This window comes from Pseudozobellia thermophila (genome assembly GCF_900141855.1).
GTDB classification, from domain to species: Bacteria; Bacteroidota; Bacteroidia; order Flavobacteriales; family Flavobacteriaceae; genus Pseudozobellia; species Pseudozobellia thermophila.
In genome coordinates this window covers 576,717-1,038,089 of record NZ_FQYU01000002.1, presented here as the reverse complement: position 1 = coordinate 1,038,089, position 461,373 = coordinate 576,717, and the positions used below count along the sequence as shown (strand labels likewise).

296 protein-coding genes, 1 tRNA gene and 1 pseudogene (2 of these 298 running past the window's edge) are annotated in these 461,373 nt (G+C 47.3%); 206 read left to right on the top strand and 92 right to left on the bottom strand.

Features of this window, described 5'->3' with window-relative positions:
• The 9 genes from BUB37_RS09450 to BUB37_RS09410 form a co-directional block, all read left to right on the top strand.
• Positions 1-1,416: the 3' portion of a sulfatase family protein gene (locus BUB37_RS09450; RefSeq protein ID WP_072992280.1), read on the top strand. The gene continues 147 nt to the left of window position 1, outside the view; 1,416 of the gene's 1,563 nt are visible here — the last part of the coding sequence; its start codon lies off the left edge, out of view; the stop codon is at positions 1,414-1,416.
• A 351-nt stretch (positions 1,417-1,767) separates the two neighbouring features.
• Positions 1,768-3,384: a sulfatase-like hydrolase/transferase gene (locus BUB37_RS09445; RefSeq protein WP_244526784.1), complete on the top strand. Its 1,617-nt coding sequence runs from the start codon at positions 1,768-1,770 to the stop codon at positions 3,382-3,384.
• Between the two features lie 8 nt (positions 3,385-3,392).
• On the top strand, positions 3,393-4,793 hold the full coding sequence (locus tag BUB37_RS09440) for a glycoside hydrolase family 28 protein (RefSeq protein ID WP_072992258.1): 1,401 nt from the start codon (positions 3,393-3,395) through the stop codon (positions 4,791-4,793).
• Positions 4,790-6,364 carry an alpha-L-fucosidase gene (locus BUB37_RS09435; RefSeq protein ID WP_244526783.1) on the top strand — a complete coding sequence of 525 codons (1,575 nt, stop codon included), beginning with the start codon at positions 4,790-4,792 and terminating at the stop codon, positions 6,362-6,364. Before BUB37_RS09440 ends, BUB37_RS09435 begins: the two co-directional genes overlap by 4 nt.
• A 69-nt stretch (positions 6,365-6,433) precedes the next feature.
• Complete coding sequence (locus BUB37_RS09430) at positions 6,434-7,975, top strand: sulfatase family protein (RefSeq protein ID WP_170863142.1); 1,542 nt, start codon at positions 6,434-6,436, stop codon at positions 7,973-7,975.
• 57 nt (positions 7,976-8,032) lie between these two features.
• Entirely contained in the window at positions 8,033-10,948 is a 2,916-nt protein-coding gene (locus tag BUB37_RS09425) for a glycoside hydrolase family 2 protein (protein WP_094766635.1), read from the top strand.
• Between the two features lie 86 nt (positions 10,949-11,034).
• On the top strand, positions 11,035-12,285 hold the full coding sequence (locus BUB37_RS09420; protein WP_072992248.1) for a family 16 glycosylhydrolase: 1,251 nt from the start codon (positions 11,035-11,037) through the stop codon (positions 12,283-12,285).
• Positions 12,286-12,423: 138 nt separating this feature from the next.
• Positions 12,424-13,983, top strand: a complete 1,560-nt coding sequence (locus BUB37_RS09415) for an alpha-L-fucosidase (protein ID WP_072992245.1) — start codon at positions 12,424-12,426, stop codon at positions 13,981-13,983.
• Entirely contained in the window at positions 13,967-15,754 is a 1,788-nt protein-coding gene (locus tag BUB37_RS09410; RefSeq protein WP_094766665.1) for an arylsulfatase, read from the top strand. The genes BUB37_RS09415 and BUB37_RS09410 overlap by 17 nt, the downstream gene beginning before the upstream one ends.
• 141 nt (positions 15,755-15,895) lie before the next feature.
• On the opposite strand, the gene BUB37_RS09405 is transcribed toward BUB37_RS09410, so the two are convergent.
• The 4 genes from BUB37_RS09405 to BUB37_RS09390 all read right to left on the bottom strand — a co-directional run bounded on the left by BUB37_RS09405 (position 15,896) and on the right by BUB37_RS09390 (position 23,623).
• On the bottom strand, positions 15,896-16,966 hold the full coding sequence (locus tag BUB37_RS09405) for a family 16 glycosylhydrolase (protein ID WP_072992239.1): 1,071 nt from the start codon (positions 16,964-16,966) through the stop codon (positions 15,896-15,898).
• Positions 16,967-17,053: 87 nt separating this feature from the next.
• Entirely contained in the window at positions 17,054-18,667 is a 1,614-nt protein-coding gene (locus tag BUB37_RS09400; RefSeq protein ID WP_072992235.1) for a hypothetical protein, read from the bottom strand.
• A 56-nt stretch (positions 18,668-18,723) separates the two neighbouring features.
• Positions 18,724-20,490 (bottom strand): RagB/SusD family nutrient uptake outer membrane protein, encoded by a 1,767-nt coding sequence (locus BUB37_RS09395; RefSeq protein ID WP_072992232.1) that lies wholly within the window; start codon positions 20,488-20,490, stop codon positions 18,724-18,726.
• Between the two features lie 55 nt (positions 20,491-20,545).
• A complete protein-coding gene (locus BUB37_RS09390; RefSeq protein ID WP_072992229.1) occupies positions 20,546-23,623 on the bottom strand; it encodes a SusC/RagA family TonB-linked outer membrane protein in 3,078 nt (1,025 codons plus the stop codon).
• 318 nt (positions 23,624-23,941) lie between these two features.
• On the opposite strand from BUB37_RS09390, the gene BUB37_RS09385 reads away from it, so the two are divergent.
• Positions 23,942-27,028, top strand: coding sequence for a SusC/RagA family TonB-linked outer membrane protein (locus BUB37_RS09385; RefSeq protein ID WP_244526782.1), 3,087 nt, complete (start codon positions 23,942-23,944; stop codon positions 27,026-27,028).
• 17 nt (positions 27,029-27,045) lie between these two features.
• The gene (locus tag BUB37_RS09380; RefSeq protein ID WP_072992226.1) at positions 27,046-28,608 is read left to right on the top strand and encodes a RagB/SusD family nutrient uptake outer membrane protein; all 1,563 of its coding nucleotides are present in this window, start codon (positions 27,046-27,048) and stop codon (positions 28,606-28,608) included.
• A 77-nt stretch (positions 28,609-28,685) separates the two neighbouring features.
• Here the strand turns inward: BUB37_RS09380 and BUB37_RS09375 are convergent, their stop codons facing one another.
• Together BUB37_RS09375 and BUB37_RS09370 are read right to left on the bottom strand one after the other, a co-directional pair.
• On the bottom strand, positions 28,686-30,602 hold the full coding sequence (locus BUB37_RS09375; RefSeq protein ID WP_244526780.1) for a DUF5060 domain-containing protein: 1,917 nt from the start codon (positions 30,600-30,602) through the stop codon (positions 28,686-28,688).
• A gap of 181 nt (positions 30,603-30,783) precedes the next feature.
• The gene (locus BUB37_RS09370) at positions 30,784-31,659 is read right to left on the bottom strand and encodes an AraC family transcriptional regulator (protein WP_072992220.1); all 876 of its coding nucleotides are present in this window, start codon (positions 31,657-31,659) and stop codon (positions 30,784-30,786) included.
• A 92-nt stretch (positions 31,660-31,751) separates the two neighbouring features.
• Between BUB37_RS09370 and BUB37_RS09365 the strand changes: the two genes are divergently transcribed.
• From BUB37_RS09365 to BUB37_RS09345, 5 genes are all read left to right on the top strand, one after another.
• Positions 31,752-33,092 (top strand): Gfo/Idh/MocA family protein, encoded by a 1,341-nt coding sequence (locus BUB37_RS09365; protein ID WP_244526778.1) that lies wholly within the window; start codon positions 31,752-31,754, stop codon positions 33,090-33,092.
• 105 nt (positions 33,093-33,197) lie between these two features.
• Complete coding sequence (locus BUB37_RS09360) at positions 33,198-36,440, top strand: DUF1553 domain-containing protein (RefSeq protein ID WP_072992818.1); 3,243 nt, start codon at positions 33,198-33,200, stop codon at positions 36,438-36,440.
• 15 nt (positions 36,441-36,455) lie between these two features.
• Positions 36,456-37,967: a DUF1501 domain-containing protein gene (locus BUB37_RS09355; protein ID WP_072992217.1), complete on the top strand. Its 1,512-nt coding sequence runs from the start codon at positions 36,456-36,458 to the stop codon at positions 37,965-37,967.
• 17 nt (positions 37,968-37,984) lie between these two features.
• Positions 37,985-39,091: an NHL repeat-containing protein gene (locus tag BUB37_RS09350; RefSeq protein ID WP_094766633.1), complete on the top strand. Its 1,107-nt coding sequence runs from the start codon at positions 37,985-37,987 to the stop codon at positions 39,089-39,091.
• 27 nt (positions 39,092-39,118) lie between these two features.
• Positions 39,119-40,504, top strand: a complete 1,386-nt coding sequence (locus BUB37_RS09345; RefSeq protein ID WP_170863141.1) for a c-type cytochrome domain-containing protein — start codon at positions 39,119-39,121, stop codon at positions 40,502-40,504.
• An 11-nt stretch (positions 40,505-40,515) separates the two neighbouring features.
• On the opposite strand, the gene BUB37_RS09340 is transcribed toward BUB37_RS09345, so the two are convergent.
• Positions 40,516-41,355 (bottom strand): AraC family transcriptional regulator, encoded by an 840-nt coding sequence (locus BUB37_RS09340; RefSeq protein WP_072992209.1) that lies wholly within the window; start codon positions 41,353-41,355, stop codon positions 40,516-40,518.
• 201 nt (positions 41,356-41,556) lie between these two features.
• Here BUB37_RS09340 and BUB37_RS09335 point away from each other — a divergent pair, with 201 nt between their 5' ends.
• From BUB37_RS09335 to BUB37_RS09315, 5 genes are read left to right on the top strand one after another with little or no spacing between them, the layout of a single operon-like run.
• A complete protein-coding gene (locus BUB37_RS09335; RefSeq protein ID WP_072992813.1) occupies positions 41,557-42,717 on the top strand; it encodes a cytochrome P450 in 1,161 nt (386 codons plus the stop codon).
• Positions 42,717-43,025, top strand: coding sequence for a 2Fe-2S iron-sulfur cluster-binding protein (locus tag BUB37_RS09330; RefSeq protein WP_072992206.1), 309 nt, complete (start codon positions 42,717-42,719; stop codon positions 43,023-43,025). Before BUB37_RS09335 ends, BUB37_RS09330 begins: the two co-directional genes overlap by 1 nt.
• Complete coding sequence (locus tag BUB37_RS09325; protein WP_072992203.1) at positions 43,026-44,294, top strand: NAD(P)/FAD-dependent oxidoreductase; 1,269 nt, start codon at positions 43,026-43,028, stop codon at positions 44,292-44,294.
• Positions 44,284-45,402: a Zn-dependent alcohol dehydrogenase gene (locus BUB37_RS09320; protein ID WP_072992199.1), complete on the top strand. Its 1,119-nt coding sequence runs from the start codon at positions 44,284-44,286 to the stop codon at positions 45,400-45,402. The genes BUB37_RS09325 and BUB37_RS09320 overlap by 11 nt, the downstream gene beginning before the upstream one ends.
• Before the next feature lie 33 nt (positions 45,403-45,435).
• Positions 45,436-46,242 carry an alpha/beta hydrolase gene (locus tag BUB37_RS09315; RefSeq protein ID WP_244526777.1) on the top strand — a complete coding sequence of 269 codons (807 nt, stop codon included), beginning with the start codon at positions 45,436-45,438 and terminating at the stop codon, positions 46,240-46,242.
• Here the strand turns inward: BUB37_RS09315 and BUB37_RS09310 are convergent.
• Together BUB37_RS09310 and BUB37_RS09305 are read right to left on the bottom strand one after the other, a co-directional pair.
• On the bottom strand, positions 46,235-47,518 hold the full coding sequence (locus BUB37_RS09310) for a glycoside hydrolase family 117 protein (protein WP_170863140.1): 1,284 nt from the start codon (positions 47,516-47,518) through the stop codon (positions 46,235-46,237). The genes BUB37_RS09315 and BUB37_RS09310 overlap by 8 nt on opposite strands.
• A 15-nt stretch (positions 47,519-47,533) precedes the next feature.
• Positions 47,534-49,087: a sulfatase family protein gene (locus BUB37_RS09305; RefSeq protein WP_072992192.1), complete on the bottom strand. Its 1,554-nt coding sequence runs from the start codon at positions 49,085-49,087 to the stop codon at positions 47,534-47,536.
• A gap of 680 nt (positions 49,088-49,767) precedes the next feature.
• Here BUB37_RS09305 and BUB37_RS09300 point away from each other — a divergent pair.
• From BUB37_RS09300 to BUB37_RS09235, 14 genes are all read left to right on the top strand, one after another.
• Complete coding sequence (locus BUB37_RS09300) at positions 49,768-52,965, top strand: SusC/RagA family TonB-linked outer membrane protein (RefSeq protein ID WP_212635276.1); 3,198 nt, start codon at positions 49,768-49,770, stop codon at positions 52,963-52,965.
• 19 nt (positions 52,966-52,984) lie between these two features.
• Entirely contained in the window at positions 52,985-54,736 is a 1,752-nt protein-coding gene (locus BUB37_RS09295) for a RagB/SusD family nutrient uptake outer membrane protein (RefSeq protein ID WP_072992189.1), read from the top strand.
• Positions 54,737-54,919: 183 nt separating this feature from the next.
• A complete protein-coding gene (locus tag BUB37_RS09290; protein WP_094766661.1) occupies positions 54,920-56,182 on the top strand; it encodes an MFS transporter in 1,263 nt (420 codons plus the stop codon).
• Positions 56,183-56,235: 53 nt separating this feature from the next.
• Positions 56,236-57,396 carry a mandelate racemase/muconate lactonizing enzyme family protein gene (locus tag BUB37_RS09285; protein ID WP_072992183.1) on the top strand — a complete coding sequence of 387 codons (1,161 nt, stop codon included), beginning with the start codon at positions 56,236-56,238 and terminating at the stop codon, positions 57,394-57,396.
• An 86-nt stretch (positions 57,397-57,482) separates the two neighbouring features.
• Positions 57,483-58,283: an IclR family transcriptional regulator gene (locus BUB37_RS09280; RefSeq protein WP_072992180.1), complete on the top strand. Its 801-nt coding sequence runs from the start codon at positions 57,483-57,485 to the stop codon at positions 58,281-58,283.
• A 269-nt stretch (positions 58,284-58,552) separates the two neighbouring features.
• Positions 58,553-59,266, top strand: a complete 714-nt coding sequence (locus BUB37_RS09275) for a helix-turn-helix domain-containing protein (RefSeq protein ID WP_072992176.1) — start codon at positions 58,553-58,555, stop codon at positions 59,264-59,266.
• Positions 59,267-59,460: 194 nt separating this feature from the next.
• The gene (locus BUB37_RS09270; protein ID WP_244526789.1) at positions 59,461-60,555 is read left to right on the top strand and encodes a glycoside hydrolase family 117 protein; all 1,095 of its coding nucleotides are present in this window, start codon (positions 59,461-59,463) and stop codon (positions 60,553-60,555) included.
• Positions 60,556-60,576: 21 nt separating this feature from the next.
• Complete coding sequence (locus BUB37_RS09265; protein ID WP_072992170.1) at positions 60,577-61,593, top strand: zinc-dependent alcohol dehydrogenase; 1,017 nt, start codon at positions 60,577-60,579, stop codon at positions 61,591-61,593.
• Positions 61,594-61,610: 17 nt separating this feature from the next.
• The gene (locus BUB37_RS09260) at positions 61,611-62,375 is read left to right on the top strand and encodes an SDR family NAD(P)-dependent oxidoreductase (RefSeq protein ID WP_170863147.1); all 765 of its coding nucleotides are present in this window, start codon (positions 61,611-61,613) and stop codon (positions 62,373-62,375) included.
• 30 nt (positions 62,376-62,405) lie between these two features.
• Positions 62,406-63,860 (top strand): aldehyde dehydrogenase, encoded by a 1,455-nt coding sequence (gene aldA, locus BUB37_RS09255; RefSeq protein ID WP_072992164.1) that lies wholly within the window; start codon positions 62,406-62,408, stop codon positions 63,858-63,860.
• Positions 63,861-63,865: 5 nt separating this feature from the next.
• Positions 63,866-64,957, top strand: a complete 1,092-nt coding sequence (locus tag BUB37_RS09250) for a mandelate racemase/muconate lactonizing enzyme family protein (protein ID WP_072992806.1) — start codon at positions 63,866-63,868, stop codon at positions 64,955-64,957.
• A 10-nt stretch (positions 64,958-64,967) separates the two neighbouring features.
• The gene (locus BUB37_RS09245; RefSeq protein ID WP_072992160.1) at positions 64,968-66,014 is read left to right on the top strand and encodes an aldose epimerase family protein; all 1,047 of its coding nucleotides are present in this window, start codon (positions 64,968-64,970) and stop codon (positions 66,012-66,014) included.
• 40 nt (positions 66,015-66,054) lie between these two features.
• Positions 66,055-67,068, top strand: a complete 1,014-nt coding sequence (locus BUB37_RS09240; protein WP_072992156.1) for an L-rhamnose/proton symporter RhaT — start codon at positions 66,055-66,057, stop codon at positions 67,066-67,068.
• An 11-nt stretch (positions 67,069-67,079) separates the two neighbouring features.
• Positions 67,080-68,555: a sulfatase-like hydrolase/transferase gene (locus BUB37_RS09235; RefSeq protein ID WP_094766632.1), complete on the top strand. Its 1,476-nt coding sequence runs from the start codon at positions 67,080-67,082 to the stop codon at positions 68,553-68,555.
• Between the two features lie 182 nt (positions 68,556-68,737).
• On the opposite strand, the gene BUB37_RS09230 is transcribed toward BUB37_RS09235, so the two are convergent.
• Positions 68,738-70,867 carry a catalase gene (locus BUB37_RS09230; RefSeq protein WP_072992153.1) on the bottom strand — a complete coding sequence of 710 codons (2,130 nt, stop codon included), beginning with the start codon at positions 70,865-70,867 and terminating at the stop codon, positions 68,738-68,740.
• A 523-nt stretch (positions 70,868-71,390) separates the two neighbouring features.
• Here BUB37_RS09230 and BUB37_RS09225 point away from each other — a divergent pair.
• The 25 genes from BUB37_RS09225 to BUB37_RS09110 all read left to right on the top strand — a co-directional run bounded on the left by BUB37_RS09225 (position 71,391) and on the right by BUB37_RS09110 (position 111,183).
• The gene (locus BUB37_RS09225) at positions 71,391-72,413 is read left to right on the top strand and encodes a LacI family DNA-binding transcriptional regulator (RefSeq protein ID WP_072992150.1); all 1,023 of its coding nucleotides are present in this window, start codon (positions 71,391-71,393) and stop codon (positions 72,411-72,413) included.
• A gap of 140 nt (positions 72,414-72,553) precedes the next feature.
• A complete protein-coding gene (locus BUB37_RS09220; RefSeq protein ID WP_072992147.1) occupies positions 72,554-76,135 on the top strand; it encodes a glycoside hydrolase family 38 N-terminal domain-containing protein in 3,582 nt (1,193 codons plus the stop codon).
• Between the two features lie 172 nt (positions 76,136-76,307).
• Positions 76,308-79,439: a SusC/RagA family TonB-linked outer membrane protein gene (locus BUB37_RS09215; RefSeq protein ID WP_094766630.1), complete on the top strand. Its 3,132-nt coding sequence runs from the start codon at positions 76,308-76,310 to the stop codon at positions 79,437-79,439.
• A gap of 16 nt (positions 79,440-79,455) precedes the next feature.
• Positions 79,456-80,928 carry a RagB/SusD family nutrient uptake outer membrane protein gene (locus BUB37_RS09210; RefSeq protein ID WP_094766629.1) on the top strand — a complete coding sequence of 491 codons (1,473 nt, stop codon included), beginning with the start codon at positions 79,456-79,458 and terminating at the stop codon, positions 80,926-80,928.
• A gap of 240 nt (positions 80,929-81,168) precedes the next feature.
• Positions 81,169-84,039 (top strand): glycoside hydrolase family 38 N-terminal domain-containing protein, encoded by a 2,871-nt coding sequence (locus BUB37_RS09205; protein WP_072992140.1) that lies wholly within the window; start codon positions 81,169-81,171, stop codon positions 84,037-84,039.
• Positions 84,040-84,044: 5 nt separating this feature from the next.
• Positions 84,045-84,461 (top strand): hypothetical protein, encoded by a 417-nt coding sequence (locus BUB37_RS09200; protein ID WP_072992136.1) that lies wholly within the window; start codon positions 84,045-84,047, stop codon positions 84,459-84,461.
• A 2-nt stretch (positions 84,462-84,463) separates the two neighbouring features.
• Positions 84,464-85,168 carry an RraA family protein gene (locus tag BUB37_RS09195; RefSeq protein WP_072992133.1) on the top strand — a complete coding sequence of 235 codons (705 nt, stop codon included), beginning with the start codon at positions 84,464-84,466 and terminating at the stop codon, positions 85,166-85,168.
• A 39-nt stretch (positions 85,169-85,207) separates the two neighbouring features.
• Entirely contained in the window at positions 85,208-86,656 is a 1,449-nt protein-coding gene (locus BUB37_RS09190; RefSeq protein ID WP_072992129.1) for a sugar porter family MFS transporter, read from the top strand.
• A gap of 72 nt (positions 86,657-86,728) precedes the next feature.
• Entirely contained in the window at positions 86,729-87,148 is a 420-nt protein-coding gene (locus BUB37_RS09185) for a hypothetical protein (RefSeq protein WP_072992126.1), read from the top strand.
• Between the two features lie 17 nt (positions 87,149-87,165).
• On the top strand, positions 87,166-87,966 hold the full coding sequence (locus BUB37_RS09180; protein ID WP_072992122.1) for an SDR family NAD(P)-dependent oxidoreductase: 801 nt from the start codon (positions 87,166-87,168) through the stop codon (positions 87,964-87,966).
• 2 nt (positions 87,967-87,968) lie between these two features.
• Positions 87,969-89,126, top strand: a complete 1,158-nt coding sequence (locus tag BUB37_RS09175; RefSeq protein ID WP_170863139.1) for an ABC transporter substrate-binding protein — start codon at positions 87,969-87,971, stop codon at positions 89,124-89,126.
• A 2-nt stretch (positions 89,127-89,128) separates the two neighbouring features.
• A complete protein-coding gene (locus tag BUB37_RS09170; protein WP_072992115.1) occupies positions 89,129-89,896 on the top strand; it encodes an enoyl-CoA hydratase/isomerase family protein in 768 nt (255 codons plus the stop codon).
• Between the two features lie 3 nt (positions 89,897-89,899).
• Positions 89,900-90,946: a lactonase family protein gene (locus tag BUB37_RS09165; RefSeq protein WP_072992111.1), complete on the top strand. Its 1,047-nt coding sequence runs from the start codon at positions 89,900-89,902 to the stop codon at positions 90,944-90,946.
• A 113-nt stretch (positions 90,947-91,059) separates the two neighbouring features.
• Entirely contained in the window at positions 91,060-92,124 is a 1,065-nt protein-coding gene (locus BUB37_RS09160) for a mannonate dehydratase (protein ID WP_072992108.1), read from the top strand.
• Positions 92,125-92,204: 80 nt separating this feature from the next.
• Positions 92,205-93,899 (top strand): DUF7402 domain-containing protein, encoded by a 1,695-nt coding sequence (locus tag BUB37_RS09155; RefSeq protein ID WP_072992104.1) that lies wholly within the window; start codon positions 92,205-92,207, stop codon positions 93,897-93,899.
• A gap of 178 nt (positions 93,900-94,077) precedes the next feature.
• A complete protein-coding gene (locus tag BUB37_RS21445; RefSeq protein ID WP_139278094.1) occupies positions 94,078-94,278 on the top strand; it encodes a hypothetical protein in 201 nt (66 codons plus the stop codon).
• A gap of 239 nt (positions 94,279-94,517) precedes the next feature.
• Positions 94,518-97,505, top strand: a complete 2,988-nt coding sequence (locus tag BUB37_RS09150; protein WP_170863138.1) for a glycoside hydrolase family 38 C-terminal domain-containing protein — start codon at positions 94,518-94,520, stop codon at positions 97,503-97,505.
• A 72-nt stretch (positions 97,506-97,577) separates the two neighbouring features.
• Positions 97,578-100,283, top strand: a complete 2,706-nt coding sequence (locus BUB37_RS09145) for a glycoside hydrolase family 38 N-terminal domain-containing protein (protein ID WP_094766627.1) — start codon at positions 97,578-97,580, stop codon at positions 100,281-100,283.
• An 18-nt stretch (positions 100,284-100,301) separates the two neighbouring features.
• The gene (locus tag BUB37_RS09140; RefSeq protein WP_072992098.1) at positions 100,302-101,693 is read left to right on the top strand and encodes a glycoside hydrolase family 76 protein; all 1,392 of its coding nucleotides are present in this window, start codon (positions 100,302-100,304) and stop codon (positions 101,691-101,693) included.
• Positions 101,694-101,860: 167 nt separating this feature from the next.
• Entirely contained in the window at positions 101,861-104,029 is a 2,169-nt protein-coding gene (locus BUB37_RS09135; RefSeq protein WP_072992095.1) for a glucosidase family protein, read from the top strand.
• Positions 104,030-104,071: 42 nt separating this feature from the next.
• Complete coding sequence (locus tag BUB37_RS09130) at positions 104,072-105,121, top strand: mannonate dehydratase (protein ID WP_072992093.1); 1,050 nt, start codon at positions 104,072-104,074, stop codon at positions 105,119-105,121.
• A 16-nt stretch (positions 105,122-105,137) separates the two neighbouring features.
• The gene (locus BUB37_RS09125; protein ID WP_072992090.1) at positions 105,138-106,511 is read left to right on the top strand and encodes a sugar porter family MFS transporter; all 1,374 of its coding nucleotides are present in this window, start codon (positions 105,138-105,140) and stop codon (positions 106,509-106,511) included.
• A gap of 7 nt (positions 106,512-106,518) precedes the next feature.
• The gene (locus BUB37_RS09120) at positions 106,519-107,289 is read left to right on the top strand and encodes an SDR family NAD(P)-dependent oxidoreductase (RefSeq protein ID WP_072992087.1); all 771 of its coding nucleotides are present in this window, start codon (positions 106,519-106,521) and stop codon (positions 107,287-107,289) included.
• An 18-nt stretch (positions 107,290-107,307) separates the two neighbouring features.
• A complete protein-coding gene (locus BUB37_RS09115; protein WP_072992084.1) occupies positions 107,308-108,513 on the top strand; it encodes a CaiB/BaiF CoA transferase family protein in 1,206 nt (401 codons plus the stop codon).
• On the top strand, positions 108,514-111,183 hold the full coding sequence (locus BUB37_RS09110) for a GH92 family glycosyl hydrolase (protein WP_072992082.1): 2,670 nt from the start codon (positions 108,514-108,516) through the stop codon (positions 111,181-111,183). It abuts the gene before it with no gap.
• A gap of 47 nt (positions 111,184-111,230) precedes the next feature.
• Here the strand turns inward: BUB37_RS09110 and BUB37_RS09105 are convergent, their stop codons facing one another.
• The 5 genes from BUB37_RS09105 to BUB37_RS09085 form a co-directional block, all read right to left on the bottom strand.
• Positions 111,231-112,160: an ROK family protein gene (locus BUB37_RS09105; protein WP_094766626.1), complete on the bottom strand. Its 930-nt coding sequence runs from the start codon at positions 112,158-112,160 to the stop codon at positions 111,231-111,233.
• Positions 112,161-112,194: 34 nt separating this feature from the next.
• On the bottom strand, positions 112,195-112,932 hold the full coding sequence (locus BUB37_RS09100) for a GntR family transcriptional regulator (RefSeq protein WP_072992079.1): 738 nt from the start codon (positions 112,930-112,932) through the stop codon (positions 112,195-112,197).
• A 96-nt stretch (positions 112,933-113,028) separates the two neighbouring features.
• Complete coding sequence (locus tag BUB37_RS09095; RefSeq protein ID WP_072992076.1) at positions 113,029-114,318, bottom strand: glucosidase family protein; 1,290 nt, start codon at positions 114,316-114,318, stop codon at positions 113,029-113,031.
• Positions 114,319-114,325: 7 nt separating this feature from the next.
• On the bottom strand, positions 114,326-117,559 hold the full coding sequence (locus BUB37_RS09090; RefSeq protein WP_072992073.1) for a GH92 family glycosyl hydrolase: 3,234 nt from the start codon (positions 117,557-117,559) through the stop codon (positions 114,326-114,328).
• A 10-nt stretch (positions 117,560-117,569) separates the two neighbouring features.
• Positions 117,570-119,342, bottom strand: coding sequence for a class I mannose-6-phosphate isomerase (locus BUB37_RS09085; RefSeq protein ID WP_072992070.1), 1,773 nt, complete (start codon positions 119,340-119,342; stop codon positions 117,570-117,572).
• 515 nt (positions 119,343-119,857) lie between these two features.
• Here BUB37_RS09085 and BUB37_RS09080 point away from each other — a divergent pair.
• Positions 119,858-122,518, top strand: a complete 2,661-nt coding sequence (locus BUB37_RS09080; RefSeq protein ID WP_072992067.1) for a cation-translocating P-type ATPase — start codon at positions 119,858-119,860, stop codon at positions 122,516-122,518.
• Positions 122,519-122,648: 130 nt separating this feature from the next.
• Entirely contained in the window at positions 122,649-123,419 is a 771-nt protein-coding gene (locus BUB37_RS09075) for an RNA polymerase sigma factor (protein ID WP_072992064.1), read from the top strand.
• Positions 123,420-123,550: 131 nt separating this feature from the next.
• Here the strand turns inward: BUB37_RS09075 and BUB37_RS09070 are convergent, their stop codons facing one another.
• The 12 genes from BUB37_RS09070 to BUB37_RS09015 form a co-directional block, all read right to left on the bottom strand.
• The gene (locus tag BUB37_RS09070) at positions 123,551-124,174 is read right to left on the bottom strand and encodes a DUF2238 domain-containing protein (protein WP_072992060.1); all 624 of its coding nucleotides are present in this window, start codon (positions 124,172-124,174) and stop codon (positions 123,551-123,553) included.
• Between the two features lie 144 nt (positions 124,175-124,318).
• Entirely contained in the window at positions 124,319-124,882 is a 564-nt protein-coding gene (locus BUB37_RS09065) for an HdeD family acid-resistance protein (RefSeq protein WP_072992057.1), read from the bottom strand.
• A gap of 126 nt (positions 124,883-125,008) precedes the next feature.
• Positions 125,009-125,905, bottom strand: coding sequence for a 3-hydroxyacyl-CoA dehydrogenase (locus BUB37_RS09060; protein ID WP_072992054.1), 897 nt, complete (start codon positions 125,903-125,905; stop codon positions 125,009-125,011).
• A gap of 65 nt (positions 125,906-125,970) precedes the next feature.
• Positions 125,971-126,447, bottom strand: coding sequence for a Dps family protein (locus BUB37_RS09055; protein WP_072992050.1), 477 nt, complete (start codon positions 126,445-126,447; stop codon positions 125,971-125,973).
• Positions 126,448-126,660: 213 nt separating this feature from the next.
• The gene (locus BUB37_RS09050) at positions 126,661-127,932 is read right to left on the bottom strand and encodes an MgtC/SapB family protein (RefSeq protein ID WP_072992047.1); all 1,272 of its coding nucleotides are present in this window, start codon (positions 127,930-127,932) and stop codon (positions 126,661-126,663) included.
• Between the two features lie 29 nt (positions 127,933-127,961).
• Positions 127,962-129,644 carry an ABC1 kinase family protein gene (locus BUB37_RS09045; protein ID WP_072992044.1) on the bottom strand — a complete coding sequence of 561 codons (1,683 nt, stop codon included), beginning with the start codon at positions 129,642-129,644 and terminating at the stop codon, positions 127,962-127,964.
• A gap of 14 nt (positions 129,645-129,658) precedes the next feature.
• Complete coding sequence (locus tag BUB37_RS09040; protein ID WP_072992041.1) at positions 129,659-130,033, bottom strand: hypothetical protein; 375 nt, start codon at positions 130,031-130,033, stop codon at positions 129,659-129,661.
• 63 nt (positions 130,034-130,096) lie between these two features.
• On the bottom strand, positions 130,097-132,082 hold the full coding sequence (ftsH, locus tag BUB37_RS09035) for an ATP-dependent zinc metalloprotease FtsH (protein ID WP_072992038.1): 1,986 nt from the start codon (positions 132,080-132,082) through the stop codon (positions 130,097-130,099).
• 1 nt (position 132,083) lies between these two features.
• Complete coding sequence (locus tag BUB37_RS09030; protein WP_072992035.1) at positions 132,084-132,431, bottom strand: carboxymuconolactone decarboxylase family protein; 348 nt, start codon at positions 132,429-132,431, stop codon at positions 132,084-132,086.
• Between the two features lie 313 nt (positions 132,432-132,744).
• Positions 132,745-132,963 (bottom strand): hypothetical protein, encoded by a 219-nt coding sequence (locus tag BUB37_RS09025; RefSeq protein ID WP_072992031.1) that lies wholly within the window; start codon positions 132,961-132,963, stop codon positions 132,745-132,747.
• Between the two features lie 62 nt (positions 132,964-133,025).
• On the bottom strand, positions 133,026-133,835 hold the full coding sequence (locus tag BUB37_RS09020; protein WP_072992028.1) for a universal stress protein: 810 nt from the start codon (positions 133,833-133,835) through the stop codon (positions 133,026-133,028).
• Between the two features lie 57 nt (positions 133,836-133,892).
• Positions 133,893-134,348 (bottom strand): hypothetical protein, encoded by a 456-nt coding sequence (locus BUB37_RS09015; protein WP_072992024.1) that lies wholly within the window; start codon positions 134,346-134,348, stop codon positions 133,893-133,895.
• Between the two features lie 550 nt (positions 134,349-134,898).
• Between BUB37_RS09015 and BUB37_RS09010 the strand changes: the two genes are divergently transcribed.
• The 6 genes from BUB37_RS09010 to BUB37_RS08985 all read left to right on the top strand — a co-directional run bounded on the left by BUB37_RS09010 (position 134,899) and on the right by BUB37_RS08985 (position 145,952).
• Complete coding sequence (locus BUB37_RS09010; protein ID WP_072992020.1) at positions 134,899-136,173, top strand: ribonucleotide-diphosphate reductase subunit beta; 1,275 nt, start codon at positions 134,899-134,901, stop codon at positions 136,171-136,173.
• On the top strand, positions 136,174-137,970 hold the full coding sequence (locus tag BUB37_RS09005) for a ribonucleoside-diphosphate reductase subunit alpha (RefSeq protein WP_094766625.1): 1,797 nt from the start codon (positions 136,174-136,176) through the stop codon (positions 137,968-137,970).
• A 289-nt stretch (positions 137,971-138,259) separates the two neighbouring features.
• Entirely contained in the window at positions 138,260-140,506 is a 2,247-nt protein-coding gene (locus BUB37_RS09000) for a S9 family peptidase (RefSeq protein WP_244526776.1), read from the top strand.
• Positions 140,507-140,569: 63 nt separating this feature from the next.
• Positions 140,570-141,967, top strand: a complete 1,398-nt coding sequence (locus BUB37_RS08995) for an aminopeptidase P family protein (protein WP_072992016.1) — start codon at positions 140,570-140,572, stop codon at positions 141,965-141,967.
• A 163-nt stretch (positions 141,968-142,130) separates the two neighbouring features.
• On the top strand, positions 142,131-143,990 hold the full coding sequence (locus tag BUB37_RS08990) for a 3-keto-alpha-glucoside-1,2-lyase-like domain-containing protein (RefSeq protein ID WP_072992013.1): 1,860 nt from the start codon (positions 142,131-142,133) through the stop codon (positions 143,988-143,990).
• A gap of 9 nt (positions 143,991-143,999) precedes the next feature.
• Positions 144,000-145,952, top strand: a complete 1,953-nt coding sequence (locus tag BUB37_RS08985; protein WP_072992010.1) for an auracyanin family protein — start codon at positions 144,000-144,002, stop codon at positions 145,950-145,952.
• 275 nt (positions 145,953-146,227) lie between these two features.
• Here the strand turns inward: BUB37_RS08985 and BUB37_RS08980 are convergent, their stop codons facing one another.
• Positions 146,228-147,031 carry a DUF547 domain-containing protein gene (locus tag BUB37_RS08980; RefSeq protein WP_072992007.1) on the bottom strand — a complete coding sequence of 268 codons (804 nt, stop codon included), beginning with the start codon at positions 147,029-147,031 and terminating at the stop codon, positions 146,228-146,230.
• A 562-nt stretch (positions 147,032-147,593) separates the two neighbouring features.
• Between BUB37_RS08980 and BUB37_RS08975 the strand changes: the two genes are divergently transcribed.
• The 10 genes from BUB37_RS08975 (at position 147,594) to BUB37_RS08930 (ending at position 165,148) form a co-directional block, all read left to right on the top strand.
• Positions 147,594-148,340 carry an NAD(P)H-hydrate epimerase gene (locus tag BUB37_RS08975; RefSeq protein WP_072992005.1) on the top strand — a complete coding sequence of 249 codons (747 nt, stop codon included), beginning with the start codon at positions 147,594-147,596 and terminating at the stop codon, positions 148,338-148,340.
• Between the two features lie 270 nt (positions 148,341-148,610).
• Positions 148,611-150,224: a glutamate synthase-related protein gene (locus BUB37_RS08970; protein WP_072992002.1), complete on the top strand. Its 1,614-nt coding sequence runs from the start codon at positions 148,611-148,613 to the stop codon at positions 150,222-150,224.
• 12 nt (positions 150,225-150,236) lie between these two features.
• A complete protein-coding gene (locus tag BUB37_RS08965; protein WP_139278093.1) occupies positions 150,237-150,992 on the top strand; it encodes a hypothetical protein in 756 nt (251 codons plus the stop codon).
• 31 nt (positions 150,993-151,023) lie between these two features.
• The gene (locus BUB37_RS08960; RefSeq protein WP_072991996.1) at positions 151,024-151,650 is read left to right on the top strand and encodes a Pycsar system effector family protein; all 627 of its coding nucleotides are present in this window, start codon (positions 151,024-151,026) and stop codon (positions 151,648-151,650) included.
• 384 nt (positions 151,651-152,034) lie between these two features.
• A complete protein-coding gene (locus tag BUB37_RS08955) occupies positions 152,035-156,198 on the top strand; it encodes a hybrid sensor histidine kinase/response regulator transcription factor (RefSeq protein ID WP_072991991.1) in 4,164 nt (1,387 codons plus the stop codon).
• Positions 156,199-156,494: 296 nt separating this feature from the next.
• On the top strand, positions 156,495-159,551 hold the full coding sequence (locus tag BUB37_RS08950) for a SusC/RagA family TonB-linked outer membrane protein (protein WP_094766624.1): 3,057 nt from the start codon (positions 156,495-156,497) through the stop codon (positions 159,549-159,551).
• A gap of 17 nt (positions 159,552-159,568) precedes the next feature.
• A complete protein-coding gene (locus BUB37_RS08945) occupies positions 159,569-161,053 on the top strand; it encodes a RagB/SusD family nutrient uptake outer membrane protein (protein ID WP_072991983.1) in 1,485 nt (494 codons plus the stop codon).
• Positions 161,054-161,143: 90 nt separating this feature from the next.
• Positions 161,144-162,190 carry a glycoside hydrolase family 130 protein gene (locus BUB37_RS08940; protein ID WP_072991980.1) on the top strand — a complete coding sequence of 349 codons (1,047 nt, stop codon included), beginning with the start codon at positions 161,144-161,146 and terminating at the stop codon, positions 162,188-162,190.
• Between the two features lie 5 nt (positions 162,191-162,195).
• Positions 162,196-163,437, top strand: a complete 1,242-nt coding sequence (locus tag BUB37_RS08935) for an MFS transporter (protein WP_072991976.1) — start codon at positions 162,196-162,198, stop codon at positions 163,435-163,437.
• Positions 163,424-165,148 carry a hypothetical protein gene (locus BUB37_RS08930; RefSeq protein WP_244526775.1) on the top strand — a complete coding sequence of 575 codons (1,725 nt, stop codon included), beginning with the start codon at positions 163,424-163,426 and terminating at the stop codon, positions 165,146-165,148. The genes BUB37_RS08935 and BUB37_RS08930 overlap by 14 nt, the downstream gene beginning before the upstream one ends.
• A gap of 59 nt (positions 165,149-165,207) precedes the next feature.
• Here the strand turns inward: BUB37_RS08930 and BUB37_RS08925 are convergent, their stop codons facing one another.
• The 6 genes from BUB37_RS08925 to BUB37_RS08895 form a co-directional block, all read right to left on the bottom strand.
• Positions 165,208-166,290: an adenylate/guanylate cyclase domain-containing protein gene (locus BUB37_RS08925; protein ID WP_072991973.1), complete on the bottom strand. Its 1,083-nt coding sequence runs from the start codon at positions 166,288-166,290 to the stop codon at positions 165,208-165,210.
• Positions 166,291-166,576: 286 nt separating this feature from the next.
• Complete coding sequence (locus tag BUB37_RS08920) at positions 166,577-167,338, bottom strand: hypothetical protein (RefSeq protein ID WP_072991970.1); 762 nt, start codon at positions 167,336-167,338, stop codon at positions 166,577-166,579.
• A 214-nt stretch (positions 167,339-167,552) separates the two neighbouring features.
• A complete protein-coding gene (locus BUB37_RS08915; RefSeq protein ID WP_072991967.1) occupies positions 167,553-167,849 on the bottom strand; it encodes a hypothetical protein in 297 nt (98 codons plus the stop codon).
• Positions 167,850-167,910: 61 nt separating this feature from the next.
• Complete coding sequence (locus BUB37_RS08910) at positions 167,911-168,189, bottom strand: EF-hand domain-containing protein (protein WP_072992786.1); 279 nt, start codon at positions 168,187-168,189, stop codon at positions 167,911-167,913.
• Positions 168,190-168,475: 286 nt separating this feature from the next.
• The gene (locus BUB37_RS08900; RefSeq protein ID WP_072992783.1) at positions 168,476-169,942 is read right to left on the bottom strand and encodes a sulfatase; all 1,467 of its coding nucleotides are present in this window, start codon (positions 169,940-169,942) and stop codon (positions 168,476-168,478) included.
• Positions 169,943-170,051: 109 nt separating this feature from the next.
• Positions 170,052-174,164, bottom strand: coding sequence for a hybrid sensor histidine kinase/response regulator transcription factor (locus BUB37_RS08895; protein WP_072991958.1), 4,113 nt, complete (start codon positions 174,162-174,164; stop codon positions 170,052-170,054).
• 316 nt (positions 174,165-174,480) lie between these two features.
• Between BUB37_RS08895 and BUB37_RS08890 the strand changes: the two genes are divergently transcribed.
• The 8 genes from BUB37_RS08890 (at position 174,481) to BUB37_RS08855 (ending at position 188,274) form a co-directional block, all read left to right on the top strand.
• Positions 174,481-177,528 (top strand): SusC/RagA family TonB-linked outer membrane protein, encoded by a 3,048-nt coding sequence (locus BUB37_RS08890; protein WP_094766623.1) that lies wholly within the window; start codon positions 174,481-174,483, stop codon positions 177,526-177,528.
• A 10-nt stretch (positions 177,529-177,538) separates the two neighbouring features.
• Positions 177,539-179,101, top strand: a complete 1,563-nt coding sequence (locus tag BUB37_RS08885; protein ID WP_072991952.1) for a RagB/SusD family nutrient uptake outer membrane protein — start codon at positions 177,539-177,541, stop codon at positions 179,099-179,101.
• A gap of 67 nt (positions 179,102-179,168) precedes the next feature.
• Positions 179,169-180,644, top strand: coding sequence for an arylsulfatase (locus BUB37_RS08880; RefSeq protein WP_072991948.1), 1,476 nt, complete (start codon positions 179,169-179,171; stop codon positions 180,642-180,644).
• Positions 180,645-180,796: 152 nt separating this feature from the next.
• A complete protein-coding gene (locus BUB37_RS08875) occupies positions 180,797-181,459 on the top strand; it encodes an SGNH/GDSL hydrolase family protein (RefSeq protein WP_072991945.1) in 663 nt (220 codons plus the stop codon).
• Positions 181,460-181,533: 74 nt separating this feature from the next.
• Positions 181,534-182,949 carry an arylsulfatase gene (locus BUB37_RS08870; RefSeq protein ID WP_072992781.1) on the top strand — a complete coding sequence of 472 codons (1,416 nt, stop codon included), beginning with the start codon at positions 181,534-181,536 and terminating at the stop codon, positions 182,947-182,949.
• Positions 182,950-182,966: 17 nt separating this feature from the next.
• A complete protein-coding gene (locus BUB37_RS08865; protein WP_212635274.1) occupies positions 182,967-184,571 on the top strand; it encodes an arylsulfatase in 1,605 nt (534 codons plus the stop codon).
• 26 nt (positions 184,572-184,597) lie between these two features.
• Positions 184,598-186,181 carry a glycoside hydrolase gene (locus BUB37_RS08860; RefSeq protein ID WP_072991942.1) on the top strand — a complete coding sequence of 528 codons (1,584 nt, stop codon included), beginning with the start codon at positions 184,598-184,600 and terminating at the stop codon, positions 186,179-186,181.
• 35 nt (positions 186,182-186,216) lie between these two features.
• Positions 186,217-188,274, top strand: a complete 2,058-nt coding sequence (locus BUB37_RS08855; protein ID WP_072991938.1) for a sulfatase-like hydrolase/transferase — start codon at positions 186,217-186,219, stop codon at positions 188,272-188,274.
• 321 nt (positions 188,275-188,595) lie between these two features.
• On the opposite strand, the gene BUB37_RS08845 is transcribed toward BUB37_RS08855, so the two are convergent.
• Both BUB37_RS08845 and BUB37_RS08840 read right to left on the bottom strand, forming a co-directional pair.
• Positions 188,596-189,696 carry a DUF3800 domain-containing protein gene (locus BUB37_RS08845; protein ID WP_072991931.1) on the bottom strand — a complete coding sequence of 367 codons (1,101 nt, stop codon included), beginning with the start codon at positions 189,694-189,696 and terminating at the stop codon, positions 188,596-188,598.
• A 54-nt stretch (positions 189,697-189,750) separates the two neighbouring features.
• Positions 189,751-190,503 (bottom strand): HNH endonuclease, encoded by a 753-nt coding sequence (locus BUB37_RS08840; RefSeq protein WP_072991928.1) that lies wholly within the window; start codon positions 190,501-190,503, stop codon positions 189,751-189,753.
• A 324-nt stretch (positions 190,504-190,827) separates the two neighbouring features.
• Here BUB37_RS08840 and BUB37_RS08835 point away from each other — a divergent pair, with 324 nt between their 5' ends.
• The 4 genes from BUB37_RS08835 to can all read left to right on the top strand — a co-directional run bounded on the left by BUB37_RS08835 (position 190,828) and on the right by can (position 194,438).
• Positions 190,828-191,298: a hypothetical protein gene (locus BUB37_RS08835; RefSeq protein ID WP_139278092.1), complete on the top strand. Its 471-nt coding sequence runs from the start codon at positions 190,828-190,830 to the stop codon at positions 191,296-191,298.
• Positions 191,299-191,778: 480 nt separating this feature from the next.
• Positions 191,779-192,093, top strand: coding sequence for a hypothetical protein (locus tag BUB37_RS08825; RefSeq protein WP_139278091.1), 315 nt, complete (start codon positions 191,779-191,781; stop codon positions 192,091-192,093).
• 132 nt (positions 192,094-192,225) lie between these two features.
• Positions 192,226-193,785, top strand: coding sequence for a SulP family inorganic anion transporter (locus BUB37_RS08820; protein ID WP_072991915.1), 1,560 nt, complete (start codon positions 192,226-192,228; stop codon positions 193,783-193,785).
• An 11-nt stretch (positions 193,786-193,796) separates the two neighbouring features.
• Positions 193,797-194,438, top strand: a complete 642-nt coding sequence (gene can / locus BUB37_RS08815; RefSeq protein WP_072991912.1) for a carbonate dehydratase — start codon at positions 193,797-193,799, stop codon at positions 194,436-194,438.
• A 364-nt stretch (positions 194,439-194,802) separates the two neighbouring features.
• On the opposite strand, the gene BUB37_RS08810 is transcribed toward can, so the two are convergent.
• The 3 genes from BUB37_RS08810 to BUB37_RS08800 form a co-directional block, all read right to left on the bottom strand.
• The gene (locus BUB37_RS08810) at positions 194,803-195,246 is read right to left on the bottom strand and encodes a lipocalin-like domain-containing protein (RefSeq protein WP_072991909.1); all 444 of its coding nucleotides are present in this window, start codon (positions 195,244-195,246) and stop codon (positions 194,803-194,805) included.
• A 383-nt stretch (positions 195,247-195,629) separates the two neighbouring features.
• Positions 195,630-196,004 carry an endonuclease domain-containing protein gene (locus BUB37_RS08805; protein WP_072991905.1) on the bottom strand — a complete coding sequence of 125 codons (375 nt, stop codon included), beginning with the start codon at positions 196,002-196,004 and terminating at the stop codon, positions 195,630-195,632.
• A 303-nt stretch (positions 196,005-196,307) separates the two neighbouring features.
• On the bottom strand, positions 196,308-197,129 hold the full coding sequence (locus BUB37_RS08800; RefSeq protein WP_072991902.1) for a hypothetical protein: 822 nt from the start codon (positions 197,127-197,129) through the stop codon (positions 196,308-196,310).
• A 488-nt stretch (positions 197,130-197,617) separates the two neighbouring features.
• On the opposite strand from BUB37_RS08800, the gene BUB37_RS08795 reads away from it, so the two are divergent.
• Positions 197,618-201,136: a sulfatase-like hydrolase/transferase gene (locus tag BUB37_RS08795; protein WP_072991898.1), complete on the top strand. Its 3,519-nt coding sequence runs from the start codon at positions 197,618-197,620 to the stop codon at positions 201,134-201,136.
• A gap of 79 nt (positions 201,137-201,215) precedes the next feature.
• On the opposite strand, the gene BUB37_RS08790 is transcribed toward BUB37_RS08795, so the two are convergent.
• Positions 201,216-202,667, bottom strand: coding sequence for a sulfatase family protein (locus BUB37_RS08790; protein WP_094766621.1), 1,452 nt, complete (start codon positions 202,665-202,667; stop codon positions 201,216-201,218).
• 204 nt (positions 202,668-202,871) lie between these two features.
• Here BUB37_RS08790 and rhaM point away from each other — a divergent pair, with 204 nt between their 5' ends.
• Complete coding sequence (gene rhaM, locus BUB37_RS08785; protein ID WP_072992772.1) at positions 202,872-203,186, top strand: L-rhamnose mutarotase; 315 nt, start codon at positions 202,872-202,874, stop codon at positions 203,184-203,186.
• Between the two features lie 74 nt (positions 203,187-203,260).
• On the opposite strand, the gene BUB37_RS08780 is transcribed toward rhaM, so the two are convergent.
• The gene (locus tag BUB37_RS08780; RefSeq protein ID WP_212635273.1) at positions 203,261-204,361 is read right to left on the bottom strand and encodes an MBL fold metallo-hydrolase; all 1,101 of its coding nucleotides are present in this window, start codon (positions 204,359-204,361) and stop codon (positions 203,261-203,263) included.
• Between the two features lie 408 nt (positions 204,362-204,769).
• Between BUB37_RS08780 and BUB37_RS08770 the strand changes: the two genes are divergently transcribed.
• From BUB37_RS08770 to BUB37_RS08755, 4 genes are all read left to right on the top strand, one after another.
• On the top strand, positions 204,770-206,185 hold the full coding sequence (locus BUB37_RS08770) for an MBL fold metallo-hydrolase (RefSeq protein WP_072991887.1): 1,416 nt from the start codon (positions 204,770-204,772) through the stop codon (positions 206,183-206,185).
• Positions 206,186-206,337: 152 nt separating this feature from the next.
• A complete protein-coding gene (locus tag BUB37_RS08765; protein ID WP_072991884.1) occupies positions 206,338-206,682 on the top strand; it encodes a rhodanese-like domain-containing protein in 345 nt (114 codons plus the stop codon).
• A 53-nt stretch (positions 206,683-206,735) separates the two neighbouring features.
• Positions 206,736-207,008 carry a heavy-metal-associated domain-containing protein gene (locus BUB37_RS08760; protein WP_072991880.1) on the top strand — a complete coding sequence of 91 codons (273 nt, stop codon included), beginning with the start codon at positions 206,736-206,738 and terminating at the stop codon, positions 207,006-207,008.
• A gap of 291 nt (positions 207,009-207,299) precedes the next feature.
• Complete coding sequence (locus BUB37_RS08755) at positions 207,300-207,932, top strand: Crp/Fnr family transcriptional regulator (protein WP_072991876.1); 633 nt, start codon at positions 207,300-207,302, stop codon at positions 207,930-207,932.
• Between the two features lie 39 nt (positions 207,933-207,971).
• Here the strand turns inward: BUB37_RS08755 and BUB37_RS08750 are convergent, their stop codons facing one another.
• From BUB37_RS08750 to BUB37_RS08730, 5 genes are all read right to left on the bottom strand, one after another.
• Positions 207,972-209,045, bottom strand: coding sequence for a serine hydrolase domain-containing protein (locus BUB37_RS08750; protein WP_094766620.1), 1,074 nt, complete (start codon positions 209,043-209,045; stop codon positions 207,972-207,974).
• A gap of 345 nt (positions 209,046-209,390) precedes the next feature.
• Positions 209,391-211,442, bottom strand: coding sequence for a UvrD-helicase domain-containing protein (locus BUB37_RS08745; RefSeq protein WP_072991870.1), 2,052 nt, complete (start codon positions 211,440-211,442; stop codon positions 209,391-209,393).
• The gene (locus BUB37_RS08740; RefSeq protein WP_072991867.1) at positions 211,426-213,219 is read right to left on the bottom strand and encodes an ATP-dependent nuclease; all 1,794 of its coding nucleotides are present in this window, start codon (positions 213,217-213,219) and stop codon (positions 211,426-211,428) included. Before BUB37_RS08740 ends, BUB37_RS08745 begins: the two co-directional genes overlap by 17 nt.
• Before the next feature lie 411 nt (positions 213,220-213,630).
• Complete coding sequence (locus BUB37_RS08735) at positions 213,631-215,787, bottom strand: amylo-alpha-1,6-glucosidase (RefSeq protein ID WP_072991863.1); 2,157 nt, start codon at positions 215,785-215,787, stop codon at positions 213,631-213,633.
• 20 nt (positions 215,788-215,807) lie between these two features.
• Entirely contained in the window at positions 215,808-216,896 is a 1,089-nt protein-coding gene (locus tag BUB37_RS08730; protein ID WP_072991859.1) for a glycosyltransferase family 4 protein, read from the bottom strand.
• A 649-nt stretch (positions 216,897-217,545) separates the two neighbouring features.
• Here BUB37_RS08730 and BUB37_RS08725 point away from each other — a divergent pair.
• Positions 217,546-218,520 carry a nucleoside hydrolase gene (locus BUB37_RS08725; RefSeq protein ID WP_212635272.1) on the top strand — a complete coding sequence of 325 codons (975 nt, stop codon included), beginning with the start codon at positions 217,546-217,548 and terminating at the stop codon, positions 218,518-218,520.
• Positions 218,521-218,710: 190 nt separating this feature from the next.
• Here the strand turns inward: BUB37_RS08725 and BUB37_RS21880 are convergent, their stop codons facing one another.
• Entirely contained in the window at positions 218,711-219,799 is a 1,089-nt protein-coding gene (locus BUB37_RS21880; protein WP_244526774.1) for a beta-galactosidase small subunit-related protein, read from the bottom strand.
• A 3-nt stretch (positions 219,800-219,802) separates the two neighbouring features.
• Complete coding sequence (locus tag BUB37_RS21875) at positions 219,803-221,557, bottom strand: glycoside hydrolase family 2 protein (protein ID WP_244526772.1); 1,755 nt, start codon at positions 221,555-221,557, stop codon at positions 219,803-219,805.
• Between the two features lie 209 nt (positions 221,558-221,766).
• On the opposite strand from BUB37_RS21875, the gene BUB37_RS08715 reads away from it, so the two are divergent.
• Positions 221,767-222,918, top strand: a complete 1,152-nt coding sequence (locus BUB37_RS08715) for a hypothetical protein (protein WP_094766619.1) — start codon at positions 221,767-221,769, stop codon at positions 222,916-222,918.
• A 164-nt stretch (positions 222,919-223,082) separates the two neighbouring features.
• Positions 223,083-224,144 (top strand): LamG domain-containing protein, encoded by a 1,062-nt coding sequence (locus BUB37_RS08710; RefSeq protein WP_072991855.1) that lies wholly within the window; start codon positions 223,083-223,085, stop codon positions 224,142-224,144.
• A 29-nt stretch (positions 224,145-224,173) separates the two neighbouring features.
• Here BUB37_RS08710 and BUB37_RS08705 read toward each other — a convergent pair whose 3' ends face one another.
• The 8 genes from BUB37_RS08705 to BUB37_RS08670 all read right to left on the bottom strand — a co-directional run bounded on the left by BUB37_RS08705 (position 224,174) and on the right by BUB37_RS08670 (position 231,358).
• On the bottom strand, positions 224,174-224,890 hold the full coding sequence (locus BUB37_RS08705; protein WP_244526770.1) for an adenine nucleotide alpha hydrolase: 717 nt from the start codon (positions 224,888-224,890) through the stop codon (positions 224,174-224,176).
• A 291-nt stretch (positions 224,891-225,181) separates the two neighbouring features.
• On the bottom strand, positions 225,182-226,141 hold the full coding sequence (locus BUB37_RS08700; protein ID WP_072991848.1) for a HipA domain-containing protein: 960 nt from the start codon (positions 226,139-226,141) through the stop codon (positions 225,182-225,184).
• Positions 226,131-226,460 (bottom strand): HipA N-terminal domain-containing protein, encoded by a 330-nt coding sequence (locus BUB37_RS08695; protein WP_072991844.1) that lies wholly within the window; start codon positions 226,458-226,460, stop codon positions 226,131-226,133. The genes BUB37_RS08700 and BUB37_RS08695 overlap by 11 nt, the downstream gene beginning before the upstream one ends.
• Complete coding sequence (locus BUB37_RS08690; RefSeq protein ID WP_072991841.1) at positions 226,447-226,659, bottom strand: helix-turn-helix transcriptional regulator; 213 nt, start codon at positions 226,657-226,659, stop codon at positions 226,447-226,449. The genes BUB37_RS08695 and BUB37_RS08690 overlap by 14 nt, the downstream gene beginning before the upstream one ends.
• A gap of 1,120 nt (positions 226,660-227,779) precedes the next feature.
• On the bottom strand, positions 227,780-228,553 hold the full coding sequence (locus tag BUB37_RS08685) for a hypothetical protein (protein ID WP_139278090.1): 774 nt from the start codon (positions 228,551-228,553) through the stop codon (positions 227,780-227,782).
• Between the two features lie 671 nt (positions 228,554-229,224).
• Positions 229,225-229,809: a hypothetical protein gene (locus BUB37_RS08680; protein ID WP_072991834.1), complete on the bottom strand. Its 585-nt coding sequence runs from the start codon at positions 229,807-229,809 to the stop codon at positions 229,225-229,227.
• Positions 229,810-230,214: 405 nt separating this feature from the next.
• Positions 230,215-230,871: a hypothetical protein gene (locus BUB37_RS08675; protein ID WP_072991831.1), complete on the bottom strand. Its 657-nt coding sequence runs from the start codon at positions 230,869-230,871 to the stop codon at positions 230,215-230,217.
• A 190-nt stretch (positions 230,872-231,061) separates the two neighbouring features.
• A complete protein-coding gene (locus tag BUB37_RS08670) occupies positions 231,062-231,358 on the bottom strand; it encodes a hypothetical protein (RefSeq protein ID WP_072991828.1) in 297 nt (98 codons plus the stop codon).
• A gap of 315 nt (positions 231,359-231,673) precedes the next feature.
• Between BUB37_RS08670 and BUB37_RS08665 the strand changes: the two genes are divergently transcribed.
• The 8 genes from BUB37_RS08665 to BUB37_RS08635 all read left to right on the top strand — a co-directional run bounded on the left by BUB37_RS08665 (position 231,674) and on the right by BUB37_RS08635 (position 240,042).
• The gene (locus tag BUB37_RS08665) at positions 231,674-233,128 is read left to right on the top strand and encodes an NAD(P)/FAD-dependent oxidoreductase (RefSeq protein ID WP_072991825.1); all 1,455 of its coding nucleotides are present in this window, start codon (positions 231,674-231,676) and stop codon (positions 233,126-233,128) included.
• 49 nt (positions 233,129-233,177) lie between these two features.
• On the top strand, positions 233,178-233,321 hold the full coding sequence (locus BUB37_RS21615; RefSeq protein ID WP_170863137.1) for a hypothetical protein: 144 nt from the start codon (positions 233,178-233,180) through the stop codon (positions 233,319-233,321).
• The gene (locus tag BUB37_RS08660; protein ID WP_072991822.1) at positions 233,318-233,512 is read left to right on the top strand and encodes a hypothetical protein; all 195 of its coding nucleotides are present in this window, start codon (positions 233,318-233,320) and stop codon (positions 233,510-233,512) included. Before BUB37_RS21615 ends, BUB37_RS08660 begins: the two co-directional genes overlap by 4 nt.
• Positions 233,513-233,666: 154 nt before the next feature.
• On the top strand, positions 233,667-234,971 hold the full coding sequence (locus tag BUB37_RS08655; protein ID WP_072991818.1) for a TolC family protein: 1,305 nt from the start codon (positions 233,667-233,669) through the stop codon (positions 234,969-234,971).
• Between the two features lie 86 nt (positions 234,972-235,057).
• On the top strand, positions 235,058-236,140 hold the full coding sequence (locus BUB37_RS08650) for an efflux RND transporter periplasmic adaptor subunit (RefSeq protein WP_072991815.1): 1,083 nt from the start codon (positions 235,058-235,060) through the stop codon (positions 236,138-236,140).
• Between the two features lie 122 nt (positions 236,141-236,262).
• The gene (locus tag BUB37_RS08645) at positions 236,263-239,499 is read left to right on the top strand and encodes an efflux RND transporter permease subunit (protein ID WP_072992764.1); all 3,237 of its coding nucleotides are present in this window, start codon (positions 236,263-236,265) and stop codon (positions 239,497-239,499) included.
• A gap of 11 nt (positions 239,500-239,510) precedes the next feature.
• Positions 239,511-239,816: a hypothetical protein gene (locus tag BUB37_RS08640; RefSeq protein WP_072991811.1), complete on the top strand. Its 306-nt coding sequence runs from the start codon at positions 239,511-239,513 to the stop codon at positions 239,814-239,816.
• 19 nt (positions 239,817-239,835) lie between these two features.
• Positions 239,836-240,042, top strand: coding sequence for a YgaP family membrane protein (locus BUB37_RS08635; RefSeq protein ID WP_072991807.1), 207 nt, complete (start codon positions 239,836-239,838; stop codon positions 240,040-240,042).
• 82 nt (positions 240,043-240,124) lie between these two features.
• Here BUB37_RS08635 and BUB37_RS08630 read toward each other — a convergent pair whose 3' ends face one another.
• Both BUB37_RS08630 and BUB37_RS08625 read right to left on the bottom strand, forming a co-directional pair.
• Positions 240,125-242,422, bottom strand: coding sequence for a TonB-dependent receptor (locus BUB37_RS08630; RefSeq protein ID WP_072991804.1), 2,298 nt, complete (start codon positions 242,420-242,422; stop codon positions 240,125-240,127).
• A 77-nt stretch (positions 242,423-242,499) separates the two neighbouring features.
• Entirely contained in the window at positions 242,500-242,874 is a 375-nt protein-coding gene (locus BUB37_RS08625) for a hypothetical protein (protein ID WP_072991800.1), read from the bottom strand.
• 405 nt (positions 242,875-243,279) lie between these two features.
• Between BUB37_RS08625 and BUB37_RS08620 the strand changes: the two genes are divergently transcribed.
• From BUB37_RS08620 to BUB37_RS08610, 4 genes are all read left to right on the top strand, one after another.
• Positions 243,280-245,073 carry an FAD-dependent oxidoreductase gene (locus BUB37_RS08620; RefSeq protein WP_072991797.1) on the top strand — a complete coding sequence of 598 codons (1,794 nt, stop codon included), beginning with the start codon at positions 243,280-243,282 and terminating at the stop codon, positions 245,071-245,073.
• The gene (locus BUB37_RS08615; RefSeq protein WP_072991794.1) at positions 245,070-246,188 is read left to right on the top strand and encodes a hypothetical protein; all 1,119 of its coding nucleotides are present in this window, start codon (positions 245,070-245,072) and stop codon (positions 246,186-246,188) included. Before BUB37_RS08620 ends, BUB37_RS08615 begins: the two co-directional genes overlap by 4 nt.
• Before the next feature lie 22 nt (positions 246,189-246,210).
• Complete coding sequence (locus tag BUB37_RS21950) at positions 246,211-246,336, top strand: hypothetical protein (protein WP_262987424.1); 126 nt, start codon at positions 246,211-246,213, stop codon at positions 246,334-246,336.
• Positions 246,337-246,473: 137 nt separating this feature from the next.
• Positions 246,474-246,761 (top strand): hypothetical protein, encoded by a 288-nt coding sequence (locus BUB37_RS08610; protein WP_072991791.1) that lies wholly within the window; start codon positions 246,474-246,476, stop codon positions 246,759-246,761.
• A 154-nt stretch (positions 246,762-246,915) separates the two neighbouring features.
• On the opposite strand, the gene BUB37_RS08605 is transcribed toward BUB37_RS08610, so the two are convergent.
• Positions 246,916-247,932, bottom strand: coding sequence for a GntR family transcriptional regulator (locus tag BUB37_RS08605; RefSeq protein ID WP_072991786.1), 1,017 nt, complete (start codon positions 247,930-247,932; stop codon positions 246,916-246,918).
• A gap of 370 nt (positions 247,933-248,302) precedes the next feature.
• On the opposite strand from BUB37_RS08605, the gene BUB37_RS08600 reads away from it, so the two are divergent.
• The 13 genes from BUB37_RS08600 (at position 248,303) to BUB37_RS08540 (ending at position 274,442) form a co-directional block, all read left to right on the top strand.
• Complete coding sequence (locus BUB37_RS08600; protein WP_072992761.1) at positions 248,303-251,410, top strand: SusC/RagA family TonB-linked outer membrane protein; 3,108 nt, start codon at positions 248,303-248,305, stop codon at positions 251,408-251,410.
• 18 nt (positions 251,411-251,428) lie between these two features.
• Complete coding sequence (locus tag BUB37_RS08595) at positions 251,429-253,237, top strand: RagB/SusD family nutrient uptake outer membrane protein (protein ID WP_072991782.1); 1,809 nt, start codon at positions 251,429-251,431, stop codon at positions 253,235-253,237.
• A gap of 197 nt (positions 253,238-253,434) precedes the next feature.
• Positions 253,435-255,006 carry a sodium:solute symporter family protein gene (locus BUB37_RS08590; RefSeq protein WP_244526768.1) on the top strand — a complete coding sequence of 524 codons (1,572 nt, stop codon included), beginning with the start codon at positions 253,435-253,437 and terminating at the stop codon, positions 255,004-255,006.
• Between the two features lie 64 nt (positions 255,007-255,070).
• A complete protein-coding gene (locus BUB37_RS08585) occupies positions 255,071-257,362 on the top strand; it encodes an FAD-dependent oxidoreductase (protein WP_072991776.1) in 2,292 nt (763 codons plus the stop codon).
• A 17-nt stretch (positions 257,363-257,379) separates the two neighbouring features.
• Complete coding sequence (locus BUB37_RS08580) at positions 257,380-258,585, top strand: glycoside hydrolase family 97 C-terminal domain-containing protein (protein ID WP_094766617.1); 1,206 nt, start codon at positions 257,380-257,382, stop codon at positions 258,583-258,585.
• A gap of 10 nt (positions 258,586-258,595) precedes the next feature.
• Positions 258,596-260,884, top strand: a complete 2,289-nt coding sequence (locus tag BUB37_RS08575) for a glycoside hydrolase family 2 protein (RefSeq protein WP_072991770.1) — start codon at positions 258,596-258,598, stop codon at positions 260,882-260,884.
• Positions 260,885-260,929: 45 nt separating this feature from the next.
• Positions 260,930-262,369 (top strand): sulfatase family protein, encoded by a 1,440-nt coding sequence (locus BUB37_RS08570; RefSeq protein ID WP_072991767.1) that lies wholly within the window; start codon positions 260,930-260,932, stop codon positions 262,367-262,369.
• Between the two features lie 20 nt (positions 262,370-262,389).
• On the top strand, positions 262,390-263,538 hold the full coding sequence (locus BUB37_RS08565; RefSeq protein ID WP_072991764.1) for a glycoside hydrolase family protein: 1,149 nt from the start codon (positions 262,390-262,392) through the stop codon (positions 263,536-263,538).
• Between the two features lie 44 nt (positions 263,539-263,582).
• Complete coding sequence (locus tag BUB37_RS08560) at positions 263,583-264,881, top strand: glycoside hydrolase family 117 protein (RefSeq protein ID WP_072991760.1); 1,299 nt, start codon at positions 263,583-263,585, stop codon at positions 264,879-264,881.
• A 33-nt stretch (positions 264,882-264,914) separates the two neighbouring features.
• On the top strand, positions 264,915-266,735 hold the full coding sequence (locus BUB37_RS08555; RefSeq protein WP_094766615.1) for an arylsulfatase: 1,821 nt from the start codon (positions 264,915-264,917) through the stop codon (positions 266,733-266,735).
• A 20-nt stretch (positions 266,736-266,755) separates the two neighbouring features.
• Positions 266,756-268,729, top strand: a complete 1,974-nt coding sequence (locus BUB37_RS08550; RefSeq protein ID WP_212635271.1) for an early set domain-containing protein — start codon at positions 266,756-266,758, stop codon at positions 268,727-268,729.
• Between the two features lie 19 nt (positions 268,730-268,748).
• Positions 268,749-269,900, top strand: coding sequence for a lactonase family protein (locus BUB37_RS08545; protein WP_094766614.1), 1,152 nt, complete (start codon positions 268,749-268,751; stop codon positions 269,898-269,900).
• Positions 269,901-270,281: 381 nt separating this feature from the next.
• Positions 270,282-274,442, top strand: coding sequence for a hybrid sensor histidine kinase/response regulator transcription factor (locus tag BUB37_RS08540; protein WP_072992751.1), 4,161 nt, complete (start codon positions 270,282-270,284; stop codon positions 274,440-274,442).
• A 138-nt stretch (positions 274,443-274,580) separates the two neighbouring features.
• Here the strand turns inward: BUB37_RS08540 and BUB37_RS08535 are convergent, their stop codons facing one another.
• Both BUB37_RS08535 and BUB37_RS08530 read right to left on the bottom strand, forming a co-directional pair.
• Positions 274,581-276,482, bottom strand: a complete 1,902-nt coding sequence (locus BUB37_RS08535; protein WP_072991754.1) for a RagB/SusD family nutrient uptake outer membrane protein — start codon at positions 276,480-276,482, stop codon at positions 274,581-274,583.
• Between the two features lie 21 nt (positions 276,483-276,503).
• Complete coding sequence (locus BUB37_RS08530; RefSeq protein WP_094766613.1) at positions 276,504-279,809, bottom strand: SusC/RagA family TonB-linked outer membrane protein; 3,306 nt, start codon at positions 279,807-279,809, stop codon at positions 276,504-276,506.
• A gap of 706 nt (positions 279,810-280,515) precedes the next feature.
• Between BUB37_RS08530 and BUB37_RS08525 the strand changes: the two genes are divergently transcribed.
• From BUB37_RS08525 to fucP, 33 genes are all read left to right on the top strand, one after another.
• Entirely contained in the window at positions 280,516-281,709 is a 1,194-nt protein-coding gene (locus tag BUB37_RS08525; protein WP_072991751.1) for a glycoside hydrolase family 88 protein, read from the top strand.
• A gap of 344 nt (positions 281,710-282,053) precedes the next feature.
• Positions 282,054-282,932 carry an alpha/beta hydrolase gene (locus tag BUB37_RS08520; protein WP_244526766.1) on the top strand — a complete coding sequence of 293 codons (879 nt, stop codon included), beginning with the start codon at positions 282,054-282,056 and terminating at the stop codon, positions 282,930-282,932.
• Between the two features lie 3 nt (positions 282,933-282,935).
• Entirely contained in the window at positions 282,936-284,945 is a 2,010-nt protein-coding gene (locus tag BUB37_RS08515; RefSeq protein ID WP_094766612.1) for a glycoside hydrolase family 97 protein, read from the top strand.
• Between the two features lie 75 nt (positions 284,946-285,020).
• Positions 285,021-287,399 carry a PDZ domain-containing protein gene (locus tag BUB37_RS08510; protein ID WP_072992738.1) on the top strand — a complete coding sequence of 793 codons (2,379 nt, stop codon included), beginning with the start codon at positions 285,021-285,023 and terminating at the stop codon, positions 287,397-287,399.
• A 16-nt stretch (positions 287,400-287,415) separates the two neighbouring features.
• A complete protein-coding gene (locus BUB37_RS08505) occupies positions 287,416-288,771 on the top strand; it encodes an alpha-L-fucosidase (protein WP_072991748.1) in 1,356 nt (451 codons plus the stop codon).
• A gap of 577 nt (positions 288,772-289,348) precedes the next feature.
• Positions 289,349-290,734, top strand: a complete 1,386-nt coding sequence (locus BUB37_RS08500) for a right-handed parallel beta-helix repeat-containing protein (protein WP_072991727.1) — start codon at positions 289,349-289,351, stop codon at positions 290,732-290,734.
• Positions 290,735-290,929: 195 nt separating this feature from the next.
• On the top strand, positions 290,930-293,689 hold the full coding sequence (locus tag BUB37_RS08495; protein WP_212635270.1) for a heparinase II/III family protein: 2,760 nt from the start codon (positions 290,930-290,932) through the stop codon (positions 293,687-293,689).
• A gap of 187 nt (positions 293,690-293,876) precedes the next feature.
• Positions 293,877-294,920, top strand: a complete 1,044-nt coding sequence (locus BUB37_RS08490) for a putative glycoside hydrolase (protein ID WP_212635269.1) — start codon at positions 293,877-293,879, stop codon at positions 294,918-294,920.
• A gap of 228 nt (positions 294,921-295,148) precedes the next feature.
• Positions 295,149-296,825, top strand: a complete 1,677-nt coding sequence (locus tag BUB37_RS08485; RefSeq protein WP_072992730.1) for an FAD-dependent oxidoreductase — start codon at positions 295,149-295,151, stop codon at positions 296,823-296,825.
• A gap of 156 nt (positions 296,826-296,981) precedes the next feature.
• Positions 296,982-298,379 (top strand): sulfatase-like hydrolase/transferase, encoded by a 1,398-nt coding sequence (locus BUB37_RS08480; RefSeq protein WP_072992727.1) that lies wholly within the window; start codon positions 296,982-296,984, stop codon positions 298,377-298,379.
• A 15-nt stretch (positions 298,380-298,394) separates the two neighbouring features.
• The gene (locus tag BUB37_RS08475) at positions 298,395-300,068 is read left to right on the top strand and encodes a sulfatase family protein (RefSeq protein WP_072991724.1); all 1,674 of its coding nucleotides are present in this window, start codon (positions 298,395-298,397) and stop codon (positions 300,066-300,068) included.
• 139 nt (positions 300,069-300,207) lie between these two features.
• Entirely contained in the window at positions 300,208-300,972 is a 765-nt protein-coding gene (locus BUB37_RS08470; protein ID WP_072991720.1) for a DUF6250 domain-containing protein, read from the top strand.
• A gap of 11 nt (positions 300,973-300,983) precedes the next feature.
• A complete protein-coding gene (locus BUB37_RS08465) occupies positions 300,984-302,192 on the top strand; it encodes a DUF4861 domain-containing protein (protein WP_072991717.1) in 1,209 nt (402 codons plus the stop codon).
• 6 nt (positions 302,193-302,198) lie between these two features.
• Entirely contained in the window at positions 302,199-303,512 is a 1,314-nt protein-coding gene (locus tag BUB37_RS08460) for a sugar porter family MFS transporter (RefSeq protein ID WP_072991714.1), read from the top strand.
• 19 nt (positions 303,513-303,531) lie between these two features.
• Positions 303,532-304,362 carry a 5-dehydro-4-deoxy-D-glucuronate isomerase gene (gene kduI, locus BUB37_RS08455; RefSeq protein ID WP_072991711.1) on the top strand — a complete coding sequence of 277 codons (831 nt, stop codon included), beginning with the start codon at positions 303,532-303,534 and terminating at the stop codon, positions 304,360-304,362.
• 32 nt (positions 304,363-304,394) lie between these two features.
• Positions 304,395-305,159: an SDR family oxidoreductase gene (locus BUB37_RS08450; protein ID WP_170863145.1), complete on the top strand. Its 765-nt coding sequence runs from the start codon at positions 304,395-304,397 to the stop codon at positions 305,157-305,159.
• Positions 305,160-305,189: 30 nt separating this feature from the next.
• Positions 305,190-306,671 carry a sulfatase family protein gene (locus tag BUB37_RS08445; protein WP_094766609.1) on the top strand — a complete coding sequence of 494 codons (1,482 nt, stop codon included), beginning with the start codon at positions 305,190-305,192 and terminating at the stop codon, positions 306,669-306,671.
• 37 nt (positions 306,672-306,708) lie between these two features.
• Positions 306,709-308,361: a glycoside hydrolase family 172 protein gene (locus BUB37_RS08440; protein WP_094766608.1), complete on the top strand. Its 1,653-nt coding sequence runs from the start codon at positions 306,709-306,711 to the stop codon at positions 308,359-308,361.
• A 13-nt stretch (positions 308,362-308,374) separates the two neighbouring features.
• Positions 308,375-311,191, top strand: coding sequence for a right-handed parallel beta-helix repeat-containing protein (locus BUB37_RS08435; RefSeq protein ID WP_170863136.1), 2,817 nt, complete (start codon positions 308,375-308,377; stop codon positions 311,189-311,191).
• Between the two features lie 67 nt (positions 311,192-311,258).
• On the top strand, positions 311,259-312,128 hold the full coding sequence (locus tag BUB37_RS08430; RefSeq protein WP_072991704.1) for an AraC family transcriptional regulator: 870 nt from the start codon (positions 311,259-311,261) through the stop codon (positions 312,126-312,128).
• A 298-nt stretch (positions 312,129-312,426) separates the two neighbouring features.
• Positions 312,427-313,767 carry an alpha/beta hydrolase family protein gene (locus BUB37_RS08425; protein WP_094766606.1) on the top strand — a complete coding sequence of 447 codons (1,341 nt, stop codon included), beginning with the start codon at positions 312,427-312,429 and terminating at the stop codon, positions 313,765-313,767.
• A gap of 67 nt (positions 313,768-313,834) precedes the next feature.
• Positions 313,835-315,646, top strand: coding sequence for an alpha-L-fucosidase (locus BUB37_RS08420; protein WP_072991696.1), 1,812 nt, complete (start codon positions 313,835-313,837; stop codon positions 315,644-315,646).
• Between the two features lie 71 nt (positions 315,647-315,717).
• Entirely contained in the window at positions 315,718-317,310 is a 1,593-nt protein-coding gene (locus tag BUB37_RS08415; protein WP_094766605.1) for a sulfatase family protein, read from the top strand.
• 48 nt (positions 317,311-317,358) lie between these two features.
• Complete coding sequence (locus BUB37_RS08410; RefSeq protein ID WP_212635268.1) at positions 317,359-318,768, top strand: sulfatase-like hydrolase/transferase; 1,410 nt, start codon at positions 317,359-317,361, stop codon at positions 318,766-318,768.
• Between the two features lie 387 nt (positions 318,769-319,155).
• Positions 319,156-322,302, top strand: a complete 3,147-nt coding sequence (locus BUB37_RS08405) for a SusC/RagA family TonB-linked outer membrane protein (RefSeq protein ID WP_094766603.1) — start codon at positions 319,156-319,158, stop codon at positions 322,300-322,302.
• A gap of 16 nt (positions 322,303-322,318) precedes the next feature.
• Positions 322,319-323,824, top strand: coding sequence for a RagB/SusD family nutrient uptake outer membrane protein (locus BUB37_RS08400; RefSeq protein ID WP_072991693.1), 1,506 nt, complete (start codon positions 322,319-322,321; stop codon positions 323,822-323,824).
• A gap of 80 nt (positions 323,825-323,904) precedes the next feature.
• The gene (locus tag BUB37_RS08395; protein WP_212635267.1) at positions 323,905-325,740 is read left to right on the top strand and encodes an arylsulfatase; all 1,836 of its coding nucleotides are present in this window, start codon (positions 323,905-323,907) and stop codon (positions 325,738-325,740) included.
• 27 nt (positions 325,741-325,767) lie between these two features.
• The gene (locus BUB37_RS08390; protein ID WP_072991689.1) at positions 325,768-327,282 is read left to right on the top strand and encodes an alpha-amylase family protein; all 1,515 of its coding nucleotides are present in this window, start codon (positions 325,768-325,770) and stop codon (positions 327,280-327,282) included.
• 209 nt (positions 327,283-327,491) lie between these two features.
• The gene (locus BUB37_RS08385; protein ID WP_072991686.1) at positions 327,492-328,820 is read left to right on the top strand and encodes an L-fuconate dehydratase; all 1,329 of its coding nucleotides are present in this window, start codon (positions 327,492-327,494) and stop codon (positions 328,818-328,820) included.
• A 6-nt stretch (positions 328,821-328,826) separates the two neighbouring features.
• Entirely contained in the window at positions 328,827-329,603 is a 777-nt protein-coding gene (locus BUB37_RS08380) for an SDR family NAD(P)-dependent oxidoreductase (RefSeq protein ID WP_072991683.1), read from the top strand.
• Between the two features lie 56 nt (positions 329,604-329,659).
• Positions 329,660-330,514 carry a fumarylacetoacetate hydrolase family protein gene (locus BUB37_RS08375; protein WP_072991680.1) on the top strand — a complete coding sequence of 285 codons (855 nt, stop codon included), beginning with the start codon at positions 329,660-329,662 and terminating at the stop codon, positions 330,512-330,514.
• A 10-nt stretch (positions 330,515-330,524) separates the two neighbouring features.
• Positions 330,525-331,310 carry an L-fucose dehydrogenase gene (locus BUB37_RS08370; RefSeq protein ID WP_072991677.1) on the top strand — a complete coding sequence of 262 codons (786 nt, stop codon included), beginning with the start codon at positions 330,525-330,527 and terminating at the stop codon, positions 331,308-331,310.
• Between the two features lie 51 nt (positions 331,311-331,361).
• On the top strand, positions 331,362-332,681 hold the full coding sequence (fucP, locus tag BUB37_RS08365; RefSeq protein WP_072991674.1) for an L-fucose:H+ symporter permease: 1,320 nt from the start codon (positions 331,362-331,364) through the stop codon (positions 332,679-332,681).
• Positions 332,682-332,749: 68 nt separating this feature from the next.
• Here fucP and BUB37_RS08360 read toward each other — a convergent pair whose 3' ends face one another.
• Entirely contained in the window at positions 332,750-333,196 is a 447-nt protein-coding gene (locus BUB37_RS08360) for a response regulator (RefSeq protein WP_072991670.1), read from the bottom strand.
• A 497-nt stretch (positions 333,197-333,693) separates the two neighbouring features.
• Here BUB37_RS08360 and BUB37_RS08355 point away from each other — a divergent pair, with 497 nt between their 5' ends.
• The 7 genes from BUB37_RS08355 (at position 333,694) to BUB37_RS08320 (ending at position 351,381) form a co-directional block, all read left to right on the top strand.
• Entirely contained in the window at positions 333,694-335,898 is a 2,205-nt protein-coding gene (locus BUB37_RS08355) for an alpha-L-rhamnosidase-related protein (RefSeq protein ID WP_244526764.1), read from the top strand.
• 72 nt (positions 335,899-335,970) lie between these two features.
• Entirely contained in the window at positions 335,971-337,404 is a 1,434-nt protein-coding gene (locus BUB37_RS08350; RefSeq protein ID WP_072991661.1) for a glycoside hydrolase family 140 protein, read from the top strand.
• Positions 337,405-337,873: 469 nt separating this feature from the next.
• Entirely contained in the window at positions 337,874-340,945 is a 3,072-nt protein-coding gene (locus BUB37_RS08340; protein ID WP_072991655.1) for a SusC/RagA family TonB-linked outer membrane protein, read from the top strand.
• Between the two features lie 18 nt (positions 340,946-340,963).
• The gene (locus BUB37_RS08335; protein ID WP_072991651.1) at positions 340,964-342,625 is read left to right on the top strand and encodes a RagB/SusD family nutrient uptake outer membrane protein; all 1,662 of its coding nucleotides are present in this window, start codon (positions 340,964-340,966) and stop codon (positions 342,623-342,625) included.
• A gap of 94 nt (positions 342,626-342,719) precedes the next feature.
• Entirely contained in the window at positions 342,720-344,780 is a 2,061-nt protein-coding gene (locus tag BUB37_RS08330; protein WP_094766601.1) for a glycosyl hydrolase 115 family protein, read from the top strand.
• Position 344,781: 1 nt separating this feature from the next.
• A complete protein-coding gene (locus tag BUB37_RS08325; RefSeq protein WP_072991646.1) occupies positions 344,782-347,106 on the top strand; it encodes a GH92 family glycosyl hydrolase in 2,325 nt (774 codons plus the stop codon).
• 240 nt (positions 347,107-347,346) lie between these two features.
• A complete protein-coding gene (locus BUB37_RS08320) occupies positions 347,347-351,381 on the top strand; it encodes a hybrid sensor histidine kinase/response regulator transcription factor (RefSeq protein ID WP_072991643.1) in 4,035 nt (1,344 codons plus the stop codon).
• Between the two features lie 32 nt (positions 351,382-351,413).
• On the opposite strand, the gene BUB37_RS08315 is transcribed toward BUB37_RS08320, so the two are convergent.
• Positions 351,414-351,827 carry a response regulator gene (locus tag BUB37_RS08315; RefSeq protein ID WP_094766600.1) on the bottom strand — a complete coding sequence of 138 codons (414 nt, stop codon included), beginning with the start codon at positions 351,825-351,827 and terminating at the stop codon, positions 351,414-351,416.
• 698 nt (positions 351,828-352,525) lie between these two features.
• Here BUB37_RS08315 and BUB37_RS08310 point away from each other — a divergent pair.
• The 13 genes from BUB37_RS08310 (at position 352,526) to BUB37_RS08250 (ending at position 371,691) form a co-directional block, all read left to right on the top strand.
• Positions 352,526-355,618 carry a SusC/RagA family TonB-linked outer membrane protein gene (locus BUB37_RS08310; RefSeq protein WP_094766599.1) on the top strand — a complete coding sequence of 1,031 codons (3,093 nt, stop codon included), beginning with the start codon at positions 352,526-352,528 and terminating at the stop codon, positions 355,616-355,618.
• 53 nt (positions 355,619-355,671) lie between these two features.
• Positions 355,672-357,165: a RagB/SusD family nutrient uptake outer membrane protein gene (locus tag BUB37_RS08305; RefSeq protein ID WP_072991634.1), complete on the top strand. Its 1,494-nt coding sequence runs from the start codon at positions 355,672-355,674 to the stop codon at positions 357,163-357,165.
• Positions 357,166-357,204: 39 nt separating this feature from the next.
• Positions 357,205-359,898, top strand: a complete 2,694-nt coding sequence (locus BUB37_RS08300; protein WP_072991631.1) for a c-type cytochrome — start codon at positions 357,205-357,207, stop codon at positions 359,896-359,898.
• Positions 359,899-360,038: 140 nt separating this feature from the next.
• On the top strand, positions 360,039-361,172 hold the full coding sequence (locus BUB37_RS08295) for an FG-GAP repeat domain-containing protein (protein WP_212635266.1): 1,134 nt from the start codon (positions 360,039-360,041) through the stop codon (positions 361,170-361,172).
• 27 nt (positions 361,173-361,199) lie between these two features.
• Positions 361,200-362,006: a 3-keto-disaccharide hydrolase gene (locus BUB37_RS08290; protein ID WP_072991629.1), complete on the top strand. Its 807-nt coding sequence runs from the start codon at positions 361,200-361,202 to the stop codon at positions 362,004-362,006.
• A gap of 45 nt (positions 362,007-362,051) precedes the next feature.
• The gene (locus tag BUB37_RS08285) at positions 362,052-363,101 is read left to right on the top strand and encodes an aldose 1-epimerase family protein (RefSeq protein ID WP_212635265.1); all 1,050 of its coding nucleotides are present in this window, start codon (positions 362,052-362,054) and stop codon (positions 363,099-363,101) included.
• A gap of 12 nt (positions 363,102-363,113) precedes the next feature.
• The gene (locus tag BUB37_RS08280; RefSeq protein ID WP_072991622.1) at positions 363,114-364,322 is read left to right on the top strand and encodes a class I mannose-6-phosphate isomerase; all 1,209 of its coding nucleotides are present in this window, start codon (positions 363,114-363,116) and stop codon (positions 364,320-364,322) included.
• A 37-nt stretch (positions 364,323-364,359) separates the two neighbouring features.
• Entirely contained in the window at positions 364,360-365,388 is a 1,029-nt protein-coding gene (locus tag BUB37_RS08275) for a sugar phosphate isomerase/epimerase family protein (RefSeq protein WP_072991619.1), read from the top strand.
• 32 nt (positions 365,389-365,420) lie between these two features.
• A complete protein-coding gene (locus tag BUB37_RS08270; protein ID WP_072991616.1) occupies positions 365,421-366,227 on the top strand; it encodes an alpha/beta fold hydrolase in 807 nt (268 codons plus the stop codon).
• A gap of 23 nt (positions 366,228-366,250) precedes the next feature.
• Positions 366,251-367,063: a sugar phosphate isomerase/epimerase family protein gene (locus BUB37_RS08265; protein ID WP_072991613.1), complete on the top strand. Its 813-nt coding sequence runs from the start codon at positions 366,251-366,253 to the stop codon at positions 367,061-367,063.
• A gap of 37 nt (positions 367,064-367,100) precedes the next feature.
• On the top strand, positions 367,101-368,249 hold the full coding sequence (locus tag BUB37_RS08260; protein WP_072991611.1) for a Gfo/Idh/MocA family protein: 1,149 nt from the start codon (positions 367,101-367,103) through the stop codon (positions 368,247-368,249).
• A gap of 990 nt (positions 368,250-369,239) precedes the next feature.
• Complete coding sequence (locus tag BUB37_RS08255; RefSeq protein ID WP_072992703.1) at positions 369,240-370,346, top strand: glycoside hydrolase family 88/105 protein; 1,107 nt, start codon at positions 369,240-369,242, stop codon at positions 370,344-370,346.
• 19 nt (positions 370,347-370,365) lie between these two features.
• Entirely contained in the window at positions 370,366-371,691 is a 1,326-nt protein-coding gene (locus BUB37_RS08250; RefSeq protein WP_170863134.1) for a Gfo/Idh/MocA family protein, read from the top strand.
• Between the two features lie 58 nt (positions 371,692-371,749).
• Here BUB37_RS08250 and BUB37_RS08245 read toward each other — a convergent pair whose 3' ends face one another.
• The 3 genes from BUB37_RS08245 to BUB37_RS08235 form a co-directional block, all read right to left on the bottom strand.
• A complete protein-coding gene (locus tag BUB37_RS08245; protein WP_072991607.1) occupies positions 371,750-372,832 on the bottom strand; it encodes a GDP-L-fucose synthase family protein in 1,083 nt (360 codons plus the stop codon).
• 5 nt (positions 372,833-372,837) lie between these two features.
• On the bottom strand, positions 372,838-373,950 hold the full coding sequence (gene gmd / locus BUB37_RS08240; protein WP_072991603.1) for a GDP-mannose 4,6-dehydratase: 1,113 nt from the start codon (positions 373,948-373,950) through the stop codon (positions 372,838-372,840).
• Between the two features lie 248 nt (positions 373,951-374,198).
• On the bottom strand, positions 374,199-375,575 hold the full coding sequence (locus BUB37_RS08235) for a Gfo/Idh/MocA family oxidoreductase (RefSeq protein ID WP_072991600.1): 1,377 nt from the start codon (positions 375,573-375,575) through the stop codon (positions 374,199-374,201).
• Positions 375,576-375,945: 370 nt separating this feature from the next.
• Between BUB37_RS08235 and BUB37_RS08230 the strand changes: the two genes are divergently transcribed.
• From BUB37_RS08230 to BUB37_RS08200, 6 genes are all read left to right on the top strand, one after another.
• Positions 375,946-383,721 carry a PKD domain-containing protein gene (locus BUB37_RS08230; RefSeq protein ID WP_072991597.1) on the top strand — a complete coding sequence of 2,592 codons (7,776 nt, stop codon included), beginning with the start codon at positions 375,946-375,948 and terminating at the stop codon, positions 383,719-383,721.
• A gap of 185 nt (positions 383,722-383,906) precedes the next feature.
• Positions 383,907-385,295, top strand: coding sequence for a sialate O-acetylesterase (locus BUB37_RS08220; RefSeq protein ID WP_072991590.1), 1,389 nt, complete (start codon positions 383,907-383,909; stop codon positions 385,293-385,295).
• A gap of 325 nt (positions 385,296-385,620) precedes the next feature.
• Positions 385,621-387,339, top strand: a complete 1,719-nt coding sequence (locus BUB37_RS08215; protein ID WP_072991587.1) for a GMC family oxidoreductase — start codon at positions 385,621-385,623, stop codon at positions 387,337-387,339.
• Positions 387,340-387,342: 3 nt separating this feature from the next.
• Positions 387,343-388,062 carry a gluconate 2-dehydrogenase subunit 3 family protein gene (locus tag BUB37_RS08210; RefSeq protein WP_072992697.1) on the top strand — a complete coding sequence of 240 codons (720 nt, stop codon included), beginning with the start codon at positions 387,343-387,345 and terminating at the stop codon, positions 388,060-388,062.
• Positions 388,063-388,198: 136 nt separating this feature from the next.
• A complete protein-coding gene (locus tag BUB37_RS08205) occupies positions 388,199-389,020 on the top strand; it encodes a sugar phosphate isomerase/epimerase family protein (RefSeq protein ID WP_094766651.1) in 822 nt (273 codons plus the stop codon).
• Between the two features lie 103 nt (positions 389,021-389,123).
• Positions 389,124-390,755: a sulfatase family protein gene (locus BUB37_RS08200; protein ID WP_072991583.1), complete on the top strand. Its 1,632-nt coding sequence runs from the start codon at positions 389,124-389,126 to the stop codon at positions 390,753-390,755.
• Here BUB37_RS08200 and BUB37_RS08195 read toward each other — a convergent pair.
• A complete protein-coding gene (locus BUB37_RS08195) occupies positions 390,752-392,578 on the bottom strand; it encodes an arylsulfatase (RefSeq protein ID WP_094766598.1) in 1,827 nt (608 codons plus the stop codon). The genes BUB37_RS08200 and BUB37_RS08195 overlap by 4 nt on opposite strands.
• 240 nt (positions 392,579-392,818) lie before the next feature.
• Here BUB37_RS08195 and BUB37_RS08185 point away from each other — a divergent pair, with 240 nt between their 5' ends.
• From BUB37_RS08185 to BUB37_RS08175, 3 genes are read left to right on the top strand one after another with little or no spacing between them, the layout of a single operon-like run.
• Positions 392,819-394,603 (top strand): DUF5060 domain-containing protein, encoded by a 1,785-nt coding sequence (locus tag BUB37_RS08185; protein ID WP_072991573.1) that lies wholly within the window; start codon positions 392,819-392,821, stop codon positions 394,601-394,603.
• Between the two features lie 30 nt (positions 394,604-394,633).
• The gene (locus tag BUB37_RS08180; RefSeq protein ID WP_072991570.1) at positions 394,634-395,365 is read left to right on the top strand and encodes a M15 family metallopeptidase; all 732 of its coding nucleotides are present in this window, start codon (positions 394,634-394,636) and stop codon (positions 395,363-395,365) included.
• Positions 395,366-395,424: 59 nt separating this feature from the next.
• On the top strand, positions 395,425-396,309 hold the full coding sequence (locus BUB37_RS08175; RefSeq protein ID WP_244526762.1) for an alpha/beta hydrolase: 885 nt from the start codon (positions 395,425-395,427) through the stop codon (positions 396,307-396,309).
• On the opposite strand, the gene BUB37_RS08170 is transcribed toward BUB37_RS08175, so the two are convergent.
• On the bottom strand, positions 396,306-397,229 hold the full coding sequence (locus BUB37_RS08170) for an aldo/keto reductase (RefSeq protein ID WP_072991567.1): 924 nt from the start codon (positions 397,227-397,229) through the stop codon (positions 396,306-396,308). The two genes, BUB37_RS08175 and BUB37_RS08170, sit on opposite strands and share 4 nt — an antisense overlap.
• 139 nt (positions 397,230-397,368) lie before the next feature.
• Between BUB37_RS08170 and BUB37_RS08165 the strand changes: the two genes are divergently transcribed.
• The 3 genes and pseudogenes from BUB37_RS08165 (at position 397,369) to BUB37_RS21440 (ending at position 398,359) form a co-directional block, all read left to right on the top strand.
• Positions 397,369-397,442 (top strand) — tRNA-Pro (locus tag BUB37_RS08165).
• 254 nt (positions 397,443-397,696) lie between these two features.
• Positions 397,697-398,104, top strand: a pseudogene (locus BUB37_RS08160) (site-specific integrase); the annotation flags it as partial.
• 84 nt (positions 398,105-398,188) lie between these two features.
• Positions 398,189-398,359: a type I restriction enzyme endonuclease domain-containing protein gene (locus tag BUB37_RS21440; RefSeq protein ID WP_170863115.1), complete on the top strand. Its 171-nt coding sequence runs from the start codon at positions 398,189-398,191 to the stop codon at positions 398,357-398,359.
• Between the two features lie 677 nt (positions 398,360-399,036).
• Here the strand turns inward: BUB37_RS21440 and BUB37_RS08155 are convergent.
• The 17 genes from BUB37_RS08155 to BUB37_RS08075 all read right to left on the bottom strand — a co-directional run bounded on the left by BUB37_RS08155 (position 399,037) and on the right by BUB37_RS08075 (position 415,904).
• Entirely contained in the window at positions 399,037-400,137 is a 1,101-nt protein-coding gene (locus BUB37_RS08155) for a DUF3137 domain-containing protein (protein ID WP_139278089.1), read from the bottom strand.
• On the bottom strand, positions 400,113-400,913 hold the full coding sequence (locus BUB37_RS08150; RefSeq protein WP_072991560.1) for a DUF1266 domain-containing protein: 801 nt from the start codon (positions 400,911-400,913) through the stop codon (positions 400,113-400,115). The genes BUB37_RS08155 and BUB37_RS08150 overlap by 25 nt, the downstream gene beginning before the upstream one ends.
• 9 nt (positions 400,914-400,922) lie before the next feature.
• Complete coding sequence (locus BUB37_RS08145; RefSeq protein WP_072991557.1) at positions 400,923-401,483, bottom strand: LemA family protein; 561 nt, start codon at positions 401,481-401,483, stop codon at positions 400,923-400,925.
• A gap of 18 nt (positions 401,484-401,501) precedes the next feature.
• Positions 401,502-402,224, bottom strand: coding sequence for a hypothetical protein (locus BUB37_RS08140; RefSeq protein ID WP_072991554.1), 723 nt, complete (start codon positions 402,222-402,224; stop codon positions 401,502-401,504).
• Between the two features lie 2 nt (positions 402,225-402,226).
• Positions 402,227-404,104, bottom strand: a complete 1,878-nt coding sequence (locus BUB37_RS08135) for a PA3715 family protein (protein ID WP_072991551.1) — start codon at positions 404,102-404,104, stop codon at positions 402,227-402,229.
• Positions 404,105-404,153: 49 nt separating this feature from the next.
• Positions 404,154-404,495 (bottom strand): hypothetical protein, encoded by a 342-nt coding sequence (locus BUB37_RS21610; RefSeq protein WP_072991547.1) that lies wholly within the window; start codon positions 404,493-404,495, stop codon positions 404,154-404,156.
• The gene (locus BUB37_RS08125) at positions 404,496-405,668 is read right to left on the bottom strand and encodes a hypothetical protein (RefSeq protein ID WP_072991544.1); all 1,173 of its coding nucleotides are present in this window, start codon (positions 405,666-405,668) and stop codon (positions 404,496-404,498) included.
• On the bottom strand, positions 405,665-406,282 hold the full coding sequence (locus BUB37_RS08120; RefSeq protein WP_072991541.1) for a hypothetical protein: 618 nt from the start codon (positions 406,280-406,282) through the stop codon (positions 405,665-405,667). The genes BUB37_RS08125 and BUB37_RS08120 overlap by 4 nt, the downstream gene beginning before the upstream one ends.
• Positions 406,283-406,327: 45 nt before the next feature.
• Entirely contained in the window at positions 406,328-407,443 is a 1,116-nt protein-coding gene (locus BUB37_RS08115) for a hypothetical protein (protein WP_072991538.1), read from the bottom strand.
• Positions 407,444-407,467: 24 nt separating this feature from the next.
• On the bottom strand, positions 407,468-408,532 hold the full coding sequence (locus BUB37_RS08110) for a trypsin-like peptidase domain-containing protein (protein ID WP_072991535.1): 1,065 nt from the start codon (positions 408,530-408,532) through the stop codon (positions 407,468-407,470).
• Positions 408,533-408,542: 10 nt separating this feature from the next.
• On the bottom strand, positions 408,543-409,748 hold the full coding sequence (locus tag BUB37_RS08105; RefSeq protein ID WP_072991532.1) for a type III secretion system chaperone family protein: 1,206 nt from the start codon (positions 409,746-409,748) through the stop codon (positions 408,543-408,545).
• Positions 409,749-409,784: 36 nt separating this feature from the next.
• A complete protein-coding gene (locus tag BUB37_RS08100; RefSeq protein ID WP_072992688.1) occupies positions 409,785-410,171 on the bottom strand; it encodes a hypothetical protein in 387 nt (128 codons plus the stop codon).
• A gap of 70 nt (positions 410,172-410,241) precedes the next feature.
• The gene (locus BUB37_RS08095; RefSeq protein WP_072991529.1) at positions 410,242-411,936 is read right to left on the bottom strand and encodes a hypothetical protein; all 1,695 of its coding nucleotides are present in this window, start codon (positions 411,934-411,936) and stop codon (positions 410,242-410,244) included.
• Positions 411,937-411,986: 50 nt separating this feature from the next.
• Positions 411,987-412,547: a hypothetical protein gene (locus BUB37_RS08090; protein ID WP_139278088.1), complete on the bottom strand. Its 561-nt coding sequence runs from the start codon at positions 412,545-412,547 to the stop codon at positions 411,987-411,989.
• Positions 412,548-412,572: 25 nt separating this feature from the next.
• Positions 412,573-412,785 carry a hypothetical protein gene (locus BUB37_RS08085; protein WP_072991522.1) on the bottom strand — a complete coding sequence of 71 codons (213 nt, stop codon included), beginning with the start codon at positions 412,783-412,785 and terminating at the stop codon, positions 412,573-412,575.
• A 231-nt stretch (positions 412,786-413,016) separates the two neighbouring features.
• On the bottom strand, positions 413,017-413,754 hold the full coding sequence (locus tag BUB37_RS08080) for a LytR/AlgR family response regulator transcription factor (protein ID WP_072991519.1): 738 nt from the start codon (positions 413,752-413,754) through the stop codon (positions 413,017-413,019).
• Positions 413,751-415,904: a tetratricopeptide repeat protein gene (locus tag BUB37_RS08075; protein WP_170863133.1), complete on the bottom strand. Its 2,154-nt coding sequence runs from the start codon at positions 415,902-415,904 to the stop codon at positions 413,751-413,753. Before BUB37_RS08075 ends, BUB37_RS08080 begins: the two co-directional genes overlap by 4 nt.
• A 1,025-nt stretch (positions 415,905-416,929) precedes the next feature.
• Between BUB37_RS08075 and BUB37_RS08070 the strand changes: the two genes are divergently transcribed.
• The 9 genes from BUB37_RS08070 to BUB37_RS08030 all read left to right on the top strand — a co-directional run bounded on the left by BUB37_RS08070 (position 416,930) and on the right by BUB37_RS08030 (position 433,817).
• Positions 416,930-419,686: a helix-turn-helix and ligand-binding sensor domain-containing protein gene (locus tag BUB37_RS08070; protein ID WP_072991515.1), complete on the top strand. Its 2,757-nt coding sequence runs from the start codon at positions 416,930-416,932 to the stop codon at positions 419,684-419,686.
• Between the two features lie 235 nt (positions 419,687-419,921).
• Positions 419,922-422,954, top strand: a complete 3,033-nt coding sequence (locus tag BUB37_RS08065; RefSeq protein WP_072991511.1) for a SusC/RagA family TonB-linked outer membrane protein — start codon at positions 419,922-419,924, stop codon at positions 422,952-422,954.
• A 12-nt stretch (positions 422,955-422,966) separates the two neighbouring features.
• A complete protein-coding gene (locus BUB37_RS08060; RefSeq protein ID WP_072991508.1) occupies positions 422,967-424,448 on the top strand; it encodes a RagB/SusD family nutrient uptake outer membrane protein in 1,482 nt (493 codons plus the stop codon).
• Positions 424,449-424,478: 30 nt separating this feature from the next.
• A complete protein-coding gene (locus BUB37_RS08055; RefSeq protein WP_072991504.1) occupies positions 424,479-426,191 on the top strand; it encodes a LamG-like jellyroll fold domain-containing protein in 1,713 nt (570 codons plus the stop codon).
• A gap of 108 nt (positions 426,192-426,299) precedes the next feature.
• On the top strand, positions 426,300-427,589 hold the full coding sequence (locus BUB37_RS08050) for a glucoamylase family protein (RefSeq protein ID WP_397459878.1): 1,290 nt from the start codon (positions 426,300-426,302) through the stop codon (positions 427,587-427,589).
• Position 427,590: 1 nt separating this feature from the next.
• Positions 427,591-428,970 (top strand): glucoamylase family protein, encoded by a 1,380-nt coding sequence (locus tag BUB37_RS08045; RefSeq protein ID WP_094766593.1) that lies wholly within the window; start codon positions 427,591-427,593, stop codon positions 428,968-428,970.
• Positions 428,970-429,764, top strand: a complete 795-nt coding sequence (locus tag BUB37_RS08040) for a carboxylesterase family protein (protein ID WP_072991500.1) — start codon at positions 428,970-428,972, stop codon at positions 429,762-429,764. The genes BUB37_RS08045 and BUB37_RS08040 overlap by 1 nt, the downstream gene beginning before the upstream one ends.
• Before the next feature lie 96 nt (positions 429,765-429,860).
• Positions 429,861-432,143, top strand: a complete 2,283-nt coding sequence (gene bglX / locus BUB37_RS08035) for a beta-glucosidase BglX (protein ID WP_094766592.1) — start codon at positions 429,861-429,863, stop codon at positions 432,141-432,143.
• Positions 432,144-432,185: 42 nt separating this feature from the next.
• Entirely contained in the window at positions 432,186-433,817 is a 1,632-nt protein-coding gene (locus BUB37_RS08030) for a sulfatase family protein (protein WP_072991496.1), read from the top strand.
• 83 nt (positions 433,818-433,900) lie between these two features.
• On the opposite strand, the gene BUB37_RS08025 is transcribed toward BUB37_RS08030, so the two are convergent.
• The 5 genes from BUB37_RS08025 to BUB37_RS08005 form a co-directional block, all read right to left on the bottom strand.
• Positions 433,901-434,329 (bottom strand): PH domain-containing protein, encoded by a 429-nt coding sequence (locus tag BUB37_RS08025; protein ID WP_072991492.1) that lies wholly within the window; start codon positions 434,327-434,329, stop codon positions 433,901-433,903.
• 307 nt (positions 434,330-434,636) lie between these two features.
• Complete coding sequence (locus BUB37_RS08020) at positions 434,637-436,061, bottom strand: efflux transporter outer membrane subunit (RefSeq protein ID WP_072992673.1); 1,425 nt, start codon at positions 436,059-436,061, stop codon at positions 434,637-434,639.
• A gap of 1 nt (position 436,062) precedes the next feature.
• The gene (locus BUB37_RS08015) at positions 436,063-439,212 is read right to left on the bottom strand and encodes an efflux RND transporter permease subunit (protein ID WP_072991490.1); all 3,150 of its coding nucleotides are present in this window, start codon (positions 439,210-439,212) and stop codon (positions 436,063-436,065) included.
• A 12-nt stretch (positions 439,213-439,224) separates the two neighbouring features.
• A complete protein-coding gene (locus BUB37_RS08010; protein ID WP_072991488.1) occupies positions 439,225-440,331 on the bottom strand; it encodes an efflux RND transporter periplasmic adaptor subunit in 1,107 nt (368 codons plus the stop codon).
• 157 nt (positions 440,332-440,488) lie between these two features.
• Entirely contained in the window at positions 440,489-440,878 is a 390-nt protein-coding gene (locus BUB37_RS08005) for a hypothetical protein (protein ID WP_072991485.1), read from the bottom strand.
• A gap of 335 nt (positions 440,879-441,213) precedes the next feature.
• Here BUB37_RS08005 and BUB37_RS08000 point away from each other — a divergent pair, with 335 nt between their 5' ends.
• The 8 genes from BUB37_RS08000 (at position 441,214) to BUB37_RS07960 (ending at position 459,607) form a co-directional block, all read left to right on the top strand.
• A complete protein-coding gene (locus tag BUB37_RS08000; protein ID WP_072992670.1) occupies positions 441,214-445,332 on the top strand; it encodes a hybrid sensor histidine kinase/response regulator transcription factor in 4,119 nt (1,372 codons plus the stop codon).
• Positions 445,333-445,974: 642 nt separating this feature from the next.
• Positions 445,975-449,073, top strand: coding sequence for a SusC/RagA family TonB-linked outer membrane protein (locus tag BUB37_RS07990; protein ID WP_170863132.1), 3,099 nt, complete (start codon positions 445,975-445,977; stop codon positions 449,071-449,073).
• Positions 449,074-449,084: 11 nt separating this feature from the next.
• Positions 449,085-450,893, top strand: a complete 1,809-nt coding sequence (locus tag BUB37_RS07985; protein ID WP_072991475.1) for a RagB/SusD family nutrient uptake outer membrane protein — start codon at positions 449,085-449,087, stop codon at positions 450,891-450,893.
• A 36-nt stretch (positions 450,894-450,929) separates the two neighbouring features.
• The gene (locus BUB37_RS07980) at positions 450,930-453,782 is read left to right on the top strand and encodes a SusC/RagA family TonB-linked outer membrane protein (RefSeq protein WP_094766590.1); all 2,853 of its coding nucleotides are present in this window, start codon (positions 450,930-450,932) and stop codon (positions 453,780-453,782) included.
• Between the two features lie 18 nt (positions 453,783-453,800).
• Positions 453,801-455,528 (top strand): RagB/SusD family nutrient uptake outer membrane protein, encoded by a 1,728-nt coding sequence (locus tag BUB37_RS07975; RefSeq protein ID WP_072991469.1) that lies wholly within the window; start codon positions 453,801-453,803, stop codon positions 455,526-455,528.
• Positions 455,529-455,581: 53 nt separating this feature from the next.
• Positions 455,582-456,607 carry a DUF5627 domain-containing protein gene (locus BUB37_RS07970; RefSeq protein WP_072991466.1) on the top strand — a complete coding sequence of 342 codons (1,026 nt, stop codon included), beginning with the start codon at positions 455,582-455,584 and terminating at the stop codon, positions 456,605-456,607.
• Between the two features lie 9 nt (positions 456,608-456,616).
• The gene (locus BUB37_RS07965; RefSeq protein ID WP_094766589.1) at positions 456,617-458,203 is read left to right on the top strand and encodes a carbohydrate binding domain-containing protein; all 1,587 of its coding nucleotides are present in this window, start codon (positions 456,617-456,619) and stop codon (positions 458,201-458,203) included.
• A 225-nt stretch (positions 458,204-458,428) separates the two neighbouring features.
• Positions 458,429-459,607, top strand: a complete 1,179-nt coding sequence (locus BUB37_RS07960) for a glycoside hydrolase family 5 protein (protein WP_072991460.1) — start codon at positions 458,429-458,431, stop codon at positions 459,605-459,607.
• A gap of 40 nt (positions 459,608-459,647) precedes the next feature.
• Here BUB37_RS07960 and BUB37_RS07955 read toward each other — a convergent pair whose 3' ends face one another.
• Together BUB37_RS07955 and BUB37_RS07950 are read right to left on the bottom strand one after the other, a co-directional pair.
• The gene (locus tag BUB37_RS07955; RefSeq protein WP_072991458.1) at positions 459,648-460,565 is read right to left on the bottom strand and encodes a sugar phosphate isomerase/epimerase family protein; all 918 of its coding nucleotides are present in this window, start codon (positions 460,563-460,565) and stop codon (positions 459,648-459,650) included.
• A gap of 154 nt (positions 460,566-460,719) precedes the next feature.
• On the bottom strand, positions 460,720-461,373 hold the 3' portion of the coding sequence (locus BUB37_RS07950) for an AraC family transcriptional regulator (protein WP_072991455.1). The gene runs 189 nt beyond the window's last position; only the last 654 of its 843 coding nucleotides appear in the window; its start codon lies off the right edge, out of view — the gene reads right to left on this strand; its stop codon occupies positions 460,720-460,722.

Genomic DNA, 461,373 nt, shown 5'->3' with positions numbered 1-461,373 from the left:
GGCGATATCGGGGCCTATGGGGCCACGGAATTAAAAACCCCGAACATCGATAAACTGGCCGAGGGCGGCATTAGGTTCACATCGGGCTATGCAACTTCGGCCACATGTACGCCCAGTAGGTATGCATTGCTAACAGGGCAATACCCATGGCGCAGAAAAGAAGCACGAATCTTACCGGGTACCGCCCCCTTGATCATAGATACGGATCAACCAACCTTGCCCAAACTGTTGAAGAAGAACGGCTACCATACCGGAATCGTCGGGAAATGGCACCTCGGATTGGGCGATGGCCATGTCGATTGGAACAAAGAGATCGCCCCAGGGCCCAATCAATTGGGATTTGACTATTCGTATATTCTGGCGGCGACCCAAGATAGGGTGCCAACGGTCTATATAGATAACGGTAAAGTGGATAATCTGGACCCCAATGATCCCATCGAGGTGAGCTATAAAAAGAATTTTGAGGGGGAACCTACCGGGAAGGACAATCCGGAATTGACCACCATGAAATGGCACCACGGGCACAACCAGAGCATAGTCAACGGTATCCCCCGAATTGGGTATATGAAGGGCGGCAAGGCGGCAAGATGGAAGGATGTCGATATGGCCGACCACTTTTTGGAAAAGGCGAAGGCCTATGTAAACGAACACAAGGGAGAGCCTTTTTTTCTTTACTATGCCTTGCAGCAGCCCCATGTGCCGCGAACCCCGCATCCCAGATTTGTCGGTGCTTCAGGCCTAGGCCCCAGGGGCGATGTGATCGTTGAGGCCGATTGGGTCATCGGGGAATTCCTAAAGGAACTTGATAAAAACGGCTTGATGGAGAATACCCTTATCATCTTTAGTAGCGACAACGGTCCCGTACTGAACGATGGGTATTACGACGAGGCGGTCGAAAAGCTGGGAAGCCATACCCCGACAGGTGGCCTTCGTGGCGGCAAATACAGCCTTTTTGAGGCGGGTACGCGCGTTCCCTTTATCGTATATTGGAAAGGCAAGGTCGAACCACAGGTATCGGACGCCATGGTTTGCCAATTGGATCTGTACGCCTCTTTGGCCGCGATGTTCGATACCGATGCCACCGATGTGCCGGATAGCGAAAATATTTTGCCGGCCTTGTTGGGAGAGTCGGATACGGGCAGGGAAAACCTCATTGTCGAAGCTACGGGAAGAACGGCCTTGCGCCAGGGTGATTGGGCCTTGATCCCACCCTATAAGGGGGCAGCAATAAATACGCAGGTAAACATTGAATTGGGCAATGCCGAGGAATATCAATTGTATAATATAAAGGAAGATTGGGGCCAGCAAGAAAACCTGGCGGAAACCTATCCCGAAAAATTACAGGAACTCATCGAAGTCTATGAAAAACTTCGGGGAAAGTCAAATGAGGATGTTCCGGAATTGGAATTGCATTAACCTGCAATACTATGTAGATGTATACCGTCCAAAGAGCACCTGAACAGGTGCTTTTTTTGTGGATTCCCCCCTAATTCGCACCTGAATGCTTTTGGCAGCAACAAATGTTTCAATCCGTGCCACACATGATTTAAAGGTTTTACCGATTTCGTGCTAACCTTTAGTTTTAGGGTCGGTAACCGGCCTTTATGTCGCGGGGGGATAGGCCTACCTTGTAAGGGGGGCGGTGATAGGGTTTCCTTTCATTGCCGAATCGAAATAGCTAGAAGTAAATTAAATGTATCCTAAAAGATAAAAGCGATGAACGTATATAGGAAATGGTTGTGGGGGTGCGCTTTGTTTTTGTGTCAAATGCTCGCGTCACAAGAACGTCCGAATTTTGTATTTATCCTGACCGATGACCAACAATATGGCCTCATGGGCTGTACCGGGAACCCTATTGTCAAGACACCCAATTTAGATCAATTGGCAAAGGACGGGGTATTGTTCACCAATGCCCACGTTACCAGTGCGATCTGTACCCCTAGCCGGGCCAGCATACTTACCTCCCAATTTGAAAGAAGCCATGGCATCAACTTTAATTCGGGGACAAGCATGTCGGAAGAAGGATGGCGAAACACCTATCCCATGGTCATGCGCGAGAATGGCTACTACACGGGCTGGGTGGGAAAAAACCATGTTCCGGTGGGCAAGGGCGGGTATTCCAGCGGCCTTATGGAAAAAAGTTTCGATTATTGGTATGCGGGCCATGGCCACTTGGGCTTCTATCCCAAGGAAAGGCATAGCATATTCAAGGACGCCAAATCGGACACCCAGGTCGAGGTGATCCAAGAGGGGATCGACGATTTTCTATCGAACGAAAAAAAGCTGGAGGGGGCCATTACCTTTTTGGACAAGCGCCCCGAGGACAAGCCTTTTATGCTTTCGGTCTGCTTTAACCTGCCGCACGGAAACGGCACATCGTCTATGCAACAGCGAGAAACGGACGATGAAATCTATAAATCCCTGTACCGTGATCAAGACCTGCCCTTACCCGAGCACTATGTGGCAAAAAAGGATATAAAAACGCCCAAACTACCGCCGAGCATCCATAGGGCCTCCGACCGTCAGGATATATATGACTATGTAGATGAACCGGAAACCTTAAAGGAGCGTTATACCAGGCAATTACAGGCACTTACGGGTATAGACCGCTTGGTGGGGCAGTTGCGGGCTACCTTGAAAAAGCAGGGCTTGGATAGGAATACGATAATCATCTTTACCTCCGACCACGGATTGTTTATGGGGCAGTTCGGTTTGGGCGGCAAGGCCTTTTGCTATGAGCAAACAACCCATGTACCGATGATAGTGTACAATCCTAGGGAGAAAAAGAAAAACCGGGGATTAACTACCGATGCCTTGGTACAAAGTATAGATGTTGCGCCAACCATGCTTGCCATGGCGGGTATTGCAATTCCTGATACCTATCAAGGTAAGGATTTGTCCAAATTACTTTCTGGCGAGGTAGCGGAAGTCAGGGATTATGTGTTCACGGAGAACCTGTGGTCGACCCAGTTTGGGAACCCCAGGTGCGAAGCGGTTCAAGACAAGGAGTGGAAATACATCCGATACTACAAGAACGAGACCTTCCCCGCCCAAAAGAAAATAGCGGCGGCCAAGGCGCTTGGTATAGACGTCAATGGTATGCTGTACAAGGTACACGATATCGACCTGGCCATGTACCGGTCGTTTGCCGAAGGTCCCCTACAGGGAGAAGAACCGGTTTACGAAGAATTGTTCCATTTGGCCAAAGACCCCGAGGAAACGGCCAACCTGGCCACCGATGCCCGTTATGCCCAAAAATTGGGAGAGATGCGCAAGGTATGGGCTTCGGAAATAAAAAGGGCCAGGGGAACGGAACCGCCCATGGTGTTGAGGTATACGGCCGATAGCGAAGCGGAAAGGGGAGTAATGATTCAACCTAAATAAACCAATAGATGAAACTGAGGCGATACCTTACCCTGTTGCTGTTGTTCCTTGGGCTTTCTGCCTTTGGCAAGGAATTCAATGTTCTGGATTACGGGGCCAAGGCCGATGGCAAAACCTTGGATACCCGGGCGGTGCAGGACGCTATCGATGCATGCCACGCCAACGGGGGCGGTAAAGTGGTCATCCCTTCCGGTAAGACCGTACTGGTCGGAACCCTCTATTTAAAAAGCTTTGTGACCCTTCATGTGGAAAACGGGGCCATTTTAAGGGGAAGTCCTTTCATAAAGGACTATGCTACGGATACCCACAAAAACATGTACAAGAACGAACCCCATATGGATAGGTGCCTTATTTTCGCCAAAGACGAAAAGTCCATTGCAATCGAAGGTTACGGAACCATAGATGGGAACGGCCATACCTCGAACTTCACCAAGGAAAAGGGGGGCAGGCCTATGTTGATTAGGTTCGTGAACGTAAGTGATGTACGTCTGAACAACATTACCCTGATCAATCCGGCGGCATGGACCTCCGCTTGGTTGTATTGCTCAAATATCAGTGTTAGCGGAATCAAAATCCACAGTAGGGCCAATGCCAATGGCGATGGCTTGGATTTTGACGGTTGTACCCATGTCAGTGTTACCAATAGTTTTTTCGACAATAGCGACGACAGCATTTGCATCCAGGTCTCCTTGCCCGAAAAACCGGCCAAAAACATCGCCATTTCAAACTGCCATTTTACCACCAAGTGGGGCGGGATCCGTATCGGACTGCTGTCCCGGGGCGATATCGAGTCGGTTACCGTCAGCAATTGTACCTTCACCGATATACAGGATTCCGGCCTAAAGATCCAGCAATGCGAAGGGGGTAGGATGAAGAACATGGTGTTCTCCAATTTGGTCATGGAAAACGTGCCAAGACCGGTATTCATGACCTTTGCACAACAACGGGCATCGGTCGATACACCGGAGGGTACCTTTGAGCCCCTTACCGCGATGCACCATTTCAGTTTTGACAACATCATTGTGGATAATTCCAAAGGAGACAAGAATTCGGCTTTTTTTATAACCGGATATCCCGGGCACCCTATCGGGGATATTTCCTTGAGCAACATCCAATTTACGATTAGCGGGGGTGGTACCCTTGCCGACGCCCGAAAAACGATTCCGGAATATACCCGGGAAGTGCTCAAAGGATGGTGGCCCGAATTTGGTTTGGTAGGCACCTTGCCGGCTTCCGCACTGTTCGTTAGGCATGTCAACGGGTTGACCGTCGATAATTTTAAGGTCAAGGTCTTAGACGGCGATAAAAGGCCCTTGGTCCATTTAAGTGATGTTACGGGGGAGCGCTTGGGAAATATAGAATTGAACGGGGAAGCGGTCACCTCAAAAAAAATAATAAGAAATCGATGATACGGTATTTGAACAAAAAAAGAAAATCCGGGGGTAAGGCGACCCGGTGGTGTTCGCACCTATTGGGCCTTACCTTGGTAATGGCCCAGAACGGACAGGCCCAAGAATACACGTCCGATTGGGAATCACTAAGGCAACACGAGACCCCCGAGTGGTTCCTGGATGCCAAATTCGGTATCTACTGCCACTGGGGCCCCTATTCGGTTCCCGAGTTTAAGAACGAGTGGTATTCACATTGGATGTATGTCAACAAAGACAATCCCGAGGCCAAAGACGGCAAGGCCAGTGAGTTTTACGATTATCACGTTAAGACCTACGGACCCTTGAACGAATTTGGCTATAAAGATTTCATACCCATGTTCAAGGCCGAAAAATTCAATGCTGCCGAGTGGGCCGATCTGTTTGAAAAGGCCGGGGCCAAGTTTGCCGGACCCGTGTCCGAACATGCCGACGGTTTTGCCATGTGGGACAGTGATCTTACCCGGTGGGATGCAAAGGACATGGGGCCGAAAAGGGATATCATGGGCGAACTGTCAGAGGAAATCAGAAAGAGGGGCATGAAATTTATAGCCACCTACCACCGCCATTGGCTTTTGGGATGGTTTCCTACCTGGGACGAATCTACCGATGCCAGCAATCCCGAATATGCCGGACTCTACGGGCCCAAAATGAAAAAAGGGGATTTTCAATACCCGCCCTCAACCCACGACATCGATGCAGGAATAGAAAAATATTATCCCCTGGCCGATGAGGCGTTCAACAGCGAGTGGCTGGCCCGTTTAAAGGAGATCGTCGACAAGTATAGTCCCGATCTGGTCTGGTTCGACAACAAGATGGACGTCATAGGGGAAGACTACAGAAAGGAGTTTTTGCGGTATTATTACAATCAAGCGGCCAAGAAAGACCAAAAGGTAGTTGTTACCTATAAATTCTATGATCTGGCCAAGGGTACGGCCGTACTGGACCTGGAGCGTTCGCGCATGAAGGAGAAAAAAGAATTTCCCTGGTTGACCGACGATTCCATCGACTGGAACTCATGGAGCCATATCAAAAATCCGAAATACAAATCGGTTAATCGCTTGGTCGACTTTTTGGTCGACGTGGTAAGCAAGAACGGGGCCGTGCTTTTAAACATTACGCCCAAGGCAAATGGGGAGATACCCGAACCGGTAAAAGAACGATTGCTGCAAATGGGGCAATGGCTCAAGACAAACGGGGAGGCAATTTATGGAACGCGACCCTTTAAAGTGTACGGGGAGGGCGAAACCCGGGTTACCGAAGGGCATTTGAGCGAAGAGAAAAATCCGGACAACACATCCAAAGACATAAGGTTTACGACCAAGAACGGACAGTTGTACGCCATTGCCCTCGACTGGCCTGCCGATAACCGATTGCTCATAAAGACTCTGAAGAAGGGCAATAAGGTATTTACCGAACCCATTCGGCGTATTGAGCTTTTGGGCCACGATGGCCCCTTGGGTTTTAAGGTCGCCCCGGACGGTCTACATATCAAACTGCCCGAAAAGAAGGTGGGCGATCATGCCTTTGTCTTTAAAATAATTACGGATTAAAAACCAAGGGGAGGAATGGGTGCGATAGGGAAACGTTTAGATCGGTGCTTAAATGGACACAAGTCGTTGGTGTGCTTTATTATATGTGCCGTACAAGTATTGGGGGGCATGCCCCTGAATGCCCAGAAGAAGACCGATTGCCCCAATGTATTGCTTATCTATACCGACGACCATAGATACAGCGCCGTCCACGCCATGATGGGTGAACCCGTGGCAACCCCGAATTTGGACGAATTGGCCGAAAACGGTGTGGTTTTCGAAAAGACCTATCTTATGGGGGCCTTTACCGGGGCCACCTGTACGCCCAGTAGGGCCATGCTGTTGACGGGAAGAAACCTGTTCGAACTTGAGGGGAGGGGACACACCATTCCCGAAACCCATACCACCTTGCCGGAAGCTTTCTCTCAGAACGGTTACCAAACCTACCACGTGGGAAAATGGCACAACGATATGGCCTCCTTGGCACGATCTTTCGATGATGGCGCCTTCGTCTCGGGCATGCCGGCCTACCTGACCGATCAGTTTCGGATGCCCTTTAGCCATTGGAAAAAAAATGGGAACTATAAAAAGGAAAACTGTTTTCTGCTGCAATACGATGCGGAGGGCAAAGTGGTCGAAAGGCCCTTGACGGGAAACGAGGTAAAAGGTCCCATCGGAACGGAAAAAGACGGCCCCCACGTCAGCGAGGTCTTGGCAGGGGGAGCCATCGACTATCTCGAGGGTTATAGGGGTAAAAGGCCCTTCTTTATGTATTTGGCCTTTCCGGTGCCGCACGACCCCAGGCAGGCCCCTGAAAATTGTAAGGCCAAATATCCCGCGGACCGTATGGACCTGCCCCCTTCCTATGCCCGGCAACATCCCTTCGACAATGGCCATATCGTGTTACGCGACGAAGAATTGGCTCCCTGGCCCAGAACACCGGAAGTTGTCAAGGAACACCTGTCGGATTACTACGCGACCATAAGCCATCTCGATGCCCAGATCGGCAAGGTGATCCAACAGTTAAAAGACAAAGGCCTTTACAAAAACACATTGATCGTAATGGCCGGTGATTCAGGCGTGGCCATTGGAAACCACGGGCTGATGGGCAAACAGAACCTTTATGACGAAGACGGTATTCACGTGCCCTTTATCCTTTCCGGAGGGGCCTTGCCCGCCCAGTTTAAGGGCAAACGTATCAAACCCTTGTCGTACATCCACGATATCATGCCCACGATCCTGGATGTGGTCGGGTTGGATAGGCCGGGCTCGGTAACCGGGAAAAGCCTGTTGCCCGTAATCAACGGGAAAAAGCAAGAAATCAGGGAGTTTACCTACCATGCCTATAGGCAGCATCAAAGGGCCTATAGAAAAGGACGGTACAAATTGATAGAATATGTTCGTGCCCCCGATTCCCGGCCCCGAGAGGGGGAAATCATATCCGGTTCGAGGGTTACCCAATTGTTCGATGTGGTCGAAGACCCTTGGGAAACCTTAGACCTCTCTGCCTTCCCCGAATACCGATCCACCATAAACGAATTACGGGAGGGGATGAAGCACACCGCTATCGCATTAAAGGATGTTGCCGATGGTCAACGTACCCAAATAAATTTCTGGGACTACTACGAGTAAGCCTTCTTAAAACCGGAATACTAGGAAAAGAAAATATCGAGACCAAAATACCGAACAATGAAACGAGCAAAAAAACTAACATGTTGCCTGCTTTTTACAGCCCTTGTGCCCTGTTTTCAAGCGATAAGGGCACAATTGCCCTTTGGTTTTCCCAATACCCATAGAACAAAAACAAGCCTGAACCAGGGGTGGAAATTCCATTTGGGGGATCCCGATGCGAATTATTACGCCAAAGACTTCGACGATTCCAAATGGGAGTCGGTAAATGTACCGCACACCCTGTCATTGACCTCCTTGGCCTTGGACGGATTGCAGGACGACAAGGTGCAGCTGAAATTTCATCGAAAGGTCGGTTGGTACCGCAAGGCCATAGAGGTGCCCCAAAACCAAAAAAAAGTATTCCTGGAATTCGAAGGCGTGCATCAAATCACCGATGTCTGGGTCAACGGAAAACATGTGGGCCAGCACGCTACGGGGGGCTATACGCCCTTTGATTTTGATATTACCGATTACGTAGACAAGGGGCAGGTCAACCAGATAACCATAAAGGCCGATAACAGAAGAAGCAGGGTTACACCGCCCGATCCGGGACCTTTCGATTATGTGAAATTTAGCGGTCTGTACCGGGATGTTTATCTGGTGGAAAAAGACCCCGTACATATTGGCTTTAATTGGGAAGGAAAGGAAGCGGGGGTGACCCTTACGACGCCTACGGTGGATGTCGTGAATAAAAATGCCACGATCAACATACGCACAGAGGTGAAAAATACGGGAACCTCGCCCGTTACCGCCCAAGTGGTTACGAGAATTATCGATGCCGATGGAATTGTAGTGGCCAAGCTGCTTCAAGAGAAACGTATCGCCGAAGGGGCAAGGGCCTTGTTCGACCAGATCACAAGCCTAGAGGACGATGTGCATTTTTGGGACGTCGACGACCCTTACCTGTACCGGGTCAATTCGGAGGTCGTGGTCAACGGTACGTCCGTTGATGCCGTCGAAAACAAACTGGGGATTCGAAAGTTTGTGTTAGATCCGGAAAAAGGCTTCGTTTTAAACGGAAAACCTATAAAACTCATCGGCTTTAATCGGCATCAGCAATATCCTTATGTCGGGGATGCGGTCCCCAATTCCCTGCATTACAAGGATATGCTGCAGTTTAAGGAGTTCGGGTTCAATATTGTGCGTACGGCCCACTATCCGCAAGACAACTCCCTTTTGGAGGCCTGCGACGAACTGGGCATTTTAGTATACGAGGAAGCGCCTTCCTGGATTTCGATGAGCAATGAGCCGGAATGGTGGGACAATTTTGAGAAGGCCGAACGCGCTATGATCCGCAACCACAAAAACCACCCGTCGGTAGTCATTTGGGGAGGAGGTATAAACCATAGGGGATATGTGCCCCGGGTCCATAATGTTGCAAAACAGGAAGACCCGACCCGGTTGACGGCCTCGCAGGGAGCTCGGTGGACCGGTTGGCAAGCTTCCGGTTTGGCCGATATCAATGCCAATATGCTTTACGGGCCTTTTGTTTGGGACAGGTCGGAGCCTATGTTCGCCATGGAAGGACATTGGGGCCCTGAATCCTTGGGTATGTATAGAAAGGATGTATTGATGACCGGACTCATCTCATGGACGGCGCATGCCTATTATACCTTTCATCCCACACATGACAAGGCCAAGGATCCCGTTGACCGCACCCGTAGTGGTGCGATGACCATTTTCAGGTATCCGCGCCCCCAGATGAACTGGTATAAGGCCGAACTTTTAAACAAGCCCTACATTTATATTGTCGAGGATTGGAAAAAGGGACAAGATTCCATTACCGTGTATAGCAATGCCCCCGAAGTAGAGCTGTCGGTCAACGGCCGGACGGTAGCAAGGGAAAAACCGAGCAGGGATTCCATTTACCAAGGTTTGCACCATGCCCCTTTTGTCTTTAAAGACTTGAAGTTTGAAGAAGGGAAGCTGGTCGCCAAGGGTATTTATGCGGACGGTAGCACGGTAAGGGCCACAAGGCAAACCCCGGGGAAACCCCATGCCGTTCAGCTTCGATTGGATACGGAAGGCAGGCAATTCGTGGCCGATGGTTCCGATATCCTAATGGCTTATGCCACCGTGGTCGACAAAAACGGCACGCCCGTACAGGATTTTAAGGGAAAGGTTACGTTTTCCGTCCAAGGTGATGCCTCGGTGATCGGGGACAAGGCCGATATAAACGCCAATCCCATGTTTACCGAATACGGGGTGGCTCCCGCATTGATAAAAGCCGGTACCACTGTCGGGGAAGTGAGGGTAAAGGCATCGGCCAAGGGCCTGAGATCCGACACTCAAAAAGTACAGCTGGTTGCATACCGACCCGACATCATACGTAAAAACGCCAAGCCCATTTACGACTTTGCCAAAGAACGGGTAGACCTCGGAGCCGAAGATCAATTGGTGCAGTTTGGCTGGAATTTTTGGCTGGGCAGGGATGATGACAATACAAGCTACCAACTGAGGAACTTTAAGGGCGCCTCGGTTCGGATATTGCCCAATAGCAGCGAGGGAATCATCCGTTGGCTGGGAGAAATGAACGTCATCGGAAAGTATGGCTTTGTCTATGGGGATGGAGTTTTGGGGATTGATGAAAAGGGGATCAAAATGCAATTTAAAGGCTTGAAAAAAGGAAAGTACCGCCTGAAAACCTACCACCACGCCCCTAAAAGCAATTCGGATACCATGGATCCGAACAAGGACAAGTTGAAGAAAATACGGATTTTGGACATCCCGTATGAGAAGGAACTGACCTTGTCTTCCGGGGAAAAATCGTCGACCATACGGGTTACCGAGGGCAAGAACATGCAGTTCGATTCCCCCGGACAAAATGTACTTGAATTTGAAGTGGAAGGGGACGCCCCGATCGAAGTCCATATAAAGGGCAACTCGGGTAAGGGAATATGGTTGAACGGTTTTGAACTCCAAGAGTGGAAGTGAGTCCGAAACCTAACCGTATAATGTTCAGACCCTGTCGTAAAACCGGTAAAAAAATCGAAAGTATATCGCTTTAAATCAAATTGGAAATGAAGAAAATCAGTGTTTTGATCGCCCTTTGCTTTGGCTTGTTTGGGCATTCCCAGGAAGAATCGAAAAGTTACGGACCGCCAAAACCTCCTATGGGGAAGCGTTGGGTAATGAACCCGGATTTTTCGGACGAATTCAATGGTACGGAACTGGATACCACCAAATGGTTGGACCATCACCCAACATGGATCGGTAGGCCGCCAGGGCTGTTTTTGGCCTCCCAGGTCTCGGTGGCCGATGGTTACCTGCAGTTAAAGGGGGAGCATATGGGCAAGGATACCATCGTTCACGCCTATGGAAAGGACCAGACCTTTAATATCGCCGGGGCGGCCGTTGTCTCTAAAAAGAAGACCATGTTCGGTTATTACGAATGTAGGGTCAAGGCCGCCGCCACTACCATGAGCACTACCTTTTGGCTGTCAACGGTAGGCAGTTTTCAAGGCCCCAATGAATGCGATTCCTATGGGTTGGAGTTGGATATCCACGAGTCCATCGGTCGCGAGGGCGATTTCGACGGCAGTTATTTTGCCAGCGGAATGCATTCCAACGCACATTTTTGGTACAACGACTGTGAGGGAAAAAGACACGATTACCGGGCTCCCCAGGTTCGGTTTGAGGATGAACGGTTGACCTCCGAAAACTTTAATGTTTATGGCGCTTGGTGGAAAGATGAATCGGAAGCCAGTTTTTATTACAATCACCGTCTACCTAAGCACCAACGTTTCTACGACAAGATAAAAAAGAAACCCTTTGACCAACCGATGTACATGCGCTTGGTCTCAGAGACCTACCCCTTCCCTTGGATCGAACTACCGGGTAAGGAAGAACTTGCGGACCCTTCTAAGAACGTGGTGTACTACGATTGGGTAAGGGCATATGAATTGGTCGATGTGGCAGGGAATTACCCCAATGGAAACCTCGAAAAGGAACTACAACGGTATGCGGAATCGGTCATTTTTGATGAGGCCGTCCTAGAACTGCCCAAAAGCAAAGCGCTAGGCATACCGCTAAGTTATAAGGCCAATGAAAACCGTTTGCTGGTTATGGAACTATGGGATGGCGGGAATAAGAAGCTTATGGAAAAAAGCATGGAGGTATTGCCCGGTTACGGACATTTAACTTTTGACCTACATCCAAAAACGGCTTTAAAAAAAGGCGGCACGTATAGGATTACCGCCAAATTAAGACCTTTGGGTCAGGGCGTCAAAAAAGTATTGGATACTAACACCCTGATGCTCTACTTAAGATGAAATAGACGCCAAATCGGCCCAGATTAATCATACATGCCCCAAAATAAGACATATGTGCTAAGCGGATCAACAGGATAGGCCTATTCTTGTACCGTGCCTTGCACAGCGATGAAAATGTAAATATAAAACGGCCGTAAAATGAAAAATCCAATAAAAACGATAGGGCTTGCTGGCCTTCTATACTGCCTTTCAAGCGGTATGTCCACTTATGCCCAAGACAAAATATACCAAGAAACATGGGAGTCCTTGGCGGAGGTCAACCCCACCCCCGATTGGTTCTTGGATGCCAAATTGGGAATTTATGCGCATTGGGGACCCGTCTCGGGCGCTTTTGAAGGGGCAGATCCCAATAAACATTACGGGGGGTGGCACGGCAAGCTGATGTATGAGGACGGGAAGATCGTAAAGACAAAGACAGGCCGCCCCAGCAACAACTATTTGCTTCATAGGGAAAAATATGGCAAGCCCCACAAAAAAGGCTATATCGAGATAATTGAAGAGTTTGCCCCTACGGCGTTCGATGCGGCCGAATGGGCCGATTTGTTCGAAAAGTCGGGAGCCAAGTTTGCCGGTCCCGTGGCCATGCACCACGATAACTTTGCCATGTGGGACAGTAAGGCGACCCGCTGGAACTCCATGAACTATGGGGGCATAGACCCATCGGCCCAGTTGAAAAAGGAGGTTACCGATAGGGGAATGCGTTTTATCGCCTCCTTTCACCATGCTTTCACCTGGAAGTACTTTGCCCCGGCACATGCCCATGGCAACATCGATCCGGAGGATTACGATTTGTACACCAATCCGCACCCCATCGATTCGGAGACGGTGGATGCCGATTTTTTGGAATCGTGGTGGGCCAAGCTCAAGGAGTATATCGACAAATACCAACCGGATATCATTTGGTTCGATTGGTGGTTGGAGAACCTTCCGGAGGAAGACCGACTGAAGTTTTTGGCCTACTATTACAACAAAGGATTGGAATGGGGCAAGGAAGTGGCCGTGTGTTATAAAGAGACGACCTTCAACGAAGATGTGGCCATTAAGGATTACGAAAGGGGAAGGCCCAATCAGCCCAAGGCCAAGGCCTGGTTGACGGATACCTCCCCAGGTGCCTGGTTTTACAGGCCTGGGGCCAAGTTCAAGACCGCAAACGAATTGATAGATATTTTGGTGGATATCGTAGCGAAGAACGGATTGATGTTGTTGAACGTGCCCCCGAACCCCGACGGAAGTATCCCACAGGAAATGAAGCAATTGTTGCTCGATATGGGAGCTTGGCTGGATGTCAACGGCGAAGCCATTTACGGAACAAGGCCATGGACCGTTTTTGGGGAAGGGCCTACCCGTTTACCGGAAGGAGGGCACAAAATCGAAAAGATAAAGATTGCCTATAAGCAAGATGATATTCGCTATACCAAAAAAGGGGACAAGACATTTTATGCCATTGTCTTGGATGCCCCCACCAAGGAGATAGTGATGAAAACCCTGTCTACCGATATCGGAGCCTTAAATTCCGCCATTGTAAAAGTGGAGTTGTTGGGCAGTGATGAAAAAATCAAATGGGAGCGTAATGGGAGGGGACTGGTAATACAGAAACCGGCTTCCCTACCGACAGCATATGCCCATGCCTTTAAGATTACCTTGGAAGGGTATACCGAAAATGATATAGGTGGCAATGAGGATGCCCATAAGGACTAAGACGGTTTTGATTTTCGGGCAGTGGGTGTTCCTTTTGGGAGCACTGCTGCCTTTTGGCGTTTTTGGGCAGTCAAGGCCCAATGTTATTCTGGTCTTAACGGATGACCAGGGTATAGGCGATCTGGGGGCACATGGCAATCCATGGCTAAAAACACCGAACATAGATGCCTTTTACAAGGATGCGGTCAGGCTTACCAATTTTCACGTATCCCCCTTGTGCACTCCGACCAGGGCCGCCCTGATGACGGGGCAATATCCGATCCATAACGGCGCTTGGGCCACCTTTAAGGGTAGGGACGCCCTATCGAACCCCATGACCCTTGCGGATATTTTTAAGGGGAAGGGCTATGCAACGGCCATGTTCGGCAAGTGGCATTTGGGCGATAATTACCCGAACCGTCCTACGGATTCCGGCTTTGAGTATGCGATACAGCACCTGTCGGGCGGAATAGGGGAGCTGTCGGATTATTGGGGCAATGATTACTTCGACGATGTCTACTACGTAAACAACGAGCCTGAACAATTCGAGGGCTATTGCACCGATGTGTGGTTTAGGGAGGCCATGGACTATATCAAGGCACAAAAAGAAGGTCCGTTCTTTGTCTATCTGCCGCTGAATGCCCCGCACGACCCCTTATACGTCGATGAAAAATATGCAGCGCCCTACAGGCATTTGGAAGGCAAGGAAATTGTCAGTGCCAACCTGTACGGCATGATCGCCAATATCGATGAAAATTTTGGGAAGCTTACCCGGTTTTTAGACAATGAGGGCTTGGCGGGGAATACCATTGTTATTTATATGAGCGATAACGGGACCCGTTTTGGGTATACCCAGGACGGGAAATTGGGGTATAATAAAGGTTTTAGGGGAATCAAAGGCGAGAAACTCGAAGGTGGACATCGGGTGCCCTTCTTTATGCGATGGCCCAAAGGAAACATTAAGGGAGGGAAAGATATCGACCAATTGGCCGCACATGTGGATGTTCTGCCGACATTGGCATCGCTTTGTAACCTTGAATGGGACGATTTTAAAGGGGACGGGATGGATTTGTCGGACGTTTTAAAAGGCAAGGGCGAAACGATAGACAGGCAGTTGTTCTTACATAACCGTCAAGACTGGCGACCTCCGCAAGAAGGGCGGGACGGTCTGGTCTTGGAAGGGGAGTGGCGCTTGATCCAAGGGGAAAAGTTGTACAATATTAAAAAAGACCCCTTGCAACAAAGGGATGTTGCGGCCATACACGGGGAGCGGGTTGCAAAATTAAACCAGGCCAACGCCCGTTTTTATGCCCGGGCGACCCAAAGGAAGGAGTTTTCCGAACTGCCCACGACCGTTATCGGAAGTGACGAACAAAAGGTAGTAAAATTGACCATACAACATGCCATAGGCGAAGACGTAGGTATTTGGAAAACACAGCAGGTAGCGGCCGGGGTAAGGAACAAGAACAACACCCATGCCCTCGAGGTCGTTGAGCCGGGCTTGTACAAGATATCGTGTATGCGTTGGCCCAAGGAAATTGCAGGGCCTGTTCGGGGCGTGCCCGATCCCTTGCCGGACACAACCCTGGAATATAAGGCCATTTCGCCCGAAAAGGTAAGGGTGTCCATTGCCAATCAGATGCTTGAAAAAGTTGTTGGGAAGGGCGATGAATCTGTAGATTTTATACTGAGGCTGGACAAAGGAAAGACCTTTTTGGTGGCCGATTTTATGGAGGGAAACGAAAAATACGGGGTGTATTACCTTTATCTGGAGAAGCTTCACAGCGATTGATCGCACGATAACCTTGGGGATGGATTCATTTTTAACTTGGTAGAATATATTTTCCGATTCGTCATTTATCGGGTGATAAAGGTCAAAGGGGTTGAACCTAAAGGATTAAACTTACGGCGTCCTAAAAAAGGAAAGGGCGATCTATTTTTCCACAGGCTTATATACCCGTATCCAGTCCACCTTAAAGGTGTTGTTTTCAATGTTTTCAAGTTCATTGTCGGTAGGGGTATAGGTTTCCGACTGCAGTCCTGAAGCAGGGGTAGAGCGCCAAGTTTGGTCTTCCGTATTGATAATGATGTCCATCTCCTTACTGAGTCCCGTACGCGTATCCACGGAAGGGTCCCCGGGGCGGGTGGCGTTGGTATAAAAAAATGGGTCGATCATATCCTTACCCGAAACGGTTCTCACCAACTGTCCGTCGATATAGTACTCCAAATGCCAAGGGTTTTTCCAATACACCCCGAACCTATGATAGTCGCGGTTCCATGTAGTCCCGTTCGAATACCAAGAACCTGCATCCTTGGGTTGATAATCTTGAAAGGGGTCGCGGATGAACACATGATGGCTGATGTGGATCTTTTTTGAAAAATAGGAGTGGTCTTTTTGTGCGCTCTCCGAATAATCGGCCCCATAGGCCTCGACGATGTCGATTTCCTGGGTGTCGTCGGGACTTAAGAGCCAGACATTGGAGGCTAGGGTAGAGTTCATTATTTTGGCCCTGGCTTCGATGTATACGGGATAGATAACCCTTTTTTTTGAAGTAATGCATCCCATGTTGATTTTGTCAGAGCCCGGTTTTCTAGTGGCCCACATATGCAGTTGGCCATCGGTAACATAAGACCGGTCGCGCCTCCATTCGGTCAGTCCGGGTCCCGCCCACTGATTATGGTAAAAATCATCCCATTTGCTTAAGAAATCCCTGCCCTTGTCGTCTGCCTTGGCCTCATAGTTAAAATCATCGGAAAGGTCTTGAAGTTGCCAAACTACGCCGGCTTCCGATTCAACGGGAACGGGTATATCTTGCCAATCGGGGGAGGCGATTCCCTGTTCGTCCCAAGTGTTGGGGGTAGTTTTCCCGGTCGCAAGCCCCTGATCGTCTTGGTTTTCATTTTGGCCCTGCTTGATTTCGGTTTGGGAGGCACAACGGCAGAGGGCCGTCAGGAAAAATAGGGCCATCAAGCGGGTTAAAAAGATCTTTGTTTGATTTGTCATAGTTCGCTGCTATAAATAAGATACAAGTGAAAGGGAGAATAATTTATATTCTCCCTTGCTTGTGTTTAGTATTTGTATTGGGGTTGATTACGGTCTTTCCTCTTTTTCGATAATCGAAAAATCGTCGTAATACACGGTCATACTGGTGGTTTTATCGTCGTTGGGCATGATCCTAAGATAAAACTGGGATAGCGGGGTGGTGCTTTCGTATTCGACGCTGTGGCTTGTCCATTCACCAACAGGATGTGCAAAATTGTTCCAGAATTGGAAACCCCAGTTTTGAAGTAAAAAGAGTCCGGTATGGGCCGAACCATCCGATCCCACGGCCCCGGGTTCGATGTACATCTTGTAGGATATAATATAGGTCTTACCTTCTTCGAATAGTATTGGGTCTTCAAAGAAAGCGGTAGCTTCCGCATTGTCTTGTCCGGCCTCGATCTGTAACTTCAAACTGTACTGACCGGTGGCCGCCTGTTCGGTCGAATACGAGACGGAACCTGCGTTGCTCCAATAAGTTGTCCAACTACCGGAACCGTTTTCAAGTCCTGAAATAGCTTCGGGCACCAAGTTGACCGTACTCATGACGACGGGAACATCGGAAAAGGGCTGCGCTTCCCTGGTGTCGGTCGATTCAATGCTTCCTCCGGCATAGGATACCGTAATCACATCGGGGCGGTAAATGGGTTCCACCAGTTTTATATCGAGTTTGGTGGCATCGTTCGCATTGACCGTTACGGAGGCTATTTCGAAAATTTCACCGTTAACGGTTACCGTGAAAAATTCTTCCTGTCCCCCAAAAACGGCAAATTCGCCATTGAATGGCACCTGAATGGTCTCGTCCTCCAGCTCGATGATCTCACCGCTTAGTTCGAAGGGTTGGGACGAAGGCGTAACCTTGATGGGTGCGCTCATGGTGTAGCTGACATAGTCGCCGGGAATATTCTGTCCCGTACGGGATAGGTTCATATGGGCCCTGAAGCTTCCTAGTCGGTTGAAGGCTATGTTGGCCACGGAGTCGTTGCTGCTGCCCACCACTGGGTTTTCCGCCACTACTTCCCCGGGTGCAAGGGCCTCGGTAATCGTCCACGTGCGGCCGGTAGGCTCGCCAATGGTAGATAAATCAATGAACTCCAAAGAACTGCCCGCCTCTATATAGATGGTGTCCTTGGACTCATGGTCTACGATTTGCCCTTCCTTCCGAACTTTAATGACCGGAACCAGTTTAGGGTAGACCTTGACCAAAAACGTGGTGTCGATGACATAAACATCCCCTTGTTTTACGGCGGGCATGTCGTAATCCACATCGCCCCTGTTGCCGCGAAAGGTAACCATTTCATTGAAGGTGTTGCGGAGCCTTACTTTTTTCGTGCCCGAAGTTTGGAAAAGTACATGCACCGTTTTGTCGTAAGAGACATTTGTTCGCGGTTCAATGATATGCCTCTCCAAAAGGGTATCCGTTCGGTCTATAGGACCTTGGAGGAAGGCATCGGACTTTTCGATGGTCCAAGAATGGGTTACCGCACCCTGTGAAAGGTCGGAAAAGGAGACATAGTCGTTGAGATTGACCAATATTTGGTCTGCCGTACCCGTGCTGGTATAAAAGCCCACGTCCGATAGCTCAAAGGGGGGCTCGTATTCATTGTCGTCACACCCCATGAATAAAAGGGACAGCAATGCCAAAAGTCGAATTGTATTTTTCATTTTATGTAAGTTTTGTTTCTTCCGTGACTATTGCTTGCCATCGGAAGGATTTATAGTTAATTGCTCAATTGTGGATTCGAAATGGTTTCCGAGTTGGGTATGGGCCAATAGGCGTGCAAGTCGGGGTTGTAGTTCGCCGCTGCCGATTGGAATTCGTTCCAATTTTGGTCTACGGCCTCATCGCTAGGGTCGACCTCCCTTACGATGGAACCCCATCGGGTTACCATTTCCCCATCTTCATCCTCCAGTTCATAGTTGTCGGCCGTATATCTTCGTTGGGCCAGTTCTTGGAACCTTTCGGCCTTTACGCCCCATCTCCTTAGATCGATGTTTCGGTTTCCGTCGCCTTCCGCCGAAAGCTCCAAGGGCAATTCGGTATACATCAAATGCTCCATTAGGCTTTGGGCGTCATAGGTAATATTGTCGTGGTCGTTGGCGGGGAATTCCCCCGATCCGTTGGGCCCCAGCAATTGGACACCCGACCTTCTTCGCACCCGGTTGATATAAATTAGGGCTTCGTCGATATTCCCCAATTGGATCTGGCATTCGGCATACTGCAGGTAGATTTCGGCCAATCGGATCAATCGCTCGTTTACTCCGGACCTGACTTCGCCAGGGGACAGTTCTTCTTCGGATCGGGTAATGTCCCAATTGGTGTGCTTGCGCCAAAAGGCGGTCATTTTTACATTGAACAGGGCCGCTTGTCCCGTCTTTTCCCTCAGGTAATAGCCCATGTCCTCGTCGTCGACCAGGGCGATGGACCACGATGTCCTAAGACTGAATTTTCTAAAGCCCTCGTTTCCATCCTCATCGACTACCTTGTTTCTGGGGTCGGAATAGTCAATGGGGTCTTGTCGGTATTTTTGGATAAGCCAATTGGCCGCAACGGCCCCGTACCATCTACCGTCCCCGCCGGTAAACTGTCTAACGTAAGCCGAGTTGGCGACGTCCCTACTGTCCCACGGACCTAGTTCGTTCTTATAGTCGAGGGAATAGCTTACCTCCAAAATCGATTCTTCGTTCATCTCGTCCATAGTGGTGAAATTACTTCCGATATTGGGGGTCAACGCGTAACCAAAATCATCGATGACCCTCTTGAAATAAGTCGAGGCCGTTTCGTAGTCACCTTCATATAGGTAGGATTGTCCGATAAGGGCTACGGCAGCCCCGGCGGTAACCCGCCCCTTGTCTTGGCCCTCCCATTGTGCGGGCAAGTTCTCGGCAGCGAATTGAAGGTCCTGCAAATAGAAATTTTTCACATCGTCGGCGGGAGCGGTAGGTTGGTAAAAATCCTCCTCCTCGACCGGTACAAAATCGAAAATGGGTACCGAACCTTCGTTAAAGGAATTGTACAGGTTAAAATAAAGATAGCCCCTTAGAAACCGCGCCTGGGCCAGAATGATCAGGCCTTCTTCCCTTTCCTCGTCGGTGGTATAGGTGTCCTTAAGGGTCTCTGCGGCCTCGATTACCTGGTTGGCCCTGAAAATGGCGGTGTAGTTGGCACTCCACTTGTCGTTGGGCGCGGCAGAAGCGTCGTTGAAAATCTGCAGGTAATAGGGGTTGGTGTTGTTGGGGCGCTGCCACCCACTGGCCCAGGCCAAATCGGTTCGCGCCAGTTCCTCTACCAATTTGATGACGTTAGGATTGGCAAAACCTTTATAGGCCGCAATGAGACCTTGTTCCAGGTCATTGTTGTCTTCCCAAAAAGTGTCCGTAGATATTTGGTTGGGGTTGGTCTGCTCCAGAAAATCATCCTCACAGCCCAATAGAAGGGCCATGGGAACAATAATAAGCCACAACTTTTTAGTAATCGTTTTCTTCATTGCTCTTGTTTTTTCAATTGTACGTATGCTATGTCTCGTCTTCATCATGATCATCTTAGAATTCGATTTGCAATCCGGTTCGTATTTGCGAGCTTACGGGGTAGGTTCCTTTGTCAATACCTCGTGTGCTGAGTCCGTTGTTGCCCACCTCGGGGTCGTATCCGTCGTATTTTGTTATGGTCAATGGGTTTTGGGCGGCTACATAGACCCTGAATTTCGCAATGCCCAAGACTTCTGTATACTCCTTGGGGATGGTATAGCCCAAGGAAATGTTACGTAGCCTTACAAAGGTGCCATCCTCTAGCCAGTAGTCGGTTTGCCCCCTGTAGTTGTTATGGGTGGCATTTCGGTTTACAGGAATGTCCGACGTGTTGTTCTGCGGGGTCCATTGGTATACTAGGTCTTGATGGTTCCCGACCTTATAGGCCAAGGCCTTGTTGCCGTTGATGATTTCGGCGCCAAACGATCCGTACCATTGCATGGAGAAATCGATGTTCTTATAATAGGCCGAAAAGTTAAGTCCCATTTCATAATCCGGGGTACCGCTACCCATGTACTGGCGGTCGTTGATGTCAATCGTTCCGTTATTGTCATAATCGATGTATTTCAAATCTCCCAATTGGGCATCGGGCACAATCTCTTGGTATTTGGCCAGTTCCTCCTCGGTTTTTATGGTACCATCCGTTTCTATCAAGAAAAAGGCACCTCCTTCATAGCCTTCGGCAATGGCCGAGACCAAATCTTGATCGTTGTCATGACCGGAAATGCTGCTATCGTCAAAATAAATAATCTTATTGCTTAGGCTCATTTTGGTAATGATATTCTCATTTCGCGTATAGGTAAGGCCGGCATTCCACGATAGTTCACCGGAGTGGCGGTAATTCATGGCAAATTCCACCCCCTTGTTGGTCATGTCCCCAACGTTTAGGGTTACCTCGGCATCTTTTCCTCCCCCTGCGGAGGGAGGCAATAGAACAGGAAAGAGCATATCTTGCTTCTTGGTTTCGTAAATATCCCCCGAGAGGGTCAGTTTGTTATCAAAGAAGCCCAAATCGAAGCCCCCGTTCAACGATACCGATGTTTCCCAGCGCACTTTGGGGTTGGCAAACCCGGTTTGTGTGGCGCCCAGAACTAAATTCTGATAATCGCCCGCCCCTAATACGTAGTCGTTGTCAAGGGTTATGGTGGGGGTAAAGGAATAGTCGGCAATACCTTGGTTTCCCGTAGTACCCCTACTACCTCTTAATTTAAAGGAGGAAACGGTGTTCTTCAGGGGATTCCAGAACTTTTCGTCAGAAACGTTCCATCCGGCGGAAAGCGAAGGAAATACCCCCCATGGTTCCTCCTTAAAGCGGGAAGATCCGTCCCTTCTGACCGCGCCGCTCAACAAATACTTTCCTTTGTAATTGTATTGAAGCCGTGCCAACATCCCGATCAATGTACTTTCCCTGTTTTGCGTCCACGGATTGTTGCCCGATCCCACGTTTGGGTCGGCGGTCGCCCCGTTCAGCACGGTAATGTCGTTGGAGACCAAATCGCTTTTTTCGGCAAAAAACTCGGAATAGGAGTATTTCTCCGCCGAGTAGACCCCGGTGAGGTTAATGTTATGGTCCCCAAAGCTTTTTTGATAATTCAGTATGTTCTCCCAGGTAAACTTTTTGGCAAGGGAACTCAAATTTTTCACTTTTGACCTTTGTGAGGTTACCGGGCTTCCGTCGTCCCTATAGGCGACGAATTTTGGGTTGATGGTAATCCTGGTGCCATTGTCGTAGCTTGAGGCAATCCGGGAAGTGATCTTTAGGTTGTCGGTGAAATTATAGGTAATGTTGAGGTTTCCGTCAAAGTAGTTGTTCTCTTGGTTGTCCTCCTGAAGAAAGAGGTAGCCCAAATAGGAAAGGTTGTTGGCATCCGTGCCATCCCCGGCATTTTCAATAACACTTGCCTCGGGGTCTAGGTAGGGTTGGTAGGGATTGTATTTGATGGCATTGAGCAATAGTCCCCATGGCGCATATTCCCTGTCTTCGATCCTAAAGGAAATTCCCGTCGAAATGTTCCAGTTCCCCCTGACGAATTGACTGTTCGCCCTCACATTGAAGCGATCATAGCCCGATTTGATGATGACCCCTTCTTGGTCGTAATAGTTTCCCGTGATGCTGTAGGTCAGGCCATCCCTTCCGCCCGAAAGGGTAAGGCTGTGGTTCTGGGTGGGGGCCATGTTGTTTTCAATGGCCTCTACGAGGTTTGTGTTGTTCGTTAAAAGATGCGGACTCTGTTGTATGGTCGTCCATGTATTTCCATATCGACTGTTGTTCAAGGCCGCACCTTGCAGGAAGGTGGTGTACAATTTGTCCTCGACATTCAATAAAGGCGTGGCCGAGGTAATATGTTGAAGTCCATAATAGCTGTCCAACGATATTTTCATTTGTCCTTCCTTCCCTTTTTTCGTGGTGATCAATATTACACCTGCGGCCCCCCTGGTACCATAGATGGCTGCCGAGGCCCCATCCTTTAAGACATCGATGGTCTCTATTTCGTTGATACTCAGTTTGGGGTCTCCGTCGAAGGGAACACCATCCACGACGTATAAGGGCCTATTGGCCCCATTTATCGAGGTAAGCCCCCTGATCATAACATTGGCCTCGGAACCCGGCGCCCCCGAACTCGCGGTAACGTTCACCCCTGCAATTTGTCCTTGAAGGGCCGTTCCGATATCTGCCGTCGATGTTTTTAAGAGTTCTTCCGATTTTACCTGGGCAACGGCTCCGGTCAGTTCCTTCTTCTTTTGTGCCCCGTAACCTACCACTACCACTTCTTCCAGGGCGGAAACGTTTTCCTCAAGGCTTAAATTGATCGTTTGCCTACCGCCAATGGCGATTTCTTCGGTCTTATAACCGATGTAGCTGAAAATTAAGGTGCCGGAGGCTTCGGCTTTGATGGAATACTTCCCGTCAAAATCAGTTACCGTACCGTTATTGGTGCCTTTGACAATGACGGAAACCCCGGGAAGCGGCCCCTGATTGTCACTTACGGTACCCGATACCTGTACTTGTTGTCCTAATGCGATGCCCGCCCCCAAAAAGAAGGGGCACAGGGCAAACCATAGTGCTCGTAGTTTAAATTTTTGTTGTCTCATAGTTTAAATTAGTTATTCGGTCACAATATTTAAAATTTTGTTAAAGGACTGGGTAACAAATGATTTTGAGTGGAATACAAATGGTTTGAAATGTCTGGGAGGGAACAACTATAGGGTTGATTTATATAGCATTGTATTTAGGTTTTCGGGAAAAACGGCACCTAAAGGGAGGTAACAAAGCTATTCGGAACAGGAAAATTAAAGGGACAATTATACCTCTACTGAACATATGTTCTAGTGATGAGGCCAATTGTTGCATAGTTGTCAATAACCTTGGTCTACTTTAGCCAAAATATCAACTGACAAACTATGCGTAATATGAAATTAACAAAAAGAATGAAGTTGTTCTGCAAGGTGCCGATGCTCTATTTGGTCTTTGGTTTCCTGTGTTTGGGCAATACATCTGCCTTTGCGCAAGATGGAACTGTTACAGGTACGGTGACCGACACCGGTGGGGAGCCCTTGCCCGGCGCCTCGGTCTTGGTCAAGGGAACTACGAACGGAACACAAACCGATTTTGACGGTAACTATACCTTGTCGGTACCCTCCAATTCTACCTTGGTCATTAGCTATATAGGATTCAAGACGGTCGAAGTACCGGTTAGCGGAAAATCGGTAGTGGATGTGGCATTGGAAGAAGATGCCAGTCAATTGGAGGAAGTAGTTGTTATCGGGTACGGAACCCAAAAGAAAAGTGATCTGACCGGCTCGGTGGCGCAAGTGGCGTCGAAGGACATCGAAAAGTACACTTATAGCGATGCATCGCAGGCCCTACAAGGTCGAATGGCCGGGGTAAGTGTACAGTCGCAAGGCGGCTCGCCCGGTTCGAGTGCGGTCATTGCCATAAGGGGTACGGGAACCTTGTCCGATGCCGGACCCTTGTATGTAATCGATGGGATGTTGACAGGGGGCATGGGTTCGCTTAACCCATCGGATATCGAATCCATATCCGTCTTAAAGGATGCCTCTGCCAGTGCCATTTACGGGTCAAGGGCCGCCAACGGGGTTGTTATCATTACGACCAAAAAAGGAAAGCAGGGCGGACTTTCAGTGGATTTCGATACAAGCTATGGTTTTCAGAGCGTGATCAATAACTTGGATTGGGCCGATGCAAGCCAATATGCCGAAATTGCGAACAGGGCCGATGACAACGACGGTTCTTCGCGAAAACCGGCCAACGACACCCAGTTCGATCCTTCTTATTCGAGCGACCTGTACAAGGAATCGCTGAGGTCGGCCGCCGTCCAAAACACCAATGTGAGGTTGGCCGGAGGAGGGGAGAACACCCTCTTCAGCCTTTCGATGAACTATTTTGACCAAGATGGTATCGTAAAATACTCCGATTTTAAAAGGTATACCACAAGGGCCAACGGTAGTTTTACAAAAAACAGGTTCAAGCTCGAAACGACCTTGGGGCTGACACGGACCGTCAATAACCCCAACCCTTACTTTAATAAGGAGCGAAATATTTTGCCGACCATCAGGTTAAAGGACGCCAACGGCGATTGGAGCGCGTCGGATATGGAGGAAAGAGGTGTTGCGGGGGCAACCGGTGCGTTCTATGGGCAAACGTCGATTTATAACGAATTGGGTATGGCCGCCTTGGAAGACCGTACGGTTACCAGAAATACCTTTTTGGGAAACCTGTCTCCCTCATACGAAATTGTGGATGGCCTGACCTATAAATTGAATCTGGGACTTGAATATTACAACAACAACAATTACACCTTTACGCCCAACCATCCCGTTTTCTTGGCCACCGGGGTGTCAAGCGGTATGGCGGAATTGAAGGAAACCAATACCACCTACCAGTCGTGGTTGTTGGAAAATACCTTGAACTACCAGAAAGTGTTCGGCAAGCACTCCATCAACCTGCTTGGGGGATATACCGAGCAGGAGACCAATTCAAGGTCCTTGGGGGTAATAGCCCGGGGATTCCCCTCCAATGACATTCGGGTGGCATCAGCGGCGGAAGAAATCCAAAATGTGCCCTCGCAGGACATCACTTCAACGATCCAATCTTATTTTGCCCGGTTGAACTATGTGTTCGATGACCGTTACCTCCTTACCGCGACGGTACGTAGGGACGGTTCCTCGTTGTTTACCGAAGATTTGCGTTGGGGTACCTTCCCATCCATGGCCTTGGGGTGGAATGTAAGCAACGAGAAATTTATGGAAAATGTTTCCCTGATTTCCGATTTAAAGTTACGGGCCAGCTACGGGGAAATAGGTTCGAACAATGTCGCGGCCTATGCCATCGATCCCTCTCTGAACCTGTACAGTGAGTACATCCTGGGGGAAGCACAGACCAGGGTTAGCGGTTATTCCATCACACAGGGAGTGAATCCGAATATTACCTGGGAGACCACAAAGACCACCGATATCGGTATGGAACTTGGTATTCTGGACAATAGATTGAGGTTTACCATGGATTACTTTGTCAAAAAATCGGAAGACGTCTTGGTAGGCCTTAGGTTGCCGTTGTATACCGGATTTGGCAATGAGGTCCCCTTTAATACGGCCAGTATTGAGAACAAGGGCTTTGAGTTTTTAGCGGACTACAGGGAACAGCTGTCGGACGATTTTATATTGGGAATTTCGGCCAATTTCTCGCTTCTTGACAATGAGGTCACTGCATTGGGCGATGCTTCCCCGATCATCCAGGGCTCCTTTACGTCCAACACCATCAACAGTACCCGAACCGACGTAGGTCACCCGATTTCTTCCTTTTATGGTTATATCGTGGATGGGATCTACCAAACCGATGCCGAGGCGACCGCCGCCAATGACCAAGTAGGTAATCCGAGTGCGGGGGACTTTAAGTTCAGGGATTTGGACGGCGATGGCGATATTGACGATGATGATCGCACCTATATCGGAAACCCTACGCCCGACCTGGAATACGGCCTTAACATATCGGCCGAATACAAAAAGTTCGACCTGAACCTCTTTTTTAACGGTGTCGCGGGCAACGAGATCCTCAACGGTACCAAGTACAGAGGCTACTTTGATTTGGAAGGGAACTATTTTGCGGATGCCTTGAACGCATGGTCCCCGACCAATACTTCATCCAATATCCCTAAGAATACCAAGGCCGACCTAGGGTTCAACAGACGAATGTCTACATTTTATTTGGAGCCCGGTGATTACTTCAGGCTTCGCAATGCCCAATTGGGGTATTCGTTCAATGACGGGGTACTCGACAAAATGAAGATCAAAAAATTGAGGCTGTATGTTTCGGCCACCAACCTGTTTACCATTACCGATTATACGGGTTACTACCCAGAGGTGGGTAGAAACGGTAGGGGGGCCTCTGGAAACAACAGTATTTTCAACTCAGGGGTCGACGAAGGTACCTACCCTACACCTAGGGAGTTTAGATTAGGGTTGCAAGTATCATTTTAAACAAAAAAAGTTAAGCTATGTACAAAATAAAAATATCAAAGTGGGTGTTGATCGTCTTTATCGGCATGTTGTTCTACGCAATCGGCTGTAGCGATGAGATTCTCGATCAGACCAACCCGAATGTAATTACCCCAAATTCCTTCTGGAGAAATGAGGACGATGCGGAAAAGGGAATCATGGGAGCGTATAGTCCGTTTACCAATATATGGTACTACACGAGGTTCGAGATCTTTACCTCCGATTACCGCGACGATGTAGTAAACGGGTTCAATACCTCGGAAAGAACGGCCGTAGGTTATTTTAACGGTACCTCCGAGAGCAATGCCACCTTTTGGGTATGGAGTGCGATGTATCAATGTGTTACCAGGGCCAACGAGGTCTTGGCCAATGTTCCCGACGTCGAAATGGATGCCGATTATAGGGACAATATCCTTGGCGAAGCCTATTTTATCAGGGCGTTCAACTATTTCAATTTGGTCAACAACTGGCTCAACGTACCCTTGATCACCACACCGATATCAGAAATAGAACAACCCAATTTGATCGAGCAGGCCGATCCGGCCGATGTTTGGGCCCAGATAGAGGCCGACCTTAAGCAGGCCCAGTCCTTATTGCCCGATTCTTGGTCGGAAGACAATGTCGGAAGGGTTACCAGTGGGGCGGCTACGGGAATGTTGGGAAAAGTATTCCTATACCAACAGAAATACGCCGAGGCCAAGGCCGAATTTGAAAAGGTGATGGACGGTCGCTACCAATTGATGGAGGATTACACCCATAACTTTACCGAAGCTTACGAGAACAACGCCGAATCCTTATTTGAAATTCAGTTGATTGCCGATGGTAACTCCGGATGGGGAGGGGATGCTCCCGGGTTAGGTAAGGGAGCTGCCTTTCAAGCTGACTTGGCCCCACCTCCGGTATTTACCAACCAAGATGGCTTTCGGGTGAACGATTGGGTTTTGGATCTGTATAAGGATGAGACCACGGTCAATGGGGAAATTGACCCTAGGGCCTTCGCTACCTTGTTTTTTAACTCGAACGATTCTACCGAATATCGGGGCAGGTATTTAAAATCAAGGACCTATGGTAATCAAAGCTATGCCGAGGCCTTTTCTGAAGATGGTACACAGATCTTCGCCAATAAGTATTTGGACTGGGAATATAACGGGTTTGCCCAATCACAAGAGCTAGGTTGGTACGGCTCGGGCAATAATCTGAGAATTTTAAGGTATGCCGATGTTCTTTTGATGTTCGCCGAGGCCGAGTTTATGCTCAATGGTTCGACACCTGCCGCGGTCGATGCGATCAACCAGGTACGCGCTAGGGCCGATATGCCTTTGTTTACAAGTATAACCATGCAGGATATCGAAGATGAGCGGGTCAAGGAGCTTACCTTTGAGCGTACCCGTTACTTCGACCTTTTGCGTTGGGGCAAGGTGGTCGAGCGCATCGTGAACCATCCCGAATTGAAATCTGAAAGTGCAGGGACCAGCGCCTATAAGCCAGGGAGGGAATACATTGCCATTCCCCAAAACGAAATCGACGGGAATCCCAACTTTGTGCAGAATCCCGGATATTGATAGTTTAGTTTTTTAGTATGAAATTGGCGGCCTTAGGCCGCCAATTTTTTTTTGTGTTGGGATAAAATTGCCTTCGGCTAAATTTTGGTCAACAAGATGACCCAATCTTTCTGCTTTTTACTTGGGGTTTTTCCTAAATCGACATTTTGGCCGCCGTCTACTTTTTTTGTTTTGCCCTGTATTAATTTTCCGCCTTTTTTGGGGTTGTACCACTGCACTTCAAATGAATTGGATGTATGTGTAAGATCCAACTCCACCTTGTCGGCGTCGTTTATATAAATGACATAGACCTCGCCTTCCTTGGCCAGACAGTAAACCGTATTTTCATTTTCGGGGTTTCCGACCAGTTCATTACGGTTTTCCATCTCGTAAAAGGGAATTCGATTGTCTTTAAAAAAGGTCAATGCGTTATTGGCCTGGTCCCAAAATAGGTCCCGGCTTCGGTAATCTTCACAGGTAAGGTCGGAGTGCTCATGGGCATAGCCAAAATACCATTCATTGCCCCATCCACCGGCCATAAGGGTCCCCCAAAGACCATTCCTACGGGCCAGGTCGTGATCGGGGTCTTCTGCATCCGGCAAAAGCGAATGTTGTGCGTCCCCGGGTTCGTCAACGGCAACGGCCCACGGATAACCGGCGTTTTCCGAGGCTTCCAACCAGTGCAATACCTCTTTGTGAATGCTGGCGAAATCTTTTCTATGGGTTTGCACCGAAGGACCCGTAATACCCGATTCGGGACCAAGAAGGTCGTCGAACTTTTTCCCGTTGTGGATGACCAAGTGGTGGTGGTAGGGGTCGTTTTGCTTAAAATAATGGGCCATGGCCAAACGTTCGGGAGTGTCCTGTGGCGGTGTCTTCGGGTTCTTGACCCATTCCCCGTTCTCTTCACATAGGTTCCAGTTCAGGGCCAAATGGTGGCCGAAGCGCGCTATGAGTTCCCGATAGTATAATTTGCTGTTGGCCCCTACGCCACCATTGTCCAATAGCCCTTGGTTTTCGACTTCCAAGGTCTTAAAATGCAGGAACAGGCCCATTTTTTGGGCGTGCCCAAAGACGATTTCCCATTGGTCCATTTTAGAGACATCAATGCGGTCCCAGGTATCGTAATCCACATAGGGGAATACGTTCTGGTCGTCGCCTTCAATATTGTTGGTCAAAAAGGAAAAGGCGTTAAGGCCCTTGCCGGCCAAGTAATTCAGGGCGCCTATCATGGCTTTTCCCTTGCCGTTTTTCCAAGTGGGGTCGCCGTTTTTCCAATCCTGTAGATGGCTTTCCCATGTCTTTACCAGGTCATCCTTATGGCCATCATTGTGAAAGGTGCCATCAAAATCCGCATAGGCGAGAAAGTTTTCGGGCGCATCGGCACCTTGTTTTAGAAAGTATTCCCCTGTCTCGGCAAATTTTAAATAGCGTTCGCCCACGTATTGCAACCTGCCTTTGGCCCTAAAATCACGGCCTGTCTTATCGGTAGGCGCAATGGTAAATTCGCCTTGGTAAGCATCCATAAAACCGCCGCTGACCCCTGTGTCGGGCTTAGAACTGACGGCGCAGTAGCTTCCCTTTCTGAAATCGACCTTAAATTCCCATCGGCCTACTTCGTCAGGGGCAAAATGGGCCCGCCATTTGTTGCCACCTATTGCCGAGGTCTCCGCGGCATTTCCGTCCGCTGCAAAATAGCCCGGGACAAGGTATTCCTTTCCGCTTTCCGGATGCACGAACAAGATGTTGAGCCTGTAATTCATAAACGGGTTGTACTCGGCATCTTCGGAGCTCTCCGGTCCTTCAAAGGTGAGGGTGACCTTGTGCCACTTTTTCAGTTCTCCCGTTATCTGCGGTGCTTGCCCGTATACGGTTGTCGTTGCTGCCGCCAAAAGCAAAAAAAACAGCATTTGTGTCTTCTGCCATAGTCGATTGCTTCCTAGTCCGCAATTAGGTCTTGAAGGGGTCTTGAATTGGCCCTTGAGGCGGTTCCCCTGGTAAAATAATGATGTCATTGTTATGTTGATTTTTTTTGGTTTTCACTAAGATAAGGGATATTTATGGGGTAGTCCGTCTCCAAGGAGGGGCGAATGGGAGGGAAGCATCCCAAATACTGAAACAAATGGTTAGGCAATGGCTCCAATCCTGCGTTTTTGGGGTTTTCCGAAATTTTTGAATTCAAAGAAGACTTAGGTGTCAGGGCGTAATTTTTTGTTGCTTCCTATACTTTCCGGGGGTTGTGCCCGTAATCTTTTTAAAGGTCTTGGAGAAGTATGAAAAATTGCCCATTCCTACTTTATGGGCAATTTCTTCCAGTGTCTGGTTGGTCGTCCAAAGTAGCAATTGGGCCCGTTCGATCCGTCGGGTCTGGATATATTTTAGGGGCCTTATACCGCACTCTTGCAAAAACAAACGGGAAAAATGATCGGTGTTTAAATGGCATAGACGGGCCAGGTCTTGCACCCGAAGTTGGGTGTGGAGGTTCTCCGAGATGTAGCGAAGGACATTTGCGAACCTATAATCGTTGGATTGGTCGGTCCGGTTCGGGACCACGTTTTTTACGAATCGGGACAGGAGTACATAAAGGATGCCCTGCGTTTCCAAAAAACGCGAGGTATTCGTTTGTGCGTTCTGCCTGTTTTGGGCCATAAGTTCTTGGGGGCGGTGTACATAGGACTTCGGATCGGAATTGACGATTTTGCGTTCCGGATACATTTTTACCAAGCGTTTAAAGAGCAGTTCGTCGCCTTCCTGTAAGGGTACCTCATAGGCAAAGGTTCTCATGTTAAATATCGATGGCCCCGACAGAACTTCCTCAAATATACTGATGTAATACTGTTCGTGGTATGGGGTGCTCTTGTAGCGGTTGTATGTATAACTGGGAATGAGGTACATGTGCCCTTCTTTGGTATGAAAGGTTTTATTTGAATGGTGTACCGTTGCCGACCCCTTGGTTACATAAAAAAGCCGGATAAAAGGGCTGATAACATTGTCGAAATCCCATTCTGGGCCCAATTTGGCGTAGCCCGTGTGCAGTAAGGTAACTTGAAGGTTTTGAAGTAATTCGAGCATGATAAAACATTTGTTGTACTATCCTAACTATTTGTATCACCTTAAAACGGCAATTCGCCATACCTTTAAGAGATTCTAAGCCTATTGCGGAAATGAAAAGAGACAAAGGGAAAGCTAAGTTGATGAAAAAGTCGGAATTGAACAAAAAAAATCCAGGGAATGGCCGACGAAAGTTTATAAGGGGCACGGCACTGGCCCTTGGGGCGGTAAGCCTTGTGCCTCGACATGTGTTGGGCAGGGGTTTTGTGGCTCCCAGCGATAAGGTCAACCTTGCCTTTATCGGTCTTGGCAAACAAAGTCGGGGATTGGCGGTAAACCTCATTAAGAACAATGCTGAAATTATCGCCTGTTCCGATGTTTGGACCACCAAAAACGAGTGGTTCAAAGACCACGTGGCCAAAACCCACGGTGAAATCTGGGGTACGGCCAGGAAAAATGGAGTGCAAAGTTTTCACAACTATCTCGAAATGCTCGAGCTGGAGGCCATAGACGGGGTGGTTATCGCCTCTCCCGACCACTGGCATGCAAGGCATGTTATGGACAGTTTGCGGGCCGACAAGGATGTGTACTGCGAAAAGCCCTTGTCGCACAACATTGTGGAAGGCCGAAAAATGGTAAAGGCGGTCAATAAAGCTCAGGCCGTTTTACAGGTGGGCAGCATGCAGCGGTCTTGGGAAAACTTCAGGCGGGCCTGTGAGTTGGTCCGCAATGGGTACTTGGGTACTATACAAAAGGTAGAGGTCAATGTCGGCGATCCCGCCAGACCTTACGATTTGAAAGGTGAGGACATACCTGCCGAAGTGAACTGGAACCATTGGTGCGGCCCGGCCCCCTTGCTGGCATACAATCACCGATTGTCACCCGCTTCCAACGATGTGAAATTTTGGCCCGACTGGCGCCTGTTCCAGGAGACAGGGGGTGGAATCCTTTCCGATTGGGGCGCACATATGTTCGATATTGTACAATGGGCCCTGGGCACCGACCATACGGGCCCCGTTGAATTGCTCCCTCCTTCGGATGCCGGTGCCGTTCGTGGATTGAAAATGTACTACGCCAACGGTATCGAGGTGGAGCACAAGGACTTCGGCCGCGGCTGGGGCGTGCGCTTTTTTGGCAGTGAGGGTAAAATGGATATCAGTCGAAGTTATTTTGAGACCACCCCGGAAGCCTTGGCGAAGACCCCATTGTCGGGTACCGACGTCAACTTGTACAAGTCCATTAACCATACCCTGAATTGGCTGGAGTCGATGCGGTCGCGAAAAAAACCGATTTGCGATGTGGAAACCGGTCATAGGTCGGCCACGATATGCCACTTGGCCAATATAGCCTATCGGTTGAACCGTAGGTTGGAATGGGACCCGCAAAAGGAAAAGTTTATAAAGGACGGCGAAGCCAATAAACTGAGGTCCAGAAAGGATAGAAAATTCGCCTGATTTATGTTAAAAGTCGGAAACACACATTTTTTTGTCTTTTTTGGGCATGGTGTAAAATGATGCGTATCCCTAGATTTGAACAAATTAAAGACCAAACCTTATACCATGTATTATAGGCAGAATATTTGTTTTACGCTTTTATTCGTCATGTTGGCGGTGGCTTGTGGCGGACCGGACTTGCCCGAAGAGGTGGCCCAGGAATACGAAGCTTTGCCCCCAACATTGGATTTTAACCAAGACATTAAACCTATTTTGTCGGACAAGTGCTATCTGTGCCACGGGCCCGACAAGGGAAAGATTGAAGCGGGGCTGCAGCTGCACGAGGCGGATTTTGCCTATTCCGAATTGCCCGAATCGCCCGGTAAGTACGCCATTGTTCCTGGGAAACCCGAAAAGAGCGAGCTGTTTTACCGTATTTTGTCGGAGGATCCCAATGTAGTAATGCCATCCCCCGATTCCCATTTGTCCCTTACCAATAAAGAAAAGGCCATACTGATCAAATGGATAGAGGAAGGGGCGGAATACAAAGACCATTGGGCCTTTATCAAACCCGAAAAAGTGGCGCCGCCCACGGTAAAATCAGGGAGGGTCGTCAACGAGATAGACCGTTTTGTGTTGGCCAAATTGGAGCAGGAAGGTCTGGAACAGAATGGGGAGGCCGACAAGGAAACCCTATTGCGCCGGGTGTCCTTCGACCTTACGGGCCTGCCGCCCACACCCGAGGACATTGAGCGCTTTGTCAACAACGATTCCGGCAATGCATACGAAGAGGAGGTCGACAGATTGTTGGCGTCCGAGCACTACGGCGAGCACATGGCCCTCGATTGGATGGACCTCGCACGCTATGCCGATACCCATGGATATACGGTAGACAGGTACAGGGATGTTTCGGTGTGGAGGGACTGGGTGATCAAATCCTTCAACGAGAACATGCCCTATGATCAGTTTGTCGAATGGCAGATGGCCGGCGATATGTTCCCCAATGCCACTCGCGAGCAAATTCTGGCCACCACCTTCAACCGCCTGCACCCACAAAACCTGGAAGGAGGGATCGTAGATGAGGAATTCCGTTCTGAATACGTTTCCGACCGTACCAATGTTATGGGCCAGGGGCTTTTGGGACTTACGGTAGCCTGTGCCAAATGTCACGACCACAAATACGACCCGATTTCCCAGAAGAACTATTTCGAGATGTACAGTTTTTTCAACAATGTAAACGAAACGGGGCAGATTCCGTGGGATTTCTCCATGCCGGTACCCACCTTGATGCTTCCTACCGAAGAGGAAGAGCAATTCTTGGCCTATATCGACGGTATTTTGGGTAAAAAGCAAGAGGAGATGGCCGATGTGGTGGCGGAGGAGTCCAAACAGGCGGAAGCGTGGATCGCTTCGGCCGCATACCGGAACATAAATGCCGATGACAAGCCTGAAAAATTGAAGGTGCACTACGATTTTGACGACGGCCGGCTTTACAATAAGGTAAATCCCGCCCAAAAAGGTGAGATGCGTACCAATTTTACACGTAACGAGCAACCTGTGTTCACGGAGGGCTATTCGGGCAAGGGCTTGAAAATGGATGGTGACGTCTTCTTGGATTTGGACAAATTGGGGATCTACAGGCGCCACGATCCCTTTAGCATCGGTATACGTGTCTTTATACCCAAAGACCTGGAAGAGGGCGTCGTCTTTCACAAGATGCTCGGAACAAGGTTGCATAGTTACCGGGGCTATCACCTGAACATCAAAGACAATAAAATCGAGATCCTTATGGCCCATGTCTGGCCCGACAATGCCATTGTGAAGGAAAGTTTGGAAGAGGTGCCCAAGGAGAAATGGGTGCAATTGACAATGACCTACGATGGCTCCAGCAAGGCCGATGGTTTTAAGGTCTACCTGGACGGGGCCGAAATGAAAACCAAGGTAGTGCACGATAACCTGTACAAGGACATTATCTTTAACAATTACACGGATAAAATATACAAGGGCCCACAAGAGCCCGGGCTAAAAATCGGTGCTCGATGGCGTGGAAAGGGTATCGGTGGCGCCACGGTCGACGACCTGGTGGTCTTCGAAAAGGAACTCTCGCCCCTTGAGGTTCTTCAAGTGGCAAATCCCGCCAGCCTTAAATCCATTTTGGCAAAAATGCCCGATCGCTTATCGCCTGAAGAGAAAGAAGGTCTAAGGGCGTACTATTTGTCGCGTAAGTCGGATCGCTACAAAAAATACCTATCGGAGTTGGCCGAGATCCGGGCCACCAAGAACGACAGCGTGGAAAAAATAAAGGAGGTAATGGTAATGAAGGAAATGCCCGAGCCTAGGGAAACCTTTGTCCTTGAACGCGGCCAGTACGACGCCTACGGCGAGCGGGTATATCCGAATACCCCTGAAGCGGTGTTGCCGTTTCCCGATAGTTTGCCCAAAAACCGACTGGGGCTGGCCAAATGGATCACCCATAAGGACAATCCGCTTACGGCCCGTGTCGCCGTAAACCGGTATTGGTCGAAGCTCTTCGGAACGGGCCTCGTAAAGACCGTGGAAGATTTCGGCAATCAGGGCGAGTTGCCATCGCATCCCAAATTATTGGATTGGTTGGCGGTCGACTTTATGGAAAGCGGATGGGACGTGAAGGCCCTGCACAAAAAAATAGTAATGTCGGCCACCTATAGGCAATCGTCCTTGGCGAGCGACGAGCTGCTCGAGATCGATGGGGAGAACCGTTTGTTGGCCAGGGGACCGGCCAGAAGATTGACCGGGGAAATGCTAAGGGACAATGCCCTGGTAGCATCGGGGTTGTTGAACGATTCCATCGGAGGCCCCAGTGTTCGGCCTTATCAGCCCAAGGGATTATGGAAGATCAATGGAACGGAATACACCCCCGATACGGGTGACAAACTGTACCGAAGAAGTATGTACACCATCTGGAAGCGATCTGTTCCACACCCTACCATCGCCACTTTCGATGCACCGGATCGATCGGTCTGTACGACGAGAAGGCAAAAGACCAATACGCCCCTCCAGGCCTTGGTGCTGCTCAACGATCCTACCTATATCGAGGCTTCAAGGGTCATAGGCAAGAATATGCTGGCCTTTGACGAAGCCCCGAAAGCGATCGAGGACACTTTTCTACGACTGACCGGTAGAAAGCCGAAGGCAGCGGAGATGAAATTGCTCTTGGAACTTAGGGACGAGGAATACCAAAAGTTCAAGGAAAACGGGGCCAAGACCGAAGGATGGCTCAATACGGGCGAGTTTAGGGTCACTGACGATGCCGATAAGGCCTTGGTAGCGGCAAATGCCGTAGTGGCCAGTACCATCATGAATTTGGATGCCACCATAACAAAAAGATAATAAAAACAGTTTCTTATGTGCGACGGACATGACACTTTAAGATCGAACAACAAAGATTTACAGGAAGTGGAAAAGCATTGGGACAGGAGACACTTCTTGACCAAAACCTCTTTGGGTATCGGGGCCTTGGCATTGGGGTCTCTCTTAAAGACCGAAAAGGCCTTTGCCAAGGCCGGTGATGTATTGGCGAACAATGACCCGGTGGGAAGTTTTACTCGAAATAAATTGGGGCTGCCCCACCACATGCCAAAGGCAAAACGCATTGTTTACCTCTTCCAGAGTGGTGGGCCCTCCCAATTGGATATGTTCGATTACAAGCCTAAGCTCAAGGACATGTTCGGTCAGGATCTGCCGCCATCGGTAAGACAGGGACAACGCCTAACGGGCATGAGCGCCCAACAATCGTCCTTCCCTATAGCACCGTCCATTATGGACTTTAAGCAATATGGTGAATCGAGGGCGTGGGTAAGTGAACTTTTGCCACATACCTCGAAGGTGGTGGACGATATCTGCTTTATCAAATCCATGCAAACCGAGCAGATCAACCACGATCCCGCCATTACCTTTATGCAGACGGGAAACCAGTTGCCCGGGAGGCCGTCCATCGGCGCGTGGTTAAGCTACGGCCTGGGCAGCGATAACGAAAACCTGCCGACCTTCATTACCTTGATTACGAAAGGACAGGGAGGGCAGCCCTTGTATTCCCGGCTTTGGGGCAACGGATTCCTGCCCACCGAACATCAGGGCGTACAGTTTAGGTCGGGCAAGGACCCCGTCCTGTATTTGAGCGACCCGGAGAACTACGATGGGAACGACCGTAGAAAAATGCTCGATTACCTCGGAAAACTGAACACCTTGCAGAACGATGCCTACGGAGACCCGGAAATCGTAGCGCGAATGAAGCAGTATGAAATGGCCTTCCGCATGCAGACTTCCGTACCGGAGGTAACCGATATGTCCGATGAACCGGATTACATTTTTGATATGTACGGCGAAGACAGTCGGGAGCCCGGAACCTATGCCGCCAACTGTTTGATGGCCCGAAAACTCTTGGAGAAGGGGGTGAAGTTCGTTCAGTTGTACCATCAAGGATGGGATCAACATATCGCCTGTCCGGGTGGGGTGCGAAATAAGTGCAAGCAGACCGACCAAGGAACGGCGGCCTTGCTCCAAGACTTAAAACAAAGGGGAATGCTCGAAGATACCTTGGTGGTCTGGGGCGGTGAATTCGGCCGTACGGTCTATTCCCAAGGGCAATTGACCAAGGACAATTACGGTAGGGACCACCATCCCAAGGCCTTTACCATGTGGATGGCCGGGGCAGGGGTGAAAAAGGGAATCACCTACGGCGAAACCGACGACTTTAGTTACAATGTTGTCAAAGACCCGGTACATGTGCACGATTTCCATGCCACCTTATTGCATCTATTCGGTATTGACCACGAAAGACTGACCTTTAAACACCAAGGACGTAGATTTAGATTGACCGATGTTCATGGCAACGTCGTCAAAGATCTACTGGCGTAATCCTCCCAAAACACATTATGGCGAACCGAAGAAATTTTATAAAACAAACCCTTTTGGGCGGCGCGGCGTTGACCACGGCGCCTTCCTTTGGCTTTCATATCGTAAAAAAGACGAAAAGCAACGACCTTGTATTGGGCCATGGCGATTATAAGTATCGATTGGACAGGGATTGGGCACAAATCAGTAGCCTCAGGACACCCTTGCTGAATTGCCACGAGATGGTAATGGATAGCAAGGGGCGATTGATTATGATCGGCGACGATCCCCGAAATAACATTATCATCTTTGATAAGTCCGGTAAGGTATTGGACTATTGGGGCACCGCCTATCCGGGAGGGCACGGACTAACCCTATCGAAGGAAGGAGGCGAAGATTTCCTCTTTTTGACCGATTCGGGCTGGTTTTTGGATAAAAATGGAAAATGGGTGCGCCACAACGGACGTGTTACCAAAACAACCACCGACGGGAGGGTGCTCTTCGATATCGGTCACCCGCAAACCATAGGCATTTACCAACCGGGTGACCATTTTTGCCCCACGGAGACCGCCATCGGTCCGAATGGGGATATTTATGTGGCCGATGGCTACGGTATGGATTACATCATTCAATACGATAGCAGGGGACAATACATAAGGCATTGGGGGGGTAAGGACAATGCCGACGAAAATTACAATCTGAGCAATGCCCATGGGGTCGCCATCGATTATCGCGATAAGGACAATCCCATGGTGGTATGTACTTCCAGAAATGAACAAAGTTTTAAGTTCTTTACTTTGGACGGTAAGTATGTACGAACCTTGCATCTGCCCAATTTGCAGGTGTGTCGACCTGTTTTTGACGATAACAACCTATATGCGGGGGTATGCTGGTCGCAGCCCAAAGAAGGGAAGACCGATTGGCGGGACCATACCGGGTTTGTTACCATTCTGGAAGGGGATACCATGGTGTCAAATCCTGGGGGGACGGCTCCGGAATACCGTCACGGCGAATTGCAAAAAGCATATCAGCTGCCCGAAAAACCCATTTTGCACGGGCATGATGTGTGCGTCGATGAAGACAAAAACCTCTACATCTGCCAATGGAACGCCAATAAAACCCCGCCGCTTAAACTGGAACGTGTTTAACCAAGTCATACTACCAAAATGCAAGAAGTGTCCGATTTTGTTCTATTCCTAGGCCGATTTCACCCGTTGGTGGTGCATTTGCCCATAGGTTTTTTATTATTTGCCTTGATTCTCGAGGTCGCCGAACGGGTGACCAAAAACGGGGCCTTGTCGGCAGCCGTACCCATAGCGCTGTTGTCGGGGGCAATAAGTGCCTTTCTTGCCTGTATTCTTGGGTATATGCTTTCCTTGGGGGGCGGTTATGACGAAGATATGCTCAACGGCCACCTTTGGTTCGGGGTGTTTACTACATTGACGGCCTTTTTTGCATGGCTGGTCAAAAGCGATAGGCTTTCCGTCAAGTTCTTGCAAAAGGCAAGGCCAAACATGGCCCTTTTGACCGTCATGGTCGTTTTGTTGGGTATTACCGGGCACTACGGGGGAAATCTGACCCACGGTGAAGATTATTTGGTAAAGTACGCCCCTTTTAGGGAAAAAGCGGAACCCCTGCCAAAACTGGCGAAATTGGAGGATGCCACGGTCTACCCGTATCTGGTACAGCCTGTATTTGAGGCAAAATGCACGGGTTGCCATAATGCTTCCAAGAAAAAAGGGGGCTTGGCCATGCACACTTTTGATGCTTTGATCGCCGGGGGCGAAGGAGGTAGCGTGGTAACCCCTGGTGACCTTGGGAATTCAGAACTGGTTAGAAGGATCAGTCTGCCCCAAGATCACGACGACGTTATGCCTCCTGAAGGCAAAACCCCGTTGACCGAGCAGGAAACGGCCTTGGTAAAGTTTTGGATCGAACAGGCACAGGGAAATCAAGAAGCAAGGTTGGGCGATATCGAAGTTCCGGATGAGGTACGGCAGTTTGCCGCGGCCCAACTGGGCTTTGCGGCCGAGGGAGGTACAGCCGAAGGTGCAGGTGATGAATTGCCCGCGGCGGTCCCTTTGAACATGGAGGCGGTAAACCAAGTTGTGGCCCTTGGCTTTGGTGTGCGCGAGTTGGTCGATGGCTCCGGCCTAGTGGAAATTACCCTGCCCGATCATAGTATTTCGAAGGCAAATATATCGGAATGGGAAAAACATTTCGAATTGTTATTGCCTTTAAAAGACCAAATTCTTTGGATGGATCTAGGGGGAAATGCCATAAACGACAACCTATTACGTAAGGTTTCTGAATTTGGCAACCTGAGAAAACTGGTGTTGGACAATACCGATATCACCGATGAGGGTATCGCCAATCTGGTCAATTTAAAAAACTTAGAGTCCTTAAACCTATACAATACACAGGTCAGCGACCACATCGTGCCGGCCCTGGCCGAAATGCCAAAGCTAAAAAAGGTTTACGTATGGCGTACAAAGATTACGGAAGATGACATCAAGGGCTTAGGTACGGATACCAAGTTGGAGCTTATATCCGGAGTTTAGGCGGCCCACAGTCAAGATGTGCAGTATTTTTTGCGGTAGGTCTTTGGACTGGTGCCGTACCGGGCCTTGAACTTTTTAAAGAAAAAGGGTAAGGTCTCAAATCCGGATGCATAGGCGACATCGGCAATGGCCATGTCGGTATCGATGAGCATTTTGGCCGCAAGGTTGATGCGGTATTCGTTGAGATAATTAAAAAACGAACGCCCCATCATTTTTTTAAAAAAACGGGAAAAGGCCTGCTCTGAAAGGTTCACCATATCCGATACGGTTTTCAGCTGTATCCGGTTCTGGTAATGGGCGGCCACAAAATCATGTATTTTGGCCATACGGTCATTGTGTTCCCAAGGCAATTCCTTGATAAACTTTGAGGTGGATAAGAGGGTGTAATCTTCAGTACTTAAATCATTAAGAACATCAAGAAGGGCCAAGTACTGGCTTGCTCCCCGTAATCGAGGGAGCATTTTTACCTTTTTGATTACCCTTTTTGTAGCCTCACGGCTAAAAAGTAAACCGTGGCTGGCCGAGTGTATCAGGTTTTTTACGGATTGCAGTTCGGGAATGGGGCTAAAGATCCCGGTATTCCATTGGACCACCAGCGAAGTGCTCTTGACATCGGTGTCGGTGTAATTCTTCCAACAATGCGGCAGGTTGGCGTTTAGCAAAACCAGTTCTCCCGGTTCGTATGGGCTTACATGATCTCCAATAAATTTGGTTCCCTTGCTCGAAGCGATGTAGGTAAGCTCGCATTGGGGGTGAATGTGCCAAGGGGCATCAAAGTGATCGTCTTCGTAACAATAGGCCAGGATGTTGCTGTTGTCGGAAAACGGAACGGCTTCCAATTGGGGTTTCATGAGTAATTTAGTTTTCTATTCTGTTTGGTAATTTACCATATTATATTCTAATTAGACAGAATAGATTATTAAAATGCGAATATAGGCTAATAGTTCACGCCTTAAGTTTTTGATTTTTGTAAGGATCTGCTCTTGAATTCCAAGAATCGAGGGAAAAGGATTGTCATTACGAAGGAATCCATCAAAAAAAAAGTATATTTTATGGGAATTAGCGATTTTCCGGATGCATTTAAAGGAACAAGGGAAACCAAAGGGGTGTGTCCGTTCAACGACCAGAACGATCCGGTGGCCATGTTGCTGCGCTTCAAGGATGTCAGAAAGGCGGCACACGATTACAAATCGTTTATCTCCGGGGCAAAACCGGGGAGGATCGTTGTTCCGTCCGAAGTAAATATCAGGGAAACGCGGCAAATACCTTTTGAGGTAGACCCGCCGGAGCACACCGAATACCGGGCCTTGGTCGAAGATTGGTTCAAAAGGCCCTTGCAGCCCGAATACGAAGCGGGACTGGAGAGAATCGTTGAATCGGAACTGGAACGTGTGTTACGGAAGGGAAGTATAGAGGTCATTTCCGAATTGTCCCTGCCTATCCAGTCCAAGGCATTGACCCTGCTTTTGAACATTCCTATGGAAGAGGCGAAAACCTGGATATCCTGGGGTGTCCACGTGTTTAGGAGCGAGGACAGCGACCTCGACGGCGAGAAGGCGGCCATTCTATACGATTATATCGATGCGGAAATTGATAAGGTGATCGAAAACCCCGACGACAGCCTATACGGGGTTTTGCTCAACTCGGAGTACCAAGGTCGAAAAATGACCAAGGAGGAAGTTAAGGGCGTATTGATACTCACCTTTGCCGGGGGAAGGGATACCGTAATCAATTACCTGACCAATACCTTGGCCTATTTGGCCGAACATCCGGAAGCTTTACGGCAGTTGGAGGACAATCCGGAACTGGTAAACACGGCCATCGAGGAATTGGTGCGCTACTTTTCGCCCTTGACCCATATGGGGCGGGTAGTGGCCAAGGAGAAAGAGGTGTGTGGCCATACCGCCAAAGAAGATACACGGATATCCCTGTGTTGGGCATCGGCCAACCGCGACGAAGGGGTTTTCGAGAACCCGAACGAAGTGGTGTTGGACCGTAAGATGAATCCGCACATAGCCTTTGGTTTCGGTACGCATAAGTGCCTGGGCGCAACCCACGCCCGCCAACTGATGAAGGTGTTTTTACGGGTTCTGACCAAAAAAGTGGAAAGTATTGAAATAATCGATGCCCAGGAAAATATTGAAGACTGGGGCGCCCACCAACGTAAAGTTGGTTTTGATAGCTTGCAAATTGAATTAAATCCAAAAAAATAATGGCAAAGATTACATACATTACAAAAAGTGGCGAAACCTTTGAGTACGAAGCGACTTCGGGCAATTTAATGGAGTTGGCGGTAAAGAACAAGGTACCGGGAATAGATGGCGATTGTGGCGGGGTATGTTCCTGTGCTACCTGCCACGTGCACGTAGCACCCGAATTTTACGGGAAACTGGATGCACCTTCGGAGATCGAATCCGATATGCTGGAATTTGATGACAACGTATCGGAATACAGCCGTTTGTGCTGTCAAATACCCGTTTCCGATCTTGTGGACGGCATTAAGGTGGAAGTGGCCAACTAAATGGAAAAGCGGACCTCGGACAAAACCTGCGTAATTATCGGGGCCAGCCATGCCGGTGCCAATTGCGTCATGGAACTCAGAAAGCAAGGGTGGCAGGGGCGGATCATCCTTATTGATGCCGATGCCCATATTCCCTACCACCGACCGCCCCTGTCCAAAGCCTATCTGTCAATGGACGATGGGGCCGATTTTAATCCGCTTTTCGACAAGGAGCGGTATAGGGAAGAGGACATCACCCTAAAACTGGGCCATACCGTCACTTCGGTCGATTCGGGGAGCAGGTCGATAATCTTGGATGACGGCACCTCCATAAGCTACGATGCCTTGGTCCTCGCCACGGGGGCTTCGGCCCTTATCCCGCCTATCGAGGGTTTATCGGCTTGCGATAAGGTGAGGGTATTGCGGAATGCCGCGGACGCCAAGGCCATCCAGTCCGATTTTAAGGCTGCCAAGAACAAAAGGGTAGTGGTGATCGGCGGGGGCTATATCGGTTTGGAAACCGCGGCATCGCTAAAAAAAATGGGCGGCGATGTAAGGGTATTGGAACGGGAAGAACGTATTTTGGCCCGTGTGGCCCCAAGGGAATTGGCCCAGTTTTTTCAAAAACTACATACCGAAAACGGGGTGAGGATCCACACCGGTGTATCGGTCCGTAAAGTACGGGAAACAAGCGAGGGCATAACGGTCATTTGTACCGATGGAAGTACCTATAAGGCCGATTTTATATTGGTCGGGACAGGGGTGAGGCCCAATGTCTTCTTGGCGGAACAAATGGGGGCTGACCTAGAAAACGGGATCAAGGTAAACGACCAACTGCAAACCGCGGTAGAAGGTGTATGGGCCATAGGTGATGTGGCACAGTTTTATCATCCCCGGTACAAAAAATGGATGCGCTTGGAAAGCGTTCAAAATGCGGTTGACCAGGCAAAGGTGGTAGCTTCGAATATCACGGGAAGTCCCAAGGTCTACGATGCGCTGCCCTGGTTTTGGTCGGACCAATTCCATGTAAAATTACAAATGGTGGGACTGTCGGCGGGCTATACCGATTTGGTCGTCCGTACCGAAACGGATAGGGAAGATTGCTTCTCCATCTGGTATTTTAAGAACAATGAACTTCTCGCCGTGGATGCGGTAAACAATGGAAAGGCCTTTGTACTGGGTACCAAGTTCGTAAAGAACAAAACCCTGGTCGATAAGAAAAAATTGGGGGATAGTACGATTCCCTTTAAACCGAACGTACTTATGAAAAAGGAATCAAATGTCGATTAAAGCTAAATCTGCGGTTGCCACGGGCGACGGAAAGTTTGTATTGGATACTGTGGAATTGTCGGCCCCAAAGGCCGATGAGGTATTGGTAAAGATCAAGGCCGCGGGCCTGTGCCATACCGATTATGATTCCCTTTCTTGGGGAAAACCCGTGGTTATGGGCCACGAAGGTGCGGGAATCGTGGAAACGGTCGGGGAGGATGTTACCGATTTTACACCCGGGGACCAGGTTATCTTGAATTGGGCGACGCCCTGTATGCATTGTTTTCAATGCCAGGAAGGGAACCAACATATTTGTGAGAACAACTCGCCCGTAGTGGCAGGGGGCAACGGGTACACCCCGGGCCATGCCCATTTGGAGGGCTCCCAATGGCAGGGAAGGCCCATTGAACGTTCCTTTAACCTAGGTACCTTGGGCGAGTATGCCTTGGTGAAGACCTCGGCCTTGGTCAAGGTAGGTTCGGGACCATTGAACTTTTCGGCGGCGGCCATTGTAAGCTGTGGTGTAATGACGGGCTACGGATCTGTGGTGAACGCGGCAAAACTGGCAGCGGGCACTACTGCCGTTGTCCTGGGTTGTGGCGGGGTCGGACTCAATGTGGTCAATGCCTGCCGGATTTCGGGGGCACGTAGGATCATTGCGGTCGACATCAACCCGAACAAACTGGAGTTGGCAAGGCAATTTGGGGCCACCGATGTGGTCTTGGCCCAAAAAGAGGATAAGGGCTTGATCACGGCCGCCCAGGAGGTCAAGGAGCTATTGGGAGGTGTTCTGGCCGATTATGCCTTTGAATGTACGGCCATTCCCGCCCTGGGCGCGGCACCCTTGGCCATGGTCAGAAATGCCGGTACGGCAGTGCAGGTGAGTGGTATCGAGGAAGAGATTGCCATAGATATGCGCTTGTTCGAATGGGACAAGGTCTATATCAATCCCCTCTACGGAAAATGCCGCCCGCAAATCGACTTTCCAAAATTGATGGACCTCTACAAAAAAGGGGATTTGCTCTTGGACCAGATGATTACCAAGGAGTATCGATTGGATCAATTGGACGAGGCCTTTGACGATATGTTGAAGGGAAGGAACGCGAAGGGAGTAATTGTTTTTGATTAAGAAGTTATGCAAGGGTCTTTTAGAACGATCGAATTGTCCGACGCGCCGTACGAGTTTGACGGGCTTCGGTTTTTAACGGTACAGACGTCCAACCTAAAGGGAAGGGGCGATATCTGTCTCTTTGTGCCCAAAATGGAGGTTTCGCTATCCGATTTGCCCATTTATATACTGCTTCACGGTGTTTACGGGAGTGCTTGGGTGTGGGCCCTAAAGGGAGGTGCGCACAAGACGGCCCATGAAATGATGCAAGAGGGCATTATAAAACCGGCCATCATAGCTATGCCCTCCGACGGCCTCTGGGGCGGGGGATCGGCCTATTTGGCGCATCATCAAAAAGATTTTGCCCAATGGATCGTAAACGATGTGCCCTTGGCCATCAGGGAGAATATTCCCGAGGCCGGTGCCCAAAGTTCCTTGTGCATCGGTGGCTTGTCCATGGGCGGGTACGGGGCCCTTCGCTTAGGGGCCGGCCATCCCGAAAAGTTCAGCGCCATTGCCGCACATAGTGCCATCACCCGTCTAAGTGAAATGGAGCTTTTTGTCGAAGAACCCGTATCGGACTATTCCACAGGACAGGAACACCCCGATGTTATCGATGTCATACGGGAGAACCGAACAAAACTACCCCCGATCCGCTTCGATTGCGGGAGGGACGACGAGCTGATCGAGGGCAACCGTTTGTTGCACCGACAGCTGAAGGACATCAATGTGTCCCATACCTACGAGGAGTTCGAAGGTGGTCATCAATGGGGGTATTGGCAAAGGCATGTACGCAAGACCTTTATCTTTTTTGACCGCTCCTTTCTTAAGAAGGAAAGAAAAAGCGGCCTGTTCACTTGAGCGTATGGGCCGCTTTGATCCTTTTAAGTTGTTCCGGGCTTAGGCCTTGTCGGTAATAGACATCGGGACGATGGTTTACCCGATGCTGTTTCATTTGGGGGTCGTCCACATCCAAACTCAGGTCGCAATCAAAGCGAACCAGTTTGCTATGGATTTTTCCCCGCCCCCCTTGGTTGATAAAATGGGCCAGTCCCCAAGTAATTCCCCGCCCATCCTTGGTATCGGTAAAGGCATCGGGCACGTAGGGCGCCGCTGCATAGGGCATTAGTTCCGTTATCGAGGCGATTTCAAAATTTACCCAGTCTTCGGCATATTGAATGGTATTGTGTTCCGGTCCGTCTTTATAGACCAGGGCGGCTACCCCTTTCCTGAATGGGAATAGGGAAGTTTCGTGCCCAGAGGTTATTACCGGATTTAGGGGGTGTTTTTCGAAGGGGCCCAAAGGGTCGTCGGCGATGGCCAGGCCTTGCATGCGTACCTTATCGGGTTGTTCGCCAAAATCGGATTTGTAATACACGTAAATTTTCCCGTTGTGTACCAGGGGATAGGGATCGTGGATGGAGTATTGGTCCCAAGAACCGGCTTCCCCGTTGGGAATGACAACTTTATTGTAGGGCGTCCACGGACCATCGGGTGAATCGGCATAGGAAACGGTAACGGGGCAATCATCGCCTCTTTTACCGCTCGCTTCCATAAAGCCTTGGTAATACAGGTAGTATTTGCCCTTCCATTCCAGGATATCGGTCGTGGTAACCGATCTCCAGCCGACCAAGGGTTTTTCGGGCCTTTTGATGGCCACGCCCTGTTCTTCCCAGGTAAAGCCATCCTTACTGGTGGCATACCAAATTTCGGAAAGGTCCCAATCCGTCGAAGGAATACTGTCGTTGCTCATGGCCGCTCCCCTGGGAGGCACCTTGGTATTTCTATAGGTGTACCAGACATAGTAGGTGCCATTGTGCAGGAGTATCTTGGAAGGATCCCGTCGCGAAATGGTCCCGTCGCCGTTGTTATAGTCAAAGCCCTTGAGTTCGGTATACTTAAATTGACTGAAGAGTTCGTTGTGCTGGGGTTGCGTGGCCTCGTAATCGGTGTAAATGCGTTCCATGGCCGCACTCAGGGGCCTATCGGGCTTTTCTTCCGGTAAGACAAAGGGAAAGGCACGGTCCACTTCCGCCTTGTCGGCGGTAGGGGCAATTTCGGTTTTCTTCCCCTGGCATCCGCCAAGGGCCATGGTGATGGCCATCAGTAAAATTGAAGGGATTCTAGGGTTTTTCATTTCGTGTTCGATTGTTTATTTTTTCGCTTTTGGAACGTTGATTTTGGGCCTCGGTAGGGAAGAGGTGGGCTCCCTAAAAACATAGGGCTCCCATTTTTTGCGGGCGATTTCCCATTCCTCCAAGGTGCGGGTTGGGTACCAGCTGGGCCATCCGTTGACCTCGAAGTCGTAATTGGCTTCGTTTTCTTCGACCCACTGGTCTACGGTCGCCATGGGGTTCTTTTCCGGAAATACATCTACCGCCGCAAATTCCTTGCTTACCCCTTGGTCTTTGATCACATGGGTTCTCCAGGCTTCAAGTTCCTGCAAGAGTTGGTCCTTTATTTCGGCGTAGTCAGGGTCTTCGCTTAAATTGTTCAATTCGTAGGGGTCGTTTTTGAGGTCATAGAGCTCGATTTCCGGCTTTGTGGGGGCGAAGAAAGCAGATTGGGCCTTGTTCAATTGGCCTTTCAAATAGAGTACGTTCATTTCGGCAAGTGCGGGGTACGATTGTTCTTTGTACCAATTGTATTGAAGATAGGGCCTTTCGGGCATAAGGTTCTGTATGAGCTTATACTCCTTGGAGCGTATGGCCCGCATGGCATCGTGGGTCTCGTCCATCTTGTCGCGGGCGGCAAAGATGTATTTTCTTGGTTCCCCATCCTTTTCGAACAAACTCCTGCCGTGCAAGGGTTGGCCCAATTCAACTCCGGCAATATCCAAAACCGTTGCGGGTACGTCAATGGCCGAAACCAGCTCCGAATTGACCCCGCCGGGCGTTGTATGGCCCGGATACTTGACAATCAGGGGAACGTGTATACCGCCGTCGTATAGAAATTGTTTGCCCCTGATATGGCATCTTCCGTGGTCTGCAATAAAAAAGACAACGGTATTGTCCTCGAGGTTTTCCTCTTTAAGCCGGTCGAGGATTTCGCCAACCTCGCGGTCGACCAATTGCATTTGTTCGAGTCCGTTGGCCCAATCGCGGCGGATGAATTCGGTATCGGCGTAATACGGGGGGATTTCCACATCCTTGGTGGGAATGGGGCGGATGGAATCGCGTTTCCACGCCCGGTGCGTTCCGGCAAAGGTAATTCTGGCAAAAAAGGGTTGACCGGGTTGGCGACCTGTCCAGTCTTTCGTATCCATAAAAAGTTCTTCCCTGGTATCGGGGAGAAAGTTGACGTCTACCTTGTGGCTCATCAGGGTGGTATAGTATCCGGCCTCTTCCATCAATTTGGGAATGGGCTTGATGCCATACGGAAGGGGGTGTTTGTCCTTGGTCCTGTGTTGGTGGGCATTGATGTAGTTTTGATGATATCCCGTCATCATGGCCGAGCGTGAGGCCGAGCAAACGGGGGCGGTGGTAAAGGCATTTTCATAGCGTACGCCCTCCGCCGCCAACTGGTCGACATTGGGCGTGTGTATGCCCTTGGTGCCGTAGCACGAGAGATCGGGACTCCAATCCTCAATGGTTATCCATAAAATATTGGGCCGGGTATCGGCCTCGGGTGCGGTTTGCCTTTCCTTGCAGGAAATGGAAAGCAAGGAGGCGACCAGTGGAAAAATAAGCAAATACTTGTAGTTCATGATGCTATGAATGTGGTTTGGAAAATGGGTTTTCTAAAGTTGTCTATACCTAATAGGAACGCTTTTGTTACCCGAAGCCCTATGGCTCCGTTGTACTGTGTTTTTCTGAATCGGTCATCGCTCCGGCGTCATTGCCTCTAAACCCTGGCCCTACCTTTTCGATTGTTTTTACGGTTTGGCGGGAACGGAAACCGACTTGGTCGACAAGTTAAATTAACCTAAGGGATTATAGGGGTAAAAATGTTTCAATATGTAGAACATAAAGTTCGATCGATCAAATATTGGGGGGAGAAAGGGACAAATGATACCGTATACTTAGGGATAGTCCCTTCATTGGTCATCGGCCCTGTGGTAATAACCGGCCTTTTGGGTTGGACGTTGGGTTGGCACTAGAAAAAGTTGACCGGATTCCATTAATAAACAAAGGTCGAATGGAATGCAGGTTGAGGCCCGTTTCCGGGGTTTGGTCGCAGCCGGTTTTCTTGGTTTTTCTTTTAAATGGTTGATTGTTAACGGCTATTGAAACCCTATTACCCCTTATTGAGCAGTTATTACCACTCGATGATGTACTGAATGGGTTTCTTTGGATTATGAACTTCACAGTCAATTTGTCCAAGCACTTTCCAAGGGCATAGACTGAAAATCTCGAGGGTTCATAACTAACTTAAACTAGTATCATTATGAAGAAAAAAAACGTAAAACAAACTTTGTTAAAGGTGTTTTGGGGTATGTTTTTTGGCATGCTCCTTTGTACCGTGCAGGCCTATGCCCAAGAACAAACGGTAGTTGGGACGGTTGCCGATGAACAGGGGCCTATCCCAGGGGCCAACATTTTAGTTAAAGGGACCTCCAGGGGCGTTACGACCGATTTTGACGGAAACTTTAGCATCCAGGCATCGCCTGATGATGTTCTGGTCGTGTCCTATATAGGATACGCCACCCAGAACATAACCGTGGGAAACAGGACCAGCATAGATATCCGCCTCCAAGCCGACCAGCAGCAGTTGGAAGAGGTAGTCGTCATTGGTTACGGTACCCGAAGAAAGGGGTCTTTGACCAGTGCCGTGGCCACGGTAGACAATAACTATCTGGAGCAACAGCCTGTATCGAACGTAAGTAAGGCGCTGCAGGGTAGTGCCTCGGGGGTAACTACCATCAGTGCCTCGACACCCGGTGGCGATGCCGAAGTGCGTATTAGGGGTATGGGAACCATCAATAACAACGGTCCGCTTTGGGTGGTCGATGGGGTACAGGGAGCCCCGTCTCCCCCTCCGGGACAGATCGAGTCCATTCAGGTATTGAAGGATGCCTCGTCTACGGCCATTTATGGGGCACGGGGTGCCAATGGGGTTATCTTGGTAACGACCAAGAGCGGTAGGAAAAACCAGGCGGTACAGATCGACATGAGCGTGAAGACCGGGATGAGTTTTTCCACTGCCAAATATGATATTATGACCGATCCACAGTTGCTCGGAGAGCTGATGTGGCTCGAGCTCGGCAATGACGGCCTGCCCCAGGCACACACCCACTATGGCAATGGGGCCGTTCCTGTCTTGAACGAATACCTTTTTCCGAATGGCGGCGTTTCCGGATCGGCCAATGTGAATATGGCGCTCTACGATCAGCAAAGCTATCCGATTACCAAAGCCAATGCCCAAGGAACGGATTGGTTGGACGAGATATACCAACACGGTCTCTTGCAAGATTATAACCTGTCGGTGACCGGTGGTTCGGAAAAGACATCGTACTCGTTTCAAGGAGGCTTTCTCGAGGAGAACGGTATTCTCAAGAATACCTCGTTCAATAGAATATCCTTTCGGTCCAACGTAGATTCAAGGCCTTTGGAGTGGCTGAATATTGGACAGCGCCTAGGGGTTACCTATGGGGAGACCAAGGGGTGGGGAGGTAATAACTCCCACAATAACCTGTTCAACCAAATATACTTGGCAAGTCCCTTGATTCCCGTGAGGGACGAGGCCGGTAACTGGGCCGGGGGCGTGGTAGGTGGAAGCATATACGATGGCCCCAACCCGGTAGGCTATTTGGATCGATTAAAGAACAACTACAACAAAAAGTACAACATTACCGGTAACATTTACGCTGCCGTAGAGCCCATTGGGAATTTGACGATAAAAACCTTATTGGGCTATGATGTACAGTTGTTGAACGGCTTTAGTCCCACTTTTGCCGCCTGGGAGCAGACCAATGGGGCAAGGGGCACCACGCTTTATGAAAATAGTTCCAACGCCTCGCGATGGAACTGGACCAATACCGTCAACTATAAGAAGACCTTTGCGGAAGACCACAACCTTGATGTTCTTGTAGGTATCGAGGCTTCGAAGCAAACCTACAGGTATATGTCGGCTTCGAGACAGGACTATTTTAGCGATGACCTCAATTTTCTCGTGTTGGACGCCGGTGCCAGCAACCAGTTGAACAATGGCAGTGGTTATGCCTCGTCGCTTTTTTCCTTTTTCTCGAGGCTGAACTACGACTATGCCCAAAAGTATATGGTAGACCTGACCGTTCGTAGGGATGGATCGTCGCGCTTTGGGGAAAGCAATAGGTACGGGGTATTTCCCGCGGCATCGGTCGGATGGGTAGTTTCCAAGGAAAACTTCCTGAGCGGCGCCGAGGATTGGCTGAGCTATTTTAAGCTTCGTGCCAGCTGGGGGCAATCGGGTAACGACCAAATCGGAAACTACAACAGTTATACCACTTTCGGCTCGAATCCGGGGGCTTCCTTCTATGCCATTTCAGGGTCTGACAACAACATTACCCTGGGCTACGAATCCCTGAACTTGGGCAATCCCGATGCGAAATGGGAGACAACCACTTCTACCAATATCGCTTTTGACGCCACCTTCTTCAGAAAATTCGACCTATCGGTTGATTTCTGGAAAAAGGATACGGAAGACATGCTGTTTCCGGTGGCCATTCCCCAAGTAGCGGGTGATGTCGTTGAGCCTTCGGTAAATATAGGGTCGATGTCGAACAAAGGAGTCGATATTTCCCTTTCGTACCGTACCTCGGCGTGGGACGATTGGTTCAAACTCAACGTATCGGGTACCTTTACCGCCTATAAAAACGAGGTGACCAAGCTTTCGAACAACGAAAACGAGTTTTTGCAAGGCTTTCCGACCCGTCAGCAAATCTATACACGTACCGAGGCGGGCCATTCCTTTCCCGAGTACTACGGCTATGTGGTCGATGGTATTTTTCAGACACAGGCCGAGGCCGATGCCCATGCCGTGAACGGGGATTATAACCAGCCCGGAAACTTGATCATCAGGGATGTTGACGGCGATGGGGAAATTACCCCGGACGACCGTACCTACATCGGTAACCCGCACCCCGATTTTACGACGGGGCTGCGCCTGGGCATGGAATTTGGCAATGTTGATTTTTCGGCAACCCTGTATGCCAGCGTCGGCAACGATTTGGCGAACTATACGAATCGCTTTATCCGGTACGGACTTTTCACCGGGCCCAACAGTGAAGATCGATTGTACCGTTCTTGGGGAAGTCCGTACCTGGCCGATAATAACGATGCGATTTTGCCCAAGGCTTCGACATCTACCTCCTTTGAACAAAATGCATCTACCGAATACATCGAAGATGGTTCTTTCTTAAGGGTACAGAATTTACAACTTGGTTATACCTTTCCCGAAAAGCTGGTCGAAGACCTGCATATCAAGCACCTGAAATTGTACGTGCAAGGCGCCAACCTGTTCACCTTTACCAAGTATTCGGGACTCGATCCCGAGATTACTGCCAAACGTGAAAACGGCGTGGCGCAAGAGATCGACCGCGGGGTCGATGTGGGTACCTGGCCCATCGCGAAACAGATTATGTTGGGTTTGAACATTTCACTGTAAACGAAAAAATAATAGAATCATGAAAAATATAGTATGTATTAGAAATCTGGCTATTGTCCTTTTAGTCTTGGCCGGATCTTGTAGCGACGATTTTTTAAACGAGGAACCGATGGGTACGGTAAACGAGAACACCTTGGTCAATGAAGATGGGGTCAATGCCCTACTCATCGGGGCCTATTCAATGATCGATGGGTATAGTAGTACGGGCAGCCCCAATGGCGGAACGGGCGAGGCCTCGGGAACCAACTGGATCTGGGGCGATGTGCCCTCTGATGATATGCACAGGGGCGATGCCAATGGGGGCTGGTCCCAAATCAACGATATTGAAAGATACGAGGTGAGGTCCGATAACGAATGGCTCAGCGGGGCCTGGGGGATCAATTACGACGGGGTGGCCCGTGCCAACGATGTCTTGAGGGTGCTACAAAAGGCCGATTCTGAAATTTCTGCGGCTACTGCAAGTCAACTTGCGGCCGAAGCCCGGTTTTTAAGGGCCTGGTTCCATTTTCAATTGCGGATCAAGTTTGAAAAAATACCCTACATCACCGAAAACGATGATCCACTTACCGTTACCAACGACCGTGAGGTATGGGACGATATAGAAAACGACCTGCAGTTCGGTATCGACAATTTAGACCCTTCGCCCTCCGAGGTGGGGCGGGCCTCCAGTTGGGCGGCCATGGCCCTAAAGGCAAGGGTGCACCTGTTCCAAAAAGAATTCGCGGCCGCCAAGCCCCTTTTGGACAACATCATCGATAACGGCCCGTTTCAACTTGAAGACCATTTTTACAACAACTTCGACGAAGAGCACCAGAACAACGGGGAGAGCATATTCGAAATTCAATACTCGGTAAATGACGGTGCCGGGGTGGCCAATTCCGGTATAGACCATCAAACCTTGTATCCAAGGGGGCAGGATGTGGGCCTATGCTGTGCCTACAGTGCGCCTTCCTTTGACTTGTTCAATGCCTTTAAGGTAGATGCGGACGGATTGCCTATGCTGGACACCTTTCAGGACGATCTGTTGGTCGAGGATTACAAAGTACTGGATACCGAGGATTTTACCCCGACCGATCATCTATTGGACCCCCGGGTCGATTGGACCATAGGCAGGCGCGGGATACCCTTCTTGGATTGGGGCCCCATGAGCGGCAGCGATTGGATGCAGGACCAACTTAATATGGGACCCTTCCTGAACAAGAAAAATATGTTCTACAAGCGCAATTTAGGCGTTATTTCTACCGAGTCGAGCTATTGGGCCCCGGGGGTCAATGGCAATAACTTCAGGTTGTTGCGCTTGGGCCATGTCATACTCTGGAGGGCCGAGGTAGCCGTAGAGGAAGGGGACCTGGCCACGGCCTTGACCTTGGTCAACCAGATAAGGAGCCGTTCAATGGACGACATCGTAATGGGCAAAGTGGCCAATACCCGCTTTAGTGCCGACGACCCCATTGTGGTCGATGAATCGCAGCCGGCGGCCAATTATAAACTGGGGCTCTATCCCTCTTTTCCCGATGAGGAATTTGCCAGAAAGGCGGTTCGCCACGAAATGAGACTCGAATTTGCCCTTGAAGGAATGCGGTTTTTCGATTTGGTACGATGGGGCATTGCCGAAAATACGCTTAATACCTATTTGGCCAGTGAGCTCAAAGACGACAAGTTGCCTTGGTTGAAGGGAAGTTCTTTTGCGGCCGGTAAGAATGAGTATTGGCCCATTCCCCAAGTTCAATTAGACCTACAAGAAGGGGTATTGATACCAAATGGATATTAGAGCTTGAAGATTATAGCCCAAAAACAGGGGATATAGAGTTGTTGTTAGTTTAGTGAAACGGTGGCCGATTCGTTCGGCCACCGTTTAATTATCCGAAAACCAAAATTTACTTCGTAATTTTCTTTTGGTTCTTCAAAGTTGGAATTTGGAATAAAAAGGGTTTAGATGGAAGATATGCCAAAAATGACAAAAAAAAGATATTCTGTTTTGGCCATGGTTTTTATAACCGTGGTCATTAATTATTTGGATAGAACCAATATTTCGATTGCGGCATCGGCACTGCAAAATGATTTGGGATTGGACTCGGTGCAACTGGGTTACATCTTTTCGGCTTTTGCATGGACCTATGCCATTCTGCAAATTCCGGGAGGCTTTGTGGCCGATCGTTTAAACTCCAGGTTGCTATATGCCCTATTGCTGGCATTGTGGTCCATAGCGACCCTCGTTCAGGGAATGGTCAACTCCTTTGCGGCCTTGTTGGGGCTAAGGGCCTCTATCGGTGTTTTTGAGGCGCCCTCCTATCCCATCAACAATTTGGTGGTCAGTCGGTGGTTTCCCGAAAGCGAGCGGGCCTCGGCCATTGGTATCTATACTTCCGGGCAGTTCTTGGGAATGGCCTTTCTGCTTCCCATACTTGCCATTATACAAAGCCATTTGGGATGGCGTGGACTTTTTTATGTGTCGGGCGCCGTTGGTTTGCTGTGGGCCCTGGTCTGGTACCTCCGCTATCGCGATCCGCAAAACCATAAAACCGTAAGTAAGGACGAACTTGAAATGATAAAAAAGGGAGGTGGGGTTTTTGAAGATGGGACCAAGTCGGGAATGGTACCGGATTTTAACCTGTCCGATATCAAAAAGGTGTTTTCCTACCGTAAGCTGTGGGGCGTTTACTTGGGGCAGTTTTGCTTGGGGGCGACCTCGATCTTTTTCCTGACCTGGTTCCCGACCTACTTGGTAAAGTACCGGGGGCTCGACTTTATCCAATCGGGTTTTCTGGCCTCCCTTCCTTATTTGGCCGCTTTTGTGGGGGTATTGATGTCGGGGTTTGGTTCCGACCTTATGGTAAGAAAGGGATTTTCACCCGAAGTCTCCCGAAAAGCTCCCGTTTTGCTCGGGCTGCTTTTGTCTACGGCCATTGTCGGCGCCAATTACACCGACAATACGGCACTGGTTATCCTGTTTTTGTCCATCGCATTTTTTGGTAACGGTCTGGCCAGTATTGCCTGGGTCTTTATTTCGCTTATGGCACCGAAAAATTTGATGGGACTAACGGGCGGGGCCTTTAATTTTATCGGTGGATTATCGGCTATCGTGGTTCCGGTCATAATCGGATATCTCGTAAAGGACGGGGACTTTTCGCCGGCCTTGTTCTTTGTAGGGGTATTGGCACTTTTAGGATTTCTCTTCTATACCTTTATGGTAGGAAAGGTAAAAAGGTTGGAATAACCTGCGATAAAACCCGAACGGAACACGGAAAAAAAGTAAAAAATAAAGAAAGTATGAAAATAAAGGACATAAAGACTTTCCCCATCAACGTGGCGAATGGAAGCCAACTGGTCGTCAAGGTCGAAACCGACAACGGAATTTACGGATGGGGCGCTTCGGGCCTCTCGGGAAGGGAACTGGCCGTTGTAGGGGCCATTGAACACTACAAAAAACTACTGGTGGGCGCGGATGTTTTTAAGATAGGGGCCCACTGGCAGGCCATGTACCGAGGTCAATACTTTGAAGGGGGCAGGGTCCTTTCCGCCGCCATTTCGGCCATAGACATAGCCCTTTACGATATTAAGGGAAAGGCCTTGGGGGTACCCGTTTACGAATTGCTCGGGGGCCGGCAAAGGGATTATGTAGACTGCTTTGCCTCGGTAAGGTTTACCGACAAAGAGGAACTCTTTCAATTCTGTAAAACCTGCGTGGCCGAAGGTTGGAAGGTCTTGAGACTTGCCCCGGCCGAATTTGAATCAAAGCCGGACCGCGATACCTTTGAGCCCCTTGAATCCATCACCTTGCTCAGTGGCTGGTTGATTGAATTAAGGAAGGAATTGGGGCCGTCGGTTATCATTGGTTTGGACTATCATACCCGCTTATCGCCTCCAGAAACCAGCTATTTTATGAACCGGATGCCCAAGGGTACCCTGGATTTTTTGGAGGAACCCATTAGGGACGAAAGCCCAGTGGCCTATGAGAGCTTGCGAACACTGGTCGATGTGCCCTTTGCCATTGGCGAGGAGTTTAGTAGTAAGTGGCAGTTTCAGCCTTTTTTGGAAAGGAACCTGACCCAATACGCCAGAATCGATGTATGTAATGTGGGCGGGCTTACGGAAAGTATGAAGGTTGCCGCCATGGCCGAGACGCATTATATCGATTTAATGCCGCACAATCCCTTGGGGCCCATCTGTACGGCGGCTACCATACACTTGGCAGCGGCAGTGCCCAACTTTGGTTGGATGGAGGAAATAAACACCCCGGCACAACAAATGGGTACCAACGATACCCAATTTTATCCCGTACAACCTAGGTTGGAAGGAGCCAGATATCCGGTACCCGATACGCCGGGCCTAGGAGTCGATTTTGATGAATCACATGCCTTGCAACATAAATTTGAACCTATCGAAATACCTAGGCTTAAAAGGGGCGACGGTTCGCTTACGAATTGGTAGGCTCTGTCCAAAATCTTGGGCAAACCTTAGGCGGTAAAAGACAATTTTGACCAGAAACTTTATATTAGCGACATATTTGTAACCCCATGGCGAAAAAGAAGGAAGAATTAAAGTCCAATTACAACGTTCCCAATTTGGAAAGGGCCTTGATGATTATCGAATTGTTGTCTTCCAAACCCAAAGGATTAAGCTTGGCCGAAATAATGGACGAGCTGGATATCGCAAAGTCGAGCGCGTTCAGGATCACCAGCACCCTTATCTTTAGAAATTACCTTCAAAAGAACGAAACGACCAAAAAACTCACCTTGACCCGCAAGATCTTAAGTTTGGGGATATCATCCTTGAGCGAGCAAAGCATAGTCGAAAACTCGATCGACGCCATGAGGGCGCTTAGGGACGAGACCAAGGAGTCCGTCATGTTGGGTATTCTCCTTGGGGATAAGGGAACCATTTTGGAGCAGGTACCCTCTTCTTACCCCGTAAAACTTTTTGTCGAACAGGGAACCCAGTTCAGCCTTCATAGCTCGGTTGGGGGCAAAAGCATCCTGGCCTATATGGAGGAAGACGAAAGAAACCGGATTTTGGAGAACGTAAAGCTCGAAAAATTCACGGAAAACACCATCGTCTCGAAAAAAGACTACATCAAGTCCTTGAAAGAAGTCAAGGCCAAGGGCTATGCGATAGACCACAGCGAGGATATTCAGGGAATCAATTGTGTAGGGGCACCCATCTTTGACGAGTCGGGGTCTCCCGTCGCCGCTATTTGGATTACCGGCCCCGACGGTAGGCTGCCTTCTTCCGAATTTGGGAACAAGGGCGAAATCGTCAAAAAATACGCCATGGAGATTTCCAAAAAACTGGGGTATTTAAAACAGGGCGACCTTTGATGGTGCTTCTTTCCCACCCGTTACCGACCTTGTAAACAAGCTGCAGGAAGTCTTCCTGATAACCCTTTTTCCATTACATTGACCTTGGTTCTACCACGGATAATCGTGTGTTTTGATTGTTCGTGGTCTTTTTGTCTCATTTTGTTTTTGTCGATTTAGGCAATCATTTTTTAGGGGATGTGAAATTTTAACTAAAAAAAACAGCCCTATCGGCAATGGGGTTTCAAAATTTTTATATATTTGGTTCATATATGAAATAAGTTTCCTATATGAAACTAATTGAAAAGTTAAAATACCAGAAAAAAGCGGCCGCTGTTGAAGAGGGGAACGATTTCAATATGGAATTGGGTACCTTGGAGCTTCAGCTGAAATATATTGATGAAGGAGGTAACCATGTCAATATTAGTTGTGGGGTTTTGGCTGGTTCGGATAGTTTGCCCAGTGCCATTATTTCGCGTATCAAGGGCTTTCGCCAAATGTGCACCCTGCGTTCAAGGATCAAATTCCCGGAGCAGGTAAAGGTGGATCTTTCAAAAAATGAGATCGATGGGCTGTTCAAGGCGAGTGGCCTTTTAAAAAGTGTTGAAAATATGGATGGGGCAATGGTTTTGAATACCGAAAAGGGAAGCTATGACCAAGAATTTATGAAAAGGGTGGTTCGGTTGATGAAGGAGAACCTTTCCGACGATAGCTACTGGGTCGATGACCTGGCCTGTGATATGCATGTTAGCCGATCGACCCTGTTTCGTAAGTTAAAGGGCCTTACGGGCATGTCTCCCCAAGAATTTATGAGGACCGAACGACTGAAATGCGCCGCCGGGCTGTTGGAACAAGGACCCTCGCGAATTTCGGATGTCGCCTATCAGGTAGGGTTTTCCGACCCCAATTATTTCAGTAAATGCTTTAGGAAATTCTTTGGAAAATCGCCCTCCACATTTATTGAGGAATGCGCCCCGGTATCGGGATTGCAAATGGCCATATAATAAGCGCCTTTTACATGTAAATAAGCTAACCATATAAATTTTACCATATAAAAATGACAACAAGCAAATTTTTCAAATGTATACCGGTCGGGTTACTCGTGCTCGGTTTCGGTTGCAATACGGCCCCTAGGGAAAAGGGTGAACCCTGTGACGAAGGTGATAACGGTCAAAAAATCGAGGTCTCCGATGAACAGATGGATCATCTGGGTATAACCAATAGGGAATACCTAAGCGCGGCCAGTAAGAGGGCCTTGCAATGGCCCAAAATAGGGAACGAATGGTTTTTGGAGTTTAACGGATACGAACCTTTAAAGGGTGATCTGGCCTATGAGGAAGGTGTGGTGCGCAGAGACCCAAGTGCCTTGCTCAAGCACAATGGAAAGTACTATGTGTGGTACAGCAAGAGCGTAGGGCCTACCCAGGGTTTTGGGGGCGATATCGAGAATGATAAGGTATTCCCTTGGGACCGATGCGATATTTGGTACGCCACTTCCGAGGACGGGTGGACATGGAAGGAAGAAGGTATGGCCGTGCCCCGGGGCGAAAAGGGGTCTTACGACGATCGTTCCGTCTTTACGGTAGAGATCATGGAGTATGATGGAAAATATTATTTGTGCTACCAGACCGTAAAATCGCCCTATAACGTCCGCGTTAAAAATCAAATTGGACTGGCTTGGGCCGATTCGCCCGATGGACCTTGGACCAAACTGGACAAGCCCATTTTAAGTCCGGCTGACAATGGGGTGTGGAAAGGTACCGAGCAGAATAGGTTCGCCGTTGAAAAGAAAGGCGACTTCGATAGCCATAAGGTGCACGACCCTTGTATCATTCCTTATAAGGGCAAGTTCTATCTCTATTACAAAGGGGAGCAAATGGGCGAACAGATAACATTTGGGGGCAGGCAGATACGCCATGGGGTGGCGATAGCCGACAATCCCCTGGGCCCCTATGTAAAATCGCCCTACAATCCCATTAGCAATAGCGGCCATGAAATTTGTGTGTGGCCTTACAAAGACGGTATCGCTTCCCTGATCACTACCGATGGGCCCGAAAAAAACACCATACAGTATGCCCCCGACGGCATCAATTTTGAAATCGTGGCCTCCATTAAAAGCGCACCCCACGCCATAGGCCTGAATAGGTCGTTGACCAGTGATGAAGACCCGATAAAAATATTGGATTGGGGCCTGACCCATATCTATAACAACGGTGATTACCAGAGCATCATGAGGTTTTCATCGCGAAAAATTAGAAGACACCTGGCAAAAGGGGTCAAGGTAGAGGATTAAAAACTAGATTTCAATACACATATGAAAGCAACACAGTACGTGGGTAACCGCACATTTTCGGTTATTGATAAGGAAATGAGTGCGCCTGCCAAGGGGGAGGTGCGTATAAAAGTGGCCTATGTGGGGGTTTGTGGAACCGACGTCCACATCTACCACGGAATGATGGACAAGAGGGTTCGCATTCCTGAAACCATTGGTCATGAAATGTCAGGGGTAATCGATGCCGTTGGCGATGGCGTGGAGGGGTTCTCTGTGGGGGAGAAGGTGGTCGTCCGTCCTTTGGATGACCGAATGGCCAAACCGTCCGACAAGGGGTACAACCATATTTGCGAAGAATTGAAGTTCATAGGGATCGATAGCCCGGGCGCCATGCAACAGTATTGGAACGTGCCCGCCTTTGTGCTCCATAAATTGGACCCAACGACCGATTTAAAATTGGCGGCCCTGGTTGAGCCCTTGGCCGTGGCCGTACACGACGTCCGAAGGAGCCGATTGCGACCGGATGAGACCGCCGTCGTTCTCGGTGGAGGGCCTATAGGCCTTTTGGTCGCCTTGGTTGCCAAAAGTGGCGGGGCCCAGGTCATTGTTTCCGAGGTCAACGCAAACAGGATAGCGAAGGCCAAGCAATTGGGCCTGCAGGTTGTCGACCCCACCCAGACCGATTTGGTCGAGTATGTAAAGTCGAAGACCGCCGACCGAAGGGCCGATGTGGTTTTTGAGGTGGCAGGGGTTCAACCGGCCCTCGATGTTATGACGGAGGTGGCCGGAATTAGGGGAAGGATCGTAATGGTCGCCATTCACGGCGAGAAAAAACCGGTAGACCTTTTTAAGTTTTTTTGGAAGGAGCTGGAACTTATCGGAGCACGTGTTTACGAACGGGAAGACTACGACAGGGCCATCGATTTGGTAACCAAAAAAGAACTGCCCTTGGAAGATATGATTACCGATGTACAGCCCCTGACCCAGATTCAGGAGGTCTTCAAAAAGATAGATGGGAACCCTGACGGGCTCAAAGTGTTAATGGACTGTCAATTGTAGATTGGAATACTATGGGAATACTCGAAAAATTTAGTTTAAAGGGAAAGACCGCCTTGGTTACGGGCGCCAAAAGGGGAATCGGAAAAGCCATGGCCATTGGCCTGGCCGAAGCTGGGGCCCATGTTATCGGCGTCAGTGCCACCCTTGAAAAATCGGGGAGCGAGGTAGAAAAGGAAATACAGGCCCTTGGGGGCAAGTTCAATGCCTATACCTGCGATTTTAGTAAGAGGGATGAACTATATGCATTTATCAAGGAATTAAAACAAGACCATCCGCAGATAGACATCTTGGTCAATAACGCGGGAACCATATTAAGGGCCCCGGCCGTTGAGCATCCGGACGAATACTGGGACAAGGTGATCGAGGTCAATCAAAATGCACAATTCATTTTGACCCGCGAATTGGGAAAGGAAATGGTAAAACGCAAATCAGGAAAAATAATCTTTACGGCATCCCTGCTCACTTTTCAAGGGGGCATTACCGTTCCGGGCTATGCGGCAAGTAAGGGCGCCGTGGGGCAATTGACCATGGCATTCGCAAACGAATGGGCCGGAAGCGGGGTCAACGTCAACGCCATAGCACCGGGCTATATAAGTACCGATAATACCGAAGCCCTTCGAAACGACCCCGATAGGGCCAATTCGATATTGAGCCGTATTCCTGCGGGAAGATGGGGCGAACCGGAAGATTTTGCCGGGCCGGCCGTCTTTTTGGCCTCAAGCGCATCGGACTATATGCATGGCAGTATTATGCTGGTAGACGGCGGATGGATGGGAAGATAAAATAAACACTAACCGATTGAAAATTTTAAAATGTCAGAAGTAAAGGAATATCAACTGTTTATAGATGGGGAGTGGCGTACGTCCTCCTCCGGGGAAACCATAGATGTAATCAACCCCACCACCGAGGAACTGGTCGCCAAGGTTCAAAACGGCACCATCGGCGAAGCCGAACAAGCCCTGGAAGCCGCAGACCGGGCACAGAAGTCGTGGAAGTTGCTTCCGGCCAGGAAAAGAGCCGAGCTGCTTTACCGATTTGCCCAGGAAATCAAGGCACAATCCGATTACCTGGCCAAGCTTTTAGTCCAGGAACAGGGCAAACTTTTAAGAGTGGCCAAATCGGAGGTGGCCGTTACGGCTTCATTTATAGAATACGCCTGCGAATGGGCACGAAGGATCGAGGGGGATATTGTTCCTTCCGATGAGCCTAACGAGCAGATCTGGATCCAAAAGATTCCCCGGGGGGTAGTGGTGGCCATTACCGCATGGAATTTCCCGTTGGCCTTGGCCGGCCGTAAATTGGGGCCTGCCTTGATCGCCGGAAATACCGTGGTTATAAAACCTACTTCAGAAACGCCCCTGGCTACCCTGGAATTGGGCCATATTGCCCAAAAGGTGGGTATTCCCAATGGGGTCATCAATATTTTGACCGGACCGGGCAGGGAAATGGGCTCGGCCTTGGTAGGGAGCCCCATTACCAAGATGGTCACCATGACCGGGTCGACCCCTGTGGGCCAACAGATCGCCAAGTTGGCCGCACAGAACCTTACCCATGTACAATTGGAACTCGGGGGAAAGGCCCCTTTCATCGTCTTTGCCGATGCCCATATCGATGCGGCTGTCGAAGCGGCCCTGCATTCCAGGTTCGACAACTGCGGACAAGTGTGTACCTGTAATGAGCGGATGTACGTACATGAGGATGTCTACGACACTTTTATGGAGAAATTTTTGGCAAGGACCAAGGCCTTAAAGGTTGGGGATCCCATGCTTGACGAAACGGAAATGGGCCCCAAGGTCAACAGGTCCGAACTGGAACATATCGAGCACTTGGTGGCAACCAGTATCAAGGAGGGGGCTACGGTTGCAGTAGGAGGCAAACGGCCCGAAGGAGAAATGTTTGAAAAGGGTTTTTGGTTCGAACCTACCGTACTGACCAATGTAACGCAAGACATGACCATTGTACACGAAGAGTCCTTCGGTCCCATCCTGCCCGTGCTTAAGTTCAAGACCTTTGACGAGGTCATTGGCTATGCCAACGATTGTGAATACGGACTTGCCGCCATGATTTTTACCAACGACATGAATACCATCATGAAGTGCAACGAGGCACTCGAATATGGCGAAATCTATGTAAATCGAGGGCATGGCGAACAACATCAAGGGTTTCACAACGGGTATAAACTGAGCGGTTCGGGAGGCGAGGATGGAAAATACGGATTCGAACAGTATCTCGAAAAAAAGACCTTTTACGTAAGACATACACCTTGATCGTTATGGGAAACACGATAAAAACTATAGACTGCCGCTTGTTTAGGGTGCCTTTGCCCGAAGTGATGAACGATGCCAAACACGGTGATCACACCCATTTTGAACTGGTGACCACCACTATTAAGCTCGAAGACGGTAGTGAAGGTACCGGGTATACCTATACCGGGGGCAAGGGCGGCCATGCCATCAAGGCCATGGTGGAGTTTGACCTGGCACCGGCATTGATTGGCAAGGACGGTTCCGACATCGAGGGCCTCTACGATTTTATGGAATGGCATATCCACTATGTTGGCAGGGGAGGCATTGCCTCCTTTGCCATTTCGACCATAGATATCGCCCTTTGGGATATCCGATGCAAAAGGGCCGGTCAGCCCCTGTGGAAAATGGCCGGTGGGAGTTCGAATACCTGTAAGGCCTACTGCGGTGGTATCGATCTGCAGTTCCCTATCGGGAAATTGCTGAAAAATATGGAGGGCTACCTGAACAAGGGGTTCAATGCGGTAAAAATTAAGATTGGCCGCGAAAATTTGAACGAAGACCTCGAACGCATCAAGGCGGTCCGCGAGTTTATCGGTCCCGATATCACCTTTATGGTAGATGCCAACTACTCCATGACCGTAGAAAAGGCCATTGCGGCCATCGAAGGGTTTAGGCCCTACGATATTACTTGGTTCGAGGAGCCCATCATTCCCGATAACTATAAGGGCTATGCCGAAATAGTCGACCGGACGGGTTTCCCGTTGGCCATGGGCGAAAACTTGCATACCATCCACGAATTTGAGTATGCCTTCGAACAATCCAAACTGTCCTATATACAGCCCGATGCCTCCAATTGCGGTGGGGTGACGGGATGGTTGAAAGCGGCCCAAATGGCGGATAAGCACGGTATTCCGGCCTGTTCCCATGGGATGCAGGAACTGCACGTGAGCTTGGTCTCGGCACAGCCCAATGCCGGATGGTTGGAGGTGCACAGCTTTCCGATCGACGAATATACCCTAAGGCCCTTGGTGGTCGAAAACCACAGGGCGGTTGCCCCCGATACACCTGGGGTGGGCGTTACCTTTAATTGGGAAAAATTAGAACCCTATCTTCAATAATTTTATTCGTATGAGAGCGTATCAAACCGATTTTGGCCTTTTGGATGATCAACCCGTTCATGCATTTACCTTGGAAAATGATAAGGGCATGACGGTTACCGTATTGAACTACGGGGCGACGGTCCAGTCCATTCGAATTCCGGTAGGCGAGGGAAAACCCTTGGAAATTACCTGTGGATTCGATTCTTTCGAAACTTATTTTTCAAGGGAATATACAGAAAACGCACCCTATTTCGGAGGTACGATCGGCAGGTACACCTCCCAAATTAAGGACGCCCGATTTTATCTGAACGATACCTTGTACCAATTGGCCCCGAACTGCGGCGCCAATAACCTGCACGGGGGCACCAAGGGATTCGATAAGCGGTTGTGGAAGGCCAAGATGGGAGAGGGGGAGAACTCGGCTTACGTCCAAATGAAACTGAAAAGCGGCCATTTGGAGGAAGGCTTCCCCGGTAACGTCGATGTACAAGTCACTTTTTCCTTGAACAATGCCAACAGGCTTACCATAGATTATTGGGCAAAGTCGGACCAAGAGACGCCTTTTTCGATGACCAATCACGCCTATTTTAACTTAAATGGATTTGAGGATACCGTCGAGGAACACTGGGTCCAGATCGACTCCGATAAAAAACAGGTCTGGGATTCCTCCGGGGCCGCCACGGGCGAAATTGTGTCGCTCGACGGGAGTCCCGAAGATCTGCGGCATGAAAAAAGGATTGGCGACGTACATAAGGCCATGGGAGATGGTTTTGAACACTACTACCTGTTTGACCATACCATGGGCGAACTGAAAGAGGTCGCCTCGCTCAGAAGTCCCCTGACCGGTATTTCCATGAAAGTGGCCACTACCGAGCCCGGTATGCTCTTTTATACGGGAAAATATACCTCGGACGAACTGAGGCGGGAAAGCGGACTGCCATACGGAAAATACAGGGGATTTTGTTGTGAGACCCACCGGTGGCCCAACGGCCCCAACCTGAAAGATGCACCGAAATCCTTTCTCAAGGCCGACGAAGAATTTACAAGTACGACTACCTTCTCTTTTGACTGGTAGTATTGAATAGTATAACGATCAACCACTTATTTCGAAAACTATGATAGAAGGAATTGTTTTAGCCATTTTCGCCGGGGTTATGCTGGGGCTTTACGCCCTGCCCGAAAAGTTTACGGCGGATTTTAAGTATGAAAACACCTGGAGCCTCTTCTTTATCCTGACCATGTTCGTGGTCCCCATTGTTGCTTCCATAGGCCTTATCGACGGCTTTGTGGATATTTTTTCGAATATGCCCAAGGATATTTGGATAAAAATGGCCCTTTCGAGCTTTCTGTGGGGAACCGGCGTCATGATGTGGGGCAAGGCCATCAACCACATCGGGCTATCGTTGGGTTTTTCCATTTTTATCGGTACCGTTATTCTGGTGGGCTCCCTCTTACCGTTCTTGGTGGACGGATTGCCTCCCGCCAACGCCCTGGCCTTAATATCGGCGGGACTGGCCGTTGTTCTATTGGGAATTGTGGCCAATGGACGTGCCGGTATTTTACGGGAAAGGGACGAAAAGGAAAACGAGGAAGCTTCCAGGGGAAAAGGTTCCATGACCACAGGTATTCTTATCGCCGTGGTCGGTGGATTACTGGCAACGGGCTTTAGCTATGCCAATGCCGTGGGCAGGCCCTATTTGCACGAGGCCAGTCAAAATGCGGGCAATGCGGAATGGATCACGGCCGTAGCCGTCATGTTCCCCATCTTTATAAGCGGGGGCGTGGTAATGACGGCCTATTTCATTTGGCAACTGACCCAAAAAAAGGCCTGGGGCGGATTTAAATCCCCTGCCTTCGGAAAAAACTTTGTCCTGATCCTCATCATGGCCATTTTTCACTATGCCGCTTCGGCCCTTTTTGCCTATGCCGCCTATAAGCTGGGGGCCTCGGGCAATACGGTAGGTTATGCCATATTCAATACCGCCTCGGTATTGACGGCCATTGTGAGCGGCATCGTGACCAAGGAATGGGTCATGGCATCGCCCAAGGCCAAAAAGTTGCTCTATGGTGGCTTGGCCTGTATGGTCATAGGAATCGTGATTATCGCAGTTGGCAATTCCGTCGTATAAGAGCAGGACCCATGTTTAAGTATAACCAATTCTTTTTTGTGCTATTCGCCCTATCGACCTTGGGTTTCATAGGCAAATGGGATAATAAGGGTGGGGAGCCTGGGTCCCAAGGGCAGATCGCCGAGGTTCCTGCTACCAAAAGGACCGAAAAGCCCAATATTGTCCTACTGTTTTCCGACGATGCCGGATATGGCGATTTCGGTTTTCAGGGAAGCGAGGTTTTTAAGACACCAGAACTTGACAAGTTCGCCTCCGAGGGAATGCAATTCGGCCAGGCCTATGTCACCGCGGCGGTCTGTGGTCCGTCAAGGGCAGGATTGCTGACGGGAAGATACCAACAACGCTTTGGCTTTGAAGAAAACAATGTGCCCGGTTATATGAGCGCTTCCGGACTTGACAACGAGGCCATGGGCCTACCGACCCAAATTCCCACCATGGCGGATCATTTGAAGGAACTCGGTTACAAAAATGCCATCCTCGGGAAGTGGCATATGGGCGGCGAGGATAAATTCCATCCGCTCAAAAGGGGGTTCGACTACTTCTATGGATTTAGGGGAGGCGCTAGAAGTTATTGGCCTTATTCTAAGAATGAACTCGCAGACCTGTATCCGGAGAAAAGACTCGAAGAAAATTTAGGCCACTTTAAGGAACACAAGGGATACCTCACCGATGTCTTGGCCGAAAAGGCCGTACAATTTATAGAAGGGAATAAGAACCAACCTTTCTTTTTGTACCTCTCCTTTAACGGGGTACACACCCCCATGGAAGCCAAGCCCGAGGATGTAAGGGAGTTTCCGGGTTTGTCGGGAAAGCGAAAGACCCTTGCGGCCATTACGCTGGCCCTGGATCGGGCCTGTGGCCGGGTCTTGGCCAAATTAAAGGAATTGGGACTTGATGAAAATACCATTGTCATTTATACCAATGACAACGGTGGGCCTACCGATACCAATGCCTCTTCCAATTTTCCTTTGGGCGGTACCAAGGCCAACCACCTCGAAGGCGGGTTAAGGGTCCCCTTTCTAATGCGATGGCCCAAGGTTACGCGACCGGGAAGCCGGTTCGAACCGCCTATTTCCACCTTGGACCTCCTGCCTACCTTCGTAAATGCCGCTGGTGGTGATGCCGACCGTATCGAGGGATTGGACGGGGTTGATCTATTGCCCTATATCACAGGGGAAAAGCGGGGAAGGCCCCATAAGCTTCTGTACTGGAAAAAGGAAAATAGGGGCGTGGTACGCGAAGGCGATTGGAAATTATTGCGCTATCCCGACCGGCCGGCCGAATTGTACCATATAGCCGAAGATGAGCGCGAAGAACATGATCTGGCGTCGGAATACCCTGAAAAGGTACGCGACCTGTATAAAAAGTTATTCGCTTGGGAAGGGCAACTGGAACGTCCGCTATGGCAACTGAAAAGGGAGTACGAGGTGAAGGCCATGGACCGTATGGATCGGTACAGGCGATCGGAAAAAGATCCCCGGGGGTAGGTGATTTTTCATATCAAGGCAGCAGGGGCACCTATAGGCTGCCGACCCTAAAAATAAGTATGGCCAAAGACCGTCTGCTCGGGGTAATGCAGACGGGCCTATTGGCCATTTCATAAGGGGGTACCGTCAGTTGACGTACGGCCCATCCAAGGAATCAGGTCTTGGAGGCCCTATTCGAATTATTATACCGGGATTGCCCCTGTTTTTTCCATGCGTTCCCAGTTCCTATGCCGGGCCACGGCGTTGACAAATTCGTCCGGGGCCGTATTGATACAAATAGCCTTGTCTTCCTTAAAATCCCTTACATAGGTTTTTTCAAGTAGGTCTTCCCCTTCATTGTCAGCAGCAATGGCCTTGCAATGTTTTAAGGCCTCGTTGAGAAACTTGATGTATTTGCCATTCTTCATTAAAGTGGCAATTGACTTTTTTCCGCCGGGAACATAGACGGCATCGAAAAGAACGCTCTCGGTAGTATGGATGGGGGCATCGACTTGATGCTCCATATCGGTATCGCATTTGACGGTTCCCCCATGTGGCCCGATCAATTTGACCATGGCCTTTCCGTGTTCCAAGGCCTTTTTCATGGCCTTAAAATCATGCATGGAAAACCCGTCGGCCACGAGGACGGCGATTTGTCGGGTGGCGATGCTGTCAAATTTGGTATTCGACTGACTTAGGGCCGGGGATGTGTCCAAATAATTCTTGGCCTTTCCGGGTTGAAAGTCATCGACCGTGCTATCGGCACCAATGGCCTGATTAATGGGCTTTTCAATGCTTTTCGGAATATCCATGCCCAAATTATCGGCCACTTTTTGTGCCAAGTCGGCGTCGATCTGCTCGATCATCCATAGCATTCGGCCCTTTATGTGATCCTGCTTGCATTTTCCCAATTCAAAGGAGTAGGCATCGGTAACATGTTGCTTTTCCCATGGGGCCAAACTTCTATAAAACAAGGCAGGTTGCGAAAAGAAGTCGACAAAGCTCTCGCTCCGTGTGCGGATTTTTTTGGCGTCTATCCGTTCCTCATAGGAAGAAAATGCCCCTTCGGCTATTTTTGACAGATGCGGGCATCCACCGCCCAAGGTATTGGGGAAATAGGCCGTCCGGCCCTTGGGTATCCGGGTTTGCATATGTCCGTCACGTTGGTTGTTATGGGGGTCTACAAGCGGTTGGTTGATAGGAATCTGATGGAAATTGGGACTTCCCAATCGGGATAACTGGGTGTCGCGATACGAGAATAGACGACCTTGAAGCAAGGGGTCGTTGCTGAAATCGATTCCAGGTATGATGTTTCCGGGAAGAAAGGCTACCTGCTCGGTCTCGGCGAAGAAATTTTCGGGATTCCGGTTTAGGGTCATCTTTCCTACAGGGGTTACAGGCACCATTTCTTCGGGAATCAGTTTCGTGGGGTCCAACAGGTCGAATTCGTATTTGTGCTCGTCCGCTTCCGGTACGATCTGAAACCCGAGTTCCCATTCGGGATACTGCCCCGCTTCAATGGCTTCCCAAAGATCGCGTCGGTGAAAATCGGCATCGGCCCCGTTTATCTTAACGGCCTCGTCCCAGGTTACCGAATGAACCCCGAGAATCGGTTTCCAATGGAATTTTACAAAGTGTGACTCTCCTTGTGCATTGATCAGTCGATAGGTGTGGATACCGAAGCCCTCCATCATTCGTAAACTTCGGGGAATCGCCCTGTCGCTCATTGCCCAGATATGGTTGTGCAGGGTTTCGGGCGTGAGCGAGACAAAATCATAGAACGTATCATGGGCCGAGGCCGCTTGTGGAATTTCGTTATTGGGTTCCGGTTTTACCGAATGGATCAGGTCGGGAAACTTCATCGCATCCTGTATGAAAAAGATGGGCATATTGTTGCCGACAAGGTCCCACGTGCCTTCCTCGGTGTAAAACTTTACGGCAAAGCCCCTGACATCCCTGGCCAGGTCGGGAGAACCCTTGGAACCTGCCACCGTCGAAAACCTGGCAAAGACCGGGGTCTTGCGGGCGGTATCATTGAAAATTCCGGCCTTGGTATATGCTTCTTGGCCTTCGTACAACTCGAAATAGCCATGTGCGCCACTACCACGGGCATGTACTATTCTTTCCGGTATCCGTTCGTGATCAAAGCTCGTTATCTTTTCCCGAAGCAGAAAATCTTCCAAAAGGGTAGAGCCCCGCGGGCCGGCTTTTAGCGAATTGTTGGTATCGTTGACCTTTAGGCCTTGACGCGTGGTCAAAGGTTGGCCTTGGGGGTCGTCGGTGTACTTTTTTAGTTGTTCCGTTTTTTTGGATTGTTGTCCTTTATTTGCCATGGTTGTTCTTTTATATTAAACTCGAATAAAGCTAACCAAGGCGATGCGCAAAGCGTAACTCGAAAGGTTTTGTATTTGACTGTATCCTTAAAGGACCAGGATCTATTTTGATGCTTGGGTGGTCAAGGAACTGCTTCACTTTTTGGGGTCCAAATCTTGGGCAATGCCATGCCCTGAGGGTAAATTGGATACTAGAGGATGTGAAAGCCAAATAATGGTATAATTCTCAGGTGTTGTCCCGAGGTGGACGCAAAAAATTCAAAGCGGGACCCTTTTTCGAATAGACTTGGGGATATCTTTGTAATTACAGGGTTAAATTATTAATTCGGTCGTATTGTGAAGTGAAATTTAACTATTTCGTAAAAAAAAGTGACCAAATTATTTTGTAGAACAAAAAAAACACGTAATATTGAATTCCCTAAACCGATTTAGGTAAATATTGAGAACGTAATATTATCAGAGTCGATTTAAATTTATTGCAAGCTAGGCTAAAAAATACTAAACCGTTTTAGTTAAAAGGTTCATGAAAAAGGTTTTTTTAAAGGATATCGCGGAAGAATTGAAGGTTTCAAAAACGGCCGTTTCCTTGGTTTTGAACAACAAGGGCGATGAAAACAAAATTAGCCAAGAGACCCAGAAACGGATTCTCGATTACGCTAAAAAGCACAATTATGTGCCCAACCAATTGGCCCGTAGCCTAAGTCGGGGCAAAAGCGAGACCATTGGCTTGATCATTCCCAATATATCGGATACCTTTTATTCGAAGATAGCGGGTTATATTGAGTTAAAGTTAAAGGGGTCGGGCTATACCGTACTTTTTAGCAGTTCGAACGAAGATCCCAAAAAGGAAGGCGAGCTGATTCGTTCGATGCTCAATCGCCAGGTAGAAGGCTTAATAATTGCCTCGACCCAACAAAACCTAAAAGAAATCGAATCGTTAAAACAAGATAAATATCCCTTTGTCCTGATCGATAGGCATTATCCTGAAATCGATACCAATTATGTGGTCGTTGATAATTATGATGGAATAAAGACGGCGACGGAGCACCTATTGCGCCTAGGCCGCCGAAAAATTGGTTTTATTACCTTGAAGCCCAAGCTGGAGGCTATAAGGCAACGGTTGTTAGGTTATCGGGCCGCCTTGGAAGGTTTTGGTTTGGAGTATAACGACGATCTTGTCAAGGAGTTGGATCCCTTGAATTATGAAAATATGATCGGGGAGGCGGTCGGTGAACTCTTGAAATTTCCCAATTCTGTCGACTCTATAGTGTTTTCTACCCATTACCTGACCGCAATCGGATTAAGGGAGCTAAAAAACAAAAAGATACGGGTGCCCCAAGAGGTGGCCATTGTGAGTTTTGATCAACTGGCCGCCTTCGATCTGGTCGATCCCCCCATAACATCAGTAATCCAGCCGGTCAAGGATATAGCCGAGCATGCCGTCGAGATCTTGATCAACGAAATAGAAGGAAATAAAAACCCTGTGATGGTCAAAGAGACCCTGGGGTCGAAACTGGTAATCAGAAAGTCGTGCGGAACGTTTTAAAGAGATTTTTTTAGCTATGCCTAATAACTAAATCGGTTTAGTATAGATATTTTAGTTGTAGAAAATAAAAAGAACACCAAGAAATGTTTAGGGAAGCAATAGTATACAATAGAAAGTGCGGAGTAAGGATATGGACTTGTATGTCGCTTTTTTTCGTTTTGAACCAGGCGGGCGCATCGCATTTTTTCGGAAATGAGGGAGGTACAAGTAAGAGAGCGGAGTTCGCCAAACCTATGCACGAAGGCAATGGAAACGGCCATATTCAGGAATTAAATACAAATTACCGTTTGTACGAATTGGCCAAGAACGATGTCGAAGGCTATAAAAAGATGCTTTCGGGCTCTGAATTCTTTTTATACCCCTCGCTTCGCGAAGATGTTAACGTCTCCATGATAGCAAGGGCCACAACGGGACAAATGGGCTTCGAGTTTCTTACGGGCGAGGTTCCTTTGGACCATTCTTCGGACACGGTAACCTTTTTTATGCTGAGCGATATCGACCTAAACCTCAACGAACCTTTTGATATTTATGTGAACGACAGGCTTTTGTTGACCTTTCATACGAATGAAGACGGAAGCCTTACCATTGTCGAGAACCCAGGTAAGGGCAATGCCCAATATATTTTGATAAGAAGGGACGGGAATGGCGACGGGATTGGGGCTTTTCGGTTGACCGTCCCTTCTTCTTTTGTTGAAAAGGGGAAGAGTTCGAAAGTCAGGTTTAACGGCCGTAAAAAGAATTCCAATTGCTGGGTAATGATCTTTAAGGCGGACGATGCCCTCGCCCGGCTCAAGGAATCGGTCAAAAGTGAGGCGGCCTTCGTCATCAAGGAAAATAATGGGGTACTTTTCGTAGACGCCCCGGCTTATTTCAATGGCAAGAAGGTGTATGTCGTAAGTGACGGTAAACGGAGCAAGGTGAAATCGCTCAAGGCCCAGGGCGACCTTTCGAAAACCTCGTTCGATACACCCTCGCCCAAAAAGAGTTTTGCCCTGGTCTATGACGGTGTTGAAATGGCCCTATCTTTTGAAAAAGGCGATGGAACGATCTCTACGACCGATATTGTAGGCAATTATTTGCTACATCACGAAACCTATAATCGCGGCAGTGGTTGGTTCGCTTCCTTGTCGAAACTGTACAAGCCGGAGTTCAATGAAACCTTTGATGATTTTTTTGACAGAAAGTATGAAAACGGATTGGTATCCATCATGAATTCCAGCCATCAGGATATCGCATGGGTAGACCGCCCTGAGGTGTGTATCATCCTAAGGGATACCCTGTTGTTGGCCCCTGTTCTGAAAGATGCCTTCATAAGGGACGATTATGGTTTTGATATTGAAGATGGGCTCATGCTACGCGAGTACCTCGAAAGGCATCCCGAATCAAGGGAACAGTTGACGACCTTGTTAAAAAGAAACCTTATTTCCGTAGGCGCTACCTATAATTGTCCCTATGAGGATATGTACGACGCCGAAGACCAAGTACGCCAACTGTATTTGGGTAAAAAATGGGTAAAAAAGAATTTTGGTGGCTATGATTCAAAGGTGTATTGGAATGTGGATGTACCCGGAAAATCATTGCAGACCCCACAAATCTTAAAAAAGGCCGGGGTCGACTATATGGTGATAAGCCGTCATGCCAAAGGTATGTTTCACTGGGCGAGTCCCGATGGCAGTTCCGTATTTACCTACTCCCCGGGGCACTATGGCAACGACTTGCTCTACCTCTCCAGGGACATGAACAATAAATTGAAATACGCGGCGGACCAGACCTTGTACTGGGAGGATACCTTTAAGGGAGGAGAGATACAAACTCCCTTGTTGTCGAGCCAGGATATGCTACCCGCTATTGATTATTCGGGCCTTATCGATACGTGGAACTCGTTTGACGACCTCAAGTACGAAGGTGGTGCCAAAAAGAAATTGTTCTTGCCCAAAATGGAGTTGAAGACTATGGACGAGTTTATGCCCTTGGCCGAAAAAAATGCCATAAACGTCGATACGATTATGGGGGAACGGCCCAATGTTTGGGTATATATCCATGGTCCAGGGCATCACGATGCCCTGACCGCTAGTCGGGAGGCGTCAAAATTGCTCCCCGCTGCCGAAAAATTCCTTTCCATAGCCCATACCCTGGACCCCAAAATGATGAAATACCCCTTTGAGGCCCTCGATGAGGCTTGGCAGGCCAAAATATACCCCGACCATGGTTGGGGCGGGCACGATGGCGATATAACCGATAACTTGTTCAAGGAAAACTTGGTGAAGGCCCGTAACATGGGACAAGACCTACTGAACCAAGGGCTCGGTTTTATCTCACGGAGGGTCAAGAAAAAGGAAAAGTTGGGTATACCCGTCCTGTTGTTCAATAGCCTTTCGTGGAAGCGTACCGATCCCGTTACGACCAAGGTCGATTTTGAGAAAGGTCAGGTCAGTCGTGTCGGGATAATGGGGAGCGATAAGAACCCGGTTACCGTACAGACAAGCAGCGAGTCATATTACAATGATGGAAGTTTGAAAAGTGCCGAAATCACATTTATCGCCGAAGATATTCCCCCTATTGGCTACGCGACTTATTATGTCTTTGACGATAAAAAGGACACTTGTAAAAAAGAGGCGCCAAAGACAAGTGCCTCATCCTACGAGAATCCCTACTACAAGGTAAGCTTTGCCAAAGGGGGGATAGCCCAGGTGTATGACAAGGATTTTAAAAGAGATCTTTTTTTACCGGGGCATTTTAAGGTCGGTGAGGTGTTTACCATGCAGTCCATTGGTAATGGTGCGGGTGAGTTTGGCGACGTACAACAACCGAGCATGGTCGATTTTGACCAAGTAAGTGCCCACGACCCCGAATGGAAGATTTTGGAAGATGGCCCGGTATATACCAAGTACAGATTGGAACAACCGATATTGCATACCATAGTAAGGCAGGATGTTACACTATACCATAAGTTGAAACGAATCTATTTTGATACCAGTCTACGCAATTGGTCGGGGGAATTGTACCGCGAATTCAGAACCGCATTCCCCGTAAAAATGGAGAACCCCGAAATCGCCCATGAAGTTCCCTTCGGAAGCGTTCGCGTCGGAAAGGACGAAATCAAGACGGCCGGGGAGCGGTATACGCCCCTCTGTAAGGATGTCCATCCTAGGGCGATTATCGACTGGATATCGGCTACCGACGACGAAGTGGCCATAACCTTAAGTTCTTCGGTATCCGCCGCAGATTGGATCAATCCCACCGCCCCTGATTCGGATAAATCGGTTTTGCAACACTTGCTTTTGGCGAGCAGGACTTCCTGTCATTGGGAAGGAAATGAGTACTCGCAGGCGGGTAACCACGACTTTCACAGTGTGCTTACATCCAATGGGGCAGCAAGCGTAATGGGGCAAAAAATCGCCAAACAGAAAAATGAACCCCTCCAGGTCGTGGTATACCCCGATACATCTACCAACGCATTTTTGCCCGAAACAGCGAGCTTTTACGCCATCGATTCGGATAACGTGATCATAACGACACTAAAAAAGGCCGAGGATACCGATGAGATCATCGCACGTATGTACAACCTAACAGGTAAGGAGGAGACGGTTAATGTTTCGTCTTATTTCAATATCAAAGCGTATAAAAAAACCAATATTATCGAAGAATTTCCCCAGTTGGTTCCCCCTCAACTTAAGATAGGCAAATATGCCATTGAGACTTTTAGTTTGAATCTTGATTAAAAAATGGTAAAGCCGAATTTTTTTATTCGGAACAGTGTATAAATAAATCGATTTAGTAATTAAAATATTGAAGAAAACAGCACCAGAAGATTGTATGTGGAAATCGGTTGGAAGGAGCTGGTCATGTAGTTCACTCACTTAATTATAATCAACTTAACTAAAACTATGAATTATGAGAAAAAAGAAACAACTCCTAAGAAGGGGGACGATCGCCTTCTTCGCTTTGGCATTTTTCTGTACGCTCTATGAGGCGAGGGCAGATGTATCCCCGTCGGTTTCTGAAGTCGGATATTGGCAACAAAGTACGGTTTCGGGAACCGTTAAGGATGAAACCGGTACCCCCTTGCCTGGGGCAAGCATCGTTGAAAAAGGTACGGCCAACGGGGTACAGACCGATTTCGACGGTAATTTTTCCATACGGCCTACCGATTCGGATGCGGTCTTGTTGGTTTCCTATATAGGGTATAAGGCCCAAGAAATCACGTTGAAGGGGAAATCCCATATCGACGTCGTTCTGCAACAAGATGCATCGGAGCTCGACGAGGTGGTCGTAATCGGCTACGGGTCTCAGAAAAAGTCCGATTTAACCGGGGCCGTGGCCACGGTCGGTTCCGAGAAGATCCAAGAAAGGATATCGATTAACGCCCTTGACAACCTTCAGGGAAAAGTGGCCGGTTTGAATGTTTTCAACAGTTCCGGACGCCCGGGTGGCGGTTTTCAGGTCACGATTAGGGGAAAGGGCTCATTGAATGCCGATAACGAACCCCTATATGTGGTAGATGGTATCATAGGGGTCGATATTGAATTGATCAACACCAACGATATTGAGACTATCACGGTCCTTAAAGATGCGTCGGCTACCGCAATCTACGGGGCAAGAGGGGCAAATGGAGTGATTTTGGTTACCACCAAAAAAGGAAAGTCGGGAAGGTTTACGGTAGATGTGCTTTCGAACCTTCAGGTAGGAAGGCCCGCAAATCAACCCGAAGTATTGAACAGCGATGAATATTGGAACGACCTTAAGGTAAGGCTCGATGCCGATCAACGGGCCCTTGGGGCGGGCGATGGTTCCTTCGTGGACAACTATCCCAACGAATATCCAAGACTCTTTACTCCCGATGGTACCCGTGCTGGGAATCCCATTTACGACACGGATTGGTTCGACGAGACGACACGGACCACTTTTTCACAGCAGTATTTTGTGAATGTCAGGGGAGGTGGGGAGAAATCGAGTTTTTCGTTTTCGGCCGGAACCCAGGATGACGAGGGTATTTTAAACAGTACCTTTTTTAAAAAGAATACCATGCGCTTCAATGGGGACTTTCAGGTTAACGATTGGCTAAAGATCGGGGGCAGCCTGGCCTATAGCGATTCGGAGACGAATATAGTCGATGACTATAGAATCGGTGCCGATGGACTTACTTATGCCATGTTGTTCTACCTGCCCATATATCCCACGGAGTACCCCGACGGAACCCCCGTCAATGCCGATGACCTTAAAACCGCCAATGGAGGTTGGGACGTTTGGTACGGGGCAACCCCAAAAGACAGGCTTGAGCTTCTGGACCGTCTTACCAAAAACCGCCAGGTGGTGCGCAATATCTTTACCGAGATCGACTTTCTCAACAATCTGACGCTGAGGACCTCCTATTCGGTTCAAGACAACAACATAGAAGGCAACGTATTTACAGCCCGTAGGTTAGATACCTTCGTCAACAGAAATTCGGCCTCCTTGAGCAATTCGAACAGCCAACAGGTAATCTTCGAAAATACCTTGAGATACAATACGATATTCGACGAAGACCATAATCTCGGGGTTATTTTGGGTACCACAAGACAGGAAACCGAGGCTTTTGGCTTTGGCCTTACCGTCCAGGACTTTGACGATTTCTACAGTTATTACAATGTAGGCCAGGGCACCGCGGAACCTACCGTGAACAGCGAATTCGGGCGTTATACGATCGACTCGTATTTTGGTCGTGTCGATTACGGTTATAAAGGCAAATATTTACTGACCGTTACGGGACGCTATGACGGTTCTTCCCGATTTGGCGAAAACAATAAATATTCCTTTTTTCCTTCAGCGGCCCTAGGTTGGAGGGTCTCCAACGAACCCTTTATGGAGAATTCTAGTACGTTCACCAATCTTAAGCTAAGGGCGAGCTATGGGGAAACCGGTAACGACGCTATCGGTAATTACGCAAGAATTGCGAGTCCCGGTGCGCAAACGGTAATCTTCAACAACGAAAGGGTCACCGGTTCTTCCCAAGGTACAATAGGGAATAATGACCTTAAATGGGAAACGACCGAGGAATTTAATGTGGGATTGGACTTGGGAATTGCCAACAGGGTAAACATAACGGCCGATTATTACCAGAGAACGACCAAGGATCTCTTGTTCAATGTGCCCATGGCCTCGTTTAGCGGTTATTCCTCCATTCTTTCAAATGCGGGTTCCATACGTAACAGCGGTATTGAACTGTTGGTGAACACCCTCAATGTTCAAACCAACAATTTTTCATGGAGCACTTCTATAAACTTTACCAAAAACAACAACGAAATCCTATCGCTTGGCAATCAGGATGCGGACATTTTTACCGCTCCCATTTGGTGGAACCAGCAAATTTTCAGGGTCGGTGAAGCGGCAGGCTCTTTTTGGGGATACAATCGTTTGGGAACCTGGGGTACCGATGAGGTCGATCAGGCAGCCCGATACGGAAGAATACCCGGAGATATTAAGTTGGAGGATAAGAACGACGATGGTATACTGAATTTTGAGGATCAGCAGATAATCGGTAGCGGCCTGCCCGATTATACCATGAACATTGGAAATACTTTTTCCTACAAGAACTGGGACCTTAGTGTAGACATACTTATCAACCAAGGCAACGATATACTTGACCATTCGATTATCTTAAATGTCGACCGGGTGGGTTATGGCAATACGTACAAAAAATTCTTTGATCAAATGTGGACCCCCGAAAACCAGAACACCATGTACCCCCGGGTTCGAAAAGACCTACGAAAGTTTGACGGGGCCGATTCGGGTCAAGTATTCGACGGCAGTTTTATAAGGGGGCAAAATTTGAGCCTGGCCTACAATTTTGACGAGTTGGTACTGGATAAAATTGGACTGCAGTCGGCCAAAATATATCTCAACCTACAGAATTTCTTTTTAAGCACCGATTATCACGGTTACGATCCCGAGGTAAGTTCTTTCGGAGGACAGTTTACGGAAGGAATCGAACTGAACGGGTATCCCAGACCGACTACCATGAATTTGGGATTCATGCTAACTCTCTAACCTTAAAACAAAAGTCATGACAAAATATAGCTTATTATTCATAGTTTGTTGCCTGTTCTTCTCCTGTGAGGATTACTTGGACGAAACGCCGAAGTCTCAGAAAACCATTGTAGGGACATCCTTGATGGATGCCCAGGAATCGGTAAATGGTATTTATGCCTTTTTAAGGGCACCTTATAACAAAACGGCCTATGCCAAAATGGGGTTTTCCATCCTCGAAGTAAGTACCGGGGCACTGAAACCTGCCGTTGGTACACAGGATACCGATATGGAAGATGCCTATGCGCTGATATACAGTTCGAGCAATGCAAGTGCAGAAACCTTCTGGCGAACCTATTTTGGAGGTATAGAGGCCGCCAATGTTGCCATAGCGTCCATTCCGACGATTACCGATCCGGAACTGACCGAAGCGAAGGCCAAGGCCCTTCTCGGGGAAGCCCATTTTTTAAGGGCATATTACTACTTTCAATTGGTGCAGATCTTCGGGGATGTTCCGTTGAACCTTACACCTTCGTCGTCTTTTGAAGATGGCCAATTGCCAAAGTCAAGTGTACAGGAAGTTTACGAAACCGTAATTCTTCCCGACTTACAGTTTGCCGAGAGCGCAGGTCTTCCGAATACCGATACGAGTGGACGTATCTCCTTGGGGGCGGTAAAATCGCTTTTGGCCAAGGTCTATTTGACCATGGCCGGTAACCCATTGAACCAAACGGACAAATACGCACTGGCCAGGGACAAGGCCAAGGAGGTCATCGATGCCGGATGGTACAGTTTGTTCCAATCGGATGCAACATCCACTTGGTTCAATAAGCTGAACAATCCCGCCTATGACAACCAAGAAGAACATATCTTTATGGTCCAATACAACAACGAGGCCGTAGGATCGTCGATTACCGTTTATTTCACCCCGATAGGAGGAGAGGCCATCAGTCCCCTCACCCTGCACTTTGGAGGGATGGAACCCGAACCAGACTTTATCGATTCATATGATATCAACGACTTAAGGGGGCAGAACCAAGGTTTCTTTTTCAATGAAATGGACGGGGTTAGCTTTAACAATTCGGTTTATAAATATTTTTATGAAGAGTACAGAACGGGTAACGGACTTTCGGGTAAAAATGTTCCGTTGATGAGATATGCCGATGTGCTATTGACCTATGCCGAAGCCCAAAACGAGGCGGCCGGTGCAGATGCATCGGCATACGGGGCATTGAACGCCATTCGGTCAAGGGCAGGATTGCCCGAGGTTTCCGGTCTTGGCAAGGAAGCCTTCCGCGAAGAAGTATGGAAGCAAAGGTTTTGGGAATTTCCTGCGGAAGCCGGCCTCAACTGGTTCGATCAAAGAAGAATCGGTAAGGTTTTTGACGGAAGCGCGTTTGGCGACTTGGTAGGAAGTACCTTGCCCAACGGAAAAATACTGGAGAACGATCATATCTTTTTTCCGATACCCCAGAACGAAGTGATACTCAACCCAAATTTGGCCGACTAAAGGTGATTGTACCCTGAAAAATTGGTCGATGCGATAGTGTATTCTTGGACAGGGGTGGTACCCCCGACCGCCCTTGTCTATTTCAATTTGCGTTTTGCTTTAGGCGGACCTTTTTTCTTAATGGTATATAAATGTGTAATGGTAATTAGAAAGTACTTGATCAATTGAATTGATAAATAACGGGTGGTCGGCGATATAAGGGTTTTATAACCCGGGCCAACTACCCAAAAAATAGCGATGATGAAAAAGTTTTTACAATTATGGTCCTTGATTTTGGCACCCACCTTTTCTTTTGTGCTCTCGGCCCAAGAAAAGCAGGTCGTAGCGATAGAATACGTTCGACCCTACGAGTATGTCGTTACCGAAAACAACCTATTGGCCAAGGCCTATTTGGATTTGGAAAATGTTGCCGCCTATCGAAAGGTGACCTTTGAAGACGGCAGCCAAACAAAAATAGAGCATATAGAGGGAAAAGCGGCCGTGTGGCTTCCGGTCATAGGACTTCCCCAAATGATGGAAATTAAAGGTTCGGGAAAAAATCACAACCGAACCCAACTCTTTACGCCATTGGTAACATCGGATTGGGATTACTTTAAGGACGGTACCTTTCATATCATATCCTCTTCCCATCAAGATATTGCCTGGATGGATACGCCACAAGCGTGTCGCCATGACCGGATCAATGAGATTATTGCACCCGCTTTGGATATTATGGAAACCGATAAGGCCTACCACTTTGGTATGGAGCAGGCCTTGAACTTAAAGGAGTTCATAGAGGAGCATCCAGAAAGAAAGGACGAGGTTATAAAAAGGTACAAAGAAGGTCGCTTTACTTGGGGGGCAACCTACAATCAGCCCTATGAAGGCATGCAAATGGGCGAACAGCTCATTCGTGAAATGTATTTTGGCAAGCTATGGATAGAAAAGAATTTTGACGGAATCGAGGAAATTACGGCCTACAACACCGATGTTCCGGGAAGAACGCTCCAGTTTCCCCAGATATTGGCAAAATCGGGTACCGAAAATTTGTTCGTTAGCCGTATGCGCGAAGGTTTTTACGATTGGCATTCACCTGATGGCTCGTCAGTTGTTACTTATTCACCGGGTAATTACGGTTGGGCAGCCATGTTCTACAAATTGTTCGATGAAGATGCTATTGAGGCATTGGTGAAGATCCAGAACAGGGTGAAGATGTGGAGCGATTATTATAGAAAACACAATCTACCTCCTCATTTTGCAATTGTTCTGAGCAATGATGCCTCGGGGCCCGTCGATTATGGACATATTGTTAAGGAGTGGAATTCAATATTGTCTAAAACCGGGGCCAAGTTCCCAAAATTAAGGCACTCGACCGTACCTGGTTTTCTTGCCGAAATCAAAAGGTCCGATGCCAAATTGGAGTATTTGGAAGGGAGTAGGCCCAATATCTGGTCTTATATCCACGGTCCGGGCCACCACAAAGCCATTGACGCTTCTAGGGAAGCGGGGAGAATTTTGCCTTCCGCAGAAATCTTTAGTGCCGTAGATGCCTTGCTTTCCAAAGATTTTAGTGAATATCCAACGGATCGCCTTTCAAAGGCATTTGAAGAATCGATCTACCCCGACCATGGCTGGGGAGGAAAGAATGGTCATATTACCGACAGTATTTTTAAGGACAAACTGGAGTTTGCGGCGTCGGAGGCCAATAAGATGTTGCGAAATTCAATAAGATCGATTTCGTCGAAAGTACGGACCGAAAAGGACAATGCCGTATTGGTATTCAACGATTTGTCATGGGTGAGAAACGGATTGGCAACGGTAGATATCAAAGGGGCACGATCATATTACGTTGTTGACGCTGAAGGAAACAAGGTAGCTTCACAAGTAAGCGCTACCAATAAAGACCAATTGCACTTTTTTGCACCGAATATCCCCTCCTTGGGCTATAAGACCTTTTACCTGAAAAAGGGAAACAAACAGGTTAAGGTAGCAAAGGAAGTTACTCCCAATTCCTTGATCAACGAGTTTTATAAAATCCATTTTGGCAATGGTGGGCTCACCTATCTATTTGATAAGGATTTAAACAAGGAAGTAATTAAATCTACCCGTTTCTCGGGGGGCGAAGTCATAACCTTGGGCTATGATGGTAATGGCGCGGGTGAATTTACCCAGATGACCGAACCAAATATGGCCGATTACGATAAACTGGGAAACCACGAGGCAAATTGGAGTTTGATTGTAGATGGTCCGGTATTCTCTGAATACGGAACGTCCGCAAAATTTAAGCATACCAAGGTCGCGCAAAGGATTCGGGTGTATCACCAAGAAAAGAAAATAGACTTTTTTATTGATTTATTGGACTGGGACGGAACCCATAACCGCGAATTCAGGTTTGCCCTTCCACTAAACATGGACAATTCAAGAATTAAGTACGAAGTTCCCTTGGCTATTGCCGAAGTAGGTAAGAGTGAAATGAAGGAAGCCCCAAGGGGCTGGGCATGGGGAGGCACCTATGACCAAAAACCCGAAACCGTTCATCCACGTGAGGTTATGAATTTTATTTCATCGGAGAACGATGATTTTGCCGTTACCATGGCCACGGACGTAGCTTTGGCCGATTGGATAGATCCCACACGCGAAGCTGTGGAATATCCGGTTCTTCAAGGGGTCTTATTGGCATCCCATAAAAGCTGCCACGGCGAGGGGAACTGGTATCACCAAACCGGCGACCATCATTTTCAGTTCTCCATGGTATCGCACAGACCGAGCGACAGTAGGTCATATCATTTCGGCACATCGGCCAATCAACCGTTAAGAACCGTCCGGAAAGAAGCGAGGGACAAAGACGCGGAGTTGCCCCAAGAATTGAGTTTTTTCAGCACTTCTGATCCAATGGTAAGGATAAGTACGGTTAAGAAAAGTGAAGAAGGTGATGACGTAATTGTTCGATTGGTGGAAATGGAAGGCAGGGATAAGGACCCTACGGTAGAACTCGCCTTTCCTCTTCAAAAATTGGTCAAGACCAATTTGATAGAGAAAGAAGAGAAAGAATTGAAAGGTACGGGGAGGCAAATCAATGTTGAACTGGGGCATAATGCCATTGAGACCTATAAACTCATCTTTTCAGAATAAGAGGTATGGAACTAATAGAGAAAATTTCGTGCAAGGAGCCGGGAACCCATTGCGTATTGGTCAAAGACAGCTGGCAGGTGGTCAAGCTCAATTCATCCGAAGCAAATAATATCGATAACCTTAGGTCGCTTTATATAAACAAAAACGGTGGCTTGGCCATTTCGCTATTGCTGGGCAGGGCTTTGCTGATAGTCGATGATGGGAAGGGGGCTTCCACCTCCCTAAAAATGGTTCGCATGGTCCGCGGTACTTCCTATTACCTTACCGAAAACGTGGCCTACCACATTGTAATGGAGGAGGGGAGCGAACTGTTCGGTGTTGGGAGCCCCGATGTATCCGCGATTGAAATGGACGCAAAAACTTTGGACGGAAAGGAAATAGAAAGAATAAAAAAAAAGGTAAATAAAGAATTAAAAAATTAAAAATGGATAAGAGAATCCCTTTGTGGAAAGACGATGACGAGCTGTTCAAAATAGCCAAGGAAGAACTGTTTGTGGCCCTCGTTGGTGATATTTTGGATACCCTTGGGTACCACCATCAATTTTTGCCCCCCAATATCAAGCCGCTTCGAGAGGATTTCGTATTGATCGGAAGGGCCATGCCGGTCTTGGAGGCCGACGTATTTGAAGAGGCAGCGGAAAAGACGAACAACCCATTAATGGCCAAGCCCTTCGGGTTGATGTTCGAGGCATTGGACGACCTTAAAAGGAACGAAGTGTATATCTGTTCGGGTTCTTCCCCAAGATATGCGCTTTGGGGTGGCCTGATGAGTACCAGGGCCATTAAATTGGGAGCGGCGGGCGCCGTTCTCGATGGGTATTCAAGGGATACCAATGAAGTGTTGAACTTAAATTTTCCCGCGTTCTCCTTCGGGGGCTATGCCCAGGATCAAGGGCCGAGGGGTAAGGTAATCGACTATAGGGTGCCTATTGAGATCAAGGGGACGAAAATCTGCCCTGGGGATATTGTCTATGGGGACAGGGACGGCGTATTGATTATACCGAAGGAAGTGGAGACACAGGCGTTCATGGGGGCCATAGAAAAGGCCCGGGGCGAACAACTGGTAAAAAAGGCATTGGAAGAAGGCATGAGCACAGTAGATGCCTTTAACAAGTTCGGAATTATGTAGACCGGTATTAATCGTGGTCCAACCACAAAAAAACAGGATATGAAAACTAAAAAGTCCAACTTCTTGTTGGGAATCAGCTTTGTTTCGACTATAGGGGGATTTCTCTTCGGATATGATACGGCCATAATATCGGGTTGCAATACCTTTCTTGAACAACATTTCGATCTGTCGGCCGCCGCTCTTGGATGGTTGGTGTCGTCGGCTTTGTTGGGCACCATTCTAGGGTGTATCGTAGCGGGATGGGTGACCGATGGCCTAGGGCGCAAGAAGGCCTTGATAATCGCCGCGGTCTGTTTGACCTTATCGGCATTTGGATCCATGTTGCCTCCACAATTTTTAGGAGATCCGAAGCAGGCGCTATGGTTTGTCTCGAGTCCCGATTTTGCCTTTGTTTTTCTGATTTGCGTACGCATTATCGGTGGAATCGGTGTCGGTATGACCTCGGTGGTGGCCCCGATATATATTTCAGAGCTCTCCCTGCCGCAGAACCGGGGTAGGATGGTCTCCTTATATCAGCTCTCGATTACCCTGGGAATACTTTTGGCCTTTTTGGTCGATTGGATGGTACTGACCCATGCAGGTGACAGGGCGGGCGTAATTTCGGGTGGATCGGTTGGTTTTTGGCAATGGTTGTTCGTTGAGGAACTTTGGCGCGGCATGCTGGGTACCGAAATACCCATAGCCTTGTCGTTCTTGGTATTGCTGTTCTTTGTGCCGGAGACACCGAGATGGCTCATTGCCAAGGGTAGGTTAAAAGAGGCCGAGGCCATTATGGTCAAAACAAACGGTAGGGAGTATGCACAAAGGCAAATGGTCGAAATAAAGGAGGTGGTCAATGAGGAAACCGGTGGCATAAAGGAATTGTTGAAGCCCTTCTTGAGGGTACCCTTGATGATTGGAGTACTACTTCCTATGTTTTCGCATTTGAGCGGTATAGCGGCCATTATGTATTTCGCCCCCAATATTATCAACCAATCCGTCGAAAGTGTAGAAAGTGCATTTTTGGGGGCCGTATTGGTCGGGGTGGTCAATAGCGCCTTTACCTTTGTGGCTATTTTGAATATCGAAAAATTCGGACGTAGAAAACTCTTGCTTATTGGGGTCGTCGGGGCCTTTGTTTCCTTGACCGGAATAGCCGTTTTGTTTGCCTTGGGTTCATCGTATGTAATCGTTCCCCTGCTGATGTACGTGGCCAGTTTCGCATTTTCGTTCGGCCCCATAGTATGGGTGGTCATTAGCGAAATATTTCCTACCCGCATACGCGGATTGGCAGTATCCCTGGGCAGTTTCGCCTTGATGGTAACGGGATTTGTGATAACCTTGACCAATCCCATCCTCATAGAGAACATCAAGCCCTCGGGCACCTTTTTAGTCTATGCGGTACTGACCCTGCCCGCTATAGGCTTTATCTATAAATATGTTCCGGAAACAAAAGGTAAGACGTTGGAGGAAATTGAGATGTACTGGAGAGAAGGATTAAAACGATAATTGGAATACGAATTAAAAATCCCGCATAGGTTATCCTATTGATCCATATCGGGGGATTTTGCAATACAAATTATGGTCGAAGAATTTACGATAAACGAAGAAGGCTACCACCCTTTTATAATAAAAAAAGGATGGCAACTGGCCAAGCTTAATTATACCAAAGAACAACATATAAGTCAAATAACCCAACTGGATGTTCACTTGAAAACGGACGAAATCTTTGTTGCCATTACCGGTAAGGCGGTATTGATAGCGGCAGAGATCATAGAAAATGAACCCAAGTTCGAAATTGAACTGATGAAGGTCAACCAGATATACAATATACCCAAAGGGGTATGGCACAACATCGCCATGGAAGAGGGCAGCGAGGTCTTTATTGCTGAAAAGGCGGATACCCATGTGTCCGATTTTGAGCATTTCCCCTTGGACAATGATAAAATAGAGGAATTGCGGATTTTGGTAAGTAGCGAACTGCAATCAGAAATAGACTAGTTGAGACAGACGATAAAATGAAAGAAATAAATCTAAAAGGAAAGAGAGCCCTGGTGACCGGGGGAAGTACAGGCATCGGTGCCGAAATCTGTAGGCAGCTTGCGGGCTGTGGTGCGGATGTGGTTATCAATTATAACGATAGTCGGGCCGCAGCTGAGGCATTGGCAAAAGAAATTGGGGCACGGTACGGCGTAAAGGCGATCGGCATTAAGGCCAACGTCGCCGATTCCGGTCAGGTAAGGGAAATGTTCCTTCAAGTAGACCGGGAATTGGGGGGCATCGATATATTGGTGAACAACGCCGGTTGTGAGACCGTACAACATATATTGGATCTTGAGGAAGACGCATGGGACAAGGTGCTGAACGTAAATCTAAAAGGCCCGTTTCTTTGTTCGCAACAAGCGGCGTTGCAAATGGAAAACGGCGGTGGCGGGATAATTATCAACATATCGTCGATACACGATACGGTACCGAGAAAGGGACTGGTCCATTACTGTTCGGCAAAGGCCGGTCTTAAGATGCTCTCAAAATGCTTGTCCCTCGAACTTGCCGACAAAGGGATAAGGGTAGTCTCCGTTGCCCCAGGGGCCATAGAGACCAATATGAACAGGGCGGAAATAGAAAAGTTCGGAAAGGATAAGTTTGAACAATGGATTCCCCAAGGACGCTTGGGCCATGTGTCGGACGTGGCCCATACCGTAGTCTTTTTGGCAAGCGACTTGGCCGGCTATATCAACGGGGCCGATATTTATGTTGACGGGGCCTATATGAACCATACCGTGCAATACGACCCTAGGCCCGAAAGAAAAAAGAAATGACCATGGGAACAACTCCTTCGATCAGATTAAAAGGGATGGCATGGGACCATCCCAGGGGCTACGAACCCCTTCGGGCAACTTCTACTGCGTTTTCTAAAATACGTCCCGAGGTTACTATTCAATGGGATATCCGTTCGCTTAAGGAATTTGGCGACATGCCGATAGAAAACCTTATTGGTGCCTACGATATCATTACCATAGACCACCCCTATATGGGGCAGGCCCATGCCGATAAACTTCTTGTTCCTTTGGAAGGATTGATTTCAAAAAAGAGTATGGACTGTTTGCGGGGGCGGTCGGTAGGGCCGAGTTTTGCGTCCTATGCCTATGAAGGGCATCAATATGCCTTGCCGGTCGATGCGGCGGCCCTTGTTGCCGCCTACAGGAATGATCTCATACACCATTTGAAGCTAGAGCTTCCTAAAACAAGGGCAGAACTTTTCGATTTTTATGGGCAGGTACCGCACGGCCATAAAGTGGCCTGGCCCCTATGCGCCACCGATCTTTGGTGTACCTTTCTGACTCTTTGCGCCCAGGATGCGGGTAGGGCTTTTATAAAGGATAAATCCATTGAAGAAAAGGTGGGGGTGCGTGTCTTGGACGAACTGAAGCGACATATGGATTTTCTTCATCCCATGTCTATAAACTGGAATCCCATCCAGATCTTGGACCGGATGGGTGATGGGGATGAAATCATTTATTCGCCCTTCTTGTTCGGGTACACCAATTATTCAAGGACGGGATATACCAAGAACAGGGTCGACTTTACAAACAGCCCTACCAACCCCCGTACGGATGTCTCTACCCTTTTGGGAGGGGTGGGCCTTGCCATATCGGTCCATTGCGAACATTGCGACCTGGCCGCAGCTTATATCGGTTATGTGGCCAGCCCTGAAGTACAGGAAGGAATCTATACCGAAAACGGAGGACAGCCGGCAAATTTGGACGCTTGGCAAAGCAGGGCCAACAATAGACTTTGCAACGGTTTTTTCGACCATACCCTAGAGACCCTTGAAAAAGCCTATGTGCGCCCTCGACACAGGGGGTGGAATAGATTTCAGGAAGAAGGGGCCCATATATTGCACCAAGGGTTGCGGTACGATACCCCTTCAGAAGAAATGATGCGTAAGCTCAACCAATTATATGAATCGATAGCCTGATTATGGAAACGAACTATAAGCATATCACCGTAAAGGTAAAGAAGAGGATTGCCGTACTGGGTTTTAACCGCCCCGACCAGCTCAATGCCATGAACCGGAAAATGATGGACGAGATCATAGCCGCTATTGGGGCCATCAACGGGAACGACCAAGCACAAGTGGGCCTGATCCGTGGGGAAGGACGGGCCTTTATGGCCGGTGCTGACATTAAGGAATACGCGAGTCAGACCCCGGAGGAGTTCAAGGCCTTCCAAGATTGCGGTATCGAGTTATACGAGGCCCTTGAAAATGCCCCGAAACCATGGGTGGCGGCCGTCAACGGTTATGCTCTTGGCGGCGGTTTTGAAATCGCTCTTGCCTGCGATATGATACTGGCCAGCGATACCGCCAAGATGGGGCTGCCCGAAGTGTTCTTGAGTTTGGTGCCCGGAGGCGGGGGAACCCAACGCCTTGTTCAAAAAGTAGGGATCAACCGTGCCAAGGAAATGTTGTTCCTTGGGGGGCAATATTCTGCCCAAAAACTCTACGATTGGGGAATCGTAAATCAGGTGGTCGCCCAAGATAGGTTCGACGAAGAAGTTTTGAAATTTGCGGAAAAACTGACACGGAGGTCGCCATCCGCCATCAAAGAATTAAAAAGGCTGGCACAGCTGAGCCTTTCCCCGATTCCTTTTGACGAAAAAATAGAAGAGGAAGGCAAGACGGTAAGCAAACTGTTCCATGGGGCCGATGCAAAAAAGGCCATTCAAAATTTTACAAATAAATCATAAGTCATGGAAATATTGGTATTCTTTATCGGTAGCTATACCGAATACCCCATTCCCGGGTTTGGGGGCATTGGCCATGGGATCTATACCGTTCAACTCGATACGGGAACGGGAGCCCTCCGGGTACTTTTTTCGGAGCCCGCGCGCAACCCGAGTTACTTGGCGCTTAGCGGCGATAACCGGTATTTGTACACAAGTACCGAACTGGACGAAAAAGAGGGGCCAAAGGTAAGGGCCTACAGGGTAAGAAACGATTATTCCCTGGAATTCATCAACGAACGCCCCATTGTGGGCGGATATCCCTGCCATATCGCCACCCAAGGCAACAGTGTTCTGCTCGCCTGCTATGCCTCGGGCAATGTTTTTCAGTATCGGACAGGCGCTTCGGGCCAACTGATGCCCAAGCCCAACCGCTACGACCATGAGGGGTTTAGTGTTGATAAGGGGCGGCAAGAGGGGCCCCATGCCCACCAAGTTGCGGTGCACCCCAATAAAAGGGATGTTTATGTCTGCGATTTGGGAATCGACAGGATCAAGGCTTACCGTTTTGAAGGCGATGAACTGGTGCCCAACCCCGCAAAGGACTGTGACATTTCAAAAGGAAACGGGCCACGACATATGGTTTTTGACCGCGAAGGGAAGTACGCCTTTGTTATCGGCGAGCTGTCGGGTACGATATCTGTTTTGCAAAGCAACAAGGGTGTGTTCAAGGAGTTGGGTACCTATGACACCCTGCCCGAGGGTTACGACGGAAACCCCAGCGCATCCGCCATACGCCTACATCCCGATGGAAGGTATTTATACGTGGCCAATAGAAAGTTGGAGGCCATAAGCCTGTTCAAGGTCGACAAAGGCAGTTTGCAATCTATGGGCCATACTTATACGGGGGGCGAGGAGTTACGGGAGTTCAACATTACCCCCGACGGGCAATGGTTGATAGCCTGTCACCAGAATTCGCACGACACCGTCGTCTATCGCATAGGCCAGGATGGGCGTTTGCATGAAAAGTATCGTACCCAAGAGATCTTATCACCGGTCTGTGTGGTGTTCTAAAAATTATAATAGGACGCTAAACCGATTTAGTGGTTGGGGCAAAGTAGGTACACAAAATAGATAATTACAAGGGTCTTGCAATGGATCCGCATAACAATTAAAACATAGCAGTAATGAAATTAGGATTTGGTCTGTACAAACACATGTTGGATACGAAGCACTACAATTTTGCCAAACAATGCGGGGCTACCCACCTTGTCATTCATTTGGTCGATTATTTTGGCCATAACAAAGACAACGCCGACCAGCCCATTGGGGGGCAAGAGGGTTGGGGAAGGGCCGGTAACCCCAATGATATCTGGTCGTTGGAAGAGCTCCTTCGAATAAAAAGGGAAATCAACGACCATGGCTTGGAACTGGAGGCCATCGAGAACTTCGATCCCGCCCATTGGCACGATATTTTGTTGGATGGCCCGAAGAAGGAGCTTCAAATGGAAAACTTGAAGCAATTGATTCGCAATGTGGGCAAGGCGGGCATCCCCACCTTTGGTTATAATTTTTCATTGGCCGGGGTGGCGGCAAGAAACCAAGGGCCCTATGCCCGGGGAGAAGCCGTTTCCGTAGGTATGGATGGCGGCGACGATACCCCCATTCCCAATGGTATGGTCTGGAACATGGTCTACGATGAAAATGCACCGGAGGGGACCTTGCCCAAAATCGACCACGGGGAACTTTGGGATCGCTTGCAGTATTTTCTTGACGGGATCCTGCCCGTTGCCGAGGAAGCAGGGGTGAAAATGGCGGCCCACCCCGATGATCCCCCCATGCCTTATGTCAGAAACACTCCAAGACTGGTGTACCAACCCGATATGTACCAGAAACTGATCGACATGAAACCGAGTCCAGCCAACAACCTGGAATTCTGTTTAGGTTCAATTGCTGAAATGACCGAGGGCAATGTATATGATGCTACTGATAGTTATAGTGAGCAAGGTAAAATTGGATATATCCATTTTAGAAATGTAAAAGGCAAGGTACCTAACTATAAAGAGGTTTTTGTGGATGAAGGAGATATTGATATGTTCAAGATTTTAAAGATCTTAAAGAAGAACAATTTTGATGGCGTATTGATTCCAGATCACACCCCACAAATGACCTGTGACGCCCCCTGGTATGCGGGTATGGCTTATGCAATGGGGTATATGAAAGCGGCCTTGGCATTACTTGATAGGCCTTGACTACACAATACTGTTCTCAAAAGTATTTTGGAACATAATAAACATAATATCATTTGAACTAATAGCTTATAATCAAAAATATGAAGACCTCGTTATTCTCACTCTTTTTTGTTTTAGTGTTTCAAGGTGCATCATTTGCCCAATTAACAGATAACACGAAACGTGAAGGGGATAAAGCGGATCCCGCAATTAGTCCAATCTATGCGTATTATGAATGGGAAAACGAAATTCCGGATGATTGTCCCTTCGAACGGTCTAAGGATATCACCAAAGTCATGTTCACAGGCCGATATGCTAATTATACCGCTGCTGATACATGGTATCTACAATCTTCAACTGACGGAAACTTGTATTCCACTTGGACGGATGGACAGATAGAAGGCTTTTCAACCAATTCAAATATCCGTTCTAATGCAGTCGGGCAGGCAAAAGTGATTGGTAAGGATCCCGTTAATCTTAAATTTGAAAATCTGGGAAGGATGTGGGCAGGTGGTGCCAATTATTACCCTTGTGTAAGTCTTATTGTCGATGATGTGTTCTATATAGGCACCTATAATGCCTTTAATCATGAAGGTTACTTCAATGGGTTTAGATATTCGAAAAACTGGAACCATTTTACCGCCAATACAGAGCCCAATTGGAGAAATCAATATTGGATTAATGCTATTGATCCCGATGGTAACTTCTTCAATGAAAAGGGGAAGGCCAAATTTCGTACCGTCCATGCGGTAAATTTTGCAAAGAATAACAAGGCTGAAGATGGACGCATTTATTTGAGCGCACATGGATATAGTTCGGGAAAGGGTCAAAACAACTGGGATAAAGGAGATGCCATCTATTTATGTAGAACCGATGCAAATCCCGAGAGTATCACAACAGCGGAAAGCTATGAATTTTTTGCAGGGCATACTAAGAATGGCAAACCAATCTGGGCGAAGGGGGTAGCCAACGCCAAACCGATTGTAGATTGGCCCAATCACCTGGGCAGTGAAAGTATTACGTACTTCCCGAAGATGGATAAGTATATCCTAATGACTTGTAGATTAAAGGAGTCGGAAGAAAACCTACCTTATAATGTTACTATTTTTTGGGAGGCAGATGAGATAACGGGTCCTTATAAAATAATACATTATATGAAAGATTGGGGGGCTCAAACTTACTTTCCAAACATAACACCCCAGTTCATCAATGATGATGGAACCAGTGCATGGATGACCGTTGCAAGTAATTACAGCGTTCAGAACATCAATCCCCATCAAAATCGCTATGCGGCATCGATGCATGAGCTTGCTTTTGTTTTAAAGGATGAACCATTTCAAGAAATAAAGCTTGAATTAAAAAACATAGCACCGCTAGCAAAAGTGTGGGCAACTTCATCTGAAGAGGATAGCAAGCCCGAGGCCGTTATCGATGGCATTATTGATATAGGGGACAAAGACAAAACAAAAGAGTGGATTTCCAATGAAGGAAAAGGAGCCATGATCAAATTAGAGTGGGATGAGGAAAAAATAATCGACTGGATACGGGTATATGATAGTCCGGCTGGAGACCGGTGGACCAAAGAAGGATATTTTGTATTCAGTGATGGTTCTATGGAATGGATGTACGCAGCCCCTTCAAACAGTGCTAAAACCCCAACAGAGATTAAGTTCACGCCAAAAAAGGTGAAGTGGGTAAAGTTCACCATCACAGATGGAATTGCAGAAACGTCTACTGGGTGGCTTCCTGGAATGAGATTGGGTGTATCGGAAATTCAAGTATTTGAGGCAAATTGATAAATCATTGCCAACAATAATGTGTTCATTTCAAATGTAAAGCACCAGAAGAAGATCAAGGTTTGAGAATAAGGATGTACAAAAAAATAGAAATGATCTTTCTATGGCATTTTCAACTGATTGGATAGAACAGTGTATGGAATAAATTAAATAAGAATCAATAATTGAACGAGATATCATGAACAAACATTTAAATAGGCTTTCAATTGTAGTCTGTTTTCTTTCAATGAACCAATTAAAAGGACAAGAAATTTTTGATACTACACCTGAAACGTTTGAGCTTCCTTTGAGTTTGTCAACCTCTAAGTTAGCAGATGGAGGCATTTTATTGTTCACTACTACTCTCTTCAAAAAAATGATTTTTCAACATGGGATTTGAGCATATATATAATTAAAACAAACAAAATGAGAAATGAAATTTATAAGATTGGTCTAGTTATAACCATAGTTCTATCAAACAAGTTTGACTTGTTTTCCTAATGACGAGTAATAAGGAAGAAATTGAGATTGCCTCGGGAGAATATACCATCATCATGTTGTATAAGGATACAGCCAATATTAGTAACCCTTGGCATAGGCAAAAAAATAAAAACAAATAATATGGTTTCTATAAAAAACATGAAAAGTATTCTCAGGTTAAAAGTTGCTCTAATATTACTGGTGTCAACTAACTCAATACAATCCCAGGTCGATGTAACCAAGGTAGAAAATAATCTTACGGGAAAGGTATACACTGATTTTGCGGCAATGCAAGATAAGAGTAGGATTGATATTGAGTTAAGCGCCGCGTTGAGGTTAATTGTACAACCCTATTATGGGTATTTGAAAAATGGCGATCCAGGCAGGGAGATAAACCTGGTGCTTAACGAGAAGGGGAAATCAGGTAAAGTTAAGATTGAGTTGGAAGCCTTAGGTCAAAAGGAGAGTTTTACATTCAATTTAAGCGAGGATATTACCGAATATAAATTTTTACTGCCGGCTGGAATTGGGGTGACAACAGATGACAAAGTTGATGTAACAATTTCAGGATCAGGCTTGAATGTTTCCAAAACCATTACAATTCCCAAAAAACGACAATGGACTATTTATTTGTATCCTCATTCGCATGTTGATATCGGGTATACAAATACCCAGAAAAATGCAGAAATAATTCATTCACGTAATCTTGTCAATGGTATAGAATTGGCCGAAGAAACTGCCAACTATCCCGAAGGTGCAGGTTATTTATGGAATCCTGAAGTGCTTTGGCCTATTGAAAGGTATCTGGGCAATGCGACCCCGGAGGAAAAAAGGGAGATAATAGATGGTGTAAGGAAAGGATATATTCGATTGGACGCAGGATATGCCAATATTATGACAAGTGCCGCAAGTGATGAGGAACTAATAGAGTTTTTTCGGTTCAAGACCCATTACGAGAAACTTACGGATAAACCGATTGAAACCCTAGTACAAGTGGATGTTCCTGGGATGTCATGGGGAATTATTCCTGTAGCTGTTAAAAAAGGGATTAAATATATATTTTCATTCAACAATGGCACAGGTAGAGTAGGTCAATCCATAAAACAAAGCTTTAAGCCTTTTTGGTGGGCCGACGAAAGCGGAAAGAATAAAGTACTTTTTTATCAGGCGGGCAGCTATAATCCAGGGGCATTGATTAAAGGGCATCAGTTTTGGCCTGCTATGGCTGGTCAAACAGACCCTTCAAAACTTCTTGATATTGTGAAGACCGAAAACCCCAGGGAAAATTTTATCGACGGTTATATCAACAAAATACTGCCAGAATTAGAGGATTCTACTGATTATCCATTTGATATTTTTGCAATGTCATGGGCTATGGCAGATAACACGCCTATTGATGCCGATCTCCCAGAAGCGGTAAAAAGTTGGAATTCGGAATATGCTTATCCACATCTGATTATTGCTGGTGCAACAGATTTTATGAAGGCGTTTGATGATAAATATGGTAATGAAATTCCGATTGTGAAGGGTGATTTTACGGAATACTGGACGGATGGATTGGGAACAGCCGCCAAATATACTGCAATGAACAGAACCACAAAAGAAAGATTGGTACAAGCAGAAACGCTATGGTCTATGCTACAACCGGGAAAACCGGCGCCAAGCAGTATTTTTAATGAAGCATGGAGGAATGTGATTTTAGGAACAGAGCATACATGGGCCTATATGGCACCTAACGAACAACCGTTGTCCGATGAAATATTGAAAGTTAAGCTGGATTATTTCACATCTGCGGAAAAACTTAGTCATGATTTATTAAATAAAGCTTTGGCAACAGTAGGGAAAGCGCAAAGTTCCAACTTTGGGGTTTTTAATACGCTATCTTGGAATCGTTCAGGTATAGTCAAGATTCCTAAAGAACAAGCCAAGGGTTTCAATAGCGTATTGGATGAGGATGGAAATAGTATAAGTTCACAAAAACTATCGAATGGAGAATTAATTTTTCTGGCTAATGACGTTCCGGCATTTGGATCAAAAAAGTACAAATTGAGCCACAAAAAGAATAGGGTCAAGCTAAAAATTGCCAAAGAAAATGTTTTGGATAATGGGCTAGTGCGGGTGAGTATCGATACAATTACGGGCGATATAGGCAGTATAATTCGCGGTGGAAAGGAATTTGTTAAGCTACATGGAAATAGTAAAGTAAATACTTACAAATATCTTCATGGTGATGATAGTCCAGATAAAGCAACGAGTACAACAAGTGTTAAGTACCACATTTTGGAAAATGGACCCCTTATGGCAAAAATAGCTGTTGACTCGGAAGCCGAAGGCTGCAATAGTTTATTGCGTGAAATAACATTGTACAAAGATCAGGCTCATATTGAAATTAAAAATACTGTCGATAAAATAGCCATTACCGATAAAGAAGGTGTTCACTTTGGGTTTGCTTTTGATATTGAAAATCCAAAGATGGTATCGGATATTCCTTGGGGTACCATGGAGATCGAGAAAGATCAAATTCCAGGGGCCAATAAAAATTGGATAACGACACAACGTTGGGTGGATATTTCCAATGATAAATCCGGTGTTGCGTGGACATCATTGGATGCACCGCTTTTTGAGGTAAATGATATTACTGCGAATATTCTTGGGTCGGCCAGTGGTTCTAACCAATGGATATCAAGCTTGGAACCTAACGGAACAATATATTCTTGGGCCTTGAACAACCATTGGTTTACTAATTTCCCATTAAGCCAAGAGGGCTCTATTGTGTTTAGATATGCTATCCTTCCATACAATACCATGGGAGATTTGGCCTCAAGCAATCGATTCGGACTGGAACAATTTAGACCCTTGGTGGTTTCTTCCCTCAAGGATGATTTCCGTCCCCAACAAATATTGAGCATTGAGGGAAATACCGCTGTTACGGCTAGTGTTTTAAAACCAAGTTCAGATGGAAAATCAGCGCTCTTAAGAATTAGATCGATTTCCAAAAAGGATGAATTGGTAAAATTAAATTGGCACGAAAATAAACCATCATCTGTAAGTATCTACGATATAAATGATAACACGATTAAGGATAAGATTGATGATTCCCTTATGATACCGGCCATGGATTTTGTAACGCTATATGTGGTTTGGTAATTCGCCATGACTCTTGAAAATCGAATGGGTTTACTCCGTCTATAAAAATAAACTATTACCAATAACTTGAAAATGAGAATACTGTTGAAAATAAAAAACGCGGTATCGCTAGCATATGTTCTTATGCTAGGGGTCTGGTTTGTGACAGCCCAAGAAACCTTTGAGGGCGATACGGAAACTTACGAACTATTAAAAGACCTATCAAAATCAACATTAGCGGATGGTAAGGTACTTTTGTTCACTACTACCCACGAGGATATTGCCTGGTTGAACGAGCCGGAAATATGTAAAATTGATCGCGATAAATTGTGGTTGACACCCTATATGGATCGGCTGAAGGCAGAACCTGATTTTAAAATGGATATTGAACAGTCATCCATCGTCATGGAGTATTTACATAGGCATCCTGAAGAAAAGGAAAACTTCATTACTTTTTTGAAAGCGGGCAGGATCTCTATTGGGGGAACCTATGTCCAGACCTATGAAGGGATGTACTCTGGGGAATCTTTGGCCCGTCAGTTCTATTTCGGCAAAAAATGGATGAAGGACCATTTAGGGGGGTATGAGTCCAATGTATACTTTAATAACGATGTGCCTGCGCGTACAATGCAAATGCCACAACTGGCTCGCAAGGCCGGGGTCAACAATTTTGTTTTTGCCCGACACATCAAAGGATTGTTCCATTGGGAATCGCCGGACGGTTCCAGGGTACTGTGTTATAGTCCCGGCAACCATTATATGGAGTTCTACAATCTATTGGGGCAAACTGATTCTGCCGCAGTAAAGACCATGGCGAAGGATGCGGTGGATTGGTATACCATATACAACAACAAATCCCCAAAAAATGGAGTGATGCCCGCCATGCTGAACTATGAATTTATCTGGGACCAAAAACCTGTGTTGAATCAGGTTCCTTTTACGAACAAATGGAATGCAATAACCCATATCGAAGCTGATGGCAAAAAACGGATCAAGGTGAATTTACCGAATTTTCACTATGCGACCGCGGAAGAATTCTTTGAAGAGGCCATGAAAACCACAACCGTTGAAAAGACGATAAAGGGAGAACGCCCCAACACTTGGGTCTATATTCATGGGGCAGGTCATCATAAGGCGTTGAAGGCAAGTCGGGAAGGCGATATTCTAATGACCAAGGCAGAAAAATTTGCGACGGCCAATGCACTTATTGATGGTTCATTCAAGAAATATCCGGAACGGGAACTTTACGATGCCTGGGAGTCCAAGATTTATCCAGACCATGGCTGGGGAGGTAAGGGAGGCGATGTTACCGACAACCTGTTTCTACAAAAATTCCTTTTCGCCAAAACGGAGGCTGAAAAGATATTGGAGGCATCCTTAAAAGCCATTGCGGGCAAGATTTCGTTCAAAAAAGAAAATGGGACCCCAATAGCTGTTTTTAACAGTTTAAGTTGGGAGCGTACAGATCCGGTAAATTTCACAATCAATTTACAGCCAAATGAAGCCCGATACCTGCAACTGGATACAGATAAGGGCGAAAATGTACCTATACAATTATCGGAATTGAAATATTATCCCAACGGATTTATACAATCTGCAGAAGTGCATTTTGTGGCGGAAAGACTTCCGCCCATTGGCTACAGAACGTTCTATTTGAAACCTGCGGCGTTTCAACAAAATACGGTTACAAATACTACCGACACCTTTGAAAACGCTTATTACAAAGTAAAGTTCGGTAATGGAGGCTTAGAGGGCATTTATGATAAGGTGCTGAAAAAAGAACTCGTCGATACCAAAAGCTTCATGGCAGGTGAGATCTTCGCAATGCATTCTGAAGGTAATGGGGCTGGGGAATTTGCCGAGGTACAGCAACCGGACACGCGCTTTTTTGACCGGCTGGCTACGGGCCAAACCAAATGGCAGATCGAAGAGAGTGGACCATTGTATACTACCTATAAGATGCGCCAGAATATGAAGGAAGCCGTTGTTGAAATGAGAATTACGTTCCATAATTCAATCAAGAAAATAGATTTTGATATTGACTTGTTAAACTGGGATGGTGTTGTATACAGGGAGTTTAGAATGGCCATGCCTTTGAATATGGACAATGGAGAGGTAACCTATGAAGTTCCGTTTGGAACAGTTACTGTTGGTAAGGATGAATTAAGGGGCTCGGGAGGTGAATTCTATAACACCCCGGTACGTGATATTCATCCGAGGGCGATAGAAAATTGGATATCCGCAAGTAATGCGGCGTTTGGGGTAACCTTAAGTTCGAGTGTGGTTACCGCCGACTGGACCAACCCTATTGATTCTCTGAGTCAACAGACCATTTTACAGCCCATTCTTTTGGCCTCACGTAAAAGTTGCCATTGGGAAGGAAACACCTACCACCAGACTGGGGATCATCATTTCACTTTTAGTATAACCTCACATGCCAAAGGTTGGGAAAATGGACAACGGTTCGGTAAACAGGCCAACGAAAAGCCCGATGTAGTGGTAGACCCCGACACTTATAAAGACACCATGTTGCCTGAACAGCTCAGCTTTTTTAATACCGATAAAGAAAACGTTGTCATTTCCACCGTAAAGAAGGCTGAAGATGGGCAGGCTACGGTTATCAGGGCTTACGAGACCAATGGCCAAGATGTAACGGCGGCCATCAACATGTTTACCTCCGTCAAAAAGGCGGAACGGGCTAGTTTAATAGAAGAGCCTCTGGAGGAACTGAAGAAGGGCGAATCACAGGTGATATTAGAGCTGGGCCACCACGCCATTGAAACGATAAGAGTCGAATAATAGATTACGAATTGTAAGATGAAAAGAAGAAAGTTTCTAACAGTATCAAGTGTTTCAGCTATTGCCATTACAGGAGTATCACCTTTATTAACATGGGGCTGTAGTGAATCCAACCCCACAGATGAGGTTTTAAAGGAACAAGCCATCCTCACTTTTGAAAGGTTTGGGGAAGTTTGGGATTTTCAGGACTTCTGGAAACGGGGTAATACCTTCGATGCCTGTCTTGTTTTTGCGGACGCCTTGCATCAACGTTGGCCCGACGATAAGCAGGTAATCGCCATCCAGGAAAAAGTAGGCAAGATGCTAAAGAAAAACCTGGTTTTCTTCAACAGCTATGATCCGGGTAGCCTTTGGGCCGATGACTTTGGTTGGTGGGGACTTATGGCCCTCAATGCGCGCAAGCACCTTTTGCGATTGGGAAATAAGGAGCTTGCCGATAAGTACCTCAAACTTTCGACCGACCTCTGTTGGGAATACAAAAAGAAAACGGCCTACGACCATACCGATTTGGCCAATCCTGTACTACATGGGTGTAGAAATGGCGATGCCAATGGGGAGAACCTGGGTGTCAAAAATACAGTGACCAATGTGTTGCTCTTTTTGCTCTCCTCACGTATTTACCGCCTTTCATTGGAGGAAGGTCTGCCCGATAATGAAAAATACCTCGATATGGCCTACCGCCAATGGATTTGGTTTGATGAGTGGTTCAAATTAGGTGAATATCGATATCTAAAGGAATTATCAACTTCGGGTGCCCTGGTGCAAGAGCGCCCCATGGCATTTTTTGAAGGATCGACCTATCAGGATAAAATACACCCGCCATGGGCGGAAGGTTGGGTTTGGACGGGGGACCAAGGGATGTTGGTCGCCGCCTTGACCGATATGTTGGCCCTTAAGGAAGAACTGGCACAGTTTCTTGGCTCAAGGGATGTAAGTTTTGATAGCATGGCCTTTGAGGCCCGATTGAGGCATTTGATCAAGCTAATTGGTCTGGGGGTAAAAAATGCATTGGTCTCCGATGTCGATGGTATTATCCGCGAAGCCCCCTGTCTTTCGAGTTTTGGCCCGGAACACGGTAGGGACTATCTCGCCGGTCGTGGAATAATGATGCGCTATTTGGGAAATGAAGAAGAAAAAAAACTATTGGGGGTCGATCTGACCGAAAATATTGAAAAGACGGTACAGGCTATTTGGCAAACCCGTGATCGGGCCACCAACCAAGTACAACCTGAATTTACCAGTGCGGGGAACGATCAACAGTATGCGGAACAGTTCAAAGCCCTATGGGGCTTGGCCGACGATGTCCATAAATGGGATATCTCAACCATGAAGGAGAAAAACAAGAATGGGGTTTGCCAATCGGTGGGCCTCGATTTTCTGGCCGCCGCCCTTAGGCAGGCCAAACATTGAAATTGATGATAATGGGCCGTAAACCCCTTCCTTTCCAATGGAATGAAAAACCGAGGTCGCAGCGGTCCCCGGCCGCCGACTTTAGGATTGGAATAAGGCTATTGCGGCCTGAAGCATAAAGAATATAAAAACACACGAATCAAATTTAACCTTTTAAATGCCATCTTATGAAACACACGTTTGTCCTTCTCCTTTTTCTTTCCTTCTTCCCGGTGACGCAGGCTCAGAAAACACCCGGGCCGGCCGATCCCGAATATTATGCCATGGATCGGGAAGATATCACCTTTGACGATGAGCAGGTACTCCTTGTGAACTATCGTGGGTTTGTATCCCCCCGCCAGTATAGTGTAACACAATTCACCAATGTATCGTTTATGCCCATTTCTGCATCACGTTACGAATTCAACCTGAATTTTTACGATAAGGCTACGGGCCGCTTGATCGAGGATGACGTGCCGACGAAATGGAAGTCGTGGGTCGACGACGGGGGGAGTTACGACCCCTTGGGCTCCAACTTCCGCCCCAATTCGCCCTCCATTATGGTCACCCAGGATGAAAAATGGCAACCCAACCAATATGAAAGAACGGCCACTTTCCATAAGGAATACGATCATAAGTGGGTCAGCTTTTCCGCAAAGAGTTGGACGAACGTCTCCTTCGAAGACGATGAGGTCTTCATTAAGCTGACCCTCACCAACCGCAATACAAAAGAGTTGAATATGACGATAATGCCCAATCAGGTGGCCGACCATATCGTCGTACACGGTAAGGAGGGCTCGACGAAGGCGGACGGAATCGATGCCTTTACCTTAGGAAGCGAAGTGGGCCATGCCCGGGTTTCCTCATCCATTCGGGAAACCAGCGAAAAGGGTTTTGAGATAAGCATTGCACCCGGCCAATCCGAAACCTATTATTTTGCGGTCAAGTTCTATAAGGCGGGGAGCACCCCTCCGGCAATTACCCAATCGAACATAAAGGAGCGCATGGAGCGGGCCGATCAAAAGACCCGCGATATGTTGGCCTGGGCCTACAACAAGCTTCCCAAATTCACGAGTAGCAACCAACAACTCCAAGATTATTACTACCGCTGTTTGTTGTCCGTCCTCATGAGCCGTTACGAAAACCCGAATTATATATCCGATGTGTTTTGGGCCGTAGGCACCTGGCAATTCACCATTAGTTGGGACAATTCCTATGCATCCGACCTGATCGCCATGCTCGACCCCGAAAGCCTGAAAGGAGCCATATTGACCGATTTTGAAAATGTAAGGATGAAAAGGACCTATGTGGGCTGGAACGGAGCCCACTGGGACAACCTCTATATCCAAGAGCCTTTCGCCTTGCAGCTTATGATAGAGGCCTACATTCGGCATACGGGCGACTATTCCATTTTTGACGAAAAGGCGGCCGGGACTACCGTATGGGAATGGATGCAGCGTTGGGTTACCGAACTACAGACCAATTACACCGATGACCTGGGCTTGATCAATGTCGGGTACAATACCGAAAAGATTATAGAGATCCGTACCGATGGCTATAACCATGCCGTACCGATCACCAATACCTTGACCATCGATCTCTTGTACACCATGGCCGATTGGGCTAAAAAGAGAAACGAACAGAAATTGGGGAAAACCTATTTCAAGGAGGCCGAAAAACTTAAGGGCCTGGTCGATAAATACCTTTGGAACGAAGAACTGGGATGGTTCGACAACCGCTACCCCGATGGCACAAAAGGGACGATATGGACCTACCACTTGTTCGACCTACTGGGTGCCGATTACCTGTCCGATAAGCAAACCTACCGTTTGGTAAGCCATTTGCAGGAAGGTGAGTTCCTCGGTAAATACGGGGTGTATTCCATCGCTAGAAGGGATACCGTACATTGGGATTTGATCGACTCCGATTGGGGAGGTGGAGGCCAATATGCGGGAATGCCAGGGCGTATATCCCGTAACCTGTACCAAAAAGGATTTGCAGGGAAAGGCTGGGATGTCTTGAAGCGCAATATGAGATACATCGACCATTTTCCCTACCTGCCCCAAAACCCACGAATCGATACTCCTGAGCAAGACCGCTCTTCCATGCCCGTTCAAATTGCGGCAGGAGCAGGTTTGGAGGCCATTGTCTTCGGCACCTTTGGAGTGGATATGGGGGAAGACTCACTGACCATAAGACCTTTTAACCACGAAGATATCGGAGAGGCCACCTTGACCGACATCGTATGGAAAGGCAGAAAGTTCGGTGTACAATTGACCCGCAAGACCTTCTCCGTATACGAAGGTGAAAAATTGATCGCTACCAAGTTTTATGGAGAATCTGTTTTAATTGATTGATCCTTAAAGAATAAAACTAAGATTTACAAACTTCGACGAAATATGCAAAGACTACTAAAATTGGGCAAATGGGCCGATTTGCCCATGCGCCCCGGGTTTGGCTCATTTATGCACCCAACGGAAGAAAAACTGACACTTATTAAGCAATTGGGGGTTGATGAGATTATTCTGAACATGTACAGGAACAACCTTATCGACACGAATTTCGATTCCTTGCCCCTGCCGGGCGACCATCAATGGGAGTATAAAGATCTATTGATGTTACGCAATACCGTAGAGAATGCGGGTATTCGATTGCTCGCCTTGGAGAATATGCCCTTCTCGTTCTATGACAAGATAATGATGGGGCAAGCGGGCAGGGAAGAACAACTCAAACACGTGCAGGAAACCATTTCCAATATGGGTAGGGCCGGAATTCCCGTATTGGGCTACGGATGGACCCCCACGGGCGTATGGCGGTCATCGACAACCTATAGGATCAGGGGCGGTGCCCAGGCCATGAGTGTCGACCTTGACGATTTTAAGACGGCCCCACTTTCCCACGGACGCATTTATTCAGAAGAAGAAATGTGGGACTACTACCAATACTTCTTGGAAGGTGTCTTGCCCGTTGCCGAAGAGGCCGGGGTAACCCTTGCCCTGCATCCCAACGACCCCCCTGTGCCGAGCCTGGCCGGGGTCCCCCAATTGTTCCGGAGTTTTGAGGCCTACAAAAAGGCCATGGAAATGGTCAAAAGCGAAAATCACGGCCTGCAGTACTGTTTGGGTAATTTTTCCGAAATGGGCGCCGATATCGATGAGGTAACCGAGTATTTCGGAAAACAGGACAAGTTGGTTTATGTCCATTTTCAAACGGTTTCGAATTCCTTGTCCAACGGCAGTTCGAGGTTCAACGAGGTTTTTGTCGACATGCCGGGCTATTACGATCCCGTCAAGGTATTGCGAAAATTAAAGGAAGTCGGCTATAAAGGTATGATCATGCCCGGGCACGTACCCAAGGTCATCGGCGATGGCTCGTGGGAAGAACGGGGAAGGGCCTTCACCATAGGCTATATCAAAGGAATAATGGCTACTTTGGGGCAAGAAGATTAAAAACTAAAAAAAATTAATGAAAAATAATGTCACTTTCTTGGCGCTGATAGCCGCTTTAGGAGGTTTTTTGTTCGGTTACGATACCGCTATAATTTCGGGTACCATAGGTTTTGTAAAGACACAGTTTGATTTGGGTACCCTAATGGAGGGCTGGTACGTAAGCTCTGCCCTCGTGGGCACCATATTGGGGGTGTCGTTTGCGGGCGTATTGAGCGATGCCTACGGCCGAAAGAATATCTTGATCGTATCCGCCCTGTTTTTCGCCCTTTCGGCCATAGGCTGTGCCTTGTCGGGATCCTTTACGGCCCTGGTGGCCTATAGGCTCATCGGCGGGATCGGCGTGGGGGTGGCGTCGATGCTGTCTCCCTTGTACATTTCCGAAATCGCCCCGGCCAAAAGCCGCGGTCGCTTGGTCGCCCTTTATCAATTGGCCATTACCTTGGGTATTTTGGTGGCCTATTTCGCCAATTCCTTTTTGTTGTCCCTGTCCGTATCGGGCAAGGGAGCCGACATGTCGGCCGTGCTCAATAAAATAGTTGTGACCGAGGTATGGCGGGCCATGCTGGGCAGCGAAACCATACCTGCCCTGCTGTTTCTCTTCTTGTTGCTGCTGATTCCGAAAAGTCCGAAATGGTTGACCATGAAAGGGAAAAGCGAAGAGGCAAGGAGTATTTTGTTGCGCTTTATGGGCCGGGAGGAAGCCAATAGGGAAATTGGAAATGTTCAAGAAGTACTCCGGAAAAAATCGGGCGGTATCGCTACCGTCTTATCGGGGCCTTTCAAGTTGGCCATGCTCCTAGGGGTTTCCTTGGCGGTCTTAAGCCAGGTCAGCGGTATCAACGCCATCATCTACTACGGACCAAGGATATTGGAAGAAGGGGGACTCCAATTGGGGGAGGCCCTTGGGGGCCAGGTCGTCATTGGGGTCGTCAACGTACTGTTTACCTTCCTCGCCCTGTGGAAAATCGACGATTTAGGACGGAAACCCTTGCTGGTATATGGGGTCCTCGGTATCATGATCTCTTTGATAACCATAGGGGGACTCTTCTATTTTGAGGTAGACAACGCTTTGCTGCTCATGATATTCGTACTCACCTTCATCGCCTGCTTTGCCTTCTCTTTCGGACCGGTACTGTGGGTATTGCTTGCCGAGATATACCCTTTGAAGATGCGGGGGGCGGCCATGTCGGTGGCTACCATGGCGGTGTGGGTCGGGACGACCTTTGTGGGGCAAATGACCCCTTGGTTTTTGGAGAACCTAAAACCCTATGGTACTTTTTGGCTTTTTGCCGCCTGTATGGTACCGGCATTTTACCTAGTGGTAAAAGTCTTGCCCGAAACCAAGGGAAAGACCTTGGAGCAAATAGAAAATTATTGGTTGACGAAATAATGGTAATATGGAACGTTTAAAGGGAAAGATAACGGTGATTACGGGGGCTGCCAACGGTATCGGACTGGCGATCAGTACGGCCTTTGCCAATCAAGGGGCCACTGTCGTAATGTGCGACATCGATGGAAAAAAATGTAGGGACGAATCGGAAAACATCATAGAAAAGGGAGGGATTGCCCGATGGTACCCCTGTGATGTCGGCAGTACCGAAGACCTTCGCAAGGTAGTGGAGGGGACCATGGCCGAGTTTGGGAGGATCGATGTGCTGGTCAACAATGCCGCAGTGGCCATTTCGGGGGATATCAGGGAGATGCCGGAAGCCGATTGGGATGCCCTGATGAACATTAACCTCAAAGGAGTCTTTCGGGGCATAAAATTGGTCCTGCCCCACATGGTCAGGCAGCGCTCGGGCAGCGTAATTACCCTGTCGTCGACCCAGGCCTATAGAAGTTGGGACGATTGGACGGCCTATGCGACGGCCAAAGGGGGCATTATTTCCATGAGCAACCAATTGGCAGGCCAATTCGGAAACCGTAACGTGCGTTTTAATACCATTTCCCCCGGGGCCATTTTAACCCCCATGAACGAACAACGGGTCGCCGCGGAAGGGGAACAGTTTCTAAAAAGCAGTATGAACCAGGCCGCCATGCTCCGTTTGGGGCGATCCGAGGAAGTGGCCATGACGGCCGTCTTTCTGGCCTCGGACGAATCGACATTCATTACGGGGGAGGATATTGTCATAGACGGGGGGCTGACAAGCCTGCCCAGATATATATAAACAAATAAATCAAAGAAAATGAAACAAGCGCTGGAAGGTGTAAGAGTATTGGATTTCTCGCAATTGTTACAAGGTCCGTATGCCACACAAATGATGGGCGACCTCGGAGCCGACGTAATCAAGGTCGAAAGAAACGGCAGTGGCGATATTTTTAGAAAAATGACCTTTTTCAACCAATGGATAGCCGGGGACGAATCGCCCTGCTTTATGGCCTGGAACAGAAACAAACGCTCCCTGGCCATCAATATCAAATCGGAAGAAGGCAAAAAAATCATCTACAAATTGGTCGAGGAAGCCGACGTCGTCGTCGAAAATTTTCGCCCAGGGGTCATGGCCCGCTTGGGCTACGGCTATGAAGACTTAAAAAAGATAAACCCGGGTATTATCTATTGTTCCGCAAGTGGTTGGGGTGACGATGGGCCTTACCTGACCCGACCGGGCCAGGACTTATTGGTGCAGAGCGTAAGCGGTGCCCTTATGACCAGTGGCAAAAAGTCCGATGGTCCCGTTGCCATTGGCACGGCCTTGTGCGATCAGGTCAACGCCCTGAATTCGGTGTACGCAATTTTGGCAGCCCTGTACTACCGCGAAAAAACGGGTAAGGGGCAAGAGATAAAGACGAATTTGCTGTCCTCTGCCATTGCCTTTCAAATGCAGGATTACTTTACCATCCAGAATTTGGGACGGACCTTCGAACGTCCGGAATCAAAGATAGGCCACCCCGGTAACGGCGCCCCCTTTGGAACGTACCAAACGAAAGACGGTTATTTGACCATTGCCATGAGTCCCTGGCCAACCCTTGTCGAGGCCTTGGGGGATCCTTCGCTCATGCGGTACAACGATCTACAGGTACTTTTTGATGAAAGGGACAAAATACACGGGATCATAGAAAAGATTACCTTGACAAAAACCACCGACGAGTGGCTGGAAATTATGTTGGGACTCGACCTTTGGGTGGCCAAGGTAAACGATCAAAAGGATGTGGAGAAGGATCCCCAGGTCGTGCACAACCAGACCTTTGTCGATATAGAGCATCCCAAGGCGGGCAAGGTTAAAGTGACCAACATCCCCTTTAAGATGAGCGAGACCCCCGGCCAGATCAAAAGACCGTCCCCAATGATCGGGGAGCATGGGGCAGAGATTTTGGAGGAAATAGGCTATGATGCCGAAACCATTGACAAATTGCTTTCCGAAAACGTAATCAGTATTGAAAAAATCAAGTAAATGACTTATTGTTTTAAAAAGGGATTGACCCTAGGCGCCTTGGCGTTAGGATGTTTTAGCTGTCAAGATCCATCCCCCAAAGGAGAGGGGGCAACGGATGAAGGCCCACTGCCGCAAAAGGACTATTTGGGCTATGTGGATACCCGGGTGGGTACGGCGGCCAGTATTGCCGATATTACCGTTACCGAGGTCGAAGAGCCCATGGGCTATGTTTCGCCCATAGTGGGCAAGCCCTCGGCCCTGACCCACTGGACGCCCCAGACCGCGAAGTGGACGGAGCGCGTGATCACGGTACCCGTACCTTATTGGTACGACCAGGAAAAGATCCAAGGTTTTCGGGGTACACGCTACCCCAATGGGGCGGTTGTCGGTGACTGGGGGGCCATGTCGCTCATGCCCATGACCGGAAAGGTCGCGATCGATGCCGAGGAACGCGCCTCGAAATTCAGTCACGCTTCTGAAGTGGCCAAACCGCACTATTACTCGGTACAATTGGATGACTACGATATCAAGGCCGAGTTTACGGCAGGGGCAAAGACCGCCTTTTTTCAATTTACCTATCCCGAATCCGGGTCTTCCTCGGTAATCTTCGACGGGGTATACGTTCCGGGGCATTATAAAGTGATTCCCGAAAAAAATGAAATTGAGGGGTATACGGTAATCGCCGGTCATTTTAAGAACTATTTTGTGGCTCGGTTCGACAAAAAATTCGAAAGCTACGATGTCGATATGCTTCCAAAGGTGGTCGATGCCAGTTTGGTTCCCGAAGGCTTCGAGGCGACTTATTTCAATAACGACAAGTTGGAAGGCGAACCCGCCGTAAGGAAGCATTATTCACAACTGGATTACGAATGGTTGAAGGCGCCCGTCGAAGGCGTCAAGGACGATTTCTTTTCCGCAAGGTATACGGGCACCCTGATAGCGAAACACAGCGGGGAGCATACCTTTACCCTGACCACCGATGATGGTACCAGGATGTATATCGACGATAAACTGGTGATCGATCAGTGGAAGTACCGGGCCGCGGGCACCGAAACTTATACCATGGACCTGACCGAGGGAAGGAGCTATAAGATCCGAATCGAATATTACGACGGTTCAGGGGCGACCTCCATGCAGTTCCGTTGTTCGGAGCCCGTTGAAATGGATCCCGGACTGGGCGCCAAAATGGCCCTTAAGGGAGTGGATGCCCATGCGGTTTATGTGACTTTTTCGACTGCCGACAAGGAAAAAGTAAGGATGAAGGTCGCTACCTCCTTGATCGATCTGGCACAGGCCCGGGCCAATATGGAGGAAGAATTCCCGGATTTCGATTTTGACAAGGCGGTGGCCAAAAGTGCCGAGGTCTGGGAAAAGGAGTTAAATATGATCCAGGTCGAAGGGAAGGAGGACGACAAGGCCATTTTTTACACCGCCTTGACCAAGTGCTTTGTCAATCCCCGCAACCTCAATGAAGACGGAAGGTATTTTAGTCCCTTTGATTTTGAGGTGCACGAGGGCCAGATGTATACCGATCTTTCCCTTTGGGATACCTTCAGGTCTTTACACCCGCTTTGGGTCTTGGTCAAACCGGAAGAGAGCAAAGACGTTATTAACGGGATGCTGAATGCCTACCAGCAAGGCGGGTGGCTGCCCAAATGGCCGAATCCGTGGTACCGAAGCATCATGATGGGCACCCATGCCGATGCGGTCATTGCCGACGCCTATGTAAAGGGAATACGGGGCTTCGATGCCGACCTGGCCATGGAGGCCATGCTTAAAAATGCGAACCAAAAGGGGGATCGCGGTTTTTCAGGTCGCGTGGGCATCGACTACTTCAATGAGATCGGTTACGTGCCTGCCGAGGTCTTCGGGTTTTACGGTGAACCCGTGGCAAGAACTTTGGAGTTTTCCTACGACGACTATTGCATAGCCCAAATGGCCAAGGCCTTGGGCAAGGACGATGTGTACGCTACCTACATGGAGCGTTCAAAGCGCTATATCAATGTGTTGGATAAGGAAACCGGCCTGGTTCGGGGCAAAAAGGCCAATGGGGAATGGCTTCCCCCCTTCGATAAAAGCATCAGTGTCTGGGCCCAGGGAACGGCACATGATACCGAGTTGTATTACAGGAACCACACCTTGTTGGTACCCCACGATATTCCCGGCTTGGCCGACTTTATGGGAGGGAAGGATGGGTTGATAGCCTATCTTGACCATTTTTTTGAAAACGATATGTACTATGTGGGCGACGAGTTTTCAATGCACGCCCCCTATATCTACAATAGCCTGGGCGCTCCGTGGAAAACACAAAAAGTGGTCCGCGATATGTTGGCCAAGTATTTTTTTAACGATGTCGGGGGATTGCCGGGCAACGATGATTGCGGACAAGTGTCCTCTTGGTACGTTTTCGGGGCCATGGGATTTTATCCGGCCTTGCCGGGCGACCCCGTCTATCAACTTTGCAGCCCTATTTTCGACAAGGTCAAAATGAACGTTGGCCAGGGAAAGGTGTTTAGGGTCATCGCCCGTAACAACTCCAAGGAAAATGCCTACATCCAATCGGCCACCTTTAACGGCAAGCCCTATAACCTAAGTTATATACACCACGATGCCGTTGTAGGGGGAGGGGAACTGGTTCTTGAAATGGGCCCTGAGCCGAACAAGGCATGGGGCGTATCGGATCAATAGACAAGTGAACGGGAAGCAGGTCGGTATCGTCCCGGTACCGGCCTATCTTAAAGTTCGGGCAGGTCATCCTTGACCTGCTCCCAAAAATGGGAATCGAAGAGTTTGGCGCTTCCCATGATGGCGGCGTCTTCCATAAGGTCGGAAACCTCGAAATCGGTACGGATTCCCGCCGCTTTGACCTTGCGCCTTAAAACGGGAAGAAACAAAGGACTGGCCTTGGAGACGTTGCCCCCCAAGATGATTAGTTCCGGACAGTATTGCCTTAAATAGGGTATCATGAATTCGGCCATATGGCTTCCGAACTCCTCAAAAAGTGTTTGGCTGTGGCCGTCGTTGGATTGGGCAATTTCCTTGACGCCCCCTACTTTTTGGCCCGAAAGTTCGTAATACCGCCCAAGGCACCAGCGGGTCGAAAAATAATCGTCGGCCATTCCGTCCTTATAGGGCTTGTCCCAAAGACAGCCTCCGGCCGGCACCCCTTTCGACGACACCTGCGGTACCCCGTCTTTTATAAAGGCGGATCCAAAACCCGTGCCCAGGGTAATCGATATGATCTGACTGAAATTTTTGGCCTTGCCCAAGGTGGAGACCCCGACACCAAAGGCCGTTGCGTCGTTTAAAAATCGCATATCCACTTTGTGGGTCTCAATGAACTTTGGCAGCTCATTCGGTATCGATACGTTGTAAAGGCTTTCGTATTTGGCATTGCCCTCGAACTTGGCCAGTCCGGTTCTGTAATTGAAGGCCCCGGGCATGGCAAAACCCAGCCTGACCGTCCCCGCCATGGATACGCACTCCAAGGTCTTATTGATGGCCGAACTCCAATTTTTAAGTATCCGGTCCTTGGGGGCTTTGTTGTCCACTTTGGCCGAAAATGTAGTATGGGGTAAAATTTTTGGTCCATCTAGGGCTACGGCGGCACTGGTTATATGGCTTCCGCCAATATCGATTCCTATGGCTATTTGACTTTCTTTCAACTTTTATGGGTTTTTAATGGGGCTGCACTGTTTTCTACAGTTCCCTTTTGATGTCGATGTCGTAGGTGAAATAATCGGTATGGTAATAAACGATGTTGTACTCTACGGGACGGTCGCCGATATCGGTAACCAAACGTTCCCTTTTTAATAGTGCCACGTTTTTTTCGATATCCAGCATGGATGCAATTTTTTCATCGGGCATTACGGCCCTTAATTTTTCCTTGGATGTCGAGACTATGGTATCGTGCTCTTCTTCCAACAACTCATAGAGGGGCGTCATAAAGTTTTCGTTGCCGGTTATGCCCACCCTGGGATGAAAATACGAAATGGAATACAGGTATTTTGCTTCTTTTGAGCCCCGTATCTTTTCTAGTTTCCAGATCTTTTTTGTGTCGGGGACTCCCAGGGCTTTATAGACTTCGTCGTCTGCGTCCACTAAGGCAACATTGACCAAGTAATTCACGACTTCTATCCCTTGGTTTCTCATCTCTTTGGTGAAACTGATCCAGTTGTCGAGTCGAGTCGATATTTTTTTGGTGGCGACTTTGGTCCCGACCCCTTTTTTTCGTTCTATCAGGCCTTCATGAACCAGTTTGTTAATGGCCTGCCTGATCGTATTTCTTGAGACCCCAAGTTTCTTGGACATGGTTACTTCCTTTGGCAAAAGCTTGTCTCCGTTTTTGTAATCCTTGCTAACGATCAAGTTTCGGAGGTACTCTTCTATTTGGGCATGTAACGGTACGGGGCTGTTTTGGTCTAACTTGAAATCCATGGTCAAATATATTCGGTAATCATCAAAGAATTATTATTCTAATATACCATTTATGTGTCAAGTTTGTCGTGTTGCTATCTTCAAAAGAATTTGGGCTTATTGCTTATGTGCCCAAATTTCCAACATTTCAATAGCCTTGTCCAATACTCCGGCAGAACCCCTGAAGGTGCCCGATCCCTCAGGTTTGTTATCTACCGTATACCATTCGTAAAAGCCGTTGTTCTTAATAACGCGGTCGGTCATGGGCAACAGTTGTTCATAGGCTTCTTTAACAAAGCCGTATCGAATGAGTTGTTGTACCATTCGACCTCCAAACCAGGTCCAGTCGCCCCCGTTTTGGTATCCGTAGGGGTACATCCCCTTGTTTTCAAAGGCCCATTCCGGATAGGGAGGGTATAAGGTAAGTCCGATCGAACCGGCGCCCGAGGCTTCCACGTTGTCTATCATTTTATTTAGTGATGTTTTGATCTGTTCTTTGTTCAGCAGCCCGGCCTCGATGGCGACCGCCGTGCCTCCGTGGTAGTAGATTTTGTTTTCGTCAAAATCGTCGGGGTAGGGCGAACCATCGAGATAAACATGGGGAATGAATTTCTGCTTTTTTTCGTCCCACAACACTTCCATCGTGTTTTTGGCGATAGTATCGCGTATTTCCTGCCATTTTGATTTTGTTTTGGGGACAAGTTCGATCATATTGTCGAGGGCTATGAGCATCATGGCATTGTCGTAAATATCGACACAATACTTGGTGTCTTCGGTAATGTAGACGCCCCATGGGTGGGCGTGCTGAACGTCGCCCCAGTCAGCGGTCGTTGCCCCGTAAATCAACCCGAACTGTTCCGCCCACCTGTGGTCTACAAGAAATTGCATGGCCATTTCCATACGCTCGGCCACGGTTTTTCCGCCAACTTCCTTGTTTAAAAAATCTTTGTTGCCTGTTTTTTTTACATACTTGTATACGGCCTGTACCAATGAACTTTCGTGGTCGGTTTCAACGGTGTTTTTATGTCCTGCATAATTTGGCTCGAGATCGGTATGGATATATTCGTAGCCCCCTTCCGTTGCAACGGCTTTTTCTTTTGGAATAAATCCGTCGACGATATTTCCGTCTTGCCCTTGCAGCTTAAAAAAGACCAAGAGGTTTTTCTCCAGTTCTTTTGGGTCAAAAACTTGGGCCGAAAGCTCAATAAAGGTATTGTAGTCCCTTATCCATACCTCGCCATAACCATCCCCTGCATTAAAACCGGTTTTCACCACTTCAATCGCTTTCGCCCTGACCTCTTGGAGGCTTTTGTCGTTTAGTATTTTATCGGCCAATATTTTGTTTTCTTTGTTTGTGGTGCATGCGGCCAATAGGCATGCGGTAATATAAAAAAAGAGCCTGTTCATCTTGTCTTTAGTTTGATGGTGATGGAGGTAATACTTTTGTTCCCCATTTTTTATTGGGCTCGGGTCCCATTTCCAATTCTAGTTTTCCTCCTTTTAACAATTCACTGCTAGGAAACCAGAAATTCTCCAATTTCTTCCCGTTCAGGGTTGCGCTTTGCACATACTTATTGTTGAAAGACGTATTTTTTGCTTCGATTACAAAGGTTTTTCCTCTTTCGTACAAGTTTCCTAAATCTATTTCGATCTTTTCAAAAAGGGGACTTCCTATCTCATAAATGGGGTCTACGCGAACTCCGCCGTCCGTTTGAAAAAGTCCTAAGGAGGCCATTATGAACCATGCGCTCATTTGGCCTTGGTCTTCATCGCCCAAATAAGCATTTGATATGCCATAACCGTAATAACGATTGATGATATCCCTGCTCCACTTTTGTGTTAGCCACGGTTTTTTTACCCAATTGAAGAGAAATGAAAAGTGCATGGATTGTTGGTTGCCCTGTGTTACCGGAAAATCCCAGTACAGCTCGTTGGGTGCATTGTACCTCCATGGGCTACTTGTCTTAAAACCGTTGTCCAAGCGTTTTGCAAATTCTTCTTCGCCGACTATGGCAGCAAGTGCGGGTACATCTTGTGGGACGAAGAATGTTAATTGCCATGCATTGCCTTCGACGTATTGAAAGTTGCCCGCTGTTTTGATAGGGTCAAAATCGGGGAACCAAGTTCCGTCGGAATGTCGGAGATGGGCAAAACCGTTATCGGGATTGATGGCATTTTTCCACCAATACCCCCTTTTGATGAATTCCTTGTATTCCTTGTCCTTGCCTAAGGCCTTTGCCAGTTGCGAAACGGCAAAGTCGTCAAAGGAGTATTCCAATGTATTTGAAAAGCGTCCTTTGTTGTAGGGTACGTAATTGTATTTTAAATAAGGAAGTAAATCCCTGTTTCCCGCATAACCATTGCCTACCTTTTGCCCCTCGGTGGTCTGCATTTTATAAACGGCTTCGAATGCTTTTTCGGCGTTGATATTGCCGACCCCCATTTGAAATGCGCTGACAATCAGTGGGATTTCGTGTTCTGCCACCATAACCGGAATATATTCCATGCCTGCCGGTCCTTTGGCCAGCCAACCATTGGCATCGTACATGGCCAATTGCGAATTCACCCATTTTGAGGACCAATCGGGGGTTACCAAATTCCAAAATTGATTTAGGTTCCAAAAGGTGTTCCAGAAGGCATCGCAGCCCAAGGCTACTCCATTGGGGTCTTGTATTTTTTGAACGTTCTCTTCGGCATCGACCCATCGGCCATCGAAATCGCTAAAAATATTTCTGCTTACCAAGGCACGGTACATGTTGGTATAAAACCTGGTTTTCTCCAGCCGGTCGTTCGATGTGATCAAAACTCTTTTGAACAAACTGTTCCAGGCCTTTTCTTGGTTGTCCCCTACTTTATCAAAACTCCAACCGAAAGGTTGGGTTATTTCCCTTTCTAAGTTGAGGGCCGCATTTTCGATGCTTACATACGAAATGCCCGTTCGCGTTTGTACCGTTTGGTTGTTATTGGTGTCAAATTCAACAAAGGCAACCACATCCTCGGGGTTTTCAACCGTTAGTTCGGTGTTTTTTGAAATCGCCGTATCGTGCTCCCCTTTCTGGTCTCCGTTTACCCAAATCCCGAAATCTTTTATGGGCCGATCAAATTCCATTACAAAATGAACGGTGTATTCCTGTGCGATATCATCCCATTCCTTGGGCTTGTCGCCGTCTTCTATAAATTGCTTTCTATAATAGCCTTCGCCCCATACAGAGGGCGATATTTGTTTGCTATAGCCTTCTATTTTATAGTCGCTTACTTTTTTGAAATGGGCTTTTTCGATTTGATAGCTGTATTCCGATGGTATTTGTAGGTCTACAAGTATTCTGGAGTTGGGTTTGTCTTTAGGGTAGGTATAGCGTTGAAAACTGGCACGGGTCGTGGCGGTAAGCTCCGCTTTTATCTTATAATCGCTCAAGAAAACCGAATAATAACCCAGCGGGGCTTGTTCTGTGTTTTTGTCAACACGTGAACGGTAACCCGAATCGGGGTCCCCGGGATCTCCGACTTCCGTAATCAAGGGGCCATTGGTGGGGAAGGTCCCCAAACCGGCCATGGTCCATTCGTGGATATGGCTAAAAGTGCCCACACTTTCAAAAGAAGGTTGGTATCCTGCTTGCCAACCTGATTTTTGGTTATCCGGACTTATTTTTACCATTCCGAAAGGCATCCAGGGGCCTGGGGCTATCATCCATCTGGAATGTCCCGTGCCTATCTTTGTGTCGACATAGTCTGAAAGCGTATTGAGCTTTTGTGGACTTCTTTCGACCTCTCCCTTTTCGACTATTTTCCCGTCGAGATAGATGGAGTAACCGCTTTGTTTTCGACGGTTTACCGCGGGCATGGGTACTTCGTAGATGTTTCTGCCATGCTCTACAACCTCTTCGAAAACAGATGTACCGTCTATGGTTACCCTTATCTTGGGGCTGCCTTGCAGGTGTTGAACGTCAAGCAATAAGGGTTGTGACCGAATGCCTTGTTCCTTTACTTCATATCGTGCAGGGGAAACGTCCCTAATAAAGGCAGTGGTAGGTTTTAACAAATCCACTTCTTTGGGCCCTTCTAGACGAATCTGGTCAAAAACCAACCAACTCCCTTCTAAAATGGTCAATTGAATGTGGTTTCCACCTTTTTTTATTAGGTCGGGGGCAATCGGAATGCTTATTTTTTGTTCTTTGGTATTTGCAACCTCGCCCTCAAGGGCTTTCGCATTACGCCCGTTTTCAAGTTTAAATTTCCAGGATTTGCCATTGACCGAAATTTTAAGGTAGGGTGGGGTCTCCGGATTGCAATCGAGAACATCTACGATTAGATGGTAATTACCCGAACGGGGTTTTGATGTGATACCGAACAAGATATTGATCTCGTGCGGACGTATACCTGCCAATCCGGAGGTACCACCCCAATAGTCGTAGGCACCGGGCAATACAAAGGGAAAATCCGTTTTCTCATGGGAACTTCCGATTAAGTAATAGCGGTCTTCCCAACCAAAGTCGTTTTCGAGGAATTTTTGGTAGTCTCCTGCTGCCAAGGCGAATTCGGAACTGCTATTGTCGGCCTTGCCAATTTGCCAAACAGTCGAATTTTGTGAGTAACACGCAAACAATGTAGTTAGCGTAACAAGTATCGGTAGTATTGAGTTTTTGTTCATATCGTTAATTTTAACAGGCTTCGTCCTTTACAAATGAAACAATGACCTTTGCTGTTGTATCGCCATTATTTACCAGTCTATAACTTTTTGCCGCTGCGGGCACGGCAAAGGTTTCTGCGTACCTGAACATTTGTGGGGCACATTTATTATCGGGTACTAGATTGATCGAAGTGCCTTCTACCAGCATTAAAATATGGCATTGCCCGTTTGTGTCTATTTCAATTTCAGTGTCGAATTCGTAGCGATAGATATCGTAGAAATGTTCTTGATGGGTAGGCAAATGAACCTTTTTCCAATCTTTGCCGCTACTTTCTATATGAGGTTTTGAAACGAGGGTTTCACGTACGTTTGCACCTTTTCTTTCAAAATTTAGATTGTTAAAGGCATGTTCTATGTTCAAGGGACGTGGCTGACCATCTAGATCCAGTCGCTGCCAATCGTACATTTTGAAGGTGAAAATGTATGGGGTGGCACTGATCTCTAGAACCATGTTGTTAATACCTGAACAGTGAACGGTGCCGTTGGGTATTAAAAACAAATCGTGTTTTTTGGCCGGAAGTTTTTGTACATATTTTTCAACATCGAGAACTTCTTTGCTCTTAAAGCTGTGCTCCAGTGCATGTCGGAATTCCTGTGGGTCGATATCCTCCTGAAAGCCTAGATATACCTCTGCATTTTCACCGGCGTCCATGATGTAGTAGGTTTCATCTTGGGTGAAGTTTTCGCCGAACTCCTTTTTTATGTAGTCGGGCTTGGGGTGGCATTGCACCGATAGGTTTCCTCCGTCGAACGTATCCAAAAAATCGAACCGAATCGGGAATTCATCTTGAAATCGTTTAGCGGCCTTTCCCAATACGTTTTCAGATTCTTGAAACATGAGCATATCGAAGGATACTTCCAATAACCTTCCATTACTTTCAAAGACGATTCCATTTTCGGGAACGATCATTTCAAAAGACCACGCGTAATTGGGTACGTCGGGGTTGAGGTCCGTAAATCGCTCTTTTATCCATTGGCCGCCCCAAACCCCTGGTTCGAACCAAGGGCGTACCCTAAAATAGCTTTTGGCCATTTTTGAGAGGCTTTGTCTTAGGGCGATTCCAGTGGTCCAAGTAGGATTTAAAGGCCTTTGTTGATCGACCACAATCGAGATTTCAGGAAGTAACCGTTTCTTTTCCTTGTTCAGCACGACCCAATCGACAAAATAAAATTGCTTGTATATTTGTTTAGGGGCCTTGGCAGTGGTAGCACCAAAATTGGTAACCGAACCTGCCCGCATTCTGTATTGGATTTCGTTTTTCGGCAAATCGAAATACACCAGCATTCCTTTGATCTGGGCTTGGGCCGCCCCGGTACCGTAGATAAGGGTAAGGTCGAAGTTGTTATCGCGGCATACCCCGGCAAGTTTATCCTTATCAAAGAAGTCGGTAAGTGAAAGGGTGGTTTTATAGCCAAAGATGGAATGGGAATCTTTTAAGAAAGGCGCCGTCATTTTTTCGATTTCACCTTCATTTTTTAAGCAGTCTTGAATGTTCAAAACCTGTACCGATAGCCCTTTGGCCCTTAATCGGTCTTTTAACGAGGTGCTTACCTCTTCCCAGTCAACGCCAATATAACCGTCTAGCAATATCACCTTTTCCTTGGCGATTACATCCGCTAGACCATCATAGCCCAAGTTGATTTTATCTTGCGCAAGGGGGAAAGCAGGATAGAGGTCGTAGGATACATTTTTGACGGATTTTTTTTCAGCAGGCATTAAATATTGACTGGTGTTCCTTTGCATTGTTTGTCGAATTTTACTTTTACAAATCGCTAATATATAAATTATATGTTTAAATGTATGAACATACTTAAATATTCTTATTTTATTGTTGTGCGATGTTCTCTTTTACCTTAACTAAAGAATGTGTCGGTCTTTTTTAAGTTATTGTTTTATAGCTATTTGTGATGCTGCAAAGGAAGGGCTGATATGATTGGATGGCTTTCTTACTATTTAGGGGCCTCAATCGAAAATTCCATAGATCTGGTACGAATGGGAGGGACGTTTTGTTTTAGAACCCATAAAGGCAGCTTCGTGGAGCTTGGGACAAATTCAACTTTCGGCCCGTCAAGGGAGGCCATCATGACCTAGGTCATCAATTGTACTGCATACTCTTTTTAATTTTACCCGCGTAAAGTGTTCAAAAATGACAAAGCCATGTCTCCGGTACATGTAGAAAAAGGCACTTCGGGCAGCGGGGGAATCCCAGTTCCTTTGAAGGGCTTGATCGCTTGTCCGGATTCCTAAAAACGTTACAAATGCTCCGAAATCCCTTTGCTATTTCCGTAGAAGAAACAATTGCAAGCCTGGGCAGTAACAAAGAAATGGGCTTGGACGAAGACAAGGTACGGCGACGTCTTGAATCTTATGGCCCCAATGAGGTTCCGGGGCAGGCCCCCAAAAAACGATGGCGCATCCTGGCCGACCAAGTATTGGATCCCATCATTTACATCTTGGCGGTGGCCGCCTTGCTGGCCTTTATGTTCAACGATCCCTTGGAAGGCTTTGCCATCCTCGTCGTTATCGTGATTTCCGTATCCATCGGTTTTTTTATGGAGTTGCAGGCGGTGCGTTCGCTGGAGGCCCTTCGAAAAATGGGCCAAACCACGGTCGTGGTGGTAAGGGGCGGCCATCAGATGGCCATCGCGGCTTCGGAACTGGTCCCCGGAGATCTCATTCTGTTGGGGCCGGGCGACGTGGTCCCCGCAGATGCCCGCTTGATCCAAGTCGATAACCTTACCGTAAAAGAATCCGCCCTTACCGGGGAGAGTATTCCCGTTGCCAAGTTCACGGATGTGGTGGCCGACGGAACCCCAATTTCCGACCAGGGCAATATGGTGTTCAGGGGAACGGTCGTGGTGGCCGGATCGTGCAGCGCCATCGTTACGGCAACAGGTAAGGACACCCAATTGGGACATATACAGCAAATGGGTATCGATGCCCAAAAGGAGAGCACGCCCCTGGAGAAAAAACTGAACCGCCTGAGCAGGGCGCTTATTGGCTTGGTCTTGTTCCTTGCGGCCTTAATTGTGCTTATTGGCGCGATTAGGGGCAAAGACCTCCTGTTGATGATCGAAACGGGTGTGGCGCTTGCGGTAGCGGCCATACCCGAAGGCTTGCCGATAGTGGCAACGGTGGCCTTGGCCCAAGGTATGCTCAAACTGGCCCAAAAAAAGGTGGTGATCAAGAAAATGGAAGCGGTTCAGACCTTGGGGGCCACCACGGTAATCTGCACGGATAAGACCGGGACCCTCACCGAGGACAGGATGAAGGTACATGCGCTAGTTTTCGGGGAGACATTTATACCGGATGTGTACCAAGCCGACGAGACCTTGCTCAAGGGCCTCAAGGGAAACAGGGTTTTCGAAGAAATGATGAGGACCGGCATACTCTGTAACAATGTGGATTTCAAGGCGAAGCAAAAACGGGGCGATTCCATAGAGCTGGCCCTAGTGGAATTTGCGGAATATATGGAATATGGGGTGGCTACCCTTAAAAAGAACAACCCCGAAATACTCGAGCTCCCTTTCGATGCCGAACGAAAGCTTATGGCAACGGCCCATAGAGACAGTGAATACTTCGATGTCTATGTTAAGGGAGCTTATGAGAACCTTGTCGGCCGTTGCGATAGCATTATGGGGTCCGATGGAACTGCGGCATTCAACAATAAGGGCGAATGGGAGGAAAAGGTAGATCGTTTGGCCTTCCAAGGCTTGCGTACCCTGGCGTTCGCCCATAAAAGGGTGAAGGAAATGCCCAAAAGGGAAACCCTACTTCAACAACTTACCTTCTTGGGGGTAGTGGGCTTTATCGATCCTGCTAGGGAAGATGTAAAAACGACCATCGCCATTTATAAAAAAGCGGGTATAAAAGTGGTCATGGCGACCGGAGACCATCCGGGAACCGCCAAAAAAATTGCGGAAGAAGTGGGCCTGGTACAAGACGGAGCCTCCCCCATGGCCGTATTGCGGGGCATAGACCTTGTAAAAGGGGACTTCCAGACCGATAAGGGCTCCAAATTGCGGGAAGCCGTAGTCTTTGCCAGGGTAACCCCAGAGCAGAAACTGAACTTGGTCAAATTCTATCAAAGGAACAACCATATCGTGGGCATGATCGGCGATGGTATCAACGACGTACCCGCCCTCAAAAAAGCGGATATCGGCATTGCCATGGGCATACGCGGTACCGAAGCCGCCCGCGAAGCGGCCGATGTTATTTTAAAGAACGATAAGTTCACCGCCATAGAACTGGCCATTCGGCAAGGTAGGGTCATCTTTCAGAATATCCGTCAATTCGTGGTATACCTTTTATCATGTAATCTGGCGGAGATCGTGTCGGTCGCCGTGGCGGCCCTGTTTGATCTTACTTCCCCCTTGCTGCCCTTACAGATCTTGTTCCTGAATTTGGTCACCGATATCTTTCCGGCCTTGGCCCTGGGGCTGGGAAAGGGGGAAAAGGACATTATGAGGCAGCCGCCCAAAAAACCAAAGGAACCCATTTTGGGCCGTTCGGACTGGTACGAAACCCTTGCCTACGGTCTTTGCATCAGTGCCGCGGTACTTGGTATGGTGGTATATTCCCATTACAGTTTGGGGCTTTCGGCCCAAATTACGAACAATATGGCCTTCTATACCTTGGTATTGGCCCAACTGCTCAACGTTTTCAATATGCCCAAAAGCAGGGAATCTTTTTTTAAAAACGAAGTCACGGTCAATCCCTGGGTATGGGGCGCCATCGTCCTCTCCTTGTTGATTGCCTTCGGAATCGTCCTTATCCCGACTGCTGCAAAGGCACTCAACCTTATGCCATTGTCGGCAGTGCAATTGGGTTTGGTCGTACTGTTCGCCTTGGGGGGCTTGGTGGCCGCACAGGCCGTCAAGCACTTGGGCAAGGGTCTTGTCACAACCTCCCAAGGTTAGTTCGGTATCCAAGCCGCCTTGAAGGACGGGTTCAAAACACCCGGATATTATTTCGCTTACTGATCTTGGTCATAGTATTACTGCCCACTAGTCTGCAATTTTGGGTATATGATATTTAAAAACAGTAAGGATGGAAACGCTAAAATATTACGAAAGCAAAAAGGGATTCAATGTATTTGTAGCCAGTACCTTTGTCGATTTAAAGCGGTTAAAAAAAGAAAACGACAAATCGGCATTCAACGACTTGTTGCTGAAAACGCTGCATCAGGTACGGCGCTACATCTCCAGTAGAATTGGCACGGCCTTGACCAAGGGCAACCTGCCCCATGGGAAATACAAGACCGATGATTTTATCGATCAACTTTTTATCGAAGCCTACGACCATTTCGATGAGGTGACGAATGAAAACGAATTGCATCCTTGGCTGTTCAAAAAAGCGGACGAGCTTTTGGAGGAAACCATTGTGGACGAGGAATTCGATGATTATTTCTTAAAGAACATCGACGACTACTCAAAGGCCGAATGGGATGCCATGGAAGAAAAATTCAGTACCGATGGCGATGGCGACCTAGTGATGATCGAGGAACTCGACGATAGCTCCTATCCCAAGAACGACTATGTGCTGAACCGTGCTTTTATTGAAAACAACAAACAGAAGCTTCAAGACAAACTGGACCGGGAACTAGGCGAAGAGGAGATGGCAAAACACACGAAAATGGTATTGCACAACCTGCCCTTGCCCATGCGGACGGTTTTTGAACTGGCGACCGAATACGAATTTTCCCTAGAGGAAATCGCCGTGATCCGAAACGAGAGCTTAGATCAGGTACGTAGGCTCTTGGACACGGCCAAAAAAAGTATCGAGCTTAGTTTCTTCAATAGGTACGCCTCCGACAAGTAGTCTGGACAGCCTTTGGGGCGGCCAAGGAATGGGATTCATGTATTTTTAAAAAAGGCTATGGTTTCACTGTGGTCGGGGTGCCCGTAGCAGGAAGGCAAAACCCGAATTAGGCTTTCGGCACCCTTTGCTTTCTAAGTTTTGTAGGGGTATCGATAAAGGGCGTGAAAAACGGAAAAGGCCGAAACCGCACCAAGAAAGGCCATGGCCATATCCTTTTGGGCGTCCCAAACATCGCCTTGGGTACCCAAATAGGAAATCCCTTGTTCCACAAAGAAGACATCGGCCACCAACCATTCGATGATTTCATATAGGCCACTGACCGAAAGGCATACCATGATGGGCAGTACGAAGGCCAAACGTTTGGGGAATTTCAACCATTGTGAGAAGCATTCCTGCAAGGGGTAATAGAGTAAAAAACCGAAGCAGAAATGTACCAATCTGTCGTACGGGTTTCTTCGGGAAGCCAAAAAATCCTGCAGCCAAAATCCAAAGGTGTTTTCGGCATAGGAGTATTTTGAACCATATACGTGTAGGCATAAAAAAATACAGATCAGCAAATAACTAAAGTTGCTGAACCTGTATCTCTTAAACGAAAATATCAAAAAAAGTAAGGAAACGACCGTCAGGGTATTTTCGATGAGCCAATTGTAAACATCTGTCGTTCCAATTAGGGAATTGGACCATACCACGACAAACAAAAGCATAAAAATGCGCAACCCTATTTTCCCGGAGACGATGCTATTGCCAATTATCATTGATCAAGATTTCGCAAGGATCCATTTGTATTGGGGATGGAACGCTTACCGGCCGTTCCAGGAAAGGGCAGCCCCCAACCTGGTTCATTTTCCTTGGTGTTCGAACACGGTTTGGCTTCCCCACTTTTATATTTCTTGATCGGCCTAAAAGATGTTGCCCAGTTTCTTAAGGTTGATACCCAGGAAAATCCTGAAAATTCCGGCGGTTATAAGGGCAAAGGCCGTCATATATACAATACTGAGACCGGCAAACAACGGATTAGCCAAGAGCAAAAAGGAAAACAACAGGGTTGTGATGCTCCAAAACAACAACCAGCCCCATTGGGGTATTCCCGCCGATTTTAATTGAAAGGACAGGCCTATCGACAATATGCTTTGGAACAGCAGCCAAAAACCTACATAAAGCGGTAAGATGGCCATGGTCATCAAAGGATGGGCCAGGAGCAAAATGCCGATAATCAAGTCTAGGATACCTCCGGCTAGGTACCAGCCCCAATCCGTCATTTGGTTTTTATTGGAAATGGAAAATACGATTTGGAATATTCCGGATACAAAAATGAAGGCGCTAAAGAGAATACTCAGCGATATATAGCTTTCCAAAGGGGTTCGCATGACCCATACCCCTGCAACGATGTACAGTAGCCCGATTAAGATGGATATCCACCAATTTTTTATGGCTCTTTGGGCCGATTCTAAAATTGTTGCCATGTTTCTATTATTTCAAAGTTTTTGAGCTGAATGATGTGCATAGGCTATGCCAAGCTCTTTCATACCAAGTGTCCGTGTTAAAAAACAGGACCAGTTCTTGTTTCCCTATTTTACAATGGCTTCCGCTTACTGTAAAAAACCGGGGTCCTTATAAGCCGGGTTCGGGTATTTGTAAAATCCCTCGCCTGTAGAAACACCTAGTTTATTTTTATCGATATAGTTTTCTTTTAGGTATTTTACCGTTTTTAGTTTTATCTTGTCCTGGGTTTTTTCCGCGGCCATTTTATCAATGTTATAAGCGGTCGTAATACCTACCACATCGAGAATACCGAAAGGCCCCACGGGGGCTCCCGTTGCCTTCATCCAGGTTTTGTCTATGGTTTGGGGATCGGCCACTTCGGTGACCAATAAACGGGTGGCGGCACTTAACAAGGGCACCAACAACGAGTTTAGGATATACCCGGGCTGCTCTTTGTGCAGGGGCAGGGGAAGCATACCGATGGCTTTGGCAAATTCTACAACGTCCTCAAAAACCTTGGGGTCGGTCGTTGCATGCCCCATAATTTCCGCGGTATTGTGAAGCCATATGGTATTGGCGAAATGCAAGGCCAAAAATTTTGAAGGCCTGCCCGTAGCTTCCGCAAATTGACTCGGTAATAGGGTAGAGGAGTTTGTGGCGAATACGGTTTTTTCGGGAGCCACCTTGGCCAATTTTTTATAAAAATCCGTTTTTATGGCCGGATTTTCGGGTACGGCTTCGATAAGCAGGTCGGCATTTTTGACCGCTTCTGCCAAATCGGAGGTGTAACTTAAGTTTTGACCTGTTTTGGCGATTTGCTCCTGTGTGGCGTTTAGATCGTTTTTATAGGCCTTTGAAAGGGTGTCAAATTTGGCCTTCGCCTTTTCCAGAACATCGTCGTTAATATCGTAAACGGTTACATTAAATCCGTGAAACGCGGTTTGAAAGGCAATCTGATAGCCTAAAACACCGCTTCCGGCGATGGTAACATTTTTATAGTTCATGTCGAAGCTTTTTAATTGTTCCTCCTTGTCTTTCTAATCGCTGTAAGGAGGGGTGATGAATCATTTTATTGTAGATGCGAGCGTAGCATCCAAGCGGTTTTCTCGTGTTGTTCCATCAGTCCGGTAATATAATCGGTGATGCCTTCGGCTTGCCATTTATCCGCAATGGGCTTAATTTCTTCCCTTAAGAAAATAATAATGCTCTCATGGTCTGCCAACAGTTCGGCAAATAGGCTTTGGCTGTCGTTCTTGCCTTTTGTCTTTTCGGTAAGATGCGTTAATTCCAAATATTGTTTTAAGGTTGCGGGCACATAATGGCCTATCGCGCGTATTTTTTCGGCAAGGGTGTCGACAATCTCCTGTTGCTCATTGTAGAGGGTCTCTAAATAAACGTGGACGGTATGAAAATCAGGACCTTCAACGTTCCAGTGAAAATTCAGGGTTTTGGAATAGAGCACAAATTCGTCGGCCAAGATCTTGGCCAATTGATCGGCAATGGCTTGTCTGTTTTCTGCTGGAATTCCGATGTTGGGTGTCTTCATTTTTTACTGTTTTAAAGATTACGATATAAAGGTATTCCGGTCGCAAAGGAATTAGCATGACATACGTCAGGAAACCTTTTTTTAGGAAGAATTTAAGGTTTGGGCTACTTTGCCCGTAAAAGGCCTTACCCATTTATTGCGATGCCTTCCCGATTTGATGCAAGGGCACCTTGGTTTATAGGCAAAGGGAGCAACGTGTAACCGGTCTTGGTCTTACACATGGTTTATAAGGATGAACAAAACACCGACCACGATAATGGCACCAAAGGAATATCCTACAAACTTTCCGGTAGTTTTGGAACCTTTGAAAACACTGATACCCAGTTTTACGAGCATGTTGCTCAAAACGGCGGCAATGATGACCGATGAGGCCGTTTTTAGTTTTTCGGGATCCAGGGAAAATTTGGCCATGCTTATGGTAATGGCATCCGTATCGGCCAATCCGGAAATAAGGGCCGAGTAGTACAATCCGCTTTCGCCAAAAAATTGGTTGCTGTAGAAAACGGCAAACAGAATAACGATATAAATGGCCCCAAAACCTAGGGCACTCAATATGTTCAAAGGGTTTCCGATCTTTATGTTGGTGTCCGTTTCTTTCGAGTCCCTTTGGATCAAGATCAGGGATACCACCAAACAAATTAGGGTCAGTAGCGAAAAGGGAAGCGCCAAATAGGTTAAAAGGGAACTATTGAAAATATATACCAAAAGGGCCAATCTGGGGAACATAATGGCCGAGGCCATAACGATACCGGCGGCATATTTTTTTGATAGTTCGGGCGATTCCTCGCTTCGGGAGGCATAGCTCCAGGCCACGGCGGTACTGGAGATGAGGCCACCAAGAACGGCGGTCAACAAAATGCCCCGCTTGGAGCCGACGTACTTGACCAAAAAATAGCCTATGAAGTTCAAAAAGGAAACGATCACCACTATGGAGCCGATCTCGAACGGGTTCAGCAGGTCATTGGGACCGTAGTTCTTATTTGGAAGAAAGGGCAATATCAAAAGTGCAATGATCGAAAACTTGATAAAGGCAAAAAGCTCCTCAGAGGTGATGTTGCTGATCACGGAGCGGAACCTGGTCTTCAACGAAAGTAGGGTAACAATGATCACCGATGTGGCAACGGCATCCCTGTAATATTCTGCCGAAACCATAGCTCCCAAGACAAAAGTGGCGATCAGGGCCAGGTTGGTGGTGAGGCCCTGGCCATATTCCTCTTGTTTTTGGTAACTGGGGTTAAGGGCCAAAAAAAGGATAAAGGCGGCCAAACCGATTATCAACAACCAAACGGTAAATTTATCCGTTAGGTTTTCCAAGGTAAATCCTAAAATGGCTACGATCGGAAAGGTGCGGATGCCGGCAAATCCTTGGCCCTTTAACCGGTCGTATTCCCTCTCAAGGCCGATGATCAAACCTATGCCCATACTTATAAGTATGCCGAGAATATAACTATCGTTAAGATCGTTGATGCCTTCGAAATTTATCATCTGCTCGCCGGGTTAATGGTAAATGATTTCTAAAATTGATCGTTTCTAAAAATGGATATTACAATGTAAAACCCCAAGATGGCCGACAATACAAAACCGATGGCGCCCAATAAGGGAATACCGTTGATCAAGGGCGGCATCTGGGCCATGACCAAGATCGATGATCCAATGGACAGGGCCGCGATGATAACGGCAAATACCAAGCGGTTGACCGATTTGCTCGTGGCGTTATGAAACTCTTTGAGTCCCTTGTGCTCGTGTACCACGACCAGCTTGCCGTCCTTTATTTTTTTAAGGATGCTGTTAATGTCTTCGGGCAGGGTGTCCACCAGATTATTAAAGTCCTGAAGCCGGTTAAGGTTCTTTTTGAACAGCCGTTTCAGGCTGAATCTTTTACTGATAATCTTTGAGGTATAGGGCTCTAGGTTCGCTGTTATGTTGAATTCCGGATCCAGTCTTCTTCCTACGCCTTCTATGATTATAATGCCCCTGATCAACATATACATATAGTGGGGCAGAATAATTCTGTTCTCGTACAGTACGGTTTTGAAGCGATTGAGTATAGGGCCCACTTTTATGTTTTGAATGGCCGTGTTGCTAACGCCCTCAATCAGCCCGTATAGGTCTTGCTCCAATTTTTTTTGATCGGGGATATCCGTTTTTACGGCAATTTTCTCAAGCAAATGGATTGTTTTTTTGACATCCTTGCGCATAAAATGGAGTAGGAGGTCGCCCAGGGCCTCTTTGTCGCTCGGCAGTACGGTACCCATCATCCCGAAATCCAAAAAACAGATCTGGGCCTCGTCGGGAAGCACAAAAATGTTTCCCGGGTGCGGATCGGCATGAAAGAAGCCATGTTCCAGAATTTGCTCCAGATATAGGTCTACCCCCACTTTGGCCACGGCAGAAGGGGAAATGTTGGCGGCCTTGAGGCGATCGGTTTCCGATACTTTGATGCCATCGATATATTCCATACAGATCAGGCGGTTCGTAGAAAACTGTCGGTAAACCTTGGGGACATGGATCATTTCGTTGCCCTCAAAGTTCTTGGCGAATTTTTCCGTATTGTCCATTTCCCGCAAAAACTGAAGTTCTTCGCCGATGCTTTGCTCAAAGGAGTCGATGATGCGTACGGGTTGAAAGGCTTGGGCCTGTGTGCTGTGTTTCTCGAGGGCCTTGGCTACCTGTTTCATGATCATCAGGTCACTTTCGATGACTTCTTCGATGTTGGGACGTTGGATCTTGAGCACTACGTCATCCCCATTTAACAATCGTGCCCGGTGTACCTGTGCCAAGGAGGCTGCGGCCAAGGGTTCGGGCTCGATGGACAGAAAACAATCGGACGGGGCTCTGTTCAGTTCCGTCTCGATGGCCTTTTGCACATCAAAGTTTTTTAGGTTGGGGGCATGGTCTTGCAACTTTTCAAGTTCCTTTACGAGTTCGGGGGGAAGCATGTCTTCCCTGTTGCTAAAGATTTGCCCCAGTTTTACATAGCTCGGACCCAGTTCTTCGAGCACCATACGAATGCGTTCGTAGGTAGATAGGGAAAGGTTCTTTTTAGTATCCGGATGCCCGCCCAAGTAACTTTTCGGAATCATCTTGGCGATGCCGCTATTTACCAAAACGTCCTCAAAACCATATTTGGCGAGGACGTTGAACACGGTTGCATACCTTTTGATCTCTTTTTGCTTCGGAATCTTAAATGCGGCCATAGGCGAGGGTGTCGTTACATGTATTTGGACAGAAACTGAAAGAAATCCTTCTTCAGGTCGGCATAAATCTGTCTTTGGGTCTCCATTTTTTCACGAATATCCGTATGGGTTTTTACCATGGGAACATCCATAGATTCGCTGTGCCGCGAAATGTTCATTTCGTGCTTGTTGATGGTTTCCTGTATTTCAGCGATGACATTGCCATGGATCATAAACTGGTTTTGGAAACGCTCCAATTGGGCGAGAACCTCCTTGTCGGTCCACCGTGTCACGAGTTCGCTTAACCTGTTTTTAAAAGACTTGAGTTCATCGTTCCAAAAAGCAAGTTCAGACTCCCATAGTTTATGCTCAAAATGTAAATCGGAATTGTTGATAACCGTTGTTTCCATAATATGACTATTTATTAGGGTTACTATTAATTTTATTGCCCGGTGCCCGATGAACGGGCGAAACTATACTTCGTTGTTGATGATGGATAATTGGGGGTCGTCATGCTTGTTGTTTTTCTCGGTCGTATGTGTCCCTCGTTTTCCCAAAATCCTTTCCAAATCTTCTTTTTCGGCCACTTCATGTTGCAATAGATGTTGGGCCAGCTCTTCCAGTTCTTCCCTGTGTTCTTGCAACAGCGCCTTGGTCCTTTCATAAGCCCCGTTAATGGTAGCCTGTACTTGGGTATCGATCAACTGGGCCATAGATTCGCTGTAGGGCTTGCCTATGATCCGGTCGTTTTGTCCCGAAGAGTCATAAAAACTAAGCGGGCCAACCTTTTTGTTCAGTCCGTAGTACGATACCATGGCGTAGGCCTGCTTGGTCGTTTTCTCAAGGTCGTCCAAGGCTCCGGAAGAAATCTCGTTAAATACGATTTCCTCTGCGGCCCGCCCGCCCAGCGAAGCACACATTTGGTCCATAAACTGTGATTTGGTCACAATTTGCCTTTCTTCGGGCAAATACCAGGCGGCACCGAGCGATTTGCCCCGTGGAATAATGGAGACCTTAACCAATGAATCGACATTTTTCAGGTACCAGCTTACCACGGCATGTCCGGCTTCATGATGGGCGACGGTTTCTTTTTCCTTTTGGGATATGATTTTGCTCTTCCGCTCCATGCCTCCCACGATACGGTCCCGGGCCGCCATAAAATCACGAAAATGTACAAGGTCTTTTTTCTTTCGGGCCGCTATCAAGGCCGCTTCGTTACAGATGTTGGCGATATCGGCCCCTGAAAAACCGGGACTCAACTTGGCCAAGGCCGTAACATCTACATCCTTGGCAAGTTTAAGGGGCTTGAGGTGGACCTTGAATATTTCTTCGCGCTCTTCCTTGGTAGGCAGTTCGAGGTAAATATGGCGGTCGAACCTACCGGGTCTTAAAAGGGCTTTGTCCAATATATCGGGCCGGTTGGTGGCGGCCAATACGATAACGCCCGTATTGGGACCAAAACCATCCAATTCGGTCAACAGCTGGTTTAAGGTGCTTTCGCGTTCGTCGTTGGTCTGGAATGAGTTGCCCTTGCCACGGGAGCGGCCTATGGCATCTATTTCATCGATAAAGACGATACTGGGCGTCTTTTCTTTGGCACGTTTGAACAGGTCGCGTACCCTTGAGGCACCGACACCTACGAACATTTCAACAAATTCGGATCCCGACATGGTAAAGAAAGGCACCTGTGCTTCGCCGGCCACGGCCTTGGCGATCAGGGTCTTTCCCGTGCCCGGAGGGCCTACGAGCATGACCCCTTTTGGTATTTTGGCACCCAATTTGGTGTAGGTCTCCGGATGTTTTAGAAAATCGACGACCTCCATAACCTCGGTCTTGGCTTCCTTTAAACCTGCTACATCATCGAAGGTAACGGCACTTGTAGTACCCTTGTCCACCAACTTGGCGGTAGACTTGCCGATATTCATCATGGAACCGCCCATGCCCCCGCCATTTCCCATTCGTTTGAACATATAGAGCCAGAACAAGATCAAGATGGCTATGGGCAGGATCCACGAGAGGGCCGTGAACCAATTGGTGCGGTTTTGGTAACGTATATCTATTTTTTCGGATGGAAGAAAGTTGCTTTGTGCCTTTTCCAACTTGCTTTCAAAGTTCTCTATGGAACCGATGGTCATTCGGTATTGGGGGCTTTCAATAGTACTGAAAAGATTGGTAGCCGTATCTTCGGAATTCTGGGCGTCGTCGGTACTTTTCTTAAGGTAAATCTCGGCAAACTCCCTATTGACGACTATTATTTTTGAAATCTTGTTTTGCGTCAGAAGGGAATCTTGAAGAAAGGTCCAACTGACTTCTTTCGCTCCCGAAATCGGACTTGAAAAAAATGAAAATGCCAGTAAAAATCCAAAAAACAACAAGTAGATCCAACTGTAATTGAACCCTCCCGAAGGAAATCTTTGTTTTTGGTCCTTTGGTGTATCGTTGTTCCTTTTCTGTTCCATACTACTCCAATACCGTAAATTGGTTCAACGCCTCCAGGGCCTCACAACCGTAAATGAGGGCGGGTCCACCGCCCATCATTACGGCTACGCTAATGGTCTCTAATATCTCTGCGGAGCTGGCGCCCGATTTTATGGCATCGTGGACGTGAAAGGCGATACAACCATCGCATCGTACCGTAATGGCAATGCCCAATGCAATAAGTTCCTTTGTTTTTGAGGAAAGTGCCCCCTCGGCGGTACTGGCCTTGTGCAGCTTGTTGAAACTACCAATGGTTTCGGGTATGTCGGCCCCCAGTTCCTTTATCAATCTTGTAAGGTCGTTATAGTGTTTGGAATAGTCTTTGATCATGGCGCATTGCTTTAAGGGGTGGACTGTTTTTGTACTAACCTTGATGTATTGCTAAATACAGTTCAAAACTATTTTAAACCGCGGAGTTGACATATGATTAAAATCAGTAAACCGGGGTAATTTGCACATTCTTGCGGTACATAAAATAGGACGGGCCGCATCATTTTTAAGATGTCGTTTCGCCAAGGGTTTATACCTTCGTGGAATAAGGGAAAAACCTATACAGGTGGTTCTGGGCCTTGGGGATCAAAGGCCGTTGTCGATCCGATCAGGTGGCCCTTCAAGTCGGGTAGGGCCCACGTTTGTACCGCCCTTATGAATTTTGTGTTTTATGTTCGTCTAGATAATGCTCCAACAACTGCTTTAGGCTTTCGAGGTATTCTTGCATGACCACTTTGTCCATATGCGGATACTTGCTTACGGGCAAGGTCATGGGGTTTTCGTCCAAAGAGCGGTAGAGTTCGGGGTAATCGGTTTCGATATGTGTGGTGAGTTGTGTGATCTCGTTGAGTATTCGCTGTAAGTCTTTCATCTTAATTGTTTTTTAGGTTGCGCTTTCCGTATGCTTGTCCCGAATCTTTCCGAGTATAGGCGTTATTTGACCTGGGGCAATACGATCAAGGGCTTCTCGGTCTTAAAAGCGACGCTTTTGATGATGTTCGGTCTCACTAATTTTTGAAAGAAACCATGGTCCGTCATCAAAAGGGCCATCATGCCCATACTCTTGTTCGTCTTTTCGATTTCAATCAGGGTATTGGCCACCGAATCACGTTGTTTGATCTCAAAAAACAAATGCTTGCTTCCCTTTAAAACATTTCTTAGGATGGCCTTGTTCGTTTCTTGCTCCTCGCTCAGGGATTCTTCGGTCTTTATGTGAACGACGTTCAGGGTAGCGTTCCATAGTTTGGCGATGTCGATCAGGGGTAGGAGCTCAATAGGGGAAAAGGCATGTTTGAAATCGGTGGCAAAAACTAGTTTTTTCAGATCGGTGTATTCGTAGGCCACGGGTACCATCACAATGGAACAATTGTCTATATACTTAATCAGGTCGAGGGTATTACTGCCCACAAAGATTTCACGAAGGGCCGATAAGCCTTTGGTTCCCATAAAAATATAATCGGCACCCGTATCTTTTACGGTACGGCTCGTTAAACCAAGAACGGTATCGGATTCCATAATTCCCTCAAAACGGTGCTCGCTTGCCGTATTCTGTGCTTGCAGCCTTTTTACCAGTTGGTTGAGGTCTTCTTGCATGTCTCCCTTCGTCTTTTCCGAAGAAGGTACGCTGTGGTAGGCATGTAGGATGTAAAACCTACATACTTCGTTTTTGAAAAGATGAAGGGCATAGTCGATGGCCTTTTGTGCATTCTCCGAAAAATCGGTGGGGATTATAATTTTTTTCATTATTGTAGTAGGTTTTTAAACTTGGGTTATCTTAAATCCGGTATGGGTGGCCCCTTCCTATGAGGTCAAATGAAGTCGGCGCACCGTTTCCTCGGCATCGATCGTGTATTCCGTGACCTTAAAGACCCCTCTTCGGTTCTTCCTAAAGTCCTTTACAAAGGTTTGTATCTCATCTTCCAAGTGTTCGTGCTCCGTTCTAAAGGCATGGGAGTCGTAGGTGAAGGGATTGTCGATCAATTCGGCCAAATGATGCAGGTGCTTCTTCGTTTTTTCGAGCAAGGCCGCAGCTCGCTTGTCCATTTCAAGTAGGCTCTGTTCAATTTCCTGGACCCTATCTATGTTCTCCTTTTTGGAGATATACAGAAAGAACCTGTCGATCAAACCGCGTAAAAATTTTAGGTCATCGCTATAAAATTCCAGATCCGATTGCCAATGTTCGGTAAGGGAATAAAGGTCTTGCCAATCGGCTTCATGAATGTACCCGTCTTTGGGCCTGTTTCTAAACGTGCTCATGTCATTGTGAATTTGTGGGGATAAAGGTAGTCGGGCGACCAAATAAATACTATGACCTAAATCATATTAAAATACATTAAGACTTGTACCGCTTTTATCGACTTGTGATAGCCGGTTTTACCGTTCCTTACTCCCCCAAAAAGGCGGGTATCATCAGATTTAGGTTCGAGTACGGGCCGAAAGCCGGGCATGGGCTTCGGGCCGTTGATGCCAATGTAAAGAAAGTGGCTTGTTTCGCCTATGGTTGATAAAATGTTAAAATATTTCAGGTCGATCTGTCGTCGGATTAAAAAAGAATTTTCTTGAGGAAGGGGTAAGGCGGCGTTCTTTCTTTTGTGTAATCTATGTCTTTATGTGGTTGTGTATAATTTATTGATTACAAGCATTTTGCAGGTGTTTCTTTTTGATATGTGCTTGGATTTTTTTTTGAAGTTATCCAGAATTGTTGATAAAAGCGTTGAAAAACTTTGGGCGATGACCGAAGATTGAAAGCTATTGTGTCGGACCTTTACAGCTCTCTTAGTAAGAACGTCATTAACTTTTTTTTAACATGGAAATTACGGAAGTCATCAAAAGGGACTTTACCACAAAACCCTTTCATTTACATAAAATCACCAATGCAATTCTTAAGGCCATGACCGCGGTGGAACACGGGGGACTACCGGAAGCGGAATCGATTTCCAAAAACGTGTATGCGGCCCTTTTGGAAAGAAAGAAGGAGGATGACGCCTATAAACCTACCGTGGAGGAAGTGCAGGATTTTGTGGAGAACAAGTTGATGGAAGGTGGTTTTTTCGACGTCGCAAAGGCCTATATACTGTATCGTAACGAACAGGCACAAAAAAGAAAGCCGAACATCTTTGAAAAGCGTGTCAACCTGAAACCGTACGAATACCCGGCCCTATACGAATATGTCCCTGCCATAAGACATTCTTACTGGATCCATACGGAATTCAACTTTACCAGTGATATCCAGGACTTTAGGACGCGATTGACCGATACCGAGCGCAGTGCCATCAAAAATACGATGTTGGCCATATCGCAAATAGAGGTGGCCGTAAAAAGCTTTTGGGGAGATATCTACCACAAGATGCCCAAACCCGAAATAGGTTCGGTGGGGGCTACTTTTGCCGAGAGCGAGGTAAGGCACCACGATGCGTACTCCCACCTCTTGGAGATCTTGGGGCTGAACGAGGAGTTCAAGACCTTGAAGAAGAAGCCCGTGATCATGAAAAGGGTGCACTACTTGGAAACGGCCCTTAAAAATGCCAAGAGCGAGGACAACCAGGAATATTCGGAATCCATTTTGTTGTTCTCTTTGTTCATAGAGCACGTATCGCTGTTTTCCCAGTTCTTGATCATCATGGCCTTCAACAAGTACAAGAACATGTTGAAGGGCATTTCGAATGTGGTCGAGGCCACATCAAAGGAAGAGCAGATCCACGGCGATTTTGGCATCGACATCATCAATATCATTAAGGAGGAAAATCCGGATTGGTTCGATGCGGAATACCACAACATGATCCAGGATATGTGCAAAGAGGCCTTTTCTTCCGAGAGCGACATCATCGATTGGATATTCGAGGCAGGCGAGCTCGACTTCTTGCCCAAGGTATTGGTGAAAGAGTTTATCAAAAAACGGTTCAACGATTCGTTGAACAGCATAGGTATCGATAAGGTATTCGAGGTCGATGACGAACTATTGGCCCAGACCGAATGGTTCGATGACGAGATCATCGGGACAAAACATGGCGATTTCTTCGTAAAACGCTCTATCAATTATAGTAAACGAACACAAAGTATAACCAGCGACGACTTATTTTAAATGAACGATTCGAAATTAAATCTAGAAAACAACCTGCAGAAAGAAACCGTATTGAAGGGTACGGAACAACTGGTACAGGCCAGAAAAGAGACCCTTAAAAACTTGGCCAACGAAAAGGAGCAGGGCTTCAAATGGTTGAACGACCACAGCCGTAACTTCTTGGCTTCGGGCTACCTGACCGAAGGGGTTACCCCAGAGGAACGTATTCGCGAAATTGCCGATAGGGCGGAGCAGATTTTAAAGATCCCCGGATTTTCGGACAAGTTTTACGGTTATATGAGTGAGGGGTTTTATTCGCTGGCTTCACCGGTATGGTCCAATTTCGGAAAGGAAAGAGGACTGCCCATTAGCTGTTTTGGGTCGCACATAGACGATGATATGGGGAATATTCTCTTTACCCAGTCGGAAGTCGGTATGATGTCCAAGCTAGGTGGGGGTACCTCGGGGTATTTCGGCAAGATAAGACACCGGGGCGCAGAGGTAAAGAATAACGGACAGGCATCAGGGGCCGTTCACATCATGCAGCTTTTTGAGTCGATGGTAGATGTCGTAAGCCAAGGGTCTGTACGTCGTGGGCGTTTTTCTCCCTACTTGCCCGTAGAGCATCAGGATATTGAGGAATTCTTGGAAATCGGTACCGAAGGTAACCCGATACAAGAGCTTACCCACGGGGTAACCGTAACCAATGAATGGATGCAGGAAATGGTGGACGGCGATGTCAAAAAACGCTCTATCTGGGCCAAGATATTGCAGCGTAGGGGAGAAATGGGCTATCCGTATATCTTCTTTAAGGACAACGCGAACAACGGTGCCGCCGATGTGTATAGGGATAAGGACCTTCCCATATATGCCAGTAACCTTTGTACGGAAATCATGTTGCCGTCCAACGACAACTGGTCCTTCGTATGTGTGTTGTCTTCCGTCAACCTATTGCACTACGATAAATGGAAGGACACGGATGCCGTAGAGACCATGGTTTTCTTTCTCGATGCCGTAATTACGGAGTTCTGTGAGAAATTGGAGGCCTACCGCGATTCCGACAGCCGTGAAGACCGTCAGACCTTCCTGTTCATGGAGCGCGCCTATAACTTTGCGAAAGACAATCGTGCCTTAGGCTTGGGCGTCTTGGGATGGCACTCCTTGCTACAGTCGAAAATGTTGCCTTTTGACAGCCAGGAAGCCTATAACCTGAACAGTGAAATTTTCAGGGTAATCAAGGAAAAATCGTACAGTGCTTCCGAAGATTTGGCGAAGCGTTTCGGGGAGCCGGAAGTTTTAAAGGGATACGGAAGACGCAATGCTACCTTGAACGCCATTGCACCGACCACATCATCGGCATTTATCTTAGGGCAGGTATCACAGGGTATCGAACCCATTTGGTCCAATACCTACGTCAAGGATATCGCCAAGGTAAAAACGACGATCAGAAACCCTTATTTGGAAGAGCTTTTAGAGAAAAAAGGAAAGAACACCACTGAAGTATGGAGAAGTATCCGCGATTTTGACGGTTCGGTACAGCACTTGGACTTCTTGACGGACGAGGAAAAGGATGTATTCAAGACCTACTCCGAAATCGACCAGATGGATATTATCTATCAGGCGGCCAACCGACAAAACCATATTGACCAAGGTCAGTCCGTTAATATTATCATACATCCGGACATGCCGGTCAAAGAGATCAATAAGATCCACGTCACCGCATGGAAGTTGGGATTAAAGTCGCTTTACTACCAACACAGTATGAATGCGGCACAAAAATTCAAGCAAAAGAAAGATTGTGCCAGCTGCGAAGCTTAATCGCACATAGAGAAATAGTTAAAAGTCCGGCCCTTTTGGCCGGACTTTTTTGTTGGGGCAGGGAAATGGGCATCGTCAATGCGGTTTCATAAAAAAATATGGACATTTGAAGAGGAAAATATACCGTCGACGGCCGGGGAAGGATCAAATAATTAATATAGTATTGGTTTTGGCTAATATGTATATTGATGCTTCGCGCAAATCGCTTTATTATTGTAAAAACTTGACACTTGCCGATTCTTCTATGGGTGGGTGGTTTGTAAATGTTTAAAATATAGCTGATTAAAAAATGATGGGCACTAAAAAAATGATATGGTTGGGTCTTTTTTTGACCTTGTGCAGTGTAGGTACCGGGCTTTCCCAAACTTCCGAAAAATTGACCTTGGCGGATATTTACAAAAACGGAAAATTTCAACAGAAAGGTTTTGGTCCCGTCCGTTGGATGAAGGACAACAAGGGGTATTCCACCCTCGAAAGGAATACGGCGATTGGTGGAAACGACATCGTCAAATACGATGCCAAAACAGGCAAAAGGTCGCTCTTGGTGTCTGCCGCTGACTTGGTTCCGCCCCAAAAGGATAAACCGCTTGTTGTAAAAGATTATACCTGGTCCGACGATAACAGCAAGCTCTTGATCTTTACCAATACCAGAAAAGTGTGGCGCTATCATACCCGGGGCGATTATTGGGTGCTCGACCTCAAGACGAAAAAACTGGGGCAATTGGGTAAAACTTTGCCGGAGGCCTCGCTTATGTTCGCCAAATTTTCGCCCGATGGCTCGCGGGTAGGTTTTGTAAGCCATTTGAATATCTATGTCGAGGATGTCGAAAGCCATGAGATGAAGCAATTGACCTACGATGGGGGAGGGAATATCATCAACGGTACCTTCGATTGGGTCTATGAAGAGGAGCTCAGTTGCAGGGACGGCTTCCGATGGAGTCCCGATGGCGAGCATATTGCCTATTGGCAGTCCGATACCGAAGGCGTGGGTACCTTTTATATGATCAACAATATCGACTCCATCTATTCCAGGCCCATACCTATGCCATACCCTAAAGTTGGTACCACGCTCTCCGCCGTAAAAGTGGGCGTTATACCTTCAAACGGGGGCAAGACCAAGTGGTTCGATATTCCTGGCGACCCGCGAAACAACTACTTGGCGCGAATGGATTTCATTCCCAATTCCAACGAATTGATGATCCAACAATTGAACCGACCCCAAAACACTAATAAGGTCTATATCGCCAATATAGAAAACCTGAAACTGACCAATATCTTGACCGAAAAGGACGAGGCGTTTTTAGATATCCACGAAGATATCCGCTGGTTGGAAGGCGAAAAATATTTTACCTGGTCGAGCGAGCGCGACGGTTGGCTGCACTTGTACAAGGTTTCCAGGGATGGCAAGGAGATCGAGCCGATTACCAAAGGTGAGTTCGATGTGGTGAAAATCAACTGCATCGATACCCGGGGCGGCTATGTCTATTATATCGCATCCCCCGACAACTATACCCAGCGCTACCTGTACCGGAGCCGTATCGATGGCAAGGGGGAAGCCGAGCGCATTACCCCGGTTTCCGATTCCGGCCAAAGCGACTACCTCATATCGGGCAACGCAAAGTGGGCCGTACAAACATTTCAAAACTCGCTTACCCCGCCACGGTATTCATTGGTGAGCTTGCCCCGTCACAAACAGGTCAGGATACTCGAGGACAACAAGGAGCTCAAACAGAAATACGATGCCCTGGGCTTAAGGCCCAAGGAATTTGTAAAGGTCGATATCGGCGATGATGTGCTCGATGCCTATATGATAAAACCTGTCGATTTCGACCCTTCCAAAAAGTACCCCTTACTGTTCTACGTCTATGGCGAACCGGCCGGGGCCACGGTACAGGACAACTGGAACGGAGGCAGCCTGTGGGACCAGTACATGGCCCAGCAGGGCTATGTGGTCATGAGCGTCGATAACCGCGGTACCAAAACGCCCAGGGGCAGGGAGTGGCGAAAATCGATCTACGGACAAATAGGGATTCTGGCTTCCGAAGACCAAAGCAAGGCGGCCAAGAAAATTTTGGCCGATTACCCATTTTTAGACCCGGAGCGGGTCGGAATCTGGGGCTGGAGCGGCGGTGGCCAGATGACCCTGAATTGCATGTTTCGGTACCCCGAAATCTATAAGTCCGGACTGGCATTGGCCTTCGTCTCCGACCAAAGGTTGTACGATGCCACCTATCAAGAACGCTATATGGGGCTATTGCCCGACAATGGGCAAGGGTATTACAACGGATCGCCCATTAACTTCGCCCAGAATTTAGAAGGCAATCTTATGATTATTCACGGTACCGCAGATGATAATGTGCACTATCAAAGCTTTGAAATGCTGGTAGACCGTTTGATAGAAAAAGATAAGATCTTTGATATGATGACCTATCCGATGCGGTCGCATTCCATTCGTGAGCGGAAAAATACCTCGTACCATTTGAGAAGGACGATGGAAAATTTCTGGCTTGAAAAACTGCCTGCGGGTGGAAAATAGGTCCAAGAGGCGCACGGGCGAAGGTCTTTCAGGCCATGGTCGATAACAATTAAATAAAAACGAATGTTTGCTAAAGAAGTATATGTCAATCGAAGGAAGAAGTTAAAGGAGGCCGTAGGAAGCGGAGTAATCCTTTTCTTGGGGAACGACGAGGTGGGTAGCAATTTTGAAGACAACGTTTACCCCTTTCGTCAAGACAGCACCTTTGCCTATTTTTTTGGAATTTCGATGCCCGGCCTTAGTGCCGTGATCGATATTGATGGGAATACGGAGAAGCTGTACGGTCCGGCCCTATCGATCGACCACGTTATTTTTTCGGGGAGCCACCAAAGCCTTGAAGACAAGGCGGCCTCGGTGGGCGTTAGGCACGTAGCGGATAGCGCAAACCTGCAAGGCGACCTAAAGGAAGCTTTGCAACGAAAAAACAAGATCCACTATTTACCTCCCTATCGATCGGAGCATCGTTTAAAGCTGGCCAGGCTTCTTGAAATTCCCTTGGAAGAAATTGAAGGGAAGGTCTCCATAGATCTTATCAAGGCCATTGTTGCTCTGCGTTCCATTAAATCCGCCGATGAGCTGGCCGAGATAGAAGGGGCGATAGCCACGACCGTCGAGATGCAGAAAAAGGCCATGGAAATGGCCCGGCCGGGTATTACGGAGCGCGATCTATATGCCGAGGTCGAGCGCATTGCCCTGACCCATGGGGCGGGGACTTCCTTTCCGACCATCATGACGGTAAACGGCCAAATTTTGCACAACCATTATCGGGGCAACGAACTCAAATCGGGCGATATGGTGCTTTGCGATTGTGGCGCCGAGGCCCATTCGGGATATGCGGGCGATTTGACCCGAACTTTTCCGGTCGACAAAAAATTTACGACAAGGCAAAAACAGGTGTACGATATCGTTTATGCGGCCTATAAAACGGCAAAGGAAATGCTAAGGCCCGGTATTGAATTTTACAAGGTCCATTGGGCCGCTTGCGTAAAGATCGTTGAGGGCTTGAAGGAACTGGGCCTGATGAAGGGCGACCCGGACGAGGCCGTTTCGGCAGGGGCACATACCTTGTTTTTTCAATGTGGCCTAGGGCATATGTTGGGTATGGACGTACACGATATGGAAAATCTGGGCGAGGCCTATGTGGGCTATACCGACGAGTTGAGGCAGAGCACCGAGTTTGGATTTAAGTCCCTGCGCCTGGGCCGTATTTTACAAGAAGGAATGGTACTTACCGTTGAGCCGGGAATATATCTTATACCCGAGCTCATCGATTTGAGAAAGGGTCAAAAGGCCTACCTCGATTTCGTGGATTACGAGAGCTTGGAAGCGTATAGGCACTTCGGGGGCATACGTATAGAGGATGTTTTTTATATAACTTCCGACGGCGCCCAACTATTGGGGCCGGGGTTGCCCACTACTTCCGGTGAAATAGAGGCGTTCAGGCAGTCCGCGGGTTCGTAGTTCGGCCCGACGGGAAGGTTTGCCTTCCTTTGGGGCCAGTTGCATGTTTTGGACTTTTCCCATGGAATGGATTTTGTAACATACGTCCTTCATTTTATAAAATAAACAAATTTAACTGGCCTTATTCGGCCTTATATAATATTTTTAATGGCAAACCAAGCTTATGAAAAATAGCATACCCATTATTGCCCTGGTTTTCCTGTTTCTTTCGTGTAAGGATGTAAAGGAAACCGAGAGTGCCGAAATTTCCCCCGAGCCGGACGTACTGCCCTTTACCGAAGTATCGCTTCACGATTTAAGTGCGTTTCGAGCTACTTCGTCCAACTGGAAGGTCGTACGGGGGGTGTTTGTGGATAGGTCGAAGGATAAGGCCATCGAGTCAACGGAGGGAAGCGGCGTTTTGTTGAATATCCCTACGGAAACGGAAAAGGGCCACTTGCTTACGGATTTCGAGCATGGCGATATCGAGTTGGAGGTCGACGTAATGATGCCGAAGGGTTCCAATTCAGGATTGTACTTCCAAGGCAGGTATGAGGTCCAGCTTTTCGATAGCTGGGAGACGTCCGAACCCACCTACGGCGATATGGGGGGGATCTACCAGCGCGATAACGGCGAAGAGGGATATCCTCCCAAATTGAACGCGGCCAAGGCTCCCGGACTGTGGCAGCGCCTGAAAATTGTCTTCCACGCCCCCCGGTTCGACGCATCCGGCAAAAAAACAAAAAACGCCCAATTTAGGGAAGTGTGGTTGAACGGGGAGCTTATCCATAAAGACCAAGAAGTCTCCGCACCTACCCGGTCAAGTATGGCAAACGATGAAGTGGCAAAGGCCCCGCTGATGATCCAGGGCGACCACGGCCCCGTTGCCTTAAAGAACCTGAAATATAAGCTTTACGGTCCCGATAAAATCGCTTTAAGCAAGATATCGGTCGGGGAGTATGATTATAGGGGGGTGAAAATTCCCGATTTGGATACCCTGCAACCGATACGAAAATTTGAAACCGACAGCATTTCGTCGGCGCTTATAACGGAGAACAGGGTTTCTCGGCTTTTAGACTTTAACGGTATCCTAGAGGTACCGGTCAGCGGTACCTATTTGTTCGATACGCGGATCAACAGTGGGGGGAGCCTGCTGATCATAGGCAATGACACGATTATCGACCAAGATGGGAAGTATGAACTCGACGAACCGAAGACCGGCATGGTGGAACTTGAAAAGGGCGAGCTTCCTTTTCGCTTCGTTTATAACAAGCACAACCAATGGCGACAGGGCTTTACCTTAAGTTATGAGGGACCCAATATGGAACGTCGGCCTTTGAGTTCCCCCGGATCCTTGTTGGAAAAGAAGGAATCCGAGGCCAACAAGATATTGGTCGAGGTAGGGGATAAAGTGGTAATGCAACGCGGATTTTTGATGCATAACGGTAGCAAGAGGACCCATTGTATTTCCGTAGGGTCGCCCGATAAGGTCCACTTTGCTTACGATTTGGCCGCCGGATCTGTGTTGGCCGGTTGGAGCGGAGACTTTTTCGATGCCACGGAAATGTGGTTGGGTAGGGGCATAGAGCAACTCGGCAAACCGTTGGGGTTTACGGTCTGGTTTTCGGGAGGGCCCCAGTTTGCCCATCTGGAATCGAAAGAGTCGCCCTGGCCCGTTCACGATTACGGGGCCTCTCCACAAGATTATGACGGCTATGAGATCGATGGGGAAGGCTTCCCCGTTTTTTTAAGGAATGTTTCGGGAGTGCATATCAAGGACAAGTTGCTGCCCTTGGACCAAGAACGTGGTCTAAAAAGAAAAATAGAAATAGAGGGCAATAAGGAAATCTGGCATAAGCTGGCCGTTGGAGATTCCGTCGTAAAGCTTCCCGATGGTTCGTATCGCATTGATGGAGCCAATTATTTTATGGCTATTGCAACGGAGGGAACGCCTCCCGAAATCCGATCCAACGGGTATAAGGAGGAATTGCTGGTAAGGCTGCCTTCCGGCGCACAGGGCTTGGAATATAATATCATTTGGTAAACGAAGCATATGAAAATCGGATATAGGTTTATTTTAATCGTAACATGTTTCGGTTTTGTGCAGGCAGCAGTGGCACAGACCGAAATGGCAAGGAAAGAGGCGGCATATTATGGCATTGAAGACGTGCCCATTCCCGAGGATATTGTATTGGAGGTAGGGGGCATGACGCTTACCGACAAAGACCAGCTTGCGGTCTGCACCCGTAGGGGCGAACTTTGGGTAATAGACAAACCGTATGGCAAGGATCCCCAATACTCGCTTTTTGCCCATGGCATGCACGAGCCGCTCGGCCTTAACTATAGGGGCAACAGCTTTTATCTGGCCCAACGGGGCGAGCTGACCAAGATTACCGACAAGGACAATGACGGCACCGCCGATAGCTATAAGACAATCTATGCCTGGCCTTTGTCCGGCAATTACCACGATTATTCCTATGGCCCCAAATTTACGGAGAACGGTGACATGCTCGTTACCTTGAACCTCTCGTGGATCGGACACGGGGCTAGTTTGGTCAAGTGGCGGGGCTGGATGCTCAAGATTACGCCCGAGGGGGAAATGACCCCGATAGCTACGGGACTGCGCTCGCCCTCCGGCTTTGTGATCAATGATGCGGGCGATGTATTTTACTCCGAAAATCAAGGCGATTGGGTAGGGTCGGGACGCATTACCCATCTGGAAAAAGGCGATTTTGCCGGTAACCCCGAAGGCCTGGTATGGTCGGGCGAACCGAATTCGCCCTTAGACCTGAAAATGGAGGATATCGAGGAACAATCCGGCCTCACCATGTACGAGTATGCCAAGAAGGTTCCTGAATTAAAAGTGCCCGCCATTTGGTTGCCCCATACCATTTTGGGCATCTCGACTTCCGATATGGTATTTGATAACACCCAGGGCAAATTCGGGCCCTTTGAAGGTCAGATGTTCGTAGGTGATCAAGGCCATAGTAAGATCATGAGGGTTTTTATGGAAAAGGTAAACGGCGTATACCAAGGTGCCGTTTTTCCTTTTGTGGAAGGCTTCTCTTCGGGTATCTTGCGCATGCTTTGGGGCAGTGACAACAGTATGTTTGTGGGGATGACCAGTAGGGGATGGGCCTCGACCGGCAAAAAAATGTTCGGCCTGCAAAGACTGGTCTGGAAGGGGAAGACGCCCTTTGAAATGAAGACCATAAAGGCCCAGGACGACGGTTTTTTGATAACCTTTACCAAGCCGATCGACAAAAAGGCGGGCGAGGACGTCTCACAATATAAGGTGACCACGTTCAATTACCTGTATCACAATACTTACGGGAGTCCGATTGTCGACCAGAGAAAGGCGGAAGTGGTAGCTGCCGAAGTCGCCGACGATGGTCTTTCGGTCCGTTTAAGGATAAATGGGATGCGGCTTGGGTTTATCCATCAGGTAAAAATACCTTTACTGGGTTCGCAAAGCGGTGAAAAGTTGCTTCACCCTACGGGCTATTATACCCTTAACGAAGTCCCGGGTGGTACCTTGAAATCAAAACCCTTGGATAACGGTTCCGATGCAAAAGGGGTCCACCAACCCAAAAGAAGGAATGAAATGCCCCTAACATGGACGAAGGGCCCGGATCGGAAATTGGTTATCGGCACGGAGCCCGGACTCCGCTATGATGTAAAGGAACTTCGTGTAAAAGGCGGGGCGAAGTTGGAAATAACCTTTACGAACAACGACGACATGTTGCACAATCTGGTCATCACGCAAAAGGGAGTGGAATCAGTGGACAAAGTGGCCCAATTGGCCTTGAATCTGGGCCTTGATGGTGCCGATGTGAACTATGTACCCGATTCGAAGCTGGTCTTGGGCCATACCGGAATCGTTCAACCAGGGTCCCAAGAAACCATTTATTTTGAGGTGCCGAATTCGGCCGGGGAATACTGGATCGTCTGTACCTTCCCGGGGCATGCAAGCACTATGCGGATAAAGTTGATCGTAGGGCCTTGATCCCAAGGGAAATCAGCTATCGATGGGTTGCTCTGTCTTTAAGGGGCTTGCCCGTAACCCAACCGGATAAATAAACCCAATCCCCATGGGCCATCAAATATGGGGATTTGTCGTTTATGGCCATGACAAGACAGTTCAGGGACTTTATTGGTCATGTGGGTTCCGTAAATAATAGGTAGGGCTTAAGGCAACCTGAACAAGGGCCTTAAAGGCTTTATCGGGGCGTTCAGGAAAAAGGAACATCACTTAAAAAAACGGACAAGGCGAAGCGAAAATCACTTGTTTTCGTTCAAGCTCCAATCGTATTCCTTGTATTTGATCTTTGCCTTGGGCGCAATTTCTATTTCCGTATATGGGTTGATGTACGACACGAGTTTTCCGTTCGCAAAATCACCTTTGTACCATTTAAAGATCCGGGATAGCTCTAAGTTATCGCGGGTAATGGTATTGTTTTCGGAATTGATAAAACCCCGGGTCACTTCTTCCAACTGTTTTTCCAATTTCTCGGGGACAAAGGCCTCGTTCAGCAATTTTGGACAGGAGGCCGAAGCACAGTTAATGGCAAAATGGATGCGGGGTTCGTTCATTTTTCTGAGGATACTGTGCTCCAAAGCACCGAGCGATAGTTCTTTGTCGCCGATTTTTACAAAATCCGTGGTCCATGGGCCGTCAATATCCTTAATGCTTCGCAAGGGATAATGCCTTAAGATCAAGGCTACGGTCTGCGCGTTGTATAGGTTGATATAATAGGCCAATTGTTCTTGAACCGACCAGTTGTTCGATGGTACCTGCTTCGACAAGGCGGTCAGGTAATCGTTTAATTGCTCTTTATCCTTTAAAAAACCCTTATAATCCACCTGTCCATTGTCATCGACATATTTTTTTAGCAATGCGGTCCACTGCGAATGATCGACAACCAAATTTGTATTTTGATGGCGCAATTCCAAACTGGTCCGTACGGTTTTGGCAGGAAGCCCCATACCTTTTAAGCCGGCCATAGCCATGAGTCCGTAACGATCGTTTACATAAACCACCCCGGCCAATAAGAGGGTTCCGTATATAATCAGTATTTTCTTCATCGATATATGGATTCTAGATTTCACTTTTTTCTGGGTTTCTTTAAAGAAAGAGACGTATTTATAACGGTTCCTAACAAAACCAGCTGCTTTTTTTTATTTTTTAATGAATGTTTTTATAAAAAGGCCTTGTAAATGAATGGTAAAATTTTTGTGGACCGTTATTGGCTGTAGTACCCATATCCATATAAAAATACCATAATAGTCCAATAAAAGGATCGAGAAGTATCGATAGGGGGTATATACTTCAATAATAGCTTCGTTATTTTTCCAATGGTGAAAACCGAAATTTTCAACGCCCTTTTTATCGGTACCTGTGTTCCGTGGGGCTTGAAAAAACACCTAATAGGGTTCGTTGAACAGGTTTTTGTTAAGGAAACCCAAGCTTGTGCGACCTAAATATCCGAGGAAACGGTCAACAATGGTTTTTGCCTTGGGAGGTACGGGTACGTTTTTCTATGTTTTTTTCAAATGTGGAGGCGAAAGGGGAGTGGTAAATTGAAAAAACGCTCCCTTTAATTATCCTATAAAATTAAAAACGACGGAACAGCGCTAAACTTTTGCAATGGGTACATATATAAAAAATAGCCACACCGATTTTCCAAAGATCGACACCCTTCAAATGATCGAAGTAGATCGCCTGATGGTGGATGAGTATCATATTGGGTTGATCCAAATGATGGAAAATGCGGGACGATGTTTGGCCATTCTTACGAAGGAACGATTTTTTAACGGCGACGTAGAAGGAAAGAATATTGTGGTATTGGCAGGAACCGGCGGCAATGGCGGGGGTGCATTGGTGGCGGCAAGGCGTTTACACAATTGGGGCGCCAACGTAAAGGTGTTTGTTACCGCTGAAGCTAAAAAGTTTACGCCCATCCCCTTACATCAATATAAAATTTTACGGAGGATGGGGGGTTCCATTCAATTGGCAAGTGAAATCAATGGCCAAAAGTCGCCCGATGCCATCATCGACGGAATCATAGGCTATAGTTTAAAGGGCAAGCCGCGTGGTAATGCAGCTGCGATGATTCATTGGGCAAACGGACAAAAGGTGCCGATTATAGCACTGGACACTCCATCGGGATTGGATCTGACCAGTGGAAGGCGTTTCGGGGCCACTATAGATGCCGCAGCTACCTTGACCTTGGCCATGCCCAAAAAGGGACTGTTCGTTGAGGGGGTGAAAGCTGTGGTAGGTGAACTGTATCTCGGCGATATCGGGGTGCCGATTGAACTTTATCGTGAAAAAAGCCTTGGATTGGATCCGACCAATGGTTTTAGATATTCCGATATCGTACGCTTGTATTAAAACGATATTTAAACTGAACCTCAATCGATACGTACAAAGGCGGAGAACCCTTCCTGTCTTACAAAAAGGCTTGCTGGTACTTGCTTTTATAAGTGGTGTCCCGGTCTATGGGCAAGTGCTCCCATCACCGAAACGGGAATGTAGGCATCGGTAAGGGCGGTATAGAAAGTTTGGGGGAGAGGCCGCCCTGACTTTTGAAATGAGTAGGAAAATTATTATAAAAAATAAAAGGGGTATCTTATAGAATCCATACGAATCAAATAAGTTTATATGAAAAAACCAATCGCAATCGCCGATATAGCATCGATCGAAAATAAAAAACCCAAGCACGCCCTGGTCAATGGTCTTGATTTGGTCGTTGTTAAATTTGATGATAATTTCTCCGTACTGTATGGCAGGTGTTTGCACCGGGGGGCTTTAATGGCCGATGGCCATATAGACGGCCATAATCTTATTTGCGGGGTGCACGGATGGGACTATAGGTACGATACGGGCGTTTCGGAATATAACAACGATGAGGTACTTCACAAATTTGCCACTAAAGTTAACGATGGCCAGTTATTTGTCGATGCCATTGAGATTGATGCCTATTTGGAAAAACATGCGCAGCCCTTCGATCGCGATGCCTATTTGGGCGCTTATGCAGATACCCACCCCGAGGAAACCGAACCGTATACGGGGTATATCAAGGAATTGGCCAAAAACGGATTAAGGAACCTCGGTCACCATGGGGCCTCGGCATCAATGGGGGTCGATAGAAATACACTGCCCAAATGGAGCGATATACAGTTTTTGCCGGCCCAACTTGCCAGCAGGCCCTTGCTCGATGATATGGATGTTGCCACTAAGGTGGTTATCGGGCCCAAGGCAAAAAAACCGCTGATCTTGGATATTCCATTGTTTGTTAGCGATATGAGTTTTGGTGCCTTGTCCCGGGAAGCTAAAATTGCCTTGTCAAAAGGGGCCGAACTGGCCGGAACGGGAATTTGTTCCGGTGAAGGCGGTATGCTGCCCCAGGAACAGGAAAACAACAGCCGTTATTTTTATGAACTTGCTTCGGCACAGTTCGGTTTTTCCTGGGATAAACTGGACAAGGTCCAAGCCTTTCATTTCAAAGGGGGACAGGGAGCAAAAACAGGAACGGGAGGCCATTTGCCGGGAACCAAGGTAAGCGGGGAGATTGCAGAGGTAAGGGGCTTAAAGCAGGGGGAAACGGCCATATCGCCGGCAACCTTTCCCGAATTTCACGGGGTGGACGATTTTAAAGCCTTTGCCGCGAAAGTAAGGGAACGTACGGGTGGAATCCCCATAGGTTTTAAGATAGCGGCCAGCCACATCGAAAAAGACATGCAATTCGCTCTCGATGTCGGGGTAGATTATATTATTTTGGATGGTCGTGGAGGAGGTACGGGATCGGCCCCAACTATTTTAAGGGACAACATTAATGTACCCACCATTCCCGCCTTGGCCCGTGCCAGAAAATATTTGGATAAGGTAGGTGCGAAGGATGTGACCCTGGTTATTACGGGAGGACTGCGAATTGCAGAGGATTTTAGCAAGGCCTTGATGATGGGGGCCGATGCCATAGCGGTTTCGAATTCGGCCCTACAGGCCATTGGCTGTTTGGGAATGCGTGCCTGTGGAAGCAATAATTGCCCGGTCGGGATAGCCACACAAAAAGAGTCTTTGCGGAGTCGGCTGATCATTGATGCTTCCGCAAAACAACTGCATAATTTCTTTGATGCCACCAACAAGCTGATCAAGGTAATCGCAAGGGCCTGTGGTCACGACGATATATCGAAGTTCAATTTTAACGACCTGTCAACCTTCGATTACGATATACATAGACTCACGGGAATCAACTATGCCGGTATTAACCCATAACAGCAAACGAATATGACAAAAATGATACACTTGGCGGCCCAATATTTGGCTACCGCCGGAATTAGTTTCTTGGATAAAAAGGATGATGACAGCCATACCAATTTGGGATTCGATGCCCAAAAGGGATTTTTGGAAACTTGGCCCCTCAATGAAGAGGGAAACAAAATAGTACTCGACTATTTGCAATTTTCGTTGCATTGGGTATCTAATGATGCCGTACGGACAACCTTGCTACTCGACGGAAAGACCCACGGCGAAATTGTAAATTGGTTAACGGAGCTCACAAAGGGCCTCTCGCCCGATAGGGTGTATAAGTACGACCTTCATTACGACCTTCCCTATGATCGAATTACCGATGATTTTGTCTTTTCGAAACCCTCACAAGAGCAGTTGGGCAAGATGCTGGGCTATCGAAGAATTGCTTTGCACGCTATGCAAAATGTCGTGTATGCCATGAATTTAAGTACCCCAATTCGCGTTTGGCCCCACCATTTTGACATAGGAGGCTATGAAACCATTAACTCGGGAAAAAATATAGGGGTTGGTTTTGGTATGGCCATTCCCGATACAATGATCGACGATTTCTACCTCTATGCTTCGGGCTATAGGGGGCATGAAGGTATCGACACCTCCAAGTTTTCCGCACTAAGCAATGGGGAATGGAGGAACGATGGTTTTAAGGGAGCTGTGCTGCCTATGGAGAAAGTCGACGAAGCAAGGGCCACTGCCTTCTTTAACGAAAGCATCGCAGAGTATAGAAGCCTCTAATTACAGTTGAACACCCAATCGACCCCATCCAATGAGTGATAAAAAAAAGAAAAAATGTATTGATGAATACCTGTCGGGCGAATTGAATATCGATAAGGACAAGCTAAGGTACTTAAAGAAAAAGTTGGCCAAAGTAGAACCGCGTTCCGAGCGTGGTGCCGAGACGCTTTTTCGATTGGTATCGAAAAACCACTATACCTTGAACGTAATGATCGACCGAAAATCGAATATTCTAATTTCCATCAATGCCATTATTTTGTCCATAATTATCGGTACGGTGTTAAGCCAATTGGACAAAGACCCGCATCTGATCTTTCCTGCGGTGATGCTGCTGCTCACCAATTTAATTTCAATCTATTTTGCAGTGTTGGCCACGCGTCCCGAGGTCAAACACGGTACGGCCAAAACTTCCAATTTATTGTATTTTGGTAATTTCCGCGATATGGGGGAAGAGGAATACTCCGACCAATTGACCGACTTAATTTACAAGGGCGACGACCTTTACAGGTCAATAGCCAAGGATACTTATTACCTCGGAAAATCCATTGATAGAAAACACGGACTTTTGAGAAAATCCTTTGATGTTTTCCTCTTAGGTGTGATCATGTCGGTGTTGGCCTTTATCGCCTGCCATGTGTTTTTTGGTGGAATGTTATAGCATACTTTCCGGTTTCCATAAAATACAGGGAGCCCAAAAGTATATGGTAAATAAAGGGGAAAACTTGTACCGCATCTTGGTGTTATGGCCATCCTTTGTCTTTCAGGCCGCTTTATCGCTTTCATTTTGTCGCGTTTTGTCGAAATCGATAGGTCAAGGTATTCCGTTCCCCTGATTCTTGAACAGTGGGGCTTGGAGCCTGCCATACCGCCTAATTTCTTCCGTAATCCGTATGATTCCCGTTTATGCCCATCTTCTGCAAACCTTTGTGGGAAATGGGCATACCTCTCTTTGTTCAATCATTGGTATGATGGGCGGTCTTGAATTTGAAACATTTTAGCTTGGTGATAAATTTTAAAGACGGTTATTTAATAATTTTATTCCATGCGGTACAATAAATATATTACGATTGTTGTCCTGGTGGCGTATACTTTGCTTCTTAACTCCGATTTGTACGGTAAAAGTTATTCAGGTTATACCGTCCATGAACAATTTCAGACATCGACAAAAAGAGCCCCTTCCCAACCGGAATATATTCTTGAACAGATGGACAATGCATCCGGTATTTCACATAGTTCGGTGAATACCGTTTTTCAAGACTCCGACAACCTGCTTTGGTTGGGAACTTGGGACGGGTTGAATAGGTATGACGGGCGTACCTTCAAGATCTTTAGGCCCGAGCTCAACAATCCATCCTCTTTGAGCAATCAGGTCATATTAAAGGTAACCGAGGATGAGCAAGGCAATATATGGGTACTGACCATGCATGGCATAAACCGCTATGATAAACATTTGGGCAAATTTGACCGTTTCTATTTTTCAAAAAAAGACAAGGTTGCGCTGACCGATACCGAGTTCAATATGGCTTTGTCGCCGAACAAGAGGCTTTTTGCCTATGCCAGGGAATGGGGGATAGGTGTGTACGATGGGAGTACTTTTCAAAAAATTTGGGAAGATTCCTTATTGGGTATGCCTATTGTTCAGATGAGGTTTTTGGATAAGAATACCCTTCTTGTTTTGGATACCTCGGGCCAACTTTCAAGGCTTCAGCTACAGGAAGAGACGGGAATAATCAGGGCCATGGGGTATTCCCGACTTGTTGGGGGAGTTGACGATTTTGAAATCTTGGGGAACGGGGCGGTGCTTGTTGTCGATGTTGAGGGAAGGCCATCTATTTTATCAATCGACCATAAGGGATCGCAAAAATTGGACATAGATAGACCCTGTTCTATAATTGGTCGCGTACAAAGGGGAGTGGTCGTATCCACTGGGGTCGATCATTATTTGGTGGGGCGCGACAATAAGCCCTTTGTGCCCAAATGGCTCGAGAGGTTGAAAGGAAATAAACTAACGTCCCTGTTTCACGGTTCCGAGGACATTTATTGGGCGGCAACCGATGGCAAAGGGGTTTTTATGGTTCATCCGAACAACAAACATTTTAAAGGGGTGTCAAGTAGTCAAGTTCCCGATTTTGAGGGCACCATTGTTCGTGCCTTCCTTCAAATGCCCGATAGCTCCCTTTGGGTAGGAACCAAGGGAAAGGGCCTGTTCCGCTTCCCGTCTAATTTTTTTGACAAAGAGGACAACGGGCGACGATATAGGAACTTTAACCAAAGTAACAGTGCAATTGACAATGCGGTTTACTCTCTTTTGCTTACCAAGGACAGTCTATTGCTCATAGGAAGCGATGGGCCCGGAATTTCATTGTACGACCTAAAAAAAGAAAGGTTGATGGGGTGGGGTGAAGTACAGGGAGTTCCACGACAACCTCGATTCAAATCGGTGTACGCACTATATCAAGACAAGGATGGCCTTATATGGGCAGGTACCAGCGGATATGGACTTGTTCGGATAAAATTGAAACGGACCGATAATGGAATTGCATTGGATAGTTTTGGCCAATATGTAGGTAACCTGGGAAGGCAGGGTGAAATTAGCAGCAATATAATTTATGCCATTATACCACGCGATGATCGATCGTTATGGGTAGGAACACGGTTGGGCGGCCTGAACCTTTTCGATAAGCAAAAGGGCTCTTTTGAAGTGTACAGACATGAGGAAGGCAATAAGAACAGTCTTTCGAACAACGATATTTTGTGCATGCACAAAGCAAGCAACGGCGATTTGTGGATAGGTACAAGCTTTGGCCTCAATGTGTATAGGGAAGAAGGCAATTTTGTCCGCTACACGGTAAATGAGGGGCTGCCCAGTAACACCATTCATGGGATTACCTCCGATACTTCGGGAAACCTATGGGTAAGTACGAACTACGGATTGTCAAAATTGGATGTAGAAGAGCAACGCTTTTATAACTATACCAAAGAGGAAGGGCTGCAAGACAATGAGTTTGGGGACGGGGCGGCGTATACGGGTCTCAACTACATTTTTATGGGCGGCAGAAAAGGATTCAACTACTTTATTCCGAATGAAATAAGGTTTTCGGATAAGGTACCCAACCTTTTTATTGACAGGATCATTGGCCAAGATGGAAGTGAGCCTTATTATCAAAACCTGGTCATTAGTCCACATCAGGCTTCCGCTCCCGTTATTGAATTGAAGCATAACCAAAATTTTCTCAATGTTGAGTTTTCGGCCCTGACCTTTATCAACAACAAGAAATGTAGTTATGCCTATCAATTGAAACAATTTGATCCGGAGTGGAACCAAATAGGGGCGCGTACCAACCTATCGTTTACCAATATACCGGCAGGGAGTTACTCACTGTGGCTTAAGTGGACCAATGGAGATGGGGTGTGGAGTGAACCGGTGGAGGCGGCACAATTCAAAATAGCCCCGATATTTTGGAGATCGGGCCTTGCATTGATGCTTTATGCACTGCTTTTTACCCTTTTTGTTCTTTTTGTCTATGGGTATTACCAGAAAAAACAATCCTTACAGCGTAGTATCTTAATCAGGAAACAGGAGGAAAAGGCCCATGAGAACAAACTTGATTTTTTTACCAATGTGGCCCATGAGCTTCAAACGCCTTTGACATTAATGGTAGCTCCTGTTCAAAGGCTTGGGGAATCGGGCTTCTTTGATGCCAAAACAAGAAAGTATTTTGAGATGGTAAAGAAAAACACTTCCAGGCTGCTTTTTCTAACCCATCAAATCTTGGAATTTCGCAAGGCGGAAGACGGTCATTTAAACGTAGAAAAGGAATATTTTGACCTGGTCAGTTTGGTCGAACAGATCGCAGAACTATTTGATGAACTGGCCCTTAAAAAGAACATCGACTACAAGGTGGAGCTTCCCGAAAATCTAATGGGGTGGTTTGATAAGGACTTAGTGGAAAAAATCATTTTCAACCTGCTTTCCAATGCATTTAAATATACTCCTGTAAAAGGGTTTATAGCCTTGGATGTAAAAATCGTAGGGCTTAAGGGAGAGAAAAGCCTTGAACTGAACATTACTAATTCGGGAGAAGGAATTCCCAAAGAGAAATTAAATCGGATTTTTGAAAAGTTCTATCTCTTGGACCGCGACAAGGAGGTAGGGGCCAACATGTTTAGAACCGGGATAGGCCTTGCCTATACCAAAAAAATGGTAGAGCTGTTGGAGGGTAACATTTCCGTAGCGAGCAGTCCGCATAAAGCCACCACTTTTCGGGTAAATTTTCCTTGTGGTCATGGGGGTGCGAACCATACGGATATGGTTGCCAAATCGTTCACGCTCTCTCCACCGCTCAAAAATATGGCGGGCCAGGCCAAGGAAGAAAACGAGGTCGGGCTTGTAAACCATAAACTGGATGCGTTGGACCAACATACAGTTTCGGGGCATAAGTATATTCTTTTGGTCGAGGACGATCCCGAGGTACAAGAGCTTTTGGTCGAATTGCTGGGCGATAGGTATTATTTGCGTATGGCCACCAATGGCGACGATGCCCTCGAAAAAATCAAGATCAGGGAGCCGGATTTGATTATAAGCGATGTTATGATGCCGGTAATGGATGGAGTGGAACTCTGTAAACGGATCAAGGAAAACCTCGATACGTGCCATATTCCATTTATCATGCTTACCGCAAAGGATTCTATCGAGCATAAGTTGGAAGGTATCGAGAGCGGTGCCAACGATTACATTTCAAAGCCTTTTTACCCAGATTACCTCTTGTTGAGGATCCAAAAGCTGTTGGAAGAAAGGGAGTACATCCAAAAGCATTTTTCCCAAGAGTCGCCATTTGAAGATTTGATAGGGGAGGACACAGCCGATAAAGACCGTGTTTTTATAGAACAGCTCATCGATTTGGTAAACAATAACTTGGACAGTGATAGGCTACAGAGCAGTTTTTTGGAACAGGAACTGGGCCTAAGCGCTTCCCAACTCTATAGAAAGACCAAAGAATTGTTGGGTTTTTCCCCGGGTGACCTTATTAGAACCATGCGTTTACGCCATGCTTCGCAATTGCTTAAAAAGACCAATTTAACGGTCTCCGAAGTATGCTTCCGTTCAGGATTTAACAATCGGTCTTATTTTTATAGGGAGTTCAAGAAACTATACTATAAGACACCAAAAGATTATCAATTAGACCATAAAAAGAACACTTCCTAAAGATACCTGTTGTTCGGATAGGCCGATGAATAAAACGCAAACAGCTTCCTTAAACCTTGTGTTTTGCAAGGGTGCCGTACCTCCATATACATATACTTGACACTATGGTTGTTTCATACATCCTTATGTGTAATGTGTTGTATTACAGATGGATGTGAAATAGTGTACACTTTTGAAATTATTGTGTACACCCTTGAATGGCGACATCCATATATTTGGTGGGGTTGAGAATATTGTAAAATATCGATAACTAAAATGAATATTAACAATTTCAAACGAACTAATATTAAAGAAAAATGAAATTTAGCCCGTTCTTAAAAGTAATGACCACTACCTTTTTGCTATTTATGGGGGTGGTTGGCTTATATGCCCAAAAAGATATTACTGGTTATGTGTCGGATGGAAAGGTTCCCATACCTGGTGCCAGTATTGTGGTAAAGGGAACCTCAAAGGGAGTTGCCTCCGATTTTGATGGGAATTTTTCCTTGAATAATATAAGTCCGAATAATGTGCTGGTGATCAGCAGCATTGGCTTTGTATCGCAAGAAATACCCGTTGGAGACCAAACCCATATTGAAGTGGTATTGGTAGAAGATACCCAAAAACTTGACGAGGTCGTTTTGGTTGGGTATACCACCCAAAAGAAAGCCGACCTTACCGGGGCGGTCGCTGTTGTCGACCTTGGGAATTTGGAAAAAACCAGGGTGCCCAATGTTTCCCAGGCACTTCAGGGGCAAGTGGCCGGGGTTCAGGTAACAGCGAGTACCGGGGCGCCGGGCGACCCGGTTGAAATACGTATCCGCGGCGAGGGTACCATAGGCAACAACGACCCCCTTTATGTTGTAGACGGTATACCATCACGTGATATCTCGTTTTTGAACCAGGCCGATATTAAATCCATTTCCGTATTAAAGGATGCTGCGGCAGCGGCCATCTATGGATCCAGGGCCTCCGGGGGTGTTGTTTTGGTTACCACAAAGCAGGGGACCAAAGGAAAAATATCATTCAATATTGATTACTTCAATAGTTTTGACAAGGCCGTGAATTTGCCGAATTTGCTCAATTCCGAACAATATATCAATACCTTGGAAAGGGCGTGGAACAATACCTATACCGGTAACAATCCCTATACGGCCGATCGCGGCCGATCCGATTTTGCCGATACCGATTGGTTGGATGAGCTCTTTAAGACCGGACGCTCGCAGAACTTGCAACTGACCGCCAGTGGTGGCAACGAAAAATTGCAATACCTGATGTCATTGGGATACTACGGTCAAGATGGTATAGTGGTTTACGACAACGACAAGTACCAAAGGATCAATTACCGCACCAACATAAGCGCTGATTTGACCGACCGCCTGAAAATAGGCACCAACTTGCAGCTTTCGTACGATAAGCAAGACTTGGTGGCGTCAAAAGGGGAAAGTTTGATTCGTTTTGCTTTGCTACGCGCTCCCGTAATTCCTGTTTATAAGGATGTAAACGACCCTACCTATTCTACAGGGGACCCTTTTACCGATATGCCCTTCTATACCGAAACAGGTTACGATGCGGGCTTGCAGCGAAGTATGTACGAAATGGTAGGCAACCCAATAGCTATGGCCTACTTTACCGATAATACCGAAAAAACATACAGAACCTTTGGAAATGTGTTTGGGGAATACCGTTTTTTAAAGGACAAGAACTTGACATTTAGGACCAATATTGGGGTAGATCTATCTTTCTTTCACAATAAGGTATTCAACGAAAACTTTGGAGACGACGATGGTGGGGGTAACGCGATCGATGCAGGGTTGGGAAGGCAGAACCGCCCCAATAGCTTAAATGAATCAAGAGGGGAGGCCTTTACCTTAACGGTCAACAATACTTTGAACTATAAGACCTTGTTGAATGACAAGCATAGCCTCTCCGCCTTGGTGGGTATGGAGTATATTTCCAATTATTCCTCATCTATAGGGGCCAGTAGGGCGAGGTTCCCCTATACCGATCAGGAATTCCGCTACCTTGATTATGGGGGGACCGAGCTCGATCTGTGGAACAGTGGCTCCGCCTCTGAATGGGCTCTTTTCTCATATTTTGGTTCGGCTTCCTATTCTTATGACGATAGGTACATGATTACGGCCAATCTAAGGGCCGATGCCTCTTCGAGATTTGCCGAGAATAACCAGTGGGGATATTTTCCTTCGCTATCCGCAGGGTGGATGATTTCAGATGAGTCCTTCCTAGAGGACGTGGATTGGCTATCCAATTTAAAGCTAAGGGCCAGTTGGGGTATTCTTGGGAACCAAGAAATTGACAATTATACCTACCTTACCCTAATCAGTCAAGAGAACGGTATTGTTAAAACCAATCGTTTCGGAAACCCCGATTTAAAATGGGAAAGTTCGGAACAGGTCAATTTTGGGATTGATGCCGGATTTTTCCAAAACAAACTGAACCTAACGGCCGAGTATTTCAACAAATATACAAGTGATATCCTATTGCCCATAAGCCTGCCTTCCATTGTGGGGAATGTGGAGCCTACCATTCTCAATGCCGGGGAGGTGAGGAACAAGGGCCTTGAATTTTCGGTCGGTTATCAAAATTCGGAAAGGGAGTTCAAATATGGCATCAATGCCAACTTGGCCACACTAGACAATAAAGTAGAAAAACTACACCCTAACCTGCCCAATATAGTAGGGGAGGTAACCCGTACAACGGTCGGCCAGCCCCTAAATGCCTACTATGGGTACCGAATGGAAGGCATTTACCAGAACCAGGCCGAAATTGACCAGCATTTGAGCGGAACCGTAAACCCTAGTGCAAAGCCCGGAGACATCAGGTTTAAGGACCTTAATGGAGACGGAATCATTAGTGCGGACAATGACCGGGAATTTATCGGATCGCCCATCCCAGACCTTACATTCGGACTGTCATTTACGTCGTCTTACAAAAAATGGGATTTTTCATTTATGTTCCAAGGGGTCGAAGGGGTTGACCGCTACAATGATGGAAAGAAAATAGTTGATTATGATACGCGCCCATTTAACTATACTACCGCCATATTGAATGCATGGGATGGCGAAAACAGCACCAACAGTATTCCCCGGGTAGCTTTTGAGGATAATGGAAGCAGTAAAACTTCCAGCATCTTCGTTGAAGATGCATCCTATGTAAGGCTCAAGAATATCGAATTGGGCTATACCCTGGATGACATCAAGTGGATCAATAGCCTAAGGCTTTATTTGTCCGGTCAGAATCTTTTGACAATAACAGACTATACAGGCCTTGACCCCGAAACGACAGATTTAATAGACAAGGGAACTTACCCCAGTTCCGCTTCGCTGTTGTTCGGCTTAAATGCAAAATTCTAATCCCAAAAGAAATCAAAATGAAAAAGCTATATAAAAACCTTCTGTTCCTTATCCCGTTTGTTGCGACGGTTTCCTGTACCAGTGAATTGGACAACGACCCGATCGGGCTGCTTACCTTGGACCAAGTAGATACCGACCCCACTTTAGAAACGGTGGAATCTGCCGTAGAGTCTGCCTATCAACCGTTGAGAAACACACTCAATGGCTTGATACCGGACTGGAGATGGGATCTTGGAACGGTGTTCCGGAACGATATCATCTTGCAGGACATGGCCGCAAACGACATGAATAAAAAATGGAACCCCGATGGGGACCAAGCGTGGATGGATGAAATAGGTAACTTCAATTTTACGCCCGAAAACCAAGCCTTTAATGGTATTTGGACCTATGATTATGAAGGGGTAAGCCGAAGTAATCTCGCCATTGGCTTTTTGACCGATGAAGGGATAGTTGGCAAAACAGGTATTTCGGAGTCGAGAAGAAACCAACTCTTGTCCGAGGTGTATTTTTTAAGGGCCTATTACTACTTTGACCTCGTAAATAATTTTGGGGATGTTCCCTTAATACTAAAGTCACCTGATTCTTTTGAAGAAGCCTTTTCGGTATCTGTACGGGCGCCTCGCTCCGAAGTACTGGATCAAATAGCAATCGATTTACAATCTGCCAAAGAATTGGCCCCTCGGGTAAAGAACGATGCAACGGATCCATGGAGGGTCTCTATTGGGGCTGTTATTGCCCTTCAGGCCAAGATTGCACTTTACAATGAAAATTGGTCGGAAGTTTTGAGCCTGATAGCAGAGTTGGATAATTTAGGGTTTTACGGTTTGAACGATAATTATTTCGATGCCTTTGATGCAAGTAAGGAATTCAATGATCAAGAAGTGATTTTTGCCTACGACCATCGCTCAGGAGAAAATCCGGTCAACGGTAACGGTCTGGCCGCGGTGGCAGGCTGGGGATTTTTTGCGCCAACCGAGGATTTCTTGGCCGCATTTGAGCCCAATGACCCCCGTTTGGCCTACACCATAAATGTAGCCGGGCAACATTCGCCAAAGATTATGGGGGCGATCGACGATTATAAGGGAAACGACGATTCTCCAGGAAACAAGGTGTATATACGCTATGCGGATGTACTGCTTTGGAAGGCGGAGGCCTTGAATGAAAGTGGCAAGCCCACCGAGGCAATACCAATTATCAACCAAATTCGGGAAAGGGCCAAGAATACGCCTACGGCCGACGGAACGGTTGTGCCCGAAGCCACATTGGCCCCAAGGGAAGAAACCGGAGACCAGGCCCAGGTACGAACATGGATCCAGTCGGAGCGAAGGGTAGAACTCGGCTTCGAATCGCATCGGTTTAACGATTTAAAGCGTTGGGGCATTGCCGAAACAGTGTTGCAGGGACTTGGAAAAAACTTTCAAGCACATAACAAGCTATATCCTATTCCACAAACGGATATCGATAAATCGGGGGGCACCATAACCCAAAACCCGGGATACTAAGTTCAAAGGGTCCAAAGATGATATGGAAAGCGGTGCGTGCGCCGCTTTCCAATTGGCCCAAGGTTGTTAAACACATTAAGATTTAAATTCATGAAAAAGATAGTGGCCCGACATGGGCAGAACCCCCTATTGTCCCCAAAAGACCTCAAACCGAGTCGACCCGGTATGGTAATCGAATGTTTGCTCAACCCCGGGGCATTTAAATACAAGGGAAAAACAGGCATTGTCTTAAGGGTAGCGGAGCGTACCCAGCAAAAGGAAGGAATGGTATCAGTGCCCATATACGACGAAAAGGGCGAATTAAAAATATTGGATTTTTCCCTTGGGGATCCAAAACTCGACAATTCTGATGCGAGGGTGATTAGTTATGACGGAAAACAGTATCTAACCACTATTTCCCACCTTAGAATATTGTTCAGTGCCGACGGGTTCACTTTTGAGGAGTCCGAGGAGTTTCCCCCAATATTCGGTCAAGGAGCATATGAAACCTATGGTATTGAAGATTGTAGGGTGTCGCAGATCAAGGATACCTATTACCTTACCTATACCATGGTTTCTTCCAATGGGGTAGGCGTGGGTTTAAAAACAACAACGGACTGGAAAACTTTCAAATCGCACGGTATGGTTTTTAGTCCGCATAATAAAGACTGTGCCATTTTTGAAGAGACTGTAAACGGGCGCTTTTATGCCTTTCATCGCCCTAGCAGTCCGGAATTGGGAGGCAATTATATGTGGATTGCCGAGTCTATGGATGGTATACATTGGGGCAACCATAAGTGCATTGCCCGTACGCGCCCCGATCGGTTCGACAGCGCTAGGCTTGGGGCCGGTGCTGCACCGATAAAGACGGAGCGGGGGTGGCTTGCCATTTATCACGGAGCCGATTATGGGCACAGGTATTGTTTAGGGGCCTTGTTATTGGATCTTGACGATCCTTCCAAAGTGGTTTCGCGTTCAGAATTTCCTATCATGGAACCCGAGGAACCGTACGAAAAAGTCGGTTTTTTTGGCGAGGTCATCTTTACGAACGGGCATGTGGTAAATGGAGACGATATTTACATGTACTACGGTGCATCGGATGAGCATGTGGCCCTGGCGACACTATCTATTTCGGAAATTTTGAAAACCTTAGATTAAAACCAATGAAAAAATCACATGGAGTAGGGTGGGGAGATTTCTCTAAAAGTGCCAAGGTACTTATTATTACCAATCTCGTTTATGCCTTTGTATTGCCAGTGGTCGATATTTTTGTGGCATCTTATATTATGAGAAACTCCAACGATCCCGCCAAGGTAATGTTATATCAATTGGCCATTTATTCGGGTATTCCCTTGACCTTTTTGGTAAATGGATATCTACTGAACCTGGTAAACATTAAAAAGCTTTTTTCATTGGGCATGCTATTGAGCGGGGTCTCTATGGTTGTTATGATGTCTTTGGATGAAATTAGCTACATTGGGTTAACGGTGGCCGGCCTGATCATGGGAATGTCTTTTGGACTCTACTGGTCAAATAGGGATTATTTGGTGTTGACCACTACTACGGACAGGACCCGTAATTTTTACTACGGATTGGATACCTTTTTTTATACGGTAACAGGTGTTCTGGTTCCGATAATTGTAGGATGGTACCTTGTAAATGGCCAATCACCGGCCATGGAAGGGATCAACCTAAGATATCAGACGGTAACGATAATTGTCTTTATCGTTACTATTGTGGCATCGGTAATCTTTCACATGGGAACCTATGAAAAGCCCAAGAGCGAAAAATTTCTCTACTTCAAATTTCACAAGGCCTGGAAAAAAATGATCCAACTATCGTTCCTCAAGGGCCTGGCCCAAGGGTTTATTGTCACCGCTCCGGCCATGTTGATGATGACCTTTTTCGACTCTGAGGGCGCACTGGGAACGGCACAGTCCATCGGGGCCTTGGTAGCGGCCTTTGTTATGCTCCTTCTGGGAAAATATTCCAAGCCGAAACATCGATTGGCCATTTTTAGTATAGGGCTGATCTGTTTTTTTCTTGCAGCACTGTTTAATGGGATGTTGTTCAGTACTACGGGAGTCATTCTCTTTATGTTTTTTTTGTTGATTGCGAGGCCTGTACTCGATATTGCCTATTTTCCGATACAATTGAAATTGATAGATGTTTTGTCCAAATTTGAGGAAAGAAATGAATTTGCCTACATACTCAACCACGAATTCGGTTTGTATGTCGGACGATTTTTGGGAGCCATGACCTTTTTGGGACTGGCATACCTGGGCAGTACTGAAATAGCCCTCAGATATGCTCTTTTGATTATTGGGACATTACAGTTACTTTCAATAAAAATAGCCAAACAACTTTTGAAACAACAAAAAGAATTAGAACATGAAATGGAATAAGTGTGCAGTTTTGGGCACCGCTTTAGTGCTGTTGGCCGGTTGCCAAAAAAAGGAAAAAACACAAACCCCGCCCGTGGTCCAAAAGAACATCGGCCGTGTCGATAGTATGCCCTTTATGCCCGAACCCTTTAAGATTTTGGATTTTAAGGAGTTGGCCCTGGCCTATGACAGTATTGTATACGACGGTTCCCAGACCGGGGAGTATTGGCCCTTGATATGGAAGGACGGGACAAAGAAAAACTTTGACCAGGAAACCTTTGGCATTTATACGGCATTGGGAGATACGAGACAGGGCCCCGACAAGCACCAGGGGATGTTTCACGAATCGTTGAACACCATTAGTTCGGTTCTTGGGGCCTCTTTGGTGGGCCTCGATAAATCAGACCAGAATGGCGAGAATTACGTGGGCATGTTGAAGAACTATTTTAACTCCGAAACGGGGTGGGACATCGTAATGAACAATACCTGTCCTGAAGTGGCCTTGTTGGGAGGTGGTTATGGAAGGGATTGGTGGTACGATGTGTACCCGAACCTTCTTTTCTACGGCGTGGCCAATTTTTACCCAGACCAACCCGACTTTGAGTATATTCAACGTTCCGTTGCCGACCGTTTTCAAAAGGCCGATTCGGTATTGGCCGGAAATTACCACCATACGTTTTTTGATTATGGGGCGTTGGAAGCCAAGGACAATTGGATTTGCCACCAAGAAGATGCCGCCGCGGGCCATGCTTATGTTTTATATGCGGCCTATCAGAGGTTTGGCGATTTGAAATATCTAAAGGCGGCAAAGTCTTCCATAGAGGCGCTTCTTTCCCAAAAGGAAAACCGTTTTTACGAAATACTTATGCCTTTCGGCGCCTATGTGGCAGCCCGATTGAACGCCGAAGAGGGCACCTCCTACGATTACCATAAAATTCTGGATTGGACCTTTAACGGTACATCGGTATGTCGCGAAGGTTGGGGCGTACTATTGGACAATTGGAACGGGTACGATGTTTCAGGATTGGTGGGCAGTACCATTGATCACGGCGGATTTGCCTTTTTGATGAATACCTACGACACCATGTGGCCCTTGGTGCCATTGGTCAGGTACGACCCTAGGTATGCCACCGCAATCGGAAAATGGATGTTGAATGCCGCCAACGCCTCTAAGTTTTTCTACCCCTATGAGATGGCCGATGAGCATCAGACCTTGCCCGATAAAAAGGAGGTCACAAAGGGCGTGATAGCCTACGAAGGCTTGATCAAAAAGGCCCATCTCGAAGGGTACTCCCATCTCCAAGCTCCCATAGCCATTGGCGATGGGCCGCATTGGACACCCGACAATCCCGAGGTTTCGCAATTCAGCGTATATGGTAGCGGCCATGTTGGAATAGCCGGGGCCATAATAGAAAAAACCAATGTGCCGGGAATATTGAAGTTGGATTGTTTGGCCACGGATTTTTACAGGAAGGAATCCTTTCCCACTTTTTTGCTCTATAACCCGCATGAAGAGGGTAAAACAGTGAAATACGTAAGCAAAAGTGAAGGTAAGGTCGACTTGTACGATGCTATACGGCACCGGGTAATAGCCAAAGGAGTCGATAACGATAGTAGTATCGCCATTCCCCCAAAAGAAGCCAACTTGATTGTGGAGATTCCTGCCGGGAGTCCTGTCGAACAAAGACAAGGTAAATTTTATGTAGGCGATGTGGTGGTTGCATACCAATAATCGAAGGACCGGAGATAACCCTTATTGTCTGGGGATTTGACCGGGATGGAAACCAGGGGCTATCGGTTTTCCTCAATGGTATAAACGTTGATCTCACTGTGCTTTCCCTTGAGCAGGATGCTTCCCAAGGAAGTGGGCAAATATGTCGAACCGAGGTCCAGTTCGTTTAAAAGCGTTTCGGAAATTAAAAGGGAGGCCTTGTGGTTGTTGCATTCCTCCTGGATGCGGGCAGCGGTATTGATCACATCGCCGTGGTAGGCCAGTTCCTTTTTTACGCTTCCCACTTCCGCCACCATTAGAAAACCTCCGTGTAGGCCCGCTTTGAACCTGGGTATTAGGCCGTACCTTTCCCTGTAGTAGGCGCCCCTCTTTTTTATGTGGTGTTCAAAGGCAAAAAAGACCTTGACGCAGTTGGCTTTGGCCACTCCTTTGTTATAAGACCACGATAGGACCGCTTCGTCTCCTACATATTGATAAATTTCGGCATCGAACCGGGGTACCACCTCGTTGAGGTCGTAAAAAAAGTCTTGAATGAACTGACTGTATTTCAGGTGTCCCAATTTTTCGGCTATTGCCGTGGAGTCCTTGAGGTCTAAAAACATAAAAATGCGCTTTTCCTCCTTGGGTTTTTTGTAGGTGCCCAACAGCATTTTTATAAAAAGCCCCCTGCCAAATTTTTCCCGGGCTATTTTTAAAAAGGAAAAAACGAGGGAAGCAATAAAAATATACAAAAGGGTGGCGTGTAGGATTCTGTTTTTGAGCCACCAGCCCTTTCCATTATCGATGTTGATTCCGCTTAAGTCGGAAATCAATCCGACGAGCAGGGTAAAGACGGCAATTGTCGAAAGAAAGTAGGTAATGGTCCTTATGGCTATCGAAGGACCGATGGCCAGTCGCTTTGAGCTGTATTTTTCGAATGCAAATTCGACGAGGGCATAGAGCAGCCCCAAGGAAAGGCCGGTAAGGATATAATAACCCATTATTTCCCCCATCGATAAATGGGCTATGTCGTCCGCCATGCGAATCGATTCGATATGGGTCAGGCCATAAAACCTAAAAAGGGCAAAAAGGCCCATGGCCGTTGCCCAAAATACTAGGGTTTGTCCTAGCAGTCCGTAGAAATACCTTAAATTTTCCTTCACACTTGAGTTCTGAAAACCGGCTTGCCTTATCAGGTCGGCATGGCCTGAACGGGCGTAAAGTTAGTTTATAATTTCCTTATGTACACGCAGGTTTCCTTATACAGGGCCGCTTGGTCTATGGACAGGAGGTTTGGCCGGGGATAGGGGGCAAGGGGAGGGCCTTTAGGCAGATGGAGTCGGAACTTTAAGGGACTTTGGCGCTATCCCGCGAAACGTCGTTTGCTAACATAGATTTTGAAAAAACGGGAGGCATAGATAGCGAAAGGAACCGGATTGCCCTATAAGGTCAACTATTTACGGGATAGCCCAGTTCATGGCTTAGTTTGATGGCAATGACTTGCGTTCTGCTCCTTAATTTCTTGGCCAGGGTCAAAAGCTTTTCGGTATGTATCAACCTCGAAATAACACTGTTTTGATATTCCTTGTCCTGTAACAGTTTGTAATAATTTGATTCGGCCCCAAAATTTTTGATAGTGTAGTACTTCGGGTCGTCCTTGGGCAGAATATCGCTTAGCGAAAGGTGTTCTTCCAAAACCGGTTTTATGTTGTTGTCCACTATTTCCTTGATTTCAGCTACCTCCATCTCAAATTCCCCCAACTCGGTAGGGTAATTGGTGATCAGTTTTTTTAGGGAATCGCTTTCGATCATTTCCAATTTGGTGGTGCTGATAACCGAATTCAAGGCCCCATCGAGCAGGTTTACCTCCTTAAAGTTCAAGAGGGCAATCGTATCTTTGGCTCCTAGGGTGATTTCGTCGGGCGCCAGTCCCACGTAATTGATGGTAGCCTCAAGCCTCTCGATATCGTCCGAATAGTGTTCGATACTACTGTTCAGGGTTACTAAATTAAGGTTCAATTCTTCGTAGAGGCTGTCGTAGATTTTAAGCTCGACGATTTTATTTTTTCGGATCTCGTTTAAATCATTTATTTTCCAGGCAATCAGTATACCGATAACGATCAGCAATATTTCACCAAGGGCGTATGCCAGATAGTTCTTCAACTTTCCGGCATCCAATAATTTTCGTCTTATTTTTCGAAATACCTTCATATCTATTGTTCCAATTTCAGGGTACGGTCATAGCCATTGCCAAAGCGATTTAAATTCTGTTCTTCGATGCAGACACTGATATCTATCGACAGGAAAAAGGGGCACCGCCCTAAAAAACCATAGGAATTTGCTAAGGCAATCCGCTTTTTGTGCTACCCTTGGCCTATTTCCGAAAGATACGGGGTGCTGTGTTCGTCGTTTTCCTTGAAGGCATTTATGGGAGGACTAAGTTGTCGAAACTTTCCGGGAGTTCGGAAGTAATAACCTTGAGTCCGTTTGATGGTTGCCCGGTATCGGTCCGCCTTTCAAAAGGACAGCCCCGTTGCCGTTGATTGTTAAGAAAACAATTGTCTCTAACGTAATCGACGGCCAGGTAGTGCTTGGTCAGGGCCTCGTGAAAACCGGGCCGGTTTAGGCCGATGTTCACTGTACCCAATACGCCCTTGACCTCGAGAAAATACGAGGTCAATAGGGGGGAGGGCGTAGGCACTTTGGCCGTCAATACGATCAACAGGCAAGAAACGAGTTTTTTTTCACGGTGTTCCCCCTAAACTGAACGAGTGAATAAGTCCCTATTGTCTCTTAGGACGCTTGCCCGAAGGTTTTGGGGCCTTTTCTACCTCTTCCTTGGAAAGAAAGCCGTCTTCATCGGAGTCGATTTTGGAGAACATGTCCTTCAGTGGACCTTCAACTTCCTTTTCGGAAAGAAGGCCGTCCTCATCCTTGTCCATTTTTTCGAAGATCTCGTCAACGGAAGGGGGCTCTTGGTTTCTATGGTCCGATTGGGCGTTGCTTGAAAGTGCAAATAATGCGCTGGCCGAAATACCTAATAAAATTGCTTTTGTCGTCATCTTTATTGTGTTTATGTTTTTAATGGTAAACGGAAATGCCATATCGTAAACATTCCGTTTTCTGGTAGCAAAGATGGGCAATGCCTTTATACGGAATGGGCATTTTAAGCCAATGGAGGCGGGTTTTCAGCGAATGCCCGAGATCCATAGGTGAAACGTGGCCCCGATGGGGAGGGAAGGGCTGGTTTTTAAAGTTTTGCCAAGGTTTTTTGGTAGGGATGGACCAAGGAATGGCGAAGGAGGTAAGGACTTGCCCGGGAAGGGAAAGTAAAACCCTGGACGCCCGTTAAGGGTAAGGCCTGAAGTCGGCGTCATAGGCACTGTTCGGTTCCGTTGGTACCGGGGCTTGGGTACGGGCACGCCATTTTTTTAGTTTTTCGTAAAGTTCCTTCGTTTTTTCAGGGTTTTCTTGGGCCAGGTTGCTGGTTTCGCCAATATCCTCGCTTAGGTCGTATAGTTCGAGGGCCCCGTCTTCAAAGTATTCGTGAAGCTTCCAATGCCCGGAGATGATCACCGACCCCGGACGTGTCCTAAAGAGCGGGTCACGCCCTTGGTCCTTGATCCCATCGTACTGCTGTAGATAAATGGGGAAATGAAAATACAGTTCACGGTCGGCTATCGATCCCGTCGTGAACAGGGGTGCCAGGTCTACGCCATCGAGAAAATCCGCCTTTTTTCGAGGTTGTGCGATATGTTGTAGGGTAGGGTAAAAGTCGAGGTTGCTTACCGGGACGGAACAGACCGATTGCGGTTCGATCTTTTTGGGCCACTTGATAACTAGGGGTACCCGAATGCCCCCTTCATAATAGGATCCTTTACCCGCCCTTAGGGGGTCTTGCCCCGAAATGGCCCTGATACCGCCGTTGTCTGAAGTGAATATGACCAAGGTGTTCTCTTCCAGGCCGTATTGCCTTAGGGCGTGCATGAGCCTACCTACATTTTGGTCCATGGCATATACCATGGCGGCATAATCCGGTCTGTTCTGGCCCTTTTCCCCTTTTTTGCCCCTAAACCTTTCCACAAGCTCCTTTTTTCCCATGATAGGGGTATGCACGGTATAATAGGGCATGTAGAGAAAAAACGTAGTGTCTTTGTGGGTCTCTATAAAGGATAGGGCCTCTTGGGTAAGCCTATCGGTCAGGTATTCCCCCCTTTTTCCATCCGTAATGTTATCGATGTTGTAAGGGGAAAAGTAGCCGTTCCTGCCCGGATTCCCTTTGGAACTCCCGCCTACATTGACGTCGATGCCCTGGGGCTTGGGGTCATGGCCTACATGCCATTTGCCGAAACTTCCCGTGACATAGCCGGCCGACTTGAGCATTTGGGGCAGGGTGTAAAGGGTGTCGTTGAGGTGGGGCGTGTTTTTGATCGGAATGAGCTTACGGGTTTTTGCATTCCCGCGATCGGATGGACTGACGGTATATACACCGTGCCTGGGCGTATTGAGTCCCGATAGGAGGCAGGCCCTACTGGGCGCACAGTTGGAGGCGCCGGCATAGGCCCGTAAAAAGACCATCCCTTCCTTCGCCAAGGCGTCCAAATGGGGTGTTTCGTAATAGGTACTGCCCATAAAGCCAAGGTCCTTATAGCCCAGGTCATCGATATTTATCAGGACGATGTTCGGCTTTTTATCCCTAGGTTTTTCTTTGTTCCCCCGACATGAAGTAAAAACCGATATGCATGACAGGAGCAGGGGAAGGAGGACGGCCGTTCGAACAATTTTTGGGGATGGGGCTTTTATAGGGTGTTGCATCATTATCGTTTTTGACTCGAATAAAACTATGGTGATCTTGCACAATTATAAGGGGCCTTACGAATCGCAAAGGGGGGCTGAATGTTGCGAAAAGGTCATAAACGGCCTTTTAAGCACTCGCCTCCACGGTCTCGGCCTTATGGCCAAAGTAGCGCTTGACATACTCCGAGGGGCTTAGGCCGTATTTCTTGCTGAAACATTTGCTGAAATACTTTTGGTTGCTGAAGCCTGTCATATAGGCTACTTCCGAAATGTACAATTTGGTCGACCTTAACAGTTGTGACGCACGTTTGAGGCGAATGTCCTTGATAAAGTTTACCGGGGTGTCGTTGTTTATGGCCTGTAGTTTTCGGTAGAGGTTGGCCCGGCTCATTCCCACCTCGCTGGCCAGGAATTCGACATTCAAGGCCTTGTCGTCAATATGCTCCTCGATGATACAGATCAGTTTTCTGATGAATTTTTCGTCGTTGGAGTCGACCTTTACCGCACTGGGCTCAGGAGTGATTATTTTGCTATACCTGTCTTTGAGCTCCTTGCGCGACTTGAAGGTGTTGATTACCTTCCACTTTAAAAACTCCAGGCTGAAAGGCTTTTCGATATAGTCGTCGGCCCCCAGGCTAAGGCATTCGATTTTGGTGTCCTCGGCATTCTTTGCCGTCAACATAAAAATGGGGATGGCCTTGGTTTCGGCAGTGTTCCTTAGCCTGCGCAGCAGCGACATACCATCTTCGATGGGCATGAGAATATCGCAAATAACCAGGTCGGGCCTTTCTTCGATACATTTGGTGTAGCCTTCCTGTCCGTTGCGCGCCTCGATGATATGAAAGTCGGATGTAAGCTCTTCCTTTACCATGGTTCTTAGATCGTCGTTGTCCTCGACCAGTAAAACCACCGGTTTGCTAGGGAGGTGTGTGGTCGATGGACTTTCCAGTTCCGAGGTAATCTCCTTCATTACCTGAAACTCGGAGTTCTTGATAAAGTTCTTGGTCAGCGGGGTGCCTTTGTTAATCCGCTCCTTTTTGTGGTACCTGTTCTTACTTATTGGCAGGTAAAAGGTAAACTCGGTAAAGATATTCTCTTCGCTTTTTACCTCGATCTTTCCGTAATGCCGTTCGGTCAGTTTCTGGACGAGTTCCATTCCTATACCGGTTCCCGGTATTTGGTTGCTGTATTTTTTGGTGGCTTGGTAGTAGCGATCGAAAATACGGGGAAGGTCTTTTGGCGGAATGCCTATGCCATTGTCGCGTACACTGCACTTAACATAGGTACAATTGCCCGATTGCTTGTCAAGACCATGGGTTTCTCGCTTTGGGGCCAGCCCCAAGGAAACTTTGATCCTTCCTTTTTTTGGGGTGTACTTAAAGGCATTGGACAGCAGGTTGAAAAGTATTTTTTCAAGAATGTCTACATCGTACCAACCGACGATCTTGCCTTCTTCGACAGTAAATTGGTAGTCGATTTCATTGATTTTGGCAAAATCGTTGAAGGCATTTTTAATGATCTCGATATCCTTTACAATGTCGTTTTTTGAAATTTGGAGCTTAAACTTCCCCTCGTCAAACTTTCGGATATCCATCAATTGATTGATCAGACGGTGCATGCGCAGGCTATTGTTGTAAATCCTTTGCGAGGTAACGGGGCTTAAGGTAAACTTTTTGTCCTTCACCACCTTTTCTATGGTGCCGAGTATGAGGGCCAAGGGGGTGCGAAGTTCGTGCGATATATCGGTAAAAAACACCATTTTCATGCGGTTGATCTCATTGTCCTTTTCGCGGCTGACGGTTTCGGCCACCAACTTCTTTTTTAGCTTGTACCATCGCCGCACGAGCATCCACGTAATGTAGACGCAGGTGGTCAAGAGCAAAAAATAGATCACATAGGCCAAGTTGCTCTTGTAAAAGGGCGGGGTAATGGTAAATTTGAACGTGGCCGGCCGGTCGTTCCAAATCCCGTCGCTGTTTGTACTTTTTACTTTGAAGGTGTAGTCGCCGGGGGGCAGGTCGTTGTAATTCGCGTTTCGGTTCGAGGCCTTGGTGTAATGCCAAAAATCGTTTATGCCCTCGAGCATGTACGCGAATTCATTTTTATTGGGGGCCGTAAAGTCCAAAGTCGAAAATTCAAAGGCAATGTTGTTCCTGTTGTGTTTTAGTTGGAGGCTGCCCGTGGTGTTCAGGTATTTTTTCGAGCCGAATTCACCGTCGGCCCTGTTCGCTTGGTTAAAGTCTTCAAAAATAGTGTAACTGGTAATTATCGTAGTGGGTACCAAAGAGGTCTTTTTGTAGTTTTGTGGATTTACCGAAAAGAAACCGCCCGGGCATCCAAAATAGATTTTTCCATTGGGGGCGACCGCATGGGAGTTGAACATAAAATGACTTTCGGTAACCCCGTCTTCGATTCCGAAGTTTACAAATTTTTCTTCCTTGGTATCGAATAGCGAAATGCCGTCCCTCGTGCTCAACCATAGGTTGCCCGAAGCATCTTTGGCGATACTGGCGATGGTCGTCGATAGTAGGCCTTTGTTCTTGCTGTAACTTTTTATGGTTTCATGTTCCGCATGGTAAAAATTCAGTCCACCGCCCCTTGTGCCGATCCAAATATTGCTTTTTCCATCTTCGACGAGGCATAGAATGGCATTGGAGCTCAGGCCGTTGTCCGATGTGGGGCTGAACACCTTTATGTCTTCCTTGATCAGGTTGACCTTAAAGAGTCCGTCACCACGGGTGCCGATCCATAGGTTTTGTTTTTGGTCGAGATGCATCACCGAAACGTTTTTCCCCGAAAGCACCGAAACCACCTTTCGCCTAAAGTAGTCCATGGTCCCTTCGGGAGAGACGACCTTGATGCCTCCGCCCCATAGGCCCAACCATATTTCATGGCTGTTGGGCGTAACGATGTCGCGAATGGTGTAGTTGAATGTGCCCAAGGTGTCGAATTGAACCTGTGCGGCTCCCTGGCGATAGTTTTTTGAGATCAAAAGGTGCTTTCCCGTGGCATACAGTAGCTGCCTTTGTGTAAAATCCGTTTTTACCAAGCTGTACCCTTCATCGCTTGGCAATAGCTGCTGTGCGCTCTTGGTCTCCGTATTATAGCGGTAAAGGCCTTTACGGTCGATGGTTGCGAGGAGGTCGTTTTCTGGGGTGAGCAAAAGGTTTTGGGTAAAGTGGTTATTGAATTTGTCGTCGATAACCGTGTACTCGAAAATTGAATTTCTGTCGCTGTGTTTTTTGACCCCTTTATTGGTCGCTACCCAGAGGTTGTTGTACCGATCCACTATAGAGGCATTGATTTGGTTTTCGTAGGGGGTGTTATCGTGTTTTCGGCTGTCGCCCACATGGGTAAAGGCGTAGGAGGAGTTGGTTTTTTCTCCCTTGTACAGGCCCGATTGGGTGCTGGCCCATACGGTATTGGAATTTCTGTCGATGGATAGGGAAGTGAAAGTGGTGGGGCCTTGGTCGCTTGCGCCAAAGCCGTCTATCTTATCGATGATTTTTAGGATAGGGGCGCTTTTGGAGTACTCAAGAAGATACAGCCCCTTGTCGGTAGCGGCCAATAGGGTGTTGTTTTCGGCGTGTCGAAGAAAGAAGGTGTTCATGGCGAAGCCCGTATCGACCAGCATGTGTTGGGGGTCAAGGGCCAAAATACCCTTGGGAGTGGCGAACCAACTTCGGCCAAAAAGGTCTTCGCAAAAATCGTTTACCTTCTTTTCGGGATCCCATATTGCGCCTTTTTGCCGATAGTTCAATTCGGTCTTGAACTCGACCTTTGCCAGTTCGTTATGGGGCAGGATTCTCACTATGCCCGTATTGCGAAGGTTGGCCCAGACCGTACCGTCTTTTGACTTCCCCAGAACGGTGGTCCTGTTGTTCTTGTAAAAGCCTTTAAAGCTATTGGCCGCACGATCGTACCTTATAAGATAACTTTCGCTCCCTATCCACAGGTTGCCATGGTCGTCTTCGACCACCGAGTTGATACTGTTATTGGGTATCGACGTGTCATCAAAAACATCGTATTGGTTTTCTACCAGCGAATGGCCGTCGTATCGGTATAGGCCACTATCGGTACCTAGCCATAAATAGCCCAAATGGTCTTCGTAGATCACATTTGTTTTTTTATTGAACCGGCTATCGGCGATATGTAGCGAATGGAAATAGGCATTGGTATCCTGGGCCTGGGACGGACTCCAAAGAAACAGCAGTATCAATAACGGGGTTATCAGCTTCATAAGGGTTGGCTTGGTTGTGGCAATTCTTTACTGACCAAAGGCAGGGCTACCAACCTTTTTCGCTCAGGCTCAAAGGTTTTGGAACCCCATTTTGGGCTTATACATCCCCTTTTTGGGTGTATCGATCATCTTTATACGATTTAAATATAGGGTATAAATGTTGCAAATAGGAGGTTAAACGGGAGTAAAAGCGCCGTGCGCAACATTTGTGCACCCATATGAGACGCTTGGGGCGGGTCTGCCCCCTATATTTACGCCAAGCCTTAGGCAGCTCAACACCTAAGGCCAATAAATTTAACCAACATCAACTATTATTATGACTTTAAAAAGAATGTTATTGCTATTGCTGTTTCTGGGCACGGTATCGCTTCAGGCACAGCAAAATGTGACGGGAACCATTACGGACGAGTCGGGTCAACCGCTCCCGGGCGTGAACGTATTGGTTAAGGGAAGCACGGTGGGAACCGTAGCCGATTTTGATGGAAAATATGCTATCGAGGCTCCGGAAGGGGCCGCCTTGGAGTTTAGTTATTTGGGCTTTGTGACCCAAAGTGTGCAGGTGTCCGGTCGCACCACTATAAACGTGGTCATGGCCGAAGACGTTGCACTGTTGGAAGAAGTGGTGGTCATCGGCTACGGTACTTCCAGTAAGAAAGACCTGGTGTCTTCGGTGGCCTCGGTAAAATCGGATGTGCTTGAGAACCAACCGGTGGCAAGGGTAGACCAGGCCCTTCAAGGCCGTGCCACGGGCGTTGAGGTCACGTCGAACAGCGGTACACCGGGTGCGGGCGCCACTATTCGTATTCGGGGCAACAGTTCGATCAACGGAAACAACGACCCGCTCTACGTTGTCGATGGGTTCATTGCCGGTACGGGCTTTAACCTCAATACGATCAACGTAAACGATATCGAGTCGATTGAAATATTAAAGGATGCCACCGCCCTGTCCATTTACGGTACCCGTGGGGCGTCGGGGGTTATTCTGATCACGACCAAGAACGGTAGGGGCATGGCCCCCGGTAAACCCGTTGTTACGATCAACCATTATTACAGTCTACAGGAAACGGCCAATCGGATCGATATTCTTGGGGGGCAGGATTTTATCGATTATAAAAACGAGTCGTACCAGTTTGTGCCCGGACCCGATGGTTTTGGGTATACCGACACTTCGTTGCCCCTGGTATTAGATCCCGAAAACACCACTACGACCGATTGGTTGGATTTGGTGGAGCAGCCGGGTGCCATTTCCAATACCGATGTTTCCATTACCGGTAATTCGGAAAACGCCAACTACTTTATTTCGGCCAACTACTTTAACCAGAAGGGGCTGTTGAGAGGGTCCGGTTTGGAACGGGTAAATTTCCGGACCAATTTGGATGTCAAGGTGTCGGACCGCTTCAAGGCCGGTATCCGGGCCAATATGACCCATTATAAGATAGAAAACAACAAAGTGGATTACAGCGGCATCGTTGCCAATGTATTGCCCATCAGGCCCGTTTACCTTGAGGATGGAAGCTTTTCCTTTGAAAATCCTATTAGCGCAGGTTTGGAGCGTAATCCGGAAGCCGATATACAATTGCGCGTAGACCATGACCTGGTTACCCAATTGATCACCAATGCCTATGTGGAATACGAGATTGCCAAAAACCTTTCGTTCAAATCTACCTTCGGGGCACAGTTGAACTACGTAAAACAGAACAATTACCTCCCCGGGATCTTACCGGAGCGCGTTAACGGTGGCTATGGTAGGATCAACACCAATTTTTCGAAGAGTATATTGAATGAAAACACCTTCAATTACAATTTAGATCTCGAAGACCATTCGATCAAATTGCTCGGGGGCTTTACCTGGCAGAAGGACAACAACGAGAGTACCTTTTCCGAGGCCGAAAACTTTCCGAACGATGTAGTGCTTTTTAACAACTTGGCCTTGGGCGATTCGGAGACTGCAACAGTGGGTTCGGGTTACGGTCAACGAACCTTGACCTCCTTCTTGGGCAGGGTCAACTATGGCTATAAAAGCAAGTATTTGCTCACCTTGGTGGGGAGGTACGATGGGTCTTCGGTGTTCGAGACCGGAAACAAATATGCCTTCTTCCCCTCGGTCGGTGTGGCATGGAATGTCGACGAAGAGGATTTTATGATCGATTCGGACGTGATCGACCGCTTTAAACTAAGGGGCAGTTACGGTATTGTCGGCGAACAAGGGGTGGAAGCTTACAATTCCATTTCGACTTACGCCAATACCACGACCGTCTTTAACGGTTCCTTGGTAAACGGGGTGCTTGTCGGAAAGGTGCCCAGTAGTGGCCTGACCTGGGAAACGACGAAGCAATTGGATCTCGGACTGGAACTGGGCTTCTTGGGCAATAGGATTACCTTCGAGGCCGATTATTATAAAAAAACGACTGAAGACCTGCTCTTATCGGTAGCCTTATCGGGGCAGGTGGGGGCCAACTCAACTACCCAGTTACAGAACTTGGGTTCCGTGGAAAACAGGGGATTTGAACTGGGCCTCAATACCATTAACGTACAGAACGATAACTTTTCCTGGGAGTCCAATATCAGCATATCCTCCAACAAGAGCGAGATATTGGAGCTCGACGACCAAGAGTACATCTCCCTTCAGTCTACCGGAAACCAAGGCGGGAATTCGGCCCGTTTGATCGTAGGGGAGGCCTTGCCGACCTTTGTTGGGGCGCGATACTTGGGCACCTATAAGTCGGCAGAGGAGATCATTGCCGATGGAAGGGAGGGCCGTTCCTTTATCGGGGGGCCAAGGTACGAGGATGTCAATGGCGATTCGAACATCAATGACGAGGATTTTCAGGTGCTGGGAAGCCCCATACCCGATTTTTACGGAGGTTTTAGAAACACCTTTACCTATAAGAACCTTTCGCTGGACGTGTTTTTCCACGGAAGCTATGGGGCCGAAATCTTTAACGTGAGAACGCAAACGGCCTATTTCGGACGGGGCGAGCAAAATGTAGATCCGGTCGTACTTGACCGATGGCAAGCGGGGGTAAATGAAACTTCCGATATCCCTAGGGCCGGACCATCAAACAGCCTGTTTAACCCGAACAGCAGTTTGAATATTGAAGACGGGTCGTACCTCAGGTTGAAAACAATGACCTTAAATTACAACGTTCCCTTGGAATCGGGCGGACTCAGCGATGTATTCAGCGCTTTGAACGTCTACGTGACCGGAACCAACCTGTTACTTTTTTCCGACTTTACACTGGGCGATCCCGAAGTGAACAACTTTACCGCCGGAAGCGGTCTGAATTCGGTTTCCCAAGGCTTTGCCTCCGGGCAATATCCGTATGCGAAAACCATAACCCTAGGCGTAAAAGTAGAATTTTAAAAAAACCGATATGAAAACTATAATAACGAACAAATTTCTAATACTGCTCTTGGGCCTTCTCGTGTTGGGCTCATGTGACGAGTTCTTGGAAGAAGACCTTCGGGACCAAATTACGCCCGACGCCTTCTTTACCAATGACAAGGAGGCCGAACTGGCCGTCAACGGGGTTTACCGATTGTATCACGATAACAACCTGTACAGGCAGCGCGGACTCGACAACTACTACACCAGTGGGGCCGATATCCAGGCGGCCAACAGGGACGTCAACGGATCCATACACAACTACCTGATCCAAGAAGGCACGGCCGACGGCAACGGAACATGGATACAGCTCTACCGTGTGGTCAATAACACCACCGAGTTTATTTTCAATATAGAGAACAACGAGAACCTCTCGCAAGAGGTAATCGACCATCGATTGGGCGAACTGTTGTTCTTAAGGGCCTTGGCCTATTTTCACCTGACGAATCTTTGGGGCGATGTCCCCTTTTATACCGAACCCCTGCCCGTCTTGGAAAGGTCGGTACTCGGCAGGCATCCCAAGGCAGAGATACGAAGTGCCATGAAGGCCGACCTGGCCAGGGCCTTTGATTTGCTTCCCGGCTCGTATTCGGGCAACGATTTGGGAAGGGCCACAAAATGGGCGGCGGCCACCCTAAAGGCCAAATACCATCTTTTCGACAGGGAATGGGCCGAGGCGAAGGCGGAATGCGATATCGTGATCGATCAAAGTCCGCACCGGCTTCTCGACAATTATGCCGATGTCTTCGATCAATCCGATCCCAGTGCCCAATACAACGACGAGCATATTTTTGTTGTCGATTTTGAAGCCGATTACGGCGGACCTTTGAACACCACCAGAACGGACGACTACAATCCGCGTATTCGCGATGAACCTTTTAACAGAAACGGCGATACCCTGATCAACGGACAGACCTACCAGCGGGTCGATTATTTTCAAAACCAGGTGCTAAGGCCCAGAAACGAGGATATGACCGGCTACGGTTGGTCGGTTCCCCTGCCTGAATTTGCCTTGAGGGAAAATTGGCAGGAGGGCGACCTGAGGTACGACGCCACCATAGTAACCGAATATTTGGGATGGAAATTGTCGTTTCCGTACTTTAGAAAGAACTGGAATCTCGATCAAGAGAATTCCTTACGGGGCAATCACCCCGAAAACTTTATCGTTTTCCGCTTGGCCGATGTATACCTGATGGCGGCCGAGGCCGAAAACGAAATGAACGGGCCCGGCAATGCCTACGCCTACGTCAACAAAGTCAGGGAACGCGCCTTTGAACCCGACCAGCCGTGGAGCGGTATGTCACAAGAGCAGTTCAGGGAGGCCATGTACGAAGAACGCAAGTTCGAACTCAGTGCCGAAGGCCACCGCCGTATGGATTTGATACGTTGGGGAATACTATTGGAAAGGGTAAAATCGGTACAGCATCGCGCATGGAACAACCCCGGGGCCAATATCCAACCTTATCACGTGTTATTGCCCATACCGCAACAACAACTTGAACTGAACCCCAACCTATTGGAATCGGACCCGACCAATAACGGGTACAGGTAATCCTAAAAAATTGAATAATTTGCCGTGGGGCCGAGGAAAAGGCCCCGTGGTTTTCTTTAAGCAGCCTATGAAACACTTTCTTTTTTTATTTGCCTTGACCGCCGTTCTTTTTTCGTGCAAGGATAAAGCCCAAAATACCGGCCATGGCGACAGCGAAACGACCCGGAACGGCACCAAGCCGAATATCGTCTATATCTTGGCCGATGACCTGGGCTATGGCGACCTAAGCGTATACGGACAGGAGAAGTTTTCTACCCCCAATATCGATAAGCTCGCCAAGGAAGGAATGCTTTTTACCCAGCACTATTCGGGCAGTACGGTATGCGCCCCTTCAAGGTCGGCCCTGTTGACCGGTATGCATACCGGGCATACGGTGGTACGGGGAAACAAGGAAATTATGCCCGAAGGCCAGTATCCCATGCCCGACAATACCTTTACCTTGGCCGAGGCCATGAAGGAAGCAGGCTATACCACAGGGGCCTTTGGCAAATGGGGACTCGGTTTTCCCGGGTCGGAAGGGGATCCCCTCAACCAGGGCTTCGACACCTTCTTTGGCTACAATTGCCAGCGTTTGGGGCATAACTATTACCCAAGGCATCTATGGGCCAACAAAGATTCGCTCGTCCTCGAGGGAAATGCAGGGAAAAAGAAGGAAACCTATGCGCCGGCACTGATACATAAGAAGACCTTGGAGTTTATCGAATTGAACAAAGACAATCCGTTCTTTCTATATGTCGCATCCATAATACCCCATGCCGAGCTGGCGGCCCCGGAAGAGCTCATGGAGAAGTACAGGGGCAAGCTTCTTCCTGAAAAGGAATATGAGGGTGTTGACGACGGCCCCGAGTATCGCACGGGCCCCTACGAATCACAGAAAGAAACCCACGCGGCCTTCGCCGCAATGGTCCACCTTCTCGATATTCAGGTAGGGGAGATCGTCGAAAAGTTGGAAAAACTGGGAATCGCCGACAATACGATGGTCATTTTTACCTCCGACAACGGCCCGCACACCGAAGGGGGCGCCGATCCCGAGTATTTTGACAGCAACGGACCGTTTCGAGGAACGAAAAGGGATTTATACGAAGGGGGCATCAGGGTTCCGATGATAGCCAAATGGCCGGGTAGGATCCAACCGGGTACGAAAAGTGATCACGTATCGGCCTTCTGGGATGTCTTTCCTACATTCTCCGATATCGCAGGTATCGATGCTCCCAAGGGAATCGACGGCATATCCTTTTTGCCCGAACTTTTGGGCGATACCGTGGGGCAAAGGGAGCACGACTACCTCTATTGGGAGTTTCATGAAAAAGGGGGAAGGCAGGCCATTCGAAAAGGCAATTGGAAGGCGGTCAAGTACAATGTGTTTGACGCATCCAACAACAAAATACAGCTTTACGACCTAGGGGCCGATCTTTCCGAACAGAACGATGTGGCTGACAAACACCCCGAGATCGTGGAAGAAATGAAGGCCTTGTTCAGTGAGGCGCGTACCCCCTCGGAGGTGTTTACCTTCGATCAAGGAACCTACCTGAACGTAGAATGAAAACACATAGTTTGAGTTAGTTTAGTTGTAAAGGGGCACCTCGGCGGAGGGGCCTCTTTATTTGGTTTATTTGAATACTTTAGTAGTGCTTTTAAATGTGTGGGGCGTTTGGAAGCGAAAACAGGTTGTGTGGTGTATCAAGAAAATGACATATGAAAAAACGACTCTTCCTTATTCTTACGATATCGCTATGTGCCATTTTGGTCGGTTTCGACCAAGATGACCGGCCCAATGTGCTCATTATCGGCGATTCGATATCCCTAGGTTATACCCCCTATGTCAAACAGGCCCTACAAGACCGTGCCAAGGTGGTCCACAACAAGGGAAATGCCCAACATACGGGTACGGGACTCGAGAAATTGGACGAGTGGCTGGGCGATACCCAGTGGGACGTCATCCACTTCAATTGGGGCCTCTGGGACCTGTGTTACCGGCACCCCGACTCCAAGGAAGTGGGGAATAGGGATAAAATAAACGGGACGCTTACCTATACGCCCGAAGCGTATGGGGCCAACCTTGAAAAGCTGGTCCTCCGATTAAAGCAAACGGGCGCCCGGTTGATTTTTGCCACTACGACCTATGTACCCGAAAACGAAGTGGGGCGATTTGTTGGTTCGGACGTAACCTACAACAAGGTGGCCATGGCCATCATGAAGAAACACGGGGTGGCCGTAAACCGCTTGAACCCTTTGTCAAGAAAAATACATAGGAAACATGCCGCCGGTCCGGGAGATGTGCACTATACCAAAGAAGGGTATCGTTTGCTGGCCCAACCGGTGATCAAAAAGATAAGAAGAAGTTTGGAGGCCCCTTGAGTTTCGACGCCCCCCCCCCCTTTGATCTGTTCGCAATAACCCAATTCGATTGATATATGGAACGCTCGAAAAGTATGATGAAAAAAACAATGGTCTGTTTAGCCTTGCTTTGGCTGTGCCTCTATGGGGCCGCCCAGGAAAAGGAAGGGAAGCTCGACGGGCAAAGGCCCAACATTGTCTATATTTTGGCCGATGACCTCGGCTATGGCGACTTGGGCTGCTTGGGGCAGGATAAGTTTGCTACGCCCAACATCGATAAACTCGCCGAACGGGGCATGCTCTTTACCCAACATTATGCGGGGTCGACGGTATGTGCCCCTTCACGGTCTGTATTGATGACGGGGCAGCACACGGGCCATACGCCCGTAAGGGGAAACAATAAGGTGCCCTTGCCTGCGGAAAGTGTGACCCTGGCCGAAATTTTAAAGAAAAACGGCTATGTAACGGGGGCCTTCGGAAAATGGGGGCTGGGCGAGGTAGGTTCCGAGGGAGATCCCCTCAACCAAGGTTTTGACCGTTTTTATGGCTACAATAACCAATCCTTGGCACATAACTATTATCCCTACCATTTGTGGGACGATCGGCAAAAGATAAGCTTGGAAGGAAACCAAGGAAGGTCTACCGGGCAATACGCCCCGGAACTGATCCACCGAAAGGCCCTTGAGTTTATCGAAGAAAACAAGGACGGTCCTTTTTTTCTCTATTACCCTTCCATCTTGCCGCATGCCGAACTGGTGGCGCCTACGGCTTACATGAATCGGTTCAAGGGGAAGTTCGGGCCGGAAAAACCCTATAAGGGCGTCGATGATGGTCCCCGATATCGGAAGGGCCCCTACGCCTCGCAGGAACACCCGCACGCGGCCTTTGTGGCCATGGTGACCGTGCTCGACGACCAGGTGGGCGAGATCATGGCCAAATTGGACGAACTGGGCATTGCGGAGAACACCGTAATGGTGTTCACTTCCGACAACGGACCCCATCAGGAAGGTGGGGCGGACCCCGGGTATTTCAATAGCAACGGACCCTTTAAAGGGATCAAAAGGGATTTGTACGAGGGAGGCATCCACGTGCCCATGATCCTAACATGGCCGGGCCGGGTAAAGGCGGGGAGCACAACGGACCATATATCCGCCTTCTGGGACGTGCTGCCCACTGTTGGCGAACTTATCGGTGCCACCGTGCCCGATGAGGTCGACGGTATTTCCTTCTTGCCCACGCTTTTGGGCGATGAAGGGGCCCAGCGCACCCACGACTACCTGTATTGGGAGTTCTTTGAGAAAGGGGGGCGGCAGGCCGTACGAATGGGAGAGTGGAAGGGAGTGAAGTACAATGTAAAAAAGGACCCCGATGCCCCCTTGGAGCTTTATCACCTCCCTTCCGATATCGGGGAGAACAACAACGTAGCCGATAAGCACCCGGATATTGTGGAGAAAATAGAGGGCATCTTAAAGGAGGCCAGGACCCCATCCGATATTTATAGATTCGATTAAAAAGAGGTATGTTGTTTTTGGGAAGGATAGAAAGTCGTTTTTGGCCCCTGGCCCTGTGTGGTTTGCTGATCGCGTTTACCGCCTGCCGGCAAAATTCGGGGGTGCCGGCGGAAAAGGAAGCCAATGGGCCCAATATTGTCCTGATCTATGCGGATGATCTGGGGATGGGACTCTTGGGCCACGAGGGGCAAAAGATTATAAAGACGCCCCATATCGACCAACTGGCGAGGGAAGGGCTCCGTTTTACCAACGCTTACGGCAATATGTTATGCGCCCCGGCCCGCGCATCGTTGATCACTGGTCTCCACGACTGCCATGAACAGGGCTTCGAGATCACCCCCGGGGCTTTGTACAAAAAAATCAGTACGGACGGGTACGATCAGGCGCAGATCGAGGAAATACTCAACAAAGCCTTGGCCCCTATACCTGACGACCAGGTCTTTTTGGGGCAAGTGGCGCAAGAAGCGGGCTATGCCACCGCCCAGATCGGGAAATTGGAGTGGGGTTTTTCAACCACCGATCATCAAATGAAACGGCACGGTTGGGATTATTATTATGGCTACCTCGACCACGTAAGGGCCCATGGGTTTTATCCCCCATTTTTGTTCGAAACGGGCAATTTGGTGCCAATAGCGGGCAACACCCTAGCCAATTGTGGAAAATCGGGAGAGCCTGAAACCTTGGAAAACTTTAAGGAGCGGAGAAATCGGGAAGGTAAGGCCCGGTATTCCCAAGATCTGTTTATGGACAAGGCCCTCGATTTTATAACGACGAACAAAGACAGGCCCTTTTTTCTTTATTTTCCCACGCAATTGCCCCATGGGCCGGTTGCCATTCCTAAAATACATCCTGATTTTGTAGCCGATGATCGGTTGACGCCCATTGAAAAGGAATATGCTTCCATGGTCAAAATGTTGGACGACAACGTGGGACAGATTATGGAAAAACTCAAGGAACTTAAGATCGATGACAATACCCTGGTCGTATTTACTTCCGACAACGGCCATGAAATCTACTATGCCCAGGAGGGGCGGGTAGAGAAGCCCTATACCAATATCCAAACGGGAAACCGGTTCGACAACCTAGGGCATAAATACTACAGTGATCTGTCGGGCGACGTTTTCGATGGAAATGGGGGCCGTGCAGGAATGAAAAGAAGTAACCTCCAAGGAGGCATTCAGGTTCCTTTGATCCTTAGGTGGCCCGGTAAGATAAAGGCGGGTAGGACGAGCGACAGGCTTGTCGCCAATTACGACCTATTGGCCACGGTGGCCGAGATCACGGGGTTCGGAAAACCCTTTGATTCCGATGGGATATCCTTTTACGACGAATTGATCGGCCAACATACGGGGGCAGGTCACGAATCCGTAGTCTATTCTTCGTACACGGGGCCTACGCTGATTACCAAAGAGGGATGGAAGATTAGGACGGATCTTGACCATGGGGTGTTCGAACTGTTCTATTTGCCCGACGATTTCAAGGAGGCGAACGACTTGTCCGAAACACATCCTTACAAGCTCGAAGAACTTAAAAGGAGACTATTGGAGGCCTGCGAGGGAAACCTCGACAACGGCCATTTTACAAATGGGGGCAGTATCCTAAAATTGTCATTTGAACGGTAAGGAGGTATAACATCGGAAGAAAGGAAATGGAAAAGGCAAGAGCAAGGCAATCGGATTCGGGGGTAAAGTGGAAAGGTAGATGCTTCCTATGGGCATTGGCATTCAGTATGTGCTGGTTCGCAAGGGCCCAAAACAGGCTGGTCGAGGTCGAAATCGATACTGCCATGGCCTTTCAGACCCTTCACAACTTTGGCGCTTCCGATGCATGGGCGGCCCAGTTTACGGGACTGTGGCCCGATGAAAAGAGGAAGCAAATGGCCGATTGGCTGTTCAGTATGGAAACGGATGCCCAAGGTTCGCCCAAGGGGATCGGCCTATCGGCCTGGCGTTTCAATATCGGGGCCGGAAGTGCCCCCCAGGGGGAAGAAAGCGGCATCAAGGATCCTTGGCGCAGAACGGAAGGTTTCATGCAAAGCAATGGCACTTACGACTGGCAAAGACAAGCTGGGCAACAGTGGTTTTTAAAGGCCGCAAAAGAAAGGGGCGTAGGGCAGTTTATCGCTTTTGTGAACAGTCCGCCTATTCAGCTTACAAAAAATGGAAAGGGACATTCGGAAGATGGATTGGCCGCCAATATATCACATGCGAATTATGCCGCATATGCTAACTTTCTGGCAGATGTATGGCTTCACTTTAGGGACAGTGTAGGAGTGTACTTTGATTATGTGAGTCCGTTCAACGAGCCGCAATGGGAATGGAAAGGCGGACAGGAAGGCTCGCCTTGGAACAATAAGGAATTGGCCGCGGCCACTAGGGTTATCGATTCCGTTTTTAGGGTTGAAAACATTGCTGCGCAATTGGAAATTACCGAGGCCGGGGCGATCGATTATCTCACAGGGACCAAAAAGAAACACCATAATAGAAGCGACCAAATTGAAACCTTCTTCAGTCCTTCAAGTCCGGATTATTTGGGAAACTTGGGTACCCTGGCACCTAAAGTAGCCGCACACAGTTATTTTACTACTTGGCCTGTTGAAAAGCTGAAAAGGGAGCGGGAACGCATTGCGGAGAAACTAGCAAAATATCCTTCCTTGGAATATTGGATGAGCGAGTACTGCATCTTGGAAAACAATGAGGAGATCAAGGGAAAGGGCAGGGGATTGGGTATGCAAACGGCCCTGTATGTAGCCCGCCTTATTCATGCCGATCTAACGATGGCCAATGCCAGCGCGTGGCACTGGTGGCTGGCCATGAGTCCGTATGACTTTAAGGACGGTTTGATCTATCACGATAAAAACAGGGAAGATGGTGCTATCCATGATTCAAAATTACTGTGGGCCTTAGGAAATTATTCGAGGTTCATCCGCCCCGGGGCCAAGCGTATCTCGGTAGCGTACGAAGGGTTGAACACGGTTGAAAACTTAAGGGAAGGATTGCTGCTATCCGCCTACAAAAATAAGGATGATGGTATTGTGGTCGTCATTGTCAATCAAAACGACCAAGTGGGCCATTTAAAGCTGAACATGGCACATTATACGGCAAATAGAGTAGAGGCTTACATCACCAATGAATCCTATAACTTACAAAAAAAACACGATTACCCAATGACCGATGGTCAGATTCGGGTATTGCCGAAATCAGTGACTACCCTCGTTATTTCTGTCCTATAAAGAAGGTCTTAAATCTTAATGAATAAAAATAGAAAATGAAAAATTTAGTGTTGCTCGGATTGGCCATGTCATTGTCGGCAATCGCGTTGGGCCAAAAGCCGGACACCCAACCCAATATAATTTTCATCTTAACGGATGATTTGGGTTTTGGCGATTTAGGGGTTCTTTTCCAAAAGCAAAGGGCCGCCAAAAAAGGAAAGCGGGCACCGCAGGCATTTACGCCCAATCTAGACCGTATGGCCAATGAAGGAGCGTTAATGCCGCAGCATTACTCCGCGGCGCCTGTATGCGCACCTTCTAGGGCATCCTTGTTGTTGGGTCAAAGCCAAGGGCATGCCAATGTCAGGGACAATCAGTTTGATAAGGCCTTGGCTTACAACCACACCTTGGGGTCTGTTTTACAAAAGGCGGATTATAAGACGGCGGCCATAGGCAAATGGGGCTTACAAGGCAGGGGCAAGGCTCCCAACTGGCCCTCCCATCCCTTAAACCAAGGATTCGATTATTACTTCGGATATATGAGGCATGGCGATGGACATGAGCATTACCCCAAGGAAGGGATATACCGGGGCACCAAAGAGGTGTACGAAAACCGGACCAACATAACCCCTGACCTCGACAAATGTTATACCGCAGATCTTTGGACCGCTGCCGCTAAAAAATGGATTGTAGACCATAAAAAGAGCGAGGAAGGTAACAAACCTTTTTTTATGTACTTGGCCTATGACACGCCGCATGCCGTTTTGGAACTGCCCACGCAGGCCTATCCTGAGGGGGGCGGACTTAACGGCGGTCTGCAATGGCTTGGGGAACCGGGGAGAATGATAAACACGGCCAGTGGCGAAGTGGATTCTTGGATCCACCCCGATTATGCCGATGCTACGTACATTCCGGAGAACGGTAAAAAGCCGGTACCGTGGACCGATGTCTACAAAAGGTACGCTACCAGTACCCGTAGGATAGACTCCGCCGTGGGCGATATCCTTCAACTTTTAAAAGACCTTAAAATTGATGGTAATACCTTGGTCATTTTTACTTCGGATAATGGCCCCTCGGTAGAATCGTATTTGAAGGACCAGCCCATCGTACCTACTTTCTTTGGGAGTTACGGACCTTTTACGGGAATCAAAAGGGACTGTTGGGAGGGAGGACTGCGTATGCCGACCATTGCTAGGTGGCCTGAAGCTATTAAACCGGGAACGGTAATTTCCAGTCCCAGTATCTCGTATGATTGGATGCCCACCTTTGCCGAAGTGGCCGGTGTTCCTGCTCCGGCGGTATCCAACGGAACCTCGTTGTTGCCTTCCTTAACGGGAATAGGGCAACAGCCGCCCAGTTCTGTTTATGTGGAATATTTTCAGAACGGAAAAACTCCGGGTTATGATGATTTTAGCGCTGATTTGAGAGGCCGTCGTCGTAATCAAATGCAGATGGTACGTAAGGGCAATTTTGTCGGCGTCCGATATGATATTAAGTCGGAGGACGATGATTTTGAAATTTACAATGTAATCGAGGATAGGGAGCAATCGAAAAACTTGGCGGAATCGGCTGATTTTTCGGCACTTCAGGAAGAAATGAAAGCGAGTGTACTGCAACAGCGCATGCCCAACGCTTCGGCGGTCCGGCCTTATGACCAGGCCCTGGTTCCAGGCCTATCGGTGAAGCATTTGAAAAAAGGCGTGACCTGGAAATCCTACGAGGGGAACTTCCCTTGGGTTCCTTCCGTTGCGGGACTAACACCGGCCGAAACCGGGGTGTCTATGCAAATATCGCCCCAAATCCCAGTTTCGGAAAACAGCAAGGTGCTTTATTTTGAAGGCTATTTAAAGGTGCCTGCGGATGGGACCTATACCTTTTACCTAAGCGCCAATGCCGGCGGAATGCTGCGTATTCACCAATCTACCGTTATTGATGCGGATTTCGGATACATAAAAAATTCAAAAATGGGCGGGCAATATAGACTCAAGGCCGGATTGCACCCTATTTCCTTGTATTACAGAAAAGGTAAAAAGGGAAAAGCGCAATTCAATCTGGAATGGAGTGGACCGGGTTTTTCCCGAGAAACAATTCCGGCGGAATCGATCTATCATTAATGGGGATATTCGATTTACAGGGGAGTACATTTTGAAGTTTTTCTTTTTGGTCAAGGTGTTTGGCTTTTGTTGGTGTTTTTAAAATACATCCCCCGCCCTTCGGGTACCCCCTTCAATGCCTGCACTGAGCCTGTCGAAGTGGGGGAATTAATTGTCCCCTTGAGGACGCCGTCTGCGTTAGCAGCGGGCGAGATGGCGCGCTGGCCAAGCAGCGTTATTGCTGATTTTCAGGGGTGTTTTTTGGGCACGAGCGGGGGGGCGGCAGTGGGGGCTAATTAACTGTCTATTATAACTTTATATATAATAGAATAAACAGTTTTATTAATAGTTCAGGTTAAATATAGTTGATTTATCAGTCTCATTGTTTTCAAGATTAATGCTTTTTAAATCAAATTTAAGAAGCTCCAAAACAAAATTTGCTAGTTCATCTTTATGGTTCCCAGTACTTTCAGGATTGTGAATTTTTCTATTTATTGACGCTGTAAAAATATCGACAATCTGAATTCCAAAGTTTTCTTGAGAATCTACGGCATGAAAATCACCAAGATATAGATCAGAAATAGATTGACGTGTAAGTCTTTCTTTTATGTTTTCTAGTTTTAGTTGATCACTTCCTTTTTCTTCATCATCAATCCATACTTGTAGTAATCTTGGTAAAGGTGCTCTTCCGGTAGTATGCTCATGATTGACACCTTTATGAAGTAAGTGGAATGTTAAATCTGTTATTGCGGAATTTATATTAGTTATACCCTTTCTGTTTAATATTATAACTTTAAAACCGACGGTTGGATTTAGTTTTAAAAAGTTCAAAAAGAATTCTTTATATTTTTCAAGTCTGTTTTTACTTAAATTTGAAAAGTGAAATTCATAATTAATATTGTTTTTATCCTTCCAATTTTTAATTTCATTATATGCTTGGTATGCTTTAAAGCCATCTACAACCCATAAGCTTCCTACAGATAAATAACTTTGAGTTTTACCTGTCTCATCTATATAAACAGAATATGTTTCTAAACCTTCAGGTTTTTCCTCTACAGCTATTTTTTTCATCTCATCAGCTAACACGCCTCTATGTTTTTTTACGGCATGATTAGCTTGAAATAATTTGTATTCATTTTGAATTCTAGCTCTAGAACGAGTCAAAGAATTAATAGAGGTCAATTTTTTAAGTTCTTCTTTTGTAATTGAAATTCCATTAAATACATGGTTTTCAAATGTCTTCCAATAACTCCAAGCTAATTCAATATCTGAGTTTCTGGCTGATGTATTGTTGTTGAGAATAAATCCAACTTTGTCACGTTTGGTTATGAGATTTCCACTCAAAACCTTATTCAGTAATTCACTCTTTTCCTTTTCAATTTTTTTATCGACATTGCTATCAGAAGATTCTATATTCTTATCGTTTTCTTCTTCTTTCTTCATAGTTATAATTATAGTCTTGATTGTCTTTAATGGTCAGGGTATTAATTTTTGCGTTTATTCAAACTTGCCCACTTGTTTTTTTCGTAATTGTTTTAATTCCGCCATTTTTAACCAAGGTCTTTTTATATGTGCCATTCTGTGACAGTTGGGACATAGCATTGCAATGTCCTCAATTTTGGTTTTGTGCCCAGCTTTCATTTCGCTTACTGGAATTGTATGATGCGCTTCAATAAAATCCTTTCCAATTTCTCCATACTCTTTTTCAAAGTCAAATTCACAAACTTGACAAAATAAGCGACCATTTTTGTCTTTAAAATTTTGTTTGGCAAGTTGAACAACTTTTAAATTTCGTTCACGAAACTTATGTTTTCGTTCAGATATTTTTCCTTCAGGAAACTCCCCGTCCAATTCTAAATTTGCTTTAAATTCTTTTGTCAGATTAAATTTCCAATATTTTCTCTTTTTGTTATAAGGTTCAATTCCTAGGTTTCTGCAATATTTTAGAAATGCTTTTTCTAACTTTTGATTTGGTCCGAGTTTGTTGTCCAGTATTCTTGCGATTACAGCATTTGTTTCTCGTCCATCTTTATGTGAATTTAGATGTTGGTCTAAATTATTATTTTTATAGCCAACAAATCTACTTGGTGCAAACCTCAGTTCATTGTTAATTTCATAGGCTACAAAACAAGCTCCGGCACGAATAAGTCCGATTGCGGTGTCATTTTCAAAACCTGTTCCTTCCGTTAGATACAATTCAACTGTTTCCAGGTTTTGTTCCAATTGTTCTATGTTATCTATAAGTTTCATTAGCCTGAAGTTAACATTGGTACATGCGTACCACTGTGTCTAAACATTTATTTTCGACTATAAAACAAGGGTTTAGTTTGTTCAAGCCCACACGAATTTAAAAATTCTTACAATCTCGTTCTTACAGAAAAGCGTAATCCATTAAAAATAAGTGGTTTTGGTGTGGGTAGAAGAGGGGTTATGTAAGTATCACAAAACATCCCCCGCCCTGTGGGCACCCCCTTCATAGGGGAATTACTCTTTTTAGGGTGCCATAACGCAGGGTATGGGCGCATAGGCAAAAAACCGATTTTGTTACTTTTGCACTAGAAATACACCCATGGAATGAATAGACTGTTTTTTACCGTTTCTGTCTGTTGTATAATGCTATGTAGTTGTTCCGATGAAGAAATAAAGAAAGAACTGTACAGCCTAAATTATGGAACCAAGGCGGAGCGGGTAGCTACCCTTAAAAAAGAAATTGAAGTACATAGTGATTTTGAGAACGCAGAGTTTCTGTTGTACAATTCAAAAGGATTTACCTTTCATGTAAACACCTTTTATTTGCCCGAATATAGGGATTACAGATACGTGATAAAGCTTAATCCCGAAGACATCGATAAATGGTTAAAAGGGTTCGAAAAAGTGAACCCTTCCGAAAGTTTTGAAGAATGGCCCGATAAATTAATTCGGATAAGAAGAGACGAATGGCCATTGCAAAGTACCCCCGAATACTACGCTATGGAAAATGAAATGGTTTACATGCTGGTGTATAGAAAAGAAGGGGTGATTTTTAAAAAGGCAATTTCTCTATAAAAGCCCAATCCGTCTGAAATGAGTTGGTTTTATGTTGGGTAGGAGAGGAGATTGTGTTGGTGTTGCTAAACATCCCCCGCCCTTCGGGCACCCCCTTCAAAGCCTGCACGGCGCTTGTCGAAGTGGGGGATTTTGTCCCTTTGAGGTGCTATGGCCTAATGTCCCCTTGAGGACGCCGTCTGCGTTAGCAGCGGGCGAGATGGCGCGCTGGCAAAGTAGTGGAACACTGCTTTACAGGGGTGTTGTGGCGAGATGGCGTCAGCTGGCCGTGAAGTTTAGGCAGCCGGGCTTCGGTATGGTCGTAGAAATGATGGAATTCCATTTTATGGCCCCTTATTCTTGCGGTCCGTCAAAAGTAAAAACCTTGTTTTGAGGATTTTTCAATTAACATTCTGTTTAACACTATTTTGGTGTAGATTATTTTGCATAATTGTATTTTTACTAGAAATAATTTATTAAAATAGTTAATTTGGTAAAAATATGTTAATTGGGTCTAAGTGTGTTGCATCGGTTCTTTTGGTCTTCGTCTTTATGGCGGGACTGGTTCAGGAAATCGTGGTAACCCAAGGCGATGATACTTCCATGGCCATGGAGTTGGAGCACCACGACAACCCCAACGATTCTGAACCCGATATGGACGAAGATGCCCTGGACTTTGATATGTTCATGCAGGAAGCCCAGCTGCCCAAGAATGCGCTAAAGGGGAGTAGACAGGGTATGGTTTCGTATATAGACTCCGATTTTCAGGCCTTGAAATCATCTCGGCCCACCCCACCTCCAGAATATTTAGGCTAATATTTTACCTCCATACCGCATTCGGCGGTATACGACACCTTCAATCATTACTAATTAGCGGTCAAAACGCCATCGGCACGCCGAATGGGGTACAGGTGGCCTATTGACTTTATATTCCAAACTTATACTTTCATGAATTTATTTAAACACTGGAGAAAAGACTTGCCGGCAAGTCTTGTTGTTTTCTTTGTTGCGTTACCTCTATGTCTTGGTGTGGCCCTTGCCAGTGGAGCGCCGCCGTTTGCCGGTCTTATTGCCGGTGTGGTCGGAGGGGTCGTAGTCGGCTACCTATCGGGATCCTCCATCGGCGTAAGCGGGCCGGCGGCCGGCCTGGTCGTCATCGTCTTTAACGCCATAACCGATCTGGGTGGTTATGAGCTCTTTCTCACTTCGGTAATCTTGGCCGGGATTATTCAAATAGCACTGGGCATTTTTCGGGCCGGTGTCATTGGTTATTACTTTCCTTCGGCGGTAATCAAGGGCATGCTCAGTGCCATCGGGATCATGATTTTTGTACAACAGATCCCCCTGGCCTTTGGTTTTAGCGGGGATGTGAACACGGATCGGATAGATTTCAGCGTTCTTCAGGACCAGATTACGCCCGGGGCCCTGTTCGTTACCTTTATATCCTTGGCCATCTTATTGCTCTGGGACGGTGTATTGGCCAAGAGGAACAAAATTTACAAACTTGTTCCGGCCCCTTTGCTCGCCGTGGTCGTAGGCATAGTTATCTATGTCACCTTGGGGCAGTCGGGCTTCTTCGCCCTTCATGAAAGTCAGCTGGTCCGAGTGCCCGTTCCACAGGACATAGGGTCTTTTATGGGACAGTTTACCTTTCCCGATTTTTCGGCCCTGGCCAATAAGGATGTGTACATAACGGCATTTACCATAGCCATCGTGGCCAGTCTGGAGACCTTGTTGAGCGTTGAGGCCTCCGACAAACTGGACCCGCTTAAGCGGCAGACACCTACCAACAGGGAACTGATAGCCCAAGGGGTCGGAAACGCGGTTTCGGGCTTGATCGGCGGTATTCCCGTCACCCAGGTGGTCGTGCGCAGTACGGCCAATGTTATGAGCGGGGCCGTGACCAAATTGTCCGCCATTATGCACGGTTTCTTGATCTTATTGAGCGTTATCGCCATCCCCACCTTGTTGAACCTGATACCGCAGGCCGTTTTGGCCAGTGTTCTTTTGGTCATCGGCTATAAATTGGCCAATCCCCAGGCCTTTGTCCAGATGTACCGATTGGGAAAGACGCAATTTGTTCCCTTTATCGTAACGGTGGTGGGCATTGTGTCCACGGATTTATTGAAGGGAATAATGATCGGACTGACCGTGGGGCTGATCACCGTTCTCTTAAAGTCGTACTACAACTCGCACCAGTTGCTCTTAAAGGAGTACAAAGGAAAAAAGAACCTTTTCCATATCAATTTTGCCGAAGAGGTGACCTTTATCAACAAGGGGCGAATTATCAAGGAATTGGATGGATTGGCAAAGAATTCCTTTTTGGAACTGGACTTCAGAAAAACCAAGGTGTTGGACTATGATATCTTGGAATACCTCGACGAGTTTGCCGTTAAGGCGAAAAACAACAACATCCATATTAAAATCATTGCGGAAAAAGAAACCTTGGACAACCCCGAAAGTTTTAGAAAATACTTTGGTCACCAAGTTTTTCAAATGCAACATTAACCCTTAGGACTATGAAACCGGACTTTTATAAAAGCTTAATAAACAATAATAGAAAATGGGTGCAGTCTAAACTGGAGGGCGATCCCGAATTTTTCAAAAAACTCGAAAAGGGCCAGCAACCCCCACTGCTTTGGATCGGTTGTTCCGATAGCCGTGTGCCGGCCAATGAGATTATCGGTGCGCAGCCGGGGGAGGTCTTCGTACACCGGAATATTGCCAATATGGTAGTGCATTCCGACATGAACATGCTCAGTGTGCTCGACTATGCCGTCAACGTGCTTAAGATAAGGCATGTCATCGTCTGCGGCCACTATGGTTGCGGTGGCGTAAAGGCCGCCATGGGCAGCAAATCCTATGGGCTGGTAGACAATTGGATCCGTCATATCAGGGAAGTCTACCGACAGCACCAAGATGTTTTAAGCGGGATAAATGACGATTCCGAACTTTTTGATCGCTTTGTCGAGTACAACACCATGGAGCAGGTGTATAACCTGGCAAAGACATCGATTGTACAAAATGCATGGGAAAGGGGGCAAGACCTTAACCTTCACGGGTGGGTCTACGGCGTAGGAACGGGCATTGTAAAAGACCTAAAGGTCAATTTTAACTGCCATTCACAATTGGAGGAATTTTATCGGCTTGCCGTTGTTTAGGTCCGATACAGGCCTTTACGCCTAGCTCCAACATCCCCCGCCCTTCGGGCACCCCCTTCGAAGGGGGATTTTGTCCCTTTGAGGTGCTATGGCCTAATGTCCCCTTGAGGGGACGGTAAAGTAGTGGAACACTACTTTACAGGGGTGTTGTGGCGAGATGGCGCGCTGGCAAAGTAGCTACGGCTACTTTTCAGGGGTGTTCTATCGAGATGGCGCATTGGCCAAGGGACTGAAAGTCCCTTTTCAGGGGTGTTTTGATCATGGCACAGGTAATGTGCTGTTTTGTATTTCCAAGGCTTGTACGGTCCTTAGCCGGCCGGTCGTACGAAGGTGGTAGCGGGCTGGCTTTTAGGGTGGCAACGGTCTATCCTTCGCCAGGGTTTTTGTCAAAAACCATTTCTTTTGTTTCGTCATTGACTATGGAATAGAAATCTGCCGTCATTTCGGTTTCCGATATCGATTTGATGGTCAATTCATAGGGATAGTCGTCGTCGAGCACCCTAAGTTGGGTGTCACTTAGCCATTCGAAGTTGTTCGTCTTGGTATATGCTATCTGACAATCGCTACTCGTGTCATCGGTATAATACCAGATTTCGGTATTCGTATTGCCCTTAAACTCATAGGAAGTTCTTTTGTCACAATCATCCATGATTTCGTTTTCCATATACTCAATATACCATTTTCCGGTTTCGGTAAGCAGTTCTTCGGGGGTGGGTTCTGCTTGCGGTGCGTCGTCGTCATTGCTACAAGCCGTTAAAATTAGAAGCGACAAAAAAATCGGGGCAAAAAAAGGTTGAAGTGATTTCATCGTTTTTTTTTTAATGTGATACGCCCTTTAATGAAAATGACGGAAAGGGGTTAACATTTTTGCCTCTTCAAATATAGAATTTTTTTCTGGAAGGCCTTGTCGGTAAGGGTATAGGGCTAGCAAAGGGGCCTGTTGGTGTCGTAACCATCCCCCGCCCTTCGGGCACCCCCTTCGAAGCCTGCACGGCGCTTGTCGAAGTGGGGGAATTGATTCCTTGAGGGTGTCTTAAAGTAATGTCCCCTTGAGGACGCCGTCTGCGTTAGCAGCGGGCGAGATGGCGCGCTGGCGAAGCTGCCTACGTCTGCTTTTCAGGGGTGTTTTTAAACATGGTACGGGCGTGACGCTCACGCCAGCGGGGGTGATGCAAAATTTTGTTGAATAGCTTATTCCATTTTTTCTTTCAATTGCTTTATGGTTTCCTCAATTTTTAACAATACGCTGAACATTTCCTGTTTTACCTCTTCATCGGTTAATCGCAAGAACCGTACACCTTCCTTTTCCAGCCGGCCCTGTCTTGTGCTATCGTATTCGTATTTGTAATCGTGGCTGTTCCCGTCTATTTCAATGGCGAGCATTAGTTCGTGGCAATAAAAATCGACAATGTAATCGAGCAGGGGAACTTGGCGGTGGAACTGTACGGTATAGGCCCTGTTTTTTATGTTTTGCCATAATAATACCTCTGACAGGGTGCTGTTTTTTCGCAATTGTCGGGCCAGTTCCTTTAGTTTGGGGTCGTAGGGTATTATTTTGTTTTTCATAGTGGTTCAGAGGGCTTGATAGTTGGTTTTTTGTTGTGTCCTTTAGGTGTTTTAGAATACATCCCCCGCCCTTCGGGCACCCCCTTCAAAGCCTGCACGGCGCTTGTCGAAGTGGGGAATTAATTGTCCCCTTTGAGGTGCTATGGCTTAATGTCCCCTTGAGGACGCCGTCTGCGTTAGCAGCGGGCGAGATGGCGCGCTGGCAAAGTAGTGGAACACTACTTTACAGGGGTGTTCTATCGAGATGGCGCGCTGGCAAAGTAGCTACGGCTACTTTTCAGGGGTGTTCTATTAAGGGGTGTTTTAAAAGCTTCTTTTCCTTAACCCCGTCACGCGTTTGCGCTGGTTCACCCAACCTTTGACCTTCGTATAGACCAGAAGGTAGAGCGTCGCGGTGCCAAAGGACATCAGGGTACCAAGATAGATACCGAACAAGGGGTATACGATCGATATGGTCAAGGAGTAAATGATCAGGGAAAACATACCCACAGGGACATTTTTGATAAGGGTATGTACGTGTTCTTTCGAGTAGGTATAATGGATGATCAGTATCAAGGGGAAGAGGGTCGTTGGGAAGGCCGAAAAAAGTCCCGCCCAGCTCGGTCCCACGAATTTGGGTACGCTGGTGATCCCCAAAATGATCAGGGAGGCAAAAAACGCACGGACAAAAAGAATCTTAAAATTGAGCCTTGCCTTGGTCCCTATGGTGATGTTCTTAATGTCCTTGAACAGATAGAGGTACAGAAAGGCAAAGGCAATGGGCAGGGTTATGGCCATGATCAGGTTGATATCGACAAGGTGCAATAGCCAAACCACGGCAAAATACCCCAGGATCGCCGATAGGGAAGAAAGGAGGATGTTGAATTTGGCAAAATGTTTTGAGGCGATGTAATAGATATACACAAAGCTTAGGGCGGCCGTAAGGCCGATCATGTTGTAAACGGCACTTTTGGCGGCATAATCGGGGTTGACCTCCAGTCCGAAGAAGAACAGGGTGATGGCGGAACCCGTGGGGTATCCCGATAGTATCCCGGCCACCTTGGGGCTCACATTTTCGGCCAGAAGCGATAGGCCGATAACAAGGGCAATGGCAACGATCAATTTTATGGCGAAGAGTAGTTCCATCGTGTTTAATTCTTCATTGGTCGGACACCCTACCGCCAACCTTATAGGTCAAAAATGTGCAGAGGTAGTCTTCTTGGGATCATCCTTTTTAAGGGGTGCAAAATTCATGAAATTATCACAAACCATGGCCTTTTCGCGAGAATTCTTTTATCAAAACGATTTTTTCGTTTTTTAAAGTTGGTTTCATGCATGGGGATGGGGCCTTGGCAAGTCCGTTTGGCCGTATGTATACTGCCCTTTCGGGGTGGTTTTTCCCGATTGTGCCGATTTCCTTCCTTATGCCCTAAAACGGCACCGGTATCTCGATGCCAAAGGTCGAAGCCCACCGTTTTGGGGAAACCGGTACTAGGGCGGCATGTATTCCTGTTCAGGATAGCACAGGATGGGGCGTATCGCTATAAAACCTAAGTTTGAAGGAGATTTTTCAGTAGCTTGCTTTCGACCTGAAAGCCAACTTGCAGTAAACGATACCAATAGAACATTTATTTATGGGAATACGAATTTTGACCGCCATCTGTCTTTGTGCCTGCCTTCTTCCGGCAAGGGCACAAAAAGCGTCCCCCGGGCCAGGGGAAAAGCCGAATATCATCTTTGTTTTGACCGACGACCAGCGCTTCGATGCCTTGGGCTACGCGGGCAACAAACACATCGCCACGCCCGAAATGGACAAGCTGGCCAAGGAAGGCACCTATTTTAAGAATGCCATGGTCACCACGCCGATCTGTGCGGCCAGTAGGGCCAGTATCTTAACGGGACTCTACGAACGCACGCATAGCTTTAACTTTCAGACAGGGAATATTCGGGATTCGTACATGGCCGAATCCTATCCTTCCATCCTAAGGGAAAACGGATACTATACGGCCTTTTATGGCAAATACGGGGTTCGCTACGATCACCTCGACCGGCAGTTCGACGAATACGAATCGTACGACCGTAATACGAGGTACAACGATGAACGGGGCTACTACTATAAGACTTTGGGAAAGGATACCGTACACCTTACCCGCTATACGGGCCAAAAGGCCTTGGACTTTATCGATTCCTTCGATGGTTCGCAACCTTTTTGCCTGTCTTTGAGCTTTAGCGCTCCCCATGCCCACGACTCGGCCAAGGACCAGTATTTTTGGCAGCCCGAGTCCGATGCCCTGTTCCAGGATATGGACATGCCTGGTCCGGATCTGGCCGAGGACAAGTATTTTGAGGCCCAGCCACAGTTTGTTCGCGACGGGTTTAACCGTTTGCGCTGGACCTGGCGCTACGATACCCCCGAGAAATACCAGCACAGTGTAAAGGGCTATTACCGGATGATCGCGGGCATTGATCGCGAGATCGCAAAAATCAGGTCCGAATTGAAGAAAAAGGGACTCGATAAAAACACGGTTATTATCTTAATGGGCGACAACGGTTACTTCTTGGGCGAACGGCAGCTGGCAGGCAAATGGCTACTGTACGATAATTCCGTTCGCGTGCCCTTGGTGGTCTATGACCCCAGGGTGAAGAACCAGAAAGACAGCGAAGCCTTTGCCTTGAACGTCGATGTGGCCCCAACCATTCTTGACCTCGCCGGGGTTGACTGGCCCGATACATGGCAGGGCAAAAGCCTTGTGCCCATCGTTGAAAAATCGACCAAAGACCTGGGGCGCGATACGGTTTTGATCGAGCACCTATGGGAGTTTGAGCATATTCCGCCAAGCGAGGGGGTGCGCACCAAGGACTGGAAGTACTTCCGCTACGTGAACGATAAGTCTTTTGAAGAGCTGTACTATCTAAAGGACGACCCCAAGGAGGTACATAACCTGGCCAAAAATCCAAAATACGCCGATAAGTTGAAGGCCTTCCGAAAAAAGACCGATCAATTGATCCTGCAATATTCCGATGCGTATTCACAGGGGCCCAGTGATTTGATAGTGGAGTGGATACGAAATACCGAAGGGGTTACCGTAATCGACCCCAAGCCCGAATACGGCTGGGTAGTTCCGAAGGGGGCCGTTTCGCAATCGGCCTATCAACTATTGGTGGCATCGTCCAAGGAAAATATCGATAACAATATCGGCGATGTTTGGGATAGCGGCCAAGTGCGAACCAATGCCTCGTCGGAAATAGAACACGGGGGCGAAAAACTAAAGGCCGGGGAAACCTACTATTGGAAGGTACGTATCTGGGATATCGACAACCGGCTTTCAAGGTATTCCGAACCGCAGTCGTTTACCATGGGGAATCCCAAGGCGACCCTAACCACACCGAACCGTTTTCAGGTCGATAAGATAAAACCGGTGCGGTTTGAAAAAAGAGGGAACACCTATTTCGCCGATTTCGGAAAGGCGGCCTTCGCGACGCTCGATTTTACCTATCGGGCCAAATCCAAGGAAACGCTTGTTTTTCGGATAGGGGAGCAGTTGGATGGGGAACGGATCAACAGAAAGCCCTTTGAAAAAAGCCACATCAGGCACCAGGAAATCAAAGTGGAGGTAGGACCCGATCAGACCGAATACCAATTGCAAATAAGGCCCGACAAGCGCAATACGCTGCCCGGTAAGGCCTTGCCCTTGCCCAAGGGCTTTCCGGTCTTGATGCCCTTTAGGTACCTCGAGGTCGAGGGGGCCAAGGAACCGGTGACCGCCGAAAACTTTACCCAATTGGCGCACCACAGCTACTGGGAAGACGACACGAGTAGTTTTTCGAGTTCCGATGATATCTTGAACCAGGTGTCGGACCTGTGCAAGTACACCATTAAGGCCACTACCTTTAACGGCTTGTACGTCGATGGTGACCGCGAGCGCATTCCCTATGAGGCCGATGCCTATTTGAACCAATTGAGCCACTATACCATGGATCGGGAATACGCCATAGCCCGACAGACCATAGAGTATTTTATGGAACACCCTACCTGGCCTACGGAGTGGCAACAGCACGTGGCGCTTATGTTTTATGCCGATTATATGTATACGGGCAATACCGAACTTATCGAAACGTATTACGATCGCCTAAAATACAAGACCTTGTATGAGCTGGCCAATGAAGACGGCTTGATAACCTCAAAGAAAATGACCCCCGAACTGATGGCCAAGCTGGGCTTCCCCAAGCAGATGAAAGAGACCTTCAGGGATATCGTTGATTGGCCCTCGGCCGGATGGGGAGGAGACCCTTCGAACAAAGGGGAGCGCGATGGCTATGTCTTCAAGGATTACAACACGGTGGTGAACGCCTTTTATTACCAGAACATGGTCATTATGTCCGAATTTGCCAAAGTACTGGGCAAGACCCAGGAAGCTTTGGATTTTGAACTTCGGGCCCTGAAGGCCAAAAAGGCGGTCAACGAAAAGATGTTCGACCCCAAAAGGGGTGTTTATGTCGATGGTATCGGAACCGACCATGCGGCACTGCATGCCAACATGCTGCCCCTGGCCTTCAATATGGTGCCCGAAGAGCATATCCCTTCGGTGGTCGAACATATAAAGTCGCGGGGTATGGCCTGTAGCGTCTATGGTTCGCAATATTTGATGGACGGACTCTACAATGCCGGGGCGGCGGATTACGCCTTGGACCTCTTGACCGATACCAGCGACCGCAGCTGGTACAATATGATCCGTATCGGTTCTACGATGACCCTCGAAGCTTGGGACCTAAAGTATAAGAACAACCTGGATTGGAACCACGCATGGGGCGCCGTACCGGCCAATATCATTCCGCGCGGACTTTGGGGCATTAAGCCCAAAACCCCCGGTTTTGGCATCGCCTCCATAAAACCGCAAATGGGCGACTTGAAAAATAGCAGTATCGAGGTACCTACCATAAAGGGAAGCATAAAGGCCAAATATACCTACCTAAGCCCCAGGCTCCAGGTTTACGGGATAGAGATTCCGGCCAATATGGTGGCGGAGTTCGAAATCGTACCGTCGCCCCAAAAAGTACTTATGCACAATGGAAAGAAGGTAAACGCCGCCTTCGGTTCGGTGCGTTTAGGGCCCGGTAAGCACGAAATAAAATTGGTGGTCAATTCTTTTTAGGCCCCTTGTACATTGTAGCTTAAACGGAACAAGGCAGGTTTTTACACCTGCCTTGTTCATTTTCTTTGTCGTATTGGGTTTAATGGGTATAGGGTACCGTGCCCGTTTCATCCACGGGATATCCCCATTTTTCGATATAGGTCATACCGGGAAGAAACTCGTCGCCCGTTTCCTTAAGCCGTGCGGTCAACTGCCTGTCCAATTCTTCCTGTAGATCGGCATAGGCCTCATTGCCCACAAGATTGTTCAATTGGTAGGGGTCTTTTTGGTTGTCGAAAAGCAGCCATGGCCCTTCCAGGTCCCTAGCATAGGTGTATTGTCGTGTTTTTAGGGCCCTGTATTCCCTACCTCCGTGCTGTACCTTGTTCCACTGTCCGAAAGGTTGTACGCAGGTCAGTAAGGTGGCATCGCCTATTTCTTCCTTCCCTTCCATATAGGGGCGGTAGTTGATTCCCTCAACGGTATTGGGTATGGCAATATCGCACAGGCCTAAAAGGGTCGGCATCAGGTCTTCGGAGTTCATCAGGGCATTTCGTTCCCCTGGGGCGATTTTTAGGCTTTCGGGAATACGGAACAACATGGGTACCCGGGCCGCTTCTTCGTAGGGTTGCTGTTTTTTATAGGCCCCGTGGGAACCTAGCAGGTCCCCGTGGTCCGAAGTAAAGAGGATCAGGGTGTTTTCGTATTGACCGCTTTCTTTGAGGTTCGCTATGATCTTGCCGATCATATCGTCGATGGCCGCAATATGGGCGTAGTATCCGGCCAGATCTTTTCTTGCCCGTGCCTTGAGACTGTCGGGCACATTGTCGCGAAGCTGGATCTTTTCGGGGTCGAAACGCCTTCGGTATTCCTCTGGCGCCGTATGGTAGGGGGCATGTGGGGTGCCGTAGGAAAGGATTATCATAAAGGGGTTTTTCGACGGTTTCCGTTCCGAAATATATTCGATGGCGGCATCGGTCTGCCCAAAGGTATCGTAGCCCTCCCAAATTTTTCGTTCGGGATCATCGTTGTCGTAATACACCGAATGGTTGTAGTTGTGGGTACATTCGTTGCCCTTCCAGAATTGAAAGCCCTGCCTTCTCTTGCCCGGGGCAACGTTTTGAAGCCGGCCATGGCCGTCCAAATGCCATTTGCCGATATAGCCTGTGTCGTATCCGGCCTTGTTGAACACTTTGGCAAGGGTCACCGCATTGGTGTCGAGCTGAACATCGTTCATAAACACGCCGTGGGTCAAGGGTCGTTGTCCGGTCAATAGCGATGCCCGAAAGGGGGAACAGACCGGCATGCCCGATACGGCATTTTTAAAGTTGACGCTCTCGGCGGCCAGCCGGTCGAGGTGGGGGGTGCTGATATTGGGGTCCCCGGCATAACCGGTTGCCTGGGCCCGCCATTGGTCGGTCAAGACTACCAGTACATTGGGCCGCGCTCTTTCCTGCGATGCGGTTTCCTTTTCCTTACATGACAGTGCGATACCTATCAGACAAAAAAACAATAGGTGCTGGTAGAAACGGTTTGTTGTCTTTTTTTTCATAAAACGGGTTGGGGTGTTTGTGGTTTAGGGTCAATGTTTGTCAAGGCAAGATAAAGGGGTTTGCGCGGATATCCGTCCTGTACTATGCCGTATGCCGATACTCCGATCAAGACCGGGCTGCAGCACGGTACAGGACGGATAAGCCCCGAACCCATCTTATTTTTGGGATACCCTGGCGGAAAAAGGGGGCAAAAACCGATGTATATGATTCGAAAAGCGTTTAAAATGAAGGTATATCGCGATAAAATCGACGTGTATACCCAAAGGCACAACCCCATTTGGCCCGAGCTGGAAGCGGTGCTAAAGGAGCACGGGGTGCATAATTACAGTATATTTTTAGATGCCGAGACCGATATTCTATTCGGATATGCCGAGGTGGAATCCGAAGAAAAGTGGGATGCGATCGCCGATACCGAAATATGTAGAAAATGGTGGGGGTACATGGCCGACCTTATGGAAACGAACGAAGACGATAGTCCGGTCTCGAAAGACTTGGAGCAGGTGTTTTACATGCCCTAGAACACCTGAATGGCCTCGCAAAGAAAGGCCGGGTGGGGTAGGTTTTACTGGCAGGGCATCCCGATTTCAAGGGATCATAGGGCCTGTGTCCACCAGGTCCTTTTTGGAAAATCGTTGCCCAGTCGAAAGCGTTCCCCGATTTCGGGAAGGAGGTAGGGCAATTCGTTTTTATCGGCGGCTTGGGTAAAGCGTTCGACCGATTCCGTCCAGCCGTGCGGTGCCAGTCGAAAAGCGCCCCAGTGTATGGGCAGGGTTACCTTGGCATTAACATCCATGGCCGCCTGTACGGTTTCTTCGGGCATCATGTGAATGTTGCTCCAAGCCTTATTGTATTGCCCGCATTCCATCATGGCAAGGTCAAAGGGGCCGTATTTCTCCCCGATTTCCCGAAAATGGGGGCCATAGCCACTGTCACCGCTAAAATAGATGTTTTGGTCGCGGGCCTTAAGTATCCAACTGGCCCATTGGGTGGCATCTCGGTCGGTAAGTCCACGGCCCGAAAAATGTCGGGAAGGCGCCGACGTGTAATCTATTCCGCCCATCCGGACACTTTCCCACCAATCGAGCTCGGTAATTTTTTCGGAAGGAACTCCCCACGATTTAAGGTGGGATCCCACCCCCAAGGGAGTGATGAAATGCTTTATTTCGTTTTTTAAGCCTATGATGCTGGGGTAATCCAAATGATCGTAATGGTCGTGCGAAATGACGACTACGTCGATATCCCTTAATTGTTCAAGGGGAATATTTCTTTGGTAGGCAAAGCGCTTGGTGCCAAAGGGTACGGGCGATGCGACGTCGCCCAGCATGGGATCGATCAGGATGCGTTGGCCCTGCAATTCGAGCAGAAAGGCCGAATGGCCGAACCAAGTGAGGTGTGTTGCGCTATCGGCCTTGCGCAGGGCTTCGTCGACAAAGGCCACGGGCAAGGGCCGGTGCGGGTTGTTCGAATCGTCGAAAAGCATCTTGGGCATTTCCTTAAGGGCCGCCCAGATATCGCCGGTGCTCGTTTCCATCGGGTTGATAAAACTGCCCCCTTCGTAGTTCCCCGATTTCCGGATGCGCTCCAGATCGGAACCCTTGGGCGGTTGGCCCATTTGCGGACTCGTATTTACAAAAATGGCCACGGCACCGATCAATAGAACGATTACCGATACGACGGATAGGGTTGTCCACATAACTATCTTCTTTAAAATTTTAAGCATTATGGAAGTAAATTATGGCCCAAGGGCCCATGGCGACCGTTTGTCAAACTTCGCCCTTTATATAAAATCCCTGGTCGATGATAAGGCCGCCTGCCGATTATATATCGGTGTTTGTTCGGCCTGGGATATCGGTCGCGGCATCTTATATAAAAAAAGTGCAAAATACGTAAAAGTCTACACCTATGGAATTTTCTTGTCGATGGGAAATCGATGTTTAAATTTTACATACGGGTCCAAATAAGAAAGTGCCTTAAATTTTTTGAGCTGACAAAAGTCATTCCGGACTTGGGCAAAAACCAGCAGCTTTGTAACCAAAGTTACTGCACAGGTTTTTAGGTCATTGTAGTTTTACCTGAATCAAAAAAAGTAAAGCAGATTATCATGAAGATAGAACAAATTTATACAGGATGTTTGGCGCATGCCGCCTATTACCTTGAAAGCAAGGGGGAGGCCGCCATTTTTGACCCGCTCCGCGAGGTGCAACCCTATATCGATAGGGCAAGAAAGGACAATGCCAAGATCAAATACGTTTTCGAGACCCATTTTCACGCCGATTTTGTCAGTGGTCATCTCGATTTAAAAAAGAAGACAGGTGCCGATATCGTTTTCGGCCCTACGGCAAAACCGGGTTACGAGGCGATCATCGCCAAAGACGGCCAAATTTTCAATGTGGGCGATTACAAGGTAAAGGCCATTCACACCCCGGGGCATACCATGGAGAGTACGACCTACCTGTTGATCGATGAAAACGGGAAGGAGCACGGAATCATCACCGGAGATACCTTGTTTATCGGCGATGTGGGTAGGCCCGATTTGGCGCAACACGTAGTGGAAGACCTGACCCAAGAGAAGTTGGCCGGCCATCTGTACGATTCTTTGCGCAACAAAATAATGCCCTTGGCCGACGACCTGATCGTATATCCCAACCACGGGGCCGGTTCGGCCTGCGGTAAGATGATGAGCAGTGAAACTACCGATACCTTGGGCCATCAAAAGAAAACCAATTACGCCCTAAGGGCCGATATGGGCAAGGAAGAGTTTATCGAGGCCCTGTTGACCGGACTTACCACGCCCCCCGGCTACTTCCCCCAGAACGTATTGATGAACATTAAGGGCTACGATAGCCTCGATATGGTTATGGACCGTGCCCAAAAGCCCCTGTCGCCCGAGGCCTTCGAAGCGGTGGCCAACGAAACCGGGGCCCTGATGTTGGATACAAGGGATGCCGCCGATTTTGCCAAGGGATTCGTTCCCAATAGCATCAATATCGGCTTGGACGGAAACTTTGCCCAATGGGTGGGCGAAATGATTCCCGATGTAAGGCAGGAAATCCTTCTCATTACCTATCCCGATAGGCAAGAAGAGGCCATTACCCGATTGTCGCGTGTAGGTTATGACCATACCATAGGCTACTTAAAGGGAGGCTTCGATGCCTGGAAGGAGGCCAAGCGGGAATATGAAACCCTGAACCGTATTGCCCCCGAAGAACTAGAGAAGGCCTATGTTTCCGAGAAACCCCTGCTTATCGACGTGCGCAAGAAAAGCGAGTTCGATTCGGAGCACGTTATAGGCTCGATCAACATTCCGCTCAACGAGATCAACCAGCACTTGGCACAGTTTCCCAAGGAAAAACCCTTTGTGGTCTATTGTGCCGGCGGATATCGCAGCATGATCGCCGCTTCGATCTTAAAGCAGCGGGGGTGGAACAATTTTGTCGATGTGGTCGGTGGGTTCGACGAGATCAAAAACACCGGAATCAAGACATCGGAGTATGTCTGCCCGACCACAATGCTGTAATTGGGCTAGGGCAAAGACCATCCGATCGCGGCCCAAGGGTCCGAAAAGGAGAGTTGAAACAATTATTTGATTTGGTTGATTATTGAAGGGGGAAACGGTCACGGCTCTTTTCGACCGTTTCCCTTTTTTATCCATTTTTTAAAAAACAACATATGTCATTTTTAAGTACACTGTTCGGTAGCAAAAGTGAGGCTTCCGATAAAATCAAGGTCTTGGACAAAAACGAATACGCCAAGGCCATCTCGGGGCGACCTGTACAATTGGTCGATGTGCGGACCGCCAACGAATATCATGGCGGACACATTAAGAACGCCAAGAACATCGATTTTTTCAATCCGACAAAATTCAAACAGGCCTTTGAGGCCCTGGACAAGACCAAGCCGGTCTATATCTATTGCCGTTCGGGGGCGCGGAGCCAAAAGGCGGCCAGAAAACTGGTGGACATGGGCTTTGAACAAATTTTCGACCTAAGGGGCGGCTACGCCAGATGGTCGTGATTTACACGGAATCAATACGCCCTACCTTTTGTAAAACCCAATAAACGAAGCTAATGAAAACGACTATTATAGTGCAAAACCTAAAATGTGGCGGTTGTGCCAAGACCATCACCTCCAAGATTTCGCAATTGGACGGTATTTCGGAACTTTCGGTCGACGTGGCATCGGCATCGGTGTCTTTTGACCACGAAGCCGCGAACGACGTAAAGGCCGTAAAGGAGCGACTGAAGGCCCTGGGGTATCCCTCCGTGGAAGAGGCCAATTCGATAGCGGCAAAGGCCGTTTCGTTGGTGAGCTGCGCTACCGGAAAAATGGCCAAATCGTAAGGCGCCACTGACCAAGGGGCCGGGCATGGGGCTTAGGCAGGCGGGTCAAGCGTAAAATTAGCCCGGTAACAGGTACCGAAACGGACCAAATTTTATATCTTATGTGGGCAAATGGCCCTTGTGTTTTGCCTATGGCCTTGCCTATTCCCTGATTTGTCCGTCCACGGCCCGTACCGACCATCCGCCTTGGCACGATAGGCATTAAAGAGAACGACCGGGGGAAAGCCCCTTGGACCGAAAGGGAAACGGACGGTAGGCGGACCGAGACGACCCGGGATTAGAATTTTTACCATGAACCAATATTTAAAGGACAACTACGCACATATTTTCGAAGATGCCCTTCTTCGTGAGATCAACCAAGTGGCCACCTACAAGGAGGTGCCCGAAGGGTTCAAGCTGATCGAGATAGGGGAGTTCATCAAATCGATGCCGCTGTTGGTATCGGGGGTCATAAAGGTGATGCGCGAAGATGGCAAGGGCGACGAGTTGCTGCTCTATTTTCTGGAACACGGTGAAACCTGTGCCATGACCCTGAGTTGCTGCGTAAGCCATAAAAGAAGCGAAATACGGGCCGTGGCCGAAACCGAGGCTAAATTGATCATGGTGCCCGTGGGCAAGATGGAAGAGTGGATGGCCAAGTACCCGAGCTGGCGCAATTTTATTCTCGGGAGTTACAACGACCGCCTGAACGAATTGCTCGAAACCATAGACAGTATCGCATTTTTAAAGATGGACGAGCGCCTCTTGAAATACCTGAAGGACAAGTCGCGGGTGACGGGCAGTACCGCTATTAAAAGTACCCACCAAGAAATTGCCTATGAGCTGCACACCTCCCGTGTCGTTGTCTCACGGCTGCTTAAAAAGCTCGAGAACATGGGCAAGGTAAGGCTTCATCGGTACCAAATACAGCTCATAGGCCTATAGGGTTGCCGTAGCTTGCAGTGGCAAGGGGCACCGGGGCATTTACTCCTTCAACAGGAGTTCGAGAAACTCATGGTCTTCAAAGGTATCTTCCCCAAGCTGCGTCTGCCGTATAATCACCGTTTTGAGCGAAGGTATCAGGTACATCCTGTTTTTACCGGCCCCCAGGCCGCCAATGATCTCGGTATATCCATCGTAATACATGATGCCGCCCTCTGACCCGTCGGGCGCCGAATCAAGGGGGTTGAGGCCATAGCCGTTCTTGGTGTTCAACCAGCAAAAATTGCCGTGTCCCGGGTTGGGTCCCGTTGGGACGAACATGTCTTCCAACAGCGAAGATTCGACGATTTGCGTGCCGTTATAGTTGCCCTTGTCGATCATAAACTGTCCGAACTTGACCCAGTTTCTTGGGGTCAGGTAGCAACCGTTGGGAATATTGGGGTTTCCGGCCTCGTCATGGGTCCAGCTCTCATACTCCAATCCGATTTTATCGAAAATTTCAGATTCAAGGTATTCCAATGGGTTTTGGGAAATGCCCTTCTCCTGTAATTTTCGCTCCAAAAGAACCCCGAATATATAATAGTTGCTCGGTCCGTAAGAGAATTTTTCGCCGGGGGCGCTAACCATGTCCAATTCATCAATGGCGTATTGGTACCTATCGCTTTCATCGGATATCGTCATAAAATTTTGGGAAAGTCCGGAAGAAAGGGTCAACAGGTGTTTGATCTTGATTTCATTTTTTCCGGGATGCAGACCGGTGTCCTGCCATTCGGTTATGGTGTTCGAAACGTTTTCCTCGTAGTCGATAAGGCCTTGCTGTTTGGCCAGTGCGGCAATGGCCGACCAGTATAGCTTGGTGGCACTATAGATATGGGGCGCGGTATGTTCATCGGCGCCATTGTGGTAGTCTTCAAAAATGGTCTCCCCGTCTACCATCACCAAAACGGCACTTCCGCCTTTTTCCTCGGAGTATTGGGCCGCACTTGAAAGCTGTTCGGCGCTAAAAGTACTATCGGTCTCCCCGCTCGGGTCGTTGTCGTTGTTGTTGTCATCGTCGCTGGAACAGCCGATGGTAAACGATGCCATGATCACAAGTAGTAAAAGGAAGTTTTTCATGTTATATCGGTTTTTGTATCGGTTTATGGGGTTGGACTTAAAAAAACGAGCAAGGTTTGATCGAATGGATGATAAGGTGTTTTGCTTTAGATGATTAGCTTTCGTTAGGAAGTAAACGATTGTACCCGCATCCTTATTTTACATATGGCTTTTTTCTTTTAAAGGTGGGGGATAGCCCCCCGTCGAAGTGCCGGCCGAAGTGGGGATTTTGTTACGAGCGTGACGTTTGTGTTGGTGGGGGGGAACTATACATTCTTTTGTACTTTTGTGTGTTCATATTAAAAACATACTCTTTGGCAAGTTTGTCTTGTCCTGTTGGTGTTATGCGACCTGTCAATGTGTATGTTAATCCACGGTCTCAATTTCAATTATATCCCAATCATCATCATTTAAATCAGATAGAACCGAATCAAACCTGTCTTTGTGAATAGCAATGCATAACAAGTGAGTTGGTCGTGAAAAACCAACATAAGCCATTTTGGTTGTCTGACGAATTTTATCTTTTCCACCAACATTGCTCTTAAGTGTATCAACAATGTTTTTACCTTTTAGCTGATTGCGTAATCTTTCTGATTCGTAGTTACCATAACCTTTATTGTAAAAAGTTTCAAGGTATAAGGTTGCAGTGTGAGTTTGTCCTTTTGCTGAGTGTATAGTTCCAATCTCAATATTTATTCCATCAGAATCGAATTTGTTTACTTTAGGCTCATCTTTATGCGCATCTACATTGATTTCAGATTCTCCATTTATGAAATTTGCTGAAGAAACAACCTCTTTTTGAAACACAGAAAGAAAAGTTGGAATATACTCTCTAATGGCGGTAATAGTTTCTAAGCTTTTCCCTCTTATGCATTCGATAGACCATTTATAAAGATTTAATTTCAATGTTTCATATTCCTTGTTTTCAAGAGTTTTAAAGAAATTAATTAATTTTCTTTTCGTGTAAACTCTATCATTTTCATGCGAGACATTTTCTAAGCGAAGAATCTTTAAAAGTGCATTTAAAATGTTCTTACGAACAGATTCTAAAGTTTTTTTCTCTTTATCAAAGTACATGATATAGTCTTCAAGGACTTTGAAATCTATTTGTTGGCCAGAACTGGCTTTTGCAAAATGAGGCCAGTAATCGCGTAGGGCTATTTTGTTGGAATCATCATTCTCTTTTACCCAAGCAACTGCCATAAACTTATTAGTTGGGTTCTCGGGTATTAATCCAGAAACTTGTAATTCTTTTATTTGCTCAGCAAATGAAGGAATAACTTGTTCTATTGTATTATCGTTGTAAACAAAGATTATAGGTTTAATGTCAATAGCAGATCCATCAGGATTAAGGTTTCTTCCTTCTACTGGATTTGGTGTTAGTGCAAGATTTTGCACTAACTCGGCAATTCTAGGACTTAGCCTGTGACTTCCATTGATGTACATCATGTTTTCTCGAATAGACCAGATATTTTCAAGATGTACTGATCCTCCATTGTAAATAGCTTGGTTTTTATCACCAATTCTTTGAATTATTGATTGAGTGGATTCGTCAGGATGAAAAACAGCTTCAATTAAATCATGTTGGTGGATATCCATGTCTTGCATTTCATCTACAAAAACGAATTTGAATCGCTTCTGTAATAGGGTAATGACAGCGGGGTTATTTTTAAAAGATAAATTGGCCAGAAAATATGCATCATCATAATGCAATACTTCTTTATTCTTTAACAGGTGGATTTTCAGGTTTTTAAACCAATTATACAAGCTTAATTTCTCTTCTATAGAATAATCTTGATAATTACGCCCCCTTCTTGGTTTTTTAATCTCTAGCTTTTCACCATTCAAGGCTTTAATTAAAATAATCTCGTCTTCACTTATGTCAAATCGATACTTGTAGAAAATGGATTCATTTACATTCTTGAGATAAAAAATTTTTTTTAAAATATTGTTTGAAAGACCAAATTTACAATGCCATGGATTAGAAAGAATTTGGGATAATCTCTCATCGTAGATTTCAGAATCTATTCTTGAAGGTTTTTTCTTGAATTTGTTTGTATAGAAGGGAATTGCTAGAAATGTGTCAACGAAACTTTGAATGGTTCCAACAAAATTCGGGTATGCGAAAAGTTTAGGGCAATGTTTACCTATTCGCTCCTTTATCTCATCTACGGCCGCATTAGTATGAGAAATAACCAATACACCACGCCCACTTTTTAATGGCATATACCTTTCCAAGATAAGCAGTTTTGCTAGAAGAGCGGTTGTTTTTCCACTTCCAGGTACAGCTTGTAGGTCAAGGGTTTCTAAGTTACGGATAAACAATCTTCTTTCTTCGTCAAACTCTTTTCCTTCAGGTAAAAGAACTTTTTCTGCGTATTCAATATCCGCTTTAGTTATATTAATTTCTTGCGGCATATCTTATGGCTTGGATTAGATAAAAAATGCTGTCTTTTTCATCTTCTGAGTCAATGTTTATGGTTCTATCTTCTGCCGGTTTACTTAAATCTTCGTCTAATTTATTGGCTATTTGATATGCAATTTCCGTCTTTTTCAATACTTTATTAATCAATTTTGTAGCAAGAGCTTTTTCAAAATCGGTATCCCAATCCGTTCCTGAATGAATTGTCTTGCACACGCTTTGCAGAATAGATGTTAGGCTAGTCGATTTAAACAAAGAATACTCCAGAGTCCAGTTTTTTGCAGTATAATATTTTATCGATTGTTCAGATTTCGCATTGTTCGCATCAATAGCTCCTTGTGTTTCAACTTGGACTGTAGTATCATCTCTTTTTACAAAATCATCTCCATCTTTCTCATAATCTCTAATGTCCGAATCTGTGATTACCGCTACCGGAATTTTCATATATGGCTCTTCTTTCCTCAGATATATCTTCGAGTAATGGTCGAACCCCGTGTTTCCAATATTTACTATTGAAATTCCTTTTTCAGTAAGATTTATCCCTATAGCCTTTGCTATGCTGGGAATTAATATTTCTTCAGCCCAACCTTCTACCAGAATAACTCCTTTAGCAAAAAACAGGTTCGCTTTTGTTGTATCAAGAAATTTTTCGAGAAACTTATAGTTGTCAGACTCTAATTTTGTGTAGGCCGCTCCCATTGGGAAAGCATTATTGTCATTACAAATAATTAAATTTTCAAGTTTTAGTTTTGATGCCAAATTAGGACTATGCGTAGTTAATATTAATTGAATGTTTTCTTCGTTTTGCAATGCTTCAATGATTTGCATTTGGGCTTGGGGGTGGAGGTGAGCTTCTAGTTCTTCAATTAACCCTAATCTTAAACCACTCCAATTTTTCTTTTGAAGATGAAGCAATTCTGAAGCCATAAACAATCTATTTAGAGTTCCTAAACCAGGGTTTAGTTCATCCTTAATAGATAGCTCGAGTTTCTCTAAGATGTTTTTAAGATTATTACCGAGGACGCCAAAATTGGATTCTTTATTCGCTTCATAAAATGCCTCAATAAACCTATCTATTTCTTTCTTTAATTCACAACCTTTTAAATCTTCACCTTCGAGGTCTTCACCTTCCTTATTCTTTCCAATAAAATAATTTTTCACCTCTTCATTAAAATCTCTAAATAAGCTTACCAATCTATGGTCTTCACCCTTGCCCTTAAAAGCATCATGACCTTGAAGGATTTGTGTTAATCTTGAATTCTTACGAGGAATTAATTCTGATTTAGCATCTCGTAAGGGTTTGAGATAGGTCGTTTTTAAATACTCTCTTGCTTCCGCTGTTAGCTGATACCCAGATTCATCAACTCCAGCTCTAACTTCAGACGGATAGATGTATTTATCATCTAGATTTCTTGAAGCATCATAAATCAACCGTAAAAATGGCTTTGCTTCATCTCCTTTACCAATCCATCCCAACCATTCTGTAAAATTCTTTGCTTCTTCATCTGAAAGATTATCAAACCTTAATTCAATTCGTAATCTATCTGAACCATCATAAAAATCATCCCAATCTAACCTGAACCATTCGTAACTGTGAGTTTTTAGGGTTAGTTTTATTGAATCGATAATTGCACTTTTACCAGAGTCGTTTTCGCCAATTAGAACATTTATTCCCGTAGTGAAATTCAAATCTAAATTTGGCTTCTCCAAGTCAACTGGAGAATTTGTACCAAATTTTCTAAAGTTCCATAGTTTGAGGTTTGATAGGTACATGGTTCAATTTCTTTTTAAACTACTTTAGAGCATAGCAAAAAGCAGCTCTTTTTTTGTAGGCTTATGTATCTACATAATGGAATATGCTATTTTTTGTTTTTGAATGAAGTACAACAATCGTATCTGTGCACAATTACATCTCTCTCTGTTCGGATATAAACAAGACTATAGCTTGCCCAAAATCAGCACTAATATAAAAATTCCTGCACTTCGATTCTTACAGAAAAGCGTAAGTTGTCTGAGATAGGCAGGTTTTATGTAGGGTAGAAGAGGGGCTTTCGTTGGTGTTGTAGAACATCCCCCGCCCTGTGCCCCACCTTCGAAGCAGTGCATTGAGCCTGCCGAAGTGGGGAATTTTGGCACGAGTACAACGCTTGCGCTAGCGTGTTGGGAATGGCATAGGGCAAGGCTTTATTTAATGATTTTTAATCGCCAATTGGGATCGTCAAGGTTCCAGTTGACGCCCACCATGTTGTTTTTGTCGTGGCGGATGACCTCGATATCCACTTTTTTTCCGCCTAGTTCCATGTCTTTGATCCTGATCCGCCTAAGGTATTCGGGCAGGATAGGTTTAAAGAAACACAGTTCCTTCTTGCCATGGTCGATATCGATTTGAAGGATGGATTTGAGGAGGAGGAATACCGCGGCCACCGACCAGGCCTGGGGCGAGCAGGCCACCGGATAGGCGGTAGGGCCTTCCCCCGTGCGTTTCCCAAAGCCGCAAAACAGCTCGGGCATGCGTTGTAGGGGGGTAAAGAGGGAGGCATCGAAGAGTCCGGTCATTAGTCGCAGTGCCTGTTCTTGATACCCGTATTTTCCCATGCCATCGGCCACCAAGGCCACATCGTGGGGCCAGACCGATCCATTGTGGTAAGACATGGGGTTGTATCGTATCTCATCGGATGAGAGCGTCCGGAGGCCCCAACCCGAGAACATATCGGGCTGCAAAAGGGTCTTGACGAGTTTGTCGGCCTTCTCTGGGTCGGCAATTCCCGTAAACAAGACCTGTCCCGCATTGGAAGACTTTACCTTGCAGGCTTCTTTGTTGCCGTCAAGGGCAAGGACGTAGGAGTTGAGCGTATCGTCCCAAAAATCCCTATTGAACCGTTCCTTGAGACGAATGGCGTCCGCTTCCCATCGGGCCGATTTTTCATCGTATCCGAAAAGCTTGGCGAGCCTGGCGCCGTGCCTCTTTGCGCTGTATACATAGCCCTGTACCTCACAAAGGGCGATACTTCCCCCTGCCAATTGGCCGTTCGCATGAAAGATCGAATCGTGACTGTCCTTCCACCCTTGATTGGTGAGGCCGTTTTTCGATTTGGCCTGGTACTCTACATATCCATCTTGGTCGATATCCCCGTAGCGATCGATCCAGTCCAGGGCTTTTTCGATCGGCTTCCAGATGCGCTTTATGGTCTTTAGGTCCCCGGTGCGTTTGTGGTATTCCCCGGCGAGCATGACGAAGAGCGGGGTGGCATCGACCGTGCCGTAGTATTTTTTAAAGGGAAGTTCGGCCATGGCCGCCATTTCGCCCCCGCGGATTTCGTGTAGGATTTTCCCCGGTTCGGCATCGATGGATTCATTCAACGAGGTGGCCTGTTGGTCGGCAAGAAACAAGAGGACGTCTTTCGATAACCTTGGGGCCACCCAAAGGGTCTGTAGGGCCGTGATGATACCGTCGCGACCGAAGGCGGTATTGTACCAGGGCACCCCTGCGTAGGGATACTTACCGGTAGGGGTATCGGCCATCAGGGAAACCAGGTCGGCCTTGGAACGATGGATCCAATGCGTAAAGTGTTCGTTCGCAGTACGGATGTCGGGGAAGTAGTCGTTGCTACGGCCAAGGTCGTTCGCATTGGCACTGCGGCTATCCCAATAGTTTTCCTTTGACGGATCGACTTCATCAACGGTGAAATGGCACGAGTACTCAATGCATTTCAACTCCTTGGGGGCCAAGGGGAGGTCGAAGCATACCTTTCCCGGGGTTTGGAAATCGGAAAAGGGCTGGTTGAAGACGATCTTGCATTTACGAATGGCCCCATCGAGTCCTTGGTTCGAGAACACCACGGTATGGTCGTCGATGCGTTCGTGGCCCCGGTCGCTTCCCCGATGGTCGCGCCTGGTCCCCCTTATCTCGAATATATCCTTGAAATCCCCATCAAAATGGAGGGACAAGTTGATCGGGAGGGTTTCGTTCTGGTAGTTTTTGAGCTCAATCTTTTCGTGAAAATTTCCGTTGCGCACCAGCTGGCTTCTGTGTATATGGATGCTGCCCTGCTCCATTTGCCGGCCATCGGGCAAGGGATGGCCCGGGTTGGTCAAATCGACAGATAGGATTTCGTTGGCTTCCTTGATGTTCGAACTCAATAGTACCGGAAGCTGTTGGTTGATCCTTAATCGCAGTTGGTTGACAAAGCGGGTATCTTTGTGATAAATTCCGTGGACTTCCTTTCCTAGGGGAAGGATGTCACCGGATCGGTTCATGATACCAAAGGTATCCCGGTGGTTGAGTACGTGGGTACGGTCGTCCACGTAGCTGGCGTCGGTTGCTATGTTGTGTTTTTCCATCCCAATAATTTATCCTGTTTTTAAACTAAACTGATCGGTGTGGTACGTTTTTTCGATGCTTGGGCCCTGGGGCTGTATTTTTTGAGAGGCGGGCACAATGACTCGTAGAGCCGCAGATAGTTACGGGTCATTACCTCTACGCTGAACCGTTGCTCGAATAGGCTTCTCACCTGGTCCCTGTCCAATTGGTCCAGGTTTTCAACGGCTTGGAGCGATTCTTTGATGCTGTGGACCACAAATCCGGTTTTGCCCTCGTCGATGACCTCGGGAACCGAACCGTGGCCAAAGGCGATCACGGGGGTTCCACAGGCCATGGCCTCGATCATGACCATGCCAAAAGGTTCGGGCCAGTCGATGGGGAACAAGAGGGCCTTGGCCCGGCCTAAAAATTCGCCCTTTCTGTCCTCGCCGATTTCCCCGATGAACTCGACATGGGGCTGCTCCAGCAAGGGCTTGATTTCTTTTTCGTAGTAGCTTGCATCGGCCTTGTCGATTTTGGCCGCGATCTTTATTTTGATACCGGCCTCCTTGGCGATCTGAATGGCCCTGTCCGGACGTTTTTCGGGTGAAATACGGCCGATAAAGGCGAGGTAGTCGCCATCGCCCTTGCCCGCTTCGTACAGGTCCCTTGGCAATCCGTGGTAGACGGTACCGATCCAGTTTACCGGTAGGGGCAGTCCCTTGCGCTGGGCATTTGAAATGGATACCAAGGGATGGTGCTTGAATTTCTTGTAGACGTAGACCAGGTCCGGGAGGTCTAAACGCCCGTGAAGGGTGGTCAAGGAAGGTTTTTTGAGCAAACGGGCCATGGGGAAGTGGAGGTAATCGGTATGAAAATGCATGACGTCAAATTCATCGGAGCGCTCAATGACCTCTTGTAAATGTGCGATATGGTGGGCCAAGGGGTCCTGTACGTCCCGCAGGCGTAGGGCACTTTCCGTCGGGCTGACCAATCGGGCATGGGTCCGGGAATCTCCCGAGGCGAATAGGGTGACGTCGTGCCCCTGTCGTACCAATTCTTCCGTTAGGTAGGAAACAACTCTTTCAGTACCACCATATAACTTCGGTGGTACCGATTCGTATAAGGGTGATATCTGCGCTATTTTCATGACTTCTAGTATTTATCCATAAATGTTATTTTAGTTTATTTCGAAATACAGGTGTTAAGGAATAGGTTTGGGGGTCCTTTCAGGTAGGAGGGAAGGGAATCGTGTATGTCTCTTGCTCGTTCATCTGCTCTTGGTTTTATTTTATATGTAAAAAAAAAGTCCGTTTCGATCAGAGGAAAAAGCGGGCAAATGTGTAGCGGTCCCCAAGTCAAAGATCGACCTGGGCCCTGTGCCCAATTAAAAATAGCCTATCAATTCAAATGCCAGATGGGCGCCGTGAAATTTTGACAGAAAGAAATGAATTTTTGACAGTATTTGAGCGATTGCTTCAGGCTGCGCCTAGATTCATTCGGACTCAAGGAGGTTTTCTTTTTAAAGATCCTGCATTTGCTCCAAGCGCCTCGCGGCACCACAAACTTGGGGGCCTTGACTATGTAAAATTTTGGCGGCCGATTTCCCCATTCCCGAAGAGGCACCTATAATATTGTTTTACCATTTTAAACCTTTAATGGTTACATGGCCAAATTAGGGAGCCCTACGGGGGTAAAGGAATGTTCATTAATTGCCGATGTTGAATACTTTGCCCGGGAGGATGTATTTGTTAACTTTCAAAGTGAAAATAAAAAAGGAAGTAAGCAAAAAAATCCCCATGAAAACCCTTTCCCTCTATCTCCTGTGGTTCTGTTCGGTTTGTTGTTCAGCTCAAACCAAGGTGATACTTGATACCGACATCGATTCAGATGTAGACGATGTCCAGGCCTTGGCCATGCTCCACGCCTATCAAAAGATGGGAAAAATAGATTTGTTGGGCGTAATCGTCACCAGTCCGGATAGCTACGCCTATCGTTGTGCCGACGCCATCAATACCTATTACGGCCATCCGGATATCCCGATAGGATGTTTACAAGGACCGGGGGATTGGGGGAGTTTTTCAAAATATACCCGAAGAGTCAGTCAGGAATTTCCGCATGCCCTAACCTCGGTCGAACATACCGTAATGTCGGCCGAACTGTATAGGAAGCTCCTTGCGCAAAGCGGGGATGATTCGGTAATCATAGTGACCATAGGCCACTTGTCCAGTCTTCGGGATCTGCTACAATCTGAAGGTGATGAGATCTCGCCCCTGAGCGGAAAGGAGTTGGTGAACAGGAAAGTAAAAAAATGGCTGTGCATGGGGGGGCGATTCCCGGATGGATTGGAAGCTAATTTTCACCGACCAGATCCGGCCTCCACGGTGTATTGTCTTGATCAATGGGAGAAGGAAGTGATCTTTTGTGGTTGGGAAGTGGGGAATCAAATTATCACGGGCGGGGATTATTTGAAATCGAAATTGAGTAGTTCCAGTCCCGTATATCGCAGTTATGAATTGTACAATCAATTTGCGGGAAGGCCGGCTTGGGATCAAGTAGCCGTACTGCTTTTGGACGAAGCCCTGGCCTCGCGGTACTTTAGGATCAATGAAGGGGGCTATGTTTCGGTATCGAAAAATGGGTATAACCAGTGGCATGGGGGGAAGTCGGTAAGGGGGAAGCACCACGCCTATGTTTCGATCAAGGAGAATGTAGATCCCGACACCATTGCCCGAACCATGGACGACCTCGTTTTAGGCCTCGAATCGCATTGATGCCCATATGATGGCAGGCCGGTTGTTGGTTATGGTCCCAGGGGGTAGGCTTTCTTACCGCAAGGCATTTTCAGACCCATCGATCCTTAGGTCAACTTCTTATAGGACGAATGACGGCCATACAACAAAAAGCCCTGCGGTAGGCAGGACTTTTGTCGTAGGGCAGGATGCTCGATGGCCCAACATCAAGCTAAAATTCAAAGGTCAGGTCGATGCTTATGGGGTCATCGTCGTTTCCAAGGTAATTTTCCGAATTTCCCTGGGGACCCATTTTGTCTCCTGTTTGAAATTTGGTTCCAATTGCGGGAATGTTTTTTACGAAGGAAATATCGCCTTCCGGAAAATCTACCGAAACCCTGTGCTTGGGGTCTTCCTTGGGTTGCTGGGGTGTAAGCATGCGCAAAAAGGTGTTTTCTGAATGGCAGTATACCGTAAAACCCTTGTTGTTTTTTCCCTTTACCCTTGCCCAGTACAGGCTCGAAAAGAATCCCTTGAATTCGGGGTATACAAAACCGGATTCACCGGTGACGGTATTGTTGTAATCGTTTTCCCATACCTGAAACCTGGTGCCCTTCATTCTGTTCCGCCAAACGCGGTAGGGGCCGTCACCCAGCCATTTCATACCGCTAACTTCCGATTCGGGAAAGGAAAAGGTAATGCCCTTGAACCCGGTCACTATTTTTTTGCCCTTGATCTCGACGTGGAGGTCCAACAGACCGTTGGCGTGTACCGTCCATTTGACGACATCGGAGCTGTATTCCTTATAGCTGGCCCAATTGGGCGATTTGTCCGTGGCCTCAAATACCGTAAGGATCTCGGTCCGGTCTTCCAAGGTGTTTACGTCCAACGATTCGATCTTGTCCTTATGGTCAAAAATGATGGGTCCGTTGTTGAAGGGGATGACTCTACCATTTTTTTTGACCGCCGTCAGCAGCCCGGTAGTTCCGGAAAAAGTGTAATGTCGCCCATTGGCGTCAACGGTTATGGAACCCGCCTTGGTTTCGGTTTTGATAGGGCTTTTGGGCTTAGGCGACAAGAAACCTTTGTTTACTTCCTTAGGCGTCCTTACCGGATAGCTCCAAGTGAAAATTTCATTGTCGAACGGGTCCCTTGCCGTGAGGTAGAGGGCATCTGCCGATTTCCAATTGTCGGGTGGGCTAATCACGAAGCTTCCTTTGTCGCCAGGCTTTAAATTGGGCAGTTCGATGTTCTGACTTGAAATGATGCTTGTTTTTGCGCTTCCTCCAGGACCCTCGAACCGCACCCATTTGGCCGTCATTTCTCACTGCTTCAGATCGGTAAAGTGATATCTGTTTTCCACCCTGAAAATGCCATTGAAATCGGGCTTGATATAGCGGTCTTCGATATAGATCGGAGACCAGACTTCCTTCACCGTAAAATAACTGCCTTCTTTTTCGCCATAGGGGCCCACGATCCCGTCCGCGGCATGGTTTCCGTCCGTATCCAGATCATGGCCCTTGTCGGTACGGACGACGGCCTCATCGGCAAAATCCCATAAAAAACCGCCCGCTGACAAGGGCATGTTCCACATTTGTTTCCAGTAATCGTCGAGTCCGGCACCATGGCCCCCGTCGTACAGGCCGTGCAGAAATTCCGTCGGGAAGTAAATTTTGTCCTTGGCATAGGTATCGTAGGCAAAAATATGATAGCTCGGGTAGTGCATGGTGTTCGTCTTTCTGAAGATGTTCCATGGGTGGATGACCTCCCTTTGTTGGATGTCCCATTTGGCATAATCGTCGTCGAGCTCCCTGTTCCATCCCGTTTCGTTTCCATTGGCCCAAAGGAGGATGGACGGATGGTTGACGTCGCGGACGACGGCTTCCTTCACGATTTTGCGGCCTACTTCGGTATCTAAGTGGGGCGAATGCCAGGTACACACTTCGTCTATGACAAAAAGCCCCAGGGAGTCGGCCACGTCCAAAAAGTGGGTGTCCGGGGGGTAGTGCGACATGCGGACGGCGTTCATGTTCATGTCCTTCATCATTTTTACGTGTTCTATGCTGAGCTCCTTGGAGGTGGTGCGCCCGGAGGAGGGGTAAAACGAATGCCGGTTCACCCCCTTGAACTTAATGCGTTGCCCGTTGACGTAGATGCCATCGCCCCCGAGAACTTCAACGGTCCTAAAGCCTATGCGTTCCCCAATTTTGTGGAGTACCTTACCTTTTTTGTCCAATAGCTCTATGTTAAGTAAATACAGTTGGGGCGATTCGGGATTCCATGGCTTTATGGCCTCGGCCTTTGTCGATACGTGCCATTTGCCCTTTTTCTTGCCCATTTCGGCAATGGGGAGTTCCTGCAGTTTATGATGGTCGAGGTCCATCAGGGAAAGACGGAGCGATTGTGCCTTTTTCGATGTGGTAAAGATGTCGGCTTTCAGGCTTCCGTCGGCTTTGGCATCGATGGCGACGCGTTCGATGTGCTCTTTGGGGAAGGCCTGCAGGTAGACCGGTCTGAAAATTCCGCCGAAAACCCAGAAATCGGCTTGGCGTTCGGCATAATTGATGGACATGTTGGAGGAAGCCTTGTTGACCTTGACCTCTAGCAGGTTCTTTTGGCCGTATTTCAACAATTTCCCGATCTCGTATTTGAACTCGTAGAAGGCCCCTTGATGGATTTCGCCCGCCAGCTTTCCGTTTATTTTGACCTCGGCATCGGTCATGACGCCCTCGAATACGATTTTCACCGTTCTATCGGCCCACTCCTTGGGCACGTCGAACCGATGTTTGTAACGTCCGTATTCGTTCTTTCGGTCCGCAAAGTCGTCCCTGCCGTAATTGTAGGAGCCGAAACCTTGCAATTCCCAGCAAGAGGGGACACCGATGCTGGTCCATTTGCCGCTGTTCATCCCATCGGAACAAAAGAATTCCCAGTCGACCATATCGTCCTTCCCCGTGCCCGATAGGTAGATTTTTTCGGTTTCGACCTCCTCGTCGTCCCCCTTCGATTGCATGGCGTTTAAGCTGAACATGCAGAGCAAGGAGCATAATAATGCGTAGCAGTTGGTGTTGATCTTCATGAGTAGTATGTATTTAAGGCTTATGTATTTCCTGATTGCTTTTTATCGATTGCCCCGTCCGCTTCAAACAGGACTTCGGGGAGGGATGGCCCTTGAAATCGATGGGCTAAATGTAGCCGTTACGTTTTTTTCTTAGTACTTTAACCCCTCTTTAACGGTAGCTATAACGGTTAAAAGCGTAGTGAAAACCCTATTTAATTGTATGTCCCATGCAACTGACGGAAAGGCTTGAACAAGAAATCGTTTCTAAGATAAAGGACAGCGACACCTTTAAAAACGCCCCTACGAGTAGGGGATTGCTTCAATATCTCTATGAGGCGACGAAGAAAGGGGTTCACTTAAAGGAGGCCGTAATCGAACTTGAATTTTTCAAGGACGACCAAACCGGGGCGAAGAACAATCCCAGGGTCAGGGTCAATATATACAACCTGAGGAAAAAGCTGGCCGCCTATTACGAAACCGAAGGTAATGCCGACGGTTGGCAGTTGAAAATAGATAAGGGGCAGTACAAGGTACGGTTCGTCAAGAAACAAGGGCCTGTCGGGTGGGTCCAAAAAATAAGCTGGAAACGCATGCTTCCGTATGGACTATTGTTTGGGGCACTGGCCGCCTTGCTGGTGACCCGTTTGCCTCCTAAAATACCCTCGCTATGGAAGTCCTTTTTCGAATCCGCTACCTCGTTCAACCTGGTTCTGGGCGATCATTTCGGGGCTATGGGAAAGACCATTACCGGGGGCAGTGGCTGGACCCGGGATTTTGAGATCAATAGCGTCGATGAATTTTACGGTTTCCTCGAAAGAAAGCCCGAACTAAAGGAGGTGCTCCATCCTGCAAGTTACAGTTATACCACCCGAATGGCCGCCCTGGCTACCCAAAGGCTTCAGCAATTTTTTCAAGACCACGACAAGGTCTTTTCTATCAGGTTCTCGACCCGGACGACCTTGCCCGAAATCAAGGAGGGGAATGCCATTTATGCGGGACCGTTGAAAAACGAGAACCCGTTCATAGGTTTTTTTAACGATGCGAACCCCTATTTTAAACTGACATCGCGAACCTTGACCCTTTCGGGCCATCCCAGCTTGAACGACACGCTATGGAGCATGGGGGACAACTTGGTGGACGAGGAATATGCGATCGTCTCAAAATATCCGAGCCTGGGCCATACGGAACATTTTGTGTTTTTCTCCCAGCACGATATAGGCGTGAGCGCCACCGTCGAATATTTTACGGATAGGGACAGTCTGCAGAAGTTCGAGAGCGATTACCTAAAGGGTAAAAAGTACTTTACGGCCCTGTTCAAGGTCAAGGGACGGCACAGGGTGGATACGGATCTAAAATTGGAAAGGGTCGTGGGGTTTTGATTTTTTGTTTCCAATCGCCGTGGGGGCATAGGTCTGGCCACACCTCCAACCGGACCCTGTCGGGCTAGGGGACCGGGGACAAAAAACATATCTGCTAGCCTTCGGAACGTGGGAACAAGCCATTTTTATCGTGTGCCCTTACTTTTGGGGAAAATCAAAAAATAATGGTCAGAGTATTTCAACTTCTACCCTGGGTCTTATGCGGAGCCATATTGGCCTGTGGGCATTCGGGGGATACCGATAAAAGGAAGGCCCCGGAACAAGAACAAGGGCAGCCGGCTGAAAAGGAAGATGGAGGAAATCGTGAGGCGGAAAAGGGAAGGGAAACGCTGGAACCCACTTTTTTGGAAGGTCAAGACCCGAAACCCGAAGATAAAAAATGGGTAAGGGTAGAGGGGCTCTCGGACGAGTTCGAGGGCAGTGGACTGGATCCTGCCAAGTGGAACCCGAGCCCTGAATTTATTTATAAGGGCCAGGATAGAGGTTGGTACGGGGGGAGCAGGTCCCTTTTTGAAGCGGACAATGTAAGTGTCGGTGACGGCTTTCTCCGACTTGAGGGAGAGAAGTTCGATAGCCCCAAATATTCCCCTAAGGACAATACCGATGAAGCTCCACAACGCCGCTATGGGGGCGCCTATGTGTATGGCAAGACCCTGTCGGAACCCGGATATTACATAGAGGCCAGGATGCGGGCCAGCAAAACCGCCATGTCTGCCGCATTTTGGTTGAAAACCGAAACAGTACCTTGTGAGGTCAACCTGAACCAGGGGGAAAACCTGGAGATAGACATACAGGAATGTGTCGGGGTTTTTACCGGGGAATTGGGCGACGAATGGACCAAGGACGATTGGGCGGTAAAAGCCAATTGGGACCGAATATTTCATTACAACACCCATAGGCACAACAGTCCCTGCAACACTATTGGGGAAAGGCAGACCAAGGGGGGAAAAATGAACTTTGAGAAAAAAAACTCCGAAGAATTTCATGTTTATGCGGCCTATTGGCATGCGGATGGCGGCAAAATCGACTTCTATATCGATGGTAGATTGGAAAAGTCGGTTGTTCCCGTAATCCCGTTCAAAGGGGCCTTGCGCTTGATCATGTCCAGTAATTTTTACGATTGGATCGAGGAAACCACGGCGGAGGAAATGGGCTTTAACAGGCCCTTGGAAGACAGGTATACCAAATTCGATTGGGTAAGGGTGTGGAAACTGGAGGATCTGTAACATACCCCTCCTTTCTATTGGGGCGGTTTTTATCCGGATATCACGGCTTGCCAATATTCATGGTGTTTTACGCTTCCGTCGTCCAATTTAAACTCGTGCGATATTAAGTTGACTTTCGTAATTGTAAAGTCGATACGGTTTTTAAAGGGGCCCCCGTCGTAAGAAAAGGTATGGTATTCGCCCTTTTCCCCGCACAGGTCTACCCCGGAGGGTAGGGATCGGGCAAAGTCCCCATCGATTTCCCTGCCAATAAAGTTCTCGTCCAGTTGGTCCGCTTGGGTAAGGATTATTTTTGTCTTGATCCCCGATTGTAAAAAGTCGGCCATTACTTGCTTCGAGGTCTTGCCCCAAAGGGGTTCGACCAGTGTTATTCCCAAGGGATGCAATATCTTTTCCCTGTATGCCCGTACATCGGACAAAAAGATATCCCCAAAAATAAAATGCTTTACGCCTTGGTCTTTGAAATGGGTGGCTGCCTCGGTCATTCCTTCTGTATAGGATTTTTCCTTGGATAGGGTAACCGGGTAGAGGGGAATTCCGATGCTATCGGCTTGTTGTCGTAAAAGGTTCAGGGGGATGTCGTGAATGGAAGAGGTAGCTGTTTTTTCGTCGATGGTGGTCAAGAGGGAGACCACTTCAAATTCGGCTTCCTGTAAAATCGTTAAGAGTGCCAAGGCGGAATCTTTTCCGCCGCTCCAATTAAATACCGCTTTTTTTCTTTGGGCCATGTTTGGGTGTGTTGACAAAGTAGCATTTTTGCTGCTTATCGGGGTGTTTTGTTTGGACGAATTTACAGTTTTTTATGGGGTTGGCGCGCCAGCCTGGTGTTGCAGTTACATCCCCCGCCCTTCGGGCACCCTCTTCGAAGCGCTGCACTGAGCCTGCCGAAGTGGGGGATTTTTGGCCCCTTGAGGACGCCATATCGAAAGCTACGGGAGAGATGGTGGGTTGATAGAGGGCGGAATTATAATATGTCGGATTTAGGATGAATTTGTTTGTTTTTTACCCCAGTTTTATTTTTAACTTTAACCAGTGTTTTAGAGTTCAATTTGTTTTGATTTGTGATCAATTAACGACTTGTATGCTCTTTTCAATGATTCGCTCAGGAAACTTTCTTCAATAAATTTAGACCATTTAGGAATCAATTTTTTATACTTTTTAAAAATGTTTTCTATTACCTTTAGGTCTATACCAGCAGCTCTCATTGCGATTTCAAAATCTTCTTTTTTGATGTTTTTCTTCTTGCCATTTAAGTTTAAAGCCAAATCATCATCATCTCCTTCGACTACTAGTGCAGAGGCGACCAAGTCATAAGCAGGGCATAAATCATATTCAGAATTTCTTTTTAACAGGGAAAAGTTCTTAAGGTGCATATCATTATTTCCGGTTAAAAAACTAAATAGTACCAATTCAAAGAAATCGATAACGTTCAAGCCCGAATTTGCGCTATATTTTTTTATAGCCTTTGCTATTTGTTCATACGATCCCTTGTACTTGTGCTCTGTCAATCGTTCTGTTATTTGGCACATGTCTTCCATATGAAGCTTACTTCCCTTATTTCTATCAATTCGTTTTGTTATGTAAGCCAATTCACCTGATTTCAATCGAATAAGTGAATGCGCCACTGTTTTTAATTTGCTAAGCTCCGCTAAATGCATGGTTAGGTCTTCGATCTCTGGTAAGCTTGCATATATTTTGGTTTGGGGCTTTAATATATATTCGCCCCAAAGACCGACAATGGTGAACCTTTCATGTTCTAATGAGTTTTCCGAAAGTCCAAGGGATAGTTTAGGTTGAACCCCTGTTACTGTTTTATGGCTTTTGATCACTTGTTCGGCTAACTCTAAAATTTGGTCTTCTGTAAAATTTAATTCTGGGGGATTAATTTTTCCAAAAAACTTCTTACTACATTTTTCATGATATCCTTTTGAACCAGCTTCTGTGATCAATTCATCGGATTCAATTTCCCTATAGCAATAAAGACATTTATTTTCCATTTTCTTCTTGTGCTTGGATTGATACCGCTCCTATACAATCCTGACAGGTTTTTAATAGTATGCTCATTCTATCTCTCGGATTTAATTTCCAGTTTTTTTGCGCTATATCCAATAACCAACCTTCTGGGATTAATCCGTCAAAAAATGGAAATAAAATTTTACTGTCATAGGGCTCCCTTGACAGTGGGAGTGTTACACTTATTGCCTCTGAACCTGTTTGTTTCAGGTATGATTCTTCATATTGAAAATGGTATCCATCTTCATCTTCTGTCAATATTCCGGCCCACTTGTCATGCATGTAAACTTTAGCTGTTTTCATCTCTTTCTATGGGTAGCGGACCAAGTTCATGGCCAAATAATGATAATACTTGGTTGACTTTGTCCATCATTAAAGATTCTTTTCCTTGTTCTAGGTCACGAACAAATCGCAATCCAACCCCGGCTTTAAACGAAAGGTCTTCTTGCGTTAGCCCTAGTCTTTTGCGACGTTCTTTTACGAATTTGCTTAACTTTTTCATGTTAATATTATACCTGTTCGGGTATAAATGTAGTAATAATAATCAAAACTATACCCGTTAAGGTATAAAAAAGGTAAAATCATTATACATTATACCTGTTCGGGTATAGTTAAGGGTGTTTAAGAAAGAACTATATCCATTCAGGTATAATTTAATTAGCTACAACAATCGTATTAGCATACCCTTACACGCCTATATCCCTTTATTCGGGTGTAAAACCATAGTTTAGACTACCCAAATCCCTCCCAAGATGAAAATTCTTGCAATGATTCTCCTATAGAAAGGCCTAAGCGCAACCCTGCTTGGCACGGCGTGACGCTCGCGCTAGTGGAGGGCAACTTTGCCCTCGGTTTTGTCTATTCGTTTTTGAAAGAATATCCCCCGCCCTTCGGGCACCCCCTTCGAAGGGGGAATTGCTCCCTTGAGGACGCATAGCGTAATGTCCCCTTGAGGGGACAGAAAAGCACCTCTTGAGGTGCTTTTCAGGGGTGTTCTTTCGTCGAAACGGCGCGCTGGCAAAGTAGTCTTAGACTACTTTTCAGGGGTGTTCAATTTAAAATTTTTCTTTTGGCTAAGGTGTTCGGCTTTCGTTGGTGTTGCAGTTACATCCCCCGCCCTTCGGGCACCCCCTTCAAAGCCTTGCACTGAGCCTGCCGAAGTGGGGGAATTAATTGTCCCCTTGAGGACGCCGTCTGCGTTAGCAGCGGGCGAGTTGGCGCGCTGGCAAAGTAGTCTTAGACTACTTTTCAGGGGTGTTCAATTTAAAATTTTTCTTTTAGCCAAGGTGTTCGGCTTTCGTTTGTAAAACAGATACATCCCCCGCCCTTCGGGCACCCCCTTCGAAGCGCGGCACTGAGCCTGCCGAAGTGGGGGAATTGCTCCCTTGAGGACGCCGTCTGCGTTAGCAGCGGGCGAGTTGGCGCGCTGGCAAAGTAGTCTTAGACTACTTTTTAGGGGTGTTCAATTTAAAATTTTTCTTTTGGTGTAAGTGTTCGGCTTTCGTTGGTGTTGCAGTTACATCCCCCGCCCTTCGGGCACCCCCTTCGAAGGGGGATTCATTGTCTGTTGCAGGCACGAGCGTGACGCTCGCGCTAGCGGGGGACGAGATAGGGGGGAGGGCTTACCTTATCTTGTCCAGTTCCTTTAGCATTTTAAAATACTCCCTTGGAAATTCTTCACGAAACAAGCGCCCAAAATCCTCGTAATGCTCACGGCCGAAATCCAGGCGCAACGAGATAAATTCAAATATGGAATCGGTAGTCCTCGTCAGTTTCCAAGGGGGAATTTCACTTCTGATCAGTTTTTCATAGAAATCGTAACCTTGTAAGAACGCCCTCCCTTTTGGGGTTTGTTCCATCCATTCCCTTACCGCGGGCTTCATTGCGCGTGCATTGCAAATGTTGAAGAATTGACGCCAAAAGGTTATTTCGGCCTCGTAGATTGATTCCCTGTTCTTTTTTGATCGGAACATGGGATTATATAACATAAAAGGAAGTATACCTCCCCGTTCGTATTTTCTATAATTGTGCTTTTCGATGATTTCCCGTTCACCTATGGTGTAACTCCACATATCGGCGTAGGAATTGATATTGATCGAATCTTTCTTGACCAATAGAAACATGCCAAAGTGTATCGCAAGGGAGTATAGGTAAAACAGGAGTGATGGCCACCAAAACCAGTCGTAATCTACGATTAGCGTTTTGTTGGATTGCAATTGCTTTATCTCCCTTCTTTTATCATGCCATATGGTCAGGCCGTATTTTTCAATAAAGCCTATGTTCGTATTTATATTCTTCTGTGGCTCTTTGTATTCGGTCGTAAAGGGTTGGGATATGGTATCGTTAAGCCATAGGTACAGAATCCTTTTATTCTCCATTCCTCTAGACCTTTTCATCTCATATTTTTTGAGCTCGCCACTTGAAATATCAAAGTCGGATAGAAAGGGTTTTTTAAAAAGTTGGTATACAAGTAGTAGCAAAAGGAGAAAAGCGCCTTTTATAAAGAGGATCCTGGGACTCCACCAAAATGATTCCATGATTATTATAAGTATTTGGTTCGTCGGCTTCTGGTGGGATAGTTGGGCCGCCATGGTCCGGCTAGAACGGGCAATGGGATGTCCCCCGCCGGTGAGGGATTCTTATGGGGGCCGATATAAACTGTCGCTTTGAAAAGGCCATGGCCCGAACTATTTGTGGGGTGGGGCACAGGTAAGATAAATTCCATATCGAATTATGATTTTTCAGACCTTAATTTATAATTTTTTCTTTTTTGGTCGGTGTGTTGGGTTTTTGTTGGGGTAGGGAAATACATCCCCCCGCCCTTCGGGCACCCCCTTCGAAGCGCGGCACTGAGCCTGCCGAAGTGGGGGAATTAACTGTCCCCTTGAGGACGCCGTCTGCGACAGCAGTGGGCGAAACGGCGCGCTGGCAAAGCACCTCAAGAGCTGCTTTTCAGGGGTGTTTTTGCGTCGAGATGGCGCGTTGGCGAAACTGTGTTCTCACTTCTTTGCAGGGGTGTTTTGAACAGGGAACGAGCGTGACGCTCGCGTTAGGAGGGGGGCACACCTTATTGCTCCAGGCTATTGATGATCACATTGATGTCCCCAAGATTGATATGCTTGGCCATTTGTTTGGCGACCACATAGGGGTCGGGAATTTTTTCATCCTTGATATCGGTGCGCACTACGTATTCTATTGACGATATCCAGTCCTTTGAGGAGAAAAAATAATAAACGTTCGAGTATTCATAGCCTATCAGCTCGGTAAGATTATAATCCTTATAGATTTCCGTGAAATTTTCCCGGAACAGAATTTTCCGCCCATTTATTTCCGTGGTGCCATCAATTTCTTTCTCTTTCACAAAATTATCCTGTATGACCGACAGGGTCTCTAAATTTAAAATATCGGAAATATCCTTGATGTTGTTGGTGATGGGGTTCATGGCCTGTGGGCTTACAGAAACGGTTTTGATGATGGTTTCGTTTCCAATGCTTACCGTATCCGTTAGTTGTATGGGCATGCCGTCCGTATCCGATAGGGTAAAGTCGTTTTTAATTTTAAAATTCAAGTGTTCGGCTTTTATGCTTTGCAGTTGCGAAAAGGCCGCGGTACAAAGCAATAAGGCTATTAGGGTGAGGCTATTCGTCTTCATTGTTTTCTTTCTAAATGTTTGTTGGTGTTATGGGTGCCACAGCGCGGGCGTGGGGCTCGCGCCAGCGGCTATGGATACCGTTTAAATGGTTTTTAATTACGTATTATAACGCTGTGTTTGGGTTCAATATTTTGTTGCTACCATGCCCGTGAGTTTGAGGATTGGGGTAATAGGTGAACGGCACGGGCGTTATGCTCGTGCTAGTGGAGGCAACTTTGCCCTCGGTTTTGTCTATTCGCTTCGAAAGAACATCCCCCGCCCTTCGGGCACCCCCTTCGAAGGGGGAATTTCTCCGCTGCGTGCTCCGGTGAGGCTTGCAAATGGGCATTTGATCTTTGTGTATTGTTGTTCGTGTCCCTGTTTGCTTTTTTACAGCACAAGTATGATGATTGCGCTAGTGTTTTTTTATTTTATACCAGTAATCTTTCCTTCCTGGATTAGTTTTACTATAGGAAGGGCATTTTTATATTCACTAAGGATTACTTTTTTAATTTCTTCTTTTTCGAATCCGACTTCTTCAAGCAATTTTGCAAACTGTCTATTTCTCTCTATTTCAAGTATTTCATTCTCTAGTTTTTCCTTTCTGTCTTCATTTTTTCTTTTGTTTTTCGTGATAAAAATGTCTATTATTTTAAAACAAAAGTCTTTCAGATGTCCAATAACTTCTCCTGCCCCAATGAGATCTTTAAAGCCAGGGGAAGCATAGCTAAACTTCTTCAAAAAGAGTGGCTCAATTAAGGCTAGTTTAAGATCATGAGAGTCGTCCATATCTTTGTCGAAAAAGTAAAATTTGTTTTTTCTATCTATGAAGGTTGTAGATTTGCCAACAAAAGTTTGATTTATATGTCCAATACAAATGATTTGGTCTTCATACCATTTTTCCTTTTCGGATTTAGAATATTCTTTAAAATCAGACAGTATTAAGAAACAGCTGTAATAGTCATACAAATTCTGTATGGAACTAAAGAAGTCAATAACATTTCTTGCTTTCCATTTCCCATCAATTTCAATTGTTATTTTTTCACGAAGTCCTATTTTTTCAGAAACTAGAGTGTCTGCCATTTTTTGTTTTATTAAATTTGTTAGTAGCACAAGTGTTTTAATGACTATACCTCCCAGATTTTAGGCATAAATACATTTTACGTTTTGGCATTTTCTACCCATTTTCAGCGTTGTTTATTTTATATCCAAAAGCCTTGCTTCCTTGATGTGATGCGAGCATGACGCTTGCGGGTTAGCGCGAAGTGTCTGGTTATTCCACCTTTAATTCTAACCATCTTTTCCTATAATGTAAAAAATGTATGATACAAGTTTCACGCAATTCAAAAAATTGTCTATCTGGTCTCTCTTTTACATACCAAATAAAAAATCCATCATCAAAAGTATAAGGCATTATTTGAAAATAAGGTGCATTGCTTTCTAATTTTATATCATCAGATTTACCCCATTTTCTATTAGCTCCTTGAGCAAAAACATAGTCACAACCAGTAAATTGTTTTAAAAAAGTTCTTGCTTCTTTCTCATCAAGGTATTCGTTTTTTAATTCCATCTGTTCTTATATTGATTGGAGAATGTCGTTTCTCGCTATCTTGTTTTAAAAATGATTGTGGCTGGGTAAAACGCTCCTACAATATAAAAATTCCTACAATTCCATTCTTACGTAAAAGCGTAATCGGCCTAAAAACTTTTGCCCTACGGCTTCGGTAGGGGCCGTGGTTTTATGCCTGCGTTTTCTGTAACAATTGTTGCTGTAGGCGCTGCGCCAAATCCTGAAATTTACGGTATCGGAGTTACGGATTCCCACAAGGGCAAACAGATGTCCTGTTGTCCTTAAGGAACCGGCTTGATCTTAAAACCAAACAAAATGGCTAAAATAGTTATACTCGGTGCAGGTATCGCCGGTCACGTAGCGGCGGCACACCTGCGAAGGAAACTCCCCAAGGAACATGAGGTCTTGGTGGTTTCCCCCAACAGCAACTACCAATGGATCCCTTCCAACATCTGGGTAGGGATCGGAAGAATGAAATCGGAACAGATCTTGTTTCCCTTGCCTCCCCTCTACAAAAAGAAGGGCATCGGTTATAAACAGGCCAAGGTAACTACCTTTCACCCCGAGGGCGATGCCGAAACCCCAAAACCCTTTGTAAAGGTCGAATATGTGACGGGCGACCTTAAGGGCCAGACCGAAAAGGTGACCTACGACTACCTGATCAATGCCACGGGCCCCAAACTGGCCTTTGATATGACCGAGGGCCTCAACCCGGGTACCAACAAGGCCTATTCGGTCTGTACCTATACCCATGCCGAACATGCCTGGCAGGCCCTTAACACCTTGATCCAAGAAATGAAACAGGGCAAAAAGTCCAAAATATTGATAGGAACGGGCCACGCCAAATCCACTTGCCAAGGGGCTGCCTTCGAATACATCCTCAATGTGGAGAAAGAGCTGCGCCGACATGGGGTGCGCGATAGGGCCGAGATCACTTGGATCGCCAACGAACACCAATTGGGCGATTTTGGCATGGACGGTATGCTCATGAGCTACGGCAACAACATCATGAAATCGAGCGAGATGGTAGAAATGGTCTTCGAAGACCGGGGCATCAAATGGATCATCGGCGCCGGGGTGAACAAGATCGAGGACGGCGTGGCGCATTACGAGACCCTTGATGGCGAGTTCCACACCGAGACCTACGATTTTGCCATGTTGATTCCCGCTTTTTCGGGGCATGGCTTCAAGGCGTATGACAAGGACAACAAGGATATTACCGATAAGCTCTTTAGGGGCTTTATGATCGTCGATGCCGATTACACCCCCAAACCTTATGAGGAATGGAGCGTGCAAGATTGGCCAGAGACCTATCAGAACCCTACCTACAAAAATATATTTGCACCGGGTATTGCCTTTGCGCCGCCCCATGCCATTTCCAGACCCCGGACGAGCAAGAACGGAACGCCCATTTCCCCGGCACCGCCACGTACGGGAATGCCCTCGGGTATTACCGCCAAGTTGGTGGCCGATAATATCATAGATATGATCAAGGGCAAAAAAGACCTGCACCACAAAGGCTCTATGGGGAATATGGGCGCGGCCTGTATCGCCTCTGCCGGTTATGGGATGACCCAGGGCAGCGGGGTGAGCATTACCACCTTCCCCATTGTGCCCGACTATCACAAATACCCCGATACCCAAGGCCGAAAATTGGGCAAGACCTTTGGTTCCATCGGCTTGGCAGGACACTGGTTAAAACTGGCCCTGCACTACGCCTTTATTTACAAGGCGAAGATGAAACCCTTCTGGTGGTTGATACCGGAATAATTAGGACTACAGTATAGGAGCGAAAGGATAAACCCAAAAATCTAAAGAAATGACACGTAGAATATCAAGAACAAAGCGGTTTTTTATGCAGAACCCCATCATCCAATTTTTTAAGTTCATTTGGTTGAGCCTTAAAATTTTGGTGATCGTGGCCGGAGGGCATGGGGGCACCAGAAACGTAAAAGGACTATGACGTTAAAAACAATGGTGATCATAGTGATCGGTGTGCTTGCCGGTGGGGCGGCAGGCTATCTGTACTACGCCGAGATAGGCTGTTTGGACGGTAGCTGCCCCATTACCTCCAAACCCCTGAACAGTACCTTGTACGGGGTCCTGATGGGAGGTTTGTTCTTTGGCAGCTTCGTGGGGTCAAACAAAAAATAGGATGCTTGTTAAGTGGGTTCAAAAAAGGCACTTCGGTAAACGGGGTGTCTTTTTTTATGGCGGACGATGAGGCCAGGGTCCCTTCCCTGAATGGTAACAATGGTTACTGTGGAGGCCGGAGCCTGACCGTAATTTTGTGGAAAACAAATTAATGATGAAGCATATTTTATTGATACTGACTTTCTTGGCAGGGGCTTTTGGGGCGGAAGCACAAGAACCCGTACTCGTTTCAAAGGACGAGGTGCTGGCCAAGGTCAATGAAAACAACAATACACTAAAAATTGCCCAACAAGAGGTGTTGGCGGCAAAAGGCGATTACAACCAGACGAATGCGGTGCTACTGCCCAATATAAGTGTTTCGCATACGGGTATCGCCACGACCAACCCCCTAATGGCCTTTGGTTCTAAATTGAACCAAGAAATTTTAACGGCGGCCGATTTTAACCCCGACCTGTTGAACGATCCCCGTCAGATCGAGGATTATGCCACCCGTGTAGAGGTGCAGCAGCCCTTATTGAATTTTGACGGTATTTTTCAGCGCAAGGCGGCCAAGGCCAAATGGACGGCCACCGAGCTACAGTCCGAACGGATGCAAGACTACCTGGCCTTGGAAGTGGAAAAGGCCTACATGCAATTGCAGCTCGCCTATAAAACGGTAGAGGTGTTGGAGAAGGCCTTGGAAACCGCCCAGGAGAACAAACGTATTGCCGATAACAGCTTTGCACAGGGCTACCTGCAAAAATCGGACGTGCTGGCCGTACAAGTGCGGGTTACCGAGATAGAGAACCAATTGCAATATGCCAAAAGCAATGTGCTGAATGCCAGTAACTATTTATCGGTATTGATGAACGACGATACCAACGGGGTGTTGCAACCTACCGATTCCTTGGTTGTTTTTCAGGAAACGATACCCGAGGTAGACCTGTCGGAAAACAGAAAGGATATTAGGGCGATGAACGCCGCTACCGAAGCCTACCGGCAAATGCACAAAGCGGACCAAATGGCTTTTTTGCCTAGGTTGAACGCCTTTGGTACCTACGAACTTCACGACGATGAGGTTTTTCAGGGCGATGCCAACGGATACCTCTTTGGTGCGGAACTTAAATGGAACCTTTTTGAGGGTAGCAAGCGTTTCGGAAAATCGCAAAAGAGCAAGGCGGAATACAACAAGTCGAAACTGGAACTGGCCCAATACATGTCGGAAAGCGAGCTGGAGCTGAACAAAGCGAAGCGGGGCTTGCAAGATGCCAAGAACAAACTGAAACTTACCCAATTGGCCTTGGAGCAATCGGAGGAGTCCTTGCGCATACGCACCAACAGGTTTGAACAAGGTTTGGAGAAAACGACCGACCTGTTGATGGCCGAGACGCAGTTCTCTCAAAAGCAACTGGAATACTTCGCAACCATTTTTCAATACAACTACGCCCTGGCCTATGTTCAATTTTTAACGAAGGAATAAAAGGTTAAGGCAAAGAAAGAAGGTTCAATTATACATAACAATCAGCTTTTCGTACGAACGGAAGGGACAAATAAAAAACGTTACACATGAAAAACAGAAAATACATACTCGCGGCGACCCTTGGGGCAACCTTGTTATTGGCCAGTTGTGGTAGTGAAGATAAAAAACCGATGGCCAACGATGCACCGGCCGTGAAGGTGGTGGTGCAAACCGTTTCGGAGGACAATGACAATGGATTCTTAACGGCCAGCGGAAAGGTAGAGGCGGCCAAGAGTGCCAACATCAGTACCCGTATGATGGGGTATGTGGACAAGATCTATGTAAATGTGGGCGACAAGGTGCGCAAGGGGCAGTTGTTGCTCAGCGTGAACAACGCCGATGTATCGGCCAAGCTGGCCCAGGTAAATGCCGGTATCGCGGAAGCGGAGGCCGCCTTTGCCAATGCCGAGAAAGACTACAACCGGTTTACGGCCCTCTTTAATGAAAACAGTGCCTCGCAAAAAGAGCTGGACGATATCACCGCCCATTACAACATGGCCAAGGCACGATTGGAGAGTGCCAAGCAAATGAAGAACGAGGTAAATGCCCAAATGGGCTACGCCAATATACGCGCCCCTTTTAGCGGCGTCGTTACCAACAAATTTATAAGTGCGGGCGACATGGCCAACCCGGGCATGCCCTTGTTGGAAGTGGAATCGCCAGGCGAGTACCAAGTACTGGCCATGGTGCCCGAATCGGAGATCATGCAGATCAAAAACCATACGGAAGTAGACGTATTGATAAAGGCCTTGAACAAAACCGTAAAGGGCAAGATAACAGAGGTAAGTACTTCTGCCAAGAACACCGGGGGGCAATACTTGGTGAAAGTGATCTTGGACAAGACCGATGCCCCCATTTTGTCAGGTATGTATGCCACGGTGCAGTTTCCCGTTGCGCCAAAGACCCAAAGTGCTGCGGTAATGATACCCGTAGAGGCCGTTGTGCACAATGGGCAGCTGACCGGGGTATATACGGTAAGTCAAAGCAATACGGCCCTATTGCGCTGGTTGCGATTGGGAAGAACCATCGGCGATAAGGTAGAGGTATTGTCGGGACTTTCGGCAGATGAGCAATATATCGTCTCTGCCGAGGGGAAATTGTTCAACGGAGTAAAAATAGCGAACCAATAAACAAGTTGCGTTAGGGATTGCAACGGATACCCCACAGTGTTTTTGATCGCATTTGAGATCAAAGAACACGAGGAGTAGGAGTGAAAAGCCCGCCCGAACGCCCAAACAAAATACTAGAAAGAATGAAGGAAGGTTTAGCTGGCAAGATTGCCAAAATGTTTATAGGGAGCAAGTTGACGGTGCTGCTGATGATCGTATTTATGGTCATTGGGGTGTACAGCTCGTTTTTGATCCCGAGGGAGGAAGAGCCCCAGATAGACGTGCCGATGGCCGATATTTTTGTGGGCTACCCAGGTGCGAGTCCCACCGAGGTGGAATCGCGGGTGATCAAACCCCTGGAGAAACTGATATCGAACATCAAAGGGGTGGAGTACGTGTATTCGACCTCGATGAAGGAGCAGGGGATGGTGATCGTACAGTTTTACGTGGGCGAGGATATTGAGCGCTCGTTCGTAAAACTCTACAACGAGATCAACAAGCATATGGATATTATGCCCCAGGGCGTTACCTTCCCCTTGGTAAAAACGCGGGCCATTGACGATGTGCCCATGTTAGGGCTTACCCTGTGGAGCGAAAACTACGACGGTTACCAACTTAGCCAAATGGCGCAGGAACTGGAGAGCGAGATCAAGAAGGTGAACGATGTGGCCATTACCCATAAGATCGGGAACCAAGACCGACAGTTGCGGGTGGTGCTGGACAAGGATAAACTGGCGGCCAGTGGATTGGATTTTTTAACGGTCTCTGAAATGATCAAGGCGAACAACGCCCAGTTGAACTCCGGTAGTTTTGATAAGAACGATACCGAGTTTTTGGTGAACACGGGCAATTTTTTGGCATCGGTGGCCGATGTGGAAAACCTGGTGGTGGGCGTGCAACAGAACCGCCCCATTTACCTAAAACAGGTGGCCAGTATCATAGATGGTCCCGAGGTGCCCCAGAGTTACGTGTCGCTCGGTTTTGGGCAGGGAAGCGAAAAAGTGTCCGACTATAGGTCGGAATACCCCGCGGTAACGATTTCGGTGGCGAAAAGGAAGGGTGCCGATGCGATGAAGATCGCCGATATCGTAATCGATAAGGTAGACCATTTGCGCACTACCTTGATCCCCGATGACGTACATGTGGAAATTACAAGAAACTACGGGGAAACGGCTTCCCATAAGGTGTCGGAACTGTTGTTGCACCTTATCGGTTCTATCATTGCCGTTACCATTGTGGTGATGCTGGCCATGGGATGGCGCGGTGGTCTGGTCGTGTTTTTATCGGTTCCGATAACCTTTGCCCTGACCTTGCTCAGCTATTACATGCTGGACTATACCCTGAACCGGATCACCCTTTTTGCCCTGGTCTTTGTTACGGGTATCGTGGTGGACGATTCCATCATCATCGCCGAGAACATGCACCGGCATTTTAAGATGAAGCGCCTGCCTTTTAAACAGGCGGCACTATACGCCATTAACGAGGTGGGGAACCCCACGATTTTGGCAACCTTTACCGTAATCGCCTCAGTATTGCCGATGGCCTTTGTATCGGGATTAATGGGTCCTTATATGGCACCAATGCCCATTGGGGCCTCCATTGCCATGATCCTGTCCTTGTTCGTGGCCCTGACCATTACCCCCTACTTGGGCTATGTGTTCTTACGTGAAAAGGACAAGAAAAAAGGCGTGGAAGAGAAAAAGGAGAAGCCCTTGGAGGATACGGTCATATACAGGGTGTACCAAAAATTTGAACGCCCCTTGATCGAGAGCAAGGCAAAACGTTGGTTGTTCTTAGGCTTGACCTTCTTATTGCTTATGGGCTCCATGGTCTTGTTCTTTACCAAATCGGTAGCCGTAAAAATGCTGCCCTTTGATAACAAGAACGAGTTTCAGGTAGTGATCGACATGCCCGAGGGTACCACCCTGGAGCGTACGGGAGTGGTGGCACGTGAGATCGGACAGTATTTGGCCACCCGGCCCGAAGTGGTGAGCTACCAGAATTATATAGGTACCTCGGCACCGATAACCTTTAACGGCCTGGTACGCCATTACGACCTTCGCGGAGGTAGCAATATGGCCGATATTCAGGTGAACCTGATCGACAAGGGCGAACGTTCGGCACAGAGCCACGATATTGCCAAACTGCTCCGCCCCGATATTCAAAAGATAGCCGCCAAGTACAATGCGAACGTAAAATTGGTGGAAGTACCGCCCGGACCTCCAGTGCTTTCTACGATCGTGGCCGAGGTCTACGGACCCGATTACGAGGAGCAGATGCGGATCGCCAACAACGTACAGGATATCTTGAAAAATACACAGGATGTGGTGGATGTGGATTGGATGGTAGAAGCGGACCAGACCGAATACCGATTTAATATCGATAAGGAAAAAGCGATGCTCTATGGCGTGGCACCCCAACAGATCGCCTATACCATGAACATGGCATTGTCGAACAGGGCCATTACGAATTTATACGACGAGGATGCCAGCGATCAGGTTGGCGTGGTCTTGGCCTTGGACGAAAAGGAAAAATCGACCGTTACCGATATCGCGCAATTAAAGATTGCCTCCAAACACGGGAACATGGTGCCTATTGCCGATTTGGTGGATATTGAGGAAACGACCAGCGATAAGAGCATCTACCGTAAGAACCAAAAACGCGTGGTGTACGTGATGGCCGACATGGCCGGGGAATTGGAGAGTCCTGCCTACGCGATTCTGGGGATGGAGGAAAAGCTGAAGGAAATTCCCTTACCACAGGGGTACTCGATTAGCGAGACCTATTTGAACCAGCCCGAATTTGAGGACGACTACACCGTGAAGTGGGACGGCGAATGGCAAATTACCTTAGAGGTGTTCCGCGATTTGGGAATCGCCTTTATGGGCGCCATTATCTTGATCTACATTTTGATCGTAGGATGGTTCCAGAACTTTAAGGCCCCTGTGGTCATGATGGTGGCCATACCGCTGTCGTTGATCGGTATTGTATTGGGGCACTGGATCATGGGTGCATTCTTTACCGCTACCTCCTTTATAGGTATGATCGCCTTGGCGGGTATTATGGTACGAAACTCGGTATTGCTTATCGACTTTATCAACCTGCGATTGGCGGAGGGCATTCCCTTAAAGCAAGCGGCCATTGAGGCCGGTGCCGTGCGTACCACCCCCATTTTGTTGACCGCCGGAACGGTGGTGATCGGTGCCTTCGTGATCTTGTTCGACCCCATTTTTCAGGGGCTGGCGATTTCCTTGATGGGCGGTACCATCGTATCCACCGTACTCACCTTGTTGGTAGTGCCCTTGGTATATTTTATGATAGAGCGCAAGAACTATCCCGAAAAGGGAAGTGAAGAAACAGTAAGTAAGATCGAAGACTAAAAAAGAAAAAAATGAAACTACTGATAGTAACCGTCGTAGAGGAATACGAAAAGGAGATCCTACGGCTCTTTAAAAAAGCGAATATCGAGAACTATAGCGGTTCCGATATCGATGGGTATAAAAATGGGGCCTCCATGTTGCGTACCGCAAGCTGGTTCCCCAGTGAAAAAGGGGGCGTGGAGTCGAGCATGTTCTTCTCCTTTACCGAAGAGGACAAGATCGATGCCCTGTTCGCCCTGATCAAAACGTTTAACGAACACTTGGAGACCAACAACCCCATAAAGGCGGTGGTGGTGCCTATAGAAAAATCGATTTAACCAATAAAAAAATAATCAAATGCTGAACACATATTTTAGAGTAATCGTAGGTACATTCATCTTGTTGAGTGTGGTATTGGCCGTATACGTAAACATCAATTGGTTGTGGTTTACCGTTTTTATAGGGGTGAACATGATACAGTCGGCCTTTACAAAATGGTGCCTGTTAGAGGTTATACTCATGAAATTGGGAATCAAAAAGGAAGGTGGGGGGTGCAAGGTGTAAGCGCTTCCCCGTTAGGGCAGAGGTCAAAATAGGTCCCGTCGCACCCTGCGTGTGACGGGACTTTTAATTTGCAAAATTTAGATTAGAAATTGTACTGGACAAAGGCCGATAGGTTTCTGCCCGGGTCATTGATCGGCACGCTGTCGAAATCCGCTTGGTTGTTGAAGGCGAAGTTGAGGTGGTTGTGATAGGTTTTATCGAATAGGTTCAAGGCGGCAAGGCCTAGGGTCAGGTTTTTGATGGGAACAAAGCCCAATCGGATATCGAGGATATCGTAGCCCTCGGTTTCGGTTTCGCCAAAGGACGAAGCGATATGGTCTTGTTTTGAGGTTAAGGTATAAGTGGCATTGGCCCAGAATTTTTCCTTCTCAAAGCCCAGCTTGAAGCGGGTCGTCAAAGGCGGTACCAAGGGCAGGGACTCGCCCAGGTCTTTGTTCTTGGCATAGACATAGGACAGCTCGGTGGTAAAATTGAAATCGTTTAGGAAATCGACCCCTGCGTTGACTTCAACCCCGGTTTTATAGGCATCGTTTAAATTCCGAAAGACCTTGACGCTTGTGGGTTCTTGCATGGGCATAAACTTTCGGTTTTGGCTGGGATCGATAAGGGCTACAATGTAGTTTTCATAGAAGGAATAGTAGAAGGAACTGCCGTAATTGAATTGGTCAAGCCCCTTGCCTTCCAAAGGAATTTTTCCTTTAAAACCGACTTCAAATTGGTTGTTGACCTCCGCATCGAGATTGGGGTTGCCCACGTATTCGTAGGGGTCTTGCCCTACGCTCAAGTGGTTGATAAAGCGTTCGATCATATTGGCCGATCGGACGCCCCTGCCATAGGCCACTTCCATTAAAAACCGACTCGAAGGGGCGTATTTTATCGAAGCCGTACCGCTGATGTTGTGCTCCGTGCGTCGATCTAAGTCGGTGTAGAGCGCGGCAAAATCGGCTTCGGGATCCTGGGTTTCCGATACGACCCCGTCATAGCGTAACCCCGCCGTTACAAGGGTTTTGGGGTTGATGGGATAGTTCCCTTCCACAAAGACCCCATAATCGTCGATGTAGGAATCTTGCCAGACCTTATCGGTAAATTCCATGGGCGTGGCCAAGGGGCCCATGGCATTTCGTTTTACCAATCTGGTACGTTGGCCGTCCCTGGCAATATGGAGCAAGTCGACCCCGGTGAACAGGTTCAGGTTTTCCGTAGGTTTGAGTTCCAATTCTACCTTTCCCCCGGCGGTAACCGCATCTACGGCCGAAACGGCATCGACCATCATAAAAGTGGGGCGTTGGGCATTGGTCATCAAGTGGTCGACATAGCTGTAATAGGCCTTGGCGTCCAATGCCTTGATAAGGCCGTTGCGGCCGTTCAGGGTATAATCCAAGGAAAAGACGGAGCTATTGTCCTTTTCCGTATCCATGGGGAGTCCGGCATGGAGCACGTCCCTTCCGTACGATTGCCGCCAATGGGCCTGTAGGCGCTGGTTTTCGGTAAAGTTATAGCCGAGGCGTAGGCCGTAATCCAAGCTTCTGAAGGAGGAAGGGATCTCAACGCCGTCGCCGTCCTCATAGTTGCCAAAATCCCTAAGACCGAAATTGCCCGCAATATCGTATTGCTCCGTGGCCTGTTGCAAGCGGGCCATTGTGACCCACGAATTGCCGTTGCTCTCATAGCCCCCTTGAACGCTTCCGCCCAGGCCATAGTCATCGGCCCCGGGTTTTTGGGTGACCAAATTTACGATACCGCCAAAGGTGGCGCCGTAGCGAACGGTATAGGGGCCCTTAATGATCTCAATTTTTTCTATTTCCTCGGGAATGACGTGGGTGGTAATGGGGTCCATGCGGTTGGGACAGGCGTGCATGGCCTTGGTACCGCCATCGAACTGTACGTTGAGCTGTTCGTACTGCGAAGCCCTGAACGAAGGGTCAATGGCATAGTTGCCCCGTTTGATGAGGGAAAAGCCGTTGAGGTCGTCAAAGAGGTCGGCCACGTTTCGGGGCTGTACGATCTTTTTGACATAGTCGTTGGTCGCCTCGGCGAACACGGGGTCTGTATGGGCGTTGCCGGTGACCATGACGGCGCCTACCTCAATGGGTGCTTCTTGCATGAGGAATCGGGCAGGGGTGTCCGTGGGGCTTACCCACTGTTCTATGGGCTTGTAACCCATATAGGAAATGGTGAGGGTCGTTCCTTCTTTGGGAACGGAAAGTTGAAAATTTCCGTTGGCGTCGGTGTAGGTGGCCTTGCCGTGCCGTGGTATGACGTGTGCTTCGGGGAGGGGACGGTTGTTTTGGCTATCCCATACCGTTCCAGTGAAATTTTGGGCCATGCTGAACTGCCCAATGGAAAACAATAGGGATACCAATAGATATTTAAAATCCATAGTTTAATGCTTTAAAATGATGTATAATGATGTTTTCGGAAGCCTTGAAGCCTCCGGAATAGGAGTGGGGTATCATTTTAGACCCTAGGTGGATGCTTGATGCGGTCCGTCAAATGAAAACGGTAGTTGTCGGTATAGGCCACATCAAAAGTAGGGGTAAGCGGGGTAAAGGGAAATTGGATCTCGGAAACGGTATGTAGAAAGAGTACCGTTTCGATTTTTAGGAAATCGAGGTTGATGCCGTCGTTTTTATCGTTTTCGCTGGCGATCATTTGGGAGAGCGCACATTTTCCATCGCAGTGCAATTCGGGCCTGTCCTTGTTTTCGCAAAGCGTTTCGATAAAGTTTTCGGTAAAGAGCATGTAATAGCCCAAGGTCCCCGCAATCTTTAATGTGCTTGCCAAGGTAATGACCAAAAACAGTATCGCTATAGTGAGCTGATAGGGCTTCATCTTGGCAAATTTAAGGGCTGGTTTTGGTTTGGAAAGTGACAAAAGTCACATAGCGGAGATAGGGGGGCGGCTAATGGGCATTAAAGTGGGGCGGAAGCCGGAGGGGAACGGGAAAAGACCGATGGATTTCCATAGCTTTCCATCCGCGCCCCCTCCTCAAAAAAGGGCCTGGGCCCTAGGGTTCCTTAAGGGGGGTGACCACTCCTTCCGAAGCTTCGTCGAAGCCGCGCCTAGTGTTTGCTCGGTCGTCGTTTCAAATTGTTGCTGTTCAGTGTGTTGAACGGCTTCCTTTTCCCGGTCAAAATAAAAATACGTATTGGGAATAATTTTATATATTTACCAAAACCATACCAGACCGTACTAGTTTTCCTTAAGATAGTGCCCTACCTGATTTAATATTTTGTTATGAAACATGTTTTGACCTTTGTATGTATTGTCTTTAGTTCGTTTTGTCTTTTAGCCCAAGACCTTCTTATCGAAGCCGAGAGTTTTGACAACCCTGGCGGTTGGGTGGTAGACCCGCAGTTCGTAGAGCAAATGGGCTCGCCCTACCTCAATGCCCATGGCATGGGCCAACCGGTGGAAAATGCCTCTACAAGGGTGAGTTTCAAAAAATCGGGTACCTACCATGTTTGGGTACGTACCATGAATTGGGTCCCGGGCGAATGGGAGGCCCCGGGAAGGTTTCAATTGAAGGTAGGCCAGACCGTGCTCGATACGGTTTTGGGAACCCGTTCGGGGTGGGGGTGGCAATATGCCGGACAGGTGAAGATCGGCAAAAAGCAGGCGCTCGCTATAGAACTACAAGACCTTACGGGCTTTAACGGGCGCTGCGATGCCATTTACTTTTCGACCAAAAAAGGCGCACCTCCCTCCTCATTAAAAAAATTGGCGGCATGGCGCCAGGCAGTTACGGCCGAACCCAATGCCCCCGAAGAGGTAAAGGCCTATGACCTGGTAGTCGTTGGGGGCGGACTCGCAGGTTGTGCGGCCTCGATAGCGGCAGCCGAACAGGGCCTAAAGGTCGCCTTGATACACGACCGTCCCGTTTTGGGGGGCAATGCGAGCGAGGAAATCCGCGTACACACCGAGGGGATTTATGGAAACTTCGAGCGTATCCTAAAGAAAATCGATACCAAGCATTACCCCAACGGATCTGCCGAGGCCAAACTTGACCAACAAAAAAGGGACAACAACGTCAAAAGCTACGACAATATAGACCTGTTTCTCAACTGGCGCGCCTATGACGCAGTTTCTGAAAACAATAGTATACAATACGTAGATGCCAGGCAGACCATGACGGGGGAAAGAAAGCGCTTTATCGCCCCATACTTCGTAGATTCAACGGGCGATGGTTGGATCGGGTTTTGGGCCGGGGCCGAATTCTCCTACGGCCGTGAAAGTGTCGATACCTATGGGGAATACTGGGAAGAACACGGTGAGCTCTGGAGCCCAAAGGAAGCCGACAATGCCGTCATGGGCTCTTCCGTACTTTGGGGCTCGACGGATACCGATTCCCCCCAGAGCTTTCCCGAAGTGCCGTGGGCCCTACCGGTAGCCAAGGATTATGCGGAGATCAATGGCGAATGGCAATGGGAGTTTAGCCGAAACGATTTGAGCCAAATCGATGATGCCGAAGAAATACGCGACCATATGCTACGTGCCATTTATGGTTCGTTTTACAATGCCAAAAAGGACCCGGCCAACAAAAACCGAAAGCTTGAATGGGTTTCTTATTTGGTCGGGAAACGCGAATCGAGGCGATTGGTCGGCGACCATATCTTTACCTTCAACGATGCCAAGCAGGGGCGTAAATTTCCAGACGGCGTGGTTATGGAAAAACGCGCGGTTGACGTACATTACCAAACCGTTCTGGAAGATGAGAAAAACCCGGATTTTATTTCCGAAGCCCTTTTCTATAGGGCGCCGAAATATTATATTCCATACCGAAGCCTGTACTCAAAAAATATTAGAAACCTGTTTATGGCCGGCCGCAATTTCAGTTGTTCGCATGCGGGACTCGGGGGACCAAGGGTAATGTTGACCACCGGACAAATGGGTGCCGCAGTTGGCTACGCGGCCTCACTGTGCAAAAAATACGAGGTGATGCCCCGCGATATATACACGGCTTACTTGGATGAATATTTAAACCTGATCGAGGAACAGAAATACGAAAAAATTCCCCCTTCAAAAAAATGATACGCATTGCCTTAGGCCTTTTTTTTCTTGTTCCCCTTCTTTGCCAAGCACAATTAGGGCCGGTAACGGCATTTTCCGACGGTGCCCAAAAGACAAGCCTCGATGTCCGTCCGGAGTTTTTTGTCCTTGACTGGAAAAAAGGGACCGTCCTCGATATTGTGGAAACGCCTATGACCATAATGGTAGATTCGGTCGGTACGCAAAAAATAAACCTGCTCCAAAACAAAAAACGGGAGCCCGTACTGTATTCCTCCAACATCGTTACCCCCGTCTGTGCCGATGGCGATTGTAAATTAATGCACATTACCCTGTATTGGACCCTTTTGGGCGATTATGCCGGTTTTGACCGTTCCGTAAAGGAGCCCTTGACCAAACATGACCATGACGAGTTCCTGTACGCCGATTACTGGAAGCTGCACGAATTGCTTCAAGACCATAATTCCATATTAAAGCGAAGGAGAATAGATGAACTGGTCACACGACCGAAGCCCTCGGAAATGGAAGGTGTCGACGCCTTGTCGGGCGCTACGGTAAAGGAGGTAAAAGAATCCGTTGTGTCGGGCGCCCTCTATTCGTGTTACGTGGCCTGGCACTTGGTGCATGGCAAGATCAAGGAAGAACTAAGGGCATATACGGTGGCGCGCCAAAACCAGGATATGTTGCTTCGTATGCTCAACAGTGCAAATACCAACTACCAGATGTACGCCCTGGAAAACCTTGGCGAGGAGGGGTACGAGGCCCATTTCCCCAGAATTACCGAGCTTTTTAGATCGGGTATCCCCTTGGTACGTTCGTTCATCATTAAAAACTTGGCCGATGCGTTCGCCCGATCCCCGTCTATCATGCAACCCTTTTGGGAAGCCCTGCCCCATATTGATATCAATACCCGGAGCCTGCTCCTGCAACATATCGATAGTGCCCCGGATGCCACGGTAACCGCCATCTCGACGCAATTGGGGGTGTTGACCAAGAATCAGCTTATCCAGTTTTTATCGCATTTGGAGGACAGGAAATCCGTATCCGGTGAAATATGGGAAAACCTACGGCGTTTTGCCGCTTCATCCAAAGAGAAGAACGCCTATATCGTTGTTCAGTTTCTAGAAGATCATAGCTGACCCCTCGCTTAAACCCCGCCCTATGATATCCTTTGCTATTGCCGGTATCATTTTGATTTCAGGGTATTACACCTATGGGAAATGGGTAGAAAATGTCTTCGGTATCGATACAAAGGGGGGGCGGTCCTGCGATTACGTGACGATGTAGACTTTATGCCCCTGCCTGGCGCATATTTCTTATCCAATTTTTGAACATTGCGGGTGCCCTGTTCGCATGGGCCGTATTTTTAGGGATGGCGCTGGGAAGTATTTTTGCCGGAGTCGTCCACGATTATTTTTTTGGGGATGCTCTCCCTTCGCCATAACGGACGGAGCATAAGTGAAATCGTGGGGATTTACCTGGGGCCTGGAATGAAACTTCCCATGCGTTTATTTGATGGGACGGGCAACCTATGGAATCTTTGGGTATATATCGGTATAATTACCGCCTATTACATCCTATCGACGCTCCTGCCCATTGACAAAATGATAGGCAAGCCCTACCCGGTTTTCGGTATGGCCATGTTATTGATGGGCCTAGGTTTTGTATTTGCCTGTTTATCGGCGATTACCCTGATACCGGTCTTTTTATAATCATGCTAAGCACCACCTACATCCTTATGGCCCCGGAAGGCTTTGGGTTCGACAATGGCTTGGATGGTATCCTTACCTTGGCGATCTCATTGCCTTTCCGGTATATTGCCCCGCAGCGAAAGAAGGTATTTGCGCACTTGATATGGGCTTGATATTAGAGCGAATTCCTTAAAATCAATTTCGTCTCATTGCTCTTTCTTTCCCTATGGCCTTCCAAGATCATTTTGGCGGCCTCCGCTCCCATTTTCTTAAAATCGGTACTGATGACCGAAATACCTCCATCTAAAATCTCCTTGGTACTGGTATCGTTATAACTTATCAGCCCGATATCTTTGCCCAATTTCCAATTCGATTTACGGGCCAGCTTTATAATTTCGACCATATCCCTGTCGTATGCGTCAATGGTGATATACAGGGCGCCCTTTTCAAAATAATCGGGAGAAAAGGTATCGTATACCTCCGAGGTAAAATTGTACTCGGTACCAAATCGTTCGAAGCCTTTTTGGACAAAATCGCCATGAGGGGCATTTTTACGATTGAAAAGTACCAGTTTTCGGTATTTTTTGACCAAATCGATGTGTTCCGCCAATAGATTAAAAATATCGTTTTCAAAATCTTGGAAGACCATACCACAGCCTTTTTTGACATTGGGCTCGTACTTGTCGAGAATGATCAATTTTTCAGGTGGTATTTGATTGAGTACCTTTTGAACCGATTTGGAATCTTTGATATAGGTAGTTACTACAAAGTGGGTGTAGTTCTTCAGGTTGTCCAAGATCAAAGGGGCAAAGATCTCGATGTTTTGGTGATGAAAATAAAGTCGGACCTTTACGTTCTCACCCAAGTTTGAGATCAGCGAATTGTACAAGTCTTCCTTAAAAGGGGTAAACTTATCCAACATGAAGAACACCTTGTACTTGGTCTCTACCGAAAGGTCGTTGACAAAATAACCGATTTTGTCTACCGCCCTGACGATACCCTTTTCGCTCAAGTGGTTCAATGCCTTAAATACCGTTTCCCTGCTAAAATTAAAATGGGCCGAGAGCTTGTTAACCGATGGTAACCTTTGCCCAAGAACCAACTGCTTCTGTTCAATTTGGGAGGTAATGCTATCGGCAAGCAATAGGTATTTGGGCTTCTTCGAGTTCTTTTCGATACTGAGTTTTACCATTTATTGTTTCTTGGAGGAATGGAATAAGGACAAAAATACTCAAAACTAAAAACACTCGGGCCTATATAGGTCTTTCTAGGGAAATTTATAAAGAAATGGTCTTTAAGTAAAAGGTCGGGGGCCATCTTCAAATAGCATTCCAGACCATCCCCTTATGGACTTCATTTTTTTGGGGCTGCAGATACTTCCGCTAGGGCGCGTGTGAAATAAGATTATGACAATTATTTCCTGTTTAAAATCAACATTTTGTAAAAAAAGATTTGGCCGGTTAAGATAAATGTTATTTATTTGTCAGCAAACCAGACTAGACCAGACCAATTTCTGGAAAAGTTTTGGATCAACCAACTATTCTCAACTTAAACTTTGGCTTATGAAAAAAGCGGTCTTATTTTTTCTTCTAGCGATATGTGCACTGTGCAATATATCGGCACAAATTACGGTCTCGGGTACCGTAAGCGATAAAGAGGGTATTCCCATACCCGCGGTCAACGTCATTGAAAAGGGAACGACCAACGGGGTTGTTGCCGACTTCGATGGGAACTTCGAAATTGAAATTCAAGAAGGGGCGACCCTTATTTTCAGTTCGATCGGCTATGCAACCGTTGAACAGGTCGTAAACGACCCAACACCCCTTAACATTACCATGGAGGAAGAGGCCTCACAGTTGGATGAGGTGGTCGTGGTAGGTTATGGAACACAAAAGGCGGTCAACCTCACGGGATCGGTAGAGACCGTAAAGGCCGAGGAGATTTCAAGGCAACCCGTGGCCCAAGCCTCCCAGGCACTGGCAGGTCTTGTTCCCGGCCTTACCGCTACCCAGTCCAGCGGTCAACCCGGTGCCGATGGTGCCGCAATCAGAATTCGTGGGGTAGGTACCTTGGGCAATGGTGCCAAGAACAATCCCCTGATCCTGGTCGATGGCATCCCTGACGATATCAACGGATTGGATCCTAGCGACATTGAGTCCATTTCCGTACTTAAAGATGCATCGGCTTCGGCCATATATGGATCGCGTGCGGCCAATGGGGTTATCCTAATTACCACAAAAAGGGGAAGGGAAGGAAAGATTTCCACCGCCTATAATACCTATGTGGGTATACAAAGCGTGGCGCAGAACTTGAAGTTCATGGATGCCTTGGGCTATATGGAGGCTTTTAATTCGGCCGAGCCCGGTGCTTTTTCCGAGGATATCCTCGACCAATACCGATCAGGTGTTGGGGTAGGATCCGAAGCCTTGCCCGATACCGATTGGGTAGACCTTCTGTTCAGTTCGGCCGCCCTACAGCAATACCACAGTCTATCGGTGCGTGGAGGTTCGGAAAAACTGAAAGTGGCCAGTTCCATATCTTATACCGATCAAGAGGGTAATATTGCGAACTTTAACTTTAAAAGGTACAACGGTAGGTTCAATCTCGATTACGCCCTTAGTAAAAAATTGGACCTTGCCTTCGACCTTAACTTTAGAAGGGAGGTAAAGAGCCAGCCGGCGCGTTTGAACGACCTTACCCGTTCGGCCTATCGCCTACAACCCCTGTTTATAGCATTTAACGATGACGGCACCTATGGTTCCGGGTTCGGGGGCAGCAATCCCATTGCCCTGGCCAATTCCACGGCCAAGGATGAGACCATATCCAATTATTTTAGGGCTTTGGCCAAGGTCACGTACCGACCTTTTAACAACTTTTCAATCTCAGCGACCTACGCCCCGCAATTTTTTGATAAAGATCGGGATGATTTCAGGGCACGATACACCTATTACGAAGGTTCGGGCGGACCTGCCCAGAGTACCGCCGGTGCCAGTATCTCCGAAAGTTCGCTCTTCAAGGAGACCTTTACCACCTTTCAAGACAATTTCAATGCCGTGGCCAATTGGGGAAAGGAATTCGGCAACCACAATGTATCCGTTTTGGCGGGATATGAATTTTTAAAATTCAAATCGGAAATATGGACGGCGAGCAGAAGAGGCTTTGTCCTGGATGAGTTCCGCGGACTGGATAACGGTTTACCGGATACCCAACTGAACAGCGGTAGCTCTACCCTTAACGGACTGGAGTCCGTTTTCGGTAGGGTCAACTACGCCTACAAAGACAAATACCTCCTTGAGGCCAATGTGAGAAGGGATGCTTCCTCGCGTTTTGCAAAAGGCTACCGCTCGGCTACCTTCCCTTCGTTTTCATTGGGATGGGTAGTTACGGAAGAGCCATTTTTACAAGACAGCGAAACCCTTAACTTTTTAAAATTCCGGGCTTCTTGGGGGCAGTTGGGCAACCAGTTCATCTATTCCAGCAATCAGACGGACAACAATGGCGATGTAATTCAAGGTGCCGATGGTTCCGCCGTGGCCCAAGAAGTCAACTTTCCGTACACCTCCTTGTTCGGCCTGGGCAACGCCAATGCCGTAATAGGCGGTTCGCCGGTTGTTGGGGGCGCCCAGACCGTACTGGCCAACTCGCAATTGCGCTGGGAAACCGGAGAGACCCAGAATATAGGTTTTGACGCCAAACTCTTTAACAGCAAACTTTCGGTAACCGGGGAGTACTACATACGTAAAACCAAGGATATTTTGCTGGGGGTTACCATCCCTACCTCCGTGGGCCTTGACGCGCCGGTTCAAAATGCCGGTGAGGTGTGGAACACAGGCTACGATATTTCCGTAGGCTGGAACGATATGATCGGCGAGGACTTTAGATACGGCGTCAATCTCAACTATTCGGCCTTTGATAATGAAATTAAGGATTTGGGCGGACTCGAGCAATTGCCTCCAGGAAATACGATCAACCGTGTTGGCGAGGAAATAGGTGCTATATACGGACTTAAGGTAGACGGACTCTACCAAGAAAGTGATTTCGATGTAGATGGAAATTTGAACGCGGGTCTACCTGTTCCCGGTTTTGGGGCCATTCAGGCCGGTGATATAAAATATGCCGATATATCGGGTCCTGACGGTATTCCCGATGGAGTGATTACCAATGACGACCGTACGATTATTGGGAGTAATATCACTACCGAAAACTGGGGACTTGAACTTTTCTCAGCTTATAAGGGCATTGATCTTTCCGTTTCCCTCTTAGGTGCAGGAGGACGTGATGTAGTGTTGGAGGGCGATGCGGGATGGGCATTCTACAACGCCGGCAAAATACAGGAATGGCAGGGCGATTACTGGACTCCGGACAATACGGATGCGGCATACCCGAGATTAACGCCTGGAAGCTCACACCCGAACTGGCGCGTGAACGAAACCTGGATGCACGATGCATCCTACGTCAGGTTACGGAACATTACCCTTGGTTACCAGCTTCCTGGGGATTTGATCGACCGATTTAGGATTAGCAACGCCAGAATATATGTCTCGGGGCAAAATTTGGCTACCTGGGACCACATGCCTGAAGGTATCGACCCATTGACCCCACAGTTTTCCCAAGGCGCCTTTTACCCAGTGACCAAGGTGTTTACCATGGGGCTTAACGTAACATTCTAACCGTATAACTACAATACAATGAAAACTTTACAACATATCATCATCTTGAGCGTGGGCCTATTGATCTTGGGGTCGTGCGAAGACAATGTTCTCAATATTGAAGATCCCGGAAGCCCTACCGATGCCACTTTCTTTAGAACGGAAGCACAACTAGAGGTAGCCTTAACCGGTATTTACGAACAATTAAATTATGTAAGCGCCGTTCCTTTTCCGCAATTATTGGATCACACCACCGATTACGCCTTTAACCGGGGCAACGTAGGTGGAACCATTGCGGCAACAACGGGGGGACTTACTTCTACCGAGGGCCTGATAAATGGTTTTTGGAACAATTTCTATACCGGGGTTCAGCGGGCCAATAACCTATTGACCAATATGGACAAGGCGGCCGATGCATCAGATCCCGATCGTTTTGAGCAAATAAAGGCGGAGGCCCTGTTTCTTCGTGCCCTGTTCTATAGTTACCTAACGGAACTGTATGGAGATGTCCCTTTTAGAACCGAGGTAACTTCCTTGGAAGAACTTGAAATAGTGGCCAGAACACCAAAATCTGAAATTGTATCGAGCATCATATCCGATTTACAGGAGGCCGCGGCCATATTGCCTCCGACCCAACCGGCTACCGAGAGAGGCCGTGCTTCCGCAAATGCGGCAAACGCACTTATCTCGCGTATCGCCTTATACAACCAAGACTATGAATTAGCGGAAAGCGCCGCCCTTAAGGTGATGAACTCCCCCGAAACCCCTTCGTTATACCCAGATTACGAGGAGCTGTTTACAGATGCCGGAGTAGGGTCGTCCGAAGTTTTGCTAGACCTTTCCTACATTAACGGAACAAAGACACATAGCCTTTCACAGGTGCAGGGCAGCAGGTTTGGCGGTTGGTGCCAATTGGTGCCGGCGCAACAAACCGTGGATAGCTACGAAACCATCAATGGCCTGCCCATCGATGAAGACCCTTCGTTCGACCCTGCCAGGCCCTTTGAGAACAGGGATCCACGATTGGCCGCTACCATTGCCCTGCCCAATAGTGTTTGGACCGGGCATATCATTCAACAGCACAGCGATAGTATTGCCACATGGCGCATAGAGGATGGCCTCAAGGTAGAAAGGGTGTTCAACCCCAATGCGGCCAACCCTGCCGGACGGGCCATAGTGGACCCATACGACGGTACCGAATATGTTACCGGCGGCGCCAACCGTTTTACTTCCTTTAGTGGTTATTTCTGGAAAAAATTCTCTGACGAACCCAGGTTATTGGGATCCCTATCCGGCGGTCCGAGTCCCCTGCAATCGGAACAGACCATTTATTTGATCCGATATGCCGAGGTATTGCTGAATTACGCCGAGGCCAAAATTGAGGCGGGCACCATAGACGGCAGCGTTCTCAACGCCATAAACGCCGTACGGGAAAGGGCCTACAACAATAGCGGCCTTCCCTTTCCGGAGGTAGTCACAACCGACCGATCGGAGCTTAGAAAAATAGTTCGAAGGGAGCGCAAAGTAGAATTTGCCGATGAAGGTCTGCGATTATTTGATATCAAACGATGGGGAATTGCCGAAAAAGTGATGAACACCACCCTTTTGGGCGGACCAGCAAACGGGTTCGGCAAGATTGGCGACCTAGGTTTTGTTCCCAATATCGATGATGACGGCCATATCGATTATACCGGTGCGCCCACACAACCAAGGGTTGAACTGGGCAACCTAGACTACCGTGAACTCGAACAAAGGGTCTTTGATCCCGCTAAACACTATTTATGGCCCATACCCCAGGCAGAAATTGATGCTACGGACAATGTAGTCACACAAAATCCGGGTTATTAGATGATTTTTGAGTTAGTTTTTGTTAGTTTTTATTGAAATAGGGGATATGGATGTATCCCCTATTCCTTCACTTTGCAGGCAATAATATTATAGTATATTCATAAGCAGGAATGGGTTCGATAGATATTACGGTAATACTGGTTTTTACGCTGCTCGTGTTTGTATGCGGATTGAGTTTTTCCAAGTCCGGTAAAAACATGAAGTCGTTTTTTGCAGCAGGCGGGGCGCTGCCCTGGTGGATGAGCGGACTTTCGCTCTTTATGAGTTTCTTTTCCGCGGGTACCTTTGTGGTATGGGGCTCCATAGCCTATTCCAGCGGCTGGGTGGCCATCACCATTCAAACCACCATGTGCATAGCCGGCGTGCTTATCGGCTTCTTCATTGCCCCGAAATGGCAAAAAACCAAGGCGCTCACCGCGGCCGAATTTATTACGGACCGTTTGGGCTACAACACCCAAAAGATTTATACCTACCTGTTTCTGTTGATATCCATTTTTACCACGGGTGCATTTTTATATCCCGTGGCCAAGATCGTAGAGGTGTCGACAGGTTTTCCTATCAGTACCAGCATTATCGTACTGGGCATCCTAATTCTGATCTACACGGCGGTAGGTGGCCTTTGGGCCGTAGTCGTTACCGATGTCCTTCAGTTCGTTGTCCTCACCGCGGCGGTTTTGATCGTAGTCCCGCTTTCCCTGAACAAGGTCGGGGGCCTTGGGAACTTTGTCTCCCAAGCGCCCGATAATTTTTTCAATTGGGTAAACGAGGAGTACACCTGGGGGTTTATGGTCGCCTTTGGATTGTACAACCTTTTTTTCATTGCGGGCAATTGGGCCTATGTACAACGCTATACCAGTGTGGCCACCCCAAAAGATGCCAAAAAAGTAGGATGGCTCTTCGGCGGCCTCTATCTGGTTAGTCCCTTGGTCTGGATGCTCCCCCCAATGATCTATAGGGTGCTCAACCCTGGTCTGGGCGGCTTGGCCGACGAAGGGGCCTATCTCTTAATGTGCAAGGAAGTACTGCCCGTTGGAATGTTGGGCCTGATGTTGGGCGGAATGATCTTCGCCACGTCCAGTTCGGTCAATACCACCTTGAACATCTCGGCAGGTGTCCTGTCCAACGACCTTTACAGGCATTTTAGGCCCGATGCCGGCAACGATCAATTGGTCAAGGTCGGTAGAATGGCAACCATAGGTTTGGGCATACTTACCATTATCATTGCCCTGCTGGTTCCGTATATGGGCGGAATAGTGGAAGTGGTCATGAGTTTGGCGGCCATAACCGGTGGGGCCATGTTCTTGCCGCCGATGTGGGCCCTGTTCAGTAAATACCAAACCGGTAAGAGTGCCTTGGTCGTTACCGTAATTACCTTGGCCATCAACGCCTTTTTTAAATTCTTGGCACCTACATTGTTCGATTTTTCCTTCGACCGGGCCCAAGAAATGGGATTTGGAATGGGGATTCCCGTACTGCTTTTGACCGCATTTGAAATATATGCCCGAACCCGCAAAATACCGACCTTGGCATACGACGACTACCGGCTTAAGGTAGCCGGAAAAAATGCGGTGACCGGGGAAGGACCCTCTTCCGGCAACCGAAAAGGGACCCGGGTCATAGGCATCGGGGTGGCCCTTACCGGTCTGTTGATTGTTGTTTTATCGTTCTTGGCCGATAACGGGGCCGCACTTGTCGGCGGAATGGGCGGTTTTGTCCTAGTGCTGGGTTGCTTTGTCATCTATAGATCAGGTAAAAAAACGACCAATTAAGGCCTTGTGCCCGATTAGTACATTAAACACACCAAATCGAATTACTAAGCTCAAATCACATTGTATGATATCAGAACCATATAGCCCCCGAACCAGAAATACCAAGACCGTAAGACTACAGGCCGACCTTGTTGTCGTCGGTGGAGGTCTTTCAGGTGTCTGTGCCTCCATAACCGCCGCCCGATCCGGCCTAAAAGTCGTTCTTGTCCAAGACCGTCCCGTACTGGGGGGAAATGCTTCCTCAGAAGTTCGGCTCTGGAGCCTCGGGGCCACCTCCCACATGGGCAACAACAACCGATGGAGCCGGGAAGGGGGATTGATCAACGAAATCCTTTTGGATAACCTTAAACGGAACAAGGAAGGGAACCCCTTGTTGTTCGATACCGTACTGCTTGAAAAAGTATATGAAGAGGAAAACATCACCCTTCTGCTCAACACGGCGGTTTATGGGGTCGAAAAAGGGAATGACGACCACGTAAAGAACGTTACCGCCTTTTGCAGCCAGAACTCAACGACCTATATTGCCAGCGCGCCCCTTTTCTGCGATGCTTCCGGAGATGGCATTGTCGCCTTTATGGCCGGAGCCTCTTTCCGTATGGGGGCGGAAACAAGGGAGGAATTCGATGAAGGCTTTGCGCCCAATATCGACGACTATGGTAACCTTTTGGGGCACTCGCTTTACTTTTATACCAAAGATGCAGGCAAACCTATTCCCTATACGCCTCCCTCTTTTGCCCTAAAGAACGCCGAAGAACTGCCGAGGATCAAAAACTTTCAATTGGGCGACCACGGTTGTAAACTGTGGTGGGTGGAATACGGCGGACGACTCGATACCGTTCACCAATCGGAAGAGATAAAATTCGAACTGTGGAAAGTGGTCTATGGGATCTGGGATTACGTAAAGAACAGCGGTAAGTTCCCTGAAGCGGAAAACCTGACCTTGGAATGGGTGGGCACCATACCCGGCAAAAGGGAAAGCCGTCGTTTTGAGGGCGACTTTATGCTGACCCAAAAAGATATTGTTGAACAACGTGATTATTACGACGCCGTTGCCTTTGGGGGGTGGGCCATGGATTTGCATCCGGCCGATGGTATCTACAGCGAGCACAATTCCTGTACCCAATGGCATGGCAAAGGTGTTTATACCATTCCCTATCGTTGCTATTATTCCAAAAACATAAAAAACCTCTTCCTGGCGGGCCGGATCATTAGTGCCAGTCACGTGGCCTTTGGATCCTCAAGGGTCATGCTTACCTGTGCACATGGGGCGCAGGCGGTTGGAGAGGCAGCAGTCTTGTGCAGGCAAGAGGACCTGCTTCCCCGCGACGTGGCTTCCGAAGAACATATCGGAAAGCTGCAATTGGCTTTGAATAGAAACGGACAGAGCATTCCGCGTATCGCCTTGAAGGATCCCGACGACTTGGTGAAACAAGCCCATGTTGAAGCGAGCTCTACCTTAAGGTTCTCCGGTTTTTCAGAAGGGGGGGACTGGAAGCCCCTAAAGTTCGGATTGGCCCAAATGCTTCCGTTAAGGGCCCATGGGAACTATAGATTTGTACTTGAGGTGGATGCTTTGGAGGCAACGAACCTAGAGCTTCAGCTTAAAGGCTGTTCGGCCCCGATCCATTTCACGCCGGATGTAATTCTTGATAAAACGGTAATCGAATTACGGAAAGGAAGGCAAAAAATTGCCTTTGAAACAACTAAACCACAAGAACAAGACGGCTATTCCTTCTTTTGTCTTATGAAAAACGAACAGGTAAGGGTGCGGCTTTCCGATGACCGGATAACAGGTTTGTTGACCGTTGAGAATAAAATAAACAAAGCGGTGTCCAATTACGGCAGACAAGACCCTCCGGCCGGAATCAACATTGACAGTTTTGAGTTTTGGACACCCGAACGCCGCCCAAAAGGTAAGAATATAGCCCTTCAAATAACGAAGGCCTTACCCATTTTTGAAGCCGCGAATATCAAAAACGGCGAAGTTCGGCCCACCCCGAACGGAAATACCAATGCCTGGGTAGCCAAAATTGAGGACAAAAAACCCACACTTTACCTAAAGTGGGACGGGAAAGTCAACATCAAGACCATTAAACTCTTTTTTGATTGCGACTATGACCACGCTTTGGAAACCACCCTTATGGGGCATCCCGAAGAGGTCATTCCCTTTGTGGTGGCCGATTACCGAATAAAGGACAGCTCCGGGAACGTACTTAAAGAGATAAACGGGAACTATCAGGCCATCAATACCATTGATCTTGGCCATGTGGTTTCTACCGATGGGCTGGTCTTTGAGTTTAGCAAAAGAGAGGATAATATTCCTGTTTCCGTTTTTAAAATTTCCGTTTTCGAATAAAATTTTCCATTGGCAGTATGAAAAAAATAAGATTTCGATTACATCAGGTGCTAAGTCTTTTTCTTTTGTTCATGGCATGTGCGAATACCGGTTTTGATGTTAAGGGCAATGTAACTACACCTTGGCGGTGTGTTCTTTTGGCCGATACGCTAAATGATTTGGTCAATAACACCATGGTCGCATCCCTTAACCCGGCTCCCGCCCCCCAATTATTTGCTGATACCGACTGGATCAAACCCGGAAAGTCCGTTTGGCATTGGTGGTCCGGAAAATACGTCAACTATAAAGAAGAGCACGATATGGTCGATGATGCCCATGACCTTGGTTTTCTATATTCCATGGTAGACGAAGGTTGGGAAAGGTGGCCCGATAAATGGGCATCGCTTGCCAAGCTTTGCGATTATGCCAAGGAAAAAGGGGTCGGCATTTTTGTTTGGAAGCACTCCAAGGAAATCAATTTTCCCAAAAACGATTATGTGGTAATGAGGCATTTTTTAGACAGCGTAAAGCAGACCGGTGCCGTTGGGTTAAAAGTCAATTTTCATGGCTGCCAACAGAGTTCGGGCGAATTTCGTACCTACCTCAATGAGGTTACGCGCGAAGGCATACGGGGATTGGAGGTGAACCATATGAAGGAGGGGCCCTTACCCGCTTCCCACAATGCGGCCTTGCCCTTTACCCGGTACGTAACCGGCCATGCCGATTACACCCCCCTTGGGCTTACCGAACCGGGAGAGACTACTTGGGCGCATCAATTGGCTACTTTGGTCACTTTTTATTCGCCCTTTAACTGCATTGCGGAGAATACCCGGTTTCTGTTAAGCTCCAAGAACGTCCAACCTGCATTGGATTTTATTAAGACCGTCCCTTCGATTTGGGACGAAACCTTTGTCTTGCCCCAAAGTAAGATCGGGGAATTGGCGGCCATAGCCCGACGTAAAGATAACGACTGGTACTTGGGTATCTTGCGAAGTGGAGCGGCTCAAGAAATACAAATCGACTGTAGTTTTTTAGGGGATGGCGAATACCTCGCCGAAATCCTTGCCGACGATACCGAGGCCGGGCGTATTAATTTGGAAGGACTTAACAAAGAAGCCAACCTATGGCAATGGAATACGGCCGTACCCTTTAAAAAATCGATCGAAAGGGTTTCCTATGAAAAAACGATTACGGTTCATCTGGCGGAACACGGGGGGGCTGCCATCAAGTTTATCGAACAATAATAGAATATCCATGAGAAATTTCGCTTCCATAACACTTTTTACGATTGTATTTCTAAGCGCGTGTTCACCTCAAAAAAAGGAAAACGTGCTTGAAAACGATACCTTGTCCCTCAATGGGGTATGGCGCTTTTTTGCTTCCGGAGACGAAAGCGAAGAATCCCTGTTGACGGCCGACTACACGCAATGGGACAGCCTGGCCGTTCCCGGGAACTGGGATACGGAGAACAGATATGCCCATTTTAAGGGCAAAGGGTATTACCAACGCCATTTTACCCTTCCCAAGAATTGGCAAAACAAACAGGTCCGCCTAAGGTTCGATGCCGTTTACGAAACCTCCAAAGTGTGGTTGAACGGTAAGTTGTTGGGAATACACGAAGGTGGCTACACCCCTTTTGAATTCAATATAACCGATCAGGTGCGCACCGATCGACCGAATTCGATTTTGGTCATGGCCGACAATACGTTTAGAAGGGGCGCTTGGTGGGCCTGGGGCGGTATAAGCCGAGATGTATCCTTACTAGCCCATAACGATGTTCGCTTGGTTCGTCAACATATTTCCGCCGTGCCCGATTTTGACAACGGCGTAGTGGACTTTGCCATTTCATATAAAATTGAAAATAATTCCGATACCCTACAAAACCTGAACATCGATCCAGAAATCCTTGGGCCCGACCATAAATCGTGGCAACCGGAAACCCTTGAAGTGACCGTAGCCGCAAACGAGACTATCGAAAAGGTCTTGACCTTTAAAAAGGAGTTGAAGGAAGTAGAATTATGGCATTTTGACCGACCACATCTTTACGTTTTAAATAGTAGCCTCGTTTCTAACGACCAAGAAGTCGATACCCTTTCCGATACCTTCGGTATCCGTAAAATGGAGGCCATTGGCGAGCAATTATTTCTCAACAACGAGGCTGTTCGCCTGAATGGCTTCAACCGGGTACACGACCACCGCCTGTACGGTAATACCGAACCCGAGGAACTTATCAAGCGCGATATTATGGACATTAAGGCCCTTGGGGGCAATTTTTCAAGGATCATGCACGCACCTGCATCGGAGAATCTCTTGAAATTCTGTGATAGTATCGGCTACATGCTTATTGAAGAAATTCCCGTTTGGGGCCGTGGCGCGCCCAATGCCATTCCGAACAACCCAAGGACAAAAAAATGGTTGGGTGAAATGATCGAACGCGATTTTAACCATCCGAGTGTGGTCGGTTGGAGTATGGGCAACGAAATCGGAAACCCCGATGGCGAATGGCAGGATATGACCATGACCCCTGATCAGTACAACTATGTAAACGATATGATAGACCATGTGGCCTCCCTCGATTCCACACGTTTAAAGACCGTCGTAAGCTTTACCTCGCACCTACCCTTGGCCCGACCGGGTAACGAACCCTATGAAAAACTCGATCTGTTGTGCATGAACTCCTACGGGGAAACCTTTGAAAAGGTGGGTAGGGCCCATGCAAAATTTCCGGGGAAACCCATTTTTATATCGGAGATAGGGGACAAACAGATAGGGCTTGCCCCGGATGCCGAATTGAGTGCGGGACTCATCGAGCAACTAGACAAGATAAGGACATTGCCCTACGTGGTCGGTTCCGCCTTGTGGACCTACAACGATTACCGAAGCGATTACAAAGCTACGCCTCCCTCCGAAAACAGGGCATGGGGCGTGGTCGATGTATGGCGGAACAAGAAGAATGCCTATAAGCAGATTCAAGATATCTATGCGCCCGTACAAAATTTGGCGGCCACCATAGACGGGCGATCCATTACGATTACGCTAAGCCCTAGGAACAAACTAGATATTCCTGCCTTTAGGATGGAAGGATATGTTCTGAAATATGAACTTTTTGACACCATGGGAAAATCGATCGCTAAAGAACAAATGGAGCTCCCAACGATAAACCCTGGAGACGATGAATTGGTTTTCAATTTAAAAAACGACAAAAATGCGGCCCGAATAGACCTTGGTCTCTGGTCGCCTATGCAAATTCAGGTAAGAACCGCCTCTTCAAGGGAGACCCAAAAACAGGCGGTCAAGGCATCCAATACCCCAATTATCGAATTTTTGGGGCGTGAGGGCGAACACATTGGGGTAGGTTACACCGTGGGCGAAAAAGATTCCGTGTTTATCCTAAAATACGGAAACGGTAGCACGAATCTCTCCGAAGAAAAGACCACCACGTTAAAAGGGGCCTTTAAAGTGGCATGGCCCCCAACGGAACCGTTCTTTGCCAAAATAAGATCGAATGCATCGGAGTGGTCGGCGGTAAAAGAACTTGAGTAATCCAAATACGCGTACGAACAAACTAAAACGAATGGACAATTTCACATGAAACGGATCAAAATACTCTATCTGGCACTTATTTTTATCCCCTGTACAACCGTGGCACAGGGCAACTCTACCGACCGTCCCAACATTGTTTGGATCATGCTCGAGGACTGGGGCCTCGATTTGGGATGCTACGGCACCAAGGGAATCGAAACCCCGGTAACCGACCAATTGGCATCCGAGGGCGTGCGCTATACCAATGCGTTCTGTACGTCACCGGTATGCTCTACCTCGCGATCGGCCATGATCACGGGCTACCATCAAAATTATATCGGGGCGGAACAGCACCGCACGGCAAAAGAGGACAAAAAGCCCTTGCCCTACGGTATCAAACCCATGCCCTTGCTTTTAAAAGAGGCGGGCTACTTTACGGCATTGATGCTTTACAATAAAACGGACGCCAATTTTAGCGGTGACCTGGGTTTTATGGGGAAGGATTGGAAGGAACGCAAAAAAGGACAACCCTTCTTTGCCCAAATTACGCTGGGCGGAACCCATAGGGCTTGGAAGAGAGACCCCATAAACCCCATAGACCCGGCCACCGTAGAGCTTCCCCCTTATTACGTCGATACCCCGTTCGCAAGGCGCGATTGGGCCAATGGCCTGGAACAAATGCAAATTTGCGATCGGGAAATTGGTGATATCCTCAATCGATTGGAAAAAGAGGGCCTTGCCGAAAACACCTTGATTTTCCTTATAGGCGATAACGGTCGCTGCCATATCCGGGGCAAGCAATTTCTTTACGATCCCGGTCTGCAAGTACCCTTGATCATTGAATGGCCAGGAAAAATAGCTCCCGGCCAAGTCAATGACGATTTGGTACAGACCATTGATATTACGGCGACGATTTTGGATGTGGCGGGCGTGCAAACCGAAAAGCCCCTGCACGGAAAAAGTCTTTTTAAGGACGGGTATAAGAACAGAAAATACATATATGCCGCCAGGGACCGAATGGGCGGCACCCACGATGCCATGCGGGCGATACGTTCAAAAAGATACAAATTGATCCATAATTTGATGCCGGAGCGGGCGTGGTTGCAGTACAGCGGTTACAAGGAGGACATGTACCCCATGTTGGCCGAAATGAACGTCATGTATATGGAAGGCCGGCTCAACGAAGACCAAGCCAAGTTCTTTGCCCCGACCAAACCCGAATTTGAACTTTATGACATAAAGAATGACCCATATGAACTGAACAATCTCGCCGACGACCCTTATTTTGGTGCCGTCAAGGACCAGCTTTTGGAAGCGCTGTACGTATGGAGAAGGTCGATACACGACAAGGGCGTTTCGCGGGAATTCAGGGAAGGCGGACTATCGTCAAAGTACCCGACACGAACCTTGGAAGAGTGGAAGGAACGCTATGAGGCCTGGAAGCCTTGGGTGTTTCGAAAACCCAAAGCGAAGGTAAAACATCCCTTTGTAAAGAGTAATTATTAAAAACCGAAAAAAACGAGAAAATGAGCTCTTTTAACCAAGCTATCAAGCTTTTTCAAACATCGCTACTAGCCTGTTCCTTGGCGATGGCCGCCCTATCTTCCTGCAAGGAAGAAAAGAAAGGGGCATCGGTAGTAGCGCAATCGCCCGATTTTAAAATAGAATTCGGAAAGGTCTCGCCAAAATCCATATTTAGAAACGACAGCCTGAGTATTTGGGGCGGGTCATTGGTAAAAGGGGAAGATGGACTTTACCATATGTTCTATTCCCGATGGCCCAAAAAAATTGGTTGGGAATGGGTCAATTACTCCGAAATAGCCCATGCCGTCTCCGAGAGTCCCTTCGGCCCCTTTGAACATAAGGATGTAGCCTTGCCCGACCGCGGACCGGAGTTTTGGGACGGGTCGACCACGCACAACCCCACCGTCCACAAGTTCAACGGAAAATACTACCTCTATTATATGGGCAATACGGGCGATAAACGAATCGTCAGCGTTCCCGGGAAACCGAAGATCAATTGGGTACACCGAAACAACCAACGCATAGGCGTGGCCGTGGCCGATTCGCCCAACGGACCGTGGAAACGCTTTGACAAACCCATTATTGACGTATCGCCCAATGAGGATGCACACGATGCCTTAATGACTTCCAACCCTTCGGTATGCCAAATGCCGGATGGCAAAATTCTCATGGTCTACAAGGCCGTGGGCAAAAAAGATCCCTTGCCGGGAGGTGGGCCCGTAGTACATATGGTCGCCATTGGCGACTCGCCCACGGGCCCCTTCAAAAAATACCCTGAGCCCGTTTTTACGTTTGAAGGGGAGCGCTTTCCTGCCGAAGATCCCTACATCTGGTACCAAGACGGAAAATTCAGGGCCATTGTAAAACGCATAAGGCACCAAGGAAAAATCCGTGAGTTTTCCTTGGTTCATTACGATTCGGAAGACGGCATCCATTGGGACAAGGCCAAAAATTTTGAAATCTCCAAACGTATCGTTCAATGGGAAAATGGGAGGGTACAGCAATTCGAACATTTGGAACGCCCGCAAGTATACATGGAGAACGGCGAACCTATGGCGCTCTTATGTGCGGCCGACACCCTTGATGCCAAGGGAATTCGAGAGTCGTTCAACATTCAGATTCCCTTAAAAATAGAAAAAATAGCCCCCTAAATAGGACTCAATGCAAAAGCTGTTCAAACTCTAAAACAATACCTATGCAAGTCAATCTTTTTCTCAAGCAATCGACCTTTGGTCTTCTAATGGCCCTATCGCTTATCGCTTGTTCCGAACAAAAAACGGAAACCAAGTCGGCCCCAACAGAAGATTCAGCAAAAACGGAACACAAAGTATTTCCCCATAAAATGCCTTCCGAAAAACCGGATATGCCTTTAAGTGCCGCCGCGGAACGCATGTTCAGCTATCCCGCACCCAGGGTACAGGACAACGAGCTTTTTTCACAGTTCAAGTATACCCGTCTTAAGGGTTTTGACTACCGTAACGGAGACGGTACGGTATCGCGACGTGATCCTTCAAGACCCATTTTGGTAGACGGTAAATACTATATCTACTACACAAAAAGGGATACCAAAGTGCCCCCCATTGGTTGGAACCGGGCCAAGGAAGCTACCGATGAAATTCCCTCTACCGATTGGGACCTCTGTGATATTTGGTACGCAACAAGCACCGATGGGATTACCTGGAAGGAAGAGGGAGTCGCTATTAAAAGACCCGAAAAACCAAAAGCCGGCTGGCGCTCCGTGGCCACACCCGATATTTTGGTCTGGAAGGGAAAATACTACCTCTATTACCAGGCATTTAACGAACCAAGTGGATTACGGGGCGATTGGTGCCCTGTTTCGGTTTCCTATGCCGATTCCCCTGATGGCCCGTGGATCCACGGTGGCGACTCCGTAATCCCTTTCGGAAAGAAAGGGGAATGGGACCAAGATGCCACACACGATCCACAGCCTATAGTCTACAAGGGAAAAATTTACCTCTATTACAAGGCCGCCTACAACAAATGGCCCGATATTAGGGACAAGTACGCGGTAGGCCATGGATTGGCCATTGCCGAAGACCCCTTGGGCCCATTTGAGAAGCACCCTTTGAATCCGGTAATGACCTCTGGCCACGAAACCACCTATTTCCCCTTTAAGGAAGGAATGGCCACATTGGCCATAAAGGATGGAAACGAACGATATACCATGCAATATGCCGAAGACGGTGTCAATTTTAAAATAGCCTCAGTGGTGTCATTGGCCCCAACTGCAGCGGCTCCCTATGCACCGGATGCCTTTACCGATTCGGGTAACGGAAGGGGCATTACTTGGGGACTTTGCCACTTCACCAATGCCGGTACCCCTAAAAAAGGCTATTCGATCATGGCCCGGTTCGATTGCGACCTTAGTCTCGATGTTGACATTCCTTCCTATAAAAAAACCGGGGTATGGCACAAACCCGAAGTTTATTTTGCGCAGGCACCCGACCACAACGGCAATCCCGAAGGAAGATAAGCACTGTAAAATAAGGAACAAAACCAAGACGGCATGATTGCATTACCTTACTTTAGAACCCTTATCGGTATCCTTGTCCTTCTTGGGTGGATGCAGCCTGCTTTTTCACAGTACAAAAAGCCCAATGTAATCCTAATACTTACCGATGACCAAGGGATAGGGGATCTCGGCTGCCATGGCAATCCTTGGCTCAAGACCCCCAATATCGATGCCTTTTACAAGCAAGCGGTGCGTATGACCGACTTTCATGTGAGTCCCGTATGCACCCCCACCCGTGGGGCCATAATAACGGGCAGGTACCCGATCAACAACGGGGCCTGGGCCACCTACAAGGGCCGCGATGCCCTTTCGAAGGGTGCGACCACCATGGCCCAGGTATTTCGGCAAAACGGTTACAAAACGGCCATGTTCGGCAAATGGCACCTGGGCGACAATTATCCCGTAAGGCCCATAGACCTCGGTTTTGAGGTTTCGGTGCGCCATAAAAGCGGAGGCGTTGGGGAATTGTCCGATTATTGGGGAAATACCTACTTCAACGACACCTATTTTGTAAACGAACAGCCTAAACCCTTCGAGGGTTACTGCACCGATATTTGGTTTGATGAGGCCATGAAGTTCATCGAAGACACCGAAGAACCCTTCTTTGTTTATTTGGCCACCAATGCGCCCCATAGTCCGCATTACGTGGCCAAGGAATATGCCGCCCCCTACAAGTCCTTGGTAGGCAGTCAAATACCGAATGCCGAGTTTTATGGAATGATTGCCAACATCGACGAAAATTTCGGAAGGCTCGAGAAGTTTCTTAAGCAACGAAAACTGGCCGATAATACCATTTTAATTTTCATGACCGATAACGGCGCCACCGCCGGCTATGACAGCCACAAAAAACTAGGGTATAACATGGGCCTAAGGGGGCGCAAGGGCGACGAACTCGAAGGAGGGCACCGCGTGCCCTTCTTTGTCCGATGGAAGGACGGAAAGGTATATGGCGGATGGGATATCGACGAAACCGCCGCACATGTAGACCTGATTCCTACCCTTGCGGGCCTTTGTAATATTGCCCTACCCGAAAACCAGCCGCTAGACGGACTCGATCTCTCGCCCCTCCTTCTAGGGAAAGACATGGACCTCGGAGAACGGACCCTGTTCGTACATAGCCGACAAGATTGGCGGCCGCCCCATGATGTGTCGGAAACCTGTTTGATAAGGGACAAATGGCGCTTGGTCGACGGGACAGCCCTCTACGATATTGAAAACGACCCCAAACAAGAGCGGGATATTGCCAAGCGGCATCCAGAGATCGTACAGAGACTCCTTGTGGACAACGGTGTCTTTTTAGATAGGGCCAAGACCAATTCCGAATACCGTGAAATGCCTTCGGCCATTGTGGGCAATACCCATCAAAAGGAAATTAAGCTCACCATCCAACACGCCATTGGGGACGATCGCCCCATTTGGAAAAGTGAACAGGTAGCCGAAGGATTAAGGAACAAAAACAACACCCACTCCATCATCGTGGAACAAGAAGGCCATTACCGTATATCGTGCAGAAGGTGGCCCAGGGAATGTTCGGGCCCCATCCGCGGGGTTCCGAGGGAAAATCCCAAAAACTGGTTCAAATACCAAGCCATTTCCCCGGACAAGGTCAAGATCCAAATTGCCAACCAAATCCTTGAAAAGGATATAACACAGAAAGCGGAGGAAGTAGCCTTTGATCTATATCTGGAAGAAGGAAAGACATTTTTGATAAACGAATTTATTGAAAAAGGCGAAAAGTACGGGGTGTATTACACCTATGTCACTTTTTTGGGCCCCGGTAACATTGAAAATGGAACAACTACGAATAAGAAATAAGAAAAAATAAGCTTGTTGAAATGAAAAACCTAAGCTCGGAAACCTTGACCATGAAACGAATTATGCTCGCAGTGGCTTTTTTTACCGCCCTTTGCGGCAATGCACAAAAGCTGGACATTGAACCAAAAAAATACGGTCCCTATGTCAACCAACTGGGGTATAACTTGGGCGAATCGAAACGTTTTGTATGCTACGGCGCACCGGACGATACCCCGTTTAAGATCATCGATACCCAAAGCGAAAAAGTCGTCTTTACGGGCAGCCTGCTCAATTACGAAGGTTGGTTTACCGATTTCGACCCCGAGGGGTCTACCCATGAATACGTGATAGAGGTCGAAGGGCATGGACGCTCAGTTCCCTTCCTTGTCGCAGACCACCTCCTCGAATTGGCTTCTTCCAAACTGGCCTATGACTTTTTTGTCGATGCCAGGGGATTTGCCGATTTGGACACCTATGACATGAGCGCCGTTTACGGTGGAGGCCCCACCCGGGACGGAGGTGCCTACGGGCTCGAAACCGTATTTGAAATCCTGCAATATTCGAGTAACCCCGCCCTGTACGACCATTGGAAAACGGAAATTGGCGATAACAATGTTCCCGATTTGATAGACCTTATTCTTTGGCATGCCGAATTTGCCTATAGGCATATCGACTACAACGGCCCTGTTAAAAAAAGGCACGGTACCCTAGGCTATGAGGGAGCGGCAAGAATGAGCTATGATTATTGGAACACCCTAGACCAACTGGCCGCCGTATGTGCCGCCTACCACTCCTTTCTCAAACCTTATCTATCCGAGGAAAAATATCAAAAATACAGAAAGGCCTGCCTGGACAACTGGGAAGCCTACGACCGCCATAAAGTAGTGAGGTTCTGGACCTATAGCACCAAGTGGGTGGATCGGGGCTTTCAAGAATTTAACGAGATGGGCAACGCCTATGGACAATCGGTCTTTCGGAACCTGTTTATGTACTGGTGTGAGAAAAACGAAGAAAACGGCACACCGGAAAAATTTTTGAAATGGGCGCAATCAGGGGCTGCCGACATTATTGCCAACTGGAATTTTGACAACCCCAGGCATATGTGGTGGATACGCAATGCCGAACACATTACCCCACAGGCATTGGCCTATTTTTTAATGTTGGCCCCCGAACATGCTCCCAGGGGCACCAAGGACAAACTTAGGGCCTGGGGCCTGCATATCAGGCAAAAATCAAATAACTTTTGGAAGTACCGCAGGCATAGCGAAACCGAATGGGCCCACCCCAAGACCAAGGAACTCGGAGGCGCCCCTGCCCTTGGCGGGTCTCTTTTTGCCGTTGCACACCTATTGGACGATTCCAACTTGCGAAGCCTTGCCCGGGCACAGACCGATTTCGTTTTCGGGGTGAACCCCGTAGGAACGCACCTGAGCAACAAAAGCGAAGAGCGGGTGGCCATCAACGGCTACTGGGAAGGCGTGGAAAAAGGCTGGCCGCAATCGCACCCACATGGGTTCGGGGAACTTGGAAAGGTAAGGGGAACCTTGGACGGTTCCCCCTTGGACGGGCAATTTCCCATTGCCGGGCATGTAGAAAAAATAGACGGAACGAACGAAGGGCGGGATTTTGGCAAGAATGCCTATGCCACCGAGGGTTGGGGCATCTCCAACCGGGGATGGCAGGCCACGGTGACCTTTGCCACCTTCGACAGCCAAGAGCTAAAGGTATACGACGCCGACCATAACAAGGAAATCACAGAGGTAAGGCCCGGGGACGGGATAAGCATTGAACTCAAGGCCGCCCTGAACCTCGATCGCAGTAAAAGGGACAAGGGATGGGTCGTTGTAGGTATTGATGAAGGCACCCAGAAGCTTACACTCACCGAAACCGGTGCCAATACAGGATGGTTCCGCAGCACATTCATAATCCCTAAAAATGTGAAATCCGATTTTTTACAAGTATCTTACGGCTTCTTAGGTTTTGAAAAATCGCTCATGTTGAACATACAACACTAAAGTCGACACCCCTTTGCCCATGAAATACTTATCGGCCCCTTTACTGATCGTAACGCTTTTGACGGTATTCGCTTCCTGCGTTGAAACACCTAAAAAGGAAACAGTTAAAAATGAAGCCCCTCTCCCTATGGACAAAAACTTAAAGCTTTTGGTAGGCACCTTTGCGGAAGGGGAGGGGCAGGGCATTTACCAATTGGAATTCAATGCCCAAACCGGGGAATTGACCAACCGGGGCCATTTGGTCAAGGAAAACAAACCCGGTTACCTGGCGCTCTCAAAAGACGGTGAAAGGGTTTACGCATCCAACGGTACGGCTCCCGGAAGTATATCGACCTTTACGTGGAATGTGGGGAAGGATAAACTTCAACGGACCCAAAACGTTCCAAGTGAAGGCAATGGCGCATGTTATATCGCGTTGAGCCCCGAAGAAGACCTTATTGCCGCCGCCAACTACGGGTCTGGGGGAATTGTACTTTATCATCTCGACAAAAACGGAAGGATCACGGAAGTTCCCCAGGCCAGGCAACACCAAGGTAGCGGTCCGCACAAAAACCAAAAATCGGCCCATGCCCACTGCGTTGAATTCAGTGATGACGGGGCCTTTCTATATGCCGTGGATCTCGGGATCGACAAGGTCTTGGCCTATCCTATAGGCGAGGGCGGAAAACTCGAAAAGGAACATACCGCCATGGACCTCGATCCGGGCGACGGCCCTAGGCACCTTATTTTTCAGCCCGGTAAGAACAGGGCCTTTGTCATTAATGAACTGGGGAGTTCGGTAGTTTCGGCGGAAGTCGATCCCCAAACCGGAACCTTTACCAAAATAGACAAAAAAAGTACGCTCCCTGAAGATTACCAGGGGCCCAATGCCTGTGCCGATATCCACTTGAGTCGTGACGGTAAATTTTTATATGCCAGCAACCGGGGCCATAACAGCATTGCCGTTTTTGAGGTAAGTGGAAAGGGGCGACTACACCTTCTGGCCACCGAGCCGGTACAGGGCGATTGGCCAAGAAATTTTGTTCTGTCGCCGGACGATCGATATTTGTTGGTCGCGAATCGCAAATCAGATAATATTTCGGTCTTCAGTCGAAATGGCGAAACCGGGCTTTTAACGTTTACCGGTCATCAAATAGGGGTTCCCCAACCCGCATGCTTAAAATTTAGGTGAGTCCTTAACCGGGCGAACCGGGCGTCGCCCTCCATCCTTCGAAACCCAAGCCCGTACTGGATCGTAACGGGGCGCGTTTTTCCTTATACCCGTCGGGCCACCGTTCATTGGTATCCATTCCAATGGTACGTTTCCCCGCCCATCATCCAATACATAGGCACCTTGAAAATGGGCCAATGACGACCCAACTGATATAATACCGTGGCAGCGGGTTTCACGGTTTTTTTGTTATAATTATGGGATGGATTGGAAAATAAAGGGCGCCGCCGGCCCGGGCCAAAAAATAGTGTTGATTTTACTGTTGTCCTATCACATCTTTTTGTAGATTTTGCAGGTTGATTGACTATGTCATTTGCCAAAGAAATAAAACCTGATCCTTTTATGGTTGCAGCCAAACATATCTGTTTTTTTCTATTTTTTCTTTCAACCTCGTTGAGTGCCCAGTTCAATACCCTGAAGTTCGAGAATTTCGAGACGCCCGAGGGCCTATCGAGCAGCACCTGTACCGAGATATTTCAAGATAGGGAGGGATTTCTTTGGTTTGGTACCATTGACGGGCTCAACCGGTACGATGGTTATGGGTTTGAAATATTCAGGCCGGTCTTGAACGATTCTACCTCCATAAGCAACAACCGGATCAATACGATAACCGAAGACGGTTTCGGCAAGTTGTGGGTGGGAACCAACAACGGCTTGAACGTCTACGACAAGGCTAGCGATACCTTTACCCTGATCGACCTTTATGGGCCTTTGTCGCTGTCGGGCAGCCCGAGAAAGATAATCAACGATGTGGTCTTTGACGAGAAGGGCAACGCCATATGGGTGGCAACCCAAAATGGGGTAATAAAAATCGAGCTTGGCGATACCGGCGATCTTCAAAACTTGGGGTTTTCGTATTACTTGCACGACGCGGCCGACGACCGATCGATCGACAACAACAATGTCAACGCCATTCGGATCGATAAGGACAAGGAATTGTGGATGACCACCGATGGCCAGCACCTGAATAAATACAACCGGGAAAGAGACGATTTCGACAGGGTTTATATCGACAGTGGAAAGCCCTACGAACTTACCCATATTCCCAAGCTCGTATTTATAGACGACGATGGGGACTTCTTGATCGGCAACGACCTGTCCGACCTGATTTTTTGGACGCGGGAAACCAACGAATTTATTCATTTTTCGATAGTTGATTCCCATGTTCCGTTGAGCAATATCTACCAAGATGGGGAGGGAATATTCTGGTTGTCGACCGATGGACACGGCATTTATCTGTACGACAAAAAGGAGGGCAAGGTAAGGCAGCAGATCGTCAACAACCTCTTTGATCCCTTTTCACTGGCCAACGACAAACCCGCAATCATTTATGAAGACCGTAACGGTATTCTATGGATAGGCAGCTACGATAAGGGGGTCAGCAAACTGGACCCCTCAAAGTATTCCTTTGGCCATTATTACTATCAGCCCGACAATAAAGAGGGACTTAGTGAAAAAATCGTACAATCGGTACTCGAGGACGAAAAGGGGCGGATTTGGTTAGGGGCCTATAACGGGGGACTCAACCTCTTCGACGAGGATAACCAATCGTATAAGCATTATAGCCATATTCCCGGAAACAAAAACTCCCTTTCTTCGAACAAGATCTTATATACCTTCGAATCGTCCGACGGTAAAATTTGGATCTGTACCCTGGATGGCGGCCTCAACAGCTTTGATCCCGAGACAGAAACGTTTACGCGGTACGAAAATGACGTGTCGGACCCTAGCTCGATTGACCAAAACTCGGTTTGGGCGGGAGTCGAGGATTTTGAACAAAGAATTTGGGTCGCCCTGCGTACCGAGGGACTGAACCTGCTCGACCCCAAAACGGGAACCTTCCATAAATACAAGAACACGGCCTTAAATGACATTGGGCTTACCAGTAATATTGTATTGTATTTGTATGTCGATTCCCAAAAACGTTTGCTGATCGGAACTACCTTGGGGCTCAACGTGGTCGAACTCGATCAGCTTCAGGAGTTCGCCCCAAAGGAAATCGATTTTAAGCGGGTAAACGAAAAAGGGGTCGACGGCAACCGGATCAACTATATTACCGAAGACCACAAGGGCAATATATGGCTGGGTACCGATTCGGGAATCTATGTTCTTGACCAAAACCTGGAGCGATTAAAATCGTATTCCTCCCTCGACGGACTCGCAAACAACTTGGTCGTGGGCCTCGAGGAAGACGACAACCACCATTTTTGGGTGACCAGTAAAAGTGGACTTTCATTCCTGAACCCGGAAACCGATGAAATTAGGAACTTCAATGCCCACGACGGGGTACAAGGGGCCGAATTCCAAACCAAATCCATCGACAAGACCAAAGACGGCCGGATCTTGGCCGGGGGCATCAACGGTTTCAATATCTTTCATCCGGATCATATCACTTTCCCTGTGGAGGTCAAGCTCAATCCCCAGATTACCAGCTTCAAGCTCAACAACAAAAAAGTGGTCAAGGGCGACTCGGTCAATGGACGGGTCTTGATCAACGGTGCATTGGACACTATTGACAAAATTCAATTGAAATACGACGAAAACTATATCTCCTTTGAGTTTGTGGGCCTGTATTTGGAGAATCCCGAACAGGTACAATACGCCTATAAGATGCACGGCATCGATGATGATTTTGTCAACATAGGAAGCAATAGGGTGGTCAACCACTCCAACCTTCAACCCGGAAACTATGTATTTGAGGTGAAGGCATCGCTAGATGGCAAGTGGGCCGATGCGGGTTCGGCCAAACTCAACATCGAAATCCTGCCCCCCTTTTGGAAGACCTGGTGGATGTACCTCATTTACGCCATTGCCGGAGGCTTGCTGTTTTGGGGCATTATGTCCTATTACACCCAAAAGGTAAGGGAAGGGCAAAAACACGAGCTGGATCAGATGAAACTGCAGTTCTTTGTAAACGTTTCGCATGAGTTCAGAACACCGCTGACCCTGATCTTGAACCCGGTAGACAAGATACTCTCGAGCATCAACGAATCGAGCCCCATGATGACCTCGGCACAGACCATTCAACGCAGTGCCCGAAGGTTGCTTCACTTGGTAAACCAGTTGCTCGACTATAGGAAGATGGATGTGGGCATGATGCCCCTGCAGCTCGAAAAGGGAAATATCGTTGAGTTTTGCGAAGATATCTTTGAGCTTTTCAAAGGTTTGGCCGAACAAAAGGAACTCGACTACACCTTTACCGCCCACCCCAAAAAGATCATGGCCCATTTCGATCTCGACAAGGTCGAAAAAATAATTACCAACCTTATCTCCAATGCCATTAAGTTCACCCCGTCCGAAGGCAGTATCGAAGTATCGATCAGCAAGGTGGCCAAAAGGGTAAAAACTTACGATTCGATCTTTTTTACCAAGGAGAAAATGGGCGATTATGTTGAAATTGCCGTTAAGGACAGTGGCAAGGGACTCGACAAGGTACAATTGAAGAATATCTTTTCGCGATTTTATAACCTCGATCCGTCAAAGACAGGAACGGGCATCGGACTAAATTTCTCAAAGGCCCTGGTCGAAATGCACGGGGGCGATATTTCGGTGGAAAGTCAACCCAAAAAAGGAAGCAAGTTTATAGTACGGTTGCCCCTCAACCTCGATAAAAAGGCCGTCGAAACCAAGAACATCAAAAACGAGTTCAGGATCAATTCCATGAAGGCGGTGGAGTATGAAATGCTCACCACCAGCGAACTGGTCGTAAACAAAGAACCGAAGGAATCGCGCGATAAGGAAGACCGGCCAACGGTTCTTCTTGTCGAGGATAATAAGGAATTGAGAACCCACCTCACCCATGATCTGAGTGAATATTACCAAATAAAGCAGGCGGCCAATGGGGAAAAGGGACTGCGAATGGCCAAAAAGCACCTGCCCGACATCATTATAAGCGATGTAATGATGCCCGTAATGGACGGGTTGGAACTTTGCAAAAGAATCAAGGCCGAATTTGAGACCTGCCATATTCCCGTCTTGTTGCTAACGGCCAAAAGCTTGGACGACGATCGGGTCGAAGGCTACGACAGCGGGGCCGATGCCTATCTTTCAAAGCCCTTCGTAACCCGCCTTTTGATCGCCCGTATCAATAACCTTCTCGAGGCCAAAAAACGGTTGAGGCAACGCTTTTCGGAAATAGGGGGCATCTTTCCGGCCAGTGAGGTCACTTCCAATAACATGGACGAGGTGTTTTTGGACAAGGTGACCAAGACTATTCTCGAACATGTGGGCGACATGGATTTTAAGCAGGAAGACCTGCTTAGGGAGCTGGGCATCGGACGTTCCCAACTGTACCGAAAAATAAATGCCCTGACGGGCAAGAACCCCAGCCACTACATCCGCACGGTACGCCTTAGGTACGCCTCCGAACTGTTGAAGGAGAACAAGTATTCGATAAAGGAAATCTCGTACATGACCGGCTTCAATTCCACCGCTTACTTTAGTAAGACCTTTAGGGAGCTTTTTGGGGTTACGCCGACCCAATTTATGGAGATGGAGGAATAACAAAAGGTATGATTGCCGGGATCGTGCTACCGAGGGGCATCTAAAAAAAAGACAGCTGTACCACAGGTACAGCCGTCTCTCAACTAAACAAACTAACTGCTAAAACAATCCTTCCTTGCCAATAGGAAGAACATCTTTTTACCATCCCGGATTTTGAACCAAGGCCGGGTTGAGTTCTATTTGGTTGGTCGGTATGGGGTCGACATAATTTTTGATGGTCCAGTTGCGATTGCCCGAAGGGTCTAAAATTAAGGCCCCTGCTTTGGTCGTTGCAATGCCCGAATAGGTAGACGTGCTTTTTTCTGTTTGGGTCAGTCCATAAGGGAAGGCATCGGCCACATATATCGGGTTTCCTGGATCTTTTGGGTTTTCCGCCGTCTCGTATTCCGTCCCTTCGATATAGGTCAGGCATACATCTTTGTTAAGGGTCTCTATGGCAATGTTCCAACGTTTCAAATCGTCAAACCTGAAATTTTCACCGTTCAACTCTATGGCACGTTCCCTGCGTATTTCGCCCAGCATGTTCAAATCGGGATAGGGGGCGATCAAGGCGTTCGTCAACGGGGCAACGCCCGAACGCTCCCTGATTTTATTGATCGATATGTCGAGGTCGCTGTCGGAAATGGCGCCGTCGTTCAGTTCGCAAGTGGCCTCGGCGTAGATCAGCAATACCTCGGCCAGTCGAATTTGTGGGTAGTTGTACGATTCTTCCCTTGTTTCGCGCAGTTTGTGCTCGGTAGTGAACTTTCGTCCTTGGTACCCTACATTTCTGGCTCCGCCAGGCGATGTCAATTGTGGAACGTATCGGTAGTCATAGTCAATACCACTATCCTCAAAGGCCACACCGTATTGTGCACCACCGCCATTGGTGTTGGAGCCCCAGCCCCAGTACTGCTTCAAAGGTATGTTTACAAAACTTTTTAAACGGTAGTCCCTGTTTTCGAACTCCGAGGTCATGGTGTCGTACCCCTTAAAAACCTTGGAATGTTGTACGGGCAGACCATCGCTGCACAGGTACATGTCCATCAATTTCCGGGAAGGGCAAACAGGTTTGGCGTGGGTAAGGTTTTGGTTGATCTTTCGCAGGGTAAAATCATATACCGTTTGAAAGATAAACTCCTTGTTATCGGCTTTGGTGAGTCCTGCCGGGTTGGAAGCGGCGTCCTCCAGGTTAAAGAGGTAAAACAGGTGTTCTTCGCCTATGGCGTCGCGATGGTCCCATAATTCGAATGCCCCGCTGTCCATAACCTCCTTGGCCGACTTTTTGGCCTCGGCGAGCATTTCGGTTACGCTGGGATAGCCGCTGGGTTTGTTGGATCCGGCGCCAGAATTGGTGCCATCGCCGTCCGTTGCCGTACCTACGTACTTTTCCCAGGTGGCCTCGTATAACAATACGCGCGCCTTGAACGATTTGGCCGCTTCAAGGGTTACTTTGCCTTGCTTGTCGTCGCCCAGTTCGTTTTGGGAAGGAAGGTCGGCGATGGCCATATCGAGGTCTTTTATAATTTGGTCGATTACCTCGTAGCGGCTGTTTCTCGGACCGTAGAATTTCATGATTTCCTCTTCCGAGTCGAGACTAAAGGCTTGCGTGGCCAAAGGTACCCCCCCAAAACGCTTGAGTAAGGCAAAATGATGCCAGGCCCTGAAGAAGTAAGCGGTTGCGACAGGTTCGGCAATTTCAGAAGGGTCGCCGGTATAGGCGGCCGCTTTTTCGATAAGTTGGTTGGGTGCCCGTAGGTACGAATAGTTGTCTTCCCAAATATCGTCGGTTGTCGGGGTAATGGTATTTCCCTGTCCATACAGGGGATCACCGGAAATGTTTCCCGACAGGTCGGAGGATTCATCCCCGTAATCGAACCCCAAACGGGTATAGAAGTGGTTGGCGGCATTGGTAAATTGCTCGGGGGTTTCAAAGTAGACCGCTTCGCTGAGCGAGTCTTGCGGAAGCTGTTCCAAATAATCTTCACATCCTCCCAAAAATACCGCAGAGAGCAGCATGGCGAGGTATGTCGTTCTTGAATTCAATTTAATATTTTTCATTTTGTCGTTGTTTAGTTACTGTTAAAAAGTTACTTCGATACCCAATAACACGGTAGAGGTGTAGGGTACGGTATTGCCCTGGTTGGCACTACTGCCCATTTCGGGGTCCATGCCATCCTTAACGTTCGAGATTACGAAGAGGTCGTTTCCGGTAACCGATAGGCGCACCCTTTCGAGTCCTGATTGGGCCAGGACATCCTGGGGCAATGAGTAGCCCAAGGTCAGTACCTTGGCGCGTAGGTAGGAGGCCTTAATAACGTTGATGTCGTTGATATGGCCGTAGTTCCAGTTTTTTCTTTGGCCGTTGTAAAAACTGGCAGGATACGCTGCATTGGGGGTATCCTCCGTCCATGTTTTGCCAAGGAAGGACGGGTTTTGGTTGGTCCACCAACTTCTGAACGGGTAGGCCAGGGCCCCTTCGCGAACAATGTTCTGCTTTCCAACGCCTTGAAAGAAGGCACTGAAATCAAAGCCTTTGTATTCGAGGCCGAGGTTGATGCCATAACTCATATGGGGATTGGCATCGCCAAAATATACCAGGTCGTCTTCATTGATGAGTCCGTCCCCGCTTACATCGATGCGGTTTACCGTACCGGGAACCAAGCGGTCGGCACTCCTATAGTTGGGCAAGACCGTACCGGGCTTCATTTCAAGTTGGTTCGATGGATCGACAAAACCGTATTGGTTGTAGTAGGCGAGCACCTCTTCCTCGGTTTGTAGATAGCCATCGGTCTTGTAGGTGTAGATGGCGTTCAGGGGCTTGCCTTCTATGGGGTCGTTTACGCCCAGTGCTATGGCCGTGGCCCCTTCCATTCGGGTCACCTCGCTTTCGCTGTCCCAGACCATTACTCCAAAATTGTAGTTGAGTTCCCCAACTTGGTCCCTCCAGTTCAAAGAAACCTCCCAACCGTTGGTCTTAAAGTCGCCACTATTGGTCTTTGGGGCCGAAGCTCCCAGTACTTGGGGGTAGGTAATAGGGATAAGCATATCGTTGTTCTCCCTGATAAAGTATTCCGCACTACCGCTCAAACGGTTGTTGAGCATGGCGTAATCGATACCGAAGTTGGTCGTGGCCACGCGTTCCCATGTCCTTTCGGTCGAGGTAAGCGAGGCTATGTAGGCCGTGTTGGCCAAGGCAGGGGTAGCCCCGAAAATGGTGGTACCTACGGATATGTTCGAAATGTAGTCGTAGGCACCGATACCGGTTACGGAGCCTGTTTCACCGTAGGAAGCCCTTAGTTTTAGATTGTCGAAAAAGCCATCCTTCATAAACTCCATTTCCGATAAACGAATACCTGCCGAGGCACTGAAGAAATTTTTCCATCGGTAATCGGGGTGAAGCCGCGAAGATCCGTCCCTTCGGCCCAAGGCCTCCAATAGGTAGATTCCGTCATAGTCGTAATTCAGCTTGCCAATGTAGGACACGAGACCTACGGCACTGCTCCCTGAGTAAAACCAATTTCCATTGGAATTTTTATGGGATCCCCCGTTAATCTGGGTGGTCACATCACCGGTATTGATGTCGTCCAATTCGTCCGAGGCCATGTTGGTTCGCGATTGGTAATATTTGTTGGTCTGCTCCTCTTCGGCGGTGAGTCCGGCCAAAAGGCCTAGGTTGTGTTTGCCGAACGAACGTTGGTAATTGGCTTGCAACACGTGGTTTTGGAACATGACATCGGTTTCGTAGAGTTTTACGCCCGAGGTTAACAGCGTAGTCGGGGTATAGCTGATGTTGCCGTCCCAGTCGTACATGGTAACCGATGTGGTTCTTTCCGTCCTTAGTCCGTTGCGCGAACTGAAGTTACCGTTGTATTTAAAGGACAGGCCTTTTATATACTTATCGAGGTCCAATGTAATTACCCCCCCAAGTCGAAAGATCTCCTCCTGGGTCTTGGTGCGTCCGCCTTCGTCCAGTTTGGCCAGCAGGTTGTTGGCACCGAAGATGTCGTAGTACTGCCCCTGTGGGTTGTACAGGGGGAAGAGGTACATGTCTTGCACCCCGTGGCCCACCCCTTGGGTCGGTTCATCTACCAATCGGTTGTCGTATGAAACCGTTAGTTCGGTTTTTACCATGTCGCTCATGCGGTAGGTCAGGTTGGTCCTAAAGTTGTATTTTTTGGCCCCATCGTACACAAAGGCAATCGGTGAACGTTCGTTGGCATAACCAATGGAACTTCTATAAGTGGCATTTTCACTACCGCCGGAAACCGAAAGGTCGTGACGTTGCGATAGGGTGGAACCGTAAACCGCATCGAACTGGTTGACATCGTCGAACCTGTGTTCCTTGCCAAGCCAGAAATACGAATCGGGGGCCATGGGGAGGGTACCATCGATGATAGATACCAATTCATCCCTAGTGAAAAAGCGGTAGTTCGAAGCGGCCTGTTGGGTAACGCCGTCCGCATCTACGTAGCTGATACCGTCGTTGTCGCCGGCCCGTAGCCACATTTGGGCCCATTCCTGTAAGTTGGCAACCGGGAAGTCGTGGGGGATGTTCATTTGGGTCTCCCCTTTGTAATTCACCTGCATTTTCCCTTGCTTGCCTTTTTTGGTCGTAACCAAAATAACACCCCCGGCCGCCTTCGTACCATAGATCGCAGCCGCACCGTCCTTTAATACGGAATAGGATTCTATATCGTTGGCGTTCAGGGTGGCCAGCTGCCATTCGGGAATTTCAAGACCGTCCAATAAAATGAGCGGACCAATATTGTTTACCGAGATATCGCCACGAATTTTAATGTCGGTACCCTCGTTACCGGGCCGGGAAGAGGTACGGGTTACTACTACCCCGGGTACTTCGCCCTGCAAGGCCAATGCGGCATTGGAGGTGCCTTTGCCCTTCATAATATCCTCTCCCTTTACTTGGGTGACCGAACCCGTAAGCGTCGCCTTTTTCTGGGTTCCGAAACCGACCACGACTACCTCTTCAAGGGTGGCCACGTCGGTATCCATGATAACATTGATCGTTGTGTTGCCACCAACGGTAATCTCCTTTGTGGCAAACCCGATGGAGGAGAAAACGAGTACACTGCTCGATGAAGGGACCTCAATGGTATAATTACCGTCAAAATCGGTGGTGGTACCGGTAGTGGTACCTTTTACGATAACATTGGCCCCCGGGATGGGCATACCGTCCTCGGCAGCCGTGACGGTACCGGTGATGGTAAGGTCTTGTACGGCCCTGGCATCGGTAGGCGGTTCGCCGGGATAATCACCACCCGCAAAGGCGTACAATTTAGTGTCTAAACCGCTTGTCAGAAACCCTAGGATTCCCAATAGACCGGCAATACACTTAAGCTGGGCTCGAAATGTTTTTAAATTGGTCATAAAAGTGTTATTTAAAAGTTTTCGTTGAATTGAATTTTTCAATCCATAGCGATGCATATGGATTCGGTAAAAATTGTTAAGCCAATGTTAAATAGAATTAGAGGCAGTATCGATAAATTATAATCCATAGGGTATAAATTATTGTTCATTATCAGTTCGAAGGGCCGGTAATTGGGATATTGGTAAAAAAGAGGGTGTTCAAACCCGGTCCGGTCCACCGAAAATAACAAGGGCTAAAACCGATTTATGGGTAGGCCGGTCGAAGGAGAGGGCACTAATCGGTCTTTTATAAGCCTGAAAATGCCATAAATACGGGCTTGCTGCGGGTTGACGGGTATATGGTACAATGATCGAATGGACCGTTCCGTGCCAACAATCGGTCGGAGATCAAAAAGGGGCGGTAATTTATAAGGGGTTCAAAGGTCTTGGCTTCCTGGAAAAGGGGAGGCGTAAAAAAGGGCTTTCATTGATTTCGCTTCCCCTGAACTAGGCCTAAAGTGCCCCACTATTCTCTTAAAAGGCCATTATTTTATAGCTTATGAATCATAATTTATGGGGCTTTCCCCGCTTTATGGGTAAAATTGCAGGGAACGAAATTTAGATGGGAACCCCTAAGAGGGATTCCACCAGTTTACGGGTCTATTTCGTTCGCCGTACAATTAGTTTTCACTTTTAATGATCCAGAGCGGGTCGCAAAAAAAATCAGATGAGCATAAAGCTTCCCTTTATTTTAGTTGTTTCGTTTTTACTGTTTTCATGTGCATCCAAGAAAGAAGAGCTTACCGAATTTTCAGTAGACAAGGTACTCGGCCAAAGCGTTGAAAAAATTAAAAAGGCCCAGGAAACGGTTCCGGGCGCCGATCGATTTCCTAGAAACATTCCGCAAGGGCAGACCCAATGGGAAACCGTAGGGGCCCGGGACTGGTGCAGCGGATTTTGGCCGGGAATCCTTTGGTATGCCTATGAACACTCCAAAGATGCCGATTTAAAAAATAGCGCCATGAAATCTACGGAAGCCTTAAGGCAAATCGCCTATAGTCCCGCCGAAAACCACGATATCGGTTTTATGCTGTACTGTAGTTACGGTAACGGATACCGGTTAACGGGCAACGAGGCCTATAAAGAGGTGTTGTTGGCCGCGGCCGATACCTTGGCCACCCTGTACAACCCCAATGTGGGTAGCATCCTGTCGTGGCCCGTTAAGGTGGAGGAATACCAACACAATACCATAGTCGATAATATGATGAACCTCGAATTGCTTTTTTGGGCGGCCAAGAACGGGGGCGACAAACATCTGTACGACCTATCGGAAAGCCATGCCCGCATTACCATGGACTATCTCGTTCGAGACGATGCCTCCATGTTCCACTTGGGCTCCTTCGACAGCGATACGGGCAAGTTTTTAAAGGGTGCGACCCATCAGGGCTATGCCGACGATTCGATGTGGGCCAGGGGGCAGACCTGGGGCATATACGGTTTCGCCATCGCCTATAGGGAAACGGGCAACAAGGATTTTTTAAAGACCTCGATCCGGCTTACCGATCACTTTTTGGAGCGTTTGCCGGAAGACGGTATCCCGTATTGGGATTTTGACGACCCCAAGATTCCGAATGCGCCCAAGGATGCATCGGCCGCGGCCATAGCCGCCTGTGGCATGTTGGAACTGTCCGGCTTGGTCGATGATCCGGACTTGGCGCAAAAGTACGTCGATGCCGCCAAGCACTTGATTGAAAAATTATCGGAAGAACCCTATTGGAGCGGCGATACCAACCAAGCGCTATTGCTCCATTCAACGGGCCATCACCCGAACAATTCCGAAATAGATATGCCCATTGTCTATGCCGACTATTATTATATGGAGGCCTTGCTGCGCCTAAAGAAACAGGAGGCTTCCGAATAGGTGAATGCGGAATTTTGATATGGGAGGCGGAACAACATTCCTTATACCGTTCGGGCAATTTGGCCGACCCCAAAAAGGGTTTCCTGGCCCGGTACGAAGCCAGCCTCCTTTCGATGCTAGGTCGTACCACCGCCGAAGGGAGGGCGCGATAGCGCAAATCGTCTTGAAGGAGGCGGTAGTAAGGCCTATCCTTTTTATAGGGATTGATGACCGGGCTACAAGAAAATAGGGGAAACCCATGCTATGGAATGGGGTATTTGCGATACTTTTTTGACAGATGCGTATACATTTAAGCCAATAGCTGTTAAATTTAGCGAAAATTTCGAATCGAAAAATAAGGTGAAATGAAAGATTTTAAGAACGTATGGGGCATCTTGATGTTGACTGTGGGAACCATGGCCCTGGCGCAAAAAAAACACAAGCAGGCCGTGTCCTTGCCCCACGAGGCCATTTATAAGGTTGTTCAGGGCGATACCTTGAACATGGAGTTCGTATACCCCGAAAAGGTCAAGCGAAAGAAGGCCTATCCTGCCATAGTTTTCTTTTTTGGCGGAGGCTGGAACGGGGGCACTACCAAGCAATTTGAAGATCAGGCCAAATATTTCGCTTCAAGGGGCATGATAGGGATTTTGGTCGATTACCGCGTAAAATCGAGGCATGGTACCACTCCGTTTGAAGCGGTCAGTGATGCCAAATCAGCGATGCGGTTTGTAAGGGGCAACGCCGAAAAATTTCAAATAGACCCCGATAAAATAATAGCGTCCGGGGGCTCTGCCGGAGGGCACCTGGCAGCCGCAACGGCCACCCTGAATGGCTTGGACGATACTGGTGACGATTTGTCCGTAAGCCCCAAGCCGAATGCCCTAGTGCTTTTTAACCCCGTGATCGATAACGGTAAGGAAGGTTATGGGTACGAGAGAATAGGGGAGCGATACCCAGAATTTTCACCCATGCACAACCTGAAAAAGGGCGTTCCGCCTACGATTGTTTTTCTGGGCACCAAAGACAGGTTGATACCGGTGGCCACTATGGAAAAATATAAGGCCAAAATGGAGGCTGTAGGTAGTAGGTGCGACCTATTTCTATATGAAGACCAGCCCCATGGCTTTTTCAATAGGACGAAAAAGGATGAAACGTATTACAGAAAAACGGTATATGAAGCCGATGTCTTCTTGGAATCCCTCGGGTATATAAAAGGCAAACCGACCATTAAAAAACTTTAAGATATGAAAGATATGAGCGGGTCCCAAATGAGTTTCTTTAAATGCACTGCCCTTTTTTTTGTACTTGTTACAACACTTTTGGGCTGTAATAAGGTAAGGGAACTTGGCCTAACATCACCTGACGGAACCAAGCGCATCAACTTTCTGATGACGGACAATCAAATTCGGTTCACGGTCTTCGATAAGGAAACCCAAATTTTATTGCCGTCGACCCTTGAAATTAGCGCTGACCGGTTGGATTTTAACGGTACCGTTTCCGTACTGGATACGGAATATACTTCGGAATCAAGTACATGGAATTCCGACTTTCTTGAAAAAAGTACCATCGTCAATAATTATAATCAGTTAAAGGTTTTTTTGGACCAAGGTGGTGCCAAGGTCAACTTGATATGCAGGGCTTACGATGAAGGGATTGCGATCGCTTATGAAATACCGGAACAAGCAGGGGTTTTGGAAATGGGTCTGGATGAAAAAATCCATTATAATTTTAAGGCCGATCACGATGTTTGGTCCACGCCAAAACGGGAAGCAGGGGTCTTAACGGCACAAGGAGAGTATAGAAAAATTCCCCTGTCCCGGTTGGAAAAGGGCTGTGAGCGTCCCTTGCTTGTTGAAATAAATGATAGTTTAAAGATTGCCCTTGCCGAAGCCAGGTTGGTAGATTATGCCAGGTTAAGTTTTGACAGGGGCACCGAATCCAAATACAGCATCCTTTCATCGCTTGATGGAAGGATGGGCGAACAAAAACAGGATACCGTTACGGGGGCACTTATTTCGACCAAGGAAGAACAAGGGCCCAAAGTGTACAAGAAGTTGCCATTTCAGTCGCCATGGCGGGTAGTTATGATGGGAAAGGACGAAGGCGAACTCTTGGAGAACAACTATATCATCCAAAACCTGAACGATCCTTCCGAAATTGAGGATACGTCTTGGATAAGGCCGGGCAAGGCACTTCGAGAGACTACGTTGACGACAGAAGGTGGTTTTGCGGCCATCGATTTTGTAGCCGACCACAACATGCAGTATGTGCTGTTCGATGCCGGTTGGTACGGTAACGAAATGGACGATGCATCCGATGCGACCACGGTGACCCTAGACCCGAAACGCTCCAAAGGGCCTTTTGATATAGAGGCCATATGCAATTATGCCAAGAAAAAGGGAGTCGGTGTCATTTTATACGTTAACCGCCGGGCTTTGGAAAAACAGCTTGACGAAATATTGCCCTTGTTCAAAGAGTGGGGCGTTGCCGGTATTAAATACGGTTTCGTAAGGGTTGGCGACCAAGAGGCCACGGCTTGGTTACATGAAGCGGTTAAGAAAGCGGCATCCTACGGCATGGTTCTCGATGTTCACGATGAGTACAGGCCTACCGGGTTTTCGAGGACATACCCGAATTTGTTGACCCAAGAAGGTATTCGTGGCGATGAGGAGACCGTGCCCAATGCGCATACCTTGGTAAGCATGTTTACCAGGATGCTGGCAGGTGCGGCAGACAATACGGTCTGTTATTACAACAAGAGGATAAATGAAATGGGATCCCATGCCTCACAGTTGGCCAAGACCGTTTGCCTTTTTAGCCCATTGCAATTTTTGTATTGGTACGACAAACCTCCCGCTTCCCCGGAGAAATTGGATGGCCTCTGGGGAGACACGAAACATATCGGGAACGAACCGGAACTGGAGTTTTTTGATGCCGTGCCCACCACTTGGGACGAAACCAAGGTCTTACAGGCCGAAATCGGAAAAATAGGAGTCATTGCCCGCCGTAAGGGGAGTGAGTGGTTTATAGGTGGAATTAATGGAGATCAGGCCAGAACGGTCGAACTTGATTTTGACTTTTTGGAAGGGGATATCCCCTATAGGGCAAGGCTGTACACCGACGATATATCGGTGCCGACCCGTACCCATGTTAGAATCGAAGAGAAAGATTTGACCAGTAACAGTTTGATGACGTTGCAAATAGATAAAAACAACGGATTTGCCATTCACATCACCAAAGGGGAGGGTGAATAGTAAAGACGGAGATCAAGTACCGTCCGCATGGGCCAAGGCCTGGGTAGGACCGAATCACATAGTAAGACAAACAGCATGAAAAGAGGTAAAATAGTAGTTTTTCTTTTGGGATTGATGACTCTGTGTCTTTCCTGCGGACCGGAAGAAGGCCCCATTGAGATCTTCGTCTCGCATACGGCCGCGACGAATGGCGACGACCAGGCCCCTCTTCAGTATGGCTCCTTGGAAGAGGCCGTGGCCAAGGCCGCTGAACTGAAAAAGGACAGGCCGGGGGCCGAAGTGGTCATAACCCTCGCCCCGGGGGAGTACCATCTCGAAAAAACCATTGAAATACCACCTTCGTTGAGCAAGCTTACCATTAGGGGCACAGATGCCTCAAAGGTTACGATAACAGGGGGCAGGCCACTGCAATTGGATTGGCAAAAGTACAATGAAAGCATCTATGTTGCCGAGGTATCGGAAACTGCCGATTTCGACCAGTTTCTTGTGGACGGAAAGCCCCAAATTTTGGCCCGATACCCCAATTATAACGAAGAAGGGGGCTATTGGCAGGGGTATGCCGCGGATGCCCTGTCCAAAGAGCGCGTTGCCTCGTGGGAAAATCCCGTAGGGGCCTATTTCCATGCCATGCACAACGGTCGATGGGGCGGGTTTCATTTTCGGGTAACGGGGGTCGACGAAGACGGAACACCGATTTTGGAGGGGGGCCACCAAAACAACCGGGCCTCGAAACCCCACGGGGAATTCCGTATGGTGGAAAATGTCTTTGAGGAGTTGGACACTGCCGGGGAATGGTTTCTAGACCCAAGCAACAACAAACTGTACTACTGGCCACCTGCGAACGTAGATATGGGGTCGGCCCGCTTTGAGGTCTCCGTCTTAAAGGATTTGGTCCGGGCCGTGGGCACTTTGCAATCTCCCGTGAAAAATGTCACCCTTAGTGGAATTACCTTTAAGAACACCCAGCGTACGTTTATGGAAGATTTTGAGCCGCTTTTGCGCAGCGATTGGACCATTTACAGAGGGGCTGCCGTCTTCTTTGAAAACACCGAAAACTGTACGGTTGAAAATAGCGTGTTTACCCATCTGGGCGGTAATGTAATCATGGCCAGCAAGTACAACAAGGGCCTTATTGTAACCGGCAACCACATATACGACTGTGGCGCAAGTGGGGTATCGTTCATAGGCGACCCTTCCGCCGTGCGGTCACCCTCCTTTAATTATTCGGAGTTTGTGCCCGTGGCCGAAATGGATACCGTGGCGGGACCGAAAAACGAGGCATATCCACGGGAGTGCTTGGTAGAAAACAACCTTATACATAAGACCGGTCGGTTGGAGAAACAGACGGCAGGCGTACAGATCGCCATGGCCATGGATATTACGGTTCGCCACAACAGTATCTACGATGTACCTAGGGCGGGCATCAATATCGGCGACGGTACCTGGGGGGGACACATTTTGGAATACAACGATGTATTCAATACCGTTTTGGAAACCAGTGACCACGGGTCTTTCAATTCGTGGGGAAGGGATAGGTTTTGGCACCCCAATAGAGCGGTGATGGACAGTTTGACCGATGCGAACCCCAATATGTGGAAATGGGACGCCATTCACACCACGATTATAAGAAACAACCGATTCCGCTGCGACCACGGGTGGGATATCGACCTCGATGACGGCTCATCCAATTACCACATCTACAACAACCTGTTGTTGAACAATGGCCTAAAATTAAGGGAAGGATTTGCCAGGGTCGCAGAGAACAACATTATGGTCAACAACTCCCTGCATCCCCATGTATGGTTTAAAAACAGCCAAGATGTATTCCGGCACAACATTGTACAAAAGGCCTATCAAGATATAAGGCTAGACGGTTGGGGAAAGGAACTGGACCATAACTTGTTCCCCAATGAGGTAAGTATGATGAAATCGAGGGTGTACGACCGTGATTTGAACAGTGTTTATGGAGACCCCTTGTTCAAGGATCCCGCACATCTCGATTTTTCCGTTCTCGAAAATTCGCCTGCTTTCAAAATCGGATTTAAAAATTTCCCGATGGACAAATTTGGCGTGCAAAAGCCCGAATTGAAAGCGCTTGCCAAAACACCTGAAGTCCCTAATTTGAATGAAAAAACGAAGGAGGGGGCCGAAACGGCACCGGTTATGACCTGGTTGCGAAACAAGCTGAAAAATGTCTCCTCAAAGGAAGAGCAGTCGGCCTACGGTCTAAACACGGCCGAAGGTGTCATCGTCTTAAGTGTTTGGGAGCAAAGTCCGGCCGTACTGAACAAAGGCCTAAAAGCGGGGGATGTAATCGTACAGGCCAATGGAAAAAAGCTAAAAGGGATAAGGGACTTCTTCAATGTGGTTATGGAAACGAAGACCCAAGAAAAATTGGACCTTACCGTAGTTAGAAATCAATCGGAAATACAATTATCCATTAGAACCAAGTAATCTTAATCAAGAGAAAATGAAAGGAATAGTAAAATCTATTTTGTTCGCATGTGTTGCGATATCGACCTTGGGCCAGGGCCTGGCCCAAGATAAGGAAGTAAAAAAACTGTCTGACGACGAACGTATGGCATGGTGGCGCGATGCCAAATTTGGCATGTTCATCCATTGGGGCGCCTACTCTATAATAGGGGGTGAACGCGGAGAGCAAATAGCAGGTGGCGGCGCGGAATGGGCCATGGATAAATTGGATTATACCATCGAGGAATATGAGAAATTTCCGCGAATGTTCAATCCGCAGCTCTTTAATGCCGATGACTGGGTTAAAATGGCCAAGGATGCAGGCATGAAATACATTGTAATTACCTCAAAGCACCACGACGGGTTTTGCCTGTGGGATTCAAAAGTAACCGATTACGATATTATGGATACCGCCCCGTTTAAGCGCGACATCATAAAAGAACTGGCCGAAGCCTCGAGAAAGCAAGGCATCAGGTTCGGGGTTTACCATTCCATAGTCGATTGGCACCATCCACAGGCCCAGGGCAACCTATACCCCAATTACAATGCGGGGCAGAAAGATCAAACGGTCGTAAATCCTGAGTTTCCAGAGTATTACAAGAACTACCTAAAGCCCCAGGTAAAAGAGTTGTTGACCCATTACGGCGATATCGACGTGGTTTGGTTCGATGGCGATTGGATCGCCGACTACACTACCGAAATGGGTAAGGAGATGTACGATTTCATTCGTGAAATCCAGCCGAATACCATTATCAACAACCGGGTCGACAAGGGCAGAAAGGGTATGGAAGGTATGGATAGGGAAGGAAATTTTGCCGGTGATTTCGGTACCCCGGAACAAGAAATTCCCGCTACGGGCATCGATGAGGACTGGGAATCGTGCATGACCATGAACGGTACCTGGGGCTACAAACCCGATGATACCAATTGGAAGAGCAGCGAAGACCTCATTCAAAAACTGGTCGATATCGTATCGAAAGGGGGTAATTTTCTGTTGAACATCGGTCCCGATGGCTACGGTAGGTTTCCGGCCCAAAGCATACGCAGGTTAAAGGCCATGGGCGAATGGACCAAGGCCAACGCCGAGGCGATCTACGGGGCCAAGGCGAGTCCCTACGATATGCCCGAATGGGGCCGGTACACCAGTAAGGACGGTGTAATCTACGCCCATGTTTTTAATTGGCCCGAAGACGGAAAATTAAAGCTGAACAAAAACATCAAACTAAAAAAAGCCTCCCTATTGGCAAGTCCGAATACCGAGATTAAGGTAGACAAGACATCGGATGGCCCGGTTTTGCAATTGCCGGGGTCGGCTCCCGACGAAAGCGTTACGGTGGTGAAGTTGTCACTTTAGCATGGTGGGGTATTGAGCTCTTGTGGTAAACCATGAACGTGGATTCGAACATAAATCCCTATGCCCCAGGTCAAAATCAAGTTAAAGCATCATAGTTTATAGAGAATGAACTATGATTTAATCAAACTTTGATCAAAAAAAGTAACATTGCTATCCCTTTAAAAAGACGGGCGATGTTATTTTTTTATCGATGAACATCAAGGACAAGTCTATGGCAGCTGCAGTAAGACAAAAACGGGGTAGGTACGTTGCGCCTTTTCCGTTTACGACTTTGGGCTCTACGTGTTCCGCCCAGTGAAGCTGTTGGAAAGACCGGGTCAATGGTGCCCATGGACCAAAAGTTCGGTACGGGACTGAATAAGGCAATGAATCCCAGATCCCTGCCAAGAAGTTTTGAGCGGTTTAAGATCCGCATTGGTGAGGCGATGAAGACGGTTTTATAGGATGGCTACCATAGGAGGGTTCTTGTACGTTCCGAGCTTGGTATTTATGGGGAATAAAATAAAGATCCCCTGGCCTATACAAAGGATGCAAAGGGTCTGGGGTGAATTGAATAATAAAAGGAAATGGCATTCAAATGAAGTATGGTAAACTGATTTTAGCGATTGTTTGCGTATTTGTACTGGCAACATCATTTAAGGGAAAGGCCCTTAAGGAGGATCCACAGGAACTTATCGAGGTCGCTACCCTATCCGAATTTAAGACATATCTAAACCAGGATGGGGTAAAGGTCAAATTGGCACCGGGCAATTATCAAATTGATGAAGCCCGGAAAATAAGATTCATGGAGTTTACGGGCAATAACACCCATTTCGACCTCAGCGGGGTACGGTTCATGGTCGATACAAAACTATTTGGCCGCGATGATCTGGAATTGAGCGATGATGGCAACGGTATGTATTGTGCCATTGAGATTTCCGGTAATAATGTAACCCTCGAAGGGCTGTACATTGAAACCTATGGGGATACACCGGGAAGACAGAGCAAAAACAAGATTTTTAATGTGGTGGGGGAGGATGTGACCCTTAAAAACATTGAAATCCGTACGGCAGGTTCCAGTCCTTGGGGCTATGGAAGTCTATATGGCCTAGGTGGTGGTGATGTGCGAAAAATGAACGGGATCCGCGTAGGCTACCCGGCAAAGAATGCCAAACTGATAGGATGCCAGGTGCACATGCGGGCCATGGGACATGCCATCTTTTTACAAGGGGCGGAGAACACCCTAATAGAAGATTGTCATGTGGATGGACTGCTTAAGACCACGGATGCCATTCTCTCGGAAACTTCGGGCTATGCCTTCGATAAAAACTTTTATGCAGGCAAGGGAGGGTATGTAGAAGGAACCATGATCGGGGAGGATGGCAAAATCCTACCGGGGGAAATCATTTCGCTAAGCGAGGACGGAATTCGGATGTACCCCGAATACAACGGACACAAAACCAAGAATACAACCGTCAAAAACTGCACGGTCACCCAAATGCGAAGAGGTATTTGCACAGGTTTGAGTACATCTGGGGATAAGATCATCGATTGTGTGGTGCGCGATTGTGTGGCAACAGGTTTTAATGTGGGCAATCGGGACACTTTGATCAATTGTAGTGCGGACGCCAAATATTCGGAAGCATTCTGTATTCCCTATACCAACGCCAAGGGCGCATATGTAGAAATGGAAATATTGGATAGCAGGGGGGGCATGGCCAACGATCTGCTGGCAAAAATAAATGGTACAGGGCATGAAGTGATCATCACCACTTCCGACCCCGGGCATATTCCCGGGAATTTGGATATCAAACTATCCGTTTGGGAAGGTTATGGCAACTTCAACAAAAAGGCAAAAATGCATGCGACCGATATCAAATTGGATAACCGGACAGCGGCCAATGTCATCCTATATCTGGGTACCACGAACCCGAAAATTAAAAGTAAAGGAGCCGTGAAGGAAGCGACAAGCCCAAATGAATGAAATGCCGACGACTTAATAAAAAGAACCAATTAAAAACGTACTTATGATTTTTGGAATGACCTTGATCTTAATGACTTTGTGTTTTTTAGTCTCCCGTGGTACCGAAACCAAAACTGGGCGAATTGTCTTTTACGTTTGCCCTGAACCGACTTGTGACGTAAACGGACATTAAAAATGCATGTGAAAAAATACAAAATGGGAAGAACGGTCGCCAAGACCTATGCTTGGGTAGCCGGTTTGTTGATGTATACCTTGGCGGCAAATGCGCAAAGCGTTGACAAAATTCCCCTGCCTGGCCATATGGAGCAAGGCTACCCTAGGCTGTACATTACCCAACAGGAAAAGAAGGCCCTCGAAAAGACCATAAAAAGGGAAGCCTGGGCACAGGAGGTGCTCAAGGGGATTCACAATCGTATCGATGAACATGTGGAACGCCATATAAACGACCCCGAATGGATGGTTTCCCGGTTGATGATGTATTGGAAAACCAAGGCGACCAAGGTGTATATCAATGGTATTTACTACTCGCACGCCGATGGCGAGGCCCCGGTGCCCACGGTACGCTTTACGGGCTCCCGCGACTATACCACAAATTACGCTATGCCCGACTTGGAGGACATCCTTCCGTATATGGACGATGAACGCGGACTTTATCTGCGGAACAAGACCAAGGCGGGAAATCCCTTGGAGTGGGTAGAGCCATCCAAAACAGGAGGGATCATCCATAGGCACAACCAAAAGATCATGGGCTTGGCCCGCGATGCCGCTTTTGTGTACTGGTTGGAAAACGATGCTTCCTTTGCCAAGTTCGCCTTCGATATCTTTGATACCTACATGACGGGAATGTACTACCGCGACGAGCCCATCGATTTGCTGAACGGGCACATCCAAACCCTGGTCGGCCTGGAGTGTTTCCAGGTCATTCATGAGAACACCTTGGTCTACGCCTCGGAACTTTACGATTTTCTACACCGATACATCGAAAAAAACCATCCTGAAAAAATCAAGATCTACGATGCGACCATTAAAAAATGGAACGACCAGATCATTAAAAATGGCGTGCCCCAAAACAATTGGAACCTGCATCAGGCCAAGATCATTTTAAAGGCGGCCATGGTGTTGCGCGACAATGCGTTTTACGACGACAAAAAGGGACGCGAATATTATATCGATTATATTTTGAACGTAACCTCCGCCCGCCAATGGTCCTTGACCAAGTTTATGGATTACGGTTACGACAAAAACAACGGCGTTTGGGCCGAGTGTCCCGGGTACTCCTTTGGGGTTACGGGCGATTTGACCCATTTTATCAACGATTTTGACAATACCTTTGACCACAACATCCTGCCCTATATGCCGGTTATGAAAAAGGCGGTAAAGGTGCTGCCGCAGTATTTGTTCCCCAATGGGCAAACGGTGGCTTTTGGCGACAGTTATTACGGGGGACTGAAAATGGAGGCCATTAGCGATATGATCCGTACGGCACAGAAAAATAAGGACAAGGAACTGGAGAAGGAATTTACCGAAATGTACCGCTTGTTCGCCCCGGAGGAGGTCAAAACATCGAATTCGAACCGAAAGCCGAAGGCCGATATCAGCTCCTTCTTTGCCAGCAAGCCGGTAGAACTCAATGCCAAGTACGGCAAGGGCGATATTAAAGATTACATCACCCAAACCTTTAACGCCCCCAATGTCAGTTGGCACGTACAACGCATGGGGACGGGTAAGCACGGTATGATGGTCTCCCTAAACGGATCCCTGGGCAACCATATGCACGCCAACGGCATCAATTTGGAACTGTACGGCAAGGGCTTTGTGCAAGGCGCCGACCCCGGAAAGGGCGCAGGATATTTGCAGCCTATCTATTTGGAATATTACTCACAGTTTCCTGCGCATAATACAGTGATGGTAGACGGGGTGTCGTCCTATACCGAAATGCTGAGTTACCACGCTTTTGACTTGATGGGAGAATATCCAAAATCGGGACAGAAAGAAGGATTTTACCCTAACATCACGTATTCCGATGTCTATTTTCTGGAACCTGAGACACGCAGTGACCAATCGCGCCTCGTAAGCATTGTAAAAACGGGTGCGGAAACGGGGTATTACATCGATGTGTTCCGCTCCAAAAAGCAGCGGAAGGGCGATAAATTCCACGATTATTACTACCACAACCTGGGGCAGGGTATGAAAGTCATGGATGCGGCCGGAAATCCCTTGGAGCTGACGCCCAGTGAAGAGATGGGCTTTGCGGGCGGACACTTGTATGCCTTGGATTATATGTGGGACAAAAAAGCGGCGAGGTATGAAGAAGACTATCAAGTAGAATGGAAAATCGATTTCCCCGATGAAAAGGAAGATGTTTTTATGAATTTATGGATGAAGGGAACCGAAGGCCGTGAAGTGTTCGCCATCAAATCACCGCCCAACAAGGCCTTTAAGGGTGACCACGGCCTGCCCTACGAAGTCGATAAGGCACCTTACCTGACCTTGGCGGCCAGGCAGCATGGTCCGGCTTGGGAAAAGCCCTTCGTAGCGGTGTATGAACCTTTTACCTCCAGTGAGGGAAAAAGCATCGAAAAGATTTCAAGCTTTGACGATGAAAACGGCAATCCGGAGTTCGTGGGCTTGAACATAATCCATAAATCGGGCCGTGAAGATGTGGTCTTTTCTTCCGCCAACCATAATAGGGTCCATTATAAAGACATGGCGACCGATGCCACCTATACCTTGGTGGCCTATGAAAAGAACGGGGATTGGGTGGTTTTTGTCGGAAACGGAAAAGAGGTAAGGGCCAATGGCTATACTATTAGGGCTTCCGATATAGGCAATATGGTATTGGAACATAAAAACGGTGAGCTGCTCCTGCACAACGAAGTGCCTGTTACCGTAGGCCGTAATAATTCAGAAAAGAAATTTAGTGCCGGGGCATTGCGAAAAATTGTACTGGAATAATTAAAGGAAAATGAAGAATAAAGCGCTATTTCGAATTCGGTTCCCAAAAACCTTAGGTGTCGTTTGTGGTTTCATCGCACTAAACTGGGGTTCATATGCCCAAGAAGCATCATCGCTGTTTGTAAGTGATGGTCCTAGTTTTAAGGCAAAGGGCTATTTTCCAAAATTTAGTTGGGACACTACACCAATGTACTATCACTTTGGGGATATTGACCGGGTCTTGGAGCCCCAAGAGGTTGATTTTATAGCCAACAGAACGGATTTTGTCTGTATCGAAAAATCGCATGCGTTTAACTCGCTCGGCGATGCCGTGCTCGGAACAAAGCACGAAGTGGAGGCATTTCACAAGGTAAAGCCGGAGGCTAAAGTCCTGTTCTACTACAATTCCTATGTGGCATGGCCCTTTACACGGTTCAATAAAGACCTCACCCCTAAGGGCATCGCCAAGAACAAGGAACTGGCCAAATTCTTGGCGATCGATCCCAAGACCGGCAAGTTGCTTGAAAAAACAAACGGTCCGGCATTTTCGTACTATTTCGATGCCTTAAACCCGGAATTTCGCAAATGGTGGGTGGCCTCGGCCCTTGAAGGCATTAAAATTTCGGGTGCCGATGGTATTTTTGTCGACCGGATGAATGTGGACGAAAAGGCAGGTTATCATGTAGATGACTTGGCCGAATTGGCAAGGGCCAAAGGGGAAATGATGGCCGCGCTAAAGGAAGGGATACCCGATAAAATATTGGTCGGTAATAATGCCGCCCGCACCAAGGAGGTCTTCCCCCATTGCGATGCCTTTATGTTCGAGCATTATAACGCGACGGTTACCAATAAGGAGAACTTACTCAAAGAATGGAACGATATGGTTCGCATTGCCAAGGCGGGTAAGATCTCCATCTATCGTTTCGGCGCCAAGGGAAAGGGGCGAAACGATATCACCATGGGGGCTACGAAAACAGGCGGTATAGAACAACGGTCGAAGGAGCAATTAGAATTTTACCATGCCTGTTACCTTATTGGAGCCCAGCCATATTCGTATTTTCAGTGGAATTGGGGGTGGAACCTGGAGGATGGCAACCTGGTCGATTACCCGGCATTGCGAAAACCGCTAGGGAAACCCAAGGGGGCCTTTAAACGCGAAAACCCGGAGGGATGGGTGTTTACACGTGAATTTGAGCATGCAAGTGTTTGGGTTGATACGGAGGCGCGAAAAGCGAAAATTACGTGGCATTAAGATATTGGAAAACAGCTACCACAGATTATCGGTGCTGTCTATAGGGTGCCCACAAACGGACAGAACGGGGATGAGGGGAAATAGGTAACGTGGTCCCAAGGCAAAAAGGCGAACAGCTCGTATGGTCTATTGAAGTTGGGTAACCTTAGCATAATAGAAAAGAACAACAAAAGGAAATCGGTAATTACATATCGATTCTTCTTAAATAACCAATGTAAGACCAAGCTTATGAAACGATTGATCAAAGTATTAAAAAGTACCATTTTAACCGCCCTTGCCTTGTATTATTTGGGATGTACTTCGAATAAGGAGGCGTCCGATATCGATGCCGAAGTAGTTATTTATGGCGGTACATCGGCGGCAATCGCAACAGCCGTACAATTGGCCCGAATGAACAAATCCCTTATTATCGTCTGCCCCGAAAAACATATCGGGGGACTTTCGGCGAGCGGATTGGGCTTTACCGATTTGGGCAACAAGCAGGTGATAGGGGGGATATCGAAAGAGTTTTACCAAGAAATCTATAAACATTATCAGAACGATGATGCCTGGAGGTGGCAACCGCGAGACGAATATGACAACGTCGGCCAAGGAACCACGGCCATAGACGATGAGTATAAGACCATGTGGACTTTTGAGCCGCACGTGGCGGAACAGACCTTTGAAAAGTTCGTAAAAGGCCACAACATAACCATTCTTAGGGATAAATGGCTTGACCGTGAAAATGGGGTAGAGGTAGAGGACGGCAAAATAACGGCGATAACCATGTTGGACGGCACTACCTACAAAGCAAACATTTTTGTCGATGCCACTTATGAAGGCGACCTAATGGCTGCGGCCGGGATCAATTATCACGTGGGCCGCGAGGCGAATAGCGTGTATAACGAACAATGGAACGGGGTACAAAAAGAACAATTTCACCACAGCCATAATTTTGGGGACCGAAAAATCAGTCCGTATGTAATTCCAGGAGACCCCACCAGTGGGGTGTTGCCACGTATATCGACCGAACCCCCCGGAGAGCAGGGGTCGGGAGACAAACGTGTACAAGCCTATAACTATAGGCTGTGCACCACCAATGCCGAAGGAAATATCGTGCCTTTTGAGAAGCCGGAAAACTACGACCCGGCCCAATATGAATTGCTCAGAAGGGTTTTCAAGTCGGGCAGGTATTCGATGTTCGGCGGAGGCAAAATACCGAATAAAAAGCGGGATGTAAACAATGTTGGTCCGTTTAGTTCCGACAATATTGGGATGAACTATGAGTACCCCGAGGCACCTTATGAAAAACGAAAAGAGATCCTGGAAGAGCACATTAACTACCATAAAGGATTATTGTATTTCTGGGGTCACGATGAAAGCGTTCCCGAAAGGTTGAGGGAAAACATCCGTAAATGGGGACTTGCAAAAGACGAATTTGTAGACAATGGCCATTGGCCCTACCAAATCTACGTGCGGGAGGCCCGAAGAATGATCGGCGATTATGTAATGACCGAGAATGAAATCATGGGAAGGAAAAAAGTAACAAAGCCTATCGGTATGGGGTCGTACACGATGGACTCCCACAATGTACAACGCTATATTACCGAGGAAGGTTACGTACAAAACGAAGGGGATTTGGGGGTAGAGCCTCCAGGGCCTTATCAAATCCATTTGGGAACGATCTTGCCCAAAAAGGAGGAGTGCAAAAATTTATTGGTTACCGCAGCGGTTTCCAGTTCGCACATCGCCTTTGGTTCTATTCGTATGGAGCCCGTATTTATGATATTGGGGCAAAGTGCGGGAACCTTGGCGGCTTTGGCCCTCGAAAAGGACAAGGATATCCATGAAATCCCGTACCCGACCCTAAGGGAAAAACTTTTGGCAGATGGGCAGGTTTTGGAGTACAGGTCACCGGAAGAATAGGGTTCGAACAAGGGGAGGGGCTATAGCCCGGCTTGGTCCGGCCCTGGGAAAACAGTAGTTGAAGAACTGGAGTGTAATTGCAAAAACATAAATGTAAGGATGTTAAAGAATACTTTTCATGTACTTGTTTTAGTTGCCTTTGGGCTAAATTTCGCATTGGGCCGATCTCAAGGCCGGCAACAACAAAATAGGCCGAACATAGTAGTGTTTCTATGCGACGACCTGGGCTATGGCGACCTGTCGTCTTTTGGACATCCGACGATCAAGACCCCGAACATTGACCAACTGGCCGAGACGGGTATAAAAATGACGAATTTTTATTCGGCCGCTCCCGTTTGTTCCCCTTCCCGTGTAGGTTTATTGACCGGTCGTAGTCCGAATAGGGCAGGCGTCTATGACTTTATTCCCGGCCCCAAAAAGAGCGAGGACCTTAGGCATTTGGTACACCTTCAAAAGGGGGAGGAGACCATCCCCCAGCGCTTAAAGACCGTAGGCTATTCCACGGCCCTGGTGGGCAAATGGCACTGCAGTTCGCTTTTTAACCACCCGGCGCAACCCCAACCCGATGCCTTTGGGTTCGACTATTGGTTCGCTACGCACAACAATGCATCGCCCAGTCATGAAAACCCCAAAAACTTTGTCAGGAACGGCAAAGACGTGGGGCCCATGGAAGGCTTTAGTTGTCAAATCGTCGTGGATGAGGCCATCGATTGGCTGGACAAAAAAGATGATGATGCCCCCTTCTACCTGCAGGTAACCTTTCATGAGCCCCATGAACCGATCGCTTCTCCCGAAGATTTGGTAAAAGAATACCTTCCCTACGCCAATAATGAAGCAGAGGCCCAATTTTTTGCCAATGTCGCCAATGTTGACAAGGCCGTAGGGCGCTTGCTGGATTATTTGAAAAGGAAAGGAGCCGACAATACCATTGTAATCTTTACCTCCGATAACGGACCCGAAACCTTGAACAGGTATTCAAGGGCCCAAAGGAGCTTTGGCCGAACAGGGGGCTTGAAAGGAAGAAAATTATGGACGACCGAAGCGGGTTTCCATGTTCCCGGTATCGTAAAGTGGATGGGAAGGGATACCTATAGCGGTACGACCGATGCCGTGGTTTCGGCGCTCGATATCTTGCCTACGCTTTGTGAAATTACGGGTGCCGAATTACCAAATAAGGAACTTGATGGCGAATCTTTTGTATCTCTTCTAAAAAACGGACAGTTTTTTAGAAAAAAACCGCTAATTTGGGGGTTTTATAATGCCCTGAACGAACATCAGGTAGCTATGCGCCATGGCGATTATAAAATATTGGCCAGATTGAAATACAAGGGAGACTACCTTCCCCGGCTGAACAATATACATAGCGGTAACGAAGCCCTGGTTAAAACCAGTGAGCTGACCGATTTTGAGTTGTACAACCTAAAGGACGACCCTAGGGAGACCACCGACCTTTCTGTCGATTCCCCCGTCGTGTTCGGGCAAATGAAGCGCCTACTTGAAAAGGAATACGGCCTTCTTTTAAAAGGGAGCCACGTATGGCAAAACGAAGAATAATTATAAATATAGGGTATGAAAATACTTGAGGTTAAAACAAAGGGGGCTAGGTTTTTTGTAGTGGCAATTATAAGTGCCCTTGCATTTTTGGGCTGTAACGAAAAACCGGAAGCCAAGAAGCCAAAAAAAACGCAGAAGCCGAATATTCTGTTCATCATGTCCGATGATCACGCCTATCAGGCGATAAGTGCCTATGGCAGTAAATTGATAAAGACCCCCAATATAGACCGGTTGGCCAAGGAAGGGATGTTGTTTACCAATGCCAGTGTCACCAATTCGATCTGTGCACCGTCTAGGGCGACCATCCTTACGGGAAAACATACCCACATAAACGGGAAGATCGACAACCTGATGCCCTTCGATACCACACAGGTCACCTTTCCCCAAATTTTTCAAAAAAACGGCTATCAGACGGCCATGTTCGGCAAGTTGCATTTTGGGAACAATCCGAAGGGGGTAGACGATTTTATGATCCTGCCCGGCCAGGGTTTTTATATCAATCCGGATTTTATTACCTCTAAGGGAGACACCACGATTACCGGTTATGTTACCGATATCATTACCGACGTTACCCTAAATTGGCTTAAGGAGGAACGGGACGAGGACAAGCCCTTTATGATGATGTACCTCCATAAAGCGCCGCATAGGCCATGGTGGCCAACTCCCGAAAAATTCAAGGAATTTACCAAGAAAGAGTTTCCGGAGCCGGAGACCTTGTTCGACGATTATAGCAATCGCGGAACCGCCGCCAAAACGGCCGAGATGAACTTGTTCACCCATATGATGTACAGCCACGATAGCAAGATCAGACCCGAACTGCTCGAAAAAATGGGCGATAAGGTGACCCCGAAGGTAGAGGAGTTCAAGAATGGGTTTTACGGCCCCTACGGACGTGCCAATAGGGAGCAGAAAGCAAAGTACGATGAGGTGTTGGATGAGATCAATGCCGAGTTTGAAAAGAATTGGCCCACGATGACCGATGAGGAAAAAATGCGCTGGAAATACCAACGCTACATGCAAGATTACCTGGCCTGTATTTCTTCGGTCGACGATAATGTCGGTCGAGTCCTGGATTATTTGGAGGAAAGCGGACTCGCCGAAAATACCATTGTGGTATACACCTCCGACCAAGGCTTTTATCTCGGGGAGCATGGTTGGTTCGATAAAAGGTTTATCTACGACCAATCCTTTAAGACGCCTTTGATCATTAAATGGCCAAATACGATCGAACCGGGGTCGGTAGAGAACGAAATGGTACAGAACCTCGATTTTGCACCGACCTTTCTCGAAGCGGCCGGTATTGAGGTCCCTTCCGATATGCAAGGAGAAAGTCTAATGCCCTTATTGAAGGGTGAAAAGGAAAAATGGAACCGGGATGCCGTATACTACCATTACTACGAGTATCCGAGCGTACACATGGTAAAGCGCCATTACGGGATCGTTACCAAGGAATACAAGCTGGCCCACTTTTATTTCGACGTTGACGAATGGGAACTGTACGACCGCTTGAACGACCCACATGAATTGAACAACGTCTATGACCATCCCGATTATGCCGAGGTGGTTGAGGAGTTAAAGCAGAAACTAAAGGAACTCAGAAAAAAATACAAAGACTCGCCCGAGCTCGACCAAAAGTACATCGACATCTATAAAAAAATGAAGGCCGAAAAAGAGAACGACTTTTGGTAGAAGAGGCCCACAACCATTGGGCGCGCATATATTTCACAAGGGTTGAAAGCTGGTAGCCATGGTTGACGCACATTTTGAACTTGGGGATTAAGAATTAAAAAATGTTGGGCGACCGACCTTGTAGACGATTAAAATTTATATGAATAGAAGAATAAAAAGTAAACTAATAGGCACCTTGTTGCTGGTAGGGGCCATTTCACATACGATTACCGGCCAGGAAGAATCCGTAAAAATTAACGATACCCTCACTGCAAAAGCGAGATTAGTGTATTTGGATGCCTTTGAGCTGGGCTTTCAAAATTGGAAGGTAGAGCAGATGCCCGGCGGTACTGTAACGGTAAACAATGGGAAAATGGAAATCATCGATGTTGCCGGGTGTACCGTTTGGCTGACCAAGAAATTGGAGGGGCCGATTATGATTACGTACGATGCCCATGTAATAGATAAGGGCGGTCCGCAAGACCGTGTCTCGGACCTCAATTGTTTTTGGATGGCCCAGGATATGGAACATCCCGAAGACCTATTTGTAAATTCAAGAAAAAGAGGGGGCAAGTTTTCCAACTACGACAGCCTGCGACTGTATTATATGGGTGTGGGGGGGCACGATAATTCGAAAACCCGTTTTCGCAGGTATACCGGTAACGGCGAAAGGCCCCTGCTGCCGGAACATGACCTGTCGCAAGAAGAATACCTGATAAAGCCCAACGAGGTTACACAGATCAAGATCATAGCCTATAACGGAATTATCCAATATTACCGCGACGGCAAACGGATCATCGATTTCTACGACCCCGATCCCTATACATCGGGCCATTTTGGCTTTAGGACGGTCAACAACCACATGACCCTTGACAATTTCAAGGTGTTTAGCCTAGAGAAGCAAAAAGTAACTTCAAAACAATAAATTAAGCAACCATGAAAACAGACCATAGATCTCCGGTTCACTTGGCCTTTCTGGGCCTACTTTGTTTGGCTACCGCATGCGCACCCGCCGAAAAGGACCAAACACTTTTGATAGAAGTTAAGAACGACCTCGGTTTTGCCCGTAACGAGGTGGTAGGGCTCGATGTCCAAGATCTAAAGACCGTCTTAAACGGTACATCCGAAGGTCATATCCGGATAAAGCGAAATGACGATCAAGGATACCTGCGTACCCAATGGATCGATTACGATCAGGACGGCACGAACGACGAACTGCTTTTTCAGGCCGAGGTAGCGGCCAATGGCAGTTCGGAGTATACCATTCTTATCGATAGCACAAAAGCAGCTCCGGAAAGCGATGTGGTGGCCTATTCCCGGCTCGTTCCTGAAAGAACCGACGACTACACCTGGGAGAACGACAAGGTTGCCTTTAGAACCTATGGGCCAACGGGCGAGAGGGAGGCCCTGGCGGGAGTGCCCGGAAGTACGCTTTCGAGTGGGATCGACCTGTGGTTAAAAAGAACCGACAAATCCATAATCAACAAATGGTACAAGGCGCACGAGACCCAACCGGGCTATTACCATACCGATCACGGCGAGGGCTACGACCCCTATCATGTCGGGGCCAGTAGGGGTACCGGTGGTATCGGTATTTGGGAAAACGACAGTTTACTGGTGTCGAATAATTTTACCGCCTCGCGTACCTTGGCCGCAGGTCCGCTTCGAACCGTTTTTGAGCTGGACTATGCACCGTGGAGCGAATATGGGGTAAGGGAAACCAAGAGGATTACCCTCGATCTGGGCTCTAACTTCTCAAAATTCGATATCTCCCTTTCTTCCGATAGGCAAGTCCCCAATTATACGGTGGGCATTACCCTGCACAACAATGAAGGGGAAGTTGCCATCAATAAGGAAGAAGGATGGTTCCGCCATTGGGAAACCATTGATGGCGCTAAAGTGGGCGAAGGGGTCGTCATCGATCCGAAGACCGTAACGGATGCCATCGCATATAAGTCGGAAGTGCCCGATCAAAGCAACTTGCTGATCGTTACGGAACCTCAGGGTACATTGAGCTATTACGCCGGGTTTGCCTGGGAAAAAAGCGGTCAGGTTGCTTCCGTTGAAGATTGGGAAACGCTGCTTAGCCAACAGGCGCAGATCATGTCCAGCCCCTTGTCCGTAACCATTAAAGCCTCTAAATAAATCCTAATGAAGACCAAACTTATACTTACCTCCTTTGTTGTGGCCCTGGCCGGATTCTTGTTCGGTTTCGATACCGTAGTGATCTCCGGGGCCGATCAACAGTTGCAAACTTTATGGGGAACCTCCGACCTGTTTCACGGTACCTTCATTATGTCGATGGCCTTATGGGGTACGGTAATAGGAGCTATTTTTGCCTATATTCCATGTGATCGGATGGGAAGGAAGAATACCCTGCTCTGGATCGGTATTTTCTATTTTGTTTCGGCCTTGGGATCGGGACTCGCCACCGACCCCTATATGTTCTCGTTTTTCCGTTTCTTGGGCGGATTGGGAGTAGGGGCTTCCACCGTGGCCGCACCCACCTACGTTTCCGAAATTGCACCGGCAAAAAGCCGCGGACGCTTGGTGGCCCTGTACCAGTTCAATATCGTCTTCGGTATTCTCATTGCCTTTGTCTCCAATTACCTGTTGAAGGATTTCGGTTCGGAACCTTGGCGTTGGATGATCGGTATCGAGGCCTTGCCCGCATTGATCTATACCTTGGCCATGCTGGGGGTTCCTAAAAGTCCCAGATGGTTGCTTGAAAAAAAGAACGATCTCGAAGGGGCCAAAAGAATACAATTGGAGCTCACCGGTACCGAGCTCGATCTATCGGTAATCGACGAATTGAAGGCCGAACAGACCGAGAAGGCCTCCCTGTTCGTTAAAAAATACAAATTCCCCATCATGTTGGCCTTTTTGATCGCCTTCTTCAATCAGTTGTCGGGCATCAATGCCTTTTTATATTATGCGCCGCGCATATTCAGCTCCGCAGGTCTCGGCGAAAGTTCGGCCCTGTTGAGCAGTATCGGCATCGGTGTGACCAACCTGGTGTTCACCCTTTTGGGACTCTACTTGATCGACAAGGTGGGGCGTAAGGTGCTTATGTACATAGGGTCCATCGGTTATATCGTATCCTTGACCATGGTGGGGCTCGCCTTTTTCTTGGAGTGGGAGGGACTCATGGTGCCCATTTTCCTGTTTTTGTTTATAGCCTCGCATGCCATTGGACAGGGAGCCGTGATCTGGGTGTTCATCTCCGAGATATTTCCAACGAAATTACGGGCACAGGGGCAATCGTTCGGCAGTTCTACCCATTGGGTATTGGCAGCCTTGATCACCTTGTTTATGCCCATTGCCCTGGGTAGTTTTGCCAATCCCGGTATCGTATTTTTCTTTTTTAGCGGGATGATGGTCCTGCAACTATTGTTCGTCATCTTTATGATGCCGGAAACCAAGGGCAAAACACTTGAAGAACTTCAAAAAATCGTGACAAAATAAATTAATCTAAAATCAAAAAATGGAAGTTAAGTACGCCGTGCATCCCGAGGATGCCAAACAATATGATACACAGCGAATACGAAAGGAGTTTCACAGTTCCGACCTCATGGGCGAAGACAAGGTCACCATGGTCTATACGCATTACGACCGCTTTATTTACGGTACGGCCTTTCCAAAATCAAAAAGCCTTTCATTGCCTACCTACGACGAGTTGAAGGCCGATTACTTTTTACAGCGAAGGGAATTGGGAATCATCAACGTTGGGGGCAAGGGTACGGTTAGCGTAGACGGCGAAGTATTCGAGCTTGATAATTTGGAGGCCCTATACGTAGGCAAAGGTTCAAAGGAAGTGGTGTTTGCCAGTTCGGATGGTTCCGATGCCGCAAAATTCTATTTGAATTCGGCCCCGGCACATAAGGAATACCCAACGAAAAAAGCTACGCGTTCCGATGCCAATGTGGTAGAGCTCGGTGCGGTTGAAACCAGTAACGAAAGAACGCTGTACCAGTATATTCACGAAGACGGCATTCAAAGTTGCCAGTTGGTCATGGGCTATACCGAACTGAAAAAAGGTAGCGTTTGGAACACCTTTCCGCCACACACCCACGAACGCAGAATGGAGGTCTATTTTTACTTTGATATACCAGGCGATAATATGGTAATGCACTATATGGGCCAGCCCCATGAAACGCGTCATATCGCCATGAAAAACTACGAGGCCGTAGTATCCCCGCCATGGTCCATTCACGCCGGTTCGGGTACCAGCAATTACCGCTTTATTTGGGGCATGGCCGGAGAGAACAAGGCCTTTACCGACATGGACGGGGCTTCATTACAGGATGTACTTTAAAATAAAATATTAAATCAAAGCATAACAACATGATATTGGATAAGTTTAGTTTAGAGGGAAAAACAGCACTTGTAACGGGGTGCAAACGAGGTATAGGTTTTGCCATGGCCGAGGCTTTGGCCGAGGCAGGGGCCGACATAATCGGTGTATCGGCATCCTTGGAGCTTTCGGGCTCTAAAATAGAAAAGCGGATCACCGAATTGAATAAGAGCTTTAAGGCCTATCAATGCGATTTTAGCGATCGAAAGTCCCTTTACGCCTTTATAGAAAAGGTAAAGGCGGAGAACCCGACCATCGATATTCTGGTCAACAACGCGGGTACGATATTAAGGCAGCCCGCTGCCGAACATAGCGATGCGTATTGGGACAAGGTAATCGAGATAAACCAAAACGCCCAGTTTATACTTTCTAGGGAAATAGGCAAGGAAATGATTAAAAGAGGAAGCGGGAAGATTATTTTCACGGCTTCTTTATTGACTTTCCAAGGAGGAATTACCGTGCCCGGCTATGCGGCCTCAAAAGGGGCCATCGGGCAGTTGACCATGGCCTTGTCGAACGAGTGGGCCTCAAAAGGCGTTCAGGTAAATGCCATAGCGCCCGGATATATCGCTACCGATAATACCGAGGCTTTGCGAAACGACGAAGGCCGAAGCAAATCGATCTTGGAGCGGATTCCTGCCGGTAGATGGGGCCAACCCGAAGATTTTAAGGGCCCTATCGTATTCTTGGCCTCCCCGGCTTCCGACTACATGACCGGTTCGGTAATGTTGGTCGATGGCGGATGGATGGGCAGATAATAAAGACATAACCAACCTAACTACCTTGAAATGAAAACAGCGTACAAAGGCTTTTTGTTTGTATTGATGCTAATATTTGGTTTGGCTTCCTGCAAAAACAAGGAGAACAGGCCGGAAGGTAAAAAACGCCCGAATTTTTTGTTCGTCCTGGTCGACGACCAATCGCCCTTCGATTTACAGGTGTACGACCCGGAATCGGTATTGGAAACCCCGGTCATTTCAAAATTGGCATCGGAAGGCACCGTTGTGGAAACGGCGCACCACATGGGTTCTATGAACGGAGCGGTATGTACGCCCTCCAGACATATGATCATGACGGGGCGAACCCTGTGGCATTTGCCGCCCAGTGCCGAATTTCAAAAAAATACCGCCCCCCATGAATTGGACGAACAGTCGATCGGGGCGGTCTTTAACAGGGCCGGCTATAGTACCATGCGTACCTGTAAAAAGGGCAATTCCTATCCCGGGGCCAATAGGCAGTTTACGGTGGTCAAAGATGCCACAAAAAGGGGCGGTACCGAAGAAACGGGCAGCGCATGGCACGCGAAACAGGTTCTGGAGTATTTAGAGAACAGGGAAAGTACCCAAGACGAAAATCCGTTCTTTATCTATTTCGGATTCTCCCATCCGCACGATAAGCGGGATGGAACGCCCGAGTTGCTCGAGAAATACGGGGCCGTAAACCATACCGATGAGAACAGTCTTCCTCCGGCCAACGATAGGCAACCGCAGCTTCAAGACAATTATTTGGAAGCACATCCCTTCTTTCACGGACACCCGGAGCTTCGCGACGAAGAGCGCGTAAGTGGGGTTTGGAAGAATAGGGACGAGCAGACCGTTCGCAACGAGTTGGGAAGGGAATATGCCTGTTCCGAAAACATAGACATCCAGCTGGGCAAGGTGCTTAAAAAGTTGGAAGCCATGGGCGAACTCGACAACACCTATATCGTTTATACTTCGGATCACGGTATTGCCATTGGTAGGCACGGACTTATGGGAAAACAAAATTTATACGAGCATACCTGGCGCGTACCCATGATCATCAAAGGGCCGGGACTCCCATCGGGAAAGCGTGTTAAAGGAAATGTTTACTTGTTGGACCTTTTACCAACCTTTTGCGACTTGGCCGGAATCGAGACTCCGAAAACAGTAGAGGGAACAAGCTTTAAGCCTGTTTTGGAAGGCGAAAAGGAAACCGTTAGGGATGTTATGTACGGAGTGTACTGCGGAGGCACCAAACCTGGCATGCGGTCGGTAAAAAAAGGCGATTGGAAATTGATCAAATACGATGTAATGGATGGTGCGGTACGCGAAACACAACTGTTTAACCTGGCCGAAAATCCGAACGAATATTTAAAAGAGCATCAAAAAGAGGGGGGGATGTTGACCAATTTGGCCGACAACCCGAAATACGCCGATAAATTGGCCGAGATGGAAGCCTTGCTATTGGTCGAGATGGAATCGCACGACGACCCCTATAGGCTTTGGGACCAACCGCAACATACCGAGTAAATCACATCGATCAAAAGGAAAAAGCAGATTTAAAAAAATGAAACCAGTAGAAATCATCCTAAGCCTGGTCTTTATGGCATCTGCCGGTATGGCTTTTGCCCAAACCGAAGATGGGGTAGTGTCCATAGAATCGCTGTTGAAGGACATGGTCGATCGCGATGCCATTGCCCGTTTCCCGAAAACCGGTTTTAGGTTAAAACAGGAAAGCAGCTATAATAGGGCCTCCAAAACTCCTGCGGATTCTGTGGGTTGGTTTACGAACAAGGATTTTAACAGCGGAGATAAAGACCATAACTTCATTAGGATAGAGGAGAAAAACGGACAAAAGGAATGGGTGTTGATGGATCATGAGGGGCCGGGGGCGATCGTGCGTACCTGGATGCCCTTTTTGAGTCCGGATAAACCCGATACCGATATCCAAATTAAAATTTATTTAGACGGAAGTGCCGAGCCCGTTTTGGAAGGCAACATGCTCGGCTTGTTGGATGGAACGGGGTTGATTCCCTATCCCTTGGCACACCAATCGCTGCGTTCGGCGGTATCCTTTTTTCCGATTCCGTATGCCAAAAGGTGCAAAATAACCACTACGGCAAGGCCATTTTTTTATCAATTTACCTACCGGGCCTACAACGAAGGCACCCCTGTAAAAACCTTTGCCCTGGATGATTTCAACAAAGCCTTGCCCTTGGCACGAAATGTGGGAAAATTGTTGTTGGATCCCCCATCGCCCCAAGGGGGGGAGCAAATCTCATTGGCTATGGGCCTCGGTCCCAAGGAGGAACGGTCCGTAGAACTGCCCAAGGGAAATGGCGCGGTCAGGGAGCTTAGTATAAAACTCGACGATTATAACAATCCCCGGGTAACCCGATCGGTGGTCCTGAAAATGGAATTCGATGGCAGGCCAACGGTGTGGTGCCCGATCGGCGATTTTTTTGGTAGCGGTATAGGGTTGAACCCGTATCAAGGGTGGTACGGAACGGTAAGCGAAGCGGGTACCATGACCTCTAGATGGGTTATGCCCTATCGGGATTCGGGTAAAATATCCGTACTCAATTTAGGGGATGCACCGGTACATGTAGATTTAAGGTCTACCGTGGGAACATGGGAGTGGGATGCCGAAAGCATGTATTTCAACGCGGCATGGCGTGGGCAATATCCCGTGCCCACCCGTCCGTTTTCCGATTGGAACTACGTTACCCTTAAGGGCCGTGGGGTATATGTGGGGGATGCGCTAACGGTAATGAACCCTGTTGAAAGATGGTGGGGCGAGGGCGATGAAAAAATATGGGTTGATGGAGAGGATTTTCCATCCCTTTTTGGAACCGGTACCGAAGATTATTACGGTTATTCCTGGGGAGGAAGAAGCACCGATTTTTATGAGCACCCCTTTCATGCCCAACCCCGAAGTTATGTGTACAATAAATTGAACCGAAAAAAAAGCAAGGAAAAAAATACTTCGGGCTATAGTACCGAAACAAGGACCCGCGCTTTGGATGTTATGCCTTTCGAAACATCGTTGAAATTGGATATGGAAATTTGGAGTTGGACGGATTGTGAAATGGGCTACGGTGTCGGGGTCTACTGGTACGGGGATGGTCAAACCACCTCGAACCGGGTTCCGGATGAAAAAGAGGTTTTAAATGTACCGCCCCTGCCCAAGGGCTTGCATGCCCAATCGGAAAATAAATAAAAAAATATTCAGGATGTTTAGGAAAGGAGTATCGGTCGGTTTGTTTTTATTTGCCCTGTTGTGGGGCCAAGCACTTATGGCCATGGATATCTATGTTTCCCCATTGGGCAACGATGCTTCCGAAGGTTCAAGGGAAGCTCCTTTTTATTCCTTGAAAAGGGCGCTCGCCGAAAGCAAAACCTACGCCGGCAGGGAAGAGGTGAACATTTGGTTGCTCGAAGGACATTATTACCTCGAAAAAACCCTTGTAATAGGACCCGAGCACTCCGGAACAAGGGAATTTCCCCTCTCGATTTCCGCTTTTCCGGGAGCAACGGTCAAAATTAAGGGGTCAAAATTACTTGAAGGACTTGAATGGAAAAGGCATACCGAAGACGTCTACGTGGCCGAACTTCCCCCGAAGCTATCCTTCGACCAACTCTTCGTCAACGGAAAGCGCCAGGTGCGCGCCCGCTATCCCAATTACGATTACGACAACCCCCTACGCGGAGGAAAGGGCTACCTGCAAGTCGCCGGTGGTACCGACCGCAGGTACGACGAATGGATCCAGCTGAAACCGGAAGATTTTAAGGATAAGGATTGGAAGCGGCCTTCGACCGGCATCGTTCATGCTTTTCAGAGCCATAACTGGGGCAACATGCAATACCGCATCAAGGGGGTCGATAAGGAACAAAACAAAATTTTTCTGGGCGAAGGCGGATGGCAATTGCAAAGGGTTCACGGTATCGGGGGCAAGGGCAAGAATGCCTCGTGGTTCTTTATCGAGAACATCTTCGAGGAACTCAATGTGGCCGGCGAGTGGTTCTTGGATGAAGAAAAAAAATTACTGTATTACTACCCTGAAGAAGGTGTCGATTTGAACAATGCGGTTATCGAAGTGCCTGTGGCCAAAGATTTAATTCAAATTAAAGGAACAAGTAGGAATCCCGTAAAATATATTACTATAAATGGCATCGATTTTACACAAAGTAGAACCACCTTTATGGAGGCATACGAACCCTTGGCCAGAGGGGATTGGGCCATTCATAGAGGAGGGGCCCTATTTCTCGAAGGGGCCGAAAACTGTACGATCAGCGACTGTAACTTTGAGTTTTTGGGGGGCAATGGTGTTTTTATGAGCGCTTACAACAGGAACAATACGGTAAGCGATTGCCGTTTTTACCACCTTGGTGAAAGTGCGGTGGCCTTGGTAGGTTCACTCGATGCCGTTCGCTTTTACCAAACCTGGGACGACCGGGAGATATACGGAAAGGACTGGAACGAAATGCGAAAGAATATGGACTTAAGGCCCGGACCTAAATCCGATAATTATCCTAAAAACTGTATTGTCGAAAATAACATGATGCACGACTTTGGGGATTATGGAAAACAGGTTGCCGGAGTTTATATTTCGATGAGCCACAAAATAACCGTCGCGCACAATACCATCTACAACTGTCCCCGGGCGGGTATCTGTATTAACGATGGCACCTGGGGCGGCCATCTAATAGAGTACAACGATATCTGGGAGACGGTTCGCGAAACGGGCGAACACGGTCCGTTCAACTCCTGGGGGCGCGAACGCCAGTGGCTGGGCGCCGGCGGCAGTGCCGATACCGACTTTATAAAGGAATATGTGAAATTGGATGCCTTGGATCCCGTAATCGTCAGGAACAACCGGATCGCCAACTATAGAAAATCGATCAGTGCGGGCAACTGGACGATCGATCTCGACGACGGATCCAGTTTTTATGAGATATACAACAACCTTAACCTGGGCTCTACCATAAAATTACGCGATGGCATGTTCCGAAAGGTGTTCAACAATATCAGTGTAAGCGCCGTGCCCCTGGGCTGGCACGTGTGGCCCAAGGCTTCCGAGGATGAGGTGTACCAGAATATTTTCGTTATCTCGGGAAGTGTGCCCGGAAAGGAGGCCCCTACCGACATTTTTATCAGGCCGATTCGACTGCCCGAAGATGCCAAGTGGAGCAACCATTACGATCATAACCTTTATTGGAACGTAAACTTCCCGACCTCTGATAGGATAATCAAGGAAAAGAACCTAAGGCAATGGCGTGCCGAGGGCTACGACCTCAATTCGAAAATGGCCGACCCCTTGTTCGTAGACCCCGAAAATGGCGATTATAGGGTAAGGGAGGGTTCGCCGGCCCTTGACCTGGGCTTTAAAAATTTTCCCATGGACGAATTTGGCCATCAAATGACCAAGGCCGTACCTTTTTCAAGGGAGTTCGAAAAGGAAATCGAGGTAAGGCTCCTTCCCGATAAAAGAATGGACGGTTCGGGCAGTATCCGGTATACCACCGACGGTACGGAGCCTACGGTGGCTTCCAAGGTGTATACGGTACCCTTGGTATTCGAAAAGTCTACCGACCTAAAATTCCGTTCGTTCGATGGGAAGGGCCATGGCTTGGGTTTTGTTAATTCGGTAAGGTATACCCGGGTCGACAAATTGGAATACCCGAGCTGGCTCGCTACCCTGCTTTCGGGCAGTTATGTAGGCTCGATGGGGCAAAAAGAATTGCAAAAAGACGATGCGGTCGTAATTTACGGGGCAGCATTTGTCAATATGGCCGATGACCCCGACCTAATAGATGCTTCGGGCGGGTACAATACGGGATGCTTTATAAAGACCATATATGAAGACCCCAAAGGTATGTGGAAGGCTTCGGGCCTAGGGATCGGTTGGGTCGTGCAAGCGGTGAATGGGGAAGAGGTAATCGATACCGGCGACTTGAAGCGCTTGCTCGGGAATGCCCAAGGAAAAACACTACAAATAAAGGCGGTGCGCAATTATAGGGAGAAAACGTTCAAGGTTGGGATCGATTGATTGCACAGGGGCCTTGTCTTGATGAAAATCCTAAGAAACACAATTGGCGAAAACACACTAGCGGCAAATGAAACTTCACTTTTTAAATAGAACCTCTGTATCCGATCGCTCGTTCTCGATTAACCATAATGTGTACCCCAATTTTTTAAGGGTCTGGCATTATCATCCCGAAATAGAACTGGTCGTCATCCTTAAGAGTACGGGAACGCGCTTCATTGGCGACAGTATCGAAAAGTTTCAAGAGGGGGAGGTGGTCCTCATAGGGAAAAACGTGCCCCATATGTGGTTGAACGACGAAGTGTACTTTCAGCCCGACAGTACCCTTGAGGCCGAGGCCTTTGCCGTACATTTTACAAGGGATTTTTTGGGAAAGGACTTTTTCAATATCCCCGAAATGAAGCAGATATCGGAACTTTTGGACCGGGCGAACAGGGGGATAAGGTTCAATGGGCTCACAACGGCACAGGTGCGTAGGATAATCGACCTTATCGATTGCGATTTTACCACCCGGGTATATAGAATTATCGAGGTGCTCCACGACCTGGCCAAGCATGGGGAGTATGACCTGTTGGCGAGTACGAGCTTTTTGAGCAGCTTTCAAAAGACCGGTAATTCACGCATGGACAAAATATATGCCTACGTGTTCGAAAATTTTAATAGCGGGATCAGTGCCAGTGACGTGGCCCGAATGTCGGGCATGAACAAATCGGCGTTTAGTAGGTTCTTTAAAAAAGCACATAGAAAGTCGTTTACCCGGTATCTTAACGAAATCAAGGTAGGCTACGCCTGCAAACTTCTTTTGGAAAACAAGGAAAGCATTACCTCAATAGCCTACCTCTCGGGCTTTAACAATATTTCAAATTTTAACCGGCAGTTTAAGGTAATTAGCGGCATGTCCCCTTCCGAGTATTTAAAATACCATTTGTCCAAAGGCTGACAAAGGGTTTTTGTAATTGCAAAAAAAGTATTGAAACCGGTATTTTTTGTGGTGGTCGGACCGGCGGATGATTGTTAGTTTTAGCCTGCCTTAAAGGCTTTTAAAAGCCTTGTAACGGGGGCCTAGGTTCCGATTATCGGTTTTTTTGATTCGGGATCGTGGTTTTCGACCTATTCCTAAATGGTATTTTTTTGAATTTCCCATAGCACCTAAAAGACAGGGGGGCGGGAAGATCGATCGGCAGCTTTGCGCCATGTGGATATAATTTAAGAATTTGTCGTTACTCAAAACCTAAAAAATGCGCTTACCTCAACTTAGACATTTTGCACCGCCGGCCCTAGCTGTCTTGCTTTTGGGCATGGGAATTGTTGTCGGCACCCGTCCCTTGGGCGCACAGGGCAATGCCACCTCTGATGGCGATGGCCAAAGGTTTTATACAAATACCGGCCAAGGCCCCATGTGGGTCAAGGACCGACTGATCCAAAACGGGGCACTGCAAACGCCGGAGTATTATTTTACAAGGGAATTTGATGACGAAAGATCAGGGGCTAATATAAAGGGACTCTTCTTCGACGGACTGGCTTACAAAGGAAAACCGACCAAGGTTTTTGCTTGGTACGGGGAACCTGAGAACCTGGAGAAGGGAGCAAAGGTACCGGCCGTGGTTTTGGTACATGGTGGCGGGGGTACCGCGTTTGTCCCTTGGGTCAAGAAATGGACCGATCGGGGGTATATTGCCATGTCCATTGCCTTGGAAGGACAGATTCCCGGAGCGAAGATAGAGGGCGAAAATGGCAAAAAACAGTATCGGACCTTTGAACATTCCGGGCCTAGGCGTCAAGGTTTCTTTGAGGATGTCGTAGTGACGGAATTGGAAGACCAATGGTTTTTTCATGCAGTGGCCGATGCAATGTTGGCCACAAGCCTGTTGAAGGACCTGCCCAATGTCGACGGGGATAAAATTGGCATTACCGGAATTTCTTGGGGAGGTATCCTTACCAATGTGATAACCGGGGTAGATAACCGCTATGCCTTTGCCATACCGGTGTACGGTTGCGGCTTTTTACAGGAAACCCCCAATTATAGTCGCTTGTTAAGCAAGTTGGACAAAGAACAACGGGATTTTTATCTTCGGAATTGGGAACCTTCGCTATACGTGCCGCATCAAAGACAACCTACGCTGTTCGTCAACGGAACCAACGATTTTCACTTTACCATGAACAGTTTTACCAAGACCTTTGAAGCCTCCCCCAACGAAAAATATTTGTACATTGAACATAATATGAAGCATGGGCACCAAGCAGGATGGACGCCCGAATCGATCTATGCCTTTGCCGATTATATTACAAAAAACACGACCCCGCCAGATCTTCCGAAAGAAATGTTGAAGAAAGGAAGAAAGCGGCTGCGCTGCCGTTACCAAGGCGATATCGACGCTGCCTTTCTCTATTATACCACCGATACGGGCGATTGGGGCAAGGACAATTACCAATGGGTAGAAACCCCGGCCCAGGTATCGGATACCCAAAAAACAATTTCGGCAAAGCTTCCCGAAAAGGCCGTGGCCTACTTTGTAAATGTCATCAATTCGGATGGTATCATGTACAGTTCGCCGATGAAAATGCCAGGGGCTGAGTAAGCCCAAAAACCAACGACTTTGTAACTCATTAAAAAACTTTGCGATTCAAAACCTAAGAACCAAGCCCATGAAACAGAAAAATACCGGCATCAGCGCATTATCGATACTGTTGGTAATGCTCATCCTACAGAATGCCTCCCCCTTGTTCGGCCAAAAAAAGGAAAAAAATATGGACGAAATGTGGGGCCACCAAAATACATTGGGGGCGAACGCGCCCGCCTCTAGAACAAAACTCTTTGACGAGGGCAATTATGCCATGTTCATTCACTGGGGCATCTATTCAAAGATTGCGAATAAGTGGAAAGACAGTACCTATTACGGTATTAGCGAATGGATAATGAACCCCCGACGGGCCAATATTCCCGTAGCGGAGTATAGGGCCGAGGCAAAAACCTTTGATCCGGTCAATTTTGATGCCATGGCCATTGCCCAGTTGGCCAAGGATGCCGGGATGAAGTATATCGTGGTTACCAGCAAGCACCACGATGGCTTTGCCATGTACGATTCAAAAAGCAACGACTTCAATATCGTAAAGGCCACGCCCTTTGCCCGTGACCCGATGAAGGAATTGTCACAGGCCTGCAAGGAACTGGGGCTGGGGTTTGGCTTTTACTATTCGCACAATCAAGATTGGACCTTTCCCGGGGGTAACGGAGGGCCGAAGGTAAACGAAAAGGGGAAAGCGGTCGGGTTCGATTACTACTTCAAGAAAAAATGCCTTCCACAGGTCAAGGAAATCGTAACCCAATATGGCGATATCGCCATGGTCTGGTTCGATACGCCCGGCAATATGGAGAAAAAATACGTGGAAGAATTGGTAGAGGTCGTGCGCAAGCACCAGCCCAATGCCATGATTTCAGGCCGGGCGGGCCACGGTTTGGGCGATTATAAGTCTTTGGGCGATATGAACATCCCCAGAAAAAATATTGAAGGGCTCTGGGAAACCGTAGACGTTACCAACGATTCTTGGGGCTACGCCTGGTACGACCAAAACTGGAAAAGTCCAAAGCGGATCTTAAAAAGCATCATTTCGACCGTGGCCCGTGGTGGGACTTACATGTTAAACGTAGGGCCGGCACCGGACGGAACAATTCCAGTAGAGGCCCAACAATCGCTCAGGGCATCCGGCGAATGGATCGCTAGGTATTCCCAGGTCATATACAACGCGGGAGCTTCGCCATGGGGCCGTGCCCTGCCATGGGGCGATGTAACCGTAGCGGAAGACGGCAAGTTGAACCTTTGTGTTTACCAATGGCCCCTAGATGGCAAACTATGGCTTCCAGGGCTGAAGAACAAGGTTAAGTCCGCCGATTTATGGGTAGACGGAAAGCGTCAAGCCTTGGAAACTACGACGCATAAGGGTTGGCTGGCCATTTCCTTGCCGGCAAGAAGGGTCGATAAATTGGTCTCGGTCGTTGAGCTTGAAATGGAGGGAAGCCCCGAGGTGGCCGTTTCCAATGCCCTAGACCCTGTTTTCTCCACGGTGCTTCCGGTTGACTTTGCTTCGGCCGAGAAATGTGCCATTACCGAGAAAAGATGGATGGAGAAGTTTGGGGAATGGAAGCATATCGAACAGGCCCAAGATTGGAAGGAAGGAAGTAAAGTGACTTGGGAGATAGAGGTGAAAGATCTGGGCTATTATCAAACCGAATTGAATTATGCGGGCGAAGGCCGCTTGGTTTGGAACATTACTTCAGACGAGGGAGTGGTCGTCCAGAACCAGCAGAATTCCTCGGCGGTGTATAATTACTATGAAATGGGACTCATAAAGTTTAACAAGCCCGGAAAGCATACCATAACGGTTTCTTTGGTAGGCGGAAAAAGAAAGAACGCCAGCCTAAAAGAAATACGTTTTACTCCCTTTGAAAGTATGGAATAGGCTTAGGTTAAAGTTGTATTTCGAGGCGACAAAATAAGAGGTAAAAAATCGGGATCTTAAAAAGTGAAATAATGAAATTATCGAAACAAAACATCGCCATAGTTTTATTCAGCTTGTTTGCGATAGCCGTACAATCGCAAAAGAGCCAAAAACCCAATATCGTTATAATTTATACCGATGACCAAGGGTATGGGGATGTAAGTGCCCTTAATCCGGATGCTAAATTCAATACGCCCAATATGGATAAATTGGCCAATGAGGGCATCATCTTTACCGATGGGCATAGCAGTGATGCGGTTTGCTCACCGTCTAGGTACTCGCTGTTAACGGGGCGCTATAGCTGGCGTACCTCTTTGAAAAAGGGAGTTTTGGAAGCCGACGGGCCTTGCTTGATAGAAAAGGACAGGATGACCATAGCTTCCCTGCTCAAGGCGAATGGCTACAAAACGGCCATGATAGGAAAATGGCATCTTCAAATGGAGTTTGAAGGGAGTTTGGGCAAGGACCGCGACTGGTCGAAGCCTTTTACCGACGGACCGATCGAGAGGGGATTCGATTATTTTTTTGGTATCCCGGCTTCCATGAACTACGGTATTCTCACGTATTTGGAAAATGATAGGGTCTTGGACCCACCTGTCTTATGGACAAAAAAGAAGGCCGACAAAAGACCAAGGGCATTTAGTGATAGTATTAATCCGAAAGGGTATCGAATGACACCGCCCTATAGAAGCACCCGCATAAAAGGCACAGGGGGCTGGGTAGAAGTGGCGCCCTCGTTCAACGATGAATTGGTCTTAAAGACCTTTGCGGAGAAGGCGGTTGACTATATTAACGAATCGGCCGCGGAGGCCAAAACCGGTAAGCCCTTCTTTTTATACCTGCCATTGACGAGTCCACATTTACCACATTGCACCCATCCCGATTTTCAAGGACGCAGTAACTGCGGCAATTATGGCGATTTTATGGAGGAAACCGATTATAGGATCGGCCAAGTACTTGAGGCCTTAAAGACAAACGGGATAGAAGACAATACCTTGGTGATATTTTCATCCGACAACGGCGCCGAAACCAACTATGTCTATCAGAGGGAAAAATACGGACACCATAGCAGTTTGAATTTTAAAGGAGGCAAAAGGGATATTTACGAAGGAGGACACCGAGTACCCTTTATCATGCGATGGCCCAAGGTCGTACAAGCGGGAACCCGGTCGGACCTACCGGTTTGCCAGACCGATTATTTGGCCACCATTGCCGATATCGTCGGTGCCGAACTCCCCGATAATGCCGGAGAGGACAGTTACAGCCTCTTGCCGATTTTAAAAGGAAATGCGTATGACCAAACGCTGAGGGGCCCCGTGGTACACCATTCGGTATCGGGCCATTTTGCCATTCGCAACGGAAAATGGAAATTGAATATGCTTCGGGGATCGGGGGGATCGCTAAAACCAAAATTTATAAAACCCAAGGAAGGCGAGGCTCTATTCGAACTTTATAACATAGAGGAAGATCCAGGGGAGACCACCAATCTTTATTTTGATTATCCCGATCAAGTAGAAAGGCTTACGCAACAACTGACCAAGATTATTAAAGAGGGGCGGACCACGCCCGGAAATCCGCAACCCTATATAACCGAGGGCTGGAACTTGCCCGAATGGGTGAATTAAGTCCTTGGCCAATTCAATCGGGCATATAGCTAACCTAAAAAAACAATTATGAAATCGAGAATGACGATAACGCTTTTAGCATGTTTCTTAGTGCTTTCGTGCCAACGGGCTTCCAAGACCAAGAAGGCCGAAGAGGTGGGCCAGGATGGTCGTCCCAACATCATATTCATTTTTGCCGATGATTGGGGCTACGGCGACCTGGGTGTTCATGGCAGTACCTTTTGCAAGACCCCCAACCTTGATAAAATGGCCGCGGAGGGCATCGATTTTCAAAACTTCTCCGTGGTCAATCCTGTCTGTTCGCCCAGTAGGGTCGGGGTCATGACGGGGCAGTTTCCGGCCCGCCATAGTGTACACGGGCATTTTGCATCTGTAGAATCCCATATGAAAAGGGGAATGCCCGATTGGCTAAACCCCCAGGCTCCCATGCTTCCAAGAATGCTAAAGGAAGCGGGCTATGCCACGGCCCATTTTGGGAAATGGCATCTTTCCAATACCCATGTAGAAGATGCACCGAGTCCACTCGAATATGGCTATGACGAATACGGGGCGTTTAACCTGCCGAGCAAGCTGCATCAAATGCAGGCCGACTCGACGCTGTATAAAACGATTGATTTTGTAAAACGAAACAAGGAGAAGCCGTTTTTTGTAAACGCTTGGATCCACGCCACCCATACCCCGCATTATCCCAAGGAAAAGTACATGCGGCAATTTGCCCATTTAAACGGGCAGCAACAGGTTTATGCGGCCGTGGTCGCCGAATATGACGCCCGAATCGGGGAGTTGTTCGAAACCTTGAAAAACTTGGACTTGGATGAAAATACCTTGGTCGTTTTCTCTTCGGACAACGGACCCGAGATCACGGGTGAAAAAAAGATTATAGAGGACAATTCCACAGGTCCGGGTATGGGCACCTATTACTCCGTGGGCGAAACGGCGGGACTCAAGGGGGAAAAACGGTCTTTGTTCGCAGGCGGGGTGCGTATCCCCTTTCTAGTGCGTTGGCCGGGTAAAACACCTTCGGGCGTAGTGGACAAAACTACCGAATTGGCTACCGTCGATCTACTGCCGACCTTTTTGGAGTTGGCAAAGGCGACCTATCCCGAAAATTATGAGCCTGATGGGGTGAGCATCGTATCGGCTATCAAGGGACAACCCTTCGAGCGGAAAAAACCGATTTTCTGGGATTGGCGTTATCCCAGCGAGCGGCCCGATTTTTGGCCGGGCGCGGGTATACAGGAAGGGAATTGGAAGTTGTTGGCAAACGAGGAATCGGGAAGGGTGGAGCTCTATGATATTTCTTCCGATTGGGCGGAGCAGAAGGATGTCTCCGCAGAAAATCCCGAAAAAGTAAAGGAGCTGATGGAAAAGTTCAAGGCCTTTGAAAGGTCCCTGCCCAAAAATCCACCTGCCGATTGCTTCTCAAAAGCACGGCATGCCCTATCCGAAAAAAAATAAGGAAATACGGTCGTTTAACGATTGGCCACAATGCCCCAAAGCCAAAAAAAGCTCCCCTGCGGGAGCTTTTTGGGTTTTATATCCGCCCTAAATGAAAATGGCGAATGCCATAGGGCAAGTTATCCACGATATTTTCGAGTAGGGGGAATGTCAGTTTATTGGAGATTGATTGCCAAAGTAGGCTATAGAACCTGCATAAGGCAAAAAAAATATTGAATCAGGTATTTTTTTTGGTGGTTTGCTGTTTTCCACATCCTTAGTTTTGGATTTGTTGTTTTGATAAATTATTCACTGAATATTTAGCGATTTGAAAATATTTAGGGGTGTTTAGAAGTAATTTATAAAAACGATTGACATACTGATCCAACCACTTTAATTACTAAGAATATGAAAAAACGCAAAACCAAGACTTCTTCCTTTGTACTGGGAGCAAAGGAACTGTATAAGGTGTGCTTCTATGCCTTCCTTATACCTACGTTTATTTTCCAGGCCCATGCGGCTACCATTCCCCTGGAATCGCCAACCGCAAGGTTTTACGATGTGCAACAGCAAATTACGGGTACTGTACTGGATAGTTCGGGAATACCCTTGGCAGGGGTGAACGTACTGCTTGACGGTACCACGACGGGAACACAGACCGACTTTGATGGAAACTATACCATTACCGCGGGTAGTGGCGATGTGCTGGTCTTTTCGTATATAGGAATGAAAACGCAGTCGATTGCGGTAGGTACGTCGGGCACTATCGATGTTACCATGGAGGAAGATGCTGCGAGTTTGGACGAGGTGGTGGTCATAGGCTACGGTTCGCAGAAGAAAAGTGACCTTACCGGGGCCGTGGGCTCTGTCTCGGCAGATGAGCTTCAAGAGCGTCCGGCGGCATCGTTAACGCAATCCTTGTCGGGTAAAATGCCAGGTGTAAGTGTTTCCATCAATTCCGGTAGGCCGGGCGGGAAATCGAACATTAGGATTAGGGGGAATTCGTCGGTTAGTCTTTCCAACGACCCTTTGTTCGTGGTCGATGGCATTATCTTGGTCTCCACGGGATTGGCCAACAATAGCTCGCCCATCGATTACATCAATCCCAACGATATCCAATCGATAGAAGTGCTAAAAGACGCCTCGGCCACGGCAATCTACGGTTCGAGGGGAGCCAACGGGGTTGTTTTGATCTCTACCAAAAGGGGAAGCCAGACAGGGGGGCGAATCAGTTATGACAGCTATTACAGTCTTGGTAACCTGGCTAAAAAGGTCGACGTGCTAAACTCAGCGGAATTTTTGATGATCGAGGAAGTCGCCTATCAAAATGCCGAAAAATACGATGCGGTAGGATTTGCCAATGGAAAGTATACCGATCCCACCCTAAAAAGAAATGATCCAAGACTGTTCGATGCCGACGGAAACCCGCTGTACGATACGGACTGGCAAGACGAGGTAACCCGTGCGGCATTTACCCAGAACCATCAGCTTTCCTTTACCGGGGGCGGCGAAAAAGGCAGTTACGGTGCCTTTCTAGGATACATGGACGAGGAGGGCATCATGAAGGATTCGTGGTTAAAGCGGTATTCCGGCCGTTTTGTCTTCGATTCCAGTATTAGGGATTGGCTCAAAGTAGGCGGTAGTCTCAGTTATAACAATCAAAAGGAACGCATCATACACGATTCGTGGGTCGGTAGGAATATGATCGAGAACATTCCGATAATCCCGGTCAAATATCCCGATGGCAGTTGGGCCAGTAATGCCGATTATCCGGGAATGGAGGGTGGTCCCAATCCGGTTCGGGTCGGCGAGGAGTACAAAAAATACTTACGTACCAATACCGTACTCGGCAATATTTTTGCCAACATCACCCTGGCCAAGGGACTGGATTTCAGAACTTCCATAGGTGTAAACAACGTAGAGCAAAAAACCGATGAGTATGCCGGGCGCGAACTGAACTTTATCGGCACGGCCACCAATGGCTATGCCACCAGGGCCACCAACGAATATACCTCCTGGCAATTTGAAAACTACCTTACCTATACAAAGGAAATTGCCGATGTACACTCGATTACCGGTCTTTTGGGCCTTTCTTGGCAACATATAAACAATACCGGCTTCAGTGCCCGTGCCGAGAATTTTTCCGACGATTTTTTTGGTTTCAACAATTTGGGAGCGGGGTCCGTAGTGGGCACCCCAAGCTCGAGCGCATTTGCCTACGGTCTGAATTCGTATTTTGGAAGGATCAATTACGGACTGCAAAACAAATATTTGTTGACGGTTACGGGCCGTGTTGACGGGTCTTCAAAATTCGGGGAAACGAACAGGTATGCATTTTTTCCATCAACCGCCTTGGCGTGGAAAGTCTCGGAAGAAAATTTTCTGAAGGAATCCTCCACGATTTCAAATCTTAAGCTAAGGGCCAGTTACGGGGTAACCGGTAACTCTGAAATACCGGCGTACGGTGCATTGCCCGGGTTGGGCAACTATGCCTACGTGGTCAATGACGCCGTCGTAAACGGTATCGGTATCGACCGCCTGGCCAATCCCGATTTAAAATGGGAAAAAACGAAGCAGGTAGATGCCGGAATCGAAGTAGGCCTGTTTGACGGACGAATCGCATTCGAGGCCGATGTTTACCGTAAGTTGACCGAAGACATGCTGCTGAACTCGCCCGTTCCTACAAGCAGTGGTTATGCCTCCGTGTTTCGGAACATTGGCAGTATGGAAAACAAGGGAATCGAGTTTTCCTTGGCCACCAAGAATATCGTGAATACCGACTTTTCTTGGAGCACCGACTTCAACATTGCGATCAACAAGAACGAGGTAATTGCCCTTTCCGGAGGAAGCGATATCTTTTCGGGGCGTACCATTATTAGGGAAGGTGAACCCGTCGGTTCCTTCTTTGGCTTGGTCCATTTAGGCACATGGGGAACCGACGAGGCCGATGAGGCCGCAAAGTACTTTAGACTGCCGGGCGATGTTAAAATTGAGGACAGGAACAATGACGGGGTTATAAACCAAGCGGATAGAACAATTATAGGTAAAGGTATTCCCGATGGCTATGGGAGTTTGATCAATACGTTCCGTTATAAAAACTTCGAGTTGTTGGTAGACCTGCAATTTCAATACGGCAACGATATCATGTACATTACTACACGTCCGCAAGAAAACCGTCAGGGTATAGCCAATAGCCTTGCCACGGTATTGGATGCATGGACACCTGAAAATCAGGATACCCCGATCGCCCAATGGAGACCCGTGTCTGCAGGCTATGACAATTTGGATACCTCGCACATGATACAGGACGGATCTTTTATTAGGGGCAGAAACCTATTGCTGAGCTATAATTTTTCTACCGATATAGCCGAAAAACTCAAGCTGAGCAGGCTTAAGATATACACATCGGCCCAGAACTTTTTTGTAAGTACCAAGTATCAGGGCTATGACCCGGAAGTGCAGACCAGTGATACCACCTTCGGACAAGGTGAGGTGAATTTTGACCAATATCCAAAGCCCAGGGTATTCATGATCGGCTTGAACGCCACTTTCTAAACAAAAAACGACAAACATGAAAAATTTGATAAAAACCAAAGTTTACCCAGTGTTGATGGCCTTTCCCATGATCATGGCCGTAGGATGTTCCGACTTTCTAGAAGAAGCCGACCCCTCCAACATTACCGCAGATAGTTATTTCAAGACCGCCGAACATGCGGAGTCAGCCGTATATTCCATCTACTCAAGCCTTAGGGACGTACGTGGAGGCTCCTACGGGGGAAGCCCGTGGCTTATGCTCGAATTTGCCACAGGGTTGGCAGATAGCGACCTGGGCCAGGCCGATAATAGCAATATCATACGCAATTTGACCAATACCTCCGACAACGCCTATGGCAAGGCCTACTGGGATAGTAGCTACCAAGGTATCGCCAATGCCAATTTGGCCATTGCGAACATACCGGGCATCGAGATGGATGCGAATGAAAAAAATCAACTCTTGGGAGAAGCCCGTTTTTTAAGGGCCTACTATTATTACAACCTGGTTAGGATATTTGGAAGCGTTCCGTTATTGACCGATCCCATCGATCTAAGTTCGGAAGACCTGTATGCGCCCCAGGCAAAGGTAGAGAACATTTATTCGCAGATAGTAGAGGACCTTGTCGAAGCTGAATCTTCCGGACTGCCATTTAACGATGCAACTGGAAAGGTTACCCTGGGCGCCGTAAAATCATTGTTGTCCAGCGTATACCTGACCATGGCGGGCTATCCCTTGCAAAAAGGGGATGAATATTACCAGAAAGCGGCGGAAAAGGCCAAGGAGGTCATCGATTCGGGAGAATACGATTTGTTTCCGTCCTATGGAGATTTGCACGACCCCGAAAAAAACAATATTGGCGAGAACATTTTTATGGTACAGTATGAGGCCTTTGTCGATCCGTCGAATTGGCAGCCCCTGATTATACCCTATAACATGAATATTTCGGCGTATTCGGAACAGACGGGGGCCATATATGCCAACCAGGAATTTATCAACTCCTATGACCCCGACGACAAGAGGGTGGCCGAAAAGGAATTTTATTACACCACGTACACCTCAAAGTTCGACAGGACCGATACTATTGTCCTAGGGGGGCATTTCTTGTACAAGCATTTTGATATTGTGGCCAACCTCGAAACGGCGAGTAGTGACCTGAACTGGGATTTGATCCGATATGCCGAGGTGCTTTTGATCTATGCCGAGGCCTCGAACGAAGTGTCAGGGCCGACACCGGAAGCCTATAATGCGATAAACAGTATTAGGACGCGGGCTGAACTTCCTGAGTTATCCGGACTGGGCAAGGACCAGTTTAGGGAAGCCGTTTGGAAAGAGAAGTGGCATGAACTAAGTTATGAGAACGTAACCTGGTTCGATATGGTACGCTTGCGAAAGGCCCTTAATGTATCGACCGGGGATTTTGAGGATTTTGTGGGCCACGAATTCGCCTATGGCCCGACCCTTACCGAACGGGAATTGTTGTTTCCCATTCCAACGGACGAGTTGCGCAACAATGTGAACCTTGTACAGAACCCGGGTTATTAATACCTTGAACGTCGAAGAAAACCGGCGCCCCTTGTTTAAAAAGAGCAAACCTAAATCACGTATTAATTATGATTATGAAGATGTATAAATTAGTAGAAGTTATGGCCGGCGCCATACCTCCCCATCACCATTTTACGACAAAAGGACTTTTGGCATTTTTGGTCTTGACCTTGGGGATGGCTCCCGCCCTAAGGGCACAGGATGCGGCTCGGAAAAAACCGAACGTAATCGTGGTAATTACCGACGATCAGGGTATGGGCGATTTGGGATGCTACGGCAATCCCTATGTAAAAACCCCTAACATAGACAAGTTCTATAAAGATGCGGTGCGCTTTACGAATTATCACGTGTCGACTACCTGCGCACCAAGTAGGGGGGCGATCATGACCGGAAGGCATACCAATCGCCTCAATGTATTTCATACCATAGCGGGGCGCTCCCTGCTTTTTGAGGATGAGGTGATCCTACCCCAGATCTTTGCCCAAAACGGGTATACCAATGGGATGTTCGGTAAATGGCACTTGGGCGATAACTACCCTTTCCGTCCAGAGGATAGGGGCTTTCACGAAGTGGTACGCCATGGGGGCGGAGGCATTACCCAAGGACCCGATTACTGGGGCAACGATTACTTCGACGATACCTATTGGCACAACGGTAAAACGGAAAAGTACGAAGGCTACTGTACCGATGTGTTCTTTTCCGAAGCCATGGATTTTATAGAGACCAACAAAGACAAGCCTTTTTTCTGCTATATCGCGACCAATGCACCCCATGGGCCCTTGAATGTGCCCAAAGATTATTTGGATATGTACAAGGGGATCAAAGGCCTGGAAGAGAGGTTCCAGCGCTTTTATGGGATGATCACCAACATAGACGACAACTTTAAGTTGTTGGAGCAAAAGTTGGATGAACTCGATATTGCCGATAACACCATCCTGATCTTTACGACCGACAACGGTACCGCAGGAGGCAACAAGGTTTTTGATGCCGGACTTAGGGGAGGGAAAGGAAGCGAATATGAAGGAGGCCACCGCGTACCCTTCTTTATTCGTTGGCCCGATGGAAAGCTTACCGGAGGAAAGGATATCGATAAACTGGTGGCGCATTACGACCTTTTGCCCACTTTCGTCGATTTGCTGGGATTGGATTTCAACCCCGTAAAACCCTTGGACGGCAAAAGCCTGAAACCCTTGCTTTACGGCAACGGGGAAGAGTGGCCGAACCGGGTGTTGTACATGGATACCCAACGATTGCAAGATTTGGTAAAGTATAGGAAATACACGGTTATGGACGACAACTGGCGCTTGGTAAACGGTACCGAACTCTACGACATGAACAAGGATCGGGGCCAAACTACGAACGTGTACGACCAACATCCCGAAGTGGTCGAAAAATTGGCCTTGGGCTATGAAAAATGGTGGCAGTCCCTATTGGATGAAAAAGCCAACGAACGCTATGCCTATATCAAGGTCGGTTCGCCCCAAGAGAACCCCAGTCGTATCTCTTCCCACGATATGTTAACCGGTAAGTTTACCCATATGTGGCACCAATATGGGGCGGCCACTGCGGTTCAGGCCACCGGAAAATGGAAGATCGAATTTGTTGAGGACGGGGAGTACAAGATAAGTTTGAGAAGGTTTCCCCGCGAAAGCGGATTGGCTATAAACGAAACCTTTCCAGCGGAGAAAAAAAGGATCGAATTGGACCGTACCATGCCGGCCAGTACCAAATCCGATTTCGAAAGTGCCTATATTTTTATAGCCGACCTCGAAAAAACGGCGAAAATTGCCGAAGACCAGAAAGAGGTCTCCTTTACCGCCAATATTCCGGCCGGTAAATATAATATGGAGGCCCAATTGATCGATAGGGACAAAAGGGTGCACCCCGCTTACTACGTGTATATTGAAAAGCTGTAATTGACAGGGCTGTTATAAAGGCGATCAATGTACAAGCTTAAGCATATAAAAGAGTATGATCACATAGCAAGTGCCACAAGGCTGTGGTGCTTGCTTTTTTTGTTCGCGGTAAATTTTTCCATGGTCGCACAGCTTGTTCCGGACCCCTATGCGGAAACGGATGGCGGGCTTGTGAATGGCGAACCAGTGGCTATCCCTATCGATCCTGAAGCTATTAATGTGCTTTCGGCGGGAAGTGCACTGAAAAGCGGCGACCTGGGCTCCAAGGTATTGAACTTTATGTTTCTATGGGTAGAATCCACGGCCTCCGGGACGCACACCCTGTCGTGGCAGGTACAGGCGCCTTCCTCCGGGGTTTATAAGGTAACTGGGGAAATACTGGGTAAGGATGCCCTTATGGAACTACACTGTAATGGTGAAAAAAGAAACATCGAGGTACGATCGGATGACTGGGGCAGATTGGATTTAGGAAATGTTCGACTTCAAAAAGGGAGGAATAAGTTGGTGTTGAAAATTCGTTCGGACGAAGTTGTCAAGGTTTCGGCCTTGGAGCTTACAAGACCCGGCGTCGGGCAGGCGATTGTCGATCAGGCCATGTCGGTCAGGCAAGACCCCGACTGGTTTAAGGATGCTGGATACGGACTTATGTTTCAATGGACCAATAGGGCAACGCCCAAAGAAGGGGATACCCTTAAGGATTGGGAGCAAAAAGTAAACGATTTTGATGTCCAACGGTTTGTCAATAGGGTCGAAGAAACCGGGGCGGCCTATGTTATTTGGTCGATTACCTGGGGCCAGCAGTATATTTCCGCACCCATAGCTGCTCTTGATAAATTGATTGGGGGCCGTACTACCGAACGCGATTTGCTGGGTGAAATGGCCGATCTGCTCCACGCCAAGGGCATTAAGCTGATTTTCTATTACCATTATGGCTATGATTGCTACCATTCCAAAGACCCTGAATGGATGGAGGTTGCAGGGGGGTATGAAGCGGACAAAAGCAGATTGTATAAAAATGTAAACGATATTATCGCCGAAGTGGGGAGAAGGTACGGGGATAAATTGAACGGATGGTTCTTTGACGGGGCACAACGTTACTACGATTCCCGTTTCGATAATTCACAGGGCGGGCCGCTCAGCGCTTCGTTCAAGAAGATGGGCGAGGCGGCCAGAACAGGCAATGCCAGGAGGATATTGACCTACAATTCATGGATTTTGCCGCGGGTAACGGAGTTTCAAGATTATTACGCGGGTGAAGGGCTACAGCAATTTACAAATTTGGACGGGGGGCGCTTTGTCGAAGGTAAGCACAAAGGGCTGATGGCCCATACCTGTTTCCCCCTTGAAGAAAGATGGGGGCACATTGATTTTAACAGGCCTATTAAAAAGCCCAAATACTCAATTGACGAATTGGTCGGCTACGTAAAGCATGCCCAAGAAAACCGATATCCCCTTTCCATCAACCTCGAAATGTACGAAGATGGATCGGTATCCAGCGAATCCTTAAAGTTGTTAAAAGAGCTCCGGCAAAGGATCCGGTAGGCAATGGCTCGGGAGGGGCCGAAGGGAAAAAGGTCATGAACGGCTAGGAATTATCGATAGCCCGATAGCACCCGTTTTTTTGTGACCATTTTGTGGTCAATACGGCATGGAAAGGGTCTTTTGGGTAAAAAAAGTATTGAATTGGGCACATTATATAGTGGCTTTAAAAAAAGCGGGGTCTTAATTTCGCCTTGTTAATTATAGAACATATGTCAAAAAAAATAACGATTACGGATGTTGAGGTAAAAGACGTCCGTTTCCCTACAAGTAAATCCTTGGACGGTTCCGATGCGATGAACCCCGATCCCGATTATTCAGCCGCCTATGTGATCTTAAAGACCGATTCGGAAGACGGTTGGGAAGGCCACGGTTTAACCTTTACCATTGGTAGGGGCAATGAACTGTGTGCCGCCGCGATCCAATCGTTGGCTCCCTTGGTCTTGGGAAAGACACTTGAAAGCTTTACCGCCGACATGGGTGCCTTTTGGAAGATGATTACGGGCGATAGTCAACTGCGATGGTTGGGGCCCGAGAAGGGCGTGATTCATTTGGCCACGGGTGCCATGGTAAATGCCGTTTGGGATCTGTACGCCAAGGCCGAGGGGAAGCCCTTGTGGAAATTATTGGCCGATATGGGCCCCGAAGAGCTGGTAAAGTGCGTCGACTTTACATACATCACCGATGCCATCACTCCTGCCGAGGCACTTGCCATGTTAAGGGAAAAGGCCGGTACCAAGCAAGAACGAATTGCCCGTTTGAAAGAATCGGGTTATCCGGCCTATACCACTTCCGCAGGTTGGCTGGGGTATTCCGACGAAAAGATGCGCAGGCTTTGCAGGGAGGCGAAGGAGGCCGGATTCGACCATATGAAGATCAAGGTGGGCTCCGATTTGCAGGACGATATGCGCCGTGCCGCGATCATCCGCGAAGAAATAGGGCCCGATCTAAGGTTGATGATGGATGCCAACCAAAAATGGGATGTTGATGAGGCCATCGAAAATATGGGCGAGCTGAAAAAGTTCGACCCCTATTGGATCGAGGAACCAACGAGTCCCGATGATGTTTTGGGCCATGCCAAGATCGCCAGGGCGGTGGCGCCTATCAAGGTCGCTACCGGCGAGCACTGCCAGAACAGGGTAATGTTCAAGCAATTGATGCAGGCCAACGCCATAGGAATATGCCAGATCGATAGCTGTAGGGTAGGGGGCGTCAATGAAATATTGGCCATCTTGCTCATGGCGGCAAAGTTCAATATTCCCGTTTGTCCACATGCCGGTGGGGTGGGACTCTGCGAATATGTACAACATTTGTCAATGATCGACTATATTGCCATAAGCGGTTCGCTGGAAAATCGTATTATTGAATATGTAGACCACTTGCATGAGCATTTTTTTGATCCGGTGGTCATAAAGGACGGGGCCTATATGCCACCTAGTATGCCAGGCTATAGCATAACGATGAAACCTGGATCTTTGGCGGAATATACTTATCCCAATGGAAGTTATTGGCAAAAGGAATTAGAGATACAACAATCGTAAATAGCTATGAAGTTTAGTTTAAATAACAAACAGGCAGTGGTTACCGGTGGAGGTAGCGGTATCGGTAAGGCCATTAGCCTGGCCCTTGCCGAACAAGGTGCCGTTGTCCACATCTTGGAAATGAGCGAGGAAAATGCAGAGGATACCGCGGCCCATATAAAGGATATGGGGGGTAGCGCATTTACTTATGGATGCAATGTGGCCGTACAGGAAGAGGTGAAGGCCGCTTTTACGGCGATAACCGCTGAAAGGCCAATCGACATCCTGATCAACAATGCCGGCATCGCCCACGTGGGAAATTTGGAAAAATGTACCGAGGAAGACTTGGACCGCCTGTACAATGTGAATATCAAGGGAGTCTATAATTGTATGCAAGCCGGTATCGCATCGTTAAAGAAAACCAAGGGGGTAATCGTCAATATGGCCTCGATCGCATCGTCGGTGGGGATCAACGATAGGTTTGCCTACTCGATGACCAAGGGGGCCGTTCTGACCATGACCTATTCCGTGGCCAAGGATTATTTGGCGGACGGTATCAGGTGCAATTGCATTTCCCCGGCCCGGGTACATACGCCATTTGTGGATGGGTTTATAAGTAAAAATTATCCCGGCAAGGAAAAGGAAATGTTCGAAAAGCTGTCGAAGACCCAGCCCATCGGCCGTATGGCCAAACCGGAAGAGGTGGCTAATTTGGCCGTCTACCTCTGTTCGGATGAGGCCTCCTTTGTTACGGGAAGCAATTTTCCCATAGACGGAGGATTTATTAACTTAAACGGCTCGTAGAATAACCGGGGCCCAAAAAATAAACATACAAGCGAATTAAAATATAAAAGACATATATGAAGTTAATCAGATTTGGAAGTACAGGTGCTGAAAAGCCCGGGGTTCAATTGGAAAACGGGACCCGATTGGATGTTTCGGAGTTTATATCGGATTACACCGAGGAATTTTTTGGAGGCGATGGCATTGCCCGCTTAAAGGAATGGCTCGGTAAGAACCAGGAAAATTGCCCCGTCGTGTCGAACGATGTACGTTTAGGTCCCCCTTTGGCGCGTCCGTCCAAAATCGTCTGTGTAGGTCTCAATTATGCCAAACACGCGGCAGAAAGCGGTATGGCGATCCCGAAAGAACCCGTACTCTTCTTTAAATCGACCTCGGCCATTGTCGGCCCCAATGACGACCTTGTCATACCCAAGAATAGCCAAAAGACCGATTGGGAGGTTGAGCTGGCCGTCGTTATCGGCAAAAAGGCCTCCTATGTAGAGGAAAAAGACGCTTTGGCCCATGTCGCCGGTTATGTACTGCACAACGACTATAGCGAGCGCGCCTTTCAAATAGAGCGGGAAGGCCAATGGTGCAAGGGAAAAGGATGTGATACCTTCGCCCCTATAGGGCCGTTTATCGCTACGGCGGACGAGATCGAGGACCCGAACAACCTGGACCTATGGCTCAAGTTGAACGGGGAGACCCTTCAAGACAGCAACACTTCCGACTTTATCTTCAACATTCAGGAAGTGGTCAGCTATATCAGTCAGTTTATGACCTTATTGCCCGGGGATATTATTTCTACCGGAACACCCTCAGGGGTAGGCTTGGGCTTTGACCCGCCAAAATACCTTAAGGCCGGCGATGTCGTTGAGCTGGGTATCGAGGGATTGGGCAGCTCAAAACAACATGTAAAGGCATATCAATAAATAGAGGAAAATGGATTTAAACTTAAAAGACAAAGTCATCATCGTTACCGGTGGTTCAAAGGGCATTGGCCTTGCGATCAGCCAGGCCTTATCGAACGAAGGGGCCATACCCTATATTATCGGACGGAACAAACCGAACATTATCGGGGTTGCCAAGGAAATTGAAAAGAACGGTGGCCAAGTGGGCTTTGCCTTTGCCGAGTTGACGGATCCGGAACAATGCAAAAAGGCCGTTGAACAGGTCGTTGACCGATTCGGAAGAATAGACGGCCTGGTTAACAACGCCGGGGTCAACGATGGGGTCGGACTTGAAAACGGAAGCTATGAAGACTTTATCGCCTCCCTCCACAAAAGTTTGGTCCATTATTACCTCATGGCGCATTATGCCCTTCCCGAACTTAAAAAGAGCAAGGGGGCCATTGTCAATATAGGCTCAAAGACCTCGGTTACGGGCCAAGGGGGCACATCGGGCTATGCGGCTTCCAACGGGGGCAGAAACGCCTTGACCCGGGAGTGGGCCGTAGAGCTTTTGCCCTATGACATCAGGGTAAACGCCGTCATCGTTGCCGAGTGCTATACCCCGCTTTACGAAAGGTGGATCAGTACTTTTCCCGAACCGGAGAAAAAACTGAAGTCCATTACCGATAAGATACCATTGGGCAAGCGCATGACGGAGGCATCCGAAATAGCCAATACGGTAGTATTTCTCCTATCCGACCTGTCAAGCCATACCACAGGGCAGTTGATTTTTGTAGACGGAGGATACACGCATTTGGATCGGGCACTCACAACTTAACCGGGTGCCCCCAACTCAACCAGGCACTCACAACTTAAACTACTACCTACCATGAAAAACAACCAAAAACCTGCAGTAGTTCCCAAGGAACTGTTTATACCTTTTTTATTGATTACTTCCCTGTTTGCCCTTTGGGGCTTTGCCAACGACATCACCAATCCCATGGTGGCGGCCTTCAAAAGAGTACTGGAGTTGAACAATACCCAGGCTTCCTGGGTTCAGGCGGCCTTCTATGGGGGGTATTTTACCATGGCCTTGCCCGCGGCCTATGTCGTGAAGAAATTCAGTTACAAGGTCGGTATCCTGGTAGGGCTTGCCCTATACGCCATAGGGGCACTGATGTTTTATCCGGCCGCCGAATTGGAGAATTACCTGTTCTTTCTTTTGGCCCTCTATGTGCTCACCTTTGGCCTTGCCTTTTTGGAAACTACGGCCAATCCCTATATTTTGGCCATGGGACCCGAAGAAACGGCCACACAGCGTTTGAACCTTGCCCAGGCCTTTAATCCACTGGGGGCCCTTTCCGGACTCTTTGTGGCCCAGGTGTTTATTTTGGGGGCCTTGCAGTCCGACGATGTCGCTGCCGACGGCACGTATATATATGAGACCCTGTCCGAATCGGCAAAGGCCGTGGTCAAGACTTCCGATCTGATGGTCATACGAAACCCCTATGTAGGCCTAGGGCTGTTCGTTATTCTGATGTTTGTGCTGATCGCCCTGGTTAAGATGCCCGAGGGAAAAAAGGAAAACCAGGTGGGGCTGGGGGAGTCGATCAAACGGATTTTTAAAAAGGAACGCTTCGTAGGGGGCATGTTGACCCAAATGTTCTATGTAGGGGCGCAGATCATGTGCTGGACCTACATCTACCAGTATGCCGAGAACTTGGGGATCAACAATAGGGATGCCGTAAACTATGCCTATGCCGCCTTGGTGATCTTTCTATTGAGCCGGTTTCTGTGTACCTACCTTTTAAAATTCATCAATTCGGGAAAGCTGTTGATGATCTTGTCGATTCTGGCCATCCTTTTCTGTGCCGGCACCATCTTTATTGAGGGAATGGGCGGCCTGTATTCTTTGGTGATGGTTTCCTTCTGTATGTCATTGATGTTCCCCACGATTTACGGAATAGCCCTGTCCGGATTGGGCGACGATGCCAAGTCGGCTTCGGCATTCTTGGTAATGGCCATTGTTGGGGGAGCCTTTATGCCCATGCTGCAAGGACTTATCCTCGACATTGGGGGAACGGGCTATAGCGATGTTCTCATATGGGGGGTTCCTGAGGTGAACTTCTCGTTTATTCTTCCGATGCTCTGCTTTTTTGTAGTGGCCTTTTATGGCTATAGGGCATACAAGACCTATGGTCTGGAATAGGAGAACGGAATTTCGCTTCCTGATAAAACACTATTGAAAGCTTAAATATGAGGGAATGGACATTTCGTTTAACCGACAATGTTGATGATGGCCGTACCCCCAAGTTTATTCCTGCGAACAGAGTTCATGGTACGCTCCAAGGCGTAGACCAGTGATTTGAACGAAGACGGTTTATGGAGGTAGCGATTGGCGCCGATGGAGAACAAATGTTCTATTTTTGCCCTATCGAGAAGGGTGGAATAAATAATTAGGGGAACCTTGTCGAATTTCTCGTTTTCGCGAATATCCCGAAGGCATTCTTCCCCGTTCATCAGGGGCATGTAGAGGTCCAAAAACACCAAGTCGGGCAAAGGACGGCCCGAATACAGGTCCGCCATTAGGTCAACCCCATTATCGAATATCTTTAGGTCGACATGTGAATCGGCCAATTCCAAGGCTTCGGAAAACAGTTCTTGGTCTTCACGGTCATCGTCTACTAAATATACGGTCTGAACATTTGGGCTTATCGAATCCATACGGCGTTTTTTTTCCTTGGGTAAACAAAAAATCACTTTCATCCTATTGACTTGTCCGAAGGTAGGGGAATACCATCACGGGTGTTGCTTCTAATGGTTTAAGTTTTGATGCTATACCTATTAAGACCAACATCATCGGTGGGTGTACATGCTGGCGACCGATGGCAAGGGTTCCTTTGCGGTTGGCCATCATGGAAAATGACACCCGGTACGGCTTTGGGAGCTTCCCTGTAAAAAATCCTTGGTCAATCCTTTCTTTACTATTATCTTTTTATATTTTTGTTTTTTTATTAATTTTTATTATTGTTTCTGTTTGTAGGGTATCTTGCGTAGAGCAAGAAGTGTTCAGGTACCGATATGGGGGCGCCTTGACCGGTTTAAAAATGACCGATGTCTGCCCGTGCTACTTTGCCGCCTCGTCTTGTCGGAAGTAATCGATAAGGGAAGGATGTAAAAAACAACGAAACGGAATAGGATAACCACTAAAATAGGGTGCTATGTTTTACCAATTGAATTTGAGGCTTCTTCGTATGTTATGTTTCTTGGCGCTGTTCGTTGTCTTTTTGGTGCCGGGGAGGGTTTCATCCCAGAATACCGATCAAGAAGCCACATGGATTTGGTATCCGGGCGATTATGAAATATGGCTTAGCAATAAAATGCAGGCCCGAAGAACCGAACGGGAAGCCGTACTTCCTCCCCTGTGGCGGTATTACAGTCCCTATGCCTTGGTAACCTTTCAAAAAGAGCTGGAACTGCCCGAGCCCGATGAAGTGACCCTTTATACCGAAGGACGGTTTATGCTTTTGATAGACGATGTCTTGGTGCATGGCCGACCCAAGAAGTTTACAGTTCCGGCTGGCAAGCACAAGATCGTTTTAAGGGTATACAATCAAGAAACCCTACCGGCCATTTATGTTGACGGTACCTACTTGAACTCCGACAATACATGGCTGACGACCCATGAGGACAAGCAATGGATCGATGAAAATGGAATTCCCCATCAATCGGGAACGCCTTGGATCCCGGCCGGGATGTGGAATTTTGACGCGCCCGATAACAAACCCTCTGAATTCCGTTTGCCTACCGAGCCTATGGGAGCAAAAAAAACCGAAGCGGTAGGTTCCGGACATCTTGTGGACTTTGGTAAGGAAACCTTCGGGTATGTCAAGCTCCATGGGGTCAAGGGCAAGGGAAAAATTGCACTGTACTATGGGGAATCCCGCGAAGAGGCCTTGGATTCCCTGAGATGCGAAACACTTGACCATCTCAGTTTCGATCAGGCCGAAGCATCCGATTATACGGTTGGGCAATCGAAGGCCTTCCGGTATGTGCAGGTCCAATCCGATGCGAGCGTAGCCTACGATTCCATATCGATGTTATACGAATATTTGCCTGTTGAATATCGGGGGCAATTCCGCTGTTCAGACGATTTGCTGAACGAGATCTGGGATGTATCGGCCTATACCCTGCATCTGAACACCCGGGAATTTTTTCTCGATGGGATCAAGCGCGACCGTTGGGTGTGGTCCGGCGACGCCCACCAAAGCTACCTGATGAACTATTACCTTTTCTTCGATTCGCCCTCTGTACGCAGAACCTTATTGGCATTGCGGGGCAAGGATCCCGTTACCGCCCACATCAATACCATTATGGATTATTCGCTGTATTGGTTTGTGGGTATCTACGATTACTACCTATATACCGGCGACGAGAGTTTTATCCAAGACTTTTATCCTCGAATGAAGAGTTTGATGGAATACTGTCTCGGCCGACGCAATGAAGACGGGTTTTTGGAACCACTTGCGGGAGATTGGGTCTTTATAGATTGGGCCGATGGCCTGACAAAGACCGGCGAAATCAGCTTTGAGCAAATGTTGCTGGCCAGAAGCCTGGAGGCAATGGCATTGAGTGCGGAAATAGCTGGTGATACCGAAGGTAGGGAGCGCTATCGGTCGCTTGCGGACAAAACAAAGGAAAAACTCTTCGATGTCTTTTGGTCCGATACAAAAAACGTAATGATGCACCAGCGTTTGGATGGCAAGGTAGTGGACGACATAACCCGCTATGCCAATATGTTCGGTATATTCTTCGACTATTTCGATGGGGAACAGAAGCAAAGTGTCAAACAGAATGTATTGCTCAACGACAATATTCTTAAAATCACTACCCCCTATATGCGCTTTTACGAGTTGGAGGCCCTATGTGCCTTGGGGGAACAAGAGTTTGTACTTGATGAAATACGCGACTATTGGGGCGGGATGCTCGATTTGGGCGCCACATCGTTTTGGGAGAAATACGACCCGACCGAACAGGGGAAAGAACATCTCGCCATGTATGGCCGACCCTATGGCAAAAGCCTGTGCCACGCTTGGGGAGCCAGTCCCGTTTACCTCTTCGGAAAATACTATCTAGGGGTCAAGCCCATATCCCCCGGCTATGGCGATTATATAATAGAGCCAAACCTGGGAGGGTTAAAATGGATGGAAGGTAAAGTGCCTACTCCCAATGGTGAAATTTCACTGAGGTGTACCGAACGGGAAATTCACGTGAAATCCGATGAAGGCAGGGGAAAATTGATCATAAAGAGTAGGACGACGCCAAAGACCAATAAGGGTACAATAAAAAAGCTGGACGTCAACGCATATCAAATAGACTTGGAAGCGGGCATCAATTATCAAATCTCATATAAGGCCGTAAAATGATGGCGGCTTAAACGCATTAGGAGAATATTAGGGCCCCATTGGGGCAAAAAAACAAATTTAAATACAGCTAAGATGGAACTATCGTACAAGAGGATAAAATTACTTCTAAGCACCGTGGTCGCGGTTTGTGTGGTTTGGGCATGTAAGACATCACGCGAGGAGACCCGGCAACCTACGGGCCAAAAGGAAGAAGGGCTTCCTAAACTTAAAATATCGGAAAACAACCGGTATTTTATAACCGGGAAAAACGAACCCTTCTTTTGGTTGGGCGATACGGCATGGCTGCTTTTTAAAAAATTGAACAGGGAGGAAATCGAAACCTATTTGGAAGACCGAAAACAAAAGGGGTTTAACGTAATTCAGGTAATGACCTTGCATTCTTTGGACATGGCCAATGTATACGGTGATTCGGCCTTGGTGGGCCAGAACGTTTCAAAACCCTTGGTTACACCGGGCAACGACCCCAGTGATCAAGCAGCCTATGATTTTTGGGACCATGTGGATTATACCGTTGACCTGGCTGAGAAAAAAGGCCTGTATATGGCCTTGGTACCGGTATGGGGAACCAATGTCAAGGGAGGAGGGGTAAGCCAAGACGAAGCCGAGGCATATGCCCGTTTTTTGGCCGATCGGTATAGGTCGAAAAACAATATCATTTGGTTGAACGGCGGTGATACGCACGGCGACCAAAAAACCGAGGTGTGGCATACCATCGGCAATACCCTAAAAGCGGGTGATCCAGATAAGTTGATGACGTTTCATCCATTTGGCCGTATGCAATCCATTGATTGGTTCAATGAAGCGTCGTGGTTGGATTTTAACATGTTTCAAGGGGGGCATAGGCGATACGATCAAGACGATAGTCCGCGTGGCTACGGACAAGACACGTGGCGGTATATCGAAGAAGGGTACGGCTTAAGTCCCATTAGGCCTACCTTGGACGGGGAGCCTTCCTATGAGGGAATTCCCCAAGGCCTTCACGACACGCTACAGCCGCTTTGGACAGCCGATGATTTAAGGCGATATGGCTATTGGTCGGTCTTTGCGGGAGCGGCCGGATTTACCTATGGCCATAGTGCGGTAATGCAAATGTACAGGACAAATGACAAAGCCGCCTATGGCAACAAGGAGTTGTGGTACGATGCCCTACATAGCACCGGTTCCGGTCAAATGATACACTTGAAGAACCTGATGTTGCATTATCCCTACCTTGAACGTATACCCGACCAATCGTTGGTCGCCGACCAAGGAGAAAAATACAACTATCTGGTAGCCACGCGGGGAAAGGGGTATGCCTTAATCTATACCTATAACGGAAGGTTGCTAAAAATAAACATGGGCAAAATTTCGGGCGATGCAATTGAAGCTAGGTGGTATGATCCGCGTACGGGTAAAAGCATCGACATCGGAACCGTTGAAAATACGGGGGTACGCGAGTTCGACCCCCCCGGGGAACCTCGGGACGGCAATGACTGGGTACTCGTGATGACCTCTAAAAATGGATAGGCTCCCGATAGGTAAGGAGCTTTTCTTAACAAGGCCCGCAAGATAAGGGGTACAAGGCCTTTATTGGTGGAGGTAAAACGTCGGGTCGATTTTCAGGGCGGGATGCTTGTTTTCTAAAATCCTTTCAACGGCCATTCTTCTTTTTCGCGGCATCCCCATTTTAACAAAGGAAGGTAAAAGCTCCCCATATCGATTCTTGGTTTTGTTGATAAGGCCTTTGGTTTTAAGATCCAAAATTGTCAAAAGTGGACCGAAATGTTGTTGCAAAATGGATTTTAAGAGGATTGACCTGGTCAAATCTTAAAAGAAACTTAAATATTTTAAGTATATGTAAGTTCTTGTTTTTTAGTTGTTTGTGTTTTCTTGGTGAGGGATAAATTTGTTAAAATCCATAAATCGGAACGATTTGTCCATATCCCACGGACAGACCTGCGATAGTTTAGTACGGTAAACTACTAAACAAGCAACTATGAAAAGACTAAAACAAATTGTGTGGGTCTTATGCATGGGTCTGACCTCAACTCTCATGGCCCAACAGCAGGTATCGGGTGTGGTAAATGATGCCACCAATATGCCCATACCGGGTGTAAACGTCGTAATCAAGGGTACCTCTACAGGTACGGCAACCGATTTTGACGGAAATTATGAAATTGATGTTGAGAAGGGCCAAGTTTTGGTTTTCTCCTACATTGGGTTTAAGAACAAAGAAATTACCTATGAAGGTCAAGGTACCATAGACGTGGTATTGGAAGAAGATACCGCCCAGCTCGATGAGGTGGTGGTCATCGGTTACGGATCGGTAAAAAAGAGCGATTTAACGGGAGCCGTGGCTTCAATTGGTACGGAGCAATTGACCGAGCAGCGCAAAACCGACTTGGGCCAAGCTGTGCGAGGTACCGTAGCGGGGGTAGATGTAAGAAGGCTGAACTCAAAGCCCGGATCGCCTTTGTCCATACGAATAAGGGGGAATACGGTGATTACAAACAGCAATCAGGCCAATAAGGACGGTCAAAGCGATGATGTAACGGAAGATTTGTCCAGGCCCCTGTATGTGGTCGATGGCATTTTTATGGACAATATCAACCTGCTTAACCCTGCGGATATTCAGCAAATGGATATTTTAAAGGATGCATCGGCGACCGCTATTTACGGATCTAGAGGGGCTAACGGGGTGGTGATCATTACTACCAAAAACGGAATCGAGGGCAAGACCCAGTTTACCTACGATGCCTCTTTCGGTATCAGTACGGCCAGCAATCTAGTTGATACCATGTCGGGCGATCAATACGTCGATTTTATTGATGATAGCTTAAGGGCCGAACAATGGGCGGCCCAATGGTTGAACAGTTCTACCCCGAACCCTAGCGCGGACGATTTTTATAATTATAGCATCAACAGGTCTACCGAATTTTTTAACAATGGGGAAACCGACAACATTGCCAATGGGAGGTACTTTGACTGGGTCGATTACATTACCCGGATGGCAATGCAGACCAGCCATACCGTTTCTATGTCGGGCGGGCAGAATGGTTTGGTCTATAGTGGGTCTATCGGCTATTTGAAAGATGAGGGGGTCGTAGGTAACGATCAAGCTTATGAAAGATATACATCGTCGGTGTCGTTGTCAAAGAAAATAAACAGATTAACGATTGGCCTAAGGGCATATCTTTCGTATTCCGAACAAGAATCGGGCAGTAGGGAACTTTTTAGAAGTGCCTACAGGTTGCCGGTTACCACGGATCCATACGACGACAACGGTGAAATCCTACTGGTTCCCGATGAAGAGGATCCCCGCTTTATGAACCCTTATTACGAGATTAATGGGGCATGGAAGGTCAACCAAAGGATATTGAACGTGATCTCAAATTTTTACCTTACGTATGAAGCCAACGATTGGCTAAACTTGAAAACGACTTTCTCGCCCAATTTGTCGACCACAAGAAATGGTGAACATAGGGGCTTGCTGACCAAGGCGGCAAGAAACGACCCCTCGAGAACCAGGGCGTACTATGGTGTTGATTGGAAAAACTCATATACTTGGGACAATACCGCGGATTTTAACTTCGATATTACCGATAATCAAAAATTAAGCACCACCTTAATTGCTTCGGTCTATTACAACCAATTGGAAGGTAACAACATCGAAACGAGGAATGTTCCCGATTTTCACGGCTATTATAATACAGGTGCCGGTACCGATATCAGGGAGAACAGTTCGTACTATCAAAAGGAAACCACGGCATCCTTCGCCGGTCGTTTAAACTATAACATCAATGATAAGTATCTTCTCACCTTTACGGGTCGCTACGATGGCGCTTCCAAATTGGCCGAAGGAAACAAGTGGAATTTCTTCCCATCCGCGGCATTGGCATGGAGGGCAAGTGAAGAACCCTTTTTGCAAAAGGCCGATTGGCTGAGCAACCTTAAGCTGAGACTGAGCTACGGTAAGTCGGGCAACTACAACACCGTTGGGCCCTACCAATCTTTCGCCTTTTTGAATGAAGCCAATTACTTTTTTGGCGATAACCTAACCAATGGAAACGTTGTTAGCGGATTGTCTAACAGTGAATTGACCTGGGAGGAATCTGAAGAAGTCAATATCGGCCTCGATTTTGGGATGCTTAACAATAGAATCAACTTTTCCTTGGAATTGTATGACAAAAGGACTGAAGGAGCCATCTTTTCGAGAAACCTATTGATGTTGACAGGTTTTGATAGTGCGGTAGGTAATTTTGGCTCCATGAAAAACAGTGGTGTCGAATTTACCCTGAATACCAAGAACATCCAAACCGACAATTTTAGCTGGAGTACCAGTTTGAACTTTGCCAAAAACAACAATGAGATTCTAAAACTTGATGGCGATTTGGATTTACAGGTTTTCGGAACCCATAGTGCACTGATCGTAGGGCAACCCTCCGACGCTATTTATTCGTACGAAAAGGTGGGTATTTGGCAGATCGATGAGGCCGCCGAGGCAGCGGTATACGGAGCGGTACCCGGCGAGTATAAGTTCAAGGACCAAAACAATGACGGGGTACTGGATGCCGTAAACGACAAAGTCGTTATCGGTACAACGGCACCCGATTGGACAGGGGGCATGACCAACACCTTTACCTATAAAAACCTTGATCTGTCGGTTATGATGTACACCAGACAGGGAGTCTTTGGTCATTCGGAATTTCATCAGCACCACGATGTCAATGCAAGTGAAACCCAGTTCAACAAAATAAATACTTCGTACTGGACCCCCGATAACCCAAATGCTGAAAACCCCTTACCAGGTATTACGCCCAAGGTAGGTGAGTACTGGTTCGAAGACATGTCCTTCGTCAAGGTAGGAAATATCGGAGTAGGGTATAATTTCCCAAGTGACCTATTGGATAGGCTGAATATGTCGAGTGCACGTTTGTCGCTCGACGTTCAAAACCCTTTCACCTTTACCGATTATGAAGGGCCAGATCCTGAAACAGGGCTGCAAAACTCATACAATATGAGCTTTCAGACACGCACTACGTTGATAGGTTTAAAAGTTGCATTCTAAAGATAAAATTTTAAGAAAATGAATAGATATATAAAGAACATCGGAAGGTTGCTATTGGGTATGGCCCTAAGCTTTACCGCGTATTCCTGTAACGACTACTTAGAGGAAGAGAACTACACCAACCTAACGGGAGAGGACTTCATTTCGGAAGATAATGCGGATAGATTGGTGGTAGGTATTTACAATGCCTTAAGGCCCGTATATAAGGGGTATGATGTAACTATGCTAGGTACCGATATCTTTACCACGCAAGGAAACATTGGCACCGACTTAAGCTCGCTGAACGTTTATTTTAACCTTAACAGCAGCAACGGCAGCTTCTCTTCCGAATGGGACCGAAACTACAGTGTGATCAGTAAGGCCAACATTGTTGTAAACCGGTTTACCAACGAAATCTCCTGGACCGATTCGAACCTGTCTGCACGCGACAATGGTATTGCCCAGGCAAAGGGGTTGAGGGCCTTGGCCTATTTCAATCTGGTGCAACAGTTTGGTGGGGTGGTAATTTCCCTGGATGAAATCCAGGAAATTAGTGCCGATTATGCCCGTTCGACCGAAGAGGAGACCTATAACCAGATCATTGCCGACCTCGAAGAGGCGATTCCCGATTTGGAGGCCTACCCCGAAACCGGTCGGTTTTCGAAAAGGGCAGCCCAGCATTTGTTGGCAAAGGTATACCTGACAAGGGCCTATACTTCCTTTGCCGGAACCGATGATTTTGAGAAGGCTGCCGCCCTGGCCGAAAGTGCGATTGATGGCTACGATATCAAGTCGCAAACATATGCCCAGGTATTCGATTACGACAATCAGGTAAACGATGAGGTATTGTTTGCAGTTCAGTATGGTGCAGGTGGGGATTATGAAGACCGCAACAACAACAAACATTCCATACTCATGTTCAGTGTTGATCAATTGCCCGGAATGAACAGGCAAAACCCGTATGGTTTTAAGGACAATAGTGCAATGCCGACCGAATTCTTTTATTCGTTGTTCGACGATAACGATACGAGGGAGGCCGCCACGATGCATAGGGTTTTGTTTGCCAATGTAGAAGATTCGGTGGGTACCGATAAAATTGCGGTTGGGGATACGGTTATCTATTTTCCGAAGAAAGCCCTGACGGCCGATGAACTTGCCGATAAACTCGATCGCTACTACGTATACCAACCAAATCAATATTATTACAACGATTCTCCGGTAGACGTGCCTGGTGTTAATTATAAATATTCGAACAATACGAACACCACCAATTTTCCCATCTTCAAAAAATTTGACGATGTAGGTTTTGATGAGGCGGAAGGTGGTTATAGGGACACCTTCGTTTTTCGGGTGGCGGAGTCGCATTTGATCGCGGCCGAAGCCTATTTGGGAGCTGGTAACATGGCCCAGGCAACTGCACATATGAACGTAGTCAGGGAGCGGGCAACCGGAATCGCCGATTATTATACCACTGTTGATTTGGACGATATTTTGGATGAGAGGGCCTTGGAGCTTGCCGGTGAAACCAGCAGGTGGAACGATCTAAAAAGAACCGGAAAACTGGAAGAGCGTATAAAAATGTACAATCCACATATTATCGATCACGGTTCTTTTGACGCATCCATTCATTTATTAAGACCGATTCCTGCTACTGAGATTATTTTATCCGATAACAATATTGAACAAAATCCAGGGTATTAATTAGGGTGTTGGGCTGGCTAAATATGGACGGGAGGGCTACTCCTGTCCATATTTTTTGGAATACCCTGGGATAGTGGCTTAAATTGCAAATACTATGGCTAAACCATTTCGAATACACAAAATTTTATTGCCATTTATAATGATGGCAACGGTTTCGGTCCATTCCTTTTCAACCGAACTGGTACCGTCTTGCTTCCTAGTGATCGGAAAGAAAGCCGATGCGGTCGAACTGGACGCAGTTCGAGACCTTCAGGCCGATTTGGGAAAAACATTGTCGGTAAACGTTGAGGTGGTTACCGATATGAACGATGTAACCGGCCAGGGAACGATCATTATATTGGGAACCCCTCGGTCAAACCCTGTAATCGCTTCCTTGCACAAATCCAACAAAATACGGCTTACCGATGCCGACCCGGGGCCGAGGGGCGGTATATGGGCCAAAATTGATTGGGCCGATAAAAGAGATGTAATTGTAATAGCGGGTTCCGATGTGCAGGGACTGCAGTATGCAATTTACGACTATTCAAAAGAAGTATTGGGGGTTGATCCGTTGGAATATTGGACGGGAAAGGAAATAGTTGGCAAAAAGCCCGAAGACCTTTTTGCCTTTGAGAATAGGCGTATTGCACCGCCAAAGGTTCCGATACTCTGTTATTTTGAAAACGATGTGGACGAATTGGCCAATTATAGGGGCAAATTGTTACAATACGATTGGGAGAGCTATACCGAAATGATAAACGCACTGGTAAGGCTCAGGTATAATGCCATTCAGTTTTTTGACATGCTTGGGCGCCCCGAGTTTTTTATTCGTCCGGAATATAAAAAAATGACCGATTATCAGGTAGATGTTGCCTATCTTGAAAAGATGATCGACTACGCCCAAAAGAAAGGGATGAAGGTGGCCATAGACTTTGCGCTGGGCTACCAGATACACCCCATGTCTGCCGATAAGGCCACTTGTTGGAAAGACTATAAGCAAGATTGGCTTACGGCCTGGCGTTTTTATTTGGAGAAAACACCGCTGCATAAAACCGATATTTTTATCTTGCGCCCACGTCACCAGGTCTGGGATTGGGAATATGAAAGTAGTTGTGGGGAAAATAAGATTGCTGTTTTTAATGAGGTTTATAAGGCTTTCGGGGATTTGGTAGACGAATATAGGCCCGGAGCCGACAAAGTTTTGGTTTGTTATTCCGATGGGATGGAAATGTGGAATAACGGCTTCAGACCACCAAATGATTGGACGGTCGCTTGGTCGGATCACGGCTTCGGGGATTTTGAGCACCTGCCGAATACAACCGACAATTACAGTTTCGGAACCTATATGCACGCAGGGTTTTGGTTGAACCACACCGTGCACAATCCATACCCCGGCAAAGTGGAATCGGTAATGAAAAACATGTTCGCTACGTATGATGCCGATAAGTTCTGCTTGGTCAACGGGCAAAATTTTCGCCCTTTTTTGCTTAACTTGGAAGCCTATTCGCAAGTATGTGCCGATCCTGAAAGTTTTGATGCCGACGGTTTTTACAAAGCATGGACCGAACGTTATTTTAATGTTGAAAGCGCCAGGCATGCCGTAGCATCGATGAAATACTTGCACAAGGCCCAGGCCGGTCGGATCGGTTATGTGCAACACCTTTGGGAGATTGGGGAGGCGATTTCATACTTGTCCGACAGTCCCATTGAGCGTCCGGGCAAGTCGCCCGTACCCCACGATTACAAAAGGGTAGAAAACGATCTTGAACATGTGAAAGAGACCGAAAAATTCATTGATAGTGCGGTTAGGGAAGCCTCGATGGGAATGAGGAAAGCCACATCCGGTAAAGTTTTTTATCACGATTATGTATATCTGCCTGCCGTCCTGTATCAAGACCTGATTCGTTTTGAGCGAACCTTGCACAGGATGTCGATATGGAAACGGCAATATGAAGAAACGGGGGACCCCGAAATGGTCAAGGCTATCGAAAAAATGCTGCCCCGCGCAAAGAAACAACTGAAGGAAATTTATAAGCATCGTAAACGCGGCGATAAGGCCAAAAAGTGGGAACATTGGTACGCCCCTGAAATCAGGAGGCCCAATAACGGTTTCCCCACCTTTGAAATGCTCGAAGCCATAGACCAAAATTTAAAAACAATCAATAAACCGAACTAAAATGACAGGAAAAACTCCGCTATGGGTTATTCTTGGGATAATTTCCCTAATCTTGACCTTTACCTCTTGCGAAGAAAACACAACTACGTCCGTAGAGACAAATGATGCGGCCCGCGATTGGGTCGACCTTGTTTATCCCCAATTGGATACCGAAAATTCGCGTTGGTTTTTCTTTTCTTCGGCCAACCGGCCCTTCGGTATGGTCAACCTAAGTCCCGATACCGAAATCCATGGGGCCTGGGGCAGTGGCTATCGATACAAAGTAGATACCGTTAAGGGCTTTAGCCACATCCATGCTTGGCAGATGAGCGGACTTTCGGTAATGCCCATTGCCAAGCCCAAAGAAGCCAATAGTGCTGTTTTTGGGGATTTTTATTCGGGTTTTAGCCACGACACCGAGAAAGTGTCCCCAGGGTACCATTATTTGGAATTGGATAGGTATAACATTGCCGTAGAGCTGACAAGTACCAAACGGGTAGGGTTCCATAAATATGCATTTCCGGAATCGGAAAATATACAATCCTCTATTCTTTTTAATTTGAATACCCAGTTGGGGCCTTGTGAAATAAGTGATGGGCATTTGCAAAAAGACGGCAATATGGAGCTTTCCGGAAGTTTTGTAATGCAGCCTACCAGAAGGAGGCCCAAACCGTTGACCACTTATTTTAAGGTAAGATTGAATGTGCCTGTCGCTTCCATAGAACGGGACGATAAGACCAAAAACTATCTTTTGTACCTAGACAAACCTACCCGGCCCGTATTGATGAAAGTCGCCATTTCCTATACCTCGGTAGCCAACGCCGCCCTGAATATGGAAAAGGAACTTCCCCATTGGAATTTCGAGGATGTTGTAAAGTCGTCCAAGGACGAATGGAACGAAATGTTGTCGAGAATACAGGTCGAGGGGGCTTCCGAGAACGATCGGCGCAGGTTTTATACAGATCTTTGGCATGCCCTTCAGGGCCGCCGTATCATAAGTGATGTAAACGGGGCCTACCCCGACAATACGGGAGATCAATTTCGCATAGGCCAGCTGCCGTTGAACGCCGACGGAAATCCCAAGTTCAACCATTACAATTCCGATTCGTTTTGGGGCGCGCAGTGGACCATTAATACCTTATGGGGCTTGGTATATCCTGAAATCATGAAAGAATTCAGCCTCTCCATGATGCAGTATTACCAAGACGGGGGACTGGTACCCCGCGGTCCGTCAGGGGGCAATTATACCTATGTAATGACCGGGGCCTCGTCAACACCCTTCATTGTCTCGGCCATTCAGAAAGGGCTTATCGAAGAAGATTTGGATGGGATTTACAAAGCCCTGAGAAAGAACCATATGCCCGGGGGCATTATGGGCAAGGCGGGCTATGAGCACAATACCGATATCGGTGGGGGAATGGCCCACTATCTCGAAAAAGGCTATGTGCCGTACCCATTGCCCGAAGGCAGGCATGGCATTCACCTAGACGGTTCAGGCCAAACACTTGAATATGCCTACCAAGATTATACCCTTGCCCAGTTGGCCCAAAAACTGAACAAGCACGAAGACTATGATTATTTTATGAAGCGCTCTAAAAACTACAGAAACGTTTTCAATGGCGAAGAGGGTTGGATGGCTCCCAAAGAAGCATCGGGCCAATGGAAAAAAGACTTTGATCCCTATGCCTATGAAAATGGTTTTGTAGAATCGAACGCCGCACAGTCTACATGGTTCGTACCGCACGACCTCGATGGTTTGGGCGAATTGATGGGAGGCAAGGGGAAGGCCGTTGAAAAGTTGGACCAACAGTTCAAAAAGGCCGAAGAATTGAATTTTACCTCGGGCAGCTCCCACGAGAGCGAATTGCATCCCGAGTACCGGCGTATACCGATCAATCTCGGCAACCAGCCCTCTATACAAACCCCCTTCGTTTTCAACAAACTGGGCAGGCCCGACCTAACCCAGTATTGGACGCGGACCGTGGTAAAAAGGACATTTAGTGGCCTTGCCCCGAATACCGGATATAACGGTGATGAAGACCAGGGCCTGATGGGGAGTTTGAACGTACTGTACAAGATTGGACTTTTTCAAATGAACGGAGGAACCGAGGAAAATCCTGAATACCAAATAGGGAGCCCTATTTTCGATAAGGTAACCATCCGCCTGAATCCCGAATTTTATCCAGGGGGGCAGTTCGTGATTACTGCAAACAACAACGGAGAGAACCATTTTTATTCAGGGAAGCCTGTGTTTAAAGGTGAAGTTTTGAACGATTACGCCATCAAGCACAACGATATAGTAAATGGCGGGGAACTGCTGCTTAACATGGTCGAATCGCCAAATTAGTTGGCAACCAAATTCTTACCTTGCGGTTCTGGGGAATCTGCCGTGTAATATGTATGGCCAGTTGCCCTGGACGGACAGCAATTGGTGGATCTGCAGGGTATACCTACCGATGTATGCTCGGTCGGCGCGATTAAATGAAAGGGATAAACCTTGGGCACAGATGATAAAAACCAGGGTGGGTCCTTAATTTTATATTTTAGTTGGTTAATAAGTAGGTCTCGAATTTCGTAACCAAGCCCTATGAGATATTATTGTACCATTTTTATCATCTTGTTCATGGGGGGAAAGGGCTTTGCCCAAGATATTAAATTCGGCCATTACAATGATGGCAATGGACTCTCCCATAATTCGGTAAGGCATATAGTACAGGACAAATACGGTTTTCTGTGGTTCGGAACGTTTTCCGGACTGAACCGTTTCGATGGCTATCAATTCAAGTCCTACCTCAGTACATCAACAGGGCTTAAGTCTATTCTCAATAATGATATTACCGCTCTGGCAATAGATGAGGAATCGAACCACCTATGGATCGGTACCCGTGGTGGTTTGACGCTTTTGCATACCGATACACATAGTTTCAAGACCTTTCTTCCCGATTCCAATAAAGATGATGCCCTTCCTGAACAGGAGATACGTTCGGTCTATGTCGATAAATTTAAAAGGATCTGGGTGGGCACAAGAACCAAGGGCCTTACCATTTTTCATCCCGATGAGGAAAGTTTCAAGAGGGTTGAAATTGAAGGTTTCGAATACGTTAAACAGATAGTTGAAGATAGCAAAGGGAATATTTGGGTAGGAAGTTTTGGCACGGGCGGCATTGCGAAAATAACCCTAGACAACAAGGGAAACATAGATAAAATAGCTACCTACGATTTACCAATACCGAATTCATCCGAAAAGAATCCCTATCTGAACTTTATCTACGAAGACCATAAGGAGGATGTTTTTATCGGTACCCGCGAAGGCCTTTATAAATTGGACAAGGAAGCTGACAATTTTGAAAACCTCTATATTGCCGATAATGAGCTCAGAAACAACCTAGGGCCCTATTTTTTGTCCGTCGCCCGGGCGCCCGATGGAAAGTACTGGGTCGGTACCCTGGGAGGACTTTTGGTTTGTGATAAGCTCGAAGATATCGATCAAGGAAAATTCACGCATTATCACTCCATCCTGTCCGACGGCAATTCGCTTGTAGACAACTTGGTTTCCGCCCTCTATTTCGACGCCTCTGGGGTATTGTGGATCGGCACCGAGGACGGACTCGACAAGTACGACCCCTTTGAAAACCAGTTCAGCCTCAATAAGGATATCTCCCAATACATTGGAGGGAAAGTCCCCAGAATAAGGGGCTTTTCAAAAACCTACGATGGTGAGGTGTTGGTGGCGACTAAGCATCACGGACTTTTTATATCCGAAGGGGAAGATTTTAGGCCCCTCTTTCACGACCAACTTGAGATTGCCAGTGTATTTTCAAACGATGGCAAGGTTTTTTATTGTGGCTTGTGGAATGGCAAGGTCCTCGTCTACGACTACCTGAAGAATAAGGGCCGCAAAATCGACGTGGGCTTCGAGGGTGCCCCGGTCACCGCCTTTGCCAATGCCGCTACCCACCAACTGTTGATCGGGTCCTTTGGTGAGGGGGCGGTCTTGTTCGACACCCGTAAAGACCTTCCGGTATCCGGGGTATCCCGGGTTTTGGAGGGGTACGAGATCAATGCCATGACCTCTGACGGTAAGGGCCATATTTGGCTGGCCACCGAAAATGGTGTCGTAAAGTTTGATATCGAATCGAAGGCACATGTGGCCTATGACATAAGGGCTGAGCACGTTCTGAACAACGAGGATGCCGCCGATATCAGCGATGTGGCCATTGACGGAAAAGGGCGGGTTTGGGCCTCTTCGCGCTTCGGACTTGGTCATTACGATGCCGATTTGAACGATTTTGTGGTTTTGACAAAACCTACCGAGCTTTCGGGCAGGTGGGTCACCGATATCTTGGTCGATAAAGTCGGCGACCTTTGGTTGAACATGAACAACAACAGTGTGGCCAAGCTCAATGCGGAAGGGGAAGAGGTCAATATCTACCACGTTACCAGTGGCAACAGGCTGGATATATTTAGTTCAAAGGGATTTTACACTGCGGACGGAACCCATATCTATTTGGGTGCTAAGAACGGAATTATCCATTTTTCTACAGAAACATTGGAGCAGAATTTAATTACCTCCAAACCGGTTATCTCCGAGTTTAGAATAGCCAACCGCGAAGTGTTTCCCGGTATGGTGGTCAACGGTCAAGTACCCTTGAAAAAGGACATTAATTTCAGCAAATCCGCAGAGTTGAATTATGACAACCGGAATTTTTCCATACAATTCTCCGAACCTTCCTTTGCCAACGAAAAATTGAATAAATTTCAATACATGCTCGAAGGTTTCGATAAGGAATGGATCACCACCGACGGTTACTCCAGAACCGTGCAGTACACCAACCTTTACCCCAACGACTATGTATTTAAAATTCGCTCGCGTAACGGGGATGGGCAGTGGAGCGATACGGTTGCTTACAACATAAAGATCTTACGTCCCTTTTGGCTTACCCCCGAAGCCTTTGTTTTCGCATTGGCGGTTTTAGGGCTTGTTTTCTACCTCGTTCGCAAGGAGTTGGACAAGCGCATAAAGTTGAGAAGGGAACTGTTGACCGAAAAAGTGAATCGGGAGCACGACATAAAATTGAACAACGAAAAGTTGCGCTTCTTTACGAATATTTCGCACGAGTTGCGCACCCCATTGACACTGATTTTGGGCCCCGTAAAACAATTGATGGAAGAGGGATCGGAAGAAATAAGCGATTATCGAAAAAGTAGGTACGAACTAATTTACCAGAATGCCAATCGGTTGTTCTCACTGGTCAACCAAGTGCTCGACTTTAGAAAGGCCCAAAGTGGCGAACTGCAACTGAAAACAACCAAAACCGATATTTTGGCCTACTCCAAAAATATCTTCGATTCGTACAAGGAACTCGCCCACAACAAAAACATTACCCTCGAGTTTATTGCCGAAAATGAAAGCATTATAGGTTGGGTAGATAATGACAAGTACGATAAAATACTTTATAACCTCCTGTCCAATGCCTTGAAATTCACGCCCGACTTTGGGCACGTGGACCTGTACCTGAGATACGACGAGCAAACGGGCTATCTTACCGTTGAGGTGAGCGACGATGGAATCGGCATTCCGATAAAAAGCCAAAAAAAGATTTTTGACCGCTTTTATCAGGCCACCACGAGCAAACAGAACAATACCGGTTCGGGTATCGGGCTTTCCTTGGTACGGTCCCTGGTCAAACTGCACAAGGGGAGCATAAAAGTAAAAAGTGCACCCAACAAGGGAAGTGCCTTCACTTTAGAAATTCCCATCGAAAGGCATTTTTACACCCATGACGAGGTGTTCGAGTTTTTGCTCCCTCCTTCGGCCGAGGAAGACGGTACCTTAAAGGGGCTGCCCAAGAAAACGATCCACAACACCGAGCTGAAACAAAAGATCCTTGTGGTCGATGACAATATTGAGCTGCGCAAGTACTTGGTAGACTATCTATCGGGCTTTTACAAGGTATATGAAGCCGAGAACGGGGAAGTGGCCCTTAAAATGTGCAGAAAGATAAAGCCAACGGTCTGTATATGCGATATTATGATGCCGGTAATGAGCGGCCTGGAGTTTTGCGAACGCTTAAAGAACGACCAATTTATCAGCCATATCCCCGTAGTACTCCTAACGGCCTTGTCCGACAATAAAGATAAGGTCAAGGGCTATGGTACGGGTGCGGACGGGTATCTGGTAAAACCTTTCGACCCTTCGTTATTAAAAATGATGATCGAGAACATTATAAGGTCGCGTTTAGATCTCAAGGCAAAGTTTTCGGGGGAAACGGAAAGTGAAGTAGGGCTTTTGACCCATTCCCCTGTCGACCGGCAATTGATGCAAAAGGTCACCGAATTGATCGATAGGAACCTCGACAAGGCCGATCTTTCGACCACCTTTTTATGCCAAGAGCTCGGCATGAGCTCGTCAAAACTCTATCAAAAAATAAAGGAGCTTACAGATTTGGCCCCAAAGGAATTTATAAGGACGGTAAGGCTAAAAAAAGCAGCCGGCCTATTAAAATCCAAAAAGTACAATGTTTCTGAAGTGACGGCCCTGACCGGATTCAACGACCCTTTGTATTTTAGTCGCTGTTTTAAGAAACAGTTTGGTTATCCGCCCAGTAAGTTGATCAAGTGATAGGGGAGTCAAAGGAAAGGATGTTACTGTATTTAAAGCTTCTCCTTTACGCATAGATTTGTGTAAAGTAATTTAATGTTCGATATGCTGAGGGGTTTGATAAACCGCTTTTTGACCCTCGACTTGATTTCATCCGGAGCCTCATCGAGGCAATTGCTATAGGACGATGCCATGTATATGTCCATCTCATTTAGGGGGATGGCCCGCGCAATGGCCTCTTCCAAAAATTCGAAACCGTTCATCTTTGGCATTTGCCAGTCTAACAACAAAACGCTGGGCAAGCGAAAAACGCCGTTTGACTCCTTCCATTTCTCAAACCACCTCAAGGCTTCTATAGGGCAGTCGTACGAAATTATTTCCGAGGTTAGCCCATGCCGTTTGAGTTTGATACGCATATCAAATTGTGAGACCAAATCATCATCGATTAACATTATAAGTGGTGTCATCCTTAAAATATTTTGAAGTAAAATTCTTACATATTATAAAGGTAACTTAAAATAGAATAGGAAAAAGATTATTTTTTCTAAAATATGCTAGAATTGCCTAAACTTTATGATAATGGTCAATTACCAATTGAAATGTCAAGAAATGACTATAACGTTTACGTTGTATCACAGGTAGGGGCCATATGGGGTGTGTGGCAAAGCCGTTCAAGGAAATATAGGAATCGGATAAACCCATTTCTTCCTCAAATGAAGTGTTTTGCGGTACCTGTTTAAATGGAAAAGGGCTCCGGGCTTTCATTGGAAGCTATTAGTTTTATTTGGGCGCTTCCGGTATGTTTTATCGCTTAAAGGGCTTGTGGAAATTTGAATATTTATGATGGAATATTGATCCGTTTGATTTACTTAAGATTTTGCGTTTTCCGTCGTGGCGCTTGCTATTGTTCTATTTCCGCTTTTTTTCTTCCCTTTTGTCAAATTTGGTTTAAGTTTTCTCAACATAATCTTATGTAGGGTGTATTTTTTATAATTAAACAATGATATTTTGGTGTGTTGTTGAAAAATCCATAACCAATATTGTCATTTCAGCAGGATAGTACAGGATAGCGAAAACCTTTTAGTACAATACATTTGGAAGTAATCGGTGGAGTCGCCAGCTCCCTCGACTCAACTAATCGCTAACTTGTTTAATGAAAACTACTATGACAAAAATCCTATTTGGGTTAAAAACCTTGTATTTTGGTTTTGCCCTGTTATTAACATTTACGGCCCACGCCCAGAGTACTACTGTGAGCGGCACCGTAACCTCGGCTGACGATGGTTTCGGTTTACCAGGGGTCAACGTTATCGTTAAAGGAACTACAAACGGTACCGTTACAGATTTTGACGGAAAGTACAGCCTTAATGTGCAGGATGCGAATGCCACACTGGTCTTCTCCTACATTGGCTTTACGACACAAGAAATTCCAGTTAATGGTCAGAGCGTAATCAACGCCACCATGACCGAAGACGCAACGGCCCTGGAGGAAGTGGTGCTCGTCGGTTACGGTACCCAGATCAAAAGACAGGTTACCGGATCCGTACAGACCATCGATGCACAAGAATTGGCCGATATTCCGGTCTCCCAGGTCACCCAAAAGATCCAAGGTAGGTTGGCCGGTGTTCAGATCAATCAGACTACGGGTAAACCGGGTCAGGGCATGTCGGTGCGTATTAGGGGGCAACTTTCCGTATCGGGCGGTAGTGATCCCTTATATGTAATCGACGGTTTCCCTATCTCAGGGGGAATAAACGCCATCAATCCCGATGAAATCGAAGACATTACCATTCTCAAGGATGCGGCCTCCACATCGCTTTACGGTTCCCGTGCGGCAAATGGGGTGGTTTTGATTACCACCAAAACCGGAAAGGCCGGTGAGACCAATGTGAGCTTCAATACGTCTACGGGTATACAATATGTGCCCGAACGGGGAAGGATAGATATGATGGATGCCGTGGAGTTCGCCCAGTTCAAAAAGGAGTACTACGAAGACCAGGGCGATCCCGTCCCTGAAATTTTCCAAGATCCCTCGCAATATGAAGGAAAGACCAACGACTGGTACGACGCCCTGTTGCGAACGGCTCCCATGCAGAATTACAACTTGACCATTACATCCAACAAGGATAAGCTCAAAACCTCGGTCGTTGCCGGTGTGTTCTTGCAGGATGGGGTCGTGCTGAACTCCGACTATGAGCGATATTCCCTTCGCGTCAACTTGGATTATGCCATTTCCGATAAGGTAAGGGTGGGCTTTAACGTAGCCCCCAACCATATAATCGACAACGTGCCAAGAACCGATGGTAGCCGTGGTACGGGAATACTTTTTAATGCCTTGCACACATGGCCGATCATGCCTATTTACAACGAAGACGGTACCCGAACCACCTTTAATCGCTTCCCTGCCGATACGGGTAATATATTCTCTTACGCCAACTGGTTGACATCGGCGGAGCAGATCAAAAACGAGACCAAGGAAGTGAATATCCTGTCGAACGCCTTTATAGAATACAAGCCGATAGAGGGACTTAGTATTAAATCGAGCATCAATGCCGAATTCTACAATAGCAAGTACGAGTTTTTCAGTCCGTCTACGGCGACCTATCGTATAAATGTACCTATTCCGACTACGGCCGAGGCCATTTGGGAAGACGAAAACGACTTCTCTTACTTGAACGAGAACCTGGTGACCTACACCAAAAATTTCGGGGACCACGACTTTTCCCTATTGGGCGGGTTCACCTATCAAAAATTCAGAAGGGACTTTAGCCGGGTCGCCGCCGATACTTTTGCCGACGACCGTTTGCCCACCATTCAGGGGGCGGCCAATATCAACAGGGGCGGTACCTACGATCGGGTACAGGAATGGAGCTTGGTTTCCTTTCTTTCGCGGTTGACCTATAACTACAAGGGAAAATACTTGCTTACGGCAGCCATACGTAGGGACGGTTCGTCCCGTTTCGGGGCCGATAACCGTTGGGGTAATTTCCCATCCGTATCCGCCGGTTGGATCATGTCCGATGAAACCTTTATGGAAAACCAAGAAGCCATTTCCATGCTGAAGTTAAGGGCCAGTTACGGGGTAACGGGTAACAACAATATAGGTAACTATACCCAGTACGCCTTGATCGACAACACGGTAAACGCCGTATTCGACAACGAATTTGCACCGGGATCGGCGGTAAGCTCGCTTTCCAACTCAAACTTGGGCTGGGAGACGACCAAGCAGTTCGATGTAGGTCTTGATCTAAGCCTTTTCAACGATCGGGTGGCCTTTGTCTATGACTTCTATACCAAGAACACGACCAACTTATTGTACAATGTACAGGTTCCCCGTGAGTCGGGCTTTACCAACTTTAGTGACAACATTGGTGAAATTAAGTTCTGGGGCCACGAATTTGCCGTAAATACCGTAAATACTACGGGTAAGTTCAAGTGGACCACCAATGCCAACATTTCCTTTAACCGAAATGAGGTAGTGGCACTGGCAGAAGGTATCGACAGGGTCTACGGTCCCGGTGGCTGGCACATCACCAAGGTAGGTGAGCCCTTTGGCCAGTTTTACGGCCACTTGTCCGACGGGGTTTATTTGAACCAAGAAGATTTGGACAACTCCCCACAGGTGCCCGGCCGGTCTACCGTCGGAAGTATTAAATTGATCGACGTTAATGGCGACGGGGTAATTACCCGTGGAGGTGACGACGACGATCGCGCCATTATGGGCAATCCGTTTCCGGATTTTACCTATGGTATAACCAATAACATCAAGTACGGCAATTGGGATTTCTCAATAGTGGGTACGGGATCACAGGGCAACGAGCTGTTGGTGCGCCACTTGTACAGTACCACCAACTTGGACGGCGTATTCAACCTGCTGTCGGATGTAAAATATCGATTTAGGTCCGAAGAGAACCCGGGTAGGGGCTTTTACGGTACCACTGTAGGTGGCGGTAACGTTACCGGTATCGAAAGGGATTGGATCAACGATCGTTTTGTGGCCGATGCATCCTACTTCAACATTCGCAATATTACCTTGGGCTATACATTGGATGGGGTAGACCGCTTCTTTAAGTCGGCCAGAATCTATGCATCCGTACAAAACGCCTATATATTTACGAAGTACTGGGGCGGACCTAACCCCGAGATCAGTGTTCAGAACGACGGTAACGGCGATGGGGGCAACTTGGCCTCTGGAGTTGATATATCGGGTTATCCGGTACCACGCATATTTAGTCTTGGATTAAACTTTAACTTCTAATCAATCGTCATTTCATTTTAAATGAATCTGACTATCCGTAAAAAAATAAAAAGATGAAAAAAATATATTTATTTCTCGTAATGCTAGGGGTCTTGGCCACGGGTTGCGAAGACGAACTCACCATCTTCCCCGAAGATTCGTTAAGTGTTCCTACCTTCTACCAAACCCAGGTCGATTTTGAGCAGGCGATCAATGGTACTTACGTGCCGTTGCGAACCATATACAACCAATCAAAGGCGTATTTGGGCGAAATGCACTCCGATAATACCTATTACGCCCGTAACACGGCGTTCGGGGCTACCGAACAACAGGAAGATGTGGCCGATTTTGCCATTCCTACCGATAATGGTATTACGACCAATAACCATGTAACCAATATCTATGTAGAGCACTACAAGATCATTGCCCGCGCCAACCAAATCCTGGTTACGATAGATGAGGCCGAATTTGACGAGGCCGAAAAAAACAACATCAAAGGGCAGGCCTTGTTCTTGAGGGCCTTCTCCTACTTTGACCTGGTTCAGTTTTTTGGTAGCGTGCCTATGCACTTGGTACCCGTTCTCTCAAGGGAAGATGCGGCTTTGCCACTATCAAGTCCCGATGAGATCTATGCACAGATCATCGGCGATGTACAGACGGCCATTACCTTGTTGCCCCCAAAATCGCAACAACAGGCCGGTCGGGTAACCTCCGGGGCGGCCCGAACGCTTTTGGCCAATATGTACATCGTACGCCAACAATGGGCCGAGGCGGAAACCCAGTTAAGGGCCGTGGTCAACAGCAACGAATACGAGCTGATGCCCAATTACGAAGATGCCTTTTCAGGAAACAGCGATAACAAGAACAACATGGAGTCGGTTTTCGAAGTGCAGTACAAAGAAGGGGCCGAAGGCCTGAACGGAAGCTTCCTCTATAACTTCTTGCCCAGGCCGATTACGGCCGAAGAGGTGGGGGCCATTACCCAAACTTCAAACCCCCAGCCCTTGAACGGGGAAGGGAACAACATTCCCACTCCCGACATTATCGCCGCCTATGAGGATGGTGACCTAAGAAAGGATGCATCGATACAATATGTAACCCTCAGCGAAAGCTTCTGGAGGGATGGTACCTATCCGATCATAAAAAAGTATGTCGAGCCGCATTCATTGCACGGCAACCACGGTATGAACTTTCCGGTCTATCGCTACTCCGAGGTATTGCTTTTCTTGGCGGAAGCCCTTGAGGAGCAAGGAAAATCGGGAGAGGCCCTGCCATTTTTGAACCAAGTGCGCGCACGTGCGGGTCTGGGAGATCCGGTCGGCGACCTGGGCGAAGCCATTTTTAGGGAGCGTAGGGTAGAATTGGCCTTTGAGAACAAACGTTGGTTGGATTTGGTCAGAACGGGGCGTGCGGTAGATGTGATTACCGCTTATGGGAACCGGATCAAATCAAATCCGAACGATTATTATTACCCGGAAGGGGCGGAGCCCAGAAGCAATGCTTTTACCAATATTAGCCTAACATTTGGGCTTCCAGCTTCCGAATCGTCTCTAAACCCAAATTTTTAGTACCTTCAAGGGACAAACCAAATAACTAAAAAAAAGTACATGAACAGAATTTCACTTTTGGCTGCCGCTATGGTCCTTTTACTGGTCTCTTGTGGACCGGATAAAGGAAGCAAGGCGGATGCCCCTGAAAATCAAGACCCTAAAATAGCCAAGTTAAAGCTTCAACCCGGGTTTGAGGCCGAGCATTTATATAGTCCGAGCGAGGCGGGTACGGGATCATGGGTGGCCATGACCTTTGATGACAAAGGACGTTTGATCACTTCCGATCAGTACGGTTCGCTTTATCGAATGGAAGTGGCTCCTATCGGATCTGATAATCTGACCCCGAAAATCGAAAAATTAAAGATCGAGACCGGAGGTCAGGTGCCCGATTCGATTATCCAAATGGGCTATGCCCAGGGCTTGCTGCATGCCTTCAACAGTCTGTATGTGATGGTCAATCATTGGGGTAACGAAGAATTCGAGAAAAGCAGTGGTCTTTACCGGCTTCAAGATACCGACAATAACGACCAATACGACAAGATAACCCTGTTGCAAGAACTCAAGGGAGCGGGCGAACACGGTCCGCACAGTATTGTGCTTTCCCCCGATGGCAAGTCTTTGTATGTCATTGCCGGGAACCACACCGATCTTCCTGAAATGGATACCTATCGTTTGCCCAACAATTGGAAAGACGATAACCTTTTCCCTCAGATCAAAGATCCCCGTGGCCACGCCAACGATAGGGGGGCTCCAGGTGGATGGGTGGCCAAGCTCGACCCCGACGGTAAGAATTGGGAGTTGGTGGCCGCCGGGTTTAGAAACCCTTACGACCTCGCCTTTAACGAATTGGGCGATATGTTCGTTTACGATTCCGATATGGAATGGGACCTGGGGATGCCCTGGTACCGGCCCACTAGAATTTGCCATGTGACAAGCGGTGCCGAATTCGGTTGGAGAACGGGTAATGGAAAATGGTCGCCGGCCTACCCGGACAACCTTCCGCCCCTGATGAACATCGGCCAGGGATCACCGACCAATGTCATGTATGGCATCAATGCCAAGTTTCCTGACAAATACAAGCGCAGCGTTTTTGCCTTTGACTGGAGTTTCGGTATCGTCTATGCCATTGAACTGGAAACCAAGGGGTCTTCCTATACGGGAACCAAGGAAGAATTTTTGTCGGGTCTGCCCTTGCCCTTGACCGACGGCGTTATCGGACCCGATGGGGCGATGTATTTCATGACAGGGGGGAGAAGGCTCGATTCCGACCTATATCGTGTGTATTACGATGGGGATTTGGACGAGGCTGGGAACACGGCCTTGGCCCTGGAACAGACCGAGGAAAACAAATTACGAAAGGAGCTGGAAAGCTATCACCTCGGTCCTAAAGATGGGGCGGTAGAGGCAGCTTGGCCCTATTTGGACAGTGAAGACCGCTTTTTGCAATATGCTGCAAGGGTGGCCATAGAACATCAACCTGTTCGTTTGTGGCAAGATAAGGTGTATGCCGAAACCGACGCCGTTAAAAAGATCCAAGCGGCCATTGCCTTGGCCCGACAGGGCGACAGCGGCCAGCAGGATAAATTGTTGAACGCATTAACGGAAATCGACTACATCAATCTAAGCACGGCCCAACAAGTAGATTTGGTACGGGCCATCGAACTGACCTTGGCACGCATGGGCAAACCGGGTACGGCTGCACAGAAGCGGGTACGCGATTACCTGGCATCGCACTATCCCGCCGAATCCGATGTGCTCAATCAGTTGTTGAGCAAGACATTGGTTTATGTGGGCGAGCCAACCGTGGTTTCCAAAACCTTGGCCTTGTTGGAATCGCCAAAAGGGGAGAACGCATCGGTAATGGCCAATACGGCTACCGAGGCCGCCGACCTTATCTTGAGAAATCCGCAGTACGGAATGGACATTGCCGAGACCTTGAAGAATATGCCCCCGGCCCAAAGCACCTATTACGGTACGGTACTTAGCGAGGCGACCAATGGATGGACGCCCGAACTCAGGGAGAAATACTTTAAATGGTTCTACAAGGCCTTTTCGTACAAAGCGGGAAGAAGCTATATCGGTTTTATAGAAAAAGCAAGGCAAAGTGCCTTGGCCAACGTTTCTAAAAGCAAGTTTGATCTCTATAACGAAATGTCAGGCGATTCCCTATTGAGCAGTTCGGGCAACGATCTGGTCTCGAACGCGGTGCAACCCAAGGGACCTAGAAAGAATTGGGCAGTGGAGGATATCGAGCCCTTGTTGGCGGACGGGCTCCAAAACAGGGATTTCGAGCAGGGCAGGAACATGTTCCTGGCCACCAACTGTATCACTTGCCATAGCATGCGGGGCGAAGGACAGAATATCGGACCCGATCTTACACAAATAGGAACCCGGTTCTCTCCGGCCGATATGCTCAAGGCCATTATCGATCCCAGCGAGGTGATTTCCGACCAATACAACTCGACGGTTTTTACCCTAAAGGACGGGAATTCGGTAGTGGGACGCTTGATCAGTGAAGAGGGGGACGAATATAAAATAAGCCAAAACCCATACGCGCCCGATGTTATCAGGAGTATTCCAAAAGAACAGGTGACGGGTACGAGAATGTCGACCATTTCGCTGATGCCTCCCGGAACCATAAACCGATTGGGCCCTGATGAGGTGAAAGACCTCTTGGCGTATTTGATAGCCGGTGGAAATAAGGACAACCCCATTTTTTCGGGGGAAGATGAAGCGCAGGCCGGGCAGTAAGCATGAACGAAACTTTAATTGCCTATTCCAAGATGTCTAACATAGCTTTTTTTACTAGACGCTTCGATTTGAGGGTGTTGCAAAACATAAAACCTGTACGCCAAGCGTACAGGTTTTATGCCATTGGCATGTTTGCTTTTATGGCAAACGGGCCGCTATACGGGCAGGCAGATTCCCAGGTTGTCAGGAGTATCCATTTTGAAAAATGGCCGATAGCTTCCGAAAGCTACGAATCGGTCGATGTCTTTGATGTCGACAACGACGGAAATGTGGATATCGTTTCCGGGGCGTTCTGGTACGAGGGACCCTCCTTCGAAAAAAGACACGATATAGGCGGCCCCAAACGCTTCGGTGAGTACTACGATCATTTTTCGACGATTCCCTTGGATGTCGACGGTGACGGAAAAACCGATTTTGTTACCGGGGGATGGTTCGATGGACGCTTGGTCTGGAAGAAAAATACGGGCAAAAAAGGCCCTTGGCCTGAACATTTGATAGCCGAAATCGGAAACATTGAAACGACCCGGGCGTGGGACATTGATGGAGACGGGGTATTGGAGATCGTTCCCAACACACCCAACGATTCGCTGCGCATACATAAATTGGTACGCGGTGAAAGCGGTAAGGAAGGCGTAAGGTTCTTATCGCATGCCATTGCCGATAAACAAGGCCACGGTCTGGGTTTTGGCGATATCAACGGAGATGGGCGGGTAGACATCGTTGTGCCCAACGGATGGCTCGAAGCGCCCGAACGACCCCTTCAGGACGCCTGGCCGTTTCACCAAGAGTTTGACCTTGGAACCACCAGCGTACCCATTATAGTGGCCGATGTAAACCACGACGGCCTGAGCGATCTTATCGCGGGACAGGGGCACGGCTACGGCTTGCACTGGTACGAACAAATACCCCTAAAAAAAGGGAAAGGCTTGCGGTGGAAGAAACATGTAATCGACCCCTTTAATTCCCAATACCACACAATGGAGTGGGAAGATCTTGATGGGGATGGCCAAAACGAATTGGTTACGGGCAAACGCTATAAGGCGCACAATGGAAAGGATCCCGGAGGATTTGATCCCGTTGGCCTGTATTATTTCAAATGGACGGGGGAGAATTTTAGCAAACAGGTAATCGATTATGGAACCTATGGCAAAGGCAAGGGCACCGGAGTTTATTTTGCCGTGTCCGATGTAAACAACGACCATAGGAAGGATGTCGTCGTGGCAGGGAAAGACGGACTGGTCGTCTTTCTTAACAAAGAGTTGAAAACCAACTAAATTAACGGATTGTTAGAAAATTATACTATGATAAAAAAAATTGGAAATAACGGACTGGTCGTTTTCATGGTCCTAAGTTTAGGCCTAAACGCCTGTAAGGAAAAACAAGAAAAAAAAGAAGGCAAAGGACTTGCGGAAGAAGTGGTGGCGGATGCGGATGGATTTGTACCTATCTTTGATGGTAAGACCCTCGACGGATGGGAAGGAGACCCCAAATACTGGAGTGTGCAAAACGGTAATTTAACCGGGGAGGTTACTCCCGAAACCCTGCTTGACAACAATACCTTCATTATTTGGCAAGGAGGCCAGCCTAGCGATTTCGAACTGAAGTTGGAGTTTAGGATCGCCGATGCCGGAAACAGTGGAATCAACTATCGCAGCGATAAAATCGATACGATTCCCTACGCTTTGAGGGGCTATCAGGCCGATATTGACGGGAAAATCAGGTATACGGGCCAGAATTATGAGGAGAAAAAAAGGGCCACCTTGGCCTATCGCGGCGAAAAGGTCGTCATCCATACCCAAGACCATCCGGACGAGCCGGGATCCCTCAGGGCCAATGTTCAGCGCAATTGCTGGCAGAGCAGGGAGGTAGTAGGCTCCTTGGGCGAATCGGATGCCTTGAAAACAAAAATTAAACACGAAGACTGGAACGAGGTACACCTTATCATCAAGGGCAACCATTTGCAGCATTATGTCAATGGCGTTCTCATGAGCGATGTGGTCGATGAGGATACGGTCAACCGTAAGGCTTCGGGATACCTGGGGGTACAAGTACATGTGGGGCCCCCGATGAAGGTCGAATACAGGAACATTCGTTTAAAACAGTTATAGTAAAATTTTATGCAAGAGATGATGCCGGATACAGCTAGGATTCTTATGGGAAGGAACAAAGTGGGCAATTCGGCCCAAGTGGGCGGTATAGAGACCTCTATTTTAGACAATGGTTTGGGACGGGGATCTCGTATAGCTTGGATCAATACGGGTACGGGCCTGCGGTACAAGGTGTTGTTGGACCGTGCCATGGATATTTCCGATGCCTTTTACAACCAGTATAGCCTGGCTTGGTTGAGCCACGCAGGGGCCATGCCGCCCGATCGTTTTTCGGATCAGGGTATGGGATGGATACGAAATTTTGGGGGCGGACTCTTGACTACATGCGGACTTTCACATGTTGGCGGCCCGGAAGAGGATGCGAATGGGCATAGAGGCCTGCATGGCCGAATAAGCAATACCCCGGCCGAAATCGTATCGGTAATCCAGCCCGATCCGATCAAGGGCATCATGGAAATGAGTATTACGGGAATAATCCGTGAAACCCAGGTTTTTGGCCCTTCCCTACAATTGGAGCGTACGATTTCAGGAAAACTTGGCGAGGCCAAGATTGTGATAAAGGACGAGGTGGTCAACAGGGGCAACCAAAAAGTTCCGCACATGTTGTTGTACCATGTGAACTTCGGATGGCCCTTGGTCGATGAGGGCACAAAATTACTGTGGAAGGGCGACTGGCATTCCCCGACGCCCGATTCCGACAAGAAAATTTTTAAGGAAGGAAACCCCTTTAAGACCTGCCAGTCCCCGATGAAATCGCATTCGGGAACAGGGGAAGATGTCGCCTTTATCGACATCGAGGCCGACGACAAAGGCATTTCAACCTGCGGGCTCTACAATGAAAAGTTGCATATGGCCCTTTCGATGCGCTTTTCCAAAAAACAATTGCCCTGGTTGGTCAACTGGCAGCATTGGGGGGAACACGAATACGTTACGGCCCTCGAACCGGCCACTCATCCGCCCATAGGGCAAAAGGCGGCCAGGGAAGAAAATACATTGACGTACCTAAATCCGGGCGAACGCAAGGAGTATGCCTTGCAATTGCAGGTGTTGGAAAAGGAAAATTTATCAGAATTTATAAATCAATTTAAACTATAAAACCAGAGTAATATGGCAACATTGGCTGAAAAAGCACTCGAACAGGGCAAAGGAATTTTGCGCTTATCGCCAACTTGGGTACCACGTTCTTTTTGTGTGCCCGGAAGAAGAATCAAACTGCACCCCGACGATTATTACGTGTTGGGAGGGGAAAGGGGAGGAATCGACGAACGTTGGTTCTCTTCCACGACACCGGCTGAAAACGGTCCCCTTACCGGCAAGAACGAAGGATTGAGCCACGTTGTGCTCGAAGATGGGGGCAAGGAGGTTCAAATTCTTCTCAAGGATGTGATCGATGAATTGAAGGGAGAGATCATCGGGGATCGCCTTTGGAACGAATATAAGAGCTGGCCGATGTACTCCAAGTTCTTCGATAATATGGGCCCCTTGCCGCACCACATCCACCATAACGACGAGCATGCGGCAAAAATCGGCCAAAAGGGGAAACCCGAAGCCTACTATTTTCCACCACAGGTAAACAATCACGGCGGAGATTTTCCCTATACCTTTTTCGGTATAACGCCGGGTACCACAAAGGAACAGATCAAGGAATGCCTGATGAACTTTACCAAGGGCGATAACAAAATCACCAATTATTCCTCTGCGTTCCGTTTGGAACCCGGTACAGGTTGGGACGTACCACCGGGAATGCTCCATGCACCGGGAAGCATGTGTACCTATGAGCCACAAAAAGCCTCTGACGTTTTCGCCATGTACCAATCTTTGGTTAACGAGGCCATTATTCCCGAGGAACTGTTGTGGAACGGTACGCCTAAAGACCGCATGGGCGATTACGACCAATTGATGGAGGTGATCGATTGGGAATTGAATACCGACCCCAACATGTTGGAAACAAGGTTTATGAGGCCCATTCCCGTAGAACCAATGGAAGAAATGGAAGCCAAGGGCTATATCGATAAATGGATCTGTTACCGGTCCGATGCCTTTAGTGCCAAAGAGCTGACCGTACTGCCCGGTAAGACCGTAACCATCAAAGACAGTGCCTGCTACGGTATGATCATGATGCAGGGCCATGGTAAAATGGGCGACTGGCCTATTGAGACCCCTTCGTTGATACGCTACGGGCAATTGACCCACGATGAGTACTTTGTTACCGAAAAGGCCGCTAAGGAAGGGGTTACGATAACCAACTTGAGCCCGACCGATCCTATCGTCATGCTCAAACATTTTGGTCCCGATAACCCCGATTTGAAACTCTAGCCAGTGAAAATGAAGTCTAATTTTAAATACAGAGATCATGAAAAATAATTTTCCAAAACTACATAATGCCACATGGCCGGGAATAGTGGGTAAAGGACCCGATTCACAACCTCCCATTCCTCTAGACAAAATGCTTGAAATGACGGCGGCCGCAGAGGTTAACGGAAATAAATTCGACGGTGTTGACCTCGGACTTTTAGATCCGCACATCAATATCGATAGTTCAGACGATGAAATAAAGAGATTGGCCGACAAGATCGCGGGCTATGGCCTCAATGTCGGCAGTTTGGTGGCCCCCATCTGGGGCGGCCCCACCTTGGGGTCCGATGAGGATAGAAAAACCTTTGTCGAGATGGTACGCAAGGCCTGCCACTTTGGCAAGGTGCTTCGCGAACATGGGATACGGCAATACGGCGTCATCCGTATAGATTCGGCCTCAAGTCCCGAACAATGGTCCAAAGACCCGGAAAAGAGCAAGGAACTGATCGTCGAGACCTTTAGGGCGGCCTGCGACGTGGCTGCCGAGTACGACGAGAAACTGGCCGCTGAAGGTGAAATTTGCTGGGGCGGTATGCACAGCTGGAAGATCATGGTCGATACCTTGGAGGCCGTCGATAGGCCGAACATTGGTTTTCAGGCTGATATGTCGCATACCCTGTTATATTTGCTGGGCTATAATGCCCCGGAGCACAGGATACTCCCCAAAGATTTCGATTGGTCGGATAGAAGCGTTTTGGAAGCCGGATTGAAAACGGTAACCGATGCCCTCAGACCTTGGACCATCGATTTTCACGTGGCGCAAAACGATGGTACCGTTCACGGTACCGGATCCCACGATAAGACCGGAAGGCATTGCTTGGCCACCGATCCCAACGGTAAGTTGGACGTAGCCAAGGACGCCGGCTATTGGTTGCGCGATGGCAACGGCAACCTGACCAAGGCCTTTAAGCATATCTGCTGGGATGGATGTATGTTCGATAACGATGTTATGATGAAACAACAAACGTGGAACGATATCCTGGCCAAATTGGTCGAGGTTCGCGATTTGCACGGTTGGAGCGAATAAATCAAACGTCAACTACAATTTAAACTACTACAATGCCATATATACAAGCAAACGGGATACGACTCCATTACGAAGAACGTGGATCGGGCAAGCCTCTGTTGTTGATAATGGGCATAACGGCCGACCTATCGGTTTGGGAGAAACACGTTTCGTATTGGGAGAAGCACTACCGCTGTATCCTCTTCGACAATAGGGGCGTCGGTTTGTCCGAAAAGCCCGAAGGGCCTTATACGACGGCCCAGATGGCCGATGACAGTGCCGCCCTGCTGGACGCCTTGGGTATTTCCAAAGCGGCCGTAGTGGGGGTTTCAATGGGGGGTGCCATCGCCCTTCAATTGGCCATCAGGCACCAGGCATCTGTGGCGTCGTTGGTGCTTATGTGTCCTTGGGCAAGCTGTGACCGCAAGACCAAGGCCGTTTTTACCCATATGATGCATGCCAAGGCCCACTTGCGTCCCGAACATTTCAGCAATTTTGTACAGCAACTCATTTTTCATAAATCCACTTGGGATGACGATACCGAATACGAAGGCCTGATTGCCGGCCAAAAAGAGGCCGCTTTGGGTGAAACGCCCCAGCCCTTGCACGGGTTGGAAGGGCAGGCCCATGCCTGTATTTCGCACAACGTGGTCGGTCAACTACCCGAAATTAAGGTCCCGAGCCTGGTTATCGGAGGCAAGGAAGATCAGTTTATCCCCGAATGGATGGCACTGGAGGTGGCCAACGGTATTCCCGATAGCGAAATCCACCTTTATGAAAATGCGGGCCATGCCTTCCACTGGGAAAAACTGGAAGATTTCAACCCTAGGGTGTTGAATTGGTTAAAGGCCAAGTATTGAATTTTAAGTAAAAAGAAGTAAAAATGAAGAAAATAAGAATAGGATGTGAGACCTATACCTGGGCCATGTCGGGTGATGCATACAAGGACAAATTGGAGCATATTCTTGGCGTAATGTCGAGGTCTGGTTTTAAAAGTATAGAGCCCGATACGGGTTTTATGAACGGTTTTACCGATCCTCGGGTATTCAAGGAGGCATTGGAGCGTAACCAAATGGAACTATCGGTGCTGTGCCATGTCGAAGATTGGAGAAACCCCAAGGAAACCGATGCCGAACGGAAGAATGCCGATCAATGGATCGAGTTTATGAAGCACTTCCCGGAGGCTATTTTATTGCTGGTGCAAATGCCCGGTGCGGATCGCGAAAATTTAAAGGAACGTCAGCAAAATTTGTTGAGCTGTGTAAACGCTATCGCGACCAGGGCTGCCGACCAGGGTATCGTATGCTCCTATCACCCGAATTCGCCCATGGGGTCGATTTACCGAACCGAGGAAGACTATAAAATCTTGCTGAACGGCCTGGACAGTCGGGTCATTAAGTATACCCCTGACGTCGGGCACATGGCCAAAGGTGGCATGGATCCGCTGAAAGTGATCAAGGAATACCGTGATATCGTCAATTGCGTACACTATAAGGATATGTACGAAGACGGCCGTTGGGCCCAAATGGGCAAAGGGATTATCGACTTCGAGGGAATTACCCGATACCTGAAGGAGAGCGATTTTGAAGGGTGGATCATCGTCGAGGACGAATGCGACGAGGCGATTACCGACCCCGACGGTGTAACCGAAAAGGACGGGGTTTATATTGATGAGGTCTTAAGGCCTCTATTGTAAACGAATAATAGAATCAAGGAATTAAAATTTATGAAAAATGGCAAATAAAAAAGAACTACGTATCGGAATGATAGGCACCGGTTTAATGGCAAGGACCCATAGCAATGGCTATAATCGGATCCGTGATTTTTTCCCGGAATTGGAATATAGGCCCGTACTGAAAACGGTATGCTCCCGTACCGAGGAAAAGGTAAAGGCCTTTGCCGAACAATGGGGCTACGATTCGTATGAAACCGATTGGAGAAAAGTAATAGACAGGGACGATATCGATGCCGTCGATATCTGTACGCCCAACGATATGCACGCTGAAATAGCGATTGCCGCGGCCGAGGCCGGAAAAATGGTACTGTGCGAAAAACCTTTGGCACGTTCCGTGGCCGAGGCACAACCAATGGTAGATGCCATTGAAAAGGCAGGTGTGCCCAATACGGTTTTTTATAATTATCGCAGAATACCCGCAGTTACCTTGATAAAGCAAATTATAGATTCGGGCAAACTGGGTAAAATATTCCACTACCGGGCGAACTTCCTGCAAGATTGGACCATTAACCCAGAACTTCCCCAAGGTGGCGAAGCCTTATGGAGGCTCGATGTCGATGCTGCCGGATCGGGCGTAACCGGCGATTTGTTGGCGCACTGTATCGATGGGGCCATGTGGTTGAACGGGGCGATCAAGGATGTATCGGCCGTAACCGAAACCTTTGTTAAGGAGCGTGTGCACCAGGGCACCGGGCAAAAGCAAAAAGTAGGTATCGACGATGCCTGTATTTTTCACTGCCATTTCGAAAATGGGTCGTTGGGGCTTTTTGAGGCCACACGATACGCCAGGGGCCATAAGGCCTTGTACACCTTGGAAATCAACGGGGAGCACGCTTCCTTGAGGTGGGACCTGCACAACATGAACTACGTGGAAATGTTCGACCATGCCGATGAGCCCGTAACAAGAGGATGGAAGAAAGTATTGATTACCGATAGCGATCAGCCCTATATGGATCGTTGGTGGATTCCCGGTACATCCATAGGCTATGAGCATTCCTTCGTTCATCAGGTGGCCGATTTCCTCAAGAGCCTAGAGGATGGCGTGCCATGCGAACCGACTTTTAAAAATGCGATGATGACCCAAAAGGTTTGTGAAGCGGTCATCAATTCGGCCAATTCCAAAAGCTGGCAGGATACCGGTTTGTAAAATCGGTTTCCCTAATGAAAAAAATCCCGATCTGAAAGCGATGTTCTCGTTTCGGAATCGGGATTTTTTAAATATAAAGGTTGGTCGGTTTCTTCTTTAAGGGAATCCTTTCCATTGTTTAGTCAGAAAAGGGGCAAAAAACAACATTCGCCCCTTTAAATTAAACTAACTCAAACAACTCAAAAGGGTATCACTCCTTTCGATTACTATATTAGTACAAAGTTTGGGCATTACCATCCTGTACTGTACTGCTTTACTCCTTAATTTTTGTTAAAAAAGAACGGACCGACAATACGTATCGAACTTCGCCTGCGAATGTAGGGGATTTAATGTTGGTTTGAAGTGATTTCCTTCGGCTAGGCCCTTTTTGGAATGCCAGGGCGGCTTCAAGTCCGTTCGAGGCCTCCTTATGGTTTGCCTTAGTACTTACATGGTAAGGCGGACGATGTTGTTTTTCTTTCTTAATAGGTGTCTTGGGCAGTCGGTATGGCGATATAGGGCCCATAGGAATAAAGATGGCAGCATTGATGATGTTCGGTGCCTTCCCGGGATTTTTATTGACCGTTATTTTTTGTGAAAAACAAACCGAACAAAGTGGTCAAAAAAATAACCGGCCTTGCCGAGCATTTAGGCGATGAATTTCGTGAAAGAATGAAGGGCCTCCCTTCGTGAATTGGGTTCTGGAATCCATGGGCCGTGGTGGGGCGGGCAGTTGCGAGTGTCGGTCATTTAGGCACTCGCGTTGGTCTTTTGTCGATTGGAAGCCCTTGACGGACATTCAGGATAGTACAGGATAGGGGTAGAGTGAAAAATGGTTAAGTTCGGTGGTTGTCTTGACGGTATTGTCATCGAGACCGGAAAAGGACGAAGGAATGGCGGGCGGACAAGGTTGGTGCCGAGTGCGATATGCCGAAAGCCGTCCCGTAGAATAGAACTGGGTAAAAACACTTTTGAAATACAAACTATAACTTGAACATTATGCTAAAACACATGAAGTTGCTGAATATCCCGACCGTTTTAACGATTATACTGTCGCTGACGATGGTAAAGGCCCAAAAAATTGATAAACAATCGGTTGAGGCGTCCATGGTCAAGGCCATGGAATGGCAGGAGCAGCATCCTATTTTTACCTCGGCCCCGACGGATTGGACGAACGGTGCCTATTATGTAGGGGTTTCCAAAGCGCACGAGGCGACCAACAACCCGATTTTTTCCGCAGCCCTCAAGACCATGGGCTACAGAAACCACTGGAAGCCTTGGAAACGTTTCTATCATGCCGATGATATTATTATCTCGTACTCCTACCTCTATGTCAATGAAATCCGCAAAGGCATGGTCGATCTCGAACCTACCGAACAATTTATTTTGGACCATTTGTACAAGCCCCATCCCTGGCGCGAAGGCGTAGAGGGAAAAGACCAGAAGATATTGTGGTGGTGGTGCGATGCCCTTTTTATGGCTCCTCCGGTACTTACAGCTTATGCCAAGCTTACGGGTGAAGACAGGTATCTCGACGAAATGCACAAGCTCTATATGGAAACCTATGACCTGTTGTACGACAAGGAAGAGCATCTTTTTGCCAGGGACATTAGGTTCCTTTGGACGGGAAGTCCCGATGATCTGAAGGAGAAAAACGGGAAAAAGATTTTTTGGTCACGGGGCAACGGATGGGTGCTGGGAGGCCTTGCCCTGGTCTTGGAGGATATGCCCGAAGATTATGAACATCGCGAATTTTATGTAAACTTGTACAAAGAAATGGCCCAAAAGATTAAGGAGGTGCAGCACGCGGACGGATTGTGGCGCACAAGCCTCTTGTCCCCCGAGTCGTACGACCACGGTGAGGTCAGTGGCAGCGGGTTCTATACCTTTGCTCTGGCTTGGGGCGTTAATCAGGGCCTGTTGAACGCAAAGGAGTACGTCCCGGTGGTGAAAAAAGCATGGACGGCCCTGCAGAAATGCCAAAAAGAGAACGGTATGGTCGGCTGGGTACAAGACATAGGGGCCAGTCCGGAGCCGGCCTCGGCCGATAGTTGGCAAAATTTCGGAACGGGGGCTTTCTTGTTGGCGGGAAGTGAAATTTTAAAGATGGACAAATAATACGATCGAAAAGCAAATGATGAAAAAAGAGGAAAAAAACAGAATGGGGAAAGACTTGAAGCCGGACCATTCGATATCTAGAAGAAGCTTTATCCGCAATACTTCCTTGGCGGCGGGTTTGGTGACCATTTTGCCCAGACATGTCCTCGGAAGGGGGTATACGGCACCTAACGACAAAATTAACCTGGGGTATATCGGTCTGGGAAAACAGGGCGGTATCCTGTCGAACAGGTTTGTTGCCCAAACCGGGGCCCAAGTGGTCGCGGGCAGCGATGTCTGGAATACCAAGCGCGATGCCTTTAAAAAGCTCGTCGAGGGCTACTATGCCAAAAGCCGGGGGGTAAGCAGTTACAAGGGGGTAAAGACCTACCTCCACTACAAGGAACTGTTGGAAGACAAGGGCATCGATGGGGTCGTGGTCGCGACGCCCGACCATTGGCATGCGATACAATCGATAGATGCCATGGAGGCGGGCAAGGACGTATACTGCGAAAAGCCATTGACCAATACCATTGTCGAAGGCAGGATGATGGTCGATGCGGCTACCAAGAACAAGACCGTATTTCAGGTGGGGAGTATGCAACGGTCTTGGGAACGGTTTAAAAAGGCGCAAGAATTGGTAAGTTCGGGCCAACTTGGCGAAATAACCAAGGTATTGGTAAACGTGGGCGATCCGGCAAGGCCCTACGACCTGCCGGCTGAACCGACCCCCGAAGGAATCGACTGGAATCTGTGGTGCGGCCCGGCGCCCCTGTTGACCTACCACCATACCGTTGCACCGGCCATAGTCAAAAAATATCCCCGCTGGAGGGATTTCAAGGAAACCGGGGGAGGCATTCTCTCCGATTGGGGCGCCCATATGTTCGACATTGCGCAATGGTGCTTGGGAATGGACCGTACAGGTCCGGTACGCTATATTCCGCCAAAAGATCCGAAGGCCGTTCGCGGCTTGCGTATGTTCTATGAAAACGGCATTGAAATGGTGCACGAGGATTTCGGTAGGGGATGGGCCGTACGCTTTATCGGAACCGAAGGTACTATGGATGTAAGCAGGGGCTTTTTGGAAACCACCCCGGCCAATATTTTGATGCCCCAGGGCGGAGATCCTTCCCAGTTGTTCAAGGACCAGGGCAACCACTACGAAAATTGGTTGACGGCCATCAGAGATAGGGGAGAGACGATCTGCGACGTGGAGACCGGCCACCGTTCGGCCACGGTATGCAATGTGGCGAACATAGCCTACGAACTGGGCAGGCCCTTGGAATGGGATCCCGTGAAGGAAAAGTTCAAAGGCGATGGGGAAGCCAATAAGATGCGCAAGCGAAAAAATAGAAAATACAGCTAGGCCAAACCAAAAAAGGCACCCTTAACGGTGCCTTTTTCCTTTATCGGGTTCGGACTTTCTAACTATTGTACCATTTGTACATTTTCTCCAGCCCTTCCTCAAGTTCGATATTGTGTTTCCAGCCCAGGCCGTGAAGCTTACTGACATCCGTAAGTTTTTTCATGGTGCCGTCGGGTTTGTCGGCGTTGAACTGGAGTTTGCCCTCGAAGCCGACCATGGCCTTGATCATTTCGGCCAGTTCCTTAATGGAAACATCCTTGCCCGTACCTATGTTGATATGGGTGTTCCTGATCTCTTTTTGCCCGGCCTCGTAGGTATCCTCGAAGTTTCGGTTTTGCATAATAAATATACAGGCTTCGGCCATATCTTCCGACCAGAGGAACTCGCGCATGGGCCTTCCACTTCCCCATATCTCGACCGCGATGCCATCTTCCGATTTCACGATCCCGTATTTGTTGAGCACTTCGATGATCTTCGATTCGTCGGCGTTGCCGTCGATCGATTCTATGGGCCTGGCGTTCAAGTCCCTTTTCACGGTCTCCCAATCTTGGTTTTCCAAGGCCTTTCCCAAGTGCATTTTTCGGATCAAAGCGGGCAGTACGTGCGACTTTTCAAGATCGAAATTGTCATTGGGTCCGTATAGGTTGGTGGGCATTACCGAAATGAAATTGGTACCGTATTGCAGGTTATAGCTCTCACAAAGCTTGATGCCCGCAATTTTGGCGATGGCATAGGGTTCGTTGGTATATTCCAAGGTATCGGTCAACAAATAGTCTTCCTTCATGGGCTGTGGGCACTCCTTCGGGTAGATACAGGTGCTTCCCAGAAAGAGGAGTTTTTTGACCCCGTTGAGATAACTGTGGTGAACCACATTGTTCTGGATCATCAGGTTGGCGTAGATAAAATCGCCGCGGTAGGTATTGTTGGCTACGATGCCCCCTACCTTCGCCGCTGCCAAGAAAACATATTCCGGTTTTTCTTGGGCGAAGAAATCGCCGACCGCCCTTGCATCGACCAGATCAAGCTCTGAATGCGTCCTTAAAACGAAGTTGGTAAACCCCTGCGCTTTAAGCTGTTTTAAAATGGCACTGCCCACAAGGCCCCTGTGCCCTGCGATATAAATTTTTGAATCTTTGTCCATGCCCTCTATTCGAAATAGTTCATGATGCGGTAACCCCCTTCTTTTAGATAGGTATCCTTCTTCATCAATTTCAAATCGCTCTGCATCATATCCTTGACCAAGTCTTCCAGTTGATATTTGGGGGTCCACCCTAACTTGGTGTTCGCCTTGGTGGGGTCGCCGATCAATAGGTCGACCTCCGTAGGCCTGAAATAGCGGGAGTCTACCGCCACCACTTCGGTACCTATTTCCAATTGGTACTTGGGGTCGTTACAGGCTTTTACATAGCCTTTTTCGTCAACGCCCTCACCCTTGAACTCTACTTCGATACCGGCCTCGGCAAAACTCATTTTGACGAAGTCCCTGACCGTAGTGGTCTTTCCCGTGGCAATGACCCAATCCTCGGGTTCATCGGCTTGAAGGATCATCCACATCATACGGACATAATCCTTGGCATGGCCCCAGTCCCTCTTGGCATCCAAATTCCCCAAATACACCTTGTCTTGTAGTCCCAAGGCGATCCTAGAGGCGGCCCTTGTAATTTTTCGGGTAACGAAGGTCTCTCCGCGTATGGGCGATTCGTGGTTGAAAAGAATACCGTTACAGGCGAACATGCCGTAGGCTTCACGGTAGTTTACCGTAATCCAGTAGGCGTACATTTTAGCCACGGCATACGGACTCCTTGGGTAGAACGGGGTAGTTTCCGATTGGGGTACTTCTTGAACCTTGCCGTATAGCTCAGAGGTCGAGGCCTGATAGATACGGGTCTTTTTTTCAAGCCCGAGAAGGCGCACGGCATCTAGTATCCTAAGTGTTCCTATTCCATCGGCATTGGCCGTATATTCGGGAGTTTCAAACGATACGGCCACATGGCTCATGGCCGCCAGGTTGTAAATCTCATCGGGTTGTATTTCTTGGATCAGGCGAATGAGGTTGGTACTATCGGTCATATCGCCATAATGTAGATGCAGGTTCCGGTTTTCTACATGGGGATCTTGATAGAGATGGTCGATCCTATCGGTATTAAAAAGTGATGACCTTCGCTTGAGGCCGTGCACTTGATATCCCTTTTTTAATAAAAACTCGGCTAAATAAGCCCCGTCTTGGCCGGTTATACCTGTAATTAAACACTTTTTCATTTGATAAAAATTGGTAGTTCAAAAATAACTCCACAAAGATGGAGAAATATATTTTTAACAAAGAAGGATGCTGTCAAATTTTTGATAAATTACACGATATCAAATAATAAGTGCTTTTTTTTAAGTATTTCCCTAAGATTCGATGTAGAAAGTATGCATGCCTGCATAGAAAGGATGCACCACGTTCATTTTTGCCAAGCCGGATGTTTTTTCGGTGATAAGAACTCAGTCAGGGAATTGGCAGGCCCCTATCCCTTAAACATATCGGGCAGGGGGTGACTCCAGCCCTCACGATAGCTTCGTTGCAACAATCGGGTCGCCTCGGGGTCGTTCAAAACGATCTGTTTGTCCTGATCGTACGATAGGGGCCTTTGCAGTTCGAGGGCCATGTTCGCCAATATGCAGCTGGCGGTGGATATATGCCCTTCCTGAATGTTGGCGACCGGCTGGCTACCCTTGTCGATGGCGGCAAGAAAATCCAGCATATGTGCCCTGGTCGCCGGGGCCGCGTGCAATTCTATGTCTTTTTCTGTTAAGTCCTCGGGGTATTCCTCCCGTTCGTAGATCACATCCTTATGGATCTTTTGGCCTTTTCCCACAGGTATGAAGTCGTATTGCTTTACGCTTCCGGCAAGGGTGCCCTTCTCCCCGAAAATTTTAAAGGCCCAAGGGTATTCGGGGTCCGGTGCCGTGCCCCATGTCCTGTGTTTCCAGATGCACTCCATTTCATCAAACTCGAAAACGGCATTCTGGGTATCGGTAATATTGGCCTTGGCATCCTTTTGCACATAAATACCGCCCGTTGAACTGATGCGTTTGGGCCACCCCAGGTCTAGCATCCATCTAACCGTATCCAACATATGCACGCACATGTCGCCGACGATACCGTTACCGTATTCCATAAACGCACGCCACCTACGATGGGGAAGCCCGTCAAACTCCCGAAGGGGTGCGGGCCCTGTCCACATATCGTAATCAAAGAAATCGGGAACGGGTACCACGGGGCGGTTTTTGGTGTCGCGCATGTGATAGTAACAGCAGATTTCGACATGCGATACCTTTCCTAATAGTCCGGCATCAACGATATTCTTTTTGGCTTCGACCAAGTGGGGGGTACTCTTTCGCTGGGTGCCTACCTGAATTACCTTATTGTATTTAGCGGCGGCGGCGACCAAGGCCTCCCCTTCGATAACGTCGACACTGATAGGCTTTTGTAAATACACGTGGGCACCCGCTTTCATGGCCTCGATGCCCTGCAATGCATGCCAATGGTCGGGCGACCCTACTAGAACGATGTCCAAGTCCTTATAGGCCAACATTTTTTTATAATCGCTAAAGGTTTTTGGTCTTTTGCCCGATTTTTGTCGTTGACTCACCAAAGTAGCGGCCCCGGCCAGCATTTTTTGGTCTACATCACAAAGGGATACCACTTCTATATTCGCTACCTGGATCAGTCGGAAAAGATCGCTTTTGCCATACCAACCTGTTCCGATAAGGCCTACCCGTAGCGGTTTTTCGCGGTGCATTAAATCGATGCCGTATGCCCCAAAGGAAGAAAGTGCTATTGCTGCCGAAGTGCCCTTTAAAAAATTTCGTCGGTTGATATAAAAGTTTTTGCCTTGCATTTGTAGATAAAAATTTAGTTGGTTTTTAAAGTTATGTAATTTACGTTATTTCCCCGCAATTAATTTGTGCTTGCCCGTTTTGGGGGCGTGGGATGGCCAAGGCGTTATGGTGTGTTTGCTGTTCTTGGCTTTTGGCCTTGGGCACTGAAAATATTGGGAGTCGACAAAGAGTGGATTTACTCGATTAATGGATACGGAGGTGCATGGGGGTTTGGGGCGATATGTTAAAAAGGGCAGTCGTTCATCGTACTGAAACCCAATATCGACGATTAATCTAAAACTAATTTTTGAGGCTTGTTTCCTACACGTAATTTCGATGGTGAACTTAAGATGTTTAACCACTCTTTCGGGTGACCCAAATTTTTAAAACATGAAAAAACACTACACTGTATACTCGGTGTTTCTTACATCTTTGTTTTGTTTGTTGTTTATTGGGGCGGGGCGCGCCCAAAGCTTTAATGCGACCAACCTTGTCGATGCCGAAATCTTAAAGCCTACATCCTTGGATTTCGGTCCCAATGGAAAGCTCTATGTGGCCCAACAAGACGGAACGATCAAGGAATATAGCATTTTACGCGATGATGCCGATCCGGGGCAGGGCACCTATACCGCCGTCGATACAAAAACCATAGACATTGTTCGTAACGAGGTGCCCAACCACAATGATGACGGTACCATCAATACGGAAAACGTACGTCAGATAACGGGTTTGTTGGCCGCAGGAACGGCCACGGTACCTGTGCTTTATGTCAGTTCTTCCGACTCCAGGATCGGAGGAGGGGGAAGTGGCAACGATAAAAACCTCGATACCAATTCGGGTGTGCTCTCCAGGCTTACCTATAACGGTACGACTTGGGACAAGGTGGACCTGGTCAGGGGCTTGCCCCGCTGTGAGGAAAACCATTCCACGAACGGGATGGAGATATTTGAACGCAATGGGAATACCTATCTGCTGTTGCAACAAGGGGGAAATGCCAACAAGGGGGCACCAAGCAATAACTTTGCCGGTACCCCCGAAACCTTTTTGTCGGGTGCCATGTTGATTATTGACCTTACGCAGTTGGAAGAGATCGAGGCTGCGAACGGCGGGCCCTTTGTCGATACCAGACAGGGAAATACAAAGTTTATTTACGACTTACCTACATTGAACGACCCCAGTAGGCCCGATATTGACAATACCGATCCCGAATTTCCTTACCCTGTCGGTCATCCCATGTACAATGCTACCATTGACAAAGGGGATCCCTTTGGGGGGAATAATGGCTTGAACCAAGCATTTCACGAAGAGGGCGGACCCGTCCAGATCTTTTCCCCGGGGTGGCGAAATGGCTACGATGTGATGATAACCGCAGATGGTAGGGTATACTCGGTAGACAACGGACCTAATAAAACTTGGGGAGGCCTACCGGTCATTTACACCGCCGACGGCCAACGTAAAGGGGACGAGAGCACCACGGTCTACGACCCTGACAATGGCGATTATATTACCAATGAGTTGAATGAATCGGGACATTTAGGGCATGGCGATCCCTTGCATTATGTAGGGCAAGTAACGGATGCCAACGGAAGCTATTATGCCGGGCACCCGGTACCGATCAGGGCTTTTCCCTCAAGGGCCGGTCTAAAAGTTTACGAGTTTGACGGCAAGAATTGGATAATTGAGGAGGAATATAATTTAGGCGAGCTGCTTACCGGGGTTTCGGGCTACTACAATCCAGCCTTTGATCTATCGGATTTTCCTGATGACCCGATACAGGGAGCCTATTTGTCCAACGTAGATGACGATCCGAGAATGAGGATTTTGGATATCGTCAACTCTTCCACCAACGGTATATGTGAGTACACGGCGAGCAATTTCGACGGGGCGATGAAGGGAAATATCCTAACGGCCTCGCACAACGGAAAAATCAACCGCTACATCTTAAATGAAAGTGGCGACGGCCTAAACGGGAAGAACAATAATTTTCTATCGGGCTTTGGTTCAATCCCGCTCGATGTTATCGCCCAAGGGGACTTGGATCTTTTTCCAGGTACCATATGGGTCGCAAACTATCAGTCGAACAGCATTTCCGTATTCGAGCCTACCGATTTTGGTAATTGTGTAGAACCCTCGGACCCCGAATACGATGGTACGGCCGACTACGATTATGATCGCTATACCAATGATGACGAATTGGCCAACGGAACGGATATCTGCTCGGGCGGAAGCAAACCCACCGATAACGACGGGGATTTTATTTCCGACCTGAACGACCCCGATGATGACAATGATGGCATCCCCGATGTCAACGACCCCTTCGCGATCGATGCATCCAATGGCTTGGCGACCAACCTTCCCGTTGAGTACCCCTTTTGGAGCAATGATCCAGGAACGGGTTTTTTCGGCTTGGGTTTTACCGGTCTGATGCTGCCCTTGGACGGTACGACCGATTATTTAGACCAATTTGATGGGGACAACCTCTCCTTTGGAGGGGCAGGGGGCAAGGCTACGATCGACCTCGTAGACCAAGGCGATGCCCTCACTAATACACAAAACAACGGCTTTCAATTTGGGGTAAATGTCGATACCAATTCCCCGCCGTTCACGGTTCATTCGAAAATTGAAACCCCCTTTGCCAATGTTTCTTCGACCGAGAACAATTCATACGGAATTTTTATCGGTAACGGAGACCAAGACCATTATCTTAAGTTGGCCCTTATGGATGGAACCCTTCCGGATGATGGGGTTTTGGGCTTCGAGGTTGTACGTGAGGACGGCACATCGACCGTTTATTCACAAAAGTACGATGTGGTGGGACTGCAAGGGGCGTCCGCGGCCTATGTCTATATTAGTGTAGATCCCCAAGCGAATACGGCACAACCCTATTATTCGGTAGATGGAGGGGAAAATGTTTATCCCTTGGGCGAGCCCGTCGCTTTGCCGGCGGCCCTTTTAGACCCCAATGATGACCAAGGTATGGCCGTGGGCCTTATCGCAACTTCGAACGGAGGTACTCCTTTTACCGCGACGTGGGATTATATTAATGTGAAAGTTGATGGGAATACGGAATTGGCCCTTTCTGACAGCCCCATTGACTTTGGTACCCTGTATACGGGATCGGGCCAAGTGCAGCTTGTTCCCACACTCGAAAACGGGGGAGGGCCGGCATCCGGAGCCATCGAAATTACCGATGTTCGGATTACAGGCGCAAATGCCGATTTGTTCGATTACAACGTCGAATTGCCCTTGATCTTAGGTCCCGGGGCCAATAAAACCATACAGTTGAACTTTTTTCCCGATAACGTGGAAGGTGTCAAAACAGCTAACTTGGAATTTGTTCACAGTGGCGAAAACTCACCCTATATTGTTCCCTTGGTCTCAACCTTGGAGGTTAAAATAGAACCGTCCTATGAGGTGGTGGCCCGCGTCAATGCCGGTGGTCCGGCGGTGCCCGCAACGGACGGTGAACTCGATTGGGAAGCGAATGCCGCCAGTGGGGCCGTAACAGGGGATAAGTATTCAGTGAATACAGGGTCTATACCGTCGGCCGAGAATACCTTCCTTTACGAGAACAGGCATATCTCCGTTCCTTCCTATATTGATGAGGCTACCTTTAATGCCATCTATTCCAAGGAAAGGTACGACAGTTCCAGTGGGGCGGACATGGAATTCAAGTTTCCCGTGGAAAATGGCGATTACATTGTAAATATCTATACAGGTAATGGCTATGGCCCGGCAAATCATATAGGGGACCGAATTTTCGATATCTTCATAGAGTCGGAACTAAAGGGAGACGATATTGACGTGGTAGCCTTGTTCGGCGGCGGAGGAACCGATTTTTACGCCGGTATGCTTTCGTACGAAGTTTCCGTTTCCGATGGCGAACTTAATGTGCTGTTCGGTCATACAGGCGTTGAAAACCCTGTATTGCAGGGCATAGAGGTGTTGAAGGTTATCGAAGGGAGCGCTCCCGTTACGCTTGTGCCCATCGAAGATCAGTTCAGTTTTGTTGACGACCATATCGATTTGGCGGTGTCGGCAAGCGGTGGCGACGCCAACCAGAACTTTACCTATGCCATTGCAGGCCAGCCCGATGGTATCAATATAGAACCTACCAATGGCCATATTTACGGAACCATTGCAAGCTCAGCACTTACCGGGGGAACCAATAATGACGGTATCCACACGGTAACCGTTAAGGTCAGCAAACCTGGATCGGTCAGCAAAAGCACAGTCTTTACGTGGACGGTTGACAATCGTTATTGGACCGATAAGGATGAGGATGGGAATTATACGGCGCGCCATGAGTGTTCTTTGGTACAAGCGGGCGATAAGTTCTATTTGATGGGGGGGCGGGAGAATGCCAAAACCATTGATGTCTACGACTACGCCTCCGATACGTGGACCCAAATATCGAACTCGTCCCCGGAGGAGTTCAATCATTTTCAAGCTGTTGAATACCAAGGTCTCATTTGGGTAATCGGGGCCTTTAAGACCAATAGCTTTCCCAATGAAGCACCTGCCGAATATATCTGGGCATTTGATCCGGCGAACGAAGAATGGATAAAAGGGCCCGAAATACCCGAGAACAGAAGGCGTGGGTCTACCGGATTGGTAGTGTACAACGATAAATTCTATATTTCCGGAGGAAACACCGATGGCCATGATGGAGGATATGTAAACTGGTTCGACCAGTATGATCCGGCAACAGGGCAGTGGACTGTTTTAGACGATGCCCCGAGGGCCAGAGATCATTTCCATGCTGCGGTTTTGGAAAACAAAATGTACTTGGTCGGAGGCCGTCTTTCCGGAGGCGATGAAGGGGTTTTCAAACCTACGGTCGCCGAGGTAGACGTGTATGATTTCAGTACGGGTACCTGGAGTACACTTCCCTCCGATCAAAATATACCTACGCCGAGGGCCGCCGCCGCGGTAGCCGGTTTCAACGGAAAACTTATAGTGGCAGGTGGCGAAGTCGAAGACCAGGAAGTTTACGGTGAGGTAACTTCGGGAGCCTTGGCGGTTACCGAGGAATACGACCCGGAAAGCCAGTCTTGGTCGAGATTGCCCGACCTGAACCATGCGCGACATGGTACCCAGGCCATTGTTTCCGGAAACGGGGTCTATGTCTTGGCCGGTTCACCCGTCAAAGGAGGCGGAAACCAAAAGAACATGGAATACTATGGCGTCGACGCCCCTGTGGGCGAAGCCATCGCGGCAAGTGCGCTTTCCGTTCCCGATATCGTTGATTTTGAAGTGGGTAAAACAGGCCATGTCAATTTGCAGGTGACCGACGGAAACAACGGTATATTTATTCGGTCGATGAAGCTGTCGGGTGATGATAGCTCACATTACACCATTACTTCGACCGAAACGGAAAACATCTTGCTTAAAGCGAATAGTCTGTACGAACTGGCTATCGCATTGGACGAATCAGGTGCGGATACCCATGCGATTCTTACCATTGAATACGGTGCTGGTTCGGCAGTTGATATTGTTCTAAAAAATGGGGAATACAATGCGGGTATCGTCGATCCCGGTACCCAATACAATGCAGAAGGTGAAAGTGTTAACCTGCAGCTGGTCGCCGAGAATATGGGCAGTAACCTAACCTTTTCTGCCGAAGGGCTTCCTCCCGGACTCGAAATTGACGAGGCTACCGGATTGATCAGCGGTATTATAGGTTCCGGCGATTCCGACGGGGCGTTTATAGAGGACAACGGTCTGGTGGTCATAGAAGCCGAATCGGGTACGCTCACGCCGGGGTGGACGGAGACCACCACTGGTGGTGCGGTCGGTATAATAGCTACGAACGACAGTTTTAATTCACAAAGCAAGGGCACCATCCCATATCAGATACAAATTACCAACCCGGGCGTTTATCGTTTTAACTGGCGAAGTTTTTATTCGGGAGATAGTTCAACGGATGAAAACGATAGCTGGCTCAGGTTCCCTAACAACGAAAACGTTTGGTTCTTTGGTTACAAAGGTACCCCTGCCGATGAAGCGAGCTTAATTGCGAATCTAACGGGGGAACAAGAAAACGTAGTCTTCCCGAAAGGCAGCTCAAGGGTAACTTCCGAAACGACACCGGAGGGGAGCGGAAGTAACGGGTACTTCAAGATATGGCGAAGTGGTGGAACGTCGGAAACCTATGATTGGCAAGCCAAAACAAGTGATGAAGACGCGCACAATGTGTATGTCTGGTTTGTTAACCCGGGTACGTATACCATGGAAATATCGGAAAGGTCGGCAGGCCATACGATTGATAAGATGGCCCTGTACAAACTTGACGGGACATCCTATTCAGATGGGCAATTGACCGCCTTGGGCGAATCCGAACGAAGCGGGGGCACGACCCAAGGCGCGGCTGACAATAGTCCGTACAGCGTGGTGGTAACCGCCCAAAACACTGGAATTTCCTCTTCCGTCGAATTTCAATGGGTGGTCGATAATTCGGGTAATCCCTTTGCAGTCGTGGGAGCCGATCCCCTATCGGGAAGTGCACCCCTCACGGTCAATTTTACCGGTAGTCGATCAGCGGACGATGTGGGTATAGTCGATTATAGCTGGGAGTTCGGCGATGCGCTTTCTTCGACTTCGGACGAAGCGGACCCAAGCTTTACCTTTACGCAACCCGGTACCTATACCGTGCTGTTACGGGTAACCGATGGCGACGGTAAGACGGATAGCGATACCGTGGAAATTTCGGTAACACCAGCGGTGGAATATACGATATCGGTGGTGTCGGCGGCCAACGGAACCATAAGTCCCAGCGGGGATGTCAAGGTCGTCGAGGGCGAAAGCCAAGTGTTCCTCATCACGCCCGATCTAGGGTATGCGATCCAAAATGTACTTGTTGACGGCGTTTCCCAAGGTGCCCTTGAAAGCTACACCTTCAACGAGGTTTCCGAAGACCATACGATTGAAGCCGTATTCGTCGAGATACCGAACTCCATAACAGCTACCGCCGGTGATGGAGGTAGCATTTCCCCCGAGGGGGCACTCTTCTTCGATGGAGGGGAAGATCAGGTCTTTACCGCTACTGCGGATGAAGGCTACGAATTTGATTATTTTATTGTGGACAATCAGTTTATTGTTCACGAACCTTCATACCTCTTTGAGGATATCACCGGGAAACACTCCATTAAGGCGGTATTTACCGAGGTCGAAAAGCCCAGCTATTTGATCATCGCATCGGCCGGCTATGGAGGTACTATTACACCTATAGGCGAGAACTTGGTAGTGGAGTCCGAAAGCCTGAGCTTTTCGGTTACGGCCAGTGCCGGTTACGAGTTCGACTATTTCGAGGTGGATGGTGAAGTGGTGAAGGACATAACGGAATATACCTTTGAAAACGTAACCGAACCCCATACCATTAAGGCTGTCTTTAAGGAAAAATCAGATCGGGATACCTACACGATAACGGTAACTTACTCGGAAGGGGGAACGGTAGATCCCAACGGTACGATTACGGTCGACAAGGGAGAAGACCAAGTTATTGGTATTAGCCCTGATGACGGTTTCCGTATAGCCCGGATTTTAGTGGACAACGAGGAAGTCGATATTGTGCAGGAATACACCTTTGCCCATGTGGGTTCGGACCATACGATGGAGGTTGTCTTCGAAAGGTCGAACAGTGCCCCTACGGCGGTTGCCCTGGCCGATATTGTATCGGGTTATGCGCCCCTGTTGGTTAACTTCAATGGCGAAGATTCAACCGATGACAGTGGAATCGTTAGCTATACTTGGGATTTTGGGGATGGTTCGGATCCCGTAAACGGTGCGCTTGCCTCCCATACCTATAACCAGCCCGGCTCGTATACGGTCACTTTGTCGGTAGAGGACGGAGAAGGTGAAATTGGCCAAGACTCACTCACCATTACGGTTTCCAATTCACCGGATATCGATGAGGATGAATTCCGCTTGTTCCCGAATCCGGCTTCGGTAAGGGTGACCATAGGGTTTGGGGCCCCGGTACGGCTTGAGACCATTTCGATATTCGATATGGGAAGTAATTTGGTACTCTACATAGAAAACCCGGGCACATCTGCCAGTAGTACCTACGAGGTCGAAGTAGCGGGATTGTCTGCCGGAATGTATATTATGAGGACGAAAGACGTGGATGGAAAGGAAATAAACGAACGCCTTTTGATCCGGCACTAAGCTTTTATAGGGATAGTAAAAAGGCGGAACCACTTGTGGACTCCGCCTTTTTTATGTCCTATTCCTTCAGTATCATGACCCGACTTCAAAGGAATGGCTTCGGTCCATAAGGTATAAACATACGACGGGATGCTTTTCTGTGCTAAATGTGATATATTTAAGGCATAGAACCAACCCATATAACCATGAAAGTCAAGTACTGTTTTTTTAGTTTATTGTTTCTGTTTTCGTTTCAAATCGCCACGGCCGAAATTACCCTGCCAAATGTTCTTTCGGAAGGAATGGTCCTGCAGCGCAACCAAAGTGTTAAACTCTGGGGCTGGGCCGATACCGGGGAGGAAATTACCATTGTCACGGGGTGGGACGATAAGCATTACCAAATCAAGACCCCCATCACCGCCAAGTGGGAGGTGGAGGTTTCCACCCCTGAAGCGGGAGGACCTTATACCATATCCTTTAAAGGGAGGGACAATGAAATCGTTTTGGGCGATGTATTGATCGGTGAGGTCTGGGTTTGTTCCGGCCAGTCGAACATGCAGTGGAGCGCCTCTACCTCCACCGGTATAGTTAATGGCGAGGAGGAAGTAAAAAATGCGAACTATCCCAATATCCGATTTTTTTCGGTCCCAAGAAGAACGGCCGAATACCCGCAGGAGAATGTACCCGGCTCGTGGGAGGTCTGCACTCCTGAAACCATGAAAGACTTTAGTGCGGTCGCCTATTTTTTCGGAAGAAGGCTTCACGAACAGTTAAACATACCCATAGGCCTGATCGACAATGCCTGGGGAGGATCCCCGGCCGAGGTCTGGGCCACAAAATCGGTTTTCGACCAAAATCCGGACCTGAAGGAAGATGCCTTGGGCCTTAAGGAGACCCCTTGGAGCCCGGTTGCCCCATCGTCCCTGTACAACGGATTGGTGCACGGACTTACCCCCTTTAAGATCGCGGGTGTTATCTGGTACCAAGGCGAGTCGAACGTAAGCCGTCATGCCCGCTATAAAAAATTGTTTGCCGAAATGGTCGGATCGTGGCGTAATGCCTGGGGCTACGATTTCCCGTTTTATTATGTGCAAATTGCGCCGTATAAGTATAAAAATCCCGAAGAGGGAGTGTATTTAAGGAATGCCCAAAGGGAAGCCCTGAAGGTAATCCCCCGATCGGGTATGGTCGTGGTCAGCGACATTGCCACGGTCGATAACATTCATCCGCCCAATAAACAGGACGTGGGGTTGCGATTGGCCAATCTCGCCTTGAAGAAAGCCTATAATAGTTATGACGGGGAAGTAAACGGCCCCCTTTTTAAGGCGCACAAGGTAGTCGGAAAGAAAATAGAGGTTGTTTTTGACCATGCGGAGGGACTGATGGCCAAAGGAAAAAAACTTACCCATTTTGAGGTGGCCGGGGCCGATGGTAAATATTACCCCGCAAAGGCCGTGATCAAGAACGACAAGGTTATTGTATCGTCGAAAGAAGTACCCCTACCGGTCAACGTAAGGTTTGCATGGGACAACGTGGCCGAACCCAATTTGTTCAACGGGGCCGGGCTTCCCGCTTCGGCCTTTACCAGTGAATAGGTTTTTTGGCGGTTACGCCATGTTTTTGCCCAAAGAAAGATCGCTCAAACACATCGGTAGTCGGCGGTAAGATATGGGGTGTGCCATCTTTTATGTACGACCCTTATTTTGACGGCCGAACGTATATCCATGTATGCCAGAATACTACATGTAAACTACCGGAAAAGACCGTTGAACGGGCCCTTGGACAATCAAAAAAAAATAGGTGCGCACCATTTTGTCGCATTGGGGTACATATTGTACCAATATGCCATATGCAGTGTGTAAAACCCCATAATTTCATTTTTAATTTTTAAATTGTGGCCTAATAAAAACTAAACTAACTATGCAGATTAAGGAATCTCCTGAAGTGTATGATGTTATCATTGTCGGTTCCGGTGCCGGTGGTGGTATGGCTACCAAACAATTGGCCGACGCCGGGTACAACGTTGCCGTTGTAGAGGCAGGTCCGTTTTTCGATCCGGCCGACCCCAAGACCATGACCCAATTAAAGAACCCTTATGATTCGCCCCGACGTGGAGCGGGTACCACCCGTGCGTTTGGTGAATGGGACCAATCTTGGGGCGATTGGCATGTAGATGGTGAACCTTACACCACGGAAGAAGGAACCACCTTTAAATGGTGGCGTGCCCGAATGCTCGGTGGCCGTACCAACCACTGGGGGCGCATTTCATTGCGTTTCGGGCCGAAGGATTTTAAAGGAAAAACCCGTGATGGCTATGGCGAGGATTGGCCGATCGGTTATGAGGATGTAAAACCCTATTACGACAAGGTCGATAAGTTGATCGGGGTATTTGGGACGAAGGAAGGCAGGGAGAACGATCCCGACGGTTTCTTTCTTCCCCCTCCAAAACCCAGGTTGCACGAACTTTTTTATATAAAAGGGGCGAAAAAATCGGGTATTCCCGTTATACCGGGCCGGCTCTCGATGTTGACCAAGCGTATCAACAACGAACGTGGCGTTTGTTTTTACTGCGGGCAATGCAACCGTTCTTGCCAAGTGTACGCCGATTTCTCGTCAGGTAGTTGTTTGATATTCCCTGCCCAGAAAAACGGGGGTAAGGTAAGGCTATACGTCAACGCCATGGTGCGCGAGGTAACCACCGATGAGGAAGGAAGGGCAACGGGCGTCTCGTATGTCAACAAAGAAGACCGAAAGGAATACAAGTTAAGGGGAAGGGTAGTCGTACTTGCGGCCTCGGCCTGTAGTTCGGCGCGCATCCTATTGAACAGTAAAAGCAAGCAACATCCGAACGGGTTGGGCAACAGCAGCGACCTGGTCGGGAAATACCTACACGATTCCACCGGAAGTAGCGGTGCGGCATTTATCCCCGATCTTATGAACCGGGACGTTACGTACAACGAAGACGGCGTTGGCGGTATGCACGTGTATTCACCTTGGTGGGGCGACCACAGTAAGCTCGATTTTCCCCGGGGCTATCACATCGAGGTTTGGGGAGGTATGAGCCAACCCAACTACGGTTTCGGCTTCGATATGGACAACTTCAACAAACTGATGGGCTTTCCTACCGGAGGGTACGGAGACAAGCTTCGCGAAGAGGTAAAAAGGTACTACGGGGCCGTAATCGGCTTTGGTGGTAGGGGGGAAGGCCTCGCCAGAAAGGAAAACTATTGCGAAATAGACCCGACCACAGTTGACGACTACGGTATTCCCGTATTGAAGTTCAACTACAAATGGTCCGATATAGAAGTACGCCAGGCGAAACATATGCAAGATACTTTTGAGGAAATTACCCATAACATGGGAGGTATTTATCTCAACAAACCGGGCAAGGACAAGGACTACGGGCTCCATGCCCCCGGTGAGATCATTCACGAAGTGGGTACCACCCGTATGGGCGATGACCCGAAAACATCGGTAACCAACAAGTTCAATCAATTGCACGATGTCGATAATGTCTTTATCGTTGATGCGGGACCGTTCGTGTCGCAAGCGGATAAAAACTGTACGTGGACCATTTTGGCCCTGTCTTGGAGAGCATCCGATTATATTATCGATCAATTGAAAAAACAAAATATCTAAATGATGGACAGAAGAAAGAGTATACAAACGATGATTTTGGGTGTGGGTGCCTCTGCACTTGCATTTCACGGGTGTAAGCCCGAAGGAGGTGAGGCCCCGGCTCCAGAAACTGCCGTTAACACCGATACCAACTATTTTGGGAGAACCCCCAAGGAACTGGAACGCATCGAAAAGTTGAATGCGGAGCAGTTGTTCAATGAGCATGAAATGGAGACCATTTCCGTACTGAGTACGGTAATCCTTCCACCCAAGGAGCCTTTCGGAGGTCCGATAGAGGCCGAAGTACCCGAGTTTATTGAATTTATCGGTAAAGATATGCCCCAAATGCAAAACACGCTTTTAGGGGGCTTGATGTGGTTGGACCATAAATCGAATACCGAATTTGGGGTCGAGTTTAAATCGGCTACCTTGGAACAGCAACAGCAGATTTTGGACACGATCTGCCATCCTGACCTGGACGTCCCCTTGGACGACCAACCCTTGGAAATCCAGTTCTTTGCCCTTATGCGCAACCTGGTCGTTACCGGTTATTACACCTCAAAGGTAGGAATTGCCGATCTCGGCTATAAGGGCAATAGTCCCAACGTTTGGGACGGGGTACCCGATGAGGTACTTAAAAAACACGGGGTGGAATACGACCCGGAATGGATCGCCAAATGCGTAGACCAGAGCAAGCGAAACGTTATTGCCGAGTGGGATGAGGACGGCAATCTTTTGACTTAGTACCGTTTGCCGGGGCGTATGTAAGGTGCACCCTTTGAAGGTATTGTCCAAAAACACCTCCCTTTGCAATTTGGGAGGTGTTTTGTTTTTGAAATTGCATAACTTGGCATATTCGTATGCCACCAAAAAAAACAGTATGATGAAAAAAGTATTGACCCTGTTCATGGCCCTTGCCGGCATGGTTACCCTAGAGGCCCAAGAAGTAGGCTTGCAGTTGTATAGCCTTAGAAACCAATTTAAGGAAGATGTGCCCGGCACGCTTAAAATAATCAAAGGCTGGGGCATAACAAAAATTGAAGGGGGCGGTACCTACGGCCTTTCTATGGATGAGTTTAAGGCCTTGCTGCAAAGTAATAACCTAGACGTTGTAAGTGTCGGTGCCGGATTCGAAGACCTTGAGAACAACGTGCAAAAGGTAATCGACAATGCAAAGGCCTTTGGCGCCAAATATGTCATGTGTGCCTGGGTACCGCACGATGACAATAAATGGGACTTGGAAGAGACCCAACATGCCACCGAGGTATTTAACAAGTCGGGGAAGGAACTTAAAAAACACGGAATTACCTTGGCCTACCATGCGCACGGTTACGAATTTAGGCCGTATAAAGACGGTACCCTCTTCGACTATATGGCCGAGCATGCGAAACACTTTACCTTTGAGCTCGATGTATTTTGGGCGCATCACGGAGGTGCCGACCCCTTGGCCTTGATGAAGAAATATCCCAAGAAATTTACCTTGATGCACTTGAAGGACATGCGACACGGGGTAAAGGGCAACAATACCGGTCACGAAGACGTGGAGACCAATGTGGTACTCGGACAAGGGCAGGTAGATATCGCCGGTACCGTGGCGGAAGCCAAAAAATTGGGCATTGAATATATGTTCATCGAAGACGAGTCCTCCAGGGTGGTCGAGCAGGTACCCCAAAGCTTGGAGTATTTGAAAACACTCGAATAATTTATAAGTACCCATTAAGAAACCCCTTGCCCCAACAGGCAAGGGGTTTCTTTTTTTTGTGGCAAAAACAAGTATATTTATAAAGAATACAAACCGACCAAAAATGAAAACCAAGAGCTTATTGATTATTGCGGTAATAACCCTTTTATGGGGTTGTACCGAAAGCCAAAAAAAAGATGGCGATGACCCTACCGAAAATCGACCAAATATTGTTTGGTTGGTGGCCGAGGACCAGTCGCCCGAATGGTTCCCCATGTACGGCGACAGCACCATCTCGCTACCCAATCTAGAGGGGCTGGCCAACGACGGGGTTACCTTTGACAATGCCGTGGCCCCCGTTCCTGTCTGTGCCCCGGCCCGAAGTTCACTGATTACGGGGATGTATCCCTCTACGCTGGGGACGCACAATATGAGAACCTATGCCGCATGGCGTAAAATCAACGAACCCTTATTGGATAGTTTGCCCAGTTATTCCCCCGTAGTGCCCGAGGGGGTTAAGATGTTTACGGAGTATCTGCGAAAGGAGGGCTACTATGCGGTGAACGGCCCCAAAGAGGACTATAATTTTGAAAAAACCGATGGCGCTTGGGATGAAAGTAGTGGAAAAAGGCATTTTAGAAAGCGGGGCGAGGGCCAGCCTTTTTTTGCCGTTTTCAATTTTACGGTAACCCACGAATCCCAAATATGGGCCAGGGGGAAGGATTCCTTGTTCGTCGATCCCCAAAAGGTTCCCGTGCCGCCATATTTTCCCGATAACGATACGATTCGCCACGATTTGGCGGTTAACTATAGCAACCTAAAACGCTTGGACGACCAAATCGGCGAGGTTATTGCCGACCTTAAGGAAGACGGTCTTTACGAAAACAGTATCATCTTTTTTTACGGAGACCATGGAGGGCCGTTCCCAAGGCATAAAAGGGCCCTGTACGATACCGGGGTAAAGGTACCCTTGGTTATAAAATTCCCGAAGAACCAAAAGGCGGGCACTCGCGACGATCGGCAGATCAGCTTTATCGATTATGCGCCTACGGTACTCTCGCTGGCAGGGATCAAACCCCCAAAGGTAATGCAGGGCACCGCCCAGTTCGGTCGTTTTGAGGCCGAACGGAAGCCGCAGTATACCTATCATACTTCCGACCGATTTGATGAGATTTACGACCGTCTTCGGGCCGTGCGATCGCCAAGGTTTAAGTACATAAGGAGTTTTAATACCGAAATCGGTCACGCCCTGCCCGTCTCGTACCGTGAGCAGATGCCCATGATGAGGGAACTGCGGAGGTTGTACGCCGATGGACGCTTGAACAGGGAACAAGCGTTATGGTTGCATCCGACCAAACCAAAGGAAGAACTGTACGACTTGGCGAAGGACCCCTACGAGCTGAACAACTTGGCTGAAGTGCCGGGGATGCAGGACACCTTGGTACACTATAGAAAATTACTCAAGGATTGGATGGTCGAGACCAAGGATTTGGGCGGAATCGATGAAAGGGACTTAATGGCCAGGTGGTTGGTCGACGGTGAACAGCCCCGATTGAAGCCCTTGCAGCTCGAAGAATCGGAATCGGGGGTGGAACTGATTTCTCCCAAACCGGATGCTACCATCGTTTGGAAGGGGGTAAAGGATTCTATCTGGAAAGTCTACGCCAAGCCCTTGCCCAAAGACGTTTCGTTTGTGGCAAAGGCTGAACGCATCGGGTATTCGGACAGTGAACTTTTGGAGTATAAGGTAGATTAGTCGATGCGCTTGAAATAGAGCATACGCACATCGGCCACCTCCCCGTCGGCAACTTTCGTAGTTTTTAGGGTGAGGGTGCCCCGGCCTTTTCGTAGTGTCATGGTTCCCAATCCCATGGGCTTGAAATCCTTGACGTAAGATTCCATGCGGGGTACACGGTCGTTTTCCTGGCCGGATAAGGGCGGGTCGTGGGCTTCCGAAATTTTTTGGGCAATCTTACTGCTTCCTAAACTGAGCTCAACGATCGAACCCACGCTCTCCTCTGGGCAGGTATAAAAAAGATCTACTTCAAACCGGCCATCGGCAAGGACTTCAACATGCCACGTAATGCTGTCCTGCACGCTCTTCCAATTGGTCAAAAAGCTATCGTTGGGATATTTGTTGCTGCGCTTTATGTTGCCGTGGCCCATGGCATCGCGCGCGGGCAATTGGGTAAATGTATAATCCGGGTGCCCCAAGGTAAAGAATCGGTCGTCGGTATCGCGGGTCAAGGGGTCAACGGCATCCAACCATTCTTTTTTTGCCTTTACCAACGAATCGACCAGCTTGGGGAACTGACTTGAGATATCGTTTTTTTGGGAACGGTCTTTTTGCATATCGTAGAGTCGATTCCCATTATCCAAACGGTAGTTCTGGGTACGCAGGCTGGTTTTTCCGTTCCAATGGTTGTATATGATCCGGTCGGGCCATGCTTTGTCCGTATCAAATAGCAAGGGACTCAGGTCTTTGCCGTCAATGGGTTTGTTGGTCCTAGGCTGTAGTTCGGCCATATGCGTCAAGGTGGGCAAAAGGTCTATGGCACTGGCCGTTGTTTCGATTTTTGTTCCGGGACGGATGACATTTGTCCACTGTATATAAAGGGGGCTGCGTACCCCGCCCTCGTCGGTACTGCCCTTTTTGCCGCGCATGCCCCCGTTCCATCGAAAGCTGTTGGGGCCATTGTCGGAAAGGTAAACGACAATAGTTTGGTCCTCTAGATGTAACTTTCTTAGCCGCTCTATTATGCGCCCAACATTGTAATCTATATTCTCGACCATGGCCAGGGCGGCCCGGGTAAAGTCAGGGTCTTCCTTGTTCCCGTCGTCCGAAAACTTCCGGAGTTCCTTGTTTTTAAAACGGTTCCAGTAGGCTTCGGGAACCTGCATCGGGCTGTGGGGCGTGTTAAGGGGCAAATACAGAAAAAAAGGTTCCGATTTTGATTTTTCTATAAAGTCCAACCCGTGATCGGTAAGGTCATCTGCCAGAAAACCGTTGCCCTTAACTATTTCGCCATTATGTTCGAGCATGGGGCTAAAGTAATTGCCCCAATGTCCCGAAGCAAATCCGTAAAAGTCATCAAAACCTTGTGAGTTGGGGTGGTATGGGGCTTGCATTCCGTTGTGCCACTTGCCGTAGGCTGCCGTTCTATAGCCCGAACCCTTAAGTATTTCGGCAAGGGTGGTTTCGTTATAATCCATTCGTTCTCCCCCCGATGATGTGCTGTACACCCCGGTTCGTGGAAAATGCCTTCCCGTAAGCAGTTCGGCCCGGGTAGGGGAGCATACCGGCTGTACGTAAAAATTTTCAAAAGACGCCCCATTTAGTGCCAGCGCATCGATATTCGGCGTGCTGAGGTTGGCGTTTCCGCTACTGGATAGGTCGCCCCACCCTTGGTCGTCGGCAAGGATCAATACGATATTGGGATTTTTCCCTTCCCTAGGGCCCGAAGAGGCTTGTGGTTGTTTATCCTCTTTACACGAAAAGATGATGGGCAGGAGCATCAAAAATACGGCCCGTGTTCGACTTGTGTTGAAAAGTACTTGGGTTATGGCTTTGGTCGGCATAGTGGGCTTTTTTTCTGGTGGAATGAAAATGAAGATAAAGGTTTTTTCCGATAATGTAAGATACTATCGTTTGCGATGGGGTTTTAGGTTGAATTGGATTTTGACTCCGGAAAATATCGTTATCTTATGCCCGCTAAAACAAACTACCACCAAATGCGATCTTGTAGATCAATCTTTTTCCTTTGCGGACTTGTAACCGTATTATGGGGATGCTCTAAAAACCCAAAACAACGGCAATATGTGCTCGAAGGTAGCTTGAGGAAGTGGCAGCCGATAACCATAACCTTTGACGGCCCCCAAACTTCTGAAAGGGATGACCGTAATCCATTTTTAGATTACAGTTTGGTGGTGAACTTTGTTAATGGCGACAATTCGTATACCGTTAACGGCTATTTTGCTGCCGATGGCAATGCGGCCGATTCGAGTGCCGATAGCGGTGATAAATGGCAGGTAAAGTTCTCGCCCGACAAAGAAGGGGTATGGGAATTTACCGCGTACCTGATGGAGGGCAAGGATATTGCGGTTACGCAATACTCCCTTCCCAAAGAGAACGATAAGATCTGGAACATTTCCGGGAGTTTTCAAATTCAACCGGTAGATTCCTTGGCCAAGGGGTTTTACAAGACGGGTCGCTTGGTTTATAACGGAAGTCGTTACCTGATCGAAAGTGAAACCCAAAAGGCCTTTTTAAAAAATGGTGTCGGTAGTCCCGAAACCTTTCTGGCCTTCCACGAATTTGATGCTACCTATGATAACGGAGGGATCGACACCCCAACATTGAACGAGGGCTTACACGAATATCGGGCCCATACCGACGATTGGGACGACCGTGGGTCCATTTGGGAGGATGATGATGCCACATGGGGAGACGGTAAGGGAAAGGCAATAATGGGAGCCCTGAACTACCTTGCCGAAAAGGGGATGAACAGCCTGTATTTTATGACCATGAACGTGCACGGGGACGGGGATAATGTGTGGCCATGGATTGGTCCTGAAGAACAAACAAGATATGACGTGAGCAAACTGGCCCAATGGGAAAAGGTATTTACCCATATGGACCAACTTGGTATGGCCATGAACGTGTTTACCCAAGAGACCGAAAACGATTCAATTTTGAACCGAGGGAAGCTCGGTCGGGAGCGAATGCTGTACTATAGGGAGCTGGTGGCCAGGTTCGGCCATCATTTGGGGGTGGTATGGAATCTGGGGGAGGAAACCAATCACACCCCCGAGCAATTAAAAATCTATGCTTCGTACATTCGCAGTATCGACCCCTACGACCATCCTATTGCGGTACACAATCACATTAGGGTTACGGGAAAAAGGGTAGAAGGGAGGCCTTTGGATCCCATCAAGGAGACCTTTGCCCCGATGTTGGGGTACAAAGATTTTGAAATACCTTCGCTGCAAATGTTCGATACGACCGAAATTCATGCAGAGGTAAGGAAATGGGTAGACCTGTCCAAGAAAAAGAAAAAACCATGGGTCGTTTATCTCGACGAAATCGGACATTGGAATATCGGGGTAACCACCGATACCGCGGCAAACAATAACCACCCCATGGTAATGCGCAGCGCCTTGTGGGGCAGCTTGATGTCGGGTGCGGCCGGTGCTTCATGGTATTTCGGAGGGCAAGATGTTGCCAATGGCGATATGGCCGCCGAAGATTTTAGGGCCAGGGACAAATGGTGGGATATTTGCAATAATGCCACGCAGTTCTTTAGGAATCACCTTCCGTTTTGGGAAATGCAGGGGCACGATGAACTCCTGAGCAACGACAAAGCCTTTTGCTTTGCTAAAAAAGATGAAATTTATGTGGTTTATTTGCCTAAAGGTGAGCGAACCGACCTGCAGATAAGCGATGGGGCCTTCTCAATAGCATTTTATGACCCCGTAGAGGGCGGCAAGCTCTACGATAAGCAGAACGAAGGTTGGAAAATTACCAAGCCCAATAGTGTAGAGCTTTCGGCCTTCAACGGCCAAGACCATAAAGATTGGGTGATAGTGATTGCCAGAAGTAAGTAAATGTTTTAAAGCGTAATAATATTTGGTTTAATGAAGTATAGCAATGTATTCCTTTCCCTAGGTTTTCTTTTGTTGTCCTGTAAAGAAACTCCGAAACAGCACGAGGGTAAAGTGGAGGAAGAAATAAAAGAAGAAATAAAAAAAGTGGTGGTCGATACCAATGATTTGAAAATTGGGGAAACCCCAAAAACCTTCCGAAGTTTTGAAGGCCTGGCCGATACCACCTTTGTTCGATTGGCAGATTTTAGCGACGGTTTTGCCTACGACCTGCGCTATGCTACCGAAAATAATTTTCTAAAGGAAAAGGTGTACGAGTGCGCCGAATGCTACACCCGTGTAAAAACGGCCAAGGCCTTGCTGGCGGCAAATTCCGACTTTCGCAAAAAGGGTGTCCGTATTAAGTTCTTTGATTGCTATAGGCCGAATTCGGTGCAATACAAGATGTGGGAAATTGTACCCAACCCCCAGTATGTGGCCAATCCTAAAAAAGGCTCTATACACAATAAGGGAGGTGCCGTAGATATTACCTTGGAAACCTTGGACGGTGAAGAACTCGATATGGGAACCGATTTCGATTTCTTCGGAAAACGGGCATATCACGACAACCTCGATTTACCCAAGAACATTTTAGACAACCGAAAATTACTAAAGGAAACCATGGAGAAACATGGCTTTTGGTCTATTCGGACCGAATGGTGGCACTACAACCTGGCAGCAGGTTCAAATGATAAGGTGGCCGATTTTAAATGGCCCTGCGAATAATTATAAACAAACGACTAAACATGAAAAAAGCGATTCTATTACTTCTATTTTCCATATCAATGAACACATTTGCACAAGATACCATTATTCCCTTATGGCCCGAAGGTCAAATTCCCAATCGCGTGCCGTCAGGTGAAAGGGAAATTCATGAAAAGGAGGGAATTTTGCGTATAAGCAAGGTTCAAGAACCGACTATAGAAGTGTATCTGCCGGCCAAACAAAACGCTACCGGACAGGCTATGCTTATATTTCCGGGCGGAGGGTATCATATTTTGGCCTACGATTGGGAAGGTACCGATATTGCCAAATTCTTGAACGGAAAAGGCATTGCGGGCATAGTGGTCAAATACCGTTTGCCTACCTCCGAATCGCTAAAAGAAAAACATAATGTTCCTTTAATCGATGCCCAACGGGCGATGAGATTGGTAAGGTCGAATGCCGATAAATTTAATATTTCACCGAACAAGATCGGAATAATGGGCTTTTCTGCAGGGGGGCACTTGGCTTCGACCTTGGGCACCCATTACAACGAAAAGGTATATGAAGCCGTTGATGGGGCCGATGCCTTGAGTGCCCGGCCCGACTTTATGAATTTGGTCTATCCTGTGGTGACCTTCACCCAAACCACGAAGCACTCCGGTTCCCAAAAGGCATTGTTAAAAGGAAACGAATCGGAGGAAATGCTAAAACACTTTTCCAACGAGTTGCACGTAACGGCCGATACACCGCCTACGCTTCTTGTACATGCCGCAGATGATAAATCGGTACCGGTAGAGAACAGTTTAATGTTCTTTCAGGCTTTGAAAGACCATGGGGTCTCGGCCACCATGCACATTTATCCAAAAGGCGGGCACGGATTTTCCCTGGCCCGTGGAGACCGCCATCTAAGAACATGGACGGAAAGGTTGTTCGAATGGATGGAGAGCTTGGAACAGGCCGATTAAATACTCTTGATATAAGCCAACATTTTTTTGCGTTCCGATAGATTTGGAAGCTTGCCATGGCCGGCCATCATGTTGTCGACCACGTGGTGCGGTTTTGAGGTTCCGGGGATGACACAGTTCACTGCCTCCTCGGAAAGGATATACTTTAAAAAGTATTGGGCCCACGAGGCAATTTCCAGTTCGGCGCACCATGGGGGAAGCGCCTTGCCCTTGGTCTTGCGAAAAAGCGAACCGCCTTCGAACGGTCTGTTGATAATTACGGCGGTGCCCTGTTCTTTTGCGGTATTCAACAAAAACTTCTCGGCATGACGCCCCATGATGGAATAATTGAATTGGACAAAATCGGGCCTTTCGTCTTTAATGACCTTGGCCAATGCGGCGTGGGAAGAATCGGTATAATGGGTAACACCCCAATACCCTATTTGGCCTTGGGCCTTCATCTCCTTTAAGGTGGCAAGGTGTGTCTTCCAATCGACCAGGTTGTGTATTTGGATCAGATCCATTTTGGATCGTTTCATTTTTTGCATTGACTGCGCGATCTGATCAACTCCGGCCTGCTTTCCCGATGTCCACACCTTGGTGGCATAAAAAAAGGAGTCCTGTACCCTAAGTTTTGAGGTAAGGTCTCCCACCACTTTTTCCGAACTGCCGTACATGGGCGAGCTGTCGATCAAGCGCCCCCCTTTTTTATACATTTCCAACAGGACTTTGGTAAGTTGTTTTCGCAGGTCTTGATCGTTACCGGCATCGAACGACTGCCAGGTGCCCAGGCCGACAAGGGGCAAAAGCTCACCTGTAGAGGGAATTTTTCTGTGGCCCATTTCTTTCTTGGCCTCAAGGGCATATTGGGGCCATACCAAAGTGCCGGCGGTAAGGGAAGATATTGACTTAATGGCCTGCCTCCTAGAATAATTTTTCATTGTGATTTTTTTTGCTGTGATGGCTGTTAGTCAGTAAGTTAATATATTTTTGGTATATGCCTTTTTGGGCTACCGTAAAATAAGAATTAAATTTTGTGTTATTTTTTTGAGAAAGTTTTATATTTTTGCCATCCGAATTCGGGATGTGGCGCAGTCCGGTAGCGCACACGGCTGGGGGCCGTGTGGTCGCAGGTTCAAATCCTGTCATCCCGACGAATTGTAATATCAATTACTATCAAAAACCTGTTAATCGTATGATTAACAGGTTTTTGTGTTTTTTAAGGGCGTCAATTGCAGTCAATTGATAGGGAAACAAAAGTCAACAATTCGGTCAACAAAACAATTTTAACATTTGTGTTGACCGAATTGTTAAAAAGACCGTGATTTGACTAAATAGATGTAACTTTAAAGTGATTTGGCTTTCGTCTGATGGTAACTAAGGGTTAAACAAAAAGACGAAAATCATGAAAACCTCAAAACCTATCCATATACCATTACTTCCGAAGGCCTTATTCATTATAGAAAAGTATAAGAACCATACGAAGTCTATTTCACGGGGACGGGTTTTTCCCAAGATGTCCAATCAAAAACTGAATTCTTATCTAAAGGAAATCGCCGATGTTTGCGGCATACGGAAGAATCTGACTTTTCATATCGCAAGGCATACTTTTGCGACAACGGTTACACTTTCAAACGGTGTTCCTATTGAAACGGTTTCAAAATTGCTTGGGCATGCCAAAATTTCTACCACTCAGGTCTATGCACGGGTTCTAGAGCAAAAAATTAGCGGTGATATTCAAGATTTAAAGTGTAAACTGCGAAGATTAAATGAATCAGGAAGGAATAGCTACGTAGCTGTATCTAATCAACCGTAAATAAAATTGTGGCTAGGATTGTCTACCTGTTGTTTTTTCCATTTTATTTTTATCTCCTGAGTCATTTTGCTTTTGTGAAACCAATTGGACTTACAACTCGACAGGACGAAGGAAGAAGAAGCCAAAGCAGCTATTCGCTTGGCGGTCAAAAAAGAACTACGGGGCAAGGTGCCTTTCTCCGAATTGGACAAGTTACTAAAAGAAGTCATAGAACAAGCCGAAGGGCAGTATGTGGAGTGGCCCATTGTGGGGTAGCTAAATAATAGGTTATGACACTTTTTCGGCAAAACAGAATAGAATCAAAGGTTGAAATAAACAATATTTATTAATATACCGCTCAGCACATTCCCCTACATTCCGTTTTTCTCCATTCCGGGAAAAGAGCTTCGCTTAGGAAGTCTTGGACCTATCCGTTGTTTTGCTTCCTTCATTTCGTTTTCCCTCACCGCTGTGCTGGTGTGGGACACTTCAATTCGTTACAAAAAACGGATAAGTCCGCTTTCTTGATCGGAAAGCCAACGTCTCGGTTTCTTAACGGGATTTATCGCAAGGACTTCCTGTGTCCTTGCGCGGGCATCCCTAAAAGCCGAACCGTTGTCTTACAAATTTTAAGGGGTCTATAATGGATAAAGCCTTTGTTGTTTTTCGGGTCATCGAAAAACAGGCAGTACATAACCAATTCTATATCAAAGCCAGCCGCTCACCTCGCTTAACTTCCCGTACACTCGGGGAGCAACTGGCTTTAAAAGAATTGCTAATGCACTTATGGAACTTGTCAAGACTGTACAAGTTTTAGTGAAAAATAAGGACATTCAGTGGCGAAACTTATGGGTGTTTCGCAAAGTAACATTAATAATAATTAGCTTATTGGAGCTAATCTTAAAGCGACGGTTTCACCAAGAAATTCCCATATTATCAGATGAATACATAATCTACAATTTTAATTCTTCGAAAATCTCCAAGGCAGTTTCAATGTCATTGGCCAATTCTTCCACTAGCTTCATACTGTCCAGCTTTCCTGATGGAAATGAAAACAGCCCATTCTCATTTTTTACGGCCACATACATTTGTCTATTTTGAAAAGACATCGATATGGGGCGGTCAAATTCTTCTTTTAAAGCAACAATTTTTTCCATGATTGAAGCAGATAGAACATAACGGGCCTCCACTTGGTCGGTACCGTACACCATAAACTTGCTGGTAAACCTTGGATCTTCCAAATGTATTTCCTGTTCTTCCTTAAAATTAAAACTGGCCAATCGGTCCAATTTTGTCATTTGGTTTTTGGACAATACCACCGTATGGCCGTTCAATTTCTTTTTAAACTGCAACCAACAGAACATACCTCGAAAAGAATAGTTGGTGTTATCTACCAATTTTTTGGTTACCATATTCTTGAATACGGTCTGGTACATAACGCCTAACATATTTAAAACGGGAATACGCATTAATATACTCCAAAACTTGTTGGCTACATTGTTTTCCACAATGCCCAAGTCCGCTATGTTTATTTCTGTATTATTGGTTCTCCGTCTAATCTGTCCGTAACTATAAACTGGTGCTTCTTCCTTTATCCAAGGGAATAATTTGCTTTTTACCACTTCATTGGATGGGGCCATTGCACCTTGGGTAAACTCAACTTGTGGAAACAGCATTTTGACCATTTTAGCAATGGTTTTCTGTTCAATGGTTTTGAATTTTTGAAATGTCCTGGTAAAAAAGATGGTGGTCGGATACAAAAGGACCATCAGCCCCATTATTGGATAGAGGGATGCGTAGGGATTGGCGGGTGTAGGCTTAAATACATCCAAAAAAGCCAAAGAAGTATTTTGGAGCATTGGTATGTATTGTATGCCCAACAATGCAAGCATAAATATGAGGTACACACCGGTAATGCCCCACATGACTCTTTGCAAAAAAAGGGTGTGCTTCTTTTTTTTATAAAGCGTATCCAACACTTTGCTGGTTTCGGAATAGGCCGTCACTATGCGTTCTTGCATTATCTTACTTAGGGCCATTTTATGTTGTTCCACGGACTGTCTGGGCTTTCCAAAACCTGTTTGTAAAGGTGGAATACTTCTTCTTTGTACGTATTGGAATTGGCACTCATATCTATGGCAAAACCAAGGGCAAAGCTTTTTCCAAAATCTTCCCAAGAAGAAAAATGTTGCAAGGCCAATGCTTTGGCAAAATTCATGACCTTCCAGGCTTCTTCCTCAGAAATAAGATTGCCGGTATAGGCTTTACGTGCCTGCCCGACCAATACTGCCGCATCATAACCTGCCACACCAAGCTTTACTTCGGAATCAAAAAGGATGATGCCTTTTTGCTTTAAACTGTTTAGGGCTTCTCCAGAACTTAACGTTTTCAAATAACGATGGGCCCGCTCATTACTGCCGAATTTTTGATCCATTAGTTCGCCCCATTTTTCTTGAGGTTCGTTTTCAATCATTCCTTGGATAAAATCAAAGTACCATCGGCGACCATCTTTCATAAAATACTCGGTCAAATCCCAATACCCTTCCACGGTATCAATGCCCCAACCTTCCAGATAGGGTTTAACATCTTTGGCAGTGAGAAATGATAGGGTGTTGGTGTTGGCTTTCCACCATTCGGCTATGGGCGTATACAAGGCTAAGCCAAATAATTGATCGTGATTGAGGTCACTGTTTGGCGACTTCCTAAATTTTGCCTTCGTCTTGACCGGGGCATCGTATTCTTTCTTTCCAAATTTAAAATAACGAATGGCATAAGAAGCAATAGCGATGGCCAGTATCACATAACCGTACCAGGGTAAGTTTTCGAACATTTGCATGATTTATGAATTTAAAAATTGATTAACGTTGATTTCTTTTTGTTCCGCTTTAGGAATTTCCAATAGCGTACCGGGTTGGTCTTTTCGAATACCCGCGATAATACTTGCGGGAAACATTTCTATGGTATTGTTATAGCTGGTGACCGCCGCATTGTAGGCACGGCGTGCCGCGGATATCTGGTCTTCAATATCAGAAAGTTCATGTTCGATGTTCGTGAATTGCTTGTCGGCCTTTAAACCAGGGTAGTTTTCCACGTTGATGTTCAACCCGCTAATAATATGCGTTAGCTCGTTTGAAGCCTTTATTTTTTCGTTCGCCCCAGAGGCTTTTTCAACAGCACGGCGTAGTTCTGTGATCTTTAGCAAGGTTTCCTTTTCATGCGCCAGATATTTGTTGAGCATGGCGATAAGGTTCGGAATCAAATCAAACCTTTTTTTAAGATAAATCTCAATGCTGCCAAAGGCCTGTTTGATTTGATTTTTTTTACCAATTATCCGGTTGTTGACAATAATGCCAGTAAGCCCGATAAGCGCTAGAATTGCAATGGCGATAATGATTTTCATATTACTTTTTTTAAATGGTTATATACGTAACTGTTGAAATTCCCACTCAAAAGGTTTGCCCAAAGACTGGATTGTTTTTAGGTGATCTAACTCAAATTTTTGTAAGGTCTCTTTATATTCTCGCTCATCGTCCTCATTGCGGGTTTCGGTTGTGATTTTCAGTGTTTTATTTTGAAAATCGATGCTATAATTCATTTCATCGCCCGACACCCTTTGGGCTGCACTTTTCTTATATTCAATCAATTCAAAAACTCTATTTTGAAACCTGAAAATATATTCGTGGGAAGACCATGTTGTACATTCGCGACATGGCCATATATAGAAATCTATCTGTAATTCACCATTTTGTAGAATTTGAAGCCCTTTAAAAGGTTCTTCCATCGTGGGTGTATTTTGGTTGATGATAAACGCGTTGGATTGAAGCACTTTCTTGAATTTTCCATTGCGTTTGCCAAAGTAGATACCCAATACCCTCGGGTTAATGTGTAGCGTATCGCTATCAGAACCGTCCTTGTAGACATATTTTTTCTCTATGGGACTTTCGATTGCAAATACGATGTCTTTATAACCGTCTCCGTTTAGATTTCCTGAAGCTTTTGACAAAATTTTCCAATGGGTCGGGATTATATTTTGCATTGACCTTCCCTTGGCGGGCAGCTCAGGCAGCATAGGTTCACTTTGGGCGTAAAACACCTGAACCAAAAAGAATGCTATCAAAAATGGGATGTTCCTAAAATTCATTTCTAATTTGTTTTCAACGCCAATTCATTGTTTTGATACACGTAAGTGACATTGTTGTTGGTCTTAAGCGTGTCTTCTGAACCAGGCTTAAGAATCACTTCTTCAGATTTGAGGGTGAAAACAAGGCTACCTTCTATTTCATTTATCTCTAAAACATCTGTCAAATAATTATCCAAATTTTCACCATAGGGCTCAATTTCAAGGGTTCCCATAGACTTCAGGGTTCCGTTTTCAAGAATAAAAGCCTCACCTCCAAATGGATATTCAAATGCCATTTGACAAATAATAATGACTTTGTCCGATGCGTTGCTTTTATAAAAATGGGGCTCAAATAGATAGGCGTCATCTATACCTTTTGATTGGTATACTATTTTGTTGGATGCATCCAACATTAAAAGTCTATCGCCCCAATCCGTTTCGGTATCTGGGGCTACGGTTCGTCCGTCTTCTGGTTTATAGTTTCCTGCTGCTATTTTGAATGCCTCCAACTGATAGGCGTAATCTACATCAAACCTGTCTATGTGAATGTCCTCCAATTTTTCTGGATCGTACTCGGAAAACAAAATAGCCCCAGAATCATGTTCGGTATACGTACTTCCATTAAATTTCAAGACATTGTTTTTAACTTGAAACGATTTTTCTGTTTGGCATTCCCCATCATTATCTTTAAACATCTTGGTTTCGGTTATCTTGTTGTTTATCAGAATATCAAGATGGTCATTGGTCTTCTTAGTGCTCATCACCACCGCTTTTTCTTCATCTTTAAATCTTCCGTCACAATCCCCATCCCATTCTCCACGATTCATGGCAACGGTATAATTGGCAAGCACCTTGATCAAACTATCTTTTGATTTCATGAAAAGGGACAGGGTTTTATTTTGGTATGGATTAACCCTTGAGTGTCCGAAGTACGAAACGTACAAACCGAAAGCCACTTTGTTTTCAGTAATCTCAAATAAATTTGGGGCAATCTGAATTTCATTTAACTCAATGGCATCAGAAATCCATTGGTTGGTCTGGTGACTTTCAAAGTACTTGTTCATTATTTTTCCAGAACGGTTGTCCGCAATAACAATGTGGCTGTTGAGGTCAAAATACTGTTCGCCTTCATCCACGACTTCTGGGATGACCACAATGCTTTCGTTGGGATTGTCTGGGTGTTCCAGAGTAGTAATCAAATCGGTCTTTGTTTGCACCCAATCCAAATTCAGGTCCGTTAAAACGCCATTGATCAGCGCAAAATTTTTAAAGGAATCGTTCAATCTTTTGGCATCTATTTTTTCAATGGTGCCATTACCCCTAATTTCATATTCAATTTCTTCCACTTCTTTGGTGTTGCCCCAAAATATTTTGTTTACCGTTAGTTTGCTTTCGCTAATTCGGGAGACTGTCCTGGACATACTTTCGGCTATTTCATCGAAAGCTACTTGTTTGTGATCTATGATGTTCCCCTCCGTATCATAATTGATTATAATCGTCTCCATTTCATGGTCCCCGTGTTGAATGGTTGTTACAATGGTGTGAAAATTTGTATTCACAGGTAGCTTATAGATGGTGATTGCCCTGTAATTATGACCTTCCGAATTAAAATCAGGATAGATTTGATTCAATTTCAAAGCTTTGGCATCTACCTCATCATAATCGTCTTCATCGATAAAACTGTCAAAATTTGTGTCTTCGATGTGTGGCAATTTTTTGGTTTGGCTGTTGGCAATTACTTCGGCAAAATCTAAATGCACGCTCTTAGGTAAGGTGTCCAAAGCCGTTTCAATGATTTCAACGGCGCCTTGGGTTTCGATCTCCCGTTCTTTATCCGTTTTGGAGCCTTGGCCACAGGAGATTGTAAGTACTAGTAAGGCTATGTGATATTGAATTTTCATTTAATGCCGATTATGGTTTATATAAATCCACTGTTTTTAGTTTCTTATGCTATATTACGTCAATGACTTTTTCGAGTAAATAATGCACTATGGCAACGAGTACAGTAATCATTAGCAATACCGCCAAACGGATAACCGTCCTTTTCGGGTTGTTTTTTAGTTTCTTTCGTAGGTAAAAAATATCTAACAACACGAAGCATAATGCAATGGCGCTCCCAACCCACAGACCAACTTGAATCATCCCTATATCATAAAATAGATGTAGCAAATAGCCCAATCCTTCTTCGCTTACCGTATTGGCTCCTAAAACCAAACGCATGTAGCCAATGCCTATGAACAGGCACAACAGCGTCCAAAATAGATAGGCCAATATGTATCTTAAAATTCGCATCTATAACATTTCTTTCGTGCAAACAGTGTCTTTTTCAACTTCATCGGGCATTCCCTTTAGTTTCTCAAAAAAATGGGTGCCGGCCATATTTAGTCCTTGCGCTACATCGCATACATAGATAAAAGCATCTTTTTGATTGCTGCTTCGGGTTCTGTAGACCGAATTGGTCAGTATCCAACTATTCTTGTTAAAGGCTATGTGATGGTAGGCCTCGTTTAGTCCGCCATCAGGAAAGGCGGTTTTAATGAAAAAACCATCGGGTTCTGCGACCACATCAACAATTTGATTGCCTCCATCTTCAGAAAAATTGGTGGTTTTTAAAGCGAATTGGTATGCTTCCCCTTCATTTGTAAAGAGCAATAGTTCGTCTCCTTGATAAGGCCCTGCACTTACTATTTTATCAAGTACACCATCGTTGTTGATGTCAATATCCCTGATAAAAAAGTGCTCGTTTTCCATGTAATCCGATAAGGAGTAGGTGCTATTGGTTTGGTCATCTGGAAATGGGTCCGGATTTTCATTGTCATCAAAAAACGCTGTTTCAAATAAATCTTCTAAAATCTGTTTTTTCGAAGTATTTAAATGGGATGCAAAATCAGCATCAAATTTTGGATGTGGCCCGTCAAAGAGAAAGAATAGCACTGATTTTGCCTTTTCGTTACTTAACTCGTTTATCAGGTAATATTTTTTGTGTTCCCTTACATAGTTTAGCACATGATGTTGAAAGTAGTTGACCCCATCTGCTTCCCATTGTCCGTTCTCACAAATACGGATAATGTTTTTTTCATAACTAGGGTATTTGTTGGTTCGCAACAGATGAAACAAGTATTCGATATAATGTACACTGTGTTCGTAAAGTTTATGGGGAGCGTCATTTGGCGTATCCCAGCCAAAATAACTTTGGAATTGTTTAAAATCCTTAGGGAACTGCCGTAGAAATTCTTCCTCGTCTTTATCTGCCATAGCAATATATAGGTTATGGATGCTGATGTCCTTGGGCTCTTGGGTACTTTTCTCGACTGGAGCTTCCCATTCGTCCGCGTTTAAGTTTTCTGAAGCTTCCATAAGAAGGGCATTCACCGAATCTTTAGCTTTTTGCTCTTTTTCAACGCGCTTGTTCTCCTGGCCACAAGACAGTAATAAGAGTGCTATAATGACAACTTGAAACTTCATTTTACACGTTTTGTTTTAGGATAAATACCATTTGAAAAAATATTCTTTAGGCTATCGGCTTTGAAGAATTCACCTTCTTTAAAATAATTGATTTCACCACAGTATAAGGTTGAATCATTTAGGCATGGGTCATAATAAAACTCTGCCAAGCGGTAATCTCGGTACATACCCAGTTCTTCGCTTACAAAGCCCCCTAAATCCTCTTCATGGTCAATAAAATAGCCTGTGCCAGCTTCCCCAATAAAACCAAAGGTCATTCCCCCGTATTCATAAAAATGAATCCCATTTTCGCCGGTATACGAAAGTGGTTTTCCGGTTTTATGCTCGGTCTTTAGGTGCGCCTTTATTTTTTCTTGTATGGCATTCTGTACTACGGAATAATCTTTATCCGGATATTTTACCAAATACAAATTGGGATATACGTTTGACTGAATAAACCGCATATCCTTAAAAAAGAAGTGGTGGATTACCAGTCCCGTCGCACCAAATACCAACACGACCAAAGCTGTCTGAACCCGTCTTTTGCTTTTTAAGGTCCACTTGAAAAACCTGAAGGCAAGAATCAACAGCAGAATTGCTACAATAACCAGTATGGTAATGACTAGTATGAACACAACGTTGGTTTATTTTTAATGGTCAAATGATTTCATAGCTTCGGGTTAATGCACGTTTTCTTTATCTATCTCAACGGTATACAATGGATTTTGCATAAAATCTGCATTCTCATGTGCAACCCGGATCAAGTACTCTCCCTTCCTTAATTTTTCTCGATATTGACCATGCAATTTCCCCTTTTTGTTGAGGTATTCTTCCATGGTATAAAAACCATTGTTTTCTAGCACGGAGAAACGGAAATCCACACCCTTTATCTTTGACTTCATACGGACTGAAACTTCGGCATCTTCCTCCAAAAAGAACAAGAAAAATGTGGCATTGGCATAAAAGGCGTCGGTATAGGAAGAATAGGATTGAGTCTCATCAATAGTTACAGCATTGCCGTAAAAAGAGGGCTCCACAAAGTTGATGATTTGATTTCGCCCATTTTTACTAGGTGTTTGATACGAGTAGAGTCCACCTTTGAACATAAATCTTAAAACGGGATTTTTTTTCTTTAAGTCTATAGCATAGCTGATTTTTGTTGGATATATGGTTTTGTACCATTGATTGTCGGCATCTAAACCATGAGCATATGATACATGTTCTAGGTAAGCATTTTTAGTATTGATTTCGATTGGATAAACTCCTTCCAACACGTAGTCTATATTTCGAAAGTCTTTTAGTTCTTCGTTGATTTTTTCTTGTGTTTCGCCTTGAAACATATAAAAACGGGTCATAAATCGTCCGTTTTTCTTAAAAACCCAATTTTCAACACCCATCTCGGTTTGAATTCCAAAATGGATAAACTTTCCTTTTTCTACTTTATAAAGGGGTTTTAGGTCTGCTGTTCGGTTGGAGCAGCCTGCGCATTCCGCTCGAATAAAATTTGCTAAAATTGATGTTGACTCTCTCCAATCGTCTAAAAGCACGATTTCTTTTTCTTCAAGCAAATCAGAAAACGATTTGGAAACATTTTCATTCGTGATTTCTTGAAATGGATACATTACGGAATCCGATGTCTTAAAAACCACTTTTCCTCTAGAAGTATGTACTAATGCTTTACATGAAACAAATAACAGGGCAATGAACAGCATAGCACTAAACTTTATTAAGAATGTGCCATGCTGTGAAATATTATATTGTGGAACCATTGATCCTTTTAAGTTTACCTGCTTCATGTGATATTTTAGACTTAGGAAGCACTATTTGCTATAATGCGTCATTTCCGCTCCAAAATCGTTTACAAATGTATTGTCCAGTTCATCGGCTTTGGTTGCAAGCTGGGCCAGACATTCCAGTATTTCGTCCTTATGATCGGAATACAAATCGCTGATATGGATGCGATACGATAAGTAGATCTGATTATCGGAAATGGACAATCGATGCGGGCCCATATCCGCGGTTAGGATGTACTCATAAATCTCGGCCAAATTTTTACGGGGCAAGTCGTTTAGGGGAGAGGTAGCGAATAGATAATTGTTGTCATAAACGAATATGCGTATCTCTGCACTGCCTTGGTGAAAATACCAACGCTCCCTGCCCGACCTTGCCAAAATGGGATTGATATCCAGTTTGGATATGGCTTCCTCCACCTTTAGACTGAAATCGGATAGTTCCATTTCTTCGAATAACTTTTCGTCTACAAGTGTGCCACAATTGGGGCAGTAATCGGTCTTTTCTTCAATAAGTCCCCCACAGTTGGAACAACCAAGGGTAAAGGCATCCGTCATATCATTGACTATCGTTAATTCTTCCCGAAGGGTTTCCATGGGAATGGCAAAACCCATGTTGTCGGCATCGGAAAATTTTGAGGTCGCAATCCCCACTAACTCCCCTTTTTCATTGATTACCGGCCCACCGCTATTTCCTGGATTGATGGCTGCGTCCGTTTGAATATAATAGTTGCCTCCTATACTTTGGCGTGGATTTGAAACAATACCTTCGGTAACTGTAAATGGCATACCGTAAGGATAGCCCAAGACGATTACCTTGTCTCTTGATTTTGATTCTGTCTGATGTTCAATTACCACCGTTTCAATAGGTTTTGGAAGGTCGTTAGCTCGCAAAAAGGCAATGTCCTTTCCCGGATTTACATAAAGCACTTGGGTCAAGTACCTGTTTTTATCTTTCCCTTCCAAACTAACGGTATGACAACCCGCCACAACGTGGTAGTTTGTGATGATAAGGTCATTTTCTTTGTTGTAAAACCCAGTGCCCGTTCCGTTTGCAGTATTTATCTTAAATACCGAACTTTCTATATTCTTCATGATTCCTTGCTTAATTGGTTTTAAGGTTTGCCATGATCTTTTGCATGGCCGCCATAGATTGCTGCATTTGTTCGCCCATAAGTTTTGTAAGGTCCATACCGTAATCGGCATCCATAAAGGTATCTTCCATGATGGCTTGCATGCCCTTTAAAAGGATGGGGGCCGCTTGGCTCCATGGCAAATCACTGGCCTGTGATAGGGCGTCGGTGATGGGTTTGTTGATTTCTTCGTTCACCAAATTGTAAAAGAACATATTGTAAAAACAGGACTGTATAAGATTGGAAGCATCCTCGAATCTGGAGTTGGCGATCATTTCCTGCGCTTCTTCATAATTTTCTTGCCAATTTTCTCTGATGTTTTCCTTTTTTCCGCTGTATTTATAGGGAATAAAGGTTTCTGTCTGATAGAGGTCGGCCATGAATTGCTCCTTAGGGAGTTCTTTCAATTTTTCCAAGGCCGATTTTCCATTCAGCAACCGGTCATGAAATGGTAGCCTACCATCAAAAAGTCCGTCTATCGCCTTTTCCAATAGGGTACGTACATACCCTTGGGGCTCTGCATGAAACTCTATCTTTTTCAAGGTGATGTTCAACATGTACCATGCATTGTTTCCATGCCGTTTTTCCATGTACCGGTCAAATCGTTGAAGGCCATCCGCCAAAATTTTTAGATAATTATCGTAAGCTTCCTGTTTGCTGTTTTCTGGAAAAGGGCTTGTTTTTGGCTCTTGTATGTGGGCTGCACCAAATTTTTCTATAAACTCGTCGTCATAGCTATCTGCGTAATAGCATATTTCCCGAAGCACCCCATAGATTTTGTACGGCTCACAAAGACTTATTGGACATGAAAAGGAAAAATACACCAAATGATTATCCAAGACTATATTGGTCAAATTGAGCGGATACATTCTGAGTTCTGCCAATTTTCGCATCATGGGTACTTTTTTGGCATTTTTTATGTTCAAAAAAGGACATTTGATCAACAGTTCATCAGTTGTTTGGGTAATGGATACCACTACCGACCCATGGGGTATTTCGTAGGTGTCACCTTTTTTTTTACCGGAAAGATGATTCCCGACATAATCCAATAGGGTAGGCACTACCTCGTTATATTGTTTACTGTTAAAAAGAGCTACTGCCTCGTCCCATTTTTCATCCTGCCTTGTCGATGATTTTTTAGGATGTATTGGTGGAAAATACTTGTTGTTTTTGTCCATTATTGTTACGTAATTAATTGGATTACATTATTTATTTTAGGCCGCTAAACTTTTAATTTTGCCCTCCAATTCCTCAAAGGCTTGCTGTTGCGATTTTACCAAGACGGCCTGTTTTATGGCTCCAGTAATCACTTCTAAGATGCTTCTGCGAACCTTTACACTTTTTCCGAAATAGGCATGCATTAGTTTATTGGGAATGATATGGTTTACTTTCACCGTGTTTTCATTCACAAAAAGTAACTTAACAGCGTGCATGCCACTTTTTTTAAGTACAATACATGGTGCCATTTGTCCGCTGGTGTCCGTGCGATGTTCCCAAACATCATATTCTTTTGAACACTCAAAACCGGATTCTTTTTTTAAGACTTTACAGAGTTCGTCTAAAGAATTGTATGGTTGTTTTATTTGAATTAAGTTCTCCATTGGTTGTATGATTTTGGTTATAAATGAAAAGCCACAGATGGTCAAAACCATCTGTGGCGGTAGATTGTTTTTAAAAGTCGGTAAAAGACCGGATTGGCAATACGGTGAAATTTGCAGTGTTTTTAGGAAGGGCTATGGGAGCACTACCCCCTAAAAAAGCTATATAAGCATCATTTGCATTAACTTCTGTAGAAGTCCATACTGTACTAAAAAGGGCGCTTCCTCCATTGGCGAGTATCGTCGGTGCAATGTAATCGTCGTAGTTTATCGCTATTTCATTGAATTCATCCACACTTGGTAAAAACCAATCATCATAACCATTCCAATCCAAATTGGAAATAGTTAATGCGGCAGATGGAATACAACCTGCGGCAATAATTGCCTCAGAATTGGTTTCTCCTGTTCCGATACCACTTCCAGAAGCCCCTGTTAGTATACCTGAACAACCCCAGGCGTTAACGGTTAGACCTGAAATTGCACAAACCAAGCCTTCACTATTGTTACTTGTAGGGTCTATCCAAAAAATAACACCACCATACTTGAATTCCCCAATCTCGTTCAAGTCATTAAGTTCTACGAACGCATTGGCGGAAACTGTTTCAGTACCATTGCTTACCGAAATGGTGGCCAACATATTGGGGTTAGTTTCAAAATCGAAAAGGGTTTCATCCGCTACGGACAATTCACCTGTATTTTGATCTATCGTAAATGCACCAGCCGGATTTTGGAACGTAATGGTATAGGTTAGATTTGAGCCACTGGCCTGTATGGTTCCCACAACATCGCCATTGGAAGGGTTTTCATCAATGGTCAAATCCGTATTTGTGGCAGATACTTCGTCTACATCGTTTAGATTGATGGTGGCCGTGGCCGTAGCTGTTTCCGCACCATCTGTCACTGAAATCTCAGCTGTAATCACGGGGTTGGTCTCAAAATCGAATAGGTTGGGGTCAATTACCGTTAATTCTCCTGTAGCGGCATCAATGGCCATGGCGCCCATGGGTGATTGCGAGGTAAATGAAAACGCTAAAGTACTATTGCTGTTGGCCTGTACCGTTCCTAAAACCTGTCCGTCCGTTGGATTTTCATCAATGGAGACCGTAAGGTCTTGGGCCGTTACTTCAATTACATTCTCAAGGTTCACCGTAACGGTTACCGGATTATCTGCATCTTCAATAGAAACGGTCGCTGTCAATACAGGATTGGTTTCAAAATCGAATAGCGAAGCATCCAATACGGTAAGTTCGCCCGAATTGAAATCAATATCCATAGCGCCGCTCGGTGTCTGGGACGTAATGGCAAAGCCCGAAGCATTGCCAATGGTCTGTAGACTACCGATAACTTGCCCTTCGGCAGGATTTTCATCTACGGTCACCTCTAAATTCTGACCGGAAACCTCATTCACATTATTCAGGTTTATGGTAATGCTTGCCGAATTTTCAGCATTGTCCGCGGTAACGGTTGCCGTAATCGTAGGATGCGTCTCAAAATCGAATAAGGCCGCATTGGCTACAGTAAGTTCTCCAGTAGAACCGTCAATATTCAAAGCTCCCGTAGGTGCTTGCGAGACGATACTAAAATTTGTGGTAGAAACATCGGTTTTTACGGTGCCCACGGGATCACCTTCTTGGGGATTTTCATCTAGGGTTACCTCTAAATCTGACAGTGTTACGGTTACGGCTCCATCATCATCATCATTGTTGCAGGCAACACATAGAAAAAGTAGACTTACGGTTAAGTAAATAGTTTTAAGTTTATTGTTCATGATTGTTTGGGTTAAATAAATTAATTTAATGAAGGAATAGGTTCGGAATTTTAGTAGTCCATTTCAATTAATGAACCGTCTATTTTGTATGAAAAAGTAAAAGAAGTCCCCCCGTTTTCAGGCTGTAGTTTTACTATGTATTGGGCATCACTCACATCACCGTTCTTTGGGTATTTGACAAAGGCCATTTCAAGTCGGGGGTTCTCGATGTCTTTCTCGGCCTTTAATTGCTCACTCGATTTTTCAACGAGTTCTCCTAATTTCCCAAGACTGATTTTTTCACCCAATTGAAACATAAAATCGGCCGCCTTGGTACCCTCTGGTATTTCTAAGGTTACTTCGGAAGTTTGGTTCCAGTTGCCCAACGAGTAGGTCCATTGCCCCATTTTTAAAGATTCAGGGGCATCGGTTACCGTGGTCGAAATGCTATTACCGATCGATTCATTGTATATGATAGTCAATTCGGTATAGTAAGCACTATCCCCAAATTCACTTTTCAGTTCTTTCTCAATACCCGCAAAGCCATCGGCGTTGGCAGGTAGTTTTGCCGTGTTTTCTCCGCAGGAAACCAGCGTTATCGCTATCATTAAAATTACTAGCTGTGTTTTCATTGATATGATTCTTTAAATTGATTGATTATTCCTCTTCTACTCTTCCAAATAGGAAAAACAGCGCGCCACCTGCTAGAATCAATACTGCCCTGAGCCCCCATCCCATGGTACTGCCCCAGCCATCTATCCAAGCAAGTAATCTGATGTTGTAATTAAAAATTGACAAAAGGGCAGAAATTAGGCCCATAGCTGCAAGTACAAGGCCTCCTTGGCCTAGTTTGGATTTGATGTTTTCCATTAATATTTGATATTAATATTTCTTGATAAGCACCATTGGAAAAGTGTGATTTTCAAAGAGGACTTAAGTAAGAAATGGTTTGGTCAGGGTAAAGATGGGGCAATGGCATTTCCTATGAAATAGCCAATCTATTTTCGTGAGCCGGGAATCATTATTCGTGCGAAGTAAGGAAATATGCGTTTTTGGAGAGATAGCTATTTCCGGTGATACTGATCATTGGGGCAATAGTTCTCAATGACTATTGTAATTCAAAAAAGTGGTTATAAAAGCTTCCTTTTTTCGGGAGGAAACAGGAATTTTTTGACCATCTTTTAAATAGATGATGCCCGACTTATCGTATTTGTCTATGAATTTCAAGTTTACCATGAAAGACTGGTGGGGCCTAGTGAAATTGACTTTTTGAAGTTTCTCCTCGTATTCCTTTAATGGTTTGGAAGCCACGTATTTTTTATTATTGGCCAAGTAGAATGTCGTATACCCTTTGTCGGATTCACAGTACAATAATTCTTGCAGGTTTATGACCTGAAAACTGTCGCTAAGCGAAAGAACCAAGGTGGCATCATCTTGATACCAAACCTTTTTTACCGTATTTATTTGCTCTTTTTGTTCGGTAATAGGTAAGGCCTTTATCTTTTTTAAGGCCAAATCCAATTCTTCAACGTCAACAGGTTTTAAAAGATAATCTACGGCACCAGCCTTAAGTGCCTTCAAAGCATATTCTTCATAGGCGGTAATGAATATGGTTTTGAAGCTTAGATGCTCGGTTTGGTCGAGAAAGTCGAATCCAGTACCGTCTGTGAGATTGATATCCAGAAATATCAATTCTGGTTTACAGGCATTCGAGACCACAACGGCCTCCTTGACCGTAGCACATTCACCTATGATTTCTATATTGGTTTCAACCGTTTCCAAAAGATTTATCAAGCCTTTTCTAATATAGGCTTTGTCCTCAACGATAAGTGCCTTCATGAATTCTTTATTATTTTATAGGGAATGATCAAAGTAACTTTGGTTCCTTGCTCATTATATTTTTTTCTATCCTCGACAAATACAGATCCAGGCATGTTGAAATCTTTGGACAAAAGGTTTAGCCGCTCACTGGTAATGGTGGTGGCCAACGACTTCTTTTTTGTATTTGTTTTTTGGAGCATGGCATCTATTCCAACACCATTGTCCGTTATGGTACAGCTTAACTTTTGATTGTTGAAACTAAGGTGAACCTCTATTTCCCGATGTTCTTGATTAATAGAAAATGCATGTTCTATAGCATTTTCAATAAAGGGCTGAATGAGCATGGGAGGAACCAAAAAGAGATTGATATTTATGTTTTCATCCACCACCAAACTATAGTCATAAGGTGAATTGGCGTCCATATTTTGTAAGATCATATAATTGTCTATGGCATCCAATTCTTGAATGAGGGGAACTATTTTGTCCCTTGAATTTTCTAGAACAAGTCGCAGTAGTTTTGAGAACTTTGATAGATAGGTAATTGATTTTTTCTCTTCTTTGTTCAAGATCATGCCCTGCAAGACTGAAAGCGAATTAAATATAAAATGTGGCGTCATTTGTGAGCGCAATAACCTTTGTTCGGTAATAATATTTTGGTTTTTTACTTTAACGTTCTTGTATTTTTGATAGAATACCAAAGAACCTGACAGGATAGAGATAACCAAAATGCCGATAACGGCCCAAAGGTAATTTTGTTTGGTCTTTGCAAGGTCTTGTGAAGTGCTCATTACCGTTTTGGTAAGTTTTAATTCGCGAATACTAGCCGAATCCAATGCCTGCCTGTATTTGTATTCGTATTCCAACTGGGCAATTTTTTCGATATTTTCTTTATTAAAAAGGCTGTCGTTCAATAATTTGAATTGCTGATGACTTTCAAGGGCTTTTTTATAGTTCCCCTTTGCGCTATATATGGTTGCCAATGTTTTGTATACCAATATTTGCTGAGGCAGAAGTTCTAGTTCATTTGCTATTTTTTTTCCGTTCTCGGCGTGTATTAGGGCATTGGAATAATTTTTGAGCGAAGCATAAGTTTTTGCCAATCCAATATGGGCATGGCAACTATAAATCTTATCCTCAATAGATTCACTTATCTCTAAACAAGCTTTATAATGTTTCAAAGCGTTTTTAGGTTGATCCATTAAAAAGTATAAATCCCCAAGTTGAAAATTACCCCCACTTAATTCTGTTTTATCATTGATTTCTTTGCTAAGGTTTATGGATTTTGTCATATACGACAAGGCGTTTTCAAAATCTTTTAAATCTGCATAGACCGCACCCTTGTTGATCAATGTTCTGGAAATCTGTTTCTTATCATCTAATTCCCTATAAATATTTAGTGCAATATCTAGATGGTCAAGAGTTTTGTCGTACTGTTTCAATTCATAATAAACCGCACTTATGTTATAAGAAGAAACGGCAATATCTTCCTTTTCATCATTTGTAATATGTATGCTCAAACACTTATTAAAATAAGTTAGAGCTTCTGTATATCTACCTTGATTAAGGCAAATAGCACCAATGTTATTTAAAATGTCCAGGTTTAATTTTTCCTCACCTAATTGTTCACTTATATCAGCTGCTTTTTTAAACAGGTCGATAGCTTCATCAAAATTTCCTTTTCTGTACCTGGAGGTTCCAATATGATTATACATTTTTGCTTGAACTAATGAGTCACCATTTTTAATGCTTAGTTCAAGTGCTTTCTTATAAAAGTCGGTGGCCTTATCAAATTTACCGTTTAAGTATGCTATTTTTCCCAAAGATGTGTAGGAAGCATAAATACAATCCGGGTCCTTCAGTTCCTTACATATTTCGAAGGCTTTAAGCGTATAGTTTTCGGCATTATCTCGTTCACTGTTTCTTAAGGCATTGTTGCTTAATCTTAGTAGACTATTTGCAGTTCCCTTTTTGTAATTAAGCGCTTTGGCCAAATCATAGGCCTCTTGAGCCTTTTCGTTGGATCGGTTTATATCTGCTGTAGAATAACTTTTAGAAAGCTCGATTAATAAATTAACTTTTACAGTGTCTTTTTTGGTATGAAGTGCCAATTCTTTCTTTAAGCTGTCTATTTTGATTTCCTGGGCTCTTATTGCGCTTGTGATTAACAAAAAAATGAGAATAAAAATTTGAATAGGAGAATTTTGATTCCAAAAAATCGACGTAATTCTATTGACCCCTATGTTGGCTATTTTACATAAGAAATGCATAATTAAAATAAAAAAATTGATACGGCTGGTTTACTCATTTGCTTATTGGCTGAGAGGCTTGACTTAAAACAAAATACGGGTTTTTAATCTCCTTCAGAAAATATAAGCGTAATTTTCTTGGTGGTATACTACTATCAATTTATATGCGTAATGTTTGAATAAATATTTGCAAGGGCAGGATGTTTATTTGTTTCGTAACATGAAATCAATAAATTTTGGAACTTACCCAAACCTTATCCCTAACTTTTGAGCATGGATCCTATCGGGTTTTTGTAGCGTTCCGGCAGATAAGCGTAAAGCAAGAACATGATAGGGCGCAACCTACTCCATTGTTTTCTAAAAATGCCCATGTCTTATTCTAAGGCTCTACTAAATTTGCCTATCTATATTTAATTATCAGAAATAAAGCACCTTACTTTAAGGTTACAAGAATAACGTCAACAATTCAGTTAACAGTTTAATTTTTTGTTTTTATAACTAATTGATAATGAGTTGTGTTTTGGGGTGTGGGTGTAATCTGTCATCCTGACCAAAAAAATCCAATCACGAAGGTGGTTGGATTTTTTCTTTATGAAAACTAAAGGAAGAAGGGGACCGGGGCAAAAAATGATGGACGAAATAGGAATTAATTCATTGGTGGGTTGGTGGAAATGCCTATATTTTTAATCTCTTGTTTATACTGTCTTTGATAGCGTAATGATGTGTCGAGAGTGGTCGTCCCGACAACAAAAACCTCCTTGCCCTAATGCGGAAACGAGGACTAGGTATCGGGTGATGTAAAGATAGCCATTTCTATGTGGATGATATAAGACCTCCTGAAATGGGGATATCCTGGCCTGCCTCTTGCTATACTTCACGTCCACGGCCCATACTATGACGTTACTTCTACTTATCTTTACCCCTCAAAGGGAAAAATAGGTGTTTACATGAGATTGTTTTTCGTCCTGCTTCTAACCATATTCGCCGCATTGTCGCGGTTAAGTGGGCAACATCTTTTGCCGCCGATACACAATTACAAGATTTTCGAGTATAGGGCCGATAGCAAAAACTGGGGCTTGTCGACCAACGGGGCGGGAGAATTGTTTGCGGCCAACAATAGTGGGTTACTTCACTTCAACGGGGAGAAATGGCGGCTTTATAAGCTTCCGGACAACACAACCATCCGTTCCGTGGCCCAGATCAAGGGAAAAATATATACGGGATCTTATGAAGAGCTGGGGTATTGGGAGAAGAATGCCTACGGCCTTCTGGAATATACTTCCCTAACACACCTCATAAGGGACCACACCTTTACCAACGAGGAGTTTTGGCAAATTATACCCTATGGCGATGACGTGCTTTTCCGGTCCTTTAACGGCATATACATCCTTAGGGATAATGAGGTCAAGGTAATCGCCCCCGACGTTGTGGTCAATTATGTTGCCGAATACCGGGGCAGGGTCATGGTTGCTGCCGGACATCACAAATTATACGAACTGGTAGATGATGTGTTGGTACCCTTGGAGGAGCATGAGCTGTTTACCGATAAGGTGATCGTTGGGATGACCGAGATCGAAGAAGGTCTTTTGATAGGCACTAGACGCAACGCCTGTTTTCTTCTGAACGATCAAGGGCTAAGGCATTTTAAGACCCCCATCGATGACCAGTTAAGCCAACATCAGCTCAATCAGATCTTGCCGCTTTCGGAAAGCATGATTGCCTTCGGTACCATAAAGAACGGTATATACCTTTATGATAAGGATAAAGGGAGCGGCCAAGAGGTAAACCGTCAAGTAGGATTGCAAAACAATACCGTGTTGGCCATGACACAGTATAAAGACCAATTATGGGTAGGATTGGACAATGGGATCGATAGGATACAGTTAAACTATCCGCTGACCTATTATACCGATTATACGGGAGCCGTGGGTACGGTGTACGATCTGGCCGTTCATGACAATATTCTATATATGGCCAGTAATACGGGGGTCTATTATTTTAAGAACGATGGCTTGCATTTTGTGGAAGGATCACAAGGTCATGTGTGGGATTTGAATATTACCGATGGCGATCTTTTTTGCGGTCATAACACGGGTACCTATAAAGTAAAAGAAAATAGTTTTGAAAAGATATCGGATATTTCCGGTGGATATCAGATCGTGAAGGTCCCCGAATCCGCCGCCTCTTTTATTCAGGGTACCTATATCGGCTTGTCCAAATACGAAAAGGACGATACCGGTAATTGGATCGTTACCCCGATTGCCGGAATCAACAAACCTGCCAAATACATTTGTTTCGAAGACGCCCATACGCTCTGGATGGCCCACCCTTATAAAGGACTGTATCGGCTCGTACTGAACGACACCTACGACGAGGTGGTCGAAAAAATCGAATTTACGAAAGAGGACATACCTACCAATTACAATGTTAAGGTCTTCAATATTAGAAACCAGATCGCATTGGACATTGAAGGGGTGTGGCATCGGTATGACCCCATTCTGAAAAAAATAGAACTGTTCGACGAGTTTCAGGCCTATAACCATAAAAACCTGGTATACCATGACGATGCGTCTTTTTGGTTTATTGAGAACGAAGGTGTTAAAAAAGTGCTCTTCTCCGATCTAAAGGAGGCCCATTATATCTTGGACGATTTGCAATTGCAAAAACGATTGACCCCCGAGTCGGAAAAAATCGTCAAACTGAACGATTCTACCTATTGTTTCACCCTAAACGACGGTTTTGGAAAACTGAACATATCTGAATTTCGGAAGCATTTTGAGAATTTTGGACTCCAGCAACCGAAGTTGGTGTCGTTTGAGGCCAAGGGAAATACCTATTCTTTGGATAACAATACCTTTGAAATTCCATACAAACTTGCAAGTGACATCACGGTAAACTTTGCGTCGCCCGCCTTGCTCGACGCCAAGTATTATTACGATTTGAAAGGGCCCTTAGACCAAGGGGCCTATTTGGGCAATGGCGAGATCCATTTACAAAACCTACCCTTTGGTTCCTATGAGCTCCATATTTATAGTGTGGGCATAGACAATGAGCGTTCCGAGGCCCATAGCCTGTTTTTTGAGATTGCACCGCCGTGGTATTTTTCCAAATTCAGTATCGGCCTCTATATCTTGGTTTTTATTGCAGCCCTCCTTTTAAGAAGAAAGTACAACAGGTCAAAAATGGAGAAACGGCATAGGGAATTAAAGGCAAAGTTGCTCAAAGACCAAGAAGAACGGTTGGCCAAAAAGGAAAAGGAGGAGCTGGAAAAGGAAATCAAGAAAAAACAAAAGGAACTGGCCCGTATTACCATGAGCATGGCGGAAAAGAACAAGGTGATTCTCGAATTAAAGGAAATGCTACTGGTAAACAAAGGCCAGTTTTCCAATCAAAAACGTTTTACTTCCATTATTAAAAAACTGGATAATTCCATCAATGACGATGAGGATTGGAAACATTTTGAAGTGAACTTTAAGGAGCTTCATGAAGACTTTTTTGAAAACCTGCTGAAGATGTATCCGAAGCTAACGCCCAAAGACCTCAAATTATGTGCTTATCTAAAAATGAACCTTACATCAAAAGAGATAGCTCCCCTTATGGCAATTTCGAATCGGGGGGTGGAGATTCATCGCTATCGGCTTCGAAAAAAATTAGGAATTGACAGTTCACAGAACCTTTCGAACTTCTTAATCAAATTTAACTGACCTTTTTTTGCGGTATTGGTAGTGATGCTTCATGGCACAGACTACATCATTACTACATCATTATGTTAAAACTTAATGTTGGCTTAACATCACGATTACTGCAGGCACCCTTTATATGGGGCGTTTGGGAGGACAGGTGAATGATGTAATTTTTATGTACTTCGTTAAGTCTTCTTATCATGTGCTTATTGGTACTTTGGCAAAAATTCAAACTTAAACTTAAACATTATTCAAAATGAAGAACACATTATTGGCAATGCTGCTTTTTTTGTTTCAAATGGCAATTTATGCACAGGATGGTGTGACGGTGAGGGGCTCTGTGGTCGATACCGGTGGGCAGCCCTTGCCAGGTGCCAGTGTGGTCGTTAAGGGAACCACTACGGGGACACAGACCGATTTTGACGGTAATTTTACCTTGCAAAACGTTGCTTCCGATGACGTGATATCGGTAAGCTACATAGGATTTGTTACCCAGGAAGTAGCTCTTGATGGAAGAACGTCCGTATCGGTGACCATGGAAGAGGATACCCAAACGTTGGACGAAGTAGTGGTCGTGGGGTATGGTACGGCTCAAAAAAGGGACTTGACGGGATCTATTGTAAGTGTTAAGGGAGGAGAGGTCGCAGATAAACCGGCGGCAAACCCTGTTGCTTCCCTGCAAGGTAAGGTTTCTGGCCTAACAGTGGTAAATACTGGTACGCTTGGCGGGACTCCCGATGTTAGAATTAGAGGAACAAGTAGTCGCTACAATGTAAGTCCTCTGTATGTAGTCGATGGAATTTTTGCCGACAATATCAACTTCGTTAACCCCAATGATATTGAATCGATCGAGGTTTTAAAAGATGCTTCTTCTTTGGCCATTTTTGGGGTAAGAGGCGCAAATGGTGTAATTATTGTCACCACCAAAAAAGCAAAAAATGGGGAATTTACCATAAATCTTAATTCTTCAACGGGTGTTAAACGGATTTCCGATGTACCCGATATGGCCGATGCCACACTTTTTAAAGAGCTTTATAACGAACAGTTGGCAAATGAAGGGGCAGCGCCCTTTTCGTATTACGATGTGTTTACCGGGGACACGGATTGGGTAAAGCGTATTACGAATAAATCGGCAATGATACAGACCTATAATTTAAGTCTACAAAACGCAACCGAAAAGAATAAACTGTCGTTTGGCTTGGGCTATCGTTCAGAAGAGGGCCTGATCAAAAACGAGGAGATGAAAAGAATAACCCTAAACCTGAACAACCAATACGATTTGTCGGATAACTTTAGGATGGGAATTACCATAAACGGATTACGGGACAAGCTTCCTAATACAGGTTCATACAGTTCGGCCTTAAACGCTACTCCTATAGTTGATCCCATACATTATGATTCCCGTCCAGAATACGATGGTCTGTTTAACCAGTTACCTACCGAAATTGGAGGTCCGCAAATTGGTAACCCGGCCTTGGTCGCGGAAGTGACAAAAAATAAGGCCATCGCTGAGCGGTATCGTTTTGTTGGCAGCGTATTTGCCGAAGTGGATTTTCTAAAACGCTTTACCTTTAAGGCAAGCGTATACGGAGACTATAATAATTACCGGTCAAGGTCTTATACTCCGATTGTACCTATTTATGTATCGGAAACAGATGAAATAGCCAACTTTAATGGAAACCAATTAACGAGGGTAAACCAGTCCAGTAGTGTTGCATTTAATTTTCAACAAGACTACCTGCTTTCCTATAAAAATGATTTCGGAAAACACAATCTAAATACAGTTGTTGGTTTTACAAGTACCGATATTTACTATGAAGGTATCTCGGGAAGCGTGGCACATGATCCTAGTTCGACAGTGGGTATAATTCCCGACGATGAAAGGTTTTGGTATTTAGATGTGTATCCTTACGGCGATTCGTCTACAAGGGTCTCGGATTCGGATGAATACGATAGGGCCACTTCTTCGTTTTTGGCAAGGGCCTTGTACAATTACGACAGCAAATATTTATTGAACGCCTCTTATCGTAGGGATGCCACTTCACAATTGGCACCTGACAACAGGGCACAGGACTTTTGGTCTTTGGGAGCGGGTTGGGTGGCTACCCAAGAAGGCTTTATGAATGATTTAGGACCCTTGAGTTACTTAAAGGTAAAGGGCTCTATGGGTGAATTGGGGAACCAAGTATTGCCCGGAGGCACAAACTATCCATACTACCCAGGGGTAGACGAAGGAGCTACGGCCATATTTGGAGATCAAGTTATCGCAGGTTTTGTTCAACGATTTGAAGAAAACCCAGATTTAAAATGGGAGACCGTTAAAATGTGGGAACTCGGCCTTGAAACAAGATGGCTTGATAACAGATTTACATTAAATGCCAACTACTACAATAGAAAAACAGAGGATTTGTTAGTGTATGTAAATACTGGTGTCCAGACATTTTTCGACAATTTTGGAGAGATCAGCAATAAGGGTTTTGAGTTTGAAACTTCGTGGAGCGATAATCTTTCGGATGATTTCAGCTATTCTGTTGGTGGAAATGTAACAACTATTGACAATGAGGTGTTGTCAACCTTTGAAGATGCCCCTATTTATGCCAATGGAACTGCATCAAGAACCATTACCGGAGAACCCATTGGTAGTTTCTACGGTTATATCGTAGACGGGATCTATCAATCAAACGCAGACATCGCTTCATTGCCTACAAGCACCTTGGGAACCTATGCCCCGGGCGATTTTAAGTATAGGGATGTTAATGGTGATGGGGAGATTACCCCGGATGATAGAACTACCATAGGTAATCCAACGCCCGATTTTACTTATGGCCTATATGTGAATTTAGATTATAAGAATTTTTACTTGAACCTTGATTTTCAAGGTGTTTATGGTAACGAAGTCTATCGTAATTGGGGCAATGGAAATTCATTTGCCCAATTTAACTACAGAACGGATAGGGTTAATGGATGGAATGGTTCGGGATCATCGAATTGGGAGCCCAGATTGTATTCTACGGATTATAATAGATTTCCTTCCACATATATGATCGAGGATGGTAGTTACTTTAGGATTCGGAACGTTCAATTGGGCTATTCATTTGATCATCAAATCCTGGAAAAATTAAAAGTACAGCAAGTAAAGCTATCTGCTAATTTTCAGAACCTCTATACATGGAAGAATACTTCTGGTTTTTCACCGGAAGCGGGCGGATCGCCAACATCTTTTGGTGTAGACTCTGGAGGATATCCCCTACCGGTAATATCTACGCTTGGACTCAGCTTAACATTTTAAAAAAAATATACTATGGACTACATAAAACTCATAAAAAAATATAACCTGTATTTTTTGGCAGGTCTACTGTTCGTAGTCGTTTCTTGCGATGACGATCTATTGGATAAGTTGCCTTTGGGCGAGGTTGCGACAAATGAAGAATTGGGCGTGGGAGGTCAAGAAGCCGCGGTTTTTGGTATTTATTCAAAAACAAGGACTACAAGTGTAGGGGGATGGAGCCGATTGTGGTTTGGCAGTATCCGATCAGACGATGCGGAAAAGGGAAGTACGGCATCGGATGCAGCGGCTAATGGTAATGCCTTTAATGATTTTCAGTATGTCGCTACCAATGGCTTAAATACAGAGTGGTGGAATGGACATTACGAAGTTATTTTTGCTTGTAATGAAGTAATCAATAATATAGAAAGCCAAGGTTTAACGGATGAGGGAAGCCTTATTAATGATGCCGAAGCAAGGGCGATTAGGGCATTGATGTACTTCGAACTAAGGAGGGATTATGGCGAAGTGCCGATAATTACGGCCACCATCGACGTCCCTTCCGACGCCTTTGCCCCAAAATCGTCCGTAGCCGATGTTGATCAGTTTATTATCGATGATTTAAAGATAGCCGAAGAAAACCTGCCCCTTACCTGGCCAGGTTTTCCAGGAAGGGCGACCTCAGGCTTTGCCAAATCCCTTTTGGGCAAATTGTACCTATATCAAGAAGATTGGAACAATGCCTACGATAAATTGAAGGAAGTTATCGATTCCCAGGTATACGCATTAGATCCCAGTTTGATCAATTTATTTGAAAAGGGAGGTAATAACGGTGTCGAGTCAATTTTTGAAATTCAGCAAACCATTACTGAAAATGGAGAGCAATATGCCAACATATACTTTGTTAGCCAGGGGGTTAGGGGTACAGGAGAATGGAACCTTGGTTGGGGATTCAATGTTCCGACCCAGGATCTTGTCGATGCCTTTGAACCCGGAGACTTAAGAAAAACAAATACCATACTGGTATCGGGTGAAGAAGATGGTGGCTTTGGCGGGGGAATATTACCAGAGTCTCCCCCATTGGCACAAAAATATTGGAACAAAAAAGCTTATACCATGGCCGATATGCGTCAAGAGTATGGTGTAAACGGAAACAGATGGGAAAACATTAAAATTTTCAGATATGCCGATGTTTTGCTTATGGCGGCCGAAGCAGGTAATGAATCCGGTGCAATCTCATCGGCCGATGTGGCCGATTTGATAAACCAAATTAGGTCTAGGGCCGGTCTTCCCAATACTACCGCTTCTACTCGAAGCGAACTTAGGGATGCCATTAAACAGGAAAGACGTGTTGAATTGGCTATGGAAGAGTCTAGATTTTACGATTTAGTGCGTTGGGGAGATGCTTCCGAAGTACTTGGTGGTTTAGGCTATCTGCCCAAACACGCACTGTATCCAATTCCTCAAGAGGCAATTGATCAATCGGGAGGGGTTATTACCCAAAATTCCGACTATTAATACCTGACCATTAATATTAATATAGAAAAAATGAAAAATACATATTTAAAGTATATAGGCATGCTGGTCGTGGGCATATTGTTTTTCAATTGCCAAGATTTGGATCGGCCCGAGTTTAGTGATTTTCTCTATGACGGACCTGTGATCACACTGTCATCACCTAGTCCCGAAGGGTCTACGATTATCAGTTCGGTAGAGGAGGTGGCCCCAATAACCATTAGTTTTCAGGTTGAAGACGACCTCGGTATAGCGAATATTACGGTAGACTTGGATGGGCAGGAAATTCTAAACATAAATGAATTTTCAGATAATAAATTGTTCAATATTGATGACTTGACACAAGATGTAAGTACAGGAAGCCATACATTGACAATTACGGCTACCGATATTGATGATGTTGTGGTGACCGAAACAACAACGTTCGAAAAAATTGAGGTGCCTCCTTACACTCCAATGTTCGACGGAGAAATGTTTTACATGGCTTTTGATGGCAATTATTCTGAAGCAATAAGCGGAAGTGATGCTACGGCGGTAGGCTCCCCCGGATTTGATACCGGGGTTGTAGGGCAAGCCTATAAGGGTGGCGCGGATTCTCATCTAACGTTCCCGTCCGCTGGCCTTTTGGGAAATGAATTCAGTGCTACGTTCTGGCTAAAGATAGACGCCTCCGATACCCGGGCGGGCATAATCAATATAGCCCCGGCAGACCCTTCAAGTCCGTCCGATAAACCGAGCGGGTTCGGATTGATCCGCGAAGGCAGCGAGACCTCCCAAAAGTTTATACTTCTCGTGGGTAACGGAACCAATGCTACATGGATAAACCCGGGAGACCCTGCCACTATCGATCCTACCGAAGATCAATGGGTACACTTCGGAATCTCCATTTCCGAAACTAATGCCGCCCTCTATATGAACGGTGAATTGGTAGGGGAAAGTGATTTTCCCGGAATAGATTGGACAGGTGTAGAGGACTTGGTTATAATGTCGGGTGATCCCAACTTCTCTGGATGGAGCCATAAAACGGAGAAAGGGCAGATTGATGAATTAAGGATATTTAATAAAGCATTGACCAAAAACGAGATACAGGCGGTTGTGCTTAAAGACCAAGCCGTTTTTTCTATGGATTTTAATACGGGTTACCAAGATGGGGTAAGCGGAAATGATGCTACGGCGGTAGGCGCCCCCGGATTTGATACCGGGGTTGTAGGGCAAGCCTATAAGGGTGCCGCGGATTCTTATCTAACGTTCCCGTCCGCTGGCCTTTTGGGAAATGAATTCAGTGCTACGTTCTGGCTAAAGATAGACGCCTCCGATACCCGGGCGGGCATAATCAATATAGCCCCGGCAGACCCTTCAAGTCCGTCCGATAAACCGAGTGGGTTCGGATTGATCCGCGAAGGCAGCGAGACCTCCCAAAAGTTTATACTTCTCGTGGGTAACGGAACCAATGCTACATGGATAAACCCGGGAGACCCTGCCACTATCGATCCTACCGAGGATCAATGGGTACACTTCGGAATCTCCATTTCCGAAACTAATGCCGCCCTCTATATGAACGGTGCATTGGTAGGGGAAAGCGATTTTCCCGGAATAGATTGGACAGGTGTAGGGGACTTGGTTATAATGTCGGGTAATCCCAACTTCTCTGGATGGAGCCATAAAACGGAGAAAGGGCAAATGGATGAATTGTATATATACAATAAAGCATTGACCCCTGAAGAGATCCAGGCCCTAATGGATTAATAGCTTGTTGAAGGATTTAAGTTAATGGTATTTATGAGATTTATCTTCATTGCAATGGCCGTTACAAGTTTGTTAGTCGGTTGTAACGGCCATTCTTCTAAAAAGAAAATGGTAGAGTCGGAAACGAAGGCCGATACCTCATACCTGTCCAATAACGAACAGTTGATGGATACGGTACAAAAACAGACCTTCGACTACTTTTGGGAAGGGGCCGAACCCGTTTCGGGCCTTGCTCGCGAACGTATTCATTTAGACAGTATTTATCCGGCCCATGACAAGGATATTATCACTATTGGCGGTTCGGGTTTCGGACTTATGGCTATTCTTGTAGGGGTAGAGCGGGGTTTTATAACCCGCGAACAAGCCTTGGAGCGCTATGAAAAGGCGATCGACTTTTTGGAAAAGGCGGACCGTTTTCACGGGGCATGGCCCCATTGGTTGCTGCCCTCGGGAAAAGTGACGCCCTTTAGTGCCAAGGACGACGGGGGAGACCTGGTTGAAACGGCCTTTTTGGTTCAGGGAATGCTTACCGTTCAGGAATATTTTAAGGAAGGGAACGAGAGGGAAAAAGCACTGGCCAATAAAATTCAAAAACTTTGGGAAGAAGTGGAATGGGACTGGTATACCCAAGGAGGACAAAATGTCCTGTATTGGCATTGGTCGCCCAACTTTGGCTGGGACATGAACTTTCCCGTCGGTGGCTATAACGAGGCCTTGATAATGTACATATTGGCAGCTGCCTCACCTACCCACCCCATCAAGAAGGAAGTGTATGAACAAGGTTGGGCAAGAAACGGGGCAATCAAAAAGGACACTGTTTTTTATGGACTGCCCACCATCCTTGATCATTACGAGCACGATGCCTCGCCGGTCGGTCCCATGTTCTGGGCTCATTATTCGTATCTTGGACTAGATCCCAACGGACTTGTTGATCAATATGGCGATTACGAAAAGCTGAATGTCAACCACGCCTTGATACAGTACAAATATGCTGTTGACAATCCCAAGGGATATAAGGGTTATGGTGAAAATTGTTGGGGACTGACCTCTAGCTATTCCATTGATGGTTATGCCGGTCATAGGCCCGATAACGATTTAAGTGTAATTTCTCCAACAGCGGCGCTTTCATCCATGCCGTATACGCCCAAGGAGAGTATGCAGTTCTTAAGGTATATGTATAAGGAACAGGATTCCTTGATCGGTAAATACGGACCTTTTGATGCCTTTAGTCTCGAAAAGAAATGGTACCTGCCCAGATATTTGGCCATAGATCAAGGCCCCATTCCTGTAATGATAGAGAATTATAGAACAGGACTATTCTGGAAGTTGTTCATGAAAAATGAGGAGGTCCAAGCAGGATTACGTAAGCTGGGATTCAACTCTCCCTATTTAAATTAGTATGATAAAGACCAAGGTGTATATATTTTTAATGGGCGCGCTATTGTGGTCGTGTTCGGGGGGCGATGATTATACCTATGTTCCTTCTGAAATTCCTGGTGAATCGGAGGAGACCGTTGACGACGAACCGGAAATTACCGACGATGAATTGTTGGATCTGACACAAGAAGCGACCTTTAAGTATTTTTGGGATTTTGCCGAGGCCAACTCAGGGGGTGCCCGCGAACGTTATCACCCCGACGATACCTCAAACAGTGCCCATGTGGTGACTACCGGAGGAACCGGTTTTGGGCTAATGGCTCTTCTTGTAGGTATCGAAAGAGGATTTATTTCTAGGGATGAAGGCGTAGAACGATTGGAAAAAATACTGACTTTTTTAGAATCGGCCGATCGTTTTCACGGGGCTTGGCCGCATTGGATAGATGGTAGCTCTGGTGACGTAATTCCCTTTAGTACCGAGGATGATGGCGGCGATTTGGTAGAAACGGCTTTTTTGGCCCAAGGGCTTATCTGTGTTAAGGAATATTTTAAGGAAGGTTCCGATACCGAAAAAACTTTGGCCGAAAAGGCCGATACCCTTTGGAAAGGGGTGGAGTGGGACTGGTATACGCAAGGTGATAATGCACTTTACTGGCATTGGAGTCCTAATTACGGTTTTAACATAAACCTGAAGCTCTCGGGGTATAACGAGGTGTTGATCGCTTATATAATGGCGGCCGCCTCCCCAGATTATGGTATAGAAAAAGAGGTTTATACCGCTGGTTGGGCAAGCAACGGGGGTATTTTGTCCTCCAATACGGCTTATGGCTATCCGCTTTTGGTAAAACACAATGGGGCGGAAAACTACGGGGGACCCTTGTTCTGGGCACATTATTCGTACTTGGGACTTGATCCGAACGGACTTTCGGATGAGTACGTAAATTACTGGGATGTCAATGTAAACCATTCCAAGATCAATTATAAGTATTGTGTGGAGAATCCGAAGAACTTTGAAGACTATGGTGAGGATTGTTGGGGGCTTACGGCCAGTTATTCCAGAAATTCGGACGGTAGCATAGGGTATGCGGCCCATCACCCGGAAAACGACCTTGGGGTTATTTCACCAACGGCGGCCATAAGTTCCATTCCCTATACGCCGGAAGAATCTTTGGCGGCTTTACGGTATTTTTATAAAAACAAGGATAAATTACTGGGCGAGGCAGGCTTTTATGATGCCTTTAGTCCGGAGTACGGTTTTTGGGTGGCCGAGGCTTATTTGGCCATAGACCAAGGTCCGCAGATTATAATGATCGAGAATTATAGGACCGGTTTGCTTTGGAATTTGTTTATGCAAAACGAGGACGTGCAATCGGGACTTGAAAAACTTAATTTTACGTATTGATGAGGGTTCGTAACTATATTATTTGTTCGCTTCTTTTGTGGGGCATAGTCTATTTAGGGCATGCCCAGGACACTTCCCTTTTTGAAAAGGAAAAGTGGATTAAAAACGGGGACACGCTTTTATATCGTGTATTGTATCCCAAGGATTTTGACAAAAATGCATCCTATCCTTTGGTGCTCTTTTTACACGGGGCAGGCGAAAGGGGCAATGACAACGAAAAGCAACTGACCCACGGAACGACCTTGTTTACCAATGATGAAAACCGGTCTAATTACCCGGCGATCGTGGTGATGCCACAATGCCCCCAAGATGATTACTGGGCCCAGGTAAACGTGGATCGCAGCAATTATCCCATCGAACTCGATTTTCAGTTCGAAAAAGGACCGACCAAGGCCATGGGACAGGTCATGTCCTTATTGGAAGAGTTTCAACAAAAAAAGTATGTCAACCAACATCAGGTTTATGTGATGGGCCTGTCCATGGGAGGTATGGGTACCTATGAACTCTTGGCCAGAAAACCCCATACGTTTGCGGCGGCCATTCCCATTTGTGGGGCCGGCGACCCCGAACAAATAAAAAAATATGCCTTAAATACACCGATATGGGCCTTTCACGGGGCGAAGGACAATGTGGTGGCTCCATTGCATTCTTTTGAAATGGTAAGTGCATTGCTCAAAGCGGGGGCCTTTCCTAGATTTACGCTTTATGATCATGCGAACCACAACAGTTGGGATCCCGCATTCTCGGAACCCGATTTGCTATCGTGGCTCTTTTCACATCAACTTAAAAAATAAACTACAGGAATGTAGATCAGATTTTTTCATTTGAAGGGAAACCTTCGGTGATAAGGCTTTTCTATGCCCCAACATTCGTACAATTAAATTCATCATATGAAAAATAGGAGATCTATTTCGTACTTGTCCGTAATATTTTTTTGCTTGGTTTTTGCCAAGGTAAGGGCGCAAGAGAGTGTGCCCTTTGTAGAAGACCTTTTACAGAGAATGACCTTGGAAGAAAAAATAGGTCAGTTGAATTTGCCCGGCGCCGGGGATGTGGTTACCGGACAGGCCCAAAACTCCGATATTGCAAAGAAAATCGAAGAAGGAAAGGTAGGGGGCTTGCTCAACCTTACCTCGGTAGAGAAAATTAGGGAAGTACAAAAGATAGCGGTCGAAAAAAGCCGCTTAAAAATTCCCTTGTTATTTGGTCTCGATGTCATCCATGGCTACAAAACAACCTTCCCCATTCCTTTAGGGCTCTCAACTTCATGGGATATGTCCCTCATAGAAAAAACGGCCCGCATAGCGGCACAAGAAGCCAGTGCCGATGGGATCAACTGGACCTTCTCGCCCATGGTGGATATATCTAGGGATCCACGTTGGGGAAGGGTATCCGAAGGAAATGGGGAAGACCCTTATTTGGGAAGTGAAATCGCAAAGGCCATGGTCCGCGGATACCAGGGCGATGACCTTACCAAGAACAATACCATCATGGCCTGCGTGAAGCATTTTGCCCTTTATGGGGCTTCAGAAGCGGGGCGCGACTATAATACAGTGGATATGAGCCGGATCCGCATGTATAATGAATATCTGCCACCCTATAAGGCCGCAATCGACGAAGGTGTGGGGAGCGTAATGGCATCGTTCAATGAAATTGACGGAATTCCCGCTACGGGAAACAAATGGTTGCTCACCGATCTGTTAAGGAAACAATGGGGCTTTGAAGGCTTTGTGGTCACCGATTATACAGGAATCAATGAAATGGTGGCGCACGGTATGGGCGATTTGCAGACCAGCTCGGCCTTGGCCCTAAATGCCGGGGTAGATATGGATATGGTAGGGGAAGGCCTTTTGAACACCCTTCCCAAATCATTGGAAGAAGGTAAGGTAACGATGGAACAGATCGATAATGCCGTTCGAAGGATCTTAAAGGCCAAATATGACCTGGGTCTTTTTGATGACCCCTACAAATATTGCGAGGTGAAAAGGGCCCAAAAAGAGATTTATACCCAAGAAAACAGGGATTTTGCCAGGGAGGTCGCTGCGCAATCCATGGTATTGCTGAAGAACGAAAACCAATTACTGCCCTTAAAAAGAACCGGTACCATTGCCTTGGTAGGGCCTTTGGCCAATACCAGCGAGAACATGGCGGGTACGTGGAGCGTATCTACCGAACAAAGTAAATCGATCGCTTTGTTGGAGGGAATAAAGGAAGTGGCCGGTAAAAAGGTTGACATACTTTATGCCAAGGGAAGCAACCTGACCTACGATCCCGAACTGGAAGCAAGGGCGACGATGTTCGGAAAGAGCCTTAACAGGGATCAAAGGTCCGATGCCGAGTTGCTAAAAGAGGCCTTGGAGGTAGCGGAGAATGCCGATGTAATCGTGGCGGCACTTGGCGAAGCGGCAGAATTTAGTGGGGAGAGCAGCAGTCGAACGAATATTGAAATACCACAAGTGCAAAAAGACTTGTTGAACGCCCTGTTAAAAACAGGCAAACCTGTGGTGTTGGTTCTGTTTACGGGAAGACCTTTGGTGTTGAAGGAAGAAAGCAAAACGGTTCCGGCCATACTCAATGTGTGGTTTCCGGGAAGCGAGGCCGGCCTGGCCATTTCCGATGTGCTTTTCGGGGATGTGAACCCTTCAGGTAAACTCACGGCCACCTTCCCCCAAAACGTGGGACAGGTACCTATTTTTTATAACCATAAGAATACGGGCCGTCCGCTAAAGAACAAAGAAGGTAAATTTGAAAAGTTTACTTCCAATTATATCGATGAACGAAATGAACCTGTCTATCCTTTCGGTTACGGTCTCAGCTATACGACGTTCACATACGAAAACCTAAAACTAAGCTCCGATACCATGCGTGAAGGTGATACGTTGACGGTAAGCGTAGATGTGACCAATACGGGCGATTACGATGGTAAGGAAGTGGTACAGTTGTACATTCGAGACCTTGTGGGCTCGGTTACCAGACCGGTCAAGGAGTTGAAGGGCTTTCAAAAAGTGGCCTTGAAAAAAGGGGAAACCAAGACGGTAAGTTTTAACCTGACCATTGACGACCTCAAGTTTTACAATTATGATCTTGACTTTGTCGCCGAGCCCGGAGATTTCGAGGTCTTTGTAGGCGGTGATTCCAGCACGGAACAAAAGCTGGGCTTCACCCTTAAATAAAGCTTGATAACGATCAACGAAAAAACCTATCCATAAATAATTATGAGATACAAAGTCATACTGATATGGGCTTGTGTAGGAAGCATGGTCCTTTCCTGTAAAACGGAAAAAGCATCGGAAACTCCGGAAAAGAAAAGACCCAATATCATCTTTATCATGTCGGACGACCATGCTTCACAGGCCATAAGTGCCTATGGTCACCCCATCGGTAAGGTGGCGCCTACGCCCAACATAGACCGTTTGGCGACCAACGGGGCCTTGTTTCGCCATAATTTTGTGACCAATGCCATCTGTGGGCCCAGTAGGGCCGTAATTCTAACCGGAAAACACAGCCATATCAACGGGTTTAGGCAGAACGGCGACCATTTTGATGGCAATCAGCCCACCTTGCCCAAACTGTTGAAAAAAGCGGGCTATCAAACCGCTATTGTAGGTAAATGGCATTTACACGGATATCCCCAAGGATTTGATCATTGGAAAATCATTGTCGACCAGGGCAATTATTACAATCCCGATTTTATAGAAAATGGCGATACCACCCGTATCGAAGGATACGCCACCGATATCATTACCCACGATGCCCTCGACTGGCTGCAACACAAACGAAACGACACCGTGCCCTTCTTTTTAATGGTACATCACAAGGCCCCGCACCGCAACTGGATGCCCGCTTTGCGCCATGTCAACAAATATGACTCCGTACAATTTCCCTTGCCCGAGTCCTATTTTCCGACCTTTAAAAACCAACGGGCGGCGGAAGAACAATTGCAGACCATTTACGATGACATGTACGAAGGGCATGATCTTAAGATGACCAAGGCATATGGGAGTACCGAATTGGCACATAACCCTTGGACCACCGATTTTGAGAGAATGACCCCGGAGCAGCGCAAGCAATGGGATGCGGCCTATTTACCAAAGAACAATGCCTTTCACAAGGCCAACATGTCGGGCAGGCAATTGGCCGAATGGAAAGGGCAACGCTATTTACAGGATTACATGGCCACCATTGCCGCAGTGGACGAAGGTGTGGGGAGTATTTTGGATTATTTGGAAGAAAGCGGCCTCGATGAAAATACCTTGGTGGTCTATACCTCTGATCAGGGTTTTTACCTAGGGGAGAAAGGATGGTTCGACAAACGTTTTATGTACGAAGAATCCTTTAGTTCGCCCTTGCTGATGCAGTTGCCGGGAACCATAGCACCCGGAACAAAGGTAGATGCCATGGTACAAAACCTCGATTTTGCCCAGACCTTTCTTGATTTTGCCGGGTTGAACGATTTAGGGAAAGACATGCAGGGCCAATCCTTTAAGGGGCTTTTGGACGGTAGTATGGACGAAGCCGATTTTAGGGATGTTGTGTATTATCACTATTACGACTACCCCGCCTTTCACATGGTGAAAAAACACTATGGTATCCGTACGAAACGCTTTAAGCTGATGCATTTTTATGACGATATAGACACTTGGGAGCTCTACGACTTAAAAAGAGATCCGCACGAACTTCACAATGTGTATTCGGATAGGGGCTATAGCGGAATTGTAGCGAATATGCACCGTAAACTGGATTCCGTGCAAAAGGTTTACAAAATAACCGACAAGGAGTTTGAAAAAGCTTCGCCCGAAGACATCGACAAAGCCTATAAACAATTTAAACGCTTAAGGGGAAAATAGGAGGGGTGGAAGCAAACAAAGGTTGGCCTTAAACCTTATATGGGCAAGCCCCAATGGAGGGTGGACCAAAAACCCGGTACCGCTTATTCACTTATTTTGATATCGCTTTTCAACTCCAATAGTTTTCTGATAAAGGATTCATTGGTTTGCGGACTTATATAGATTTCGTTATAGGTATCGTACTTAACAATGAGTCCTTTTCTCGCGGTTGCCGGCCTAAAACCTATATAGAGGGTCTTCCCCTTTACAATTTCGGTAATACGGTCTAAACGGATTTTTCCGCTAATAGGGCCCCATCGATAAAAAAGGCCCTCTTTACCTAGTTCGTAATAGGTGCCAAAATAAAACCACAGCAAGGCCAGGCAAACACCTATCACAATGGGTAAGGTCCAATATTCGCCGGAATCCATTTCCCCTTTTAGGAGGCCTATGACGGTTAGGCCCAGTATAAGGGCGCACGACCCCAACATCACCGTGCTGAAAAAGGCATCTTTCTTACTCTTAAATTTCACAGGAAGGTTTTTATCTTTCGCACCCTACCGTACTAAAATGATTTACAGCGGATTGTTGTTTGTTAAAACGAAAGTTAGTGATTTTTTTAATGAATCAAGTGGGGTGCTTTCTCTGGAAATCTTTTTCATATTTGACCTATTATTATAAAAACCACAATTACAGCACTTGGAAATATCGAGTATGTTGCACATTAATAAAATGAGCAGGTTTCGGGGATAAGAACGGAATTATCATCTTTTAACCCTTCCATACAATTCTAAAGAAACTCCCCGATTTCTCGGGGAGTGTATGCTTGTTTTACCTGTATTATTGCCAACCGCCACCTAGGGCTTTGTAAATAGATACGGTAGCCAATTGCTGGCGTTTATTTAGGGCAATCAGTTCCAGTTGGGCCTGTAGCGAATTTTGCTGCGCCATCAACACCTCCAAGTAATCGGCCTTGGCCATTCTATAGAATTCCGCGGATGCCTCTATGGCATTTTCCAATACTTGGTTTTGCTGTTCCTTTATTTCCTTGGTCTCTTGCAGGTTCCGAAGGTTCGAAAGCCCATTGGCCACTTCCATATACCCGTTTAAAACGGTTTTTTGGTACTGGTACATGGCCGTTAATTGTTGGGCCTTCGCATTATGGAATTCCGCTTTTAAAGCCTTTCTGTTGATCAAGGGCGCCACGAGTCCGCCTATGGCCGAATAGCCTATAGAGGTGGGCGAACGGAACAAAAACTTTGAATCGAAAGCTTGATACCCCCCAGTAGCTTCGATAGCAAGACTCGGAAAAAAGGCCGCTTTAGCCGTTTTAACATCAAACTTACTGGCACGTAGCTCTAGTTCGGCTTCCCGTATATCGGGGCGGTACGCAAGCAACTGTGCCGGAACGCCCGATGCTATCTGCCGGGGCAGTTCTTTGAACAAAGACCTCTTTTCCCTTGGTATGGGTTGTGGAAACCTGCCCATCAGAAAATTGATCTTGTTTTCGGTTTCCACGATCTGTTGCAGGGTTTCCTTTTCATGTGCGCGGGTATTCAGCAATTGGGCAAGAAACTGTTGCACGGCCAATTCGTTCGCCTTGCCCACTTCCTTTTGCAACTCTACCACCTCAAACGCTTCCTGCTGTTTTCGCAGGGTCTGCCGTACAATGTCCAACTCATTGTCCAAGGCCAGCAGGTCGTAATACGAGGCTGCAATATCGGCCACTAGGTTCGACACCACAAAATTCTTCCCTTCAATACTAGCCAAATATCTAGAAAGGGCCGCCTTACGGCTATTTCGCAGTTTTCCCCAAATATCGATTTCCCATGTAGCTGTCAATCCAGCAAAATAATCCTGTACGGGATTGGGTATTGTCCTTCCCTCGAATTCGGTAGTGGAATTCCCTGCAAAGCCCTCGGTGTACTTGGCGTACTTGGTAGTCGCGGCCGTAAAAGACCCTTCTATTTTCGGAAACAGTTCGCCATTGGCAAAGCGAAGTCCCGAACGGGCCGCCTCAATGCGCTGCAGCGCCATTTGTAGGTCGAGATTATTGGCAAGGGCCGTATCGATAAGTTGTATCAAATAGTCATCGGCAAAAAATTCTTTCCAGTCGATACGTGCAACGGTCGTAGTATCGCCCTGGGCGGTACCGTATTTTTCGGGCAGCGGTTTGTGCTTGGCCGAAATATCGGTTTTCATTGTTTTACAGCTGCCCAAAATCAAGATAAGGAACAGCACATATACGGTTTTATACTTTTTCATTTTATACTTTTTCGAGAATAGGTATTTCATTTTTTGGGTTTCGTCCGTATTTCTCCGTCAATAGGGCAAACACGAAGTAGAGTCCGGGTATGATGACGACCCCGACAAGGGTTCCCACGAACATTCCCCCAAAGGCGGCGGCACCAATGGTCTTACTGCCCACGGCTCCCGCGCCCGAGGCGAAGACCAACGGCAAGAGTCCCGCTATAAAGGCAAAAGATGTCATAAGTATTGGCCTAAGGCGCAATCGGGCCCCTTCGATGGTGGCCTCTAGGGCCGTTTTACCTTCCCTGTGCTTTTGGGTAGCGAACTCAACGATTAGAATGGCATTTTTGCCCAACAGCCCAATAAGCATCACCATGGCGATCTGGGCATAAATGTTGTTCTCAAGCCCTAGGACCGTTAGGAACATAAAGGCACCGAAAATTCCTGTGGGCAACGAAAGAATCACGGGTAGGGGTAACAGGAAACTTTCATATTGTCCGGACAGGATGAGATAGATGAACAAAAGACAAATAAAGAAAATAACAGTACCCTCGTTTCCGGCATTGGCTTCATCATACGATATTCCCGACCAGGCGATATCATAGCCCTTAGGTAGTTTTTCCCTTGCTACCTCCCTTATCGCCTTTAGGGCGTCGCCACTACTATAGCCCGGTGCTTCCTCTCCGTTAAGGGCTACGGCGTTGTACATATTGTAGCGCTCTATTTGGTCCACTCCGTACGATTTTTCTAGAGTGATGAAGGTGGAAATAGGAACCATTTCGCCCCTGTCGTTTTTTACCCTGAACTGCAAGATATCCTCTGGGTCGGCCCTGTATTCCGGTAAGGCCTGCACCATTACCTTGTAGGTCTTTCCGAACTTGATAAAGTTAGAGGCATATTCACTTCCTACCAAGGTAGAAAGGGTACCCATGGCATTGTTGACCGTTACGCCCTTTTGTGCGGCCTTGTCGTAATCTACCTTTAAAATATACTGTGGTATGTTGGCGTTAAAGGTGGTAAAACAATAGCCTATTTCGGGACGGTCTTCCAAGGCCTTGATAAAGGTATAGGTAACGGATTCCAAAGTCTTTAAATCACCATGGCCCGATTTGTCCAATAGTTTTACTTCGAACCCACTGGCATTTCCGTAACCCGGAACGGGGGGTGGAGGAAAAAACTCTATCTCGGCATCCTTGATATGGGCCGTCCGCTCCTTCATTTCCGCTATAACATCCTCTACCGTGGCATTGCGCTCGCTCCATTCCTTTAGGTTCACCAAAAAACTGCCATAAGTAGCTCCAGTACCGTCAGAAAGTATATTGGTCCCCGCTAGGGATGAAATACTTTCCACATCTTTCATATCTCGAATTTCCGCGGCAAAAGCATCTACTACCGTCTTGGTCCTTTCCAAGGTAGAACCCGGGGGCGTCAACACGTTTACATAGAACATGCCCTGATCTTCATTCGGAATAAAACCGGTACGTAAAACCTTGCTAAAAATACCCGTACCTATTACAAAGGCCACCAAGATACCCCATGTCACCACCTTTCTGTTAACAATACGGTTCAACAGGTTTTTATACCGGTCTTCCAAATTTTCGTACCAACAATTGAAGCGCGAAAAGAAGGGGTCGAGAAAAGTTCTTTTCTCCTTATCGGGATGTTTCAACAGCAAGGAGCACAAAGCGGGCGCCAAGGTAAGGGCCACAAGCCCCGATAAGACAATGGCAATGGCCATGGTGAGGGCAAACTGTCGGAAGAAAATCCCCGAAGGCCCACTCATAAAGGCTACCGGAACGAATACGGCCGACATCACCAAGGTAATGGCGACAATGGCCCCGCTAATTTCTTTCATGGCCGCCTGTGTGGCTTCTTTCGCATTCAGGTTATGGCGTTCCATTTTCGCATGAACGGCCTCTACCACAACAATGGAATCATCTACCACAATACCAATTACGATCACCAAGGCAAAAAGTGTAATCAGGTTAAGTGAAAATCCAAAGAACTGCATAAAGAAAAACGTACCTACAATGGATACGGGTACCGCCAGGGCCGGAATTAAGGTAGCACGCCAGTTTTGAAGAAATACGAAAACGACCAAGGTTACCAAAAGTAAGGCCTCGATAAAGGTTTTGATGACTTCATGGATAGAGGCGTCCATAAAACGTGATATATCATAACTAACCTCATAATCCATACCCTCAAGAAACATAGATTCCTTAAGTTCTTCCATACGTTTCTTAACATTATCGATTACCTCTTTGGCATTGGTTCCCGGTAGTTGTTTTAAAATAATGGAAGCCGCCGGCCTTTCGTTGAACTTGGCCTCCACATCAAAATATTCGGTACCGAACTCTACTTCCGCAATGTCCTTTATTCGTAATATCTGCCCTTGAGCAGTAGCTTTTATAGGGATGTTTGCATACTCTTCCTCAGAGTTGAACCTTCCGGCGTAGCTCAAAATATATTGTAGGATAGCGTTTTTGGTCCTTTCCGAATTCTCTCCGATAATACCTGGGGAAGCCTCTAGGTTTTGTTCCTCCAAGGCGTTCAGCACGTCTTGTGTCGTAATATCATAGGCCAACATCCTGTCCGGCTTCAACCAAATACGCATGGCGTACTCCTTGGCTCCCAAGATATTCGCATACCCGACGCCTTTGACCCGTTTTAATTCGGACAGCACATTTAAATCGGCAAAATTATGGATGAACTTCTCGGTCATTTCAGGGTCGTCACTGAACAGGTTGATGTACATTAAAATGGCATTTGTCTCCTTGCCTATTAAGACACCACGCTCTATTACTTCGGGTGGAAGTTCACCCATTACGTCGGTAATCCGGTTCTGTACGTTCACGGCGGCATCGTTGATATCGGTTCCGGTTTCAAAGATGACTTGAACCACACCCACACCGTCACTGCCCACATTGCTGCTCATATACTTCATATCGGGCACACCGTTAATGGCGCGCTCCAAGGGTTCTATGGCAGATTTGGCAACCGTCTCGGCATTGGCTCCTTGGTACTCTACCTCTACGTTCACCTCTGGAGGGGCCACCGAGGGAAAAAGGGCCATAGGCAATTGAAAGATGGACAAGATGCCCAGAAACAAAATAATCAACGAGATGACTATCGCCAACACAGGGCGATTTATAATATTCACTTTCATGGTTTTTAATGATTAATGGTTAAAAACTTGAGAAAATGAAACTGTTTCAGGAATGATCTTATCCCCCTCTTTTACATGCTGCACCCCTTCTAGAAGAATACGGTCTTTTGGACCCAGTCCCGTTTCAACGACAAAAAGATGGGGCATTCGCAATGAGGGAGATATTTTCCGTACTTCTAACGTATGGTCATCGCCCACAACAAAAACACACAAGTGTTCTTGGCGATTGAAAGTGGCTTTTTGGGGTATGAACAAGGCATTCCTTACCTTATTTCTGATCCGCACCTTTCCCGTTTCCCCATGTTTTAATACATTATCGGGGTTGGGAAACTTGGCACGAAAGGCAATGGTTCCGGTATTACGGTCAAATTCACTTTCAGTAGTCTCTATAACACCCTTAAACGGGTAGCGATTGCCATCTGCCAGAATCAAGGAAACTTCCTTTAATTCATTGACATCCATAGAAGACATATATTTTAAATAATCGACCTCTGAAATATTGAAGTAGGCGAACATGGCCTTGTTGTTGGAAATAGTGGTGAGCAAGGTACCCTCTTCGACCAAACTCCCTTCCTTTTGGGGAATGCGGTTGATAATACCATCATAAGGAGCCTTTATCTGGGCAAAGGAAAGATTGAGCTCCGCTTCGGCCTCTTCCGCTAGGGCTTCCTTATATTTTGCCTCCAATGCCTCCAATTTGGCCGCTGCCAAATCGTACTCCGATCGAGAGATGAAATTTTTGTCCAATAACTTTTTTGAGCCTTGCAACTCTATTTTTGCCGCATTGAGTTCGGCCGAAACACTCTTGGTGGCAGCCTTGGCCTTTTGCAGGTTTTGTTGATACACGCTGGTGTTGATGGTAAAAAGCACCTGCCCCTTGCGGACTTCCTGTCCCTCGTCGACCAAAATAGACTCTATAAATCCGCCGACACGTGCACGGATCTCTACATGTTGAAAAGCGTTTATGTCAGCTACATAATCGTTGGTAGATACGGTATCCTTTACCAAGGGCCGAACCACTTTAAAATGTTCCTCTTTTTTTGATTGTTCTTTTTTAGATGTACATGAGGCGGCTAACATCATAGCGAACACCCCCAAAAACCATATATAATTCTTCATTGTTTTTAGATTTTAAATTAAAATAGGGGAGGATAAAACTCCCGTAACGGAAATATCGGACCCGGTACGGCAAAACAATGGACTACTACATCACTTGATAAAAGCAAAGGGAAGCTTTGGTCTGCGAACCAGGTTTAATGCAAATAAAAATGAAGAATTACACCTTGGGCGGTGGGGGTATTATTTCGGGATGAAATTGTTCGGCATAGGCATCGTGATAGAAGAATATGGAGTGCCGAACAGCGATATCGTCAGAAGCGAACATAAATTCGGATAGCGACCTCTCTTGACACAAAACAGGTTGAAAGTTCAATTTTACCATCAAACTATTGTTGGTATCGTCATCTTCCTGTTCCGGAACGGCGTTTTCAATACCCAACAGTTCCTCCAGCACTATCTCTACGATACTTTCCATATCGTTGTAACTCAAGTCCTCTGGAATATAATTGGGTTGGGTATCGGGCGGATCTACACTAAGGTTGAGGATGTTCAGTGCCATCAAAAACCAAAACAGCCGTAGATTGATATGTTTGCGAACAAATTTCATAAAGCAATTGTCAAAGTTAGGCAATTACTCCAATTTGTATACAAGGCTTGGAACTAAAAAGTTGGGGTAGAGGGTGGGTTCTTTTTTTCTAGAAGGGACCGGATATCTCATCCCAAATCGTGTATATTGTCCCTTTGTCATTATGACATTGACACCCCCGCAGGGTATAATTCATACCGATCCTCCCCAAAAGCTTAACGTAGGACGGAATTAAGGATTGCCCTACCCACCAAGCACGCTTTTTTGTTATATTGACTTTTTTGTAGTCAAAAATACGTTTGTTTCAAAAAAACAAGTTTTATTTTCGAAGGTTAAAAAGAAAGGATGCGTTTTATATGAGAAACCTACAGCTAGTGTATTTGGCCATTTTTAGCACGCTTTGCTGGCATATTAGGGCCCAGGAAGTAGCGGAGAAATTGGATTTTTATACCATCAAGGACGGTATTTCGCAGGTAGGTATTCACACGATTTCCCAAGACGACAAGGGTTTTATATGGATAGGCACCCATGGGTCAGGTATTTATCGATATGATGGAATGGACTATGTATCCTATAGACCAAAGGCCCATAACCACAAGACCCTTACCAGTAGTTTTGTATACTGCACCTATTTAGACCATGAAAACCGCCTATGGGTCGGAACGAATGTCGGCCTGGCCCTTTACGATAGGCAAAAGGACGAGTTCACGCACATTCCTTTGCGGTCGACAAGGGGAGAGAACTTGGGAAACGTCGGAATAATAAGCCTGCAGGGCGATGCGAAGGGAAACCTGTACATGGGCACGAGCGAACAGGGTATATTTTTAATGCATCTCGATAGCTTTAAGATTGAAAAGCTGCCTTTTAACAATCCGAATCCCGATAAATTCCTTGCGGTCAACGATATTCGAATTCTAGAGCATGGGGTGCTGTATGCGGCATCCAGCAAGGGAATTCTAGAAATAGACCCCAAAACGAAACAGGTCGATTATGCCCTCTTTAGAAACGGCGACGACGCCATGACGATAACAGCGCCTATGCAGTCCCTGTTCGTCGATTCGGAAAATGCTATTTGGGGCGGTTCGATTTTCGACGGGGTGTACAAAATACAACCGCCCACCGAGCGTCAAATGCCCTCGGTACAAAATTATAGGTTTACCTCGAACAACATTTTTTCGATCATAGAATCGCCCTACGGAAGCATTCTATGTGGTACGGAGAACGACGGGCTCTATAGTTTGGATAAGAACGGAGCGGTCGAGCACCATTATTTGTTCGATAAAAACGACGAAAACAGTATCTTATCGAATTCGGTATGGTCGCTCTATAGGGACAAGGATGAAAGAATTTGGATGGGCTACTACAATCGGGGCGTGGTCGTCCACGACAAATTCTACAATAAATTTAGAAAAATACAGAGCCTCTATAACAAAGACAATTCCTTGCAGATAAGTTCGGTCACCTCAATTGTCGGCGATAACGAGGATCGTTTATGGATAGCCATGGACGGCGGTGGGATCGATATCCTCGACAGGGCCACCGATACCTTTACCCATATCAATACGGGCAGCACTTCTTATTATAAGGGGTTGACAAGCGATTATATTCAGTCTTTGTTCATCGATAGTCGCCAGAATATTTGGGTAGGTAGTTGGGACAAAGGCCTGTTTTTTCTGAAAAAGGGAGGCAAAAGCTTTATCCCCTATAAATTCCCCGTGGTCCATGAGCGAAAAGGATCGAGTGCGGTGATGACTTTTGCCGAAGACACCAAGGGAACCGTATGGATCGGAACCTTTAACCAAGGGCTCTATTCGTATCGGCTTCCCGATGACGGGAACTACCGTTTTGATGCCTCATCGTTTACCTCGCACGACCTGGCGGGGAGCTATATAAACAAAATTGTAGTCGATCCCCTTGATCGGGTATGGGTCGCCACGACCAATGGCTTGATCAAGGTGGTACGCCATCAGGACGACACCTTCGAGAACCTGTTGATGAACGGTTTTTTGGCAACGGACGAGACCCCGGGTTACAATCATTACGACATTGTCTCGATGTATGCCGATACCAAGGACCATTTGTGGCTCGGTACCCGTGGCCTAGGCCTATTGGAGTTCGATATTTCCAAAAACCGAACTACGTGGCACAATTTATCAAGCGGTCTGCACATGCTCAACGTAAACGGAATTATCGAAGATGCCCAAGGAAATTTATGGTTGGACGGGGACACGGGGGTTATCAAGTTCGATACCGAAAGCAAGGAGCACATCAATTATACCAAGCGGGACGGATTGGTTTCCAGTCACTATAACAATAACGCGGTTTACAAGGACAGGGAGGATAGGCTCTATTTTGGGGGCAACCAGGGAATCGATTATTTCGACCCGAATAAAATATACGTACTGAATACCCCGCCCAAGGTTTATCTCAAGAACTTGAAGGTATTCAACAAGAACATCGATCCGGCCGACAATGGATCTACGCTTGACAAGGTGCTTTCGCAAACCGATAGTATTGTTTTGACCAACAAACAGTCCGTTTTCACCATTGACTATTCGGGCATTAATTTTACGAGGCCCGAGGAAAACCGTTACGCCTATTACCTCGAGGGCTATGAACGCGATTGGAACTATGTGGACAAGGATCGGAGCGCCACCTATACCAATTTGGATGCGGGCGATTATGTCTTTAAGGTAAAGGCCGCGAATAACGATGGGGTGTGGAGCCAGGCCCCCGTTTCGCTGCACATCAAGGTATTGCCCCCGTGGTGGAAGTCCAATTGGGCCATACTGGGCTATGCATTGCTCGTTCTGCTGTTCCTTTATTTGATACGGAATTTCGAAAAGAAGCGGATCATAGACCGGCAGCAGGTCGAAATCGAACGTCAGAAAAGATTGAGGGAGGAAGAATTGCATAAAGAAAGAATCCAATTCTTTACCAATGTGGCCCACGAGTTCAGTTCGCCCCTTACCTTGATTCTAAATCCTATAAGGGATATCTTGAACGAGGAGGTAGACAAGGCCTCCTACCGGCTTAAGGTCAAATACCTGACCATCTATAAGAACACCGAACGCCTTATTCGGCTTATAAACGAATTGCTCGACTTTAGTAAACTGGAGTCGAACAAGCAGAAAGTACGGGCAAAGCGATTGAACCTTGTGCCCTTTGTAAAGGCAATTGCCGACCATTTTAACGAAGAGGCCTATTCGAACCACATCGACCTAAAACTCGATTTTGATGAAGAAGTACTAGGGCTTTGGGCAGATGAGGGCATGCTTGAGAAAATCATATTCAATTTGCTTTCGAATGCGTTCAAGGTAACCCCCCAGGGCGGAACCATTGGCGTTGAGGTGAGGCAAAACGGTGCGTATGTGGAATTTAGGGTCTCCGATACGGGACCTGGTCTGGAAGAAGGGGAATTGAAGAAACTGTTTGAGAGGTTCTACCAGGTCGATTCGCTCAAGAACAGTTACTACAACGGGGCCGGGATAGGCCTCGAACTGGTCCATAGCTTTGTAAGGCTCCACAAGGGCCGCGTCGATGTGGAAAGTACGCGGGGCAAGGGCACTGTCTTTACGGTGTTGCTGCCCTCCGGAAATAAACATTTTAGCGATTCGGAGCTTGTCGACGAGGGCGGTAAACTGGCTTCGGTCAAACCGGCCTTGACCAAGATCGGTCCGGTTCAGGAGGCGGAATTTCCCGAGAGCAACCGGAGGTTGGACAAGACCTTGCTTATCGTCGAGGACGATGCGGAACTGCGAAACTATCTGAAGGCCGAGTTTAAAAAAGACTACAAGATCCTTGTCGCTAAAAATGGCAACGAAGGCTTGGGCCTGGCCCTGGAAGTGCTTCCCGACGTCATCATAACCGATGTCGTAATGCCCGAAAAAGACGGCTACGAGCTTTGCGAAGCCGTCCGAACGGACATAAGGACAAGCCATATACCGATAATGATGCTTACGGCCAAAACCCAGGAAGATCATAGAATTTCAGGAATAGGAAAGGGGGCCGATGTGTATTTGGCCAAACCCTTTGACATGAAGCTGGTAAGGTTGCACCTCAATCAGCTCATTCACAGTAGGGAGGTCATCTATAAAAAATACTTTAAATCAATGGGCGAAATGCCCGATAATGCCAGTATAACCTCGTTGGACAAGGCCTTTGTCGAAAGGGCCATAGATTATATCCACAAAAACATCGCCAACACCAACCTGGGGGTCGAGTCCCTGGCCGGTCACTTGCATTTGAGCAGGAGCCAGTTGTATAGAAAAATAAAGGCACTCACCAATCAAACGGCCAATGAGTTCATCAGGAACCAAAGGCTTCAAATGGCGAGGAAGCTTATCGAGAGCGGAAATACCGATTTGGCCGATATCTGTACCAAGGTTGGTTTTTCGTCTACCACCTATTTTTCACAGCGCTTTAAGGAATACTTCGGCATGCTGCCTACGGAAGTGAAGGAAAAAAAGACCTAATTGGCCTTTAAGGGAAGAGGGGAGGCCTAGCAAATCGCACGGTTCCCTTGGTCGTTAACCCATCTATTCCCGTCAAAGTACCTGTGACGGGCCTACCGAATATCTTGTCCTGGTCCACTTGGGCCGGGTAGGCCCACCCATCGCTTTATATCAATTGAAATGCCCGTTCCCGTTCCCCTGCGCACAAAATTGCGGTTTGCTCGTTCCGTTGCAGTACAAGGCCTGGTTCGGCCTAAGGGACAGGCCTTCAACAACGAATGTTGCACCTGAACTTATAAATGTTGCAATATGCGCCATTTGGGTAAATGTTGCAACAAATAGAAGTGGGGCGGCATCATTCCTATTTTTGTTTATTTGGTTTTTTTTTAACATTTACAAAATGAAATTCATAAATAAAAAGAGCATAAAACAGAATATGTAAATCTGTTAAGTTTTATTTATGATTCTCGAACGGCTTTTCCGCCTTATAAAGATCGCAAGGATCCATAGGATATGGACGGTATGTAAATCGGGGAATTTGCGATGTATTAAAAATTACGAAGGAAGGCTTAATCAAAAATTATCAACCCACATTATAGCGGTATGAAAAAAAGGATTTCTTGTACACAACGGTCTGTATTTTGTTTTACTCTTTTTAAGGATATGGGGCTATTTACGGCACTTATTCTTCTTTTTCCCATGGTACTGGCTGCAAGCGATTATCCGCAAAGGCTGATAAAGGTAAGTGGAAACATTTCGGAAGAGGGCAGCGGTCTGCCGATTATCGGCGCAAGCATACTGGAGCAGGGTACGGCCAACGGGGTAATGTCCGATTTCGACGGCAATTTTACCATAGAGGTTCCCGAGGATGCCAGTTTGATAGTAAGTTATATCGGTTATGCAAAACAAACGATTAAAGTGGCCTCAAGGACCGAAATCGATATCGTAATGCAGGTCGAGGCCTCTGAATTGGACGAAGTGGTCGTCGTGGGTTATGGTACCCAGACCAAGGAGAGTGTGGTCGGGTCCATTTCACAGGTAACGGGTGCCGACCTCATGCAGTCGGGAGGGGTTTCGACAGTAGGCCAAGCCTTGACCGGCCGTATCCCAGGGGTCACTACGGTGTCTTCCACGGGTAGGCCCGGTGACGAATCGCCCCAGATATTCATCAGGGGACAAAGTTCTTGGAACGGCGGAGGGCAGCCCCTAATATTGGTCGACGGTATTGAACGGAGCATGAACGATATCGATGCCGGCGACATTGAAAGCCTTTCGGTTCTTAAGGATGCCTCGGCCACCGCGGTTTTCGGGGTAAAGGGCGCCAATGGGGTAATTCTGATCACCACAAAAAGGGGAAAGGAAGGCAAGGCACAACTTTCACTTACGGCAAGTTCGGCAATAAAAACCTTGTCTAGAATACCCGAAAAGTACGATTCCTACAACAGTTTGCTGGTGGCCAACGAGGCCATTGAACGGACCGTTCCGGTCAGGGAGGAGGCTTGGAGGAGCTATACGCCCATCGATATCATCGAAAAGTACCGCAACCCGGCCAACGAGCAGGAACGCTATATTTATCCGGACGTCGACTGGGTGGATGTCATGCAAAAGGATTTTGCGACGGATTACAGGGTCAACCTTTCGGTCGCCGGGGGTACAAAGTCGGTCAAATATTTCGGGGCCCTGTCGTATCAGCACGTGGGCGATATCTTTGACGCCGAAAGTTTTAATAACGGCAGGGATTACAAGGCCAACTTTAACTACAATCGCTTCAATTACCGCAGCAATATCGATTTCGACATTACCCCTACCACCCGCCTCTCGGTCAATCTTTCGGGGTATTACGGCCTACAGAATACGAACCAGGCCGACCCGCAGCTCCTGTACAGCAGCATTTACTCGCTGGCACCAAACCTCTATACGCCCATATACGACGATGGTGTCTATGGCAGGGCCATAACCGAAAACTTCGAATTGAGCAATCCGGCCGTCATACTAACGGCTAAAGGCTTTACCAAAAACCATCGGGTACAGGTAAACAGCGATTTTATATTGGACCAAAAACTGGATTTTCTATTGCAGGGCCTAAGCTTTACCGGTAGGCTTTCCTACGACAACAACTTTAGGGGGGAAGGCGGAATCGCCGAGGAAAACCCGACCGGAATGGACAATGTGGTCTATCGAATTTACGATCAGGACGGTTCGGAACAATTGGTCTCGCCCGTGGGAACCAACCAATTCGATTTCGTACTTAACCCATGGGAACGCCAGGGCCTGACCATTCAGGATTGGATGACGAGCAGACGCCTCTTCTACCAACTTTCCCTTAACTACAATAGAACGTTTGCCGAAAGGCACAACACCACCATATTAATGCTGATGAACCGCGAAGAGTACGCCATTGGAAGTATGTTTCCCCGGTATCGCGAAGATTGGGTGGCCCGGGCTACCTACAACTACGACGGGCGCTATTTTATCGATGTAAACGGGGCTTACAATGGATCCGAAAAATATGGGCCTGGCTATAAATTTGAACTGTTTCCTTCCGTCGCCTTGGGGTGGATGGTGAGTAACGAAGCGTTTATGGAAGGGGCTACCTGGTTGGATAAACTCAAAATAAGAGGCTCGTACGGCGTGGTCGGAGACGACAGCGCGGGCGAGCGATGGGCCTATCTTTCGCAATGGGCCAGTGGCGGTAGCGCCTATATGAACAATGTGGAGCCCTACGGTACCCGATCGCCCTATACCTTTAGAATGGAAAGCATCATAGGAAATCCCGACCTGCAATGGGAAACCTCCGAAAAAGCGAATATAGGCTTCGAACTGTCCGTTCTTGAGAACAGCCTTTCGTTGGAACTCGACCTTTTTAAGGAAGACCGCCACGATATCATCGTTCCTGCCGATTCCCGAAGCGTCCCCAGCTTTTATGGGTTTCAACCGGCCGATGTAAACATTGGGGAAACCAAGGTAGAGGGCATCGAAATCTCATTGGACTATAAAAAGCAATTGACCCAAAACTGGGATGTATGGGCAAATTTCGCCTTTACCAAGGCCAAGGACGAAATCATATACAAGGAAGACCCCTTGCTGAAGCAGAGTTATCAAAAGGAAGAAGGGTATGCCATCGGTCAGCCGAGGGTCAACATCCGGGGCGATATGTTAACCTCCTGGGACGATGTCTACGGGGCCACCCCACAGGACAACGGTCAGGAAACAAGGCGGCCCGGTTATTACGACGAGATCGATTTTAACGGCGATGGTGTGGTAAATAGCGATGATGCCGTTCCCTATGGGTATACGGTACGCCCCCAGAATACCTATAACCTTACCCTGGGAACCGGTTTTAAGAACCTATCCTTTATGGTACAGTTCTACGGGGTGAACAACGCCACCAAAAACTATACGGATAGGACCTTTATGCTCGAGACGCCCCTGTTCTTCGATTTCAAATCGGATTATTGGAGCGTCGACAATCCGGACGGGGAAGAAATCCTACCGGCTTGGCTGGGTACCTCCGGGGCCACCGATCCCTATCGCAACTGGTACGACGCCTCATTTGTAAGGCTTAAGAATATCGAACTGGCCTATACCTTTAAGTCAAAAGCGGGAAGTAGCTATAGGGTCTATGTCAGTGGCAATGACCTGGCCTATTGGTCCGACCTGCCCGACGACAGACAGGACAACACAGGTGAGACCGCCTCTGTCTATCGGGGTGATTATCCAACGTTTAAACGATTCAATCTAGGGTTGAACATTAACTTTTAATACGGTATACAATGCTTAGAGTATTCAAATTATTAATAGCTATATGTTTTTTGGGACTGCTGGCCTCCTGTGAAGATTATCTGGACAAATCCATAGAGACCGAACTGACCAAGGAGGAAGTATTTAAAAACTTCGACAGTGCCCAGGGCTTTGTCGAAGAGATGTATGCGATGATCGTAGACTACAGTACGGCCGCCCACTGGCAACATTTTCACTGTTACGGCGAAGATGCCGTCGGTATCGATACCTGGCAGTTTGATTACGCCATTGATGAAGGTAGGTATTGGGCATGGCAGACCAATGGTCCGGGCAGTATGTTCGACGGCCCCACCAATACCAATGCCGATCTTCCCTTCGACAGGGCCAAACTGTGGCCCAGTAGCTGGGCGGGTATAAGAAAGGCCAACATCGTTATTGCCGATGCCGATAACCTAATGGCCGATGCCACGCAGGAAGAGAAGAATGCCATATTGGGCCAAGCGTATTTTTTCAGGGCGTTCTTTCATCACGAGATCATGAAGTTTTGGGGCAGTATTCCCTATATCGACAGGGTGTTGGAAGACGATTGGAGAATTCCAAGGCCCGCGGAATGGTCCGAAACGGCCCTAAAGATCGACGAAGACTTTCAAAGGGCGGTCGATCTGTTGCCCGTAGACTGGGACGACCCCGATTATGCGCCCGGTGAAAAATCAAGGGGGCAGAACATGTTCAGGATCACAAAGGGGGCCGCCCTGTCCCTAAAGGCAAAAAACCTGCTTTACGCCGCAAGCCCCTTGATGCAGAACAGCAGTAATACTTACGATTACGATGTGGAATTGGCCAAACGTGCGGCGGATACCTTCGCCGAGGTCATTAAAATGCCCAGGTATAGCTTGGTGCCATGGGAAGATTACGAAAGTGTTTTCTATTCGACCCAAGGGCGCTACCCCTATACCTCGGAGTTTATTTTCAGCCAAGCGGGCGATGTGGGCTGGTTCCATACCTTTTTGCCTACCAATTGGCAGTTGGGCGCCATTGGCCAGAACAACCTCGCTTCGTTTCCTACCCACAATTACATTCACAATTATTTTGGCATGAACGATGGCCTGGCCTGCGACGACAGCCCCCTTTACGATCCCGCCAATCCGTGGGAAAATAGAGATCCCCGCCTGTACAAATGGATCGTCTTGGATGGCGACCAGATGGTCGAGAACCTAGGGGCGGCCACCGGCGAGAACGAGGTGCACAGGTATGCCCAGTTTTACACCGATGGGGCACACCGCTACCCGAATAAGGGCAACGGCACCAGAACCGGCTATGTGGCGAAAAAGTGGTTCCCGATTTCGTTCAACAATTTTGACAATCAAGGTGTATTCGCCTGGCGCGTTCACGTAAGGCTTACCGACGTGTACCTGATGTACGCCGAGGCGGCCTTGGTGGCCTATGGCATCAACGGAAAACCAAATGGTTTCGACCTTTCGGCCTTGGACGCCATCAACAGGATCCGCGAAAGGGCCGTACCCGACGGCAGCTTGAACGTCAGGCCCGAATACCTCGTTAGCGAAGAGGCCTTTATGGACGAGATAAGGCGCGAACGTGCGGTTGAATTGTCGTATGAGTCCCACAGATGGATGGATGTAAGAAGATGGAAACTGGGAACCGAACTAAAGTACAAACTCAAAACGGAGATTGTCTTTGACCGAAATGCAGAAGGCAAACCTATCAACTTTGTCGAGAAGGTCTTGCGTACCAAGGTTTTTGAGGACAAACATTACTGGTTGCCCTTTCCGAAGAACGACACCGAGATATACGAAGGTTTTCCGCAAAACCCCGGTTGGTAACCAAAACTGTTTTACAATTAGTCAATACTATATTTTATGATACAATTGAACACACTTTCAAAACTTTTGCTTTGCGGATGTTTCTGTATGGTATGGTGTTTATCGATAAAGGCCCAAACTATAGACTCAACGGATACGATCGTATTGTCCGACCCATTGAACCGGTTGGAATCAAACCTGGAGGAAGAGGTAAACCTGGGTTTCGAGGTGGGGACGAGGCGTGATATCGTCGGGGCGTCATCAACCGTAAAACCCGATGATTTTCTAAAGTTCGATACCACGCAATGGGTTCAGGATGCGCTTTCCGGCCGCATGACGGGGCTACAGGGAAGTTCGAATATCAGGGGCCTGGGCAATGCCTTGATCGTGGTCGATGGTATTCCCGGTCGCGATATAAATATCTTGAATATGGAAGAGATCGAGGAAATAACCATTTTAAAGGATGCCAACGTGTCCGCCCTTTACGGATCGATGGCCCGCGATGGGGTTATCGTGGTCACGACCAAGCGGGGTTCCACGAAAAGGGAGTTCAATATTAGTGCGAGCACGGGGGTAAGGTTGCCCATTAGAATGCCCAACTACCTTAATTCGGCCGAGTACATGCAGTACTTTAATGAGGCCAGGGTCAACGATGGCCTCGGTGAACTATATTCTGCCGAGCAGATGGAAAACCATAGGAGCGGCACCAATCCGTACCGGTACCCCGACGTCGATTTTTACGATAAGGCCAACTTTAGCCCGCTTACCCCGTATGCCAACGTAACGGCCGATTTTGCCGGGGGATCCGAAAACACCAAGTTTTATATTAACCTAGGGTTTAAGTCCGATGGCAGTTTTCAATCGATCAATCCGGAGAACGAAAAGGGGGCCAAACGCTTTAACGTTCGTGGAAATATCGACTTTAGGGTTAACGATTGGATCAAAAGTAGCTTGGATGTCGTAGCGATAATCGATAAGAACAAAGGCTCCCTCAGTAACGTCTATCAAGACGGGAGTACCTTCAAGCCCAACCTGTATTCGCCCTTGATCCCGATCAGTAGTATCGATTTCTCCGCCAATCCACAACTACGCGGTATCGTCGATGCCGCCCATCAGTACGACGGCTTTCTTCTGGGCGGAAATCAAGCCTATAGCGACAATGTGCCCATTGCCAATATTTTTGCGGGCGGCTACCAAACGAATATGACCCGGGTCAGCCAAGTCAACAATTCCATAGATTTTGACCTGAATGCCATTACCGAGGGATTGTCGGCCAAAAGCTATGTCAGCTTCGACTTTTACAACATCTACAATTTAAGTGTGCAGAATAAATTTGCGGTTTACGAGCCCACTTGGAACGACGAGGGCAGAATCGTCGATTTGGTCAATGTAAAGGATACCGATCTTAAAGACCAGGTCGAGAATGTAAACACCGATTTCTTTGCCATCCGATATGGCTTTTACGGTTTGGTCAACTACGACAAAAAGTGGAACGAAGATCACGGGATCAATGCCTCATTGGTCGGGTTCGCCAATAATACCTACGTACGGTCAGAAAAACAATCGGCGAAAAACAGCCATGTGGCCTTGAGCCTCAATTACAATTACAAAGACAGGCTCTTGGCGAATTTTAGTGGCGCCTATGTCAACTCGGTCAAATTGGCCGAGGGCCACAGGGGTAAATTTGCCCCTTCGGTCGGCTTCGCCTATGTGCTCAGCGAGGAGCCTTCCTTAAAAGGCTCGTCTTGGCTCAACTATTTTAAGCTAAGGTCGTCGATCGGGGTCATTTATTCCGACCTGGGCATCCAAGACTATTTTCTATACGATGCCATATACGAGCAGAACGGGGGAGGCTATAATTGGGGCGATACGAATGGATCGGGCTATTACAATGCATCGACCAAAATCTTAAGGGGAGAGAATACCGGCCTCGATTTTGAGAAACGGACGGATTTTACCCTGGGTTTCGAATCGCTGCTGTTTAAAAAGTTTTGGTTAGAGGGCAACGTCTTTCAATCCATTATGGGCGATAAGGTAATCAGGGCGTCTACCCTATACCCCGAATATTACGATTCGTTCAGGCCCTACACCAATTACAACAAAGACCAATATTCGGGCTTTGAGCTTGGTGTCAACTATTACTCGAAAGCAGGGAACTCTACCTTTGATATCGGCGCCCGGATGCTGTATACGCGATCGGAACGGACAAAGGTAGACGAGGTATACCAAGACGACTACCAATACAGAAAAGGTACTCCGGTCGATGCCATTTGGGGCTTGGAGTCCTTAGGCCTGTTCCAAGTAGATGAATTTAACCCCGATGGGTCCTTAAAAAACGGTTTGCCGACACAGTACGGTACGGTAAGGCCGGGCGACATCAAATACAAGGATCAAAATGGCGACGGGGTCGTCAACGATCAAGACATGGTGCAAATCGGACGCTACGGGGCCCCGTGGAGTTTTGGCTCCGACATTACCTGGTCGTACAAGGCGTTTACCCTTTTTGCCCTCCTTACGGCCCAAGTAGGTGGCGACGGGGTATTGTCGGGAGATTATTACAGGCCACAGGGCGATGCCAAGTATTCTGAAGTAGTGAAGGGGAGATGGACGGAAGCAACGGCCGAAAGCGCCACGTTTCCCCGGCTTTCCTCCATAGGTAGTGCCAACAATTTTGAAAAGACCTCTACCTATTGGCTGTACAGCAATGATAATTTTAGGATTCAAAGGGTACAATTGACCTACGACCTGCCCTCACAGTTGATCTCAAAACTGAAGATGAAGGATATCAGTCTGTTTACCTCGGTATCGAATCTGGCTGAATTTTCAAAGAACCGGAAAATTAGGGAGCTGCAACTTGGTTACAACCCCTTGTTTAGGTATTACTCCTTCGGGGCACGAATGAAGTTTTAATGTGAAAATACGTTTGACATGAAGAATATACATAAAAATATAGCCCTTTACATTTTGTTTCTGTCATTGGTGGGCTGCAGTCTGGTGGAGCCCGTAGATGAAAACCTGCTCGGTGAGGACCGGTTGAATTTCGATCCAGCCTTTGCCGAGGGGGTCCTGCTGAACGCCTATGAGGGCATGGTAACCCAGCTCTCCTTTAACGATGCGGGTACCGACGATGCGGTTAACAACTTTTTGAGCAGTTACCGAAGGATGGCCATCGGTGAATGGAATGCGCAGAATCCGTTTACCAGCCGGTGGGGGCACTACGAACAGGTACTGTACCTGAACAAGTTTATCAGCCTGTTGGACGAGGTGGTCTGGAAACGCGACGAGGAAACCAACGAACTGTTCAAAGAACGACTTTACGGTGAGGCTGTGGCCCTACGTGCCCTTAGACATTTTTGGATTCTTCAGGAACACGGGGGTATAGGGCGTTCGGGACAGCTTTTGGGCATACCTTACATCACCGAATTCTACGAATTCAACGCCGACTTCAATACCCCGAGGTTGGGCTTTGAGGAAACGGTGGCCCGAATTGCCGCCGATTTTGACGAAGCTTTGGAATACCTGCCGATGGATTACGATGGGGACCTGGCAAAAAGACCGGCGCGGTATAACGGTTCGAACGACGAAAAATACCAGTTCGTGTTCGGAAAAGACCAGGACCTGCGCATAAGCGGCAGGGTAATCAAGGCCTTTAAGGCCAAATTGTTTCTTTTGGCGGCCAGTCCCGCCTTTATGGACGGCCAGGGCAGCTACTATCAGGATGCCGCGACTATCCTCGCCGAACTTTTGAACGATATCGGGGGAATCGGTGGTCTTGACCCCAACGGGCATTACGATTTTTATGATTTCCCGATAGGCACCCGAAACTTTCCTGAAGTACTTTGGCGTAGTAATGTGTCTACCTACCAAACCTGGGTCGAAAGCCAACAATTTCCCCCATCCCTAAATGGTGAGGGCCGACTGAACCCTTCCCAAAACCTGGTGGAGGCCTTTCCTATGCTAGACGGTTTTCCGGCCACGGAGGCACATTCCGAATTCGACCCCGACAATCCCTTTGAAAATAGGGACCCAAGATTAAAAAGATACATACTTTACAATGGGAACGACCTGAACGGAAGGCCCATTACGATCAGTGATGAAGGGGGAATCGACGGAATTGATCAAGTGTCCCAACGGTCTACGCGGTCGGGATATTACTTGAAGAAATTGTTGGACCCCAAAATTATCATCAGTGCCGACGGAAACATATCGGGGTCGGAAAAGATCAATGTGTACGTTCGCTATACCGATTTGTTCTTAATGCTGGCCGAAGCGGCCAACGAGTTGGGCGGTCCCGACCAGGCCATAGGCGGTATGTCGGCTAGAAACATAATTGCGGCGATAAGACAAAGGGCCGGTATCGGTCTTGACAATTCGGATGCCTATTTGGGCACGATCAGCTCGCAGGAAGATATGCGGCAATTGATCCGTAACGAACGGCGCCTAGAGCTTTGTTTCGAAGGCCACCGTCTGTACGACCTAAGAAGGTGGGGGCTGTTCGACGAAACGCCCGACGCCATGGGCTTGAAATTCGACGGAAACAGTTATGGGGAGTTTTTGGTAGAGCCCAGGTTGTACGGGTCCAATGCCAACTATGGCCCGATACCGCAAAGTGAGGTGGTAAAATTCGATGCCATTGAGCAGAACCAAGGCTGGTAAAGGTTTTTATAAAATTAGGCTTAGGCCAAGATGTTAATCTAATTTTTCATTTTATGAACACAAAATATTTTATTTCGATACTCGCAGCCCTCGTTTTGGTATCGTGCAGCAATACAGAACCTGAATTCGACGACTTCGATATCCAGACCGTTTACTTTCCTTACCAAACCCCGGCAAGGACCCTGGTTCTGGGCAATTACGACCAAGGCTTCAACGATAACGACAATGCCCACCGTTTCGAGATAACGGCGTTGATGACCGGGGTGTATTCCAATGAGGAGGAAAGAAAGGTGCACTTTGAGGTAGACAACGGGTTATTGGCAAACGTGGCCAACGTAAAGGCATTGCCCGCGGAGTACTATACGTTCGAGACCCTGAGCCCGGTCAGCATCCCTTCAGGGGACACAAAGGCCCGCATACAGGTACAGTTGTACGACGATTTTTTCAACGATACCCTGTCGTTTGGAAAGGTGAACACGACCAACTATGTGATTCCCCTTCGGATCACGAGGGCGGAAAATATCGATAGTGTCTTGACGGGACGCAGTTTCGCCGCCGTTGATAACCCAGATCGGGTCAATGCCGCCCATTGGGATATTCAGCCTAAGGACTACACCCTGTTCGGCATTAAGTACATGAACAGGTTCCACGGCAACTACCTGCGCAGGGGCCAGGATATGATCACCAGCGGCACACCTACATTGGGTAGGGAATACAACGCCGAATTCACGGTAGACGATGAAGTGGTTTTCGTGGAGACCAGCGGTTTCAACAAGGTCCATTTGGAAAATATCATAGGAAGGGGAGAGAATTCGAGTCCCGGTAACGTGGCCATCGAACTGTCCTTTGATGGCGATGCCTGTACCATCTCCAGCTATAAGGACGATCCCTATAATGTAAGCGGTACGGGGCAGTTTGTCGAAGGAGGCGATACCTGGGGCGGAAAACCGAGGGATGTCATTTATCTCGATTATACCTATACCGATACCGACAACTCCGAAACACATGCCGTTAAGGATACCTTGGTCATACGGGACAGGACCGCTGTTTTTGAAGAGTTTGAAATTGAATTAAAATAAACCTGGAAAATGGAAAGTATTCTAAATTTTACACATAGTAAATTGATGCGCCTAGGGGTGTTGCTCGCCATCGTTGTATGCGGTTCGTGCAATAGCGACGACGATGGGACAATGGAGGCATCGAGTGTGCACATGAAGACCCTGCCCAAGGTGGCCTATGTGCTCGGTGAGGAACTGGACCTTTCTGACATGGTCATTTCCATTGAAAGGGACGGGGGGGTGGTCGATATTCCTTTTTCTTCCTTTGCTTCGGAAAACATAACGGTGGACCCGCCCCATGGTACCGTACTTGATTTTTCCCACGAACAGGTCAACATAAGCATCGGCGAATCGGGTGCGGGTTTGATACAGCCCATTAGCGTTACGAACGATGTGGTCGAGCTTGAAGTGAAGACCCAAGCCATGGCCGACTATGTGGCCGGGCAGAAATTGGACCTGAGCGATATGGTCGTTACCCTGATCATGGAAGACGGTTCCAAGGCAGACGTTGCCTTCGAAGATTTTGGTACCGAAATCGAAACGGCCCCAATGAACGGCGACGTACTTTCGGTAGACCACTCCGAGGTAAGGGTAACCTATATTTCTACCCTGGCGAAGGTGGCACAGGAAATCGAGGTTGTTCCGTTCTCCCCGGTAAGCGGTACGGTGGTAAATCCACCGGTAAAGAGCGAATATGAAATCGGCGAAAGGTTGGAACTCGACGGTACCGTTCTATCGTTCAGTATGGCCGACGGCCAAGAAGTTACGGTGGCCTTTGAGGATTTTGGGGCATTCGGACTTACGGCCAGTCCGGCCAATGAGATAAAACTAAAGGCTACCGAAACCCAGGTTGAAATTTCGCATCCCGAGGGGGTTGCCGTTGTCGTGCCGATTACGGTCAATACCCTCGTGGTTGCCGGGATGGCCATTGAGACAAAACCCGAGAAAACCTTGTACGAAGAAGGGGAGACCATCGACCTCAAGGGACTTTCCCTTAGGCTTTCGTTCGATGATAAGGAAGACCTTATCGTACCCAGTGAAGATTTTGATATCTATGGAATCGTATCGACTCCCGCCCAAGGCGAGGCCTATGTCGCGGGTACTTCCGAAATTGAAATTGCCTACCCCGATTTTAGCGAGACGGTGGCCATACCCCTGGGCTCCGAGATTATTTACGAATCCGATTTCTCAGGTGGGGAAGACGGTTGGGGGGCCAACCAAAATGGTGGCGGCTCGGTTAACTACTATGCCGAAGAGGGTATCTTGATCGCCAAGGACATTGTGGTAGGGGCCAACCCATGGGACGTGCAGCTGTTCAAAAGCTCCATTACCCTCGAAGAAGGGGGCAAATACAAGCTGACAACGGTCGTGAAGGCCTATCCCGGACAAGGTGATTTCTGGTTCTCCCTATCCGTTGGAGACGGTACCGGAAGGGACGGCTGGCAGGCCTATGATGGCGGTGGCGGTATTTGGCTGGCCGGAGATACCGAATATCAGACCTATGAAAAGGAATTTGTCATGGGACAGGCGACCACCAATGGGGCGCGAATCCTGTTTGATATAGGCAACCAGACCAATGGCATAATGGTACAGTACGTCAAACTGGAAAAATTATAAAGCTTTGAGTTGTTGAGTTTTAATTGGTAGTTTCTTACCAACCGATATTTATGTTGTGTATCGGTATAAGGCCAATTGGTCGTTAAGGTCAATTGGTCTTTTTTTTAAATGCCGCGCTCAAGCCTGATCGGGTTCAAGACCACCGGCTCTTAACCGGAATTTGGACCTTACACAAGGGGCTTCCTTTGCGGAAAATTGCAACAAATACCCAAAAATTAATAGCAAATGAGAAAAATAGACCTGATTTTAGTTCTCCTTATTCTGGGACCAGTTGTTTTTACGGCCTGTGCCCAGACCAAAAGTATCGACCCCGAAACAAGTCCCGCAGACGACGGGAGGGTTGAAGATGTCGAGGTTCCCGAACAAGATATCGATGGGGATATGCGCGAGATAACACCGCAGGATTTCGTGTTGGACATGGGGGCAGGCTGGAACCTCGGAAATGCCATGGATACCGAGAACAGTGATGAAACGGCCTGGGGAAACCCCGTGACCACACGGGAAATGATTGACGAAATCGCCCAAAAAGGCTTTAAAACACTTCGTTTGCCTGTAACCTGGAGGTTTCATATGGGGCCCGCTCCTGACTATACGATCGAAAGGGAATGGCTCGATAAGGTAGAGGCCATTGCCAATTTTGCCCTCGATAACGATATGTACGTCATTGTCAATATCCATCACGATGACACTTGGATCATTCCTACCTACGAAAGGGCACCCGCGGTCAAGGCCCGGTTGTCAAAGGTATGGACACAGATTGCGGAAAGGTTCAAACCGTATGGTGACCGCCTCATTTTTGAAACGCTCAACGAACCACGGTATGAAGGTAGTCCCGAAGAATGGAAAGGGGGCACGGCCGAAGGGCGCGACGTGGTCAACCAATACCACAAGGTGGGCGTAGAGGCCATTCGGGCCACTGGAGGTAACAATGCCCAGCGAAAAATTATGGTATCTACCTATGCTGCCAGCACCGGTTTAGACGCCTTGGACGACTATGTGGTTCCGAATGACGACGAGAATGTAATCGTATCCGTACATAGTTATTTTCCTTACCTGTTCAGCCTTGAGGGTTCCGACCCCACCTGGGGCACCGAATCCGATAAGTCCGAATTGCTCGCCGAGCTCGACAAGATCGCCGAGACCTTTATCGTCAAGGGAAGGGCGGTGGTCATGGGCGAGTGGGGCTCAACGCACAGCAACAATGTAGACGACCGTACGGCCCACGCCGAATTTTATGCAAAGGCCTGTGCCGAACGGGGCATTTGCCCCATTTGGTGGGATAACGGGAATGTCGACGAGTTTGGTATCTTCAACCGAAATACCCTCGAATGGAATTATCCGGGGATTGCCGATGCCATAGTCGGGGCCGTTGATGAAGTTGCTTCGAAAACGGGCCGGGATTAGTTGTCCGATAGCCCTGGGCTACCGATTTGTATTTCCCGAATTAGTCGAAGCCAAATGTTTTCAGGCCTTCGTGACTGATCTGTATGGCCTCCAAAGGTTTTAGTCCGTCAAAGGTCATGTCCTGTTCGACCATATAGTACTCCATTCCCGAAAGCTCCTTTTGGGCCAGTATTTCCTCGAAATCGATCTTACCCCTTCCAACGGGGGCAAACCGGCCTTGTTCGTCCATATCCTTTACATGCCATATCTTAAATCGGCCAGGATATTTTTCGAAATAGGCCAAGGGGTCGGCGTTTGCCTTCGTCACCCAGTACAGGTCCATTTGAAAGTTGACATACCGGGGGTCGCTGTTCTGCAATAAGTAATCGATGGGAACCACACCGTTTTCGTCTTCCATAAATTCGAAATCGTGGTTGTGGTACAAGAGCTTCAAACCCGCCTCGTGGGCTTTCTTTCCGAGTTCATTGACAATTTCCGAAAGTTCGGCGGGCGTACAGGTCATGCCCATGGTCTTCGTCGCTTCGTCGAACTTGAACAGTCCCATGGGGGGAATGGGGATAACGAAGTACTCAAAACCTGCGGCCTTTACATCGGCCATCATTTGTTCGGCGTTCTCCAAGGTCACGGAGCTTTGATGGCTGCTTATGGGAGATAGGCCCAATTCAGACACATAGGCCCTGAAATCCTCGGGGGACATGTCGTAAAATTTTCCGTCTTCATAACCGGCGGCTTCTATGTACGCATAACCCGCCTCGGCCACCTTTTTAAGGGTTTCCTTGGCATTTTCGCCCATATCGTCGCGCACGGTATATAGGGCAAGTCCACCAAAATTTTCAACAGTGGTTTCCCTTGGGGCGTCGGCGGCCACCTCCTGTTTTTTCTCCTTGCTGTCCTTACAGGAAAAAAGGGATGCGGCGATGCAGAGTGAAAAAAGCGATTTTGTGATTGTAGTTTTCATATAAGGAGTTGAATTGAGTTGTCGTAACTAATGTAATGCTTAGATATATGGAATGCAAGACAAAAGTTGTCCGAACGCGGTGCGTTTTTATTTCTTCGAGACCCAAAAAGGCCGGGAACTTCAATAACTTTCTGATCGTTTCGATGGGTAACGACTAAAATTGCCGCCTGTACCGGGATGGGGCACAGTCTTTTAAGGCCTTGAATTTTCGGTTAAAATTGGCAATGTTGTTAAAACCGCAGCTTTCTGCAATTTGCGAGATGGAAAGGTCGTGCTCATTGAGCAAGAGTTTGCAGGCGTGTTCTATCCTTACTTCGATCAAAAACTGAAAAAAGGTCTTGTTCGTACGTTTTTTAAAATACCTGCAGAAGGCATTTTTGCTCATGTTGGCCTTTTCCGACACGCTTTCCAAGGTAATCTGGTCATGAAAATTTTCCATCACATATTGGATAACCTTCCCCATGCGCTTTCCCTCCTTGTCGGAATAGTCTTTTTTGTATACAAAGGATGATAGGGGTTTGGTTTCGCTTTTTCCGATGAGGTTTATGATCAGGAGCAATGTCGAAATCTGCTCTACCTTATTCTGCCCACGCAGGTTCTCGAACAGGTCCCGCACTTTTTTCCCGTTGGAGACCAGTTTCATGCCGTACCGACATTTTTCAAAGAAAGAATGGGTCAGGGCCAAATCGGGTAGGGCGAAGAACTTCTCCCCAAATGAATTCGGGCTAAAAAAAAGCGTATACATGATCGATTCCTCGGAGGTGGTTGCATCGCTTTTGAACACATGGGGGTGGTTGCCGCCGATGAC

Excerpts from the sequence above, each read along its gene's own strand:
- BUB37_RS08635 (WP_072991807.1), top strand. The coding sequence starts at position 239,836 with ATGCTGAACACATATTTTAGAGTAATCGTAGGTACATTCATCTTGTTG.
- BUB37_RS08215 (WP_072991587.1), top strand. The coding sequence starts at position 385,621 with ATGCAGATTAAGGAATCTCCTGAAGTGTATGATGTTATCATTGTCGGT.
- BUB37_RS08970 (WP_072992002.1), top strand. The coding sequence starts at position 148,611 with ATGAAAAAACCAATCGCAATCGCCGATATAGCATCGATCGAAAATAAA.
- BUB37_RS08580 (WP_094766617.1), top strand. The coding sequence starts at position 257,380 with ATGAAAAAAATAAGATTTCGATTACATCAGGTGCTAAGTCTTTTTCTT.
- BUB37_RS09285 (WP_072992183.1), top strand. The coding sequence starts at position 56,236 with ATGAAAATAAAGGACATAAAGACTTTCCCCATCAACGTGGCGAATGGA.
- BUB37_RS08645 (WP_072992764.1), top strand. The coding sequence starts at position 236,263 with ATGAAGGAAGGTTTAGCTGGCAAGATTGCCAAAATGTTTATAGGGAGC.
- BUB37_RS07990 (WP_170863132.1), top strand. The coding sequence starts at position 445,975 with ATGGGGCTATTTACGGCACTTATTCTTCTTTTTCCCATGGTACTGGCT.
- BUB37_RS08565 (WP_072991764.1), top strand. The coding sequence starts at position 262,390 with ATGAGCTCTTTTAACCAAGCTATCAAGCTTTTTCAAACATCGCTACTA.
- BUB37_RS08140 (WP_072991554.1), bottom strand. The coding sequence starts at position 402,224 with ATGAATTTTAGGAACATCCCATTTTTGATAGCATTCTTTTTGGTTCAG.
- BUB37_RS09405 (WP_072992239.1), bottom strand. The coding sequence starts at position 16,966 with ATGACAAATCAAACAAAGATCTTTTTAACCCGCTTGATGGCCCTATTT.
- BUB37_RS09130 (WP_072992093.1), top strand. The coding sequence starts at position 104,072 with ATGCAAAGACTACTAAAATTGGGCAAATGGGCCGATTTGCCCATGCGC.
- BUB37_RS21875 (WP_244526772.1), bottom strand. The coding sequence starts at position 221,557 with ATGAAGATCAACACCAACTGCTACGCATTATTATGCTCCTTGCTCTGC.
- BUB37_RS09325 (WP_072992203.1), top strand. The coding sequence starts at position 43,026 with ATGGAAAAGCGGACCTCGGACAAAACCTGCGTAATTATCGGGGCCAGC.
- BUB37_RS08055 (WP_072991504.1), top strand. The coding sequence starts at position 424,479 with ATGAAAAATACATATTTAAAGTATATAGGCATGCTGGTCGTGGGCATA.
- BUB37_RS08550 (WP_212635271.1), top strand. The coding sequence starts at position 266,756 with ATGAAAAACCTAAGCTCGGAAACCTTGACCATGAAACGAATTATGCTC.
- BUB37_RS08895 (WP_072991958.1), bottom strand. The coding sequence starts at position 174,164 with ATGAAGCTGATAACCCCGTTATTGATACTGCTGTTTCTTTGGAGTCCG.
- BUB37_RS09400 (WP_072992235.1), bottom strand. The coding sequence starts at position 18,667 with ATGAAAAATACAATTCGACTTTTGGCATTGCTGTCCCTTTTATTCATG.
- BUB37_RS09015 (WP_072992024.1), bottom strand. The coding sequence starts at position 134,348 with ATGAGCACGTTTAGAAACAGGCCCAAAGACGGGTACATTCATGAAGCC.
- BUB37_RS08095 (WP_072991529.1), bottom strand. The coding sequence starts at position 411,936 with ATGAACAATAAACTTAAAACTATTTACTTAACCGTAAGTCTACTTTTT.
- BUB37_RS09110 (WP_072992082.1), top strand. The coding sequence starts at position 108,514 with ATGACTTATTGTTTTAAAAAGGGATTGACCCTAGGCGCCTTGGCGTTA.
- BUB37_RS08600 (WP_072992761.1), top strand. The coding sequence starts at position 248,303 with ATGAAAAAAGCGGTCTTATTTTTTCTTCTAGCGATATGTGCACTGTGC.
- BUB37_RS09295 (WP_072992189.1), top strand. The coding sequence starts at position 52,985 with ATGAAAAATATAGTATGTATTAGAAATCTGGCTATTGTCCTTTTAGTC.
- BUB37_RS08945 (WP_072991983.1), top strand. The coding sequence starts at position 159,569 with ATGAAAAAGCTATATAAAAACCTTCTGTTCCTTATCCCGTTTGTTGCG.
- BUB37_RS09180 (WP_072992122.1), top strand. The coding sequence starts at position 87,166 with ATGAAAGAAATAAATCTAAAAGGAAAGAGAGCCCTGGTGACCGGGGGA.
- BUB37_RS08355 (WP_244526764.1), top strand. The coding sequence starts at position 333,694 with ATGTTTTACCAATTGAATTTGAGGCTTCTTCGTATGTTATGTTTCTTG.
- BUB37_RS08605 (WP_072991786.1), bottom strand. The coding sequence starts at position 247,932 with ATGGTAAAACTCAGTATCGAAAAGAACTCGAAGAAGCCCAAATACCTA.
- BUB37_RS08320 (WP_072991643.1), top strand. The coding sequence starts at position 347,347 with ATGAGATATTATTGTACCATTTTTATCATCTTGTTCATGGGGGGAAAG.
- BUB37_RS08500 (WP_072991727.1), top strand. The coding sequence starts at position 289,349 with ATGAAGTATGGTAAACTGATTTTAGCGATTGTTTGCGTATTTGTACTG.
- BUB37_RS08115 (WP_072991538.1), bottom strand. The coding sequence starts at position 407,443 with ATGAAGCAGGTAAACTTAAAAGGATCAATGGTTCCACAATATAATATT.
- BUB37_RS08760 (WP_072991880.1), top strand. The coding sequence starts at position 206,736 with ATGAAAACGACTATTATAGTGCAAAACCTAAAATGTGGCGGTTGTGCC.
- BUB37_RS08460 (WP_072991714.1), top strand. The coding sequence starts at position 302,199 with ATGAAGACCAAACTTATACTTACCTCCTTTGTTGTGGCCCTGGCCGGA.
- BUB37_RS09200 (WP_072992136.1), top strand. The coding sequence starts at position 84,045 with ATGGAACTAATAGAGAAAATTTCGTGCAAGGAGCCGGGAACCCATTGC.
- BUB37_RS08980 (WP_072992007.1), bottom strand. The coding sequence starts at position 147,031 with ATGAAGAAAATACTGATTATATACGGAACCCTCTTATTGGCCGGGGTG.
- BUB37_RS08195 (WP_094766598.1), bottom strand. The coding sequence starts at position 392,578 with ATGCCGACCAAAGCCATAACCCAAGTACTTTTCAACACAAGTCGAACA.
- BUB37_RS08070 (WP_072991515.1), top strand. The coding sequence starts at position 416,930 with ATGAGATTGTTTTTCGTCCTGCTTCTAACCATATTCGCCGCATTGTCG.
- BUB37_RS09440 (WP_072992258.1), top strand. The coding sequence starts at position 3,393 with ATGAAACTGAGGCGATACCTTACCCTGTTGCTGTTGTTCCTTGGGCTT.
- BUB37_RS09205 (WP_072992140.1), top strand. The coding sequence starts at position 81,169 with ATGAAAAAGTTTTTACAATTATGGTCCTTGATTTTGGCACCCACCTTT.
- BUB37_RS08655 (WP_072991818.1), top strand. The coding sequence starts at position 233,667 with ATGAAGCATATTTTATTGATACTGACTTTCTTGGCAGGGGCTTTTGGG.
- BUB37_RS08640 (WP_072991811.1), top strand. The coding sequence starts at position 239,511 with ATGAAACTACTGATAGTAACCGTCGTAGAGGAATACGAAAAGGAGATC.
- BUB37_RS09385 (WP_244526782.1), top strand. The coding sequence starts at position 23,942 with ATGAAATTAACAAAAAGAATGAAGTTGTTCTGCAAGGTGCCGATGCTC.
- BUB37_RS08430 (WP_072991704.1), top strand. The coding sequence starts at position 311,259 with ATGAAACTTCACTTTTTAAATAGAACCTCTGTATCCGATCGCTCGTTC.
- BUB37_RS09135 (WP_072992095.1), top strand. The coding sequence starts at position 101,861 with ATGAAACACACGTTTGTCCTTCTCCTTTTTCTTTCCTTCTTCCCGGTG.
- BUB37_RS08315 (WP_094766600.1), bottom strand. The coding sequence starts at position 351,827 with ATGACACCACTTATAATGTTAATCGATGATGATTTGGTCTCACAATTT.
- BUB37_RS08465 (WP_072991717.1), top strand. The coding sequence starts at position 300,984 with ATGAAAACAGACCATAGATCTCCGGTTCACTTGGCCTTTCTGGGCCTA.
- BUB37_RS08745 (WP_072991870.1), bottom strand. The coding sequence starts at position 211,442 with ATGCCGCAAGAAATTAATATAACTAAAGCGGATATTGAATACGCAGAA.
- BUB37_RS09280 (WP_072992180.1), top strand. The coding sequence starts at position 57,483 with ATGGCGAAAAAGAAGGAAGAATTAAAGTCCAATTACAACGTTCCCAAT.
- BUB37_RS09215 (WP_094766630.1), top strand. The coding sequence starts at position 76,308 with ATGAGAAAAAAGAAACAACTCCTAAGAAGGGGGACGATCGCCTTCTTC.
- BUB37_RS09375 (WP_244526780.1), bottom strand. The coding sequence starts at position 30,602 with ATGACATCATTATTTTACCAGGGGAACCGCCTCAAGGGCCAATTCAAG.
- BUB37_RS09030 (WP_072992035.1), bottom strand. The coding sequence starts at position 132,431 with ATGATCAAAGACTATTCCAAACACTATAACGACCTTACAAGATTGATA.
- BUB37_RS08965 (WP_139278093.1), top strand. The coding sequence starts at position 150,237 with ATGACAAAAATGATACACTTGGCGGCCCAATATTTGGCTACCGCCGGA.
- BUB37_RS08245 (WP_072991607.1), bottom strand. The coding sequence starts at position 372,832 with ATGGACAAAGATTCAAAAATTTATATCGCAGGGCACAGGGGCCTTGTG.
- aldA (WP_072992164.1), top strand. The coding sequence starts at position 62,406 with ATGTCAGAAGTAAAGGAATATCAACTGTTTATAGATGGGGAGTGGCGT.
- BUB37_RS08100 (WP_072992688.1), bottom strand. The coding sequence starts at position 410,171 with ATGGAGAACTTAATTCAAATAAAACAACCATACAATTCTTTAGACGAA.
- BUB37_RS21880 (WP_244526774.1), bottom strand. The coding sequence starts at position 219,799 with ATGACGGCCAAATGGGTGCGGTTCGAGGGTCCTGGAGGAAGCGCAAAA.
- ftsH (WP_072992038.1), bottom strand. The coding sequence starts at position 132,082 with ATGGAACAGAAAAGGAACAACGATACACCAAAGGACCAAAAACAAAGA.
- BUB37_RS09165 (WP_072992111.1), top strand. The coding sequence starts at position 89,900 with ATGGAAATATTGGTATTCTTTATCGGTAGCTATACCGAATACCCCATT.
- BUB37_RS08370 (WP_072991677.1), top strand. The coding sequence starts at position 330,525 with ATGGATTTAAACTTAAAAGACAAAGTCATCATCGTTACCGGTGGTTCA.
- BUB37_RS09095 (WP_072992076.1), bottom strand. The coding sequence starts at position 114,318 with ATGAACAGGCTCTTTTTTTATATTACCGCATGCCTATTGGCCGCATGC.
- BUB37_RS08230 (WP_072991597.1), top strand. The coding sequence starts at position 375,946 with ATGAAAAAACACTACACTGTATACTCGGTGTTTCTTACATCTTTGTTT.
- BUB37_RS08275 (WP_072991619.1), top strand. The coding sequence starts at position 364,360 with ATGAAAAATAATTTTCCAAAACTACATAATGCCACATGGCCGGGAATA.
- BUB37_RS08280 (WP_072991622.1), top strand. The coding sequence starts at position 363,114 with ATGGCAACATTGGCTGAAAAAGCACTCGAACAGGGCAAAGGAATTTTG.
- BUB37_RS08630 (WP_072991804.1), bottom strand. The coding sequence starts at position 242,422 with ATGGATTTTAAATATCTATTGGTATCCCTATTGTTTTCCATTGGGCAG.
- BUB37_RS09415 (WP_072992245.1), top strand. The coding sequence starts at position 12,424 with ATGAAAAATCCAATAAAAACGATAGGGCTTGCTGGCCTTCTATACTGC.
- BUB37_RS08330 (WP_094766601.1), top strand. The coding sequence starts at position 342,720 with ATGGCTAAACCATTTCGAATACACAAAATTTTATTGCCATTTATAATG.
- BUB37_RS08210 (WP_072992697.1), top strand. The coding sequence starts at position 387,343 with ATGGACAGAAGAAAGAGTATACAAACGATGATTTTGGGTGTGGGTGCC.
- BUB37_RS09085 (WP_072992070.1), bottom strand. The coding sequence starts at position 119,342 with ATGCAAAGGAACACCAGTCAATATTTAATGCCTGCTGAAAAAAAATCC.
- BUB37_RS08710 (WP_072991855.1), top strand. The coding sequence starts at position 223,083 with ATGGTCAGAGTATTTCAACTTCTACCCTGGGTCTTATGCGGAGCCATA.
- BUB37_RS09310 (WP_170863140.1), bottom strand. The coding sequence starts at position 47,518 with ATGAAAAACCCTAGAATCCCTTCAATTTTACTGATGGCCATCACCATG.
- BUB37_RS09240 (WP_072992156.1), top strand. The coding sequence starts at position 66,055 with ATGATAGAAGGAATTGTTTTAGCCATTTTCGCCGGGGTTATGCTGGGG.
- BUB37_RS21615 (WP_170863137.1), top strand. The coding sequence starts at position 233,178 with ATGACACGTAGAATATCAAGAACAAAGCGGTTTTTTATGCAGAACCCC.
- BUB37_RS08080 (WP_072991519.1), bottom strand. The coding sequence starts at position 413,754 with ATGAAGGCACTTATCGTTGAGGACAAAGCCTATATTAGAAAAGGCTTG.
- BUB37_RS09090 (WP_072992073.1), bottom strand. The coding sequence starts at position 117,559 with ATGAACAAAAACTCAATACTACCGATACTTGTTACGCTAACTACATTG.
- BUB37_RS08575 (WP_072991770.1), top strand. The coding sequence starts at position 258,596 with ATGAGAAATTTCGCTTCCATAACACTTTTTACGATTGTATTTCTAAGC.
- BUB37_RS07955 (WP_072991458.1), bottom strand. The coding sequence starts at position 460,565 with ATGAAAACTACAATCACAAAATCGCTTTTTTCACTCTGCATCGCCGCA.
- BUB37_RS08620 (WP_072991797.1), top strand. The coding sequence starts at position 243,280 with ATGAAACATGTTTTGACCTTTGTATGTATTGTCTTTAGTTCGTTTTGT.
- BUB37_RS08610 (WP_072991791.1), top strand. The coding sequence starts at position 246,474 with ATGCTCTCCCTTCGCCATAACGGACGGAGCATAAGTGAAATCGTGGGG.
- BUB37_RS08770 (WP_072991887.1), top strand. The coding sequence starts at position 204,770 with ATGAAGATAGAACAAATTTATACAGGATGTTTGGCGCATGCCGCCTAT.
- BUB37_RS08700 (WP_072991848.1), bottom strand. The coding sequence starts at position 226,141 with ATGGAAAATAAATGTCTTTATTGCTATAGGGAAATTGAATCCGATGAA.
- BUB37_RS09395 (WP_072992232.1), bottom strand. The coding sequence starts at position 20,490 with ATGAAGAAAACGATTACTAAAAAGTTGTGGCTTATTATTGTTCCCATG.
- BUB37_RS08400 (WP_072991693.1), top strand. The coding sequence starts at position 322,319 with ATGAAAAATTTGATAAAAACCAAAGTTTACCCAGTGTTGATGGCCTTT.
- BUB37_RS08890 (WP_094766623.1), top strand. The coding sequence starts at position 174,481 with ATGACTTTAAAAAGAATGTTATTGCTATTGCTGTTTCTGGGCACGGTA.
- BUB37_RS07985 (WP_072991475.1), top strand. The coding sequence starts at position 449,085 with ATGCTTAGAGTATTCAAATTATTAATAGCTATATGTTTTTTGGGACTG.
- BUB37_RS08250 (WP_170863134.1), top strand. The coding sequence starts at position 370,366 with ATGAAAAAAGAGGAAAAAAACAGAATGGGGAAAGACTTGAAGCCGGAC.
- BUB37_RS09195 (WP_072992133.1), top strand. The coding sequence starts at position 84,464 with ATGGATAAGAGAATCCCTTTGTGGAAAGACGATGACGAGCTGTTCAAA.
- BUB37_RS08090 (WP_139278088.1), bottom strand. The coding sequence starts at position 412,547 with ATGAAAACACAGCTAGTAATTTTAATGATAGCGATAACGCTGGTTTCC.
- BUB37_RS09125 (WP_072992090.1), top strand. The coding sequence starts at position 105,138 with ATGAAAAATAATGTCACTTTCTTGGCGCTGATAGCCGCTTTAGGAGGT.
- BUB37_RS09420 (WP_072992248.1), top strand. The coding sequence starts at position 11,035 with ATGAAGAAAATCAGTGTTTTGATCGCCCTTTGCTTTGGCTTGTTTGGG.
- BUB37_RS08490 (WP_212635269.1), top strand. The coding sequence starts at position 293,877 with ATGTACTATCACTTTGGGGATATTGACCGGGTCTTGGAGCCCCAAGAG.
- BUB37_RS08440 (WP_094766608.1), top strand. The coding sequence starts at position 306,709 with ATGAAACCAGTAGAAATCATCCTAAGCCTGGTCTTTATGGCATCTGCC.
- BUB37_RS08920 (WP_072991970.1), bottom strand. The coding sequence starts at position 167,338 with ATGAAGGTATTTCGAAAAATAAGACGAAAATTATTGGATGCCGGAAAG.
- BUB37_RS09340 (WP_072992209.1), bottom strand. The coding sequence starts at position 41,355 with ATGAAACCCCAATTGGAAGCCGTTCCGTTTTCCGACAACAGCAACATC.
- gmd (WP_072991603.1), bottom strand. The coding sequence starts at position 373,950 with ATGAAAAAGTGTTTAATTACAGGTATAACCGGCCAAGACGGGGCTTAT.
- BUB37_RS09100 (WP_072992079.1), bottom strand. The coding sequence starts at position 112,932 with ATGGATTTCAAGTTAGACCAAAACAGCCCCGTACCGTTACATGCCCAA.
- BUB37_RS08325 (WP_072991646.1), top strand. The coding sequence starts at position 344,782 with ATGACAGGAAAAACTCCGCTATGGGTTATTCTTGGGATAATTTCCCTA.
- BUB37_RS08360 (WP_072991670.1), bottom strand. The coding sequence starts at position 333,196 with ATGGATTCGATAAGCCCAAATGTTCAGACCGTATATTTAGTAGACGAT.
- BUB37_RS09245 (WP_072992160.1), top strand. The coding sequence starts at position 64,968 with ATGAGAGCGTATCAAACCGATTTTGGCCTTTTGGATGATCAACCCGTT.
- BUB37_RS08510 (WP_072992738.1), top strand. The coding sequence starts at position 285,021 with ATGAAAAGAGGTAAAATAGTAGTTTTTCTTTTGGGATTGATGACTCTG.
- BUB37_RS08000 (WP_072992670.1), top strand. The coding sequence starts at position 441,214 with ATGAGAAACCTACAGCTAGTGTATTTGGCCATTTTTAGCACGCTTTGC.
- BUB37_RS08335 (WP_072991651.1), top strand. The coding sequence starts at position 340,964 with ATGAATAGATATATAAAGAACATCGGAAGGTTGCTATTGGGTATGGCC.
- kduI (WP_072991711.1), top strand. The coding sequence starts at position 303,532 with ATGGAAGTTAAGTACGCCGTGCATCCCGAGGATGCCAAACAATATGAT.
- can (WP_072991912.1), top strand. The coding sequence starts at position 193,797 with ATGAAACCGGACTTTTATAAAAGCTTAATAAACAATAATAGAAAATGG.
- BUB37_RS08570 (WP_072991767.1), top strand. The coding sequence starts at position 260,930 with ATGAAACGGATCAAAATACTCTATCTGGCACTTATTTTTATCCCCTGT.
- BUB37_RS09305 (WP_072992192.1), bottom strand. The coding sequence starts at position 49,087 with ATGAACTACAAGTATTTGCTTATTTTTCCACTGGTCGCCTCCTTGCTT.
- BUB37_RS08175 (WP_244526762.1), top strand. The coding sequence starts at position 395,425 with ATGAACACATTTGCACAAGATACCATTATTCCCTTATGGCCCGAAGGT.
- rhaM (WP_072992772.1), top strand. The coding sequence starts at position 202,872 with ATGATTCGAAAAGCGTTTAAAATGAAGGTATATCGCGATAAAATCGAC.
- BUB37_RS08505 (WP_072991748.1), top strand. The coding sequence starts at position 287,416 with ATGAAAGGAATAGTAAAATCTATTTTGTTCGCATGTGTTGCGATATCG.
- BUB37_RS09025 (WP_072992031.1), bottom strand. The coding sequence starts at position 132,963 with ATGAAAGACTTACAGCGAATACTCAACGAGATCACACAACTCACCACA.
- BUB37_RS09355 (WP_072992217.1), top strand. The coding sequence starts at position 36,456 with ATGTGCGACGGACATGACACTTTAAGATCGAACAACAAAGATTTACAG.
- BUB37_RS09160 (WP_072992108.1), top strand. The coding sequence starts at position 91,060 with ATGAAATTAGGATTTGGTCTGTACAAACACATGTTGGATACGAAGCAC.
- BUB37_RS08125 (WP_072991544.1), bottom strand. The coding sequence starts at position 405,668 with ATGAAGTTTCAAGTTGTCATTATAGCACTCTTATTACTGTCTTGTGGC.
- BUB37_RS09335 (WP_072992813.1), top strand. The coding sequence starts at position 41,557 with ATGGGAATTAGCGATTTTCCGGATGCATTTAAAGGAACAAGGGAAACC.
- BUB37_RS08105 (WP_072991532.1), bottom strand. The coding sequence starts at position 409,748 with ATGGACAAAAACAACAAGTATTTTCCACCAATACATCCTAAAAAATCA.
- BUB37_RS09230 (WP_072992153.1), bottom strand. The coding sequence starts at position 70,867 with ATGGCAAATAAAGGACAACAATCCAAAAAAACGGAACAACTAAAAAAG.
- BUB37_RS08535 (WP_072991754.1), bottom strand. The coding sequence starts at position 276,482 with ATGAAAAATATTAAATTGAATTCAAGAACGACATACCTCGCCATGCTG.
- BUB37_RS08675 (WP_072991831.1), bottom strand. The coding sequence starts at position 230,871 with ATGGCAGACACTCTAGTTTCTGAAAAAATAGGACTTCGTGAAAAAATA.
- BUB37_RS08840 (WP_072991928.1), bottom strand. The coding sequence starts at position 190,503 with ATGAAACTTATAGATAACATAGAACAATTGGAACAAAACCTGGAAACA.
- BUB37_RS09390 (WP_072992229.1), bottom strand. The coding sequence starts at position 23,623 with ATGAGACAACAAAAATTTAAACTACGAGCACTATGGTTTGCCCTGTGC.
- BUB37_RS08790 (WP_094766621.1), bottom strand. The coding sequence starts at position 202,667 with ATGAAAAAAAAGACAACAAACCGTTTCTACCAGCACCTATTGTTTTTT.
- BUB37_RS08740 (WP_072991867.1), bottom strand. The coding sequence starts at position 213,219 with ATGTACCTATCAAACCTCAAACTATGGAACTTTAGAAAATTTGGTACA.
- BUB37_RS08805 (WP_072991905.1), bottom strand. The coding sequence starts at position 196,004 with ATGAAAAACAAAATAATACCCTACGACCCCAAACTAAAGGAACTGGCC.
- BUB37_RS09170 (WP_072992115.1), top strand. The coding sequence starts at position 89,129 with ATGGAAACGAACTATAAGCATATCACCGTAAAGGTAAAGAAGAGGATT.
- BUB37_RS08520 (WP_244526766.1), top strand. The coding sequence starts at position 282,054 with ATGAAAGATTTTAAGAACGTATGGGGCATCTTGATGTTGACTGTGGGA.
- BUB37_RS08235 (WP_072991600.1), bottom strand. The coding sequence starts at position 375,575 with ATGCAAGGCAAAAACTTTTATATCAACCGACGAAATTTTTTAAAGGGC.
- BUB37_RS09320 (WP_072992199.1), top strand. The coding sequence starts at position 44,284 with ATGTCGATTAAAGCTAAATCTGCGGTTGCCACGGGCGACGGAAAGTTT.
- BUB37_RS09060 (WP_072992054.1), bottom strand. The coding sequence starts at position 125,905 with ATGAACTATAAAAATGTTACCATCGCCGGAAGCGGTGTTTTAGGCTAT.
- BUB37_RS08205 (WP_094766651.1), top strand. The coding sequence starts at position 388,199 with ATGATGAAAAAAGTATTGACCCTGTTCATGGCCCTTGCCGGCATGGTT.
- BUB37_RS08255 (WP_072992703.1), top strand. The coding sequence starts at position 369,240 with ATGAAGTTGCTGAATATCCCGACCGTTTTAACGATTATACTGTCGCTG.
- BUB37_RS09435 (WP_244526783.1), top strand. The coding sequence starts at position 4,790 with ATGATACGGTATTTGAACAAAAAAAGAAAATCCGGGGGTAAGGCGACC.
- BUB37_RS08030 (WP_072991496.1), top strand. The coding sequence starts at position 432,186 with ATGAGATACAAAGTCATACTGATATGGGCTTGTGTAGGAAGCATGGTC.
- BUB37_RS08625 (WP_072991800.1), bottom strand. The coding sequence starts at position 242,874 with ATGAAGCCCTATCAGCTCACTATAGCGATACTGTTTTTGGTCATTACC.
- BUB37_RS08845 (WP_072991931.1), bottom strand. The coding sequence starts at position 189,696 with ATGAAGAAAGAAGAAGAAAACGATAAGAATATAGAATCTTCTGATAGC.
- BUB37_RS09065 (WP_072992057.1), bottom strand. The coding sequence starts at position 124,882 with ATGGCAACAATTTTAGAATCGGCCCAAAGAGCCATAAAAAATTGGTGG.
- BUB37_RS09010 (WP_072992020.1), top strand. The coding sequence starts at position 134,899 with ATGGAAATTACGGAAGTCATCAAAAGGGACTTTACCACAAAACCCTTT.
- BUB37_RS08930 (WP_244526775.1), top strand. The coding sequence starts at position 163,424 with ATGAAATGGAATAAGTGTGCAGTTTTGGGCACCGCTTTAGTGCTGTTG.
- BUB37_RS08810 (WP_072991909.1), bottom strand. The coding sequence starts at position 195,246 with ATGAAATCACTTCAACCTTTTTTTGCCCCGATTTTTTTGTCGCTTCTA.
- BUB37_RS08615 (WP_072991794.1), top strand. The coding sequence starts at position 245,070 with ATGATACGCATTGCCTTAGGCCTTTTTTTTCTTGTTCCCCTTCTTTGC.
- BUB37_RS08390 (WP_072991689.1), top strand. The coding sequence starts at position 325,768 with ATGTACAAGCTTAAGCATATAAAAGAGTATGATCACATAGCAAGTGCC.
- BUB37_RS09210 (WP_094766629.1), top strand. The coding sequence starts at position 79,456 with ATGACAAAATATAGCTTATTATTCATAGTTTGTTGCCTGTTCTTCTCC.
- BUB37_RS08725 (WP_212635272.1), top strand. The coding sequence starts at position 217,546 with ATGAAAACCCTTTCCCTCTATCTCCTGTGGTTCTGTTCGGTTTGTTGT.
- BUB37_RS09075 (WP_072992064.1), top strand. The coding sequence starts at position 122,649 with ATGGAAACGCTAAAATATTACGAAAGCAAAAAGGGATTCAATGTATTT.
- BUB37_RS08050 (WP_397459878.1), top strand. The coding sequence starts at position 426,300 with ATGGTAGAGTCGGAAACGAAGGCCGATACCTCATACCTGTCCAATAAC.
- BUB37_RS08470 (WP_072991720.1), top strand. The coding sequence starts at position 300,208 with ATGAATAGAAGAATAAAAAGTAAACTAATAGGCACCTTGTTGCTGGTA.
- BUB37_RS08485 (WP_072992730.1), top strand. The coding sequence starts at position 295,149 with ATGAAACGATTGATCAAAGTATTAAAAAGTACCATTTTAACCGCCCTT.
- BUB37_RS09365 (WP_244526778.1), top strand. The coding sequence starts at position 31,752 with ATGAAAAGAGACAAAGGGAAAGCTAAGTTGATGAAAAAGTCGGAATTG.
- BUB37_RS08670 (WP_072991828.1), bottom strand. The coding sequence starts at position 231,358 with ATGGAATTAAAAAACGAATACCTTGATGAGAAAGAAGCAAGAACTTTT.
- BUB37_RS07960 (WP_072991460.1), top strand. The coding sequence starts at position 458,429 with ATGAGAAAAATAGACCTGATTTTAGTTCTCCTTATTCTGGGACCAGTT.
- BUB37_RS08560 (WP_072991760.1), top strand. The coding sequence starts at position 263,583 with ATGCAAGTCAATCTTTTTCTCAAGCAATCGACCTTTGGTCTTCTAATG.
- BUB37_RS08200 (WP_072991583.1), top strand. The coding sequence starts at position 389,124 with ATGAAAACCAAGAGCTTATTGATTATTGCGGTAATAACCCTTTTATGG.
- BUB37_RS08380 (WP_072991683.1), top strand. The coding sequence starts at position 328,827 with ATGAAGTTTAGTTTAAATAACAAACAGGCAGTGGTTACCGGTGGAGGT.
- BUB37_RS09185 (WP_072992126.1), top strand. The coding sequence starts at position 86,729 with ATGGTCGAAGAATTTACGATAAACGAAGAAGGCTACCACCCTTTTATA.
- BUB37_RS08545 (WP_094766614.1), top strand. The coding sequence starts at position 268,749 with ATGAAATACTTATCGGCCCCTTTACTGATCGTAACGCTTTTGACGGTA.
- BUB37_RS08870 (WP_072992781.1), top strand. The coding sequence starts at position 181,534 with ATGATGAAAAAAACAATGGTCTGTTTAGCCTTGCTTTGGCTGTGCCTC.
- BUB37_RS08310 (WP_094766599.1), top strand. The coding sequence starts at position 352,526 with ATGACAAAAATCCTATTTGGGTTAAAAACCTTGTATTTTGGTTTTGCC.
- BUB37_RS08285 (WP_212635265.1), top strand. The coding sequence starts at position 362,052 with ATGGGAAGGAACAAAGTGGGCAATTCGGCCCAAGTGGGCGGTATAGAG.
- BUB37_RS08135 (WP_072991551.1), bottom strand. The coding sequence starts at position 404,104 with ATGAAAATTCAATATCACATAGCCTTACTAGTACTTACAATCTCCTGT.
- BUB37_RS08375 (WP_072991680.1), top strand. The coding sequence starts at position 329,660 with ATGAAGTTAATCAGATTTGGAAGTACAGGTGCTGAAAAGCCCGGGGTT.
- BUB37_RS09080 (WP_072992067.1), top strand. The coding sequence starts at position 119,858 with ATGCTCCGAAATCCCTTTGCTATTTCCGTAGAAGAAACAATTGCAAGC.
- BUB37_RS08525 (WP_072991751.1), top strand. The coding sequence starts at position 280,516 with ATGAGCATAAAGCTTCCCTTTATTTTAGTTGTTTCGTTTTTACTGTTT.
- BUB37_RS08755 (WP_072991876.1), top strand. The coding sequence starts at position 207,300 with ATGAACCAATATTTAAAGGACAACTACGCACATATTTTCGAAGATGCC.
- BUB37_RS08935 (WP_072991976.1), top strand. The coding sequence starts at position 162,196 with ATGAAAAAATCACATGGAGTAGGGTGGGGAGATTTCTCTAAAAGTGCC.
- BUB37_RS08875 (WP_072991945.1), top strand. The coding sequence starts at position 180,797 with ATGAAAAAACGACTCTTCCTTATTCTTACGATATCGCTATGTGCCATT.
- BUB37_RS08595 (WP_072991782.1), top strand. The coding sequence starts at position 251,429 with ATGAAAACTTTACAACATATCATCATCTTGAGCGTGGGCCTATTGATC.
- BUB37_RS09000 (WP_244526776.1), top strand. The coding sequence starts at position 138,260 with ATGATGGGCACTAAAAAAATGATATGGTTGGGTCTTTTTTTGACCTTG.
- BUB37_RS09350 (WP_094766633.1), top strand. The coding sequence starts at position 37,985 with ATGGCGAACCGAAGAAATTTTATAAAACAAACCCTTTTGGGCGGCGCG.
- BUB37_RS09250 (WP_072992806.1), top strand. The coding sequence starts at position 63,866 with ATGGGAAACACGATAAAAACTATAGACTGCCGCTTGTTTAGGGTGCCT.
- BUB37_RS08410 (WP_212635268.1), top strand. The coding sequence starts at position 317,359 with ATGAAATCGAGAATGACGATAACGCTTTTAGCATGTTTCTTAGTGCTT.
- BUB37_RS08960 (WP_072991996.1), top strand. The coding sequence starts at position 151,024 with ATGAGTGATAAAAAAAAGAAAAAATGTATTGATGAATACCTGTCGGGC.
- BUB37_RS08950 (WP_094766624.1), top strand. The coding sequence starts at position 156,495 with ATGAAATTTAGCCCGTTCTTAAAAGTAATGACCACTACCTTTTTGCTA.
- BUB37_RS08665 (WP_072991825.1), top strand. The coding sequence starts at position 231,674 with ATGGCTAAAATAGTTATACTCGGTGCAGGTATCGCCGGTCACGTAGCG.
- BUB37_RS08350 (WP_072991661.1), top strand. The coding sequence starts at position 335,971 with ATGGAACTATCGTACAAGAGGATAAAATTACTTCTAAGCACCGTGGTC.
- BUB37_RS08065 (WP_072991511.1), top strand. The coding sequence starts at position 419,922 with ATGAAGAACACATTATTGGCAATGCTGCTTTTTTTGTTTCAAATGGCA.
- BUB37_RS09360 (WP_072992818.1), top strand. The coding sequence starts at position 33,198 with ATGTATTATAGGCAGAATATTTGTTTTACGCTTTTATTCGTCATGTTG.
- BUB37_RS08060 (WP_072991508.1), top strand. The coding sequence starts at position 422,967 with ATGGACTACATAAAACTCATAAAAAAATATAACCTGTATTTTTTGGCA.
- BUB37_RS07975 (WP_072991469.1), top strand. The coding sequence starts at position 453,801 with ATGAAGAATATACATAAAAATATAGCCCTTTACATTTTGTTTCTGTCA.
- BUB37_RS09410 (WP_094766665.1), top strand. The coding sequence starts at position 13,967 with ATGCCCATAAGGACTAAGACGGTTTTGATTTTCGGGCAGTGGGTGTTC.
- BUB37_RS08495 (WP_212635270.1), top strand. The coding sequence starts at position 290,930 with ATGGGAAGAACGGTCGCCAAGACCTATGCTTGGGTAGCCGGTTTGTTG.
- BUB37_RS08995 (WP_072992016.1), top strand. The coding sequence starts at position 140,570 with ATGTTTGCTAAAGAAGTATATGTCAATCGAAGGAAGAAGTTAAAGGAG.
- bglX (WP_094766592.1), top strand. The coding sequence starts at position 429,861 with ATGAAAAATAGGAGATCTATTTCGTACTTGTCCGTAATATTTTTTTGC.
- BUB37_RS08940 (WP_072991980.1), top strand. The coding sequence starts at position 161,144 with ATGAAAAAGATAGTGGCCCGACATGGGCAGAACCCCCTATTGTCCCCA.
- BUB37_RS08860 (WP_072991942.1), top strand. The coding sequence starts at position 184,598 with ATGGAAAAGGCAAGAGCAAGGCAATCGGATTCGGGGGTAAAGTGGAAA.
- BUB37_RS09140 (WP_072992098.1), top strand. The coding sequence starts at position 100,302 with ATGAAAAGAAGAAAGTTTCTAACAGTATCAAGTGTTTCAGCTATTGCC.
- BUB37_RS08385 (WP_072991686.1), top strand. The coding sequence starts at position 327,492 with ATGTCAAAAAAAATAACGATTACGGATGTTGAGGTAAAAGACGTCCGT.
- BUB37_RS08530 (WP_094766613.1), bottom strand. The coding sequence starts at position 279,809 with ATGACCAATTTAAAAACATTTCGAGCCCAGCTTAAGTGTATTGCCGGT.
- BUB37_RS08515 (WP_094766612.1), top strand. The coding sequence starts at position 282,936 with ATGAAAGATATGAGCGGGTCCCAAATGAGTTTCTTTAAATGCACTGCC.
- BUB37_RS09115 (WP_072992084.1), top strand. The coding sequence starts at position 107,308 with ATGAAACAAGCGCTGGAAGGTGTAAGAGTATTGGATTTCTCGCAATTG.
- BUB37_RS08690 (WP_072991841.1), bottom strand. The coding sequence starts at position 226,659 with ATGAAAAAGTTAAGCAAATTCGTAAAAGAACGTCGCAAAAGACTAGGG.
- BUB37_RS08340 (WP_072991655.1), top strand. The coding sequence starts at position 337,874 with ATGAAAAGACTAAAACAAATTGTGTGGGTCTTATGCATGGGTCTGACC.
- BUB37_RS08040 (WP_072991500.1), top strand. The coding sequence starts at position 428,970 with ATGAGGGTTCGTAACTATATTATTTGTTCGCTTCTTTTGTGGGGCATA.
- BUB37_RS08435 (WP_170863136.1), top strand. The coding sequence starts at position 308,375 with ATGTTTAGGAAAGGAGTATCGGTCGGTTTGTTTTTATTTGCCCTGTTG.
- BUB37_RS08880 (WP_072991948.1), top strand. The coding sequence starts at position 179,169 with ATGAAACACTTTCTTTTTTTATTTGCCTTGACCGCCGTTCTTTTTTCG.
- BUB37_RS08085 (WP_072991522.1), bottom strand. The coding sequence starts at position 412,785 with ATGGAAAACATCAAATCCAAACTAGGCCAAGGAGGCCTTGTACTTGCA.
- BUB37_RS08290 (WP_072991629.1), top strand. The coding sequence starts at position 361,200 with ATGATAAAAAAAATTGGAAATAACGGACTGGTCGTTTTCATGGTCCTA.
- BUB37_RS08990 (WP_072992013.1), top strand. The coding sequence starts at position 142,131 with ATGAAAAATAGCATACCCATTATTGCCCTGGTTTTCCTGTTTCTTTCG.
- BUB37_RS08795 (WP_072991898.1), top strand. The coding sequence starts at position 197,618 with ATGGGAATACGAATTTTGACCGCCATCTGTCTTTGTGCCTGCCTTCTT.
- BUB37_RS08415 (WP_094766605.1), top strand. The coding sequence starts at position 315,718 with ATGAAATTATCGAAACAAAACATCGCCATAGTTTTATTCAGCTTGTTT.
- BUB37_RS08260 (WP_072991611.1), top strand. The coding sequence starts at position 367,101 with ATGGCAAATAAAAAAGAACTACGTATCGGAATGATAGGCACCGGTTTA.
- BUB37_RS09380 (WP_072992226.1), top strand. The coding sequence starts at position 27,046 with ATGTACAAAATAAAAATATCAAAGTGGGTGTTGATCGTCTTTATCGGC.
- BUB37_RS08020 (WP_072992673.1), bottom strand. The coding sequence starts at position 436,061 with ATGAAAAAGTATAAAACCGTATATGTGCTGTTCCTTATCTTGATTTTG.
- BUB37_RS08855 (WP_072991938.1), top strand. The coding sequence starts at position 186,217 with ATGAAAAATTTAGTGTTGCTCGGATTGGCCATGTCATTGTCGGCAATC.
- BUB37_RS09050 (WP_072992047.1), bottom strand. The coding sequence starts at position 127,932 with ATGATAAATTTCGAAGGCATCAACGATCTTAACGATAGTTATATTCTC.
- BUB37_RS08425 (WP_094766606.1), top strand. The coding sequence starts at position 312,427 with ATGCGCTTACCTCAACTTAGACATTTTGCACCGCCGGCCCTAGCTGTC.
- BUB37_RS07965 (WP_094766589.1), top strand. The coding sequence starts at position 456,617 with ATGGAAAGTATTCTAAATTTTACACATAGTAAATTGATGCGCCTAGGG.
- BUB37_RS08010 (WP_072991488.1), bottom strand. The coding sequence starts at position 440,331 with ATGAAGAATTATATATGGTTTTTGGGGGTGTTCGCTATGATGTTAGCC.
- BUB37_RS09055 (WP_072992050.1), bottom strand. The coding sequence starts at position 126,447 with ATGAAGACACCCAACATCGGAATTCCAGCAGAAAACAGACAAGCCATT.
- BUB37_RS08835 (WP_139278092.1), top strand. The coding sequence starts at position 190,828 with ATGAATAGACTGTTTTTTACCGTTTCTGTCTGTTGTATAATGCTATGT.
- BUB37_RS08685 (WP_139278090.1), bottom strand. The coding sequence starts at position 228,553 with ATGAAAAGGTCTAGAGGAATGGAGAATAAAAGGATTCTGTACCTATGG.
- BUB37_RS21610 (WP_072991547.1), bottom strand. The coding sequence starts at position 404,495 with ATGCGAATTTTAAGATACATATTGGCCTATCTATTTTGGACGCTGTTG.
- BUB37_RS08825 (WP_139278091.1), top strand. The coding sequence starts at position 191,779 with ATGTTAATTGGGTCTAAGTGTGTTGCATCGGTTCTTTTGGTCTTCGTC.
- BUB37_RS09300 (WP_212635276.1), top strand. The coding sequence starts at position 49,768 with ATGAAGAAAAAAAACGTAAAACAAACTTTGTTAAAGGTGTTTTGGGGT.
- BUB37_RS09425 (WP_094766635.1), top strand. The coding sequence starts at position 8,033 with ATGAAACGAGCAAAAAAACTAACATGTTGCCTGCTTTTTACAGCCCTT.
- BUB37_RS08730 (WP_072991859.1), bottom strand. The coding sequence starts at position 216,896 with ATGAAAATAGCGCAGATATCACCCTTATACGAATCGGTACCACCGAAG.
- BUB37_RS08005 (WP_072991485.1), bottom strand. The coding sequence starts at position 440,878 with ATGAAATTTGTTCGCAAACATATCAATCTACGGCTGTTTTGGTTTTTG.
- BUB37_RS08395 (WP_212635267.1), top strand. The coding sequence starts at position 323,905 with ATGTATAAATTAGTAGAAGTTATGGCCGGCGCCATACCTCCCCATCAC.
- BUB37_RS09020 (WP_072992028.1), bottom strand. The coding sequence starts at position 133,835 with ATGAAAAAAATTATAATCCCCACCGATTTTTCGGAGAATGCACAAAAG.
- BUB37_RS09265 (WP_072992170.1), top strand. The coding sequence starts at position 60,577 with ATGAAAGCAACACAGTACGTGGGTAACCGCACATTTTCGGTTATTGAT.
- BUB37_RS09145 (WP_094766627.1), top strand. The coding sequence starts at position 97,578 with ATGAGAATACTGTTGAAAATAAAAAACGCGGTATCGCTAGCATATGTT.
- BUB37_RS09330 (WP_072992206.1), top strand. The coding sequence starts at position 42,717 with ATGGCAAAGATTACATACATTACAAAAAGTGGCGAAACCTTTGAGTAC.
- BUB37_RS08820 (WP_072991915.1), top strand. The coding sequence starts at position 192,226 with ATGAATTTATTTAAACACTGGAGAAAAGACTTGCCGGCAAGTCTTGTT.
- BUB37_RS07980 (WP_094766590.1), top strand. The coding sequence starts at position 450,930 with ATGATACAATTGAACACACTTTCAAAACTTTTGCTTTGCGGATGTTTC.
- BUB37_RS08885 (WP_072991952.1), top strand. The coding sequence starts at position 177,539 with ATGAAAACTATAATAACGAACAAATTTCTAATACTGCTCTTGGGCCTT.
- BUB37_RS09445 (WP_244526784.1), top strand. The coding sequence starts at position 1,768 with ATGCTCGCGTCACAAGAACGTCCGAATTTTGTATTTATCCTGACCGAT.
- BUB37_RS08295 (WP_212635266.1), top strand. The coding sequence starts at position 360,039 with ATGGCAAACGGGCCGCTATACGGGCAGGCAGATTCCCAGGTTGTCAGG.
- BUB37_RS08900 (WP_072992783.1), bottom strand. The coding sequence starts at position 169,942 with ATGCAACACCCTATAAAAGCCCCATCCCCAAAAATTGTTCGAACGGCC.
- BUB37_RS07970 (WP_072991466.1), top strand. The coding sequence starts at position 455,582 with ATGAACACAAAATATTTTATTTCGATACTCGCAGCCCTCGTTTTGGTA.
- BUB37_RS09005 (WP_094766625.1), top strand. The coding sequence starts at position 136,174 with ATGAACGATTCGAAATTAAATCTAGAAAACAACCTGCAGAAAGAAACC.
- BUB37_RS08300 (WP_072991631.1), top strand. The coding sequence starts at position 357,205 with ATGAACAGAATTTCACTTTTGGCTGCCGCTATGGTCCTTTTACTGGTC.
- BUB37_RS09155 (WP_072992104.1), top strand. The coding sequence starts at position 92,205 with ATGAAGACCTCGTTATTCTCACTCTTTTTTGTTTTAGTGTTTCAAGGT.
- BUB37_RS08735 (WP_072991863.1), bottom strand. The coding sequence starts at position 215,787 with ATGGAAAAACACAACATAGCAACCGACGCCAGCTACGTGGACGACCGT.
- BUB37_RS08650 (WP_072991815.1), top strand. The coding sequence starts at position 235,058 with ATGAAAAACAGAAAATACATACTCGCGGCGACCCTTGGGGCAACCTTG.
- BUB37_RS09120 (WP_072992087.1), top strand. The coding sequence starts at position 106,519 with ATGGAACGTTTAAAGGGAAAGATAACGGTGATTACGGGGGCTGCCAAC.
- BUB37_RS09225 (WP_072992150.1), top strand. The coding sequence starts at position 71,391 with ATGAAAAAGGTTTTTTTAAAGGATATCGCGGAAGAATTGAAGGTTTCA.
- BUB37_RS09070 (WP_072992060.1), bottom strand. The coding sequence starts at position 124,174 with ATGATAATTGGCAATAGCATCGTCTCCGGGAAAATAGGGTTGCGCATT.
- BUB37_RS09270 (WP_244526789.1), top strand. The coding sequence starts at position 59,461 with ATGGATCATCTGGGTATAACCAATAGGGAATACCTAAGCGCGGCCAGT.
- BUB37_RS08695 (WP_072991844.1), bottom strand. The coding sequence starts at position 226,460 with ATGAAAACAGCTAAAGTTTACATGCATGACAAGTGGGCCGGAATATTG.
- BUB37_RS21445 (WP_139278094.1), top strand. The coding sequence starts at position 94,078 with ATGAACAAACATTTAAATAGGCTTTCAATTGTAGTCTGTTTTCTTTCA.
- BUB37_RS09150 (WP_170863138.1), top strand. The coding sequence starts at position 94,518 with ATGAAAAGTATTCTCAGGTTAAAAGTTGCTCTAATATTACTGGTGTCA.
- BUB37_RS08765 (WP_072991884.1), top strand. The coding sequence starts at position 206,338 with ATGTCATTTTTAAGTACACTGTTCGGTAGCAAAAGTGAGGCTTCCGAT.
- BUB37_RS08110 (WP_072991535.1), bottom strand. The coding sequence starts at position 408,532 with ATGAAGAATATAGAAAGTTCGGTATTTAAGATAAATACTGCAAACGGA.
- BUB37_RS08800 (WP_072991902.1), bottom strand. The coding sequence starts at position 197,129 with ATGGAACTACTCTTCGCCATAAAATTGATCGTTGCCATTGCCCTTGTT.
- BUB37_RS08045 (WP_094766593.1), top strand. The coding sequence starts at position 427,591 with ATGATAAAGACCAAGGTGTATATATTTTTAATGGGCGCGCTATTGTGG.
- BUB37_RS09220 (WP_072992147.1), top strand. The coding sequence starts at position 72,554 with ATGTCGCTTTTTTTCGTTTTGAACCAGGCGGGCGCATCGCATTTTTTC.
- BUB37_RS09370 (WP_072992220.1), bottom strand. The coding sequence starts at position 31,659 with ATGCTCGAATTACTTCAAAACCTTCAAGTTACCTTACTGCACACGGGC.
- BUB37_RS08180 (WP_072991570.1), top strand. The coding sequence starts at position 394,634 with ATGAAGTATAGCAATGTATTCCTTTCCCTAGGTTTTCTTTTGTTGTCC.
- BUB37_RS08305 (WP_072991634.1), top strand. The coding sequence starts at position 355,672 with ATGAAAAAAATATATTTATTTCTCGTAATGCTAGGGGTCTTGGCCACG.
- BUB37_RS08975 (WP_072992005.1), top strand. The coding sequence starts at position 147,594 with ATGGGTACATATATAAAAAATAGCCACACCGATTTTCCAAAGATCGAC.
- BUB37_RS08590 (WP_244526768.1), top strand. The coding sequence starts at position 253,435 with ATGAAGTCGTTTTTTGCAGCAGGCGGGGCGCTGCCCTGGTGGATGAGC.
- BUB37_RS08985 (WP_072992010.1), top strand. The coding sequence starts at position 144,000 with ATGAAAATCGGATATAGGTTTATTTTAATCGTAACATGTTTCGGTTTT.
- BUB37_RS08555 (WP_094766615.1), top strand. The coding sequence starts at position 264,915 with ATGATTGCATTACCTTACTTTAGAACCCTTATCGGTATCCTTGTCCTT.
- BUB37_RS08750 (WP_094766620.1), bottom strand. The coding sequence starts at position 209,045 with ATGAAAAACTTCCTTTTACTACTTGTGATCATGGCATCGTTTACCATC.
- BUB37_RS08680 (WP_072991834.1), bottom strand. The coding sequence starts at position 229,809 with ATGAAGACGAATAGCCTCACCCTAATAGCCTTATTGCTTTGTACCGCG.
- BUB37_RS08220 (WP_072991590.1), top strand. The coding sequence starts at position 383,907 with ATGAAAGTCAAGTACTGTTTTTTTAGTTTATTGTTTCTGTTTTCGTTT.
- BUB37_RS08540 (WP_072992751.1), top strand. The coding sequence starts at position 270,282 with ATGGTTGCAGCCAAACATATCTGTTTTTTTCTATTTTTTCTTTCAACC.
- BUB37_RS09045 (WP_072992044.1), bottom strand. The coding sequence starts at position 129,644 with ATGGCCGCATTTAAGATTCCGAAGCAAAAAGAGATCAAAAGGTATGCA.
- BUB37_RS08265 (WP_072991613.1), top strand. The coding sequence starts at position 366,251 with ATGAAGAAAATAAGAATAGGATGTGAGACCTATACCTGGGCCATGTCG.
- BUB37_RS08910 (WP_072992786.1), bottom strand. The coding sequence starts at position 168,189 with ATGACGACAAAAGCAATTTTATTAGGTATTTCGGCCAGCGCATTATTT.
- BUB37_RS08475 (WP_072991724.1), top strand. The coding sequence starts at position 298,395 with ATGAAAATACTTGAGGTTAAAACAAAGGGGGCTAGGTTTTTTGTAGTG.
- BUB37_RS08405 (WP_094766603.1), top strand. The coding sequence starts at position 319,156 with ATGAAAAAACGCAAAACCAAGACTTCTTCCTTTGTACTGGGAGCAAAG.
- BUB37_RS08170 (WP_072991567.1), bottom strand. The coding sequence starts at position 397,229 with ATGAAAAATTATTCTAGGAGGCAGGCCATTAAGTCAATATCTTCCCTT.
- BUB37_RS09290 (WP_094766661.1), top strand. The coding sequence starts at position 54,920 with ATGACAAAAAAAAGATATTCTGTTTTGGCCATGGTTTTTATAACCGTG.
- BUB37_RS08015 (WP_072991490.1), bottom strand. The coding sequence starts at position 439,212 with ATGAAAGTGAATATTATAAATCGCCCTGTGTTGGCGATAGTCATCTCG.
- fucP (WP_072991674.1), top strand. The coding sequence starts at position 331,362 with ATGAAAAACAACCAAAAACCTGCAGTAGTTCCCAAGGAACTGTTTATA.
- BUB37_RS08715 (WP_094766619.1), top strand. The coding sequence starts at position 221,767 with ATGCAACTGACGGAAAGGCTTGAACAAGAAATCGTTTCTAAGATAAAG.
- BUB37_RS08145 (WP_072991557.1), bottom strand. The coding sequence starts at position 401,483 with ATGAAAATCATTATCGCCATTGCAATTCTAGCGCTTATCGGGCTTACT.
- BUB37_RS09275 (WP_072992176.1), top strand. The coding sequence starts at position 58,553 with ATGAAACTAATTGAAAAGTTAAAATACCAGAAAAAAGCGGCCGCTGTT.
- BUB37_RS08955 (WP_072991991.1), top strand. The coding sequence starts at position 152,035 with ATGCGGTACAATAAATATATTACGATTGTTGTCCTGGTGGCGTATACT.
- BUB37_RS08445 (WP_094766609.1), top strand. The coding sequence starts at position 305,190 with ATGAAAACAGCGTACAAAGGCTTTTTGTTTGTATTGATGCTAATATTT.
- BUB37_RS08780 (WP_212635273.1), bottom strand. The coding sequence starts at position 204,361 with ATGTGGACAACCCTATCCGTCGTATCGGTAATCGTTCTATTGATCGGT.
- BUB37_RS09175 (WP_170863139.1), top strand. The coding sequence starts at position 87,969 with ATGGGAACAACTCCTTCGATCAGATTAAAAGGGATGGCATGGGACCAT.
- BUB37_RS08270 (WP_072991616.1), top strand. The coding sequence starts at position 365,421 with ATGCCATATATACAAGCAAACGGGATACGACTCCATTACGAAGAACGT.
- BUB37_RS21950 (WP_262987424.1), top strand. The coding sequence starts at position 246,211 with ATGATATCCTTTGCTATTGCCGGTATCATTTTGATTTCAGGGTATTAC.
- BUB37_RS08660 (WP_072991822.1), top strand. The coding sequence starts at position 233,318 with ATGACGTTAAAAACAATGGTGATCATAGTGATCGGTGTGCTTGCCGGT.
- BUB37_RS09040 (WP_072992041.1), bottom strand. The coding sequence starts at position 130,033 with ATGGAAACAACGGTTATCAACAATTCCGATTTACATTTTGAGCATAAA.
- BUB37_RS08150 (WP_072991560.1), bottom strand. The coding sequence starts at position 400,913 with ATGTTCGAAAACTTACCCTGGTACGGTTATGTGATACTGGCCATCGCT.
- BUB37_RS09235 (WP_094766632.1), top strand. The coding sequence starts at position 67,080 with ATGTTTAAGTATAACCAATTCTTTTTTGTGCTATTCGCCCTATCGACC.
- BUB37_RS08420 (WP_072991696.1), top strand. The coding sequence starts at position 313,835 with ATGAAACAGAAAAATACCGGCATCAGCGCATTATCGATACTGTTGGTA.
- BUB37_RS09190 (WP_072992129.1), top strand. The coding sequence starts at position 85,208 with ATGAAAACTAAAAAGTCCAACTTCTTGTTGGGAATCAGCTTTGTTTCG.
- BUB37_RS08585 (WP_072991776.1), top strand. The coding sequence starts at position 255,071 with ATGATATCAGAACCATATAGCCCCCGAACCAGAAATACCAAGACCGTA.